This window comes from Gluconacetobacter azotocaptans (assembly GCF_014174355.1).
Taxonomy (GTDB): domain Bacteria; phylum Pseudomonadota; class Alphaproteobacteria; order Acetobacterales; family Acetobacteraceae; genus Gluconacetobacter; species Gluconacetobacter azotocaptans.
On sequence record NZ_JABEQF010000005.1, the window covers coordinates 57,672 to 382,945 of the forward strand.

The 325,274-nt window shown below is 68.0% G+C and carries 302 protein-coding genes, 1 tRNA gene, 1 other RNA gene, 1 pseudogene and 1 riboswitch (1 of these 306 only partly in view); of the genes and pseudogenes, 120 read left to right on the forward strand and 185 right to left on the reverse strand.

All coding sequences use genetic code 11. The features are described from left to right. The 5 genes from HLH34_RS07880 to HLH34_RS07900 form a co-directional block, all read left to right on the forward strand. Positions 1–289: the final stretch of a cell division ATP-binding protein FtsE gene (locus HLH34_RS07880; protein WP_183119065.1), read on the forward strand. 401 nt of this gene lie to the left of the window's left edge; 289 of the gene's 690 nt are visible here — the last part of the coding sequence; its start codon lies beyond the left edge, outside the window; it ends in the stop codon at positions 287–289. Then, positions 264–1,265, forward strand: coding sequence for an FtsX-like permease family protein (locus tag HLH34_RS07885; RefSeq protein ID WP_244959758.1), 1,002 nt, complete (start codon positions 264–266; stop codon positions 1,263–1,265). Before HLH34_RS07880 ends, HLH34_RS07885 begins: the two co-directional genes overlap by 26 nt. Then, a complete protein-coding gene (locus HLH34_RS07890) occupies positions 1,244–1,888 on the forward strand; it encodes a YdcF family protein (RefSeq protein ID WP_183119066.1) in 645 nt (214 codons plus the stop codon). The genes HLH34_RS07885 and HLH34_RS07890 overlap by 22 nt, the downstream gene beginning before the upstream one ends. Positions 1,889–2,004: 116 nt before the next feature. Continuing rightward, the gene (locus tag HLH34_RS07895; protein ID WP_183119067.1) at positions 2,005–2,775 is read left to right on the forward strand and encodes a lysophospholipid acyltransferase family protein; all 771 of its coding nucleotides are present in this window, start codon (positions 2,005–2,007) and stop codon (positions 2,773–2,775) included. Positions 2,776–3,081: 306 nt separating this feature from the next. Beyond that, positions 3,082–4,230, forward strand: a complete 1,149-nt coding sequence (locus tag HLH34_RS07900; RefSeq protein ID WP_183119068.1) for a DUF2125 domain-containing protein — start codon at positions 3,082–3,084, stop codon at positions 4,228–4,230. Positions 4,231–4,237: 7 nt separating this feature from the next. Here the strand turns inward: HLH34_RS07900 and phaR are convergent, their stop codons facing one another. Then, positions 4,238–5,020 carry a polyhydroxyalkanoate synthesis repressor PhaR gene (phaR, locus tag HLH34_RS07905; RefSeq protein ID WP_306417764.1) on the reverse strand — a complete coding sequence of 261 codons (783 nt, stop codon included), beginning with the start codon at positions 5,018–5,020 and terminating at the stop codon, positions 4,238–4,240. Between the two features lie 18 nt (positions 5,021–5,038). Between phaR and HLH34_RS19350 the strand changes: the two genes are divergently transcribed. From HLH34_RS19350 to phbB, 3 genes are all read left to right on the forward strand, one after another. Further along, positions 5,039–5,467, forward strand: a complete 429-nt coding sequence (locus HLH34_RS19350; protein WP_244959760.1) for a hypothetical protein — start codon at positions 5,039–5,041, stop codon at positions 5,465–5,467. Further along, positions 5,349–6,458, forward strand: a complete 1,110-nt coding sequence (locus HLH34_RS07910; RefSeq protein ID WP_244959761.1) for an alpha/beta fold hydrolase — start codon at positions 5,349–5,351, stop codon at positions 6,456–6,458. Before HLH34_RS19350 ends, HLH34_RS07910 begins: the two co-directional genes overlap by 119 nt. Before the next feature lie 81 nt (positions 6,459–6,539). Then, positions 6,540–7,283 carry an acetoacetyl-CoA reductase gene (gene phbB / locus HLH34_RS07915; RefSeq protein WP_183119070.1) on the forward strand — a complete coding sequence of 248 codons (744 nt, stop codon included), beginning with the start codon at positions 6,540–6,542 and terminating at the stop codon, positions 7,281–7,283. Positions 7,284–7,298: 15 nt separating this feature from the next. Here phbB and HLH34_RS07920 read toward each other — a convergent pair whose 3' ends face one another. Then, complete coding sequence (locus HLH34_RS07920; RefSeq protein ID WP_183119071.1) at positions 7,299–7,907, reverse strand: glutathione S-transferase N-terminal domain-containing protein; 609 nt, start codon at positions 7,905–7,907, stop codon at positions 7,299–7,301. Continuing rightward, the gene (gloB, locus tag HLH34_RS07925; RefSeq protein ID WP_183119072.1) at positions 7,904–8,632 is read right to left on the reverse strand and encodes a hydroxyacylglutathione hydrolase; all 729 of its coding nucleotides are present in this window, start codon (positions 8,630–8,632) and stop codon (positions 7,904–7,906) included. Before gloB ends, HLH34_RS07920 begins: the two co-directional genes overlap by 4 nt. A gap of 111 nt (positions 8,633–8,743) precedes the next feature. Between gloB and HLH34_RS07930 the strand changes: the two genes are divergently transcribed. From HLH34_RS07930 to HLH34_RS07945, 4 genes are all read left to right on the forward strand, one after another. Then, positions 8,744–9,469 carry a methyltransferase domain-containing protein gene (locus HLH34_RS07930; protein ID WP_240162201.1) on the forward strand — a complete coding sequence of 242 codons (726 nt, stop codon included), beginning with the start codon at positions 8,744–8,746 and terminating at the stop codon, positions 9,467–9,469. 73 nt (positions 9,470–9,542) lie between these two features. Further along, positions 9,543–10,220, forward strand: a complete 678-nt coding sequence (locus HLH34_RS07935) for a phosphatidylserine decarboxylase (RefSeq protein WP_183119073.1) — start codon at positions 9,543–9,545, stop codon at positions 10,218–10,220. Positions 10,221–10,225: 5 nt separating this feature from the next. Further along, entirely contained in the window at positions 10,226–11,125 is a 900-nt protein-coding gene (locus HLH34_RS07940; RefSeq protein WP_240162202.1) for a CDP-alcohol phosphatidyltransferase family protein, read from the forward strand. Between the two features lie 153 nt (positions 11,126–11,278). Further along, positions 11,279–12,520, forward strand: a complete 1,242-nt coding sequence (locus HLH34_RS07945) for an MFS transporter (RefSeq protein WP_183119309.1) — start codon at positions 11,279–11,281, stop codon at positions 12,518–12,520. Between the two features lie 15 nt (positions 12,521–12,535). On the opposite strand, the gene HLH34_RS07950 is transcribed toward HLH34_RS07945, so the two are convergent. The 9 genes from HLH34_RS07950 to HLH34_RS07990 all read right to left on the reverse strand — a co-directional run bounded on the left by HLH34_RS07950 (position 12,536) and on the right by HLH34_RS07990 (position 22,109). Continuing rightward, the gene (locus tag HLH34_RS07950) at positions 12,536–12,994 is read right to left on the reverse strand and encodes an NADH-quinone oxidoreductase subunit B family protein (protein WP_183119074.1); all 459 of its coding nucleotides are present in this window, start codon (positions 12,992–12,994) and stop codon (positions 12,536–12,538) included. 172 nt (positions 12,995–13,166) lie between these two features. Continuing rightward, positions 13,167–14,681: an NADH-quinone oxidoreductase subunit D-related protein gene (locus HLH34_RS07955; protein WP_183119075.1), complete on the reverse strand. Its 1,515-nt coding sequence runs from the start codon at positions 14,679–14,681 to the stop codon at positions 13,167–13,169. Further along, complete coding sequence (locus HLH34_RS07960) at positions 14,678–15,871, reverse strand: hypothetical protein (RefSeq protein WP_183119076.1); 1,194 nt, start codon at positions 15,869–15,871, stop codon at positions 14,678–14,680. The genes HLH34_RS07955 and HLH34_RS07960 overlap by 4 nt, the downstream gene beginning before the upstream one ends. Continuing rightward, positions 15,868–16,428, reverse strand: coding sequence for a hypothetical protein (locus tag HLH34_RS07965; protein WP_183119077.1), 561 nt, complete (start codon positions 16,426–16,428; stop codon positions 15,868–15,870). Before HLH34_RS07965 ends, HLH34_RS07960 begins: the two co-directional genes overlap by 4 nt. Further along, positions 16,425–17,378: a hypothetical protein gene (locus HLH34_RS07970; protein WP_183119078.1), complete on the reverse strand. Its 954-nt coding sequence runs from the start codon at positions 17,376–17,378 to the stop codon at positions 16,425–16,427. Before HLH34_RS07970 ends, HLH34_RS07965 begins: the two co-directional genes overlap by 4 nt. Then, positions 17,375–19,147 (reverse strand): hypothetical protein, encoded by a 1,773-nt coding sequence (locus tag HLH34_RS07975; protein WP_244959764.1) that lies wholly within the window; start codon positions 19,145–19,147, stop codon positions 17,375–17,377. The genes HLH34_RS07970 and HLH34_RS07975 overlap by 4 nt, the downstream gene beginning before the upstream one ends. A gap of 111 nt (positions 19,148–19,258) precedes the next feature. Beyond that, on the reverse strand, positions 19,259–20,110 hold the full coding sequence (locus tag HLH34_RS07980) for an aldo/keto reductase (RefSeq protein WP_183119079.1): 852 nt from the start codon (positions 20,108–20,110) through the stop codon (positions 19,259–19,261). A 40-nt stretch (positions 20,111–20,150) separates the two neighbouring features. After that, a complete protein-coding gene (locus HLH34_RS07985) occupies positions 20,151–20,597 on the reverse strand; it encodes a DNA polymerase III subunit chi (protein ID WP_183119080.1) in 447 nt (148 codons plus the stop codon). Positions 20,598–20,639: 42 nt separating this feature from the next. Next, entirely contained in the window at positions 20,640–22,109 is a 1,470-nt protein-coding gene (locus HLH34_RS07990) for a leucyl aminopeptidase (RefSeq protein WP_183119081.1), read from the reverse strand. Between the two features lie 177 nt (positions 22,110–22,286). On the opposite strand from HLH34_RS07990, the gene cysQ reads away from it, so the two are divergent. The 9 genes from cysQ to rsmA all read left to right on the forward strand — a co-directional run bounded on the left by cysQ (position 22,287) and on the right by rsmA (position 33,311). Beyond that, entirely contained in the window at positions 22,287–23,081 is a 795-nt protein-coding gene (cysQ, locus tag HLH34_RS07995) for a 3'(2'),5'-bisphosphate nucleotidase CysQ (RefSeq protein ID WP_183119082.1), read from the forward strand. A 103-nt stretch (positions 23,082–23,184) separates the two neighbouring features. Further along, positions 23,185–24,156: an L-threonylcarbamoyladenylate synthase gene (locus HLH34_RS08000; protein ID WP_183119083.1), complete on the forward strand. Its 972-nt coding sequence runs from the start codon at positions 23,185–23,187 to the stop codon at positions 24,154–24,156. A gap of 62 nt (positions 24,157–24,218) precedes the next feature. Continuing rightward, positions 24,219–24,752: a hypothetical protein gene (locus HLH34_RS08005; protein ID WP_183119084.1), complete on the forward strand. Its 534-nt coding sequence runs from the start codon at positions 24,219–24,221 to the stop codon at positions 24,750–24,752. Positions 24,753–24,822: 70 nt separating this feature from the next. Next, the gene (locus HLH34_RS08010) at positions 24,823–26,298 is read left to right on the forward strand and encodes an FAD-binding oxidoreductase (protein ID WP_183119085.1); all 1,476 of its coding nucleotides are present in this window, start codon (positions 24,823–24,825) and stop codon (positions 26,296–26,298) included. A gap of 110 nt (positions 26,299–26,408) precedes the next feature. Next, positions 26,409–27,590 (forward strand): LPS export ABC transporter permease LptF, encoded by a 1,182-nt coding sequence (lptF, locus tag HLH34_RS08015; protein WP_183119086.1) that lies wholly within the window; start codon positions 26,409–26,411, stop codon positions 27,588–27,590. Next, a complete protein-coding gene (gene lptG, locus HLH34_RS08020; protein WP_183119087.1) occupies positions 27,587–28,699 on the forward strand; it encodes an LPS export ABC transporter permease LptG in 1,113 nt (370 codons plus the stop codon). Before lptF ends, lptG begins: the two co-directional genes overlap by 4 nt. Continuing rightward, entirely contained in the window at positions 28,699–31,053 is a 2,355-nt protein-coding gene (locus HLH34_RS08025; protein ID WP_183119088.1) for an LPS-assembly protein LptD, read from the forward strand. The genes lptG and HLH34_RS08025 overlap by 1 nt, the downstream gene beginning before the upstream one ends. Positions 31,054–31,078: 25 nt before the next feature. Then, positions 31,079–32,437, forward strand: coding sequence for a peptidylprolyl isomerase (locus HLH34_RS08030; protein ID WP_240162138.1), 1,359 nt, complete (start codon positions 31,079–31,081; stop codon positions 32,435–32,437). A 10-nt stretch (positions 32,438–32,447) separates the two neighbouring features. Next, entirely contained in the window at positions 32,448–33,311 is an 864-nt protein-coding gene (gene rsmA, locus HLH34_RS08035; RefSeq protein WP_183119311.1) for a 16S rRNA (adenine(1518)-N(6)/adenine(1519)-N(6))-dimethyltransferase RsmA, read from the forward strand. 14 nt (positions 33,312–33,325) lie between these two features. Here rsmA and HLH34_RS08040 read toward each other — a convergent pair whose 3' ends face one another. From HLH34_RS08040 to HLH34_RS08075, 8 genes are all read right to left on the reverse strand, one after another. Further along, positions 33,326–34,636: an SAM-dependent methyltransferase gene (locus HLH34_RS08040; protein ID WP_183119090.1), complete on the reverse strand. Its 1,311-nt coding sequence runs from the start codon at positions 34,634–34,636 to the stop codon at positions 33,326–33,328. A gap of 175 nt (positions 34,637–34,811) precedes the next feature. Next, the gene (gene rplI / locus HLH34_RS08045; protein ID WP_183119091.1) at positions 34,812–35,384 is read right to left on the reverse strand and encodes a 50S ribosomal protein L9; all 573 of its coding nucleotides are present in this window, start codon (positions 35,382–35,384) and stop codon (positions 34,812–34,814) included. 11 nt (positions 35,385–35,395) lie between these two features. Further along, positions 35,396–35,671, reverse strand: a complete 276-nt coding sequence (gene rpsR, locus HLH34_RS08050; protein ID WP_182944436.1) for a 30S ribosomal protein S18 — start codon at positions 35,669–35,671, stop codon at positions 35,396–35,398. 6 nt (positions 35,672–35,677) lie between these two features. After that, the gene (gene rpsF / locus HLH34_RS08055) at positions 35,678–36,169 is read right to left on the reverse strand and encodes a 30S ribosomal protein S6 (protein WP_183119092.1); all 492 of its coding nucleotides are present in this window, start codon (positions 36,167–36,169) and stop codon (positions 35,678–35,680) included. Between the two features lie 189 nt (positions 36,170–36,358). Continuing rightward, the gene (locus tag HLH34_RS08060) at positions 36,359–36,937 is read right to left on the reverse strand and encodes a GNAT family N-acetyltransferase (protein ID WP_183119093.1); all 579 of its coding nucleotides are present in this window, start codon (positions 36,935–36,937) and stop codon (positions 36,359–36,361) included. Between the two features lie 10 nt (positions 36,938–36,947). Then, positions 36,948–38,909 (reverse strand): RNA polymerase sigma factor RpoD, encoded by a 1,962-nt coding sequence (gene rpoD / locus HLH34_RS08065; protein WP_183119094.1) that lies wholly within the window; start codon positions 38,907–38,909, stop codon positions 36,948–36,950. Between the two features lie 215 nt (positions 38,910–39,124). Then, positions 39,125–40,978: a DNA primase gene (gene dnaG, locus HLH34_RS08070; protein ID WP_183119095.1), complete on the reverse strand. Its 1,854-nt coding sequence runs from the start codon at positions 40,976–40,978 to the stop codon at positions 39,125–39,127. Between the two features lie 4 nt (positions 40,979–40,982). Continuing rightward, positions 40,983–41,441 carry a GatB/YqeY domain-containing protein gene (locus HLH34_RS08075; protein WP_183119096.1) on the reverse strand — a complete coding sequence of 153 codons (459 nt, stop codon included), beginning with the start codon at positions 41,439–41,441 and terminating at the stop codon, positions 40,983–40,985. Between the two features lie 148 nt (positions 41,442–41,589). Between HLH34_RS08075 and carA the strand changes: the two genes are divergently transcribed. From carA to HLH34_RS08095, 4 genes are all read left to right on the forward strand, one after another. Beyond that, positions 41,590–42,996, forward strand: a complete 1,407-nt coding sequence (gene carA, locus HLH34_RS08080) for a glutamine-hydrolyzing carbamoyl-phosphate synthase small subunit (RefSeq protein ID WP_183119097.1) — start codon at positions 41,590–41,592, stop codon at positions 42,994–42,996. A 10-nt stretch (positions 42,997–43,006) separates the two neighbouring features. Further along, positions 43,007–46,261 carry a carbamoyl-phosphate synthase large subunit gene (gene carB / locus HLH34_RS08085; protein ID WP_183119098.1) on the forward strand — a complete coding sequence of 1,085 codons (3,255 nt, stop codon included), beginning with the start codon at positions 43,007–43,009 and terminating at the stop codon, positions 46,259–46,261. 131 nt (positions 46,262–46,392) lie between these two features. Next, complete coding sequence (gene greA / locus HLH34_RS08090) at positions 46,393–46,866, forward strand: transcription elongation factor GreA (protein WP_183119099.1); 474 nt, start codon at positions 46,393–46,395, stop codon at positions 46,864–46,866. Between the two features lie 33 nt (positions 46,867–46,899). Next, positions 46,900–48,096, forward strand: a complete 1,197-nt coding sequence (locus HLH34_RS08095; protein WP_183119312.1) for a threonine ammonia-lyase — start codon at positions 46,900–46,902, stop codon at positions 48,094–48,096. 82 nt (positions 48,097–48,178) lie between these two features. Here the strand turns inward: HLH34_RS08095 and HLH34_RS08100 are convergent, their stop codons facing one another. The 3 genes from HLH34_RS08100 to msrB form a co-directional block, all read right to left on the reverse strand. Further along, positions 48,179–48,391 carry a dodecin gene (locus HLH34_RS08100; protein ID WP_183119100.1) on the reverse strand — a complete coding sequence of 71 codons (213 nt, stop codon included), beginning with the start codon at positions 48,389–48,391 and terminating at the stop codon, positions 48,179–48,181. Positions 48,392–48,455: 64 nt separating this feature from the next. Then, positions 48,456–49,109 (reverse strand): uracil phosphoribosyltransferase, encoded by a 654-nt coding sequence (upp, locus tag HLH34_RS08105; RefSeq protein ID WP_183119101.1) that lies wholly within the window; start codon positions 49,107–49,109, stop codon positions 48,456–48,458. Positions 49,110–49,142: 33 nt separating this feature from the next. After that, entirely contained in the window at positions 49,143–49,538 is a 396-nt protein-coding gene (msrB, locus tag HLH34_RS08110; RefSeq protein ID WP_183119102.1) for a peptide-methionine (R)-S-oxide reductase MsrB, read from the reverse strand. A 140-nt stretch (positions 49,539–49,678) separates the two neighbouring features. On the opposite strand from msrB, the gene gpmI reads away from it, so the two are divergent. The 4 genes from gpmI (at position 49,679) to HLH34_RS08130 (ending at position 54,742) form a co-directional block, all read left to right on the forward strand. After that, entirely contained in the window at positions 49,679–51,244 is a 1,566-nt protein-coding gene (gene gpmI, locus HLH34_RS08115; RefSeq protein ID WP_183119103.1) for a 2,3-bisphosphoglycerate-independent phosphoglycerate mutase, read from the forward strand. Between the two features lie 371 nt (positions 51,245–51,615). Continuing rightward, positions 51,616–52,647, forward strand: a complete 1,032-nt coding sequence (locus tag HLH34_RS08120) for a murein hydrolase activator EnvC family protein (RefSeq protein WP_342354504.1) — start codon at positions 51,616–51,618, stop codon at positions 52,645–52,647. Between the two features lie 166 nt (positions 52,648–52,813). Next, entirely contained in the window at positions 52,814–54,232 is a 1,419-nt protein-coding gene (locus HLH34_RS08125) for a S41 family peptidase (protein WP_183119104.1), read from the forward strand. A gap of 9 nt (positions 54,233–54,241) precedes the next feature. Then, positions 54,242–54,742, forward strand: coding sequence for an RNA pyrophosphohydrolase (locus tag HLH34_RS08130; protein ID WP_373318631.1), 501 nt, complete (start codon positions 54,242–54,244; stop codon positions 54,740–54,742). A gap of 132 nt (positions 54,743–54,874) precedes the next feature. Here the strand turns inward: HLH34_RS08130 and HLH34_RS08135 are convergent, their stop codons facing one another. The 6 genes from HLH34_RS08135 to HLH34_RS08160 all read right to left on the reverse strand — a co-directional run bounded on the left by HLH34_RS08135 (position 54,875) and on the right by HLH34_RS08160 (position 61,897). Continuing rightward, positions 54,875–55,291, reverse strand: a complete 417-nt coding sequence (locus HLH34_RS08135) for an NUDIX hydrolase (RefSeq protein ID WP_183119106.1) — start codon at positions 55,289–55,291, stop codon at positions 54,875–54,877. Beyond that, positions 55,288–56,886, reverse strand: a complete 1,599-nt coding sequence (locus HLH34_RS08140) for a DHA2 family efflux MFS transporter permease subunit (protein WP_183119314.1) — start codon at positions 56,884–56,886, stop codon at positions 55,288–55,290. Before HLH34_RS08140 ends, HLH34_RS08135 begins: the two co-directional genes overlap by 4 nt. Before the next feature lie 8 nt (positions 56,887–56,894). Continuing rightward, positions 56,895–57,986, reverse strand: a complete 1,092-nt coding sequence (locus tag HLH34_RS08145; protein WP_183119107.1) for an HlyD family secretion protein — start codon at positions 57,984–57,986, stop codon at positions 56,895–56,897. A 173-nt stretch (positions 57,987–58,159) separates the two neighbouring features. After that, positions 58,160–59,950 (reverse strand): ABC transporter ATP-binding protein, encoded by a 1,791-nt coding sequence (locus tag HLH34_RS08150; RefSeq protein WP_240161876.1) that lies wholly within the window; start codon positions 59,948–59,950, stop codon positions 58,160–58,162. A gap of 70 nt (positions 59,951–60,020) precedes the next feature. Next, a complete protein-coding gene (locus tag HLH34_RS08155) occupies positions 60,021–61,280 on the reverse strand; it encodes a CCA tRNA nucleotidyltransferase (protein ID WP_244959768.1) in 1,260 nt (419 codons plus the stop codon). A 32-nt stretch (positions 61,281–61,312) separates the two neighbouring features. Next, positions 61,313–61,897: a DUF1285 domain-containing protein gene (locus HLH34_RS08160; RefSeq protein WP_183119108.1), complete on the reverse strand. Its 585-nt coding sequence runs from the start codon at positions 61,895–61,897 to the stop codon at positions 61,313–61,315. 170 nt (positions 61,898–62,067) lie between these two features. Here HLH34_RS08160 and HLH34_RS08165 point away from each other — a divergent pair, with 170 nt between their 5' ends. The 5 genes from HLH34_RS08165 (at position 62,068) to HLH34_RS08185 (ending at position 69,885) form a co-directional block, all read left to right on the forward strand. After that, positions 62,068–63,120, forward strand: a complete 1,053-nt coding sequence (locus tag HLH34_RS08165; RefSeq protein WP_183119109.1) for an AAA family ATPase — start codon at positions 62,068–62,070, stop codon at positions 63,118–63,120. Positions 63,121–63,128: 8 nt separating this feature from the next. Next, positions 63,129–64,130 carry a DUF58 domain-containing protein gene (locus HLH34_RS08170; RefSeq protein WP_342354505.1) on the forward strand — a complete coding sequence of 334 codons (1,002 nt, stop codon included), beginning with the start codon at positions 63,129–63,131 and terminating at the stop codon, positions 64,128–64,130. Then, a complete protein-coding gene (locus HLH34_RS08175; protein WP_183119110.1) occupies positions 64,127–66,925 on the forward strand; it encodes a DUF4159 domain-containing protein in 2,799 nt (932 codons plus the stop codon). Before HLH34_RS08170 ends, HLH34_RS08175 begins: the two co-directional genes overlap by 4 nt. A 29-nt stretch (positions 66,926–66,954) precedes the next feature. After that, on the forward strand, positions 66,955–69,087 hold the full coding sequence (locus HLH34_RS08180; RefSeq protein WP_373318676.1) for a VWA domain-containing protein: 2,133 nt from the start codon (positions 66,955–66,957) through the stop codon (positions 69,085–69,087). Positions 69,088–69,273: 186 nt separating this feature from the next. After that, the gene (locus HLH34_RS08185) at positions 69,274–69,885 is read left to right on the forward strand and encodes an ankyrin repeat domain-containing protein (protein WP_183119111.1); all 612 of its coding nucleotides are present in this window, start codon (positions 69,274–69,276) and stop codon (positions 69,883–69,885) included. A gap of 413 nt (positions 69,886–70,298) precedes the next feature. Here the strand turns inward: HLH34_RS08185 and HLH34_RS08190 are convergent, their stop codons facing one another. The 3 genes from HLH34_RS08190 to HLH34_RS08200 form a co-directional block, all read right to left on the reverse strand. Further along, on the reverse strand, positions 70,299–71,393 hold the full coding sequence (locus HLH34_RS08190; protein WP_183119112.1) for a site-specific DNA-methyltransferase: 1,095 nt from the start codon (positions 71,391–71,393) through the stop codon (positions 70,299–70,301). Next, positions 71,390–72,037 carry a ribonuclease HII gene (locus HLH34_RS08195; protein WP_183119319.1) on the reverse strand — a complete coding sequence of 216 codons (648 nt, stop codon included), beginning with the start codon at positions 72,035–72,037 and terminating at the stop codon, positions 71,390–71,392. Before HLH34_RS08195 ends, HLH34_RS08190 begins: the two co-directional genes overlap by 4 nt. A 172-nt stretch (positions 72,038–72,209) precedes the next feature. Continuing rightward, entirely contained in the window at positions 72,210–72,518 is a 309-nt protein-coding gene (locus HLH34_RS08200; RefSeq protein WP_183119113.1) for a CsbD family protein, read from the reverse strand. A 299-nt stretch (positions 72,519–72,817) separates the two neighbouring features. Between HLH34_RS08200 and HLH34_RS08205 the strand changes: the two genes are divergently transcribed. Genes HLH34_RS08205 through HLH34_RS08220 form a run of 4 tightly spaced genes read left to right on the forward strand, consistent with a single transcriptional unit; the run spans position 72,818 to position 82,269 of the window. Continuing rightward, positions 72,818–74,146 (forward strand): MdtA/MuxA family multidrug efflux RND transporter periplasmic adaptor subunit, encoded by a 1,329-nt coding sequence (locus HLH34_RS08205; protein WP_183119114.1) that lies wholly within the window; start codon positions 72,818–72,820, stop codon positions 74,144–74,146. A gap of 46 nt (positions 74,147–74,192) precedes the next feature. Then, positions 74,193–77,372, forward strand: a complete 3,180-nt coding sequence (locus HLH34_RS08210; protein WP_183119115.1) for an efflux RND transporter permease subunit — start codon at positions 74,193–74,195, stop codon at positions 77,370–77,372. Beyond that, a complete protein-coding gene (locus HLH34_RS08215) occupies positions 77,369–80,677 on the forward strand; it encodes an efflux RND transporter permease subunit (RefSeq protein ID WP_183119320.1) in 3,309 nt (1,102 codons plus the stop codon). The genes HLH34_RS08210 and HLH34_RS08215 overlap by 4 nt, the downstream gene beginning before the upstream one ends. A 5-nt stretch (positions 80,678–80,682) precedes the next feature. Continuing rightward, positions 80,683–82,269 (forward strand): efflux transporter outer membrane subunit, encoded by a 1,587-nt coding sequence (locus tag HLH34_RS08220; protein WP_183119116.1) that lies wholly within the window; start codon positions 80,683–80,685, stop codon positions 82,267–82,269. 92 nt (positions 82,270–82,361) lie between these two features. Here the strand turns inward: HLH34_RS08220 and HLH34_RS08225 are convergent, their stop codons facing one another. The 47 genes from HLH34_RS08225 to HLH34_RS08455 all read right to left on the reverse strand — a co-directional run bounded on the left by HLH34_RS08225 (position 82,362) and on the right by HLH34_RS08455 (position 123,895). Then, positions 82,362–82,535, reverse strand: a complete 174-nt coding sequence (locus HLH34_RS08225) for a DUF1328 domain-containing protein (RefSeq protein WP_182942051.1) — start codon at positions 82,533–82,535, stop codon at positions 82,362–82,364. A gap of 92 nt (positions 82,536–82,627) precedes the next feature. Beyond that, a complete protein-coding gene (locus tag HLH34_RS08230; protein ID WP_183119117.1) occupies positions 82,628–82,882 on the reverse strand; it encodes a CsbD family protein in 255 nt (84 codons plus the stop codon). 136 nt (positions 82,883–83,018) lie between these two features. Further along, positions 83,019–83,789: an ABC transporter ATP-binding protein gene (locus tag HLH34_RS08235; protein ID WP_183119321.1), complete on the reverse strand. Its 771-nt coding sequence runs from the start codon at positions 83,787–83,789 to the stop codon at positions 83,019–83,021. Positions 83,790–83,828: 39 nt separating this feature from the next. Then, positions 83,829–84,593, reverse strand: coding sequence for an ABC transporter permease (locus HLH34_RS08240; RefSeq protein ID WP_183119118.1), 765 nt, complete (start codon positions 84,591–84,593; stop codon positions 83,829–83,831). A gap of 2 nt (positions 84,594–84,595) precedes the next feature. After that, complete coding sequence (locus tag HLH34_RS08245) at positions 84,596–85,633, reverse strand: ABC transporter substrate-binding protein (protein ID WP_183119119.1); 1,038 nt, start codon at positions 85,631–85,633, stop codon at positions 84,596–84,598. A 171-nt stretch (positions 85,634–85,804) separates the two neighbouring features. Next, positions 85,805–86,230, reverse strand: a complete 426-nt coding sequence (rplQ, locus tag HLH34_RS08250) for a 50S ribosomal protein L17 (RefSeq protein WP_182942059.1) — start codon at positions 86,228–86,230, stop codon at positions 85,805–85,807. Between the two features lie 25 nt (positions 86,231–86,255). Continuing rightward, positions 86,256–87,275, reverse strand: a complete 1,020-nt coding sequence (locus HLH34_RS08255; protein ID WP_182942061.1) for a DNA-directed RNA polymerase subunit alpha — start codon at positions 87,273–87,275, stop codon at positions 86,256–86,258. Positions 87,276–87,395: 120 nt separating this feature from the next. Further along, the gene (gene rpsK / locus HLH34_RS08260) at positions 87,396–87,788 is read right to left on the reverse strand and encodes a 30S ribosomal protein S11 (RefSeq protein WP_012227919.1); all 393 of its coding nucleotides are present in this window, start codon (positions 87,786–87,788) and stop codon (positions 87,396–87,398) included. 91 nt (positions 87,789–87,879) lie between these two features. Continuing rightward, on the reverse strand, positions 87,880–88,257 hold the full coding sequence (rpsM, locus tag HLH34_RS08265; RefSeq protein ID WP_182942063.1) for a 30S ribosomal protein S13: 378 nt from the start codon (positions 88,255–88,257) through the stop codon (positions 87,880–87,882). A 230-nt stretch (positions 88,258–88,487) separates the two neighbouring features. Further along, positions 88,488–89,147 carry an adenylate kinase gene (locus HLH34_RS08270; protein ID WP_183119120.1) on the reverse strand — a complete coding sequence of 220 codons (660 nt, stop codon included), beginning with the start codon at positions 89,145–89,147 and terminating at the stop codon, positions 88,488–88,490. Then, a complete protein-coding gene (secY, locus tag HLH34_RS08275; RefSeq protein WP_183119121.1) occupies positions 89,144–90,490 on the reverse strand; it encodes a preprotein translocase subunit SecY in 1,347 nt (448 codons plus the stop codon). Before secY ends, HLH34_RS08270 begins: the two co-directional genes overlap by 4 nt. A 155-nt stretch (positions 90,491–90,645) precedes the next feature. Continuing rightward, positions 90,646–91,134, reverse strand: a complete 489-nt coding sequence (gene rplO, locus HLH34_RS08280; protein ID WP_183119122.1) for a 50S ribosomal protein L15 — start codon at positions 91,132–91,134, stop codon at positions 90,646–90,648. A gap of 1 nt (position 91,135) precedes the next feature. After that, positions 91,136–91,324, reverse strand: a complete 189-nt coding sequence (rpmD, locus tag HLH34_RS08285; protein ID WP_182942071.1) for a 50S ribosomal protein L30 — start codon at positions 91,322–91,324, stop codon at positions 91,136–91,138. Then, complete coding sequence (gene rpsE, locus HLH34_RS08290; RefSeq protein WP_183119123.1) at positions 91,317–91,892, reverse strand: 30S ribosomal protein S5; 576 nt, start codon at positions 91,890–91,892, stop codon at positions 91,317–91,319. Before rpsE ends, rpmD begins: the two co-directional genes overlap by 8 nt. A 15-nt stretch (positions 91,893–91,907) precedes the next feature. Continuing rightward, positions 91,908–92,270 (reverse strand): 50S ribosomal protein L18, encoded by a 363-nt coding sequence (gene rplR / locus HLH34_RS08295; protein WP_182942075.1) that lies wholly within the window; start codon positions 92,268–92,270, stop codon positions 91,908–91,910. Continuing rightward, the gene (gene rplF / locus HLH34_RS08300; RefSeq protein ID WP_183119124.1) at positions 92,270–92,803 is read right to left on the reverse strand and encodes a 50S ribosomal protein L6; all 534 of its coding nucleotides are present in this window, start codon (positions 92,801–92,803) and stop codon (positions 92,270–92,272) included. Before rplF ends, rplR begins: the two co-directional genes overlap by 1 nt. Before the next feature lie 10 nt (positions 92,804–92,813). Next, the gene (gene rpsH, locus HLH34_RS08305; RefSeq protein WP_182942079.1) at positions 92,814–93,212 is read right to left on the reverse strand and encodes a 30S ribosomal protein S8; all 399 of its coding nucleotides are present in this window, start codon (positions 93,210–93,212) and stop codon (positions 92,814–92,816) included. A gap of 12 nt (positions 93,213–93,224) precedes the next feature. Beyond that, positions 93,225–93,530 (reverse strand): 30S ribosomal protein S14, encoded by a 306-nt coding sequence (gene rpsN / locus HLH34_RS08310; RefSeq protein ID WP_182942081.1) that lies wholly within the window; start codon positions 93,528–93,530, stop codon positions 93,225–93,227. Between the two features lie 104 nt (positions 93,531–93,634). Then, positions 93,635–94,204 carry a 50S ribosomal protein L5 gene (gene rplE, locus HLH34_RS08315; RefSeq protein ID WP_182942083.1) on the reverse strand — a complete coding sequence of 190 codons (570 nt, stop codon included), beginning with the start codon at positions 94,202–94,204 and terminating at the stop codon, positions 93,635–93,637. Between the two features lie 10 nt (positions 94,205–94,214). Further along, positions 94,215–94,535, reverse strand: coding sequence for a 50S ribosomal protein L24 (gene rplX, locus HLH34_RS08320; protein ID WP_182942085.1), 321 nt, complete (start codon positions 94,533–94,535; stop codon positions 94,215–94,217). Beyond that, complete coding sequence (gene rplN, locus HLH34_RS08325) at positions 94,535–94,903, reverse strand: 50S ribosomal protein L14 (protein ID WP_007399629.1); 369 nt, start codon at positions 94,901–94,903, stop codon at positions 94,535–94,537. Before rplN ends, rplX begins: the two co-directional genes overlap by 1 nt. A 14-nt stretch (positions 94,904–94,917) precedes the next feature. Further along, a complete protein-coding gene (gene rpsQ / locus HLH34_RS08330) occupies positions 94,918–95,196 on the reverse strand; it encodes a 30S ribosomal protein S17 (protein WP_182953348.1) in 279 nt (92 codons plus the stop codon). 13 nt (positions 95,197–95,209) lie between these two features. Next, positions 95,210–95,449 (reverse strand): 50S ribosomal protein L29, encoded by a 240-nt coding sequence (gene rpmC / locus HLH34_RS08335; RefSeq protein WP_183119125.1) that lies wholly within the window; start codon positions 95,447–95,449, stop codon positions 95,210–95,212. 1 nt (position 95,450) lies between these two features. Continuing rightward, positions 95,451–95,867 carry a 50S ribosomal protein L16 gene (gene rplP, locus HLH34_RS08340; protein WP_182942091.1) on the reverse strand — a complete coding sequence of 139 codons (417 nt, stop codon included), beginning with the start codon at positions 95,865–95,867 and terminating at the stop codon, positions 95,451–95,453. Between the two features lie 55 nt (positions 95,868–95,922). Beyond that, positions 95,923–96,600, reverse strand: a complete 678-nt coding sequence (rpsC, locus tag HLH34_RS08345; RefSeq protein WP_182942093.1) for a 30S ribosomal protein S3 — start codon at positions 96,598–96,600, stop codon at positions 95,923–95,925. Positions 96,601–96,602: 2 nt separating this feature from the next. Next, positions 96,603–97,007, reverse strand: a complete 405-nt coding sequence (gene rplV / locus HLH34_RS08350; protein ID WP_182942095.1) for a 50S ribosomal protein L22 — start codon at positions 97,005–97,007, stop codon at positions 96,603–96,605. Between the two features lie 2 nt (positions 97,008–97,009). Next, entirely contained in the window at positions 97,010–97,288 is a 279-nt protein-coding gene (gene rpsS / locus HLH34_RS08355; protein WP_182942097.1) for a 30S ribosomal protein S19, read from the reverse strand. A gap of 12 nt (positions 97,289–97,300) precedes the next feature. Beyond that, positions 97,301–98,131, reverse strand: coding sequence for a 50S ribosomal protein L2 (gene rplB, locus HLH34_RS08360; protein ID WP_183119126.1), 831 nt, complete (start codon positions 98,129–98,131; stop codon positions 97,301–97,303). A 16-nt stretch (positions 98,132–98,147) separates the two neighbouring features. Further along, complete coding sequence (locus HLH34_RS08365) at positions 98,148–98,444, reverse strand: 50S ribosomal protein L23 (RefSeq protein WP_012227954.1); 297 nt, start codon at positions 98,442–98,444, stop codon at positions 98,148–98,150. Between the two features lie 35 nt (positions 98,445–98,479). Continuing rightward, positions 98,480–99,094: a 50S ribosomal protein L4 gene (gene rplD / locus HLH34_RS08370; RefSeq protein ID WP_183119127.1), complete on the reverse strand. Its 615-nt coding sequence runs from the start codon at positions 99,092–99,094 to the stop codon at positions 98,480–98,482. 12 nt (positions 99,095–99,106) lie between these two features. Further along, complete coding sequence (gene rplC, locus HLH34_RS08375) at positions 99,107–99,790, reverse strand: 50S ribosomal protein L3 (RefSeq protein ID WP_182942103.1); 684 nt, start codon at positions 99,788–99,790, stop codon at positions 99,107–99,109. A 10-nt stretch (positions 99,791–99,800) separates the two neighbouring features. Continuing rightward, positions 99,801–100,109: a 30S ribosomal protein S10 gene (rpsJ, locus tag HLH34_RS08380; protein WP_012227960.1), complete on the reverse strand. Its 309-nt coding sequence runs from the start codon at positions 100,107–100,109 to the stop codon at positions 99,801–99,803. A gap of 104 nt (positions 100,110–100,213) precedes the next feature. Further along, positions 100,214–101,404: an elongation factor Tu gene (gene tuf, locus HLH34_RS08385; RefSeq protein WP_182953340.1), complete on the reverse strand. Its 1,191-nt coding sequence runs from the start codon at positions 101,402–101,404 to the stop codon at positions 100,214–100,216. A 94-nt stretch (positions 101,405–101,498) separates the two neighbouring features. Then, positions 101,499–101,975 carry a 30S ribosomal protein S7 gene (rpsG, locus tag HLH34_RS08390; RefSeq protein WP_182942107.1) on the reverse strand — a complete coding sequence of 159 codons (477 nt, stop codon included), beginning with the start codon at positions 101,973–101,975 and terminating at the stop codon, positions 101,499–101,501. Between the two features lie 15 nt (positions 101,976–101,990). Further along, entirely contained in the window at positions 101,991–102,362 is a 372-nt protein-coding gene (rpsL, locus tag HLH34_RS08395; protein ID WP_003621118.1) for a 30S ribosomal protein S12, read from the reverse strand. A gap of 438 nt (positions 102,363–102,800) precedes the next feature. Then, positions 102,801–106,988 carry a DNA-directed RNA polymerase subunit beta' gene (gene rpoC / locus HLH34_RS08400; protein WP_183119128.1) on the reverse strand — a complete coding sequence of 1,396 codons (4,188 nt, stop codon included), beginning with the start codon at positions 106,986–106,988 and terminating at the stop codon, positions 102,801–102,803. 105 nt (positions 106,989–107,093) lie between these two features. Beyond that, positions 107,094–111,269, reverse strand: a complete 4,176-nt coding sequence (gene rpoB, locus HLH34_RS08405; protein WP_183119129.1) for a DNA-directed RNA polymerase subunit beta — start codon at positions 111,267–111,269, stop codon at positions 107,094–107,096. Between the two features lie 285 nt (positions 111,270–111,554). Continuing rightward, a complete protein-coding gene (gene rplL / locus HLH34_RS08410) occupies positions 111,555–111,926 on the reverse strand; it encodes a 50S ribosomal protein L7/L12 (protein ID WP_183119130.1) in 372 nt (123 codons plus the stop codon). A gap of 101 nt (positions 111,927–112,027) precedes the next feature. Next, positions 112,028–112,546: a 50S ribosomal protein L10 gene (rplJ, locus tag HLH34_RS08415; RefSeq protein WP_183119131.1), complete on the reverse strand. Its 519-nt coding sequence runs from the start codon at positions 112,544–112,546 to the stop codon at positions 112,028–112,030. A 309-nt stretch (positions 112,547–112,855) separates the two neighbouring features. Beyond that, entirely contained in the window at positions 112,856–113,551 is a 696-nt protein-coding gene (gene rplA / locus HLH34_RS08420; RefSeq protein WP_183119132.1) for a 50S ribosomal protein L1, read from the reverse strand. A gap of 4 nt (positions 113,552–113,555) precedes the next feature. Further along, positions 113,556–113,990, reverse strand: coding sequence for a 50S ribosomal protein L11 (rplK, locus tag HLH34_RS08425; protein WP_182942119.1), 435 nt, complete (start codon positions 113,988–113,990; stop codon positions 113,556–113,558). A gap of 108 nt (positions 113,991–114,098) precedes the next feature. Further along, positions 114,099–115,736, reverse strand: coding sequence for an efflux transporter outer membrane subunit (locus HLH34_RS08430; protein ID WP_183119133.1), 1,638 nt, complete (start codon positions 115,734–115,736; stop codon positions 114,099–114,101). Beyond that, complete coding sequence (locus tag HLH34_RS08435; protein WP_183119134.1) at positions 115,733–117,016, reverse strand: efflux RND transporter periplasmic adaptor subunit; 1,284 nt, start codon at positions 117,014–117,016, stop codon at positions 115,733–115,735. Before HLH34_RS08435 ends, HLH34_RS08430 begins: the two co-directional genes overlap by 4 nt. Next, on the reverse strand, positions 117,013–120,183 hold the full coding sequence (locus HLH34_RS08440) for an efflux RND transporter permease subunit (RefSeq protein WP_183119135.1): 3,171 nt from the start codon (positions 120,181–120,183) through the stop codon (positions 117,013–117,015). The genes HLH34_RS08435 and HLH34_RS08440 overlap by 4 nt, the downstream gene beginning before the upstream one ends. Before the next feature lie 213 nt (positions 120,184–120,396). Beyond that, a complete protein-coding gene (locus HLH34_RS08445) occupies positions 120,397–121,794 on the reverse strand; it encodes a sensor histidine kinase (protein ID WP_183119136.1) in 1,398 nt (465 codons plus the stop codon). After that, positions 121,781–122,521 carry a response regulator transcription factor gene (locus HLH34_RS08450; protein WP_183119322.1) on the reverse strand — a complete coding sequence of 247 codons (741 nt, stop codon included), beginning with the start codon at positions 122,519–122,521 and terminating at the stop codon, positions 121,781–121,783. Before HLH34_RS08450 ends, HLH34_RS08445 begins: the two co-directional genes overlap by 14 nt. Before the next feature lie 51 nt (positions 122,522–122,572). Next, the gene (locus HLH34_RS08455; protein ID WP_183119137.1) at positions 122,573–123,895 is read right to left on the reverse strand and encodes a DNA recombination protein RmuC; all 1,323 of its coding nucleotides are present in this window, start codon (positions 123,893–123,895) and stop codon (positions 122,573–122,575) included. 220 nt (positions 123,896–124,115) lie between these two features. Between HLH34_RS08455 and HLH34_RS08460 the strand changes: the two genes are divergently transcribed. The 4 genes from HLH34_RS08460 to HLH34_RS08475 all read left to right on the forward strand — a co-directional run bounded on the left by HLH34_RS08460 (position 124,116) and on the right by HLH34_RS08475 (position 128,550). Next, positions 124,116–125,480 (forward strand): dicarboxylate/amino acid:cation symporter, encoded by a 1,365-nt coding sequence (locus HLH34_RS08460; RefSeq protein ID WP_183119323.1) that lies wholly within the window; start codon positions 124,116–124,118, stop codon positions 125,478–125,480. Between the two features lie 166 nt (positions 125,481–125,646). Continuing rightward, the gene (locus tag HLH34_RS08465) at positions 125,647–126,921 is read left to right on the forward strand and encodes an MFS transporter (protein ID WP_183119138.1); all 1,275 of its coding nucleotides are present in this window, start codon (positions 125,647–125,649) and stop codon (positions 126,919–126,921) included. Positions 126,922–126,947: 26 nt separating this feature from the next. Beyond that, positions 126,948–127,340, forward strand: a complete 393-nt coding sequence (locus HLH34_RS08470; protein ID WP_220792095.1) for a VOC family protein — start codon at positions 126,948–126,950, stop codon at positions 127,338–127,340. A 166-nt stretch (positions 127,341–127,506) separates the two neighbouring features. Then, on the forward strand, positions 127,507–128,550 hold the full coding sequence (locus tag HLH34_RS08475) for a GGDEF domain-containing protein (protein WP_183119139.1): 1,044 nt from the start codon (positions 127,507–127,509) through the stop codon (positions 128,548–128,550). Between the two features lie 15 nt (positions 128,551–128,565). Here the strand turns inward: HLH34_RS08475 and HLH34_RS19760 are convergent, their stop codons facing one another. Further along, positions 128,566–131,868 carry an AsmA-like C-terminal region-containing protein gene (locus tag HLH34_RS19760; protein ID WP_183119140.1) on the reverse strand — a complete coding sequence of 1,101 codons (3,303 nt, stop codon included), beginning with the start codon at positions 131,866–131,868 and terminating at the stop codon, positions 128,566–128,568. A gap of 62 nt (positions 131,869–131,930) precedes the next feature. Here HLH34_RS19760 and HLH34_RS08485 point away from each other — a divergent pair, with 62 nt between their 5' ends. Together HLH34_RS08485 and bcp are read left to right on the forward strand one after the other, a co-directional pair. Continuing rightward, positions 131,931–134,960, forward strand: coding sequence for a bifunctional [glutamine synthetase] adenylyltransferase/[glutamine synthetase]-adenylyl-L-tyrosine phosphorylase (locus tag HLH34_RS08485; RefSeq protein WP_183119141.1), 3,030 nt, complete (start codon positions 131,931–131,933; stop codon positions 134,958–134,960). Between the two features lie 34 nt (positions 134,961–134,994). Beyond that, complete coding sequence (bcp, locus tag HLH34_RS08490) at positions 134,995–135,480, forward strand: thioredoxin-dependent thiol peroxidase (RefSeq protein ID WP_183119142.1); 486 nt, start codon at positions 134,995–134,997, stop codon at positions 135,478–135,480. 24 nt (positions 135,481–135,504) lie between these two features. Here the strand turns inward: bcp and HLH34_RS08495 are convergent, their stop codons facing one another. From HLH34_RS08495 to aat, 4 genes are all read right to left on the reverse strand, one after another. Beyond that, complete coding sequence (locus HLH34_RS08495) at positions 135,505–135,867, reverse strand: hypothetical protein (RefSeq protein WP_183119143.1); 363 nt, start codon at positions 135,865–135,867, stop codon at positions 135,505–135,507. Between the two features lie 167 nt (positions 135,868–136,034). Further along, on the reverse strand, positions 136,035–136,622 hold the full coding sequence (locus HLH34_RS08500; protein WP_244959770.1) for a hypothetical protein: 588 nt from the start codon (positions 136,620–136,622) through the stop codon (positions 136,035–136,037). An 8-nt stretch (positions 136,623–136,630) separates the two neighbouring features. After that, a complete protein-coding gene (locus HLH34_RS08505; RefSeq protein ID WP_183119145.1) occupies positions 136,631–137,344 on the reverse strand; it encodes a hypothetical protein in 714 nt (237 codons plus the stop codon). A 2-nt stretch (positions 137,345–137,346) separates the two neighbouring features. Continuing rightward, positions 137,347–138,066 carry a leucyl/phenylalanyl-tRNA--protein transferase gene (aat, locus tag HLH34_RS08510; RefSeq protein WP_183119146.1) on the reverse strand — a complete coding sequence of 240 codons (720 nt, stop codon included), beginning with the start codon at positions 138,064–138,066 and terminating at the stop codon, positions 137,347–137,349. A gap of 129 nt (positions 138,067–138,195) precedes the next feature. Between aat and HLH34_RS08515 the strand changes: the two genes are divergently transcribed. Together HLH34_RS08515 and HLH34_RS08520 are read left to right on the forward strand one after the other, a co-directional pair. After that, the gene (locus tag HLH34_RS08515) at positions 138,196–139,164 is read left to right on the forward strand and encodes a 2-hydroxyacid dehydrogenase (protein ID WP_183119147.1); all 969 of its coding nucleotides are present in this window, start codon (positions 138,196–138,198) and stop codon (positions 139,162–139,164) included. A gap of 16 nt (positions 139,165–139,180) precedes the next feature. Next, entirely contained in the window at positions 139,181–139,351 is a 171-nt protein-coding gene (locus HLH34_RS08520) for a hypothetical protein (protein WP_183119148.1), read from the forward strand. Between the two features lie 19 nt (positions 139,352–139,370). Here the strand turns inward: HLH34_RS08520 and HLH34_RS08525 are convergent, their stop codons facing one another. Next, positions 139,371–140,201, reverse strand: a complete 831-nt coding sequence (locus HLH34_RS08525; protein ID WP_183119149.1) for an EcsC family protein — start codon at positions 140,199–140,201, stop codon at positions 139,371–139,373. A gap of 289 nt (positions 140,202–140,490) precedes the next feature. On the opposite strand from HLH34_RS08525, the gene HLH34_RS19360 reads away from it, so the two are divergent. Continuing rightward, a complete protein-coding gene (locus HLH34_RS19360) occupies positions 140,491–140,994 on the forward strand; it encodes a hypothetical protein (RefSeq protein WP_240161871.1) in 504 nt (167 codons plus the stop codon). Positions 140,995–141,001: 7 nt separating this feature from the next. Here the strand turns inward: HLH34_RS19360 and HLH34_RS08535 are convergent, their stop codons facing one another. Together HLH34_RS08535 and HLH34_RS08540 are read right to left on the reverse strand one after the other, a co-directional pair. Further along, complete coding sequence (locus HLH34_RS08535) at positions 141,002–141,418, reverse strand: EVE domain-containing protein (protein WP_183119150.1); 417 nt, start codon at positions 141,416–141,418, stop codon at positions 141,002–141,004. Positions 141,419–141,423: 5 nt separating this feature from the next. Next, positions 141,424–141,717 carry a YciI family protein gene (locus HLH34_RS08540; RefSeq protein WP_183119151.1) on the reverse strand — a complete coding sequence of 98 codons (294 nt, stop codon included), beginning with the start codon at positions 141,715–141,717 and terminating at the stop codon, positions 141,424–141,426. Positions 141,718–141,896: 179 nt separating this feature from the next. Between HLH34_RS08540 and HLH34_RS08545 the strand changes: the two genes are divergently transcribed. From HLH34_RS08545 to HLH34_RS08585, 9 genes are all read left to right on the forward strand, one after another. Beyond that, positions 141,897–142,715 (forward strand): heme ABC transporter permease, encoded by an 819-nt coding sequence (locus HLH34_RS08545; RefSeq protein ID WP_183119152.1) that lies wholly within the window; start codon positions 141,897–141,899, stop codon positions 142,713–142,715. Further along, positions 142,712–142,867 carry a hypothetical protein gene (locus HLH34_RS08550; protein WP_183119153.1) on the forward strand — a complete coding sequence of 52 codons (156 nt, stop codon included), beginning with the start codon at positions 142,712–142,714 and terminating at the stop codon, positions 142,865–142,867. The genes HLH34_RS08545 and HLH34_RS08550 overlap by 4 nt, the downstream gene beginning before the upstream one ends. Continuing rightward, on the forward strand, positions 142,864–143,400 hold the full coding sequence (gene ccmE, locus HLH34_RS08555) for a cytochrome c maturation protein CcmE (protein ID WP_183119154.1): 537 nt from the start codon (positions 142,864–142,866) through the stop codon (positions 143,398–143,400). The genes HLH34_RS08550 and ccmE overlap by 4 nt, the downstream gene beginning before the upstream one ends. A gap of 6 nt (positions 143,401–143,406) precedes the next feature. Continuing rightward, a complete protein-coding gene (locus tag HLH34_RS08560; protein ID WP_183119155.1) occupies positions 143,407–145,386 on the forward strand; it encodes a heme lyase CcmF/NrfE family subunit in 1,980 nt (659 codons plus the stop codon). Beyond that, positions 145,383–145,973, forward strand: coding sequence for a DsbE family thiol:disulfide interchange protein (locus HLH34_RS08565; RefSeq protein WP_183119156.1), 591 nt, complete (start codon positions 145,383–145,385; stop codon positions 145,971–145,973). The genes HLH34_RS08560 and HLH34_RS08565 overlap by 4 nt, the downstream gene beginning before the upstream one ends. Then, entirely contained in the window at positions 145,970–146,461 is a 492-nt protein-coding gene (locus HLH34_RS08570) for a cytochrome c-type biogenesis protein (RefSeq protein ID WP_183119157.1), read from the forward strand. Before HLH34_RS08565 ends, HLH34_RS08570 begins: the two co-directional genes overlap by 4 nt. Positions 146,462–146,540: 79 nt before the next feature. Next, a complete protein-coding gene (ccmI, locus tag HLH34_RS08575) occupies positions 146,541–147,260 on the forward strand; it encodes a c-type cytochrome biogenesis protein CcmI (protein WP_183119158.1) in 720 nt (239 codons plus the stop codon). Between the two features lie 55 nt (positions 147,261–147,315). Next, positions 147,316–147,624: a hypothetical protein gene (locus tag HLH34_RS08580; RefSeq protein ID WP_183119159.1), complete on the forward strand. Its 309-nt coding sequence runs from the start codon at positions 147,316–147,318 to the stop codon at positions 147,622–147,624. A 92-nt stretch (positions 147,625–147,716) separates the two neighbouring features. After that, complete coding sequence (locus tag HLH34_RS08585; protein WP_183119160.1) at positions 147,717–147,899, forward strand: DUF1674 domain-containing protein; 183 nt, start codon at positions 147,717–147,719, stop codon at positions 147,897–147,899. 13 nt (positions 147,900–147,912) lie between these two features. Here the strand turns inward: HLH34_RS08585 and HLH34_RS08590 are convergent, their stop codons facing one another. The 3 genes from HLH34_RS08590 to HLH34_RS08600 form a co-directional block, all read right to left on the reverse strand. Then, on the reverse strand, positions 147,913–148,434 hold the full coding sequence (locus tag HLH34_RS08590; protein WP_183119161.1) for a hypothetical protein: 522 nt from the start codon (positions 148,432–148,434) through the stop codon (positions 147,913–147,915). Positions 148,435–148,501: 67 nt separating this feature from the next. Further along, positions 148,502–148,738, reverse strand: coding sequence for a (2Fe-2S)-binding protein (locus HLH34_RS08595; protein WP_183119162.1), 237 nt, complete (start codon positions 148,736–148,738; stop codon positions 148,502–148,504). A gap of 123 nt (positions 148,739–148,861) precedes the next feature. After that, entirely contained in the window at positions 148,862–150,019 is a 1,158-nt protein-coding gene (locus HLH34_RS08600; protein WP_244959772.1) for a serine hydrolase domain-containing protein, read from the reverse strand. A gap of 158 nt (positions 150,020–150,177) precedes the next feature. On the opposite strand from HLH34_RS08600, the gene HLH34_RS08605 reads away from it, so the two are divergent. Both HLH34_RS08605 and HLH34_RS08610 read left to right on the forward strand, forming a co-directional pair. Further along, positions 150,178–152,889, forward strand: coding sequence for a M16 family metallopeptidase (locus HLH34_RS08605; RefSeq protein ID WP_183119164.1), 2,712 nt, complete (start codon positions 150,178–150,180; stop codon positions 152,887–152,889). A gap of 299 nt (positions 152,890–153,188) precedes the next feature. After that, on the forward strand, positions 153,189–153,980 hold the full coding sequence (locus HLH34_RS08610) for a glycoside hydrolase family 16 protein (protein WP_183119165.1): 792 nt from the start codon (positions 153,189–153,191) through the stop codon (positions 153,978–153,980). Between the two features lie 117 nt (positions 153,981–154,097). Here HLH34_RS08610 and rpsA read toward each other — a convergent pair whose 3' ends face one another. The 3 genes from rpsA to aroA form a co-directional block, all read right to left on the reverse strand. After that, positions 154,098–155,813 carry a 30S ribosomal protein S1 gene (gene rpsA / locus HLH34_RS08615; protein WP_183119166.1) on the reverse strand — a complete coding sequence of 572 codons (1,716 nt, stop codon included), beginning with the start codon at positions 155,811–155,813 and terminating at the stop codon, positions 154,098–154,100. Positions 155,814–156,059: 246 nt separating this feature from the next. Continuing rightward, a complete protein-coding gene (locus tag HLH34_RS08620) occupies positions 156,060–156,716 on the reverse strand; it encodes a (d)CMP kinase (protein ID WP_183119167.1) in 657 nt (218 codons plus the stop codon). Next, a complete protein-coding gene (aroA, locus tag HLH34_RS08625; RefSeq protein ID WP_183119168.1) occupies positions 156,713–158,062 on the reverse strand; it encodes a 3-phosphoshikimate 1-carboxyvinyltransferase in 1,350 nt (449 codons plus the stop codon). Before aroA ends, HLH34_RS08620 begins: the two co-directional genes overlap by 4 nt. Before the next feature lie 185 nt (positions 158,063–158,247). On the opposite strand from aroA, the gene HLH34_RS08630 reads away from it, so the two are divergent. Beyond that, positions 158,248–158,574: a TIGR02300 family protein gene (locus HLH34_RS08630; protein WP_183119169.1), complete on the forward strand. Its 327-nt coding sequence runs from the start codon at positions 158,248–158,250 to the stop codon at positions 158,572–158,574. Positions 158,575–158,618: 44 nt separating this feature from the next. On the opposite strand, the gene HLH34_RS08635 is transcribed toward HLH34_RS08630, so the two are convergent. The 7 genes from HLH34_RS08635 to ffs all read right to left on the reverse strand — a co-directional run bounded on the left by HLH34_RS08635 (position 158,619) and on the right by ffs (position 163,278). Further along, complete coding sequence (locus tag HLH34_RS08635) at positions 158,619–158,789, reverse strand: hypothetical protein (RefSeq protein ID WP_183119170.1); 171 nt, start codon at positions 158,787–158,789, stop codon at positions 158,619–158,621. Between the two features lie 99 nt (positions 158,790–158,888). Continuing rightward, complete coding sequence (gene folB / locus HLH34_RS08640; protein ID WP_183119171.1) at positions 158,889–159,290, reverse strand: dihydroneopterin aldolase; 402 nt, start codon at positions 159,288–159,290, stop codon at positions 158,889–158,891. Positions 159,291–159,301: 11 nt separating this feature from the next. Continuing rightward, complete coding sequence (locus HLH34_RS08645; protein ID WP_373318677.1) at positions 159,302–160,087, reverse strand: SDR family oxidoreductase; 786 nt, start codon at positions 160,085–160,087, stop codon at positions 159,302–159,304. Positions 160,088–160,100: 13 nt separating this feature from the next. Continuing rightward, the gene (recR, locus tag HLH34_RS08650; RefSeq protein ID WP_183119173.1) at positions 160,101–160,694 is read right to left on the reverse strand and encodes a recombination mediator RecR; all 594 of its coding nucleotides are present in this window, start codon (positions 160,692–160,694) and stop codon (positions 160,101–160,103) included. A 33-nt stretch (positions 160,695–160,727) separates the two neighbouring features. Further along, complete coding sequence (locus HLH34_RS08655) at positions 160,728–161,051, reverse strand: YbaB/EbfC family nucleoid-associated protein (protein ID WP_183119174.1); 324 nt, start codon at positions 161,049–161,051, stop codon at positions 160,728–160,730. A gap of 13 nt (positions 161,052–161,064) precedes the next feature. Beyond that, on the reverse strand, positions 161,065–163,113 hold the full coding sequence (locus HLH34_RS08660; RefSeq protein WP_183119175.1) for a DNA polymerase III subunit gamma/tau: 2,049 nt from the start codon (positions 163,111–163,113) through the stop codon (positions 161,065–161,067). A 68-nt stretch (positions 163,114–163,181) separates the two neighbouring features. Then, an RNA gene (ffs, locus tag HLH34_RS08665) (signal recognition particle sRNA small type) lies at positions 163,182–163,278 on the reverse strand. Between the two features lie 67 nt (positions 163,279–163,345). Here ffs and nudC point away from each other — a divergent pair. Beyond that, positions 163,346–164,299, forward strand: a complete 954-nt coding sequence (gene nudC, locus HLH34_RS08670; protein ID WP_183119176.1) for an NAD(+) diphosphatase — start codon at positions 163,346–163,348, stop codon at positions 164,297–164,299. A gap of 47 nt (positions 164,300–164,346) precedes the next feature. Here the strand turns inward: nudC and ggt are convergent, their stop codons facing one another. From ggt to HLH34_RS08685, 3 genes are all read right to left on the reverse strand, one after another. Then, positions 164,347–166,113, reverse strand: coding sequence for a gamma-glutamyltransferase (gene ggt, locus HLH34_RS08675; RefSeq protein ID WP_183119325.1), 1,767 nt, complete (start codon positions 166,111–166,113; stop codon positions 164,347–164,349). Between the two features lie 85 nt (positions 166,114–166,198). Beyond that, entirely contained in the window at positions 166,199–167,008 is an 810-nt protein-coding gene (map, locus tag HLH34_RS08680) for a type I methionyl aminopeptidase (RefSeq protein WP_183119177.1), read from the reverse strand. 135 nt (positions 167,009–167,143) lie between these two features. Then, on the reverse strand, positions 167,144–168,238 hold the full coding sequence (locus tag HLH34_RS08685; RefSeq protein ID WP_373318680.1) for a D-alanyl-D-alanine carboxypeptidase family protein: 1,095 nt from the start codon (positions 168,236–168,238) through the stop codon (positions 167,144–167,146). 345 nt (positions 168,239–168,583) lie between these two features. Here HLH34_RS08685 and clpS point away from each other — a divergent pair, with 345 nt between their 5' ends. Beyond that, positions 168,584–168,970, forward strand: a complete 387-nt coding sequence (gene clpS / locus HLH34_RS08690) for an ATP-dependent Clp protease adapter ClpS (RefSeq protein ID WP_183119326.1) — start codon at positions 168,584–168,586, stop codon at positions 168,968–168,970. A 169-nt stretch (positions 168,971–169,139) separates the two neighbouring features. Next, on the forward strand, positions 169,140–171,473 hold the full coding sequence (gene clpA, locus HLH34_RS08695; RefSeq protein WP_183119179.1) for an ATP-dependent Clp protease ATP-binding subunit ClpA: 2,334 nt from the start codon (positions 169,140–169,142) through the stop codon (positions 171,471–171,473). A gap of 188 nt (positions 171,474–171,661) precedes the next feature. Here the strand turns inward: clpA and HLH34_RS08700 are convergent, their stop codons facing one another. From HLH34_RS08700 to HLH34_RS08710, 3 genes are read right to left on the reverse strand one after another with little or no spacing between them, the layout of a single operon-like run. Continuing rightward, positions 171,662–172,123, reverse strand: coding sequence for a hypothetical protein (locus HLH34_RS08700; RefSeq protein ID WP_373318681.1), 462 nt, complete (start codon positions 172,121–172,123; stop codon positions 171,662–171,664). Next, on the reverse strand, positions 172,123–173,073 hold the full coding sequence (locus HLH34_RS08705) for a polyphosphate kinase 2 family protein (protein ID WP_183119181.1): 951 nt from the start codon (positions 173,071–173,073) through the stop codon (positions 172,123–172,125). Before HLH34_RS08705 ends, HLH34_RS08700 begins: the two co-directional genes overlap by 1 nt. Before the next feature lie 5 nt (positions 173,074–173,078). After that, on the reverse strand, positions 173,079–173,837 hold the full coding sequence (locus tag HLH34_RS08710; RefSeq protein WP_183119182.1) for an SDR family NAD(P)-dependent oxidoreductase: 759 nt from the start codon (positions 173,835–173,837) through the stop codon (positions 173,079–173,081). 154 nt (positions 173,838–173,991) lie between these two features. Here HLH34_RS08710 and HLH34_RS08715 point away from each other — a divergent pair, with 154 nt between their 5' ends. Beyond that, the gene (locus HLH34_RS08715) at positions 173,992–174,576 is read left to right on the forward strand and encodes a YqgE/AlgH family protein (protein WP_183119183.1); all 585 of its coding nucleotides are present in this window, start codon (positions 173,992–173,994) and stop codon (positions 174,574–174,576) included. A 66-nt stretch (positions 174,577–174,642) separates the two neighbouring features. On the opposite strand, the gene HLH34_RS08720 is transcribed toward HLH34_RS08715, so the two are convergent. The 10 genes from HLH34_RS08720 to HLH34_RS08765 all read right to left on the reverse strand — a co-directional run bounded on the left by HLH34_RS08720 (position 174,643) and on the right by HLH34_RS08765 (position 186,150). Then, entirely contained in the window at positions 174,643–175,497 is an 855-nt protein-coding gene (locus HLH34_RS08720) for a TIGR01459 family HAD-type hydrolase (RefSeq protein WP_183119327.1), read from the reverse strand. Next, positions 175,497–176,573 carry a quinone-dependent dihydroorotate dehydrogenase gene (locus HLH34_RS08725; RefSeq protein ID WP_373318678.1) on the reverse strand — a complete coding sequence of 359 codons (1,077 nt, stop codon included), beginning with the start codon at positions 176,571–176,573 and terminating at the stop codon, positions 175,497–175,499. Before HLH34_RS08725 ends, HLH34_RS08720 begins: the two co-directional genes overlap by 1 nt. A gap of 71 nt (positions 176,574–176,644) precedes the next feature. Continuing rightward, on the reverse strand, positions 176,645–177,832 hold the full coding sequence (locus HLH34_RS08730) for an L-dopachrome tautomerase-related protein (protein ID WP_183119184.1): 1,188 nt from the start codon (positions 177,830–177,832) through the stop codon (positions 176,645–176,647). Between the two features lie 94 nt (positions 177,833–177,926). Beyond that, entirely contained in the window at positions 177,927–179,345 is a 1,419-nt protein-coding gene (locus HLH34_RS08735; protein ID WP_183119185.1) for a cytochrome c, read from the reverse strand. Then, positions 179,342–181,000: a GMC family oxidoreductase gene (locus HLH34_RS19765; protein ID WP_183119186.1), complete on the reverse strand. Its 1,659-nt coding sequence runs from the start codon at positions 180,998–181,000 to the stop codon at positions 179,342–179,344. Before HLH34_RS19765 ends, HLH34_RS08735 begins: the two co-directional genes overlap by 4 nt. 3 nt (positions 181,001–181,003) lie before the next feature. Further along, entirely contained in the window at positions 181,004–181,660 is a 657-nt protein-coding gene (locus HLH34_RS08745) for a sorbitol dehydrogenase family protein (RefSeq protein WP_183119187.1), read from the reverse strand. A 96-nt stretch (positions 181,661–181,756) separates the two neighbouring features. Continuing rightward, positions 181,757–182,200: a GlcG/HbpS family heme-binding protein gene (locus HLH34_RS08750; protein WP_240162066.1), complete on the reverse strand. Its 444-nt coding sequence runs from the start codon at positions 182,198–182,200 to the stop codon at positions 181,757–181,759. A gap of 158 nt (positions 182,201–182,358) precedes the next feature. Next, on the reverse strand, positions 182,359–183,711 hold the full coding sequence (locus HLH34_RS08755) for a c-type cytochrome (protein ID WP_373318679.1): 1,353 nt from the start codon (positions 183,709–183,711) through the stop codon (positions 182,359–182,361). Continuing rightward, entirely contained in the window at positions 183,711–185,495 is a 1,785-nt protein-coding gene (locus HLH34_RS08760; protein WP_183119188.1) for a GMC family oxidoreductase, read from the reverse strand. Before HLH34_RS08760 ends, HLH34_RS08755 begins: the two co-directional genes overlap by 1 nt. Before the next feature lies 1 nt (position 185,496). Continuing rightward, on the reverse strand, positions 185,497–186,150 hold the full coding sequence (locus HLH34_RS08765; protein ID WP_183119189.1) for a gluconate 2-dehydrogenase subunit 3 family protein: 654 nt from the start codon (positions 186,148–186,150) through the stop codon (positions 185,497–185,499). A 932-nt stretch (positions 186,151–187,082) separates the two neighbouring features. On the opposite strand from HLH34_RS08765, the gene HLH34_RS08770 reads away from it, so the two are divergent. Continuing rightward, positions 187,083–188,531: a carbohydrate porin gene (locus tag HLH34_RS08770; RefSeq protein WP_183119190.1), complete on the forward strand. Its 1,449-nt coding sequence runs from the start codon at positions 187,083–187,085 to the stop codon at positions 188,529–188,531. A gap of 23 nt (positions 188,532–188,554) precedes the next feature. Here HLH34_RS08770 and fumC read toward each other — a convergent pair whose 3' ends face one another. From fumC to cobU, 3 genes are all read right to left on the reverse strand, one after another. Further along, positions 188,555–190,006 carry a class II fumarate hydratase gene (gene fumC, locus HLH34_RS08775; protein WP_183119191.1) on the reverse strand — a complete coding sequence of 484 codons (1,452 nt, stop codon included), beginning with the start codon at positions 190,004–190,006 and terminating at the stop codon, positions 188,555–188,557. A gap of 272 nt (positions 190,007–190,278) precedes the next feature. Next, on the reverse strand, positions 190,279–191,304 hold the full coding sequence (locus tag HLH34_RS08780; RefSeq protein ID WP_183119192.1) for a hypothetical protein: 1,026 nt from the start codon (positions 191,302–191,304) through the stop codon (positions 190,279–190,281). Between the two features lie 984 nt (positions 191,305–192,288). Beyond that, complete coding sequence (cobU, locus tag HLH34_RS08785; RefSeq protein WP_183119193.1) at positions 192,289–192,843, reverse strand: bifunctional adenosylcobinamide kinase/adenosylcobinamide-phosphate guanylyltransferase; 555 nt, start codon at positions 192,841–192,843, stop codon at positions 192,289–192,291. Between the two features lie 58 nt (positions 192,844–192,901). Here cobU and cobT point away from each other — a divergent pair, with 58 nt between their 5' ends. From cobT to HLH34_RS08805, 4 genes are all read left to right on the forward strand, one after another. After that, positions 192,902–193,951 (forward strand): nicotinate-nucleotide--dimethylbenzimidazole phosphoribosyltransferase, encoded by a 1,050-nt coding sequence (gene cobT, locus HLH34_RS08790; protein WP_240162065.1) that lies wholly within the window; start codon positions 192,902–192,904, stop codon positions 193,949–193,951. Beyond that, entirely contained in the window at positions 193,948–194,700 is a 753-nt protein-coding gene (gene cobS, locus HLH34_RS08795) for an adenosylcobinamide-GDP ribazoletransferase (RefSeq protein WP_183119194.1), read from the forward strand. Before cobT ends, cobS begins: the two co-directional genes overlap by 4 nt. Before the next feature lie 124 nt (positions 194,701–194,824). Continuing rightward, positions 194,825–194,977: a hypothetical protein gene (locus HLH34_RS08800; RefSeq protein WP_183119195.1), complete on the forward strand. Its 153-nt coding sequence runs from the start codon at positions 194,825–194,827 to the stop codon at positions 194,975–194,977. Positions 194,978–195,170: 193 nt separating this feature from the next. Further along, positions 195,171–195,500, forward strand: coding sequence for a DMT family transporter (locus HLH34_RS08805; RefSeq protein WP_183119196.1), 330 nt, complete (start codon positions 195,171–195,173; stop codon positions 195,498–195,500). A 29-nt stretch (positions 195,501–195,529) separates the two neighbouring features. On the opposite strand, the gene HLH34_RS08810 is transcribed toward HLH34_RS08805, so the two are convergent. The 3 genes from HLH34_RS08810 to HLH34_RS08815 form a co-directional block, all read right to left on the reverse strand. After that, positions 195,530–195,961, reverse strand: a complete 432-nt coding sequence (locus tag HLH34_RS08810) for a CHRD domain-containing protein (protein WP_183119197.1) — start codon at positions 195,959–195,961, stop codon at positions 195,530–195,532. Positions 195,962–196,017: 56 nt separating this feature from the next. Beyond that, complete coding sequence (locus HLH34_RS19615; protein WP_264784141.1) at positions 196,018–196,152, reverse strand: hypothetical protein; 135 nt, start codon at positions 196,150–196,152, stop codon at positions 196,018–196,020. Between the two features lie 398 nt (positions 196,153–196,550). After that, a complete protein-coding gene (locus HLH34_RS08815) occupies positions 196,551–196,919 on the reverse strand; it encodes a hypothetical protein (protein WP_183119198.1) in 369 nt (122 codons plus the stop codon). A gap of 257 nt (positions 196,920–197,176) precedes the next feature. Between HLH34_RS08815 and HLH34_RS08820 the strand changes: the two genes are divergently transcribed. After that, positions 197,177–197,413, forward strand: a complete 237-nt coding sequence (locus tag HLH34_RS08820) for a hypothetical protein (RefSeq protein ID WP_183119199.1) — start codon at positions 197,177–197,179, stop codon at positions 197,411–197,413. A gap of 13 nt (positions 197,414–197,426) precedes the next feature. Here HLH34_RS08820 and HLH34_RS08825 read toward each other — a convergent pair whose 3' ends face one another. Continuing rightward, entirely contained in the window at positions 197,427–198,395 is a 969-nt protein-coding gene (locus HLH34_RS08825) for a lysophospholipid acyltransferase family protein (RefSeq protein WP_240162067.1), read from the reverse strand. Between the two features lie 346 nt (positions 198,396–198,741). Between HLH34_RS08825 and HLH34_RS08830 the strand changes: the two genes are divergently transcribed. From HLH34_RS08830 to HLH34_RS08860, 7 genes are all read left to right on the forward strand, one after another. Further along, positions 198,742–198,909 (forward strand): hypothetical protein, encoded by a 168-nt coding sequence (locus HLH34_RS08830; RefSeq protein ID WP_183119341.1) that lies wholly within the window; start codon positions 198,742–198,744, stop codon positions 198,907–198,909. Positions 198,910–198,969: 60 nt separating this feature from the next. Beyond that, positions 198,970–199,380 carry a YidB family protein gene (locus HLH34_RS08835; protein WP_183119200.1) on the forward strand — a complete coding sequence of 137 codons (411 nt, stop codon included), beginning with the start codon at positions 198,970–198,972 and terminating at the stop codon, positions 199,378–199,380. Between the two features lie 430 nt (positions 199,381–199,810). Next, a complete protein-coding gene (locus HLH34_RS08840; protein ID WP_183119201.1) occupies positions 199,811–200,428 on the forward strand; it encodes a hypothetical protein in 618 nt (205 codons plus the stop codon). 147 nt (positions 200,429–200,575) lie between these two features. After that, complete coding sequence (locus HLH34_RS08845; RefSeq protein ID WP_240162064.1) at positions 200,576–201,682, forward strand: glycosyltransferase family 4 protein; 1,107 nt, start codon at positions 200,576–200,578, stop codon at positions 201,680–201,682. A gap of 270 nt (positions 201,683–201,952) precedes the next feature. Next, positions 201,953–203,416 (forward strand): mannose-1-phosphate guanylyltransferase/mannose-6-phosphate isomerase, encoded by a 1,464-nt coding sequence (locus HLH34_RS08850; protein WP_183119203.1) that lies wholly within the window; start codon positions 201,953–201,955, stop codon positions 203,414–203,416. A 16-nt stretch (positions 203,417–203,432) separates the two neighbouring features. Continuing rightward, positions 203,433–204,452, forward strand: a complete 1,020-nt coding sequence (gene galE / locus HLH34_RS08855) for a UDP-glucose 4-epimerase GalE (protein ID WP_183119204.1) — start codon at positions 203,433–203,435, stop codon at positions 204,450–204,452. Between the two features lie 236 nt (positions 204,453–204,688). Beyond that, positions 204,689–205,660 (forward strand): crotonase/enoyl-CoA hydratase family protein, encoded by a 972-nt coding sequence (locus HLH34_RS08860; protein ID WP_244959775.1) that lies wholly within the window; start codon positions 204,689–204,691, stop codon positions 205,658–205,660. Between the two features lie 196 nt (positions 205,661–205,856). Here HLH34_RS08860 and HLH34_RS08865 read toward each other — a convergent pair whose 3' ends face one another. Both HLH34_RS08865 and HLH34_RS08870 read right to left on the reverse strand, forming a co-directional pair. Next, a complete protein-coding gene (locus tag HLH34_RS08865) occupies positions 205,857–208,394 on the reverse strand; it encodes an ATP-binding protein (RefSeq protein WP_183119205.1) in 2,538 nt (845 codons plus the stop codon). Between the two features lie 73 nt (positions 208,395–208,467). After that, entirely contained in the window at positions 208,468–210,612 is a 2,145-nt protein-coding gene (locus HLH34_RS08870; protein ID WP_183119206.1) for a putative bifunctional diguanylate cyclase/phosphodiesterase, read from the reverse strand. Positions 210,613–211,082: 470 nt separating this feature from the next. On the opposite strand from HLH34_RS08870, the gene HLH34_RS08875 reads away from it, so the two are divergent. Continuing rightward, complete coding sequence (locus tag HLH34_RS08875) at positions 211,083–213,542, forward strand: TonB-dependent receptor (RefSeq protein ID WP_183119207.1); 2,460 nt, start codon at positions 211,083–211,085, stop codon at positions 213,540–213,542. A 74-nt stretch (positions 213,543–213,616) separates the two neighbouring features. Here the strand turns inward: HLH34_RS08875 and HLH34_RS08880 are convergent, their stop codons facing one another. The 7 genes from HLH34_RS08880 to HLH34_RS08910 form a co-directional block, all read right to left on the reverse strand. Beyond that, the gene (locus HLH34_RS08880; RefSeq protein ID WP_183119208.1) at positions 213,617–214,543 is read right to left on the reverse strand and encodes a 2-hydroxyacid dehydrogenase; all 927 of its coding nucleotides are present in this window, start codon (positions 214,541–214,543) and stop codon (positions 213,617–213,619) included. 258 nt (positions 214,544–214,801) lie between these two features. Further along, positions 214,802–215,902, reverse strand: coding sequence for a DNA polymerase IV (gene dinB / locus HLH34_RS08885; protein ID WP_183119209.1), 1,101 nt, complete (start codon positions 215,900–215,902; stop codon positions 214,802–214,804). Between the two features lie 274 nt (positions 215,903–216,176). Further along, positions 216,177–218,270: an FUSC family protein gene (locus HLH34_RS08890; RefSeq protein WP_183119210.1), complete on the reverse strand. Its 2,094-nt coding sequence runs from the start codon at positions 218,268–218,270 to the stop codon at positions 216,177–216,179. A 171-nt stretch (positions 218,271–218,441) separates the two neighbouring features. Next, entirely contained in the window at positions 218,442–218,849 is a 408-nt protein-coding gene (locus tag HLH34_RS08895; RefSeq protein WP_183119211.1) for a RidA family protein, read from the reverse strand. 31 nt (positions 218,850–218,880) lie between these two features. Next, positions 218,881–220,338 carry a 4-hydroxyphenylacetate 3-hydroxylase family protein gene (locus HLH34_RS08900; protein WP_183119212.1) on the reverse strand — a complete coding sequence of 486 codons (1,458 nt, stop codon included), beginning with the start codon at positions 220,336–220,338 and terminating at the stop codon, positions 218,881–218,883. A gap of 19 nt (positions 220,339–220,357) precedes the next feature. Beyond that, positions 220,358–220,897: a flavin reductase family protein gene (locus HLH34_RS08905; RefSeq protein ID WP_240162080.1), complete on the reverse strand. Its 540-nt coding sequence runs from the start codon at positions 220,895–220,897 to the stop codon at positions 220,358–220,360. Positions 220,898–221,042: 145 nt separating this feature from the next. Continuing rightward, on the reverse strand, positions 221,043–221,720 hold the full coding sequence (locus tag HLH34_RS08910; RefSeq protein WP_183119213.1) for a DUF1028 domain-containing protein: 678 nt from the start codon (positions 221,718–221,720) through the stop codon (positions 221,043–221,045). Positions 221,721–221,956: 236 nt separating this feature from the next. Between HLH34_RS08910 and HLH34_RS08915 the strand changes: the two genes are divergently transcribed. Both HLH34_RS08915 and hglS read left to right on the forward strand, forming a co-directional pair. Further along, the gene (locus HLH34_RS08915; RefSeq protein ID WP_183119214.1) at positions 221,957–222,907 is read left to right on the forward strand and encodes a LysR family transcriptional regulator; all 951 of its coding nucleotides are present in this window, start codon (positions 221,957–221,959) and stop codon (positions 222,905–222,907) included. An 83-nt stretch (positions 222,908–222,990) separates the two neighbouring features. Beyond that, on the forward strand, positions 222,991–224,379 hold the full coding sequence (gene hglS / locus HLH34_RS08920) for a 2-oxoadipate dioxygenase/decarboxylase HglS (RefSeq protein WP_183119215.1): 1,389 nt from the start codon (positions 222,991–222,993) through the stop codon (positions 224,377–224,379). 95 nt (positions 224,380–224,474) lie between these two features. On the opposite strand, the gene HLH34_RS08925 is transcribed toward hglS, so the two are convergent. Then, positions 224,475–224,828, reverse strand: coding sequence for a hypothetical protein (locus HLH34_RS08925; RefSeq protein ID WP_183119342.1), 354 nt, complete (start codon positions 224,826–224,828; stop codon positions 224,475–224,477). Between HLH34_RS08925 and HLH34_RS08930 the strand changes: the two genes are divergently transcribed. Continuing rightward, positions 224,821–226,260, forward strand: a complete 1,440-nt coding sequence (locus HLH34_RS08930; protein ID WP_183119334.1) for a mannitol dehydrogenase family protein — start codon at positions 224,821–224,823, stop codon at positions 226,258–226,260. The two genes, HLH34_RS08925 and HLH34_RS08930, sit on opposite strands and share 8 nt — an antisense overlap. Before the next feature lie 87 nt (positions 226,261–226,347). Here the strand turns inward: HLH34_RS08930 and HLH34_RS08935 are convergent, their stop codons facing one another. Further along, positions 226,348–227,067, reverse strand: coding sequence for an HAD family hydrolase (locus HLH34_RS08935; protein ID WP_183119216.1), 720 nt, complete (start codon positions 227,065–227,067; stop codon positions 226,348–226,350). Between the two features lie 110 nt (positions 227,068–227,177). Continuing rightward, positions 227,178–228,239, reverse strand: a complete 1,062-nt coding sequence (locus HLH34_RS08940) for an alpha/beta hydrolase (RefSeq protein WP_183119217.1) — start codon at positions 228,237–228,239, stop codon at positions 227,178–227,180. A 172-nt stretch (positions 228,240–228,411) separates the two neighbouring features. On the opposite strand from HLH34_RS08940, the gene HLH34_RS08945 reads away from it, so the two are divergent. Further along, entirely contained in the window at positions 228,412–228,951 is a 540-nt protein-coding gene (locus HLH34_RS08945; protein ID WP_183119218.1) for a DUF523 domain-containing protein, read from the forward strand. A gap of 43 nt (positions 228,952–228,994) precedes the next feature. Here the strand turns inward: HLH34_RS08945 and HLH34_RS08950 are convergent, their stop codons facing one another. After that, a complete protein-coding gene (locus HLH34_RS08950) occupies positions 228,995–230,023 on the reverse strand; it encodes an MYG1 family protein (protein ID WP_183119219.1) in 1,029 nt (342 codons plus the stop codon). A gap of 245 nt (positions 230,024–230,268) precedes the next feature. Here HLH34_RS08950 and nhaA point away from each other — a divergent pair, with 245 nt between their 5' ends. Next, entirely contained in the window at positions 230,269–231,528 is a 1,260-nt protein-coding gene (gene nhaA / locus HLH34_RS08955; protein WP_204738844.1) for a Na+/H+ antiporter NhaA, read from the forward strand. Positions 231,529–231,555: 27 nt separating this feature from the next. Here the strand turns inward: nhaA and HLH34_RS08960 are convergent, their stop codons facing one another. After that, positions 231,556–232,998 (reverse strand): APC family permease, encoded by a 1,443-nt coding sequence (locus HLH34_RS08960; protein WP_183119220.1) that lies wholly within the window; start codon positions 232,996–232,998, stop codon positions 231,556–231,558. A 287-nt stretch (positions 232,999–233,285) separates the two neighbouring features. Further along, positions 233,286–234,227: a GlxA family transcriptional regulator gene (locus HLH34_RS08965; protein ID WP_183119221.1), complete on the reverse strand. Its 942-nt coding sequence runs from the start codon at positions 234,225–234,227 to the stop codon at positions 233,286–233,288. 154 nt (positions 234,228–234,381) lie between these two features. On the opposite strand from HLH34_RS08965, the gene HLH34_RS08970 reads away from it, so the two are divergent. From HLH34_RS08970 to HLH34_RS09000, 7 genes and pseudogenes are all read left to right on the forward strand, one after another. Beyond that, positions 234,382–235,275 carry a BKACE family enzyme gene (locus tag HLH34_RS08970; protein WP_183119222.1) on the forward strand — a complete coding sequence of 298 codons (894 nt, stop codon included), beginning with the start codon at positions 234,382–234,384 and terminating at the stop codon, positions 235,273–235,275. A 3-nt stretch (positions 235,276–235,278) separates the two neighbouring features. Continuing rightward, entirely contained in the window at positions 235,279–236,769 is a 1,491-nt protein-coding gene (locus HLH34_RS08975) for a carnitine 3-dehydrogenase (protein WP_183119223.1), read from the forward strand. Positions 236,770–236,938: 169 nt separating this feature from the next. Then, complete coding sequence (ada, locus tag HLH34_RS08980) at positions 236,939–238,021, forward strand: bifunctional DNA-binding transcriptional regulator/O6-methylguanine-DNA methyltransferase Ada (RefSeq protein WP_183119224.1); 1,083 nt, start codon at positions 236,939–236,941, stop codon at positions 238,019–238,021. After that, on the forward strand, positions 238,018–238,722 hold the full coding sequence (locus tag HLH34_RS08985) for a 2OG-Fe(II) oxygenase (RefSeq protein ID WP_183119225.1): 705 nt from the start codon (positions 238,018–238,020) through the stop codon (positions 238,720–238,722). Before ada ends, HLH34_RS08985 begins: the two co-directional genes overlap by 4 nt. Before the next feature lie 73 nt (positions 238,723–238,795). Further along, positions 238,796–239,379: pseudogene (gene alkB, locus HLH34_RS08990) on the forward strand (DNA oxidative demethylase AlkB). Between the two features lie 211 nt (positions 239,380–239,590). Continuing rightward, positions 239,591–240,889 carry an Hsp70 family protein gene (locus HLH34_RS08995; protein ID WP_183119226.1) on the forward strand — a complete coding sequence of 433 codons (1,299 nt, stop codon included), beginning with the start codon at positions 239,591–239,593 and terminating at the stop codon, positions 240,887–240,889. Between the two features lie 60 nt (positions 240,890–240,949). Beyond that, complete coding sequence (locus HLH34_RS09000) at positions 240,950–241,867, forward strand: LysR family transcriptional regulator (RefSeq protein WP_183119227.1); 918 nt, start codon at positions 240,950–240,952, stop codon at positions 241,865–241,867. 24 nt (positions 241,868–241,891) lie between these two features. Here the strand turns inward: HLH34_RS09000 and HLH34_RS09005 are convergent, their stop codons facing one another. The 9 genes from HLH34_RS09005 to HLH34_RS09045 form a co-directional block, all read right to left on the reverse strand. Further along, a complete protein-coding gene (locus HLH34_RS09005; RefSeq protein WP_183119228.1) occupies positions 241,892–243,496 on the reverse strand; it encodes a dipeptide ABC transporter ATP-binding protein in 1,605 nt (534 codons plus the stop codon). Next, positions 243,493–244,335: an ABC transporter permease gene (locus HLH34_RS09010; protein ID WP_183119229.1), complete on the reverse strand. Its 843-nt coding sequence runs from the start codon at positions 244,333–244,335 to the stop codon at positions 243,493–243,495. Before HLH34_RS09010 ends, HLH34_RS09005 begins: the two co-directional genes overlap by 4 nt. Continuing rightward, positions 244,332–245,285 (reverse strand): ABC transporter permease, encoded by a 954-nt coding sequence (locus HLH34_RS09015; RefSeq protein ID WP_220792096.1) that lies wholly within the window; start codon positions 245,283–245,285, stop codon positions 244,332–244,334. Before HLH34_RS09015 ends, HLH34_RS09010 begins: the two co-directional genes overlap by 4 nt. 62 nt (positions 245,286–245,347) lie before the next feature. Further along, positions 245,348–246,976, reverse strand: a complete 1,629-nt coding sequence (locus HLH34_RS09020; protein ID WP_183119231.1) for an ABC transporter substrate-binding protein — start codon at positions 246,974–246,976, stop codon at positions 245,348–245,350. A 22-nt stretch (positions 246,977–246,998) separates the two neighbouring features. Beyond that, positions 246,999–249,368: a TonB-dependent receptor domain-containing protein gene (locus HLH34_RS09025; protein ID WP_183119232.1), complete on the reverse strand. Its 2,370-nt coding sequence runs from the start codon at positions 249,366–249,368 to the stop codon at positions 246,999–247,001. 129 nt (positions 249,369–249,497) lie between these two features. Next, positions 249,498–250,178: an isochorismatase family protein gene (locus HLH34_RS09030; RefSeq protein ID WP_183119233.1), complete on the reverse strand. Its 681-nt coding sequence runs from the start codon at positions 250,176–250,178 to the stop codon at positions 249,498–249,500. Beyond that, the gene (locus HLH34_RS09035) at positions 250,175–251,479 is read right to left on the reverse strand and encodes a M24 family metallopeptidase (RefSeq protein ID WP_183119234.1); all 1,305 of its coding nucleotides are present in this window, start codon (positions 251,477–251,479) and stop codon (positions 250,175–250,177) included. The genes HLH34_RS09030 and HLH34_RS09035 overlap by 4 nt, the downstream gene beginning before the upstream one ends. A gap of 133 nt (positions 251,480–251,612) precedes the next feature. After that, the gene (locus HLH34_RS09040) at positions 251,613–252,509 is read right to left on the reverse strand and encodes a GlxA family transcriptional regulator (protein WP_183119235.1); all 897 of its coding nucleotides are present in this window, start codon (positions 252,507–252,509) and stop codon (positions 251,613–251,615) included. Next, positions 252,412–252,738 carry a hypothetical protein gene (locus HLH34_RS09045; protein ID WP_183119236.1) on the reverse strand — a complete coding sequence of 109 codons (327 nt, stop codon included), beginning with the start codon at positions 252,736–252,738 and terminating at the stop codon, positions 252,412–252,414. The genes HLH34_RS09040 and HLH34_RS09045 overlap by 98 nt, the downstream gene beginning before the upstream one ends. Between HLH34_RS09045 and HLH34_RS09050 the strand changes: the two genes are divergently transcribed. Further along, positions 252,726–253,637, forward strand: coding sequence for an alpha/beta hydrolase (locus HLH34_RS09050; protein ID WP_183119237.1), 912 nt, complete (start codon positions 252,726–252,728; stop codon positions 253,635–253,637). The two genes, HLH34_RS09045 and HLH34_RS09050, sit on opposite strands and share 13 nt — an antisense overlap. Positions 253,638–253,658: 21 nt before the next feature. On the opposite strand, the gene argE is transcribed toward HLH34_RS09050, so the two are convergent. The 8 genes from argE to HLH34_RS09090 form a co-directional block, all read right to left on the reverse strand. Further along, positions 253,659–254,816, reverse strand: a complete 1,158-nt coding sequence (gene argE, locus HLH34_RS09055) for an acetylornithine deacetylase (protein WP_183119238.1) — start codon at positions 254,814–254,816, stop codon at positions 253,659–253,661. Then, positions 254,813–256,246, reverse strand: coding sequence for a purine-cytosine permease family protein (locus HLH34_RS09060; RefSeq protein WP_183119239.1), 1,434 nt, complete (start codon positions 256,244–256,246; stop codon positions 254,813–254,815). Before HLH34_RS09060 ends, argE begins: the two co-directional genes overlap by 4 nt. Positions 256,247–256,446: 200 nt before the next feature. Beyond that, positions 256,447–256,704 carry a hypothetical protein gene (locus tag HLH34_RS09065; protein ID WP_240162076.1) on the reverse strand — a complete coding sequence of 86 codons (258 nt, stop codon included), beginning with the start codon at positions 256,702–256,704 and terminating at the stop codon, positions 256,447–256,449. A gap of 5 nt (positions 256,705–256,709) precedes the next feature. Continuing rightward, a complete protein-coding gene (locus HLH34_RS09070) occupies positions 256,710–257,564 on the reverse strand; it encodes a DNA/RNA non-specific endonuclease (RefSeq protein ID WP_264784143.1) in 855 nt (284 codons plus the stop codon). Between the two features lie 5 nt (positions 257,565–257,569). Further along, positions 257,570–258,475 (reverse strand): delta(1)-pyrroline-2-carboxylate reductase family protein, encoded by a 906-nt coding sequence (locus tag HLH34_RS09075; RefSeq protein WP_183119241.1) that lies wholly within the window; start codon positions 258,473–258,475, stop codon positions 257,570–257,572. Between the two features lie 150 nt (positions 258,476–258,625). Further along, the gene (gene amaB / locus HLH34_RS09080; RefSeq protein WP_183119242.1) at positions 258,626–260,152 is read right to left on the reverse strand and encodes an L-piperidine-6-carboxylate dehydrogenase; all 1,527 of its coding nucleotides are present in this window, start codon (positions 260,150–260,152) and stop codon (positions 258,626–258,628) included. A gap of 46 nt (positions 260,153–260,198) precedes the next feature. Next, the gene (locus tag HLH34_RS09085; RefSeq protein WP_183119243.1) at positions 260,199–261,494 is read right to left on the reverse strand and encodes an NAD(P)/FAD-dependent oxidoreductase; all 1,296 of its coding nucleotides are present in this window, start codon (positions 261,492–261,494) and stop codon (positions 260,199–260,201) included. A 523-nt stretch (positions 261,495–262,017) separates the two neighbouring features. Further along, positions 262,018–262,764, reverse strand: a complete 747-nt coding sequence (locus HLH34_RS09090) for a response regulator transcription factor (protein ID WP_183119244.1) — start codon at positions 262,762–262,764, stop codon at positions 262,018–262,020. A gap of 535 nt (positions 262,765–263,299) precedes the next feature. Between HLH34_RS09090 and HLH34_RS09095 the strand changes: the two genes are divergently transcribed. Continuing rightward, entirely contained in the window at positions 263,300–263,617 is a 318-nt protein-coding gene (locus HLH34_RS09095) for a hypothetical protein (protein ID WP_183119245.1), read from the forward strand. A 10-nt stretch (positions 263,618–263,627) separates the two neighbouring features. Here HLH34_RS09095 and thiD read toward each other — a convergent pair whose 3' ends face one another. The 17 genes from thiD to secA form a co-directional block, all read right to left on the reverse strand. Then, positions 263,628–264,431: a bifunctional hydroxymethylpyrimidine kinase/phosphomethylpyrimidine kinase gene (thiD, locus tag HLH34_RS09100; protein WP_183119246.1), complete on the reverse strand. Its 804-nt coding sequence runs from the start codon at positions 264,429–264,431 to the stop codon at positions 263,628–263,630. Between the two features lie 12 nt (positions 264,432–264,443). After that, a complete protein-coding gene (gene glmM / locus HLH34_RS09105; RefSeq protein WP_183119247.1) occupies positions 264,444–265,802 on the reverse strand; it encodes a phosphoglucosamine mutase in 1,359 nt (452 codons plus the stop codon). A gap of 7 nt (positions 265,803–265,809) precedes the next feature. Further along, a complete protein-coding gene (gene folP / locus HLH34_RS09110; protein WP_183119248.1) occupies positions 265,810–266,883 on the reverse strand; it encodes a dihydropteroate synthase in 1,074 nt (357 codons plus the stop codon). 84 nt (positions 266,884–266,967) lie between these two features. Further along, the gene (ftsH, locus tag HLH34_RS09115; protein WP_275690704.1) at positions 266,968–268,899 is read right to left on the reverse strand and encodes an ATP-dependent zinc metalloprotease FtsH; all 1,932 of its coding nucleotides are present in this window, start codon (positions 268,897–268,899) and stop codon (positions 266,968–266,970) included. Positions 268,900–269,035: 136 nt separating this feature from the next. After that, positions 269,036–270,439 (reverse strand): tRNA lysidine(34) synthetase TilS, encoded by a 1,404-nt coding sequence (gene tilS, locus HLH34_RS19620; RefSeq protein WP_342354507.1) that lies wholly within the window; start codon positions 270,437–270,439, stop codon positions 269,036–269,038. Between the two features lie 16 nt (positions 270,440–270,455). Next, entirely contained in the window at positions 270,456–271,316 is an 861-nt protein-coding gene (locus HLH34_RS09125; protein ID WP_244959777.1) for a tetratricopeptide repeat protein, read from the reverse strand. Positions 271,317–271,467: 151 nt separating this feature from the next. Beyond that, entirely contained in the window at positions 271,468–271,944 is a 477-nt protein-coding gene (gene pal, locus HLH34_RS09130) for a peptidoglycan-associated lipoprotein Pal (protein WP_183119250.1), read from the reverse strand. 247 nt (positions 271,945–272,191) lie between these two features. Next, entirely contained in the window at positions 272,192–273,550 is a 1,359-nt protein-coding gene (gene tolB / locus HLH34_RS09135; protein ID WP_183119251.1) for a Tol-Pal system beta propeller repeat protein TolB, read from the reverse strand. A 44-nt stretch (positions 273,551–273,594) separates the two neighbouring features. Next, the gene (locus tag HLH34_RS09140) at positions 273,595–274,584 is read right to left on the reverse strand and encodes an energy transducer TonB (protein WP_183119252.1); all 990 of its coding nucleotides are present in this window, start codon (positions 274,582–274,584) and stop codon (positions 273,595–273,597) included. Positions 274,585–274,616: 32 nt separating this feature from the next. After that, entirely contained in the window at positions 274,617–275,060 is a 444-nt protein-coding gene (gene tolR / locus HLH34_RS09145; RefSeq protein WP_183119253.1) for a protein TolR, read from the reverse strand. Positions 275,061–275,063: 3 nt separating this feature from the next. Next, positions 275,064–275,783 carry a protein TolQ gene (gene tolQ, locus HLH34_RS09150; protein ID WP_183119254.1) on the reverse strand — a complete coding sequence of 240 codons (720 nt, stop codon included), beginning with the start codon at positions 275,781–275,783 and terminating at the stop codon, positions 275,064–275,066. Positions 275,784–275,964: 181 nt separating this feature from the next. Beyond that, positions 275,965–276,369, reverse strand: a complete 405-nt coding sequence (locus HLH34_RS09155) for a YbgC/FadM family acyl-CoA thioesterase (RefSeq protein ID WP_183119255.1) — start codon at positions 276,367–276,369, stop codon at positions 275,965–275,967. Further along, positions 276,366–277,418, reverse strand: a complete 1,053-nt coding sequence (gene ruvB / locus HLH34_RS09160) for a Holliday junction branch migration DNA helicase RuvB (protein ID WP_183119256.1) — start codon at positions 277,416–277,418, stop codon at positions 276,366–276,368. Before ruvB ends, HLH34_RS09155 begins: the two co-directional genes overlap by 4 nt. Next, entirely contained in the window at positions 277,415–278,017 is a 603-nt protein-coding gene (ruvA, locus tag HLH34_RS09165) for a Holliday junction branch migration protein RuvA (protein WP_183119257.1), read from the reverse strand. The genes ruvB and ruvA overlap by 4 nt, the downstream gene beginning before the upstream one ends. Further along, complete coding sequence (gene ruvC, locus HLH34_RS09170; RefSeq protein WP_183119258.1) at positions 278,014–278,520, reverse strand: crossover junction endodeoxyribonuclease RuvC; 507 nt, start codon at positions 278,518–278,520, stop codon at positions 278,014–278,016. The genes ruvA and ruvC overlap by 4 nt, the downstream gene beginning before the upstream one ends. Before the next feature lie 8 nt (positions 278,521–278,528). Then, positions 278,529–279,278: a YebC/PmpR family DNA-binding transcriptional regulator gene (locus HLH34_RS09175; protein ID WP_183119259.1), complete on the reverse strand. Its 750-nt coding sequence runs from the start codon at positions 279,276–279,278 to the stop codon at positions 278,529–278,531. An 85-nt stretch (positions 279,279–279,363) separates the two neighbouring features. Then, positions 279,364–282,180, reverse strand: a complete 2,817-nt coding sequence (gene secA / locus HLH34_RS09180) for a preprotein translocase subunit SecA (protein WP_183119260.1) — start codon at positions 282,178–282,180, stop codon at positions 279,364–279,366. A gap of 235 nt (positions 282,181–282,415) precedes the next feature. On the opposite strand from secA, the gene HLH34_RS09185 reads away from it, so the two are divergent. The 12 genes from HLH34_RS09185 (at position 282,416) to HLH34_RS09240 (ending at position 295,591) form a co-directional block, all read left to right on the forward strand. After that, entirely contained in the window at positions 282,416–283,366 is a 951-nt protein-coding gene (locus HLH34_RS09185; protein ID WP_183119261.1) for a peptidylprolyl isomerase, read from the forward strand. 93 nt (positions 283,367–283,459) lie between these two features. Beyond that, on the forward strand, positions 283,460–284,695 hold the full coding sequence (gene argJ / locus HLH34_RS09190; RefSeq protein ID WP_183119262.1) for a bifunctional glutamate N-acetyltransferase/amino-acid acetyltransferase ArgJ: 1,236 nt from the start codon (positions 283,460–283,462) through the stop codon (positions 284,693–284,695). A 54-nt stretch (positions 284,696–284,749) separates the two neighbouring features. Next, a complete protein-coding gene (locus HLH34_RS09195; protein ID WP_183119263.1) occupies positions 284,750–285,349 on the forward strand; it encodes an RDD family protein in 600 nt (199 codons plus the stop codon). A gap of 22 nt (positions 285,350–285,371) precedes the next feature. Then, positions 285,372–286,220, forward strand: a complete 849-nt coding sequence (thiM, locus tag HLH34_RS09200) for a hydroxyethylthiazole kinase (protein ID WP_183119264.1) — start codon at positions 285,372–285,374, stop codon at positions 286,218–286,220. Positions 286,221–286,298: 78 nt separating this feature from the next. Beyond that, positions 286,299–288,758, forward strand: a complete 2,460-nt coding sequence (locus HLH34_RS09205) for a mechanosensitive ion channel family protein (RefSeq protein WP_183119265.1) — start codon at positions 286,299–286,301, stop codon at positions 288,756–288,758. Continuing rightward, entirely contained in the window at positions 288,751–289,488 is a 738-nt protein-coding gene (locus HLH34_RS09210; RefSeq protein ID WP_183119266.1) for a 2OG-Fe dioxygenase family protein, read from the forward strand. The genes HLH34_RS09205 and HLH34_RS09210 overlap by 8 nt, the downstream gene beginning before the upstream one ends. A gap of 18 nt (positions 289,489–289,506) precedes the next feature. After that, positions 289,507–290,880: an MBOAT family O-acyltransferase gene (locus HLH34_RS09215; protein ID WP_183119267.1), complete on the forward strand. Its 1,374-nt coding sequence runs from the start codon at positions 289,507–289,509 to the stop codon at positions 290,878–290,880. Next, positions 290,855–291,922: a hypothetical protein gene (locus HLH34_RS09220; protein ID WP_183119268.1), complete on the forward strand. Its 1,068-nt coding sequence runs from the start codon at positions 290,855–290,857 to the stop codon at positions 291,920–291,922. Before HLH34_RS09215 ends, HLH34_RS09220 begins: the two co-directional genes overlap by 26 nt. A gap of 115 nt (positions 291,923–292,037) precedes the next feature. Beyond that, positions 292,038–293,174, forward strand: coding sequence for an ABC transporter permease (locus HLH34_RS09225; RefSeq protein WP_183119269.1), 1,137 nt, complete (start codon positions 292,038–292,040; stop codon positions 293,172–293,174). Positions 293,175–293,177: 3 nt separating this feature from the next. After that, positions 293,178–293,990, forward strand: a complete 813-nt coding sequence (locus HLH34_RS09230; RefSeq protein WP_240162098.1) for an ABC transporter ATP-binding protein — start codon at positions 293,178–293,180, stop codon at positions 293,988–293,990. A gap of 3 nt (positions 293,991–293,993) precedes the next feature. Further along, positions 293,994–294,962 (forward strand): MlaD family protein, encoded by a 969-nt coding sequence (locus HLH34_RS09235; protein WP_183119270.1) that lies wholly within the window; start codon positions 293,994–293,996, stop codon positions 294,960–294,962. Next, positions 294,959–295,591 (forward strand): PqiC family protein, encoded by a 633-nt coding sequence (locus HLH34_RS09240; RefSeq protein WP_183119271.1) that lies wholly within the window; start codon positions 294,959–294,961, stop codon positions 295,589–295,591. The genes HLH34_RS09235 and HLH34_RS09240 overlap by 4 nt, the downstream gene beginning before the upstream one ends. Positions 295,592–295,632: 41 nt before the next feature. Here the strand turns inward: HLH34_RS09240 and HLH34_RS09245 are convergent, their stop codons facing one another. The 4 genes from HLH34_RS09245 to HLH34_RS09260 all read right to left on the reverse strand — a co-directional run bounded on the left by HLH34_RS09245 (position 295,633) and on the right by HLH34_RS09260 (position 300,143). Then, a complete protein-coding gene (locus tag HLH34_RS09245) occupies positions 295,633–296,967 on the reverse strand; it encodes a globin-coupled sensor protein (RefSeq protein ID WP_183119272.1) in 1,335 nt (444 codons plus the stop codon). A gap of 205 nt (positions 296,968–297,172) precedes the next feature. Next, positions 297,173–298,222 (reverse strand): purine nucleoside permease, encoded by a 1,050-nt coding sequence (locus HLH34_RS09250; protein ID WP_244959801.1) that lies wholly within the window; start codon positions 298,220–298,222, stop codon positions 297,173–297,175. 68 nt (positions 298,223–298,290) lie between these two features. Next, positions 298,291–299,865 carry an adenosine deaminase family protein gene (locus HLH34_RS09255; RefSeq protein WP_183119273.1) on the reverse strand — a complete coding sequence of 525 codons (1,575 nt, stop codon included), beginning with the start codon at positions 299,863–299,865 and terminating at the stop codon, positions 298,291–298,293. A 50-nt stretch (positions 299,866–299,915) separates the two neighbouring features. Then, positions 299,916–300,143 carry a DUF1653 domain-containing protein gene (locus HLH34_RS09260; RefSeq protein WP_183119274.1) on the reverse strand — a complete coding sequence of 76 codons (228 nt, stop codon included), beginning with the start codon at positions 300,141–300,143 and terminating at the stop codon, positions 299,916–299,918. Positions 300,144–300,280: 137 nt separating this feature from the next. On the opposite strand from HLH34_RS09260, the gene HLH34_RS09265 reads away from it, so the two are divergent. Further along, positions 300,281–300,820, forward strand: coding sequence for a hypothetical protein (locus tag HLH34_RS09265; protein WP_373318566.1), 540 nt, complete (start codon positions 300,281–300,283; stop codon positions 300,818–300,820). A 20-nt stretch (positions 300,821–300,840) separates the two neighbouring features. Here the strand turns inward: HLH34_RS09265 and HLH34_RS09270 are convergent. Beyond that, positions 300,841–300,914, reverse strand: a tRNA-Gly gene (locus tag HLH34_RS09270). A 129-nt stretch (positions 300,915–301,043) separates the two neighbouring features. Further along, a riboswitch (SAM riboswitch) is annotated at positions 301,044–301,123 on the forward strand. A 122-nt stretch (positions 301,124–301,245) separates the two neighbouring features. On the opposite strand from HLH34_RS09270, the gene metZ reads away from it, so the two are divergent. The 3 genes from metZ (at position 301,246) to folE (ending at position 303,646) form a co-directional block, all read left to right on the forward strand. Then, on the forward strand, positions 301,246–302,448 hold the full coding sequence (gene metZ / locus HLH34_RS09275) for an O-succinylhomoserine sulfhydrylase (protein WP_183119276.1): 1,203 nt from the start codon (positions 301,246–301,248) through the stop codon (positions 302,446–302,448). Positions 302,449–302,536: 88 nt separating this feature from the next. Continuing rightward, the gene (apaG, locus tag HLH34_RS09280) at positions 302,537–302,947 is read left to right on the forward strand and encodes a Co2+/Mg2+ efflux protein ApaG (protein ID WP_244959803.1); all 411 of its coding nucleotides are present in this window, start codon (positions 302,537–302,539) and stop codon (positions 302,945–302,947) included. A gap of 81 nt (positions 302,948–303,028) precedes the next feature. After that, the gene (folE, locus tag HLH34_RS09285) at positions 303,029–303,646 is read left to right on the forward strand and encodes a GTP cyclohydrolase I FolE (protein WP_183119278.1); all 618 of its coding nucleotides are present in this window, start codon (positions 303,029–303,031) and stop codon (positions 303,644–303,646) included. A 52-nt stretch (positions 303,647–303,698) separates the two neighbouring features. Here folE and HLH34_RS09290 read toward each other — a convergent pair whose 3' ends face one another. After that, positions 303,699–304,883 (reverse strand): M20/M25/M40 family metallo-hydrolase, encoded by a 1,185-nt coding sequence (locus HLH34_RS09290; RefSeq protein WP_183119279.1) that lies wholly within the window; start codon positions 304,881–304,883, stop codon positions 303,699–303,701. 200 nt (positions 304,884–305,083) lie between these two features. Here HLH34_RS09290 and HLH34_RS09295 point away from each other — a divergent pair, with 200 nt between their 5' ends. From HLH34_RS09295 to HLH34_RS09330, 8 genes are all read left to right on the forward strand, one after another. Then, positions 305,084–305,980 (forward strand): LysR family transcriptional regulator, encoded by an 897-nt coding sequence (locus HLH34_RS09295; protein WP_183119280.1) that lies wholly within the window; start codon positions 305,084–305,086, stop codon positions 305,978–305,980. Positions 305,981–306,164: 184 nt separating this feature from the next. Next, complete coding sequence (locus HLH34_RS09300; protein WP_183119281.1) at positions 306,165–307,556, forward strand: amidase; 1,392 nt, start codon at positions 306,165–306,167, stop codon at positions 307,554–307,556. A gap of 194 nt (positions 307,557–307,750) precedes the next feature. After that, complete coding sequence (locus HLH34_RS09305) at positions 307,751–309,940, forward strand: TonB-dependent receptor (protein WP_342354508.1); 2,190 nt, start codon at positions 307,751–307,753, stop codon at positions 309,938–309,940. Between the two features lie 70 nt (positions 309,941–310,010). Continuing rightward, complete coding sequence (locus HLH34_RS09310; RefSeq protein WP_244959779.1) at positions 310,011–310,232, forward strand: DUF3311 domain-containing protein; 222 nt, start codon at positions 310,011–310,013, stop codon at positions 310,230–310,232. Beyond that, positions 310,225–311,601: a sodium:solute symporter family protein gene (locus HLH34_RS09315; RefSeq protein WP_183119284.1), complete on the forward strand. Its 1,377-nt coding sequence runs from the start codon at positions 310,225–310,227 to the stop codon at positions 311,599–311,601. Before HLH34_RS09310 ends, HLH34_RS09315 begins: the two co-directional genes overlap by 8 nt. A 197-nt stretch (positions 311,602–311,798) precedes the next feature. Continuing rightward, a complete protein-coding gene (locus tag HLH34_RS09320; RefSeq protein WP_183119285.1) occupies positions 311,799–312,659 on the forward strand; it encodes a glucose 1-dehydrogenase in 861 nt (286 codons plus the stop codon). Next, positions 312,652–313,920: a D-mannose isomerase gene (locus HLH34_RS09325; RefSeq protein ID WP_183119286.1), complete on the forward strand. Its 1,269-nt coding sequence runs from the start codon at positions 312,652–312,654 to the stop codon at positions 313,918–313,920. The genes HLH34_RS09320 and HLH34_RS09325 overlap by 8 nt, the downstream gene beginning before the upstream one ends. A gap of 131 nt (positions 313,921–314,051) precedes the next feature. Beyond that, on the forward strand, positions 314,052–315,107 hold the full coding sequence (locus HLH34_RS09330; protein ID WP_183119287.1) for a zinc-dependent alcohol dehydrogenase family protein: 1,056 nt from the start codon (positions 314,052–314,054) through the stop codon (positions 315,105–315,107). Here the strand turns inward: HLH34_RS09330 and HLH34_RS09335 are convergent. Together HLH34_RS09335 and HLH34_RS09340 are read right to left on the reverse strand one after the other, a co-directional pair. Continuing rightward, positions 315,079–315,432, reverse strand: coding sequence for a hypothetical protein (locus tag HLH34_RS09335; protein ID WP_183119288.1), 354 nt, complete (start codon positions 315,430–315,432; stop codon positions 315,079–315,081). The genes HLH34_RS09330 and HLH34_RS09335 overlap by 29 nt on opposite strands. Further along, positions 315,429–317,168 carry a Na+/H+ antiporter gene (locus tag HLH34_RS09340; protein WP_183119289.1) on the reverse strand — a complete coding sequence of 580 codons (1,740 nt, stop codon included), beginning with the start codon at positions 317,166–317,168 and terminating at the stop codon, positions 315,429–315,431. The genes HLH34_RS09335 and HLH34_RS09340 overlap by 4 nt, the downstream gene beginning before the upstream one ends. A gap of 202 nt (positions 317,169–317,370) precedes the next feature. On the opposite strand from HLH34_RS09340, the gene HLH34_RS09345 reads away from it, so the two are divergent. From HLH34_RS09345 to HLH34_RS09355, 3 genes are read left to right on the forward strand one after another with little or no spacing between them, the layout of a single operon-like run. Beyond that, entirely contained in the window at positions 317,371–317,568 is a 198-nt protein-coding gene (locus HLH34_RS09345) for a hypothetical protein (protein ID WP_183119343.1), read from the forward strand. Then, positions 317,565–318,482 carry a DnaJ C-terminal domain-containing protein gene (locus tag HLH34_RS09350; RefSeq protein ID WP_183119290.1) on the forward strand — a complete coding sequence of 306 codons (918 nt, stop codon included), beginning with the start codon at positions 317,565–317,567 and terminating at the stop codon, positions 318,480–318,482. Before HLH34_RS09345 ends, HLH34_RS09350 begins: the two co-directional genes overlap by 4 nt. Next, entirely contained in the window at positions 318,479–318,817 is a 339-nt protein-coding gene (locus tag HLH34_RS09355) for a chaperone modulator CbpM (protein ID WP_183119291.1), read from the forward strand. Before HLH34_RS09350 ends, HLH34_RS09355 begins: the two co-directional genes overlap by 4 nt. A gap of 33 nt (positions 318,818–318,850) precedes the next feature. Here HLH34_RS09355 and HLH34_RS09360 read toward each other — a convergent pair whose 3' ends face one another. The 5 genes from HLH34_RS09360 to HLH34_RS09380 all read right to left on the reverse strand — a co-directional run bounded on the left by HLH34_RS09360 (position 318,851) and on the right by HLH34_RS09380 (position 322,983). Next, a complete protein-coding gene (locus HLH34_RS09360; protein ID WP_183119292.1) occupies positions 318,851–319,252 on the reverse strand; it encodes a hypothetical protein in 402 nt (133 codons plus the stop codon). A gap of 94 nt (positions 319,253–319,346) precedes the next feature. Further along, positions 319,347–320,339, reverse strand: a complete 993-nt coding sequence (locus HLH34_RS09365) for an efflux RND transporter periplasmic adaptor subunit (protein ID WP_183119293.1) — start codon at positions 320,337–320,339, stop codon at positions 319,347–319,349. 11 nt (positions 320,340–320,350) lie between these two features. After that, a complete protein-coding gene (locus tag HLH34_RS09370; RefSeq protein WP_183119294.1) occupies positions 320,351–320,545 on the reverse strand; it encodes a DUF1656 domain-containing protein in 195 nt (64 codons plus the stop codon). Between the two features lies 1 nt (position 320,546). Further along, the gene (locus HLH34_RS09375; RefSeq protein ID WP_183119295.1) at positions 320,547–322,607 is read right to left on the reverse strand and encodes an FUSC family protein; all 2,061 of its coding nucleotides are present in this window, start codon (positions 322,605–322,607) and stop codon (positions 320,547–320,549) included. Between the two features lie 187 nt (positions 322,608–322,794). Then, positions 322,795–322,983, reverse strand: a complete 189-nt coding sequence (locus HLH34_RS09380) for a hypothetical protein (RefSeq protein WP_183119296.1) — start codon at positions 322,981–322,983, stop codon at positions 322,795–322,797. A 144-nt stretch (positions 322,984–323,127) separates the two neighbouring features. Between HLH34_RS09380 and HLH34_RS09385 the strand changes: the two genes are divergently transcribed. Further along, the gene (locus tag HLH34_RS09385; protein WP_183119297.1) at positions 323,128–324,276 is read left to right on the forward strand and encodes a metallophosphoesterase family protein; all 1,149 of its coding nucleotides are present in this window, start codon (positions 323,128–323,130) and stop codon (positions 324,274–324,276) included. Further along, on the forward strand, positions 324,273–325,274 hold a 1,002-nt coding region (locus HLH34_RS09390; protein ID WP_220792099.1), incomplete at its 3' end, for an AAA family ATPase. The genes HLH34_RS09385 and HLH34_RS09390, both read left to right, overlap by 4 nt.

Here is a 325,274-nt window from a genome sequence, read left to right on the forward strand (position 1 = left end):
GGTGGGACTGCGCGCCCGCGCGACGGCCCGCCCGCCGCATCTGTCGGGGGGCGAGCAGCAGCGCGTGGCCATCGCCCGTGCCGTCATCCATCGTCCCGCGCTGGTGCTGGCCGACGAGCCTACCAACGCCCTGGACGACCAGCAGGCCAGCCGGCTGATGGAACTGTTCCAGGACCTGGCCGGGCTGGGCACCACCATCGTGGTGGCGACGCATAACGACGGGCTGGTCCGCCGCTATCCGGCGCACGAACTGGAACTGGCGCATGGACGGCTGGTGCGCGATGGCTGACCGCGCCGCGTCGGGGCGGCGTGCAAGCTGGTCGCAGGCGCGCCGCGCCGACGGCCTGGCCCTGCGCAACGCCATCCCGGACCGGCTGCTGCCGGTCCTGGTCGCCGCCATGGCGGTGCTGGCGGCCATGGCGCTGGCCGGGGCCACCGGCGCGCGTGTCCTGTCCGCCCGCTGGACCACCGGGGCGGCGTCCATCGTCACGGTGCAGGTGCCCCGCCCCGACGACCCCGCGCTGTCGGCGCCCATCGCCGCGCAACCCGCCCCCCTGTCGCGGGGCGACGCGGTGCTGGCGGCGCTGGCCGACATGCCGGGCGCGTCGCGCGTCCATCGGCTGGACAGGACGGAACTGGAGGCCCTGCTGTCGCCCTGGCTGGGCCACGGCGGCGGTTTCGCGCTGGCGCTGCCGGCGGTGATCGAACTGCATTTCGACCGCGCCGGCGCAGGGGACGCCGACGCCCTGGCCGCCCGGCTGAACGCCCGGGCGCCGGACACGCTGGTGGAACGCAACAGCCTGTGGAGCGACCGGTTGGGCGACCTGGCGCGCAGCCTGCAGACCTGCGCCATCCTTGCCGTGCTGATCGTCGTCGCGGTGGCCGCCGCGACCATCGCCGCGACGACGCGCGCGGGCCTGGGCGCGCGGCGGCAGGCGATCGAACTGATCCATTCCCTTGGCGCGACCGACGGCTATATCGCCGGGCGCTTCGCCCGGCGCACGGCGGTACTGGCCTTCACCGGCGGATTGATCGGCAGCCTGCTGGCACTGCCTCTGCTGGTGCTGCTGTCGCACCTGGCCGCCCCCTTTGCCGGCCCCCCCGCCATGGCGACACCGCCGGATGCATCCGGCTGGGCCGGCCTGCTGGACGCGCTGCCGTTGCCGCTGGCGGTGACGCTGCTGTCGCTGGCCCCGGCGGCGGCGCTGATCGGCTGGCTGACCACGCAGGTCACCGTCCGGACATGGCTGCGCCGCCTGCCATGAGGCGCGCCGCGCGGGGGGCGCCGTCGGCCCTGTCGATTTTCCTGCGCGGCCTCCTGTTTGGCCTGCTGGCCTGCGGCGTGGCCTGGGGCATCGGCTTCGCCTGGTTCTTCCACGACGCCCTGCGACCGGCCGGCCCGGCCCCCACCGCCGACGGGATCGTCGCGCTGACCGGCGGCCAGGGGCGGATCGAGGCCTCGCTGGACCTCCTGATGCAGGGGCACGGGCGGCAGTTGCTGATCTCGGGCGTCGATGCCCACGCCACGGTCGCCGCCGTGGCGGCGCGGGTGCAGGTACCGGTGTCCTGGGACGTCTGGTCCCGCGTCACGCTGGGACGGCGGGCGACCTCGACCATCGGCAATGCGGACGAAACCGCCGACTGGGCGCGCGCGCATGCCATCCGATCGCTGATCGTCGTGACGGCGGGCTACCATATCCGGCGGGCAATGATGGAAATCGGCCGGACCCTGCCGGATGTCACCCTGTACCCCTGCCCCATCCTGCCCCCGGCGCTGCGCCACCCCTGGCGCGCGGCGTCCATCCGGCTGATGGCGACGGAATATGACAAATGGATCATGGCCAGCTTGGGCCTGGCCCGTGACATGAACGGGCAGCCAAAGGCGTGACACGCGCCCCGGTCGGGGTGGCCCAGGTGGGCCTTGTGTCGGGATGGCTTTTCTGGTGTACGCCGACACGTCGCGCGCCACTGGCGCCTGTTTTGTCCGGGGTGGTCCTGCCTGCCATGACGCTGATCCGCGCATGCCTGTTCAATTTCTATTTCGTGGTGCTGACGATCGTGCTCGGGGTCGCGGCCCTGCCGATCCGCCTGTTCGCCAGGCCACTGGCGCTGCCCTACGCCAAGCTGTGGACCCGGTTGTCGATCGCCGGCCTGCGCGCGATCTGCGGGATCGACGTCATCGTCACGGGGCGCGAGCATCTGCCGGCGGGCCCCTGCCTGCTGGCGTCGCAGCATCAGTCGGCGTTCGACACGCTGGTCTGGATGAATCTGGTGGACCGGCCGTCCTATGTGATGAAGGAAGAACTGACCCGTCTCCCGCTGGTCGGGCCGATGCTGCTGCTGGCGGGCATGATCCCGGTCCGCCGTGCCGACGGGGCCAAGGCGCTGCGCGCACTGCTGGCCGCGACCCAGCATGCCGCCGACGACGGGCGGCAGATCATCATCTTCCCCGAAGGCACGCGAACCCGACCGGGCGAAGCGGTCCGCCTGCAGCCCGGGATTGCAGCGATGGCCGCCCATACCGGTCTGCCCGTCGTCCCGGTGGCGACCGATTCCGGCCTGCGCTGGTCGCGCAACGCCTTCGTCAAACATCCCGGCCCGATCCATATCGCCATCGGTCCCGCCTTGGCGCCCGGCTTGGGCCGGGCCAGAATTCTGCCTGCGATTTCAGTGGCATGGGAGAATCTGACCCGCGACTTCGGGGATGCGGCCCCGGGGGACGGATCTGTGGATAACTCTGTGGGCACCCCTATAAAAACGGGACATGCGCATTGAGGTCCCGTTCCGCCAGGGCGCACGCCGTACCGTTACATGAGCCGGCGGCGAAATAGGGCGAAACTGGGGCACCCACCAAAACTCCTGATAAAATCTTTATTTTTTCAGTTTGCGCTACCAAACCGGCAGGCCGCCCGGGCTGCTGCGCGCCCGCGCGCGCCTAGCCTTCCGGGCCTTGCCGCGCGCCGCGCATCCAGCCTGTGGACAAGTTCCGCTTTCCCGTTTGTGTCCCTGGGGCGGCCTGTGTGAAAGATTTATGAATCAGCGCCTTCGCTGCCATCCGCAAAGTGTTTTATCAAGGCCCGCATGCCCATCTTTCCGCCCCTGTTCGCCCCATCGCGCCACGCGCGGCGAATGCGCGCCCTGGGGCTGGCGCTGCTGTGTCTGGCGGCGGCGGACGGGGTGGCGTGGCTGGCCGCGCAGCATCTGCTGAACGACGCGCTGCGGGGCTGGACACAGGGGCTGGCAGCGCAAGGCTGGACCGTCCAGCCCGGCCGGCAGCGGCGCGGCGGATCGCTTCTGACGGCCCGGATCACGCTGACCTCCCCCCGCCTGCGCGGCCGGATCGGTACGCCGGCGGGCGGGTCGAGGGCCGCCCTGTGGGGCGGCGACAGGCTGACCCTGTCGCTGTCGGCGCTCCACCCCCTGTCCCTGCGCCTGGGCCTGGAGGGCGCGCAGGTGCTGCGGTTGTCCGACCCGGCCCGCCCGGGGCAGGACATGGCCGTGCGCTGGCAGGGCCAGCGTGTGCTGGGCTGGTTTCCGCTGGGCATGGCCCCGGCGGGGCGATCGGGCCGCGCAAGCTGGTCTGCCGCCCTGATGGATCTTCAAATCCTGGGGCCAGGGGCACGAGACGTCGCCTTCCGCCTGCGGGACGTGGCGGGACACGGGCTGTGGGACAGCGCGGCGGGTCCCCAGGGCAGCCGCCTGGCCCTGTCGGCAACCTGCGCGCGGATCGACCTGCCGCTGTCATGGCCGATGCCGCCGGGACTGCCGGACGCGCGATCCCTCCGCGATGCCGCCCTTGTCGTGGCGATCCCCGGCCGGGCGGATCCGCATGCGGCAGCCGCGCCGACGACGGTGCTGGTACAGGACGCCCGGGCTAGGTGGTCGACGCTGGCATGGCAGGCCGTCGGACGCGCCGACCTGCCGCCTGACGGCGCGGCCGATGGGGAGGCCACGCTGTCGGTCGAAGGCGTAGGCGGCACCCTCCGCACCCTGGCGCAGACCGGATCGCTCTCGCCGGATATCGGGCGGGTGGCGGCCGCCATCGACCGCTGGGCCGCGACCATGGCCGGCCCGCCGGGCCGCCCCGACGCGCCGGCCCTGACCGACCGGCGCATCAGCCTGCCGCTGCGGCTGCGCGCCGGCACGCTGTTCATCGGGGAGGTTCCGGTCGCGACCCTGGCGACGGGCGAGCTTTCACCCGCGTTCGCCCTACCGGCCCCTCGGCCCTGATGCCGGCCTACCGCTGCCCGGATGCGGGGGGCCCCATCCGCGCGTCGCGCAGCTCCGCCAGTTCGCGCCGCAGGCGGGCCAGCTCCTGCTCCATCGTCTCACCGTCCGTCGCGGCACCCGACGTTTCGGGGGCGGGCGTTTCGGGGGCGGGCGTTTCGGGGGCCGGGGCCGCTTCCGGCGCGATGTGACCGTTCCCACCCGCGGGGACATCGCCGCGCGACACATCCTCGGGTGGGCCGCCCTCGGGCACCGGGCGATACATCGACGAGAACATGGACATCGCCCGGTCCATCATCTCGATGTTCTGTCGGCCGATTTCTTCCATGCCGGGCGGAAGGAAGGTTTCCATGGTCCGCTGCATGGTGGCGCGGATCTGCTTCTGGCTGGCGGCGAACTGCTCCATCATCTGGTCCAGGTAATCGGGCACCAGCCCCTGCATGCTGTCGCCGTAGAAGCGGATCAACTGGCGCAGGAACGTCGCGGGCAGCATGGCGCGGCCCTTCGTTTCCTCTTCCATGATGATCTGGGTCAGGACGGACCGCGTGATGTCGTCGCCAGTACGCGCGTCGAAGATCACGAACTCCTTGCCACGACGCACCATATCCGCCAGCGTGTCGAGGGTGATGTAGATCGAGCTTTCGGTATCGTACAGACGCCGGTTGGCGTATTTCTTGATGACGATCGGGGCGACCGGGCTGTTGGCATCCGGCAAGATACCCTCCATCAGCGTGGCTAGGACCGACGAGGATAGCATGACCGGAAGGCCGATGCACAGATTGCCGATTTTCACCTCCTTGCCCCCCCTGCCATGACCGCGACCGATCCCCCCGATCCGGCGGCGCTGATGCGCGACTGGATGGCCATCTGGCAGAGCGAGGCCGCCACCCTGCGCATGGACCGCGAAATGGCCGACGCGGCGCGGCGCATGACCGACCTGTGGGCCGCCGGCTTCGCCGCCGCCACGCGCACCACCCCCGGCGCCACGCGGGACCCCACCCCGGCCGGAACAGACTATGGAACGCAGGATGGGGAACAGATCGCCACTGCCGCCGGAGGGCCCGATGCCCCGCCCGGACGCGCCCGGGCCGATGCTGCGCCGGGGGCCGCGCCCGCTGGCGATGCATCTGCTCTCCGCGACGACATCGCCGCCCTCGGCCAGCAGCTCGACCGGATCGAGCGGCGCCTCGCCCGGCTGGAATCCCGCATCGGCGACACCGGCCCTTCCGCCGGGGATTGATCCCGCCTTCATCGCCGGGGTAGCGGCCTATCGCCGGCACCCGTACCGGCGGGCCGAACCCGGCCCGATGTCCGTCCTGTGGTCGTGCGGCGACATGCGGGTCCTCGATTACGGGCAGCCCGGGGGCAGGCCCGTCCTGTTCGTGCCCAGCCTGATCAATCGGGGCTATATCCTGGACCTGATGCCGGGACGCTCGATGCTGCGCCATCTGGCGGCGCAGGGCCTGCGGCCGCTGCTGCTGGAATGGGGCTGGCCGGGCGAGGACGAACGGCGCTTGGATGTCGGCGGCTATGTCCAGGCACGGCTGGAACCGGCGCTGGCCGATATCGCAGACCAGTGCGGGCAGCCCGTCACTGTGGCCGGATACTGCATGGGCGGCCTGCTGGCCCTGGCGGCGGCGCAGCGCCGTCCCGATCTGGTTCGGGCGCTGGTGCTGCTGGCGACACCGTGGGATTTCGGCGCCGCGTCGCCCGAAGCCATCCGGACCCTGTCACGCCTGCTTGCGCCCCATGCGGGGATGATGGCGCTGACCGGTACCCTGCCGATCGATGCGTTGCAGACCGCCTTCGCCGCCGTCGATCCGGCCTCGATCATTCGGAAGTTCCGCGATTTCGGGGCCCTGCCGCAGGAAGATCCGCGCACGGCGCTGTACGTCGCCATGGAAGACTGGCTGAGCGATGGTGTGCCGCTGGCCGCCCCGGTCGCCATCGACTGCGTCCGGGACTGGTACGGCGCCAATCTGCCGATGCAGGGGGCGTGGCAGGTGGGCGGCACCGAGATCCAACCGCAGCGCCTGTCCCTGCCCACCCTGGTGGTGGTGCCGGCCCGCGACCGCATCGTGCCGCCCGGCAGCGCGCTCCCGCTGGCCGGGCTGATCCCCGGCGCGACCCTTCTACAGGTCGCGGGCGGCCATGTCGGGATGGTCGCCGGCCCCCGGGCGGAAGGGCTGCTGTGGACGCCGCTGACGGCATGGCTGCAACAGCATGCGTAAGCAGGGGCGGACCGGTCACGAAGAGGCTGGAAGCGGCCGGCCGATCCTGTAAGATCGCGTCAAAACACAGCAGGAAACGTCATGACATCTGCCCTGGCCCAAACACCCCGCGTCGCCCTGGTGACCGGTGGCACGCGGGGGATCGGGGCGGCCGTCAGCCGCGCGCTGCACGCGGCCGGGCATCGGGTCGTCGCCTCCTACGGGTCGAACGTGGCCGAGGCGCGCGCCTTCGAAACCGCCACGGGCATCCGCACCATGGCCTTCGATGTCGCGGCATTCGAGGCCTGCGCCGACGCGATGGACCGGATCGCCCAGGCCGAAGGCCCGGTGACCATCCTGGTCAACAATGCCGGCATCACCCGCGATTCGACCATGGGCCGCATGACGCGCGCGGCATGGGACGCCGTCATCGACACCAACCTGGGCGCGGCTTTCAACCTGTGCCGCCTGGCCATGCCGGTCATGCGGGCCGAGGGGTTCGGGCGGATCGTGAACATGGCCAGCATCAACGGCCAGACCGGCCAGTTCGGCCAGGCCAACTACGCCGCGTCGAAGGCCGGGCTGCAGGGCCTGACCCGCGCGCTGGCGCTGGAGGGCGCGCGGCACAACATCACCGTCAACACCATCGCCCCCGGCTACATCGATACCGCCATGCTGGAAACCGTGCCGCCCCAGATCCTGGCCGACATTGTCGCGCGCATCCCCGTCGGCCGCCTGGGCACGCCCGACGACGTGGCCCGCGCCGTCACCTTCCTGACGGCGGAGGATGCCGGCTTCATCACGGGCAGCACGATTTCGATAAACGGCGGTCAGCACATGCCCTGAGGGCGGGCGCCAAGTTCATGGCGAAGACACCGCCGTGCGGGCCAGGCAGTCGTGGCGGCTGGCCGTTTCGTACCATGCGGCCAGGGCCGGGCGCTGGTCGCGCCAGGGGTCGTCGGCGAAGCGGACGTCGAGATAGCCCAGCGCACAAGCCACCGACAGGATGCCCACATCGACCGGCCCGGCCAGCGACACCTCCGGCGGCGGCGCGGCCTCCAGCCGGTCGAGACTGCGCCTGATGGCGGCGGCCTGCCGCTGGACCAGCGGATCGTCCCGGTGGAGTCCCGCCCCTGCCAGACCGCGCCACAGCACGGCCGCGTCCGCAATCCCGTCGCCCAGCGCCTGAAGGCGCAGCGCGCGCCAGCGTTCCGGCCCCGCCGCCGGAATCACCCCGCCGCCGGCCAGCGCGTCCAGATATTCGACGATCACCGGACTGTCGTACACCCCCTCGCCCTCGGCGATTTCCAGCGTCGGAATCTTGCACAGCGGGTTCGCCGCCAGCACGTCGGGCGGCGCGGCCGAGATATTCACCACGACTTCCTCGATCCGATCCTCCAGGCCCAGGGCGATGATGGCAGCCCTGACCTTGCGGGCAAACGGGCTGAGGGAGGCATGATACAGCTTCACCGAAAGGCATCCTTTTGTTGTCGCAATCTGGCGAACGTCCCGACATCGGGGGCCAGCAGGAACGGGTTGGTCCGCTTTTCCAGGCCCAGCGTCACTGGCACCGTCGGCCGTGCCTCGGCGCGCAGGGTCTCGATTTCGGCGACGCGGGCATGCAGGGCGAAATTGTCCGGCTCGACCTCCATGGCGAAGCGGGTATTCGCCAGCGTATATTCATGCCCGCAGCAGATCAGCGTCGAATCCGGCAGCGCCGCGATCCGACGCAGCGAGTGATACATCTCCTCCGCCGTGCCCTCGAACAATCGTCCGCATCCCAGGCTGAACAGGGTATCTCCACAGAATAGGGCCGGGGTGGCGGGAAAATAGAACGCGATATGCCCGCGCGTATGGCCGGGCGTCTCCATCACCGTACCGATGGCGCCCCCCACGGCGATGGCGTCGCCGTCCACCACCGCGCGGTCCAGCATCGGCAGGCGGTAGGCGTCGGCCGCCGCCCCGGTGACGATCGAGCCGTAGCGCTTGCGCAGGACGTCGGTCGCCACCACGTGATCGGCATGATGATGTGTCAGGAAGATCTGGTCCAGGCGCCCTCCGGCCTCCTCCACCACCTCGACCAGCGGAGCTTCCTCGGCGGGATCCACCAGGGCCGTCGCGCCGCTTTCGCCGTCGCGGAGGAACCAGGCGTAATTGTCGTTCAGGATGGGAACCGGTCGGATCGAAAGGGGCATGATCAGTCTCCGTCTGCTGCGGCGCGCGCCGTCGGACCGTCGTCCGCGTGCATCCCCGATTCGACCGGCGCCGGGGACGCGCCGCTCTCCAACAGTTTGTGCTAATCGGGCATGATGCAAGACGACATCCGCGCCGCGTCCAGATTCTATGCCAGCAGGCCGGGAGAAAACACCGCCCATCTGCTGCGCCAGCGGCTGCACGTATTCTGGCCCGACACCGGGGCCGACCGGGTGCTGGGGCTGGGCTACACGCTGCCGTACCTGTCGCTGTGGTCCCGGCCGGCGGGGGGCCTGTGCGTCTCCGCCCGCCTCGACACCCATGTGACGCGCGACGCACCACGCGATATCGGGCCGGCGGCACGGGACTGCGTGGTGGCGGAAGACCGGCTGCCTTTTCCCGAACTGCATTTCGACCGCGTGGTCCTGATCCACGCGCTGGAGACCACCGACCGGCCGGACGACCTGCTGCGGTCGGTGTGGAAGGTCATGAAGGACGACGGGCGCCTGCTGCTGGTGGTGCCCAACCGGGCGGGCCTGTGGGCCCATTCCGACGGCACCCCGTTCGGACAGGGCGCCCCCTTTTCCCCCCGGCAGATCGCCCGCCGGCTGTCGCGCGCCTTCCTGCGCGCCGAACGCCATGACGGCGCGCTGTTCCTGCCGCCCGTGGGGGCCGCGCACCGGCGCCTCGCCGCCACGGTCGAAGCCGCCTGCCACATGGTACTGCCCGGGTTGGGCGGCGTCTTCGTCGTCGAGGCGGTCAAGGACGTCTATGCCGGCGTCCCCACCCCCACACCGGCCCTGATCCGCGCCCCGCGGCGCATTTACGAACCGGGCTGACCGGGCGCGCGATCCATGCCAGACTGGCCCCACGCTTGACCGTCGGACCCGAACCCTCCATGAACCTCGGCCCATGTCCCTGATCCAGTCCCTGAAACTTGTGATGGCCCGGCCGCATCCGGCCGCCCGTCCCTTCCTTCTGGCCTCCGGCGCCGGCGCGATCGCCGGGCGGGCCCTTCCCTGGCGTCCGGCGAAATGGCTGGGCACGGCCAGCGGCCTGTTCTTCGGGTTCTGCCTGTATTTCTTCCGCGACCCCGAGCGCGTCACCCCCACCGACGCCCATCTGGCGGTCGCCCCAGCCGACGGGCGGGTGGTGTCGGTCGAAAAGATCGCCCCCCCGGCGGAACTGGACATGGGCGACACGCCGGTCTGGCGCATCGCCACCTTCCTGTCGGTGCTGGACGTCCATGTGAACCGTATGCCGGCCGCCGGCACGGTGACGCGCGTCGCCTACCATCCGGGCCAGTTCCTGAATGCCAGCCTGGACAAGGCGTCCGAACTGAACGAACGCAACGCGCTGCGCCTGGCGCTGCCGGACGGGCGCAACCTCGCGGTCGTGCAGATCGCCGGCCTGATCGCCCGCCGCATCCTGTGCGACGCCGAGGAAGGCATGAATTTCGAGGCTGGCGAACGCTTCGGCCTGATCCGCTTCGGGTCGCGGACCGATCTGTACCTGCCCCCCGGGGTCGAACCGCTGGTGTCGACCGGCCAGACGATGATCGGCGGCGAAACGGTCATGGCGCGGCTCTGACCGCCATGGACGCCACCGACCCGCTGCCTGCCGGCCCGCGCCCGGCCGAAACACCGATCGCCCCGCCTCCGCCCCGCCGGCGGCGGCAGGCGCGGCGGCGTCCGCGGGTCCGGGGTCCGTCCTTCAACCGGCTGATCCCCAACATCATGACGATGCTGGGCCTGTGCGCCGGGCTGACGGGCATGCGCTTCGCGCTGGAAAACCGCTTCGGCGACGCGGCGGTGGCGCTGCTGATCGCGGCGTGCATCGACGGGCTGGATGGCCGGATCGCACGGCTGCTGCGCGGCACCAGCCGCTTCGGCGCGGAATTCGACAGCCTGTCGGACTTCCTGTGCTTCGGCGTGGCGCCGGGCTTCGTGCTGTATCTGTGGGCGCTGCGCGACGCCGGGCGCTACGGCTACCTGCCCTGCATCATGTTCACGGTCTGCATGGCCCTGCGGCTGGCGCGCTTCAACGCCAGCCTGGACGATACCGACAAGCCGAAATACGCCAGCAATTTCTTCACGGGCGTGCCGGCCCCGGCCGGCGCGGGCCTGGCGATGTTTCCGCTGTTCCTGGGGCTGGAGGCCCGCAAGCTGGGGTGGGAGGGCATCTACGCTCTGACCCGCCTGCCGCTGCTGCCTGCCCTGACGCTGAGCGGCACCGCCTTCCTGCTGGTGTCCACCCTGCCGGTCTGGTCGTTCAAGAACTTCAAGGTGCCGGCGGCCTATGTCCTGCCACTGATGCTGGGAACCGGGGCCTATGCCGCCGTCCTGGTGGCCGACCCGTGGGGCGCGCTGGCCGCCGCCGGGGTCATCTACATCGCCCTTCTGCCGCTGAGCCGCCGCAGCTTCCGCCGGCTGAAGGCCGAAGCCCAGAACCTTCAGGCCGAGGACGACGCGCCCGAGGCCGCCCCCCGGACATAGAGGCCGATCACGGGTTCAACGTCACGAGCGTGACGGCATGATCGAACTTGACGATGCGAACCGCGCTTCTCCCTGGCGCCATGGCTGTCATCATCGACCACGCAGCGCGCGGAGCCGTCGGCCTTACGACCACCGGGAGCAGCGCCGATGAATATGAAGCCTTCTCCCGCCCCGGAGTCACCGTCGGCGCACTGGCTCAACCGGACGGTTGCCGGCGCCGGACTGACCAGCGCGCTGGGGGATTTCTGCTACGAAACGACGACGGTCATCCTGCCGGCCTTCCTCGCCGTCCTTGGCGTCCCGGCGGCCGCCCTGGGACTGATCGAGGGGACCGCCGACGCGGTCGCCAGCTTCACCAAAATGGCCGCGGGATATGTCGCCGACAGATTCGGCCATCGGAAAGGCCTGGTCGTCGTCGGATACGGCCTGACACCCGTGGGGCAGGCCCTGATCGCGCTCGCAGGCGGATGGCCGCTCGTGCTGCTCGGACGTGTCGTGTCCTGGTTCGGCAAGGGCCTCCGGGGCCCGTTGCGCGACGTCATCGTCATCCAGTCCATCACGGCCGGGACACGGGGCCGGGCATTCGGCTTTCATCGGGCGATGGACACGCTGGGCGCGGTCATCGGGCCCCTGCTTGGCGTCATGCTGCTGGGGTGGGCCCGAGATCGTGGTTCCGGGATGCCGGCCGAACCGTTCCGTCTGGTGTTCTGGCTGACCCTGATCCCCGGCATGCTGGCGGTCCTGGCGTTCCTGACCCTCGTCGTGGATCCCGGACACTCGTCCAATCCCGCCCTTCGGTTCCTTTCGACGTTACGCGGCCTGCCCGCGTCATTCCGGCGCTATCTCGCCGCCGTGGGTGTCTTCGGTCTGGGCGATTTCTCGCACAGCCTGCTGATCCTGGCGGCCACCCAGCTTCTGACGCCTTCGACCGGCGTCATCAGGGCCGCCCAGATCGCGGGGCTGCTCTATGTCGGGCGCAACGTGACCCAGCTTATCGCCTCCTATCCCGCGGGCGCGCTGGCGGACCGTTTCGGTCACAGGGCCGTCCTGGTCTCGGGCTACGCCTCGGGGGCCATCGCAGCCGGGCTGACGGCGCTTGCATTCGCTTCCCGTGAAAGCAGTATTGTCCTGCTGGCCGCCATATTCTTCATCGCCGGATTGTGCGTCGCCGTCCAGGAGGCCCTGGAAGCGACGGTCGCGGCGGAAATGGTCCGGCAGGATACGCTGGCGACCAGCTATGGCGCCCTGGGCACGACGAACGGCGTTGCGAAATTCATCTCAAGTTCCGCCGTCGGTCTCATATGGACGGCCGTGTCGCCGACCTTGGGGTTTGCCCTCGCGGCGCTGACGATGGCCGCAGGCACGGTGCTCCTCCTGCGGCTTCGACCACGCTGACCCCTTTCTGCTCCCCTAACCGCCCAGCAAGCCGGCCAGCCCCGACAGGATCGCCGCCGGCGAGGGCGGACAGCCGGCAATGGCCAGGTCGATCGGCGCGCGGCCTTCCAGCCCGCCCAGCACCGCGTAATTTTCCGAAAACGGGCCGCCGTCGATCGCGCAGGCCCCGACGGCGACCAGCGCGCGCGGTTCGGGCATGGCGTGCCACGCGGCCTCCAGCACCGGGGCCATCACCCGCGTCAGCGGCCCCGTGACCAGCAGCACCTCGGCCAGACGGGGGGTCGTGACGAACGCGATCCCGGTGGCCGCCAGGCCGTAGGCGGCCCCGTCCAGGGCCGCCAGTTCCATCGCGCACCCCTCGCACCCGCCGGTCTCGATATGAAAGACCGGCAGCGGCCGCCGCGCCGCCACCGGCACGCGCGCGGGGGCATGCTTCCCGGTCGTGGCGGTCAGGATCGCCCGCAGGATCGCCATCGTTTCCCCTTGCTCTCATGACTGGCCGCCCTCTGCCCCAGCGGCCGAGGCGACCTGTTCCGCTCCGATGCCGGGCAGGATGCCGGCCCACACGGCAGATCCGCGCATACCCGTCACGGATACCCTCATCACTCTCGGTTTGAAGAGCATATCGACCCCTCACGACGAACTTCTATAAATCGGCGGCGGCGGCGGACAGGCCGAACGACCGGACGATCAGGTCCGCATCCTCCGGGTCCGCCCCGTCCAGCACATGTTCCAGCGCCGCCACATGCGTCAGGGCGGGATCGCGCGGGAATGCGGCCTGCACGACGCCGCCGGCCACGCGCGCCCAGTACCAGACCGCTCCGCGCGGCCCCTCGGCGCAGCCGATGCCCTCGCCCGTCTGGCGGGACAATACGTCGCGCGGGGCGCCGTCGGGCACCCAGTCCCGGCGCGCCGCCGCCAGAATCCGGCAACTGCCGCCGATCTCGGCCACGCGCTGGTCGATCCGGGCGGCGACGTCGCCGTCGCCCCGAACACCGCTATCCAGCCATTCGCGCCGATAGCCGGGCTCCAGCCGCCGCGCATCGTCCTCGCGCGCCGAGGCCCGGCCCACTACGCCGCCTACCCCCAGCGCGCGGGCCATGGCCTCGGCCAGCGTGCCGCAGCCCCGCACCCGCCCCGCCAGGCCGGGCCAGGCCAGATGGCGGCGGATCTCGCGCAGCATGTCGTCCCCCCTGCCGGCGATCTGCCCCGCCACCGCGCCGATCGTCGCGACATCGCCATCCAGCATGCCGCCCGGCACCACCAGGTCCATCAGCATCCGATGCCCGAACGTCCGGCCGCACAGATGCAGGACCTCCTCGCGCAGGCGTTCGCAGCAGGCGGCCAGCGCCGATGCCCCGGCCGCCCGGCCGATGCGCGACAGATCGTGCAGATGGGTGGCGACCCGCTCGATTTCCGCCAGGATCACCCGGCTGCGCATGGCGTCGGCGCCGATCGCGGTGTCGGTCGCGGCCTCGATCGCGCGGCACAGGGCCGCCTGATGCGCGACCGACGCCCCGGCGGCCGCACGCCCGGCCAGCCGCGCCGCCGCCGCGAACTCCATCCCGCGCATGCGGGCAACCAGGCCCCGATGGGCATAGCCCAGCCGCCATTCCGCCCCTGCGATCCCGCCGCCGGTCAGCCCCAGCCGCAGATGACCGGGCGCCTGCGGCATGCCGTCGGCGGGGCCGATGCCCTGGACCATCCCGTTCGCGCGGGCCACCGCCGGGATGGGGCGGAATTCGGGGGGATCGGGCGGCCAGGACACCGGCCCCGGCCGCGCGCCCAGCGGCCAGGTGCCGGTCCACAGGCCATGATCCAGCCACGGCCGGACATCGCGGGCGTTCATCGCCTCGATCCCCCACAGATCGTGCAGGCAGCGTTCGGGCAGGGAGGCCGCCGGACGGACGGACGACAGGCCCAGATAGCGCCCCGTCTCCGGCACGACACTGGCAACCAGCGGAGACTCGCCTCCGTCGAGGAACAGGGCATGGACGTCCTGCCCGTCCGACCACAGGCCGACAAACGGCAGGGGATCGTCCCGCAACGCCTCCACCAGGCCATGCCAGCCGTCCTCATCCAGTCGGAAGCGCCATGCCCCGGCCTCGGCCTCGCCCTGGCGGATCAGGGCGGCCGCCGGCCCGTTCGCCCCGTTCCTCATCTGCCGGCCCCGCCCGTAACCGCGACGACCGTCAGGACCACCATTCCCGCCAGCAGCAGCGCAACAGCCAGCCACGCGGGGCGGTCGCGGGCGGCGGAGGCCACATCACCCGGCCCGTCCGCCACAAATCCGGTCCGCGCGCATCCGGGCACCAGCCCCAGCAGCAACGGACCGACCAGCAGCGGGGCCGCATCACAGACCGCCAGCACCGTCAGCACCAGCCCCCCGAACGGCAGGAAGGGCGGTCTAAGCGCCAGCGCGGCCCGCAGCCACCGGGCCGCCATGCCGCCGGAGGCGGACGTCCCCGCCAGCGGCCCCAGCAGCGCCACCGACACCAGCAGCGCGACCGCCCCGACCTGCCCGGCCCGGCCGCCTGCCCCGGCGGCCACCGCCGCCAGCCCGACCAGCATGCCCAGCGCAAGCCGCTCCCGGCGGCTGGCCGACGCGGCCCGCATCGGCAGGACCACCAGCCATATCGTCGCGATCCCCAGCATCATCGTGTCCCACTGGGCCTGCCCCCCCAGATGACGCAGGACCGGGACACTGGCCATGACCGGCGCCAGCGCGGCGGGCATGGCATAGTCCCCGGCCGCCAGCACGACCGGGGCGGCCGGGCCCAGTCCGGCGACCGTCCCCAGGCCCACGGACAGCAGCACGCCGCCCAGCCCGTCCAGCCGGCCGGCGCCCTCCGGCGCGGCAATCGGCAGCATCGCCCCCGGTACGGCCAACAGAATCCCGGACAGGTCCAGCCGAAACAGATCCCATCCCGTGCGCGCCGCGCCGCGCGTCGTCGCGATCGCCAGCGCCGCCAGCACCGCGACACCCCCGATGGCCACAGCACCGGACAGCGGATCGGCGCAGGCGGTCGCCACCGTGGCCCCGCCGGCCAGCCCATGCGTCAGGGCCCCGCCGCCCCGCTGCCCCACTGCCCCGGCCGGCGACAGGACGCAGGACAGGCACAGCGTCAGCAGCGGCAACGGCAGCAGCACGCACAGCACGCCGGGCGGCGTCATGAAGGGTGTGCCTGCCCAGCCGCCGCCCGCGCAGGCCGCCAGCACCGCCAGGCCCAGGCCGATCGCGGACAGGCCGACCGCAGCCGACCGCGCCGAGGCCTGCGGACAGGCCGCCAGCACCGCCATCGACAGAAACGGCCAGCACAGCGCGGCCGGAAGCAGAAGCGGCAGACTCATTCCGCGACCCGCCCCCAGGCAAGGCGCCGCAGGCAGACGAACGCCACCAGCATCGTCGCCCCCAGCAGCACGACCGCCCCCGCCAGCATCGCCCCGCGCCCCGACAGGCCGGCCAGCAGCATCAACCCGTCCAGGGCGCAGGCCAACCCGGCACACTGCCCCACCACCGAACGCCGCACGGCGGCGGCCAGAACCCCGCACAGGATCACGGCCAGCGCGGCGATCAGGCCCAGGCGGGCCGATTCGTCCGCCATGCCCTGCGGCACCGCAATCACGGCCAGGACCGTCAGCCCCAGCCCGCCTCCCATGCACACCGCCCGTTCCCCCGCGGAAGGCGGCGCGTCCTCCAGCCGGGCCAGTCCCCAGGCCAGGGGCAGAATGGCGGCCATCACCACCACGGCCGCCAGACACGGCAGCAGCGGGGCCGCCGCGTCATGGGCGGCGGCCAGCAGAGCCGCCGCGACCAGCCCGCCATGCCACAGCAGCGGCCAGCCGCGCCTGCCCGACAGGATGACCGACAGGAAAATCAGCAGGCCCAGCAGCAGCGACAGCATCATCCGAACTCCCGCCCCGCAAACAGCACCACCACCGCCAGCACCCCGAACAGCATCGCCAGCCCCAGGCGCGCCCGCAGCCCCCGGTCCAGCGACAGCACGACAAGCCGCGCCGCCACCAGGCCGGCGCACAGCACCGCCGTGCGCAGCACCCACGCCCCCAGCCCGGCCAGCAGCGCCGTCGGCGCGGGCGGCATCGCCCCCTCTGCCATGGCCAGGCCGCCGGGCCAGATCATGTCGCCGGCCAGCGTCATCCAGACCAGCACCGCCAGGTCGCGCGCCAGTTCCAGCGCCGCGCGATCGGGGCCGGCCACGTTCGCCAGCAGGTCGGCCGCCTGGGCCTCGGCGCCGCCCCAGGCGTCGTCCAGTCCGGCGATCAGCAGCGCCACGGCGGCCAGCACCAGCGGCGTCTGCAATCCGGCGACGTCCGCATCGTGCATCCGCGCCAGCAGCCCGTCGATCCCGGTGACACCGGTCGCAAGCCCGGCCACCGCGATGACCACCGGCATGACCGTCTGCATCATCGCAAGACCCGTCGCCACGCTGATCGCAGCCCGCCCCGCCCGCGCCACCCCCGGCCCCAGCGCCGTCACGGCCAGCCCCAGCCGCACCAGCCCCAGCAACCCCGCGACCACCAGCAGGTCGGACAACCCCGCCCCCGGCAGGCCGAGGGCCACGGATGGCACCAGGCAACATGCCGCAAGTGCCGCCGCCAGCGTCGCGCCGGCCAGCAGGCCGGTCGCCGACGCCCCGGCCGTGCGCAGCCCGCGCCGGCGCGCCAGCGCCAGGACCCACCGCCAGCGCATCACGGGGGATGGAGCGCCGCGCCCGGCAAGACCCGCCACACACCAGTCCACCAATCCGCGCACCACCGGGGCCACGGCAACCATCAGGACCACATGAAGGCCCAGCAACGGCAGGCCGAGGAACCAGGCCAGAACCTCCCGCATCATCCGGCCCACATCCGGATCAGGGACGCAACGACGATCCAGGCCAGGACCAGCGCCATCGCATGCCGCGCCGTCAGCGCCGCCGCGCGATCATCGAGCTCCGCCGCCCTTCGGCCCACCCACCGGACGGCCCGGAGCAGCCCGCGCACCGGCCCCCGGAGCAGCCGCGTCAGCCCCAGCACCGCATCCAGCCGGCCGACGAACAGACCCGGGCCGGCCTGGGTCGCCGGGTCGCCAAAGGGCATCCAGGGCGGCGACGGAGGCGCCCCCTCGGTCCATGCCACCGTCGGCCGGGCGGGCAAAGCCCCGCCAAGGCGGGACAGCATCAGCACCACACCCCCGCACAGGCCGAACAGCAGCACGATGCCCGCCGGATAGAACGTGCCGGTGCCCCCCGCAGCCGACAGCGACAGCGGGGACGGCCGTGCACCGTCCGGCACCGCAGCACCCAGGGGCACCGCGCCGCCCAGGGCCGCGACCTGCCAGCCCGCGGCGCGCGTCAGCCACAGCCACAGGCCGGGCAGGACCGAGACCGCGCCCGCGACGCCGAGGCAGGACAGCGCCGCCCCCAGACGGGCCGGCGACAGGTCGGCCGCGGCGGCGCAGCGCGGCGTTCGCGGCCGCCCCAGCAACAATATGGCCCCCATCCGGACCCCGGCCAGCAGCAGCAGGCCCGACACGATCCCACCGCCGCACAAGGCCAGCAGCGACGGGATCTCACCCGCCAGGCCGTCGGCGCGCGGCAGGGCCAGCAGCGACTGCACCAGCAGCCACAGCACCGCGAAGCCGGCCAGCGGCGGCAGGGCGCAGGCGATGGCCAGCGCCAGCGCCAGAGTCGCGCCGGCGCGTGGCATCAACGCCGCCAGGCCGCCCACCCGCGCCAGGACCAGCGGCCCGGCCTCGCGCGTGATGCCGGAAGTGACCAGAATCGCCGCCAGGACCGCCATTCCGGCCCCGGCCGGCAGCAGAAACAGCGTCCGGGCCGCGCCCAGCGCCAGCAGCGGCAGGTCGTCGGCCCGACCGACCACGGCCAGCCCCACCAGCAGCATGGCCACCCCGCCCCAGGCCGCCAGCATCCCTGCAAGCACACGTGGCGCGTCGCGCGCCGTCAGCGCCCGCCCCCCTCCGGCCATGGCCAGCAGCAGACCGATGCCCCCGATCCCCATGCCCCACGAGGCGCCGATCCGCCCCGCCGGCCAGTCGACCAGCATCCGCACCAGCAGGCAGCAGCCGAGCACGAAGCCGGCCAGTTCCCCGGCCCCGGCGGGCCGCACACGCCGCGCGCCCGACAGCGGCCGTGGCGACAATCCCATCAGGAGGGCCGCGAACAGCAGCACAGGCGCCGGCAGGATCGCCAGCCGCCATCCCCCCATCGCGGCCCCGCCCCCGTCCGCCAGCAGGGCCGTGGCCACGGCCCCGGCCAGCACGCCCCACGCCACGCCCCGGCCGGCGTGGATCATCGGCAGTACCGTCGCCGCCCCCACTCCGAACAGGACCGGATGACCCGTCGTCGCGGCCAGGGCGGCCCCGGCCAAAGCAGAGGGGGCCAGTGGACGCTCCGCCGTGCCTGACGCCAGCCCCACAGCCGAAATCACCAGAACGAACGGCAGGGACAGCGCATCGACCCGCACGACGGCCAGCAACGCCGCCGGCATGGACCGGCCGGACGATTGAAGGGGGACATAAACCAGTGCCGGCAGGCATGCCATCGCCAGCCCCAGGACCAGCGCCAGGGCCCAGCCGGCACGGATGGCGGCTGCTGGGACCGGCATCAGGGACGCGGCAAGAATCCCGGACAGGACAATCAGAAGCAGAATCGGAAAGATGCGGAGATTCCCTGGCTGTCTGACCGGACGCGGCCGCGCGGCATCAAACCATGCCGGTCAGATCATGGCGAGGGGAACCTTGCGGCGGGGCGGCGGGATCGACCGGTCGATCGCGGCCAGATCCGCCTCAGTCAGCACGATGTCCGCCGCCGCCACGTTCTGGCGCTGATGAGGCAGGCTGGCGGCCTTGGGAATCGCCAGCATGTTGGGCTGGCGCAGCACCCAGGCCAGCGCCACCTGCGCCGGCGTGGCCGGCCCCAGCGCCGTTTCATGCCGCGCCGCGATCCGTGCCAGCACGGGCGCACGCAGCAGTTCCCCACCCTGGCCCAGCGGCGAATAGGCCATGGTAACAACGGATTGCCTGCGGTCGTCCTCCAGCAGGTCGTATTCCACCCCGCGATAATCGAGGCTGTAGAGAATCTGGTTGGCCAGGCAGCCGTCCGGCGAAATACGGTGCACGTCCGCCATGTCGTCCACATCGAAATTGGACACGCCCCAGGCCCCGATCAGCCCTTCGGCCTTCAGCCGCTCGAACGCCTCGATCGTTTCCTCCAGCGGCACCGCGCCCGGCCAGTGCAGCAGGTACAGGTCGATCCGCTCGGTGCCCAGCCGGCGCAGCGACGCCCGGCAGCTTTCCGCCACACCCTGGCGCGAGGCGTTGGAGGGCAGGATCTTGCTCACCAGGAACACCTCGTCGCGCCGGCCGGCGATCGCCTGCCCGACCAGCGTTTCGGACCGGCCGCCCCCGTACATCTCGGCGGTGTCGATGACCCGCAGCCCCAGATCCAGCCCCGCGCGAAGACTTTCGACTTCCTGCGCGCGACGGTCGGCGCGGTCGCCGATATTCCACGTCCCCATGCCGAGTGCCGGAACCTGCGTGCCATTGGAAAATGTGACGGTGCCCATCATGCGGATTTGCCCTCCCAGTGCGTACTCCGGCCCCGACCTTTCAGGCCTTGCGGGTCCATCCTTTTGCCTGCTGCTGCCAGTAGACAAGGGTGTGGCCGGCCTCGCGGCAAGCCGCCCAGCGGCGGCGCGCCCCGGCCACGGCCTCGGGGTCGCCGCCGTCGAACAGGTCGAAGATACGCTCGAACGGTTGCGGATCGGCGCAGGCGACCCCGTCGACCAGAAACAGGTAGGTGGCGCCGTTGGGGGCGTCCTCGCCTTCGGTCAGCCAGATGGGCTGGAGCGCCGCATGCCCCAGCGCCGCCGTGCCGTGCGGCAGCCAGACCGGCTCGGCCGACCGCCACAGCGCGTCATCCAGTTCTTTTACCCGGCCCGCATCGGCGCAGCGCACGACCGCGCGCCGTCCGGCCTCCAGCGTGCGTCCCAGCAAGGGCGGCAACGCCTGGTCCAGCGACGATCGCGTCAGATGATAGAACCCGATTTCCGCCATGGTGCCCCGGTCGCGCCCCTGTGTTCTGCCGCGCCCCCTTGCTCAGCCCTCGTAATGTTCGCGGACGAACTGGTCCAGCAGGCGGACGCCGAAGCCCGAGGCCCCCTTGGGCGTGCAGGGCACCCCCTTCTTGGCCCAGGCGGTGCCGGCGATGTCCAGATGCGCCCAGGGCACCTGGTTGACGAAATATTCCAGGAATTTCGCCGCCGTGATCGCCCCCGCCGGGCGGCCGCCCACGTTCTTCAGGTCCGCGATGTCCGAGCGCAGGGCCTCGCGATAGGCATCGGCCATCGGCATGCGCCACAGGCGCTCGCCGGTTTCCTCGCCCGCGGCCGACAGGCGCTGCGCCAGCGTGTCGTCGTTGGAGAACAGGCCCGCGTGCTCATGCCCCAGGCCGACGACGATGGCGCCGGTCAGGGTCGCCAGGTCGACCATCAGGCGCGGCCGGAAGCGGTCCTGCACGTACCAGAGCACATCCGCCAGCACCAGCCGCCCCTCGGCATCGGTGTTGATGACCTCGATCGTCTGGCCCGAACAGGTCCGCACCACGTCGCCGGGGCGCTGGGCGTTGCCGGCCAGCATGTTTTCGACCAGCCCGACCGCGCCGACGACATTGACGCGCGCCTTGCGGCCCGCCAGGGCCGCCATCAACCCCACCACGGCGGCGGCGCCGGCCATGTCAGTCTTCATCTCCTCCATCCCGCCAGCCGGCTTGATCGAGATTCCGCCCGAATCGAAGGTCACGCCCTTGCCGATGAAGGCCAGCGGGGCCTCGTCGGTCCCGGCGCCGTTCCAGCGCATCAGCACCGTCCGGGGCGGGGCGTCGCTGCCCTGCGCCACGCCAAGCAGCGCGCCGAACCCCAGTTCGGCCATCGCCGCGCCGTCCAGCACCTCGATCTCGACCCCCAGTTCGCGCAGGGCCTCGATCCGCTGGGCGAATTCGGGGGGCCGCAGGGCATTCGCGGGTTCGCTGACCAGGTCGCGGGTCAGGCAGACGCCCCGCGTCACCGCCGACAGCCCCGCCCAGGCCGCCTTGGCGTGCGCCGCCGCCGGCGTCAGGATGTCCAGCCTGTCCAGCCGCCAGCGGGCGTCTTCCGGGATGCGGGTCTGGTAGTGGTCGAACCGGTACGCGGCCAGCGTCCCCCCATGGGCGGCATGGGCCACCAGGGCGGCAGGCACGCCGTCCACGGCGAGGGTCGCGGACTCGGCCAGCTTGCCCAGCGCCGTCACGGCGGCGCCGGCGGCGGTCTCGACCGTGCGGACTCCGATCTCGGCGCTCTTGCCCAGCCCCACCAGCAGGACGCGGTCGAAACCACCGCCGGGCGCCAGAATCATGCAGGTCCGTCCGCTGCCGAACCCGAACGCTGCCGCAGCGACGGCGCGCGACAGCGCCCCCCCGGTCGCCGCGTCGGCGGCCGCGAACAGGGGCGGACGCGGGCCGTCCTCGGCCACCAGCAGGGCCAACACCCCGCCGGCAGGCAGGTCGGCGGCGGAAAACTGTATCTGCAGCATGGGGCGATCGCTCCGGTATCGAGTAGGGAACGGCACGGTCCCCTGAAATATCCGCCCAGAATGACGCATGCGCGCCCATCTGTCCAAAATCCAATATCCCGCGCCCGACCAGGGCCCCCGACCTTGGACACAGAAACACGCATGACGCCGAAGCACGAGTGGGTTAAGTCGGATGGCATGAACACGCCCTCCCTCTTCCATCCCGGCGACCGGGACCTTCTGGCCCTTGCCACCCGCCTGGCCGGTGAAGCCGCGGAACTGATCCGCACGATCCGCGCCCGGGGGTTCCAGACCGTCACGAAATCCGACTCCTCCCCGGTGACCGAGGCCGACCACGCGGCGGAGGCCCATATCCTGGCCGGGCTGCGCGCCGCCGCCCCGCACATTCCCGTCATCGCCGAGGAGGAGGCCGCCGCCGGAATCGAGATCGCGCACGGTGATGTCTTCTGGCTGGTCGACCCGCTGGACGGCACGCGGGAATTCGCCGCCGGCCGTGACGATTTCACGGTGAATATCGGGCTGGTCCGCGACGGCCGCGCGGTGCTGGGCGCGGTGGCGCTGCCGGCCTATCACGAACTGTACGCGGCCCATGTCGCCGACGGCGCCCGCCGGTTCGACCGGGACGGCGAACACGCCATCCACGTCCGCCCTGCTCCGGACGAGGGCCTGACCGTCCTGGCGTCGCGCCATTATGCCGACGACCCGCGGCTGGCGACGTTCCTGGGCGGGCATCCCATCGCATCGCTGGGCAATATCGGGTCGGCGGCCAAGTTCATCCGCGTGGCCGAAGGCCGCGCCGACCTGTACCCCCGGCTGGGCCCGACCATGGAATGGGACACCGCCGCCCCCCAGGCGGTGGTCGAGGCCGCCGGCGGAACTGTCACCCTGCTGGATGGTTCCCCCCTGCGCTACGGCAAGCCGCAATGGCGCAATCCGCAGTTCATCTGCGCGGGAAAGCGGGAGCATTCCTGACGATGTCAGGCTATAATCCCGCCTGACGTCCGGCATGACCGGGCAGGCCCGGACGCGGGCCGCAGCAGTGACCACAGCGCAAGTGACGGGTAACGGAGACAGGATGACAGAGCGTCTGGACGCAAGCGCCGCCGGGATCGCCCGGGCGGCCGACCTGCTGCGGGCGGGCCGGCTGGTCGCCTTCGGGACCGAGACCGTCTACGGGCTGGGTGCGGACGCGACCGACGACGCGGCCGTCGCGCGTATCTTCGCGGCCAAGGAACGCCCGCGCTTCAACCCGCTGATCAGCCATTTCGCCGACGCCGAGGCCGCCTTCCGCGAAGGCGTGCCCACCGACCTGGCCCGCCGCCTGGCCGAACGCTTCTGGCCCGGCCCGCTGACGCTGGTGCTGCCGCGCCAGCCCGGCGGCACCGTCTCGGACCTTGCGGCGGCGGGCCTGCCGTCGGTGGCGGTGCGTGTGCCGCGCGGCACTGTTGCCACCCAACTGCTGCGCGCCGTCGGCCGACCGGTCGCCGCACCGTCGGCCAACCTGTCGGGCAAGGTCAGCCCGTCGGACGCCTATCATGTGCTGCGCGGCCTTCAGGGACGCATCGATGCGGTGCTGGATTCCGGCCCATGCCCGGTGGGGGTGGAAAGCACCGTCCTGGACCTGACCGGCACGTCCCCGGTGCTGCTGCGGCCCGGCGGCATCACGGTTGAGGCGCTGGAGGAGGTCTGCGGCCCGATCTCGCACCCCGACGATTACGCCCACACCCTGCCCACCTCGCCCGGGCAGCTGGCGTCGCATTACGCGCCGGGCCTGCCGGTGCGGCTGGATGCGCAGGATGTCGCCCCCGACGAGGCCCTGCTGGCCTTCGGGCCGGAAATTCCGGGGGCGGGGCTGGTCTGGAACCTCAGCCCCGAGGGACGGCTGGACGAGGCCGCGGCCCGTCTGTTCGCCGGCCTGCGCTTCCTGGACAGCGAGGGCGCGCGGCGCGGACTGTCGCGGATCGCGGCGATGCCGATCCCCCGCGTGGGCCTGGGCCGGGCCATCCGCGACCGCCTGCGCCGCGCTGCTTCCCCCCGGCCGATATGACGCCCCGTCCGACAATGGGCCGCATGACCGCCACCTGTCCCCCTCCCCGCTGACACATGGCCATGAGCAACGCCTTCGACCCCAAGGAACTGAAGATCCTGTCGGACATCCTGGCCCTGGTGCTGGAGGATCAGCCGGGACAGTCCGCCAATGCGCTGGAGGCGATCCGCAACCGCGCGCGCCGCAACGCCGTGACCGGCGGCGCGCTGAAGAATCTGTTCACCGCCATCGCGCCCAATCCGCCCGCGCGCCAGCCCCGTGCCCGCGCCCCGCGCGCCAGCGCCGGCGCCGGTGCAGCCGAGATGCAGGTCGCCCGTGCCCATATCGCGCAGCTGACCGAAAGCCTGAACAAGCTCGACCTCGACCTGCGCAGCGCCCGTGCGCGGGCCGAGGAACTGCGCTCGCAGCTTTATCTGACGCAGCAGGCCCGTGCGGAGACCCAGGCCGCCCTGTCGATCATGCAGGCCCGCCCGGCGAAGCGGCGGCCGGTCATCGTCCTGGCCGTCACGGTCGGCGCCCTTGCCGGAATCGCCGGAACCAGCCTGTATCACGCCTTCGACACGCCCGCGCCGGGCATCGCGGCCCCCCTGCGCTGATCCTGCATATACGGGGCGCCGCGCACACCAGTCCGCCGCCTGCCTGAAACCTGCCACGGAACCGACTGCCATGCCCGCCTGCCCCGCGCCGAACGCCCCCTCCGCCGACCTGCTGTCCCGCCTTGCCGCCCTGCTGGGGCCGGCCGGCCTGCTGACCGAGCAGTCGGACGTCGAGCCGTTCTGCACCGACTGGCGCGCGCTGTATCACGGACGGGCGGCGGCGGTGCTGCGCCCGGCCAACACCGCGGAACTGGCCCAGGCGGTGGCGCTGTGCGCCCGCGACGGCGTCGCCATGGTGCCCCAGGGCGGCAACACCAGCATGGTAGGCGGCGCCACGCCCGATGCCTCGGGCCGCGCGGTCGTCATCTGCCTGTCGCGCATGAACCGGGTGCGGCGGATCGATCCGGTCGACCTGACCATGGAAGTCGAGGCCGGGGTGACGCTGAAAGCCGCGCAGGACGCGGCGCGGGAGGCCGGGCTGATGCTGCCGCTGTCCATCTCGTCCGAAGGGTCGGCCCAGATCGGCGGCGTGCTGGCGACGAATGCCGGCGGCAACAATACCGTCCGCTACGGCAATGCACGCGAACTGGTCCTGGGGCTGGAGGCCGTTCTGCCCGATGGTCAGGTGTTCCACGGCCTGCGCCGGCTGCGCAAGGACAATACCGGCTACGCCCTGCGGCAGCTTTTCGTGGGGTCGGAAGGCACGCTGGGCATCATCAGCACCGCCATCCTGCAGTTGCAGCCGCAGCCCCGCGCCGTCGAGGCCGCGTTGTGCGCGTTGGCCGACCCGGCGGCGGCGCTGGCCCTGTTCGCCGCCTTCCGCGCGCAGGACCCGGCCCTGATCCAGGCGTTCGAATACATGTCCGGCGCCGGCATGGATCTGGTCACGACCCTGGTGCCCGGCGCCAGCCTGCCCCTGTCCGAACCCGCCCCGGCCTACGTGCTGGTCGAACTGGCCACCCCCCGGGCGAATGCCGACCTGCGCACCGCGCTCGAGGACGTCCTGGGCGCCGCGCTGGAAGACGGCACCGTCAGCGACGCCGTCATCGCCGAAAGCGAGGGCCAGCGCCTGGCGCTGTGGAAACTGCGCGAGGAACATGCCGAGGCACAGCGCCGCGCCGGGGCCAGCATCAAGAACGACGTGTCGGTCCCCGTTTCCCACGTGCCGGACCTGATCGCCCGGGCCTCTGCCGCCTGCGTGGCTCTGGTCCCGGGCATCCGCCCCGCGCCGTTCGGCCACATCGGCGACGGCAACATCCATTTCAACCTGGTGCAGCCCGAAGGCATGGACCCCGCCGCCTTCCTGGCGATGGACCACCGCATCATGGACACGGTGGCGGACATCGTCCGCGACCTCGACGGCTCGTTCTCAGCCGAACACGGGGTGGGCCGGCTGAAGCCCTACATGATGCCCGACTGGCGCGGCGGCGCCGAACTGGCGACCATGCGGCGGATCAAGGAGGCCATCGACCCGGGCTGCGTGATGAACCCCGGCGCGGTCTTCCCCTCCGACGAGCAGCCGGACGCCCCGGCCCACCCGGGCTGAGCAGGCAGGGCATGCGCAGGCGGGTGGGAAGACGATCCGCCTCCATAACAGTCGTATAGCACCTATGCCGCGGGGCTTTCACCCCGCACCATGGAAAGCTACATAGGCATATGTCGTTCGCCCGGTCCGCCACCAGCCTGCCGCCGAGATCGCGCTTGCCGATGCTGGACCGCTATGTGCTGCGCCAGCTTCTGCTGGCGCTGGTGGCGACCACGGGCGGCCTGTCGGCTCTGATCTGGCTGACGCAGTCGCTGCGCTTCGTCTCGCTGGTGGTCGAACGGGGCCTGTCGCTGCGGGTCTTTATCGGGCTGACCGGTCTTCTGGTCCCCTCCTTCGTCGCCGTCATCCTGCCCATCACCACCTTCGTGGTGGTGCAGTTCGTCTATCAGCGCCTGGCCGGCGACCGCGAACTGACCGTCATGCGCGCGGCCGGCCTGTCGCCCTTCTTCATCGCCCGGCCTGGACTGCTCTGTACCGGCATGTCGGTCGCGGCATGCTTCCTATTGAATCTCTGGATTGTCCCGATGTCGTACCACGCCTTCCGGCAGTACGAATTCCAGATCCGCAACCGCATGGCCGCCTTCATGCTGCAGGAAGGCGTCTTCACCCCGGTGTCCGACACCATGACGGTCTATATCCGCACGCGCGACCGGGACGGCACCCTGCACGGCATCATGGTCGAGGACGACCGCCAGCCCACCAGCCAGGCCACGATCCTGGCCGAACACGGTACGATGCTGGTGATCGACAACCAGCCGCGCGTCGTCCTGTTCAATGGCTCGCGCGAGGAAATCGACCGCAAGACCGGTCGGCTGAACGTCCTGACGTTCCAGCGCAACACCATCGACCTGACCTCGTCACACGGGGATCAGGCCCGCTTTCGCGATGCCACGGAACTGTCCCTGCACGAACTGCTGCACCCCAACCCGCTGGAGGTCTCGTCCCGCGATCGCGGCAAGTTCGCCGTCGAGGCCTGGCGGCGGCTGACCACGCCGTTCACCGCCTTCTCGTTCGCGATGATCGGCCTTTTCAGCGTGCTGCGCGGCGCATTCTCGCGCCATGGCAGCATCCTTCGCCCGGCGGTGGCGATCATGAGCGTCGTGGGCCTGCTGGCCCTCAGCCTGCTGGTGCAGAATCTGGCAAGCCGGAATACCGGGCTGATCCCGCTGATGTGGATCGAGGCCATCGTGCCCGGCGTCGCCTGCGCGGTGATCCTGTTCCTGCCCGAATGGCGCTGTGCCCGGCAGCGGCATGCCGGCCTGCCCGGCGCAATGGGGCCGTCGCGCCCATGACCGTCTCGGTCACGCTGTCGTTCTACATCGCCCGCCAGTTCATGCTGGCGGTCATGGCGATGATCCTGTCGCTGACCGGGCTGGTGTCCCTGTTCGACTTCATCGACCTGCTGCGGCGGGTGGCGACCCGCCCCAATGTGCCGACCTCGCTGGTCAGCGAAATCGCGATCCTGCACGTCCCCTATTTCATGATCGAGATCCTGCCGTTCGGGGTCCTGCTGGGCGGCATCGTCTGCTTCTGGCGCCTGACCCGCTCGTCCGAACTGATCGTGGCGCGCGCCGCCGGGATTTCCGCCTGGCAATTCCTGACCGGGCCGCTGTCCTGCGCCCTGCTGATCGGCGCCCTGGCCACCGGGGTGCTGTCGCCGCTGTCGTCGATGATGTTCCGCCGCGCCGAAACGCTGGATCATGTCTATCTGCGCAACGGCGGCGGGCCGCTCGACCTCGCCGACGGGGCGCTGTGGATCCGCCAGGCCGATACCGCCCTCAGCCCGCACGGGGTGGCCATCCTGCATGCCCGCTCGGTGCATCTGCAGGGCAAGGTCCTGCAGATCGGCGGCATCAGCCTGTTCCGGCTGGACGAGACCGACCATCTGATCGTCCGCATCGAGGCCCCGCGCGGCCACCTGGGCAAGGGCAAATGGATCTTCGAGGACGCACGCAGCGTCCATCCCGACCGCCTGCCGGTCGCGGTGGGGGATTTCGACCTGCCGACGGACCTGACGGTGCCGCGCGTGCAGGACAGCTTCGCCTCGCCCGACACGCTGTCGGTCTGGGCGCTGCCGGGCTTCATCGCGCTGCTGGAGCGATCGGGATTTTCGTCCATCCGCCACCGGCTGCATTTCCAGACCCTGCTGACCCTGCCGATCCTGTCGGGCACCATGGCGCTGGTGGCGGCCGGATTCTCGATGCGCCCGACGCGGCGCGGCGGCGTCGCGCGCATGATCGGCAGCGGCGTCGCCGCCGGATTCGCCCTGTTCACGATTTCCAAGGTTGCCGCCCAATTCGGCGATTCCGGCGCCATGCCGCCTGTTTTGGCGGCCTGGGCCCCGACGGGGGCGGGACTCTGCCTTGCAGTTTCTCTTCTGCTTCATTTAGAAGACGGATAATGCCAAGTCCTGAACCCCGCCGCCCGTTTCGCCATGTCCGCGGCCTTGTCCGGGACGGGCACCCACAGGCACGCGGCACGCTGCTGGCCGCCACGATGCTGGCGGGCACGCTGGTGGGCGCCGCGGTACAGACCCATCGCGCCCGCGCGCAGGTCCGGCCCCTGCACGTCGATCTGGGCGGCCCGATGTCCGAAAAGGACCCGGTGACCTTCCAGTCCGACACCGTCAACTACGACAATCCCAACGGCATCGTGACTTGGTCGGGCAACGTCCAGATCTGGCAGAACGACCACGTCCTGCGCGCCGACACCGTCACCTACGACCGCAATACCGGCATCGCCGCCGCGTCGGGCCATGTCGCGATGGTCGAACCCGACGGCACGGTGCTGTTCACCGACTATGCCGAACTGAGCAACGGCATGCGCGACGGCATCAGCACGCGCCTGCATATCCTGATGACCGACAACGCGAAGCTGGCGGCAAACGGCATGCGCCGGGTCGACGCGCGGGTGAACGACCTGGCCCGCGCGGTCTACACGGCGTGCGAGATCTGCGCGAAACATCCGCAACGCCCGCCCTTCTGGCAGTTGCGCGCCTACGACGCGACCCACGACACCGAACACAAGCGCATAGATTTCCGCGATGCCTATGTGGACATGCTGGGCATCCCGGTCATGTATCTGCCCGCGTTCTCGATGTCCGATCCGTCCGTCAAGCGGCAGAGCGGGTTCCTGACACCCGGGATCACGCCGCACGACCGCTACCTGGGCGCTTACTTCACCATTCCCTATTACTGGGTGATCGACCGGCAGTCCGACATGACGATCCAGGGCCTGGTGTCGACCCGCACCGGGCCGCAGATCAGCACCCAGTACCGCAACGTCATGAATTTCGGCACCCTGAGCATCGTGGGGGGCGTCGCCTACGACACCCACCGCCAGGGCTCCTACGTCAACACGTTCGGCAACACGGCCGAATCGACCAACGATCACGGCATCCAGGGCTACGTCTTCGCCCAGGGCAAGGCATCGATTTCGCGCAACTGGCGCGTGGGCGCCAACATCAACCTGGCCAGTTCGGCGAACTACATGCGTGACTACCGCATTTCCGGCTACGGCCAGGAAACGCTGTCGTCCAACGTCTATCTGGAAGGTTTCGGCACCGGCGCCTACTCACGGATCGACGCGCAGGCCTACCAGGGCCTGAACCAGGGCGTCATCCGCAACAGCGACCTGCCCTGGGTGCTGCCCCGCTACACCTACAGCTATTTCGGGCAGCCCGACGCGCTGGGCGGGCGCTTCGCCCTCGACACCACCGATTTCTACGTCTACCGCGCCAACGGCGTGTCGGACCAGCGCGGACAGCTCTCGCTGAACTGGGACCGGCCCTTCCACAACCGGCTGGGGCAGCTCTGGATGCTGACCCTGCATCTGGAATCCGCAATCCATCGGGCAACGGCCCTGAACGAACAGCCGCTCTATGCCCCCACCATGCGCCAGCAGGTCACCGGGCAGGTCCTGCCGACCGTCGCGCTGAAGATGAACTGGCCGTTCCTGCGCACCTTCAACCGGGGCAAGGGCACGCAGATCCTCGAACCGATCGCCCAGATCATCGCGGCGCCCAATACCGGCAACGGCCGGACCAGCTACCTGCCGAACGAAGACAGCCTCAGCTATGAATTCACCGATTCCACGCTGTTCTCGCTGAACCGCTATCCGGGGACGGACCGCCTGGACGGCGGGTTGCGCGGCAATTTCGGCGTCCACGGCAACTGGACCTGGAACGGGCATGAAGTCGACACGCTGGTCGGCGAAAGCATCCAGGAACATATCGAGCACGACCGCATTCCCTATTCGGGGCTGAACCACCATCTGTCGGACGTCGTCGCCCGCGCGCGCATCGCGCCGAGCCGCTTCATCGACGTTACGGGCCGGGTGCGCGTCGACCCCTATGCAAAGCGGATCGATTTCGGCGACGGGCTGATCAGCACCGGTGTCGACCATTTCCGCGTCACCGGCGGCTATGTCTATGAACCGGTGACCCCGTACTATTATTATGCCACCAATATCCAGACCGGCGCGCCGCCGGCGGCCTACAATGCGCGGATGAACGAACTGACGCTCGGCGCCTCGACGAACTGGCAGCACTATCACCTGTCGGGATTCATCCGCCGCAGCCTGGCGCGGCAGCAATTCGTCGCCATGGGTGGCGACGCGGGCTACCAGAACGACTGCTTCGCCTTCGATATCATGTATCTCAAGCAGTACACGTCCATCGGCGGCCAGCAGCGCAATTCGACCATTATGTTCACCCTGACTTTCAAGACCATCGGGTCCTTTGGTATCCATGGCTGACCACATGCATAAGAGACCGAACAGCATGCGAGCCCGCTTTTCCAAGACCGCGTTTCCCCCGCACGGTAGCAGGACCGGCCGTGGCGTCCTGTCGTTCGCCCTGGCGGCCGGACTTGCGGCCTGCGTCGGCGGCGCGGCGCTGGCCGCCCCGCCGGCGCCGGTTGCGGACGATGTGTCGATCCACCAGGATTCGATCGTCGCGGTCATCAACGGCACGGTGCTGACCCGCCGCGACGTCGACAATCGCGGCCGCCTGTTCGCCCTGTCGTCCGGCCTGAACGTCAGCGACGAGGTCATGACGCGCCTGCGCCCGCAGATCGTCCGGCAGTTGATCGACGAGCGCCTGCGCCAGCAGGAAATGCTCTCGCGGCACATCAACGTCCCGCCCGAGCAGATCGCAGCCTCGATCGCCGATATCGAGCATCGCAACGGCATGCCCCAGAACGCGCTGCGCGACCGGCTGGCCCAGGACGGGATCTCGCTGACCACCCTGATCGACCAGATCCGCGTGCAACTGGGCTGGACGCAGGTGCTGCGCGAGGAGATGGGCGCGCGCGGCCGCACCACCGCCGCCGAAATCGCCCAGCGCGAGGAAGCGCTGCGGCACGAGGACGGCAAGCCGCAGTACATGATCAGCGAAATCTTCGTGCCGGTCGATGATCCCCGCCATTCCGAGAACGAGCTGAAATTCACCGAGACGGTCATCCAGGAACTGCGCAACGGCGCCCCCTTCCCCATCGTCGCCGCCCAGTTTTCGCAGAACCAGTCGGCGCTGGATGGCGGCATGATGGGCTGGGTACAGGAAGACAGCCTCGATCCGCAGGTCGTGGCGGTGGTCCGGCAGATGCCGATCGGCGCCATTTCCAACCCTATCCGGGTCGCAGGCGGTTTCGTCATCGCGACCCTGGAGGGCCGCCGCACGGTCGGCCACCAGATGGGCACGGTGCTGTCGCTGCGTCAGGCCTTCCTGCCGTTCACGACGCAGCTGAACCCCCAGAACCCGACCGAGCAGCAACGGGCGACCCTGCAGCAGGCGACGCAGATTTCGAACAGCGCGCATTCGTGCGAAGATCTGGAGGCGGTCAATCGCAAATACGGCGAGAAGCGTCCGTCCAACCCTGGGGAGCTGGTGCTGGAGCGCATCAATCCGCAGATGCAGCAGGTGCTGGCCGGCCTGGCGGTGGGCAAGGCCAGCCGTCCCCTGGTCTCGACCGACGGGATCGAGATCCTGATGGTCTGCGGCCGCCAGCAGAAGAATTTCGCCCAGCAGACCCCCAGCGAGATCGCGGACCAACTGCTGAACGAACGGGTCGAACAGACGTCGCGGCAGCTGAACCGCGACCTGCACCGCCGCGCCGTCATCGAAATGCGCTCGAAGGCATGAGGACCGGCTCCTGACCATCCCCCTTCCCGGCGGGACGGCCGATCTCGAACCGCTGCGCGAGGTCATCGCCCGGCACGGGTTGGACGCACGCAAGGCACTGGGCCAGCATTTCCTGCTGGACCCGGGCATCACCACGCGCATCGCCGCCCTGGCCGGCGACCTCGCGGGCCGTCATGTCGTCGAGGTCGGACCCGGCCCCGGCGGCCTGACCCGCGCCCTGCTGGACAGCCCCGCCGAGACCGTCACGGCGGTGGAGATCGACCCGCGCGCCGTGGCGGTGATCGGCGAACTTGCCGCCCTGTTCCCCCAGCGCCTGCGCCTGGTCGAAGCCGATGCCACGCGCCAGGATCTTGCCGCGCTGTGCCCGGCGCCGCGCCAGGTGGTGGCCAACCTGCCCTATAATGTCGGAACGCCCCTGCTGGTCGGCTGGCTGCGACAGGCGGCCCAGTGGGAACGGCTGACCCTGATGTTCCAGATGGAGGTGGCCGAGCGGATCTGCGCCGCCCCGGACACGCCGCATTATGGTCGCCTGGCGGTGCTGGCGCAGTGGACCAGCGTGTGCGCTCTGGTGATGCGAATCCCGCCCGGGGCATTCTCGCCGCCCCCCAAGGTCTATTCCGCCGTCGTCAGCCTGACCCCGCATGCGACCCAGCCGGACCCCGCCCTGTTTCGCGCCATGGAGCAGGTCACGGCCGCCGCCTTCGGCCAGCGGCGCAAGATGCTGCGCGGCGCATTACGCCCACTGGGGGGCGAAACCCTGCTGGCGGCCGCCGGCATCAGCGGCGAACGCCGGGCCGAAACGCTGGACATCGCTGAATTCGACCGCCTGGCGCACTGCCACCTGGCACGGATTGGCGGACGCGCGGACGGCTGACGCCATCCCGCCTCTCAGCCGCCCGTTTTCGCCGTCTTCCGACGCGGGGCACGCCGAGCGGGCGCCTTGCCGCCGACCGCCAGGGGTTCCTCCACGTTATCCGCGACGCAGGACAGGGCCGCCGCACGTTCGGTGTCGAGCATATAATCCCGCGTCAGCGGCACGGCGTCGATCGACCGCGTGATCTGAAGCTGGAAATTCATGTGCCCCTGCACCCGGAACGACAGTTCCGCGCCGACCAGATAGAATTCGAACATCCGGCAGAACCGTTCGTCATACATGGCGGCGACCCGCGCGCGGCTGGCGGCGAAACGTTCGCGCCACAGGGCGATGGTCTTCGCGTAATGCAGGCGCAGCACTTCGCAATCCGTGACCCACAGGCCCGATTTCTCGATCGCCGCGAAGGTCTCGCTCAACGAGGGTGAGTACCCGCCGGGGAAGATATAGCGGTCGATCCAGGGGTTGGTCGATCCGGGGCCGTCATTGCGGCCGATGGAATGCAGCAGCATCACGCCGTCCTCGGCCAGGATGTCGTGCACGATGCCGAAGAACTGCCGGTAATGGCCGACGCCGACATGTTCGAACATGCCGACCGACACGATGCGGTCATACCGCCGGGTCACCGCGCGATAATCCACCAGTTCGAAACGGACCCGATCGGACAGGCCTTCCTCGGCCGCGCGCCGGCGCGCGACGCCCAGCTGCTCCTCGGACAGGGTGATCCCGGTGACCCGCGCGCCATAGTCCCGCGCCAGGGTCAGCGCCATGCCCCCCCAGCCACAGCCGATGTCCAGGACCTCCAGGTCCGGCCGGTCCAGGCGCAGCTTGGCGGCGATGTGGCGTTTCTTGGCCTCCTGCGCCTCGTCCAGCGTCTCGTCCCCGCGTGGGAAATAGGCGCAGGAATATTGCCGGTCCCGGTCGAGAAACAGGTCGTACAGCGCGCCGTTCAGATCATAATGGTGGGCGACGTTCCGCCGCGACCGCGACGCCGGGTTGAACTGCGTCCAGGTTCGCTTGCCATAGCGCACCAGGCTCGCGACCATCTCGCCGGCATGGCCTGTCCCCATGCTGTTGGTCATCAGCAGGTCCAGCAGGTCGTACAGCGTGCAGCCGTCGGGTACGACGGCACCGTCCATGTAGGCTTCGCCGAACGCCAGGCCGGGATTGAAGATCAGCCGGCGCTCGACCGACGGGTAAAGAATCCGCATCGCCGCCACGGGGCCCGGTGCGCCGACGTAGGTACGGCGCGTTCCGTCGGCAAAGACGACGTCCAGCCGCCCCCGGGAGATGAAACTGCGAAGGACCCTGTCGATTACGGGCGTCATTGGCGCTTCTCCATGCAGTTCGCATGGCAAACATGACCGCTGGATGACGATCCGTAAAGAACCGGAATGGAGACTTTCCCCAGCCTTTCCAAAGACAAAGGCCCGGGGGAGCGATGCTCCCCCGGGCCTTTGCAGACGTCTGCGGCGCGCAACGCGCCACAGGATGCCCGATGGATCAGGCTTCCGCCGCGTCCTCGGCCGCCGTCTCCTCGACGAGGGCTTCCTCGACGAAGCCCGACGGCTCGTCGTCCTCGACGCCGATGGCCTCGCCGCGCGCCTGGCGCTCGGCCTCTTCTTCCGACCGGGCCACGTTCACGGTGACGGGGATCGACACTTCCGGATGCAGGGCAACGCGGACCTCATACAGGCCCAGCTGCTTGATCGGATCGGCCAGCACCACCTGCGAACGCGCGACGGTCAGACCGGCGGCGGTCGTCGCCTCGGCGATGTCGCGGGTCGTGACCGAACCGTACAGGCTGCCGCTGTCGCCGGCCTGGCGGATCAGCACGACGACCAGGCCGTGCATCCGCTCGGACAGGCGCTCGGCCTCCTCGCGGCGCTTGATGTTCAGCGCCTCGAGCTGCACGCGCTCGCGGTCAAACCGCTCGCGGTTCAGGGCGTTGGCGCGAATGGCCTTGCCCTGCGGCAGCAGGAAGTTGCGCGCGTATCCCGGCTTGACCTTCACGATCTCGCCCATCTGGCCCAGCTTCTCGACGCGCTGGAGCAGGATCAGTTCTACTGCGGACATGACCTGTCTCCTCAGCCGACGATGTAGGGCAGAAGGGACAGGAAGCGGGCCCGCTTGATCGCCTGGGCCAGCTCACGCTGCTTCTTCGCGGACACCGCGGTGATGCGGCTGGGAACGATCTTGCCACGCTCGGACAGGAAGCGGCTCAGCAGGCGCACGTCCTTGTAGTCGATCTTCGGCGCGTTCGGGCCGGAGAACGGGCAGGATTTGCGACGGCGATAGAACGGCCGGCGGGCACCCACGGCCACGCGACGGGCGGCGGGATTGATCTCGGTGGTGTCAGACATGAATTCTTACTCCGCTTCGCCGTCGGTGTCGCGCGCGTCTTCACGCTCGCCGCGCGCCCGGAACTCCTCGCGATCGTCGTAGCTGCGACGGCCACCGCCGCCGCCACCGCCGCCGCGTCCGCTCTCGAACCGGCCGGTGGGCTTCGGACCACGGAAGCCGCGCTCGCGCTCGTCGCCCTTGCGGGACAGGATCACGGACGGCGCCTCGTCGATCTCGTCGACGCGCAGGGTCAGGACGCGCATCACGTCCTCGTTCAGGCTCAGCTGACGCTCGATTTCCTTGATCGTCTCGGACTTCGCATCCAGACCCAGAAGCATGTAATGCCCCTTGCGGTTCTTCTTGATGCGATAGGCCAGGCTGCGCAGGCCCCAATATTCGCGCTTCTTGACGGCGCCGCCTTCGGCTTCCAGCAGGCTGGCGATCCCGTCGGCGACGGCCTCGACCTGCTGCTGCGACACGTCATTACGCGCGATGAACACAGTTTCATACAACGGCATGGGAACTCCCTTCGGATAAAATCAACCCGACCGCGCCGGACACGGTCCGCACGGCGCCCCTCCCGCGGGGCATGGGTATAGCCGGGGCGATGCCGCGCCCGGGCAGGGAAGGAGGGGTGTGAAGCACGAACCCCGCCCGGCCACAAGGGAAAACTCCGCCACAGGCCGAAAAATCGGCCTTCAGGCCCCTCAGAGACGCAAAGCGGCGGGGACGACCAGCCCAAGCGCGTCGGGAATGTCCCAGATTTCGCGCATGGTGCGGACCTGCCGGAAGCCTGCGCGCAGGTAGGTGTCCAACGCACGCGGATGGTCGGCCGAACAGGTATTCACCCGCACGCTGGCCGGATGGAACGCCCAGGCGGCGTCGAGCGCCGCACGCAGGAAGGCCTGCCCTACCCCGCGCCCGATCTGGTCGGGCATCAGGCCGAAATAGGCCAGGTTCACTTCGCCGGCCACGCGGCAGTCCAGTTCGAAGAACCCGCCGATCCGCCCATCCTGCCACAGCACGTTCACCCGGATACCGGGATCGCGCAGCAGTGCGCCCAGTTCGGCATCCGGCATCGTCCGGCGCAGCCACCAGCAGTAATCCTGCCCGACGCCGTCATACAGGCTGCGATAGAGCGCGATGTCGGGGGCCGGATGGTGGACGATGCGATACCCGTCCGGCAACGCCGGCGCCGGGCCGGCGGGCGGACGGTCCATGCACAGGAACGTCACCACCACCGCCGCGCGGGTCATCGGCCCGGCGGGCCGGTTCAGGGCGCCCATCAGGCCCGGATCAGTTATCGTCAAGGAACGAGCGCAGCTTGCGGCTGCGGCTGGGGTGCTTGAGCTTGCGCAGCGCCTTGGCCTCGATCTGGCGGATGCGCTCGCGCGTCACGTTGAACTGCTGGCCGACTTCCTCCAGCGTGTGGTCGGTGTTCATGCCGATGCCGAAGCGCATGCGCAGCACACGTTCCTCACGCGGGGTCAGCGACGACAGCACGCGCGTCGTCGCCTCGCGCAGATTGGTCTGGATCGCGGCGTCCAGCGGGATGACCGCCGTCTTGTCCTCGATGAAGTCGCCCAGGTGGCTGTCTTCCTCGTCGCCGATCGGCGTTTCCAGCGAGATCGGCTCCTTGGCGATCTTCAGGACCTTGCGCACCTTCTCCAGCGGCATGCCCAGCTTCTCGGCCAGTTCCTCGGGCGCCGGCTCGCGCCCGATCTCGTGCAGCATCTGGCGCGAGGTCCGGACCAGCTTGTTGATCGTCTCGATCATATGGACCGGAATGCGGATGGTGCGCGCCTGGTCGGCGATCGACCGCGTGATCGCCTGGCGAATCCACCATGTGGCATAGGTCGAGAATTTATAGCCGCGACGATATTCGAACTTATCCACGGCCTTCATCAGGCCGATGTTGCCCTCCTGGATCAGGTCCAGGAACTGCAGGCCGCGATTGGTGTACTTCTTGGCGATCGAGATCACGAGACGCAGGTTGGCCTCGATCATTTCCTTCTTGGCGCGCGCCGAATCGCGCTCGCCGCGCGACACGGTCGCGTAGACGCGGCGGAATTCGCCGACCGGCAGGCCGGTTTCCTGCGACAGGGTGGCCACCTGGCCGCGCAGGGTCAGGACCGTCGCCGCATGCTTGGCGACGAAATTCTTCCACGCCTTGCCCGGCAGGGCGGACACCATATCCATCCAGCCCGGATCCAGTTCGCTGCCGCGATATTTGATCAGGAAGTCGTCGCGCGAGACCTTGGTGCTCTCGGCCAGGCGCAGCATCCGCCCTTCCAGGCCGTTCAGCCGCTGGAAGATCTCCTTCAGATGCAGCACCAGCACCTCGATACGGGTGTTGTGCAGGTGCACCTGCTGGACCTTGCCGACCAGTTCCTCGCGCAGCTTCTCGTACGATTTTTCGGACTTGTCCGACATTTCGGCGCCCGAGGTCAGGGTCTCCAGACGCTTGGACTGCAGTTTCTGCAGCCGCGAGTACAGCTCCTCGATTTCCTCGAACTGCGCGAGGATCTCGGGCTTCAGCTTCTCCTCCAGCGCCGACAGCGACAGGCCGGCGCCCTCGCCTTCCTCGCCGTCCTCGTTCTCCGGCGCGGTGTCGAAGCTCGCCTCGTCCTGCGGCTCGGCGCCGTCCTCCACCCCTTCGACGTCGGGGCCGGCGCCACCCGACTGCATGGCCTCCAGGTCCACGATGTCGCGCAGCAGCATCTCGCCTGCCTTCAGGCGCTCGTGCCACGAGATGATGGCCCTGAAGGTCAGCGGGCTTTCGCACAGGCCGCCGATCATCTCGTCGCGGCCGGCCTCGATCCGCTTGGCGATGGCGATTTCGCCCTCGCGCGACAGCAGTTCGACCGACCCCATCTCGCGCAGGTACATGCGCACCGGGTCGTCGGTGCGGCCCAGGCTTTCGGTGTCGACATTGCCCGCCGCGCCGCCGGTTTCCTCGCTTTCGGTATCGGCCTCTTCGGCCTTTTCCTCGCGATTGGCCTCGGTGTCGTCGTTATCTTCGTTCTCGACGACCTGAATGCCCATTTCGGACAGGACCGCCATGACATCCTCGATCTGCTCGGACGACATCTGGTCCTGCGGCAGGACGGCATTCAGTTCGTCGAACGTGATGTAGCCGCGTTCCTTGCCTCGGGCGATCAGCCTCTTGACGGCTCCGGATTGCGTGTCCAGCAGAGTGGTGTCGTTATCCTGTTCGCCAGAAGTCGCTTCCGAACCCGCGGCTGTCTTTGTCGCCATCGCCTGCCTAATCCCTACCTGCTATGCTGCCGCGGCGTCCGCCCCCGCGACGACATCACGGCCCGTTTCGGCATGCCGGCCCCACGCCCTTGGGGCCATGGCGCGCGAACGGACACGAAACGGCCATTCTATCGCATCTGACAATTTACAGTGTCGTGCAGGTGGTCGATTCGAGCGGTGAAGTCAAGGGCCGGCGCCCCGCCGGGCAAAAAACCTCAGCCCCCGTCGGGGTCGATTTCGCCGCGCCGCAGGGCCTCCCACGCCAGCAGGCGCGTGCGCAGGCTGTTCCACGCCCGCTCGTCCAGCGTGCCGGTGCACAGGCGCTCGGTATCGGCGCGGATGTCCTCGCCGAACTGCCGGACATTCAGCAGCGCGTAGAAATGCCACCATTCCTGGCCGATCTCGACGTCCATCAGGCTGTCCGGCGCGCTCAGCGACAGCGGCAGCGGCTGGGTGGCCAGCACGGCCTCGCGTTCGTCGCGCAGGCCGGCCGCGTCCAGGCCGGCGGCCAGCGCGCCCGCGTCCGGCAGGTCGCCGGCGGCCGCCATGTCCATCAGCCCGGCCCGCACCCGCGCCAGCCCCGCGGGCAGGTCCAGCCGGCAATAGGCATCTTCGACCTCGGGCAGCAGGTGCGGATGGCGCAGCAGGATGGCGGTCAGGATACGCATTCGTTCGTGCATCGTCGCCTGGGCGTCGAGCGGTGGGCGTTCCATGATCCGGACCGGGCGCGGCGCGGCGCCCGCGCCCTTGCCCCATGGCTTGCCCCCCTGTCCCCCCTGGCCGGGACGGCGGCGGAAGGTTTCGAAGAACCGGTCCAGCAGGGTGCTGCGATATTCCGCCGCCAGCCCCTTGTCGCCGATCAGGGCCGCGGCCTCGGTCAGGCGGCGACGCAGCGCCGCGCGCTGTTCCGGCCCCGGATCGCGCACGCCTTCGGTCAGCAGGTCGAACAGCACCTCGCCCACCGGCCGGGCGCCGTCCAGCAGGGTCGCGACCGCGCCCGCCCCCTGGCGGCGGAGCAGGCTGTCCGGGTCTTCGCCTTCCGGCAGGGCGCAGAAGCGCAGCGTCCGGTTCAGGTCCAGCAGCGGCAGCCCGGTCTCGGCTGCCTTGACCGCCGCCCGCCGCCCGGCCGCATCCCCGTCGAAGCACAGGATCGGCGCGGCCGATACCTGCCACAGGGCTTCCATCTGCTCGGCGGTCAGGGCGGTGCCCAGCGGCGCCACGGCACCGGGAAAGCCGCCCTGATGCAGGGCGATGACATCCATGTACCCCTCGACCACCACCAGTTCGACCGGTGGCGTCCCCCGTGGACGGACCGTCCGCACCGCCGCGCGGGCACGATCCAGGCCGAACAGGGTCCGCCGCTTGGAAAACAGCGCGGTCTCGGGGCCGTTCAGATATTTCGGCTGCCCGTCGCCCAGGATCCGCCCACCGAAGGACACCAGCGCCCCACGCCGGTCGCGAATGGGAAAGGTCACGCGGTTGAAGAACAATTCCCCCTTGGGCCGCCCGTCCTCGTCCAGCCGCATCAGCCCGGCCTCGGCCACCAGGTGAGGGGCGATTCCCTGCGCCTGCAATTCGGCCAGCACCCCGCCCCGCCCGTCGCCGGACCAGCCCAGGCCGAAGGCCGCGATCGTCTCGTCCGCCAGGCCCCTGCCGCGCAGATAGGCCAGGCCCGCACGCCCCTCCGGCGCGTGCAGGCGCCGGGTCCATGCGGCCTGCACGGCCTCCAGCACGTCGGACAGGGTTTTGGACCGTTGCTCGGCCTGGCGCTGGGCGGGGCCGGGGCGCGGCACCTCCAGCCCGGCCTCGCCCGCCAGTTCGGCGACCGCCTCGGGGAACGAACGACCCTCGCTCTGCATGACGAAGGAAATGACGTCGCCGTGCGCGCCGCAGCCGAAACAGTGGAAATGGTCGTCATAGACATAGAAGGACGGCGTCTTTTCCCCATGGAAGGGGCAGCACGCCTTCCAGTTCCGTCCCGAACGGGTCAGCTTCGTCCGCCGCCCGATCACCGAGGCGATGGGCGTGCGGGCGCGAAGCTCTTCCAGAAAGGCAGGATCGAGGGCCAAGGCGTCAGGCGGTCAGCAGGGACTTGGCCACCGCGCTGGCGCGGCCGGCGTCCAGCGCGGCGCCGAAACGGGCCTTCAGCTCGGCCATGACCTTGCCCATGTCCTTCATGCCCGTGGCGCCTACGCCGGCGATCGCCTCCCGCGCCGCCGCCTCCAGGGTCGCGGCGTCCAGTTCGGCCGGCAGGTAGGCGCGGATCGTCGCGATCTCGGCTTCCTCCTTCTCGGCCAGTTCGGCCCGGCCGCCCTGACGGTACAGCGTGGCCGATTCGACGCGCGACTTGATCATGCCGCGCAGGGTAGCCACCACCTCGTCATCGCCGATCTTGTCCACGCCGCGGGGCCGGGCGGCGATGTCGGCATCCTTTATTTTCGCCGAAATCATGCGCAGCGTGCCGACGCGCCCGGCTTCGCCCGCCTTCATCGCCGCCTTGAGGTCATCCATGAAACGTGCGCGCAGCGACATGATCCCGTATCTCCTGTAAATCCGGCAGACGGGGGGACCGCCCGCATGGAATATTCTTCCCATATCTTCCGTCCGAAACCGGGTGGGAATTTTCTTCCCAGCCCATCCGGACGCTGGTAGGAGATAATCCCGGAAGGAAAAATTCTCCATGCCGATGACGGTTGAAAACATCATTGAACGCCTGGGTGGCGCGGACAACGCGGCCCGCCTGGCCGGCGTCAGCACCGAAGCCGTCCGCAAATGGCGGCAGGCCCGTGCGATTCCACCCAAGCACTGGACGGTCATCCTGCGCCAGACCGGCCTGGCCCTTTCCGACCTGCAACCCGACAGCGCGTCCGACCGAGCGGAGACCCAGATGACTGCCTCCCCCCCTTCCGCCCCCAGCGCCGCGCCGCCGGCCGGCGCCACCGCCGCCCTGGTCCTGGCGGACGGCACCATCCTGTGGGGGCGCGGATTCGGCGCACACACACCCGCCCAGGGCGCCGCGATCGGCGAGCTGTGCTTTTCCACCGGCATGACGGGGTACCAGGAAACGCTGACCGACCCGTCGTTCGCCGGCCAGATCATCACCTTCACCTTCCCCCATATCGGCAATGTCGGCACCAACAGCGAGGATGACGAGGCCGCGCGCATCGCCGCCCGGGGCCTGGTGGTCAAGCAGGACCTGACCGAACCCGCCAGCTGGCGCGCCGCCCAGCCGCTTGGGTCCTGGCTGGCCGCGCAGGGGGTGCCGGGCATCTGCGGCGTCGATACCCGCGCCGTCACCCTGCGCCTGCGCGACGGCGGACCACAGACCGCGGTCCTGGCCTATCCCGCCGACAGCCTGTTCGACCTGGACGGCCTGCGCGCGCGCGCCGTCGCCTGGCCGGGGCTGGAGGGCATGGACCTGGCGAAGGATGTCACCTGCGCCGCCGCCTATTCCTGGGACCAGGGTACCTGGGCCTGGCCGCACGGTACGCAAACGCCGCCCGCGCGTCGCCGCCGCGTCGTCGCCGTCGATTACGGGGCGAAGCGCAACATCCTGCGCTGCCTGGTCAGCGCCGGATGCGACGTGACCGTCGTCCCGGCCACCGCCACGGCGGCCGAGATCCTGTCCCACGACCCCGCGGGCGTGTTCCTGTCGAACGGCCCGGGCGACCCGGCGGCGACCGCCGAATACGCCGTGCCGGCCATTCGCGGCGTGCTGGATGCCGGCAAGCCGGTCTTCGGCATCTGCCTGGGCCACCAGCTTCTGGCCCTGGCGCTGGGGGCGCGGACCTACAAGCTGGCGCGCGGCCATCGCGGCGCCAACCAGCCGGTCAAGGACCTGTCCACCGGCCGGGTGGAGATCACCAGCCAGAACCACGGCTTCGCGGTGGACGAGGCCAGCCTGCCCGAGGGCGTGCGCGTGACGCACACCAGCCTGTTCGACGGATCGAACGAAGGCCTCGCTTCGGACCGGCTGCCGGCCTTCTCGGTCCAGTACCACCCCGAGGCCAGCCCCGGCCCATCGGACAGTTTCTACCTGTTCGAACGCTTCGTCGCCCTGATCGACCGCACCACACCGACCGCCTGAAAGTCGCCCCATGCCCAAACGGACAGACATCAGATCCATCCTGATCATCGGCGCCGGCCCGATCGTCATCGGCCAGGCGTGCGAATTCGACTATTCCGGCGCGCAGGCCTGCAAGGCGCTGCGCGAGGAAGGGTACCGGGTCATCCTGGTCAATTCCAACCCGGCGACGATCATGACCGACCCGGGGCTGGCGGACGCCACCTACGTGGAACCGATCACCCCCGAATTCGTCGAGCGGATCATCCTGCGCGAAAAGCCCGACGCCATCCTGCCCACCATGGGCGGCCAGACGGCGCTGAACACTGCCATGGCGCTGGACAAGTCGGGATTCCTGGCGGCGCAGGGCGTCGAACTGATCGGGGCGAACGCCGAGGTCATCGACCGCGCCGAGGACCGGCAGAAATTCCGCGAGGCGATGGACGCGATCGGCATCGAAAGCCCGCGCAGCCTCATCGCCCATACGCTGGACGAAGCCCGTGCGGCGCTGGAACAGATCGGCCTGCCGTCGGTCATCCGCCCGTCCTTCACCATGGGCGGCTCGGGCGGCGGCATCGCCTATAACCGCGAGGAATTCGACCAGATCGTCACCTCGGGCCTCGACGCCTCGCCCACGACCGAAGTCCTGATCGAGGAATCCGTCCTGGGCTGGAAGGAGTACGAGATGGAGGTGGTCCGCGACAGCGCGGACAACTGCATCATCGTCTGCTCGATCGAGAACATCGACCCGATGGGCGTGCATACCGGCGATTCCATCACCGTCGCCCCGGCGCTGACCTTGACCGACAAGGAATACCAGCGGATGCGCGACGCCTCGCTGGCGTGCCTGCGCGCCATCGGCGTCGATACCGGCGGGTCGAACGTGCAGTTCGGCGTCAACCCCGCCGACGGCCGCATGGTCGTCATCGAGATGAATCCCCGCGTCTCGCGCTCGTCCGCCCTGGCGTCCAAGGCGACGGGTTTCCCCATCGCCAAGATCGCGGCGAAGCTGGCGGTGGGCTATACGCTGGGCGAACTGGCCAACGACATCACCGGATCGACCCCGGCGTCGTTCGAGCCCACGATCGATTACGTCGTGGTGAAGATCCCGCGCTTCACGTTCGAGAAATTCCCCGGCACCCCCGCCCTGCTGTCCACCAGCATGAAGTCGGTGGGCGAGGCGATGGCCATCGGCCGCTCGTTCCCCGAGGCCCTGCAGAAGGGGCTGCGGTCGATGGAAACCGGCCTGGCCGGCCTGGATCCGGTCGAGGCCCCGGGCGATGGCGGGATGGACGCCTTCCGCGCCGCCCTGTCGCAGCCCCGCCCGGAACGGATCCTGATGGCGGCCCAGGCCCTGCGCGCCGGCCTCGGCATCGAGGAAATCCAGGCGGCCTGCCGGTTCGAGCCCTGGTTCCTGCGCGAATTGCAGAAGATCGTGGCGGCGGAGCACGACGTCGTCCGCACCGGCCTGCCCGAGGATGCGCATTCCCTGCGCCGGCTGAAGGCGCTGGGCTTCTCGGACGTGCAGCTGGCGCGCCTGTCGGGCACCGACGCCGCCGAGATCGCGGCCCTGCGCGACCGCCTGGCCGTGACCCCGGTCTACAAGCGGATCGACACCTGCGCCGGCGAATTCGCCTCGGCCACGCCCTACATGTACTCGACCTACGAAGGCGGGTTCGGCGTGCCGGAATGCGAAAGCCGGCCGACCGACCGGCAGAAGATCGTCATCCTGGGCGGCGGTCCCAACCGCATCGGCCAGGGCATCGAATTCGACTATTGCTGCGTCCACGCGGCCTACGCCCTGCGCGAGGCCGGGTTCGAGACCATCATGGTCAATTGCAACCCCGAAACCGTGTCCACCGACTACGACACGTCCGACCGGCTGTATTTCGAGCCGCTGACCGCCGAGGACGTGATCGCCCTGATCCGGCGCGAACAGGCCGCCGGCACCGTCCTGGGCTGCATCGTGCAATATGGCGGCCAGACGCCGCTGAAGCTGTCCCGCGCGCTGGAGGCGGCCGGCATTCCGCTGCTGGGCACGCCCGCCGACGCCATCGACCGTGCCGAGGACCGCGAGCGCTTCCAGCAGATGCTGCACCGGGTGGGCCTGCGCCAGCCCGACAACGGCATCGCCCGCAGCCCGGCCGAGGCCGAGGACGTGGCCGAGCGCATCGGCTACCCCGTGGTGGTCCGCCCCTCCTACGTGCTGGGCGGCCGGGCGATGGAAATCGTCCATGACCGCGCCAGCCTGCAACGCTACATGCGCGTGGCGCTGCAACTGGCGGGCCATGATATCGCCTCCGGCCCCGTCCTGATCGACCGCTACCTGAACGACGCCATCGAGGCCGACGTAGACGGCATCGCCGACGGCCACAGCGTCTATGTCGCCGGGGTGATGGAACATATCGAGGAAGCCGGCATCCATTCCGGCGACAGCGCGTGTTCGCTGCCGCCCTATACGCTGTCGCCCGCCATCGTGACCGAGCTGAAGGCGCAGACCGAGGCGATGGCCCGCGAACTGGGCATCGTCGGCCTGATGAACGTCCAGTACGCCATCAAGGACCAGGAAATCTTCGTCCTGGAGGTCAATCCCCGGGCCTCGCGCACCGTGCCGTTCGTCGCCAAGGCCACCGGGGTTCCAGTCGCCAAGATCGGCGCCCGGGTCATGGCGGGGGCGAAGCTGGCGGAATTCCGCCTGGACGACCGCGCCGTCGCCCCGCATGTGGCGGTGAAGGAGGCGGTATTCCCCTTCAACCGCTTCCCCAACGTCGACACGATCCTCGGCCCGGAAATGCGCTCGACCGGCGAGGTCATGGGCCTGGACGCCTCGTTCGAGCGCGCGTTCGCCAAGTCGCAGCTGGCCGCCGGTGTGCGCCTGCCGCTGTCGGGCGTGGTGTTCCTGTCGGTGCGCGGCAGCGACAAGGCCGCCGTGACCCCGCTGGCCCGCCGTCTGGTGGACATGGGCTTCACCATCCTGGCCACCCGCGGCACCGCCCAGCGCCTGCGCGACGCAGGCGTCGAGGTCAAGGTGGTGAACAAGGTGCTGGAAGGGCGGCCCAACTGCGTGGACGCCATCCGGTCGGGCGACGTGCAGATGGTCATCAATACCGCCCAGGGCGCGCAGTCGGTCACCGACAGCTTCGACATCCGCCGTTCGGCCCTGACTTTGGGCATTCCGCACTTCACGACCATCGCCGGAGCACGCGCCGCGACCCATGCGATTTCGGCGATGCGGGAAGGACCGCTTGAAGTCGCGCCCCTTCAATCCTACTTTAGCGGATCGTTCTGAGCGTACCGCACCGACGCCGGGGCGGGGACCGGTCCTCCGGCCCCTGCCCCGGCGTGCTCGGTCTATGCGGTAGGCTCTTGTGGCAATTTTCATGTCAGTCGCATGACTGACCTTCACCCCGGGGACGCGCCTTGCAGAAATTTCCGATGACAGGCAAGGGCCTGCAGCGGCTGGAAGAAGAACTTCGCAAGCTCAAGAGTGAGGAACGCCCGGCCATCATCCGTGCGATCGCGGAAGCACGCAGCCATGGCGACCTGTCCGAAAACGCCGAATACCACGCGGCGCGCGAACGTCAGTCCTTCACCGAGGGCCGTATCCTCGAACTGGAAGACATCGTCTCCGCGGCCGAGGTGATCGACCCCGCGACCCTGTCGGGCGACCAGGTGAAGTTCGGCGCCCAGGTCAGCCTGGTCGACGAGGAAACCGACAAGGAAGCGACCTACCAGATCGTCGGCGTGCACGAGGCCGACATCAAGCAGGGCCTGCTGTCCATTTCCTCGCCGCTGGCCAAGTCGCTGATCGGCAAGCGGATCGGTGATTCCGTGTCCGTTCCGGCCCCCGGCGGGGACCGCACCTACGAGATCCTGGCCGTCACGTACGGCTGAGGACACGGACAAGACAATGCTGGGGACATGGGCATGATCACCCTGGACGACGTTCGCGCGGCCGCGTCCCGCATCGAGGGGCGCATCCTGCGGACGCCCACCGTGCCGTCGCACGCCCTGTCGAAGGCGACGGGCGCGGATGTCGTGCTCAAGCTCGACAACCTGCAGGCGGTGGGATCGTTCAAGGAACGCGGCGCCGCCAACAAGATGGCGCTGCTGACCCCGGCCGAGCGCGAACGCGGCGTCATCACCGTGTCCGCCGGCAACCACGCCCAGGGCGTGGCCCGCCACGCCTCCCTGCTGGGGATCGACGCGGTGATCGTGATGCCGCGCTTCACCCCGGCGGCCAAGGTGACGCGCACCGCCGGCTGGGGGGCGCGCGTGGTGCTGGAAGGCAACAGCTTCGCCGAGGCCACGGCCCACGCCAACGCCTTGTGCCAGCGCGAAGGGCGCGTGTTCGTCCACCCGTACGACGATCCGGCGGTCATGGCCGGCCAGGGCACCTTCGCGCTGGAACTGTTCGAGGATGCCGGGCCGCTGGACATGTTCGTCGGCCCCATCGGCGGCGGCGGCCTGCTGTCGGGCTGCGCGGTGGTGGCCACCGCCCTTCGGCCGGACATGGAGGTCGTGGGCGTGCAGGTCGAAAGCCATTCGTCCCTGTCCGCCTTCCCCGGCGACGAGGTCATGCCGCCCGGTGGCGCCACCATCGCCGAGGGCATTGCCGTCCTGCAGATCGGCCGCCAGCCGCTGGAGGTCATCCGCCGGCATGTCTCGCGCGTGCTGGTGGTGCCCGAACGCGCGGTCGAGGACGCGATCACCCTGATGGCCGAGGGCGCCAAGCAGGTCAGCGAGGGCGCGGGCGCCACCGCGCTGGCGGCCGTGCTGACCTATCCGGAACTGTTCCGGGGCAAGCGGATCGCCCTGCCGGTGACCGGCGGCAACATCGACAGCCGCATCCTGGCCAATACCCTGCTGCGGTCGCTGCTGCGCGACGGGCGGCTGTTGTGCCTGAAGATGGAAATCCCCGACCGGCCGGGCATCCTGGCCGATATCTCGCGCACCATCGGCGAGGCCGGGGGCAACATCATCGAGGTCTCGCACCAGCGTCTGTTCACCGCCCCCAGCGTCCAGGCGGCGGAACTGGAAGTGATGATCGAGGCCCGCGACCCGTCGCACGCGCTGGATATCATGGGCGAACTCTCGAAGACCTACATCGTCCGACGCGTCTGAAACGCGGGACGCTGTTTCTCCAACGACCGGGGTCCAGGGCCTCAGGCCCTGGTGGGTTCGGGCAAAGCCCGATTCTTCCCCCTCAGGCTTCGTCGAGGGTAAAACCCACCTTCAGCGTCACCTGATAATGGCTGACCTTGCCGTCAACCACATGGCCGCGCGTTCCCACGACCTCGAACCAGCGCAGCGAATGCAGCGTCTCGGACGCGCGGGCCAGGGCGTTGGAAATCGCGCCCTCGACCGTGTCGGGCGACGACCCGACCAGTTCGAGAACCTTGTAGACGTGATCGGACATCGTTTTTCTCCCTGATCCTGTGGAACGGGAAACGATGCCCGACGGCGGCGGTTCCGGCGGTTGCCTATTTGGTGCCGAACAGACGGTCTCCGGCATCGCCCAGGCCGGGACGGATATAGCCGTGATCGTCCAGTTCACGGTCGATCGAGCAGGTGACGATCTTCACGTCCGGATGCGCCTTCGACAGGAACGCCACCCCCTCGGGGGCCGCCAGCAGGCAGACGAACACCAGCTGCCGGGCGCCCGCGCGCTTCAGCCGGTCGATCGCGGCGGCGGCGCTGTGCCCGGTCGCCAGCATCGGATCGACGACGATGCAGACGCGCTCGCCGATATCCTCGGGCAGCTTCATGTAATATTCGACCGGCTCCAGCGTTGCCGGATCGCGGAACAGGCCGATATGCCCCACGCGGGCCGCGGGCACCAGGTCGAGCATCCCGTCCAGGATCCCGTTGCCGGCCCGCAGGATCGATACCAGGCACAGCTTCTTGCCCGACAGCAGATGCCCCTGCGTGTGCTCCAGCGGCGTTTCGATCTCCACCGCTTCCAGCGGCAGGTCGCGCGTGGCCTCGTAGGCCATCAGCAGGCTGAGTTCCCGCGTCAGGCGCCGGAACCCCGCCGTGGAGGTCGCCTTCTGGCGCAGGCGCGTCAGCTTGTGCTGGACGAGCGGATGGTCGAGCACGACCACCGAGGAAGGGTGGGATGTCTTTCGTTCGGTCATGGCACCCCTTTTAGATCACACCGCACGGCACGCCTATTGCGTATCGGGTACGAAATCCAGCGCCACGCCATTCATGCAATAGCGCTGCCCCGTCGGACGCGGACCGTCGGGGAAGACGTGGCCCAGATGCCCCTTGCAGGACGCGCAGTGCACCTCGACACGGACCATGCCGTGGCTGGTGTCGGTGGTGGTCTCGACCCCGCCCGGCAGCGCCTCGAAATAGGACGGCCAGCCGCTGCCGCTTTCGTACTTGGTTTCGGACCGGAACAGCGGCGTGCCGCAGGCCGCGCATCGGTACAGGCCGGGACGCTTCTCGTCGTTCAGGGGGCTGGAGCCCGGACGTTCGGTGCCGTGTTCGCGCATCACGCGGACCTGCTCGGGCGTCAGGACGCCGCATCCCGTGCCGCAGCCCGGCTTATCCTGTTCCATCTGTCCGTCTCCTGCATGGTCGGTGGAAAATGGCGGGCGCCGCGCCCGCACCGCCCATCGCACGTTTGTATCGACAAGACATTTCGCAAGCCCGTCGTTTGGTGCCATCATGACCGACAAAATCACGGGAGAGAATACCCATGTCCGACCAGATATCCTCCACCCAGGGCGCCCCCCAGACGCGGCGGCCCGTCATGCTGGCCATCCTCGACGGCTTCGGATGGCGGGAAGACGTGTCGGACAACGCCGTGCACGCCGCCTACACCCCGGCCTTCGACCGGCTGTGGCAGGAGGGGCCGCGCGCCTTCCTCAAGACCTGCGGCGAGGATGTCGGCCTGCCGGAGGGGCAGATGGGCAATTCCGAGGTCGGACACCTCAATATTGGCGCGGGCCGGGTGGTGATGCAGGAACTGCCGCGCATCTTCCGCGCCATCCGCGACGGCAGCCTGGCGGCCAACCCGGTCCTGACCGGCCTGATCGCCACGCTGAAGGCCAGCGGCGGCACCTGCCACCTGATGGGCCTGGTCTCGTCCGGCGGCGTGCATGCCCACCAGGACCACGCGGTGGCGCTGGCGAAGATCCTGGTCGAAGCCGGGGTGCCGGTGGCCTTCCACGTCTTCACCGACGGCCGCGACACCCCGCCGCATTCGGGGCGGGAATATCTCGCGCGCCTGCGCGCGGACCTGCCGGACGCGGTCGCCATCGCCACCGTCTCGGGCCGCTATTTCGCCATGGACCGCGACCGGCGCTGGGACCGCGTGAGCAAGGCGTATGACGCCATCGTCTCGGCCAAGGGGCCGCACGGCGACGATCCGCTGGCGGTGCTGGACGCCGCCTACAAGGCGGGCGTCACCGACGAATTCCTGCCGCCGACCGTCATCGGGCCGTATGCCGGCATGAAGGACGGAGACGGCATCCTGTCCTTCAATTTCCGCGCCGACCGCATCCGCCAGTTGCTGGACGCGCTGCTGGAACCGAATTTCGAGGGCTTTGCCCGCGATCGGGTGGTTCATTTCGCCGTCGCGGTGGGCATGACACGCTACAGCGACCGGCTGGCGGCGCTGATGGGCGTGCTCTTCCCCCCGCAATCGCTGGACGACCTGCTGGGCGAAGTGGTCTCGCGCGCCGGGCGGCGGCAGTTGCGCATGGCCGAGACCGAGAAATACCCCCACGTCACTTACTTCCTGAACGGCGGCAAGGAAGCCCAGCTACCCGGCGAGGACCGGATCATGGTCCCCTCGCCCAAGGTGGCGACCTATGACCTGCAACCCGAAATGTCGGCCCCCGAACTGACGGCAAAGGCCGTCGCGGCGATCGAAAGCGGCAAGTACGACCTCATTGTCCTGAACTACGCCAACCCCGACATGGTCGGCCATACCGGCGTATTCAGCGCCGCCGTCAAGGCCATCGAGGCCGTGGACCGGGGGCTGCGGCAACTGGTCGAGGCCATCCATCGCCAGCGCGGCGCCCTGCTGGTCACCGCCGATCACGGCAATGCCGAGACGATGTTCGACCCCGCGACCGGCGGCCCGCACACCGCCCATACGCTCAACGTCGTGCCGGTGGTGCTGACCGGGGTGCCCGAGGCGCGCCTGCATGACGGGCGACTGGCCGACCTGGCCCCCACGCTGCTGGCCCTGATGGGCCTGCCGCAGCCGGCGGCGATGACCGGGACCTCGCTGCTGGGCGAGAAACGGGCATCCTGAATCGCCGTCGTCGCCTGACCGGGCTGGCAGGGCCGGCCGGCCCGGTCCTGCTGGCCGGCCTGCTGGCCCCCGTTGCCCCGGGCCCCGTTGCCCCGGCCCTCATTGTCTCGGCCTGGGGCGATACGGCACATCGTGCCCCGGCACATTCCGCCAACCGCCATCCGTCGGGCCATGCGACGACACCCCGCGCGGATGCCGCGGCGATTGCCGCCCGGCGCGAGGTCGAACGCGCCCACGCCCAGCAGCAGGCCCTGATTGCCCGGCAACAGCAGCAGGCCCGCGACCTGCAGGCCCGCACCGAGGCACGGAACGCCGCGCAGGCGCGCGCGCGGCAGGACGCCGCCCGCGCTGCCGCCCTGTCGGCCGAAACCGTGGACGCCACGGCCCAGTTGCAGGACACCGAACAGCGAACGGCCGACCTGGCCGCCCGGGTCGCCGCCCTGCAGGCCGAACAGGCACGCCTGCGGGCCGAGCTGGACCGGGATTCGGCGGAAGTCGCGCCGATGCTGCCGCTGGCGGCACGGCTGGCGCGCTATCCCGCCGATACGCTGCTGGCCGCCCCCCTGCCGCCCGACCGCGCGATTACCGGCCTGCTGGTCGTGCGGGGCCTGTCGGCGCGGCTGGAGCAGCAGGCCGGGGCGATTCGCGTCCGGCGCGCCGAACTGGCCCGCCTGGATGACGATCTGACGCACGAGGGCGCCCGTCTGGCGGATTTGCGGCGGCAGCAGGCCGCCCAGCGCGACGTCGTGGCCCGCGCGGCCCAGCGCGCGCGCGCGGCCCAGCGCCAGTCCAGTTCCGCCGCCACCCTGGCCGACCGGCAGGTCGAGGACGCCGCGCGCCAGGCCTCCAGCCTGCAGGACGCGGTCTCCCGGATCGAGGCGCTGGAGCAGGCCGCCGAGGACCGGCTGGAACGCGCGGCGCAGCAGGCCGCCCGCGCCCACCGCGCCGACGAGGCCGCTGCCGCCCACGCCCGAGCGCAGGCCATCGCCCAGGGTCCCGGCCCCGGCCTGACGGCGCCCCCGGCCGGCACGCCCGCTGGACGCGGCGCCCCGGTGCCGGGCACCATCGTCACCGCCTGGGGCGGGAGCACCGAAGCCGGCCCCGCCACCGGCATCACCTATGCCCCGCCATCAGGCGCCACCGTGCGGGCCCCCTGCGCGGGACAGGTCGATTTCGCCGGGCCGTTCCGGTCATACGGGCAGATGGCGATTCTGGATTGCGGGCGGCATTACCGCTTCGTGCTGGCGGGGCTGGGCGCGCTTGCCATCTCCACCGGGCAGACTCTGGCAAAGGGCGCGCCCGTCGGCCACATGCCCGACTGGGCGGGCCAGGCCGGCCGGCCGACCCTGTTCGTGCAGTTGCGCCAGGGCGGCACGGCGATCGACCCGGCGCCGTTTCTCTAGGTGGCATCTCTGGGCAGTTTTCGCTTGAACCAAGTTCGGTATAAGATCATCGGATGATGACGGATAAGCGGCCTGTCGGGCCGCCGATCCTTGCGCCACCTATGCCGCACGGCATGCAGGCCGACCGCGATATCCGGCACGGCCGGCACTCAGGAGACGACACGGCATGAAGTTCCGCACCGGCCTGCTGCTTGGAACCGCCTTTCTGGCAGGCATCGCGGCGGGGCCGCAGATCGCGCATTTCTCCGGCCCATGGAACGGCGAAATCACCTCGCACGCTCTGGCCGAGAGCCTGGCGAAAGACAGCGACTCGCCCGCCGAGAACTATCGCCTGCTGTCGCTGTTCGGCCATGTCCTGGAACAGGTGAAGGCGAATTACGTCGATCCGGTGTCCAACCGCGACCTGATCGTCAATGCGCTGAACGGCATGCTGAGCGGCCTGGACCCGCACAGCTCCTACATGACCGAAAAGCAGTACGCCGACCTCCAGACCCGCACCAAGGGCGAATTCGGCGGCCTGGGGCTGGAAATTCATGGCGAGGACAATCACATCCGCGTCGTCTCGCCGATCGACGACACGCCCGCGGCCCGCGCGGGCATCAAGCCCGGCGACTATATCGTCGCCATCGACGGCAAGAACATCGACGGCCTGCCGCAGGACGAGGCGGTGGAGCGGATGCGCGGCAAGCCCGACACCAAGATCACCCTGACGATCATTCGCGAGAAGACGCCCAAGCCCATCACCGTGACCATGACGCGGGCGATCATCCATATCCAGGTCATCCGCTCGGCGCTGTACGACACCATCGGCTATATCCGCGTCTCGGAGTTCAACGAGGAAACCGGTCCGGGGCTGGAAGCGGCGTTCCGCAAGCTGAAGGACCAGTCGCACGGCAAGCTGGCCGGCCTGGTGCTGGACTTGCGGTCCGACCCGGGCGGGCTGCTGAACCAGGCGATCGAGGTCAGTTCCGACTTCGTCCGCAACGGCCAGATCGTGTCCACCCGCGCCCGCCATCCCCAGGAAAGCCAGCGCTGGGACGCTCACGGCACCGACATCACCGGCGGCCTGCCCATGGTGGTCCTGATCAACGGCGGGTCGGCCTCGGCCAGCGAGATCGTGGCCGGCGCCTTGCAGGACCATCAGCGCGCCGTCCTGGTGGGCGAGAAATCGTTCGGCAAGGGATCGGTCCAGACCATCCTGCCGATCCCGGGCAACGGGGCGCTGCGCCTGACCACCGCGCGCTACTACACGCCCTCGGGCCGGTCGATCCAGGGCCTGGGCATCGTGCCCGACGTCGCGGTGCGCGAGACGCGCGAGGACCCGGGCTACAGCATCCGCGAGGCCGACCTGGCCCACATCATCAAGAACCAGGGCGGCAACACCGCCAAGCCGCCGGCGCGGACCGACATGCCGGCGATCGCCTCGTCCATCCCCGACCAGCCGCCGGCAAACTGGCCGGCCTTCGACCTGACCAAGCCCGCCACCGACTTCCAGCTTCAGCAGGGGCTGAAGATCGTCCGCGCCATGGCCGACCATCCCGTGTCGGCCCAGGCCATGCTGCCCACCGCCCCCCGTCACGACTGACCCATGGCGATGAGCGGCACGACACCCCTGCCCTATCGCCGCAATGTCGGCGCCATGCTGTTCAACGCCACCGGGCAGGTGCTGATCGCCCGCCGCACGGACATGGCGGGCGCCGGCGGCCCGCCCGACCAGGGCGTCTGGCAATGTCCCCAGGGCGGGATCGATGCGGACGAACAGCCCGAACAGGCGGTGCTGCGCGAACTGCACGAGGAAATCGGCACCGACCAGGCCGTCATCCTCGGCGCGCATCCGGACTGGCTGACCTACGACCTGCCGCCGGCGCTGGTGGGCCGGGCGCTGGGCGGGCGCTATCGCGGACAGACGCAGAAATGGTTCGCCCTGCGCTTCCTGGGCACGGATGCGGATATCCGGCTGGACAGGCACCAGCCGGCGGAATTCGATCTGTGGCAATGGGTGGACCTGCCGACGCTGGCGGAGCGCAACGTGGGCTTCAAGCGCGAGATCTACCGGACCCTGATCCGCGACTTCGCCCGATACGCCATCGCCTGAGCCGGCGGCAGCCTCAGGGCACTGCCCTGAAACCCGCCAAAGGGCCTAGCCCTTTGGAAACCGAGTCATTTTATCCATGATCGGGGTCCAGGGCCTCAGGCCCTGGTGGGTTCGGGCAACGCCCGACACTGTTCAGAGGCCGGATTTCAGCGCCGGCAGCACATGGTGGTGCAGCAGCGGCGCCAGGACGGGGCCGCCCGGCGGCGGGTCCAGCGCCAGGTCGAACCACCACATCTCCTCGATTTCCGCCCGGATCTGCGGCGCGCCGTCCAGCACGCCGCGATAGACGGCCGAGCGCACGGTAAATCCGGGCTCGTTGGCGGCCGGGGCCTGGAAACGGCCCAGCAGCGCGACGCCGTCGCCCTGCAGGCGGCAGCCCAGTTCCTCGTCCAGTTCGCGTACCAGGGTTTCGATTTCGGTCTCCCCGGCCTCCGCCTTGCCGCCGGGCAGCATGAAGGCCGCCGTGCCCCGCTTGCGTACCAGCAATAGCGCCCCCGCCTGCACGATCGCGGCGGAGACGACCCGGATCACCCGATCGGCGGGGCTCAATGCCCGCCGCCCGGGCTCTTGCTCCCCCCGCGGATCGGCGACAGCAGGAAGCAGAACGGCACCACCAGGAACGCGCCGATACCCAGGATCATGAACACCTCGTTATAGGCAAGGATCGAGATCTGGCGGGTATATTCGACGAACAGCCGGTGCTGCGCGACCGCATCCAGCGCCGTCGACGCGACGCCACGGTTCGAGGCCGCCTGCCGGGCCCGCGCCAGATAATCGACGTACGGCTGATGGAACGGCGTCATCCAGTGGACCATCTGCGTCTGATGCGCCTGGCGGATTTCGGTCAGCATCGCCGTGGAACCGGAAATGGCGATCGATCCCAGCACGTTGCGCGCCATGCTGAACAGGGCCGAGGCATCGGCGTTCAACTCGCGCGGCAGGGTCGCGTAGGTGATGGTGGAAATCGGCACGAACAGGAAGGCCAGGCTGGCGGTCTGGCTCATCCGGAACAGGACCAGGTGCCGGAAATCCAGCGCCGGGACCAGCTGCGCCGACCAGAACAGGGCCAGCCCCATGAAGAAGAACCCCAGCGCGATCAGCGATCGCAGGGTCATGTATTTCATCGCCCGCCCCACCAGCGGGATCAGGAAGATGACCACCACGCCGCCCGGCGACAGGATCAGCCCGGACAGGGTGGCGCTATAGCCCATGACCTGCTGCGCATATTGCGGCACGATGATCGCGGCGGCGTACAGCAGCGCCCCAACCGCGCCGATCAGCAATGTGCCGGTCGCGAAATTGCGGTCCTTGAACACGCGCAGATCCACCGCCGGGCGCTTGGTCTTCAGCAGCCAGATGACCGCCCCGCCGATGCCCAGGAAGGCCAGCACCGCCATGGTGCGGATCATGTCCGACCCGAACCAGTCCTCGTCCTCGCCCCGGTCGACCGCGACCTCCAGGCTGCCGAAGCCGATGGCGATCAGGCCGATGCCGATGATGTCCAGCGGGGCTTTCTGCTTCAGCGCCCAGGGGGGGTCCTCGACGACGACCGACACCGCGAACGTCGCCAGCAGGCCTACCGGCACGTTGATGAAGAAGATCCAGCGCCAGGAATAATTGTCGGTGATCCACCCGCCCAGCGACGGACCGATCACGGGGGCGACGATGGTCGCGATCGCGGTCAGGCCGAACGCCGCCGCCCGCCGTTCGGGCGGGAACGTGTCGAGGATGATCGATTGCTGGTTGGGTTGCAGCCCGCCGCCGAAAAAACCCTGCATCAGCCGGAAGACGATCAGTTCCGCCAGGCTGCCCGAAATGCCGCACAGGAAGGACGACACCGTGAACATGAAGATGCAGATGATGAAATAGCGCTTGCGCCCCAGCAGCTTGCCCAGCCAGCCCGAGATGGTCAGCACGATGCCGTTCGCCACCAGGTACGAGGTCAGCGTCCAGGTCGCGTCGTCATAGGTCGACGACAGGCTGCCGGCGATATGCGGCAGCGAGACGTTGACGATGGTCGTGTCCAGGATTTCCATGAACGCCGACACCGTGACGATGACCGCGATCAGCCACGGGTTGTACTTGGGCTTCCATGGTTGCTCCGCCGGGGGCTGCCCCCCGGGGGTGGCGTCGGTCCCGGCCACGGCCCCGCTCACTTCGTATGCACCGTGGGTTCGACCGACAGGCCCAGCGACAGCGGCAGGTCGGCGCGCAGCCCCTCGTCGATCACGATCTTCACCGGCACGCGCTGGACGATCTTCACGTAGTTGCCCGTCGCGTTCTCGGGCGGGAAGGCGCTGAAGGTCGCCCCGGTGCCCAGCTGGATCGAATCCACATGTCCCTTCAGGTCCAGGGACGGGTAGGCGTCGATCGCGATATCGACCTTCTGTCCCGGCCGCATGTGCGCCAGCTGCGTTTCCTTGTAGTTGGCGATGACCCAGACTTCGGGCTCGACGACCGAGAACAGCGACTGCCCTTCGTTGACGAAGCTGCCGCGCTCGATATTGCGCTGCGAGATCCAGCCGTCATGAGGGGCGCGGATCTCGGTCCAGCCCAGATTCAGGTCGGCCTGCGCCAGTTCCGCCCTGGCCTGCGCGATCTGGGCGTCATACTGCCCCACCCGCGTCTGGATGTCCGAGATATTGGCCTCGACCGGCTCGGCCACCTGCAGGCGGCCCTGCGCCTCGGCCACCCCGGCCTTCGCGGACTGCAGGGCGGCGGCGGCATAATCGATGTCCTGCTGCGTCGTCGCCGCGCGCGCCACCGCGTGCTGGCGGCGATAATCGGTCTCGGCCCTGAACTGCTGGGCCTGCGCCGCCAGCAGCTGCCCCTGCGCCACCTGCAGCTGGCCGGGGAAGTTCTTCTGCGCCACCAGCAGGGCAAAGCGCGTTCCCGCGGCCTGCGACTGCGCCAGTTCCACCGCCGCCGCCGCGCGGTCGCGCGCGGCGCGATAATCCCGGTCGTCGATCCGCGCCAGCAACTGGCCCGCATGCACGAACTGGTTGTCGTTCACCAGCAGTTCGGTGACGTAGCCGCGCACATGCGGGGCGATCGTAACCGCGCGGCCGGCGGTGAACGCATCGTCGGTCTCAACGTCATGGCGGGTCAGGAACCAGTAGGTGCCCGCGCCCACGGCCACGACCGCAAGGAACCCCACCAGCCCGATCCGAAGCATCGGGTTGGTTTTTTTCTTGCGCGACTCGTCCGGCGTGCCGGCCGGTGTCCCGCCTTCTTCCTCGGCCATACGGTTCCTCTTGCTTCCCAATCATGCCGCCGGCCCGGACAAATTGACCGAACGGGTCGGTCAATTCATGGCACGAAGAACTGGGCGCATCAACCGCCCCCGGCCGCCTCGGACACAAAGATCGCCTGCCCTCGCCTGTAACCTATGTGCCGGATGGCCGGCACACCCCGTTTTCAGGGCGAGTTTGAAAATGCCTGGGTGCGGACCATGCGCGCATACAGGCCGTCGGCCTCCATCAGCTCGGCATGGGTACCGCATTCGACGCCCTGCCCGTCCGCCATCGCCACCACCAGGTCCGCCGACCGCACGGTGGACAGGCGGTGGGCCACGACGATGGTGGTGCGGCCCTTGCGCAGGCGGCCCAGCGCGTCCTGGACCAGAGCCTCGCTTTCGCTGTCCAGAGCGCTGGTCGCCTCGTCCAGCAGCAGGACCCGCGGATCGCGCAGCAGCGCCCGCGCCAGGGCCACCCGCTGGCGCTGGCCGCCCGACAGACGCTGCCCCCCCGGGCCGACGCGGGTGCCGAACCCTTCAGGCAGCGCGTCGATGAACTCCTCGGCCGCCGCCGCACGGGCGGCCGCGCGGACCTCCGCCTCGGTCGCCGACGGGCGGCCGATGCGGATGTTCTCGATCACCGTCAGGTCGAACAGCAGGGTGTCCTGGCTGACATAGGCAATGGCGTCCCGCAGGTCCGACAGGCGCAGCGCGCGCAGATCGACGCCATCCAGCAGGATCCGCCCGCCGCTGACGTCATGCAGGCGCGGGATCAGCGACAGGGCCGTGGACTTGCCCGCCCCGGACGGACCGACCAGCGCCACCGTCAGGCCGGGCCGGGCGTCGAAGGTCAGGCCGTTCAGGCCCACCCGCCCGTCCGGATAGACGAACGACGCGGCGTCAAAACGCAGATGCCCCTCGCCCGGCGGCAGGGCGCTGGCCTGGGCGGCCTCGGTGATTTCGGGCGGTTCGTCGATGATGGCGAAGATCCGCTCCAGCCCCGCCAGCCCCTCCTGCAAGGCGGCGTTCAGCGAACCCAGCGCCCGCAGCGGCCGCGAGGCCAGCAGCAGGGCCGCGACGAAGCCCGAGAAATCGCCCAGCGTCGCGCCGCCCAGCGCCGCGCGCCACCCCGCGAACCCCAGCACGGCCGCGACCGCCGCCCCGCCCAGGACCTCCAGCACCGGATCGACCCGCGCCCGCCCCCGCGCGATCCGCAGCAGCGCCTGATGCAGCAGGTCGAGGGTGTGTGCGACCCGCGCCGCCTCGTTCCGTTCCAGGCGATAGACCCGCACGGTGCGCGCCTGCGAAAAGCTTTCGGTCAGCAGGGCCGAGGTCTCGCCCATGCGTTCCTGCATGCCGCCCGAGGCGCGGCGCACCTTCTTGCCCAGGCGCTGGATGGGAATGGCCGCCACGGGATAGAGCACTGCGGCGATCAGGCTCAGTTCCCAATCCATGTAGAACATGGACACCACCAGCCCGGCCACCGTCACCACGTCGCCCAGCGAATTGACCGCACGGATCATCGCCTCGCGGATCGACACGGCATCGGTCGTGAAGCGCGCGGCCAGCTGCGCCGGGGCCTCGCGTTCGATGCGCGAGATGTCGGTATGGACCAGATGCGCGAACATCGTGGTCTGCAGGCCCCGGATCACGATCAGCACCAGGTTCTGCACCGCCACCGTCTGGCCGTATTGCGACAGCGCCTTGGCGGTGGTGATCACGATCACCAGCGCCGGCACCTGATAGAGAATGCGCGGATCGTGGGCGGCGAACATGTCCAGCGCCCGCTGGATGACCAGCGGATACAGCCCCGTCAGCAACGCCATCAGGACGGTCAGCCCGATGACCGACGCGATCCGCCCGCGATGACTCCGCACCTCGTCATGCCACAGGCGGCGCAGTAGCGCCGTATTCCGATCCGGCAGGGGGGCCGGACGCGTGGCCGGTTCCGCCGCGCGGGTGGGGGGGGACATAGACGGAATGACGTTCATGCTGCCCTTTAACAACGTGGCCGTGGCAAAGCAAAGTGCCATGCCGCACGCCTCAGACGGATGGCGGCCCCGCCGCGCCATCGACCGCACACTCCCTCAGGCGCGCCAGGCACGCCTTCCGGTCCGCCCGGCATCCCCCCGCCATCCACCAGGCGCGCACTTCCGCCAGGGCCTGGCCGATCCGTGGGCCGGGCGCGACACCCGCCGCCAGCAGGTCCCGTCCGGCCAGGGGAAAGACAGGGCGCGGGCGCGCCACGAGGTCCCGGCGCAGCGCATCCCACTCCGCCGACGGTTGGCCCAGCCGTGCCGCCTGTCCGACCCAGCTGCGCCGGACCAGGACATCGGCCGGCTCGTCGGCCAGCAGGCGGCGGCGCGCGTCGTCGTCCAAAGCCGGGTCGGGCATCGGGGCCGTCCCGATCGACGACATGACCGACGACAGGGTCAGGGTCTCGGCCCGCGACAGGCGCAGGCGCGCCGCCAGGCCCCCGGCATCGCCCTGCGCCAGCACGCCCAGCCGCAGGATCGGCTCCGCCGGCGCCCCGGTGGCCAGCAGGCGGTCCAGCGCGGGCCGGTCCGCCCCTTCCGGCAGCAGGCGCGCCAGCACGCCCGATTGCGCCATCAGCGCCAGGGTCGGCATCAGGGCCGGGCCCGCCAGGATCCGGCGCAGTTCGGACCAGACCCGTTCGGCGGACAGGCGTGCCAGGCCGTCCGCCAGCACGGTGATCGCCGCCATCGCCGCGCCGTCGGGCTCGCCCCGCCCGTAGCGCGCGTGAAACCGGAAAAATCGCAGGATCCGCAACGCATCCTCATGGATGCGGGTGGCGGCGTCGCCCACGAAACGGACGTGCCCGGCCCGCACGTCCGCGCGGCCGCCGAAATAATCATGCACCACCCCGTCGCGTCCGCAGGACATGGCGTTGATCGTGAAATCGCGCCGGGCGGCGTCCTCGCGCCAGTCGTCGGTCCAGGCGACGACCGCGTGGCGGCCATCCGTCCGCTCGTCGCGCCGCAGGGTCGTGACCTCGTAGGGGCGGCCCGCCACCACCGCAGTCACCGTGCCGTGCGCCAGCCCCGTCGGCACGATCCTGATCCCCGCTTCGGCCAGCGCCGCCATGACCCGCTCGGGCGCCTCGGGGGTCGCCATGTCGATGTCCGCCACCGGCCGGCCGGCGATCAGGTCGCGCACCACCCCGCCGACCAGCCGCGCCCGGGGCAGCACCGCCCAGATCCGCGCCAGCCCCGCCCGCGCCTCGGGCAACTCCCCGGCCAGCCGGTCCAGCAGCCGGTCATCGCGATACGCGTCCCCCGCCAAGCCTCCATCCTGGCCGGCGTCTCCTTCCCCTGTCACGTCGCGCCGTCTTCCATGGGCAGGCGCGACAGCGGGAAGAATACGTTACGGCTCCAGACCCCAAGGCAGGGCTCGCCGCGACAGGTTCCGGGAACCGCCAGCGCCGCCAGTTCGTAATAGACCGAACGGGCGAGCCGGGCTTCCAGGGCAAAGGCCCCCTCGCCGTCGCGGACATGCAGATAGGGCACCGGCCCCGTCCCGCACCCTTCGGACGGGACATCCCATTCGGCACGGATCGGATGATCGGGTCCGGCGCAGATCACCAGGTCCACATTGGTGCGAAAGGACAGAACCTGTTCCCGCCCGCAGCCCTTCCAATCCAGCTCGACCGCGATGAAGGGCGCATCCTCGACCTCGATGCTGCCGCATTCGATGGGGGTCTGCAGCCAGTATGTCCCCTCCTCGTCCCGGCGCAGCACCGACGCGAACAGGCAGACCATCGGCTTTCGCCGGATGGGCGTGCCGCGATACAGCCACGTCCCGTCGCGCTGGATCACGAACGGCAGCCGCCCGCACGACCGCGCCTGCGCCCCGGGCGCAGCAAGAGGGGGCGAGGCGCAGGGGGATGGCGATATGTCCATGCCGGCGCCCGCACGCGCGACGCGCGACTCCCCTAAGTGCGAATCCTGATCGTCAGTCAACTGCGTTACCCGCCTGCTGGACCATAACTGTCCCCGATATAGGGATCATCCCCGACCGGATGAAACCCCCCGACACTTGATGAAACCCCCAGACCTGTCAGATTGCGGATATGACGATATCGGACGCCACCCCCCTCGCCACGGATTTCGAATCGGACACCACCCGCCCGGCGGCGGAACAGGCCGTCCCGGCCGACGCCGCCCTGGCCGAACGCCTGGGCGAGCGCCTGCGCGCCGCCCGGGCCGAGATCGGGCGCATCATCCACGGCCAGCGCGATGTCATCGACCAGACCCTGGTCAGCATCCTGGCCGGCGGCCACGGCCTGCTGGTCGGCGCGCCCGGCCTTGGCAAGACGCTGCTGGTCACCACGCTGGGCACCGTGCTGGGACTGGAGGCGCGGCGCGTGCAGTTCACGCCCGACCTCATGCCCTCGGACATCACCGGCAGCGAGATCCTGGACGAAGACGAACACGGGCACCGCAGTTTCCGCTTCGTCCGGGGGCCGGTCTTCTGCCAGCTGCTGATGGCGGACGAGATCAACCGCGCCAGCCCCCGCACCCAGTCCGCCCTGCTGCAGGCCATGCAGGAACATCGCGTGGCGATCGCCGGCACCGATCACCCCCTGCCGCGCCCGTTCCACGTCCTGGCCACCCAGAACCCGATCGAACAGGAAGGCACCTACCCCCTGCCCGAGGCGCAGCTTGACCGGTTCATGCTCCAGATCCCGCTGGGCTTCCCCGACGCGGCGGCGGAACGCGCCATGCTGCTGGCCACGACCGGCGCCGACGACGCCACGCCGCGCCCCATCCTGACCGACCGCGACCTGATCGAGGCGCAGCGGCTGGTGCGCGCCCTGCCGGTCGGCGACAGCGTGGTCGATGCCATCCTGCACCTGGTCCGCTCCGCCCGGCCCGAGACCACCGACGACCCCATAATCCGCGAGGCCGTGGCCTGGGGGCCCGGCCCCCGCGCCGCGCAGGCGCTGATGCTGGCCACCCGCGCCCGCGCGCTGATGGACGGCCGCCTGTCGCCCAGCATCGACGACGTCGCGGCCCTGGCCCGGCCGGTGCTGGCCCATCGCATGGCCCTGACCTTCACCGCCCGGGCCGAAAGCCGCAGCCTGCCGGATCTGATCGACAGCCTGCTGCGCCGCCTGGGCTGACCGGCGGGGTGACGCCCACATCTTCCCTGGCCGGCCGGCTGCGCCGGCTGTTCGCGGCGCGGCGCACGCCGCCCCCCGACGCCGGCCCCCTCGGCCCCATCGGCGCGGCCGGCGACGCCACCCCCCTGCCCGTCGCGGCCGAGGGGCTGGCCGCGCGCATGCCCGCGCTGATCGTCGCCGCCACCCATATCGCCGCAACGGTGGCGGCGGGCGCGCACGGTCGCCGGCAGGCGGGGCCGGGCGACAGTTTCTGGCAGTTCCGCCCGGCCCAGCCGGGCGAACCGGTCACCCGCATCGACTGGCGGCAATCCGCCCGCAGCAGCCGCGCCTATATCCGCGAGACCGAGGCCGAGGCCGCTCAGACCATCTGCCTGTGGTGCGACCCCAGCGCCTCGATGCGCTGGCGGTCGGATGCCGCCCTGCCGCTGAAATCGGACCGCGCCGCCCTGCTGACGCTGGCGGCCGGGGCCTTGCTGCTGCGCCATGGGGAACGCGTGCGCCTGCTGACGCCGGACGGCGCAGTCGATATTCCGCCGGGCGGCCGGACGGCACTGGACCGGCTGGGGCTGGCGCTGCTGCGGACCATGGAAAACGCACCGGACGCGCCCGCCTGGCCCCATCCGCAGCAGGCGCCGCGCCACGCCCGGATCGTGCTGATCAGCGACGGCCTGGCCCCGCCCGAGACGATCGCAACACTGCTGCGCGGCTTGGCGGCCCGGCCCGCCCGCGCCCACCTGCTGCTGGTCAACGACCCGGCCGAGGCCGCGCTGCCCTACGCCGGCCGCATCCGCTTCGCGGGGCTGGAAGGCGAGGACCCGCTGCTGCTTTCGGGGACCGAGGGGCTGCGTCCGGCCTACGCCGCCGCCTTCGCCGACCATCAGGCGCGGATCGGGGATATCTGCCGGGCCACCGGCCATGACCTGATCCGCCACACGACCGACCGGCGTCCGGAACACGCGCTGCTGGCGCTGCACGCCGCCCTGTCGGACCGGCCGGGAGGGCGGACATGATCTTCCAGGCCCCCTTGCTGCTGGCCGCGCTGGCCATCCTGCCGGTCGTCTGGCTGCTGCTGCGCGCCCTGCCCCCGGCCCCGCGCCGACAGGTCTTCCCGGCCATCATGCTGCTGCGCGGCCTGCGCCAGCGCATGACCGACGCCGCGACCGCGCCGCCCTGGCTGCTGCTGCTGCGCTGCCTGGCGCTGACCGGCCTGATCGTCGGGCTGGCGGGGCCGCTGATCGTCCGCGACCACCAGGCGGCGGCCACCGACGCCGCCGGCGACGTGCTGCTGGTGCTGGACAATGGCTGGGCGGCCAGCCCCGGCTGGTCGCGGCGCATCGCGGCGCTGGACGTCGTGCTGGACCGCGCGGGCCGCGCCGGCCGCCGGGCGCGCCTGCTGACCACCGCGCCGGGTCTGGCCGGGGAAGCCCCCGCCGCCGGCGCGCCCATGACGCCGGCCCTGCTGCGCGGCGCCCTGGACACGGCGCGCCCCCGCCCCTGGCCGACCGACCGCGCCACCGCCGCCCAGGCGCTGCGCGACCTGGCGGCCACGGGCTGGCATGGCCCGGTCGTCTATGTCTCGGACGGCCTGGCCGGCCCGGCCGATGGCGCGTTCGCCACCGCCCTGGCCGCCATCGGGCCGGTGCGCACCCTGCGCGCGCAAACGCCAACCCTCGCCGTGCTGCGCCCCGCACCGCCCGCCGACGGGGCGCTGGCCGTCGCGGTCGCGGCCGTGCCCTCCGCGCATCCGCGCCGCATGACCGTCCGCGCCGAAACCGCCGATGGCGGCGTCCTGGGGCTGGTTCCGGTTTCCTTGCCGGCGGGCGACGACCATGCCGACGCCTCGGTCGCGATGCCCGCCGAACTGCGCAACCGGATCGACCGGCTGGTGCTGGACGACATGAGCGGCCCGGCCGGGGTCCGCCTGCTGGACGAAGGCGACCGCAGGCGGCCGGTCGGGCTGGTGTCCGTGGGGGGCACGGATACGCCGCTGGTCGGTCCGCTTTTCTACCTGCGCCGCGCGCTGTCGCCCACCGCCGAGATCCGCGAAGGCCGCGTCGCGACCCTGCTGGGGCGCCCGCTTTCGGTGCTGATCGCCCCGGACGGCACGCTGGGCGATCCCGAAACCCGGCGGGCCGTCGCCGCATGGGTCCGCAAGGGCGGTATGCTGGTCCGTTTCGCCGGTCCGCTGCTGAACCGCACGACCGCGCCGGACGCGCCCACCGATTCTCCCGTGACTGACACGCCGCAGCCCGCCCCCGCGACCGCCCAGGTCGAAGACACGCTTCTGCCCGTCCCGCTGATGGAGGGCGAACGCCAGTTGGGCGGCGCCATGTCGTGGGGCAAGCCGCAACCCCTGGCCCCGTTCGCGGCCACCTCGCCGTTCCATGGGCTGGCGGTGCCCACCGACGTGACCATCTCGCGCCAGGTCCTGGCCCGCCCCGCCACCGATCTGGACACCCATAGCTGGGCGCGTCTGGCGGATGGCACGCCGCTTGTCACCCATGCCGCGCTGGGATCGGGCGAGATCGTGCTGTTCCACGTCACCGGTACGGCGGACTGGTCCAACCTGCCGCTCTCCGGTCTGTTCGTCGCCATGCTGCGGCGACTGGCCGAGCGTGCCACGGGGGTCGAGGCCCCGGCCGATCACAGCCTGCTGGCCCCCTACATGACGCTGGACAGCGACGCGATCCTGGTCCCGCCCCCGCCGGGCGCCCGCGCCCTGCCCGCCGATGCGTTCGGTTCCACCCCGGCTTCGGCCGCGCATCCGGCGGGGCTGTATGGCCCGCGCACCGCGCGGCGCGCGCTGAATGTGGGCGATGCGGCGGGGCCGCTCGCGGCGCAGGCCGCCATCGGCCAGGTCGCGGATCTCGAAGGGCAGGTCCAGGACATCGCACCCGGCCCGTGGCTGGTGGCGGCGGCCCTGCTGCTGCTGGTCGTCGATGCGATGATCAGCCTGCTGCTGCGCGGCGGGAAGCTGGGCAGAGGGCGGCTGGCGCTGGTGCTGCTGTCCGGAATGGCTGCGCTGCCCACGCCCCTGTCGGCCGCCACCGATCCCGATCGCGGGGCGCCGGTGCCGGGCGCGGCGCTGGAAACCCGGCTGGGCTACATCCTGACCGGGCACGATGACGTGGACACGGTCTCGCGCGAAGGGCTGCAGGGCCTGTCGAACTACGCCAACGCCCGGACCTCGGCGGTGCTGGGCCATCCGGACGGCGTCGTGCCGGAACGCGACGATCTGTCGTACTATCCCATGCTCTACTGGCCGGTGACGCCGGACGCGGCGGCCAATCCGGCGCGGGCCGCCGCGCTGAACGCCTACATGCAGCACGGCGGCATCCTGCTGATCGACAGCCAGGGCGTCGACCCCGCCACCGTCGCGCCGGGCGCGGCCGGCACCGATTTCGCGGCCCCCGCCCCCGGCGCGGCGGCGGCCCTGCGCCGCATGACACAGGGGCTGGATATCCCGCCCCTGACCCGGCTGGACGACCATCACGTGCTGGCCCACACCTTCTACCTGCTGCACGATTTCCCCGGCCGCTACGGCGGCCTGCCGGTCTGGGTATCGCGCGAAGGCGACAGCGCCAATGACGGGGTCAGCCCGGTCATCATCGGCTCCAGCGACTGGGCGCATGCCTGGGCGGTGGATGCGCAGGGCGACACCCCCTACGCCACCATGCCCGACGGCAACACGCAGCGCACGACGGCCTACCGCTTCGGCGTGAACGCGGTGCTTTATGCCCTGACGGGCAATTACAAGGCGGACCAGGTTCACGTGCCCGCCCTGCTGAAGCGGCTGGGGGAATGACGATGCCCGGCCTGCCGATAGTACGCCACATGATGGGCCACATGATGGGATGGGCGCCCCTGGTGCCGATGCCGGCGCTGTACGCCTTGGCCGCCCTGGTTGCCGCCGCCACCATCGCGGGGCTGGCCCGCCGGGCGCGGGGCACGCTGTGGCGGCTGGCGGCGGCGCTGCTGCTGCTGCTGTGGCTGGCGGGGCCGGAACGGATCCGCGAAACCGGCCAGCCCCTGCCGCAGACCGCCCTGCTGGTGGTCGACCAGTCGCCGTCGATGTCCATCGGGCAACGTGCCGCCACGGCCCGCCAGGCGGCCGAGGCGATACGGCAGGCGGCGGCGCGGGTTCCCGGCCTGACCCTGCGCACGGTCACGGTGCGCGACGGGCATGGCGACGGCACCCGCCTGTTCGCCGCCCTGGACCAGGCGACGGCCGACATCCCGCCGGCGCGCCTGGCCGGGGCGGTACTGGTGACCGACGGGCAGGACCACGACGTGCCGGCCACCATTCCCGCCCCCCTGCACCCCGCCGATGCCGACGGACGCCGCACCACCCTGCCGCTGCACGTCCTGCTGACGGGACGGGGCGAAGAAACCGACCGGCGTCTGCGCATCCTTCAGGCCCCGCCCTACGCCATCGTCGGCCAGAACGCGACCGTACGGGTCGAAATCGACGATCTGGGGCCCCATCCGGACAGCGACGGCCACGCCACGCTGACCCTGTCGCGCGGCGGCGAGAACCCCATGCACGAGACGGTCCGTACTGGTGTACCGCAGGATATCACGCTGCCGGTCACCCGGCCCGGGCCGCTGCTGGTCGGGCTGGCGGCCTCGACACTGCCCGGCGAGGTCTCGACCGCGAACAACCAGGACGTCGTGCGGATCAACGGCGTGCGGGACCGGCTGCGGGTGCTGCTGGTCTCGGGCACCCCCAACCAGGGCGAACGGGTCTGGCGCCGCCTGCTGAAGGCCGATCCGTCGGTGGACCTGGTGCATTTCACCATCCTGCGGCCGCCCGACAAGGACGACGGCACGCCGCTGTCGGACCTGGCGCTGATCGCCTTCCCGGTGCGCGAACTGTTCCAGCAGAAGATCGGGCAGTTCGACCTCATCATTCTGGACGGGTTCGAGAATCGGGCGATCCTGCCGCGCGCCTATCTGGACAATATCGCGAACTACGTGCGCGACGGCGGCGGCCTGCTGCTGATCGGCGGGCCGGAATTCCTCGGCCCCGGCTCGCTGCAGGACACGCCCGTGGGCGAGATCCTGCCCGCCCACGTGCCCGTCGACGGTGGATTGCTGGAACAGCGCTTCCGTCCCGCCATGACCGACGCCGGACGCCGCCATCCCGTGACCGCCAGCCTGCCCGGTGCGGGCCCGGACGGACAGGGCGCGGACGGACAGGGTGCTGACTGGGGGCCGTGGTACCGGACGCTGAAGGCCGATTCGGCCCATGGCCAGGTCCTGATGGACGGCCCCGACCACACCCCCCTGCTGGTCCTGGACAGGGTGGAGCGCGGGCGCGTGGCCATGCTGCTGTCCGACCAGATCTGGCTGTGGTCGCATGGCGAGGGCGGCGGCGGCCCTCAGTCGGAACTGCTGCGCCGGATCTCGCACTGGCTGATGAAGGAGCCGGAACTGGAGGAGGAACAGCTCACCGCCACCATCGCGGACGGCCGGATGCAGATCGTCCACCGCACCGCGGCCCCCACCGGCCCGCACGCGGTCACGGTCACAGCGCCCGACGGCACGACGCAATCCCTCCCCCTGCGTACCTCGGGCACCGGCCTGTCCGAGGCCACGCTGCCCGCGACCTTGCCAGGGATCTGGACCGCCGACGACGGCACGCACCGCGCCTTCGCCGCCCCGGCCACGACCGACCCGCAGGAATTCGCCGATTTGCGCGCCACGGCCACCCTGCTGGCCCCCCTGGCCGGGCAAACCGGGGGCGCCGTCAGTTGGCTGGGCAACGACCCGGCGCATCCCGCCATCCCCGACCTGCGCCTGGCCGCATCGGGCGCGCTGTCGGGTCCGGGCTGGATCGGCTTTCCGCACCGCGACGCCCGGATCGTGACCGGACGCAGCGCACGGCCCCTGCTGCCGGGCTGGGCGGTGCTGCTGGGCGCGGGCCTCGCCCTGCTGCTGGCCTGGTGGCGCGAAGGCCGGGCGTGACGCCGGCCCCCCGCAGCGGGGCCATCCGCCGGATCACAAGCGCGACATGCGATTTCCATCGCGTCGCATGCCGATCTGGACTATGAAAAGGGGGCCGGATCCGCGTCCGGTGGCCAACCCGGCCCGTTCCCGCCGGACATCTGCGTCCCGACGGGCCGGATTCGACCCCTGTCACCGAGACGAGAAATGATTGTCAGAACCGGTATCCGCCTTCTGTTCCTCGCACTGCTCAGCGGCAGCGCGGTCATGATCGCCCCCCTGCACATGGCCCACGCCCAGGATGCGGATGACGCACAGGCCGAGGCCGACGCGGCCGACGCCGCCAAGCAGGCCGAGGCCCGGCGCGCCGCCCGGGCCGCCGCCCCGCCTGCTGCCCTGCCCGGCGCAGTTTCCAGCGAGGATGTCGGCGGCCACGCCAACGCCGACCTGAACCCGACGCAGTCCCTGTTCGACGCGATCAATCGCGGCAGCCTGGGTGCGGCAAAGGAAGCCCTGAACCGTGGCGCCGACATGGAAGGCCACAACGTCCTGGGCCAGACGCCGCTGGACATGGCCATCGATCTGAACCGCAACGACATCACCTTCCTGCTGCTGTCTATGCGCACGCTGTCCGACGATCATGTGGCCGTCGCCTCGACCACCAATTCCGGCATCTCCATGCGCGGCGGCAACGGCCATATCACGATCAACGGCAACAACCGGGGCCGCGGCGTCGTCATGACCGCCGACCGTCGCTACGACCAGAGCGGGGGCGCCGCGCGGCCTGAAGTCGGCTTCCTCGGCTTCGGCGGCAGCTAGAGATCGGCTTGAAGTCAGGGCCGGCTGCCGGCCCTGGATGACGCTGCCTCCCGGCCGCGGGCTCGCGCTCAGAATTCTGCCAACAGCAGGTCGATAGCACGCGTGATGTCGTCCTGATGGACGGCGAGCAACGTGACACCCCCGCCTCGGCGAGGCGACAGCTGTCGCAGCAGGCCATCAGAAATTCCCGAAATCCGCCAGCCGCAGACCATTTTCCGCCACGTCATGCCGGGACGAGGCGAGGGCCTGGCGGCATTCGGGCGCGGCATAAGAAGATTCCCCGGGAGACGCCATCCCTAACGCGCATTCATATGCGCATATGAATGGACGTCCTGTCCCCAGGTCCCGAAACTGTCCGGCAGGCAATGCCCGGACAGTTTCGGCCGCGTCAGCCAGGCCCGGATGCGCGATGGTCACGATGTGCTTTGGGCGATGTCCTCGGTTCGCAGCGTGTCCAGCGGCGTCATCGTCCCGTCACGGTCGAAATGCCAGAAGGTCCACCCATTGCACGACGGCGCGTTGGTCAGCACCGCCCCCAGCTTGTGGATCGACCCCCGCTGCGTCCCGCTGACCAGCGTTCCGTCGGGCGCCACGGTCGCCGACACGCGCCGCTGCCGGTCGGTGACGACGGTGCCCGCCGGCAGGATGCCGCGCTCGACCAGGCTGCCGAAGGGAATGCGCGGGGTCTCGCGCCGGGCGGGGGTGGTCAGCACGCTGTCCAGCGGCACCGGGCGTTCGCGCCGCGCGCGCCCGATCGCGGCCTCGGCGTAATCGGGATGGCGCTCGATGCCAATGTAGCGCCGGCGCAGCCGCCGGGCCATCGCCGTGGTCGTGCCGGTGCCGGCGAACGGGTCGAGAACGATATCGTCCACATTGGTCGACGCGATCAGGACCCGGTGCAGCAGGCTTTCGGGCTTCTGCGTCGGATGCAGCTTCAGCCCGTGCGCGTTCCGCAGGCGCTCCCCCCCCGTGCAGAGCGGCAGATACCAGTCCGAGCGCATCTGCACGTCGTCGTTCAACGCCTTCATGGCCTGGTAATTGAAGCGATAACGGCTGTCCGGCCCGCGCGCCGCCCAGATCAGGGTCTCGTGCGCGTTGGTGAAGCGCCGCCCCCGGAAGTTCGGCATCGGGTTCGATTTCCGCCAGATCACGTCGTTCAGGATCCAGAATCCCAGATCCTGCAGAATGGCGCCGATGCGAAAGATGTTGTGATAGGATCCGATCACCCAGATCGTCCCATCCTTGCGCAGCAGCCGCCGTGCCTCGCTCAGCCAGGCGCGGGTGAAGCGGTCATATTCCGCCAGGTCCGAGAATTTGTCCCAATCGTCGTCCACGCCGTCCACGACGCTGTCGTCGGGCCGCCGCAGTTCTCCCCGCAACTGCAGGTTGTAGGGCGGATCGGCGAAGACGCAGTCGACCGAGCCGTCCGGCAATGTCTGCATGACCTCGACGCATTCGCCGCGCAGGATCTGGTCGAGGGGAAGTTCCATCATCACCGCGCCGCTCATGACGCCACCCGCATCAGCGGATCGCCGTCGGAAACCAGTTCCAGAGTCAGCTGGCGCACCAAGCCGAAACCTCCACGATGATGGGGCGATATCCCCGTCCGGCACAGCGCGTCGCGATGATGTACCGTGCCGTATCCGGCATTGCTGTCCCATCCATAGGCCGGCCAGCGCCGCGCCAGACGCAGCATCAGCCGGTCGCGCACCACCTTGGCCACGATCGACGCCGCCGCGATCGACAGGCTTTCCCCGTCGCCGCCGACCACGCACTGCGCGGGGCAGCCGAAATCGGGCGCGGCGTTCCCGTCCACCAGGACCAGGTCCGGCCTGACAGGCAGGCGCAACACCGCCCGCTGCATGGCAAGGAAGGCGGCCTGAAGGATATTGATGCGTGCGATTTCGGCCACCGACGCGGCACCCACGGCGATCTGCACGCCACGCGCGGCGTGCAGGGCCACATAGGCGCGTTCCCGCGCCGCCGCCGTCAGTTTCTTGGAATCGTCCAGTTGGGCGGCCAGCTTGCGCGGCACGCCCGCGCCGAACAGCACCGCCGCCGCGACCACGGGCCCGGCCAACGGCCCGCGCCCCACTTCATCCACCCCGGCGACCCGACCGCCATGCTGCGCTTCGCGCGTGTAATCCGGCATCCACCCCATCCCGAACCGGGGCGAATCGTGCGCCTGTCGCCCGATTCGCACGCCGAATCACGTCCTGAATGGATGGAAACCATTTTTACGCAGTGTTGCGCAAGATGCTGATTCCTCGCCGAGTCCTTTCAAACGGAAAAAAATCGGACCGTTTGCGACTCGGCGGCGCGGATCAGGCCTTGGCTTTGCGGCGGGGAAGCAGGATCAGCCCCAGCAGCATGCCGACGAACGCGGCGATTCCCACGGACATCAGCGGACGGTCTTGGACGAACAGCACCGCCTTCTCCAGCTTGCTTTCGCCCTCCTCGTACAATTCGGCGAATTCCTGCCGCGCCATGCCGGCCAGCTGGTCCACCTTGCCTTCGGCCTGCATGCCCAGGTCACCGGTCAGCCCGCCGGCGGCATCCTTCACGCGGCCGGTGCCTTCCTCGACCGCGCCTTTGGCCTTCTCGACGAAAGCGTCGTTGTTGAGTTCGGTCATGGTTTTCTCCTCTGTCGGGACAATGCCCCTTGGGGCAAAACGACACGGATCGCCGACGGTTCCTGTGGCGTCTCCGCCAGGAAGGGTATCGCGACGGCCGCAATCCCGCCATCCGTGACGGGACGTATTCCCCGACGGGCCGCCACATGCCAGCATCACGGCACGCGACCGGAACCGTTACATTTTTATACCGACTATACGATGGATTTAACATCATTTCCCCGCGCAGGTGCTAACACTGCGGCACGACGCACATGACGAACCCGACGCCACAGATGGACGAGGAAGACCTGACTAACATGGACAAACCGACACTGGCCCCGCCCGACCCGCCCGCCAAGGAAGCGCCCGGACCGGGACGGACAGCGGGACGCCGGAGCGGGTCGCGTCGCCGGTATCTGCTGTGGGGCACGGCGCTGGTCGTGGCGGGCGTGGTGGCGGCGGCCTTCCTGCGCCCCCATGGCGAGAGCGGCAGGAGAAGCGGCAGCCGCCACGCGGCAGTGGACGTGCAGCCCGTCGCCGTGGCCACGGTCCGCACGGGCGACATGCCGATCGAGCTGACCGAACTGGGCACCGTGGTCCCGATCACCAACGTGACGGTGCAGACCCGCGTCGACGGATACCTGATGAAGGTGCTGTTCACCGAAGGGCAGCACGTCAAGCAGGGCGACCTTCTGGCGCTGATCGACACGCGGCCGTACGAGGTGCTTCTGGCGCAGTACAAGGGCCAGCTGGCCGCCGACCAGGCCCAGCTGGACCAGGCGCGGATCGACAACGCGCGCTACCAGAAGCTGATCCGTCAGAACAGCGTCGCCGCCATGACCGCCGTGGACCAGCAATACAAGGTCGCCCAGCTGGAAGGCACGGTCAAACAGGACCAGGCGCTGGTCGACAACGAGAAGCTGCAGATCACCTATTGCCACATCATCGCCCCGGTCGACGGCCGCGTCGGCATCCGCCAGGTCGACATGGGCAACTATGTGACCGCCGGGCAGACCAACGGCCTGGTCATCCTGACGCAGATGCAGCCGATTTCCGTCATCTTCACCCTGCCGGAAACCGAACTCGGCGCCGTGGCCGACCGGCTGCGCACCGGCGTCGCCCTGCCGGTCGAGGCCTGGGACAGCACGAACACCCGCAAGATCGCCGACGGCGCCGTCAGCGTGCTGGACAGCCAGATCGACACCTCGACGGGTACCGTGCGCATGCGCTCGATCTTCCCCAACCAGGACGAAACCCTGTTCCCCAACCAGTTCGTCAATGCGCACCTGCTGGTGAACACCGAACATAACGTGCTGCTGGTACCGGCGAATGCCATCCAGACCGGACCGAACGGTCCCTTCACCTACGTGGTCAAGCCCGACGACACGGTCGAGGTCCGCGACGTCAAGACCGGCCATTCCCATGGCGACGTCGTGGTCGTGACCAGTGGCCTGAAGGCCGGCGAATCGGTGGTGACCGACGGCACCGACCGCCTGCATGCCGGATCGAAGGTGACTGTCCCCGCCGCCACGCCGGACGGCGCCGCGCCCGGGACGACGGACACGCATCCGCGGCGCCAGCGCGACCCGTCGGGCGCCAACGGCGCGCCGGCATCCTCGGGCGGTGCGGGCCAGCGGCAGCCGTGATCATCGCCCGCCGTCCGACCCGTTTTCCCATGCCGGAGACCCGTGCGTGAATCCGTCCCGCCTGTTCATCGAACGCCCGGTCGCCACCACGCTGCTGATGCTCGCCATCATGCTGGCGGGGCTGCTGGGCTATCATTTCCTGCCGGTCTCGGCCCTGCCGCAGGTCGATTATCCGACCATCACCGTGCAGACCTTCTATCCCGGCGCGGGGCCGGACGTCATGGCGACGTCGATCACGGCGCCGCTGGAAACCCAGTTCGGCCAGATGCCCGGGCTGGACCAGATGACATCGCAATCGTCGGGGGGGGCCTCGGTCGTCACTCTGCGCTTCGGGCTGACGATGTCGATGGACGTGGCCGAGCAGGAGGTGCAGGCCGCGATCAACCAGGCGGCCTCGCTGCTGCCCACCGACCTTCCCGCGCCGCCGATCTATGCCAAGGTCAATCCGGCCGACACGCCGGTGCTCACCCTGGGCATCACCTCGCGCACCCTGCCGCTGACCGAGGTCGAGGATTACGTCGACACCCGGCTGGCCCAGAAGATCAGCCAGATCTCGGGCGTCGGGCTGGTCACGCTGTCGGGCGGCAACCGCAAGGCGATCCGCGTCCGCGTCAACGTGCCCAAGCTGACGTCGTTCGGCGTCGACCTCGATACGCTGCGCACCACCATCAGCAACGTCAACGTCAACTCGCCCACCGGGACGTTCGACGGGGCGCAACGCGCCTCCACCCTGCGCGTCGACGGCCAGATCACGGGCGTCGAGCAGCTGATGAACCAGGTCATCGCCTATCAGAACGGCGGCCCGATCCGCATCCGCGACGTCGCCACCGTCGTGCAGGGACCCGAGAACACGCAGCTCGCCGCCTGGGCGAACCGCACGCCCGCCCTGGTCCTGAACGTGCAGCGCCAGCCCGGGGCCAACGTCATCGCGGTGGTGGACAACATCAAATACGCCCTGCCGCAATTGCAGAAGGCCCTGCCGCCGGGCATCTCGATCACGCCGCTGACCGACCGCACGACGACCATCCGCGCCTCGGTCGCCGACGTCGAATTCGAACTGGTGCTGGCGATGGTGCTGGTCGTCGCGGTGATCTTCGTCTTCCTGCGCAACGTGCCCGCGACCATCATCCCCAGCCTGTCGGTGCCGCTGTCGCTGGTCGGCACCCTGGCGGCGATGTACATGCTGGGCTTCTCGCTGGACAATCTGTCGCTGATGTCACTGACCATCGCGACGGGCTTCGTCGTCGACGACGCCATCGTCATGATAGAGAACATCGCCCGCTACATCGAGATGGGCGACGATCGCATGACCGCCTCCCTCAAGGGCGCGGGCGAGATCGGGTTCACCATCATCTCGCTGACCGTCTCGCTGATCGCGGTGCTGATCCCGCTGCTGTTCATGGGCGACGTGGTCGGCCGCCTGTTCCACGAATTCGCCATCACCCTGTCGGTGACGATCATCCTGTCCGCCGTGGTGTCGCTGACCCTGGTGCCGATGATGTGCGCCCGGCTGCTCAGCGAACGGCCGCACGGGCCGGGCGCCCGCGGCTGGTCCGCGACCGTCGAGCGCTGGACCGAAGCCGTGATCGCCGCCTACGGCCGCGCCCTGACCGTGGTGCTGCGCCACCAGCCCCTGACGCTGCTGGTGTTCGTCTGCACGCTGGCCCTGACCGGCCTGCTGGCCTGGTCCATTCCCAAGGGCTTCTTCCCCGTGCAGGACACGGGCGTGGTCCAGGGGATCTCGGTCATGGCGCAATCGACGTCGTTCGACGCCATGAAGGCCCGCCAGCAGCAGTTGGGCGACCGCATCCTGAAAGACCCCGACGTGGTCAGCCTGTCGTCGTTCGTGGGCATCGACGGGCAGAACATGACCCTCAACCAGGGCCGGTTCCTGATCAACCTGCGCCCGCATGACGACCGCGCCGAGACTGCAAGCCAGATCGCCGCCCGTATCCAGCAGGAGGTCGCGGACATCCCCGGCGCGCACCTCTACCTCCAGCCCGTGCAGGACCTGTCGCTGGACACCACCATCGCGGCCACGCAGTACCAGTTCCTGCTGGAAAACCCGGATTACGACCAGTTCCGCACCTGGGTGCCGAAATTCGTCGCGGCGCTGCAGCACGAACCCGCCCTGGCGGACGTGACATCCGACCTCCAGGCCGAAGGGCTGGTGGCGCAGGTGACCCTGGACCGCACCACCGGCGCCCGCTATTCGATCACCCCGCAGACCATCGACAACGTGCTGTATGATTCGTTCGGACAGCGCCAGATCTCGACGATCTATACGCAGTCCAACCAGTATCGCGTGATCATGGAGGCCGATCCGGCCTTCCAGCGGGACCTTGCCTCGCTCGGCAAACTCTATCTGCCGGGCATCAGCGGCAATGCCGGCGCCAGCACGTCGGGCCCGACCCGGTCGCCGACCTCGGGCCTGGTGCCGATGCGCGCCGTCACCACGCTGACGCACAGCACGGCGCCCCTGCTGATCACCCATGTGGGCCAGTTTCCGGCCACCACGATCTCGTTCAACGTGGCGCCGGGCTATTCTCTGGGCGCCGCCACCGACACGATCGACCGGGTCGAGCAGTCGATGCATCTGCCGGCCAGCTTCCAGACCTCGTTCCAGGGCACGGCGGCGGCGTTCCGCAACAGCCTGGGCAACGAACTGTGGCTGGTGCTGGCGGCGCTGGTCGCCGTCTACATCGTGCTGGGCATTCTGTACGAAAGCTTCATCCACCCGATCACCATCCTGTCCACCCTGCCGTCCGCGGGCATCGGCGCGCTGCTGGCGCTTCAACTGACCGGGGCGGGCCTGGACGTCATGGGCATCATCGGCCTGGTACTGCTGATCGGCATCGTGAAGAAGAACGCGATCATGATGATCGACTTTGCGCTGGAGGCCGAGCGGGTGGAGGGCATGGAACCCGTCCACGCCATCCATCACGCGGCGCTGCTGCGTTTCCGCCCCATCCTGATGACGACCCTGGCGGCGATGCTCGGGGCCTTGCCGATGGTCATCGGCAGCGGCACCGGGTCCGAACTGCGCCGTCCGCTGGGTGTCGCCATCGTCGGCGGCCTGCTGGTCAGCCAGCTCCTGACACTGTTCACCACCCCGGTCATCTACCTGCTGATGGACCGCATCAGCCTGCGCCTGCGCCGCCGCTTCGGGTCGGCCGAGCGTCCTGATGCCGCCGCCCCTGGCGCGACCCCGGGGACCGCCGGCTGATGTTCGTACGTCTGTTCGTCCTGCGGCCGGTGGCGACCACGCTGCTGACCGTGGCGCTGCTGATCGCGGGGGCCATCGGCTATCGCGCGCTGCCGGTGTCGGACCTGCCGAACGTCGATTTCCCGGTGATCCAGGTCCAGGCCCGGCAGCCGGGCGGATCGCCCGAGGAGGTCGCAAGTTCGGTGGCGGCGCCGCTGGAACGCCATCTGGGCCAGATCGCGGACCTGACGGAAATGACGTCGCAATCGACGCAGAACCAGGCCCGCATCACCCTGCAATTCGCCCTGACCCGCGACATCAACGGCGCCGCCCGCGATGTCGAGGCCGCGTTGCAGGCCGCCCGCGTCGACCTGCCCAGTTCGCTGCGCCAGAATCCCAGCTATTTCAAGGCCAACCCCAACGGGGCGCCGATCATGATCCTGGCGCTGACGTCGGCCACCAGCACCATGCCGCAACTCTATGACCTGACCACCAACGTCCTGCAGCAGCATCTGTCGCAGGTCCGCGGCGTCGGCCAGGTCGAGGTCGGCGGCAGTTCCCTGCCCGCCGTGCGGGTCGAGATGAATCCCCTGCCGCTGTACAAGTTCGGCATCGGGTTCGAGGACGTGCGCGCGGCCCTGGCCTCGGCCAACGCCAATACGCCCAAAGGCTTCATCGACCAGGACGGCCAGCGCTTCACGCTGGACACCAACGACCAGGCCCGCAGCGCGCAGGCCTATCGCGACCTGATCATCGCCTACCACAACAGCCGTCCGGTGCGGCTGTCGGACATCGCCACGATCAACGACGGGGTCGAGGACGTCCGCAATGCCGGCTATTACAACCGGCAGCCCGCCGTGCTGGCGATCATCTTCGCCCAGGCCGGGGCGAACGTCATCCACACCATCGACCAGATCAACGCCGAAATTCCCGCCCTGCGCGCGGCCCTTCCGCCCAGCGTGCAGCTGCACACCGTGCTGGACCGGTCGGTCACCATCCGCGCGGCGCTGAAGGACACGCAGTACACGCTGGTCATCTCCGTGGCCCTGGTGGTGCTGGTGGTCCTGGCCTTCCTGCAATCGGCCCGCACGACGCTGATCCCCGCCGTAGTGGTGCCGACCTCGATCATCGCGACATTCGGGGCGATGCAGCTTCTGGGCTATTCGCTGGACAATCTGTCGCTCATGGCGCTGACCGTCTCGACCGGCTTCGTGGTCGACGACGCCATTGTGGTGATCGAGAATATCAGCCGCCATCTGGAAACCGGCATGGGCCGGCTGGAGGCCACGCTGCGGGGCGCGCAGGAAGTGGCGTTCACCGTCTTCTCGATTTCCGTGTCGCTGATCGCGGTGTTCCTGCCCATCCTGCTGCTGGGCGGGGTGGCCGGACGCCTGTTCCATGAATTCGCGATGACGATGGCGACGACGATCATCGTGTCGATGATCCTGTCGCTGACACTCAGCCCGATGATGGCGGCGCTGCTGCTGCGCCCCCACACACCCGCGCGCGACGCCGAGCAGTCGGCCCGGCCATGGCGTTTCGCCGCGCGCGGGATCGAGCGCGCGCTGCACGCCATGCAGACGGGGTACGCGCATTCGCTGGACTGGGCGCTGACCCACCGGCGGGTCGTCCTGCTGTCCCTGCCCTGCACCATCGTCCTGATGGTGGCCCTGTTCATTCACATGCCCAAGGGCTTCTTCCCGGACAGCGATACCGGCCTGCTGATGGGGCGCCTGCAGGGCGACCAGTCTATCTCGTTCCAGGCCATGACCCAGAAGATCGACACGGTACAGCGCGCGATCCTGGCCGACCGCGACGTGGCCAGCGTGACCGGCTTCATGGGCGGACGCGGGTCGTCGAACCAGGCCAATATCTTCGTGGTGCTGAAGGACAAGTCGCTCCGCAACGATCCTACCACGACGACGATCGCGCGCATCGACCGGCGCCTTCGGCACATGGTGGGCGCACGGTTCTTCGCAATGGCCCCCGGCGCGATCCGGATCGGCGGCCGGCAGAGCAACGCGGCCTACCAGTATACGCTGGAAGCCGACTCGGCGAGCGAACTGTATGACTGGACCCCCAAGCTGGTCGCGGCGTTGCAGAAGCACTCGCAACTGACCGACATCTCCTCGGACGTGCAGCAGGGCGGATCGGCGCTGAACGTCTCGCTCGACCGCGACAGTTCGGCGCGCGTGAACATCACGCCCCAACTGGTCTCCAACACGCTCTACGACGCCTACGGGCAGCGCGCGGCGTCGATCATCCATAACGCGCTAAACCAGTACCGCGTGGTGATGGAGGTCGAACCCCGCTTCTGGCAGGACCCCAACAGCCTGAAGCAGGTCTGGGTCAGCGTCACGGGCGGCACCGCCGGCGGGGGCACGCGGTCGAACACCATCCGCGTCAAGACGACGGCCGCCGCCACCACGGCCGCCAGCCTCAGCGCCCAGTCCTTCCGCAACCAGATCGCGAACACGCTGGCCGGGGGCAGTTCGGCCTCCAGCGGCTCGGCGGTGTCGACCAATTCCGCGACGATGGTGCCGCTGGACATCGTCTCCACCACCCAGCCGCAGCTCACCGCGCTGTCCGTCAATCACCAGGGCCAGTCGGTCGCCGCCACCGTTTCGTTCAACCTGGCCACCGGCGTGTCGCTGGACCAGGCGGTCCGGATCATGAACAGTGAAATGGTCCGCCTGCACATGCCGCCAACCATCCACGGCAGCTTCGCGGGCAATGCCGCGCAGTTCCAGAAGTCGGTCAATAACGAGCCGCTGCTGATCCTGGCCGCCCTGGCGGCGGTCTACATGACGCTGGGCATCCTGTACGAAAGCTACGTCCATCCGCTGACCATCCTGTCCACCCTGCCCTCGGCCGGTGTCGGCGCCCTGCTGGCGCTGGACCTGGCGGGCGAGGAATTCTCGCTGATCGCCATGATCGGGGTGATCCTGCTGATCGGCATCGTGAAGAAGAACGCGATCATGCTGGTCGATTTCGCGATCGAGGCCGAACGCGGCGGTCAGGCGCCCTATGACGCCATCCGCACGGCCTGCCACCTGCGCTTCCGGCCGATCATGATGACCAGCCTCGCCGCCGCCCTGGGGGCGCTGCCGCTGATCTACGGCAGCGGCTACGGGTCGGAACTGCGCCGCCCGCTGGGCATCGCCATCGTCGGCGGCCTGCTCGTCAGCCAGGCGCTGACGCTCTACACCACCCCGGTGGTCTATCTCTATCTCGACCGCTTCGGCGCCTGGTGCCGGGCCCGATATCAATCCGCGACCGCCGCCCTGATGGGTCGGCGACGCCCCCTCAGCCAACAGGATGCCTGACCCGGATGACGCTGTCCCTGCCATCCCACCCGCCGTCCCCGTCACCCGCGCGTCGCCTTCGCCGTCATGTCCGGACCGCTCGTCGCCTGGCCCTGGGCCTGGGGGGCGCGCTGGCGCCCCTGGCGCTGGCCGGCTGCATGGTCGGGCCGTCCTATCATCGCCCGGACGCCGTCGCCTCGCCCCGCTTCAAGGAACTGACCCCGGCCCCCGGGTGGGAACGCGCCCATCCCGCCCTGGCGGAACTGCCGAAGGACGCGTGGTGGACGATCTATAACGACCCGATCCTCGACAGGCTGGAATCGCAGGTCGCGATCTCGAATCAGAACGTCCGGATGTACGAGGCCAATTACCGCCAGGCCCGCGCGTTGATCAACAGCGTGCGCGCGCAGCTGTTCCCGACCCTCAGTGGCAGCATAGGCTTCAACCGCGCGGGGCATGGCGGTTCGTCCGTGTCGTCCAGCGGCAGCAGTTATGCCAACGCCGGCACGGTCTACAATTCCTACAGCATCGGTCCGCAGGCCAGCTGGGATCTCGACCTGTGGGGGCGCATCCGCCGCAATATCCAAAGCCAGGTGACCCAGGCGCAGGCCAGCGCCGCCGACCTGGCCAACGCCACCCTGTCCTACCAGACCCAGCTTGCCGTCGCATATTTCAACCTGCGCTACCAGGATTCCCTGCAGGATCTGCTGCGCCGCTACGTGCAGTTCAACACCCAGGCCCTGCAGATCGCCCAGAACCAGTTCGACGCCGGCACAGCCGACCCGACGGCGGTGATGCAGGCCCGGACCCAGCTGGAACAGAACCGGGCCTCGCTGATCCAGGCCGGGATCGCGCGTGCGCAGTACGAACATGCGATCGCGGTCCTGATGGGCCGTCCGCCCGCCGACCTGACCATCACCCCCGGCGCGCTGACGCGCACCATCCCCGCCATTCCCGTGGGCCTGCCGGCCGACCTGCTGCAACGCCGGCCGGACGTCGCCGCCGCCGAACGCGCGATGGAGCAGTACAACGCGCAGATCGGCGCCGCCATCGCGGCGTTCTTCCCCGACGTCACGATAAACGCCAGCTATTCCCAAAGCGGCGGCGACCCCGTGACATCGTTGATGAGCGTCGCCAACCGGGTCTGGTCACTCGGCGCGTCGGCAACCGAAACCCTGTTCAGCGGCGGGTCGCGCACCGCCGCGGTCCATTCGGCCGATGCCCAGTACGACAGCGCCGTCGCCACCTATCGCCAGACCGTGCTGACCGCCCTGCAGGGCACCGAGGATCAGCTGTCCAACCTGCGCATCCTGGCAGACCAGGCGGCGCAGCAGCAGATCGCGCTGGACTACGCCATCCGCGCCGTCCAGGTCTCGATGAACCAGTATCTGGCGGGAACCGAGATCTACACCACCGTCATCACCAACGAGACGACGGCCCTCAGCAATGCCGAGAGCGCGCTGAGCATCCAGCAGCAGCGCATGGTCGACAGCGTCTATCTGGTCCAGGCCCTGGGCGGCGGCTGGAACGCCGCGCGCCTGCCCTCCAAAGGCTCGTTGCAGACCGACAATCCGCTCCTGCCGTCCTTCATCCAGAAGGACAAGAACCAGTAGGCCGGCATCCCTGCGGATCGGCATCGTACATGAAAAAGGCCCCGGGGCAGGATTGCCCCGGGGCCTTTTTGTTCAGGCCGTTCCGATCCCGGTCACAATATCGTCCGTGCCGTCAGCAAGGCGATCAGCAGGAAAACGACGAAGGCCAGGATAAAAATGAAAAACAGGATCTTCGCGATACCGGCCGAAGCCGCCGAGATACCGGTGAACCCGAACAATCCGGCGATGATCGAGATCACCAGAAAAAACAATGCCAGTTTCAGCATGATCGATACTCCATCCGCGCCAACCGATTACAAAACGTTCTGGCGCGCCGTCGGGTTCCCCTCATGTTCCGACGGTCCGGGTTGCGCCCCTCTCAGCGCCGGGACCAGAGCAACGCCGCCAGGAACCCGATGACGGAAGCCACGGCCAGCGCCAGCAGGGGCTGATCCACCGTCAGGTCGCGCACCGTCTCGCCGGCCTCGGCACAATAATGGCGCGATTTGGCGCAAACGAATCGTACCTTACCCTTCAATTGCAACTCCGGGTCGCCGAACAGGCCGCCCAGCCCGTCCTGCACGCGCCCGATTCCTTCCTCCAGCTTCGTCTCGAAATTTTCGCTCTCCACCATGGATGCCTCCCTTGTCCGCACGGGCCACCGGACACGCCAGGATATCCGGGGCAGGTTCGATAGAGACAATCATGATGATGCGCCGGAGATTGTCTACCTCGGCGCTGGCGCGTCTGTCCCGACTCAGGGCCGCCGCTCAGATCTCGGATGCGCGCCAGTATCCGGCCTCGGCCGGGTCCGGATCTCCGGCGATCAGCGCACGCAGGCGTTCGGCCAGAATCTGCATCGCCGGCGCACCGCGGTCGCGCGGCCTCGGCCCGACCGCCAGATCCCCCCGGACCGAGGCCGGATGGCCGGCCAGCACGATGATCCGATCCGCCAGGATCATGGCCTCGTCGATATCATGGGTCACGAACAGGACCGTCTTGCGCGTCTGTGCCCAGATCCGCAGCAGTTCCTCCTGCAGGCCCGCACGGGTGATCGCGTCCAGCGCGCCGAAGGGCTCGTCCATCAGCAGCAGGGCGGGCTCCACGGTCAGGGCGCGGGCAACGCCGACGCGCTGCCGCTGGCCGCCCGACAATTGCCGCGGCCAACGGCCCGCCTGCTCGGCCAGTCCCACCAGCCGCAGGGCGTCCAGCGCACGGGCATGACGCTCGGCGCGCCCCAGGCCCAGCCCTTCCAGCCCCAGTTCCACATTCCGCTGGACAGTCCGCCACGGCATCAGCTTGGCATCCTGGAAGACCAGCCCCGCCGGCCGTCCCTGCGCCGTCGCCGCCGGCGCAAGCGTCACCTCCCCTTCGGTCGGGGCGATCAGCTTCATCGCGATCCGCAGCAACGTGGACTTGCCCGCACCGGACGGCCCCAGCACCGCCACGAACTCGCCCCGCCGGATTTCCAGATCAACCCCGCGCAGGATGAAATTCCGCCCCCCGTCATGCGACAGGCCGACATCATGCAGCCGCACCATCACGTCCGGTGCGGCGCCTTCCCCATTCGACACCCTGTCCTACCCCTGCCAGCCCAGAATCCGGTTCCGCACGAGCATGAACGCCATATCGGTCAGTGCATAGAGCAGCGCCATCGTCAGCATGTAGATCACCACCAGGTCGGTGGCCAGCAGGCTGGAAGCCTGCATCATCCGCGCCCCGATCCCCGGCACGCCGAACAGTTCGGCCGCCACGACCGACATCCAGGCCTGGCCCAGACCGGTGCGTAGGCCCGACATCAGCCCCGGCATGGCCGCCGGCAGGACGACCTTGAACAACCGGCCGCCGAAACCGCCATGCCCGAATGCCGCCGCGACCTCGAACAGGTCCCGGTCGATGGATTGCACCGCGCCATGGGCGGCATAGAAATTGATCCAGAACACCGAAATCGCGATGACGAACGTCGCCCCGGCGGTATCCAGGCCGAACCACAGGATCGCGAACGGCACCCATGCCAGGCCCGGAATCGGCCGCAACACCCGGACCACCCCGGACAGCAGCGCATCGAGCACCGGCACGGCCCCGCACAGCAACCCGGCCAGCCCCCCCAGAACCGACCCGATCACCAGCCCCAGCAGGTAATGCGTCATGCTGTCGCGAATCGCGCCCTGCCAGAAGCCGCCCCGCACCTCGTCCAGCCAGGCCGGGACCAGGGCGCTGGGGGCCGGCAGCAGACCGGACGGCACCAGCCCCACCCTGACCGATGCCTCCCAGAGGCCGAACATTGCAACCAGCCCCACCGCGCCCAGTAACGGGCGATACAGCGACCGGCGGCTGGCGCCCATCCTCATGGATGCGCGCGGCGATAGCTGTCGAGGTCGAACAGGCTCTCCACAGGCTCGGCCTTGTGCAAGGTGCCGCTGGCGACCTCGAACGCCTGCAGGCGACGCACCGACTCCACGATCGTCGAGGGGTCGGACACGAAATGGCTGCCGGAAGATTTCAGCGCCTGCAGGATCACCGACTGGTCCAGCATCCCGCCCCCCAGCGCGTCCCGCACGAAGGGAACCGCGTCCTCGGGGTGGGACGCCAGCAGGTTGGTCGCCCGGATGAACAGGCCGATCAGTGTTTCCTTCCACGCCGCACGGTCCGGATCGTCACCATGATAGATCGCCAGGACCGATCCCGGCTGATCCGGCATCATGTCGTGGCCGTTGGCCAGCAGACGGGATTCGGGCAAGCGGTTCCGGACTACCGACAGGGCAGGTTCGCGCAGCACGGCCGCATCGACGGCGCCGGCCAGAAAGGCCTGCTGCGCCGCGTCGATATCGATCCCGACGATGTCGGCCACCTGAGCGGGCTCCATGCCGTTTTGCTGCTTCAGCCAGTAGCGCAGCAGCGTGTCGGGAACCGACCCGACCGGCTGCGTGGCGATCTTGGGCTTTCGCCCCGCGGCACGGGAAAAAGCATCGAAACGCCGCTTCAGCGCATCGCCTGCCGGGCCGGCTTCCTCGCTGGTCCCCAGCCCGGCGGCAAGCTGTCCACGGGCCACGACCTCCAGTTCCTCTATCGCACCGGCGGCGACGACCTTCACATCCGCGCCGTGGGCACGGGCCAGCAGCAGCGGCAGAACGCCGGCGACATAGGCATCGATCTTGCCGGACGCCAGGGCCTGGATCGCCTGCGGGCCCGACTGGAAGCGCACCAGACGCAGATCGAGGCCCGCATCACGCGCCCATCCCTCGCCATTCAGGACGAAGAGCGCCGACGACCCCAGGACGGGAATATAGCCGATCCTGATCACCGTCGCCGCCGACGCGGGGCCGACAGCGGCCAGCAAGCCCACCAGCAGATACAGCCCGAAGCGGAGAAACCTGGATTTCATCGTCCGATCACCACAATCATATATTAGCGATTTAAAGTAGTGATATTATGCGCAACAAAAGTCAATAGACCCGGGGAAATGGCACAATTGAAGCCGCTCCGGGCCGAAGACAATAAAAAACCCGGCACCAGGGCCGGGTTCTTCATCATTCTCCCTATGGGTAGGGAAAATTCAGGCCGCGAGGCTGTCTTCGCTCTCGACGTTCTGCTTCGGGCCGCTGTCCTGGCCCTTGGCCGCGACATCGCGATCGACCAGCTCGATCACCGCCATGTCGGCCGCATCGCCATGGCGGATGCCCGCCTTGAGGACGCGGATATAGCCGCCGGTACGGGTCTTGTACCGCTCCGCGACGGTCGAGAACAGCTTGGAGACGATCACATCGTCACGGAGCTGCGCATAAGCCTGACGGCGGGCATGCAGGTCGCCCCGCTTGCCGAGCGAGATCAGCTTCTCCACCACCGGGCGAAGTTCCTTCGCCTTGGGCAGGGTCGTCGTGATCTGCTCGTGCTTGATCAGGGCCACTGCCATGTTGCGAAACATGGCGAGGCGATGGGACGAGGTAACGCCGAGCTTCCGGCCGGCAACACCGTGACGCATGATGAGGTCTTCCTGTCTTTCCGGTTCAGAACGGCTCGTCGAGCCTCTTGGCCAGGTCTTCGATATTTTCCGGCGGCCAGGCCGGCACATTCATACCAAGGGACAGCCCCATCGAGGTGAGGACTTCCTTGATTTCGTTCAGCGACTTGCGGCCGAAGTTCGGAGTGCGGAGCATCTCCTGCTCCGTCTTCTGCACCAGGTCGCCGATATAGACGATATTGTCGTTCTTCAGGCAGTTCGCGCTGCGGACCGACAATTCCAGCTCGTCGACCTTGCGCAGCAAGTTCCGGTTGAACGGCAGATCATCCTGCGGCTCTTCGGTGCGGACCGGACGCGGCTCGTCGAAATTGATGAACAGCTGCAGCTGGTCCTGCAGGATCCGCGCCGCCAGGGCAACCGAATCCTCGGGCGTCACCGCACCGTTGGTCTCGACCGTCAGCAGCAGCCGGTCATAGTCGGTCACCTGCCCCACGCGGGTCGGCTCGACCTTGTAGGACACGCGACGCACCGGAGAATAGATGGCATCGATGGGAATCAGGCCGATCGGCGCATCCTCGGGGCGGTTGGCCGCTGCCGGGACATAGCCCTTTCCCAGATTCACCGTGAATTCCATCCCGAACTTCACGCCCTCGTCCAGGGTGCAGATCACGAGGTCGGGGTTCATCACCTCGATATCGTGACCGGTCTGGATCTGCCCGGCACGCACCTCGCCCGGCCCGGTGGCCGTCAGGACCATGCGCTTCGGCCCCTCGCCATGCATGCGCAGGGCAAGCTGCTTGATGTTCAGCACGATGTCCGTGACGTCCTCGCGCACACCCGCGACGGACGAGAACTCATGCAGAACGCCGTCGATCTGGATGGCCGTCACCGCTGCGCCCTGCAGCGACGACAGCAGGACCCGCCGGATCGCGTTGCCGAGCGTCATGCCGAAGCCGCGCTCCAGCGGCTCCGCCACCACGGTGGCCGTGCGCGACGGCTCTCCGCCCGGCTCGACTTCCAGCTTCTCCGGCTTGATCAGGGATTGCCAGTTTTTCTGGAGGACCAAGGTGATGGCCTTTCAAAACTGATCTGCACAAAGGCAGATGGCGCCCGGAAAATCAGGCGCCGGATGACAATCAACCCCGCCCGCGAATCCGCGGACGGAAAACGAAATCAGACCCGGAGATCAGACGCGGCGACGCTTGCGCGGGCGGCAGCCGTTGTGCGGCACCGGCGTCATGTCGCGAATCGACGTGATCGAGAAGCCGACGGCCTGCAGGGCGCGCAGCGCGCTCTCGCGCCCCGAACCCGGACCGGACACTTCGATCTCCAGCGTCTCCATCCCGTGCTCGCGCGCCTTGCGGCCCGCGTCTTCGGCGGCGACCTGGGCTGCATACGGGGTCGACTTACGCGATCCCTTGAAGCCCTGCGCACCAGCGGAAGACCACGCGATCGCATTGCCCTGCGCGTCCGAGATCGTGATCATCGTGTTGTTGAAGGTGGACAGCACATGCGCCACCCCCGAGATAATGTTCTTCCGCTCTTTCTTGCGAATACGCGGAGCAGCAGCCTTCGCCATAGTCTTCCTGGTCCTGTCTGTTCAAAGACGCGGCCCGCATCCGGCGCCGAAAGGGCGCCCGACACGGGCCGCGAATGCGGCGAAAGCCGCTTTAGCGGGTAGCCTTCTTCTTGCCGGCGATCGCGACCGCCTTGCCCTTGCGGGTGCGGGCATTGGTATGCGTGCGCTGGCCACGAACCGGCAGGCCACGACGATGGCGCAGGCCGCGGTAGCAGCCCAGATCCATCAGACGCTTGATGTTCATCGCGACTTCGCGACGCAGGTCGCCCTCGACCCGGTACTCGCTGTCGATCAGCTCGCGGATCTTCAGGATCTCGTCATCCGACATCTCGTTGACCCGGCGCTCGGCCGGGATGTCGAGGCGGCGGCAGATTTCCTCTGCCTTCGTCTCGCCGATGCCATAGATATAACGCAGGCCAATCGTCACCCGCTTGTTGGTAGGGATGTTCACGCCGGCAATACGCGCCACGCCACTTACTCCTCGTCCACCCGCCGCCTGCGGGCCCTAAAGATCGTCGCCGGGGCCTTTCCACGCCACCGGCCGTTCTGCCGGAGCGTCGTGAACGTGCCGGCACCGCCGGTCAACCCCATCATCAATCGGATTCGTCTACTCGGGCACCCCACGCCACCTGTCGTGGGTGCCGATACCTTGAGGGCGCGCAATATACCCGCGCGCCCTTTAGAGTCAATGAATAACGATCACTTCTTCGTGATACTATCCATGATCTCGAACACCTTGGCCGTGACCGTATCGATGTCGGCCATGCCGTCGATGCGATACAGGCGCCCCTCCGCCTCGTAATAGGGCAGGATGGGTGCCGTCTGCTGGCGGTACGCCGTCAGGCGGGCCGCCACGGTATCGCGCCGGTCGTCTTCCCGACGCAGGAAATGATGTCCGCCACAGACGTCGCAGGTATTTTCGACCTTCGGCCGCTTGAACAGATCGTTATAGCCCGCCCCGCAGTCCGCGCAGGTGTACCGGCCGGCAATCCGGTCGGCCAGGGCTTCCTCGTCAACCTCCAGAAACAGCACGACGTCGATTCGCGCGCCCCGCGCGCGCAGCATCGAATCGAGCGCTTCCGCCTGGGCTTCGGTCCTGGGGAATCCGTCCAGGATGAAACCGTTGGCGCAATCCGGCCGTTCGATGCGGGACTCGAGCATGGCGATGATCACGTCGTCGGGGACCAGCTGTCCCGCATCCATGATCGCCTTGGCCTGCGTACCGATCGCGGTTCCGGCCGCGACCTCCGCCCGGAGCATGTCCCCGGTGGAGATCTGGGCGATGCCGTAACGGGTCTCCAGCCGCTTCGACTGGGTCCCCTTTCCCGCGCCGGGCGGGCCGAGGAAAATCACATTCATCGCGTCCTGCCCTTCCCCCGTGCCTTGCGCATCAGGCCCTGGTACTGATGGGCCACCAGATGCGACTGGATCTGCGTCACCGTATCGATGGTCACCGACACGATGATGATAAGGCTGGTCCCGCCGAAATAGAACGGCACGTTATAATGACTGATCAGGATCTGCGGCAGCAGGCAGACCGCCACCAGGTATGCCGCACCGATGCTGGTCAGCCGGGTCAGGATCCGGTCGAAATAGGCCGCCGTGTTGGCACCTGGGCGAATGCCGGGGATGAACCCGTTCTGCTTGCGCAGATTGTCCGCCGTTTCCTGCGGGTTGAAGGTCACCGCCGCGTAGAAATACGAGAAGAAGACGATCATCGCCGCATAGAACAGCATGTACAACGGCTGCCCCTGGCCCAGTTCCTGCCCCAGGAAGGACAGCCAGCCCGGCATCGAACTGCCGTTCATGAAGCCCGAGATCGTCACCGGAATCAGCAGCACCGACGATGCGAAGATCGGCGGAATCACGCCTGCGGTGTTCACCTTCAGCGGCATATGCGTCGAGTCGCCGCCGAACATCCGCTGGCCGACCTGGCGCTTGGGATATTGGATCACCACCCGGCGCTGCGCCTGCTCCATGAACACGATGAAGGCGATCGTCAGCGCCGCCAGGACCAGGAACACCAGCACGAAGAACGGCGACAGCGCGCCGGTGTAGCCAAGCTGGAACAGGCTGGCCAGCGCATGCGGCAGGTTGGCGACGATACCCGCGAAGATGATCAGCGAAATGCCGTTGCCGACCCCGCGCGAGGTGATCTGCTCGCCCAGCCACATCAGGAACATCGTCCCGCCCAGCAACGTCACCACGCACGATACGATGAAGAACAGGCCCGGCGAAATCACCGCGGCGCCCGCCTCGCTGTGCATGTTCTCCAGCCCCACCGCGATGCCGTAGGCCTGGAACAGCGCGATCACGACCGTCAGGTAGCGGGTATATTCGTTCAGCTTGCGCCGACCGGCCTCGCCTTCCTTCTTGAGGTTCTCCAGCGAGGGAATCGCCGCCGACATCAGCTGCACGATGATCGAACCGCTGATGTAGGGCATGATGTTCAGCGCAAAGACGGTCATACGTCCCAGCGCGCCGCCGGTGAACATGTCGAACATGCCAAGGATGCCGCCCTGGTGACGGGCCAGAAGCTGGCCCATGACCGTCGCGTCCACACCGGGAACCGGGATGTAGGTTCCCAGGCGGTAGACGATCAACGCCCCCAAGGTGAACCAGATTCGCTTCTTCAGCTCGGTTGCGTTGGCAAATGAGCTGAAGTTCAGATTGGCAGCCAGCTGCTCGGCCGCGGAGGCCATGCGCCCGTCCTTTCACAACAACAGCGTCGCCGCACGAGACGGGACGCTGCCATGACAAACCAGACAAGAGTGTAAGGTGTCGATCCCTTGCGGTGCAAGAGACAACGCCCCGGACGGGGTGGCGCGCCAGGCGGCGGCATCCACCCCTGCGCGCGTCACGCGGAGGCAGGCGCCTCGGCGGTGGACGCCGTGGTCCGGACGGTCCCGCCCGCTTTCTCGACCGCGGCGATCGCCGTCGCGGACGCACCGGCGACCTCGATGGTCACCGCGCGGGCCAGCTCGCCCTTCGCCAGCAGGCGAACACCGGCGAACTTGCCGCTGCCGACCAGGCCGGCCTTGCGCAGCACGTCCTCGGTCACCACGACGCTGCCGTCGATCTTGCCGGCTTCGATCGCGCGATCCAGGGCGCCCAGGTTCACCGGGGCATAGACCTTGCGGAAGATGTTCTTGAAGCCGCGCTTCGGAAGACGACGATACAGCGGCAGCTGACCACCCTCGAAGCCGTTCAAGGACACGCCTTCACGCGCCTTCTGACCCTTCACGCCCTTGCCCGACGTCTTGCCCTTGCCGGACCCGATGCCGCGACCCAGACGCTTCTTGCGATAGCGGGAGCCCGCGTTATCGCGCAGTTCGTTCAGGTTCATATCAACCCTCCACCTTCACGAGGTGGGCCACCTTGGTGATCATGCCGCGAACCGAAGGGGTGTCCTCCAGTTCCCGGGTGCGGCCGATCTTGTTCAGGCCCAGCCCGACCAGCGTCGCCTGCTGGCCCGGCTTGCGCCCGTTGCCCGAGGCCACCTGGGTGACCTTGATCGTTGCCTTGTTCTCAGACATCGGCGGCAGCCTCCGTCGCCCCTGCGTCACGGCGACCCAGGATGTCCGAAACCTTCTTGCCACGGCGGTTGGCCACCGAACGCGGGCTGGCGCAACGCTCCAGCGCGGCGAACGTCGCCTTGACCATGTTGTGCGGGTTCCGGGTTCCCAGGGACTTCGCGACAACGTCGTTGATGCCCAGGCTCTCGAACACGGCGCGCATCGGACCACCGGCGATGATACCCGTGCCGGCGTCGGCCGAGCGCAGCACCACCTTGCCGGCGCCGAAATGACCTGCCACGTCATGATGGAGGGTACGGCCCTCCTTCATCGGGACGCGGATCATCGCGCGCTTGGCGCGGTCGGTCGCCTTGCGGATCGCCTCGGGGACCTCGCGGGCCTTACCGGCGCCGAAGCCGACACGACCCTTCTGGTCACCCACCACGACCAGCGCGGCAAAGGCGAAGCGACGGCCGCCCTTTACGACCTTCGCAACACGATTGATCGTGACCAGCTTGTCGACGAGATCGTCGCCATCGCGCTCACGATCGCGGCCGCCCCGGCCGCCTTCCCTCGGTTCACGTGCCATTGCGTGACCCCTTCCTTAGAAGGCGAGACCGCCCTCGCGGGCAGCCTCCGCCAGGGCCTTGATACGCCCATGATACAGATACGAACCGCGATCGAAGACGACCAGCGATACACCCGCCGCTACCGCGCGTTCGGCGACCAGCTTGCCGACAGCGGCAGCCGCGTCCGAGTCCGCGCCGTTCTTCAGCTGCTCGCGCAGCGTCTTGTCGAGGCTCGAAGCGGCGGCAAGCGTACGCCCGGCGACATCGTCGATCACCTGGGCATAGATGTTCTTGCCTGACCGGAACACCGACAGGCGCGGACGCCCGCCGCCCTTGCGGCGAAGCTGGAAACGCAGACGCTGGCGCCGACGCTCCCGCAGATCCTGCTGCGTGCTCATTACTTCTTCTTGCCTTCCTTGCGACGGATGGTCTCCGTGTCGTAACGGACACCCTTGCCCTTGTAGGGCTCGGGCTTGCGGAAGCTGCGGATGTCCAGGGCAACCTGGCCGACCCGCTGCTTGTCCACGCCTTCGACCACGATGGCGGTCGGGCGCGGCGTCGTGATCTTGATGCCCTGCGGGATCGCATAGACGATGTCATGCGAATAGCCGAGGTTCATGACCAGGTTGCTGCCCTGGACCGCCGCACGGTAACCGGTGCCGGTCACCTCGAGGGTCTTCGAGAAGCCAACGGACACGCCCTTGACCATGCTGGCCACCAGCGACCGCGTCGTGCCCCACATCATCCGCGCCTGGGCGGCGGTGCCGACCGGACGGACCGACACCTTGCTGTCGGCGATTTCGGCTTCGATGTGGCGGGACAGCGGCAGCGTCAGTTCGCCCAGCTTGCCCTTGGCCACGAAGACGCCATCGACGATGGAGACCTGCACGCCCGACGGAATCTCGACGGGATATTTGCCTACACGTGACATGTATCCCTCCTCAGAATACGCGGCAGAGGACCTCGCCGCCAACATTGGCAGCGCGGGCTTCCGCATCCGAGAGAACGCCACGCGGCGTCGAGAGGATCGACACACCGAGGCCGGCATAGACCCGGGGCAGTTCCTTGATCTTCGAGTAAACCCGACGACCCGGCTTCGATACCCGGTGGATCTCCTTGATGACGGGCTCGCCATCGAGGTACTTCAGCTCGATCCGCAGCTGGGCCACGCCCTTGCGCAGGTCTTCCTGCGCAAAGCCGCGGATATATCCCTCGCGCCGCAGGGCTTCGAGCACATTGGCACGCAGCTTTGACGCCGGCGCCACGCAGGCCGCATGACGCGCACGCTGCGCGTTGCGGATCCGGGTGAGCATATCACCCAAAGGATCAGAAAGTGACATCGTTCCCTGCCCTTACCAGCTCGACTTGACCATGCCCGGGATCTGGCCGCTGGAGGCCAGGTCGCGCAGAGCCACGCGGCAGAGTTCGAACTTCCTGTAGTTGGCGCGGGCGCGCCCGGTCAGCTTGCACCGCAGACGCACGCGCACGCGCGAACCATTGCGAGGAAGCTCTGCGAGTTTCAGGGATGCCTCGAACCGATCTTCGACCGGAAGCGTCCGGTCCATGATGATGTTCTTGAGCGCAATCCGCTTAGCCTTGTCCCGTCCTGCCATGCGCGCACGCTTGGCATTCCGGTTAACGGCGGAGATCTTGGCCATGCCTTGTTCTACCCTCCGGAACCTGTCGGGCCATCCCGACGGTTTTCCAAACAACGTGTCTAATAGGTCTTCTGACCTGTTGGCGGAAGCCCCAAACGCCGCAATTACGCGGCGAAGGGCAGATCAAACGCCTTCAGAAGAGCCTTCGCTTCCGCATCGGTCTTCGCGCTGGTCACGAAGATGATGTCCATCCCACGGATATCGTCGACCTTGTCGTACTCGATTTCCGGGAAGATGATCTGTTCCTTCAGACCCATGGCGAAGTTGCCACGGCCGTCGAAACCCTTGTTCGCCGGCAGGCCGCGGAAATCGCGGACGCGCGGCAGCGCAATGGTCACAAGACGGTCCAGGAACTCGTACATCCGCGTACGGCGCAGGGTGACCTTACAGCCGATCGGCAGACCTTCGCGAATCTTGAAGCCGGCGATGGCTTTCTTCGCGACAGTCTTCACCGGCTTCTGGCCGGCGATCAGCGTCATTTCGGCGACGGCGGTGTCCAGCTTCTTCTGGTCGCCCGCGGCCTCACCCACGCCCATGTTGATGACGATCTTCTCGAGATGCGGAACCTGCATCACGTTCTTGTAGCCGAACTCCTCGCGCAGCTTCGCGCGCAACTCGTCCTGATACAGCTTCTGCAGACGCGCCACCTGGCGGGTCTCTTGCACTTCAGACATCCCCGCCTCCTCAGCCTTCGATGACTTCGCCGGTCGCCTTGGCGACGCGGACCTTGCGGCCGTCTTCCAGAACCCGGAAGCCGACGCGCGTCGGCTTGCCGCTCTTGGGATCGACCAGCTTCAGGTTCGACAGGTGAACCGGCATCTCTTTCTCGATGATGCCGCCCTGCTCGCCTGCACGGTTCGGGCGCGTGTGGCGCTTCGCCACGGCTACGCCACGGACAACCGCCTTGCCGTCATCGGGGCGGACCGACAGGACCTCGCCCTGGGTCCCCTTCGAGGACCCGGTGATCACGACGACCTGGTCGCCTTTCTTGATACGCGCAGCCATCACAGCACCTCCGGTGCCAGCGAAATGATCTTCATGAACTTGCGCGCACGCAGTTCACGCACAACCGGCCCGAAAATGCGGGTGCCGATCGGCTCCTGCTGCTTGTTGATCAGGACGGCCGCGTTACGGTCGAAGCGGATGGCGCTGCCATCGGCGCGGCGCACCGGGTAGGACGTGCGAACGATCACCGCCTGGTGAACGTCGCCCTTCTTGACCTTACCGCGGGGGATCGCTTCCTTGACGGACACGACGATCACGTCGCCGACCGAGGCGGTCTTCCGCTTGGAACCGCCCAGCACCTTGATGCACTGCACCTGACGCGCGCCCGAATTATCGGCGACGTCCAGGTTGGTCTCGGGATGGATCATAGCCTATGCCCTTCTTACGCCTGCGCGCCGGACGCGGCGTCGGCGGCACCCAACTGGGCACCGTTCCGGACAACCACGGTCCAGGTCTTGCGCTTGGAGATCGGCTTGCATTCTTCAATGCGCACCATGTCCCCAATCTTGCACTCGTTCAGCTCATCATGCGCCGCGTACTTCTTGGAGCGACGAATGAACTTCTTATACAGCGGATGAATGACCCGACGATCGACAAGGACGGTGACCGTCTTGTCCATCTTGTCGCTGGTCACCCGTCCGGTCAGGACGCGCCTCGGCATCGCCCGTCTCCCTTCAGGACTTCGCGGCCGGCGCATGTGCGCCGGCAGCATTCTTCTTCAGCGCCTCGGACGCGATCGTCTTCACGCGGGCGATCTCGCGACGCACCGTGCGAACACGAGCCTGCCCCTCATTCTGGCCGGTCGCGCGCTGGAACCGCAGGTTGAACTGCTCGCGCTTCAGGTCGATGAGAAGCGTCTCCAGTTCCTCGGCGGTCTTGGCACGCAGATCGGCCGGCTTGGTTGCCTTTGCCATCTCACGCCTCTCCGATACGGGTCACGAATTTGGTCTTGATCGGCAGCTTCGCAGCACCAAGGGCCAGCGCTTCACGCGCCAGCTCCGGCGGAACACCTTCGATCTCGAACAGGATACGACCCGGTTTCACACGGGCCACCCAGTATTCCGGCGACCCCTTGCCGGAGCCCATACGCACTTCCGCGGGCTTTGTCGAGACGGGAAGATCGGGAAAGATCCGAATCCACACGCGACCGGCACGCTTCATCGCGCGGGTGATAGCCCGACGGGAAGCTTCGATCTGCCGGGCGGTCACCCGCTCCGGCTCCAGGGCCTTCAGGCCGAACGCACCGAAATTCAGCGTCGTCCCGCCTTTCGCCAGCCCATGAATGCGGCCCTTGTGGGCCTTGCGGTACTTTGTCCGCTTTGGGGAAAGCATTGTTCTAAATCCTCACGCGCCGCCTGGCGCCCTTCTCGGTCCTAAGTCCCGCAGCTTAGCGCTGCGGGGCCTGCTCGGCGGCGCGACGATCCTGCGCCATCGGATCCTGGGCAAGGATCTCGCCCTTGAAGATCCACACCTTCACACCGCAGGTGCCGTAGGTGGTCTTCGCCGTGGCCACGCCGTAATCGATGTCCGCGCGCAGCGTGTGCAGCGGAACCCGACCCTCGCGATACCATTCGACGCGCGCGATCTCGGCGCCGCCCAGACGGCCGCCGCAATTGATCCGGATGCCCTGGGCGCCCAGACGCATGGCGGACTGCACGGCGCGCTTCATCGCACGGCGGAACGCCACGCGGCGCTCCAGCTGCTGGGCGATGTTCTCGGCCACCAGCGTCGCGTCGATTTCCGGCTTGCGGATCTCGACGATGTTCAGCGCGACGTCGGTCTTGGCCATGCGGGCCAGGTCCTTGCGCAGCACGTCGATGTCCTGGCCCTTCTTGCCGATCACGACGCCCGGACGGGCGGCATAGATCGTCACGCGGGGCTTCTTGGCCGGACGTTCGATGACCACGCGGGACACGCCCGCGCCGGACAGCTTGCGACGCAGATGCGAGCGCAGCTTCAGATCGTCATGCAGCAGGCGCGAATAGTCGGCGCCGGCGTACCAACGGCTGTCCCAGGTGCGGTTGATGCCGAGCCGCAGCCCGATCGGATTGACTTTGTGCCCCATGGTCAGGCCGCCTTCTGCTCGGTTGTCTCAGCCTCTGCCGCGCGCTCGGCCACGACGATCTTCAGATGACTGAAGAACTTCTCGATGCGCGCCGAACGGCCACGGCCACGCGCGTGGAAACGGCGCATGACGATCGACTTGCCGACCTCGGCCCGGACCACCACCAGCTGGTCGACGTCCAGCTGGTGGTTGTTCTCGGCGTTGGCGATCGCGCTCTCCAGCGTCTTCTTGACGTCGTGGGCAATCCGACGCTTCGAGAACGTCAGGATCGCCACGGCCTGCGACGCGGGCTTGTTGCGGATCAGGCCGGCGACCAGGTTCAGCTTGCGCGGACTGACGCGGATGTTGCGCGTCAGGGCCTGCGCCTCGGTCTCCGCCAGCGTGCGGGGATGCTTAGGCTTGCTCATGATCAGCCCCGCTTCGCTTTCTTGTCCGAGGAGTGACCCGTGAAGGTACGAGTCGGCGAGAACTCGCCGAACTTGTGCCCGACCATGTTCTCCGACACCTGAACGGGCAGGAACTTGCGCCCGTTATAGACGCCGAACGTCAGACCGACGAACTGCGGCAGGATTGTCGAGCGACGCGACCAGATCTTGATCACTTCGTTACGGCCCGACGCGCGCGACGCATCGGCCTTGTTCAGTAGATACCCGTCCACGAACGGGCCCTTCCAGACGGAACGTGCCATCTTCTTTGCCCCTTACTTGCCGGTCTTCCGGCGACGGATAATCAGACTGTCCGTACGCTTGTTGACCCTGGTCTTGTAACCCTTTGTCGGCTTGCCCCACGGCGTGACCGGATGACGGCCGCCCGAGGTACGGCCTTCACCACCACCATGCGGATGGTCGACCGGGTTCATCACGACGCCACGATTGTGCGGACGACGACCCAGCCAGCGGTTGCGGCCCGCCTTGCCGAGATGCTGGTTCATGTTGTCCGGATTGGACACCGCACCGACGGTCGCCATGCATTCGCCGCGAACGACGCGCAGTTCACCGGACTGCAGCTTGATCTGGGCGTAGCCGGCATCCTTGCCGACCAGCTGGGCATAGGTGCCCGCCGACCGCGCCATCTTGCCGCCGGCGCCCTGCTTCAGTTCGATGTTGTGCACGATCGTGCCGACCGGAATGGCCGACAGCGGCATCGCGTTGCCCGGCTTGATGTCGACGCGCGCGCCGGACACCACCTGGTCGCCCACCTTCAGGCGCTGCGGCGCCAGGATGTACGCCAGCTCGCCGTCCTCGTACTTCACCAGCGCGATGAAGGCGGTGCGGTTCGGGTCATATTCCAGACGCTCGACCGTGCCGGCCACATCGAACTTCCGCCGCTTGAAATCGACGTAACGATAGGACTGCTTGTGGCCGCCACCGATGAAGCGCGACGTCGTGCGCCCATGGTTGTTGCGTCCACCGGACTTGTTCTTGCCTTCGGTCAGGCCCTTGACGGGCTTACCCTTCCAGAGCTCCTTGCGGTCGATCAGGACCGTCCCGCGCAGGCTGGGAGTGACCGGGTTAAAGTGCTTGAGTGCCATGTCTTGCTACCCCGCGTCAGACCAGCTTCGCGGTCAGGTCGATGGACTGACCCTCGGCAAGCTGCACAAACGCCTTTTTCACATCCGAACGCTGGCCGGGACGGCCCTTGAAGCGCTTGGTCTTGCCCTTCTGGACAAGGGTGTTCACGCCCAGGACCTTCACGCCGAACAGCGTCTCCACCGCGACCTTGATCTCCGGCTTCGTGGCGTCGATCGCGACCTTGAAGGCCACCTGATTCTTCTCGGAAAGCGCGGTGGCCTTCTCGGTGATCAGCGGCGCACGGACGATGTCGTACATCGCCTCGCGCGACATGCGCTCCGCCTTCTTGCGGATTGCGAGCACGTTGGTCATGCCAGGCGCTCCTTCAGGCCTTCGACGCCGGCGCGGGTGATCGCCAGAACATCGTGGTTGAGGATGTCGTAGACGTTCGCGCCGACGGTCGGCAGCGCGTCGATCTTCGGCAGGTTGCGGGCGGCGCGGCCGAAATTCTCCTCGACCGTGGCATCCACGATCAGGGCCGACTTCCAACCCAGGGCCTTCACCTTCGCGGCCAGTTCGGACGTCTTGCCCGACACGGTCGCGGCTTCCAGCACCACCAGCTTGCCTTCCGCGGCCTTCTGCGACAGCGCGGAAATCAGGCCCAGGCGACGCACCTTCTTCGGCAGGTCATAGCCATGGTCGCGGACGACCGGGCCATGAACAGCACCACCGGTGCGGTACTGCGGCGCACGCAGCGAGCCCTGGCGGGCGCTGCCGGTGCCCTTCTGGCGGTACGGTTTCTTGGTCGTGCCGGAGACTTCGCCCATCCCCTTGACCTTGTGCGTACCGGCGCGGCGCTTGGCCAACTGCCAGTGCACGACGCGCGCCATGATGTCGGCCCGCGGTGTCGCCCCGAAAATCTCGTCCGGAAGGACGGCCGTGCCGGCGCTTCCGTTGTCGAGGGTTTTGATCTCGTAATCCATTGCCCTCTATCCTCAGCCCGCAGCCGCAACCAGGGCCGCCGGATACGGCGCCTCGGCATGACGGGCCTTCTTGATCGCATCACGAACCAGAACCAGCTCGTTCTTTCCGCCGGGCACCGAGCCACGGACCATGAGCAGATTCTTCTCGGCATCCACCGCCGCCACCTCAAGGTTGAGGGTGGTCACGCGCTCGGACCCGAGATGGCCGGCCATTTTCTTGTTCTTGAAGGTCTTGCCCGGGTCCTGGCGGTTACCGGTCGAGCCATGCGAACGATGGCTGACGGACACGCCGTGGGTGGCCTCGAGACCCGCGAAGTTCCAGCGCTTCATGGCGCCGGCGAAGCCCTTGCCCTTGCTGGTGGAGGTCACGTCGACCTTCTGCCCCACCACGAAATGAGCCGCCGACAGCGTGGCGCCCGATTCCAGGACGGCGTCTTCCGCAACGCGGAATTCGGCCAGCTTCTTCTTGGGCTCAACCTTCACACGGGCAAAATGGCCGCGGTTCGGTTTGGAGACGTTCTTCACCTTGGCATCGCCGAAACCCAGCTGCACGGCGGTATAGCCGTCGCGGTCCTGGGTACGGACGTCCACCACCTGCAAATTATCCACATGCAGGACGGTGACGGGCACATGGGTGCCGTCTTCCTTAAACAGCCGGGTCATGCCCAGCTTCTTTGCGATCAATCCGGTGCGCATCGTCTGGACCTTAAAGTTTAATCTCGACGTCCACGCCTGCGGCGAGGTCGAGCTTCATGAGAGCGTCCACGGTCTGCGGGGTCGGCTCGACAATGTCGAGCAGCCGGCGATGAGTCCGAATCTCGAACTGCTCGCGGCTTTTCTTGTCCACATGGGGAGAGCGGTTAACGGTGAATTTCTCGATATGCGTCGGCAGCGGGATAGGACCCCGAACCCGCGCACCCGTACGCTTCGCCGTGTTGACGATCTCTTTGGTGCTGTTATCGAGCACCCGATGATCGTACGCCTTCAGGCGAATGCGGATGTTCTGGTTGTCCATCGTCTGTTCAGTCCAACTTTACTGGTTCGGGGGAACCCGATCCGCCAAAGGAAGCCCCGGCCGGATCGCTCCGGCCGGGGTCTCCAGTTCTGCTTAAGACCCGATCAGGCCGTGATCGTGGCCACCACGCCGGCGCCGACCGTGCGGCCACCCTCGCGGATAGCGAAACGCAGGCCTTCATCCATGGCGATCGGAGCGATCAGCTCGACATCCATGGCGATGTTGTCGCCCGGCATCACCATTTCCGTACCCTCGGGGAGGTGCACGACACCCGTCACGTCCGTGGTGCGGAAGTAGAACTGCGGACGATAGTTGGTGAAGAACGGCGTGTGACGGCCACCCTCTTCCTTCGTCAGGATGTAGGCCTCGGCCTTGAACTTGGTGTGCGGGGTGATCGAACCCGGCTTGGCCAGAACCTGGCCGCGCTCGACGTCTTCACGCTTCGTGCCGCGCACCAGGGCACCGATGTTGTCACCGGCCTCGCCGCGATCCAGCAGCTTGCGGAACATTTCGACGCCCGTGACCGTGGTCTTCTGCGTGTTGCGCAGACCGACGATCTCGATTTCGTCACCGACGTTCACGACGCCGCGCTCGACACGGCCCGTCACCACGGTGCCGCGGCCCGAGATCGAGAACACGTCTTCGATCGGCATCAGGAACGGACGGTCGATCGGACGCTCCGGCTGCGGGATGTAGGCATCGACCGCATCCATCAGGTCGCGCACGCGGTTTTCGCCGATCTCCGGATCGCCGTCTTCCAGCGTCACCAGGGCCGAGCCCTTGATGATGGGGATATCGTCGCCCGGGAACTGATAGGCGGACAGAAGCTCGCGCACTTCCATCTCGACCAGTTCCAGCAGTTCCGGATCGTCGACCTGGTCAACCTTGTTCAGGAACACGACCAGCGCCGGAACGCCGACCTGGCGCGCCAGCAGGATGTGCTCGCGGGTCTGCGGCATCGGGCCGTCAGCGGCCGACACCACCAGGATCGCGCCGTCCATCTGGGCGGCACCGGTGATCATGTTCTTCACGTAGTCGGCGTGACCGGGGCAATCGACGTGCGCGTAATGGCGCTTCGCCGTCTCGTACTCGACGTGGGCGGTCGAGATCGTGATGCCGCGCGCGCGCTCTTCCGGCGCCGCGTCGATCTGGTCGTACGCCTTGAAGGTGGCGCCGCCGGTCTTCGCCAGCGTCTTGGTGATCGCAGCGGTCAGCGACGTCTTGCCATGGTCAACATGGCCGATCGTGCCGATATTGCAGTGCGGCTTCGTCCGCTCGAATTTAGCCTTTGCCATCGTCTGTCTCCGTTACCTCGGCGTTCAGGCCGGGAGTCGGGTTGAAATGTTCCTAACCGGAAGCGTGCCGGTCTTTAGACCGGACCAGCAGCCCTTACCAGCGGTAATGGCTGAACGCCTTGTTCGCCTCGGCCATGCGATGCGTGTCTTCGCGCTTCTTCACGGCGGCGCCGCGATTGTTGACCGCGTCGAGCAGCTCGTTGGACAGGCGCTCCTGCATCGTGTTCTCGCCGCGCTTGCGCGAGGCGTCGATCAGCCAGCGGATGGCCAGCGCCTGGCGGCGCTCGGCACGCACCTCGACGGGAACCTGGTAGGTCGCGCCGCCGACACGCCGCGAGCGAACCTCGACAGCCGGCTTCACATTGTCCAGGGCGCCGTGGAACATCACCACAGGGTCGGCGGACGCACCGCCACGACGACGCATCACCTCAAGGGCACCATAGACGATGCCTTCGGCGGTGGACTTCTTGCCGTCGTACATCAGCGCATTCATGAAGCGCGTAATGACGACGTCACCAAATTTCGGATCGGGAAGAATCTCACGCTTCACGGCGCGATGACGGCGACTCATGCCTGGTTATTCCTTTTACTTCGGACGCTTCGCGCCATAGAGCGAGCGACGCTGACGACGCTTGGCGATACCCTGGGTATCCAGAACGCCACGCAGGATGTGATAGCGCACGCCCGGAAGATCCTTGACGCGGCCGCCGCGGATCAGGACCACACTGTGCTCCTGCAGGTTGTGGCCTTCACCCGGGATGTAGCTGACGACCTCATAGCCGTTCGTCAGACGCACCTTGGCAACCTTACGCAGGGCCGAGTTCGGCTTCTTCGGTGTCGTTGTGTAGACGCGCGTGCAGACGCCGCGCTTCTGCGGGCAACCCTGCAGCGCAGGCACCTTGTTGCGCTTGGCTGCGGGCTCGCGGCCTTTGGCGATCAGCTGGTTGATGGTCGGCATACGCCTTTCCCGATCCTTACAAATTTCGGCCGGCCAACCGCGTATCGGGCTGCCGACTGTCGTTCACAACAAAATCCCATCGAATGAGCATCATTCGCCTGGGCATCATATTAACATCCGGCCTTGGCGACCCCTGAGGGCCACGGCGCCGCATGCCTGCATGCTGCATTCGACGGCCAACGACGTCCTGCGAGACGGGGCTAGCCGAGGGCGCGGAACCTACGAGGCGCACGACCCTGAGTCAAGTAGTACCTCGGGATTCGCGGCCAAATTCCGCCGAAACACCCCCGTCCGACCGCCGCATCTGACATGCGGCGGCAGCAGATCCGCAGGTGCCGACGGCGTATCCCACATCTATCCGATTCGGGCCAGCCCGGACTCGGCCAAAAAAAAGGCCGGGTGTCGCCACCCGGCCTTTTTTTACCGATTCCGGACGATTCAGTCCGCCTTCGTCACCGCAGGGCGCGCCTGCGCCATGCGCTGGCGGTCCTGGCCGGCCGCAATGGCCCGCAGCTTGTTCATCACGCTGCCCGTGCCGGCCGGGATCAGGCGACCCACGATCACGTTCTCCTTCAGGCCGTTCAGCGTGTCCTTCTTGCCCGCCGTGGCGGCTTCGGTCAGCACGCGGGTGGTCTCCTGGAACGACGCGGCCGAGATGAAGGACTGCGTCTGCAGGGACGCCTTGGTGATGCCCTGCAGGACCGGCATCGCACCGGCCGGACGCTCGCCCGCATTCAGACGCTTCGTGTTCTCGGTCTCGAACTCGATCCGATCCACCGTCTCGCCGATCAGGTAGGTCGTGTCGCCGGGCTCCAGGATCTCGACCTTCTGGAGCATCTGGCGGACGATCACCTCGATATGCTTGTCGTTGATCTTCACGCCCTGCAGTCGATAGACGTCCTGGATCTCGTTCACGAGGTAGTCCGACAGGGCCTCGACCCCCAGCACCTTCAGGATGTCATGCGGCACGCGCGGACCGTCGACCAGCGGATCGCCCACGCGGACGAAATCGCCTTCCTGGACCGAAACGTGCTTGCCCTTGGGGATCAGGTAGTCGGTTTCCTCGCCGGTCTCGTCGTTCTTCACGATGACGCGGCGCTTGGCCTTGTAGTCCTTGCCGAATTCCACGCGGCCGTCGGTCTCCGAGATGATCGCGTGATCCTTCGGACGACGGGCCTCGAACAATTCCGCGACACGCGGCAGACCGCCGGTGATGTCGCGGGTCTTCGAGCCTTCGCGCGGGATGCGGGCCAGCACGTCGCCCGCGCTGACCTGCGCGCCGTTCTCGACCGACAGCAGCGAATCGGGCGACAGGAAGTAACGGGCGTCGTTGCCGTTCGACAGCTTGATGACGTGACCGTTCGCATCCTTCAGCTGCAGGCGCGGACGCAAATCCACCCCCTTGGCCGCCTGCTTGTAGTCGACGACGACCTTCGAGGTCAGGCCGGTAACCTCGTCCATCCGCTCCACCAGGGTGATGGAGTCGATCAGGTCGAGATATTCCACCGTTCCCGACTGCTCGGTGATGATCGGCAGGGTGTACGGATCCCACTCGGCCATCTTCTGGGCACGGGTGACCGAGGCCCCCTCGTCCACCAGCAGACGGGCGCCGTACGGCACGCGATAGCGTCCGCGCTCGGTCCCCTTCTCGTCCGTCAGCACGATCTCGCAGTTACGCGACATCACGATGGGCACGTTCTGGCTGTTGTGAACGACGTTGCGGTTGTTGATCGTCACCTTGCCGTCACGCGACGCCTCGACCATCGACTGCTCGGCGCCACGCTGCGCCGCACCGCCGATATGGAAGGTACGCATGGTCAGCTGGGTGCCCGGCTCGCCGATCGACTGGGCCGCGATCACGCCGACGGCCTCGCCGATATTGACCGGGGTGCCGCGCGCCAGGTCGCGGCCGTAGCACAGGCCGCAGACGCCGACCCGGCTTTCGCAGGTCAGCACCGAACGGATCAGCACGCTTTCGACGCCCGCCTTCTCGATCTTCTCGGCCTGCGCCTCCTCGATCAGCGAATCGCGCTTCAGCAGCACCGCGCCCGTCGCCGGGTCGATGATGTCCGCCGCGACCGTGCGGCCGAGAATCCGCTCGGACAGCGACGACACGATTTCGCCGCCATCCATCACCGCGCGCACCGTCAGGCCGCGTTCGGACCCGCAATCGTCCTCGACGATGATGCAGTCCTGCGCGACGTCGACCAGGCGACGGGTCAGGTAACCCGAGTTCGCGGTCTTCAGCGCGGTATCGGCAAGACCCTTGCGCGCGCCGTGGGTCGAGGTGAAGTAATCGAGGACCGACAGGCCTTCCTTGAAGTTGGCGATGATCGGCTGCTCGATGATCTCGCCCGACGGCTTGGCCATCAGGCCGCGCATGCCGGCCAGCTGCTTCATCTGGGCCGGCGACCCACGGGCACCGGAGTGGCTCATCATCCACACCGAGTTCGTGACCTTGCCGACCTCCTGGCGCGAGATCTCCTTCATCATCGCGGCCTGCACCTCGTCGGTGCAGCGCGACCAGGCGTCGACCACCTTGTTGTAGCGTTCACCGGCGGTGATCAGGCCGTCCTGGTACTGCTGCTCGAACTCCTTGACCTCGGTCGCGGTGCGATCGACCAGCTCCTTCTTCTCGACTGGGATGATCATGTCATCCTTGCCGAACGAAATGCCGGCCTTCGCCGCGTGACGGAAGCCCAGGCCCATCAGACGGTCGCAGAAGATGACGCATTCCTTCTGGCCGCAATGGCGATAGACCGCGTCGATGACGTCCGAGACGTTCTTCTTCGTCAGCTGCTTGTTGATCAGCGTGAAGGGAATCGCCGGATGACGCGGCAGGATCTGTGCGATCAGCATGCGGCCCGGTGTCGTGACGACCGTCTGGCGCACCGGCTTGCCGTCGGCATCGACCGCGTCGAAGCGTGCGACGATCTTGTCGTGCAGCTTGATCGCACCGGCCGACAGGGCGTACTCGACCTCGCCGATCGTGGCGAACGACGACGCGCCCGTCACCGTCACCCGGCCTTCGGCGTCATATTCGTTCCGATCCGGGGTCACCAGGAATTCCGGCGTCTCCAGGCTCAGATAATACAGGCCCAGCACGATATCCTGCGACGGCACGATGATCGGCTTGCCGTTCGCGGGGCTGAGGATGTTGTTCGTCGACATCATCAGCACGCGCGCTTCCAGCTGCGCCTCGAGGCTCAGCGGGACGTGCACGGCCATCTGGTCGCCGTCGAAATCCGCGTTGAAGGCGGTGCAGACCAGCGGATGCAGCTGGATCGCCTTGCCTTCGATCAGCACCGGCTCGAACGCCTGGATGCCCAGGCGATGCAGGGTCGGCGCGCGGTTCAGCATCACCGGATGCTCGCGGATCACCTCTTCCAGGATGTCCCAAACCTCGGGACGTTCCTTCTCCACCATCCGCTTCGCAGCCTTGATGGTGGTGGCGTGACCGTACTTTTCCAGCTTCGAATAGATGAACGGCTTGAACAGCTCCAGCGCCATCTTCTTCGGCAGGCCGCACTGATGCAGCTTCAGCTCGGGGCCGACCACGATGACCGAACGGCCGGAATAATCGACGCGCTTGCCCAGCAGGTTCTGGCGGAACCGGCCCTGCTTGCCCTTCAGCATGTCGGACAGCGACTTCAGCGGACGCTTGTTGGCGCCCGTGATCGCCCGGCCGCGACGGCCGTTGTCGAACAGCGCATCGACCGATTCCTGAAGCATGCGCTTTTCGTTACGGACGATGATGTCCGGCGCGCGCAGCTCGATCAGCCGCTTCAGGCGGTTGTTGCGGTTGATGACGCGGCGGTACAGGTCGTTCAGGTCGGACGTCGCGAAACGGCCGCCGTCCAGCGGGACCAGCGGACGCAGCTCCGGCGGGATCACCGGAATCAGGTCCATGATCATCCACTCGGGACGCGAATCGCTGTCGGCGAACGCCTCGATCAGCTTCAGGCGCTTGACCAGCTTCTTGCGCTTGGCTTCGGACGTCGTGTCCTTCAGCTCCTGGCGCAGACGCTCCTTGTCGGCCTTGCAGTCGATGCGTTCCAGCACCTTCTTGATCGCCTCGGCGCCGATCCCGACCTCGATCCCCTCTTCGCCATGCTCATCCATGACGTCCAGGTACTGGTCTTCGGTCAGCAGGCTGTACTGCTTCAGCGGCGACGTGCCGGGCTCGAGAACGACGTAGCTCTCGAAATACAGGATCTTCTCCAGATCCTTCAGGGTCATGTCGACCATCAGGCCGATGCGGCTGGGCAGCGACTTCAGGAACCAGATATGCGCGACCGGGCTGGCCAGCTCGATATGGCCCATCCGCTCGCGCCGGACCTTGGCCAGCGTGACCTCGACACCGCATTTCTCGCAGACGATGCCGCGGAACTTCATGCGCTTGTACTTGCCGCACAGGCACTCGTAATCCTTGATCGGACCAAAGATCCGCGCGCAGAACAGGCCATCGCGCTCCGGCTTGAACGTGCGGTAGTTGATGGTCTCGGGCTTCTTGATCTCGCCATAGGACCAGGAGCGGATCTGCTCGGACGAGGCGAGCTGGATCTTGATCTGGTCGAAGGTCATGGCCTGGCCGGTCTGGCCCAGGATCTTCATGAGTTCGTTCATGCGCCGTAAACCCCCTGGGGGAACCGGGAGGAGGCGACCGAACCGGCCACCCCCGTCCCTGAGAAGAAAACAGTCGGAGAGAGAATGGAGCGACCGACGAAATCGTCAGTCATTGCCGCTCTGCTCCAGATCCACGTTCAGGCCGAGCGATTTCAGTTCCTTGATGAGAACGTTGAAGCTCTCGGGAATGCCGGCCTCGAAATCGTCCTGCTCGCGCACAATCGCCTCGTAGACCTTGGTGCGGCCGGACACGTCGTCCGACTTCACCGTCAGCATTTCCTGCAAGGTGTAGGCCGCGCCGTAGGCTTCCAGCGCCCACACTTCCATCTCGCCGAACCGCTGGCCACCGAACTGCGCCTTGCCGCCCAGCGGCTGCTGGGTCACCAGCGAGTACGGACCGATCGAACGCGCATGGATCTTGTCGTCGACCAGGTGATGCAGCTTCAGCATGTAGATGTAGCCGACCGTGGTCTGGCGCTCGAACTGCTCGCCGGTGCGCCCGTCGATCAGCTGCGACTGGCCGGACTTGTTCACTCCGGCGCTTTCCAGCATCGCCTCGATGTCCGGGATCGACGCGCCGTCAAACACCGGTGTTGCGATCGGCACGCCCTTGCGCAGGTTGTTCGCCAGTTCGACCAGCTGCTCGTTCGGCAGATCGACGATCGCGTCGTCATACACCTTGTCGCCATAGACCGACTTCAAACGGCCCAGCAGCTCCTGCTTCTTTTCGCCGGTGCGCTGGTAGTCGTCGACCAGTTCGCCGATGCCACGGCCGATGTTGGCGCAGGCCCAACCCAGATGGGTCTCCAGGATCTGCCCGACATTCATGCGCGACGGCACGCCCAGCGGGTTCAGCACCAGGTCGACCGGCGTGCCGTCCTCAAGGAACGGCATGTCCTCGACCGGCACGACGCGCGAGACGACACCCTTGTTGCCGTGACGGCCGGCCATCTTGTCGCCCGGCTGCAGCTTGCGCTTCACCGCGACGAAGACCTTGACCATCTTCATCACGCCCGGCGGCAGTTCGTCGCCGCGCTGCAGCTTCTCGACCTTGCTTTCGAAGCGCGCCTGGATTCGGGCCACCGCCGCGTCGAACTCACGCCGCAGCACCTCCAGCTCGACCATCACCGCGTCGGAAGCGACGGTGATGTTGCGCCACGCGCCACGCGGATGCTCGGTCAGCACCTCCTCGGTGATCTCGGTGCCCGAGCGCAGCCCCTTGAAACCGGTTCCGGCGACCTGGCCGACCAGACGCTCGCGCAGGCGGTTGTAGAACGACCGCTCCTGAATCGCGCGCTCGTCGTCGCGATCCTTGGCCAGACGCTCGATTTCCGCGCGCTCGATCGCCATCGCGCGCTCGTCCTTGTCGACGCCGCGACGCGAGAAGACGCGCACGTCCACAATGGTGCCCGTGGTGCCGGGCGGCAGCTTCAGCGAGGTATCGCGGACGTCGGACGCCTTTTCACCGAAGATCGCGCGCAGCAGCTTCTCTTCCGGCGTCATCGGGCTTTCGCCCTTCGGCGTCACCTTGCCGACCAGAATGTCGCCGGGGTTCACCTCGGCGCCGACATAGACGATGCCCGCCTCGTCGAGGTTGCGCAGCGCTTCCTCGCCGACATTGGGGATGTCGCGGGTGATTTCTTCCTGGCCCAGCTTGGTGTCGCGGGCCATGACCTCGAATTCCTCGATATGGATCGAGGTAAAGACGTCATCGCGCGCGATGCGCTCGGAAATCAGGATCGAATCTTCGAAATTGTACCCGTTCCACGGCATGAACGCGACCAGCACGTTCCGACCCAGGGCCAGTTCGCCCAGCTCGGTCGACGGACCGTCGGCGATGATGTCGCCACCGCGCACCCGGTCGCCCACGCGCACCAGCGGACGCTGGTTGATGCAGGTCGACTGGTTGGAGCGCATGTACTTGCGCAGCCGGTAGATATCGACACCCTGGGTCGCCCCGGCATCGTCGGTCGCGCGGACCACGATGCGCGCGCCGTCGATCTGGTCGATGATGCCGCCGCGACGCGCCACGATGGTGGCGCCGGAGTCATGAGCGACCGCGGCCTCCATGCCCGTGCCGACCAGCGGCGCGTCCGAACGCACCAGCGGCACCGCCTGACGCTGCATGTTCGAGCCCATCAGCGCGCGGTTGGCGTCATCGTTCTCGAGGAACGGAATCAGCGCCGCGGCGACCGAGACAAGCTGCTTGGGCGACACGTCGCAGGCCGTGACCTCTTCCGGCTTGACCAGGCGGAAGTCACCGCCGCGCCGCACGGACACAAGCTCGTCCGTCAGCTTGCCTTCGACGTCCTGCCGGGCGTCGGCCTGGGCGACGATCAGCTTTTCCTCTTCCATCGCGGACAGGTATTTCCACCCGTCCTGCAGGACGCCGTCGCGCACCAGGCGATACGGGGTCTCGATGAAGCCGTACTTGTTGACCTTCGCGTAGGTCGCCAGCGAGTTGATCAGGCCGATGTTCGGGCCTTCCGGCGTTTCGATCGGGCAGATGCGGCCGTAATGGGTCGGATGGACGTCGCGAACCTCGAAGCCCGCGCGCTCGCGCGTCAGGCCGCCCGGCCCGAGAGCCGAAAGACGGCGCTTGTGCGTGACCTCGGACAGCGGGTTGGTCTGGTCCATGAACTGGCTGAGCTGCGACGAGCCGAAGAACTCGCGCACCGCGGCGGCCGCCGGCTTCGCGTTGATCAGGTCGTGCGGCATCACGGTGTCGATATCGACCGAGCCCATGCGCTCGCGAATCGCACGCTCCATGCGCAGCAGGCCGACGCGATACTGGTTTTCCATCAGTTCGCCGACCGAACGGACGCGCCGGTTGCCCAGATTGTCGATGTCGTCGATCGTGCCGCGGCCGTCCTTCAGCTCGCACATGATCTTGACGGTGCGCAGGATGTCTTCCTTGCGCAGGACGCGGACGGTGTCCGGCGCATCCAGGCCCAGGCGCATGTTCATCTTCACGCGGCCGACGGCGGACAGATCGTAGCGGTCGGCGTCGAAGAACAGGCCCGAGAACATCGCCTCGGCCGTCTCGGGGGTCGGCGGCTCGCCGGGACGCATGACGCGATAGATGTCGGTCAGCGCATCGTCGCGCGTCGTGTTCTTGTCGACCGTCAGCGTGTTGCGGATCCACGGACCATTGGAGGCGTCGACGGCCAGCGTCGGCAGACGGTCGAGACCGGCTTCCTCCAGGGCTTCGAGACGCGCCTCGGTCAGTTCCTCGCCGGCTTCGGCATAGATCTCGCCGGTGTCCTGGTTGACCAGGTCATAGGCGACATAGCGGCCGATCAGGCCGGCGGCGCCAACCAGCACGTCCTTGGTCTTCTCCGCGATCTTGCGGACCATCCGCGCCGTCAGCTTGGCGTCGGCCTCGGCCACCACCTCGCCGCTTTCGGCGTCGATCAGCGGTTCCAGCAGCTTCAGGCCACGGAACGACTCGGCATCGAAGGGACGCGCCCAGCCCTTGGACGTCTTCACGAAGACGACCTTGCCGTAGAAATAGTTCAGGATCTCGTCGGCATCCATGCCCTGGATGTCCAGCGAATCCACATCGCCGCCCTCGGCGACCTTGGCGGCGCGCGCGGCGGCCGAGGCCTCGCCTTCCAGGGCGTACAACAGCGTCGTCACCGGCAGCTTACGCTTGCGGTCGATGCGGACGTAGATCAGGTCCTTGCTGTCGAATTCGAAATCGAGCCACGAGCCGCGATAGGGGATGACGCGGGCGGCGAACAGGAACTTGCCCGACGAATGGGTCTTGCCCTTGTCGTGGTCGAAAAACACGCCCGGGCTGCGGTGCATCTGGCTGACGATGACGCGCTCGGTCCCGTTGATGATGAAGGTGCCGTTGTCGGTCATGAGCGGCATGTCGCCCATGTAGACCGGCTGTTCCTTGATGTCGCGGATCGAGCGCGAACCCGTATCCTCGTCCACGTCCCAGACGATCAGACGCAGCACCACCTTCAGCGGGGCCGCGAAGGTCAGGCCGCGCTGGATGCATTCCTCGACGTCGTATTTCGGTTCCTCGAGTTCGTAGTTGACGAACTCGAGCCGGCCACGGCCGGCGAAGTCATTGATCGGGAAAACCGAACGGAACACTTCCTGCAGGCCGGTCTGCGTCCGGCTGTCGGCGGACACGTTCATCTGCAGGAACGCCTCGTAGCTGGCGCGCTGCACATCGATCAGATTGGGCATCGGAGCGATTTCGGGTATCCGCCCGAAGCTCTTGCGGATGCGCTTGCGTCCCGTGAACGATTTCGTAATCGCGTTCATCGTCTATCCTGCCCCCATCCCCAACGGCCCCAAATCCCCGCGCCCTGCGGCAAACGCCGCGGCGATCGGAAACGGGCCATCAAATACCGCCTTGTGCGGTCGCCGGCCGGCAGCGGCCCGCGACCTGCCCACCCCAAAGGATAGGCCCTCTACCGCCAAAGGCGCCCGAGACCTCGCGGTCAGGGCGCCAGAACGGCCAAGGGGGCGGGAACCATCAGGTGTCCCGCCCTCGCTCGGTTAGATCAGGAGCGGCGACCCACAAGGGGCCGCCGGCAACCCGGCAGATTACTTCACTTCGACGGATGCGCCGTTCTCTTCAAGAACCTTCTTGATCTTCTCGGCTTCGTCCTTCGTCACGCCTTCTTTCACGGTCTTCGGCGCGCCTTCGACCAGATCCTTGGCTTCCTTCAGGCCCAGGCCGGTGATGGTGCGGATTTCCTTGATGACGTTGATCTTCTTGTCACCGGCCTTCGCGAGGACGACGGTGAATTCGGTCTGCTCTTCCACCGGAGCGGCGGCAGCGGCCGGCGCGGCGGCAACGGCAACCGGAGCGGCGGCGGAAACGCCCCACTTCTCTTCGAGCAGCTTGGAGAGCTCGGCGGCCTCGAGAACGGTGAGGGCGGACAGCTCGTCAACGAGTTTGGTCAGATCGGCCATGATTCGGTCTTCCTAATGTATACACTGATTGGCGCAACACAATCCCGATTTCACGAGACTGTGCGAATTTCATCGCCCCGCGCATGCGGGGCGCATATGGCTCAGGCAGCCTCGTCCTTCTTGGCGTAGGCCCCGAAAACCCGCGCAAGCTGTCCGGCCGGCGCCTGGAGGACACCCGCGATGCGCGTGGCCGGCGTGGAGATAAGCCCCACCAGCTGCGCCCGGAGCGTATCCAGGGACGGCAGCTCGGCCAGCGCCTTGACCCCATCCACATTCAGTGTCTGGGTTCCGAGCGCTCCACCGAGCAAGACAAGCTTTTCGTTGGTCTTGGCGAACTCGACAAGCACCTTGGCCACCGCCACAGGATCCGCCGACCACGATAATGCGGTCGGCCCCTTCAGCAGCGGCGAGATGCCTTCGAATCGGGTCCCTGCCAGGGCGAGGTTGGCCAGCCGGTTCTTCGCGACCTTGTAAGTCGCTCCAGCCGCGCGCACACGCCGCCGCAATTCCGTCGCATCAGCCACCGTCAGCCCGTCATTGCGGGTGACAACGACCATGGACGTATCGGCGAACACGGCCGCGAGGGAGGCAACAAACTCCCGCTTCTCCGTACGGTCCAATTCCCGTCTCCGTCGTAGCCCGCCAGACATGGCCTGGCAGGCCGGGTTTACCCAAGGAAGGCACGGCCACTGGGGCCGCCCCTCCGGTTCGCCTGTCCTGTGCAACGGAACAACCAGTGCGGGCGGATGATCCGCCCAAATCCGGCAATCCCCGTCTTCCGTGTGCGGCCCCCGCGGGGGCCATCAAGGCATGCGCCACATCCGGTCATGGACAGGTTCGGAAGAGCGAAGCGCCGTCCCTGAAATAGGAACGCCGCCCCGCCTCCTGTCCGCCGCACCCCGAAGGACGCGGCGTCATCTCTGGCGCGATCAGCCCGCCGAGAAGGCGGACACGTCGACGCGAATACCAGACCCCATCGTCGAGGACAGGGCGGCCTTGCGCAGGTAGGTGCCCTTGGCGCCCGACGGCTTGGCCTTCTGCACGGCATCCACGAACGCGCGGATGTTCTCGGCCAGCTTGTCGCCGTCGAAGGACGCCTTGCCGATGCCGGCATGGATGATGCCGGCCTTTTCGGCGCGGTACTCGACCTGACCGGACTTGGCCGCCGTCACGGCGCCCTTGACGTCCATGGTCACGGTGCCGAGCTTGGGGTTCGGCATCAGGCCGCGCGGGCCCAGGATCTTACCCAGGCGACCGACCAGGGCCATCATGTCCGGGGTCGCGATGCAGCGATCGAACGCGATTTCGCCGGCCTGCACCTTTTCGGCCAGGTCATCGGCGCCAACGACGTCGGCACCGGCGGCCAGAGCCTCCTCGGCCTTCGCGCCGCGGGCGAACACGCCGACGCGCAGCGTCTTGCCCGTGCCGTTCGGCAGGGACAGCAGGCCACGGACCATCTGGTCGGCATGGCGCGGGTCGATGCCCAGGTTCAGCGAGATCTCGATCGTCTCGTCGAACTTGGCGGTCGCGCCCTGCTTCACCAGGCCGATGGCCTCGTCCAGGCCGTACTGCTTGTTCGGATCAATCGTGGCGCGCACGGCCGCCAGACGCTTGTTCTTCGCCATGGAATCAGCCCTCCACCACCGTAAGGCCCATCGCCCGGGCCGAGCCGATCAGCATACGCACGGCCCCGTCCAGATCGTTGGCATTCATGTCCTGCTTCTTCTGTTCCGCGATCTCGCGCAGCTGCGCCATCGTGACGCTGCCGACGGCCGCGGACTTGCCCACGGTCGAGCTGCCCTTCTTGATGTTGGCAGCCTTCATGAGGAAGTAGGTGTTCGGCGGGGTCTTCGTGATGAACGTGAAGGTCCGGTCGGCGAACGCGGTGATGACCACCGGGATCGGCATGCCGGGTTCCAGACCCTGGGTCTTGGCGTTGAACTCCTTGCAGAACTGCATGATGTTCAGGCCGCGCTGACCCAGCGCCGGGCCGACCGGCGGGGACGGATTCGCCTTGCCGGCGGGAATTTGCAACTTGATGTAGCCAACGATCTTCTTGGCCATATCCGGGTCTCCTGACTGTTTCACCCGGACCGCGGTTCAGGCGGCCGCCCGCCGCCCGGGGGCAACGGCAGCGGTCTCCCGCGTTCCGTAGGAGGCGGGTCCCTAACCCTATTTGCCGGGCGGTGTCAACCCCGGGCCACGCAAGGCAGCTCCGGTCAGGTCGGACTGTTCCGGAATGGTGCCGGCCGCGATGCCGCCGACCGTTTTCGGCGTCCGCAACCCGTCATATTGCAGCGGCGCGAACGGCATGATCGACTTCGAATCCGGCAGCTGGCTGCGCGACCAGCCACCGCCCAGCGCGCGGATCAGGGTCACGTTGGCCTGCAGGCGCCGGGTTTCCACCTGAACCTCGGAAATCCGGGCGGTCAGGGCGGCGATCTGCGCCACCACCACGTCCAGGTAATTGGTCAGCCCGCCCGTATAAAGTGTCATGGTCATGTTCTGGGTGCGCAGGGCGGCCTTCACGGCGTCTTCCTGCTGCTGCTGCTCGACCCGCAGGTGTCCGGTCAGGCTCAGCCCGTCCTCGACATCCTGGAAGGCCGACAGGACGGTGCTGCGATAATTATCCTCGGCCTGGCGGTACTGCGACCACGTCCGTTGCAGTTCCGCCCGGCGCAGGCCACCCTGGAACAGGGGCATCACCGCCTGGGCGGCGTAGGTGTACATGCTGTTGGACAGGTCGGCGAGCGAGAAGCCGTTATCCATGAACCCGGTCGTGGCGCTGAAGGTCACGTGCGGGTAGAACGCCGCCCGCGACACGCCGATCGCCCGATTGGCCTGCGCCATCTCCCGCTCGGCCCCCGCGACGTCGGGCCGCCGCTCCAGCAGGGTCGAGGGCACGCCGGCCGGTATGGCGATTTCCGGGAAATTCAGGGCGGCCACCGGTTCGATATGGAAGACCGATGGCGAGACGTTCACCAGCACGGCGATCGCATGCTCCATCACCGCGCGCCGGGCCTGCAGGTCGGTGTCCTGCGCCTGGGTGGCATAAAGCTGGTTCTGTGCCCGGGCAACGTCCAGCCCGGCCGCAATCGCCCCGGCCTGGCGCAGGTGCGTGATCTGTACCGCCAGTTCGTACGTGCGGATCGAGTCGCGATAGACCGTGTCCTGCGCATCCAGCCCGCGCAACGCCAGGTAATCGCTGGCAAGCTCGGCATCCAGGCTGAGCCGCATCAGCGCGTATTCCGCGGCGCGTTGCTGCGCCAGCTGCCGCCGCATGCGCACCTGGTTGCGGATCGACGACCAGAAATCCGGCTCCCACGAGGCCGTGCCGCCATATTGTTCGGACGACATGTAGATCGGGCCGGTCGAGCCGGCGCCACGCCACAGGCGATGGGCCGATCCCTTGTTGTTGCTCATGGATGCCTGGCCGGCGACCTGCGGATACAGGCCGGCCCGGGCCTCGGCCGCCATGTCGCGGGCCTGGGTGAATGTCTCGGCCGCCACCTGAAGGTCGGGATTGGCGCGATTCGCCTGCTCTTCCAGCCGGTTCAGCACCGGGTCGTTGAATGCGGTCCACCAGTCGCCGCGCAGCGCGGCATCCTGGGGCGCCGCGAAACGCATGATGCCGTCGCCCTTCCAATCGTCGGGGAACAGCAGGTGCGTCGGGTGATAGGCCGGCGCCATGTCGCACGACGCCAGGCTGCTCAGCAACGCCAGGGCGCAGACGCGCAGCCCCGCGCGGCGAGCCCCCGTTCGACGGGCGGGACGCCGGGCGGGGACGCGGGAAAGGGCGGAGCTGGTCATTGCGGCGCCCCGGCCTCCTCCGACCCGCCTTCACCGGTAGGCATGGCCCGCGCGTCGTCGTTCTGGGCGGGAGGATGCGCCGCGTCCGTGGGCGCGCTGTAGCCGGGCGTCGGGTCCACCACCTTGACCTCCTGCCCTTCCAGCAGCCCGGCGGAGGGGTTGTTCACGATCCTGTCCGTCGCCTTCAGGCCGCCGCGGATCTGCACGCGGGTGCCCAGGTTGGTACCGACGACGACGTTGCGCAGGCGGATGCGGTTATGCTCGTCCACCAGCGCCACCTGCATGCCCTGACCGCGGAAGATCAGCGCGCCTTCCGGCACGATCAGGATCGACGGGTCGCCCGGCGCGCGGAAATGGACGGTGGCATAGGAATCGGGCCAGAGCTCGCGCTGGTCGTTGTCCACCGTCAGTTCGGTGGTGACGGTGCGGGTGCTGAGATTGAAGGCGCTGGCGGTGGCCAGGAACTGCGCCTTGAAGACGCGGCCGGGATATTGCGGAACCGTCAGGTCCGCCGTCAGCTTCGGGCTGATGATGTCGGCGTAATCCTGCGGCACCGAGACGAAGATGCGCATCCGATGCACGTCGGCCACGCTGAACAGTTCGGTGGCGTTACCACGCGACGACACGTCGCCTCCGCCCGCGTTCACATAGTCGCCGACATCGGCCAGACGCGAGGTCACCACGCCGTCGAACGGCGCCACGATCTGCTTGAAGCCGATCAGCGCGGCATAGCGCGAGACCTGGTGCCGGGCGGCTTCGACCTGCGCCTGCTCGGCCTCGGCGTTGGCGGTCTGGACGTCCACTTCCTGCTGCGACACCGCCTGGGTCCCTTGCAGGGCCTTCCAGCGGCGCGCGGTGATCTGCGCCAGCTTGTAGCGCGCCATGGCCACGTCGAAATTGGCCTTGGACGCCGCGTACTGCGCATCCACCCCCGGTGTGTCGATGGTGGCCAGCACGTCGCCGGCCTTCACTACCGCGCCGATATCCTTGTACCACATGTGCACATAGCCCGAGACCTGGGCATAGATCGGCGCCTGGTACCAGGCCGAGATATTGCCCGGCAGGTCCAGCGTCCGGACGCTGGGCCCATGGCTGGGCGAGACCAGTTGCACGCGTGGAATCGCGGCATCTGCGGTGTCGCGCCGCAGGGCTGCGACATGCAGCCGCCGCTCCAGGATCCCGCCGCCGACGACGAGCACCAGAATGGCGACGCCAACCCCGGCCAGGAGCTTCCCGCGCCCCGATATTCCGCGCCCGCGGGCCTGTCCTACGCCGCTCATGCACGTTCTCCTTCGGCGGTTCGGTGTTTTCGGGAATGCAGCAGGGCAAAGACGCAGGGCACGAACAGCAGCGTCGCGACCGTCGCGACCGCCAGGCCACCCATCACGGCGCGGCCGAGCGGCGCGTTCTGCGAATTGCTGAGGGACATCGGCAGCATGCCGATGATCATCGCCGACGCCGTCATCAGCACCGGCCGGATGCGTTCGTATCCCGCCTCGATCGCGGCGCGAATGGCGTCGCCATGCACGTCCATCCGTTCACGGGCGAAGGATACGACCAGGATCGAGTTCGCGGTCGCCGTGCCCATGCACATGATGGCCCCGGTCAGCGCCGGCACCGACAGCGTGGTGTGCGTGACGAACAATGCCCAGGCGATGCCCGCCAGCGCGCCCGGCAGGGCGGTGATGATGATGAACGGGTCCAGCCAGGACTGAAAATTCACGACGATGATCAGGTAGACCAGCAGCACCGACATCGCCAGGCCCAGGCCGAGCTGCAGGTAGGCGCTGTTCATCGTCACCGCCTGGCCGCGCACCACCAGGGTGGCGCCCCGGGGCAGGTCGTGGCGGGCCGCGTCAACCACGCGGTTGACCTCGCGCGAGACGGTGCCCAGGTCCAGCCCCTCGTTGGCCGCATAGATGTTGAAGACGGGCATGATGTTGTAGTGCGCCACCTCGCCCGGCGTGCCGGTCTGCACGATGTCGCTGAGGCCGCCCAGGATCTGAGGCGTGGTGCCGCGCGGGTTGCCGTCGCCCCGATCGATGGGAATCGTCTCCAGGTCGTTCATCGTCTGCAGAAATTGCAGCGGCGTCTGGATATCGACCAGATGCGACACCCCGGTCGCCGGGTCCAGCCAGTAGGTGGGCGCGACCTGGCCGCTGCCCGACAGGGTGGCCAGCGCATTGTTCGCGATGTCGGACTCGGTCAGGCCGGTGCCCAGCGCGTAGGTGCGCCGTGCGTTCACCCGCAGGGTCGGCGTGTTCATCGGTTCCTGCACCGTGACGTCGGCGATGCCGGTCACATGGCGCAGCCGCGCCGCCAGATGCTGGGCGAAGGCGAAATTATCCACCAGGTTACGGCCGGATATCTGCACGTCGATCGGCGAGGGAAGACCGAAATTCAGGATCTTCGCCGTCAGATCGGCGGGCATGAAGGTGATTTCGGTTCCCGGAAAATGCTCGGCCAGCCCGCGCCGCAGGATGCCGCGATACTCGGCGACCGGCGCCTCGTCATTCTTCAGCGTCACCGTCAGGTCGCAATCCTGCGTGCCGACGGTGGGCGTGGGAATGAAGGCCTGGTTCAGGCCGCTGAAGGGCAGGCCGCAATTGGATACGATGTCATCGACCTGCCCCGGCAACAGGCGCGAGATATCCTGGTTGACCAGCATCGAGATCTTGCCGGCCTCGTTCAGCTTGGTGCCGAGGCGCGCGCGCATATGGATGGCCAGCGTGTTCGAATTGATCTCGGGGAAGAAATCCTGCCCCACGAAGAAGACCAGCCCCATCGAGGCGACCGCACAGGCCAGGAACACCGGAATGAAGCGCCCGCGCGTCGCCACCAGATGCGTCAGCAGGTCGCGATAGCCGTTGCGGAAGGCGGTGAAACGCCGCTCGAACCCCTGCTGGAAGCGACCGAAGAACCCGCGCGGCCGGTCGGCCGCATGCGCGTCGGCATGGGCGGCCACCTGGGCGGCCAGCATGTATTTCGCCATCGTCGGCACCAGGGTCCGCGACAGGATGAAGGAGGCGATCATGGCGAAGATGATCGCCTCGGCCATCGGCATGAACAGCCAGCCGGCCACGCCGGTCAGCTGGAACAGCGGCATCCACACGATACAGATGCATAGCGTCGAAACGAAGGTCGGGATAACGATCTGGTTCGCCGCGTCGATGATCGCGGTTTCCAGGTCCTTTTCCATTTCCAGATGCGCGTCGATATTCTCAATCATGACGGTGGCGTCATCGACCAGAATACCGACCGCCAGCGCCAGGCCGCCCAGGGTCATGACGTTGATGGTCTGCCCGGCCCAGCCCAGCCCGATGACCGAGCACAGCATCGCCAGCGGAATCGACGTCGCGATGATCACCGTCGAGCGCCAGGACCCCAGGAACAGCAGCACCACCAGGCTGGTCAGCAGGGCGGCCGTGCCCATTTCCTGCACCACGTCGCGCACGGCCTCCTTCACGAAGGTCGAGGCATCGTTCAGGACCCGGATCTGCACCCCGGGCGGCAGGGTCTGGACAATCGACGGCAGCAGCGCCTTGACCCCGCTGACCACCGACAGCGTCGAGGCGTCGCCACTTTTCATGACGACGATCAGCACGGCCTGGTGTCCCTTGACCAGCACCATGTTGGTCTGCGGCGGCCCGCCCGCATGCACCCAGGCGACGTCGCGCAGATATACGACCGAATTGCCGTCCTGCTTGACCGGGATGCCGTTGAACGCATCGATTTCGCGCGGGGTCGCGTTCGTCTGCACCATGAAGTCGAAGGCGCCGATCTGCTGGTCGCCGGCGGGCAGGACGATGTTCTGCCGCCCCAGGGCCGCGCCGACGTCGGTGGCGGACAACCCGTGGGCCAGCAGCTTGGCCTGGTCGAGATCGACCATGATATTGCCCGGCTGGCCGCCGTACGGGTTGGGGATGGCCGCGCCCGCCACCGAAACCAGCGCCGGGCGGATCAGGTTGGACGACATGTCGTAGATCTGCGACGCCGTCATCGAATCCGACGAGACCTGGAGCGTGAGCACGGGCACCGAGGACGCATTGTAGGTCAGCACCAGCGGCGGCGTCATGCCGGCCGGCATCTGCTTGATGACCGTCTGCGAAACCGAGGTGATCTGCGTCTGCGCGACCGCGGTGTCCGTGCCGGGCTGGAAGAACACCTTGACGATGCCGCGCCCGTAATAGGACTGGCTTTCGATATGCTCGATATTGTTGACCGTGGCGGTCAGCGCGCGCTCGTAATAATAGATCACGCGGCCCGACATGTCCTCGGGCATGAGGCCGGTATAGCCCCATACGATCGCGACAACCGGAATCTTGATGCTGGGGAAGACGTCGGTCGGCGTCTGGACGATGGACCGGACGCCGAAGACCACGATCAGGATCGAAAGGACGACGAAGGTGTAAGGCCGCTTGAGGGCGGTGACGACGATGGAATTCATGCGCGCGACGAACCGTCACGCGTGCAGGCGCCCCCCGATACCCCGGTGCGTATCGGGACCGGACCCGGCTGTCCGCGTGTGTGCATCATCGATCTCCCCCGCGTCTTCGGCAGCCTCGTTATCACGCCCCCGCGACAAGCCAATGAAATTTCCATTTAGAAACCGCCCCCGGGAACGCGGCGGTGGTGCGCCCGCTGGCCCCTGCCCGCCGGATCAGGCCGCGGTGGGCGTCGTTTGTGGGGCCGACGGAAAGACAACCCCGAACAGCGCGCCAGGGCGGATATCCTGCTTCCTGGTCTCCGATATCGTCAGGGTCGCATTGTGCAGGCGCAGGATGGCCGAGACAAGACTGAGGCCCAGGCCGCTGCCGGGCACATGCCGGCTCTTGTCCGAACGATAGAACCGGTTGAGCACCGCCTGGCGTTCCTCGGGGATGATGCCGATGCCGGTATCCGCGACCTCCAGCCGCGCGCCGTCGCCGTGCCGCACCGTCCCCAACGTGACTTCGCCCCCCGGATCGGTAAATTTGATGGCGTTGTCGATAAGGTTGGCCACAACCTCGATCAGCAGGTCCCGATCGCCATAGACCGGAACAGGCCCGACCGAGGGCAGAAGGTCGAGGCGGATCTGCTTGGCCTCGGCAATCGGTTCGTACAGGTCGACGATATCGGCCGCGATCTCGTTCAGATCCACGACCGCGAAACCGACGCGGCGGCGGGCATTCTCGATCTCCCCGATTCTCAGCAGGGCTGTTATGATCGAGAAGCATTGGTCGAGATCGTCGATCGCCCGCCCGACGACCAGACGCAGATCGTCGGCCGACAGCGCGCCGCCCTGTGCGCGGTCCAGCCGCGCACGCACCCGCGCCAGCGGTGTACGCAGGTCATGCGCGATATCGTTCCCGACGTCGCGGATTTCATCCATCAGATGTTCCAGCCGGTCGAGCATGCGGTTCACGCTGCCGGCCAGGCGCTGCATCTCGTCACGCCCGCGCCCCGACGGCAGGCGTTCGTGCATGTCGCCTTCCATGATGCGGTCGATCGCCTCATGCATCACCGTGACCCGCGCCAGCGCCCGATGGCTGAGCACGATGCCGCTCATCAGTGCGAAGAGCACCGTCGGCACGATCGACACCACCAGCGAGTGCCGCATCATCAGCCGCAATTCGTCCAGCATGTGCAGCCCGCGCGCCAGCACCAGAATGCGCCCGCCGCTGACCGGAATGGCCAGGATGCGCAGGACATAAGGGGCGTCCTCGGTCGGCCAGACCGTCAGCTCGTGCACCCGCCCGTCGGAGTACAGCCCTTTCGGCCAGACGCGCAGGTCGCCGGCGACATAGCGATGCGACATGTCGAACAGCCCGGCCTCGTTGATCACGACGCGCAGGTCGTCGGTCGCGCGTTCGCGGATCTTGTGCTCCAGGTCCTGCGCGGTTTCACGCGACAGCAGGTCGGCCTCGCGGTGCAGCAGGGCGTCCGAACGCCGGAATTCGAACGTCTTGGCCTGGCTGTAGCCAAGCGCGAATTGCAGCGCCGCCGTGCCGATCATGGCCGCGACCACCGCCAGCGTCAGGCGGAAGGTCGCGGTCCGGAAGACTTCACTCAGAAGCACGCAGCATGAACCCCGTACCGCGGATGCTCTGGATCAGCTGCGGGCCGCCGGGCTCGTCGATCTTGCGGCGCAGCTTGCCGATGTGCACGTCCACCAGGTTGGTCTGCGGGATGAAGCGGTAATTCCACACATCCTCCAGCAGCATGTTGCGCGTCAGCACCTGGTTCGGCCGGCGCATGAGATATTCCAGCAGCCGGAATTCGCGCGGCAGCAGGTCTATTTCCACCCCGTCGCGGGTCACCGTGCGTTCGATCAGGTCCATGGTCAGCGGGCCGACGCGCAGCATCGTCTCGCGCGTATTGTTCGGCCGGCGCATCAGCGCCTCCAGCCGGGCGGCCAGTTCCTCCATCGCGAAGGGCTTGGTCAGGTAGTCGTCGCCGCCGGCCTTCAGCCCGCTGACCCGGTCGTCGACGGCCGACAGGGCCGACAGGACCAGCACAGGGGTGGCGATCTGCCGGCCGCGCAAGGTTTCGATCAGGGTCAGGCCGTCCATCTCTGGCAGCATGCGATCGACGATCATGACGTCGAATCCGCCCGCCACGCCGATGGACAGGCCGTCCGGCCCGGTCGCCGCGTGCTGGACGCGAAAGCCGCGGCTTTCCAGCTCCTCGGCGACTTCCTGCGCGATCTTGCCGTCATCCTCCACAAGCAAAACGCGGGGTCCGGCCGCCTTGCCGCCCGCCTCCGTCTCGACGTCGTCCTGATCTGACCTGGAAGAAGCATTCATGGTCCGCACAGACATGGCCTCACCCCCTGTCCTCCGCCATTAAATTCCGTTTCACCGCCCCGGCGCGTCATCCCCTGCCCCGCCCAGAGGCAGGTCGACAGGATCGTCCGGGGCCGGCCCGGCCGATCCGGCGCCCTCCGCTACCGCCTCGATGCCGTCCAGGCCGCGCAGTTGCCGGGCCACCATCCGCGTCCTGTACCGGGCCTCGTCGATCGACGAGGACATGGTCGATGCGTTGCGCGCCAGCTTTTCCAGCACGCCGTCCATCTTGATCATCTCCTGCCGGGTCGCGCCCAGCAGGCGGGCGATGCCGTCGGTGCGCTCCTCCAGCGCCAGGGTAACATACCCCAGATGGATCGTCCGCAGCAGGGCCGGCAGCAGCCCCGGCCCCATGACGATCACCCGGCAGCTCCGCCCGATTTCATCCAGCAGCCCGGGGCTGCGCGCCACCTCGGCATACAGGCCGTCGGTGGGCAGATACAGCACGGCGAATTCCACCGTCACGGGCGGGACGATGTATTTCGACGCGATCTTCCGCGCCTCGATCCGCAGGGTGGTGTCCAGCGCACGGCGGGCGGCGCGCTCGGCCTGCGGGTCCACCCGCTCCACGGCGTCCAGCAGGCGTTCGTACGCCTCGGTCGGGAATTTCGAATCGATGGCCAGAAGCGGCGGCGTCGTCGCCTTGACCGGCATGCGCACCGCAAATTCCACCACTTCCGCGCTGCCCTCGCGCAGGCGGCAGTTGGACAGGTAGGCCCCCGCCGGCAGCACGTCGTCCAAGATGGCGCGCAACTGCGCCTCGCCCCAGCCGCCGCGCGTCTTGACGTTGGAAAACAGGCGCTTGAGGTCGCCGAGCTGCGCCGTCATTGCCGTGACCTCGCCCATCGCCTTCTGCATCGCGCCGAACTGTTCCAGCACCCGCTGGAACGAGGTTTGCATCTGGCGCTCCACGGCCTCGTGCAGGCGTTCGTCGACGGCGGCGCGGATCGCCTCGGTCTGGCGGGCGCTGGCCTCGGCCATGTCGCGCAGGGCTTCGGCCTGGCCGACCCGGGCCTCGGCCAGTTCGCGGCCGACCGATTGCGCGATGGCGCCCAGCCGGTCCGCCGTCTCCATCCGTCCCTGCTCCAGCCGCGAGGCCAGCATGCGCTCGATGTCCGTCAGGCGCCCGCGCAGGGCCTCGGCGTCGGCCATGCGGGCGGCGCCCTCACGTTCCAGCATGACGTACATCCGCGCCAGCAGGTCGGCCTCGCCGTCCCCCCGGCCGCCGTCCCCGCAACGACGGAACAGCAGGGCCGCGGACAGTACCACGACGGCGAGCAGGACCAGCAGCCCCAGTTGCAGTCCGGCCGCCCCGGATCCGAACGCCTCCGGCATCACCTTCCCCCTTTTATCCCGCAGGTGTGATCCACCGTCCGTCCATGGCGCGGATATCGGGCGGGTAAACTCCGCCCCCGGCACTTTGGCAACCCGCCGCGTGATGCTATGGACGTCGGATACGCGCCGCGTAACGGCCGAACGGCACGAGCGGGCCACCGCCCCGCCCCCTGCCGACCGGGGCGGGACGACAGGACCGCCCCAGGGGAAAGACATCGCCATGCACCTGTCCAGCACGCCGGACAAGGCCCCGACGCCCCTGTATCGCAGCCTGTATGTCCAGGTGATCGTCGGCGTGGTGGCCGGAATCCTGCTGGGCCATTTCTGGCCCGCGACGGGCGCGCAGATGAAGCCGCTGGGCGACGGGTTCATCCGGCTGGTCAAGATGGTGATCTCACCGGTCATCTTCCTGACCGTGGTGACGGGCGTCGCAGGCCTGTCGGACCTGGGCAAGGCCGGGCGGCTGGCCGGCAAGGCTATGCTGTATTTCCTGGCCTTCTCCACCCTGGCGCTGGTGGTGGGGATGCTCGTGGCCAACATCGTCCGTCCGGGGGCCGGCCTGCATGTCGATCCGGCATCGCTGGACAGCCACGCGGTGGCCGATTACGCGGCGAAGGCCCACGATCATTCCTTCAGCGTGTTCGTGCTGCATATCATCCCCGATACCACCGTCAGCGCCTTCACCTCGGGCGAGATCCTGCAGGTACTGCTGATCGCCATCCTGTTCAGCATCAGCCTGTCGCGCATGGGCGCGCGGGGCCAGGCGGTGCTGGACCTGTTCCGCCAGTTGACCGAACTGGTATTCGGCGTCGTCCGGCTGGTGATGCTGGCCGCCCCGATCGGGGCCTTCGGTGCCATGGCGTTCACCATCGGGCGGTTCGGCATCGGCTCGGTGATCAACCTGGCCCTGCTGGTGGGCACGTTCTACGCGACGTCGGCGCTGTTCGTGCTGGTGATCCTCGGCACGGTCGCGCGCTACAACGGGTTCCGCATCCTGCCGTTGCTGGTCTATCTGCGCGAGGAACTGCTGATCGTGCTGGGCACCAGCTCGTCGGAATCGGCACTGCCGACCCTGATGTCGAAGCTGGAGGCCGCCGGATGCGCCCCCTCCGTCGTGGGGCTGGTCGTGCCGATGGGATATTCCTTCAACCTGGACGGCACCAACATCTACATGTCGCTCGCGGCCCTGTTCATCGCGCAGGCGACGGGGGTGCACCTGGGGCTGGGGCAGCAGGTCGCCCTGCTGCTGGTGGCGATGATCAGTTCCAAGGGCGCGGCGGGCGTGACCGGCGCGGGCTTCATCACCCTGGCGGCGACGCTGGCCGTGGTGCCCGACGTGCCGGTCAGCGGCATGGCGCTGATCCTGGGGGTGGATCGTTTCATGTCCGAATGCCGGTCGCTGACGAACATCGTGGGCAATGCTGTCGCCGCCATCGTCCTGGCCCGCTGGGAAAACGAACTGGACGCGCCGAGGCTGGCGCACGCGCTGGCGGGCCACCCCGACGCGCCCCCGGCGCTCTCCGGCCCCGTCATCCCCCCGGCCAAGGCCGACACAACGCGGTCGACACAGGCCGCATCCGTCTGATACCCGGAACGAAATCGCCCCATCCCGCGCGCCAGGGTGCCTTCCGACCAACGCGGGGCGCCTCATCGGCGCATGCCCCAGACGGACCGCATCCATGGATTCAGCCCCGACGCCCAGTCTCTCTGTCCCCAGTCTCTCTGTCCCCAGTCTCTCCGAACCCCCTGCCATGACGACGGCCCAGCGCCTGCGCGGCATCGTGGCGGGATCGTCGGGCAATCTGATCGAATATTACGACTGGTACGTCTATTCGGCGTTTTCGCTCTATTTTGCCCGGGCCTTCTTCCCCAAGGGCGACATGACGGCGCAGTTGCTCAATACCGCCGCGATCTTCGCCGTGGGCTTCCTGATGCGGCCGATCGGCGGGTGGCTGATGGGCATCCTGGCCGACCGCTACGGCCGGCGCACGGCGTTGAGCGTCTCCATCCTGGCGATGTGCGCGGGATCGGCGATGATCGTCGTCTGCCCGGGCTATGACCGGATCGGGGTCGCCGCCCCGATCGTCCTGGTCGTGGCGCGGCTGATCCAGGGGGTCAGCCTGGGCGGTGAATATGGCGCCAGCGCCACCTATCTGTCCGAAGTCGCACCGGCGGCCCATCGCGGATTCTATTCCAGCTTCCAGTACGTGACGCTGGTCATGGGGCAGTTGCTGGCGCTGGTCGTGCTTCTGATCATGCAGTTCGCCCTGCTGACGCCGGCCCAGATCAGCGACTGGGGCTGGCGCGTGCCGTTCGGCATCGGCGCCCTGCTGTCGGTATCAGTGTTCTGGTTCCGCCGATCGATGCATGAAAGCGCACAATTCACCCGCGCCCGCGCGTCCGGCGAAAAAGGCGGCCTGAAAATTCTGTCGCGCTACCGGCGCGAGATCCTGACGGTCTGCGGCCTGACCCTGGGCGGCACGGTGTCGTTCTACACTTATACGATCTACATGCAGAAATACCTGGTCAACACGGTGGGCCTGTCGCGCGAGCAATCGACCCTAGTGTCCGCAACGGCGCTGCTGGTCTTCGCGCTGGCGCAACCGGCGTTCGGCGCGCTGTCCGACCGGGTGGGACGACGGGGGTTGCTGATTGCGTTCGGGGTGCTGGGCACGTTCGGCACGGTACCGCTGATGCATACGCTGTCCGCCGCCCACGGCATCCTGCCGGCCTTCGCGCTGGTCACGCTGGCGCTGATGGCGGTGTCGACGTACACCTCGATCAACGCGGTGGTGAAGGCCGAACAGTTTCCCACCCGCGTCCGCGCGCTGGGCGTCGCCTTTCCCTATGCGCTGACCGTCTCGCTGTTCGGGGGAACGGCCGAATATATCGCGCTCTGGTGCAAGCAGGCGGGGCACGAGGACTGGTTCTACTGGTACGTGTCGGCCTGCGCGCTGTGTTCGCTGCTGACGGCCCTGTTCGTGCTGGACAGCCGCACACGGATCGAGGCAGAAGGCCCGCCCTGAGCCGGACGAAGGGAAGGTTTCCGGACGTGAGCATTTCCCCCACCGGCGTCCTGATCGCCATCCTGCCTTGCAACGACCTCGACGCGTCCGAAGCCTTTTACGGGCGGCTGGGCTTCGTCCGTTCGGATGCCGGTTCCGCGTCGTCCTCGCAACCCGACAGCTATCGCATGCTGTCGAACGGTGGCGGCGGGTTCCTGCATCTGACCCAGGCGGTGGAAGGCTGGCTGGTTCCCGGCAGCAATCCGTTCGGCCTGTATCTTCAGACCGAAGATGTCGATGAAATCTGCGCCGCCTTCCAGGGCGAACTGATCGGGACCGGACCCGAGGACAAGCCTTGGGGGATGTATGAGTTCGCCCTTTCGGACCCGGACGGAACGCTGGTCCGGATCGGCTGGCCCACACGCCGTCATCCGCGCTGAAATCCTGGCCCGCCGTGCCATTTGACTATAACGTTATATCAAACCGGTCCGGATATCCGCCTGCATGCCCAATTCCGCGCTTCCTACAGGCCCGACCATAGCGCTTCTCTGCCTTCTCCTCGCCTTTCTCAGCGGCATCGTCCGCCGGTATCACCCAGAACCCGCCTTGCACCTGCTCAGTCTGGGCACCCTTGTCGGCGGCATCGGCCTGCCCCTGCTGATCATGCGCCCCCCGGTTCCGACCCTTCTGGCCATCACGGTCGGAAACAGCCTTGTCCTGCTGGCGCTCGCGCTGTTCTGGCAATCGGTCATGCGGCTGTACGGCCATCGGCTGTCCCCCTGGGCGCTGGCGGCGCCGCCCCTGCTGTGGCTGGCGTTGTGCACGACCGCGTCCTTTCGCCGGTCGTTCGACCTGCGCGTCGAAACCGCGATGGTGCTGGTCGGCCTGCTGGTCGCCCTTCCGCTTCGCCAGTTGCTGCGGGTGCCCCGCGAAACGAAGTCGCATCAGGCGCTTATCGTTGTCGGCAGCTTTCATGTCGCCTGCTGCGGCATCCGTGGCGCCCTGACGGCTTTCCCGCAACTGACCGGCTGGCAATCTGTCGCGACCACGATCATCCCGTTCGAAATGATGTCGTACGTCCTCCTGTGGCCTGGTCTCATGCTGACGCTGGTGGCCGAACGCGCGGTCCTTCAGGCGCGGGCCATGGCGCTTCAGGACGACATGACGGGCGTGATGAACCGGCGGGGCTTCTGGCAGGCCGCCGAAACCCTGCCGCGACGCGGCCTGCTGCTGTTCGACATCGATCATTTCAAACACATCAACGATACATACGGACATGCATCCGGCGATGTCGTCATCCGGCATTTCAGCCGCATCGCCACGGCCACGCTCGGCAAGGATGCGATCTTCGGCCGGATCGGCGGCGAGGAATTCGCCGCCGCCTTCAGCGGCCTTTCGGCCGGGGCCCTGCACCTTCATGGCGAACAGGTGCGTCTGGCCTTCGCCGAGGCGTCGCGGGCCCGCCATATCGAGGCAACCGTCAGCGTCGGCCTCGCCGCCCCGACCACCCTCGACCTGCCGCTGGGCGACCAGATGGCGATTGCCGATTGGGCCCTCTACCGGGCCAAACGCATGGGCCGCAACCGCGTGGAGGGGCCCCCCGCGGACGGTCCCGCCGTTCCTCCCGCGGCCCGGGCCGGCGCGGGATAGGACGGCCGGCGCACCCTACTGCACCAGGCGCCGCAGCACGCCAGGCAGGAAGACCGAGAACGGATTGACATGCAGCGCGGGCTCGTTCATCGCGCCGCTGACCACGAAGGTCGCTGCCAGCAGCCCACCGCCCTTTTCGGGACTGAGCAGCCGCCCGACGCCGGGCATGTGCCCGGGGATGGCATTGACCGCGAAGGCCGGCACGATCGTGCCCTTCAGGTCCAGCCGCCCGCGATCCAGGTCCACTGCCCCCTGCAGCGTGACGCCCAGCGATGCGTTGCCGGCCAGACCGTCGTGGATGGACAGGGTGCCGTCGCGGAACGTCAGCGGCAGCGACACCCGGTCGACCAGGAAGCCCGGCGCGCGCGGCGCCTGCATCCAGCCATAGATCGAAGCATTGTTCGCCAGCCGCACCGCGTCGGGCGCCTTGCGCATCATGATGGGGTCCATCGTCAGGATGCCGGAAAACGGCGCGGAGGGCTGGCGGTCGTCGAACACCCCCTGCAGGGTCGTCCGGCCGCCGCTGAACTGCCCCGTCAGGCCGATCCGGTGCAGGATCTGGCCCAGATCCTGCACACTGGCCCACAGATGCCGGCCATCGGTCTCGGGCGTCAGGATCGCCGTGGCCGGCGACGGGCCGGCCATCGAGAAACGCATCCGCATCAGCCGAACGCCGTTATCCTCCAGATACGCCCGGACGCCCTGAAGGGCGGCGTCGCGACTGTAATAGAGTGTGCCGGCTTCGGCATCGATCACCCAGCGACGGCCCGGCGGCCCATGGACCCGCCCCGACGCGGCCTCGGGCATGTGATAGCTGGCGGGGGGCGCCGCGCCCTTCGATGCCGCCGGGTCGGACGCCAGCAACGGCGACAGGTCGAGCACCGGGGCATGGATGGCGACCCGAATCGGGTCGCGCGCTCCGGCGGGAATGCCCACGGTGGCGTCGCCCCGCGACCGGCCGACGCGGAATCCCCGCAGCACCAGGCGGCTGGCCTGCCCGTCGGTCACGTTCGCCCGCCCATCGACCGACAGCTCCGGCCCCGTCGCATGTATGGCTTCGACCGACGAAAGCCGCGCGCGGTCGAGGCCCAGCCGCACCGACGCATGCGCGGCCTGCCCCCGCGCCTTGCGCCACACCGGAATGGTCAGGGCGGCGTCGTCCAGGTTCAGGTTCAGGTCGATCCGTCCGTCGCCGCCGGGGAACCGGTCGTACGCGACGTCCAGATCGGCGCTGCCCTCGAAACGCTGCCCGAAGGTCAGGCCGGTGCGGGCCGCGTCATCGGGCGTGATATGGGCCCGCACCCGCGCGCTTTCGGTCGTGCGGACCTCAGGCCCGGTCCGGAAATCCATGCTGTAGGAAATCGTCGCAGGCACCCCGCCCAGCCGCCCGCCCCCACGCAGGGTCAACCCCTCGGTCGTGGCGTCGATGGCCAGCCGCCCGTCATCCAGCCCGCGCCCCAGCACCACCTTGCCCAGATGGACGCGGGTGATGTCGGCATGGGTGTCCAGCTTGATATCGGCCACCTTGACATGGGCCGTCAGAGGCAGGGCCAGATGCAGGCTGATCCGGGCCTGTCCCGACGGCTGGCTGAAGCCCAGCGGATGGCGCGACAGCAGATGCAGGCGCGGTTCGGCCAGCAGGGCCAGCACGTCGCGGGCGTTGCCGCGCAGCGTGGTGGAGATATCGCCCATCTGGTCCTTCAGCAGCAGCCCGTCGATGCGCATGCGTCCAGGCCCGACCTCGACCCGCCCGGTGCCGGTCGCATCCACGTTGCGGCCGGTGCGATCCACCAGCTGGACCCCATGGTCGAAGGCGATCGACAGCGAGTCCGGCCCGTCGAAGACCAGGCTGGCGTCAAGCCCATGCATCGGCGCGATCGGCCGTAGCCAATGCACGTCCAGCCCCGATCCGTTGACGCCGCCGCCCAGCGAAACCAGGTGGATCCCGTGCCAGCCCGTGCGCCCTTGCAGCCCGACCGAGATATGCAGGTCGGACGCCGTGCCGCGCGTGATGTTGCGCGTCACCCACAGCCGCGCGCCCTTCGCCGCCCCGGCCGGCCAGTAATTGCCCATGGTGGCGAAATCGAGCGATGGAATGCCGGCCGAAAGCGTGATCCGCACCGGCCCCGTACCGGTCAGCGACGCCGCGTCCAGCACGCCGCCGGCCCGCAGCACCGGGCCGCTGGCCGGCAGGTCCGGATGGTCCGGCGCGCGCAATTGCGCCACCAGTTCATCGAGACGGACCGTAGCCGCTCCGGCCAGCGGTCCGGCAGGCGACGGGGCGAATGTGGCCGACACCTTCGCGTGGCCGCTGTCCAGCAGCAGATACCCGCCCTGGCCGCTGTCGATGCGACCGGCCCCGGCGTCGAGACGCAGGTCCGCCGTGCCGGGACGCATCGCAAGGCCCGGCCCGTCGGCGCGCAGATGCACCGTTCCGTCCAGGCCAAGCGGCACGTCGATCGCCGACAGCGCCGGCGCGAAAGCCGCGAACGCAGACAAGGTGACGGGCGTCGCCGAAACGCGCCAGCCGATGCCGCCGGCATCGCGCCGTCCCTCGGCCCGCACCACGGCGGGGGCGCCCGCCTTTGGCCCCGACATTCCCACGGACGCCCGGCCGGTCAGGCCCAGATGGCCCGCCATCCATTCCGTCCGCAGATCGGCCGCGATGCCGTACAGCCGCCAGCTCTCCGCCGTCCGGGCATCCGCCAGCGTGACCACACCGTCCGCGATCTCGAGGCGCCGGATCCGTCCCAGGTCCACCGGCAGGTCGTCCCCTCGGTCATCCGGCGGCGTGGCCTCCCCCAGATCCAGCGCGATCGACCCGTCCGCCCGCCGCCGCAACGCCAGACGAACCGAGGACAGATCAATGGCCAGCGGCGCGACCCGCCCATGAACCAGCGGCGCGCCGGCCAGGACCACATGCGCGGCCCCGATCCGGTCGGCCACGGCCCCGTCGGCCCGCAGCAGGCGCAGTCCGTCGGCCGAAATATCGACCGGCGCGGCCAGCCCCCGATGCAGAACGTCCCACCCGATTCGCACCCGTGCCATATCCAGCCGGGCCGCTGCCGGACGCCCCACGCCGCCAGGCACGACCGTCGCCGGCAGCGCCAGCCGGGCCAGCGGCGTGACATCCATCGGCCCCATGGACAGGCGCAGCCCCAGGGCGACAAGCCCCACGACCGGCACGGCGACCGCCCCCGCCACCATCGGCAGGACGCGCCGGCGCCGGCGCGGCGTTCCGCCCCCCTTGTCCCCGCCATCGCGGGTGGGGGCGCCTTGACCCGACGTCGCCATGCCGTTCACGGTGCGCACCCGCACGCGGCCCACGCCGTTCCAGCCCCACCGGCCGCCACGCCCCCAGCCAAGCCCGAAAACGGATCATGCCCCGACCGACGACACCCCCCGCCCCCATCTGGACGGATCGCCCCTGGCCGGAACCCGCCGATGCCCGCGGCGCCGCGCTGCTGCTGGAGGACCTGCACGAGATCTGGGCCGAGCATGGCCTGCGGCCCGACCTGCTGCGCGCCGCGGGGGTGGAACGTCTGCTGGCCGCCCTGGGGGGCAACAGCCCCTACCTGGCCGGCCTGGTCCGGCGCGACCCGGAACCTTTCGCCCGCCTGCTGGCCGACGGGCCGGATCGCGCGATGGCCGCCATACTGGACCATCTGGCGTCCCTGACCCCGCGTGACAGCCGCGCGGACATCGCCGCGACGCTGCGCGCCGCCAAGCGCCAGGCCGCGCTGGCCATCGCGCTGGCCGATATCGGGGGCCTGTGGACCCTGGAGCAGGTGACGTTGTCCCTCAGCCGCCTGGCGGAAGGCGCGCTGGATGCCGCGGTCAGGCATCTGCTGCGCTCGGCGCACGATACCGGGCAGATCGTCCTGCGGGACCCCAATCGCCCCGCGCGCGGCAGCGGCTTCGTCGTCCTGGCGATGGGTAAGCTCGGCGCGCGGGAACTGAACTACTCCTCGGATATCGACCTGATCGTCCTGTACGATCCGGACTGTCACGCCGGGCACGAGGATCTGCGCCGGATCTTCATCCGCATGACTAGCGACCTTGTCGGCCTGATGGAAGCGCGCGATGCCGATGGCTACGTCTTTCGCACCGACCTGCGCCTGCGCCCCGACCCGTCGGCGACGCCCCCCGCCATCCCGTTCCCCGCGGGTATCGTCTATTACGAAAGCCTGGGCCAGACCTGGGAACGCGCGGCGATGACCAAGGCCCGCCCCGTCGCCGGCGACATCCCCGCCGGCCGGCGCTTCCTGCGCGCGATCCAGCCCTTCGTCTGGCGCCGCCACCTCGATTTCGTGGTCATCGACGATCTGCACGACATGAAGGCGCGCATCGACCGGCACCGCAACGCCGGGCGCGCCGGCCTGTCGCAGTTGACCGATCGCACCGTCCACGACCCCGGGCAGGCCCGCGACTGGCTGCTGGGCCACGATCTGAAACTGGGCCAGGGCGGCATCCGCGAGGTGGAATTCGTGGCCCAGGCGCTGCAACTGGTGTGGGGCGGCCGCAAGCCCGAACTGCGCGACCCCACCACGCTGGGCGCCCTGCGGCGGCTGGTGCGGGCCGGCCTGATCCCCCGTGCCGAAGGCGAAAGCCTGGCGCGCACCTATCGCATGCTGCGCCGGGCGGAACACCGGCTGCAGATGCAGGCCGACCACCAGACCCATCGCCTGCCGTCCACGCGCGAGGGCTTCAACGCCTTCGCCGTGTTCATGGAGGAAGACGGCGGCCGGGCGCTGGCGGCCATGATGCTGCCGATCATGCAGGAGTCGCGCCGGATCTTCGAAGGCCAGTTCGCCGAGCCCGGCGGCCCCGGCCCCTCGGTCGATCCCGAGGCCGAGGATCTGGCCGACCATCTGGCGGCGGCCGGTTTCGCCCCGGCCGACATCTCCCCCGCCCTGGCCCTGCTGCAACGCTGGAGCGGCAATCGCCTGCGGGCCCTGCGGTCCGACCGGGCGCGCATTCTGCTGCGGCGGCTGTTGCCGGCCCTGCTGACCCGCTTCGGCCAGCAGCGCGACCCGCTGACGTGCCTGCGGCGGTTCGACGCCATGCTGGCCCGACAGTGGGCGGGCGTGCAGTTCCTGTCGCTGCTGGAACGCAATCCGGCCCTGATCGACCGCATCGCGACCATCCTGGACGGATCGCCCTTCCTGGCGGACCATCTGGCCGAAACCCCTGCGGCGCTGGACGGCCTTCTGGACAGCGCCACCGACGACGGGGATGGGGGCAGCGACGTGTCCGCCCCCCAACTGGTGCGGCAGCACGTCGCCCGCGCCACTTCGACCGAGCAATTGCTGCCCGTCCTGCGCGGACTGGTACGGGGCGAGGAATTCCGCCTGTCCAGCGCGCGTCTGGAAGGGCGGCTGGACGTCGATACGGCCAGCCGGGCGCGCACCGACATGGCCGACGCCGTCATCCGCGGCCTGCTGAAGACCGTGACGGCCGAACACCGGCGGCGCCATGGCCGCGTGCCCGGCGGAGCCATGGCGGTCATGGTGCTGGGCAAGGCGGGATCGCGCGAGATGATGCCGGGATCGGACCTGGACCTGATGCTGGTGTTCGACCATCCGGAAGAGGTGACCGAAAGCGTGCTGCCCCAGCGCGGTACGGCCGGGGACGGCGGCCTGCCGCCGCGTCCACTGGCGGTGGGGCCATACTTCGTCCGACTGGCGCATGCTTTCATCGGCGCCCTGACGGCGCCCGGGCCGGAAGGGCCGCTGTACGAGGTCGACATGCGGCTGCGGCCGTCGGGCTCCAAGGGGCCGGTCGCGGTCTCGCTGGCCGCCTTCCGGCGCTATCACGCCGAAAGCGCCTGGACGTGGGAACGCATGGCCCTGACCCGCGCGCGGGTGGTGGGCGGGCCGCCCGCCCTGGTCCATACCCTGCGGGCAGCCATCGGCGTTGCGCTGGACGGCCCCGCCCGGCCCACCGCCAAGGCCCGCAAAACGATTTTGGAGGATGCGCGGGCCATGCGCGAACGTCTGGCGCGCGATCTTCCGTCCACCGGCCCGTGGGATATCCGTCGCCGGCCCGGCGGCCTGACCGACGTCGAATTCATCGCGCAGGCCCTGCAACTGGTGGCCGGCACCCCCGCGGCGCGCGATCCGTCCACCCAGGTGGCTCTGCGGCGTCTGGCCCGCCATGGCGATCTGGACCCGGCCTGCGCCCGCATGCTGGAACAGGCCGATCATGACTGGCGGTCGGTGCAGAGCATGCTAAGAATCCTGTTCGGGCCGCGCCCCCCCGCCGACCCGGTCGCCGCCACATCGGCCGCCACGGCCGAGATCCTGCTGCGGGAGATCGGGGCCGGCACCGTGGACGCGGCGCTGGAACTGATGGAACGCCGGGCCCAGGCGGTGCGGGCGGCCTTCACGCACCTGATCGGCCCGATCTGAACGATTGGGCGCCCGCCCCTGACGGAGAACATGCATGCCGGACACCGAACTCCCGATCTTCCCAGCTCCCGGCGCGCCGGTGCCGGATTTCGACATGCCCGCCAGCCGGAACCGCCGTGTCAGCCTGGCCGGCATGCGCGGCCGGCCGTTCATCCTGTATTTCTACCCCAAGGCGAGCACGCCGGGATGCACCACCGAGGCCTGTGGTTTCCAGGAGGCCCTGAACGCCCTGGGGTCCACCGGGATCCCGGTCATCGGCGTCTCGCGCGACGCGATGAAGGCGATCGACAAATTCGCCGACGCCCAGGCCCTGGACTTCCCGCTGGCCTCCGACACCACGGGCGCGGTGACCGAAGCCTACGGCGTCTGGGGCGAGAAATCCCTGTACGGGCGCACCTATATGGGTGTCGAACGGGCCACCTTCCTGATCGACGCCCAGGGCCGGCTGGTGCAGGCCTGGCGCAAGGTCAAGGTCCCCGGCCATGCGGCCGAGGTGATGAAGGCGGCCGGGGCCGCCTGACCCCGGCGCGCCCCGTCCTGGAAATCAGTAGCCGGGATAGGCGTATCCGTAAGGCGCGCCATAGGCCGGCGGCGGAGGCGGCGGGGCATAGGCCTGCTGCTGCTGCGCGATCGCCATGCCGGCCGCGCCGATCAGCGCACCGCCCACCAGGCCGCCGACAAAGGCGCCGCCGGGCCCGTAGCCCCGGTGGTAATAGCCCGGCCCCGGGCCGCCCCATCCGCGCCCGCCGCCGCCATGCCAGCCCCGGTCGCGCCATCCATGGTCATGCCACCCATGATCGCGCCATCCGCCATGGTCCCGCCAGTCCGCATGGGCAGCGGGGGCTGCGGCCGCAAGGCAGCCGGCCACGACCGGAACCGCCAGCAGGAAACGTGCCATCTTGTGCATGTGCGAACCCTATCTTGCTGCGCGGAGGGGGGCACCCAGGCCCGACCGATCCTCCGCTTCACCGGCAAGACAACATGACCGACATGGCGATTTGCGGGCGGTTTCGCCTTTTTCCGGTCACAAAACATCTCAATGCGTAAAAACGCCGACGAGGCGCGCGTTCCCCCTTACGGATGGGCGGCCCGCACCTCGGTCAGCCCATCAGGAATCGCAAACACCGGGTCGGGCTGCGCGGCCCGCACCAAAGTGTCGGCCTGAACCAGGACGTGGCCATCCCGGACGACCTGCAGCATGACCCCGTCATCGGTATAGCAGACGTCGCTGGCCCGCCCGTCGGTGTCGGTGGCATGCCACACGGTGCAGGGCTGGCCCGCCACCACCATCGACGGCCCCCGCGCCCAGACGCCCGCCGCCCGCTGGCCGGGCGCCGACAGCGCCGGCCCCGGCGCCGGGATGGTCGTGCGGGCCTGGTGGGCCGTGTCCACGACCGTCAGCAGGCGCGTGCGATAATCCGTGACCATGAACGTGGCCGATCCCTCGGGATCCACGCGCTGGCGCTGCTGCTGCCCGGACCAGCGCATGCGCTGGCGGACCGGCGGCCGCGACGGGTCGGGCGAGGTAATCACATAAGTCACGTCGACATCGTGCTGCGGCGTGACGAAGGGCGCGTCGTCGGCCGCGCGCGACACGGCCGGCGCCCCGATCAGCACGCCCGCCATTACCCCGGCCAGCACCCCCGCAAGGGGGGTGCGCATGGCTATGGTCATTCGCCCGAACGCGCCATGCCGCCCGTCACCGCCTGGCCGCCGATCGCGGGCGACGGCGCAACCCGGCGGCGTGTCACCTGCTGGTAATCGGCGGGCGGCTCGAAGATCGTGGAGGCAATCGGGCCATAGACGACTTTCGTCGCCTCCAGCCGCCCCTTCATGCCATCGCCATCCACGCCGTCTTCCCGCAGGATCACGCCGTCATCGGTCACGCAGGCGGTGGCCGATCCCCGGCCCGAGGCCACGCCCCATTCCGTGCAGGGCACGCCGGCCACCTGCGCCGCGCCCTTGCGCGTAAACTGCATCGACAGGTCCAGCAGGAACGGGTTGCGGATGCCGTACTTCGCGTCGAGCTTGGTATAGACCTTCTGCTTGTTCAGAACGATCGTCACCTGCCGCGCCGCGCGGTTCAGGATCGTGGACCCCACGCCCTCGGGGCTGTCGAGTCGCATCATGCCGCCATTGGCGGTGAACCAGGCCTGCACCGTCTTGGGCGATGGCGCGCCCTCGGGCTGCACGCTGTACTCGACCTGCACGTCGCGCGTGGGCGCCAGCGGCGGATGCGCGGCGACGTTATCGCCCACCCCCTGGGCGTGGGCTGGCAGGACCACGCCCCCCGTTGCGGCCGCGAACGCCAGCCCCGAAATCGCCAACGTCGCGATCGCCAGCCCCGATATCGGCCGGCGGCGGCCCGTCGATGGAACGGTCATGGTCATGCTCCCTTTTCACTCTGCTCGATTCTGCCTGGCTCGGCCCCGTCGTCCTGCCGCCGGTCCGCACGCATGCGCACGATTTCCTGCCGGATTGCGGCGGCATGACTGTCGTCCGGCCATTCCGCCGGGTGTGCCAGGGCCCGGGCCAGCCGCTGCTTGTACCGCCAGGACGGGATTTCCAACCCGCCGAAGCGCGCAAGATGTTCCGTCCCGAACTGCGTATCCAGAAGGGTGTACCCGCCTACGCGCAACCGCGCCACCAGGTCCACCAGCGCGATTTTCGACGCATCGCGGCACCGGCTGAACATACTTTCGCCGAAGAACGCCCCGCCGATGGCGACGCCGTACAGGCCGCCCACCAGTTCGCCGTCGCGCCAGCTTTCGACACTGTGGGCGTAGCCCATGGCGTGCAGGTCGCAGAACAGGCGAACGATCTCGTCATTGATCCAGGTTTTCTCCCGCCCCGGGGCCGGGGCGGCACAGGCGCGGATCGTGCCCGCGAAATCGCGGTCGGCCACGACCGTGAACGGCCCGGACAGCACGGTCCGCAACAGACGGCGCGGCGCATGGAACCCGTCCAGCGGCAGGATGCCGCGCATGTCGGGGTCGTACCAGTCCAGCTGCGCGGCGTCCGCGTCGGGCGCCATCGGAAACAGGCCGATGGAATAGGCCCGGATCATCATCTCGGGCGTGATCGTGGATGCGTCTCCCTTGCCCATGCTTCCCGCGCCATCCTCCTGCGTCCCCGCTGCCCATGGCGCGCGCCATGACGGCTGGACACGTCCCGCCAATAATCCGATCCTGATAAAGGAGCGAGATAAACCGCATCTGTCAAAAGAGGTTCCCCAATGCCCGACGCGCGTCCCCGCCTGATCCGCACCCAGCGCATGCCACCGGCCGTCGCCCGGCGGATCGAACGGGATTTCGATGCCCCGCCCGAGCCCGACCACAAGCTGACATCCGACGAACTGATCGCCCTGGCGCAGGATTTCCGGCCGGACGCGGTCATGGTGACCAGCAGCACCCAGGTTTCGGCGGCGACCGTCGCCGCCCTGCCCGACAGCGTGCGCGTCATCGCAACCGTCAGCGTCGGCACCGACCATCTGGACCGCGCGGCCATCGCCGCGCGCGGCCTGGCGCTGACCTACACGCCCGACGTGCTGACCGATTGCAACGCCGACCTGGCGATCATGCTGATCCTGGCGGCGGCGCGCCGGGGGGCGGAGTATCTGTCGATCATGCACGACGGGTGGGGCCGGAACCTGGGGATGGAGGAAATGCTGGGCGTCCGCGTCACCGGCAAGACGCTGGGCATCATCGGCATGGGGCGGATCGGGCGGGCCGTGGCCCGGCGCGCCCGTGGATTCGACATGAAGGTCCTGTATTCCAACCGCCGCCGCCTGGCGCCGGAGCTGGAAGACGGCGCGACCTATTTCGCCGAAGTCCGCGACATGCTGCCGCATTGCGATATCCTGAGCCTGCACATGCCCGGCGGCACTACGCCCGTCATCACCGCCGAGACGCTGGCCCTGCTGCCCAGGGGGGCGATCTTCGTCAACGCGGCCCGCGGCAGCCTGGTGGACGAGGACGCGCTGATCGCGGCGCTGACCAGCGGCCATCTGGCGGCCGCCGGCCTGGACGTCTATCGCAACGAACCCCATCCCGACCGGCGCTTCCTGGCTCTGCCGAACGTGTTCCTGACCCCGCACATGGGCAGCGCCACCATCGAGACGCGCACCGACATGGGCATGCTGGCGCTCGACAATATCGACGCGGTCCTGTGCGGCCGGCCGGCCGTCACCCCCGTCCCTGCCTGAACAGGAGGCTCCGGCCATGCCGCCCCGCATCACCTTCCTGATGGCTTGCCTGGGCGGATGCCTGCTGGCGATCCTGACCGCCCTCGCCGCCCCCCCTTATGCCCGGACGGCGCAGATCCTGTGCCTGTTCTATGTGGCGGCCGGCTCGTTCGTCTCGCTCTGGATCGTGCTGCGCCCCCAGGCCTGACCCCGGCGGCGCGGGCGGATCAGAACGCCGGGTTCACCAGCCCGGCGCGCAGCGATTCGGCGGTGCGGCGGACCTCCGGCCCATGCTCGCGCTCCAGCCGGCGAATGGTGAAATGGGCGCGGGCCAGCGCGCGGTAATGGGACAGGAACGCGGCGTTCAGCGACGCCCCGCACAGCGCGCCGGCAACCGGCATCATCTGCAGCGCCAGCTTGCGCGACAGGCCCAGGCCGTAATGCGAGGCCACTTCGGAAATCAGCATCACGACCGGCCGGCCCCGCAACAGCGCCCGCGCCGAGAAATAGCCCAGTTCGCTTTCCTCGTCGGTCGCGGCGACCGGGAAAGCCCGCAGGGCGAAGACCTCCAGGCAGGCCCGGCGGGCCTCAGGCGTCGACAGGTCCTCGCCCTCGTCGCGGGCGATACGCGCGATTTCGCGCATGATCGTCAGCGTGGTGAAGCTGATGTCGGGGACCAGCCCGACCAGCCCTGCGAATCCGCCCACCGCGCCGGACACGGTCACGGCGGCCTGCACCGCCGGTCCGCGCCACGGCGGCGACGGCGTGTGCGCGACGGGCATGTCGTCCGGCGCGCGCATGCCCACGATCGCCACGTCGAACGCGCGCGACACCGCCGTTTCCGCAATGCCCTTCAGCTTGGTCTGCAGGCCCGGCGCCATGCCGATGCCCCGCAGGCCCAGCCGCGCCGCCTGTCCGACCGCCCCCCCCATCAGGTCGGCCAGCCGCACCAGCACCCCGCGTCCCGATTCGACCTGTTCAAGGGCACGCTGCAGCTCGGCGATCGCCGGAGCGTCCAGCACCAGGGGGGCCAGTTCGGCCCCGGTTCGTGTGGTCATTCCCATGCCCTCCTGCCTGTCCGCCGGTCGCGCCGGCCCGGGCGGGCAGCGTGGCGGCAGATACACAATTCTCCGTCAATCGGAACGGAACCCGTGTTTTCCATCATATTACCCCTCCCGCCAATGCGTCGCCACGCCGTATATGGTCGAAATGCAGGGCCGCCATGTTCATGTGGCGGCCGATGGCCACGGGCGGCCCCCGACCGACGCAGTCCTGCCCTGAGGAGACCGCGCGTTGACCGGGACACTCCACCGCCCTTCCCTAAGGCCGAACGCAAGGAGAGATCCGATGGACGCATTCATTGCCGCACGGCTTCCGGGACGGACGACCCGCCTGATGGCCGGCGTGCTGCTCTCCATGACGACAGTGGCCGCAGGGGCGCTTGCCGCACCGCGCGCCAGACATGCCGCGGACGACGCGCTGTCTGCCCCGGTCCATTCCACCCTGGGCAACACCGCGCCCGCGCCGGCGCCGGCCGACCCCGAGAATGCCGAGGCCCCGCCGCCGCCCGACGGCTATCAGGTCGTGCAGGACGACGATGTGAGCATCCAGGCCTACAGCCCCGCCGTGACCGCCGTCGGCGGTGCCGGCCTGCCGTCGATCGAGGCCCGGCAGACCCCGCGCGACCCCAACTCCGTTCCGTCGCACGTCAGCGTCTTCGGTGTGCCGGTCAAGTTCAACGCGCCGGTCACGCCGCCTTACAACGCGGCGTTCACCTATTCGACCTACGCGGGGCAGCCCGGCACCGGATGGGATGCGATCGGCGCGGAAGGCGCGGCCGGGCACCCCTGACCCGGCGTCAGGCTGCCTTCCAGCCGCCCATCCGGCACAGATGCGCCCAATGCGCGTCCGACACCGGCACCACCGACAGCCGCGACTGCCGCACCAGGGCCAGGTCGGCCAGCGCTGGGTCGGCCTTGATCGCCGCCAGGGTCACGGGCCGGGGCATCGGGCCGACCGCGCGTACGTCGACGCAGATCCATCCCCCCGACTCGGCCGTGGGGTCGGGATAGGCCTCGCGGACGATCTCGACCACGCCCACGATCTCCTTGCCGATGTTCGAGTGGTAGAAGAACGCCAGGTCGCCGCGCTTCATGGTCATCATGTTGCGCTTGGCCTGATGGTTGCGCACCCCCGTCCAGGGCTCGACCCCATGGGCCACCTGTTCGTCCCACGAAAACGCATCGGGTTCGGACTTCACCAGCCAGTACGCCACGGGGCCTATTCCACCAACCCGCCGTCGCGGAATACCGTGCGGTACGCCCGGATCACGACGCTTTCGAACACGTCGGCCCGGGCGTAGGGGTCGCTGGCGGCGAAGCCCTCGGCTGCCGCACGGTCCGTCACGTCCACCAGCAGCAGGCTGCCGCAGGGCCGGCCGTCGAGGTTCAGCAGCGGGCCGGCCTGCACGATCCGGTCCTGATAGGCCGCAAGATAGGCCAGGTGCTGCGCCCGGGTGGCGAGCCGCGTGTCCAGCGCCCCCGGCTTGTCGGTGCAGATGATCGCGAAAAGCATGAAGAACACCCTCGTCCAGAATGACCGGCGGGTCCGCCGCGTGAACAATCTGCCATGATCAGCAGAGGCCGTGCCTTTCTTCGCATGATAGTGTAGGAGCGGGAAGCGGATCGCCCTTCCGTCGCCCGACGACGCATTTGCCAGGAGCCTTCCGCCGACGCGGAGGGATCGGAACCGTCTTGAACGCTACCCACAGCCTTGTCGCACGCACGGGCACATTCTTTCACCGTTACGCCAATCCCGGACGCTTCCTCCGGCTGGGCGCGCGCCTGCAACCCTGGCTGACCTGGCCGGCGGTGGCGCTGTCGGTCACCGGCATCGTGTGGGGCCTGTTCTTCTCGCCTGCCGACTGGCAGCAGGGCGACAGCGTGCGGATCATGTATGTCCATGTGCCTGCCGCATGGCTGGCCTCGTCCGGCTATGCGGGCCTGGCGGTGTGCTCGCTGCTGTCGCTGGTGTGGCGCCATCCGCTGGCCGATCTGGCGGCGGTGGAAATCGGGCCGGTCGGCGCCGCCATCACCGCCGTCTGCCTCGCCACCGGGTCGCTGTGGGGCAAGCCGATGTGGGGAACGTGGTGGGTGTGGGACGCGCGCCTGACCTCGGTCCTGGTCCTGTTCTTCCTGTATCTGGGCCATATCGCGCTGATTCGCGCGTTCGACGAGCCGCAGCGGGGCTATCGCGCCGCCGCCATCCTGGGGCTGGCCGGCGCGGTCGATCTGCCGATCATCAAATTCAGCGTGCAATGGTGGAACACCCTGCACCAGCCCGACAGCATCACCCTGACCGGCGCGCCCACCATGTCCACCGCCATGCTGTGGCCGCTGCTGGTCTGCACGCTGGGCTTCACCTTGGGCTTCGCCGCCATCGTGGTGGCGCGCCTGCGCGCGGCGGTGATGGAAAGCCGCATCCGTGCGGCCCTGTCGGCGCGGCGCGGGCGCGGGCACGCCGCGACCGGGGGCGCGCAGGACAGCGACGTTCGCGGCGGGGCCGTCGCATGACCCATCTGCCTTACATCGCCACCGCCTACGGAATGACCATCGGCCTGGCCGTACTGCTGGGCACGACCGCCGCCCTGCGTCTGCGCCGGGCCCGCGCGCGACTGGCCGCGATCGACCGCCCGGCCCGGGCCGGACGGAGGGAAGACCAATGACCCGCAAGTCACGACGACTGTGGCTGGCCTGCGCGTGCCTGCTGGGCCTGGGTTCGGCCACGGCGCTGACCCTGAACGCCTTTTCGTCCAACATCGTCTTCTTTATGGCGCCGTCGCAGATCCACGCGAAGCCGCCCGCGCCCGACCGGACCGTCCGCCTGGGGGGCATGGTGGTCGCGGGTTCGGTCCGCCGGCAGACGGTGGGGGAGACGCCGGTCGCGCTGTTCGACGTCACCGACGGACAGGCCGCGGTGACCGTCCGGTACGAAGGCATCCTGCCCGACCTGTTCCGCGAGGGGCAGAGCGTCGTCGCCATCGGCACGGCCAGCCCCGACGGCACCTTCCGCGCGTCCGAGGTCCTGGCCAAGCACGACGAAACCTACATGCCCAAGGAAGTCGCCGAGGCCCTGCGCCGCAGCGGCAAATGGGACCCGCGCTACGGCAAGGCCCCCGACGCGGCAAGCTGGGACACGATGACGGTCCGCGACGCCCGCAAGGACGCGGCCGGCCCCCAGCAGCAGCATGGAAGCTGATCGAACATGAGTCCGGAACTCGGAAATTTCGCGCTGGCCCTGGCCTGCTGCCTGGCCGGCGCGCAGGCCGTGCTGCCGCTGATCGGGGCGCAGCGGCGCGACCCGCGCCTGATGGCAATGGCCCCCGCCCTGGCGGTGGGGCAGTTGCTGGCGCTGCTGACGTCGTTCGCCTGCCTGGTCAATGCCGCGATCGGCGACGATTTCTCGGTCCAGAACGTGGCAGCCAACAGCGCGGTCGCCAAGCCGCTGCTGTACAAGATCACCGGCGTCTGGGGTAACCACGAGGGCTCGGTCCTGCTGTGGGCGCTGATCCTGGGGATCTGCGGCGGGGCGGTGGGGCTGTTCGGCCGCAACCTGCCCTCCGCCCTGCGGGCACGGGTCATCGCGGTGCTGGGCGGGGTGTCGGCCGGCTTCCTGCTGTTCTGCCTGACGACGTCGAACCCGTTCGACCGGGTATGGCCCGCCCCGCTGGACGGCCAGGGCATGAACCCCCTGCTGCAGGACCCGGGCCTGGCGTTCCATCCCCCCATTCTCTACACCGGCTATGTCGGTTTCGCCGTGCCGTTCGCCTTCGCCATCGCCGCGCTGATCGAGGGCCGTGTCGATGCGGCGTGGGGCCGGTGGGTGCGCCCCTGGGCAGTCGCGGCCTGGTGCTTCCTGACCTGCGGCATCGCGCTGGGCTCGTGGTGGTCGTACTATGTGCTGGGCTGGGGCGGCTACTGGTTCTGGGACCCGGTGGAAAACGCCTCGCTGATCCCGTGGCTGACGGGCACGGCGCTGGTCCATTCCGCCATCGTGGTCGAAAAGCGCGAGGCGCTGAAGATCTGGACGGTCCTGCTGGCCATCGGCACCTTCTCGTTCTCGCTGTCGGGCACGTTCCTGGTGCGTTCGGGCATCCTCAATTCCGTACATGCCTTCGCCAACGATCCCGCGCGCGGGGTGTTCATCCTGGGCCTGCTGGCGCTGGTCATCGGCGGGTCGCTGCTGCTGTTCGCCATCCGGGCGCCGGCGCTGACCGCGGGCGGCATGTTCGCCCCCGTCTCGCGCGAAGGACTGCTGGTGCTGAACAACATCCTGCTCTGCTCGATCTGCGCGGTGGTGCTGACGGGCACGATGTATCCGCCCTTCATGTCGCTGCTGTTCGGCAAGACGATTTCGGTGGGCAAGCCGTTCTTCGACGCCACCGCAGCCCCCCTGGCCATTCCGCTGCTGGCCTTCATGGGGTTCGGGCCGATGATGCCGTGGAAGCGCGCGCAATTCTGGCCTGTGCTGCGCCGCCTGTGGTGGGCCGGCATCCTGACGGCGGCGGCGTTCGCCCTGGCGGCCTGGCGCATCCGCGATATCCTGCCCCTGCTGGCCGCGACGTTCGCCGTCTGGGTCATCGCCGGCAGCGCCGCCGATATCGCCGAACGCATCCGCCTGTTCCGCATGCCTCTGGGCCAGAGCCTGCACCGCGCGCGCCTGCTGCCGCGCGCGGCGCTGGGTGCCGCGCTGGCGCATGCGGGCGTGGGCGTCAGCGTGCTGGGGCTGGCCGCGATGTCGCAGGCGGCCCACAAGATCGTCGAGGTCCGCGTGGGCCAGACCGAGATGCTGGCCGGCGACGCCTGGACCCTGACCGACGTCCACGCCGCCCCCGGTCCGAACTATACGTCGCTGATCGCGACGATCGAGGTCCGGCATGACGGCCGACTGGTCACGGTGCTGCATCCGTCCAAGCGGACCTTCGCCAGCCAGAACCAGACGACGACCGAGGTGGCGATCCACACCAACCTGCTGTCCGACCTGTATGGCGTGCTCGGCGACCGGCACGGCACGGATGCCGATCCGACCTACGTCCTGCGCCTGCATTACAACCCGCTGGCGCCCTGGATGTGGCTGGGCGGCCTGATCATGGCGATGGGGGGCGTATTGTCGCTGTCCGACCGGCGGATGCGCGTCGGCGCGCCCCGCCGCGCCCGTCTCGCCGGACTGGTGGCCGCACGATGAGCGATACGGCCGCCCCCTCCTCCCGCCCTGCCTCCACCACCCGCCGCCGGCTGCTGATGGCGGCCCCGCTGGTCGTCGCCGGCGCGGCGGGGGTCGGGTTCTGGCGCATGCTGTCGGGCATGACGCAGGGCTCGTTCGATCCGCATGACATTCATGTGCCGGTGCTCGATCGTCCGGTCCCCGACTTCGCCCTGCCCAACCAGGCGCCCAGCCAGGGGTTCGCCGCTGCCGACCTGCGCGCGCTGACCCGGCCGGTGCTGGTGAATTTCTTCGCGTCGTGGTGCATCCCCTGCGTCGCCGAAATGCCGATGCTGAACGCGCTGAAGGACCGGTTGCCCATCTGGGGCATCGCCTACAAGGACAAGCCGGACAACGCGGCGGGCTTCGTCCGGCGCGCCGGCAACCCCTATGCCCGTATCGCCGGCGACCTGCCGGGCCTGACCGCGATCGACTGGGGCGTGTCGGGCGTGCCCGAATCCTTCCTGATCGGACCGGGGGGAATCATTCGCTGGCACACCGCCGCCCCGCTGGGCGAGGACACCATCCGCGATACGCTGTTGCCCCTGGCCGCGAGCCTGACGCGATGACGCCCCCGACCGTGCGCCGATCATTCCTCGCCCGGACCCTGTTCGTCCTGACCGTGCTGGCCGGCCTGTCCCCCCTGGCGGCGGCGGCGGTGGACGACCCGTCGGAAATGCTGCCCGATCCCCGCCAGGAAGCCCGAGCCGAGGCCATCGGCGCGCAACTGCGCTGCCTGGTCTGCCAGAACGAATCGATCGAGGACAGCGGCGCCGACCTGGCCCGCGACCTGCGCCATGTGGTGCGCGACCATGTGGCCAAGGGCGAGTCCGACCGGCAGATCATGGCGTGGATGGTGGGGCGCTACGGCAATTTCATCCGGCTGCGTCCTCCGTTGACGGCCGGCACGCTGCTGCTGTGGATCATGCCGTTGCTGGCGCTGCTGGTGGGGGCCGGGGCGGCCTTCCTGTCCTTCCGGCGTCCCCGCACCGCCACCCCGGCGCCCCTGACCGACGCCGAACGCGCGCGCCTGTCCGACCTGACCCGACCGCACTGAGCGTCCGTTTGAAAACGCATGCCAGGGCACGATCGGGGCACCCGGTCGCGTCCGCCATCGAACTGATTCTGGGACCGAGATGATCTGGATTGGCTTCTTCCTGCTCACGACGCTTGCGCTGCTGCCCGCGATCGCCGTCTTCCGGCACACGGCGCGCCTGCGCGACGAGCGCGAGACAGCACTCGTCCTGCACCGCGCACGACTGGCGGAGCTGGACCGCGACATGCAGGACGGGTTGATCGCGCCGACCGAACACGCGGGCGCCGCACTCGAAATCCAGCGCCGCCTGCTGGCCACCGACGCGGCCGAGGCCCACGGCGCCGGGCGGGGCATTCCCGGCCCGGTAGTGGCCGGGGCGTTGCTGCTGGTCCCGCTGTCGGCCCTGGGGCTGTACCTGGCCTGTGGCCATCCGTCGCTGCCGGCCCAGCCCCTGGCCCCCCGCCTGGCCGAGATCCGCAAGCAGGACCACCGCAGCGACGCATTGCTGGCGCAACTGCGCGCCGGCCTGGCGCGCATGCCGGCCGACGACCCGAACCGGGTCCGTGGCTACCTGCTGCTGGGCCAGGCCGAGGCCGCGCGCGCCCATTACGCCGACGCTGCCGCCGCCTGGCGCCAGGCCATCGACATCCAGTTCGACCCCGAGGTTGCGGCCCGCACGGCGGAAGCCCAGACGCTGGCCGACGGCCGGGTCACCCCCGAAACCGCGTCGCTGTTCCGCCGCGCGCTGGATGCGGCGCCCGCCGACGCACCGTGGCGCATGGCGGCCGAACAGCGCATCGCCCAGTCCGAACACCAGTGAGTCCGAACACCCATATGTCCGGGCATCAGCAAATCCGAGCAGCAGCAGGCCGCCCATGATGGAACCCGTCCCCAGCAGCGTCGAACAATGCCCGTTCTGCCGGAAGACCATTCGCCGCACGGCCGAAGTCTGTCCCGGATGCGGGGCGGAACGGCAATACGGCCCCACGCGCCGCGAAAGCCTGACGACCACCGGCATCGGCCTGGTCGCGGGCCCGGCCGCGATCACCGTAGTCGGCGCCGGCCTGACACTGGCCGTGGTGGCGGGGGTGATCGGCGCCCTGATGGGCTTCTTCGTCGCCCATGCGCGCCATTCCGTCGATCGCTGGATGCCGCCGCCGCGAAAGCCCGGTAGCCTCGCGTGAGGCAACGGGCCTGATCCGCACCCCGATCACACTCCTGTTCCCCGGGCCGGTCCTTGCTTGCCCGACGGGGCCGGCCGGTCAACACTGCGCGCATGACCAGCACAGACACCCATACCGACAAGCCGGCCGGCGAAACCACGGCCGACGCGACAGGCAAGCCCGTGGAAGCCTCCACCGAGGCCCCCACCGAGGCGCAGGAATATGGCGGCCCCAAGGAAGATCGGCCCACGCGCTATGGCGATTGGACCGTCAAGGGACGCTGCATCGATTTCTGAACGGGCCGCAGCCCTACAGGCCGGTTTCGCCCTGCAGGCGGCCGAAGCCGGCGCGAGCCGTCTGCCGATGGCCCGGCGGCCGCACCTCGCACGAAATCAGGTAGATCCCGGCGACGAAGATGATGTTGGCCAGGGAATTGAACCACAGCGCGATCTCGAAATGCGGCGGGGCGGTGGCGCCCTGGTACAGCGCATAGAACGCGAACGGGATCGAAAGCGGCCGCATGCCGGCCAGCATGATGCGCAGCGGGTTGAGATGCCCCGGCCGGACCATCGGCCGGACCCGGTTGATGCCGGTATAGAACGCCAGTCCCAGGCACCAGACCAGCACGTTGAACATGGCGTCGCTGAGGGACATGTGGCCGATCACGATCATGGCCACGATCGACGCCGCCGACAGCATGATCGCCCCGAACTGGAAGCTCATGCCCAGCGCCAGCGCCGACAGCCGTTCCGGCAGGCGGTCCGCGAAGGGTTGAAAGACTCGGTCCAGCAGCCAGGCATCGAACCGGTTGACGCGATCACCAAATGACATGCGCACCTTGTATCAAGCCCGTCCGGCGATCGCACCCCTTTTCAGGGCAGGACGACCCTGCGGCGGCCTAACCGGCGGCCGCGCCATCCAGCGCCGCGCCCTCGCCCAGACCCAGCGAACCCGCCAGGCCGCCCTCGCGGGCCTGAAGCGCACGGCGCAGCAGGCACAGCACGCCCGGCACGCAATTCCCGCACTGCGCCCGGCACCCTTTCGACGCGTAGATCTCCCGTGGACGGGTGGCGCCGCCATCCACCGCCTTTTCCACGTCCCGATCGGTCAACAAGTTGCAAGAACAGACAAACATGACGCGTCCCATCTCCGTGCCCGTCCGTTGAAGCATAGTTGCTAACCGTTCGCAATCTCATTCTCAACAACTTGGCGCCGAATGCGACTGGCCTCCGAACGCCCGAGTGTTCCCCGGCGTGCGCTAGACGCCGTAGACGGCGTTCCGGACGGCGTCGCAATAGGGGCCGGCCATTCCGGCCAGGGCCGTGTTGCTCATCATCACGATGGTCGTGCCCCGGGCGCGATCGACGATCCACTGATGGCCGTAGACTCCGCCCCAGGTGAATCCGCCACGCGAAACCGGCGTCCGCGCCTGCTCGGGGTCGTCCACCACCGCCGCGCCCAGGCCGAAGCGCATGCCCACGTTCATCGGCCCCATCGACACCTCGCCGATCGCGTTGCGCCCGAAGGCGGCCGCGCTGTCCGGCGACAGGATCGGGCCTCCACCCGTCCGCAGGGCTTCGAGGAAGCGCAGGAACTCGCCGGCGGTGCCGACCAGGCCGGCCCCGCCCGAGGGGTAGGAGGCCGGGTTCAGCACCCGGTCGGGCGCGAAGACGATTTCGCTGGTACGGCCATCGGACAGCAGTCGCGGCATGACATAGCGTTCGCCCATGGCGATGGGTGCCGGACGACCGTCGGCATAGGCCCCGGTCAGCAGGCCCGGCCCGGATACGGCAAAGCCGCTCTCGGTCCAGCCCAGCGGATCGCCGATATACTGCCGCACCAGTTCCGGCAGCGGCGCGTCACCCGCGCGTTCCAGCACGCCGCCCATGACGTCCAGCCCCAGGGAATATTGCCACCCCTCCCCTGGCGCGAAGGTCAGGGGCACCGACGCCAGGCGGGCCAGGTTATCGGCCAGCGTCATGCCCGGCTCGGCGATGCCGTCCGACACGCCCGCGCGGGCGTATGGATTGTCGTCGCGGGGAAAGGCGAAGCCATAGGACAGGCCCGACATATGGGTCAGCAGATGGTGCAGCGTGATGACCGGCACGGCGCCATCCGGGCCGGCCGGCCGAAAATCGGGCAGGAAGCGCGTCACCGGGTCGCCCGGTTCCAGCCGCCCGCGTTCCGCCAGCGCCAGGGTCAGGGCCGTGACCACCGGCTTGGTCAGCGAGGCCAGGCGCATCAGGGCGTCGCCACGCATCGGGACATCGGCCTCGCGGTCCGCAAGGCCGGCGGCACAGCGCACGACGACCGCGCCGTCCACCGCCACCAGGACCACCGCCCCGACCAGCCGGCCCCGCGCCACCGCCCCCTGCACGACCTGTTCGACCCGTTCCGCCATTCGGTCGATCGGCATGTTCCCGGACATCGCCTTCCCCTTCATTCCTGTTGGGACGCAGTCAACCGCCATCGCCCGTCATGAACAAGAGGACATGTCCCCGCAGCCGGTGCGCGGTTTTCACGACGCCCGGCCTTCTCTAGGGTATCGCGGTCATCAGGAGTTCCCACGCGATCATGACCGCCCGCCTGACCACCACCGCCCTCAGCCTCTCCCTTGCCCTGCTGGCCGTCGCACCGGCCCGGGCGGATACGATGCCGCACCTCGACGCCGCCCCGCCGCCGGCCGCACAGCCGGCGGCGCACGCCGAGGCACCGGTGCGCGCGACCCTGTCCAACGGGCTGCGCGTGGTGGTGGTACGCGACCGGCTGGCCCCCGTGGTCACGACCGAAATCAATTACCTGGTCGGCTCCAGCGCGGCCCCGAAGGGGTTTCCGGGTACCGCCCACGCGCTGGAACACATGATGTTCCGCGGCAGCAAGGGGCTGGACAAGGACCAGTTGGCGGCCATCGGCGCGCGGCTGGGCGGCAGCTACAACGCCGACACGACCGAGAACGTCACCCAGTATTACTACACCGCCCCCGCCGACGATCTGGGCGTGATCCTGCATATCGAGGCGCTGCGGATGCAGGGGCTGACCCTGGATGCGGCCGATTGGGACAAGGAACGCGGCGCGATCGAGCAGGAAGTCTCGCGCGACCTGTCCAGCCCCAGCTACCAGTACCTGTCGCGCCTGCAATCCATCCTGTTTACCGGCACGCCATACGAGCAGGACGCACTGGGCACCCGCCCGTCCTTCGAGAAGACGGACGCCGCCCTGCTGCGCGGCTTCTACGAAAAATGGTACGCGCCCAACAACGCCATCCTGATCATCGCCGGCGACGTCGACCCCGCCCGCGCCATCGACCAGGTGCGCGCCGCCTTCGGCGAGATCCCGCGCCGCACGCTGCCCGAACGGGCGCCGGTCCACCCCGGCCCGGTGACGGCGCAGACCCTGCATTTCCCCACCGACTATCCGGTCGGGCTGATTACCGTGGCGTGGCGCATGCCCGGCCTGACCGCGCGCGATTACGCGGCCGCCCAGATCCTGTCCGACGTGCTGTCCAGCCAGCGCGGGGCGCTGTACGACCTGGTGCCGGCCGGCAAGGCGCTGTTCGCGGGCTTCGAATTCGCCCCCAAGGCCGACGCCGGAATCGGCATCGCCATCGCCGCCTTCCCCAAGGAACAGGACCCGGCCCCGCTGCTGCATGAGGTCAACGTGATCCTGGCCACCATCCGCGACAAGGGCGTGCCGACCGATCTGGTCGAGGCCGCACGGCGCAAGGAACTGGCGCAGCTCAGCTTTTCCGCCAACAGCATCAGCGGACTGGCGGAAAACTGGTCGCAGGCGCTGGCGGTCATGGGGCTGAATTCGCCCGACGACCTCGCCGCCATGCTGAACGCGGTGACGCCTGCCGACGTCAACCGCCTGGCCCGCCAGATCCTGGATCCCGGCGAGGCGGTCACCGCGCTGCTGACGCCCGAGGACTCGGGCAAGCCGGTGACGGGCAAGGGCTTCGGGGGATCGGAATCCTTCGCCACTCCCCCCGACCATCCGGTACCCCTGCCCGACTGGGCGCGCACGGCGCTGACCAGCCTGTCCCTGCCGCCGTCCGTGACGCCGCCCTCGGTCTTCACCTATCCCAACGGGCTGCGCCTGATCGTGCAGCCCGCCCATGTCGGCCACACCGTGAATGTCTACGGCATGGTGCGGCAGAATGCCGACATGCAGGAACCGGCCGGGCAAGAAGGCATCGCCGCGATCACCGAGGATCTGTTCACCTATGGCACCCGCACCCTGGACCGCCTGGCGTTCCAGAAGGCGCTGGACGACATCGCCGCCACCGAAAGCGCCGGCCCCGGCTTCGGCCTGGCCGTGCTGACCCCCGATTTCGAGCGCGGCATGGAATTGCTGGCGGATAACGAACTGCACCCCGCCTTCCCCGATCGCGCCTTCCAGGTCGTGCGCATGCAGACGGCGCAGGCCCTGGCCGGCAGGTTGCGGACGCCCGATTACCTGTTCGGCCGCGCGGTCAAGGCCGCGGTGTCGCCGCCGCACGACCCCAGCCTGCGCCAGCCCGACCCGCAGAAGGTCATGCATCTGACCCTGGCCGACGTGCGGGCGTTCTATGCGGGCGCCTACCGCCCCGACCTGACCACCATCGTGGTCGCGGGCGACATCACCCCCGAGCGCGCGCAGCAGGTGGTGGGCCGGGATTTCGACGCCTGGACGGCTGCCGGCGGCGCAACCCCGGCCGTCGACCTGCCGACCCGCCCCGACAGCCGTGCGTCACGCACCCAGGTGCCCGACCACACCAGCGTGCAGGACACCGCGATGCTGGCCGAAAGCCTGGGCCTGACGGCGGCGCACGCCGATCATTTCGCCCTGACGGTGGGCAACGAGGTCCTGGGCGACGGTTTCTCGTCGCGACTGTACCGCGACCTGCGGGTCAGGACCGGATATGTCTATTCCGTCAGCAGCCGCTTTTCATGGTCGCGTAACCGGGGCGGGTACAGCATTTCGTTCGGCGCCGATCCCGACAAGGTCGGCAAGGCGCGTGACGCCGCCGTGCACGATGTCACGGCGATGCAGAACAACCCGGTCTCGGATGACGAACTGACCCTGGCCAAAGCCTCGCTGCTGCGCGGCCTGCCCCTGCAGCGCGCCAGCCTGGATTCGATCGCCGCCGAAGACCTGCATCTGGTCGATCTGGGCCTGCCGCTGGATACGCCGGACCGGGCGGCCAAGGCCTATTACGGCATGACGGCGGCGGCGGTGCAGGCCGCCTTCCGCACATGGATCCGCCCCCGTGACCTGGCCGAAATCGTCAAGGGGCCGGCCCGGTGATGTGACGGCAAGGGCCTCGGCCCTTGCCGGGCTCGGACCGGGCCCGACCTCCGTTCTGCACGCGGAACCCACCGACGCGCCCCGAGTTAGGCTCTGCGGACATGTGACGCGGCCCGATCGTGGCCCCGCACGCATGTCTCCAACCAACTCGGAGAGGGGGCGCCGTGCGCGAACGTCATCCCGCAAAGACATGCAGGCGGATCTTCGGCCTTGCCGCGACCTGCTCCCGCTTTTTGCTTCCCATCCTCTGTCTGACCGGTCTGGCGCCGGTCGCCGCCCCCGCACAGGCTACCCCGACAATGGCGGAGAGGCGGCTGTGCGGTGCGGCGCCGGTCTTCGACGACGAATTCGACAGTCCAAGCCTGTCGGCATGGACGCTGGGCGCCGCACACTGGATCACGCATACGCCATGGGGCGGCGATTTCGGCGATGCGCGCTTCACCGACCCCGGTCCGGGTTCGGCCTTCTCGGCCCGGGATGGGGTCCTGTCCATCACCGCGCGCAAGGACGCCCAGGGGCACTGGACATCGGGCCTTCTGGCGTCGGCGGACCGGGACGGCCACGGCTTCACGACCCTGTACGGCTATTTCGAAACGCGCGTGAAACTGCCCCCGGGCCCAGGCACATGGCCCGGTATATGGCTTAATGAAAGCACGCCGCCGAACTGGATGCGCCCGACCGTCGAGGTCGACACCATCGAATATTACGGCCAGTTCACCGACGCCTTTCATTCCACCGTCCATGTCTGGCCCGGACACTCCTCCGAGCCTCATGGGGGAGCCACGCAGTTGACCAGCGTACCGGCCCATTCGCTGGTCGATGGTTTCCATACCTACGGCACCCTGGTGACCCCGCGCTGGATCAGCTTCTATCTGGATCACAAGGAATTCTGGCGGACGCCGACGCCCCCGCAACATCGGCTGCCGTTCATGTTCCTGGTCAATCTGGCGCTCGGTTCCGGGTGGTCGATCGACAGGACCCCCAACCCGACGGCCATGCAGGTCGATTACGTGCGTGCCTATCGCCCCGCCGACCCCGAGGCGTTCGCACGCTGCCTGGCGGCCGGCGCCCCGCCGGGTGCCCCACGTTAAGCGAAGACAGGGGCAGGGCCCTGGCCCCCGACCATGGAACAAGCCGCCCCGTCGCGAGCAAAAAAAAAGGCGGTGCCGAAACCGGCACCGCCCTCTTTTCGTCCATGACGGACGGGATCAGCCTTCCGCGTTGCGACGACGGATCGCCGCACCCAGAATGTCGCCCAGCGAAGCGCCGCTGTCCGACGAGCCGTACTCGTTGATCGCCTGCTTGTCTTCCTCGACCTCGCGGCCGCGGATCGTCAGCGCCAGCTTGCGGGCCGCGCGATCGACCGAGACGATCTTCGCATCGACGCGCTCGCCAACCGCGAAACGCTCCGGACGCTGATCGGCCTTGTCGCGCGCCAGCTCGGCCCGGCGGATGAAGCCCGTCAGGACCTCGTCGACCTTGACCTCGATGCCGTTCGACTGGACGGCGGTCACGATGCAGGTCACGACCGCACCCTTCTGCACCTTGCCCAGCGCATCGGCGGCCGGATCTTCATGCAGCTGCTTGATGCCCAGCGAGATACGCTCTTTCTCGACGTCGACATCCAGCACCTTGGCCTGGACGACCTGACCCTTCTCGTAATGGGTCATGGCGACCTCGCCCGCCTCGTCCCAGGACAGGTCGGACATGTGGACCATGCCGTCGATGTCCGCGGACAGGCCGACGAAAAGCCCGAACTCGGTGATGTTGCGGATCTCGCCCTCGACCGTCGAGCCGATCTTGTGCTCTTCGGCGAACAGCTCCCACGGGTTGCGCTGCACCTGCTTCAGGCCCAGCGAGATGCGGCGCTTCGCGCTGTCCACATCCAGGACCATGACGTCGACTTCCTGCGAGGTCGCGACGATCTTGCCCGGATGGACGTTCTTCTTCGTCCAGGACATCTCGGAGACGTGCACCAGGCCCTCGACCCCCGGCTCCAGCTCGACGAACGCGCCGTAGTCGGTGATGTTGGTGACGCGGCCGGAATAGCGGGCGCCCGGCGGATACTTGATCGCCACGTTCTCCCACGGATCGGCCTCGAGCTGCTTCATGCCCAGCGAGATACGCTGCGTATCCGGGTTGAAGCGGATGACCTGCACGCGGACCGGCTGGCCGATCTGCAGGGCCTCGGACGGGTGGTTGATACGCTTCCACGCGATGTCGGTGACATGCAGCAGGCCGTCAACGCCGCCCAGGTCGACAAACGCACCGTAATCGGTGATGTTCTTGACCACGCCGTCGAGGATCATGCCTTCCTTCAGGCCCTGGATCAGCTCGCTGCGCTGCTCGGCGCGCGTCTCTTCCAGAACGGCGCGGCGCGACACGACGATGTTGCCGCGGGCGCGGTCCATCTTCAGGATCTGGAACGGCTGCGGCACGCCCATCAGCGGGGTGACATCGCGGACCGGACGGATATCGACCTGGCTGCCCGGCAGGAAGGCCATGGCGCCGCCCAGATCGACGGTGAAGCCACCCTTCACGCGCCCGTAGATCGTGCCGTTGACGCGCTGGTTGCCCTCGAACGCCTTTTCCAGGTTCGTCCAGGCTTCCTCGCGCCGCGCCTTCTCGCGCGACAGCACGATGGAACCGTCACGGTCCTCATAGCGCTCGACGAACAGCTCGATCACGTCGCCCGGCTTTACGTCCGGCGTCATGCCCGGCAGGCCGAATTCCTTGAGCGCCACGCGCCCTTCGCTCTTGAGGCCGACATCGACGATGGCGAATTCGTCGGTCAGGCGGACGACGCGGCCGGTGACGACCGAACCGTCGAACGCGGTGTCGCGGCCCAGGGTCTCGTCCAGAAGGGTCGCGAAATCCTCGCCGCCGAAATGATCGGTGGCGGATTGTAAGGTGGCTGAAGCCATATGTACCGTAAATCCCGTATCGGGTCCCGCGCGGGCGGAACACCGCAAGTCTTGCGCGCCGCCGATCGTGGACGGAACGACTTGCCCGGCTCTATCCACGACCCGTGTCGCGGCATGCCTGACGGCCGATGCAGACCACGCCGACCCCACCACGGGTTCCGGCGCGTGGACTCGCACAGACACCCTCAACCCCCGGCCTGTCAACAGAAACTGCCCGCCGCACGGCCTTTCGGCCGCAAAACCCGATCAACCCGTCTTGAGGTCCCCGGTCCGCTGGCGGACGATCCGCAGGGCCTCGTCCAGGACCTCGTCGGCGGTCATGTCGTCGGTGTCGATCCAGACCGCGTCGTCGGCGGCCCGCAGCGGCGCGACAGCACGGCTGGCATCGGCGTCGTCACGGGCCTGGAGCTGGGCCGCGACCTCGGCGATGCGGGCCGCGCGGTCCGGCGCCTCAAGGTCGGGCGCCATCTGTTCCCATCGCCGGCGCGCCCGCGCCTGGGTCGATGCCGTGACGAACAGCTTGACCGTCGCATCGGGGAAAATGACGGTGCCGATATCGCGCCCGTCCAGCACCCCGCCGCCGGCAATGGCGAAATTGCGCTGGGTGTCCACCAGGATCGCCCGCACCGCCTGCTGGGCCGCCACCAGGCTGGCGGCCCGATCGACTTCAGGCACCCGCAGGTCGTCGCGCTCCAGATCCGCCAGCCGGATCCCCCGCGCCTGGTCGTCGGCCGGATGGGTCGCCGGGTCCAGCCCGGCGTCGATCATGCGCCGCCCGACAGCGCGATACAGCAACCCGGTATCCAGGTAGGGCAGGCCCAGCGCCGCCGCCAGGCGTCGCGCCAGGGTCCCCTTTCCGGCGGCCGCCGGCCCGTCGATGGCAATCACCAGCGCCTTTTTCATGCCCCGAGGCCCGCGCCGATCCCGTTCATCAAGTCGATGAAGCCGGGGAAGCTGGTATCGATGAAGGCCGTGTCGTCCACGCCCACCGGCGCCGACGCGGCCAGGCCCAGAACGGTGGCGCTCATGGCCAGGCGGTGGTCCATGCGGGTCTCGACAACGCCGCCGCCCGGCACCGCGCCCCCGGTGCCGGTGACGATCATGTCGTCGCCCACGACCTGGACCGTCACGCCGTTACGCTCCAGCAGCGCCACGGTCGCGGCCAGGCGGTCGCTTTCCTTGACGCGCAATTCCTCCAGCCCCCGGAAGCGGGACGGGCCGGTGGCATGGGCGGCGGCGACCGCCAGGACCGGATATTCGTCGATCATCGACGGCGCGCGGTCGGCCGGCACGTCCACCCCGTGCAGCGGGCCGGCGATCGCGGTCAGGTCGCCCACCGGTTCGCCGCCCTCGATGCGTTCGTTCGACAGGCGCAGGTCGGCCCCCATCTCGCGCAGGGTGGTGAACAGGCCGGTCCGCAGCGGGTTCAGGCCGACGCCGCGCACCGTGACCGCCGACCCGGGCACAACCAGGCCCGCGACCAGCACGAACGCGGCCGAGGACGGGTCGCCGGGGACCACGACGTCCCGCGCCACCAGCTCCGGCCGACCGGCCAGCGTGATGGTGCGGCCGCCGGCGCCCAGCGGCTCGACCGTCACGTGGGCGCCGAAATGGCGCAGCATGTTTTCGGTGTGGTCGCGGGTGGCCACCGGCTCCTCGACCCGCGTGGTGCCGGCGGCATTCAGCCCGGCCAGCAGAACGGCCGATTTCACCTGCGCCGAGGCGACCGGCAGGCGATAGGACAGCGGCGCTGGATCGGCAACGCCGCGGATCGCCAGAGGCAGCCGCCCGCCGACCCGCGACAGGAAGGTCGCGCCGGTGGCCGCCAGGGGGTCCGTCACGCGCTTCATCGGGCGGCCGCGCAGGCTGGCGTCGCCGGTCATCACCGAAAAGATGCCGTGGCTGGCCAGGATGCCCGACAGCAGGCGCGCCGCCGTGCCGGAATTGCCCATATCCAGCACGTCGGCCGGTTCCTGCAACTGGCCGATGCCCCGGCCCGTCACGTGCCAGGCGCCGGGGCCGGTGCGGACGACCGTGGCGCCCAGCGCCCGCATGGCGTCGGCGGTGCGCAGCACGTCCTCGCCTTCCAGCAGGCCGGAAATATGCGTCTCGCCGCGGGCCAGCGCCGCGAACATCAGCGCGCGATGGCTGATCGACTTGTCACCCGGAACCGTGACGGCTCCGGAGAGGGGGGCGGCCGGCGCCTGAACGTTCAGCGGACGCGGGGACGGAGCATGCACGGTATCCATGGGGCCATCCAATTCCGGATTGTGGGCGGCGAAGTCAATTGCCCTCGCGACAAAAAAGAAGCCAAAGCGACGGGCATGGACCGATCATGGTTTGACAGCCGCTTCGCAAGCTGGCATGGGGCTGCGCCTTGTGCCGCTCTCCGTCGCATTTTTTGTCCAACAATATCAGGATCGACAGGTTCAAGATGGCCCAGCCTAATCTCGGCACCAAGCGCGTCTGTGTTTCCTGCAGCGCCCGTTTCTACGATCTGAACAAAAGCCCGGTCGTCTGCCCGAAATGCGGCACCGAGCAACCCGCGGACGTGCCCCGCATCCGCCGCGCGCCCGACCCGGCGGCCGCGACCCCGGTCAAGCCGAAGGATGACGATGCCGATACGGCCGTCGATCTCGATGCCGACGACGCCGATTCCGACGACGACGTGATGGAGGATACCTCCGACCTCGACGACGATGACGACGAGATCAGCGCCGACATCGACGTCAGCACCGATAACGACGAGAACGACAACTGACCGTCCACCCCGCCGCCCCCCACGGGGCCGGCGGGGCAGGACCCCTATCCCGGGTTGAGCACCGCCGGGCCGACCAGGACGCCGGCCATCCCCAGCCACTGGTGCATCGCCACGGGCTCGTGAATGACCAGCCCCGCCTGCAATACGGTCACCATGCTGGTCAGCGACGACGACGACAGATAGGCCCCCAGCCCGCGCCATAAATGGGCCGCCACGACCCGAGTCCCGCCACGCACATCGCGGCAGCGAAACCGGCGGGAAATCCCCGGCGCCGTAGAACAGGGCGGCGGAAAGACCCAGCAGAATCGCCGCCGTTACGGCGTGGGTCGCCGCCGTTCGATCTCGACCCCCACGGCGTCCAGGTCGTCGAAGATATCCAGCTTCTCGACCCGCACGCGCACCACCACCACGCGCTCGTCGGCCAGAACGCCGATGGCGATCCGTTCGGCCAGCGTCTCGACCAGGCGGACATGGCCCTCGGCGATGATCCGGCGCACCATCAGCACGATGCGTTCGTACGAGACGGTACGGCTCAGATCGTCGCGCCCGACCGTCAACCCCGGCTCGTCCACGACCCCGAACGAGATGTTGACCCGGATCCTCTGGGTCACGCCCTGTTCATGCGGATAGATGCCGATATTGGCGTCGAGCACCATGTCCTTGAGGAACACGCGGCGCAGCGGCGGCTGTTCGGGCCAGGCAGCAAAAATGGCCATTGCGGTGTGTCTTATTCCTCGGGGGCCAGGCCCGGACGCAGGGCCGGAGACCATTGCATGTGTTGCCCGCCATCCAGGGCAAGCATCTGTCCCGTCACCGACGGCAGGCACAGCAGCGCCATCGCCGCCCGCGCCACCTCGTCCGGCGAGGTTCCATGACCCAGCGGCACCGATGCGCATTGCCGGGCAAACTGTTCGGCCGACTGGCGCGGGCTGGGCAGCGCCGGGCCGGGCCCGATCGCGTTCACGCGGATCCGCCGGGGCGCCAGGGCCAGCGCCATGCTGCGCGTCAGGGTCCACAACGCCGATTTCGAGACGGTATAGCTGACGAAATGCGGCGTCAGCGACCACACCCGTTCGTCCAGCATGTTCAGCACCATGCCCTCGACGCCCTGGGGCAGATGGCGGGCGAAATCCTGCATCAGGACGAAGGGCGCGCGCAGGTTGGGCTCCAGATGTGCATCCCATCCGGCGCGGGTCGCATCGTCCCATTCGTCGCGTTCGAAGGTGCTGGCGTTGTTCACCAGCACGCCGACCGGCCCCAGCGCGTCGGCGGCCCGCGCCAGCAGGGGCGTGACCTCGGCCTCATGCGACAGGTCGGCGCGCAGCATGACGGCGCCCACGCCCCGGGCGGCGATGTCCGCCACCGTCCGGCGGGCTTCGTCCTCGGCCGAGCGATAATGGATAGCCACCGCAAAACCGGCATCCGCCAGCGCCAGCGCCATGGCCCGGCCAAGCCGGATCGCCCCGCCGGTCACGAAGGCGACGCGGGGAATGGAGGGGGGAATGGGCCACATGTTCATGCGTCTTTCAGGCCGGCCGGCGCGCCAGCAACGCCGCCGCCAGCGTGCCGTCGTCCAGGACGTCCAGGGCGCCGCCCATGGGTACGCCCTGCCCGACGCGGCTGACGGGCACGTCGAACCGCGCAAGGCGATCCTGCAGCCAGTGGCTGGTCGTCGCCCCCTCGACCGTGGCGCCGAGGGCCAGAATGACTTCCCGCACGCCGCCCTGTTCCAGCCGGACGAGCAGCGGGCCGACATTCAAATCGTCCGGCCCCAGTCCCGCCAGCGCCGACAGCGTTCCGCCCAGCACCTGGTAGACGCCGCGATGCACGCCCGCGCGCTCCAGCGCCCACAGGTCGCCCACGGTCTCGACCACGCAGACCAGCCCGCGATCGCGCACCGGGTCGGCACAGATGCCGCAGGGATCGCGCGTGTCCAGATTGCCGCAGCTGCTGCAGGTCTTCACCGCGCGCGCCGCCTGCTCCATCGCCTGCGCCAGCGGCAGCATGCGGGCCTGGGGCTGGCGCAGCAGGGCCAGCGCCGCGCGGCGGGCCGAACGCGGACCCAGCCCCGGCAGCCGCGCCAGCAGCGCGATCAGCCGTTCGATGTCCGTGCCGCCCATGCCGCCGCCCCTATGCCCCGCCGCGTTGTGGGATCAGAACGGAAATTTCAGGCCCGCCGGCAGGTTCATGCCACCGGTGACCTTCTTCATTTCCTCGGCCGCGCGTTCGTCCAGCTGCTTGCGCGCGTCGGCGCAGGCGGCGACCAGCAGGTCCTGCAGCATTTCCATTTCCGTGGGGTCGGCCAGCTTGGGGTCGATCTTCACCGCCTTGAGGTCGCCCTTGCCGTTGAGGGTGACGTTGACCATGCCGGCCCCGGCGCTGCCTTCGATCGTCATGCCTTCCAGCGTGCTCTGCATTTCTTCCATGCGCGCCTGCATCTGGGTCGCCTGCTTCATCAGGCCGGCTAGATTCTTCATCGGTGTCGTCTCCTCACCTGTCGTCGTTCATGTCGAGGTCGTCCTCATCCACCAGATCGGCGTCGAGGGGCGCGAATTCCAGATCCGGCGCCAGCACGGCAGATGCCGCCTCTTCGGGCGGCAGGCCGTAATCGTCAAGGGAATGATCGGTCACGGCGCCAAGGCGGGCATCGGGAAAGCGCGCGAAAATAGCCCGCACCAGCGGATGGGCCTCGGCCGCCGCGCGGTGGAACTGGATGATTTCCGCCCCCTGCTCGGCCAGCGTCGGCTTGCCCTGCTCGGTCGAGGCCCGGACCTCCCACGCCACATCGGTCTCGCGTCGCAGCAGGGTCTCCAGCCGGCGGGTCAGGCCCGGCAGGCCGGCCCGGTCCACCCGAAGGTCGATCCGTGGTGGCGTAAAGGCGACCAGATGCGTGGAATGGCGCAGATGGCCGTGCAGCATCGCATCCTTGCCCGAAACGAACGCCACGGTTTCGCGCCATGTCGTCAGCACGGGGGAAGACGGCTCGGGTTCGGGCTCGGGGACCGGCTCCGGCGCGACCAGGTCCTGCGGTTCGGCGGGCGACAGGTCGGCCACGCGCACGCCGCCGTTGGCGACCATCCGCAACCCGCCATGCGCCGTGACGGGAATCCCGCCCTGAGGTCCGCTGTCCGCGGTCGTAGCCATCCCCGCGGCACCGACCGCGGGTCCACCCGCCGAAGCGGGCGCGCCCGACACCATCGGCCCGGCCGCGCCCGCGCCGTCCTTGCCGGTCAGGCGACGCACCAGGTCACCCGGCGGCGGCAGGTCGGCCACATAGCACAGGCGGATCAGGATCATTTCGGCCGCTTCACGCCGGTCGGGCGCCATCTCGATTTCCGACAGGCCCTTCAGCAGCATCTGCCACGTCCGCCCCAGCACGGGCACAGACAGGCGGTCGGCCAGCGCACCGCCGCGCGCGCGCTCGGCCTCCGGCAGTTCGGTACCGTGCCGCAACGCCGGCAGAGCCTTGAGGCGCGAGACCGTGTGGACCAGTTCCAGCACATCGCCCAGCATGACGCCCAGATCGGCGCCCCGGGCATGGGCCTCGTCGGTGATGGCCAGCGCCTGGTCGGGCCGGCCGGCCAGTACGGCGTCCAGCAGGTCGAACACCCGCCCCCGGTCGGCCAGGCCCAGCATGTCGCTGACCAGATCGGCCTCGATCGGGACATGTGCCCCATCGGTGTCGTGTGTCTGCGCGCCCTGCGCAATGGCCTGGTCCAGCAGCGACAGGCCGTCGCGCACCGACCCGTCCGCCGCCCGCGCGATCAGCGCCAGCGCATCGGGCGTGCAGGCGACGCCTTCGGCCTGCGCGATGCGGCCGAAATGGGCGGCCAGATCGGCCTGCGGCACGCGGCGCAGGTCGAACCGCTGGCAGCGCGACAGGACGGTCACCGGCACTTTGCGCAATTCGGTGGTGGCGAAGACGAACGTCACCTGCGCCGGCGGCTCCTCCAGCGTCTTGAGCAACGCATTGAAGGCGTTGCGCGACAGCATATGGACCTCATCGATGATGAAGACCTTCATCCGTCCCTGCATGGGGCGGAATCGCGTCGCCTCGATGATTTCGCGCACGTCGTCCACGCCGGTGCGCGAGGCCGCGTCCATTTCCAGCACGTCGGGATGGCGGTCGGCCAGAATGGCCACGCAATTGGCGCAGACCCCGCACGGATCGGCCGTCGGGCCACCGGTGCCATCCGGCCCGACGCAGTTCAGGGCCCGGGCGATGATGCGCGCCGTCGTGGTCTTGCCCACCCCGCGCACGCCCGTCAGCATGAAGGCATGCGCCACCCGCCCCAGGGCGAAAGCATTGCGCAGGATCCGCACCGTCGAATCCTGGCCGATCAGATCGTCGAGGGTGGCCGGCCGGTATTTGCGCGCCAGCACGCGATAAGGAACGGGCGCCGAGGCAGGGGGCGCAGTCGCAACGGTGGGCGCGGATGTGGGGGCAGACGCGTCGCCGAACAGGCCGGGGCCGTCATCGGGCGGCGGCGCGGGCAGATCGTCCGCCTCGGCGCGATCCTGGTCCGACGAAACGGTCATTTATGCTTCCGGGCAGATGTCAACGCCAGGCCCGGCCTGGCGGCGCGGGCGGGGATATGTTTCCCGGGGTGGGAGACCGGACTGATGACCCGGGCGAAACTCACTGCGGCTGCTTCCTTCCGGACCTGACCGGGTTGGCAAGGCGCCCGTCCATAGCCGGTCTCCCGGCGCCTTCTTAACACGCAACCGGGTGTCGGGCACAAGAGGGGAGGACAAGGAAAAGAGGCAGGCCATGACCATCACCCCCTATGCGCCCCCCGCGAGAGGCGGGAACTTCTATTCCGGCAGTCCCGTCGACCGCGCGGCGCACCATCGTGCGGACGCGGCCCGAATCGCGCTCTATCTCGTCGGCGCCAATACGCTGTTCGTGCCCTGCTGGCGCGGGCTGCATCTGGTCGTCAGGGACCGCGACGACCGGGCGCGGATCGAACTGCCCACCCGGCGCGATACGCTGATGACACCCGAAATCCTCGAGTCGGCCGACTGGATCTTCCTGGGCTATCTGGATGAACGCCCGCTCTTTGTCCTGGATCTCAGCCTGATGGAGCAGCCGGAACTGCTGTTCCCCCGGGCGCGCGGCCGGTTCATGGAACTGCGCCCGCTGGCCAGCCTGCTGCCGCCCGACGAGGCGGCCATCCTGGCCCAGGCGCGGGGCCTCGTGCACTGGCGCAACGCCACGCGCTTCTGCGGCGCGTGCGGCGCGCCCAACCAGGCCGACCAGGCCGGCCATCGCCTGGTCTGCACGGCCGATCCCGCCCACCTGCATTTCCCCCGCACCGACCCCGTGGTCATCATGCTGGTGCAACGGCAGGACCGCGTCCTTCTGGCGCGCGGCGTCCGCTTCGGCCCCGAAAGCCGCACACTGTCGGCCCTGGCCGGATTCGTCGAACCCGGCGAAACGCCCGAGGAAGCCGTCGCCCGCGAGGTGCTGGAGGAAACGGGCGTCCAGGTCGGGGAGATCCGCTATCACTCGTCCCAGCCCTGGCCGTATCCCGGTACGCTGATGCTGGCCTTCACCGCCACAGCCGCCGACGACGCGCTGCGTCTGGACCCCGACGAAATCGTCGAGGCCCGATGGCTGACCCGCGACGACATCCGCAACCATGCCGCCCTGGGCTTCACCTTGCCGGCGTCCACCACCATCGCCCGGCGCATGATCGACGACTGGCTGGCCGGCGCCCCATAAGAAGGCCGGGTTCTGCCCGAACCCGGCAAGGGCCGAAGCCCTTGCGCTTACTCGCCGACGGCCGCCCCACCCGCATGGCGACGGTCGAAGCCGCCGTAATAGCGCGCCGCCCCCCGTTCGCCGAGGCGCGGACCGCCGACCAGAATCCCCTCGGCCACGCCCCACGGAGCATGGGGGGCGATCTCGTAGCCCTCGTGCGTCAGGGTCTGGGCGACATCGTCCGTCAAGGCGCCCTGCTCCACCTCGACATGCGAAGGCTGCCATTGCTCGTGGATGCGGGGCAGATCGATCGCCTGCTGGATGTCCAGCCCGTAATCGACCACGCCCAGGATCGCGGACAGGACGATCGTGGGAATCCGCGACCCGCCGGGGCTGCCGATGACCATGACGACCTTGCCGTCACGCGACAGGATGGTGGGCGACATGGACGACAGCGGCGTCTTGCCGGGCGCAATCTCGTTGGCGCGGCTGCCGACGATGCCGAACATGTTGGGCACGCCGGGACGGGACGAGAAATCGTCCATCTCGTCATTCATAAAGATCCCGGTGTCGCCGCCCATGACCTTGGCGCCGAACCAGCCGTTCAGCGTATAGGTCACCGACACCGCCAGCCCTTTGCTGTCCGCGACCGAGAACTGGGTCGTCTCATGCTTTTCCGGCTGCGCCGTGCCCGGACGCAGCGAATCGGACGCTACCGCCCGGTCGGTCGGGATCCCGTCGCGGATCTGCCGGGCATAGGCCGGGTCGATCAGATGCGTGACCGGATTGTGGACAAAGGCCGGGTCGCCCAGGTCCTGGCGGTCGGCATAGGCATGACGCATGGCCTCCACCTCACGCTGGACGGCGGGGGCGGTATGCAGCCCCAGCGCATGCATGTCGTAGCCCGACAGGATGTTCAGGATCTCGCACAGCGCGACGCCGCCGCCGCTGGGCGGGGGCGCGGTGTCGACACGATAGCCGCGATAGGAACAGGTCAGCGGCGCCATCACGCGCGGGGCATATTTGCGGAAATCGTCGGCCTGCAGGATGGCGCCCCCGGCCCGGCCGGCACGCAGGATCTCGTCGGCGATCGGGCCGCGATAGAAGGCATCGACGCCGTCGCGCGCAATCAGCGACAGGGTCCGGGCCAGATTGGCCTGCACCAGCCGGTCGCCGGGCACCAGCGGCGTGCCGTCGGGACGCAGGAAGATCTTCCGGGCCTCGGCGTCACGCGCGAAATCGGCGGTCGAGGTGTCCAGCAGCTGAACGTCGCCTTCGGCCAGGACGAAACCATCCCGCGCCAGGGCGATGGCCGGCGCCATGACCTGCTGGCGCGACAGCCGCCCCCAGCGATGCAGGATCAGGTCCATCCCCGCGACGGTGCCGGGCACGCCCACCGCCTTCCAGCCGGTGATCGACAGGCCCGGAATCACGTTGCCCTTCGCATCCTGGAACATCGTGGCGGTCGCGGCCAGCGGCGCATGTTCGCGGAAATCGACGAACTGCATCCGGCCGTCCGGCGTGCGCAGGGTCATGAACCCACCGCCGCCGATATTCCCCGCCGCCGGATAGACCACGGCCAGCGCGTACGCCACCGCCACCGCCGCATCCACCGCGTTGCCACCCTGCGCCAGGATCCGCGCCCCGGCCTCGGACGCCAGATGCTGCGCCGACACCACCATGCCATGCTGGCCGGCGGCCGGCGCCAGCGGGGCCACCGCGACCGGCCCGCCGCCGAAGGTCAGGACGTCGCCCTGCGGGGCGGGTGCCGAGGGCGACACCGACGCCGCCATCGCGGGCAGTGCCCCGCCGGCCAGCATCGACCCCGCCAGCATGCAGGCGGCCAGGCGCCGTCGCAGGATGGAATACCGCATCATGTTCCCTTCGATCTGATGATGTGTGCCCGGACAGGCGCGGCCGTCATCCGGCCGTGTCGTAGGGCGGCTTGTCGAGGCCGGCGGGCGAAAGCGTGAAGACCTCGCACCCCTCGTCGGTGACGCCCAGCATATGCTCGAACTGGGCCGACAGCGAACGGTCGCGCGTGACGGCTGTCCAGCCGTCATCCAGCACCTTCACGTCCGGGCGGCCGCCATTCAGCATGGGTTCGATGGTGAAGAACATGCCCGGTCGCAGCACCAGCCCCTGCCCCGGTCGCCCGTAATGCAGCACGTTCGGCGCGGCGTGGAACGTCCGGCCGATGCCATGGCCGCAGAAATCGCGCACCACCGAGAAACGATGGGATTCGGCAAAGGTCTGGATGGCGTATCCGATATCGCCCAGCGTCTTGCCGGGGCGGACCTGCTCGATGCCCACCATCAGCGCCTTGTACGTCACGTCGATCAGCTTCTCGGCCTTCCGGGGCACCGGACCGACCGTGTACATGCGGCTGGTATCGCCGAACCAGCCATCCAGGATCACCGTGACGTCGATGTTCAGGATATCGCCGTCCTGCAACTGGCGCTCGCCCGGGATGCCGTGGCAGACGACATGGTTGAGGGAAATGCAGCTGGATTTCGGATAGCCGCGATAGCCCAGCGTGGCCGGCGTCGCCCCGTGATCGAGCATGAAGTCGTGGATCAGGCGATCCAGGGCATCGGTCGTGACGCCGGCCGTGACGTGCGGCACGATCATGTCCAGCGTGCGGGCCGCAAGCTGGCCCGCCGCGCGCATGCCGACGAAATCCTCCGGCGTATGAAGAATAACCCGCCTTGCGTCCGTGTCGCCGTCCATATCGATGCCCCTCGCTATCCTATCCAGCCGCCGGAACGGCATCATCATGGGTGGATAAATGCGCGGGTCGCCCGATCAAGGCAAGGGCGATGCCCCACCGATACCGGTTTTCAAGCGAACTCTCGGGCGGGAAGGTCAGCCGTGATTGTGGCCATGACGGCGGTGAACCGCATGACCCGCGGCCACCATGCGCACATGTGCCGGGACATGGCCATGCCCGCGCCGCGACAGCACATGGTGATGCGGCGACAACGGAAGCTCGGCCACCTGGTCGGGGCCGGCGTTGGCGGACCGCGCCGCCGCGGCCAGCATGATCGCCGCACGGCCATGGCGGCTGCGCCCGCGCGCCAGAACCAGTGTGCGCGGCACGTCGGCGACGCCTTCCTGGCGGAAGCCGTCATCCAGCAGGCCGGCCATCATCGCGCTGCGCTGCGGGTTCGTCCGAGCCCCCAGCACCACGCCGATCAGCCGGACATTCTCGCGAATGGCCGACGTCACCAAATTCCGTCCGGCGTCGGCGGTATAACCGGTCTTCAGCCCGTCCGCCCCCGGATAGAACCGCAGCATCGGGTCGTGATTGGGCACCTGCCGGCCGTGGAAATAGAAGGCCGGCACCGCGAAATAATGATAATATTCAGGGAATTCGGCGATGATCTGCCGGGTCAGGATCGCCAGGTCGCGCGCCGACGTCACCTGTTCGCCGTTCGGCAGGCCGGAGGCGTTGCGGAATGTGGTGCTGGTCATGCCCAGGGCACGCGCCTGACGCGTCATCACGTCGGCAAAGCGGTCCTCGTCCCCGCCCCCCAGCAGCTCACCCAGCGCGCAGGCCGCGTCATTGGCCGACTTCGTGACCAGCCCCAGCACCGCCTGCTCGACGGTCAGGTAGCTACCGGGCACCAGCCCCAGCTTGGACGGCTCCATCGAGGCCGCATGCGCGGAAACCGGTACCGGCTGGTCCAGCGACACCTGGCCGCTCCGCAGGCCCTTGAAAGCCAGATAGAGCGTCATCAGCTTGGTCAGGCTGGCAGGATAACGCTGAAGATCCGGATTGCTCTGCGACAGGACGGCCCCGGTGCGGGCATCCATGACGATCGAGCTGACCTGTCCGACATACTGGGCGCGGGCCTGGTGCACGCCCCCCGCCAGCGCGGCGAACCAGCCCGCCGAAAGGCCGAGCGACAGGCGAATGGCCCGCCCTCGACCGAAGGGCCGGGACGCGACATAGCGCACGCGGGCGAACCAGCCCTGCTTCTCATCACCCCTGGAGCAGTCGGCCACCACCGTTCCCCCGTCACCGGATCCGCATCTTATGTCGACTTTATGGTCAATCTCCGGAACCCGTCCAGAGGAAACAACGATAACAGAAAGAAAATGCAGCCTTTTCCCCCGGGGCCAACGATCCATGCATGCAACGGCGGTCTTCGATGCGAGGACGTCCGCCAATTTGATCGGCTCCCGTCCCCAAAACATGTTTAATTTGATCCGCTGCCCTTTTAACCCGACACGTATTTCCAATATGGTATGAACATGGTTGCTGCATCTTCCCTCGCCGGGTCTTCCGTGACCGACACGCGCATGTCCGGGCACCGTCACCATGCCCATGGCGGCAACAACCCGACGCGGCGTGGCGGCAATGATCAGGACGGGCAGTCCGACAACCCCGATTCGCCGACCATCGGCGTTGTTGTCCGGACCCGCCCGCAGACGCGCAAGCCCGCGATGTACAAAGTCCTGATGCTGAACGACGACTACACGCCGATGGAGTTCGTCGTTCATGTTCTGGAGCGGTTTTTCCAGAAGTCGCGGGAGGAAGCGACCGACATCATGCTGCACGTCCACAAGCGCGGCGTGGGCGTGTGCGGCGTGTTCACCTACGAGGTCGCCGAAACCAAGGTCACGCAGGTGATGGATCTCGCCCGGCAGAACCAGCATCCGCTGCAATGCACGATCGAGAAGGACTGATCCCCGGGGGAATTCTCCCACGGGGCGACGGCGCACGTCCCCACGGCTCGGACGGGCGATTTATTTTTCTTTCCACTGGCTTTCCGACGGAAACACACCAAATATGGTCCTGATTTTCCGGTAGCCTATCCGGGCCTACGGCCCGTTTTTGGAAAAGGAGCGTCCTGGCATGTTGTCACGCAATCTCGAACAGACGCTTCATCGGGCCCTGACCCTGGCCGGGGATCGCAGGCACGAATATGCGACGCTGGAACACCTGCTGCTGGCGCTGGTCGATGACAGCGACGCGGTCACCGTCTTCCGCGCCTGCGGCGTCGATCTGGACAAGTTGCGGTCCGACCTGACCGAATTCCTGGACAAGGACCTCGCGGGGCTGGCGTCCGACCGGACGGTCGATCCCAAGCCCACGGCGGCGTTCCAGCGCGTGATCCAGCGCGCGGCGATCCATGTCCAGTCGACGGGCCGCGACGAGGTCACCGGCTCCAACGTGCTGGTCGCCCTGTTCGCCGAGCGTGAGAGCCACGCCGTCTATTTCCTGCAGCTTCAGGACATGACGCGGCTGGACGCCGTCAATTTCATCTCGCACGGCATTGCGAAGGCACCCGACCGCTCGACGCGGCGCCCGGTGTCCGGCAGCGCGCCGGAAAGCCCGGAAGGCGAGCGCGAGGAGCGCGGCAAGGGCAGCCAGAAGAACCAGGACGCGCTGACGGCCTACTGCACCAACCTGAACCGCAAGGCCGAGGACGGGAAGGTCGATCCGCTGATCGGCCGCGACTCCGAAATCGAACGCACGATCCAGATCCTGTGCCGCCGCACCAAGAACAACCCGCTGTATGTGGGCGACCCCGGCGTGGGCAAGACGGCGATCGCCGAGGGGCTGGCCAAGCGCATCGTCGAAGGCGACGTGCCTGAAGTGCTGCTGAAATCCACGATCTATTCGCTGGACATGGGCGCGCTGCTGGCCGGCACCCGCTATCGCGGCGATTTCGAGGAACGGCTGAAGGCGGTCGTGACCGAACTGGACAACAATCCGGGCAGCATCCTGTTCATCGACGAGATCCATACCGTGATCGGCGCCGGCGCCACCTCGGGCGGGGCGATGGATGCGTCCAACCTGCTGAAGCCCGCGCTGGCGGCGGGCACTCTGCGCTGCATCGGCTCCACCACCTACAAGGAATACCGCCAGCATTTCGAGAAGGACCGCGCGCTGGTCCGGCGGTTCCAGAAGATCGACGTGGCCGAGCCGACGCTGGAGGATGCGGTCAAGATCCTGCGCGGCCTGAAGGGCAATTACGAACGCCACCACAAGGTCCGCTACACCGAGGAGGCCATTCGCGGCGCGGTGGAACTGGCGGCCAGGTACATCCACGACCGCAAGCTGCCGGACAAGGCGATCGACGTGATCGACGAGGTCGGGGCGTCGCGGATGCTGGTGCCCGAGAACCGGCGCCGCAAGACCGTGACCCTGAAGGACGTCGAGGACATCGTCGCCAAGATCGCCCGCATCCCGCCCAAGAGCGTGTCGTCCGACGACAAGGAGACGCTGCGCACCCTGGAGCGCGACCTGAAGGGCATGGTCTACGGCCAGAACCGGGCGATCGAGGCCCTGACGGCGGCCATCAAGCTGTCGCGTGCCGGGCTGCGCGACCCCGAGAAGCCGATCGGCAACTATCTGTTCTCGGGCCCCACCGGCGTCGGCAAGACCGAGGTCGCCAAGCAGTTGGCCAAGACGCTGGGGATCGAACTGATCCGCTTCGACATGTCCGAATATATGGAGCGGCATTCGATTTCCCGCCTGATCGGCGCGCCGCCGGGTTATGTCGGCTTCGATCAGGGTGGCCTGCTGACGGATGCCATCGACCAGCATCCGCATGCCGTCCTGCTGCTGGACGAGATCGAGAAGGCGCATCAGGATCTCTATAACGTCCTGCTGCAGGTCATGGACCATGGCCGCCTGACCGACCACAACGGCAAGACCGTGGATTTCCGCAACGTGGTACTGATCATGACCACCAACGCGGGCGCCGCGGACCTGAGCAAGGAGGCCATCGGTTTCGCCCGTGACACCCGCGAGGGCGAGGACGAGGAGGCGATCAAGCGAATCTTCACGCCGGAATTCCGCAACCGCCTGGATGCGATCATTCCATTCGCCAACCTGACGCCCGAGATCGTGGGCCGCGTGGTCGAGAAATTCGTCTTCCAGCTGGAAGCGCAGCTCGCCGACCGCAACGTCACAATCGAAATCTCGTCGGCCGCGAAGGAATGGCTGGCCGAACGCGGATACGACCGTCTGTATGGCGCGCGCCCGCTGGGCCGCGTGATCCAGGAGCACATCAAGAAGCCGCTGGCCGAGGAATTGCTGTTCGGCCGGCTGGTCAAGGGTGGCGCGGTGAAGATCACGCTGAAGGATGGGGCGCTGGATTTCGAATATATCGAATCAAACCCCGATGCCCCGGCCGAAGGCGACGAGGGCAGCGAGCGGGAATCCGAAGCAGCAGGCTGATCCGTCCCGACGAAAGAAGGGCCGCCCGGTGCCTCACCGGGCGGCCCTTTTTTCATGTGGCACGCCTCAGGGCTCTACCCCGAAACCCGCCAAAGGCCGTCGCCTTTGAAAACCCATCATTATGATCGGGGTCCAGGGCCTCAGGCCCTGGTGGGCTCGGGCAAAGCCCGACCTCTCGCCGGTCGGTACTATTGGTACCTGCTGCCGTTCACGGCCACATAGCCCTCCATGCCCCAGTTGCGGCCGGTGCCGTGATGCGTCCAGTCGATGCCCTGGCTGCGGGGGTTGTCGTAATAGTACCGGCCGACGACATCGGCCGTGTCCCCCTTCGCGACCCACGGCCAGCGCGGCGCCGCCATCCTGTCGAGGTCCGAGACGATGCGAATCGATACCCCTGCCCCGACATCGACGTAGAAATAGCCATGCCAGCCGCTGCGGGTCCGTTTCGGCCGGGAGACCGCCAGCACGCGGCCGCAGACATGCACGGGCCGGTCGCCGCGCAGCGATCCGCTCTCGAACGCCTGCTGCACGGCCAGGAAATGATGATTGTCGCAGGCCGGGCCGATCGCCTCCTGCGCATGGGCCGGGGCCCCGGCCAGAAGTCCGCCGGCCACGGCCAGGGCCCCCATTATCCCAGCTAAATAGCGCATCATCGCGTCCCTTTCCCGGTGTTGCCCGCCAGGTGCCGGGTGGGGCGAGGCCGGTCCTTCGGCCCTTCGGCCTCCAGCTTCGCCCGGATGTCGTCCATCTGCCGGATAATGTCCGGGGCCGGATCGGGAATGGCCATGTTCAGCGATTCCAGCGCCTGGATGATAGTTTCCACCACCAGGATCCGCGCCAGCCATTTCCGGTCGGCGGGGATGACGATCCAGGGCGCACAGGGTTGGGCCGTGTGCCTGATCGCCTCATGATAGGCGTGCTGGTACTCATCCCAATATTCGCGCTCGCGCGCGTCGGCGGCGGAAAATTTCCAGTGCTTGTCGTCCTCGTCGATCCGCTGGAGGAAGCGTTTGCGCTGTTCCTCCTTCGAGATGTTGAGGAAGAATTTCAGCACCACCGTCCCCTGCCCCGACAGGTACTGTTCGAAATGCCGGATGTCGCGGTACCGCTCGTCCCAGATCGCGGACGTGCGCAGCGCCGTCGGGATCTTCTGCCTGACCAGCAGTTCGGGATGCACCCGCGTCACCAGCACTTCCTCGTAATGGCTGCGGTTGAAGATGCCGATCCGTCCGCAGGAGGGTGCGGCAAGATGCACCCGCCACAGATAATCGTGCGCCAGTTCCACCGGCCCCGGCTGCTTGAACGAGGTGACCGTCACGCCCTGGGGGTTCACCCCGGACATGACGTGCTTGATCATCCCGTCCTTGCCGCCGGCGTCCATCGCCTGCAACGCGACCAGCAGCGACCATGTCCCGTTGGCGTACAGCAGGCTCTGCAGTTCGGCCAGACGCTTGACGCCGTGGCGCAGCAGATGCTTGCCGTCCGCCTTGCTCATCCCCGCGACGGCGGTTCGCGCGGGGTGGTCGGCCGGGTGGAAATGGTCGCCGTTCTCAACCCGGCAATGGGCCAGCAGCGCCTTCAGGTCGGCGTGTGCAGCCATGGGGGTCAGTCCCCCAGGCCCTTCACGACCGCAAGGCCGGCCGACGCCTGACAGGTCGGCATCATCTCGATCCGGTTGATATTCACATGGGCCGGCAGACCCAGAACCCACGACACGGTTTCGGCGATGTCCTCGGGCTGGATCGGATGCGTCCCGTCATAGACAGCAGCCGCCTTCGCGTCGTCGCGCAGGCGCACGTTGCTGAATTCGCTGCCGCCGCACAGGCCGGGCTCCAGATTGGTGGCGCGCACATGCGTTCCCAGCAGGTCGCAGCGCAGGTTGCGCATGAACTGCGACACGAACGCCTTGCTGGCGCCATACACGTTCGCCCCCAGATAGGGGTAGGTACCCGCCGTGCTGCCCAGGGAAATGACGTGGCCCCGGTTGCGCTCGACCATGCCCGGCAGCAGCGCGCGCGTGATTTCGACCATGCCGGTCACGTTGGTCGCGATCATCCGTTGCCAGTCCTCGACCGAGGCCTGCTGCGCCTTATCAAGGCCCAGCGCAAGGCCGGCGTTGTTGATCAGGACATCGACCTGCCGCCAGTCCTCGGGCAGGCTGCCGGGCAGCGCCTGCACCGCGGCGGAATCGGTCATGTCCAGCACGAACGGCAGCAGGGCCGGCCCCAGCGCGGCCGCCAGTTCGTCCAGCCGTTCCTTGCGGCGGCCCGTGGCGATCACGCGGTAGCCGTCCCGCACCAGCCGTTCGGCGATCGCCTTGCCGAACCCGGCCGTTGCCCCCGTCACCAGTACCGTTGTCGCCATCACACGCTGCTCCTGCATTCTGGTCCGCCCGCCCGATCGCCCGGCGCACGGAACCCGATTGTCCATGCGCGCATTAAAGCGCCAATCCCGGCGAGGCCGCAAATCGGCCACGCTATGGTTGCCAAACCCGACGGTTCCGTTTCTATCTGAAGGGATGTTCCCCTATCCCCCGACATCGGCCGATACCCTGACCGGATCCCTGCTGGTCGCCACCCCTGCCCTGGCGGACAGCCCCTTCGCGCGCAGCGTCGTCTATCTGTGCGCGCATGTTCCGGGACAAGGCGCCATGGGCCTGGTGGTCAATCGCCGCCTGCCGCAGCCGGGACTGGATGACGTATTCGAACAACTGGGCATCGCCCCGGTGCCGCCGCGCAGCCGGATCGATTTATGTGCGGGCGGCCCGACGGACAGCAGCCGGGGCTTCGTCCTGCATTCGGCGGACTGGAGCAGCGACGGCAGCCTGGCCGTGGATGACACCACCACCCTGACCGCCAGCCTGGACGTGCTGAAGGACATCGCCGAAGGCGCCGGCCCCCGCCGCGCCCTGCTGGCGCTGGGCCACGTCAGTTGGCAGGACGATGAGCTGGAAGATCAGATCATCCACCAGAACGCGTGGCTGCCCGCCCCGGCCAGCGATGCGATCGTCTTCGGGACCGATCACGCCGCCAAATGGCGGCAGGCACTGGCGGCCATCCATCTGGACCCGATGCGCCTGAGCATCGTCGCCGGTCACGCCTGAAGGCAAGGGCGTTGCCCCACGTGCGCCGGGGTGACGTCTCTTCTTTGGTCCAGCCCGACCTCTCCGCTACGACCAGCGGAAACCGGGCACCGTCGCAACCGGCGTCAGGCCGGCACCTTTGGCCTCGGCCCGCGCCAGGTCGGCGTTGTCGCCGATCATTTCCTGATGGATGCCGCCCAGGACCCAGCAGCCATCCACCCCGACCCGCTGCGCGCCGCGCATGTCGGTGGCCAGCGCGTCCCCCACGGCCAGGACCCGGTCGCGCGGCAGGCCAAGCATGTCCAGCACCGGCTGGTAGACCTCGGGGTACGGCTTGCCGATCCAGCGGACCTCGCCCCCCTTCTGTTCATACAGGCTGGCCAGCAGCCCGGCACAGATCAGGCGGCGGCCACCCCGGATGACTTCCATGTCCGGATTGGCGCAGATCATCTTCAACCCATGCGCGGCGCAAGCCGCCAGCACCGGCAGATAGGGCGCCGGATCGTTTTCGCCGCGATCCTGGTCCGGGCCGGTATTGAGGATGAAATCCGCCGACGCCGGGTCGGTGACCTGTTCCAGGTCCAGCCCCTCGAACAGATTGAAATCCTTCGGCGCGCCCATATGAAACATGCGCCGGCCCAACCCGGCGCACCAGGGATCGGTCCGGCCACGCAGCAGGCCGCGCGTATATTCGCCGCTGGTCATGATCCCGTCGTACAGATCGTCCGTCACCCCCATGGCGCGCAGCCCCTCACGCACCACATCGACCCGACGCGGCGCGTTGGACAGCAGCACGACCCGGCGCCCCATCCCGCACAACCGGGCAAGACAGTCCCGCGCACCCGGGTAGGGGGCTACGCCGTCGTGGACCACGCCCCACAGATCGACGATGAATCCGTCATAGCGCGCCGCCAGAGGGGCGAAATCGTCCAGCGCCTGCATCACCGTGCGGTTCCCTTCGCGTCGGCCAGCGTTTCGAACCCTTCGGCGTTCAGAGCCCGCACGGTCTCGCGCTTCAGGCGGCGCAGGATGGACGGCCCTTCATAAGCGAAGGCGCTGTAGAGCTGGATCAGGTCGGCCCCCGCGCGGACGCGATCCACGATGTCGGCCCCGGTCTCGACCCCACCGCAGGCCACCAGCGTCAGTCGACCGGAGGCAGCCCGCGCGACCTCGCGGAACACTTCCATCGCGCGGGCGCGCAGCGGGCGTCCGGACAGCCCGCCGGCTTCACCGGCGTGAACGCTGCGCAGACCGGCGGGGCGCGAGATGGTGGTATTGGTCACCGTCAGCCCCTGCGCGCCGCCGGCGATCGCGGCCTCGACGATTGGACCGATCTCGTCGAACGCAAGGTCCGGCGACAGCTTGACCAGCAGCGGCGGCCGATCGGGATGCGCCTCGGCGATCGCCTGCAGCAGGGTCTGCAGACGCGCGGCGTTCTGCAGGTCGCGCAGGCCCGGCGTGTTGGGCGAAGACAGGTTGATGACGATATAATCGGCATAGTGCTTCACCCGGCCGACCAGCAGCGGATAATCGCGATCGGGGTCGGCGCCGGTCTTGTTGATGCCCAGATTGGCCCCGACCGGCACGCGCGCACCGGCATGCCGGCCGGACGGCGCCACACGATGCAGGCGCGCCATCCGCACCGCGAACCGGTCGATGCCCTGGTTGTTGAAGCCCATGCGGTTGATGATCGCCCGGTCTTCCTCCAGCCGGAACAGGCGGGGGCGCGGATTTCCCGCCTGCGGGCGCGGGGTGACGGTCCCGGCTTCGACGAAGCCGAAGCCCGCACGGGCCAGCGGCCGCACCACCTGGGCGTCCTTGTCGAATCCCGCGGCGATCCCGATCGGGTTGGCGAAGCGCAGGCCCATGGTCCGCACCGCCAATGCGGGGTCATCCCCCCCGGACCCATCCCCGCCGCCCAGGCCCAGCAGAAGTGCGTTCAGGGCGAGGCGATGCGCGTCCTCGGGATCCATCCGCCGCACCAGCGGCATCATCATGCGCGACACAATATCCATCATGACGGGATTTTTGCCGTATATCCCCCGCCAAGGAAAGAGCCTCGCCCGGAAACCCCCGGGGCGGCCCCCTGTCAGGCCGGCTGGCTGCTGACAGGTGCCATGTCGTCGATCGGGCAGCGGATCAGGTAATAAGGCGGCGCCCGCAGGTCATGGCCGCCATTGAAGCTGGCCAGGCGGTTCCACTGCCCCAGGGTGCAATAGACATGCGGGCCGAAGACGAAGATGCCGTCGGGCGACAGCACCCGCGGGTCGCGGACGATGGTGTCGAACGTGCCGTCGGTATTGCGCCGGAAGATCGCGTCATGTTCGAAATTGGTAGTGTAGATCCGGCCTTGCGGGTCGGTGGCCAAGCCGTCCGCCACCCCCTTTTCGCCCAGGTCGCGGATCGCCTGCGCCAGATCGTCATCGGTCTTGGTGAAATCGGCCAGGATTGCGGTCGGGATGCTGTACAGCCGCCGGCTGGTCAGGGGGCAGAAATAGAGCAGCGCGCTGTCGGGGCTGAGGGTGATGCCGTCTGCCCCCCCGGACACGAAGGCGGGATGTTTCGGATCGAAGGCCAGGGGCCTTCCTTCGACTACCGCCATGAACCCGGCCTCGACCTGCGTCGAGGGATGGTGGGCCAGCACCCGGCGCTGCCGCCCGGTGGCGATGTCGACGACGACCATCGCGGGCGTGGATCCGAACGAGGAATCGGTCACGAACACCGTTCCCTGCGCCCCATGCGTCAGATCCACCCGCAGGTCGTTCATATGGCTTTCGGGCCGCAGGGCCGGCGCGGTCAGGACGATGCTGGCGAAGATCCGGTCGGTGGCGGGGTCGATCCCCACGATCTTCGCCGCCCCCGGTTGCAGCGGCAGTCCGGCCAGCTTGCCGTCGTCGATCATCCACAGCCGGCCCCGGCTGTCGGTCGTCATGCCGTGGACCGACATCAGCCGGTCGGCCGGCCGGCGGCCCGAGGGCAGGCTGGTGGCCGCGTCGGGATAGGGATGCAGCTTCCCGTCCTTCAACTCGGCCAGGGTCGCCCCCTTGTGATTGACCGCGTGGCGGGGGAACCCGACGAACAGCCGGCCGCCCGGCGTCAGCGCCACGCCCGACGGACCGGGATCGTCGAATTCGGCCACGATCTCGAAGGCGCCCGCGGAATTGAAGCCGTGATCGGTATTGGTGGCCACCGTGGCGGGAGAGGCCGCCCAGGCGGCCCGTGTGGCGGCGGCCAGGGCCAGCGGCACCGCGGTGCCCAGAACCGATCGACGTTTCATTCCGCTTCCATCCTCCGTTCATGGGCCCGCCCGTCCGCCATCCGGATGCAGCACCCGGCTGGCGGACGGGAACGAGCCGTTCCCTGCCCCGCGATCAGGCCTTGCGGCGCCGGGCCACCACCAGCCCGATCAGCGCCAGCAGCACGATCGCCGCCCCCACCATCGCCGGCACGATGTAGCCACCCACCCGCGCCAGCAAGGGCTTCGGCCCGCCGTGGCGGATCGACGCCACATCGGCCGCCGAGATCTTCACCGCCGGGTTGCCGAACTGCGTCAGGACATAATTGCCGACGTCGGCGACATCCTGGTCGGACAGTTCGTCGACATAGGACCCGCGCGAGAAGCCGGGCATGAAGACATGCTGCCCCCCTACCGTCCGGTCAACGCCCTCCAGGATGGTGGCGATCAGGTTGTCGGGGGTCGAGGCACCGACCGCCGCATTGTGGAACAGTTGCGGATAATAGGCATCCTTGCTGCCCTGGCCGCCAGGCTGATGGCAGGCCGCGCAATCGCCGCTGAAGAGCTTCTCGCCATTGTCCAGCGTGCCGGGCGCGCCGCGAATGACGGCTTCACGGCCCGACGCCACGCCGAAGGAATCGCGCGGCCGGCTGTCGGCCCCGTCGCGGATGGCGGGCACCTGCCGGACATAGGCCACGATCGCTTTCAGATCGTCATCGGTCAGATGCTGGAAGCTGTGTTCGATCGCCTCGGCCATCGGGCCGGCGGCCTGGGCCTTGCCGGGAACGTCGCCGGTCTTCAGGTAGCGGAACAGATCGTCGCTGCTCCAGTTGCCGATGCCGCTGACCGGGTCAGGCGTGACGTTCGGCGCGATCCAGGACCCCAGCGACGCACCGCCCAGTTCCTTGCCGCCGATTTCGGCCATCATCACGTTGCGCGGCGTATGGCAGGTGTCGCAATGCCCCAGCGCGATGGCCAGGTACGCCCCGCGATTGACTTCGGCCGATTTGGACGGATCGGGGGCGAAGCGCGAATTGTCCAGATACAGCGCGTTCCAGAACATCATCGAGAAACGCAGGTTGAACGGGAACGGCAACTGCGTCACCGGCGCACGTTCGTCGACCGGACGGACCTCATGCGTGAAGTACGCATAAAGGGCATGGATGTCCTGGTCCGTCAGCTTGGCATAAGACGTATAGGGCATCGCCGGATAGAGATGCGCGCCATCCCCGCGAATACCCTCGCGCACTGCACGGCTGAACTGGGCCTCGGTATAATTGCCGATGCCCGCGACCTTGGACGGCGTGATGTTCGACGCATAGATCGAACCGAGCGGCGAGGCGATGCCGTAGCCGCCGGCGAACGGCTTGCCGCCATGCGGCGCCGTGTGACAGGCGGCGCAATCGGCCGCGGTGGCCAGATAGCTTCCGCGCGCGACCAGCGCCGCGTCGCCGCCCGCATCCTGCGCCAGGGCGATGCCGGTCATCGACATCACGCCCAGCGCGGCGCCCAGCCCATATCGGACCCGGGCGGCCCGGCCCCTCTTGCCGATCATGCCCGGCCTCCCTGGAAGTCTGCCTGGATCGAATCGGCGGCCTTGATCCCGAGCGCCACCATGCTCAGCGTCGTGTTCACGACGCTGGCCGACGGCATGGCCCCGCCGCCGGGCAGCCACAGGTTCGCATGGTCATGCGCGCGGCAATCGCCGTCGACGACCGAATCCTTCGGGTCGGTGCCCATGATCGCGCCGCCCATGATATGGTTGTTGGCGTTGAACGACGTGGTGATGCGCAGTTCCGTCCCGCCCAGAAGGCCCGCGACCTGCCGGATCTGATCGGCGGCGGCGGTGGCGCCTTTGCGCACATACTCGCCGACATCGTAATGGATGTCGGGGCAGGCCAGACCCAGCGGATCGCGCCGCGTCTTGCTCAACGTCAGGCGGTTGTCCGGATCGGGCAGCGGTTCCAGGCTGACCGACAAATCGACGCCGCAGGCCGCGCGCCGGCGAATCTCGTTTTCCAGCGCCTGTCCGACCAGACCCAGTTCCAGCGCCTGCTGCGTCGCGGGGCCGACGCGGCTGATATTGTTCAGGATCATCTTGTTGGCGGAATAGCTGCTGCGGAACCCGCCGTCGCGGGGACCGACGATGCAGCTGCTCTGCGCCGGGCCGCGACCGAACCACAGCGGCTCGTTGGCCAGGAAGGTGGCGTGGACGCCTGAATGGTCCATCATGTTGCGCCCGACCTGATCGGACGAATTGGCGATGCCTGTGGGGTTGTGTTCGTTCGCCGCCAGCAGCAGCAGGCGCGGCGTCTCGATCCCGTTGCAGGCCAGGACGAAGGTGCGGCCCGTCGCCTTGTGCGATTTCTTATCCGCGTCGTACCAGTGGATGGCGGTCACGCGATTCTTGTCATCGGTGTCGATGCGGTACGCGACAGCCTGGTCCAGCACGACCGCGCCGGCGTCCTCGGCCTTCACGACATGCTGGATGCCGTTATACATCGCCCCGATCGGGCAGATCGGCTGGCAGTTGTTGTTGCCGCAGCAGGACGGACGGTCCTCGAAAGGCTGGATGCTGCGCCCCTGGGGAATGGGAACCAGGTGGAAGCCATGCGGGTTGACCAGTTCGGCCACCCGGCGATCGCCGTAGCCGAAGGGGATCATGTCGCGCGGGTAGGGGCGGCTGCGCTCGCGCGGGGACTGCAGTTCCGGATCATGCGGGCCGGAAACGCCCATCGCCTCTTCGGCGCGGCAGTAATAGGGTTCCAGGTCGTCGTAGGAAATCGCCCAGTCGCGGCCGACGCCATAATTGGTCTTCATCCGGAAATCGGCCGGCAGATGCCGCCAGCAGGACGCGGCCCAGTGCCAGGTCGTGCCGCCGACGGTCCGCAGATAGCCCTGCTGGAACGCCGAACCGTCGGGCCCGCTGAGGCCGACATAATCGTTCGCCGGGAAATAGAGCGGCGCCGGGGCCAGCGGCGCCTGCGGATACAGGCCCTGGAAATCCGAATGGACCCGGTTGTGGAACGACATGTTCCGCCAGTTCTCGACAATGTCGGACCGCTTCAGCCGCAAACCGGCCTCGAGCATCACGACGGAATGTCCGGCGGCAGCCATCTGGTGGGCAATGACCGCCCCGACAACGCCGGAGCCAACGATGACGACATCGGCCGTGACATCGCCGGTACTGGAAAAAGTGGGATGCGCCACGGATCAGTGTTCCTTTGCAGGGGGCTTGGTGGGCAGGATTTTCGACTGCGGCGGCGGCGGGGACTGGATACCCACCGGCGGGGGCGCCGGGGCTGGAACCGGGACGGGCGACGTGACCGGCACGCCCAGCGGCGGCGGCGCCTCGGTCCACCAAGCAGGGGCCGCGAAGCAGTAGGTCGGCACCGGCAGGGCGTCGTGGGTGGGCCGGTACATCAGCGCATCGTAATAGGCGACCATCGGCGCATTGGTCTTGTCCTGCACCGACCCGGTGAACCAGGCCGCGACCAGGCCCAGCATCGTCTGCCGCTGGTTGGCTTCCTCGGCACGGGCCAGGATTTCCTCGGGTGCGCCGCCGCCCCCGGTCAGGTGCGACAGGGCCTCGATCCGGGCGCCATAACCAGGGAAAGTCCGAACCATCGCCGCGAACAGGCGCGTCGCAATGTCGGGATTCAGGTCCTGATGGCCGGTCACTGCCTTGGACACTGCAAGGAAACGTGCCTCGTCCGCGCTCAGCGCACGCGCCGCCGCCCGACCGGGGGCCAGCATTTCCGGCGCCAGGGTCGATACGCCGGCCACCGCCGTCGCCATCATCAGGGTTCGGCGACTGACGCCGGGTCCGGATTCGACCGCGTCGGGTCCTATCCGTAAAGGATCGCTCATTGTCTTGTCACTCCAGCGGAGGCGATGTGTCGTCCGCCACCCGACAGGCATGAATGGCATTCATGCGCCGTGTGGCAGGGCATTTCGGAATGGTGCCTAGTTCGGGCCGTGGGCGGGAAGCGTCGTCATGCCGGCCTCGGCGGCCAGCTGATCCTGGGCGTTGGATCCGCCGCTGACCCCGATGGCGCCGACGACCTGGCCGTCCTGCAGGACGGGAATGCCGCCTGCCGCCGGCATGGCGTCGGGCAGGGCCAGGACGGCCATCTTTCCGCCCGTCAAGGCCTGCTCGAAGGCGCTGGACGGCCTTTTGTAGAAGACGGCGCTGCGGGCCTTGCGGTCGGCCAGCGTCAGGCTGGCCAATTGCGTGCCTTCCATCCGCTCCACCAGGATCGGATGCCCACCGCCATCGACCACCGTCACCGCGACGGCGGTGTGGTTGTCAGCGGCCTTCCGCTCGGCGGCGCGGGCCATGGCGCGGGCCTGCTCCAATGTCAGGATTGTGCCGGGCTCACGGGCCTGGGCAGCAGTCTGGCGAATCATGGGCAGTACCGTAGCGGTCCCTGCCAGAAACGATATTAAAAAAAGCTTTCTATTCATCATGACTTCCGAATGGCTTTACGCCGGGGTGGCTACCGGCCGGGCCGCCCTGAAAAGCAGACAGCCCACCCTGGAGGGGGTGGGCTGTCCTTACTTTCCGCTCAGTTCAACGGCAATGGCGCTTCGCCTTCCTCCTTAGGAAGGGATTTACGCACCCGGGCCACGTCCTGCGCCGTCACCGGCGCCGCGTTGTTGCCCCATGCCTTGCGAATGAAGCTGACGACATCAGCCACTTTCTCGTCGGACAGACGACCGGCGAAGCCCGGCATGACGAATGCGGACGGCGCATCGTGGGTGGCGCGCAGGATGTCACCCGTCAGAACGATGTGGATCAGCGAATCCGGGGTCTTGTCCATCACCACCGGGTTGCCGCCCAGCGGCGGGAAGACCGTCGGGTAACCTTGTCCATCGGTGCGGTGACAGGCGGCGCAACTGTCGACATAGGTGCGCGCGCCGCGCGCCGACACATCGCCCGCATGCAGCGCCGTCGCCAGCGTCGCATCATAGGTCCACGGCGTCTGCGTCGTATCGTCGGGCGGCAACGCCTTAAGATAGCGGGCGATCGCGTGCAGATCCTCGTCCGTCAGGTGCTGGGTTCCATGGCCCACCGCGTCCGACATGCCGCCGAACGCCGAACCGCGCCGGATGCGGCCCGCCTTGAGGAATTCGACGATATCGTCCTCGCTCCAGCGTCCCAGGCCCGTCCGGTTCTCGCCGCGCAGGCTGGTCGGGATCCACCCGTCGACGGACCCGCCGCCGGCCAGAAAACGGGTTCCATCCGCGCTGGTCAGGGCGACTTCCTGCATCGTGATCGCGCGCGGGGAATGACACGCGCCGCAGTGGCCCGGACCTTCGACCAGATAGGCGCCGCGGGCCAGGACCGGGTCGGCGAACGACCGTGCGCTCTTGGCCTGCGCATCCTTGACCGACGGCGCGAACATCATGCGCCAGCCGATCAGCGGCCAACGCATCGACAGCGGCCAAGGGATGGTGCTGGCCTTCACGGTGTTGGCGACCGGCTTCACCCCCTGCATGAAATAGACATACAGCGCATGGATGTCGGCGTCCGTCATCCGGGCATAGGACGGAAACGGCATTGCCGGATACAGCGACGCCCCGTCGCGCCGCACGCCCTCGCGCACCGCACGGGCGAATTCGGCCTCGGTATATTTGCCGATGCCGGTCTGGGCGTCGGGCGTGATGTTCGGCGCGTAGATGGTGCCCATCGGCAGCGCGAAGGGCAGGCCACCGGCGAAGGGCGTGCCGCCCGGCGCCGTGTGGCAGGCCACGCAATCCGACGCGCGCGCGACATATTCGCCCTGCGCGAGCAGGCCGGACGCGGCAGGTGCCGGGGCCTGCGCACGGGCCGCCGGGACAATTGCCGGCAGGCCGGCCATCGCAACGCCCAGGCTGCCGAACAGGGCCGCGGCAGCGACCCGCTTGAATTGTCTCATCACAGCTGCACCAGGGGGCCGGGGTTCTTGAGGTAGGTCGTGCGAATATGATGCGCCGACCAGTAGGCAAGCGCCGCGACCATGCCGGTCGGGTTGTAGCCGGTTCCCTGCGGAAAGGCGTTGGCGCCGATGACGAACACGTTCGACACGTCCCAGCTCTGCAGATACCGGTTCAGGGCGCTGGTCTTCGGGTCGTCGCCCATCACCGCCCCGCCCGCCAGATGCGTGGTCTGGTAGAAGCGCGTGTCGAAATGCTCGCCCGGCTGGCGCTGGCCCAGATGCACGTCCCTGGCCCCCATGGCCTTCGTCACCTTGGCGATCTGGCTGACGACATACCGGTTCATGCGGATGTCGTTGTCCTTCCAGTCGAAGGTCATGCGCAGCATCGGCATGCCGTACGCGTCCTTCCAGGTCGGGTCCAGGTCCAGGTACACGTCGCGATAGGCCATGTTGGTGCCGTGCGCGTCCATGCGAACCGAATGCTGGTAGGTGTCCACCATGGCCTTCTTCCAGGCCGATCCCCAGTGCGGCGTGCCCGGCGGCCCGCCGATCTTGGCGGCGGCGATGCCCTTGATGCCCGCCTGGTTCACCCAGACCGGCGACCCGCCGATAAAGCCCAGCGGTCCGTGGTCGAAATTCTCGCTGTTGAAATCGTCGAAAGCGACCCCGCCGCCACCCGTCCCGATAAACTGGTTCGTGTAAACGGATTTATCGAACCATGCCGTGGTGGTGGTCACGTTCTGGTAGACAAAATTGCGCCCGACGACGCCTTCGTTGGCAACCGGGTCATACGGCTTGCCAATGCCCGACAGCAGCATCAGGTGAACGTTGTGGAACTGGAACGCGCTGACGATCACCAGATCGGCCGGCTGGAACACTTCGTTCCCCTTCCGGTCCAGATAGGTCACGCCCGTCGCCTTGGTCTTCGTGCTGTCAAGCTCGACACGCAGCACATGCGCTTCGGCACGCAGTTCGAATTTCGGGTCGTTGCGCAGCGCCGGCAGGATGTTCACGTTCGGCGACGCCTTGGAATACATGTAGCAGGCATACCCGCTGCAATATCCGCAGAAATTGCACGGCCCCATCTGAACGCCATAGGGGTTGGTGTACTGCGCCGAGGCATTCGCGGCCGGCATGGCGTAGGGATGGAACCCAACCTCCTCGGCGGCCTTGCGGAACATGTTGGCGCCGTAGACATCCTTCAGCGCCGGCAGCGGGAAATTGTCGGACCGCGACGGGGCGAAGAAATTCCCCTTGCCGACAACCTGCCCGTTGACCGTATAGGCCTCGCCCGACGTGCCGAAGACTTTCTCCGCCTTGTCGAAGAATGGTTCCAGATCATCATAGGTGACGCCGTAATCCTGGAGGTTCATACCCTCGGGGATGAATTTCTCGCCGTACTTTTCCTTCACCTTGGTGCGCATGATCAGGTCGTCGGGCGGCATGCGGAAATGCACACCCGACCAGTGCAGACCGGCACCGCCGACGCCCTCGCCCGGCAGGAACGCCGCCATCTGGCGATAGGGAAGCGCCGTCTGATCGGGCGTGTTACGGATTGTAACCGACGTTTTCGACAGATTCTGGAAAATCTTGTGCCGGAAGTTGCCCTCCAGCTCGTCGATCGAACCGGGATAGGCGCCTTCGCTGGCCGTGCTGCGGTCGGGGCCGCGTTCCAGCATGACGACGCTCTGCCCCGCCTCGGTCAATTCCTTGGCGAGGATCGAGCCCGCCCATCCGCCACCGATCACCACGGCGTCGACGGATTTCATCTTGATGCTTGCCATATCAGGCTGTTTCTCCGGAGATCGCAACAGTGCCGAGAGGATACTGCTTCCCGTACTGATCGACCCAATCCATGAAGTCGGCCCGCGCCCCCGGGAAGCCGATCGTCGTCCACCCCCCCAGCCCCTTGTTTCCCCCATGGCTGGGGTCGGAGAACGCGCCTTCCATTGTGTTGCCCAGCAACTGCGCGAAGAAAATCTTGGCAGGCAGGTCGCCGAACAGCGTGTCGCCTTTTTCGAACCCGCTCAGGATTTCATCCCGGGTAGCGGCATCCAGGTCCCCGAATGCCTTGCCGTATTTCGCCTGGACGAATGTCGCGGCCCCGGCAATTCCCTTGCGATAGATATCACGCGGCGCATAGGGAAGCTGGTAGCCGAGGTTGGCAGGCCCCTGAACGAAAGGTGCCTGCATGTACCACAGCTTTCCAAAAGCGTAGGGCGTGGCCATCTGCCGGTCGATGAATTCCGGCACCCCCAGGGCGATCGCGCCCGGCCCGACGGCGTCCTGGGGAATCAGGCGGTCGCATGCGGCATGCAGGAACGCCCATTCCGCAGGCGTGAAAAAGGTCGGGGAATAAGCCGATTCACCGGCTGAACGGGCGGCATGGACCGGCAGCGTGGTCGAGGTCAGCGCGGCGGCACCGGCCAGGCCCTGCATAAAGGTCCTGCGAGATGGATCGGGGGGGGGCATCGTCATAACATCTATGGCTCCGGAACATCTGTCAGGCAGCGGCCCTTTATCAAAAAGCCGTCACCTCGCAGGCAGAGAAACTCTACAGGATTTTCATCTGTTACTGGATGATCGCGCGGTTGTGTCCGCTTCACCGATTGCCTAGAGCAGAAATCCCGTTCGTGGCAACCCTGCCAAACGCCGGTCTACTGCGCCCAAAACGCGATTCAACGGGAAGGCCCGTGGCAGCCGAAGGTCGGATTCACATGTCCGCGATTGTCAGAAGGGACACCCGCCTTATTACAAGAAATCCATATCCTGTCGCCAATGTCCCGTAAGCGGATGCCCTTGGGCGGGCACGCGGCGGGACGATGAAAGGGCCGGCATACACCCGGCGCGGAGCGAGACATCCGGCCAAATTCTCACACAAATGTTATCCCGTTTCGTCGCAACCATTTCCCGAGTATCGAATCTTCGGATTTATAAATTTAAATTTAAATTTAAATTTCCAGAATTAAAATTCATTCAGATAATCAATATCTTCCATCGTTTATCCCTCCGATTACCGGGCGAAAACTTACCCGCCGGCGCCGCGCGGGAAGGCGGCAGGCGGCCCCCTCCATAATGTCCCCATCCGCCCATGGATCTTTCATTTCGGAAAAACGTTATGATTTATCGGGAACTATAGAAAATTCCTCGAAACCATTGACAAGAACGGCGACAAGCCCTCTTCCTAGACTGAACAAATCCAAAAACAAATAATCCCCGTCGTCCCTGCAAGTGACATGCCCATAATGATGAATCGTAGACTCGCCGTTCTTTCTGTGTCCGCGCTATCCGCCTGGGCATGGGGATATCTGCCTCCCCTTGCGAAAGCCGCCACCCAAGCGCCAACGACACCCGCCCAGGCCGCGTCGCCGATGGCGACAGACCCGACGGCGGCGTCAAACCCGACCGCCCCGGACCGGACGGCGGTACCTCAGCCCCCCGGGGCTCAGTTGCATATCGAACGGACCCACGGGGCCTCCTATGTCGCGCCCCACGTCACGTACCGACCCACGCCGCCCAGTGCCGTCCCCCCCCTGCCCCGACCCGAGTCAGTCTTTACTGATCCGGGCGGGATTACGTCCTGGCTCACGAATCGCGGCATCTCGTTTCACTTCGACAACACGAACGAATTCGCCGGCGCAGTTACGCCACCCACCCGGGGGCCCCGCTATGTCAGCTATCGCCAGGGGGCCAGCAATGCCGGGCAGTACTCGGCCAACCTGAACATCAACTGGGAGCAGCTGGCGGGCATACGCGGCTTTTCGACGCATGTGATCACGGTCGGACGCTATGGCACGACCGCAAACCGCATGTTTGGAGACTGGCTGGCCCATAGTTCCGAAATCTATGGTGGCGGCGGTAACGTCGCCGTCCATCTGGTGTCCGCCTATGGCGAGGAGACGCTTCTGGGCGGGCGGCTCGATTTCGCGGGCGGCCGCATGTCCCAGATGTCGGATTTCGCCTCCAGCCCGCTGTTCTGCCAGTTCATGAACAATTCGATGTGCGGTCGCCCGAAAGGGGCGGCCGACAGCACCTTCTACAGCTCCTATCCTGCATCGACCTGGGCGTTCCGCATCAAGGGCCGCCCCAGGCCGGACATGTATATCCAGACCGGCGTATATTTCGCCGAGAACGGGATTTATATGAACTTCCAGCACCGGACCGGCTTCAAGTGGAACGGCTCGAATATCATCGGCTATGAGATCCCGGTGGAGGTCCAGTGGGAACCGAAATTCGGCGCCCACGGCAATCTGCCCGGCCATTACAAGTTCGGCTTCAATTACGAAGACGTGGCCCGGCCGGACAACTACTACAACGTCAATGGCCTGCCCTTCGCGTTCGCGGGCGGATCGGGCCGGATGGACCCGCATTCCTGGCAGACCTATATGATGACCGACCAGCGGCTGATCCATTACAAGGGCAGTTCGCCCGCTGCCGGCCTGACCTTGCTGGCGGGCTTCATCTACAACGACCCCAGGACCGCGGTGCGCGATTTCGAGGTGTACGGGGCGCTTGAAAATCGTGGGTTCTGGCCGGCCCGCCCCATGGACAGCATCGGCCTGGCCTTCACCTACACCAGCATCGCGCCGGGCACCCGCGATACCGAGGCCCTGCTGATGGCCCAGAACAAGGGCGGCCTGCCCAACCATGCCACGGGGGTGCAGACCAATGCCGAGATCGTCGAATTCAACTACGCCATCCATGTCATGCGCGGCGTGACGTTCGAGCCCGATTTCCAATATTATTTCAACCCGAACGGCCAGCATGGCCTGCGCGATGCGGCGATGCTGGGCTTCAAGACCTACATCTCCATCTTCTGACGGCCTGAAACCCACCCACCATTTCAGGCGCCTGCGACGCCGGCCCCAACCATGTCGATCGGCCTGACGAGCCGATCGAAGGTTTCGGCATCGACCGCGCCGGACCGCAGGGCGGCTTCGCGCAGCGATATGTCGTGGTCCATGGCGTCGTGCGCGATGGCCGACGCCCGATCATACCCGATGACGGGACTAAGCGCCGTCACCAGCATCACCGAGCCTTCCACGTAATGGCGGATCCGTTCGCGGTTCAATTCGGTGCCTTCGACCGAATACCGGCGGAACGAGCGGCAGCCATCGGCCAGGATGCGGATCGTGTGCAGGACGTTCGCGATCACCACCGGCCGCATGACGTTCAGTTCGAACTGCCCCTGGCTGCCGGCGAATGCCACCGCCGCATCGTTGCCGAACACCTGGGTGCAGATCATGACCAGGGCCTCGCACTGGGTCGGGTTGACCTTGCCGGGCATGATCGACGATCCGGGCTCGTTGGCGGGCAGGCGCAACTCCGCCAATCCGCATCGTGGCCCCGACCCCAGCCAGCGCATGTCGTTGGCGACCTTCATCAGCACCACCGCCACCCCGCGCAGCGCCGCCGACATCCGGACCATGGCGTCCAGACCGCCAAGGGCCGCGAATTTGTTCGGCGCGGTGACGAAGCGGGCCTGCGTCAGTTCGGCGATACGCGCCGCGATCGCCGGGCCGAACCCAGCCGGCGCATTCAACCCCGTTCCCACGGCGGTGCCGCCGGCCGCCAGTTCCAGCACGCCCGCCCGCGCCGCCTGCACGCCGACGGCCGCGTCACGAATCTGGTGGGCCCAACCCGACCATTCCTGCCCTACGGTCAACGGCACGGCATCCTGCAGATGAGTACGCCCGATCTTCACCACGTCGTTCCACCGCCTGGACCGATCCTCGATCGTCGTGGCCAGGGCACCGAGTTCCGGCAACAGGCGCTCGCTCACGGCCCGCAGCGTCGCCACATGCATCGCAGTCGGAAAAGTGTCGTTGCTGGACTGGCCCATATTGACGTCGTCATTGGGATGGACCGGTTCCTGCGTGCCCGGCGCGCCCCCCAGCAACTGGATGGCACGATTGGCGATGACCTCGTTGGCGTTCATGTTTGTCTGGGTGCCCGAACCGGTCTGCCAGACGAACAGCGGAAAATGGTCGTCCAGGCGGCCATCCGCAACCTCGCCCGCCGCATGGATGATGGCGTCGGCCTTCCAGCGGGGCAGACGGCCATCGGCCAGGTTCACCAGCGCGGCGGCCTTCTTGACGATCCCGTAGGCGCGACACAGCTCTTGCGGCATCCGGTCGGTACCGATCGAGAAATGGACCAGACTGCGCTGGGTCTGCGCCCCCCAGTACCGATCGGCAGGAACCGCGATCGCACCCAGCGCATCGTGCTCCTGCCGTTCGCCGGTCATCGCCAGCCCGATCGGCAGATCGGACCGAACCTGGGGTTCATTCGTCATGTCGCCCTCCCATACGTCATTCCCACCGACGAAAGCAAAGATACCGCAGGCGGGGACAGATCGGGCGTTGCCCGAACCTACCAGGGCGTGAGGCCCTGCCCCCGATCAATGCCGGTGGCTCGTCATCCGTTCAACGCGGGCGGCAGGGAAGCGGATCCGTCACGACATGCACCAGCCGCGGCAGACAACAAAAAGGCGGCCCGTCACCAGGACGGGCCGCCTTTCCTTCGCCGGCCCGAAAAGGCCAGACTGTCACGCGTTTTTTGTCGCCATCAGGACTTGGCGGTACCCTTGCCCGCCTTCAGCGCCGCAAGACGGGCAAGCCTGACCTGCTTGCGGGCCTCGCGGGCCTCGCGCCACGCGTCGACGGCCGTGCGCGTGCCCTTCGCCGCACGACGGGACGCCGCGGGCTTGACCGCGACCGGAGCCGCCTTCGCCGCGCGCGGGGCGGGCGCCTTCTTCGCAACGGCCTTTGTCGCGACAACCTTCGGCGCTGCCTTCTTGCTGGCGGCTTTCACCGGCACAGCCTTCGGCGGCGCGGCCTTCGTCGCCTTCGCGGCCGGCTTGGCCGCCGCAACTTTTGTCACCGCAACCTTCGTCGCCGGCGCCTTCGCAGCCTTGGTCTTCGGCGCCTTCACGGCGGCCTTTACCGCTGCCTTGGCACGCGTCTTCGGGGCCTCGGCCACGACCGGCGCCGGGGTGGCCTTGCGGGCCGAAGCGGTCGAGACCCGGCGCGCCGGGTTCTTGGCAACAGCGGCGCGCACCGTCGCGCGGGTGGCCGGGGCGCTCCGCGGCGCGGGGGCTGCAACAGCGGCCGACTTGGCGGGCTTGCGGGCCGTGGTCACCACGTCCTCGGCAACCGCGCGGGTCTTGGCGGCCGGACGCGCAGCAGTCTTGGGACGGGCGGCAGCACGCACGGGGCGGGCGGGAGCGATCGGGGCGACGGCGACCGGCGCCACGGCTGCCGCGCGACGCCGCCGCGGAGCGGCAACGGGTTCGGGCGCAGGCTCGGCCGCAGCGGCCTTCACGGCGCGCTTGCGCCTGGCCGGCTTCGCCTCGGCAGCCGTTTCCGCAGGCGCCTCCACCACGGCCGGAGCGACCTCGGCCTTGACCTCGGCAGCCTTCGCCTTCTTCCGGGAGACCTTGCCTTCGGTCTTGACCGGCGCCTCGACCGGAGCGGCCTGCGTCTCGACGGCCGCCGCTTCGACCGGTGCGGCCGTTACCGGGGTTGCCGAGGCCGTCTTCGCCGATCCCTTGCGACGACCACCACGGGTAGCCGTCTTCGTCTCATCACTCATATAGATACAACCTCTTGCAGACCCAGGTTTCCATCGTTCCGGTCAACGGCGCGACGTTGCAACACGCCAGCGATCGAACGGGGGTATCCTGGAAAGCCTTTCCGTTCCCTGCCATGCCGGACGTCCCGCACGCCCGGAAGCAGGTCGTGAAAACAACCCGTTCTTTCGCATCATTTCGACTTTAGAGACAGGCATGTCAAGTCAAAGCCACTACAAATCGTCTTTTTTTCTTGCAGCACGATAAAAGCCGTTCGGGCGGCGGAGTTCCGGGAACGTTACAAAATATTTTTCCCTTTATAATATCATCAGTTTTTAGAAGTTAGCCATCACCTTGCCCTACCCCGCCGGTCAGGCCGCGGCCCGCGCGACGATCGGCCGGCGGCGCCCTCCGCCGGGAGGAGGGACACGATTTTCCGCCCGATTCCGAAACCGGGCAGCCCTACCCCCCAGATGCACGTACGCGGGCCACCGCTTTCACCCCCCGGCGCCCCCCCCCCCCCCCCCCGTCCCGGGACCAACGGACGGATGACCGGAACGCCGACCGCACAGCCGGCCGAAATCGCCAGCGCGGGGCCGGTGGCGGTATCACCCGCGACCGGTTCGGAATCCTTCGATATCGTCACGCACGATATCCCGGCTCCACGCCGTCTCCCGTCCATACTGCCCAGGATCCCTCGCCCGCCCGACCGGGCGGCAAGGCTGCTGGCGATCATACAGACGCAACCGGGGTGGATGTCGGTACTCCTCGATTGCCTGACAGGCCGTTTCGCGACCCCCGTATGCCGGCCGGGATCCGCGCCGATGCCACGAGGAAAACCGGGCCACCGGAAGCGCCGCCTCCCCCGGAAAGGAAAGACGTTGCCTCGGCAGGCCTTTTTCTTGAACAGGCAGATACGGGTTCAGCCCCCTGGCCCACCGCGCAGGAAGCAGGCGGGCCGACCGACACGGCCGGATTCACGATCCTGCCTGTGTCAGCCTGCGCGATCAGGGCAGGCAGGTGTCCTTGACCGTCATGGGCAGGCCCGCGACCATGAACACCACCCGCGCGGCCTCACGCGCGAGGGCCTGATGCAGCAGTCCCGCCTCGTCGCGGAACCGGCGGCCCAAGGCAGTTTCCGGGACAATGCCCAACCCGACCTCGTTCCCCACCAGGACGCTGAGGGCCCGACGACGCCGCAGCGCCGCAAGCAGGTCGGCCCGGGCCAGGGCGACGTCCCGCCCGTCCAGGATCAGGTTCGTCAGCCACAGCGTCAGGCAATCCACCAGCACCGGCGCGTCGGCTGCCGCATCCAGCGCGCCGGGAAGATCCAGCGGTTCCTCGACCGTCCGCCAACCGGCGATCCGCGTGGCGCGATGATGTGCGATCCGCTGCCGCATTTCATCGTCCCAGGCCCGCCCTGTCGCCAGGTAGGTCCACGGGCCCGGCAGGGCGGTGACGATCGCCTCGCCATGACGGCTCTTGCCCGACCGAACGCCCCCCAGCACCAGCACGCATTCCGCACCGCGTTTCCGATCGTCTCCGGTCCCAGCCCGTTCCATCCTGCGTCCTCCGTCTTGCGTCTTGCGTCGGGCGGCATAACGCCACACAAAATGCGCCATGCCAGCCCCCGAATGCCCCCAGCCGTCCGGTTCCCCCGCCTTCACCACGATGGAGGCCCTGCGCGCCGCCTGCACAACCCTGCCCCCGCCGGATGGCGGGGCCCGGCAGGCGATCGCGACGCGTGACGCGACGCTGACGAAACCGCCCGGCAGCCTGGGCCGGCTGGAGGCACTGGTGGCCTGGCTCGGCGCATGGCAGGGGCGGCCCGACCCGGTGCTGGATCACGTGCGCGTGGTGATCTTCGCTGGAAATCACGGCGTCGTATCGCAGGGTGTCTCGCCCTGGCCGGCCAGCGTCACCGCGCAGATGGTGGAAAATTTCGCCGCCGGCGGGGCCGCGATCAACCAGATTGCCCGGATCGCCGGAGCCAGCCTGCACGTCGTGCCCATGGCCGGGCTGGCCCCCACGGCCGATTTTACCGTGGCGCCCGCGATGGATGACGACACATTCCTTGCGGCGGTATCGGCCGGCCATGCCGCGGTCGGGATGGACATCGACCTGCTGTGCCTGGGCGAGATGGGGATCGGCAACACCACCGCCGCCGCCGCCCTGGCAGCAGGCCTGTTCGGGGGCGCCGGGCAGGATTGGGCAGGACGGGGCACCGGCCTGGATGCCGCCGGGGTCGCGCACAAGGCCCGCGTGATCGACGCGGCGCTGGCCCGCCATGCCCATGCCGGGCACGACCCGCTGGCCGTCGCGCGCTGCCTGGGCGGCCTGGAACTGGCGGCGATCCTGGGCGCGGTCCTGGCCGCGCGGCATCGGCGTATTCCGGTCCTGCTGGACGGTTTCGTCTGCACGGCCGCCGCCGCCCCTCTGGCCTGCCTGCACCCCTCTGGTCTGGCGCACACCACCCTGGCCCATCGCTCTGCCGAGGCCGGCCATGCAGCGCTGGCCCGGGCGCTGAACCTCCCCCCCCTGCTGGATCTCGACCTTCGGCTGGGCGAGGCGACCGGGGCGGCGCTGGCGGTTCCCCTGCTGCGCGCCGCCGTGGCGTGCCACAGTGGAATGGCGACCTTCGCCCAGGCCGGGGTCAGCGACCGGACATGAGCTGGATCGCCCGCCGCCGCGCCGACCTGCTGGCCGGACTGGGGCTGCTGACCCGCCTGCCGGTCGGATGGCTGGCGCGCGGCGTGGGGCCTGTCGACATGGCCCGGTCGGTCTGGACGTGGCCCCTGGTAGGCCTGGGGGCGGGCGCCGTGGGCGGTGCCGTCCTGGCCGGGCTGTCTCTGGCCGGCGTGCCCGGACTGCCGGCGGCGGGATGGGCGGTGGCGGTCCAGATCCTGCTGACCGGCGGCCTGCACGAGGACGGCCTGGCCGACATGGCCGACGGGTTCGGCGGGGGCCGCGACCGGGCGCGGAAGCTGGAGATCATGCGCGACAGCCGCATCGGCGCCTACGGCGTGCTGGCGCTGGGCCTGTCGCTTCTGGTACGGGCGACGGCGGCGGCGGCAACGCCGCACCCCATCGCCGCGATGGCCGTCGCCGGGGCGCTGTCGCGCGCAACGATGACGGGGGTCCTGGCCGCCCTGCCCCCGGCCCGCAGCGACGGCATCGCCGGCACCATGGGCGGGATCCCCCGCCCCGCCCTTGGTGCCGGCCTGCTGCTGTCGGCGCTGGCGGCGGCATGGCTGGTCGCCCCGGCGCGCGCCACGGCCGCCTGCCTGGCCGCCGCCGTGTCGGCGGCTGGCATCGCCCGACTGGCGCGGCGGCAGATCGGCGGCCAGACGGGCGACGTCCTGGGGGGCACCGCCTCCATCGCCGAATGCGCCATCCTGACCGTGATGGCTGCTGTCTGACGGGGTGCGAACCAGCACATCACATGATCACGATGCCCGGGCGCGTCATCTTGCAACCGACCTCGCCCAGCCCAGATCCAGTCTGACGGGGGTAGTCCTATCCCCCGGTGAGGGAGAACACGCCATGTTCGGTAAACGTTTTGCCGGGCACCCGACCGGCCACAAATTGTCGGACAATACCAAGCAGACGCTCGGCGGGGTGGTGATCGTGCTGCTGATGCTGGCCGCCATCGCCGCCAGCATCATGCTGTCGCCCATGATTCCGCTGGGTCAATGAAATCGTCGATCATTAACCTTACAGCCGGGCGGGGCCGACAAGGCCCCGCCCCTTCATCCCCCGACATCACCGGCCCCAATCTGGACCGGGGTCGGGTCATGGTGTAGGCCCGTTACCGCCCGCGCGACGCGGGATGTCGTCGCCCGGCGCCGATCGCCGCCAGGATGGCGGCGCATTGGCGGGGGGCGGTGTCATGACCTATTTTTACCTCGCGATCGCGATTGTCGCTGAAGTCATCTCCACATCCGCGCTCAAGGCGTCGGACGGATTTTCCCGGCCGATACCATCCCTGCTGACAGTGCTGGGATACGGCATCACGTTCTTCTTCCTGTCACTGACCCTGCGCACCATGCCGACGGGCATCGCCTACGCCATCTGGTCCGGCGTCGGCATCATCCTGATTTCCATCATCAACTGGATCTGGCTGAAGCAGCATCTGGACGCCCCGGCGATCGCGGGGCTGGGCCTGATCGTGCTGGGGGTGGCGGTCATCAACCTGTTCTCCCGCACCGTCGGCCACTGACCACACCCTTTCGCCGGGCAATCCGTCGGTCAGCGCGTGTCCTGGACCTTCAGCTGCGCCCGGGCCTCGCCATCGGGATGGGCAGCGGTATGCAGGTTGATATAGACGCGGCCGGCGCGCAGCGCGGCGACCTGGTCGGCCGTCATCATCGCCGATCCCCGCAACGGGCTGACATACGGGCCGCTGATGGGGACCAGAACCCCGGCATCCTGGCCCGGATCGGCGGGGCCATGGAAATGGGCGGCCGTGACCGGACCGCTCAGCCCGCTCCAGCTCAACCGGTACGTCACCAGGTTGCGCTTGTCATCCAGCATTCCGGTAACGCCTCCGGACGGCGCCCCCGTCACGCCCGCCGACGGCGTGAACTGTCCCATGACGTGAAGGGTCCGGGCCGTCGCCGGCGCGACGGCCGCCACCGACGCGGCAAGCGCCAGCCCTGCGAAAACAGAAGAGCGGATCATCGGATATCTCTCCCCACCGACCGGCGATACGAAACACCGGCCGCAAGCAAGCCAGATCAGATATCGAGACCGGTCGAGCGGTTCAATGCCGACATCTCGGGATCAATGCGGCTTTCGACCAGTCGCGCAACGTGCAGGCCGCCGACGATGAACAGGCCGGACACCAGACCGATCATTCCCAGATAGACCATTGCCGTTCTCCTGCTGAAGATCACTCAACACTGTCAGGAGTGACCGTCCCCTGTGCTCGAATCATGGCAAGAGGCGGACTTTTCTGCAGCACGGCCCTCGGCCCGGCGATCTTGCCGGGTCAGCAGGCCCCTCGTACGCTTACCAGCCGCCGCCGTGGCCGTATCGCCCATTGTACCCGCCTCGATGATCTCGGCTGGGACCGTCATATCCATCATGATGGCGGCCATGATCGTAATCGCATCCGGCCAAGGCCAGCATCGTCACGAAAACGCACAGCGATTTTACGCCAGGCGGCCGCAGGAACTGCTTCATGATAGTTCTCCCACCCGGGTGGAACGTCCCCGATACGGAAAAGTTCGGGTGGTACGCCCCTTGTCGGCCTGTCACCGGGGCGCCTTCAGCCTTCGTTCTGTACCAGCGTCCAGGTTCCATCGACTTTCTTGAATGAAAGGTTCGCCGTGTTCGTTCCGGCCTTTGTCACGGCCGTCACGGCACAGCGATAGACGCCATTGTCCCGGGCCGTGCAGTCGGCATTGGTGATCGAAAGATCCGCCGGGTCGTATGGCCCGCTGAACAGGCCCAGGGACCGGTCGGACGTCTTCTGGTTTTCGCTCTGCATGGCGGTGCGGACCACCTGCAGGATCTCCGCCTTCGTCGGGGGGCCGGCCTGGCCACAGGCCGCCAGCAGGAACGGCAAGGCCAGGGCGGCGCAGGCCGCAGCCAACCCCCGCCGCGAGGCAGGGGCGTCAGCGCGCAGGGTGGGCATGATCCGTCGCTCCGTGAATGTTCGATGACATTCCAACGGACAAACGCATCCTCGGTTCGTCGTCACCTATCAAACCCGCCTTACCAGGGGTGGCTGTCGGCGAGAAACCGCCCCATCTCTCCGACCATGCTGATGGCGACGCCGCAGATCGCCACGGCAAGCAGCAACATGACGAGCATGCCCAGACGGCGTATCATGGCGCGCGCAGCCCCCGGATCACCCGTCGGCCATCCGACACCAGGTCAGGAGAACGATTCATGTCCCGCTTTATCGAAGATGACGACACACCCTCGGACGCCGGACCGGACAAGCACGAACAGGCCCGACGCCTGGCTGAAGCCGCGCTGCGCGCCGAAGAGGAAGGTGACCAGACCCGCGCCGATGCGTTGTTCGCCGAGGCCGAACATACCGACCCCCAGGCCGTCGAGAACGTCCTGATGGAGTGGCCGGACCATCCCCGCACCCACCGCCGGACGGCGTCGCGGCACGGCTGAAGAGGGACCGCGGTCAGGAGGCCGCCATAGCGGCCGGCTGGGTCTCAGCCGGCCGGTCTTCGGTCTCCGGCGCCGGAGCATCCGGGTTCCGAGTGTCCAGACTCTGGGGATCCGCATTCTGGCGCAGGCGGGCCGCCCCTCCGGCGACAGCATTCCATGCGGCCTGCGCCAGCGCCTTGCGGCTGGGAAAATCGTCCGGATCCAGCGCCGGGTGCAGCAGGACAGTCGCCCGCATGGACCGCCATTGCGCCAATTGCCAGACATGCGGCGCCAGATCCATGTCGCCGTACCACGAGAACACCGCCCGGCGGACGCGATTCACGTTCAGCCCGTCCAGCCGGTCGTACACCAGCGACACCGGCTGGATCAGCGGCGCCATGCCGGGGGCATAGGTCAGCATCGGCGGATCGACATCCATTCCCTTGCGCAGGGCCGGCATCTTGGCGATCGCGAAGAACGCCGACATGAAGGGTAACACCCGCGACCCGTCCGACGACGTGCCTTCGGGGAACAGGACCAGATTGTCGCCACCGATCAGGCGGCCGACCATCTCGTCCCGCTCGCGCCCCGTGGTACTGCGCTGGCGGCTGACGAAAATCGTCCGGCCGATCCGCGAGACGGTGCCCATGATCGGCCAGTTCCCGATATCGCCCTTGGCGACGAACACGGACGGCAGGATGGTGCCCAGCACCGGCACATCCAGCCACGAGGCATGGTTGGACACATAGATGACCGGACGCTCGCCGCGCGCGCGCGCGCGCGCACCGCCGACCGAGCCGGCACGGGTGCCGATCACGCGGATGTCCAGCGACAACAGCCGGCAGAGCACCCCCCAGATCACGCGGGTCCAGCGGATTTTGGCGGTGCCGGGTACCAGAAGCAGGATCGCCTCGAACCCGACCGACAGCGGCACCCAGATGGTGATGGCCAGCAGGCGCGCCGTCGCACGCAGACGACGCAGCAGACGCCGGCCCGGCTTCATGGACGGGGGGGGCACGCCCCCTTCGTCATTCAACGCGGGAAAGACCGCCGAGCGGCGATGCTGGGCCCGGCGCGCCGTCATGCCGGGTGCCTCCAGGGCAGGCAGGCGGAATCTGGAGCGCGGAAGGAAGCAGGGATCATGTGCCATTCATAGCCCGGACGACGCCGCAACCCAAGCGACCGGCGCCTCACCGCCGCCATGCATCACTAATCGCCCGGCATGTCAAATATCCGGCCGCACGCCGCCCCGCGACGAACCGGGCACATCACATGCACGGGACCGGGAAAACATGGCGGCCCGGCCGCGTTGAACCGACATCCCATAATCTCATCCTCGGAGGTCGATCATGTCGGACACCAGGACGCCGCCTGCGGACCAGACGCAGGACAAGGCAGAAAACGCGAAGAAGAAGAGGGCTGCAACCGAAGAAAAAATTGAAGAGGGTCTGGAGGAAACCTTCCCCGCCAGCGACCCGCCTGCGATCGGTGGGTCGACGGGGGAACGGGACTGCTGAAGCAGGAAAATGGCGCAGGGTACCGCTCCAAGGCCCCCTACTCGGAAACGGAGGACGAAGATGATGACGACGCCCCCCCGCTTCGGCCCCAAGGGCGGCAAGCCGGCCCCGGGGCCATGGCGCGCGGAAACCACCCTCGATGCCTGGCTGGATGCCTTTCTCTCGGACACCGCGCCCGAGCGCGGGTATGTGTTTCTGATGCGGCAGGCGGCGGACACGGGCCTGTACGACGTGGTACGGCGCTGGAGCCAGACCGGCAATCCCGAGCCGACCGATGCCGCGACCGTTCTGTCGCTGATGCCGCCCGACATGCTGGCGGAAATCAGCCGGAAAACCGCCCTGCAACGCGATGAGGTCGTCACTCGCCTTTCCGAGGAACTGCCGGTCGCAGTGCGTCAGCATACCCTGGGAAAGCGGTTCAACCGCTTCGGTCATGCCGGATGTGTCGGCGAAGACCCGACGCGACGATAGGTCGGCCCAAACCGGCATTTCGGTTCGATCCACAGATTTCCCGCTGCCCCCTGCCGTCATGCCACGGCAGGGGATTTTTCATGTACCGACTCCACGGCAATTCAATTCCACGGCAATTCAATATTTTATTTCATATCCATTGAATTTTTCCACTCTCAAATCCGTTCAGGCAGCGTGGGACAGGCAGCGGAAGCAGCTTATGACAAAGCCGTGCGGGATGAACATTTTATGGACTTTCCATTTCCTTACGTGATAAGAAATGATTGCAAAACAACAATAAAAACCATGCAAATTCATAAGAAAATTCATTTGCGGAATTTTGATTCCGAACCAATAAATCATACAAGTCTATTGCATGTATATCGCGAGATCCGTCACAAGTATAAATTTCAAATTATAGGTGAAATTTTATTTTGAAAGGGTTGTTATTATGAAAACCCTCGATTTTAGAAAAATGATTACGTCAGAAATATCTTCTCCAACATCGGCGGATTTTCAACGGAATGCCCAACAGGCCGTCCGCCCCTGGGCAATTTTCGGACATCCGGCGCTGTTCCTATTCGCCTCCGATGTCCTGTCCTTCATCATATCCTTCTGCATATCCTTCTGCGCCGTCCATTTCATGTCTGCCGAATTTCAGCGTCTTCTGCATCCCACGGGCATTTCAATACCCTCGCCGCATCTCCTTATGGGGCCATCGGTCGATCAGATTACCCTGTTCGTCCTGATGGCCCTTCTTTTCGCACGCCAGGGACATTATCGCGGGCAGGACTCATTCTGGGACGAAACCCGCATCGTGACCTTATCCGCGCTGGGCGCCTTTCTGATCGCGGGCGCGTTCGCCTGGAGGCGCCATGCCTCGCCGTATGATCTGCCGATGATAGGCGGGCTTCTGGCACTGTTCGCGCTGCTCGCACCCATCGCGCGCCAAGCAACCAGGCACCTCCTGCACCGGGGGCGCATAATCCAGCCGGGGCCGCGTTCCCCGCGGCATATCGGTATCGACACGTTCCCCGGCCGGCCAGGCGCCGCACCGGTCCGGACATGATCGATGCGATCCATCCCAGCTTCGTCTTTCCAAGATTAATAGTCACGCACATGCAGCGTACACCGCCATCACGCCGCCGCCCGTCCGGGCCACCTCATGGATGACACACATGCATCGCGACCATCAGCAGGACAGGGCGACGTGCCCATGAATATCTATGTCAACGGCCGTTTCATGACCCAGCGCCTGAGCGGCGTGCAGCGTTTCGCGCGTGAGATCACCCGCAAGATGCGCCAGATCTCGGCACATACCCCCGCCGGCATGCCCCGGATCCTGGTGCCGTCAGGCGATCTGACACAGCCCGAGGCCGACCTGCCGGCGACCCATTGTGGCCGCCTGCATGGACAATTGTGGGAACAGGTCGAACTGCCGCGCCATGTCGACGATGGAATCCTGGTCAATCTGGGCAATACGGCCCCCCTGTTGGGCAAGCCGCAGATCGTGGTCGTCCACGATGCCGGGATCTTCAGTTATCCGACCGCCTATTCCACGAAATTCCGGCTGTGGAACATGGCGCTGCTGCATGGACTGCGCCGCACGGCCACGCATTTCGTCACCGTATCGGAATTTTCGCGACGGGAATTGCAGGCGCGGCTGCATCTGCCCGACGATCGTGTCTCCGTCATCACCGAAGGGGCGGACCATATCCTGTCCACGCCCCCCGATACGTCGATTCTGGAGCGGCATCACATCACCCCGGGCCGCTTCGTCCTTGCCGTGGGCAACCTGGCGCCGCACAAGAACCTGCACGGACTGTCGAAGCTTGCCCGTTCGCTGGCCGCACGGGACATCGACCTGGTCGTGACGGGCGGCCTGAACACCGCCGTCTTCTCCCAAAGCGACACCGCATCGTCGCTGCCGGTACCCGCGAAATATATCGGTCGCGTCAACGACACCGAATTACGGGCGCTGTACCAGGCCGCGTTGTGTTTCGTCTTCCCGTCGTTCTACGAGGGATTCGGACTGCCGCCGATCGAGGCGATGGCGTGCGAGTGCCCCGTCGCGGCATCGGCGATCCCGTCCCTTCAGGAAGTCTGCGGCCTGGCGGCAACATATTTCGATCCGGCCAGCCAGGACGAAATCGACCGCACCGTCCTGCACGTCATCGAGAACCCGGTCCTGCGCGCCCATCTGCGAAGCGCGGGGCGATCCCATGCCGCATCGTTCACCTGGGAACACGCGGCGCGCCAGTTGCTGGAGGTCATCGGCCAACATATGCCGCGGGGGCATGTGCCTTCCGCGATGCTTCACTGATCCGGGCGATATCGTTTCGACAGGGACCGGTTTCCATTTGAGCAGGCTTCCCGATCCATGATAGGTTCAACCGCCATAGGGCAAATTTCCGACGGGATACCGGAACGATCGAGACGTCCGGCCCGTCATGTCATGGACCGGTTCCAGATTACTCTGCACGACGGATTTTTTCGGCCGATCGCGCTGTACCGCATCCTTATTGCCATGTCTTGACCATGATGTTCGTTTTTCATCCCCTTCCCATCCCTGCGCGACAGAAGGACATGAGTCATGTCGGAAACCACCTTCCCGCTGATCGGCACGAAGGCCCCCAGCACCACACGCATCGTGCCTGTCATCCTGTCGGGGGGGTCGGGCAGCCGGCTGTGGCCGGTGTCTCGCGCCAGCTTTCCCAAGCAGCTCTGGCCCCTGGTCAGCGACAGGACCATGCTCCAGGAAACGGCGTTGCGCGGGGTCGGCGAGCAGTTCGATGCACCGATCGTCATCTGCAACAATGAGCACCGCTTCCTGATCGCCGAACAATTGCGCGCGGCCGGGATCGAGGACGCGCGGATCGTGCTGGAACCCGTTGGACGCAATTCCGCTCCGGCCATCGCCGCGGCGGCGTTGCTGGTCGCGGAAACCGATCCGGACGCGGTGCTGTGGATCATGGCCGCCGACGCGGTGATCACCCGGCCCGAGGCCATGGCCCAGATGATGCCCGCGGCGGCGGATGCGGCCCAGCGTGGACATATCGTGGTCTTCGGGATGAAACCCACCCGGCCCGAGACCGGATACGGCTATATCGAGGCCGGCACGCCCCTGGCCAAGTTGCCCGAGGCCAGCACCGTCGCCTCGTTCATCGAGAAGCCCGACGCCGCCACCGCGGCCGACCTGATCGCATCGGGCAGGTATATGTGGAATTCGGGCATGTTCGTCTTCACCGCCCGCACCCTTCTGGACGAGATGGAGACCTATGCTCCGGCGGTGCTCACCCCCGTCCGCCAGGCCGTCGCGCGACGGGCGGGCGACCTGGTGTTCCAGCGCCTGGAGGTGCCGTCATTCACGGCGGCCCCCGACATCTCGTTCGACTACGCGGTCATGGAACATACCGACCATGCGGTGGTCATCGCGGGCGATTTCGGCTGGACCGATGTCGGAAGCTGGGACGCCGTGTGGGAAATCAGCGACAAGGACGGCAACGGCAACGTCAGCCACGGGAATGTCTTCCTGGAGGCCGCGCGCGACAGCTATGTCCGATCGGACGAGATCCTGACCGCCGTCGTCGGCGTCGAGGACGTGATCGTGGTCGCGACCCGCGACGCGGTGCTGGTCACGCAGCAAAGCAAGGCGCAGGACGTCAAGAAGATGGTCGCCCGCCTGCAATCCGCCGGCCGCCACGAAGCCCAGTCCCACAATCGCTGCTATCGGCCCTGGGGCTTCTATGAAAGCCTGATCCAGGACAGCCGTTTCCAGGTCAAGCGGATCGTCGTGACGCCGGGCGAGAAACTGTCCCTGCAGAAGCATTTTCATCGTGCCGAACACTGGATCGTCGTCAGCGGCGTCGCCCGGGTGACCCGCGACGAGGAGCAGATCATGGTGTATGAGAACCAGAGCATCTACCTGCCGCAGCATTGCACCCACCGGCTGGAAAATCCGGGCAGGATCCCGCTGGTCCTGATCGAGATCCAGACCGGTTCGTACCTTGGCGAGGACGACATCATCCGCATAGAAGACACCTACAATCGCAATTAACCGAAAGGTGGGGACTATGGCGCGATCGAAATTCCTGGTGACAGGCGGGGCCGGCTATGTCGGCAGCCACGTGGTCGCCGCCCTGTGCGACGCGGGGCACGATGTGGTGGTCTTCGACAACCTGCGGACCGGGCATCGCGAATCGGTGCCCGACACGGTGCGTTTCATCCAGGGCGACCTGCAGGACCACGCGCTGGTCGACAAGGTGCTGGCGGATGGCCCGTGGGACGGCGTGTTGCATTTCGCAGCCCTTTCCCTGGTCGGGGAGAGCATGCAGCACCCGTTCATGTATATGCAGGCCAATGCCGGACTGGGCTTCGCGCTGGTTGAGTCGTGCGTGCGCCATGGCGTCAAGCGGTTCGTCTTTTCCTCCACCGCCGCCCTGTTCGGGATGACCGAGGACCCGCTGATTACCGAGGACACGCCCATCATCCCCGGTTCGCCCTATGGCGAGAGCAAGCATATGGTCGAGCGGGCCCTGCTGTGGGCGGACAGGATCCACGGCCTGCGCAGCGCCTGCCTGCGGTATTTCAATGCGGCGGGCGCCGACCCCGGTGGTCGCCTGGGCGAGGATCACACGCCGGAAACCCACCTGATTCCGCTGGTCATCGACGCCGCCCTGGGGCGTCGGGCGGAATTGCAATTGTTTGGCGATGACTACCCGACGCCCGACGGCACGTGCATCCGCGACTACATCCACGTCACGGACCTGGCCCAGGCCCATCTGGCCGCGCTGGACGTCATCCGCGACCGCAGCGTCGTCTATAATGTCGGCAACGGTCACGGCCATTCCAACATGGATGTCATCCGGAGCGTCGAGCGCGTGACCGGCAAGCCTGTTCCCTGGCGACTGGCCCCCCGCCGCCCCGGCGACCCGGCCCGGCTGGTCGCCGGCGCCGGCCGGCTGAAGGCCGAAACCGGCTGGGCCCCCCGCTATGCCGACCTCGATCAAATCGTCGAGACCGCATACCGCTGGCGCCTGGCCCATCCCCAAGGCTATCGGACCCGCCTTCCAGCCGAAGCCGCCTGCATCTGAATAACCACTCCCCCGGTTCCGACACCGCCGTCTCGATGACGACCAGCGGCTGCAGGAACCGGGCATCGCCCCTGTCTCGCTGCCGAAACCAATAATTCACGAATTTTCATCTCTGTAGATTATCAATACGCGACTCAAAACCTCCGGCCTTGCCGTAGGCTCCTGACCGGACTCAGGCGACCTCGCACATCGGGTGCATCGGGGTGCCTCGTCCGATCGTTCTTCAGGAGCCGACCATGCCGTTGAAGCCCAGCCTCCAGAGCCTCTCCGCCGCCACCGTCACCACGATGAACCCGGTCCTGTCCGTCGCCGGCCGGTCGGGCGGCGCCCAGCGTTCCAATCCTGGACAGCCGGCCATGGCCAGTCATCCGACGGTCGAGGTGTCGCTGGACACGGTCGGCCGGACGTTATGGAGCTTCATGCGCCCCAACGGCCGCCCCAGCTTTTCCCCGTCCCTGCTGCGCGACCTGCACGCCATGCAGCGATCCATCCACGACATGGCCGAGACGTCCGGGGGCACCCTGCCCTTCCGTTACATGGTCGTGGGATCGCGGGTGCCGGGGATCTTCAACCTGGGAGGCGATCTGGCCCTGTTCGCCGAAAAAATCGCCCGGGGCGACCGGGAAGGGCTGCGTCAGTATGCCCACGCCTGCGTCGACGTCGTGTTCGCGAATGCCGACGGTTACGGCCACCCTGTCACCACGGTCGCCCTGGTGCAGGGCGACGCGCTGGGCGGCGGGTTCGAGGCCGCCCTGTCGTGCGACCTGATCGTGGCCGAGAAGCAGGCCAAGTTCGGCCTGCCCGAAATCCTGTTCAACCTGTTCCCCGGCATGGGCGCCTATACGCTGCTGACGCGGCGTGTGGGTGCACGGATGGCCGAAAAAATGATCCTCAGCGGTCAGACCTATACTGCCGCCAACCTGCACGAGATGGGGGTCGTGGACATCCTGGCCGAACAGGGCGACGGCGAGGCCACGGTACGCGAGCATCTGGCGCGCATCGACCGCCGCTACAACGCGCATGAGGCCATCCAGCGGACCAAGCGCCTGGTCAATCCGGTCAGCCACCAGGAACTGCGCGACGTCACCGACATCTGGGTCGACGCCGCGCTGCGCCTGGCCGAAACCGACCTGCGCAAGATGATGCGCCTGGTCAACGCACAGAACCGGCGCATCCAGACCATCCAGGTCGAAAGCGTCGCAAGCTGAACCGACCGACGAAGCCAATGGCACAATGGGCAGGACAGGTCGGGCGTTGTCCGAACCCGCCGGTTACCCAGGGTCGGGGGCCTGAGGCCCAGGATCCCGATCATGGATAAAGGACTGGATTTCCAAAGGGCGATGCCCTTTGGCGGGTTTCAGGACGGCGCCCTGAGCGGCAGAGCACGCTGCGATGAGGCCAACCTCATCGCAGCGTGCCTGCGTTGCCGTCCTCGGCCTGCAATACTGTATAGGGCGTCAGGGCTTCCCTGACCTTGCCCATCTCCTGGCGTATGGCGTGCAGATGCACCTGCGCCCGGTCCGGTGCGTCGTGGCCGTTGATGCCGCGCCATTCCTGACACAGGGTGGCCAGGCGTTCCGCCCCCACATTTCCCCCGGCACTGCGCAGGGCATGGGCCTCGTCCAGCAGGGCGGCCCAGTCACCGGCGTCCAGCGCCCGATCTATCCGGTCGATGATGGCATCGGCATCCGTCAGGAACTCGCCGATGACATCGGCCCGGAACCGGTCGCCGCCCAACGTCCGCAGATCCTGCACCATCTTTCGGTTGACCGTCGCCGACGGGAACGGGACGACGACGGCCTCCTCCGCCGGGATGTCCGCCGGCCTGTCCGCATCGAGGGGGACGTCCATCCCGGTGGGTCTCGGCCGTTTCTGCCCCGCCGCAGCGGGGACCAGCGCGTCGATGGTGTCCAGCAGGGCGTCGATTTCGACCGGCTTCAGCAGGAAGCCGCTCATGCCCGCATCGCGGCAACGCTGCTGCGCCTCGGGCGTGCCGTCGGCCGTCAATGCCACGATCGGCAGGGCGGGGCCCCCGCCGACCTCGGAAAACCGGTACAGTTTCGTCGCCTCGATCCCGTTCATCACGGGCATGTTGATGTCCATGAGAACGAGGTCGAACGGTTCCTCCCCCAGCATGTCCAGGGCGTCCTCGCCGTTGGGGGCGGCCTGCCACCGGTGCCCTGCCCGGTCGAGAATCTTGCCCAGCACCTTCTGGTTGACCAGATTGTCCTCGACCAGAAGAATATTCAGCGACCGTTCGGCCCTGCCGGTCCCCGCCTCTCCGCCAATGGGCTTGCCGTCCTCATGGAACGGGATCAGACCGTCCACGATCGTCAGGAACGATGATATCGCAGCATCGTCGGCCTGGGGCGACAGGATGGAGAGGAACCGGCAGCGCAGGGCCTCGGGCGGCAATCCGGCCTCGACATCCCTGTCGAGCAGAATTGTCGGAAACGGCGCCCCCTCCGCGTCCGATGCGTCGCCGGCGGTCATGTCCGTCAGCAGCACCGACCTGCCTTCGGGCCGGCGCATCAGCGCCGCCGCCGCTTCCCCGTTCGGGGCGACGACCGCCCCGACGCCCTGCCGGGTCAGACGCGCGACAAGATCGGCCTGACGATCCTCCCGGCCGGTCAGCAGCACAATGCCCGGCCAAAGGCCGGCCGGCCGTTGCTCGGGCAAGGACGAGGCGGCGACCGGCTGCACCGGAATGAAGAACCAGAAGATGCTGCCTTCGCCAACGACGCTGTGCACCCCGATTTCGCCGCCCAGCAGGTCCACCAGCTTCCGGCAGATGGCCAGCCCCAGCCCGGTACCGCCGAAACGGTCGATCACCGTGTCATCCGCCTGGGCGAATGTCTCGAACACCCGCGCCTGCGCGGCGGGGGAAATGCCGATCCCGGTATCCGACACCTCGACACGCAGGCTGGTCCCGCCGTCGCGCAGCGGACCCCCGTCGACCGCGATGACCACATGCCCACGTTCGGTGAACTTGACGGCGTTTCCCGCCAGGTTGAGCAGGATGTCCCGCAGGTGCCGCTCGTCCCCGACCAGCCGGACCGGCGTACGCGCGGTCACATGGCAGGCAAGCGTCAGGCCCTTCGCCCGCGCGTTGACGCCGACGATCCGCTCGACCTCGCGCAGGACCGCGAGCAGATCGAAGGGATGCAGGCGGACAGGCATCCGCCCCTCCTCGATCCTGGAAAAATCGAGAAGATCCTGGATCATGCCCAGCAGGGACGATCCCGCCCCACCGATCGTGCGTACCATGTCGCGCTGCTCGGCATTCAGGTCCGTGTCGTCGAGAAGGCGGCTCATGCCGATCACGGCATTGAGCGGCGTACGCAACTCGTGGCTGACGCTGGCGAGGAACAACGTCTTGGCACGGCTTGCCTCCTCGGCCCGCTGACGCGTTTGCGACAGGAAGCGGATGAGCGACGCCGAATAGAGCGGAATGATCAGCAGGCCGCCGACCAGTCCCGCGAACAGATAGCCCGTGTCCCGCCACATCGCCAGCCCGTGGACGGCGATGGCGAAACTCGCGGCGCCGACACACGCGGCGCCCGCAAGATAGCCCAGCCCGAAGCGGAAGCCGTACCCCAGGATGGCCCACAGATAGATCGGATAGAGCGGGACCACCGCCACGTCGCCCAGATGCATGCCCAGCGACAGGAAGATGAAATCCCAGAACATCTGACCAATGCGGCGGGTCCGCGACCGGGATGGAAACAGCACCAGCGCCACCGCGACCACGATGCCCCCCGCCAGGAAGGTGTCGCAGACGCCCGACAGCAGCAGCATCCTGGGCAGCGTCAGCGTCCCGTAGAGGTACGACCCGACCAGGTAGCCCTGTATAAGGCACGCGATTGCCAGCCGGTTCAGGACGATCTGATACTCGCCATCGCCGCCGCGCTTCATCCGCGACAGGATCTTATGCACCCACATGGGTCATCACTTCTTCAGGGTTCCGCTGTCGTGCTGGCATTCCATGGCCCCGTTGCCCGGCAGCGGGCCGGTGTCAATGCTCGGGGGTGCCGGTCGCATCCGGCAGGGCCGGCGTCGGGGCGGGCAGCATCAGCCCCCCGCTGTCGATCACCGCCCGCAGCCGCGCCGGCGGCACGGGACGGCCGAAATAGAAGCCCTGCGCCTCCTGGCAATTCTGGTCCTCGAGCCAGCGTAGCTGGTCCTCGCGCTCGATCCCCTCGGCGATGACCTTGATTCCCAGATTTTCCCCCAAGGCCAGGATCGCCTTGATGATCGTCCGGCTTCCGGGCGAGGAATCAATCTCCCGGATGAAGGCGGAATCGATCTTGAGGCGGCGGATCGGCAGTTTCGTCAGATAGATCAGGGACGCATATCCCGTTCCGAAATCGTCAATGGTGATCGACACCCCCATCCGTTGCAAAGCCGCCAGTTGGGGGCTGGCCGCCTCGGGGTTTTCGATCAGCGCGGTTTCGGTCAGCTCCAGTTCCAGAAACGCAGGGTCCAGCCCGGTTTCGGCGATGGCGTCGGTCACCAACTGGTGGACATCGTGCTGGCGAAAGAGAATACCCGAAAGATTGACCGCCACGCGCAGCGGCATGCCGTCGCGCTTCCACAGCGCCGCCTGGCGGCAGGCCTCGCGCAGGGACCAGACGGTCATCGGCACGATCAGGCCCGTCTCCTCCGCCAGGGGCAGGAACCGTCCGGGATAGATCAGTTCGCCATCCGGCCTCACCCACCGGATCAGGGCCTCGACCCCCATGACGGTGCCCGACCGCAGGTCGATCTCGGGCTGGTAGTGCAGTACGAATTCCTCGTTTCCCACCGCATTGCCCAGCGCTTGCTCCAGCTCGGTCGCCGCGAAAAATGCCTGTTCCATGGCGGAATCGAAAAAGGCGTACCGGCACCGTCCTTCGTTCTTGGCCTTGTACATGGCCAGGTCCGCATGCTTGAGCAATGTCCCGAAGGTCTCGTCGTCGCCCAGGAACAGGGTCACGCCGACGCTGGCGCCGACATTCATCGCCCGTTCGCCCAGGACAAACGGGCGGGCGAAGATGCCCACGATGCGTTCGGCCAGTTCGGCGGCGGCGGCCGCGTCCGCGATGTCGTGGACGATCGCGAATTCATCGCCCCCCAGACGCGCGATGACCGCGGCATGCGGCAGTGCCGTCCGCAACCGGACGGCGACCTTGCGCAGCAAAAGATCCCCGACCGTATGGCCCTGGGTATCGTTGACGCTCTTGAACCGATCCAGGTCCAGCAACATGAAGGCGAAGGGCGGCCCGCCCCCCTGCCGCTGGCCCACCATCGCCTGCATCTCGACCTCCAGCTTGGATCGGCTGGGCAGCCCGGTCAGCTGGTCGTAATAAGCCAGATGGTGCAGTTCCCACTCGGCCTTCTTCCGGTCGGTGATGTCCAGCGACGTGGTCAGGACATAGCGCAGCCCGGTGGCATCGTCGTGAAGCGGGATCTTGGACGTCAGCAGGACGCGCTCCATCCCGTACCGGTCGGCGATGGTTTCCTCGTAGCGCGCCGTCGGCAGGCCGGTTTCCAGCACCTGACGGTCGCGGAGCTGCGACGCCGCGCTGCCCGGCCCCTGCCGGGCGCCCAGCACCCGGGCGTGAAACTTGTTGGCGAAAATGTAATTCCCGTTCGCGTCCGTCGCGCTGACCATGGCGGGAACCGTGTCGATGACCTGCAACAGTTTGTCGCGACTGCCCCGCAGGATCTCGGCATGTGCCTGGCGGCTGCTTTCCAGTTCCTGTTCCAGTTCGACAGCCCGGACGCGCGCGCGCCGCCGATGCCAGCTGAGTTGCAGCAGGTTGCGCGCGCGGGTCAGGAATTCGGTATGGTCGACGGGACTGAGCAGGAAATCCGTAGCCCCCGCATCCAGCGCGTTGAGGCGATACTCGCGGTCCTCGTATGCCGTCACCACGATGACCGGCAGGTCATGCCCCCAGTCCAGGGTCCTGATGCGGGCGGTGAAGGCGGCCCCGTCCATCAGGGGCATCTTGTAGTCCGTTACGATCAGGTCGGGGATATTGTTGTCGCCGAACCAGTCGAGCGCCTCGATCGGCGTGGCGAAAACCTCGACCTGGATGTCAGACCCCAGCGTCATCGCCAGCCGCGCGAAGATCGCCCGATTGGTGGACCGGTCGTCAACGATGGCAACAAGTCGCATTCAGGCCTCGGCTGGGTGGGAATTCGGGCCGGACAGCCCGGCAGGGCAAATACCTGGATCCACGCCGCAATGCGGCACGCGCATCGTCATCGTATCGAAGGCCGTCCCCGTGCCCGGCATCGTAATCGGTCAAGCCGGCTTTCCAATGCATTGGGCCACAGCATGGAGCATGACGCCGCCCCATTGCCAAGCTTTTTTCCGTCCGGGACTTACCGCGCGCCCGACGGCCGCAGGGGCGGAATGGACCGGGAGCGACTGTCACAAAAGAGACACACCGGTATCGAAATATTTTTTTGCCTGCTTTTCCGGGTCGGCACCGTGCCCCAATCCGACATTAAATTATTGAAATGACTTCGAAAGAGGCGAAGGGCATTATCGTTGCGAAACAAAAAGGATGATCATATACGATATAAGCAATGGATCGTCGTTCGAGGGTCCACGATGCGAAGGAATCGAAAGGGCGTGGAGCAATGAGACGGAACAGCGTAACATGGGCGTTGCTGGCCACGACCATGTTTGTCTCGGGCGGGGGAGCCGTTTCGCTCGCCGCCCCGGCGCATAAGGCGCGGCACACCGCAGCCAAGGCGGCCGCCAGCCAGCCGGCCCCCGCCGTCACCCAGGTCGCGGCCGCGGCGCCGGCCGCACCCGTCGAGCATCACCGCACGGCGCTGCCCCGCACCGTCTCGGCCGAGGAGGTTGGCGTGACGGCCCGCCACCTGGTGCGGGGCGCCGATATCTCGATCGGTTCCGAAATGATCTCGCGGGCGGTGCCGGGCACCAACCCGCTGAAAGTGCTGGCGTCCCAGCCGGGCATCATGTTCCAGTCGGATGACCCGCAGGGCGTCGATACCTGGTCCACGCAGATCTACATGCACGGGTTCATGCAGAACCAGATCGGCACGACGCTGGACGACATCCCGCTGGGCGAGCTTGTCTATCGCAACTATAACGGCCTCAACCCGGTCCAGGCCATCAGCTCGGAAAACGTGCAGCGCCTGAACGTCTCGATGGGCGCCGGCGCCGAGGAAGTCGCCAGCACCAACAATCTGGGCGGCTCGATCGAGTACGTGTCCTCCGACCCGAAGAACAAGATGGGCGCGACGCTGGCCCAGACCTTCGGCAGCAACAGCCTGTTCCACACCTTCATCCGCCTGGACAGCGGCAAGCTGAACAGCTCCGGCACCAAGTTCTTCGTGTCCTATATGCGTAACGATACGGACAAGTGGAAGGGCGGCGGCATCCAGTTCATGCAGCAGGTCAATGCGAAGGTCGTGCAGCCTGTCGGCGAAAACAGCCGCATCTCCGCGTTCTTCGATTACAGCAACCTGGCCCAGTTCAACTACCAGGACTATTCGCTGGATATCTGGAAGAACGGCGGCAAGAATATCGACAACTACTATAACGGCAAATACAGCGGCTACCAGGCCTCCTACGCCGCCGCACTGTGTACCGCCTTCGCCACGCCTCAGCCCGGATGCGCCTATCCGGCCAGCCTCAGCAAGATCACCGACAAGGCCGACGCCGCCTACTATGACGGCGCAACCGCCGTGACCGACTATTTCGGTGGCCTGACGGGCGATTTCGAGCTGACCGACCGCATGCGCTGGAAAACGACGGTCTACGGCCACGGCGAGACCAGCCATCTGACCTGGTCTAACCCGTTCTACCCCTCGCCGAACGGCGCGCCGATGTTCGAACAGGTGAAGGAGCCGGGCATCCAGCGCTTCGGCCTCCTGTCGTCCGTCACCTACGACATCGCCCATAACCACATCAGCGGCGGCGTCTGGTACGAGAACAACAAGTTCGTCTCGAGCATGGTCGGCTACCAACAGCCCCTTCTGGGCCAGGGCGATCCGATCTACACGATCGGCAGCTACGCCAACCTGACGCCGTTCATGAAGATCTTCGGGCAGACCATCAACACGAACACCTTCACCGCGTTCGTGGAAGACACCTACCATCCGGTCAGCAACCTCGACCTGCATTTCGGCTTCAAGTCTCTGCTCAACACGTCGCGCGCCGGCGACGGATACTACAACAATGCGTATTACGGCACCGACGATTCCATGGCCGCCGGAACGCTGACCTCGGCCGCCGCCTTCCTGCCGCATATCAGCGCGGACTGGCACTTCCTGCGGCATCATGAACTGTTCTTCGACGTGTCGGAGAACATGCACGCCTACCCGCAGGCGCAGTTCAAGACCGCCGCATCGCCGTTCGCCGTGACGCAGGCCGCCTATAACCTCGCCACCCCGAGCTTGAAACCGGAAACCGACTGGGCCTATTCGGTGGGGTACCGCTTTACGCACCGTCTGCTGAGCGCGTCGATTTACGCCTATCACGTCGACTACAAGAACCGCCTGCAACAGATCCAGAGCGGCAGCATCGTGAACCCGGTCGCTTCGGTGCTGAACGTGGGTGGCGTAACCATGAACGGCGTCGATGCCGGCCTGACGCTGACGCCGGTCGAAGGGCTCTCGCTGTTCAACAGCGTCAGCTACAATCACTCGACCTATGACGACAACATCACCCAGGGCACCACGGTCTACCATCTCGCGGGCAGCCAGGTCGTCGCCTATCCGCGCTTCATGTATAAGTCGAGCCTGTCCTACGAATGGGGCGCCTTCCTGGCGCATATCGACGCGTCCTACATGTCGAAGCGTAACCTGAGCTACAACGGCGACACCAAGGTTCCCAGCTACTGGCTGGCCAATGCGGGCCTGCGCTATCGCCTGGGCAACATGGGGAAATACAACCACCATCTCGCGTTCATGCAGAACCTGACCTTCGACTTCAACGTCTACAACCTCGCCAATACGACCTATGTCGCGACGATGGGCGAGAACGGCTTCAACCTGGCGGGCGATGCCCAGTCCTTCGAACTTGGCGCGCCGCGTCAGTTCTTCGGTTCCGTGCGCGTCGAATTCTGATCCGCATTGTTTCCCGAAGACCGGGGGGCCGAACGCAGGTTCGGCCCCCCTTTTTTTGCCCGTGGGAATGCCCCCTAATATCCCCGTCCGCGATCCACCAGACCGATGGGCGTCTGCCCGGCCTGCAACCGGCGCAGATTGTCCACCAGTTGATGGGCGGCGCTGGCCGGCGTCGTATCGCTGGCCACGTGCGGGGTGAGGGTAATGCCCGGATGATCCCAGAACGGATGATCCGCCGGCAGCGGTTCCTGCCCCGCGACGTCCAAAATCGCGTGGGACAGATGTCCCGCCTCCAGGGCCGCCAGCAGGTCGGCCTCGACCATATGGCCGCCACGCCCGCAATTGATGACGCCGGCGCCTTGCGGCAGGGCGGCGAACGTCCTGGCGGACAGGATACCCCGCGTCTCGTCTGTCAGCGGCAGCAGGCAGATCAGGATATCCGTCCGGTGCAGGAAGGCGGCCAGGGTATCGTGGCCGGCAAAGCAGGTCACGCCGTCGATGGCGTGGGCGCTCCGGCTCCATCCCGCACAGGGGAAACCGAACAGATGCAGCCGCCGCAGCAGCGCCGCCCCCAGCACCCCCAGCCCCAGCACCCCTATCCGGCGGTCCCGCGCCAGGGGCTGGGTCAGCGGACGCCACGCATGCGCGGCCTGCGACCGGCGATAGGCCGGCGCCTGCCGATGAAGCGCCAAGGTGGCCCACACGCCGTATTCGACCATCATGTCCGTCAGCGCGGGGTCCACGATCCGCACCAGGCTGACGCTGTCGGGCAGGTCGAGCGACAGGAACTGATCCACCCCCGCGCCTTCCGAAAAGACCATGCGCAGGTTGGGAAAGCGCGCCATGAGGTCGGACGGGGGTTTCCACGTCAACAGATGCGTGACGGCCGCCGGATCGCCCACGTCGGGCCAGATGCGAATATCAAGATCCGGCGCCTGCGCCGACAGGGCAGCCCGCCAGGCGGCACTGCGCGCGGACGACGTTCTGATGACAAGGGACATGGTGCGGCGTTCCTGCAAGCAAGGCCCGGCACGCACATTCGCGGGCGTCCCGGACGAAACGCGATTTATGGACGCCATCCCGCTACCCGACAAGAATCGCCCCCAGTTCATCGACAGGCCTCAGGGCACAGCCCTTTGGAATCCAATCGTTCATCCATGATCGGGGCCCAGGGCCTCAGGCCCTGGTGGGTTCGGGCAAAGCCCGACCTGTCCTGCCACCTGTGTCGTTGATTTTACCGGCTGGTATCGGATGCCGGATCAGACAGGCAGCGCCAGTGCGAATTGCGGGCTGGCGTCGCCGTCCGCCGGCTGGAGGTTCGACAGGGTCACGCCCAGCAGGCGGATCCCCCGGTCGGGCGGAAAGCCGGGGCGCAGCAGATCCTGCGCCACACGCAGCAATTCGGCCTGCGCCGAGACCGGCGCCGGCAGCGAGCGCGCGCGGCCGGTCTGCTGGAAATCGGCATATTTGACCTTCACCGTCACCGTGCGGCCGCCCACCCCCCGCGTGGCGCACGCCAGCCAGACCCGGCCGGACAGATCGGCCAGCGCCGCCGTAGCCTCGGCCCAATCGTAGATGTCGCGATCGAACGTCCGTTCCGCGCCGACGGATTTGCGGCGGCGCTCGGCATCGACCGGCCGGTCGTCCCGGCCCCGGGCAATGCCGTGATAGAACGCGGCCGCCTTGCCGAAATGCCGGGCCAGCAGCGCCAGCTCCTGCCGGCGGAGGTCCAGGCCGGTCCGGATGCCCAGCGCCCGCATGCGGGTGGCGGTCGCGGGACCGATGCCATGGAACGCCTCGATCGGCAGGGCTTCGACGAACGCCGGCCCCATGCGCGGCGTGATGACGAACAGCCCGTCCGGCTTGCGATAATCCGACGCCAGCTTGGCCAGGAATTTATTGTACGACACGCCGGCCGACGCCGTCAGGCCGGTTTCCGCACGGATAGCGGCCCGGATCGCTTCGGCGATCGCGGTGGCGGAGGGTGCATCGACCAGCGGATGGGTCACATCCAGATAGGCCTCGTCCAGCGACAGCGGCTGAATCAGCGGGGTATAGCGCGCGAAGATTGCATGGATCTGCCCGGAAACCGCCCGATAGACGTCAAAACGCGGCGGCACGAAGACCAGTTCGGGACATTTCCGGCGGGCGGTGACCGAGGGCATGGCGGACCGCACGCCAAACCGCCGGGCCTCGTAGCTGGCGGCCGCGACCACGCCGCGCTGGCGGCTGCCGCCGACCGCCACCGGCCGGCCGCGCAAAGCAGGATCGTCACGTTGTTCGACGGACGCATAGAACGCATCCATGTCGATATGGATGATCCGACGTACGGGCGCAGGCCCGGGATCGCGTTGCGCCATGTCCTGCTGCCCCGGTCACCGACAGGCCCGTCCCGGGTACATCCCCGGGACGGAGGGGATCAGGCGCAGGCCTTTCCCTTGCAGCAGGCTTTCTTCTTCACGAAGCAGATCACCGCCACCACCAGGCCCAGTGCCAGGATGCCCTTCACGCACGGGGACTTCACGGAACATTTCTTCACAGCACAGTCAGCCATTGGTCGTCTTCCTTGCAACTGCATCCGGCATCGGGATGGGCCGGAGCATCCTCGTATTCTACCCGCACCATCCCGTATGGCTACCCGTGCGCCGCATAGGCGTCCACTGCCCGGACCAGATGGGCGATGTCGGGCGACAGGTCGCCGCTATCGACCGGGGGGCCGCCAGCGCCCTCGCCGCGCAGCCGGGCCGCCATCGCCGCGCCGACCGCGGCATAGGCCGCCGCGCGTCGGCCATCCGGGGGGCCATCCGGCGTCTGCCCCGACATCCGTTCCAGCCAGGCGACACTGGCCACGCCCGCGACCTGGCGCAGGGCCAGCAGCAGGTCGGCCGCCCTGTCCAGGCGCGCCGAGCGGCGCAGTCCTTCCAGGCGCAGGCGCTGGCGCGCGATCTCGGCGGCGGTGCTGGCCACGCCGGCGTCGCGCCGGGCCGTGTCGATCCGCGCGATATCCGACACCGCCGGATCGGCCACCAGGGCCAGATAGCGCATGTTGGCCGCCACCGCCTCGGCCAGGCGGGTGGAAAAATTCGCCGCCGTCCGTTCGGGCCAGAGCACGAAGCACCCCAGAAGCCCCACGACGCTGCCCAGCACATTGTCGCCCGCCCGCGCCAGCGCCACCCCCCAGCCATGGCCCGGACTGCCCAGGTCGGTCACCAGCACGAACAGGGGCGTGAGAAACAGGACGAACAGCGTGTAATTGACCGACCGCAGCGCGATCGTCGCGGCCGCCAGCGGGAAGATCAGCAGCACCGTCGCGGGCATCGGCAGCGCCACGCCCAGAACGGCCGCCACGATTCCCCCCGCCACGCTGCCCAGCATGCGTTCGACCATGCGCGGCCCCGTGGTCGCGGCCTGCGGCTGCATGACGACGACCACGGCCATGGTCGCCCAATAGGCATAAGGCAGGCCCAGCAGGATGGTCAGCCCATACGCCACGACCACCGCGACGGACAGCCGCGCGGCATGACGCGCCGCATGCGGCAGGACGATCCGGCGCCACAACGCCCCCCGCGGCCCCGATGCATCGGGCAGGCCGGCCTCGGTCTGTGTGGAAATGGGCCCCGCCCCCGCCGCCTGCTCCCAGGCCGCCGCCAGATCCCACAGCGCATCGCCACAGACGCCCAGCGCCTGCGTGGCCACCCCCTGCGTCATCCGGGCCTGCCGGCGCAGCGATGCCGCCAGCCGACGCATGCGGGCATGATCCGGATCGACCCGCAGGACCTGCTGCCGCGTGCGGGCGATGGCGGCAACCATGCGCCGCAGGACGCGCCGGTCCGCCGGGCGGGCGGCCCCGTGCGATGCAGCCAGGTCATGTTCCATCGCGATCAGCGCCACGAAGATCCGGTCCCCCGCCTCGATCCCCGCCGACAGCGCCCTCCGGACCGGGCTGCCGCCTTCCTCCGCCCCGATCGTGCCCACCATGCCCCGGGTCCGTTCGATCCGGGCGCGGATCGCGCGCCGATAGGCGCCGATGCGGGTCCGGCCCGCCGCGTCCCGTCCGGTGTCGGCCCGGTCCAGCAGGTCGTGCGCCATCCCGGCTTCCTCGCGCAGCAGGGCGGCGGTGGCCCGCCGCGCCGGGGCATAGGGGTCGACCGGCCAGGCCAGGGTGCAGATCGCCAGCGCCCACCCGGCCCCCAGCGCGAACAGGCCGGCCAGCCCCAGCGCGCCCGAGGGCGACATCGGGTAACAGACCGCGACCACGCCCACGATGGCCGCCAGCACGCCCACCTGCGTCGCGGCGGCCCCATGGCCCCGGCTCAGGCCGCACAGAAACGTCACCGCCGCCAGCACCGGAAACGCGACAACCAGGCCCATACCGGCGACGCAGGACATCAGGCCGGCCAGCATCGTGCCCATGATGCCGAACATGACCATGGCGCGCAGGCGCGGGCGGCGTGGACCGCCGGGATCGACCAGGCAGGTCCAGAAGGCGGCGAAGGCCGACCACGCCATCAGCGGCTGGCCCAGCCCCGTCGCCAGCCCCATCATGACGCCGACCGCGACGGCGGCGCGCAGCCCTTCGCGCAGCCCGACCTGTTCGGGCGCGATCAGGATGGCGCGCATGCCCAGCCAATGGCCCAGACGGGCCACACGCGACGCCCGCGCGGGCGCTCCGAACAGCCGGCGCAGGCGTGCCCGTCCCCTGTCGCGCATCGCGCCGCGGGCCGGCATGACGGCTCTAGGCCGCCGGGCCGGCGAGTCGGCGGGCGGCCGGACGGGCAAAGGGTGCGAAACGATCCGGAAGGGGCAGCACGGTGCGGGGATCCCTGGGGAGACAGTTTGTTATAACTGACGCGAACAGCCCGTCTTGTCCATTCCCCCCCGGGTGGCGCGATTGTCCGATCAGGGCAGTTCCGCGATCACGTCCACCTCGATCAGCCATTCCGGCCGCGCCAGCGCGACGACGACCAGTCCGGTGAAGACCGGGAAGACCCCCTTGAGCCAGCGGCCGAGCACACGGTACGTCGCCTCGCGATAGCGGATATCCGTCAGATAGACCGTCACCTTGCAGATATGCGACAGGTCGGAGCCGGCCTCGTCCAGCAGCAGGGCGATGTTGGCCATCACCTTCTCGGCCTGGCCGACCGGATCGCCGACCGCGACATTTTCCCGCGTGTCCAGGTCCTGCGGCACCTGGCCGCGCAGATAGACTGTCTTGCCCGCCACCACGGCCTGGCACAGATCGTTGTCCAGGTCCTGCTCGGGGTAGGTGTCCTTCGTGTTGAAGGGCCGGATGCGCGTGTGGATCATCGTGTCGAACTCCCCGTTCGGTCTTGGCGGATCAGGATGTGCGGTCCAGCACGCGCGGGTCCAGCCCGGCGGAGCGCTGCACGAAGGACAGCGGGCTGTCCCAGTCGAAATTGCGATACACCGCCGCCAGATGCGCAAAGGGCGGCGACTGGGCGAACAGCTGGAACGTCAGGCGGTGCCCCGCATAATCCGAATTCAGCAGGTCGCGCCCATAGGCCAGCAGGCGGCGGCGGTCGGTAGCCGCCCACTGGTCGTTGATGGTGTAGAATTTTTCCAGCCACGGTCCCGTTTCAGGGTCGGCGAAGGCCGCCGCGTCCGGCGTGACGCAGATCTGGCCGCCGCACAGTTCGCGCGCCAGATGCATCATCTCGTGCAATTGCGAACAGGCCAGCACCCGTCCGCTGAACAGTAGCGACTGGTTGGGCATCAGCAGGCCGCCCGGGCTGGGCTCGGCGGTGGCGATCGCCGCCGTCAGGTGGGCGTTGATCCCTTCGCGATAGCACGCCAGGCGGGCCAGTTTCTCCTGCACCGCCTGCTGGCGGTCCAGGCCGGTCTGGCGTACGTTGAACAGCGCGGTGCCGATCATCATGTCCGCCAGCTTCAGGTTGCGCTGCACGAAGGCGAACGCGCTGTAGCGATGCAGGGTGGCGCGGATGAAGGTGGCGGCCTTGGTGTGCCGGTAGAACAGCACGTTTTCCCATGGGATCAGCACATCGTCGAAGATGACCAGGGCCTCGACCTCGTCATACCGGTTCGACAGCGGATAATCCTCGGCCGGCGCACGGCCGGCGAAGCCCGTGCGGCAGATGAATTTCAGGTTCGGCGAGGAAAAATCGCAGACGAACCCGACCGCGTAGTCCGACAGCGCCGCATCGCCCCAGTTCGCGATCGTCGGCTTGGTGAAGGCCTGGTTGGCGTAGGCGGCGGCGGTTTCGTATTTCGCGCCGCGCACGACGATGCCGGCATCGGTTTCCCGCACGACATGCAGCAGCATGTCGGGGTCCTGGTCCTGCGGCCTCTTGGACCGATCACCCTTGGGGTCGGTATTGGCCGAGACATGGAACGGATCGGCACGGATCGCCTTGTCGACATGATGGCGGATATTGCGCGAGAAGGTCGGATCGACCTCGTTCAGGATGTCCTGCCCGTCGTACAGCGACCACATCTCGCCGATCGTCTCGTCGCCCACGCGGGTGACGACGCCGCCGACCTCGTCCAGCACCGTGTCGGTCGCCAGACGTTTCGCCTGCCAGTCCGCCTGGGTGCGCGGCAGTTGCAGCGCGACGGACGAGGCCTCGCCATCTTCGTCCAGGCACGTCATGCGGTCGCGGAACGCGGCCTCGTGCTGCATGTCGTAGATGCGGGCGCGAATGTTGACGATGGGCTTGAACATCGGATGCCGCGTCACATCGGCGACGCGTTCGCCGTTCATCCAGACCCGCCGCCCGTCGCGGATCGAATCAATGTAGTCCTGACCGGTGCGTATCATGAAACCGTCCTCGTTCTCGTCAGGCCGAAGCCGAAAGGCCGACCGGCCGGCAGAATTCCCGCCGACAATACAGAAGCGCGCTGGCGTCGCGGACGACGGTGCGCAGGACCCGGCCGATGACGATCACATGCGTGCCGGCCTGCACCACCTGTTCGGGCGTGCAGGTCAGGGTGGCAATCGCATCGTCCAGGCAGATTTCCCCCTGCGTGCCGGCCTGCCACGCGCCGCAGCCGAAATCGTAGGCCGGATAGCGCCCGTCACGGCCGGCGAAGCGTTCCGCCATCTCGGCCTGCGCCGGTGAAAGCATGTTGACCGTATAGAGCCGGTTGGCCGCCAGGGGCCCGGCGATCGGGCTGCGCTGGTTGATGCAGGCCAGCACCATCGGCGGATCGGCCGACACCGAGACGACCGAGCTGACGGTGATGCCATAGCGGCCCGCCGGCCCATTGGTAACCACGATCCCCACGGGTGCCGCGACCCGGCTCATCGCCTCCAGGAACAGGGCGCGGGCCTCGGCCTGGTCCGTGTGCGTCTCGTCCCCATACATGTCCTGCGCCATCTGCCACTCCCCTGTTGCCGGAAGCCCTGGACCATCCGTCCGATCCTGACGGTCCCATATCCCGAACCTCACAAAAAGAAATGAATACGGACCATTTTCATCAGTTTTTCCGACGAATCTGCATCACGGCGATGCAGCCGGCGGATCATTCGTCGCCCGGCACGCCGTAGGACGGCGCGGCGTCGGGATTCAGCGCCCGTTCGACATAATCGTACATCTGCGGCCGCCAGACCGCCCAGATGTCCGCCAGGCGGCCGACGGGCCGGTCGTCCCAATCCACCCGCAGGTCCGTCAGCGGCCAGGCTTCGCGGTCCACCACCACCATGCCGGCGGAATGGACCGGCCCGGCCTCGCCGCCCGCGGCCAGTCCGGCCTGCAATGCCAGCAGCAGCCGGTCGCCCAGTTCCAGCGCCGGATCGCTGCCTTCGAACGCGCGCACGATCGCGCCCGGAACCTCGCGATTGGCCAGCAGATTGCCCGCCGACACCACGTCCGCCCCACAGGCGCTGGCGTACAGCCCCAACGTGCCGCTGCCCGACCAGACGGCCGTGCCGCCGTGCCGGTCGACGATCGTCAATTGCCGGAAGGCGCTGCCGGACGCGGTGCGGGACAGGACAGCGCAGCATTCCTCGGCCGTCAGCCCGCGCGCCAGCAGGTCCAGCCCCGCCGGCCCCAGCCGGGGGTCGGTCACGTTCTGCGTCGTCACCGCGCCGACCCCGGCGCGGGCCCAGGCGCAGCGCGCCGCCACCGCCGGCGACGAGGAGACGACGGCGGACCCGAACTGGCCGGTCCTGGCGCAACGCGCCGCGATGGAAAAGGTCATGGCTGCCTCCTGCCCGGCGACGACATGCCCGTTTCGCCGTCCGGACCTTCCGGAAGTGTGCATGACAATCCCGGCGCGATCGCCCCGGTTTTTCCGATCCCGTTGCCCGGAAAAGCCGGGGCCGATGCCCACCGGGCCGGCAAGCGCGCGGGCGGCGCCCGCGCTGCCCGGCCACGGTTGCGCGCCGTCGGCGGCACGCGATAGATGGACGCACCGTCACGCCGTACGGACCGCGCATGCACCCGCCCAGACGTTTCCTGCCCTCGCTCTCTCTCCTGACAGCGTTCGAAGCCGCCGCCCGCACCGGCAGCATCACCCGCGCCGCCCACGAACTGTCGCTGACGCAAAGCGCCGTCAGCCGGCAGATCAAGGCGCTGGAGGACCGGCTGGGCGTCGAACTGTTCACCCGCGACCGGCAGACCATCCGCCTGACGCCCGGGGGCGAGTCCTATGCCCGCGAAATCCGCGAGGCCCTGCGGCGCATCAGCACCGCGTCGCTGTATCTGCGCGGCAATCCCTATGGCGGCACGCTGAACCTGGCCACGCTGCCCACCTTCGGCGCGCGCTGGCTGGCCCCGCGCCTGCCCGCCTTCCTGGCCGCCTGCCCGGGCATCACCATCAACGTGGGCACGCGCCTGTCCTATTTCGATTTCCGCCTGGAATCGTTCGATGCGGCCATCCATTTCGGCCAGCCGGACTGGCAAGGCTGCCAAACCGACCTGCTGCGGCGGGAAACCGCGGTCCCGGTCTGCAGCCCCGACCTGGCGCGGCGGTTCGACATCCGCACCCAGGACGACATCCTCAAGGCGCCGCTTCTGCATCTGGTGACCCGTCCGGACGCCTGGGAACGCTGGTTGGGCACGCAGGGCGTGGCGTTCGACCTGGTCCACGGCATGCTGTTCGACCAGTTCACCATGGTGGCCGAGGCCTGCGTCGCAGGCCTCGGCGTGGCCCTGCTGCCGACCTTCCTGATCGCCGACGAACTGCGCGCGGGCCGTCTTGCGGTCCTGTTCGACCGCCCGGCCGAGGAACGCGACGCCTATTACCTGGTCTGGCCGGCCGAGCGCGCCGATTATGGCCCGCTGGCCTGCTTCCGCGACTGGATCCTGGCCGAAACAGCCCTCGACCGCCTGGCCACCCCCGACGGCGTGCCGGCCGGCCCAGCGTCACATTCCCCCCGGGAATGACCTGTTTACGATTTGCCGATGGCGGCGCGTCCGGGCCGATCCTATCGTGACCGCCGTTTGAAGCAGCCGAGACGAACCCCACGATGGCCCCTGCACGTCCCCCCGGCCCCGACGCGATCCGCCTGGCCTTTTCCCGCGCCATGTCCGCGATGTATCGCAACGAGGTTCCGCAGTACGGAACGCTGCTGGACCTGGTGCGCGACGTCAACGCGGCCCTGCTGGACGACGATCCGGCCCTGAGCGCGCACCTGGCCCGAACCGGCGAACTGGAGCGCCTCGGCGACGAACGGCATGGTGCCATCCGCCTGGGCACGGCGGCGGAACTGTCCGATATCCGGCGGATCTTCGCCGTCATGGGCATGGAGCCCGTGGGCTATTACGACCTGGCGGCGGCGGGCGTGCCCGTCCATTCCACCGCCTTCCGTCCGGTCGGCGAGGCCGCGCTGGCGGCATGCCCGTTCCGCGTCTTCACCTCGCTGATCCGGCTGGAACTGATCGAGGACGCCGACCTGCGCGCCCGCGCCGCCGCCATCCTGGCCCGTCGCCACATCGTCAGCCCCCGCCTGAGGGCCCTGGTCGCCCGGCACCAAGCCGGCGAGGCGCTGGACGAGCACGACGTCACGCTGTTCGTCCGCGAGGCGCTGGAGATCTTTCGCTGGCACAGCGAGGCGACGGTCGATTTCGACACCTACCGCCGGCTGCACGCCGCCCATCGCCTGATCGCGGACGTGGTGTGCTTCCGGGGGCCGCATATCAACCATCTGACGCCCCGGACCCTGGACATCGACCAGGTGCAGGCCCTGATGCCCGCGCATGGCATCACGCCCAAGGAAACGATCGAAGGCCCGCCGACGCGGCGCTGCCCGATCCTGCTGCGGCAGACCAGCTTCAAGGCGCTGGAGGAAGCGATCGCCTTCACCACCCCCGACGGCGCGCCGGTCGCGGGCCACCACACCGCGCGCTTCGGCGAGATCGAGCAGCGCGGCGCCGCCCTGACCGAGACCGGCCGCGCATTGTACGACCGCCTGCTGGCCGACGCCCGGGTCATCGCCGACGGGCGGCCCTACGACCAGGCCTTGCGCGACGCCTTCACGGCCTTTCCCGATACATGGGACAGCCTGCGCCGGCAGGGGCTGGCCTTCTTCCGCTACGCCGCGACACCGGCAGGCCTGGCGGCGGACGCCGCGCGCCGCGATGGGCTGGATGTGGACGGGCTGATCGCCGCCGGCTTCCTGGCCTGCGATCCCCTGGTCTACGAGGATTTCCTGCCGGTCAGCGCCGCCGGCATCTTCCAGTCCAACCTGGGCGGCGGCGGCCCGCAGGCATACCGTCCATCGGACGCCCGCGCGGCGTTCGAGGCGGCGCTGGGCCGCCCGGTGCTGGACGAGTTGGACCTTTATACGACGCAGCAGACCGCCTCCCTGCGCCGGGCCCTGGCCGACCTGGGCCGGAGCGACCTCGCCGTCGGCTGAAATGTCAGGTCGCGAGACGTCATCGACGGCATGCCGATCCTGAAAATTCGCACACGAAGACAAGACGCACGATGTCAGGCCCTGGCCGCTTCCCGTTAGAAGCGCGCCATCATCGCGATATCGACTATGCTGCGCATGTTATCCTTTTCCACATGCTCACGCAGCACCGTGATCAAGAGACGCGCGGGCACGTCCGCTCGCCGCCGCGCCCTTTTCGCCCTGCTGGCAGCCATCTTCGCCTTCATTGCCGACACGACGCCACCCACGGCCTCGCTGTCAGGATAAATGTTCGAAGCGTCGACACACGGCTTCGTGTCCTGACGGGAACAGGACCGTTGCGAACCATCGGCCCGGTACTTCCTTTTCTTCCGAACACCCGAAATTTTTGAAGGAGCCACCCGCATGCTCGATCGTGCCGTTTTATCGCGCCTTTCGCCTGCCATGGCCATTCATCAGCCTCGCTTCGATTTGACGCGCTTGCGGTCGGGTATTCTGCATCTGGGTTGTGGCAATTTTCACCGCGCACATCAGGTTGTCGCGACGCAAGCGGCGATCGAGGCGGATAAGGAGAACGGGCTGCGGTGGGGGATTACATCCGCGACGATGCGTCGTCCCGATTTGACCCGGCAACTGACACGGCAGGACAATCTCTACACGCTGCTGACGCGGGAGCCGGAAGGCACTGTCGTCTCTATTATAGGGGCCATCGCCGAATCCGTATTCTTGGGTGACGATCGGCCGGGACTGCCTGCACGCCTGGCTGACCGCCGGACGCGGATCGTCACGCTCACCGTCACGGCCAGCGGTTATCACCTGACGGCGGATGGCCGGCTCGATGCGCAGGCGGACGATATCCAGGCCGATCTGGTACGTGACACGCCCCATACCGCGCCGGGGGTTCTGACCGCCGGACTGGAGAAGGTGCGCAGGCAGGGCAGCGCGCCGCCGGTCGTGCTATGCTGCGACAATCTTTCACATAATGGCCGGACATTGAGGCGCGCCGTGACCGATTTCGCATCGTTGCGTGGCGATGATCGATTGGCGGAGTGGATTGCGCAGCATGTGCAATTTCCCGATACGATGGTGGACCGGATCGTCCCGGCCACGACGCCGGACGATATCGAGGATGTGCGCCGCGCGCTGGGCGACGTCGAGGACGCCGCGCCGGTTCCGGCAGAACCCTGGTTCCAATGGGTGATCGGCAATTTCGAGGGGCCGCGCCCATGTTGGGAAGCGCATGGCGCGCAATTCACATCCGATGTCGCGACGTTCGAGCGCGCCAAGCTGCAAATGCTCAACGGCACGCATATGATCCTGGCCTATATCGGCGCGCTTGCCGGCTTGCCGACGATCGCGGACGCCGTGGCCGATCCGGCCTTGGGACGTATCGCGTCGCGCTTCATGCGCGAGGAGCAGAGCGCCGGCGTCGCGTTCGCGTCCGACGACATCGCGCGTTATGCCGACGCGCTGATGACGCGCTTTCGCAACCCCGCCATCGTGCATCGGGCGGATCGCATCGGGCGCAACGGTTCGGCCAAAATGGCGGCCCGGGTCATCGCGCCGATGCGCGCGAATATCGAGGCCGGACGCCCGACGCCGGGTGCGATTTTGCTGATTGCCGGGTGGATACGCTGGTTCGCGCTTCATGAACAGCAGGCGCTGGATACGGCGTTGGCCGATCCCCGCGCCGAGACGCTGCGACGTATTTGCGCCGAGGCCCGGCACGACCATCACGCGCAGGCAAAAGCATTTCTGGAGATGGAGGAGGTGTTCGGACCGCCGTTGCCCAGGCACGAGTACCATGCGGCGGAGATTGCCGGCATGCTGCGTCGCCTGACGGAGGAGAGTGTAACGGCGGTGTTGTGTGACGAGGCGGGCTAGCAGCCTGTCGGATCGAACCCTGTCGCTGTGAGTGCAGGCGCGGTCGGTGGCTCCGCCAGCGACGGACGCCGGCAGATCCTTTCCCGCTCACTCCGCTCCGTACATTCCGGCCGCTTTCTCGATATAGGCGCGTACGATGTCGAGGTCATCGACCACGGCCAGCGCCTTGCCACGAATTTCGTCCGTCGCCTCCAAAAGGTCGGGCACGACGATGACAGGGATTCCAGCGGCGTGCGCGGCGCGGGCGCCGTTATGGGAATCTTCCAGAGCGAGACAGAATTCCGGTGCAACGCCGATCTTACGGGCCGCGGTCAAATAAGGTTCCGGACTGGGCTTGCCGCGCGAGACGTCATCACGGGTGACGGTTGCGTCGAAACGGTGATCCAGCCCGACAAGCTTGAGGTGATGGTCTGTCCGATAGCGGCTGGAAGACGTCGCGATGGCACGCGGCAGTCCGAGGCGATCCAGCAGATCCAGTAGAGGCACCACCCCCGCTTTCAGCGCCAGTCGCCCCGTATCGACGAAATTGCGCAGATGGATTTCCTGCAGGGCGAAGAAGCGCTCCAGGGGGAACGCCGCACCATAATCGCCCTGGACGAGACGGCGGCAATCGTCGGCAGGCAAGCCGATCATACGACGGCAGAACACCGACGGCATGTCGTAGCCAAGGTCCTTGCCAGCACTGACCAGCGCATCCATCGCCAATGTCTCGCTGTCGAGGAGCAGACCATCCATATCAAAGATCACGCCACGGACCGGCGTGGGCTTCGTCTCGAAGATCGTCTCCACGACTGCATTGCTCACCATCGTGTCATCCTTTTCGCTGCTGACCTGAATCCTTATGACTGACGGGGCGAAAGGTTGCATCCACGGGGCGGCGCCGGGGGAACAGAGCCTGAATTTCGGCAGCTCGTATATTACGGGACGACATCCGGGCGGATCATGTCGCAGACGCCGACATCGGCCCCGGGCGCATAGGGCAGGCCCACCACGTCACGCAGGTAATCCCGCGTCGCGCGACAGACGGCGGCAGCGGCGTGCGAGCGCAGCGGCGAGGCGATGACATGGGCGCCCGCATCGGGGAAGTCCACACGCCGGCGCAGGGCGGCCGGGGTGCCCAGCCGGTCATACATCCGCAGCATCGCCGCCACCGACACGGTGGGGTCCTGATGGTCGGGGTCGCGATCGTAATATCCCATAAAGACCGGGGCCGTGACCTGCCCGAACAGATCGTCGGTCATCAGCCCCCGCGTCAGTTCGGCCAGGGCGACATAGCCGTCCAGATGCACATCCCCCGTCCAGATCGGCCCGACCGCCGGTTCGTGCGTCACGTCCCGCCCCTGATTATGGACCAGCCACATCAGCGACCTGCCCCACGGCCACAGCAACGGATCAAGCTGGCTGCCGCGCTCGCGCACCAGCGGCGACCACAGCACCAGGGCGGACACCGCCTGCGGCTGCTGCGCGGCCAGCGCCAAAGCCAGCGCCCCGCCGGTCGAGGTCCCGATGACGATCACCCGGTCCCCGATCGCCCGCCCGACCGCCAGCGCCGTGGCCGCGCCCTGCATCAATCGCGCGGCCGACAGGCCCCGCATCGCGTCGGGCGCGCGCAACCCATGCCCCGGCAGCCGGGACAGATACAGGTTGCAGCCGAACAGCCGCGCCAGGTCGCGATGCACGGGAAAGCCTTCCCCCTGGCTGGCGGTGAAGCCGTGCAGATAGACCATGGTGCAGGCCGTCCGCGCCGGATGCGCCGGATCGGCCCAGACGATCCGGGCCTCGGTATCCGGCCGCAACGCCCCCGCCCGGCGCTCCCCCGCCGCAATCCACGCGTCCAGCGCCGCCGGGTCGCGTGGCACGTCCGGCAGGACGACATCCCCCACCCACGGCCGCACACGCGGCCCCGCCGCGAACACGCAGGCCAACGCCCCCAACAGCGCCAGCCCAACCCACCGCCACCGCACTTGCCGGCCGTTCATTCCGTTACCTGCATCGTTTCTCTCGGATCCGTGTCGCAGCATAGCCGACCATTACGGAATCGTCGCATTCCACGCTTGCCATCACCAGAGCAGTTATATCCATGGCCAATACGTCTGCTATGGGGGGGAGGCTCTTGAGTCGAGGGAGCAACTGGTCCGAGGAAAATTACCGATGAGCGGTCCCAGAATCCTTGTGAGTGCGTGCCTGGTGGGACGCCCCGTGCGCTACAACGGGACCGCCAAATCGTTGGTTCATCCCGCATTACTGCGTTGGCTGGCCGAAGGACGGGTCGTCACTCTTTGTCCCGAACTGGCGGCTGGCTTCGCTGTTCCACGGCCAGCAGCCGAAATAGTCGCTGGTCGCTCGGGGCGGGACGTATTGGCGGGAAATGGCTGCGTCCTCGAATCTACGGGCAATGACGTCACTGACCTGTTCCGCGCGGGCGCACAAGCAGCCCTTACGCTTGCGCGGGAGCAGGCCTGCGTCTTTGCCCTTTTGACCGATGGAAGTCCCTCATGCGGCAGCAACTTCATATATGATGGCAGCTTCCGGGGCATCCTCCATGACGGGACCGGTGTCACGGCAGCTCTTCTACGCGATAATAGGATCGAAGTTTTTGCAGATTCCGAAATTGATAAACTGGCCGCAAGACTTGAAGCATGTACAGCAAACGACGGAGAGCGTTTTAACTCTCCGTCGATCGAGAAATGACCGCTTTGTCATCGATTTTTCATAAGGGACTGGGGAGAGGTCGTCAGACCCCAGGCCGTTCCAAGGAGGCGTCGATTTCCAGCGCCAGCCGCGCCATTTTCAACGCGCCGTCCTTGCTGGCCGCGCCACAGATAAAGCGGGCCGGGTGCGCGAAGACCGCATCCGGAACGCCGGACATCTCGGCCAACGCCTCCCTCTCCAGGCCGCCCCACGCTTCCGGCAGCGAGACCCGTTGTCCGAAATCGCCCCGTTTGGGCGGGACGGCCTTCACATTCCACCGGTCGGGTCCGGCCGGCGAGACCACGTAGACGACGGGAAGCTGCTGCTCGAAAATCACCTTCTCGGTGGGCATGCCCGTGTCCATGACAAGGATGCGCTTGTCGTCCGCGCTGTCATAGGCCGCCATCACCCGGTTCGCCGCCTTCAGGCCGGCGCGCACGCGGTCGACCATATTGACCAGATGGGACGCAACGGCCACGGCGGCATTCGCAAAGCCCTGGGCTTCCCTCGACCGCGCCTCGTCGGGACCATAAAGCTCGGCGGTGTCCCAGGCCGGACCGCAGGCCGACACGATGTCCGCCAGCGACAGCTTGCCCATCTTCGCAACGCCATTGTCATCCTGGTCGATCGGCAGGACCAGCGCGTGATCGACGGCCTGCCAGATCGCAGCCAGCCCCTCGTCGTCCACCGGCGTCGTCAGGATATTGCGCAGCGCCGCGACCCCGTAATCCTTCCACAGCAACCCGGCCGCGCTGTAGGGCGTGCCGTCCTCGCGGAGCGGCTTGTCCTTCATGTGATGGTCATACCGTCCCCGGGACGGTTCATACGCACCGCCCACGTCGAACACGATGTCGGCCGATTTGATGCGTTCCGGCGCCCGCGTACGCGTGAAATCAAGCCGGTCGACGGGTGCGTCCGCCAGAACACGGCCTCTCAGATCACCCTGCGGCGCAAGGGCGTAATGAAGGATGACGTACCCCAGCGTTTCATCGACATGGAAATTCCCCGAATGGGTCAGTGCCTTGACGGGTGTGGTCCCATTCTCAAGACCAATGGGGGTGTGCTCTGACATATAGGGACCTGCTGGCATACAAGGGTGAATTTTCGATCGTGCTCCGTCATGCCGCACGGGCTACCGCCAGACAACACCCTTTGTCGGAAACACTGCCCGCTCCGGCCCCCAGGCCACGGGGCAGCAATCGCCTTGTGGTTGGAAACCCCGATCCGCTTTGATAGTAAGTGGGTGGGTGTCCGCCGCAGGGTGCGACGAGGCAGGCTTTTGTGTTGGTCGGGCCGCCACGCGGAGAAAGCACGCCGATGGATCATCCCATACCCGAGCGAAAATTGCCTCGCGTCCGGATTATCGCCGAACGCACCTTCGCCGCCCTCGAGCACTTCCTGCATATCGAAGCCGTCAGCGGCGCCGTGCTGCTGGCCGCCGCCGCCTTTGCCCTTGCCTGGGCCAATTCAGCGATGGCGGACAGCTATCATCACCTCTGGCAGCTTTCCTTTGCGATCCGGCTGGGTGGGTTCATCTTCGATCATCCTCTGCACTTCTGGATCAATGATGTGCTGATGACCGTATTCTTCCTGGTCGTCGGCATGGAAATACGGCGGGAAGTTCATGAAGGGGCGCTGACGGACCTGCGGCAGGCATTGTTGCCTGTCGCCGCGGCGCTCGGCGGCGTGCTCGTGCCTGCACTGCTCTATCTCGGTCTGAACGGCGCCGGTCCACAACGGCAAGGCTGGGCGGTCCCCACGGCCACGGACATTGCTTTCGCCGTCGGCGTACTGGCGCTTCTGGGCAAATCGATCCCCGGAAATATCCGCATCTTCCTGCTGGCGCTGGCAATTATCGACGACATTGTGGCCGTGCTCATCATTGCCTTCTTTTATTCCAGCGGACTGCATTACGGCGGTTTCGCGGTCGCGGGCCTGGGCGTTGTCATGGTGTCGAGCCTGCATATCATCGGTATCGGCTCGGCCTATGCCTATGTACTGCCGGGAGCGGTCATTTGGGCCGGTTTGCTGATGACGGGCGTCCATCCCACACTGGCGGGTGTGGTGCTGGGGCTGATGACGCCTGTCATGCCCATGCGTGCAAGCAAGAATCCGCTGGATACCCAACGCGAGATGCTTCCTCCTGTCGTGCGGGTACAGGCCGCGTTACACCCGTGGGTGGCCTACGGGGTGATGCCCCTCTTCGCCTTGGCGAATGCCGGCGTGACGGTTGATGGGGTCGACCTTTCCCGAAGCGGGCCGCAATGGGTCATGGCAGGTGTCGCCATTGCATTGGTTGCAGGAAAATTCTCGGGGATCGTGAGCGTGAGCTGGCTGACGGTGCGCCTTGGCTTCTGCCGGCTGCCGCCGGGCGTCGATTGGGGTGGCGTGTGTCTCATCGGGCTGCTGGGGGGCATCGGGTTCACCATGTCCATCTTCATCGCCATGTTGGCCTTCGAAGACGCGAACCTGCTCGGCGCGGCCAAGCTGGGCGTTCTCGCGGGCTCGGTGATCGCCACCGCGTCTGGACTTGGCTGGGGCACGATATATGTGCGCGGACGCCGCCGGCAGGCATAGTCCCAACACACCCCCGACCCGTCCGCCTTACCGCGTGATGCCCGGCTGCGGCAGGGCATCGGCCTCACGCAGGCGCAATCCGTCACTGTCCTGGACGCCCCGCCGGTAGAAGAACAGCAGCAGCGAGCACACCAGGATCGCGACGGCGACGATCTGTTGCGTATGGCCGCCATATCCGGCGGCGGCGGGATGCAGGAATCCGACACCGAGCATGGCCAGGTTGAAGGCGACCAGCAGCACCGCGATCGCGGTCCAGATCCGCCCGCGACAGATAGCCGGCACCTGGTCCGGCCGATGCCGCCGCAGGATCATGAACCCGCCCAGCGCCAGGATTACCGACAGGATGTAGCCGATATTCCCCGCGAAGATGATGCCGGTGATATTGGCGATGAAGAACACGATGAAGATGTTGACCACCAGATCCACCACCATGGCCCGGGCCGGCGCACCCCGACTGTTCAGCCGGTCCAGTTGCCGCACGGTCAGCCCCCGTTCGGCCAGGCCGTGCAGCGCGCGGCTGGACCCGGCGATGGCCGAATTCATCGTCACGAACTGCGCCAGGCAGATCACCGCGATGAAGACGCCCGTCAGCCCGTGGCCGATGATACGGTCGACGACGGCGACGTAGAAGCCGACCGGATCGTCGCCGATGGCCTGTTCCCCCACCACCGACGGCAACACGACGCAGCTGAGCACAGCAACCAGGATGACGATCAGCGACGACACCATCAGCGCCCAGCGGATGTGCTCGCGCGGGTTGTGGTATTCGGGCGCGAATGTCGCGCACAGTTCGGTGCCGTAGCTGGTCCAGGACGTGATGAAGGACCAGACCAGGAAAGCCTGCCACAGCGGCAGCCCGCCCACCCCCTCGAAATGCCAGTGCAGGCGCGACAGGTCGATGGGCACCACGAAGAACGGGCCGATCAGGCACACCGCCCCCAGCAGGCCCAGCAGCACGCTGACAATGCGATTGACGCGCGCCACCAGGGCGATGCCCCGCACGTTCAGCACATAAACCAGCAGAATCATCGCGGCGGCGACGACATGCGGCAACCCCACCGCGCCTCCGCCCAGCGACATCGTCGCCGTCCAGGACGGAAACCACTGGGCCTGCACCAGCCGCCCCACCTGCAACCCGCAGACCGCCAGCGTCACCGACCAGCCGGCCCAGTAGCCGAAAACGGCCAGCGCCCCCAGCGGAGTCGCGTATCGCCGCCAGGCCTCATGCGCGAAGACGCCGATCCCGCCCGACCGGTCGGGCAGCAACAACGCCAGTTCGGCATAAATCAGGTTCTGGACCAGCGCGACCAGGCTGGTGACGCACCAGACCGCCAGCGCGCCCCAGGCCCCGATCGGCCCGATTTCCAGGCCGATCAGACAGAAGGTGGTGACCGGCGTGCCGATCGCCAGCATGACGCCGTCGCTCCAGCGCAGGGACCGGACGAAGCCGGTGGCGGTGTGGGGTATCATGCTGCCTCCTTGGCTCCTTGCGGATAAAGGGCGCGCGCATCGAATCACGCCATCCGCCACCAGATCCCGCGCGTCAGCCGCTCCAGTTCGGTTGTCGATCCATCGCAGCCATAGAAGCGCACCATCGGCCTGATGTCGATCTCCAGCCGGTACAGTTCGTCCAACGTATCGTCACGGACTCAAAATGGAAACGGCCGCCCTGCGCCCGACGCCACGATCGGGGTCCAGGACCTCAGGCCCTGGTGGGTTCGGGCAACGCCCGGCCTTGTGTCATGCCGGCCTCGCCTTCACGGCTCCACGCGGTCCCGCGCCGGCGCGATTCCGAATTCTGACCGATAGGCACGAGAGAAATTCGAACGGCTTTCGAACCCGCAGGCATCGGCGATATCCACGATCGACAGAGCGGTTTCCCGCAGCAGTGTCCGCGCCCGCGCCAGGCGCAGCTTGCGGTGATGGGCCGCCGGTCCCCAGCCATACTGCCGGCGGAACAGCCGCTCGATATGTCGGGGGGAGCGACCGGCCAGGTCGGATAACTCCCCCGGCGCCACGCGTCGGTCGGCGACGCTTTCCATCCACGCCGTCAGGCGCGCCAGTATCCGCCCGCCCGCCGGCGCATCGCGCAGCGCGCGGCGACGCTGCGGTTCACCGGGCAGACGGATCGCGGAATGAATGAACTGCTCCGCCACGCGGCGGGCCAGACGGGGCCCGTGCAGGCGGGCGATGCGATGCAGCATCAGGTCGATCGATGCCGTTCCCCCCGCGCTGGTGAAAATGCGCCCGTGATCCTCGAACAATTCGCTCGAGGGCATCAGGTCGGGGAAGGCCTCGGCAAAGGCGGCGCAGACTTCCCAATGCATGGTGACCGGCACCTGATCGACCAGCCGGGCCTGGGCCAGTACGAACGCCCCGGTATCCAGCGCCCCGATTTCCACCCGCCGCGCCGCCAGTCGCCGCAGCAGGCGCGGCAGGCGCGGCGAAATCTGCTTCAGCGGCTCGAACCCCGCCACGACCACCAGGCTGTCGAGCGCCGCATCCGGCCCCAGGGGCGCGTCGGCCGCGATCTGCATCCCGTTCGACGCCGCCACCGGGCGGCCATCCTCGGAAAATACCGTCCATTCGAACAATCTTTCCTCGGCCAGGCGATTGGCGACGCGCAGCGGTTCGGCCGCGCACAGAAAGCCCAGCGCCGAAAAGCGGGGGATCAGCAGAAATCCGATGCGCACCGTCATGCCGGCAGTCAAGCAGACGCGAAACAGCACATCAACGCCGGTTTTCGGCACGCCTGTCCCGATCGCACGGCCCTACGCTGCCGGTCATCCCGTCGCGACCCCGGCCAGGGTGGCCGGACACCTCGCGGCCTGGGCCGGAGTCCGAGCAGCCAACATGACCTCGAAACTGTTCATCACATGCGCCGTCACCGGATCGGGCGACACGGCGTCGCGCCATCCCGATCTGCCGATCACGCCGAAGCAGATCGCCGACGCCGCCATCGCCGCCGCCCGGGCCGGGGCCGCCATCGCCCATATCCATGTCCGCGACCCCAGAACCGGTGCCGCCGCCCGCGACATCGCGCTGTATCGCGAGGTCGTCGAGCGCATCCGCGAGTCCGACACCGACGTCGTGATCAATCTGACGGCCGGCATGGGCGGCGACCTGGTCCTGCAATCGGGCGAAACGCCCCTGCCGCCGGTGGCCGGCGCGACCGATCTGGTCGGCCCGACCGAACGGCTGGCGCATATCGCCGAATTGTTGCCCGAGATCTGCACGCTGGATTGCGGCAGCATGAATTTCGCGCTGGGCGACTACATCATGGTCAACACGCCGTCGCAGTTGCGCGCCATGGCGGCGCAGGTGCAGGCGCTGGGCGTCCGGCCGGAACTCGAGGTCTTCGACACCGGCCATCTGGTGTTCGTCAAGGATCTGCTGAAGGAAGGGTTGCTGGACGCGCCGCTGATGATTCAGTTGTGCATGGGGGTGCCTTACGGCGCGCCCGACGATGTCCTGACCCTGCTGTCTATGGTCAACCGGTTGCCCCCCGGCACAATCTACAGCGCGTTTTCGCTGGGCCGCCACCAGTTGCCCTATGTCGGGCTGGCCCCGATGATCGGCCACAACATCCGCGTGGGACTGGAAGACAATCTGTACCTCTCACGCGGCCAGTTCGCCAGCAATGCCGACCTGGTGGCCCGTGCCGTCACGACGCTGGAGGCGATGAACGTCGCCATTATGACACCGCAGGAAGTCCGTACGCACCTGAAGCTGGTCAAGCGGGGCTGAGCCATGACCCAGGACGATAAAATCCAGCGCGCCGCCGTCATCGGCGGCGGGGTGATCGGCGCGGGATGGGCCGCGCGGTTCCTGCTGAACGGCATCGACGTCGCGTTCTACGACCCCAGCGACAGCGCGCGGGACAGGGCGCACGCGGTCCTGGCCATGGCGCGGCAGGCATGGGCGCGGCTGTATCCCGGCGCAACCGTCGCGGAAGGACAATTGATTTTCGCCCCCACCCTGGAGGATGCGGTCCGCGACGCGGATTTCGTGCAGGAAAGCCTGCCGGAAATCGAGACGCTGAAACGCAGCGTGCTGGCGCAGATCGACGCCGTGGCGCCGGTGGATACCCTCATCGGATCATCGACATCCGGCCTGCTGCCCAGCCGCTTGCAGGCCGACATGCGCCACCCCGGCCGGCTGGTGGTCGGTCATCCGTTCAACCCGGTCTATCTGCTGCCGCTGGTCGAAATCTGCGGCGGCGACCAGACGACGGAGGCGACCCGGGACCGCGCCGCCGCGTTCTATACGCGCACCGGCATGCAGGTGCTGCGCGTGCGCAAGGAAATCGACGGCTTCATCGCCGACCGCCTGCTGGAGGCCCTGTGGCGCGAGGGGCTGTGGCTGATCGAGGAAGGGGTGGCCACGACATCGGAACTGGACGACGCCATCCGCTACAGCGCAGGGCTGCGCTGGGCGTTCATGGGGACGTTCCTGACCTATCGCCTGGCCGGCGGCGACGACGGCATGCGGCATTTCCTGCACCAGTTCGGGCCGGCGCTGAAACTGCCGTGGACGAAGCTGGTGGCGCCGGAACTGACCGACACGCTGATCGACCGCATCGCCACGCAATCCGACGAACAGGCCGCCGGCACCTCGATCCGCGAGCTGGAGGCCCTGCGCGACGACGCGCTGGTCCGCATCCTGAACGCCCTGTCGCAGGTCGGCCCGGACGGGTACGCGGCAGGCCGGACGCTGAACGGTTTCCGCAATGCGCGCGCCCCTGCGGACACAGCGATACCCGACCCCGACGGCCCGATCGTGTCGTACCAGGGCCACGCGCTGGACGCATGGATCGATTATAACGGGCACATGACCGAACACCGCTACCTGCAGGTCTTCGGCCAGGCCACGGACCATGTGCTGGCCCTGATCGGCGCGAACGAGGCCTATGTCCGCGCCGGCCACAGCTTCTACACCGTCGAAAGCCATATCCGCCATCTGGGCCAGGTCCATGCCGGCGATGCCGTCCGCGTCTGCTCGCAGATCCTGGGCCATGACGCCAAGCGCCTGCATCTGTTCCACACCATGACCGGTGCCGACGGAACAGCGGTGGCGACATCGGAACATATGCTGATCCATGTCGATGCCCGGCAGGGCGCCAGCGCCCCGATCCTGCCCGCCGTGCAGGCGGCCCTCATGGCGATCGGGGACAAGCATGCGGCGCTGCCACGACCGGCCGGCGCCGGGGGCAGCATCGGCATCCGTCCAAAAACCTCCTGATTGCGGCACCGGACATGGGCGACGGTCCTGTCCGGCCCACAGGGCCTGAGGGCCTTGACCCCGATCGAGGGAGGCGCCTGGAAATTCGAGCGCAGGAAACGGGATGCACGGACAAGGATGAATCCCCATGATCTGCTCCATGGCCACGGCAGCAGACAGGAACAGGGACATGCCGACAGAGATATGCACCGCTTTGGCGCGGAACGAGGCGACCGAGCGCGACCCGCGCTGGGCGCGTATCGTCGCGCGGGACCGGTCCGCCGACGGCCTCTTCTGGTATTCGGTGGCGACCACCGGCGTGTATTGCCGGCCCTCCTGCCCGTCGCGCACCGCGAAACCGGTCAATGTGCGCCTGCACGATACGCCGGCCGATGCGCGGGCGGCCGGCTTCCGGCCCTGCCTGCGCTGCCGGCCGGACGACGCGCCCCGCCCGATGCGAAACGCGGCGATCGTGGCCGGGGCCTGCCGGGCCATCGACCAGGCCGAAGACATGCCGTCGCTGGACCAACTGGCCGGCGCGTCGGGACTGAGCCCCGCCCATTTCCACCGGCTGTTCAAGGCCGAAACCGGCCTGACGCCGCGCGATTACGCGGTGGCCCGGCGCGGCGCGCGCCTGCGCCGGAACCTGGCGGAGGCGCCGACGGTCACCGCCGCGATCTTCGATGCGGGATATGGGTCCAGCAGCCGGTTCTACGAGGCGGCCGAGGATCTGCTGGGCATGACGCCCGCCGCCTGGCGCAATGGCGGGGCGGGCCAGACCCTGCACTTTGCCATCGGCCAGTGTGCGCTGGGTGCGCTGCTGGTCGCCAGCAGCGACAAGGGGGTCTGCGCCATCACGCTGGGCGACGATCCGGACGCACTGGCCCGCGATCTGCAGGACCGGTTTCCCAACGCCGACCTGACCGCCGGCGATGCGGCGTATGATGCGCTGGTGGCCCGGGTGGTGGGCTTTGTCGAGGCCCCGCAACTGGGGCTGGACCTGCCGCTGGACATCCGCGGGACGGCGTTCCAGCACCGGGTCTGGGCCGCGCTGCGCGCCATTCCCGCCGGCCGGACCGCGACCTACACCCAGATCGCCCGGCAGATCGGCGCGCCGGGGGCGGTGCGCGCGGTAGCCGGGGCGTGTGCCGCCAATGCGCTGGCCGTCGCCATTCCCTGCCACCGTGTGGTGCGTACGGACGGGTCGCTGTCGGGCTATCGCTGGGGCGTGGCGCGCAAGCGCGCCCTGATCGCGCGCGAGGCGTCGGCATGATTCCGGACGCCACACCGGGGCCCGACTGGACCCACGTCGCCGACGCGCTGGACTCACGCGGCTGGGCCTGCCTGCCCGGACTGCTGCCCCCTGCCGACGCCGACGCGGTCGCCGGCCTGTATGACCGGCCGGACGGGTTCCGGTCGCGTGTGGTGATGGAACGGCACGGGTTCGGGCGGGGCGAGTACAGATATTTCGCCTATCCGCTTCCGCCCCTGGTGCAGACATTGCGCACGACGCTCTATCCGCCATTGGCTGCCATCGCCAATGCATGGCACGTCCGGATGGGCCTGACGGAGCGCTTTCCCGCACGCCATGCCGATTTCCTGGCAACCTGCCATGCGGCCGGACAGTGCCGCCCGACGCCGCTGCTGCTGCGCTACGGACCGGGGGATTATAATTGCCTGCATCAGGATTTGTACGGCGCACAGGTCTTTCCGCTGCAAGTCGCCATCCTGCTGTCGCGCCCTGACGACGATTTCACCGGGGGCGGCTTCATCCTGACCGAACAGCGCCCGCGCATGCAGTCCCGCGCCGATGTCGTGCCACTGGACAAGGGCGATGCCGTCGTCTTCGCGGTCAACCACCGGCCGGTCCAGGGCACGCGCGGCCCCTACCGGGTGGCGATGCGCCACGGCGTCGGCACCGTCCGGTCGGGCCGACGCCACACGCTGGGGATCATATTCCACGATGCCGCCTGATCCCGCCCCTCCCGGCCATCCGTCGTTCGACCTGTTTACCGCCCGGCGCGACCAGGTGCTGGCGCCCGGGGCGATGCTGCTGGGCGGCTTCGCACGGGACGATGCGCCGGCGCTGCTGGCGGCCATCGACCAGATCGTGGCCACGGCACCGTTCCGCCGCATGACGACGCCGGGCGGACGCACGATGTCGGTCGCCATGACCAATTGCGGTCAGGCCGGCTGGGTGTCGGATCGGGCGGGCTATCGTTACGTGCCGGTCGATCCCGCGACCGGCCGCCCCTGGCCCGCCTTGCCGCCGCCTGCGCCGCCCTGGCCGCGCGGGCGGCCGCACAGGCAGGCTTCGCCGGGTTTCAACCGGATGCCTGCCTGATCAACCGCTACGACCCCGGCACCCGCCTGACCCTGCACCAGGACCGGAACGAACGGGATTTCAGCCGGCCCATCGTGTCGGTGTCGCTGGGCCTGCCCGCCCTGTTCCTGTGGGGCGGACCGGCGCGGACCGACCGGGTGCGGCGCGTCCCGCTGGAACATGGCGACGTCGTGGTCTGGGGCGGCCCGGCGCGCCTGACCTATCACGGCATCCACACGCTGGCCGAGGGAACTCATCCCCTGACCGGACGGGTCCGCCTGAACCTGACGTTCCGGCAGGCGCTCTAAAAAGGCTGTTTTATAAAGTGGGTATGACGAGCGAGAATGCCGCCCGGCGGCACGCCCGGCGTGTGTTTCCGAGCATCGGAGCGGAGCGGCCTTGTGGGCCGTGAGCACCGAAGCGCAGGAAACGCGCGTCGGATCGCCGGCAGGCCCACTTTTAAAACAGCCTCCAAAGCCCGGATGGACATCGGCGGCGGCGGCACCTATGCACGCCTCCATGTCATCGACCGCCCCGAACACACCCCTCAGGAACCGCACCTGGATCGGTATCGATTTCGGCACGACCAACAGCGTCGTGGTCATCGCCGGACCGGACGGGCACACGCGCACCACGCGCTTTTCCTTCCCCGGCCACCCGGACGCCGACACCTGCCGCACGCTGCTGTGCCTGTGGCAGGAGGAGGCGCGCGGCCGCCTGACGGTGCATGAATCCATCGGCCCCGCCGCAATCGACGCCTATCTGGACGATCCGGCGGAAAGCCGGCTGATCATGTCCATGAAGTCGTACCTGGCGCAGAGTTCGTTCCGCGAGACGCGGCTGCTGGGCCGCCGGCTGACCCTGGAAATGCTGGTCGGCCAGTTCCTGGCCTGCCTGATGCGCGAGGTCGGGATCGACCCGGCCGAGGTGCACGCCACCGTCGGCCGGCCCGTCCGCTTCGCCGGCGAGATGCCCGACGATGCGTTCGGCGAACAGCGCCTGCGCGATGGTTTCTCGGCAGCCGGCTTCGGCGGTATCGCGGTGGCGCTGGAACCCGAAGCCGCCGGCTGGCGCTTCGCCCAGCGCCTGGACGCGCCGGCCACCATCCTGGTCGGGGACTTCGGCGGCGGCACCAGCGATTTCTCGGTCCTGCGCTTCGACCCGGCCGACACGCGCCGCGCGCTGCCGCTGGGCCATGCCGGCGTGGGCATCGCCGGCGACCAGTTCGATTACCGCATCATCGACAATGTGGTCTCGCCCTGCCTGGGGCGCAACAGCACCTATCGCGTGATGGGCGGCGAGCCGCTGCCGGTTCCCATCGAATGGTACGCCAGCCTGGCGCGCTGGCATCGCCTGTCGCTGATGCGCACGCCGCAGACGCTGCGCGCCATCGCCGACGTCACCCGCACCGCATCGGAACCGGACCGTCTGCGGGCGCTGATGGCCCTGATCGAGGACCAGCAGGGCCAGGCGCTTTACCGTGCCGTGGGCGCCGCGAAAAGCGCGCTGTCGCATTCGGACAGCACCATCCTGCGTTTCGCGCACAAGGACATCCGCATCGAACGCACCATCACCCGCGCCGAATTCGAAGGCTGGATCGCCCCCGACCTGGCGCAGTTCGACGACGCGGTGTCGGCGGCGCTGGACCGGGCCGGGCTGCAGGCGGGCGATATCGACCGGGTGTTCCTGACCGGCGGCACATCTTTCGTGCCGGCGGTGCGCGCCCTGTTCGTCGACCGGTTCGGCGCGGACCGCGTCAATGCGGGCGGCGAGTTCGTGTCGGTCGCCGAAGGCCTGGCCCTGATGGGCGGGACCTGACCCGCCGGATTTGCCAACCCGGCCCCGGCGGGAAAAGATACACCCCGGACGGAGGCCGCCATGCGATTCACCCTGAAGCAGATCGAATATTTCGTGGCGGCGGCGGAAAGCGGGTCGATCACGACCGCGTCGCGGCTGGTGCATATCTCGCAACCCTCGATCTCGGCCGCCATCGCGCATCTGGAAGACGTGTTCCAGATTCCGCTGTTTATCCGCCACCATGCCCTGGGCCTGTCGCTGACCGCCGAAGGCCAGGTTTTCCTGCGTGAAGCGCGGGTCCTGCTGCAACAGGCGCAGGATCTGGACGCCGCCGGCACGACGATCGCCGAGCGGATCGACGGCCTGCTGGAAGTCGGATGCATGACCACGCTGTATCCGCTGGTGGTGCCCGACCTGATCCAGACCTTCGAGGCCCGCCACCCCGGCGCACGGCTGAAGGTGGTGGCCGGCCACCATGGCGAACTGATCGAGAAACTGCGCAATGGGGACATCGCCGCCTTCCTGGCCTACGACCTGAACATCCCCGCCGACCTGGAATTCGAACCGCTGGCCACCCTGCCCCCCTTCGCCTTCGTGTCGGCCAGCCACCGGCTGGCCAAGCGGCGGACGGTGGCCCTGGCCGAACTGGCGTCCGACCCGTTCCTGCTGCTGGACCTGCCGCTGTCGCGCGACTATTTCCTGATGCTGTTCAGCCAGGCGGGCCTGACCCCGCAGGTCGCCGGCCGGTTCCAGAGCATCGACGTGGTGCGCAGCCTGGTGGCCCGGGGCGTGGGATACAGCCTGGCCAATGCCCGGCCCCGCAACCGCGCGGCGCTGGACGGGCGGCCATTGTCCTACCTGGCGCTGAAAGGCGCGCACCGCGAACTGAAATACGGCACCGCGCGGATCGCCGGCCTGCGCCGTACCCCCCGCACGGCCGCCTTCCTGTCGCTGTGCGGCGAGATCCTGGCCAACCGCCCCCTGCCCGGCACGGATTGAAAGCGCACCTGCCGCCGGACGTCTTCAGCCTGCCAGCCCGTGCCAGTGCTGACCGGGCAGCGCGGAGAGCAGGATCCTGGTATACGGGTCGGACGGTGTTGCAAACACATCGGCGGCCGCGCCGACTTCCACGATCCGGCCACGCCGCATGACCGCGATCCGGTCGGCGGTATGGGCGGCCAGGCGCAGATCGTGCGTGATAAACAGGATGGCCAGCCCGGTCTCGGCCTTGAGCCGCAGGAACAGGTCCAGGATCTGCCTTTGCATGGGCGGGTCGAGCGCCGCCACGCTCTCGTCCGCGATAAGGACACGCGGACGCAGGGCCAGCGCGCGGGCGATGCAGATACGCTGGCGTTGTCCGCCCGAAAAGGCGTGGGGCGTGCGGTCAAGCGCGTCCGCCGGCAACCCGACCATGGCCAGGAGGGACACCGCCTGCCGCGCTGCCTGCTGACGTGTCATGCCCCCGATACGGGCCGCGCGCTCCAGTATCGCACGCACGCTCCGGCGCGGGTTGAGCGCACCTGCCGGATCCTGGAACACCATCTGGACCGGGTTGCCGTCGGGCCGCCCACGCCGGCGCAGCGGCGTCGAGAAGTCTGCGCCGGCCACGACGACCTTTCCGCAATCGGGCGGCAGCAGGCGGCACAGGATGCGGGCGAGCGTACTTTTGCCCGAGCCGGATTCCCCGATGACGGCCAGCATCTCGCCAGGGTGAAGGTCGAACATCACGTCGGCCAGGGCGGTGAAGGCGCCATGCCGTTTGCCAAGGCCCCGCACCGCCAGGACGGGCGGGCCGCCGGATGGAACGCCCGACGCGGGCCGGCCCGGCATGCCATGCGGAAACGCGGCCACCAGTTCACGCACATAGGGTGTCGCGGGCGCGGTCAGTACCGTGCGGGCATCGCCACATTCCACGATCCGGCCCGCCCTCATGATCGCGACGCGATCGGCAATATCCGCGACGACCCCCAGGTCATGGGTAATCAGCAGAACGGCATGCCCCCGCCGGTCGCGCAGTTCCCGCAGCAGAGAGAGGATCTGCGCCTGGGTGGTGACATCCAGCGCAGTGGTCGGTTCGTCGGCGATCAGCAGGACAGGGTCCAGCGCCAGAGCCATGGCAATGACGACCCGCTGGCACTGGCCGCCCGAAAGCTGGTGCGGCAGACGGGTACCGATCGCCTCCGGCTCCGGCAGATGCACGTCCTGCAGCAGATCGACGACCCGCCGCGCACGTGCCGGCGCCGGCATCGACGGGCGGTGCAGGATCAGGACTTCCTCGATCTGCCGTCCGACCGGAATGGCGGGATTCAGCGAGGACATGGGCTCCTGGAAGACCATGGCGATGGCCGCGCCGCGCAGTGTTCGCCATTGCCGCTCGTCCAGCGCGGTCACGTCCCTGCCGTCGAACAGGATGCGCCCGCCGGCGATACGCAGCGGCGACGGAAGCGCCCCCATGATCGCCGCCGAGAGCACCGACTTGCCCGAACCCGATTGGCCGACCAGACACACGATCTCGCGCCGGTTGACGGTCAGGGACACGTCGTGAAGGGCCGCCGGCCGATCGGCGCCGGCCGGAAGCGTCACGGTCAGGTGCGCGATCGACAGGACGGGGCTGCCTGGCGTGCTCATGCGTTCGTCCTGCGAAGGGGGGTGCTGTCGCCCCGATGCCCCAGGGCGTCGGCAAGAACCGAGAGGCTGAGCATCAGCGAGGAAATGGCCAGGCACGGGAACAGGATCAGATGCGGGAAGACGATCGCCATGCCGCGCCCCTCGTTGATCATGCTGCCCCAGTCGGGGGTCGGCGGCGGCAGGCCCAGCCCCAGAAAGCCAAGCAGACCGATGGTGATGGCGGTATACCCCAGCCGAAGACAGGCATCGACCAGCAGGGGCCCGGCGACGTTGGGCAGAAGGTCGAACAGCAGGATCCGCCATGGGCGTTCACCCTGCATGACGGCGGCCAGAACGTAGTCCTTGCCACGCTCGGCGGCGACCAGCGCACGCACGATGCGAAAGATGGCCGGCGCCGTCGAGAACGTGACCGCGACGATGATGTTGAATCCCGAGGCCCCGAGACGCATGACGATGAGCAGATACAGGATCAGCACGGGAAAGGACTGCATGACCGTGGCCAGGAAGGAAAACAGGCGGTCCGCCGCGCCCGAGGCGTAGCCGGCGGCCATGCCGCCGCCGATGCCCACGGCATAGGCGCAGACCGTCGCCAGGACGGACCACAGCAGAACCGGACGGGCCCCCCAGATCAGGCGGCTGAGGATATCTCGCCCCAGCATGTCGGTGCCCAGAAGATGCATCCCCATCCCGTCCCGTGCCAGCGGCAGCAGCAGCGGCGACCCGCTGCGCAACGGGTCGAACGGGCTCAGCAGGGGGGCCGCAAACGCACAGAGAAGCCAGAAGCCCGCCACCCCCAGCGCGATCCACGCACGCAGGGGCAGAACGCCGACACGCCTCATGGCACCGTCCGCCCGGTCGCGGCGGCGGGCGCATCCTGCGGGGGGGCCGCCGGCCGTGGAGCGAAGACGCCGCGCGCCCGGGGATCGAGCAGGGTCGTCAGCAGGTCCGAAACGAATTGCGCGCATGTCACGCACGCCACGCTCAGCATGGTGCAGGCCTCGACGACCGGCAGGTCACCGTTCATGGCGGCGGTGTACAGCAACGATCCGAAACCCCGATAGCCGAAGAATATTTCGACGACGAGCATGCCCGACAGCAGCCATGGAACCTGCTGCATGATGACGGTAACGGGGGCGGCAAGAGCGTTGGGCAGAATATGGCGCAGCACGAGCCGCCCGCGCCCCGCACCCTTCAACCACGCGGTCCGGACATAAGGACGCCCCATCTCCGCGCGGATTGCGGCACCTGTCACACGGGCCAGATAACCGGCGCAGTACAGAATCAGCACCGAGGCGGGCAGCACCATCTGCCGCGGGTCGAACCCGTCCGTCATCGTGCTGGCGCCGGGCAGCCAGTGAAGGCCCACCACGAAGATCGCGGACAGGAAGGCGCAACTGGCATAGTCGGGAATGGCCGTGGCCATGATCGCCGCCGCCGACAGCACCGTATCCAACCATCTGCCGGCATACAGGCCGGATACGATTCCCACGCCCAGCCCCAGCGGCACGGTGACCGCCATCGTGATGGCGCACAGCGCCAGGGATGCCCCCAGCCGGTGCGGAACCAATGCGCGCACAGCGACATGGTCGTGAAGGGAACGCCCCCAGTCCCCTGTGACGAACCTGCCCAGCCATTGCGCGTAGCGCCACAGGAACGGCCGGTCGTAACCGTTCCGATACAGCCAGATCGCGCGTTGTTCCGGCGTCGAGAACTGCCCCAGAATCTTGGTGGCGATGGCCGATGCGTCGATTTCCAGAACGCCATACAGCAGGAACGAGACAGCCAGCATGACCAGAACCATCCCGCCCAAACGGTGCAGGACCACTGTCGGCCACGGGGAACGAATTCGGATCATGCCAGGTACGCCGAAGTAAAATCGAGACAGTCAGCCGGATCCAGCCGATATCCGCGGACCCGCGTCGAAACGGCGGTAAACTTCTTCTGCCAGAATGGCTGCACGATCGCCGCGCTGTCCTGCAGGATGGCTTCGGCGCGCCCCATCGCCGCGCGGCAGGCCACCGGATCGACGCTGCGCATGGCGGCGTCCAGCGCCGCGTCGAAGTCGGGATTGCGCAGCCGGGTCTCGTTCCACGCGGACCCGCTGCGATAGGCCAGGTCCAGCGTGATCATCCCCAGCGGTCTCTGCGACCAGAACGTCAAACCGAACGGAATGTCGGACCAGATCGTCAGGTACTCGTTCGGCGGCAGGACATCCAGCCGGATGCGGATGCCGGCATCCGATGCGTTCTGTTGCAGGACCTGCGCCGTATTCTGCTCCCACGGCCCCTGGGTATTGCCGACGCCCAGCACCAGGTCGATTCCATCGGGATGCCCGGCATCCGCCAGCAGGTGACGCGCCTGCGCAACGTCGCGGCGCACAGGGGCGACCGGACCGTAATCCGGCTGGAACGGGGCGACATGACAGTTCGCCGCCACGCTGCCCGCGTCGGCATAGCCCAGCCGCAGCATCTGCGCATTGTCTGCGGACAGTTGCACGGCGCGCCGCACGCGCCAGTCATCGAAGGGCGGCGTGTCGGTGCGCATGCGAAAGCAGCATGTCTGCGCCGACAGGCAATCCACGATGCGCACCCCGGGCAGCCGCGAGGCCAGCGGAACGTCCGACGCATCCATCCGGTAGAGTATATCCACCTGGCCGTCCGACAGGGCCGTCAGTTGGGTGGACACCGTCTGGCCCAGGTCGATGAAGCGCAACGTCCGCGTCGGCGGCGTGGCCCCCCAATATCCGGCGCGCCGTATCAGCCGTGCCTCCTCGCCCACCCGGAAATGGTCGAGCCGGTATGGCCCGGTCCCAACCGGAGCATCCGTCCACGGGCGCCCCGATCCGGGAAAGGCGCGATGCAGCATCGGGCATGTCACCGCAAAGAGCATGTCCGGCAATGACAGCATGGGCCGGGCGAGATGAATGCGGACAAGGAAAGGGTGCACGATTTCGACCCCCCGCACATCCGCGAACAGGGTCTTGTTGACCGAGACGGACTCCGGGGCCAGCCAGTGGCCGATGGTGGCCGCGACGTCCCTGGCCTCGAAACGATCGCCGTTCGACCAGAAGACGTCCCGGCGCAGGCTGATGTCCCAGCGCCGCAGGTCGTCGGACGGCGCCCAGCTTTCGGCGAGATGAGGGCGCAGAATGCCGTCGCCGTCGATCCGGACGAGATATTCCAGGCAGTTGCGAAAGATGTTCGAGGGTTCGAACGACGTGACCGCGCTCGGGTCGTCCATTTCCATCACGTGGCAGGCGATGCGTAGCGTGGTGTCCACCGGCGTGGGCGCACCTGCCGCTTTGCCGGCGACGCCCGTGGCGCCGGCGGCACCCAGGACCGCCAGCATGCGCAGGGCATCGCGACGGGGAAACCGTCCGCGCGCCATGCCATCCCGCAGCCAGCGGACGGCATCGGCATCGCACCCGGCCGCCGATGCGGCCGGCCCGATCCTGCCATTGTCGTCATGTGCCATCGTCATCGGGGCCTCATGCGATGCACGGTCAGAAATCCATCCGCACCGTGCCGAAGAACTGCCGCGGCGCCCCGGGCATCAGGGCCTGGTAATCGCCCTGCGACGGGTTTCCGTCCTCGCCCATGGTGGCGATGTATTTGATGTTGGTCAGGTTATACACGTTGAACTGCAAGGTCAGATTATCCAGGGGCCCAATCGACCCGAACCGGTACGACGCACCCAGGGATGTCAGCCAATAGCCCGGGACCCGCGCCTCGTTCATGTAATCGAGATACCGATGGCCGAGATAGTTGACGTCGAGATCTGCCGAGAAACCCCGATAGCTGTACGACAGCGACCCTTTATACATCAGCTGCGGCATGTTGGGTATGTTCTTGCCGCGCACGGGATACTGCACCCCCATCTGCGTATAGTCGTTCCGCAGCAGAGAGCGATTGTAGCTGATGCTGTTATAGAGCGACAGCATACGAAGCCACGGGATATGGCGGAACGGCGTCAGGGTCCCGCTGGCCTCGACGCCATTGGTCTGGACCGACCCGACATTCGTCAGGATCGACGTCGAGAAGGCAAAGTTTCCATATGTCAGCGCCTGCTGCCGGTTCGAGAAATCGACACGGTACGCGGACAGAAGCCCCACGAAATACGGGCTGGTGAAACGATACCCGGCCTCGTACACCCAGTCGGATTCGGGATGCAGCGTCTTCTTCAACTGGTCGAACTGCCCCTGGGTCGCGACCGACCACGGGCTGGCAGGCGTCGAACTGAATCCCGAAGGGGGGAAAGTGCGCATGTTCTTTGAAATATCGAAGAACAGCTCGTGCTGCGGCAGAAAGCGCCACCGGCCGCTGAACTGGGGCAGAAACGCATCGGCGGCCGTCATGCTGCCGCTGGGCAGCGACGGCAGGCCGGTATAGAGGGGATCGTTCGCCAGGATCTGGTCGGAGGTGCGGGAATACAGGGACCTGAATCCCGCCTGAAGCGTGATGTTCGGCGTGACCCTGAACGTATCCTGCAGATGGAACTGAAACGTGTTGGTATTGAACCGGTACCCCCAGGGCTCTGCAAAGGCGCCGGTCGGCCAGACGAAGGGATCGACCTGGATGCCCGGCGTCAGCAGCGGGGCGTTGTAGTAGTACCGCAACTGCGTAAACGTATTGTGTTCGTACCAGACGCCACCCTCGATGGTGTTCCGGCCGAGCGTATATTCGCCTGACGACAGGAAACCAAAGCGTTCGTTCGACGGATTGGTCGAACGCTGGATCATCGGCGCGCCGTTGGGCGACATGACATACGGATTCCACCAGCTGCTCTCGCCGGATTCTCCCGATCCGTAGAACGTCGTCTTGGATCGCAGACGGTCGGTCAGCCTCAGGTCGAACGTCAGGCCCGACAGAAAATCACGGCGGATGGTGTTCCCGGCGTAATAGGCGGCGTCCTTCGGGTCGCTGGCCCGCGTCTCACCATGCGTATAGATGCCCAGCGCCGCGTTGTACGCGGCCGCGTAATCGGGGAAATAATTGTCCCACCGCTGGCCCAGCGCCGAAATATCGTCAAGCGACAGGTCCTGGTAATCGGCCTGCTGAGACTGGTCCCAATCGAAAAAGAGCGATGCCTTGCTTTCGTTGCGAATGGGCTGCACCAGCTTGAAATTGACCTGATCGGCGATGTTGCCGCCCGCCCCTTTCCACTTGTCGAGCGTCGTATGGGCATATGACAGGGCAAATTTCGTCCCCGACCTGTTCAGGCGCCCGCTGTTGAAGCGCGCGAACGTACGGAACGTGTCGTTGCTGCCGAATGTCTGCTGCAACGTTCCACCCATGCGGTTGCTGGGGTCGGCGGTGTAGATCTGGATCGCGCCGCCCAGGGCGCTGGTGGCGGCAACGCCCAGCGCGCCCGCACCCTGCGATACGTTGGCACGGCCGACATTCTCGGAAATGACGGCACGATTCTGCGCCAGCCCGTTCCACGACGGATAGGTCTGATCGCCCAGGGGAATGTCATCCAGCGTAAAACCCAGTTGGGCGGCGCTGAAGCCACGCACATACAGGCTGATCGAATATTCATACGCGCCGAACGGATCGGCCGACTGGAAATTGACGCCCGGCAGCCTGTTCAACGCCTTCAGCACCGTGGTCCCGGGCGCGAGCTGCTCGATCATGCGTGCGCTGACCGAGGTCATCTGCCGTGTCGATCCCCCGCCGAAGACCGAAATCTCCTCGGTGCTCGCCGGGGGTGGATGCGCGGCGCGCAGGACCGTGCCCTTGCGCGGCGGCGCGACATGCGGGACAGCGGCCGGGCGGGTCTGCACACCCGACGCGGGGCGCACCTGGCCATGGGCCTGCGTCGCCGCCAACGCCAGGGCGGAGGCTGAGGTCAGAAGGCAAAAGACTCGTTTCATGCCGTTATTCCTTTCCAGTCTTGAGGCCCGGGTCCGATGAATCCGCCCAGCACCCGGCCGAAGGCGATGCGCCTTTATCGTTTTGATTTCGAAATGTTATGCGCCCTGATCGACCCCACGGGCCGCCCGTCAGAGCGCATCGTAGAGCGCCGCGGCGTTATCGTAGGTAAAGCGCAGCGGAACCGACCCCTGCACCATCCAGCCGTCCGCCGTCTGCCCGGCCAGCAGGCGGATGGCACGCGCGGTATCGACGACGGCGCCGCCATAGAGCCGATTGGCGAGATTCAGCACCGCCGTCTGGTGCATGGCCCCGCTGGCGCTGCCGCATGCATCCTTGACCAGGATGACGCGGTACCCGCGGGCAACGGCGTCCTTGACGGTCGCGTCGACACAGGCCTCGGTCCAGACACCGGTGATCATCACCCACTCGATCCCCGCTCGCCGCAGCCTCTCGTCCAGACCGGCGGCGAACATGCTGGCCGCCGACTTGGTCAGAACAGCTTCGGCGCCATCAGGCCGCGTTTCCGGACACAGGCCGGACAGGGGGCTGTCCCGGTCGCTGAACGCCGACCTGCCGTCCGACGACAGGGGATGGAAGGGCGGCAGGTCCTCTGCGGCGCGATCGACAACATATTGGGCATGCATGACCGCGACGCCATGCGCGCGTGCGGCGACCTGCAACGCGGCGACCCGCGCCAGCACCGCGTCGAATCCCTCGACCAGATAGCGTGGATCCTGGCGATGTTCTTCCTGCAGATCGATGCACAGAAGCGCCAGCCGATCGACCGGCGCGGCCAGCCGACACTTCATATTTCCCTCCCCAGCAGCGCATCCTCATAGGGAAAGCGGGACAGGAGCTCGGTGCCGGTCTCGGTTATCAGCACCTCGTCCTCCAGCTTGACGCCTTCGCGGCCGCCCTTTTCGCCGATATAGCTCTCGACGCTGACGACCATCCCCGGCAGCAGATGCCCCTCGCGGCCATAGGTATCGTAATCCATCGCGTGCGCGATGAACGGGGTCTCGCCGTGCATGCCGACCCCGTGCATGACCGAGGTATAGCGCTGCTCGACAAAGCGATCCGGGATCTTCCATGCCTTTTCCGCAATTTCGCGGAACGCCATGCCGGGCTTTATCAGCTCTATGTTATGCTGCACCTGCTCGTAGGCCATACGGTACAGAAATTTCTGTTCGTCCGACGGGCGGCCGGGACCGCACCGAAACGTGCGTGAAAAATCGGAATAATATCCGTAACACCCGATCGTATCGGTATCGAGCGCCACCAGTTCACCGGGCCGGACCTTGCGGCCCCCGGCCTCGTTGAACCAGGGGTTGGTCCGCTGGCCGGAGGACAGAAGACGTGTCTCGATGAATTCGCCCCCCTGCCGGATGACTTCCTGATACATGATGGCAAACAGTTCGTTTTCCGAAACCCCGGGCCTGATCGCGTCGCGCACTGAGGCGACCGCGGCTTCCGATCCGGCCATCGAGACCTGGAGGCAGCGGATTTCCTCGGGCGTCTTGACGGCACGGACCGCCAGGATTTCCCCCTGGCAATCCTGGACGACGCATCCCTGTTTCTGCAGGGCCACGGCATGCAGATGGGCACAGCGATCCAGGCCGATCTTCGTCGATCCGCCGCCATGTTGCCGAAGCAGGTCGGCGATTTCGGCCGCGAACGCGTCGGCGGTCTCTTCGTCGCGATTGGAAACCGATGACCAGACCAGGCGGGACGGCCGGGCCTCGTCCACCGTGTCCAGCACCATGGTCACGTGGTACGTCTGCGGATATTCGAACAGGATAATCGGCCCCTGCGCCGGCACGAAGAAATAGCGCGTGGAATTGCGCAGGAAATATCCGAACATGTTGCGCGATCCGGTGGCATAGCGCTGGTTGTACGGATCGAACAGAACGACGGCGCCATAGCCGGCCTTCACCATCCATGCCCGCAGCCGCGCCAGGCGCCCCTTGCGCAACGCATCGACATCGATGAAGGCGGGCTCGGTATCGGACAGCCACATGCCACCACCCGAATCCCCCCCGGCGGGATGACGCATCCGCTCCGAGAAATCCACATCCGCACAATCATCGGGGTTAAAAACGACCGTCTTCATGCCTGTGACACCTCCGCCTGATTGGGGGAGCATGCGACGAGACCGCGGCCCGACCCTGTGCCGGATACCGCTAATATTGTGCCGAAATCCGCTAAATGCGTTCCCGAAACAACTGGCGACAAACCGCCGGCGCCTATCGCCGCCGCGCGCCGCTCGGTGAGCAGCCGTGCTGTTGCCTGAATGCCCGCACAAAGCTGGACATGTTTGAAAATCCGCACGCCAGGGCGATCTCGCGCACCGGCAGGCGTGAATGGGCCAGCAGGTCCTTGGCGCGGCGCAGGCGGAGCTGGCGGTAATATTGCCCGGGCGGCATCCCGACTTCCGCCCTGAAGTGACGTTCCAGCCGATCTGCCGATACCGCCAGCCGGTCGGCCAGGTCGGTCATCAGCAGCCGCTCCTCGACCTCGTCCTCCATGATGGCGATTGCCGAGAGCACCAACGGATGCTGAATGCCGGTTCGCAGGCGCAACGGCATCATCCGGCGGTCCACACTCGATCTCAAGGGACTGTGGACAAACCACTCCGCCACGCCGGCCGCCACTTCACTGCCCACGTCGCGCGTGATCATGTCCAGCATCATATCGAGGCAGCCGATGCCACCGGCAGAGGTAAAGCGTTTTCTGTCAATGACATAAATGTCTCGTCGCAGATCGATTTGAGGAAAATTCTCGGCAAAGGCCGACTGGCTGGTCCAGTGCAGCGTGCAGGCGTGCCCGTCCAGAAAACCGGCCCTGGCCAGGAAGAAGGACGCGTCGGCCACCGCGCCCAACGATGCACCGTGACGCAGGCATTTCCGTATCCATCTCACGGCCTGGTCGGCCACCAGATAATCGGCGTCCCCGCCGGAACAGACGACGATCCTGTCCGCCAGCGAAGCCTCCTCGACCGATTCCGTCGGATGGATCACCACGCCGTTCGAGGCCGCCACCTCGTCATGCGACAGGCCGACGGTCGTCCAGCGATAGCATGCCCGGTCCGTCAGACTGTTGGCTGCGCGCAACGGCTCGATGACGGAACTGAACGCCATCATCGGAAATCCCGGGAAAACCAGGATCGCAAACGTGATCGGCGACGTTTCCGGCGACGCGGCGGCATGCAACGATATCCGTGAAGCCAAAATCAATGATCCGTTTTGAAGATTGAATAATCGCGTATCCCATGATCCTGTATGCGCCGCCGGACATGGTCAACGGCAACGGGAAGCCACGCGCATCATTGCCGGCCCCATCGGCAAGGAAGGAAGAGTATGTCTGTTTCATGGTCTTTCTCTCCCGCGGCGCTGCTGCGGCAGCATCATGCGCGCGATGCCGCGCAGACCATGGGGCCGCTGCCGGACGATGTGACGGAGACGCCCTTCCCGCCATCCGGACTGTTTCGCGGCGGCCTGATGGCGGACCCGCACACGCGCCGCGGACAGGACGTCATCGTGTATTTCCACGGTGGGGGCTTCATCGCGGGGGGCCCGGAAACCCACCGCCATGTCACGGCATGGCTTGCCCACATGACGGGCCTGCGGGTGCTGTCGGCGCGCTATCGCCTGGTGCCCGAACACCCTTTCCCCGCCCAGGCCGATGACGCCGTGGCGGCCTGCCGCGCGATGCTGGCCGTCATTGGAGAAGATGCGGGGATATTCCTGGCGGGGGATAGCGCCGGCGCCTGCGTCAGCCTGTGGGGACTGCACCGCATGACCGTTGCGGAACGGCAAAAAGTACGCGGCCTGATTCTGTTTTATGGCGGATACGGACAGGTGGAAAGCGAAAGCATCACGCGCCGCGGAACAGCGGAAAACGGGCTGGACAGTGGCACGCTCTCCATCATGTACGATCGTCTGCGCGGCGCGGGCCCCGAAGGCAATCCGGTCTGGCCGACCGCGTTCGCATCCCGGATCACGCAACCCGCCTATGTCGTCGCGGCGGAGCGGGATGCGATATTCGACGATTCAATACGGTTGTTCCACGCCATCGAAGGACAGAACCCACATTCACGGCTGGTCATCGTCCCCGATCAGGACCACAGTTTCCTCAAGGGAGCAGGACAGGACCCGACCGCACAGATCGAACTGGCCCGCGCTTCGACATGGATTGGTACATTGACGGCCCAGGGACCGCTTTCGACGCCCGGGCCGGGCGACCGGCCGGCACACGCGCTCCACAGCTGAGCGAACGTACAAAGGCGTCCTTCAAACTGCCAGCGCGTCGATCATCCGGGCCAGAAAGCGGTCCCCCTCCGCCAGTTCGGCGCGCGTGATATATTCGTCGGGCTTGTGCGCCCTGTCGATCGACCCGGGGCCACAGATGATGCAGGGCAGGCCGAGCTGTTCCTGGAACAACCCGGCCTCGGTCCCGAAACCGACGCTGACGACCTCGTTCCGCCCCGCCGCCGCCAGACCCAGCGCGCAGACGTCGGAGCCGGTGTCCGGCACCAGCCCCGGATAGGCGTTATCCACCGCGATCGCGATCTCGCCACCGGGGCCGGAAGGCGGGGCGCGTTCGGCGACGATGTGCGCCGCGGCCTGACGCAGCCGTTCCAGATAGGGCGCGGAGTCGTCGCCCGGCAGCAGGCGCATCTCGAACGCGACCTGGCAGCGGTCGGGCACGATGTTCAGCGCGGTGCCGCCCTGGATGATGCCCACCTGCACGGTGCCGAACGGCACGGCATAGCCGTCGGCGCGCGCGCCGTCCCGTTCCAGGTCGCGTTGCAGGGCCTCGATCGCGCGCACCATGTCGGCCGCCATCAGGATCGCGTTCTGACCCAGATACGGATTGGCCGAATGGGCCGCCCGCCCGGTGCAGGTGATGGTCGCCGCGACCTTTCCCTTGTGCCCCACCGCAACGTGCAGATCGGTCGGTTCGCCCACCACGCAGCCCGCCGCGCGGAACCCGTCATCGCGCAACTGCCGCAGCAGCGAGCGCACGCCGACGCAGCCGATTTCCTCGTCATACGACACGGCCAGATGCAGCGGACGCGCCAGCGCCGGGCGCCCCGCCGCCTCGTGCGCCGCCGTCATCATGCAGGCCAGGAACCCCTTCATGTCGCTGCTGCCGCGCCCATACAGCCGGCCGTCGCGTTCGGTCAGAACGAAGGGATCGGACGCCCAGTCCTGCCCCGCCACCGGCACCACGTCGCTGTGCGCCGACAGCACGATGCCGTCGTCGCGGTCGGGGCCGATGGTGGCCAGCAGGCTGCCGCGCCCCGGCACGTCGCCCGGCAGGCGGCGGATGCGCGCCCCGGTCGCCGCCAGTTCGCCCTCGACCCAGTCCAGCAGCGGCAGGTTGGTCTGCCGGCTGATGGTGGGGAAAGCCACCAGGCGGGCCAGGAAATCGACGGTCCGGCTCATGGCCCGTTCCCCGCGGCGACGGGCGCCCCGCCATCGGGCACGACGCCCGACACGTCGTTCAGGCCGGCGCGCGCGGCCATCCACAGATAGAGCGGCGCCGTCACCGCCAGCCCCACCAGCCAGGACAGGTCGATCCCGCCCATCGCCCGCGCCAGCGGGCCGGTATAGAGCGCGTTCGACAGGAACGGCACCTGCACCGCGATCCCGACTGCGTAGCAGATCATCGCCGGTCCGTTGACGTAGCCGTAGATCCCGCCATCCGCCTGGAAGAACGAGTCCACGTCATAGGCGCCATGCCGGACGAGGTAGTAATCCACCAGATTGATCGCGGTCCACGGCACCAGCACCGCCATCAGCAGGTTCAGGAATTCGGTATAGCTTTCCATGAAACTGCCGGCGAAGAACAAGGCCATCAGCAGGGCGGCGACCATCAGGACCACGGCCATGCCCACCCGCCAGCCCGGTCCGAAACGGGCATGCGGCCAGAAGGTCTGGAGCACCGTCAGCGACGACAGCGTGCCGCAATACACGTTCATCGCATCGGTCACCGCGATGCCCACCGACAGGATCACCATGACCGGCATCGCCGCGGGGCCGAGCAGGCCCGACATCGTCGCGACCACCGGCGCGCCGTGCGCCAGCCCGCCCAGCACCACCCCCAGCGCCATCGGCAGGGCCGACCCCAGCACCGTCCCCCAGTAGGTGGCATGGAACGCCATGCGCATCCCGCGTTCGTCCGCCGGCATGTAGCGCGAATAATCCGAGACGTACGGCGCATAGGCGATCTGCCACAGGGCCGAGACCGAGAACGCGCCCAGGATGCCGGTGACGGACGCGCCGCCCGACGTCCAGCCCACCATCCCGCCGGCCCGCACGCCCACCCACAGCAGCGACAGCAGCACCGCCCCGCCGCACAGCACCGTCATCATCCGGGTTGCGGCATGGATCAGGCGATATCCCCAGATGACGGGCGGCACGACCAGCGCGGCGATGATCAGGATGCCCGGCATGCGCCCCAGGCCCGGCGCCATGCTCTGCAGCCCCTCGCCCCCCAGCACCAGGTTCGACGCGGCGAAGCCCACGTACATCACCACCATCAGCACGGTCACCGGCACCGCGCCCAGCGATCCGAACTGGCCGCGCGTCTGCACCATCTGCGGCACCCCCAGGCCCGGCCCCTGCGCCGCGTGCAGGGCCATGAAGACGGCGCCCACCAGATTGCCCACCACGACGGCCAGCAGGCCCACCAGCGGCGAAAGATGGAAGACAGTTGTCGCCAGCGCGCCGGTCACGACCGTCAGCATCATCATGTTGGACCCGAACCAGACGGTGAACAGATCGCGCGACCGGCCATGCCGCTGGGCATGCGGGATGCGATAGATCGTTCCCGTCTCGATTCCGGCCGCAGCGCCCTCTGTCGTCAGAGCCATCCGTCCTGTCCCCTGTCCTGGCTGCCGGATCGGTCCGGGCAGGCGAAATGCGCCGCCGCGGCGCGACATCATGTTTCACGACCCGATCCGTTCACGCAACAGATGCGCAGGCGGCCGCACGGCGCAACTTCATAATCATGACGCGCAAGCGCGGTTTCGCCGGGGATCAGGCCATCCTTGCAGCAATGACCGCTACGCGATCAATCGAACGGATTGCGTACCCGGTCCGGCGCTTTCGGGCCGGGCACGGCGTCCGGCAGGCCAGGGTCGGCTTCCAGCGCCGCGACCACGCCCTGCAGCATCGCCAGCAGGCGACGCGCGCGGTCCAGCCCCGACCGGTCGCGCGTCAGGTCGGTCCGGCCGTAGAACGCGATGGCGTCGCGCCCGTTCTCGATCGTCATGCCGTCGATGGTTTCCGACATCGTGTCGTCGGCGAACGGTACCAGGCGTCGCGTCATGTTCCCTACCCCTTCAGCCATCTGCGCCACAGGCGCTCGATCTCGCGCATCTGCCGGCGCGTCGTGCGATCGGCCGGCCCGGCATCGGGATGCGGCAGGTCGAAGCGGGCCGCCTTTACCGCATCCGGCAGGGCGGGAAACGGATCGATCCCCACCACACGGATCAGCGTGTCCACCGTCACTTCGTTGCAGGTCGGGCGCACGGCGCGGTTGCGGCAGACATAGACCCCGGCCCCGTTCCGCGCCGGGTCATAGACCGCCTTCCATGTCGAGGTCGGCACCAGCACATGGCCGCCGATGCGCGACAGGTCGCGCGCGTGAAAGGCCGGGCCGGTGACGACGTACAGATCGCCGTCCCGCCGGGCCAGCTTCCGCACCGCCTCCTCGATCCCGGCCCAGATGCCCCGGTTCAGGTCGCCGGCCTGCGGCACGATATTGGACAGCAGGAAGCTCTCCTGCTGCGCCGCGTCGTCGGGCATGTCGCCCGAGGGCGCCATATGGCCCCGATCATAGCCCGAACGGCGAAAATCATCGATTTCGGCCCGGTCGGACGGCGGCAGGCGCTGATCGGCAGCGAAAACGCCCGTACGCGGCACGGAACCGGCGGCCGCGACGGCCGCCGCCGTCAGATGTTCGGCCGACCACAGCGGACCGCGCGACACGCCCGACGCCAGCACGGCATAGGCCCGATTGCACAGCAGATGCGTCCGCACCGCCAGCGCCGGCCGCGCGAGCGTCGGCAAGGCATCACCGACACCGAACGCCGGGCACGCCGCCTGCGCCCACGCGCGATCGGGGGCCAGGGCCAGGCACAGCAGCGCAAGGCCGATGCGGATGCCGCGCGGGCGGCGGCAGGGCACGCGGTTCAGACGGCCCCCATCTGCCGCAGCGCCACTCGGCAGGCGGCCAGATCCCACGCGGCGCAACCCACGCTCTTGAACACCACCGGCCGTTCGGCCGGCGGCGGAGGGCCGTCGATCGCATCGACCAGGGGGCGAACCTGGTCCCACGACACGCCGGCCTGGATGTAGTCCCCGGCCTCGACCGGCGCACCCACCGGGTCGTCGACATACAGGACGCTGCCGCCGATGGTGGTGGCGCCGATTTCCACCATGTCGGGACGAAAGGCTCCGACCCCGACGATCAGGCGCCCGGGCCAGGCCGGCAGGTCATACAGCGGCACATGCGACGTCGTGACCAGGATCACCACATCCACATCGCCCGGATCGTCGCCGGCCGACACGCAGCCGACCGGCAGGCCCGTCCGCTCGGTCACCGCGCGTTCGCGGGCCACGGAACGCCCCTGCACGAACACCGCCGCCTGGGGCCAGGTGTCGGCCAGGGCCTGGACATGGGCATCGGCCTGCGCGCCGGTGCCGATGACCAGGATGCGGCGCGGGGCATGGGGCAGCAGCCGGCGTATCCCCACCAGCGTCACCGCCGCCGTCCGGCGCCCAGTCGTCACCGGGCCGTCCAGGGTGAACAGCAATTGCCCGGTCCGCGCGTCGCCGCACGTCACCTGCCCGTGGATGGCCGGCAGGCCCTGGGCGGGATTGTCCGGATAGACGGTGACCAGCTTGTGGCACAGCAGATCCGGGCCGGCGCAGGGCATGGACAGCAGCACGCCCGCGCCCGACGGCGCCTGCATCACCTGCCGTTCGGGGCACAGGATGGCGCCGTCGCGATAGGCCGGCATCGCCGCCTCCAGCGCCTCGACCAGACCGGCGTAGGGCAGAAGCCCGGCCGTCGCCTTTGCATCGTACGTGTTCATGACGGATGTTCCGGTCAGATCAGGGACAGGATCGGGCTTGGCCCGAACCCGCCAGGGTCCGAGGCCCTGGACCCCGATCATGGGTAAGCAGATCGGTTGCCAAAGGCCAATGGCCTTTGGCGGGTTTCAGGGCCGAACCCTGAGGCGTAACTACCCGATATCGAACGACACGCCCTGCGCCAGCGGCAGGGTGGAGCCGTAATTGATCGTGTTGGTCGCCCGGCGCATATAGCCCTTCCACGCGTCCGAGCCGGATTCGCGGCCGCCGCCGGTTTCCTTCTCGCCACCGAAGGCACCGCCGATCTCGGCCCCCGACGTGCCGATATTGACGTTGGCGATGCCGCAATCGGACCCGGCCGCCGACAGGAAGCGTTCGGCCTGCCGCAGGTCGGTGGTGAAGACCGCCGAGGACAGGCCCTGCGGCACCGCGTTCTGTGCGGCGATCGCCTGGTCCAGATCGGTGTATTTCATGACATACAGGATGGGCGCGAACGTCTCGTCCACCACGGGGCCCGCCTGTTCGGCCATTTCGACCAGGGCCGGACGGGCGTAGAACGCGTCGGGGAAATCCTCGGCCTTTTCGCGATTGCCGCCGGTCACGACGCCCCCCAGGGCGCGCGCCGCATCCAGCGCCTGCTGCATGCGCTCCATCGCCGCCGCGTCGATCAGCGGCCCGACCAGATTGCCCTCGTCCAGCGGGCTGCCGACCGTCACCGATTCGTACGCCGATTTCAGGCGCGCCACGAAGCCGTCATAGATGCTGTCATGCACGAACAGGCGACGCAGCGTGGTGCAGCGCTGCCCCGCCGTGCCCATGGCGGCAAAGGCGACGCCGCGCAGGGTCAGTTCCAGATCGGCCGAGGGCGTCACGATGGCGGCATTGTTGCCGCCCAGTTCCAGGATGGCGCGGGCGAAGCGGGCGGCCAGGCGCTGGCCGACCGCGCGGCCCATCGCCGTCGATCCCGTGGCCGACACCAGCGGCACGTCCGGATGATCGACCAGGATCTCGCCGATTTCGCGCCCGCCATTCAGCAGGACCAGCAGCCCGTCGGGCACGGCGCTCCCCGATGCCGCGAAACGGGCGGCGGCGCGGCGGAAGATGGCCGCGCAGGCCAGGGCGGTCAGCGGCGTCTTCTCGGACGGCTTCCAGACGACCGAATTGCCGCAGACCAGCGCCAGCGCCGCGTTCCACGACCAGACCGCCACCGGAAAGTTGAAGGCCGAGATCACACCCGTCACGCCCAGCGGGTGCCACGTCTCCATCATGCGGTGCTCGGGCCGTTCGGTCATGATGGTCAGACCGTGCAACTGGCGCGACAGACCGACGGCGAAGTCGCAGATATCGATCATCTCCTGGACCTCGCCCAGCCCTTCGGACGGGGACTTGCCGACCTCGATCGACACCAGGCGGCCCAGGGCCTCCTTGCCGGCGCGCAGTTCCTCGCCCAGCAGACGCACCAGTTCGCCCCGGCGCGGCGCGGGCACCAGCCGCCAGGCCAGGAAGGCGGCGCGGGCGGCGGCGATGCCCTCATGCGCCACCTGCGGCGTCGCGGCGACCACCCGCGCGATCTCGCGCCCATCGACCGGCGAGCGAACGGGCATATCGCCGGCCAGCGCGTCGGCCGGAATGTCGAGCGAGGCCAGAAGGGAGCGGGTTTCGGCGGAAAGATCGGGCATCGGATATCCTGTCAGAACATTGGTCGCACAAAAAATGGGAAACGGGTCAGCCCCGGGTCTTCACCCGCTCCCCCGCCGCATGGGCAAGGCAGGCACCCGTCTCATAGAAGATCTGCCGGGCCCGGCGAAACCCCGGCGGCCGGACATCCGTCACCGGCAGCGGCAGGGCGGCATCGTCGGTGATGCCGCGCACCACATCGGCCAGCACGCGGCCGAACACGGTACCCGGGGCGATGCCCCGTCCGTTATAACCACAGATCGCGACGATCCCCGGCGCCAGGCGGTGGAAGCGCGGCAGGCTGTCGGCGGTCATGCCGATGGTGCCGAACCATTCGCTTTCAAAGCGCACCGGTCCGATCTGCGGGAACATCCGCGTCACCGAACGGCGCGCCCAGTCCCGGTGCACGCCCAGCCCCGCGCCGGACAGCGCGCCGATGCTGCCGAACACCAGCCGCCCGGCCTGGTCCATGCGGAACGAGCGCAGGATGCGGCGGGTATCCCATGCCCCCTGCCGGCCCGACAGGATGGTCCGCCGCACCGCATCGGGTAAGGGCGGCGTCGCGCAGTTGAAATAGGGCAGCGGCATCAATTCCTGCGCCAGGGTCGTCCACGGGCCGGTGCCATAGGCGTTCGACGCCACGATGACCTGATCCGCCAGCACCTGCCCGCCCGGAAGATCCAGCTGGTAGCGCGCGCCGGACTGCATGCAGCCGATCACCGGCGAGCGCGTGAAGACCCGCGCCCCCGCCGCGATCGCCGCCGCGGCCAGTCCGCGCGCATAGGCCAGGGGCTGGATCGTGCCGGCGCGCGGGTCCAGCAGGGCAGCCCGATAGGCCACGCTGCCGGTCATGCGGCAAGTTTCCGCGCCATCGAGCAGGCGTACCGCGACGCCCCGCGCCTGCCACTGCCGGGCGCGTTCGCGCAGTTCGCGCACGCCCTTTTCATCGTCGGCGCAATGCAGGGTGCCGGTCCGCTCCGCCTCGCAGGCGATGGCATGGCGGTCGATCAGGTCGAAGACCTCGGCCGGCGCGTTGCCCAGCAGCGACAGCAACCGTTCGCCATACGGTTCGCCCAGCGTGCCCGGCAGATCGTCGGGCATGACCCACATGCCGGCGTTGACCAGGCCGACATTGCGCCCCGATCCGCCGAAACCGACCTCGGCGCCGTCCAGCACCACCGCCTCGATCCCCGCCGCGGCCAGGTTCAGGGCGGCGGACAGGCCGGTATAGCCCGCCCCCACGATGGCCACCCGTGTGGTGACCTGTCCCGACAGCGCCGTGGTGGCGGGGGCGGCCGGCGCGGTGCATTCCCACAGACCGTGGGATCGCGGGTCAGCCAGCATGTCGTGTGGTCTCCACCTGGCAGGCCGGGCACACATCCTGCCCTGCCAGCCCACGCCCGTTCGTTCCTGTCAGCATCATCCGCCGCCCTGTATCCGCCGCCTCTCCGTCGGACTGGTGTGCGTTCTGCCGCCGAAACGCTCAAGTGCTACTTGGTCAGGGGGTCATTCCCATCCGGAATGATCTGTGCCGCCCGGCCGAAAACCGGCGGCCCCATCCCTGAAATCCGAATTCCTACGATATTGTAATCTGTTTTTGACCCAGATCATGTCCTGATCCCCGCGACCCTGCCATACAGACAGGGCGATGGGGGCATCGCATATCTAATCATCACTTTACACTTGCAGGGTCTTCGGACCCTGCATTTTTTTTGCGCGGCACGGGACGATGCCCCGTCGGGACACCGCCTCGTCCTGCGGCCCCCACCGCCCTGCCCTCCGGACGGGACGATGGGGAATCACCTTTCGCACCGCCACATTTACGCTTGCATGGTCCTGGAGCCCTGCCGTGTCAGGCCACTGGCAATCAGAGTGCGCCCAGGGACGGCGCCGGGCTAGCCGTCGGCACCGCGACGGGTTTCGGCACCGCCGGACGAGGCAACGCATCTTCCTTCAGCATATATCCCTGCCCCCAAACGGTGGTAATCAGGTTATCGACCCCGGCCTGATGCAGCTTCTTGCGCAATTTGCAGATAAAGACGTCGATGATCTTCATCTCGGGCTCGTCCATGCCGCCATAGAGGTGATTGAGGAAGGCATCCTTGGTCAGCACCATCCCCTTTCGCAGCAGCAGCAGTTGCAGGATCAGATATTCCTTGCCGGTCAGATGCACCGGCCGTCCGTCGACCGAGACCTCGCGGCTGTCCAGGCAGAGCTTCAACCGGCCTGCCCGCAAGGTCGGTTCGCAATAGCCCTTCGATCGCCGGACCACCGCCTGCACGCGCGCCGCCAGTTCGGTCGGGTCGTACGGCTTGGTGACGTAATCGTCCGCCCCGGCGGAAAACGCCTTTACCTTGGCCTGGGGCCGAACCAGACTGGACAGGACCATCGCCGGCGTGTCGATCCGCGCGGCCCGGATCGTCCGCACGACCTCGTATCCCGCCATGTCCGGCAGGACCATCTCCAGAAGAGCAAGGTCGTAGTCATACCGTCGAAGCATTTCGACCGCTTCGCCCCCCGTGGAGACATGGTCGACGGAATATCCGATCGACCGCAATGTGCCGGAAGTACCTTCAGCCGTGTCATCATCATATTCGACGAGCAGAACGCGCATTGGACCACCACAGGTTTTATTTTGTAACAATTACTACCTATAGGTGTATATCCTCCCTGAAACAATCTTTATGAGACGCATCTTCTCCATATCGTCCTTCGACTCACGCATATGTTATATCAAACATTTCTCTCGCCGGTCGGCAGGAGCCAATTCCTTCATCAATACGATTTCGTTTCGAGATACGTTTTTTCCTTGAAAGAGACCGGAGAGTGGGTATACCCACCACCACCGAACGTCGTCTTGCGCCCACTGGACGCGATGCGGCACCCCAAACAAGAAACGATCATGAACCCCCGATCTAGAAACGCCTCGCGGGGGGGCCACGCCCGACGCATGTCGTCCGCGGGGTCCGTTCGCAGGCAGTGTGCATATCCGGGTCTGACCGTCCTGCTCGTCTGCTGACCTGCCCGGTCGGCCGACCGGCTTCGGGCTTTCCCGGTTCGAGCAACCGCTTGAACGGCAGGAGGCCCTGCTTCGTGGCTTTTTGTATTTTTCCGCACGTCCGGTGCCCCGTGCGGCAGGACCGGCGCGCATGAACCGCGCCCATGCCCCCGCCGCATCCCGCCGGCCGCGTGGCGCGCCGGCTATTCCCCTGCGGGCATGGTGTCGCGGCAGCGTGCTGCGTCATGCGTCCCCTCCGGGAATGCAGCCCCGCCGGGCCGAACCGGATCGCCGGCCCGGCTTCACCCACCATGTCGCGCTGGGATGCGCCTGGATGGCGGTGCGTGCCATCCACGGACTACGCAGCCGGGGCGTGCTGCGGCCACGCCATGTTTCCCGCCTGTTGCCGGTCATCGTCAGGATGTCGGGCGTATCGGGGACGGAAATACCCCTGAAATCCAGCCGGTAGAATATCGGGTCTACACCAACCCGTCGGGCCGCATCGTCACCCCGTGATCCAGCGGTCCGGCCCCGGCGCCATAACCCGGCGCCGCCGCGATCGCGGCCCGCAGGTAGGTGCGCGCCCGTACTACCGAATCGCGCAAGCCCATGCCCTGCGCCAGTCCGGTGGCGATCGCGCTGGCCAGCGTGCATCCGGTTCCGTGCGTGTGGCGCGTCTGCAGCCGCGCGCCCGAAAACAGGTCGACGCCCGAGTCGCTGACCAGTACGTCGGTCAGCACGTCGCCTTCCAGATGGCCGCCCTTCAGCAGCACGGCCTGCGCCCCGGCCTGGCGCAGGTCCATCGCCGCGCGGCGCATGTCGTCGACAGTGCGGATGGGATAGCCGACCAGCACCTCGGCTTCGGGCAGGTTGGGGGTCAGCAGGGTGGCCAGCGGCAACAGGTCGCGCTTCAACGTTTCGACTGCGTTGTCCTGCAACAGCCGCGATCCGCCCTTGGCCACCATGACGGGGTCGAGAACATAGGGAATGCCCGGCCGGCCCCGTATGATGCCCGCCACCGCGCTGATGATGTCCGCCCGGTCGAGCATGCCGCTCTTGAACGCATCGGCGCCGAGATCGTCCAGGACGCAGAGCATCTGCCGCATGACGAAATCGACCGGAACGGCAAAGACGTCATGCACGCCCACCGTGTTCTGCGCCGTCAGCGCCGTCAGCGCCGTCATGGCGAAACCGCCCAGCGCCGTGATCGCCTTGATATCCGCCTGGATACCCGCCCCACCGCCGGAATCGCTGCCGGCAACGACGAGAACACGCCCCTTCATGGCGCTATACCCTCACGCCGCGACCTGGACCGAATCGATTGCCGCGCACATGGCGGCGACGACCCGTTCCACCAGAGCCGGATCCTCGGCCTCGGCCATCACGCGCACCAGCGGCTCGGTCCCGCTTTCGCGCAGCAGCAGGCGGCCCGCCGTGCCCAGTTCGGCTTCCGCCAGAAGCCTGGCCTGCTGCACCGACGGTGCGTGCAGGGGGCTTTCGCCCCGGAAACGGACATTGCGCAGCATCTGCGGGAACGGCGTGAACATACGGCAGACCTGGCTGGCCGGACGGCCCTCCTCGACCAGCACGGCCAGGACCTGCAGGGCCGCCACCAGCCCGTCACCGGTGGTGGCGAAGTCGGACAGGACCATGTGGCCGGACTGCTCGCCGCCGATATTCGCGCCCAGTTCGCGCATGCGTTCGACGACATACCGGTCGCCGACCGCCGTGCGCACCAGTTCCAGGCCCATCCCCTCCAGGCACCGGGCCAAACCCATGTTCGACATCACGGTGGCGACGATCTGCGCCGTGTTCAGCCGCCCCTGCCGGGCCCAGGACCGGGCGATCAGCGCCAGGATCTGGTCGCCGTCGATCAGCCGCCCCTGTTCGTCGGCGATCAGCACCCGGTCGGCGTCACCGTCGAGCGCGATGCCGATATGCGCCTTGTGCTCGACCACCGCCGCGCACAGCGCCTCGGGACGGGTCGATCCGCAATTCTCGTTGATGTTGATGCCATTTGGGTCGCAGCCGATGCGGATGACTTCAGCCCCCAGTTCCCACAGCGCCGTCGGCGCCACGCGATAGGCCGCGCCGTTCGCGCAATCAATCACGATCCGCAGCCCGTCCAGCCGCCGCCCACGCGGGAACGAGCCCTTGGCGTTCTCGATATACCGGCCCACGGCATCGTTCAGGCGCGATGCCCGCCCGATCCGGTCGGGGGCCGCCAATTGCCCCGTCAGGTCGGAGCGCATCAGGGATTCGATCTCGGCCTCGGTCTCGTCCGACAGCTTGAAACCATCCGGCCCGAACAGCTTGATCCCGTTATCGCCGAAGGGATTGTGCGAGGCCGAGATCATGACGCCCAGGTCGGCGCGCAGCGAGCGCGTCAGCATGGCGATCGCGGGCGTGGGCATCGGCCCCACCAGGGTCACGTCCATGCCGGCGGACAGGAAGCCGGACACCAGGGCGCATTCGATCATGTAGCCCGACAGCCGCGTATCCTTGCCCAGCAGGACCCGGTGGCGATGCGTCCCGCGCGTGAAGCGCAGGCCGGCGGCCTGCCCCAGCTTCTGCGCGATTTCCACCGTCATGGGGTCCTGGTTGGCGGTCCCCCTGATCCCATCGGTGCCGAACAGTTTTCTTGTTTTGGTCATGCCTTGGCTATCCCTGGGTACGCGTGGCCATCGCGTGGCCTGCCCCAGCCTTATCGCAGGTCCACAGCCCCTGCCAGACCCGCACGGCCTGGATCATGGAGGCCACGTTGTGCACCCGCAGGATGGGGTTGCCCAGCGCCAGGCCCGGCAGGCTGCTGACCAGGGTGCCCGGATCGCGTTCCGAGGCCACCGGCACGTGCGCCAGGTCGCCCAGCAGGCGCTTGCGCGACGTCCCCAGCAGCACGCGACAGCCCAGATTCGCCAGAATCGGCAGCCGGGCCAGCAATTCGGCGTTCTGCGGCCCGTTCTTGGCGAAGCCGATCCCGGGATCGACGATGATCCGGCTGCGATCGATGCCCGCCGCCACCGCCTCGTCGATCCGCGCCGACAGCTCGCGAACCACCTCGACCCCCACGTCGTCATAGACCGCCAGGCGGTTCATCGTCTGCGGCGTGCCGCGCATATGCATCAGCACCACCGGGCAGGCCGCATCCGCCACGACCGCCAGCGCGTACGGGTCATGCATCAGGGCCGAAACATCGTTGATGACCGTGGCCCCCATCCCCAGCGACGACGCCATGGTGCGGGCATTGCGGGTATCGACCGACAAGGCCACGTCGGTCTGGATTCGCAGTTCCGCGAAGACCGGGGCGATCCTGGCCCATTCCTCGTCCGGCGTGACGACGGCCGAGCCCGGGCGGGTGCTCTCGCCCCCGATATCCAGCAGGCCGGCGCCGGCCGTCACCATCGCGATCCCCGCACGCATCCCCGCTTCGGGGCCGAAATGCCGGCCGCCGTCGCTGAAACTGTCGGGGGTTATGTTCAGGATGCCCATGACCTGCGGCCCGTCCGGCAGGTCCGCCGACGGCAGGGGCGTGGTCATCCGCGCCAGTTCCGGCAGCCAGTCGGATGGAATATCGGACGCCGGCACCAGGCGGGTCGTCCCGTCTCCGATCAGCCGCGCCAGCGTGAAGGCAGCCGGCCCGCCGACCAGCCAGTGGGCGAAACCCGCCTCCACCGCCGCATGCGCCGCCTGCCCGAAGACCAGTCCCGTCGGCTCGATCAGCCGAAAAGCATCCATGCCCTGTTCCCATCACCGCACTGTCGGAACGAAAACAGGCGGAGAAGACCCCCGCCTGTTTCCCGAATTCGGATAAATGCAAATCTAGCCCGGCAGTGGGGCGGGATCCAGTCCCCCGCCGCCCGGCGAGGGCAACGGCGCCGCCGGCGGGGTGGGGGGTACCGAGGCCCGGCGATTCTCGGGCATCGGGTCGTCGACCACGATCCGCTCGATCTTCTCGCCACGCAGCACCTGGCGAATTTCCTCGCCCGACAGGGTCTCGTACTCCAGCAGCGCCTGGGCCAGGCGATGCAGTTCGTCGATATGCTCGATCAGCAGCGTCCGGGCGCGGACATAGGCCGCGTCGATCAGGCTCTTGATCTCGTCATCGATCTCGCGAACCGTTTCTTCCGACACGTTCTTGTTCTGGGTCACGCTGTGGCCCAGGAACACTTCCTGGCCGTTATCGCCATAGGCGATCATGCCCAGCTTGTCGCTCATGCCCCATTCGGACACCATCCGGCGCGCCAGGTCGGTCGCCATCTTGATATCGCCCGATGCCCCGTTCGAGACATTGTCGGCGCCGAAGATGATTTCCTCGGCCGCCCGCCCGCCCATGGCCAGGGTCAGTTCGCCCAGGCACTTGGCGCGGCTCTTGGAATAGCGATCGCCCTCGGGAAGGCTCATGACCAGGCCCAGCGCGCGGCCGCGCGGGATGATCGTGGCCTTGTGAACCGGATCGGCGCCCGGCGTCAGGATCGCGACCAGCGCGTGCCCGCCTTCGTGATAGGCGGTCATCTTCTTCTCGTCGTCGCTCATGACCAGCGAGCGGCGCTCGGCGCCCATCAGCACCTTGTCCTTGGCGTTCTCGAATTCCAGCATCGCCACGGTGCGCTTGCCCAGCCGGGCGGCCATCAGCGCGGCCTCGTTCACCAGATTGGCCAGGTCCGCGCCCGAGAAGCCCGGCGTCCCGCGCGCGATCACCTTCGGGTCGACGTCCGAGGCCAGCGGCACCTTGCGCATATGCACGCGCAGGATCTTCTCGCGCCCCACCACGTCGGGGTTGGGCACCACCACCTGCCGGTCGAAGCGGCCGGGACGCAGCAGCGCCGGGTCCAGCACGTCGGGGCGGTTGGTCGCGGCGATCAGGATCACGCCCTCGTTGCTCTCGAACCCGTCCATCTCGACCAGCATCTGGTTCAGGGTCTGTTCGCGTTCGTCGTTGCCGCCGCCCAGGCCGGCGCCGCGATGGCGGCCCACGGCGTCGATTTCGTCGATGAAGATGATGCAGGGGGCGGCCTTCTTGCCCTGCTCGAACATGTCACGAACGCGCGAAGCGCCGACACCCACGAACATCTCGACGAAATCCGAGCCCGAGATGGTGAAGAACGGCACGTTCGCCTCGCCCGCGATGGCCCGCGCCAGCAGCGTCTTGCCGGTGCCCGGCGGGCCGACCAGCAGCACGCCCTTGGGGATCTTGCCGCCCAGGCGGGTGAATTTCTGCGGGTCGCGAAGGAAGTCGACGATTTCCTGCAGTTCGGACTTCGCCTCGTCGATGCCGGCGACGTCATCGAACGTCACCCGCCCCTGCTTTTCCGTCAGCATGCGGGCACGCGACTTGCCGAAGCCCATCGCCCGGCCGCCGCCCGCCTGCATCTGGCGCATGATGAAGATCCACGCGCCGAACATCAGCAGGATCGGGGCATAATTGATCAGATAGCGCAGGAAGGGGTTGGAATCGCTGTCCTGCGGCTTGGCCACCACCTCGACGCCCTTTTCGGTCAGGCGTGGGATCAGCGTCGGGTCCTGCGGCGTATAGGTCTCGAACGATGTGCCGTCCGTCAGCGTGCCGGAAATATTATGATCCTGCACGATGACCGAGCGCACCCGCCCGCCATTCACGTCCCCGATGAAATCGGAATATGCGAGCTGCTGCGAGGCGTGCTGCACGCTTCCGGGCTGGAAGACGTTGAACAGCAACAGCAGCAACACGATGATGATAACCCAGAGGGCCAGGTTCCGGCCAAAATTGTTCATCTTGCCCATTGTTCCATACGCTGGCGCCACCCGGTTCCCGTACGGTGCCGGAGCACGCAAGACCGTCCATTCTGACCAGGGGCCAGACGCCTTTTCAACCTAATGTTCTACCCTACATAGGCCGATCGGGGGACATTCACACCCCCATGTCCGGTCTTTCTTGCACCGCGAGGGCAAATTCACCCCCCGGACCCACCCCTGGCCCATCCCCCGGACCATCCGGGGGCAGATCCCCGAACAGCCCGCTCTCGGCCGCCAGCGCCCCGGGCAGCAGCGCGATCCGCACGTCGGCCAGGTCCGGCGCATGGCAGATTCCGGCCAGCGGCACCGCCACCACCCGGCCGTCGCGATGCAGGGCCGGCAGCGTCCGCCACGCCCGCGCCGGCCAGCGCGACCGCCATCCCGGCGGCGCCCAGCGCGCGACCGGCCCCGCCGCGCCGAAGGTCACGCCATCCAGCACAAGACCCGGGGGGGCCCACAGGACGAAACGCCCGTCCCAGCATGCCCCGGCCCGCGCCGGGACAGCGGCGTCCATCGCCGCTTCCTCGCGCACCACCAGCCAGGCCAGACCGGCCCGGCGCAGCGCCGGGCCGGCCGGCAGCAGGCAGGCCCCGCCCAGGGTCGCCGCCCGCGGCGCGGCCGCCAGCGCATCCACCGCCCGTCGCGAAGGCGGGTAGTCGCCGCCCGACACCATCCGCAACACGGATGCCAGCGCCCGGGGGCACAGCAGGTCGGCCGGCAGCGCGACCCACCCCCCGGGGGCGTATTCCGTCCGCGCCGCCAGCGCCACGGCCTGGCCATGGTCCGCCACCATGCGTGCCCGCCCCGCCCGTGCCGCCGACCGCCGGGCCAGTTCGGCGCGTTCGGGGTCACCGGCCAGCGCGCCGCGTACCCGCGCCCGTTCGGCGCGGACATCGGCGTTCGACGGGTCCTCGATCCATGCCAGTCCGGCGTGACGGAGGGTCGCACGCAGCCTCTCCTTGCCGAACCCCAGCAACGGCCGCACCAGCCGCAGGTCCGCCGTCGACGAAATCCACGCCATGCCCGCCAGCCCGTCGGGGCCGCTGGCGGCGCGCCGGCGGATCAGGATCGTTTCCGCCTGGTCGTCCGCATGATGTCCCAGCAACAGGTCGATGATGCCCGCCTGCCGGCAGGCCCGCGTCAGGGCGGCGTAGCGGGCGCGCCGCGCACGGTCGGCCAGACCGGGGCCGCGCCTCAGCCCTTCGAGGACCAGAAGGTCGGCCGGAATGCCCAGATCGCGCAGCCGGTCCAGCGTCAGCAGTGCCTCATGCGCCGATTCGGCGCGCAACCTATGATCGACCACCAGCGCCCGCACCGCGCGCCGCCAGCGCGCGGCGAGAAACGCCAGGCACAGGCTGTCCGCTCCGCCGGACACCGCGATGCCCACGGGGGGCATATCCGGCCCGCCGGGCGTTCTGTCAGGCACCCATGGGCCCAACCGCGCCATCACCCGTGCGAACAGCGCGTCGCCCACCACCTCGCCGGGGGAGTCACCCGGGGCGCGGATCAGGTCGGCCACGCCGTTCAGGCCGGTGTCAGTGGCATCCGGCGCGGGTGCGATAGCTCGTCTCGGCCGTGCGGACCTTGGGCGCGGGGGATGGGAATTCGCTTTTCAGCTTGTCCAGCGCCTGGCAGGCGGACGGCTTGTCGCCCAGCGCCAGCAAGGTCGCCGCCACGCCCAGCAGTGCGTCAGGGGCGCGGCCCGAACGCGGCGCACGATTATAGGTGTCGTAATAGGCCACCGCCGACTGGCGATATTGCTTCTGCCCGGCCAGCGACTGCGCCAGCAGGAACTGGGCGTCAACCTGACGCGGACCGCGCGGACCGGACAGGACCTCCTGAGCTGCGGCCTGCGCCCCGGCATAGTCCCGGCGCAGCAGCGCGGCATTGCCGTCCTGCAACGCGGCGTCGGCCGTGCGCTTCGCAGGCTTCGGGGCAGCGGGCGCCGCGGCCGGGGCCGAGGGTGCTGCGGCCCCGCCATGCCCGTTCTGGGCCGCGAAATTCATGTCGTCGATCTGCTTCGACATCGCCGCGTTCTGGGTCTGGACCTGATTGGTCAGCTGGTCCAGTTGCCCGCGCATGTCACGGACCGCCTGCTCCAGCGTGCTGACCCGGTCCAGCAGCTGCGCCGTCAGGTCGCCGTTGACCGGCGGCGAGGACGTGGCGCCGGGCGCCACCGGAGGCGGCAGCGCGCCGCCCGGACCGGCGGCGGACTGAAGCTGCGACAACTGCTGGCGCAGGTCCATGATCTGGTCCTGCAACGCGATGCCCTCGCGGCTCGTCACATCCTGGGCCAACGCCGGCACGGGCGACAGGACGCCCAGGCCGGCCAGTAATCCCAAGGCCGTCAGGGGCAGGACACGGAAGGAAGGAGGGCGGAATGCGACAGACCCCATGAACGGCTTTCCCTTGCAAGACGGCAGAATTTTGCGAACGGCCGGACCGGAGGTCCCACCATGCGTCCTGCCCCTTGTCTAAAACAAAACCGGCCAGGCGATAAGCGCCTGGCCGGTTCCATCCGGGTCCGAAAAGTTCCGGCAGGCCGGATTAGCGAACCGAGGTGATCGCGTTACGGTTCTGGGCCCACGACTGCTCGTCGTCGCCGGTCGCCGTGGGGCGGTCCTTACCATACGAGATCGTGGTGATGCGCGAGGCGGCGACGCCCTTCGCCACCAGGTAGTCGCGCGCGGCGTTGGCGCGGCGCTCGCCCAGGGCGATGTTGTATTCCTCGGTGCCGCGATCGTCGCAGTTGCCGGCAACCTGGATCGTTACCTGCGGATACTTGGCAAGCCACGCGGCCTGACGGTCCAGGGTGCCCTGGGCCTCGGTGGACAGGTTGTTCTTGTTCAGCTCGAAGAACACGCGATCACCGACATTGGCAACCAGGTCGGCTTCGCTGCCGGGCGTGACGCCGGTGGTCTGCGCGGCGGCGCCGGTCCCGGTCGTGGCGCCCTTGTCCGAGTTGTCCGAGCACGCCGCCAGAAGCACGGCCATGCCAAGCGCACCAAGAAGCTTCAGTCTCATTATTTTTGATCCTGAGATCGGTTCCCTCAATGGAACCATATGATTAAGTTGCCGGGTAAAGTCTCTGGTCCCGACACTCGTTTTGTTCCGTCAACAACCGGGCGACAGAACGTGGCGAACACTGGAGACCAGTTGCCCGTTAACGCCAGACCTCATTAATCGTCAAGATGTCCGGAACACATACCCGTCATCTTGTTTTCGTATCGACCGGAAAAGCACAGTAGAGCGCCTTTCCGGCCTGAAATATTCACCCGTTCAGCGGCGACCAGGCCGGATCCGACGCACCGCCCACCGGGATCGCGCGTTCGTGAAAGCCGGTGATGTCGACGGTGCTGATCCCCGACGAGAACCCGGCGCCCCCCGCCCCCGCCGCGGTCTGGCGACAGAAGGCGATGACCCGTCCATTGGGGCAGAAAGACGGGCTTTCGACCGTAAAACCCTGCGTCATGATCCGTTCGCCCGTGCCGTCCGGTGCCATCACGCCCAGCGAGAAGCTGCCGTTGGCGATACGGGTGAACGCGATCAGGTCGCCGCGCGGCGACCAGACAGGCGAGCCATAGGTGCCGCTGCCATAGGAAATCCGCTTCGCTCCGCCGCCGCTGGCGCTCATGATATAAAGGTGCGGCGTACCCCCGCGATCCGAATTGAAGACGATCTGCGACCCGTCCGGGCTGTAGCACGGGCTGGTGTCGATCGCGCCGGAACTGGTGAGCTGCCGCTTTGCCCGGGTCACCAGGTCCACGGTGAAGATGTCGGACCCACCGCCGCGCGTCGCCGACAGCACGACCGACCGTCCGTCCGGGGCAAAGCGCGGGGCGAAGGAAATCCCTTCGAAATCGCCCAGCAGCTGCTGCCGCCCGGTCGCCAGGTTGAGCATGTAAACCCGCGGACGATTATTTGCATAGGACATGAACGCCAACTGGTCGCTGGCCGGGCTGAAGCGCGGCGTCAGGGTCAGCCACTGGCCGCCCGACAGGTAGTGGCTGTTGGCCCCGTCCTGATCCATGATCGCCAGGCGCGTCGTCTGGTGTGCGCGCGGGCCGGACCGCGCGATATAGGCGATGCGGGTGTTGAAATAGCCCTTCTCGCCCAGCATGCGCTCATAGATCACGTCGGCGATGATATGCGCGATCTTGCGGACATCGGCCGCCGCCGCGGTATAGGCGGTGCCCTGGATCTGCGTCCCCGTCAGCACGTCCCACAGGCGGAATTCCACCCGCAGCGCGCCGCCGCTGCTGGTGGCCGTCCCGCTGACCAGCGCACGGGCGCCCAGCGATTTGTAGGTGCCGAAATCCGGCATGCCCGCGGGCAGCGAACCGGCGATCGGGCGGAACAGGCCGCAATTGCCCAGGTCGGCGGACACGACCGCGCTGACCTGCTGCCCGAAATCGCCGCCCAGCGGCGGAATCACGATGGGAATCGGTTCGGAACGCGCCTGGTCCACGGTGATTTCGGCGGCGCCAGGCGCCCCCTGCGCCAGGGCGGCCAGCGGCGAGGCCAGGATACCGCCCGCGATGCCGGCGCCGATCAGGCCACGCCGGCCGAAAGCGGTGGCCAGCAGGGAAGCATCCCCATCGGAAATCAATGGCATATCACTCGGACGCATGGGGTTCTCTCCTCGGTCTCGCCGCATGGTGATCGCTTGCTTCTTCATGGGCGGAAAACGAATTTCAGTTGTCGTGTCTGTCCCAGCAGATTCTTCGGCACCGGCAATTGCGCGCAGGTCGGGCTGAGCACCGCGGCGCGCGCACGCTCGGCCAGGGCGCGGTAGGAGGGGTCGCCTTCCATCCGTGCCTGGGTTTCAGGGCTGAACTGCACCAGGCGGGCCATGCCGGTCGAATCCACTGTCACGACCAGATGGGCCACGAATTGGGCATAATTGCGGGCCGCCGTATCTTCGGAATAACAGCGCCGCACCGCATTGCCGATCGCCTTCTGGTCGGCGGCGTTCAGCGCGCTGGTGATGTCACCGTCCGGCCGCCCGCCGCCGTCGGGCGCGCCGCCCTGCACCGGATTCGTCCGCGCCTTGGGCGGGTGGGTCTGCTTCTGGTCGGCACGGAACGCATCCAGCGTCGCCAGCAGCGAGTGCGTGTCGGGCACCGGCTTCTTGGTCGGGTTGGGCTGCGTGACGTGCGAGAATTGCTGAGTCTGCGGCAGCGCATTGGGCGTGGGCTGCGGCGAGGGCGGGGCCACCGCGTGCGACGGCACAGGCGGCGACGGCGGTGTCGGCGGCGCCTTCACTGCGTCGGGCGACGGCTGCTCGACCTTGGGCGGCACCGGAACGTCGGGCAGCGCCTGGGGCGGCGTCTCGGGCGGCGGGGGCATGGGCGGCGGAGGCGGCGGCGGGGGCGGCGCTTCCTCGGGCGGGGCCTTTTCCGGCGGAGTGGGGGCCGGCGGGGCTTCCTGCGGAACAGGGGCCGGGGCCGGCGCGGGCTTGGACGCAGGCTTGTCCGCCTTGTGGGGCATGCCGCCGCTGTCGGAGGTGAATTCCATCTCCACCGTCGGCGGCGGGGGTGGTTCGGGCGGGATGGGCGACGGCAGCCCCAGCAGCACCGCCAGCAGCAGCGCGACATGGGCGCAGCCGGACACCAGGACCGACCGGCGCATCAGGACAGTTTCGGAACGACGCGGCTGAACCACGACGAGGATGCTCCTACCCGGCGAACGGGCAATCAGGGCGCCGCACCGCCCGAGGGCGGCTGCTGGGCCAGCAGGGCGACATGGGTGAAGCCGCCGGCGGTGATCCGTCCCATCACCTCCATGACGCGGCCGTAATCAATGTGGGAATCCCCACGCACGAAGATCCGGTGCGCCGAATCGTTTTCCGACGCCGCGCGCAACTGGTCCACCAACTGGTCCGACGACACGGGGTTGTCGCCCAGATACAGCGCCCCGTCCGACCGGATGGACACGGTAAGGGGCTTGCTGTCCGCGTTGACGGGCGCCGCGTCGGTCTTCGGCAGGTCGACATTGACGCCGCTGGTCATCATCGGCGCGGTGACCATGAAGATGATCAGCAGCACCAGCATGACGTCCACCAGCGGGGTGACGTTGATGTCCGACATGGGACGCCGGCGGCCGCGACGGCCCCCGCCTCCACCGAGCGAAACGCCCATGGTTCAGCCCCTTTCCTCGGACTGGCGGGACAGGATGGCGGCGAATTCGGTGCCGAACCCGCCCAGCCGGTCCTCGAACAGCGCCAGGCTGTTGTTGATGACGTTATAGGCAATCACGGCCGGGATCGCGGTCACAAGGCCGATGGCGGTGGCGAACAGCGCCTCGGAAATGCCGGGGGCGACGACGGCCAGGTTGGTGTTGTGCATCGCCGCGATGGCCCCGAAGGCGTGCATGATGCCCCACACCGTTCCGAACAGGCCGATGAACGGCGCCACCGGCCCGATGGTGGCCAGGAAGATCATCCAGCGGCCCAGCCGCTCCATCTCGCGCGTGATGGTGATGGACATAGCGCGGTCCACGCGCTCCTGCACGCCGCCGCGCGCCAGGTCCACGCCGGCGATCCGCGCCGAACGCCGCCATTCGCCCATCGCGGCGCCGAATACCGCCGCCAGCGGGTGCAGCGGCTTGGCGCCGTCGGCTTCGTACAGGTCGTCCAGGCTGCCGCCCGACCAGAACCGGTCCTCGAATTCCGATGCCAGGCGGTTGACCCGCCGCAAGGTCACGATCTTGTCGAAGATGATGCCCCACACCACGATGCTGCTGAGCACCAGGCCGATCATCACCAGTTTGACGACGATGGCCGCGTGTAGGAACAGACTCCAGAGCGACAAACCGCCGGCCGCAGCCGCGCCCAGATTCGCCGCGTTAACCGCTTGGTCCAAAAACGCCTCCTGCACCTTCTGCCCGCAACCGCGCGATCGCGGTCCCGACCGCCACGCGGGGCAGTCTGACACTGCACTCCAGTGCGTTCCTTATAGGCTTCCGCGGAAAAGCAGAAGCACCCCCCACCGCTGTTCCACCATGACGGGACAAAGAATTATCGTCCGCCCCGCCGGTGTCCCATCAGTCCACCAGTCCGCCCAGAAGATCACGCCATAAGGGCGGAAATCGGGCAGGCCGGCCGTCGGCTACGCGCACGCAGGCCAGGCGCACCTCCAGGTCCGCGCAGAGGGTCCCGCCCAGCAGGAACAGCTGCTCCAGGCGGCAACTGGCCGACCCCAGTTCGATCAGGCGCGTGGTGACCGTCACCAGGTCGTCCAGGCGCAGCGGCTGGCGGTAGCCGATGGCGGCATGCCGCACGACGAAGGCCAGCCCATAGTCCTCCAGCAGCGCCGAGACCGGCTGGCCCAGGCCGCGGATCGCCTCGGTCCGCGCGCGTTCGGCGAAGGCGAGGTAGCGGGCGTGGTAGACGACGCCGCCGGTATCGGTATCCTCGTAATAGACCCGGAAATTGATGCCATGCCTCATGCGTCGTCCTCGCGCAGCAGGTCGCCCTGGCTGGGAGGCGTCGCCGGCGGGACCAGCCCCAGATGGCGCCACCCCCGCTCGCCCAGCATGCGGCCGCGACTGGTGCGCAGCACCAGCCCTTCCTGAATCAGATAGGGTTCGATCACGTCCTCGATGGTGTCGCGGGCCTCGGCCAGGGCGGCGGCCAGCGTTTCCACCCCCACCGGGCCGCCGTGATGATGTTCGGCGATGCGGCGCAGGTAGCGCCGGTCCATCCCGTCCAGTCCCAGCGAATCGACCTCCAGCCGCGACAGGGCGGCATCGGCCATGCCCCGATCCACCGGCCCGCCCGACGCCCGCCCGACCGAGGCGAAGTCGCGCACCCGGCGCAGCAGGCGGCCGGCGATGCGCGGCGTGCCGCGCGACCGGCGGGCGATTTCCTCGGCTGCGTCGGGCGTCAGGTCGAATTGCAGCTTCTGCGCCCCGCGCGAGACGATCAGGCGCAACTCCTCAGCCGTATAGAACACCAGCCGCAGCGGAATGCCGAACCGGTCGCGCAGCGGGGTCGCCAGAAGCCCCGCCCGCGTCGTCGCCGCCACCAGGGTAAAAGGCGACAGGTCGATGCGCACCGAGCGCGCGGCCGGCCCCTCGCCGATGATCAGGTCCAGCTGGAAATCCTCCATCGCCGGATACAGCACTTCCTCGATGGCGGGCTGCAGGCGGTGGATCTCGTCGATGAACAGCACGTCGCGCGGCTGCAGGTTGGTCAGGATCGCCGCCAGATCGCCCGCCCGCTGGATCACCGGGCCGGAGGTCGCGCGAAACCCCACGCCCAGTTCCCGCGCCACGATCTGCGCCAGGGTGGTCTTGCCCAGGCCCGGCGGCCCATGCAGCAGCACATGGTCCATCGCCTCGCCGCGCTTGCGGGCGGCGGCGATGAAGATCGCCAGATTCTCGCGGCTGGCCTTCTGGCCGGTGAAATCGTCCAGTGTCTGGGGGCGCAGCGTGGCCTCGGCCGCGTCCTCGGCCCCCCGTGCGGCGTCGATCGTGCGTTGCGGCGTATCGGTCATCGCGCCAGTTCCCGCAGGCTTTCGCGGATCACGACGTCCAGATCCGCCTTATCGTTCAGCCGGGCCACGATCCGCGCCACCACCGGATGGGCTTCGGCACGCCGGAAGCCCAGGCCGGCCAGCGCCAGCAGCGCGTCGGCCTCGACCCCGCCGCCGGCCGCCTGCACCGGCATCGCAATCCCCGGGCCCGTGGGCATCCGCCCCGTCTTGTCGCGCAGTTCGGTCAGGATGCGCTCGGCCAGCCGGGCGCCGACGCCGGGCGCGCGGGTCAGGCTGGCCTTGTCGGCCGAGGCGATCACCGCGCTCAGTTCGCCCGACGACAGGGACGACAGAATGGCCAGCGCCACCTTGGCCCCCACCCCCTGCACCGTCGTCAGCAGGCGGAACCATTCGCGTTCGGCGCTTTCGGCAAATCCGTACAGCAGGAACGCATCCTCACGCACCACGGTCTCGATCAGGACGCGCGTCGTCTCGGGCGGGCGGGGCAGGACGGACAGCGTGCGGGTCGAGGCCTGGACCAGATAGCCGACACCATTGACATCCACCACGCAGCGATCGGCCTCCACCTGGCTGACCAGGCCCGTCAGATGCGCGATCATGCCATGCGCGTCCCGGCCATCACGCGCAGGGTGCTGGCGCGATGATGCGCGTGGCAGATCGCAACCGCCAGCGCGTCGGACGCATCGGCGCGGCGGATCGTGGCCCCGGGCAGCAGGCGGCGCACCATCATTCCCACCTGGTCCTTGCTGGCGGCGCCGGTGCCCACCACCGCCCGCTTCACCGCCATCGCACCGTATTCGGAAACCGCGATTCCGGCCAGCGCGGGCACCAGCAGGGCAACCCCGCGCGCATAGCCCAGCTTCAGCGTCGAGGACCCGTTGCGGTTGACGTAGGTTTCCTCGACCGCCGCCTCGTGCGGGCGGTGGGCCCGCACCAGTTCCAGCAGGGAGTCGTGCAGCAGGCGCAGCCGTTCGGGGACCGGAGTGTCCCCGTCGGTGGCGATCACCCCGTCGGCGACATGGCACAGCCGGTTGCCATCGACATCGACAATGCCCCAGCCCGTGAAACGCAGGCCCGGATCAATGCCCAGCAACCGGACCATGCGCGCGGTCAGGCTGAAAGCCTCTCGGCCACGTCGTCGGGCAGGTCGAAATTCGCGTACACCGCCTGCACGTCGTCATTCTCCTCCAGCACGTCGACCAGCTTGAGCAGGCTGCGCCCCTTGTCCTCGTCCAGGGTGACGAGGGTGCCCGGGCGCCAGTCCAGCCGGGCGCTGGCGGGCTCGCCGAAGCGGGCCTCCAGCGCGTCGCGCACCGCGAAGAACGATTCGATGGGGCAGGTGACCTCGTGCGTCTCGGCAGACGATTCGACGTTTTCGGCCCCGGCCTCGATCGCGGCCTCCAGCATCTCGTCCTCGCTGGCGACCGAGGCCGGGTATGTGACGACGCCCAGCCGGGTGAACATGAAGGACACCGAATTGGTCTCGCCCAGTGACCCGCCATGCTTGGAGAACGCGGCCCGCACGTCCGACGCGGTGCGGTTGCGGTTGTCGGTCAGGGCCTCGACGATCACCGCGACGCCGGCCGGGCCGTAGCCTTCGTACCGGACCTCGACGTAATCGTCGCCGCCGCCGGCGCCGGTCGCCTTCTTGATCGCGCGCTCGACCGTATCCTTGGGCATGTTGACCTCGCGCGCCGCCGAAATCGCGGCGCGCAGGCGCGGATTGGACGCCGGGTCCGGCAGGCCCGACCGCGCGGCAACCGTGATCTCGCGGATCACCTTGGCGAATTGCCGCGCCCGCCGGGCGTCCTGCGCGCCCTTGCGGTGCATGATGTTCTTGAACTGGGAATGACCCGCCATCGTTCGTCTCTAACCTTCGTCTTCAGTCCCGAAGCGCAGGGCGCGCGCTCTCAACTCTCTGTTTGTGCAGTCCCCCGGCCGGACGTCAGACCAGCCGGCCGTGGCAATGCTTGTATTTCTTGCCCGACCCGCAGGGGCACAGGGCGTTGCGCGGCGTCTCGCCCCAGCTGGACGGATCGTCGGGCATGATCGCCGCCGCCCCGATCGGGGTCGCCATCGTCACGTCCGGCGCGGCGCCGCCCATGGCGGGCAGCAGGCCGGGTGCCGGTTCCGACGCCAGCCCCAGCACACCCGGGTCGGAATGGATCTCGGCCATGCCCGACTGCGCGGCGCCCGCGAACGGGGCGTTGGTGGGGAACGGGGAGGCAGGGAGCGGAGTACCGGGCTGCGGCACGCCGGTGAACGGATTGTCCATGACCGGCGGCGCCACCTCGACCCGCGCCATGGTCGAGGTCACGCGCAGACGCAGGTCGTCCAGCATGGCGGTAAACAGCTGGAAGGCCTCGTGCTTGAACTCGTTCAGCGGGTCCTTCTGGCCGTAGGCGCGCAGGCCGATGCCCTGGCGCAGCTGGTCCAGCGCCAGCAGATGCTCCTTCCACACCGAATCGAACGTGGTCAGCAGCACCTGCTTCTCGATATAGCGCATGATCGCGGGGCCGAAATTGGCGGCCTTGGTCGCCTGCGCCTGGGTCGCGGCCTGTTCCACCCGGGCGGTGACCGTCTGGCCGTCCACCCCGTCTTCCTTCGCCCAGTCGGCCACCGGCAGGTCCAGCCCCAGGACGGCACGCCCTTCCTCGGCCAGTTCGGCGCTCTGCCATTGTTCGGCAAAGGCGCGCTCGGGGATATGGCGGGCCACCATCGCGTGAATCACGTCGGCGCGCATGTCCTGCACCGTCGCAGCCACTTCCTCGGCCGCCATGTATTCCCGGCGCTGGGAATAGACCTCCTTGCGCTGGTCGTTCATGACGTCGTCATATTTCAGCGTGTTCTTGCGCATGTCGAAGTTGCGGGCCTCGACCTTCTTCTGCGCACGCTCCAGCGCCTTGTTGATCCACGGGTGGACGATCGCCTCGCCCTCCTTCAGGCCCAGGCGCTGCAGCATGCCACCCATCCGCTCGGTCCCGAAGATCCGCATCAGGTCGTCTTCGAGCGAGATGAAGAAGCGCGAATTGCCCGGATCGCCCTGCCGCCCGGCGCGGCCGCGCAACTGGTTGTCGATGCGCCGGCTTTCATGCCGCTCGGTGCCGATGACGTACAGGCCGCCCGCCGCCTTGACGATGTCATGGTATTCGGCGACCTGGGCGCGGATCTCGGCCTCGCGCCGGGTCCGTTCCTCGGGGTCCTCGACCTCCGCCAGTTCCTGGCGGACGCGCATCTCCACATTGCCGCCCAGCTTGATGTCGGTGCCGCGCCCGGCCATGTTGGTGGCGATGGTGATCGCCCCCGGCGCGCCGGCCTGGGCCACGATGGTGGCCTCCATCTCGTGGAACCGGGCATTCAGGACGCTGTGCTTCACGCCGCGCTTGTTCAGCAGTTCGGACAGGTACTCGCTCTTCTCGATCGAAGTCGTGCCGACCAGCACCGGCTGCGACGTCTTGGCGATCTCCTCGATCAGCGCGCTGACGGCATCGTATTTCTCGCGCGCCGTCAGATAGACCTCGTCATCCGCATCCTGGCGGGACACCGGCAGGTTGGTCGGGATCTCGACCACGTCCAGCTTGTAGATCTCGGCGAACTCGTCGGCCTCGGTCATCGCGGTGCCGGTCATGCCCGACAGCTTGGGATAAAGGCGGAAGTAATTCTGGAAGGTGATCGAGGCCAGCGTCTGGTTTTCCTGCTGGATCTCGACGTGCTCCTTGGCTTCCAGCGCCTGGTGCAGCCCATCGGAATAGCGCCGGCCGTCCATCATGCGGCCGGTGAATTCGTCGATGATGATGACCTTGCCGCCCCGGACGATGTAGTCCACGTCGCGCGCGAACAGCGTGTGCGCCCGCAGCGACTGCTGGACGTGGTGGATCACCGCGACGTTATGGATGTCGTACAGCCCGCCCTCGACCAGCACTTCGGCCTCGCGCAGCATGGCCTCGACCTGCTCGGACCCGGCGTCGGTCAGGATGACCGAGCGGAATTTCTCGTCCTTCTCGAACGCCTCGGGCGTCTTCACCAGTTCGCTCACCACCGTATCGACCGAGCGATAGAGGTCGGAACTGTCCTCGGCCGGGCCGGAGATGATCAGCGGCGTGCGCGCCTCGTCGATCAGGATCGAATCGACCTCGTCCACGATCGCGTGGTGGAAGGGCCGCTGGACCATGTCCTCGATGCGGTACTTCATGTTGTCGCGCAGATAGTCGAACCCGAACTCGTTGTTCGTGCCGTAGGTGATGTCGGCCTGATAGGCGGCGCGCCGTTCCTCGTCGGGCATGTTCGGCACGATGACGCCGGTGGTCAGGCCCAGGAAGGAATACAGCTTGCCCATTTCCTCGGCATCGCGGCGGGCAAGGTAGTCGTTGACCGTCACCACGTGCACGCCCCGGCCGGACAGCGCGCTGAGATAGACCGCAAGGGTGGCGACCAGCGTCTTGCCCTCGCCGGTGCGCATCTCGGCGATCCGTCCGGCATGCAGGACCATGCCGCCGATCAGCTGCACGTCGAAATGCCGCATGCCCAGCACGCGGTGCGCGGCCTCGCGCGCCACCGCGAAGGCTTCGGGCATCAGCGAATCCAGTGACGCGCCGCCGGCGATCCGGTCGCGGAATTCGCCCGTCTTCGCCGCCAGCGCCCCGTCATCCAGCGCACGGACCTGGGCCTCCAGCGCATTGATCTCCGGCACGCGGCGCTGAAACGCCTTGAGCGAGCGATCGTTGGCAGTTCCAAACAAGGCACGGGCAAGACTGGCGAACATGTAGACCTTCCGGGATGGCGCGGCTCCGCTCCTGTCCGGACGGGCAGGCTGGAACTGTAGGAATGGCATTCTCGCGCGGCATCTCAGATAAGACCCATGCCGCCACCGGTCAACCGAAGCGACCGCCTGCGGGCCACGCCGCGGCGCACCAGGGCGCGCGCCAGGCAGCCTTGCAGGACCGGGCTGCCTCGGCCATGATGCCCCGAGACGCTTTATATCTTAGGGTTTTCAACACATGCGGCTTTCCAGCCCGGCAGCCTCCTTCATGGCGGCGGCCCTGCTCGCTCCTGCGCTTTTCGCCCCTCATGCCCGTGCCGCGGCCCCCGCGGCGACGCCGGCCGCACCGGCAGCCGCCCCGGCCGCCGCATCGGCCACCCCTGCGGCTCCGGCCAATCCGAACCCCGTCGTCGCCACCGTGAATGGCGAGGACATCCACCTGGACGACGTGCGCCAGGCCGCGGCCACGATGCCGGCGCAGCTGCGCCAGCTGCCGCCCAACATGATCTTCCCGATGCTGCTGAACCAGCTGATCGACCAGAAGGCCATCCAGGCGGCGGCCCTGCGCACCGGCCTGCAGAATCAGCCGGACGTCCAGGCGCAGATGCATGCCGCCGCCACCAACGCGCTGCAGAACGCCTATCTGTCGCAGCAGGTCGCCCCGACGCTGACGGATGCGGCGATCCAGGATTATTACAACCAGAACTACGCCAACAAGAAGCCCGAGACCGAGGTCCATGCCCGCCATATCCTGGTGGCGACCGAGGCCGAGGCGACCGGCATCATCAAGCAACTGAAGGCCGGGGCCGATTTCGGCGCGCTGGCGACCAAGCTGTCGACCGACAAGGCGTCGGCCAAGCAGAACGGCGGCGACCTGGGCTGGTTCAAGAAGGGCGACATGCTGCCGGCGTTCTCGGACGCGGCCTTCGCCATGAAGCCCCACACCTTCAGCCAGACGCCGGTTCATTCACAGTACGGCTGGCACGTGATCGAAGTGCTGGACACTCGTACCGCGGCCGTGCCCAAGCTGGACGCGGTGCATGACGAGATCCGCCAGAAGCTGATCCAGCAGGGCGTCCGCCAGGCGGTGGATAAGGCGGTGGCGGGCGTGACGATCGTGCGTTACGATCCCAGCGGCAAGCCGATCCCGGCCACTCCGCCGGCCAAGGCGACCCCCGCGAAGAAGTAAAGCGGGCGGCCTACGCCGCCCCCACCACCCGGCCCCCTTCTCGGGGCCGGGCCACGACCGCCCCGAAGCCGCGCAGGACAGAAGACCGGACCGATGGCAGCCCCCCTTCCCGTATCCCCCCTCGCCCGGCCGATGCCCGCACTGGCTCCTGTGGCCGGTGTCCGGTTCGGCGCGGCTGCCGCCGGCATCCGCTATACGGGGCGCACCGACCTGGTCATGGCCGAATTCGCGCCCGGCACCACGGTCGCGGGAGTCTTTACCCGCAGCAAATGCCCCGGCGCCCCGGTCGACTGGTGCCGCGCGGCCCTGCCGCAAGGCGTCGCCCGCGCGCTGGTGGTCAATGCCGGCAACGCCAACGTCTTCACCGGCCGCGCCGGGTTCGAGGCCACGCAGGCCAACGCCGCCGACGCCGCCCGCCTTGTCGGCTGCGCCGCCAGCCAGGTCTTCCTGGCCTCGACCGGCGTGATCGGCGAAATCCTGCCCCACCAGAAGATCACCGATGCCCTGCCCGGCCTGTACGCCACCCTGTCGGACAACGGCTGGGCGGATGCCGCGCGCGGCATCATGACCACCGATACCTTCCCCAAGGGCGCGGTCCGCGAGACCACGATCGGCGGCACCCCCGTGCGGATCCAGGGCATCGCCAAGGGCAGCGGCATGGTGGCCCCCGACATGGCGACCATGCTGTGCTTCGTCGCGACCGACGCCGCATTGCCGGCCCCGGTCCTGCAGGCGCTGCTGTCGGCGGGCACGAACAAGAGCTTCAACCGCACGACGGTCGATTCCGATACCTCGACCTCGGACATGGTGCTGCTGTTCGCCACCGGACTGGCCGGCAACCCGCCGATCGCCGCCGAAACCGACCCTGCCCTGGCCGACTTCGCCGAAGCGCTCGATTCCCTGCTGCTGGAACTGGCGCTGCTGGTGGTCCGCGACGGCGAGGGCGCCACCAAGCTGATGCGCATCCAGGTCACCGGCGCCACGTCCGACGAATCCGCCCACCGGGTCGCGCTGGCCGTCGCGAACTCGCCGCTGGTCAAGACGGCGATCGCCGGCGAGGACGCGAACTGGGGCCGGGTCGTCATGGCCGTCGGCAAGAGCGGCGAACCCGCCAACCGCGACACCCTGTCGATCGCGATGGGCGGGGTCTGGATCGCGCGCAACGGCACCGTGGTGACGGGATATGACGAAACGCCGGTCGTCGCCCACATGAAGGGGCAGGAGATCGACATCGACATCGACCTGGGCCTGGGCAACGGCGCCAGCACCGCCTGGAGCTGCGACCTGACCCACGGCTATATCGACATCAACGGATCGTACCGGAGCTGACCGCCGGCCCCGGCCAGCCCCAGCCTTCCACGATCCCTGCCAAGGACGCGCACCATGTCCGATACGCCTTTTGGCACCAGCCCGTTCGGCCGCGTCCCGCCCCGCCATGTCTGGCTCTATGCCGGTTTCTGGTTCCGCGTCCTGGCATGGTGGGTCGATACGATGGTCGTGTGCGTCCTCGGCTGGGCCATCAGCCGTGCGGTCGCGCCCAGCCTGTCGATCACCATCCTCGACAGCGGAACAGGCGGCGGGATGGGCGGCGGCAAGTACCAGATCGCCGACATCGTGCCCCTCGATTATTCCTATTCGTACAACATGCTCCAGCCCGCCTGGCATGGCAGCGGCCTGTATGAATTCCTGCAATTCGTGCTGCCGGCGCTGTATTTCATCCTGTTCGAAGCCTCGCGCCTGCAGGCCACGCCGGGCAAGCTGCTGTGCCGCATGCGCGTCACCGACCTGCATGGCGGGCGCATCAGCATCCGCCGCGCCGCCGGCCGGTATTTCGGCAAGTTCCTGTCCCTGCTGCTGTGCGGCTTCGGCTTTCTGATGGTCATGTGGACGTCGCGCAAGCAGGGGTTGCACGACCTGCTTGCCGGCACCTGCGTGATCCGCCGGCAGGAGGAGGCCCTGCTCAGTTTTGCCCCGCCGGGCTGACCCCGGCGTGGAGGGAGGTTCCATGACCCTTTCCCCACCCGCCCCGTTCACGCCCGCCGCCGTCGCCGACACGCTGGAACGCATCCGCGCGCGCACGCCCCTGATCCACAACATCACCAACATCGTCGTGGCCAACAGCACCGCCAACGCCCTGCTGGCGATCGGCGCGTCCCCCGCGATGGTCGAGGCCGAGGACGAAGTCGCGCAGCTGGTGCCCCTGGCCGCCGCCCTGGTGGTCAATGTGGGCACGCTGACCGTGCCGCAGGCCGCCGCCATCGCGCGGGCAACCCGCGTGGCCCGCCTGTCCGGCACGCCCTGGATCCTCGACCCGGTCGCGGTCGGGGTACTGGATTTTCGCTCGCGCGTCGCGCTGGACAGCCTGGCCGACGGCCCCCGGGCTATTCGCGGCAACGCCTCCGAAATCATGGCGCTGGCGCATCTGCGCGGGGCCGGCGGCGACGCTCCGCCATCGGGACGCGGTGTCGATTCGCTGTCCGGCGCGGCGGAGGCCCTGCCGGCCGCACGAAGCCTGGCCCGCGCCACCGGGGCCTGCGTCGCCGTCAGCGGCGCCACCGACCACATTACGGACGGCCCCCGGGTCGCGACGGTGGCCAACGGCCACCCGATGATGACCCGCGTCACCGGACTGGGCTGCACGGCCACCGCCATCGCCGGCGCCTGCCTGGCGGTGGGGGACGACGCCATGGCCGCCTGCGCCCATGCCATGGTCCTGATCGGCCTGGCCGGCGAACTGGCCGCCCGGACCGCGCCGGGGCCCGGCAGCCTCCAGGTCGCGATCCTGGATATGCTGTACCGGCTGGACAGGCAGACGGTGACGGAGCACGCCCGGATCGCCCCTCTCGAACCCTGATCCGGTTTTCCCTATACAGAATATCCTTGCCCGGTCCGCGGCGACCGTTCCATCGGCAACAGGAGGCACTAAACAGGCATGCCGGTTTCCCCCGTTTCCAGATCCCCGTCCCCCCGCCCCTCGGGGAAGACCATCCATCGGAGAGCGTGGTCCGGCCTGATCGCCGCCCTGTTTCTGCTACTGTCGTCGGGCGCCGGCCCGGCCCTGGCCGCCGCCCCCCCGTCCGCCCCTACGATGACCGCCCAGCAGGCGCAGCAGGTGCTGGGCGTGCTGAACGATCCGCAGAAGCGGGCGGAATTCACCCGCACCCTGTCGGCTATCGCCGGCACTCTGCCCGCGCCCGCCGCTGCCCCGGCGGCTGCCGCCAAGCCGGCCGCTGCCTCCGCCCCGGCGAATACGTCCGATGACGGGACGCTGGAACCCGACAGCCTGGGCAGCGACATCGTGGGCGAACTGTCGGGCGTGCGCGACGCCACGGTGCGGCAGGCCCGGCAGTTCGCCGGCCTGTTCTCCGACCTGGCGTTCGTCGGCCGCTGGGTGCACAGCGAACTGGCCAGCCCGCAATCGCGCCAGACGCTGCTCGACGCGTTCGGCCGGGCCGGGGCGATCGTCCTGGTGGCCCTGGCCGCCGAACGCGGGCTGTCCATCGCCCTGCGCCGGCCGCTGGCCGCCGTGACTTCGCGCGCGGTCGAGGCCGAGCGGCGCCTGAACCGCCGCGCGACCGAGGCCCCGCCCGCCACCGAGGCCCTGCCCGAGACGGCGGCCGAACAGAAGACGCAGGAAACCCGCCAGCAGGACGACCGCAAGCAGCACGAAACCCTGCGCATCATCGGGCGCATCCCCTTCTCGCTGCTGCATCTGCTGATCAAACTGATCCCGGTCGCGCTGTTCCTGGGTGTCGGCTACGCGGGCGCGGCGTTCCTGACGGTCTCCGACCAGGCGGAACTGGTGACGCTGACCCTGACCAACGCCTACATCATCGCGCGGGGCGCCTACCTGCTGGTCGAGACGGTCTTCGTCCCGAAATCGCCGACCATCCGCCTGTGCAAGGCTTCGGATTCCACCGCCCGCATCGTGATCCGCTGGTGGACCCTGCTGGTCGCGGTCCCGTCGATCGTCGTCTGCCTGTCGTCGCTGGGCGCGCTGTTCCATCTGGCCCCCCGCGGAACCCAGGCGATGATCCGCGCCATCGTGCTGGGCGAACATATCCTGATCGCGCTGTTCATCTGGCGCATCCGCCGGCCGGTCGCCGGCGCCCTGCAGCCGCCCGCACGGTTCCAGGGCCGGTCGTTCTGGATTTTCGTGGGGCGGCTGGTGCAGTTCTGGTGGCTGCCGGCGATGGTCTTCGACCTGGCGCTGTGGCTGGTGTGGGCGACGCAGATCCGCGGCGGCTACGCCTGGATCTGGCGCACCATGGCGCTGACCGTCATCGTGATCCTGCTGTCGCGGGTCCTGGCGGTGCTGGCCTTCGGCATGCAGAACCGCCTGTTCCATGTCAGCGACGATGTCGAGGCGCGCTATCCCGGCCTGCAGGCGCGGGCGGATTACTATTATCCCCTGGCGCGGCGCAGCCTGTCGGCGCTGCTGATCTTCGCCACCATTGTCATCCTGCTGCAGGCCTGGGGGATTCCCACCTTCGCCTTCTTCCTGCACGGCGCGCTGGGCACCCGCATCGTGGCGGCCGTGCTGTCGATCCTGATCGCCTTCACCATCGCCACGGTGGTGTGGGAAATCGCCAATGCCGCCCTGCAGACCCAGATCACCCGCTTCGAGACGACCGAGCAGGCGTCCCGCGCCATCCGGCTGCGCACCGTCCTGCCGATCATCCGCACCGTGCTGCTGACCTTCATCATCGTCATCGTCGCCGTGACGACGCTGTCGCAGATCGGCATCAACGTCGCACCGCTGCTGACCGGTGCCGGCATCCTGGGCGCCGCCATCGCCTTCGGATCGCAGAGCCTGGTCAAGGATTTCATCACCGGCTTCTTCATGCTGGTGGAAAACGCCATGCAGGTCGGCGACTGGGTGACGGCGGGCAGCGTCTCGGGCACGGTGGAACATCTGTCGATCCGCACGCTGCGCCTGCGCACGACGTCGGGCGATGTCCATATCATCCCGTTCTCGTCGGTCACGTCGATCGCCAACACCTCGCGCGATTACAACGTCATCGTCGTGTCCTTCATGCTGGACCTCAGCGAAGACCCCGACCGCGTCGCCGCCATCCTGGCCGACGTCGTGGCGGGCATGCGCGCCGACGACGCCTTCGCCCCCATGATCCTGTCGGACTTCACCTTCCTCGGTGTCGAGGTCGCGGACGGCAACGGGGCGAAATTCCTGGGGTCGATCCGCACGGCGCCGGGCGCCAAATGGAAGGTGTCGCGCGAATATTACCGCCGGCTGGGGCTGCGCATGGTCAAGGAGGGCGTGAAGTTCCCGATCCCCACCGCCATTTCCATGATGACCAATGCCGGGCCCAATCCGCTGCGCATCCGCCAGGACACGCCCGAGCCACCCCAGCCGGACCCTGCCCATGACTGACGCCCCCACCCTGCCCACCCTGGAACAGGTCGAGGCCCCGCTGCGCGCCGGCGGGTTCGCCTTCCTGCGCGCGCCCGTGATGCGCACCCTGCTGGCCCCCTACGGGCTGGCGGACTGGGCAGGTTTCGCCGACAGCTGGAACCGGCTGGGGCTGGACCGCTACATGGCCGATGGCGGGCGCTATCGCCGGCGGCGGCACGCGACATTCACCGTCACCGCTGACGCGACCGAGCGCAAGAAGCACCAGCCGCATTACCAAAGCCGCGACTACAACGAACTGAATGGCGGGATCGAGCGCTGGTTCCGCCCGGTCGAAACCGCCACCGGCGCCCACCCCGCCCTGCTGGCCATCCTGCGCCTGATGCACCGGCTGGTGACCGACCTGACGCCGCCCGCCGGGCGGCCCGACGCCTGGCATGCCGAAATCCATCAATTCCGCATCGAAGCCCGGCCGGACGAACCCGGCGAACCGACGCCCGAGGGGCTGCATCGCGACGGCGTCGACTGGGTCCTGGTCCTGATGGTCCGGCGCGAGAACGTGGCCAGCGGCGAGACCTCGATCCACGATCTGCACCGGCAGCAGGTCGGCCATTTCACCCTGGCCGAACCGCTGGACGCGGCGCTGGTCGACGACAACCGGGTCTATCACGGCGTTACCGCCGTCCGGCCGATCGACCCCACGCGCCCGGCCTATCGCGACGTGCTGGTCGTGACCTTCCGGCACCAGTAAGGGCCGCGCCGAGCCGACATGCTGTTCAGTACCCAAGGCTTCCTGCTGGGCTTCCTGCCGGCGACGCTGATCCTGTTCCATCTCTGCGCCCGTCGCCGCACGGCCAGGCAGGCGGTGCTGGTGGGCGCCTCGCTGGTGTTCTACGGCTTCTGGGACTGGCGCTTCGTCCCGGCGCTGGTCGGGCTGACGCTGGCCAACTGGGGGCTGGGCCGCGCGTGGGCGGCGACCGGGCAGAAGATCTGGCCCGTCACCGGGCTGGTGCTGAACCTGCTGATCCTCGGTTTCTTCAAATATGCGAATTTCTTCGCCGAGAGCATCGCGACCGCCCTGGGGCGGCATCACACGGCGTGGGCCATCGCCCTGCCGCTGGGCGTGTCGTTCTTCGTATTCCAGAAGATCGCCTATCACGCCGACCTGCTGCGCGGGGCGCGGCCGGTGCGCAGCGCGCTGGATTTCCTGGAATTCGTTACATTCTTCCCGCAGCTGATCGCCGGCCCGATCGTCCGGCACAGCGAGATCGTGCCGCAATTCGAAACCGACCCGCACGGCCCCGCCGTATGGGAGAACCTGTCGCGCGGGTCGATGCTGCTGCTGATCGGCCTGGCGAAGAAGGCCGGCCTGGCCGACAGCCTGGCGCAGGTCTGCAACCCGCTGTTCGAGCAGGCGGCGCATGGTGCTTCGCTGAACATGGCCCAGGGATGGCTGGCGGCGATTTCCTACAGCCTGCAAATCTTCTTCGATTTTTCCGGCTATTCCGACATGGCGATCGGCATGGCGCTGCTGTTCGGTCTCCGCCTGCCGTTCAACTTCGACGCACCCTATCGCGCGACCAGCATCCGGGCCTTCTGGCGGCGCTGGCACATGACGCTGTCGCGCTTCCTGCGCGACTATCTCTATATCCCGCTGGGCGGCAACCGAAAGGGCACGGCACGCCAGATCGCCAATCTGGTCGCGACGATGGCGCTGGGCGGGTTGTGGCATGGCGCGGGATGGACGTTCGTGGCCTGGGGCGCGCTGCATGGCGCAGCCCTGTCGGTCAACCACGTCTGGAGCCGGACCGGCATCCGGCTGGCCGCGCCGCTGGCCTGGGCCGCCACCATGCTGTTCGTCATCCTGGGCTGGGTACTGTTCCGCGCCCCCGACTTCCCGACCGCGACGCGGATGCTGCGCGCCATGGCGGGTCTTCACGGCGTGGGGCGCGCGCCCATCCACGATGCCGCGCTGTTCTGGATCGCGCTGGCCGTGGCCGTGATCGGGCCGTCGTCGCAGGATGCGGTGTCGAGGATGCGTCCCTCCCCGCTGCTGGCCGTGCCGGCGGGCATCGCCTTCGTGTTCCTGCTGCTGCTGATCGGGGGGCGGATTCCGGATGCGTTCATCTATTTCCAGTTCTGACCGGCCCTGTGCCGGTCATGCGGGGGCCTGGCGGCGCTTCGCCCTGACGTTCGCCGCCACACTGGGCGGGGCGGGGCTGTTCGTCTTCCTGTTCGTCGTGACGGTCGATCCATGGGACATGCTGCCGCTGTCGCCGCCGCTGCACCGCATCCCGATTTCGACCAACGCGCGCTATACGATGCCGGTGCTGGCCCGCAGCGACCGCTTCGATTCCACCATGGTCGGCACCTCGACGGGGCGCCTGCTGCAACCGGCGATCATGGATGCCCCCTTCGGCGCGCGCCTGTCGAACATGGCGATGAACAGCGCGACCCCGTGGGAGCAGGACCGGCTGTTGCGGCTGTTCCTGCGCCACCATGCCGCCCCGCGCGTGGTGCTGATCGACATCGACGCCTCCTGGTGCTTCGCCTCGCCCACCACCCTTTCCAGCGCGAACCGGCCGATGCCCGGTTGGATGTACGAGGGCTCGCGCTGGCGCGGCTATGCGGACATGATGAACCTGTATGCCGTGCAGGAAGCCGCCAACCAGTTCATGTGGCTGATCGGGCACAAGCGCCAGCGCTTCGGCTCGGACGGCTATACCAGCTTCGTGCCGCCCGACGACCGGTACGATCCCCGCCGGGTGGACGCCCAGTTCCGGGGCTGGAACTTCGACCTCCGCAAGGCGACGGGGCCGGTTGCCCCTCCGCTGTCAATGCCGATGCTGCGCCGGATGGTCGACGCCATTCCCGCCGACACCACGAAGGTCCTGTGGTTTCCCCCGACGGCGCCCGAAATGCAGGGCGCTCCCGGCAGCGTCGTCGCCGCGACGCGGGACGCCTGCCGCCAGGCCGTAGCCGCCATCGGTCGCGGCAGCCCCCATACGCTGGTGATCGATTTCGACATCCCCGGGCCACTGACGGCCGCGCGCGACAATTTCTGGGACCCCATTCATTACCGCATGGCCGTGGCGCGGACGATCATGAACGACCTGGCGGCTGCCCGCGCCGGCCAGCCCGTCCCGCCAGCCGATGCGCAAATCCTGGTCCCGCTGGCGCGCTGACGCCCCGCCCTGGGGCATCGGGCGCCATGCGCCAGGTGGCCCTTGCCGATGACCGGTCATCTGTTATGGAAGATGATCGTCCCGAGGGGAGGCCCCGAACCGATTGGAGAGGCTGGTGAACGCGACCGATCACGGCCAGCCGGAATGGCACCTGGACAGTGATGCGTCCGGAACCGTGGTCGTCCTGTCCGGGGAATGGATCGCCCAGGATGGCCGCATTCCCCCCTTTCCCGCCGACGGGTTGCGCCAGGTGGAAAAGGGGCAGGGCATCGCCTTCCGGACCGAATCCCTGGGGCGGTGGGATACCGCGCTGATCAGCTTTCTGTGGGACCTGAAACAGCAGGCGACCCGCGCGGGGCTGGAACTGCGCACCGACACGCTGCCGGATTCGGCGCGCAAGCTGCTGGACCTTCTGCCGGAACAGCCCGCGCCACCGCCCGCGCCGCCGCACCGCGCCTTCGCGCCCGTCACGGCCGTGGGTGCCTACACCATCGACAGCCTGACCGAGATCGGCACCGTCACCGAACTGGGGGCCGAGACCGCGCGCGGCGCCCTGGCGGCGGCCACCGGTCGCGGGCGCATGCGGTGGACGGACCTGATGTCCAACGTCCGCGACGCCGGGCCGTCGGCGCTGCTGATCGTCGGCATCGTCAATTTCCTGATCGGCGCCATCCTGGCCTTCGTCGGCGCAGTGCAGTTGCGCAAATTCGCCGCAGACATCTATGTCGCCAGCCTGGTCGGCATCGCCGTGGTGCGCGAGATGTCCGCCGTCATGACCGCGATCATCATGGCCGGACGCACCGGGGGCGCCTATGCCGCGCGGATCGCCACCATGCAGGGCAACGAGGAAATCGACGCCCTGACCGTCTTCGGCATTCCGGTGTCCAGCTACCTGATCCTGCCGTCGATCCTGTCGCTGATCCTGACCATGCCGTTCCTGTACCTGTATGGCTGCCTGATCGGCATGCTGGGCGGGTTCTGCGTGGCCATCGGCATGCTGACGGTGACCGGCGCGGGCTATTTCCACCAGACGATCAATGCCATCGCGCTGAGCCAGTTCGAATTCGGTTTCGTCAAGAGCATCTTCTTCGCCGCCCTGATCGGCCTGACCAGTTGCCGCATCGGCCTGCGGGCCGGACGCAGCGCGGCCGATGTCGGCGTGGCGGCGACGCGGGCGGTGGTGGTCGGGATCGTCGGCGTCATCGCGCTGGATGCGATCTTCGCCGTCATCGCCAACACGCTGGGGATCTGAGGCATGATCGACACGGTTCCTGACATGTCTCCTGGCGATGCGAAGCGCGAAACCCTGATGTCGCTGCAGGACATCACGCTGGCGTTCGGTCCCAAGATCATCCAGCAGAACGTGTCCTTCGACGTCCGGCGCGGCAGCATCTTCGCCGTCATGGGCGGGTCGGGATGCGGCAAGAGCACGATCCTGAAAAGCATGATCGGCCTGCTGCGCCCGCGCCAGGGCCGGTACCTGGTCGGCGGCGACAATTACTGGCAGGGCGACGACGCCCACCGCGTGGAGGTCAGCCGCCGCTTCGGCGTACTGTTCCAGAGCGCCGCGCTGTGGAGTTCGCTGACGGTAGGCGAGAACGTCGCCCTGCCGATGCAGATGTTCACCAAGCTGGACCCCGGCACCATCCGCCGCCTGGTGGAACTGAAGCTGGGCCTGGTCGACATGCTGCATGCGATCGACCAGTACCCCTCGGAACTCAGCGGCGGCATGAAGAAGCGCGCGGGACTGGCGCGCGCCATGGCGCTGGACCCCGACATCCTGTTCTTCGACGAGCCCTCGGCCGGGCTGGACCCCATTACCTCGGCCCGGCTGGACGACCTGATCGTCAACCTGCGCGACGGGCTGGGGGCGACGATCATCATCGTCAGCCACGAACTGCCCAGCCTGTTCGCTATTGCCGATGACGGCATCTTCCTCGACGCGCGCACCAAGACGCCGATCGCCCGGGGCGCCCCGTCCTGGCTGCGCGATCATTGCGACGATCCGCAGGTCCACGCCTTCATGCATCGCGAACGCCCCGAAACCCCGTCCGGAAGGACCGACTGACCCATGGCAAACAGACAGACAGCCGTCGGCGCGTTCGTCGTCGGTGGGGTGGCGCTGGGAATGGCCGCCCTGATGTTCTTCGGCAATTTCCACTTCTTCGCCGGCACCCGGCAGGCGGTGGTGATCTTCCAGGGCTCGACCTCCGGCCTGACGGTGGGCGCGCCGGTCACGTTCCGGGGCGTGCGCGTCGGCGCGGTGGACGAGATTTCGATCACCTTCGACCCCAGGGTCCATGCGGCCTTCATCCCCGTCACGATCGAATTGCAGCCCGGCAAGGTGATGCTGAGCGGCGGGGACAACGGCCATCGCCCCCTGCACCTGCAAGACCTGATCGACCATGGGCTGCGGGCCTCGCTGAACGTGCAGAGCTTCGTGACCGGACAGTCGGAAATCGACCTGGATTTCGATCCGGCGTCCCCCGCGATGCTGCATCCCGACATCGCGACGACGACCGAAATTCCCACCCGGCAATCCGCCATCCAGAAGGTCCAGGAAACTCTGACCCAGTTGCCGCTGAAGGAACTGGCCGACAACGCCAATATCGCGTTGCAGAGCATCCGCCAGTTGTCCGAGCGGCTGGACCGCGACCTGCCGCCGCTGGTCGACAGCGTGAAGCAGACGTCGGACCATTCGCGGACCGCCGTCGACGCCGCCGCCCGCGCCATCGACGATCTGCAACGGCGCCTGGATACGACCCTGACCGGCATCGACACCCTGGCCACCACCGGCGCGCGCCAGCTTGACGCCCGGGGCGCCGACCTGCACGCGCTGCTGGTCAACTCCGACCAGACGGTGATCCAGGCGCGCGAGGCGCTGGCCGGCGTACGGGACATGACCTCGCCGCGTTCGGCCGATCGCGCCAACATCGACTCCACCCTGCGCGACCTGTCGGCCGCCGCCGCCGCCCTGCGCGGCTTCGCCAGCGACGTCGAGCGCAATCCGCAACTTCTGCTGATGGGACGTCGCCCATGATGACCCGACCGCCTTCCCGCCTGTCGCGCCCTACCCGTCCGGCCCGCGTGGCCCTGCTGTCCGCCCTGCTGCCGATGGCCGTGCTGGCGGGCTGCGCGTCGCCACCGGTACGGTTCTACACGCTGGGGGCGCCGGCGATCGCGACCGGGGCGGTGCCGGTCACCGCATCCCCGCTGGCCACCACTGCCCCGGTCGTCGACGTCGGGCGGGTCGTGCTGCCGGATTATCTGGACGGGCAGGACATCGTGGTCCGCGCCGGCAACCAGATCGAACGCAGTGCCAGCGGCCGGTGGGCCAGCCGCCTGTCGGTGGGGGCCACCGACCTGATCACCGCGCGTCTGGCGCAGGCCCGGACGGACCTGTTCGTCAGCGACCAGCCCCAGCCCTTGCCCGCGACGTGGCGCCTGACGGTGAATATCAGCCGGCTGGACGTGACGCGCGACGGTGCGGCGGCGCTGAACGCCGACTGGTCGATCGTCCCGCACGATCCGCACCTGCCCATCCTGCACGATCGCGCCAGCCTGACGCAGTCGGGCTCCGCCGCCACCGACGGCGCGGTCGCGACCCTGACGCAGGCGCTGCTGGACCAGTTGGCCGACCGGATCGTGGCCGGCTGGCCAAAAGGGTAGATGCCGCAAGGACCCAGGCGCAGCGGGCGCCTGTGGCGCCTCTAGTTCGTGTGTCGAACCTTGATGAGGAAACTATTGACCTTCTCGGACAGGATCTCGGACTGCCGAGACAGCTTCGCCGAGGCTATTGCCACATCCTGACCGGTTCGCCCGGACGCATCGGCGGCTTGGGTGACCTGGGAAATGCTTCTGGTGACCATGGAAGTGCTTTGGGAAACCTCGTGTATATTTCGGGAAATTTCCTGGGTTACGGCCCCTTGCTCCTTGACGGTCGCCGCACTGGCCCCCGCGATCTCGTTGATTTTTCCGATGGTGGTGCCGATGTTCTGAATCGCCCCCACCGCGTCCGAGGTGGCGCCCTGAACATTCACGATCTGGGCCGCTATCTCATCGGTCGCCTGGGCGGTCTGATTGGCCAGGTTCTTGATTTCCATGGCGACCACCGCGAAGCCTCTTCCCTCATCGCCTGCCCGGGCGGCTTCGATCGAGGCATTGACGGCCAGAATCTTCGTCTGTCTTGCAATATTGTTGATCAGCTTGACGACGTCGCCAATCTGGCCGACCGATTTTTCCAGACTTTGAACAATCGCATTGGTATTTTGCGCCTCGTCAACGGCTGACGTTGAGATGGACGCGGACTGACCGACCTGCGCGCTGATGTCCTGAATGGAAGACGAGAGTTGTTCGGTCGAAGCGGCGACGACCTGGACGTTGCTGGAGACCTGTTGGGCGGCCACGGCAACGGCGTTTGACTGTTTCGCCGTCATTCCGGTGGATTCAGCCATCGATTGCGCATTTTCGCGCAATCTGGTCGCCGCCTCGGCCACGATATTGACGGTGGATGCGATTTCGCGCTCGAAGCTGTCCGCATGCTGGCCCATCAGCACGGCGGCCGCTTCCTTGCCGGCGTCGATATAGACGGATATCGCCAGATCCATGTCGAGAAAGGCGGCCTTGTTGATTGCGGTGACAATCCGCGCGAGGCGTTCGGGGTCGCCCTGGTAGGATGTGCTGGCAATTCCAACCAGCTTGTTGATCGTGAAGCAATAGCCCGCCATATACCAACGCGGTTCCAGACCGACACGCTGGTGGATGCGGCCAATATTTACGGCCTGCCGAAAGTAGTGCTCGTTAAAGGCCCCGCTGAACACGTTATCCAGCCAGTGTATTCGCTGCATGTCCCGCGCATGGTCGATTCTCTTTCCAACGAAAATCCTGGCGGCCTCGGGAGCCCTGGCGACATGGCTGTAGAAGGCATCCAGGACCGTGTCGATGTGTTTCTCCAACACGGGACGGAACTCCCGCAGGGAGGCCCGGGTTGTTTCGTCAATCTGGAGAAATCCGAGGCGCGTGTCGCGATCTACGTTGTCAATCATGATGGATCGAATAACATTCGAACCAGCCGGCGCAAAAGAACGAACCCGATGCCGCCTATGTCGTGGCGACATACCTCCTCTTTGATTTGCCTGAGTTCCAGGCGCCCTTTTTGGAAATCCGGTCTGGCAGCGCCCCTGGATGCGGACCTCCTGCTCCGGGCTGGCTGGGCGGGGTTCTTGCGAACCGCTGCGCCCAGCCCCGAAATCACCGGGCCTGGGGCACGTGCGCGGCGTAGCGGTCCCAGTTGCGGGACAGTTCGCGCACCACCACGCTGCCGACCTGATAGGCTGCAACGACGGACGGCAGGTAACCCGAATAGCCGCCCTCACTCGCCTCGGATTTCAGCAGGTCGGCCGCCGTCTGGCCCGGCGGCGGCATGTCGAAATTGCTGGCGGTCCGCAGCAGCAGCACACGGTCCAGATCCATGCGCCCCGCCTGCGCCTGCAAGGACAGGGCCTGCATGAAGCCGACATCCTCTTCGGCGGTGGTGGCGAAAACGCCCTCGCCCTTGGTCCAGTAATTCACCCAGCGCTCGGCCCAGGCATTCATCCGGGCGCCGACCCAGAAGGTCTCGCCGGACAGCGTATCGCCCAGCAGGACAGACGGCGGCGCCTGTGCGGGGACGAAGCCCGTATAGCGCGCGCGGATCGCCTTCAGCGCCGTCGTGTCCTCCAGCGTCAGGGACCGCGTCAGGGCATAGGCCCAGCGGACCAGCCCCGGATTGAGCGTATAGGCCATGTCGCCGGACAGCGAATGCAGCGGCGGCACCGGCCGTTCGTCCGGGCGGCTGCCCTGCACGGGGGTGTAGCCGTCGGGCCAGTCCGCCGGTATTTCACGCGCGTCGATCGCATGGGCCAGCCCCCCGTTGACCACGCGCGGCGCCCAGACCGCCGAGCCGACCGACCCGAATTTCGGGTCGATGCCCGCAATGCCCGCCAGCACGAAATAGGCCTGGCGCAGATCAAAGCGCGGGTCGAGGACCAGGGCGGTGATGGCCGAGGCCATATGTTCCGGCCCTTCGCCACTGGCGATGCCCAGCACCTGCAGGTCGGGGTTGTAGCGCATCACGCCATGCCAGGTGCCGGGGGCCGGCAGTTCCTGTTTCAGCGGCAGCTTCTCGACCCAGGTCTGGAATTCGCCCGGCATGTCGCCCGTGTCCTTGCCGATCTCGAACGTGGTCACGACGACCACCCGCACCGGGATCTGCGCGGTGGCGGCGGCGGTGGCGGCGGCGCGCGCCGGGGCCGGAGCCATCAGGCCGGCCGCGATACCGGCCCCCATCACGCAGGCCCCCATCATGCCTGTCAGGCGTACTGTCAGTTTCATCCGTTCCCCTCTTGCCGACCGGTCGCGGCCCCCCGGCCGCCCTCGCCGATCAGTCCGATCTCGAAATCATGAAGCCGGTGCTCCAGGTCCCATTGCAGGCGCGCCTTGTCGCTGCGGGCCAGCAGGTCATGGCAGGCGCCCCGCGCCGGGACCGGCCCCGGCGGCACGGCGGCACAGGCCGCGACCATGCGGTAGGGCGCGGTGCCGCGCCACAGACTGTCGCCCGGCACGAACGCATATTCCAGCCCGGCGCGCGACAGGTCCCGCAGGGCGCCGTATTCCAGCGCATAGGTCGTCGCCGCGCGTTCGTATTCCCGCGTCAGGTCGATGCGCGACACGCCCTCGTCATCCGTCGACAGGGCCACCGGCACGCCCGCGGCGCGATAGGCGGTGAAGGGATGGGCCGCACCGGCGACCCCCAGGATGACGTCGTTGCTGGTCAGGTTGATTTCCACCATCACCCGGCGGCGCGCCATCTCCGCCATCAGCCCGTCGGGATCGTCCTCATGCACGATATCGACGCCATGGCCGATCCGCCGCGCCCCCGCGACCTCGACCGCCTCGCGGATATGGGCGCGCAGCCCCTCGGGCGGGACCAGCCCCGGCGCCAGTTCCCCGGCATGCAGCGACAGTTTCACCTGCGGGTCGCGGCGGGCCAGCCAGCCGAACATGCGCATGTGCAGGCTGTAGTCGCGCATGGCCACGGCATCGTCCTCGGGCGCCACGATGTTCACGCCCACGAAGCGCGGATCGGCCTTGACCAGCGCATAGCCGAAATCGAGCTGCGGGAAGACCATCGCCGGCGGCATGGTGCGGACCGTCTGGTACAGGTAGCGCACCGCAACGCCGCACCCCGACTGCGCCCGGGCGGTGCCGCAGCGCAGCACGTCGCGCATGCGCGCCTCCATCGCGTCCACCTCCTGCCGGGCGGAGGCCACCAGCGCCGGCAGCGCCGGGGCCATCGCCTGATCGGCGGCGGCAAACCCCTCGTCACGCAGCGGGTACTTCAGGCCCAGCCGCGCCACCGGCATCAATTGCGGCGAGACCATCAGTTCCAGATACAGGACATGGTCGCCCGCCGCATGGGTCACGGCCTCGGCCAGCATGTCGCCGCCATGCGTGGCCTCGACCGGCATGAAGCGGGCGAAGGTGGCGAAGAAATGGTCATGCCCCGACCGGTCGTCCGGCGAAGGCACGAAATCACGCATCGACAGCGCGTCGATCATCCGCGCCCGGTCGTCGGGGCGGGCGACAAGGTCGCCGGCCGGCACCTGTCCGGACGCGGGCGCGCAATGACCCGAGAGGATACGCCCCTGGCCCGGTGCGACGCACATGCCGTCGTGGGCCGCCCAATCCAGCAGGCTTTCGGCGTAGATCGCCCCGGCCAGATGGTTGTGCAGGTCCGCCCCCTTGGGCATGGCGCGCAGCACGACCGCCAGGCGGTCGGGGTCGTGGCGGATCCGCTCGAAGGCCGCATCCGCCGGGTCCGGCGCGGCGACAGCGGGCGTGACGGCGCAGAACAGGGAGGCGAGGCCCCCGACCAGGGCGCAGGCAAGGGCGATTCGCGACATATGGCGATGGTGCGGCGATCGATTCCAAAACGCAACAGGGTCGCCGGGGATCAATGCCCGGCCACCTCGTCGGGTCCGATGGGCCGGAAGCGGGGCATGCCGTCCACGTCCTCGACCCACATCGACAGGGGACGGACCCAGTAATCGCCCCGGGCCTCGCTGCGATAGGTGACCAGCCATTCCTCGGTCTCGGAATGGCGGCCGACGCACAGCAGGGTATAAAGCCCGCCCTTGTAGTGCCGGTACAGCCCCGGCCGCGTCCTGTCGGTTGCGGTCATGCGTCGTTTCCCCCCGTGATGCGTTGCCTGTTGCGTCTCGCCCCCCGCGCCGGCCGGGGCTATCATCGCGACGGCCGTGCCGCAGCGGCCGGTACGAACCGACGGAACTTCATCGCATGAACCGACTGCCCCGTCATATGTTTGCCCTTCTCCTCGTGACGGCGGCGCCGCCCCTGGACCGCCCCGCCCGGGCGGCGCCCGCCCACCGGACATCCCACACCGCCATCCCCGATGGGCCGGTCGTGCTGACGCAGCAGCCGGGCACGGCCCTGGACCAGACGGCGCGCAAGCTCAATGCCGCCGACCTCGCGGCGGCGGCCCGGCGCGGCGATACGCCGGTGGTGCTGGTGGGGTCCGCGCCGCTCTCGACCCGGGCGGGGGAAACGGCGCTGTTCGTGCAGCTGCAATCCGCCGCCCTGTGCGGTTCCGCCGGATGCGCCACCTCGGTCTATCTGCAAAAAGGCCATGACGACTGGACCAAGGTGCTGGATTCGGTCAGCGGCCCGGTTTCGCTGTCGCACCGGACGCACGGCGGCATGCACGACTTGGTCATCAACGGTACCGACCGCTGGGTCTGGAACGGCCATGCCTACCGCGACACGATGCCGGCCCCGCCGATGGACGACTTGCGCCGCTCGATCGAACGCTACCAGGCGCAGCATCCGAAGCCGCACTGACATCAATAGGGGGATGGGCGTGGAGCGGATGAAGGGAATCGAACCCTCGTATGCAGCTTGGGAAGCTGCCGTTCTACCATTGAACTACATCCGCGACGCTGACGCCCCTATAGCCCAGCGCCGCGGGCGATGCAATCCGTCCACGCGGGCCACGGCGGGATGCGATGGTTGACGACGCCTGCCCCGATCCGCAATAACCCTGTCGTCCGACGTACCCTGCGGTTTGCCGGACCCTCGTGATTTGATCGGCCGGCTTGCGACGAGGTTAAACAGACGCGCTAAAGAGGCCTGACTCCGCCAGAATCCCGCGGGCGTCACGGTTTCCACGGTCGGGTAGCCGCGTCGAGGCGGGGCCGGCCGTGTCGACAGGGCACCGGACGGCCACAGCCTCGGCACTTCTGACGATTCTGTTCCGGGAGCTCCTGATGAGCAACGACTCCACCGACACCGCCTACCGCCCCGCTACACGCCTTCTGCATGCCGGCATGGAGCGCACGCCCTTCGGCGAGACCAGCGAGGCGATGTTCCTGACGTCGGGTTTCGTCTACGACAATGCGGAGCAGGCCGAAGCGACCTTTACCGGCGATGTCGTCCATTACCAGTACAGCCGTTTCGGCAACCCCACGGTCGCGGCACTGGAACGGCGCCTGGCGGACCTGGAGGGGGCCGAGGCCTGCATCGCGACCTCGACCGGCATGGGCGCAGTGTCGTCCGCCCTGCTGTCGCACGTCAAGGCCGGCGACCGGGTGGTGGCGTCGCGCGCGCTGTTCGGCTCCTGTCACTGGATCGTGGCCAACCTGCTGCCGCGCTACGGGGTCGAGACGGTATTCGTCGACGGTGGCGACCTCGCGGGGTGGCAGGCCGCGCTGGCCCAGCCCACGGCCGCCGTGCTGCTGGAAAGCCCGTCGAACCCGATGCTGGAAATCCTGGACATCCGCGCCATCGCCGACCTGGCGCACAAGGCCGGGGCCATCGTCGTGGTCGACAATGTCTTCGCCACCCCGCTGCTGCAAAAGCCGCTGGAACTGGGGGCCGACGTCGTCGTCTATTCCTGCACCAAGCATATCGACGGCCAGGGCCGCGTACTGGGCGGCGCGGTGCTGGGCACCCAGGACTGGATCGCCAACACCCTGCAGCCGTTCACGCGCAACACCGGCAACGCGCTGTCGCCCTTCAACGCCTGGGTCATGCTCAAGGGGCTGGAGACGCTGACCCTGCGCGTCCGCGCGATGACCGAAAATGCCGCCACCGTCGCCGATTACCTGGCCGGGGCCGAAGGGGTCACGCGGGTGTTCTATCCCGGCCGACCCGACCATCCGCAATACGAACTGGCGCAGCGCCAGATGACGGGCGGATCGACGCTGGTGGCCTTCGAGGTCGCGGGCGGCAAGGCCGGGGCGTTCGCCTTCATGAACGCGCTGCGGCTGATCGCGATTTCCAACAATCTGGGCGACGCGCGGTCGATGGTCACCCATCCCGCCACCACCACCCACATGAAGATCAGCCCCGAGGACCGCGCCCAGCTTGGCATCACCGACGGCGTCATCCGCTTCTCGGTCGGGCTGGAAGACGCCGAGGACCTGAAGAACGACCTGGCCCGCGGCCTCGCCGCCCTCGGGCTTCGCTGACGCCCCCAGGCAGGAACGCGCCATGGTCAACGACAGACAGCCTCCCCCCCGGATGGATCCCGACCCGGACGCCATGCTGGCCGAGGCCATGGAGAACGCGCCCTGCTACGAGGCGACGACCGACGCAATCCGCGTGATCGTCCGTACGTTCTGGCTGGACGACCAGTCCCAGCCGGACGCGCACCGCTTCACCTGGGCCTATCGCATCCGGATCGAGAATCACGGCACCGAGACGGTGCAGCTTCTGCGCCGCACCTGGGACATCACCGACGGCACCGGCCGCATCGAGCATGTCCATGGCGACGGCGTGGTGGGCGAGCAGCCGGTCCTGGAACCCGGCCAGGCGTTCGAATATACCTCGGGCGCGGCATTGCAGACGCCGACCGGCTTCATGCGCGGGCTGTACCACATGATCCACCCGCACACGCACCGGCAGTTCGACGTCCAGATCCCGCCCTTCAGCCTGGACTGTCCGTATCACCCGGCGATCATCCACTGACGCACGTCATCGCCTCTTCCATCTGACCCGCGCGCCTGTTCCCGGATGTTTCCGGCAGCCGCCTTCCCGGCAAGACACAGTATGACCTCCTCCGATACGTCCCCCCTGCCCCGTCCCTCGCGCGAGGAGGCGGAAGACGCCATCCGCACCCTGTTGCGCTGGGCGGGCGAAGACCCGTCGCGCGAGGGGCTGCTGGACACGCCGGGCCGCGTCGTGCGGTCGTACGAGGAATTCTTCCAGGGTTATGGCGAGGACCCGACCGCCATCCTGGCGCGCACCTTCGCGGAAGTGGAGGATTATGACGAGATCGTCCTGCTGCGCGACATCCGCTTCGAAAGCCATTGCGAACATCACATGGTGCCGATCATCGGCGTGGCCCATGTCGCCTACCTGCCCCGCACCCGCGTCGTGGGCATCTCCAAGCTGGCCCGGGTGGTCGAGGCCTATTCCCGCCGCCTCCAGATCCAGGAGCGGCTGACGGCGCAGATCGCCAATACGATCAACGACGTCCTGCAACCGCACGGGGTCGCGGTCATCCTAGAGGCCGGACATCAATGCATGACCACGCGCGGCGTGCATCGCCCGGGCGTGTCGATGGTGACCAGCCGCATGCTCGGCGTGTTCCGCACCAATTCGGACACACGGCGCGAACTGATGGCGATGCTGAACCGTCCGTCGGTCGCCAACGCCCACATCTAGAAGACTGCCTTGAAAGCGGCTCCCCCGGCGCGCCGGCCGCATCATCGGGCCGTCAGGCCGATGGCGCCAGGCTCAGCAGCAGCCCCGCCAGCAGCCGCGTGCGTGGAACGATGCTCGACACCAGCATATGCTCCTCCAGCGTATGGTACATGTCGCCGAGTATTCCCAGCCCGTCCAGCGTCGGCACACCCATCGCGCCGGTGAAATTGCCATCCGAGCCGCCCGGCGAACTGGACGCGGCGACGTCGAACCCAAGCCCCCGCGCCACCTGACGGGCATGTTCGAACAGCGCCGTGCAGGCGCGGCCCGGCGTCCAGACGGGGCGGACACAGGTCGGCCTGACCGTCAATGCCACGTCGGGCGTGCTCGAACGGCGGGCGAGCATCCGTGCGATGCCCGCCTGCAGCTCCGCCTCGGTTTCGGCCATGCTCAGCAGCACCCGGGCGTCGCAATGGGCCGCGACGCAGTTCGCCCATTGTCCGCCCTGGATGACCCCCACGGAATAGGTACAGCGCTCGGTCGACATCGCTTCGATATCGAGAACCTGCCGGCACATTTCGCGGATGGCGCTGCGGCCGGCGGCCAGCCTGGCGCCCGCGTGGCTGGGCCGCCCGGTGGTGCGGACCTCGAACCGCGCCACCGCATGCCGCCCGCTTACCAGGCCGCCACAGGGGGTGCCGTCGGGCCGTCCGGGCTCGGGCACCAGCACGAGGAGGTTGCGCGCGGCCTCGGCCTCGACAAGGTCGCGGGCCGAGGGCGTACCGATTTCCTCATCCGGGGTCAGCAGGACCGTAACCGGCAGCGGCGTTGCCAGCCCGGCAAGACCGATCTGGCGCAGGGCCTCGATGGCCATGTAGGTGCCGCCCTTCATGTCGCAGATGCCGGGGCCATAGACCCTGTCGCCCTCGCGGCGCACCGGAAGCTGCTTCAACGTGCCGAGCGGATGCACCGTGTCCAGATGCGCGGCAATCAGGATTCCCGGCGTGCCGTCGGGCGCGGAATGGGGAAGACGGGCGCGAATGCAGTCGCCCAGCCCCATGCGTCCCGGGATGCGTTCGATGCGCGCCCCCATCAGCGCAAGCGCGCGCGATGCAAGATCCATCATGCGATTGACCGCACCGGCCTCCAAGGTCGGGCTTTCGCATTCGGCCCATTCCATGATGCCCGCCACCATGCGGTCCTCGTCGAAATGGAGCGTATCCTGGGCCGAGCCGGTATCGAGCGTCGAAAATCCCATCTCTTTCTCCTGCGATCCTGCCTTGGCCCGGCGTGGTGCGTCCGGGACGGGCATTCACTCTAGGAAGCACGTTTGTTTTCCGGCCAGATCGATTTTGTGTTCATGGTGGAACGGTTTTCGCGTAGCCCGTCCCAAGCGCAGGAAACGCGCGCCGGATCGCCACCAGCACGCATTTTCAAACAGGCCCCCGGGAGGAACCGATGCACGTAAAGGCACTGCTCTACTTCCAGGTCCTTGCCCGCACCGGCTCGTTGCGTCGGGCGGCGCAGAAGCTCGACATCACGCCGACGGCGCTGACACGGCAGATCGAGAATCTGGAACATTTCTTCGGCGCGCCGCTGATCGAGCGCGAGCAGCAGGGTGTCCGCCTGACCGCGGCCGGAGAAGTGGTGGCCGAACGCGCGGGCCTGGTCGCGCGCGAACTGGATTCACTGCGCGCGCGCGTCGACGACCTCAAGGGCTTGCGGTCCGGAACCGTCACCATCCGGGCGTCGGGAAGCCCGGTCTCCAGCGTGCTGGCGCCGGCGCTCGCCGCGCTGCATCAGGAATTTCCCGGCCTGCGGTTCAATGTCGAAACCGCCGGCGGTCCCTCGATCGGCGCCGCGCTGACCTCCGGCGAGGTCGATCTGGGCCTGACCCTGTTCGCGCCCTCGCTGTCCGAACTGACGATCTGTTCCCGCCTGCACGTGGTGCATTCCGCCATCATGGCGCCGTCCCATCCGCTGGCCGGCAGGCGCGAACTGTTTCTGGAGGATGTGCGCGCGCATGCCCTGTCCATACCGGATTGCAGCTATTTCGTCCGGCGGGCGTTCGATCGCGTCATCCCGCCGAACGAGGCGGGATTCGATCCGATATTCATGACCGGATCGTTCGAACTGCAGCTCGATCTGGCGATGCGCGGCTCGGCCGTGCTGTTCCTTCCGGAAATCTGCTGCCGCACGCCCATCGAACGGAATCTGCTCCGGGCCGTGCCGCTGGCGGGTCCGTTGCAGGTTCCGACCGCGCTCGACCTGCTGCGCGCCACCAATCGTCCGCTCTCCTTTGCCGCGCGGATGGTCGCGAACCGCATCGGACGGATCATGACGACCTTCGCCTGAACACCGCTTGCCCCCGCGCCTAAAGCGGACCAGATATGCGCATGGTGCAACGGTTTTCGTTGCATCATGCGCACAAAAACAGAATGGCGTCCGGGGCGGCCCGCTGCCTAACATCCATTTCTCGACCGGAACAAGATGGCACGGCCGGTTGAAATCGCAATCAGGGCGAATGGAAAAACACGACATGCTCGATCTGACGGCGCGCGAACTCCTGAAGCTGTTCAGGACACGGTCGCTTTCACCGGTGGAGTACGCCCGGCACCTGGTGGCCCATATCGCGCGTTGGGAACCCGCATTGGGCGCGCTGTATCTTTATGATCCCGACCGTCTTTTGTCCGAGGCCGCGCAGTCCGAGGCGCGCTGGATGGCGGGGACGCCCGCCGGCATGCTCGACGGCGTTCCGGTCACGGTCAAGGAACTGATCGCCACCAGGGGCGACCCCATTCCGCAGGGCAGCGCCGCCAGCCCCCTTGTCCCGGCTCCGGCGGACGCCCCCATCGCGGCCCGCCTGAAGGAAGCGGGGGCGATCATCTTCGCCAAGACCACGGTGCCCGATTTCGGAATGCTGTCCTCGGGGCTGTCGACGTTTCACCGGCTTGCCCGCAATCCGTGGAATCTGGCCTGCAACCCCGGGGGGTCCAGCGCCGGTGCCTCGGCGGCGGCGGCGGCGGGATATGGCCCGCTTCACGTCGGCACCGATATCGGCGGTTCGGTGCGCCTGCCCGCCGCGTGGTGCGGGCTGGTCGGCTTCAAGCCCAGCCTGGGGCGTATCCCCGTCGATCCTTACTATATCGGCCGCTGTGCCGGGCCGATGACGCGGACCGTCGACGATGCCGCGCTCATGATGCCGGTGCTGGCCCTGCCCGATGCGCGCGATGCGACCAGCCTGCCGCCCGAGGCCATCGACTGGGACGGCTATTATCGCGGCATGCGGCTGCGGGGGCTGCGGATCGGCTTGCAACTGGAACCGGGCTGCGGCCTGCCGCTCGATGCCGAAATCCGCGCGGCGGTGACCGCCGCCGCCGAACGCCTTGCCGAACTGGGGGCCGAGATCGTGCCGGTGCCGCCGGTCATGACGCAGGACATGCTGTCCGGCCTCGACGATTACTGGACGGCGCGAAGCTGGGCCGAACTGCGCAAGCTGCCCGAGGACAGGATGGACAAGGTGCTGCCCTTCATCCGGGACTGGGCCTCGCGCGGGAAGAACATCGACGGCGTGCGCGCGGTCGACGGGCTGGGGCAGACCTTCGCCATGCGTCGCGCCTGCGCGGCCCTGTTCGAATCGGTGGACGCGGTCCTTTCGCCCACGACGCCGGTGGTCAGCTTTCCGGCCGAATTCCCCGGACCGACCAACGACCCCGACCGGTCCTTCGACCACATCGTCTACACCGTGCCGTGGAACATGTCCGAACAGCCCGCCGTATCGATCAACTGCGGATTTTCCTCGGACGGGATGCCGATCGGCCTGCAGATCGTCACCCCCCGCTTCGCCGACCTCGACGCGTTGCGGCTGGCCTCGGTCTGCGAAACCGCGCGCGGGCCGATCACGTCGTGGCCCGCGCCCCCCGCCGCCTGACCGCCCTCGCCCATTTTCCGCCACCGCCAGCCAGACGGAACAGCATCGCCATGCCCAGACACGCGCGCCACGGATCGCTGATCCTCCTGTGCGGCCTCGCGTCCCTCCCTGCCGGATCCGCCAAGGCGGCCCCGATGCCCGCCCCAGGGGCCGCCCCAAGCGCCGTCCCAGTGCCCGCCACGACTCCGGCGGCCGTGGCCGCACGTCCGGCGGTGCGGGCCGATGCCCCCGCGCCGGGCGCGCCGGCCCCGGCGGGAGAAGACATCCTGGTCCATGGCGCCCAGAACAACGGCAGCCGCGTGCAACGTTCCGGAATCGCAATATCAAGACTCACGCGCGACCAGTTGGTCCGGGCCGGCGTCACGACGGTCAACGATCTGCAGCGCCTTGTTCCCAACCTTCAGGTCGAACCCGCGATGGGCGGCGGGCAGCCGCAGTTCCATCTGCGGGGCATCGGGTTCTTCGATTACGGTTCGAACAACATGCCCGATGTCATGACCTATGTGGACGGCGTGGCCTATCCGTTCGGCATCATGACGCAGGGCGTGATGTATGACCTTTCGGCCGTCGAGGTCGAACGCGGCCCGACCGGCGCGACGGCCGGCCGCAATACCTCGGGCGGCGACATCGACATCATCACCGCCGAGCCCACGCATCGCTGGACGGCCGGCGTGATGCAGGACATCGCCAATTACGCGCGCAGCAAGACCGACCTGTTCGTCTCCGGCCCGCTGGCGCGGAACGTCACGTTCCGCCTTTCGGCCGAAACCAACCATGGCGGCGGATATTTGCACAACCGCGACACGGGCGAACATATCGGCAGCACCGACCGCGGCGCCGTGCGCGCCAAGCTGAACTGGGACGTCGACGACACCATGAACGTGTCGCTCAACGGCCATTGGGCGGTGGACAGGTCCGACGCCACGCCGGGCTACATCATCAAGCCGTTCGTCACGCAGGCGGGCAAGGGCGTCCTGATTCCGGTCGATACCGATCACTATGCCACGGGCTGGGGTATTTCGCCTCAATTTGCCAGTCTCATCGGCGTGTCGCCGAACCAGAAGCCGTTCCGCGACAACCAGACGTGGGGCATCGACCTGTCGATCCGCAAGGACCTGCCCTGGGCGCGCTTCACCTCGGTCAGCGCCTTCGAGGCGATGAGCCGGCACGAGATGAATGATTGGGACGCGACATCGTCCTACGAGGCCGATAATTATTTCGATACCAACCTTTCGGTCTTTTCGCAGGAATTCCGCCTCGCCTCCCGCCGCCAGGGGCCGCTGACCTGGTCGGCCGGGCTGTATTACTTCAAGACCGACATGCAGGACCGCATGGTGACGGACTACATGTCCACCCACATGTTCATAAACGACACGCGCTACGGCCAGCCGGACCAGTCCTTCTCGCAATTCGCGCAGGCCGTGTATCGGCCGATCACGAACTTTCGGCTGATTTTCGGCCTTCGTCATGAAAGCGAATGGAAGGATCTGACGAATTTCTATACGCAGCATCATCCCGGCCCGCAGGCCCTGACCTATGACCGGCATACCGGAATGGATCAGGTCACCGGGAAGGTGGGTTTCGAATACAACGTCACCCGCGACATCCTGACCTATTTCAACATTCGCCGCGGCGTGAAGGAGGGCGGATTCACGGCCTACAACCTGACCAGCCCCTCGCAGCTCGCGCCGATCAAGCCGGAATGGCTGGTGGCCTACGAACTGGGGGCGAAAACCGAATTCTTCAACCATCGGGTCCAGGTCAACGGAGCCGCCTTCAAATACGATTATCACGACCAGCAGGTGCAAAGCGCCATCGTGGATCCGGTGATGGGGCCGATCGGCAAGATCGTGAACGCGCCGCGTTCGTCGATCTGGGGCGTGGAGCTCGAAGCGCAGGCCGAACCGGTACGGGGGCTGCATCTGTCGCAGACCTTCGGCTACGAGCGTGGAGAATACAACCGGTTCCAGATCGCCAACCTCGCAGCCACGGCGGCCCTTCATGTTCCCGGCGGATTGTATACGCCGGTCTTTACGAATATGGCCGGGAAGGACATGGGCTTCCCGAAGCTGACCCTCAACGGCTCGGCCGCCTACGATATCGGCCTGCCGGGGAACTACGTGCTGACGCCGGAAGTCGATTATTCGTATCGCAGCCTGCAGACCGCCGTCCTGCTCGGTCCGCTCTTCAACATCAAGCCGTACTTCCTGCTGAACACGTCCCTGACCTTCCGCCCGAAACATGGTCGGTGGAGCGTCAGCGGCTACGTCCAGAACGCGCTTGACCGCACCTACGACCTGACCCGCAATTTCTTTACCACGTCCGATTTCGGCATCGTCGGCCCGCCGCGCTTCTATGGCGCGCGGCTGAGCTACACCTACTGAACCGCAGGCGGCAAACGTGTCGAAACCCATGAGGACGGACGGAGTGGAAAAGGAAAACGGAGGCGCGGGCTTGAGGGAACCGGCGGCAGGCCAGGGTTGGCGCGTCGCCGTCGGGCTCGGCGTTCCATTCTGCGCCATCGTCCTGGCCATTCCCTTCCTGGGCGGCACGCGGATGACGGTCGCGGCTTTCCCGTTGCCCGTCTTCTGGATGTTCTGCTGCTTCATTCTGGCCTCGCTGTGCATGGCCATTGTCTGGACCCTGTCCGACCGCCGACGGGGCGACGATGGCTAGCATCGTCTTCCTGTCCATCATCATGCTGTCGGTCGCGGTCGCGCTCTATTCCCGACGTGGCCACGCACATCAGGATTCGCGCGATTTCTTCGTCGCCTCCGGCCAGTTCGGCGGCCTGCTCGTCTTCGTCCTCGCGGTCGGCGAGACGTACAGCATCGGCAGCATCCTGGGCTTCCCTGCCGCCGCATATGGCCAGGGCACGTCCTTCGTGCTGTGGTTCCTGGGCTATATCGTACTGGCCTATCCGCTGGGCTACTTCGTCAACCCGCTGATCTGGCAGGCCGGCCGGCGATGCGGCGCGCTGACCATCGCCGACCTGTTCCGCGTGCATTTCGCCAGTCCCGCGCTGGAACGCATCGTCGTCGTCAATGCGATCCTGTTCCTTCTGCCGTTCGGCGAGCTTCAGTTCGCCGGCCTGCTGAACGTGCTGGAAGAATTTCACTGGAACGTGCCGCCGTTGATGCTGACCGGAGGCGCCGCCATCGTGACCTTCGCCTGGCTGATGCTGTCGGGCATCCGGGCGCCGGCCTATGTCTCGATCATCAAGGACAGCCTGGTTGTGATCGCGGTCATATTGGTGGGGGTGGCAGCCGTGCGGACGATGGGCGGGCTGCACGCGCCCCCTGCCGGCCTGCCCGGCCACGACCGGCTCGGCACGCAGGATCAGATCTATGCCATGTCGACCATCCTCCTTCAGGCGATGGGGTTCTGCGTGGCCCCGCAGACGGTCGCCTTCCTGTTCACCGCGCGATCGGGGCGGACGGTGCGGCGCAACCAGATCGTCATGCCGCTCTATATGCTGATGTTTCCGTTTCTCTACCTGGTCGCGGTCTATGCCCGCGTGGTCGGCCTGCCGTTGCCGTCGGCCAATGCCGTGTTCATGGCCAGCGCGCATGCGCTGCTGCCGGGGTGGGCCGTGGGGATCGTCGCCGCCGCCTGTGCGCTCTCCGCCCTCGTTATCCTGGCCGGGACCTGCCTCACGCTGGGGCCGCTTGTGTCCCATAATCTGCTTCATGGCCTGTCGGACAACCAGCAACGACGGGGCGCACAATTCGTGATCGCGCTCTATCTCGTCTTTTCCATCGTCGCCGCCAGCCATCTTTCGGGTCTGATGGTCGCGCTGACCAGCATGTACTATCTGGGGGTTTCGCAGATGGTCCCGGGCATGGCCGCCGTGATCTGGCGCCGCACCCCCGCGCCGGCCGCCATCGGTGCCGGCCTGGTCGTGGGTGGTGCGGTGGCGGTCGTGCTCTTTCTCGCGGGGGTGCGGCCCGGCGGGCTGAATGCGGGCCTCGTCGGGCTTCTGGTCAATCTCGCAACGATCACGGTGGCGCAGGGGCTGGCCCGCATGCGCACCGCCCGGGCCTGACGGCCCTGCGGTTCAGAATTCCTTAATGCGGGCCATCTAATGCCGGATGGATGCACGGGACATTTTCGTCCGGCAGGAACCTGAACCGGAGTTTAGGCAACAGTTCGTACCCCCGGGCGTTCCCTCACCAGGACGTAGCGGTTGCCGCAGGGCGACTGCTGCAGCCCGCCGTTGCCATTGATGCAGGAGAACCCCTTATGGCCCAGAGCATTCCGCCCCAGAGCCAGGACCATCAGCCGGGCGTCGAGCGTCTGCTTCAACCACAGGCGGAACATATCCGTGCCGATTATCGCGGCAGCGGCAAGCTGAAGGGGCGCCGCGCGCTGATTACGGGCGGCGACAGCGGCATCGGCCGTGCGGTCGCATTGCATTTCGCGCGAGAGGGCGCGGATGTTGCCATCGTGTATCTGGAAGAAAAGGAAGACGCGCAGGAGACTGTTCGCCTGATCGAGGCCGAGGGCGCGAAAGCTCTCGCAATTCGGGGCGATGTTTCCAGAAGCGAAACCTGCGACGCGGCCGTCGCGCGCACGGTCGAGGCATTTGGCGGCCTTGATGTCGTGGTGAACAATGCCGGCGTCCAGTATGTCAGCGAGGACCTGACCGATATCGACGATGCCACATGGCAGCGTCACATGGACGTGAACATCAACGGATATTTCTATATCGCGCGCGCCGCGCTGCCGCATCTCGGCAAGGGCAGCGCCATCATCAACACGTCGTCGATCAACGCCTTTGCCGGCAACAAGGCTCTGGTCGCCTATTCCACGACCAAGGCGGCCGAACTGGGCTTTACGCGCGCCCTGGCGCTGCAGCTTGCCGAGCGGAACATTCGCGTCAACGCCGTGGCGCCCGGCCCGATCTGGACCCCGCTGCAACCCGCCAGCTGGGGGCCGATCGACCCGCAGGCCGTGGCCGACCTGGGCAAGGATACGCCGCTTGGCCGCATCGGGCAGCCCAGCGAAATGGGGCCGGCCTATGTCTATCTGGCGTCGAATGACGCATCCTACGTCACGGGCCAGACCGTCCACGTCAACGGCGGCATGATCGTCAATGGCTGAGGCGCTTCCGTCGCTGATGCTGCCGGAATCAACCTGGCTGCGTTCGGCGCCCCATCGCCGCTGGCTCGATCATCAGGGCCAGCGATTGCTGGATTTCTCCAAACCCTCGCGGGTCGACGCAGGGTTCGCGGCACTCGGCGACGACGGCCGGCTGATGACGGGGGCAAGCGCGGACAGCATCCTGACGGCACGGATGACCCATGTCTACGCGGTCGCCGCCGGACGCGGTCTTCCCGGATGCGCCCCGCTGGCGGCACATGGCGTCGCCAGCTTGCTGGGGCCGTTGCGGGATCATGCACATGGCGGCTGGTTCGAAGGCGTCGCCCCGGCGGGACAAGGGCCGGAGGGCGGCCGCAAGCAGGCGTACCTGCACGCCTTCGTCGCGCTCGCGGCCTCCTCGGCGGTCGTGCAGGGCATACAGGGCGCGCAGGACTTGCTGAAAGACGCGCTGGCGGTATGGGAGCGCCATTTCTGGAGCGAGGATGAAGGCGTCTTCCGCGAAAGCTTCGCCGCGGACTGGTCGGATGAAGAAGATTATCGCGGCGCCAATGCGAACATGCATTCGGTGGAAGCCTGCATGGCCGTCGCGGACGTCACCGGAAATCCGGCATGGCGTCGGCGGGCGCTGAGAATTGTCGAGCGGATCATCCATACCCTGGCCCGTGACGCCGGATATGCCGTCCCGGAACATTATGATCGCAACTGGACTCTTCTGAAGGATTTTAATCGCGACAAGCCGACGGACGACCTGCGCCCCTATGGAATGACGCCCGGGCATTTCGTCGAATGGTCGCACCTGCTGCTCAAGCTGGAAGCCGCCCTGCTGCGCGCGCGCGGTTCGGCCCCCCTCTGGCTGCTGGAAGACGCCATTGGTCTTTTCCGCCGTGGCACCGACGCCGGGTGGGCGCGTGACGGTGAACCGGGCCTGCTCTACACCGTGGGCTGGGACCTGGAACCTGTCGTGCATAATCGCCCCCACTGGTGCCAGGCCGAAGCCATGACGTCAGCCGCCGCGCTGCTGAAGCGTACGGGACATGCGGAATACGAAAAATGGTACCGCAAGATCTGGGATTATATCGACCTTTACATGATCGACCGCACGCAGGGCGGGTGGCTTCAGGAACTTGACCGGCATAATCGCCCTTCGGCCGTGGTGTACCAGGGCAAGGCCGACCTTTACCATGCCTGGCAGGCGACGCTGACGCCGCTTCTTCCCCTTGCGCCCAGCTTTGCCACCGCCGTTTCGATCATGGACGGCTGACGGAAGGGCGAAATTCATCAAGCTCGCGTGACCCGCTCGCACCTGCCTGTCCGGGCGGTTATCCTCGCGCCGCGAACGGGGCGAGGCCGGCTCCCGTGCCGGATGCCGCCCTCGGGGCAGGAGGCAGGATAATGAAGGCGCTTGTCTATCGTGGGCCTGGCGACAAGGGGCTGGAAGACCGGCCTCGGCCGCAGATCCTCCAGCCTGGGGATGCGATCGTCCGGATGGCCAGGACGACCCTGTGCGGAACGGACCTGCATATCCTCAAGGGGGATGTGCCGACCTGCGCGCCGGGCCGGACCCTGGGGCACGAGGGGGTCGGGGTGATCGACGCGGTCGGGGCGGCCGTCACGACATTCCGGGCCGGGGACCGGGTCCTGATCTCGTGCATCACCTCTTGCGCCCGCTGCGATTATTGCCGGCGGGGCATGCCCTCGCATTGCGAGACCGGGGGATGGCTGCTGGGCAACGCCATCGACGGAACGCAGGCCGAATTCGTCCGCATCCCGCATGCCGAAACCAGCCTCTATCCCATTCCCGCCGGCGCGGACGAGGACGCGCTGGTCATGCTCAGCGACATCCTGCCGACGGGCTTCGAATGCGGCGTGCTGAACGGCAAGGTCGCGCCGGGGGGCACGGTGGCGATCGTGGGCTCGGGGCCGATCGGGATGGCCGCGCTGCTGACGGCGCAGCTCTATTCCCCGGCCGAGATCATCATGATCGACCTCGACCCGCACCGGCTGGAGGTCGCGCGGCAGTTCGGGGCAACGCACGTCATCGACAGCAGCGCCGGCGACGCGGCGGCGCAGGTGATGGCCCTGACCGGCGGGCGGGGCGTCGACACGGCGATCGAGGCCGTGGGTATCCCCGCCACGTTCCAGCTGTGCCAGGACATCGTGGGGCCGGGGGGCACCATCGCCAATGTCGGCGTCCATGGATGCAAGGTGGATCTGCACCTGGAAACGCTATGGTCGCGCAACATCACGATCACCACCCGGCTGGTGGATACGGTGACGACGCCGATGCTGATGAAAAGCGTGCTGTCCGGCCGGCTGGACCCGAAGCGGCTGATCACCCACCGCTTCACGCTGGACACCATCATCGAAGCCTACGACGTGTTCGGCCAGGCGGCCCGGCATCAGGCGATGAAGATGCTGATCACGATGGAGGCGGCCCAGCCGGGCTGACGGCGGCGGGGTCGCGCTGCCAGGCGCCGCGGCTTTCCATGCAGGCGGCGTAGGCATGTTTGATGCGCACGCGCTGGCTGCCGCCGGTTGGCGTGAAGGTCGCGGTCGGCGTGGCGGCCATCGTCGCGTCGGTCTGGCAGAAAGCATCGTCCGACTGATATTGCGCCCCATGCGGGTCGATGACGGTGCTGTAGCCCGCGATATTGCCATACACCGTATGTTCACGATGGTGATGCCGGTGGGCCGCCGCCGGACAGGCGATCGCCATCGACGCCGCCAGTATCAGCAGGCCTGTCAGCCGGGTCGTGGCGATGTGGGCGGTCATGATGGGGTTTCCTGCAAATCCATGCGTCTGGAGGCCGGGGCCGGAAAATCCGGCGGGGCGGGCTGCGGCAGGGCCTTCGCCTCGATCCTCAGCTCATGTTCCATGAAATCGAGTTCCTGGGTAATCGTCCACTCGGTTTCGTCATTGATGTGCTTCTCCATCATCCGGCGGTGCAACAGTTCGCGCATGTGACGGATGACGAACAGGCGCAGCGCCAGTTCGGTCCGCTTTTCGCGGATCGCGGCGACGCGGATGTCGGCCTCGGCCGCCTGGGTGTCGTCCAGCCGGCGCAGCGCGTCCTGATATTCGTGCAACAGGCGGGAAATGGCTTCCTGCCGCAATGCGCCGGCCTCGTCCAGCGGGGCGCCGTGGGCAGTCAGCCGTTCCTGCTCGTCCTGCATGACCCGGATCGCCGCGCGCGCCAGTTCGATGCGCATCCCGTCCAATTCGCGCAGCGAGGGATCATTTTCCCCCGGCACCAGTCCGGCCAGCAGGCCCGGCATCGCGATGCTGGCCAGCAGAAGCGAACAGATGATCACCCCGGCCGCCAGGGTCACCAGCAGGTCGCGTCCCGGAAAGGCGGGGCCGGCCGCGGACGCCACGGGCAGGGACAGCACGGCGGCCAGCGTGATCGCCCCGCGCGTGCCGGCCACCGTCATGACCAGCACGCTGCGCCAGGACGGGATAACGGTGTTGCGATGGCGGAAGCGCGCCAGGACCACCCGCATGGTGATCGAGATCCAGATCCAGGCGAAGCGCATCGCGCTCATGGCCACCTGGATGGCGACGATGGCCAGCAACAGCGACCAGGGCGACAAGCCGCCGGCCCGCGCCAGGCGGACGCCGCCGGTCACCAGATCGGGCAGTTGCAGCCCCAGCAGCAGGAAGATCACCGCGTTGAACGTGAAATTCAGCATGTCCCACACGGTGGTGGACTTCAGGCGCGTTTCGGTCCGGGCCTCGCTCATCACGCCGGTCAGCTTGACGGTCATGCCCCCCGCCACGGCGGCCAGAATACCCGAGCAACCGGCGGCATCGGCGATCAGATAGATGCCGAACGGCAGCATCATCGCCAGTGTGATGTGGGTCGGCGGGTCGTCGTAGCCGCGCAGCAGCAGATAATGCTCGGCCCGGCACGCCGCCCAGGCGATGGCGACGCCCACGGCGACCCCTCCCAGCGACATGACGATGAAGCTGCCCAGCGCCTGCTGGAACGAGAATAGCCCGGTCATCGCGGCGGTCACGGCGAATTTGAAGCAGACCAGGCCCGAAGCGTCGTTCAGCAGCGCCTCGCCATGCAGGATATGGACGACGCGGGCCGGCGCCCGGCCGCCTTCCAGCATGCTGCCCACCGAAACCGCGTCGGTGGGCGACATCACGGCGGCCAGCGCGAAGGCCGCCGGCAGGATGATGGGCGGGATCAGCCAGTGGACGAAATAGCCGCAGCCGATGGTGGTGAAGACCACCAGACCCAGCGCCAGCATGACGATGACGTTTCGCAATTCGCCGAATTCGCGCATCGGCATGCGATAGGCGTCGGCGAACAGCAGCGGCGGAATGAACAGCAGCAGGAACATGTCCGGGTCGAACCCGATGCGCAGGCCGGCCAGCGATGCCGCCGATCCGATCGCGATCTGCACCAGCGGCAGCGGGACGGGCACGCGCCCGATTTTCGAAATGAGGCTGCTCAACCCCGTCACGGCCAGCAGGGCCAGCGTCATGAAAACGGCATGCATGTCTGTCGTCCCACGTCATGTCCGCGACCGGTCGGCGGTCCGCCCCGTTAGGCGAGGCAACCGCGGGTGTAAATGCGGGTTGCCACGGGGCAGATATTCGATTTCGTCCCGTCAGGGTCCATTCGGACCCGTTACCCTCGGGCGGATGGTCGCATTGACCGCCTGCCGGTGGCTCCCCATTATTTCAGGAAGGCGGGCGCCCATGCCGGGCGCCGAACGTCATGAGCAAGGTAAAGACAGGATGGCAGCGGTGGAGGAGTATTTTCGTCCCCGCCTTGTGGCCCTGATGGCCGAGGCGCGGCGGGACGGGATCGACGCGGACGTCGCGGTCGCGGTTCTGCTGAACCTGCTCGACACGCTCGATTTCGCTTCAAGCCGGGGAGAAGACCCACAATCGTGAGCAATGATCCGTACGAGATCCTGGGCCTGTCGCGCACGGCCAGCCAGGACGATATCCGCAAGGCCTACCGCAAGCTGGCCAAGACCCATCATCCGGACCTGAACCCGGGCGACAAGGTGGCCGAGGAAAAGTTCAAGGCCATCAGCAGCGCCCATACCCTGCTGTCCGACACCGAGCAGCGGGCGCGCTTCGACCGGGGCGAGATCGACGCCACGGGGCAGGAACGCGGCTGGGCGCCCGGTGGCGGCGGCTATCGCGACCATGCCGAGGGCGCGCAGGGTTTCCGCTATTCCGCCGGCCATTTTTCCGAGGACGACCTGGGCGACGTCTTCGGCAGCATGTTCGGCCAGCAGCGGGGCTTTCGCCGCCGCCCGCAGGGGCCGGCGCGCGGCGAGGATCGCAGCTACACCCTGGCCGTCAGCTTCGCCGACGCGGTGAACGGCGGCACGTCGCGCATCACCCTGCCGGGGGGCGCCACCCTGGACGTGAAGATCCCGCCGGGGATCGAGGACGGACAGGTGATGCGCCTGCGCGGCAAGGGTGGCGAGGGGCATCAGGGCGGCCCGGCGGGCGACGCCCTGATCACGATCGGCATCACGCCCGACCCCGACTATACCCGCGACGGCAACGATATCCGCATGAGCCTGCCCGTCGGGCTGAAGACCGCCGTGCTGGGCGGTCCGGTCACGGTGCCCACGCCGGGCGGTCCGGTCTCGATGAACGTGCCCGCCCATTCGGACAGCGGGCGGGTCATGCGCCTGCGCGGCCGGGGCGTGAAGGCCCATGGCGGGCGCGAGGCCGGCAACCTCTACGTCACCCTGAAAATCGTGATCGGCCGCCCGGACGAGGCGCTGGAGACATTCCTGAAATCCTGGACGCCGCCCGATGCGGCAGGAAAGGACGCGGCATCATGATGACAATCGACACATTGTGCGTCCGCCTGGGCAACGTGACGGCCGCCGACATCGAACGCTGGATCGACAGCGACTGGCTGCGCCCCGAAGGCGCGCCGGGCGCCTATGCGTTCCAGGACATCGACGAGGCCCGCGCGCGCCTGATCGTCGAACTGCGCTCGGACCTCGGCGTCAGCGACGAGGGCATGCCCCTGGTGCTGTCGCTGCTGGACCAGTTGTACGATGCGCGGCGGCAGATGATGCGCCTGCGCGACGCGTTGCAGACACCGCAGGCCGACGATATCCGCGCACGGGTGCGCGGCCTGCTGGCCGAACTGCCCACGCCCCGCCCCTGATTTTTGTCTGCCTCGGGTCCGCGTCGGTTGATCTCAGTCGTCGCGGCTCAGGGGAAGGTCCAGAACCTGTCCGGGCTTCCGGCCCCTGATTTTCAGGTCCGCGCTGTTGGCGGACACCAGATGGAACGTCACCAGCGGGTCACTGTCGAGCGATTGCAGCGTGGTGTGATCCTTGCGGGTCAGCAGGACGTCATGGCGCGCCACGACATGCAGTTCGTCCGGCAGGGTCATATGCACCTGCCCCCGGGCGTCGGGGGCGTCCACGATGACCGGCGACAGGCCCATTGCCGCCCAGCGGCCGGTGAACGGACTGGCCGGGGCGGCCGTCGCGGGGGCAAAGACGCCGCCCAGGGGCAGCACGGCCAGCACGGTCACGGCGGCCAGCGCCATGCGGCGGGCAAGGCGGGCGGGCGCGTGGGGATGAAAGCGGGTCATGCGGATGTCGTCCTCCGGCTGTTGCCCCAAGCGTATGGGGATGCGCCCGGTTTTGAAAGCGGGCGCACCGCACGGCCGCTCCGCGTGGGGCGCCTCACCGGTTCCCGCCCGGCGCGGCGGGGTGGCCTGCCGGCGCGACATTGGGCGGCGGCCCCGATCCGACGTTCCGGCGGATGCGGGCCACGGCCTCGCGCATCGTCAGGTGCGGGCGATGTCCGTCGGGGCCGACGATCGACACGGTGGCCGTCATGCCCGCCGCCAGCACGATGCCGGCGGGCAGGACGTCGATCTGCACGCGCACCGGAATGCGCTGCGCCAGCCGCACCCAGGTATAGACCGGATTGACGGACGGCAGGCCCTGGGTCGATCGTTCTGCGTTGGTTGACGAGATGCCGCGCGTGATGCTGTCGACATGGCCCCAGAGCGGGGCCGAATAGCCCATCAGATCCATGCGGACCCGGTCGCCGCGATGGATCTGGTGCATCTTCGTTTCCTCGAAATACCCGTCGATCCAGTAGGATTCCGCGTCGATCACCTGGATATTCGGGGTGCCCGCGGTCGCGAAATCGCCCACGCGCATCGTCAGGTTGGAAACGTAACCGTTGACGGTGCTGCGGATCTGCGTGCGATCGAGGTTGATCCGGGCCTGGGACAGGGCGGCCAGCGCGTCGGCGTACTGGGCCTTGGCCTGCTCGGCGATGGCTTCGAACTGCTGCTTTTCTTCGGTCGAGGCCGAAGCCGAGGACAGCTGCTGGCGGCGCTGGTGCTGCGACAGGCGCAATGTCAGGTCGGCCTGGCGTTCGTTGACCCGCGCGGTGGCCGAGGCCACGGCCACGCGGAAATCGAACGGATCGATGCTGTACAGGACATCGCCCTTGCGCACGTACTGGTTGTCGGCGACCTGGACGGCGACGATCTGCCCCGACACGCGCGGGGCGATGTTGGCAACCTGGACACGGACCTGTCCGTTCCGCGTCCAGGGGGCGGCGGTGTAATAATCCCACAGCGCCAGCGCCACGACGGCGGCGATGCCCAGGATGATCAGGGTCGTCATGATCCGTATGACGTGACGGGCGCGTTCGAACACCGGGGGGCCTTTCACAGCAACAGCGTATAGATGCCCAGAAGGCAGATCAGGAGGCCGAATTCGGCCAGAGGCATGTTCCAGACCAGCCGCTGGATGCCCACGCGGCCCAGCAGCGGCCGCAGCAGGATCAGCGTCAGCAGGGCCAGCGCGCCATTGGCCACGAAGGACGAGATCAGGACCCCGTCGATATCAATGACCTGAACCATGTCAGACTCCTTCGCCGGGGGGCAGCAGGTCGTAATGCCGCAGCGCCCGCGCGTTGCGCTCCAGCAGGCGCGACGCGCCGAACAGGCCGGATACCGCGCCGATCACGGTTTCCCGGTCCGCCGGCTGCAGGGCTTCGCTGTGGGCCAGCAATACCGTGGCGTGCCGTAATGTCTGCTCGACCGTCGCGGGCACGTCATGGACCGCCAGGGCGTCCAGGGCCTGGCGCGCCGGTCCGGCGACCGCGTCGATGGTCGTGGCGCGCCGAAGATGGCGGCGGGCGCGGGCCAGGGCGCCGATCAGGTCCCCCAGCGCCACGATGCGGCCGAAGACGCGCCGCGCCGCCAGGGTGTCGGGCAGGTAGCCGGTCCAGGTCCGGGCCTGGATCAGCCGGTCGTACTGGCGGCTGATCAGCGCCGGGCCGGCGACCTCGCCCCGTCCGGCGAATTGCCGCCGCAGCGACAGCGCCACCGCCATGGCCACGCGGAACCGGCGTCGCCGCGCCGAGGGCGGCAGCAGCAGGACCAGCGAGACGAACACGATCACCGCCGACAGCATGTAGAAGACGTTGCGGTCGATGAACTGGACCGGGTCGTAATTATGGAAATTGTCCAGCCCCAGCATGACGAAGAAGAAGACGCCGAAATTGAACCCGATCGCAAAGCTCCGGGGATGGATCAGCAGCAGGCAGGTCACGAAGATGATCGGGGCGATCGTCATCGCCAGGAACACCATTCCCGTCCCCAGCGGCAGCACGTGATAGTTCAGGACCATCGCGCACGCCGTGGCCAGCGGCACGCCGATCAGCGCGCCGAAGCCGAAGGCCTGCGTGTTGAAGGTCGTGATCGACAGGGTCAGCACGATGGCGACCTGCACCAGGGCGGCGGACGAGTCCGGCAGGTCCGACAGGATGCAGATCGCGGCCGCGATGGAAAACCCCATCAGGATCCGCAACCCGTTCAGCAGCGCCAGGACCGGATCCTGGTGCCGGATGATGCGCACATCGTGCGCCACGCGGGGCGCGGCGCGCCCGTCCTCCAGCGTGCGGATGCCGTCCTCGACCCAGCGTCCATAGGACAGCAGGGCCAGGGTCCGTTCGATCAGGTAGGCCTCCGGCGGGGTCAGGGGGGGCTCGTCGGCGTCGTGCGCCAGCAGGTCGATCAGGGCGGCCCGGGCCTCGGCCGCCGAAGCGAACGGCGTGCCGTCGCCGTATCGCGCGCGCACCCGCGCCAGCACCGAGGCGCGCACCTCGCCTTCGCGCAGGATGCCGCCGATGGCGCGTCCGCACGACATCATGTCCAGCAGCGCCACCATTGCCGATCGCGCGCCCCCTGTGCGCAGGGCGCTGTCCGGCAGTTCGGTGCGGGCGAACGACACCTGGCTGGTCAGGGACATGATCCCGGCGGCAAGCGCGGTGCAGGCCCCGTCGTCGGGAATGCCGTGCCCGGCCACGGCGTCGCGGGTCATCTGCCGCACCTTCTCCGCCGAGCGGCGCAAGCCCGCGGCCAGGGCCTGCCAGGCCGAAGGCGAGCCGAACACGTCGTTCACGACGGCCACCGACGCGATCCCGACCATGATGGCGGAGACACGGAAGATCGCGACGGTGAAGACCGATTCGGGCCGGTCGATGCAGCTGACGCCGACGATAGCGACGGTATAGCCGGCCAGCAGCGCGCCATAGGCCCGGAAATCCCGCATCAGGGTGCCGACGACGACGCACAGGCCCAGCCACAGCGCGGCGCCGCCCAGCATCATGACCCGGTCCTGGCTGAACGCCGCGACCAGGGCGATGGCCACCGCCGCCCCGACCAGTGTCCCGCCCATCCGGTACAGCGCCTTCGACAGCACCTGGCCGCGCAGGGGCTGGGCCAGGATCATCACCGTCACCCCGGCCGACGCCGGGGCTTCGATCTGCAGCCAGAAGGCGACGGAAAGGGCCAGCACCGCCGACGCCCACGTCCGCATGCAGAACGCGAACCATCCGGGCGGGAACCACTCCCGCGGAAGATCGGGAAACCAGACCCAGCGCAGGACGCCGCTCGCGCCCCGTGCGCTTTCCCCCATTTCCGCTTACCCTCCTGAGTCGGCACGGATCACATGATCGAGACTATGGCAGCGGCCGGTACACCATGTGTATCGATCCCGCGACAAACCATGTCCACACAGGGCCCACGATTTCGGGAAGTCAAAAAACCGTTTTTATATCAGGGGATAAACTGTCCCGGCGCCCAGGCTGCTCGTCGACACGCCATCAGCCATGCGCGGCCCGCATGACGCGCGCCCCGGCACGATCCGTCCGGGCCTGGGACCGCAGGCCCTGCCGATGGCGCGCATGGATGGCACGAACGGCCTCGGACATCGCCGGAAGCAGGCGGAGGCGCCGCTCCGGCGCGCGGGGGGTGGCGGCAGGCTGGGTGGTCTTGGTAACGGGCGCCATCATCGTCCTGTGCTCTATGCCACGGCGGGGATGCCGGGCGACGACATCGTGTGTCGCGCTGCCTGGTGTCGGAAATGGGGCATCGGCAAGGTGTTCCGGTGACATCGGCCCTCTGGCCGCCGGGCCCGGTTCGGGCGATAAGGCGGAATGCGCCTGATTCACACGTCCGACTGGCAGATCGGCAAGATGTTCCGCTTTGCCGACGACGAGGTCCTGCCGGTCCTGCAACAGGAACGGCTGGAATCCATCGGCCGGATCGGCCGCCTGGCGCGCGCGCAGGGGGCTTCGGCCGTGCTGGTGGCAGGCGACGTCTACGACCATCTGCGTCCGGCGGAACGGACGCTGCGCCAGCCCGTCGAGCGGATGCGGCAGTTTCCCGACCTGCGCTGGCACCTGATTCCGGGCAACCATGATTTTCACGAACCCGACGGCCTGTGGGACAGGCTGCTGCGGATGGGGCTGCCGGACAATGTGGTGGCGCATCTGACCCCCGAACCGGCCCCGCTGGACGCGGCGGGCGACGCATGGGTGGTGCCCGCCGGGCTGGGACGCCGCCATGTCATCGGCGACCCCACCGCCGCGATGGACGCCGCCCCCACGCCCGAGGGCGCGATCCGGGTCGGGCTGGCCCACGGTTCGGTCCGGACCTTCGGCAACGACGAGGCGGCGGTGCGCAACGTGATCGCCATCGACCGGGCGCGCACGGCGGGTCTGGGCTACCTGGCCCTGGGCGACTGGCATGGCGCCCTGCGGATCGACGCCCGGACCTGGTATTCCGGCACGCCCGAGACCGACGGGTTCGACCTGGGCGGCGCGGGCGGCGGGCAGGCCCTGCTGGTGGCGCTGGACGGGCCGCGCGCCGAACCGGTCGTCACCGTTCACGAGACCGGGCGGTTCCGCTGGGCGCGCGAGCAGGCGGTCCTGACCTCGGCCGAGGATGTGCGGGGGCTTGAGGCGCGGTTGCGCGGCATCGACCGCGACGACCCCAGCCGGGTGCTGGTCCGGCTGGCCGTCAGCGGGGCGCTGACGCTGGCCGACCTGGAACTGTACCAGGCCCTGGTGGTGGCGGGACTGGGGTCCGCCCTGCGGCTGCTGCGCATCGACGGCACGCCCGACCTAGCGACCTCGCCCGACGATCTGGACGGGTTCGGGATGACGGGGGCCGTGCGGGCGGCGGCCGAATCGCTTATGGCGCAGGCGGCCGGCGGCGACGCCGACGCGCGCGACGTCGCGACCGCCGCCTTGCAGCGCCTGCATCTGCTGGCGCGCGACCTGGATGCGGGGGGTGGGGCATGATACTGCGCGGGCTGGAGGTCGAGCAGGTCCGGCGCTTCGGCGACCCGGTCCGGCTGAGCGGGCTGGGGCCGGGGCTGAACCTGCTGTCGGCGCCGAACGAATTCGGGAAATCGACCCTGCTGGCCGCCCTGCGCGCGGTCTTCATGCTTCAGCACGGCTCCAGGAGCGAGGCCGTACGGTCGCTGCAGCCCTATGGCCAGAGCGCGGCCCCGCGCATCGCGGCGGATTTCGCGATCGACGGCACCGAATACCGGATCGAGAAACGCTTCGTCTCGCGCCCCGCCGCCCGCCTGACCGAAGGGGGCCGCGTGCTGGAGGGCGAGGAGGCCGAGGAACGCCTCCAACGCCTGATCGGGCTGGAACCGGGCAAGCGGGGAACCGAGGCGCTGGGGATCATGGCCGCGCTGTGGGTCGGCCAGGGGCAGAGCCTGGTCCAGCCCGAATTGTCCGACCCCGCGCGGACCACGGTGCGCACCTGCCTGGAAGCCGACCTGGGCGCGATGACCGGCGGCGCCGAGGCCGAGCGGATCCTGGCCCGGGTGCGGGCCGATCTTGCGGTTCTTCAGGACGGGCGCGGCAATCCCAAGGGGCGCTATCGCGCGGCGATCGAGGGCGAGGCCGAGGCGGCGGGCGAGATCGCGCGCCTCGATGCCCGGCGCCGCATGCTGGAGGACGATCTGGCGGCGATGGCCGAGTGCCGTCGGCGACTGGCGCACGAGGACAATGTCGACCGGCGCGAGAAGGAACACGCCGTGCTGGCCGAAGCCCGGCGACTGCGCGACCGGTTGCGCGAGTATGATGCCCTGTACAGCGCCGCCTGTGCCGCGCAGGCGCACGCCGCCGCCCGGGTCGAGGCCGCCGGGCAGGACATCGCCCGCCGTGCCGCCTGGCAGGCCGAACTGGACGGCGAAACCGCGCGCCTGGCCGATCTGACCGAGGCCCTGGGGCTGGCCGAGGCGCGGCACGCGGCGGCGCAGGCCGCCCAGGCCGCCCGCCAG

Excerpts from the sequence above, each read along its gene's own strand:
- HLH34_RS07885 (WP_244959758.1), top strand. The coding sequence starts at position 264 with ATGGACGGCTGGTGCGCGATGGCTGACCGCGCCGCGTCGGGGCGGCGT.
- HLH34_RS07890 (WP_183119066.1), top strand. The coding sequence starts at position 1,244 with ATGGCTGCGCCGCCTGCCATGAGGCGCGCCGCGCGGGGGGCGCCGTCG.
- HLH34_RS07895 (WP_183119067.1), top strand. The coding sequence starts at position 2,005 with ATGACGCTGATCCGCGCATGCCTGTTCAATTTCTATTTCGTGGTGCTG.
- HLH34_RS07900 (WP_183119068.1), top strand. The coding sequence starts at position 3,082 with ATGCCCATCTTTCCGCCCCTGTTCGCCCCATCGCGCCACGCGCGGCGA.
- HLH34_RS19350 (WP_244959760.1), top strand. The coding sequence starts at position 5,039 with ATGACCGCGACCGATCCCCCCGATCCGGCGGCGCTGATGCGCGACTGG.
- HLH34_RS07910 (WP_244959761.1), top strand. The coding sequence starts at position 5,349 with ATGCATCTGCTCTCCGCGACGACATCGCCGCCCTCGGCCAGCAGCTCG.
- phbB (WP_183119070.1), top strand. The coding sequence starts at position 6,540 with ATGACATCTGCCCTGGCCCAAACACCCCGCGTCGCCCTGGTGACCGGT.
- gloB (WP_183119072.1), bottom strand. The coding sequence starts at position 8,632 with ATGCCCCTTTCGATCCGACCGGTTCCCATCCTGAACGACAATTACGCC.
- HLH34_RS07930 (WP_240162201.1), top strand. The coding sequence starts at position 8,744 with ATGATGCAAGACGACATCCGCGCCGCGTCCAGATTCTATGCCAGCAGG.
- HLH34_RS07935 (WP_183119073.1), top strand. The coding sequence starts at position 9,543 with ATGTCCCTGATCCAGTCCCTGAAACTTGTGATGGCCCGGCCGCATCCG.
- HLH34_RS07940 (WP_240162202.1), top strand. The coding sequence starts at position 10,226 with ATGGACGCCACCGACCCGCTGCCTGCCGGCCCGCGCCCGGCCGAAACA.
- HLH34_RS07945 (WP_183119309.1), top strand. The coding sequence starts at position 11,279 with ATGAAGCCTTCTCCCGCCCCGGAGTCACCGTCGGCGCACTGGCTCAAC.
- HLH34_RS07950 (WP_183119074.1), bottom strand. The coding sequence starts at position 12,994 with ATGGCGATCCTGCGGGCGATCCTGACCGCCACGACCGGGAAGCATGCC.
- HLH34_RS07955 (WP_183119075.1), bottom strand. The coding sequence starts at position 14,681 with ATGAGGAACGGGGCGAACGGGCCGGCGGCCGCCCTGATCCGCCAGGGC.
- HLH34_RS07960 (WP_183119076.1), bottom strand. The coding sequence starts at position 15,871 with ATGAGTCTGCCGCTTCTGCTTCCGGCCGCGCTGTGCTGGCCGTTTCTG.
- HLH34_RS07965 (WP_183119077.1), bottom strand. The coding sequence starts at position 16,428 with ATGATGCTGTCGCTGCTGCTGGGCCTGCTGATTTTCCTGTCGGTCATC.
- HLH34_RS07970 (WP_183119078.1), bottom strand. The coding sequence starts at position 17,378 with ATGATGCGGGAGGTTCTGGCCTGGTTCCTCGGCCTGCCGTTGCTGGGC.
- HLH34_RS07975 (WP_244959764.1), bottom strand. The coding sequence starts at position 19,147 with ATGCCGGTCCCAGCAGCCGCCATCCGTGCCGGCTGGGCCCTGGCGCTG.
- HLH34_RS07980 (WP_183119079.1), bottom strand. The coding sequence starts at position 20,110 with ATGATGGGCACCGTCACATTTTCCAATGGCACGCAGGTTCCGGCACTC.
- HLH34_RS07985 (WP_183119080.1), bottom strand. The coding sequence starts at position 20,597 with ATGGCGGAAATCGGGTTCTATCATCTGACGCGATCGTCGCTGGACCAG.
- HLH34_RS07990 (WP_183119081.1), bottom strand. The coding sequence starts at position 22,109 with ATGCTGCAGATACAGTTTTCCGCCGCCGACCTGCCTGCCGGCGGGGTG.
- cysQ (WP_183119082.1), top strand. The coding sequence starts at position 22,287 with ATGAACACGCCCTCCCTCTTCCATCCCGGCGACCGGGACCTTCTGGCC.
- HLH34_RS08000 (WP_183119083.1), top strand. The coding sequence starts at position 23,185 with ATGACAGAGCGTCTGGACGCAAGCGCCGCCGGGATCGCCCGGGCGGCC.
- HLH34_RS08005 (WP_183119084.1), top strand. The coding sequence starts at position 24,219 with ATGAGCAACGCCTTCGACCCCAAGGAACTGAAGATCCTGTCGGACATC.
- HLH34_RS08010 (WP_183119085.1), top strand. The coding sequence starts at position 24,823 with ATGCCCGCCTGCCCCGCGCCGAACGCCCCCTCCGCCGACCTGCTGTCC.
- lptF (WP_183119086.1), top strand. The coding sequence starts at position 26,409 with ATGTCGTTCGCCCGGTCCGCCACCAGCCTGCCGCCGAGATCGCGCTTG.
- lptG (WP_183119087.1), top strand. The coding sequence starts at position 27,587 with ATGACCGTCTCGGTCACGCTGTCGTTCTACATCGCCCGCCAGTTCATG.
- HLH34_RS08025 (WP_183119088.1), top strand. The coding sequence starts at position 28,699 with ATGCCAAGTCCTGAACCCCGCCGCCCGTTTCGCCATGTCCGCGGCCTT.
- HLH34_RS08030 (WP_240162138.1), top strand. The coding sequence starts at position 31,079 with ATGCGAGCCCGCTTTTCCAAGACCGCGTTTCCCCCGCACGGTAGCAGG.
- HLH34_RS08040 (WP_183119090.1), bottom strand. The coding sequence starts at position 34,636 with ATGACGCCCGTAATCGACAGGGTCCTTCGCAGTTTCATCTCCCGGGGG.
- rplI (WP_183119091.1), bottom strand. The coding sequence starts at position 35,384 with ATGTCCGCAGTAGAACTGATCCTGCTCCAGCGCGTCGAGAAGCTGGGC.
- rpsR (WP_182944436.1), bottom strand. The coding sequence starts at position 35,671 with ATGTCTGACACCACCGAGATCAATCCCGCCGCCCGTCGCGTGGCCGTG.
- rpsF (WP_183119092.1), bottom strand. The coding sequence starts at position 36,169 with ATGCCGTTGTATGAAACTGTGTTCATCGCGCGTAATGACGTGTCGCAG.
- HLH34_RS08060 (WP_183119093.1), bottom strand. The coding sequence starts at position 36,937 with ATGGGCGCCCTGAACCGGCCCGCCGGGCCGATGACCCGCGCGGCGGTG.
- rpoD (WP_183119094.1), bottom strand. The coding sequence starts at position 38,909 with ATGGCGACAAAGACAGCCGCGGGTTCGGAAGCGACTTCTGGCGAACAG.
- HLH34_RS08075 (WP_183119096.1), bottom strand. The coding sequence starts at position 41,441 with ATGTCGCTGCGCGCACGTTTCATGGATGACCTCAAGGCGGCGATGAAG.
- carA (WP_183119097.1), top strand. The coding sequence starts at position 41,590 with ATGCCGATGACGGTTGAAAACATCATTGAACGCCTGGGTGGCGCGGAC.
- carB (WP_183119098.1), top strand. The coding sequence starts at position 43,007 with ATGCCCAAACGGACAGACATCAGATCCATCCTGATCATCGGCGCCGGC.
- HLH34_RS08095 (WP_183119312.1), top strand. The coding sequence starts at position 46,900 with ATGATCACCCTGGACGACGTTCGCGCGGCCGCGTCCCGCATCGAGGGG.
- HLH34_RS08100 (WP_183119100.1), bottom strand. The coding sequence starts at position 48,391 with ATGTCCGATCACGTCTACAAGGTTCTCGAACTGGTCGGGTCGTCGCCC.
- upp (WP_183119101.1), bottom strand. The coding sequence starts at position 49,109 with ATGACCGAACGAAAGACATCCCACCCTTCCTCGGTGGTCGTGCTCGAC.
- msrB (WP_183119102.1), bottom strand. The coding sequence starts at position 49,538 with ATGGAACAGGATAAGCCGGGCTGCGGCACGGGATGCGGCGTCCTGACG.
- gpmI (WP_183119103.1), top strand. The coding sequence starts at position 49,679 with ATGTCCGACCAGATATCCTCCACCCAGGGCGCCCCCCAGACGCGGCGG.
- HLH34_RS08125 (WP_183119104.1), top strand. The coding sequence starts at position 52,814 with ATGAAGTTCCGCACCGGCCTGCTGCTTGGAACCGCCTTTCTGGCAGGC.
- HLH34_RS08130 (WP_373318631.1), top strand. The coding sequence starts at position 54,242 with ATGAGCGGCACGACACCCCTGCCCTATCGCCGCAATGTCGGCGCCATG.
- HLH34_RS08145 (WP_183119107.1), bottom strand. The coding sequence starts at position 57,986 with ATGGCCGAGGAAGAAGGCGGGACACCGGCCGGCACGCCGGACGAGTCG.
- HLH34_RS08150 (WP_240161876.1), bottom strand. The coding sequence starts at position 59,950 with ATGTCCCCCCCCACCCGCGCGGCGGAACCGGCCACGCGTCCGGCCCCC.
- HLH34_RS08160 (WP_183119108.1), bottom strand. The coding sequence starts at position 61,897 with ATGGACATATCGCCATCCCCCTGCGCCTCGCCCCCTCTTGCTGCGCCC.
- HLH34_RS08165 (WP_183119109.1), top strand. The coding sequence starts at position 62,068 with ATGACGATATCGGACGCCACCCCCCTCGCCACGGATTTCGAATCGGAC.
- HLH34_RS08175 (WP_183119110.1), top strand. The coding sequence starts at position 64,127 with ATGATCTTCCAGGCCCCCTTGCTGCTGGCCGCGCTGGCCATCCTGCCG.
- HLH34_RS08180 (WP_373318676.1), top strand. The coding sequence starts at position 66,955 with ATGATGGGCCACATGATGGGATGGGCGCCCCTGGTGCCGATGCCGGCG.
- HLH34_RS08185 (WP_183119111.1), top strand. The coding sequence starts at position 69,274 with ATGATTGTCAGAACCGGTATCCGCCTTCTGTTCCTCGCACTGCTCAGC.
- HLH34_RS08190 (WP_183119112.1), bottom strand. The coding sequence starts at position 71,393 with ATGAGCGGCGCGGTGATGATGGAACTTCCCCTCGACCAGATCCTGCGC.
- HLH34_RS08195 (WP_183119319.1), bottom strand. The coding sequence starts at position 72,037 with ATGCCGGATTACACGCGCGAAGCGCAGCATGGCGGTCGGGTCGCCGGG.
- HLH34_RS08200 (WP_183119113.1), bottom strand. The coding sequence starts at position 72,518 with ATGACCGAACTCAACAACGACGCTTTCGTCGAGAAGGCCAAAGGCGCG.
- HLH34_RS08205 (WP_183119114.1), top strand. The coding sequence starts at position 72,818 with ATGGACAAACCGACACTGGCCCCGCCCGACCCGCCCGCCAAGGAAGCG.
- HLH34_RS08220 (WP_183119116.1), top strand. The coding sequence starts at position 80,683 with ATGACGCTGTCCCTGCCATCCCACCCGCCGTCCCCGTCACCCGCGCGT.
- HLH34_RS08225 (WP_182942051.1), bottom strand. The coding sequence starts at position 82,535 with ATGCTGAAACTGGCATTGTTTTTTCTGGTGATCTCGATCATCGCCGGA.
- HLH34_RS08230 (WP_183119117.1), bottom strand. The coding sequence starts at position 82,882 with ATGGTGGAGAGCGAAAATTTCGAGACGAAGCTGGAGGAAGGAATCGGG.
- HLH34_RS08235 (WP_183119321.1), bottom strand. The coding sequence starts at position 83,789 with ATGGTGCGGCTGCATGATGTCGGCCTGTCGCATGACGGGGGGCGGAAT.
- HLH34_RS08240 (WP_183119118.1), bottom strand. The coding sequence starts at position 84,593 with ATGGGCGCCAGCCGCCGGTCGCTGTATCGCCCGTTACTGGGCGCGGTG.
- HLH34_RS08245 (WP_183119119.1), bottom strand. The coding sequence starts at position 85,633 with ATGAAATCCAGGTTTCTCCGCTTCGGGCTGTATCTGCTGGTGGGCTTG.
- rplQ (WP_182942059.1), bottom strand. The coding sequence starts at position 86,230 with ATGCGTCACGGTGTTGCCGGCCGGAAGCTCGGCGTTACCTCGTCCCAT.
- rpsK (WP_012227919.1), bottom strand. The coding sequence starts at position 87,788 with ATGGCGAAGGCTGCTGCTCCGCGTATTCGCAAGAAAGAGCGGAAGAAC.
- HLH34_RS08270 (WP_183119120.1), bottom strand. The coding sequence starts at position 89,147 with ATGAATGTGATTTTCCTCGGCCCGCCCGGCGCGGGAAAGGGGACCCAG.
- secY (WP_183119121.1), bottom strand. The coding sequence starts at position 90,490 with ATGGCCTCCGCGGCCGAGCAGCTGGCTGCCAATCTGAACTTCAGCTCA.
- rplO (WP_183119122.1), bottom strand. The coding sequence starts at position 91,134 with ATGAACCTGAACGAACTGCGCGATAACGCGGGCTCCCGCTATCGCAAG.
- rpmD (WP_182942071.1), bottom strand. The coding sequence starts at position 91,324 with ATGTCTGAGAACAAGGCAACGATCAAGGTCACCCAGGTGGCCTCGGGC.
- rpsE (WP_183119123.1), bottom strand. The coding sequence starts at position 91,892 with ATGGCACGTGAACCGAGGGAAGGCGGCCGGGGCGGCCGCGATCGTGAG.
- rplR (WP_182942075.1), bottom strand. The coding sequence starts at position 92,270 with ATGAGCACGCAGCAGGATCTGCGGGAGCGTCGGCGCCAGCGTCTGCGT.
- rplF (WP_183119124.1), bottom strand. The coding sequence starts at position 92,803 with ATGTCACGTGTAGGCAAATATCCCGTCGAGATTCCGTCGGGCGTGCAG.
- rpsH (WP_182942079.1), bottom strand. The coding sequence starts at position 93,212 with ATGTCACTTTCTGATCCTTTGGGTGATATGCTCACCCGGATCCGCAAC.
- rpsN (WP_182942081.1), bottom strand. The coding sequence starts at position 93,530 with ATGGCCAAGATCTCCGCCGTTAACCGGAATGCCAAGCGTGCGCGCATG.
- rplE (WP_182942083.1), bottom strand. The coding sequence starts at position 94,204 with ATGTCTGAAGTGCAAGAGACCCGCCAGGTGGCGCGTCTGCAGAAGCTG.
- rplX (WP_182942085.1), bottom strand. The coding sequence starts at position 94,535 with ATGGCTGCGCGTATCAAGAAAGGCGACCAGGTCGTCGTGATCACCGGG.
- rplN (WP_007399629.1), bottom strand. The coding sequence starts at position 94,903 with ATGATCCATCCCGAGACCAACCTGGACGTCGCCGATAATTCGGGCGCG.
- rpsQ (WP_182953348.1), bottom strand. The coding sequence starts at position 95,196 with ATGCCGAGGCGCGTCCTGACCGGACGGGTGACCAGCGACAAGATGGAC.
- rpmC (WP_183119125.1), bottom strand. The coding sequence starts at position 95,449 with ATGGCAAAGGCAACCAAGCCGGCCGATCTGCGTGCCAAGACCGCCGAG.
- rplP (WP_182942091.1), bottom strand. The coding sequence starts at position 95,867 with ATGCTTTCCCCAAAGCGGACAAAGTACCGCAAGGCCCACAAGGGCCGC.
- rpsC (WP_182942093.1), bottom strand. The coding sequence starts at position 96,600 with ATGGGGCACAAAGTCAATCCGATCGGGCTGCGGCTCGGCATCAACCGC.
- rplV (WP_182942095.1), bottom strand. The coding sequence starts at position 97,007 with ATGAGCAAGCCTAAGCATCCCCGCACGCTGGCGGAGACCGAGGCGCAG.
- rpsS (WP_182942097.1), bottom strand. The coding sequence starts at position 97,288 with ATGGCACGTTCCGTCTGGAAGGGCCCGTTCGTGGACGGGTATCTACTG.
- rplB (WP_183119126.1), bottom strand. The coding sequence starts at position 98,131 with ATGGCACTCAAGCACTTTAACCCGGTCACTCCCAGCCTGCGCGGGACG.
- HLH34_RS08365 (WP_012227954.1), bottom strand. The coding sequence starts at position 98,444 with ATGTCGCGCGAGGCGATGTACGACATCGTCCGTGCGCCGCTGATCACC.
- rplD (WP_183119127.1), bottom strand. The coding sequence starts at position 99,094 with ATGGATTACGAGATCAAAACCCTCGACAACGGAAGCGCCGGCACGGCC.
- rplC (WP_182942103.1), bottom strand. The coding sequence starts at position 99,790 with ATGCGCACCGGATTGATCGCAAAGAAGCTGGGCATGACCCGGCTGTTT.
- rpsJ (WP_012227960.1), bottom strand. The coding sequence starts at position 100,109 with ATGGACAACCAGAACATCCGCATTCGCCTGAAGGCGTACGATCATCGG.
- tuf (WP_182953340.1), bottom strand. The coding sequence starts at position 101,404 with ATGGCAAAGGCTAAATTCGAGCGGACGAAGCCGCACTGCAATATCGGC.
- rpsG (WP_182942107.1), bottom strand. The coding sequence starts at position 101,975 with ATGAGTCGCCGTCATCGCGCCGTGAAGCGTGAGATTCTTCCCGATCCG.
- rpsL (WP_003621118.1), bottom strand. The coding sequence starts at position 102,362 with ATGCCGACCATCAACCAGCTGATCGCCAAAGGCCGCGAGCCCGCAGCC.
- rpoC (WP_183119128.1), bottom strand. The coding sequence starts at position 106,988 with ATGAACGAACTCATGAAGATCCTGGGCCAGACCGGCCAGGCCATGACC.
- rpoB (WP_183119129.1), bottom strand. The coding sequence starts at position 111,269 with ATGAACGCGATTACGAAATCGTTCACGGGACGCAAGCGCATCCGCAAG.
- rplL (WP_183119130.1), bottom strand. The coding sequence starts at position 111,926 with ATGGCCGATCTGACCAAACTCGTTGACGAGCTGTCCGCCCTCACCGTT.
- rplA (WP_183119132.1), bottom strand. The coding sequence starts at position 113,551 with ATGGCGAAGAACAAGCGTCTGGCGGCCGTGCGCGCCACGATTGATCCG.
- rplK (WP_182942119.1), bottom strand. The coding sequence starts at position 113,990 with ATGGCCAAGAAGATCGTTGGCTACATCAAGTTGCAAATTCCCGCCGGC.
- HLH34_RS08430 (WP_183119133.1), bottom strand. The coding sequence starts at position 115,736 with ATGACCAGCTCCGCCCTTTCCCGCGTCCCCGCCCGGCGTCCCGCCCGT.
- HLH34_RS08435 (WP_183119134.1), bottom strand. The coding sequence starts at position 117,016 with ATGAGCGGCGTAGGACAGGCCCGCGGGCGCGGAATATCGGGGCGCGGG.
- HLH34_RS08440 (WP_183119135.1), bottom strand. The coding sequence starts at position 120,183 with ATGAATTCCATCGTCGTCACCGCCCTCAAGCGGCCTTACACCTTCGTC.
- HLH34_RS08450 (WP_183119322.1), bottom strand. The coding sequence starts at position 122,521 with ATGAATGCTTCTTCCAGGTCAGATCAGGACGACGTCGAGACGGAGGCG.
- HLH34_RS08455 (WP_183119137.1), bottom strand. The coding sequence starts at position 123,895 with ATGCCGGAGGCGTTCGGATCCGGGGCGGCCGGACTGCAACTGGGGCTG.
- HLH34_RS08460 (WP_183119323.1), top strand. The coding sequence starts at position 124,116 with ATGCACCTGTCCAGCACGCCGGACAAGGCCCCGACGCCCCTGTATCGC.
- HLH34_RS08465 (WP_183119138.1), top strand. The coding sequence starts at position 125,647 with ATGACGACGGCCCAGCGCCTGCGCGGCATCGTGGCGGGATCGTCGGGC.
- HLH34_RS08485 (WP_183119141.1), top strand. The coding sequence starts at position 131,931 with ATGCCCCGACCGACGACACCCCCCGCCCCCATCTGGACGGATCGCCCC.
- bcp (WP_183119142.1), top strand. The coding sequence starts at position 134,995 with ATGCCGGACACCGAACTCCCGATCTTCCCAGCTCCCGGCGCGCCGGTG.
- HLH34_RS08495 (WP_183119143.1), bottom strand. The coding sequence starts at position 135,867 with ATGCACAAGATGGCACGTTTCCTGCTGGCGGTTCCGGTCGTGGCCGGC.
- HLH34_RS08500 (WP_244959770.1), bottom strand. The coding sequence starts at position 136,622 with ATGCGCACCCCCCTTGCGGGGGTGCTGGCCGGGGTAATGGCGGGCGTG.
- HLH34_RS08505 (WP_183119145.1), bottom strand. The coding sequence starts at position 137,344 with ATGACCGTTCCATCGACGGGCCGCCGCCGGCCGATATCGGGGCTGGCG.
- aat (WP_183119146.1), bottom strand. The coding sequence starts at position 138,066 with ATGGGCAAGGGAGACGCATCCACGATCACGCCCGAGATGATGATCCGG.
- HLH34_RS08515 (WP_183119147.1), top strand. The coding sequence starts at position 138,196 with ATGCCCGACGCGCGTCCCCGCCTGATCCGCACCCAGCGCATGCCACCG.
- HLH34_RS08520 (WP_183119148.1), top strand. The coding sequence starts at position 139,181 with ATGCCGCCCCGCATCACCTTCCTGATGGCTTGCCTGGGCGGATGCCTG.
- HLH34_RS08525 (WP_183119149.1), bottom strand. The coding sequence starts at position 140,201 with ATGACCACACGAACCGGGGCCGAACTGGCCCCCCTGGTGCTGGACGCT.
- HLH34_RS19360 (WP_240161871.1), top strand. The coding sequence starts at position 140,491 with ATGGACGCATTCATTGCCGCACGGCTTCCGGGACGGACGACCCGCCTG.
- HLH34_RS08540 (WP_183119151.1), bottom strand. The coding sequence starts at position 141,717 with ATGCTTTTCGCGATCATCTGCACCGACAAGCCGGGGGCGCTGGACACG.
- HLH34_RS08550 (WP_183119153.1), top strand. The coding sequence starts at position 142,712 with ATGACCCATCTGCCTTACATCGCCACCGCCTACGGAATGACCATCGGC.
- ccmE (WP_183119154.1), top strand. The coding sequence starts at position 142,864 with ATGACCCGCAAGTCACGACGACTGTGGCTGGCCTGCGCGTGCCTGCTG.
- HLH34_RS08560 (WP_183119155.1), top strand. The coding sequence starts at position 143,407 with ATGAGTCCGGAACTCGGAAATTTCGCGCTGGCCCTGGCCTGCTGCCTG.
- HLH34_RS08565 (WP_183119156.1), top strand. The coding sequence starts at position 145,383 with ATGAGCGATACGGCCGCCCCCTCCTCCCGCCCTGCCTCCACCACCCGC.
- HLH34_RS08570 (WP_183119157.1), top strand. The coding sequence starts at position 145,970 with ATGACGCCCCCGACCGTGCGCCGATCATTCCTCGCCCGGACCCTGTTC.
- ccmI (WP_183119158.1), top strand. The coding sequence starts at position 146,541 with ATGATCTGGATTGGCTTCTTCCTGCTCACGACGCTTGCGCTGCTGCCC.
- HLH34_RS08580 (WP_183119159.1), top strand. The coding sequence starts at position 147,316 with ATGATGGAACCCGTCCCCAGCAGCGTCGAACAATGCCCGTTCTGCCGG.
- HLH34_RS08585 (WP_183119160.1), top strand. The coding sequence starts at position 147,717 with ATGACCAGCACAGACACCCATACCGACAAGCCGGCCGGCGAAACCACG.
- HLH34_RS08590 (WP_183119161.1), bottom strand. The coding sequence starts at position 148,434 with ATGTCATTTGGTGATCGCGTCAACCGGTTCGATGCCTGGCTGCTGGAC.
- HLH34_RS08595 (WP_183119162.1), bottom strand. The coding sequence starts at position 148,738 with ATGTTTGTCTGTTCTTGCAACTTGTTGACCGATCGGGACGTGGAAAAG.
- HLH34_RS08600 (WP_244959772.1), bottom strand. The coding sequence starts at position 150,019 with ATGCCGATCGACCGAATGGCGGAACGGGTCGAACAGGTCGTGCAGGGG.
- HLH34_RS08605 (WP_183119164.1), top strand. The coding sequence starts at position 150,178 with ATGACCGCCCGCCTGACCACCACCGCCCTCAGCCTCTCCCTTGCCCTG.
- HLH34_RS08610 (WP_183119165.1), top strand. The coding sequence starts at position 153,189 with ATGGCGGAGAGGCGGCTGTGCGGTGCGGCGCCGGTCTTCGACGACGAA.
- rpsA (WP_183119166.1), bottom strand. The coding sequence starts at position 155,813 with ATGGCTTCAGCCACCTTACAATCCGCCACCGATCATTTCGGCGGCGAG.
- HLH34_RS08620 (WP_183119167.1), bottom strand. The coding sequence starts at position 156,716 with ATGAAAAAGGCGCTGGTGATTGCCATCGACGGGCCGGCGGCCGCCGGA.
- aroA (WP_183119168.1), bottom strand. The coding sequence starts at position 158,062 with ATGGATACCGTGCATGCTCCGTCCCCGCGTCCGCTGAACGTTCAGGCG.
- HLH34_RS08630 (WP_183119169.1), top strand. The coding sequence starts at position 158,248 with ATGGCCCAGCCTAATCTCGGCACCAAGCGCGTCTGTGTTTCCTGCAGC.
- folB (WP_183119171.1), bottom strand. The coding sequence starts at position 159,290 with ATGGCCATTTTTGCTGCCTGGCCCGAACAGCCGCCGCTGCGCCGCGTG.
- HLH34_RS08645 (WP_373318677.1), bottom strand. The coding sequence starts at position 160,087 with ATGTGGCCCATTCCCCCCTCCATTCCCCGCGTCGCCTTCGTGACCGGC.
- recR (WP_183119173.1), bottom strand. The coding sequence starts at position 160,694 with ATGGGCGGCACGGACATCGAACGGCTGATCGCGCTGCTGGCGCGGCTG.
- HLH34_RS08655 (WP_183119174.1), bottom strand. The coding sequence starts at position 161,051 with ATGAAGAATCTAGCCGGCCTGATGAAGCAGGCGACCCAGATGCAGGCG.
- HLH34_RS08660 (WP_183119175.1), bottom strand. The coding sequence starts at position 163,113 with ATGACCGTTTCGTCGGACCAGGATCGCGCCGAGGCGGACGATCTGCCC.
- nudC (WP_183119176.1), top strand. The coding sequence starts at position 163,346 with ATGACCATCACCCCCTATGCGCCCCCCGCGAGAGGCGGGAACTTCTAT.
- ggt (WP_183119325.1), bottom strand. The coding sequence starts at position 166,113 with ATGCTGGCGGGGTCGATGCTGGCCGGCGGGGCACTGCCCGCGATGGCG.
- map (WP_183119177.1), bottom strand. The coding sequence starts at position 167,008 with ATGGACGGCGACACGGACGCAAGGCGGGTTATTCTTCATACGCCGGAG.
- clpS (WP_183119326.1), top strand. The coding sequence starts at position 168,584 with ATGTCCGGGCACCGTCACCATGCCCATGGCGGCAACAACCCGACGCGG.
- clpA (WP_183119179.1), top strand. The coding sequence starts at position 169,140 with ATGTTGTCACGCAATCTCGAACAGACGCTTCATCGGGCCCTGACCCTG.
- HLH34_RS08700 (WP_373318681.1), bottom strand. The coding sequence starts at position 172,123 with ATGCGCTATTTAGCTGGGATAATGGGGGCCCTGGCCGTGGCCGGCGGA.
- HLH34_RS08705 (WP_183119181.1), bottom strand. The coding sequence starts at position 173,073 with ATGGCTGCACACGCCGACCTGAAGGCGCTGCTGGCCCATTGCCGGGTT.
- HLH34_RS08710 (WP_183119182.1), bottom strand. The coding sequence starts at position 173,837 with ATGGCGACAACGGTACTGGTGACGGGGGCAACGGCCGGGTTCGGCAAG.
- HLH34_RS08715 (WP_183119183.1), top strand. The coding sequence starts at position 173,992 with ATGTTCCCCTATCCCCCGACATCGGCCGATACCCTGACCGGATCCCTG.
- HLH34_RS08720 (WP_183119327.1), bottom strand. The coding sequence starts at position 175,497 with ATGCAGGCGCTGGACGATTTCGCCCCTCTGGCGGCGCGCTATGACGGA.
- HLH34_RS08725 (WP_373318678.1), bottom strand. The coding sequence starts at position 176,573 with ATGATGGATATTGTGTCGCGCATGATGATGCCGCTGGTGCGGCGGATG.
- HLH34_RS08730 (WP_183119184.1), bottom strand. The coding sequence starts at position 177,832 with ATGAAACGTCGATCGGTTCTGGGCACCGCGGTGCCGCTGGCCCTGGCC.
- HLH34_RS08735 (WP_183119185.1), bottom strand. The coding sequence starts at position 179,345 with ATGATCGGCAAGAGGGGCCGGGCCGCCCGGGTCCGATATGGGCTGGGC.
- HLH34_RS08745 (WP_183119187.1), bottom strand. The coding sequence starts at position 181,660 with ATGAGCGATCCTTTACGGATAGGACCCGACGCGGTCGAATCCGGACCC.
- HLH34_RS08750 (WP_240162066.1), bottom strand. The coding sequence starts at position 182,200 with ATGATTCGCCAGACTGCTGCCCAGGCCCGTGAGCCCGGCACAATCCTG.
- HLH34_RS08755 (WP_373318679.1), bottom strand. The coding sequence starts at position 183,711 with ATGAGACAATTCAAGCGGGTCGCTGCCGCGGCCCTGTTCGGCAGCCTG.
- HLH34_RS08760 (WP_183119188.1), bottom strand. The coding sequence starts at position 185,495 with ATGGCAAGCATCAAGATGAAATCCGTCGACGCCGTGGTGATCGGTGGC.
- HLH34_RS08765 (WP_183119189.1), bottom strand. The coding sequence starts at position 186,150 with ATGCAGGGCCTGGCCGGTGCCGCCGCGCTGACCTCGACCACGCTGCCG.
- HLH34_RS08770 (WP_183119190.1), top strand. The coding sequence starts at position 187,083 with ATGGCGACAGACCCGACGGCGGCGTCAAACCCGACCGCCCCGGACCGG.
- fumC (WP_183119191.1), bottom strand. The coding sequence starts at position 190,006 with ATGACGAATGAACCCCAGGTTCGGTCCGATCTGCCGATCGGGCTGGCG.
- HLH34_RS08780 (WP_183119192.1), bottom strand. The coding sequence starts at position 191,304 with ATGAGTGATGAGACGAAGACGGCTACCCGTGGTGGTCGTCGCAAGGGA.
- cobU (WP_183119193.1), bottom strand. The coding sequence starts at position 192,843 with ATGGAACGGGCTGGGACCGGAGACGATCGGAAACGCGGTGCGGAATGC.
- cobT (WP_240162065.1), top strand. The coding sequence starts at position 192,902 with ATGCCAGCCCCCGAATGCCCCCAGCCGTCCGGTTCCCCCGCCTTCACC.
- cobS (WP_183119194.1), top strand. The coding sequence starts at position 193,948 with ATGAGCTGGATCGCCCGCCGCCGCGCCGACCTGCTGGCCGGACTGGGG.
- HLH34_RS08800 (WP_183119195.1), top strand. The coding sequence starts at position 194,825 with ATGTTCGGTAAACGTTTTGCCGGGCACCCGACCGGCCACAAATTGTCG.
- HLH34_RS08805 (WP_183119196.1), top strand. The coding sequence starts at position 195,171 with ATGACCTATTTTTACCTCGCGATCGCGATTGTCGCTGAAGTCATCTCC.
- HLH34_RS08810 (WP_183119197.1), bottom strand. The coding sequence starts at position 195,961 with ATGATCCGCTCTTCTGTTTTCGCAGGGCTGGCGCTTGCCGCGTCGGTG.
- HLH34_RS19615 (WP_264784141.1), bottom strand. The coding sequence starts at position 196,152 with ATGGTCTATCTGGGAATGATCGGTCTGGTGTCCGGCCTGTTCATCGTC.
- HLH34_RS08815 (WP_183119198.1), bottom strand. The coding sequence starts at position 196,919 with ATGCCCACCCTGCGCGCTGACGCCCCTGCCTCGCGGCGGGGGTTGGCT.
- HLH34_RS08820 (WP_183119199.1), top strand. The coding sequence starts at position 197,177 with ATGTCCCGCTTTATCGAAGATGACGACACACCCTCGGACGCCGGACCG.
- HLH34_RS08825 (WP_240162067.1), bottom strand. The coding sequence starts at position 198,395 with ATGAAGCCGGGCCGGCGTCTGCTGCGTCGTCTGCGTGCGACGGCGCGC.
- HLH34_RS08830 (WP_183119341.1), top strand. The coding sequence starts at position 198,742 with ATGTCGGACACCAGGACGCCGCCTGCGGACCAGACGCAGGACAAGGCA.
- HLH34_RS08835 (WP_183119200.1), top strand. The coding sequence starts at position 198,970 with ATGATGACGACGCCCCCCCGCTTCGGCCCCAAGGGCGGCAAGCCGGCC.
- HLH34_RS08840 (WP_183119201.1), top strand. The coding sequence starts at position 199,811 with ATGAAAACCCTCGATTTTAGAAAAATGATTACGTCAGAAATATCTTCT.
- HLH34_RS08845 (WP_240162064.1), top strand. The coding sequence starts at position 200,576 with ATGAATATCTATGTCAACGGCCGTTTCATGACCCAGCGCCTGAGCGGC.
- HLH34_RS08850 (WP_183119203.1), top strand. The coding sequence starts at position 201,953 with ATGTCGGAAACCACCTTCCCGCTGATCGGCACGAAGGCCCCCAGCACC.
- galE (WP_183119204.1), top strand. The coding sequence starts at position 203,433 with ATGGCGCGATCGAAATTCCTGGTGACAGGCGGGGCCGGCTATGTCGGC.
- HLH34_RS08860 (WP_244959775.1), top strand. The coding sequence starts at position 204,689 with ATGCCGTTGAAGCCCAGCCTCCAGAGCCTCTCCGCCGCCACCGTCACC.
- HLH34_RS08865 (WP_183119205.1), bottom strand. The coding sequence starts at position 208,394 with ATGTGGGTGCATAAGATCCTGTCGCGGATGAAGCGCGGCGGCGATGGC.
- HLH34_RS08870 (WP_183119206.1), bottom strand. The coding sequence starts at position 210,612 with ATGCGACTTGTTGCCATCGTTGACGACCGGTCCACCAATCGGGCGATC.
- HLH34_RS08875 (WP_183119207.1), top strand. The coding sequence starts at position 211,083 with ATGAGACGGAACAGCGTAACATGGGCGTTGCTGGCCACGACCATGTTT.
- HLH34_RS08880 (WP_183119208.1), bottom strand. The coding sequence starts at position 214,543 with ATGTCCCTTGTCATCAGAACGTCGTCCGCGCGCAGTGCCGCCTGGCGG.
- dinB (WP_183119209.1), bottom strand. The coding sequence starts at position 215,902 with ATGGCGCAACGCGATCCCGGGCCTGCGCCCGTACGTCGGATCATCCAT.
- HLH34_RS08890 (WP_183119210.1), bottom strand. The coding sequence starts at position 218,270 with ATGCCGGCCCGCGGCGCGATGCGCGACAGGGGACGGGCACGCCTGCGC.
- HLH34_RS08895 (WP_183119211.1), bottom strand. The coding sequence starts at position 218,849 with ATGATCCACACGCGCATCCGGCCCTTCAACACGAAGGACACCTACCCC.
- HLH34_RS08900 (WP_183119212.1), bottom strand. The coding sequence starts at position 220,338 with ATGATACGCACCGGTCAGGACTACATTGATTCGATCCGCGACGGGCGG.
- HLH34_RS08905 (WP_240162080.1), bottom strand. The coding sequence starts at position 220,897 with ATGGCGCAGGACATGTATGGGGACGAGACGCACACGGACCAGGCCGAG.
- HLH34_RS08910 (WP_183119213.1), bottom strand. The coding sequence starts at position 221,720 with ATGACCTTTTCCATCGCGGCGCGTTGCGCCAGGACCGGCCAGTTCGGG.
- HLH34_RS08915 (WP_183119214.1), top strand. The coding sequence starts at position 221,957 with ATGCACCCGCCCAGACGTTTCCTGCCCTCGCTCTCTCTCCTGACAGCG.
- hglS (WP_183119215.1), top strand. The coding sequence starts at position 222,991 with ATGGCCCCTGCACGTCCCCCCGGCCCCGACGCGATCCGCCTGGCCTTT.
- HLH34_RS08930 (WP_183119334.1), top strand. The coding sequence starts at position 224,821 with ATGGCCATTCATCAGCCTCGCTTCGATTTGACGCGCTTGCGGTCGGGT.
- HLH34_RS08925 (WP_183119342.1), bottom strand. The coding sequence starts at position 224,828 with ATGGCCATGGCAGGCGAAAGGCGCGATAAAACGGCACGATCGAGCATG.
- HLH34_RS08935 (WP_183119216.1), bottom strand. The coding sequence starts at position 227,067 with ATGGTGAGCAATGCAGTCGTGGAGACGATCTTCGAGACGAAGCCCACG.
- HLH34_RS08940 (WP_183119217.1), bottom strand. The coding sequence starts at position 228,239 with ATGAACGGCCGGCAAGTGCGGTGGCGGTGGGTTGGGCTGGCGCTGTTG.
- HLH34_RS08945 (WP_183119218.1), top strand. The coding sequence starts at position 228,412 with ATGAGCGGTCCCAGAATCCTTGTGAGTGCGTGCCTGGTGGGACGCCCC.
- HLH34_RS08950 (WP_183119219.1), bottom strand. The coding sequence starts at position 230,023 with ATGTCAGAGCACACCCCCATTGGTCTTGAGAATGGGACCACACCCGTC.
- nhaA (WP_204738844.1), top strand. The coding sequence starts at position 230,269 with ATGGATCATCCCATACCCGAGCGAAAATTGCCTCGCGTCCGGATTATC.
- HLH34_RS08960 (WP_183119220.1), bottom strand. The coding sequence starts at position 232,998 with ATGATACCCCACACCGCCACCGGCTTCGTCCGGTCCCTGCGCTGGAGC.
- HLH34_RS08965 (WP_183119221.1), bottom strand. The coding sequence starts at position 234,227 with ATGACGGTGCGCATCGGATTTCTGCTGATCCCCCGCTTTTCGGCGCTG.
- HLH34_RS08970 (WP_183119222.1), top strand. The coding sequence starts at position 234,382 with ATGACCTCGAAACTGTTCATCACATGCGCCGTCACCGGATCGGGCGAC.
- HLH34_RS08975 (WP_183119223.1), top strand. The coding sequence starts at position 235,279 with ATGACCCAGGACGATAAAATCCAGCGCGCCGCCGTCATCGGCGGCGGG.
- ada (WP_183119224.1), top strand. The coding sequence starts at position 236,939 with ATGCCGACAGAGATATGCACCGCTTTGGCGCGGAACGAGGCGACCGAG.
- HLH34_RS08985 (WP_183119225.1), top strand. The coding sequence starts at position 238,018 with ATGATTCCGGACGCCACACCGGGGCCCGACTGGACCCACGTCGCCGAC.
- HLH34_RS08995 (WP_183119226.1), top strand. The coding sequence starts at position 239,591 with ATGTCATCGACCGCCCCGAACACACCCCTCAGGAACCGCACCTGGATC.
- HLH34_RS09000 (WP_183119227.1), top strand. The coding sequence starts at position 240,950 with ATGCGATTCACCCTGAAGCAGATCGAATATTTCGTGGCGGCGGCGGAA.
- HLH34_RS09005 (WP_183119228.1), bottom strand. The coding sequence starts at position 243,496 with ATGAGCACGCCAGGCAGCCCCGTCCTGTCGATCGCGCACCTGACCGTG.
- HLH34_RS09010 (WP_183119229.1), bottom strand. The coding sequence starts at position 244,335 with ATGAGGCGTGTCGGCGTTCTGCCCCTGCGTGCGTGGATCGCGCTGGGG.
- HLH34_RS09015 (WP_220792096.1), bottom strand. The coding sequence starts at position 245,285 with ATGCTGGCTGTCTCGTTCCTGCTGTATGGCGTTCTGGAAATCGACGCA.
- HLH34_RS09020 (WP_183119231.1), bottom strand. The coding sequence starts at position 246,976 with ATGACGATGGCACATGACGACAATGGCAGGATCGGGCCGGCCGCATCG.
- HLH34_RS09025 (WP_183119232.1), bottom strand. The coding sequence starts at position 249,368 with ATGAAACGAGTCTTTTGCCTTCTGACCTCAGCCTCCGCCCTGGCGTTG.
- HLH34_RS09030 (WP_183119233.1), bottom strand. The coding sequence starts at position 250,178 with ATGAAGTGTCGGCTGGCCGCGCCGGTCGATCGGCTGGCGCTTCTGTGC.
- HLH34_RS09035 (WP_183119234.1), bottom strand. The coding sequence starts at position 251,479 with ATGAAGACGGTCGTTTTTAACCCCGATGATTGTGCGGATGTGGATTTC.
- HLH34_RS09040 (WP_183119235.1), bottom strand. The coding sequence starts at position 252,509 with ATGATGGCGTTCAGTTCCGTCATCGAGCCGTTGCGCGCAGCCAACAGT.
- HLH34_RS09050 (WP_183119237.1), top strand. The coding sequence starts at position 252,726 with ATGTCTGTTTCATGGTCTTTCTCTCCCGCGGCGCTGCTGCGGCAGCAT.
- HLH34_RS09045 (WP_183119236.1), bottom strand. The coding sequence starts at position 252,738 with ATGAAACAGACATACTCTTCCTTCCTTGCCGATGGGGCCGGCAATGAT.
- argE (WP_183119238.1), bottom strand. The coding sequence starts at position 254,816 with ATGAGCCGGACCGTCGATTTCCTGGCCCGCCTGGTGGCTTTCCCCACC.
- HLH34_RS09060 (WP_183119239.1), bottom strand. The coding sequence starts at position 256,246 with ATGGCTCTGACGACAGAGGGCGCTGCGGCCGGAATCGAGACGGGAACG.
- HLH34_RS09065 (WP_240162076.1), bottom strand. The coding sequence starts at position 256,704 with ATGACGCGACGCCTGGTACCGTTCGCCGACGACACGATGTCGGAAACC.
- HLH34_RS09075 (WP_183119241.1), bottom strand. The coding sequence starts at position 258,475 with ATGAACACGTACGATGCAAAGGCGACGGCCGGGCTTCTGCCCTACGCC.
- amaB (WP_183119242.1), bottom strand. The coding sequence starts at position 260,152 with ATGCCCGATCTTTCCGCCGAAACCCGCTCCCTTCTGGCCTCGCTCGAC.
- HLH34_RS09085 (WP_183119243.1), bottom strand. The coding sequence starts at position 261,494 with ATGCTGGCTGACCCGCGATCCCACGGTCTGTGGGAATGCACCGCGCCG.
- HLH34_RS09090 (WP_183119244.1), bottom strand. The coding sequence starts at position 262,764 with ATGCGCGTTCTGCTCGTCGAATATGATGATGACACGGCTGAAGGTACT.
- HLH34_RS09095 (WP_183119245.1), top strand. The coding sequence starts at position 263,300 with ATGAACCGCGCCCATGCCCCCGCCGCATCCCGCCGGCCGCGTGGCGCG.
- thiD (WP_183119246.1), bottom strand. The coding sequence starts at position 264,431 with ATGAAGGGGCGTGTTCTCGTCGTTGCCGGCAGCGATTCCGGCGGTGGG.
- glmM (WP_183119247.1), bottom strand. The coding sequence starts at position 265,802 with ATGACCAAAACAAGAAAACTGTTCGGCACCGATGGGATCAGGGGGACC.
- folP (WP_183119248.1), bottom strand. The coding sequence starts at position 266,883 with ATGGATGCTTTTCGGCTGATCGAGCCGACGGGACTGGTCTTCGGGCAG.
- ftsH (WP_275690704.1), bottom strand. The coding sequence starts at position 268,899 with ATGAACAATTTTGGCCGGAACCTGGCCCTCTGGGTTATCATCATCGTG.
- HLH34_RS09125 (WP_244959777.1), bottom strand. The coding sequence starts at position 271,316 with ATGGGGTCTGTCGCATTCCGCCCTCCTTCCTTCCGTGTCCTGCCCCTG.
- pal (WP_183119250.1), bottom strand. The coding sequence starts at position 271,944 with ATGAGACTGAAGCTTCTTGGTGCGCTTGGCATGGCCGTGCTTCTGGCG.
- tolB (WP_183119251.1), bottom strand. The coding sequence starts at position 273,550 with ATGCGTCCGAGTGATATGCCATTGATTTCCGATGGGGATGCTTCCCTG.
- tolR (WP_183119253.1), bottom strand. The coding sequence starts at position 275,060 with ATGGGCGTTTCGCTCGGTGGAGGCGGGGGCCGTCGCGGCCGCCGGCGT.
- HLH34_RS09155 (WP_183119255.1), bottom strand. The coding sequence starts at position 276,369 with ATGAGGCATGGCATCAATTTCCGGGTCTATTACGAGGATACCGATACC.
- ruvB (WP_183119256.1), bottom strand. The coding sequence starts at position 277,418 with ATGACCGATACGCCGCAACGCACGATCGACGCCGCACGGGGGGCCGAG.
- ruvA (WP_183119257.1), bottom strand. The coding sequence starts at position 278,017 with ATGATCGCGCATCTGACGGGCCTGGTCAGCCAGGTGGAGGCCGATCGC.
- ruvC (WP_183119258.1), bottom strand. The coding sequence starts at position 278,520 with ATGGTCCGGTTGCTGGGCATTGATCCGGGCCTGCGTTTCACGGGCTGG.
- HLH34_RS09175 (WP_183119259.1), bottom strand. The coding sequence starts at position 279,278 with ATGGCGGGTCATTCCCAGTTCAAGAACATCATGCACCGCAAGGGCGCG.
- secA (WP_183119260.1), bottom strand. The coding sequence starts at position 282,180 with ATGTTCGCCAGTCTTGCCCGTGCCTTGTTTGGAACTGCCAACGATCGC.
- HLH34_RS09185 (WP_183119261.1), top strand. The coding sequence starts at position 282,416 with ATGCGGCTTTCCAGCCCGGCAGCCTCCTTCATGGCGGCGGCCCTGCTC.
- argJ (WP_183119262.1), top strand. The coding sequence starts at position 283,460 with ATGGCAGCCCCCCTTCCCGTATCCCCCCTCGCCCGGCCGATGCCCGCA.
- HLH34_RS09195 (WP_183119263.1), top strand. The coding sequence starts at position 284,750 with ATGTCCGATACGCCTTTTGGCACCAGCCCGTTCGGCCGCGTCCCGCCC.
- thiM (WP_183119264.1), top strand. The coding sequence starts at position 285,372 with ATGACCCTTTCCCCACCCGCCCCGTTCACGCCCGCCGCCGTCGCCGAC.
- HLH34_RS09205 (WP_183119265.1), top strand. The coding sequence starts at position 286,299 with ATGCCGGTTTCCCCCGTTTCCAGATCCCCGTCCCCCCGCCCCTCGGGG.
- HLH34_RS09210 (WP_183119266.1), top strand. The coding sequence starts at position 288,751 with ATGACTGACGCCCCCACCCTGCCCACCCTGGAACAGGTCGAGGCCCCG.
- HLH34_RS09215 (WP_183119267.1), top strand. The coding sequence starts at position 289,507 with ATGCTGTTCAGTACCCAAGGCTTCCTGCTGGGCTTCCTGCCGGCGACG.
- HLH34_RS09220 (WP_183119268.1), top strand. The coding sequence starts at position 290,855 with ATGCGTTCATCTATTTCCAGTTCTGACCGGCCCTGTGCCGGTCATGCG.
- HLH34_RS09230 (WP_240162098.1), top strand. The coding sequence starts at position 293,178 with ATGATCGACACGGTTCCTGACATGTCTCCTGGCGATGCGAAGCGCGAA.
- HLH34_RS09235 (WP_183119270.1), top strand. The coding sequence starts at position 293,994 with ATGGCAAACAGACAGACAGCCGTCGGCGCGTTCGTCGTCGGTGGGGTG.
- HLH34_RS09240 (WP_183119271.1), top strand. The coding sequence starts at position 294,959 with ATGATGACCCGACCGCCTTCCCGCCTGTCGCGCCCTACCCGTCCGGCC.
- HLH34_RS09245 (WP_183119272.1), bottom strand. The coding sequence starts at position 296,967 with ATGATTGACAACGTAGATCGCGACACGCGCCTCGGATTTCTCCAGATT.
- HLH34_RS09250 (WP_244959801.1), bottom strand. The coding sequence starts at position 298,222 with ATGGCTCCGGCCCCGGCGCGCGCCGCCGCCACCGCCGCCGCCACCGCG.
- HLH34_RS09255 (WP_183119273.1), bottom strand. The coding sequence starts at position 299,865 with ATGTCGCGAATCGCCCTTGCCTGCGCCCTGGTCGGGGGCCTCGCCTCC.
- HLH34_RS09260 (WP_183119274.1), bottom strand. The coding sequence starts at position 300,143 with ATGACCGCAACCGACAGGACGCGGCCGGGGCTGTACCGGCACTACAAG.
- HLH34_RS09265 (WP_373318566.1), top strand. The coding sequence starts at position 300,281 with ATGTTTGCCCTTCTCCTCGTGACGGCGGCGCCGCCCCTGGACCGCCCC.
- metZ (WP_183119276.1), top strand. The coding sequence starts at position 301,246 with ATGAGCAACGACTCCACCGACACCGCCTACCGCCCCGCTACACGCCTT.
- apaG (WP_244959803.1), top strand. The coding sequence starts at position 302,537 with ATGGAGAACGCGCCCTGCTACGAGGCGACGACCGACGCAATCCGCGTG.
- folE (WP_183119278.1), top strand. The coding sequence starts at position 303,029 with ATGACCTCCTCCGATACGTCCCCCCTGCCCCGTCCCTCGCGCGAGGAG.
- HLH34_RS09290 (WP_183119279.1), bottom strand. The coding sequence starts at position 304,883 with ATGGGATTTTCGACGCTCGATACCGGCTCGGCCCAGGATACGCTCCAT.
- HLH34_RS09295 (WP_183119280.1), top strand. The coding sequence starts at position 305,084 with ATGCACGTAAAGGCACTGCTCTACTTCCAGGTCCTTGCCCGCACCGGC.
- HLH34_RS09300 (WP_183119281.1), top strand. The coding sequence starts at position 306,165 with ATGCTCGATCTGACGGCGCGCGAACTCCTGAAGCTGTTCAGGACACGG.
- HLH34_RS09315 (WP_183119284.1), top strand. The coding sequence starts at position 310,225 with ATGGCTAGCATCGTCTTCCTGTCCATCATCATGCTGTCGGTCGCGGTC.
- HLH34_RS09320 (WP_183119285.1), top strand. The coding sequence starts at position 311,799 with ATGGCCCAGAGCATTCCGCCCCAGAGCCAGGACCATCAGCCGGGCGTC.
- HLH34_RS09325 (WP_183119286.1), top strand. The coding sequence starts at position 312,652 with ATGGCTGAGGCGCTTCCGTCGCTGATGCTGCCGGAATCAACCTGGCTG.
- HLH34_RS09330 (WP_183119287.1), top strand. The coding sequence starts at position 314,052 with ATGAAGGCGCTTGTCTATCGTGGGCCTGGCGACAAGGGGCTGGAAGAC.
- HLH34_RS09335 (WP_183119288.1), bottom strand. The coding sequence starts at position 315,432 with ATGACCGCCCACATCGCCACGACCCGGCTGACAGGCCTGCTGATACTG.
- HLH34_RS09340 (WP_183119289.1), bottom strand. The coding sequence starts at position 317,168 with ATGCATGCCGTTTTCATGACGCTGGCCCTGCTGGCCGTGACGGGGTTG.
- HLH34_RS09345 (WP_183119343.1), top strand. The coding sequence starts at position 317,371 with ATGCCGGGCGCCGAACGTCATGAGCAAGGTAAAGACAGGATGGCAGCG.
- HLH34_RS09355 (WP_183119291.1), top strand. The coding sequence starts at position 318,479 with ATGATGACAATCGACACATTGTGCGTCCGCCTGGGCAACGTGACGGCC.
- HLH34_RS09360 (WP_183119292.1), bottom strand. The coding sequence starts at position 319,252 with ATGACCCGCTTTCATCCCCACGCGCCCGCCCGCCTTGCCCGCCGCATG.
- HLH34_RS09370 (WP_183119294.1), bottom strand. The coding sequence starts at position 320,545 with ATGGTTCAGGTCATTGATATCGACGGGGTCCTGATCTCGTCCTTCGTG.
- HLH34_RS09375 (WP_183119295.1), bottom strand. The coding sequence starts at position 322,607 with ATGGGGGAAAGCGCACGGGGCGCGAGCGGCGTCCTGCGCTGGGTCTGG.
- HLH34_RS09380 (WP_183119296.1), bottom strand. The coding sequence starts at position 322,983 with ATGATGGCGCCCGTTACCAAGACCACCCAGCCTGCCGCCACCCCCCGC.
- HLH34_RS09385 (WP_183119297.1), top strand. The coding sequence starts at position 323,128 with ATGCGCCTGATTCACACGTCCGACTGGCAGATCGGCAAGATGTTCCGC.